Below are 329,009 nucleotides of genomic sequence, written 5' to 3'. Positions count from 1 at the left end.
GGGCCTCCTATGCCTGTGGATAGGTCGAGCAGGCCACTCCTGCCCGACAACCCACGTACATGCATGTGAGAGGCCCCGGCCTGCAACCCCCTCAGTCCGAGGCGGTCACGTCATACCGTCTGAGCCCGGGACCAATTCGGGGTATGGCGCTCGTCACACCTGATGGTGCACCATCAGGTGTGGAAGCGCTCTCACACCCCCGGAAGGTCCCCCCATGCCCCCACGTCCACACCGTCGTACGCACCTGCGCGCGGCGATCACCGCCCTCGCTCTAGCCCTGGCGGGTCTGTCGCCGCTGGCTCTCGCGCCCGGCACTGCCGCGACTCCCCCGCCCCCGAGCTCGGCCGCGCCCGACCTGGGCGAGCGGGTCATCGTCTTCGACCCGTCCATGCCCGTCGCGGAGATCCGTGAGCGCGCCAACGCCATCTGGCAGCAGCAGGTCGACGCCGAGATGTCGGAGGAGCGCTGGAGCCTGCTCTTCCAGCCCGGCACCTACGGCACCGCCGCCGAGCCCCTGCAAATCAAGGTCGGCTACTACACCGAGGTCGCCGGGCTCGGCGTCTCCCCGTCCGACACCGTCATCAACGGCAAGGTCGAGGTCTACAACCGCTGCCTGAACGACAATGGCACCAGCTACTGCGTCGCGCTCAACAACTTCTGGCGCTCGATGTCCAACCTGACCATCCAGGTCAACGGCACCGGCCAGGACGGGTGCCGCGCCTCGGCCAACTTCTGGGCCACCTCGCAGGCCGCCTCGCTGCGCCGCGTCGACGTCCGCGGCGGCAACCTCTCGCTCATGGACTACTGCACCGCCGGGCCGCAGTACGCCAGCGGCGGCTACCTCGCCGACTCCCGCACCGGCCTGGTGATCAACGGCTCCCAGCAGCAGTGGCTGACCCGCAACAGCGAGGTCGGCGAGTGGTCCAACGGCGTGTGGAACCAGGTCTTCGCCGGCACCGTCGGCGCCCCCTCCGAGGCCGGCTTCCCCACCCCGCCCTACACCACCCTCGACCGCACCCCGATCAGCCGGGAGAAGCCCTACCTCCACATCGGCGCCTCGGGGGCGTGGCAGGTGCGGGTGCCTGCCGCGCAGGCCGACTCGCGCGGCATCAGCTGGGCCGACGGCCCCACGGCCGGCCGCGACCTGCCGCTGTCGTCGTTCCACGTGGCGACCCCCGCGCAGCCCGCGAGCGTGCTGGCCAAGGCGCTCGACCGCGGCAAGAACCTGCTGCTCACCCCGGGTGTGTACGACGTCGACCGCAGCCTGGTGATCCGCCGTGACGACACCGTCGTGCTGGGCATGGGCCAGGCGACGCTGACGGCCGTCGGCGGCGCGACCCCGGTCGTCGTACGGCACCAGGCCGAGGGCGTGGTCCTCGCCGGCATCACCGTCGACGCCGGCACCGAGCTCTCGCCCAACCTGGTCCACATCCAGGGCCAGCCCGGCAACAAGCAGAAGCCGCGCACCATCACGCCCAGCACGACCCTCAACGACGTCTACCTCCGCGTCGGCGGTCCCCACATCGGCCGCGCCGACACCTCGCTGCGCATCGACGCCGACGACGTGCTGATCGACCACGCGTGGGTGTGGCGCGCCGACCACGGCGTCGAGGGCTTCACCGAGGGCGTCGCGGGCGACACCGACCGCTGGCGCACCAACATCGGCCGCCAGGGCCTGGTCGTCGACGGCGACCGGGTCAGCGCGACCGGGCTCTTCGTCGAGCACTACCAGGAGTTCAACACCGTCTGGAACGGCGAGGACGGCCATGTCGTGCTCTACCAGAACGAGCTCCCCTACGACCCGCCGAGCCAGGCCGACTGGACCCGTCCCGACGGGACGCTGGGGTGGTCGGGCTACAAGGTCGCCGACGACGTGCTCCGGCACCAGCTGTTCGGCGGCGGGGTCTACGTCTTCAACCGCAACAAGCCCTCCATCACCACCGAGAGCGGCTTCGAGGTGCCCGACCGGGCCGGGGTGCGCCTGCACCACGTCCTGACGGTCAACCTCGAGGCCGGCAGCATCGAGCACGTCGTCAACGACACCGGTGCGCGCGTGGACAGCTCCGCGCCGGGCGTGCCCAGCTACGTCGTGGACTACCCCGCGGCGGGCTGAGGCTGCACCAGCCAGCGTCCTAGCAGCGTCCCGTCCTGCTCGAGCAGCAGGGCGGGACGCAGCGCGACGTCGACCTCGGCGCCGGTGGCGATGCGTACGGCGTCGCCGCCGGTGAGGCTCGGCACGACCGTCCAGCACAGCTCGTCGACGACGCCCGCCGCCAGCATGTCGGCGAACAGCGACGGCCCGCCCTCGCACAGCTGCTCGGTCCAGCCCCGCTCGACCAGCGCCGCCTTGAGGGCGACGAGGTCGATCTGCTCGTCGCCGAGCACCAGCACGTTGTCGTCGCCCAGCTTCTCGCGCGCCTCCGCCAGCCCGTCCGACGACGCGACCGTCGCCATCAGCACCCGCCCGGGCGGCGCCTCGGCCAGCGACGGCGGGACGTCGGCCGACCGGCTCACGACGACGATCGGCACCCGCGGGACGTCGTACTCCTCGTCGCGGATCGTGCCCGCCCCCACCACCAGGCAGTGGGCGCGGCGCCGCAGGGTGTCGAAGACCCGCTTGTCGGCGTCGTTGTTGATCGTGCCGCTGAGCCCGTCCGACCCGGTCGCGGCGCCGTCGACGGTGCTGACGAAGTTGACCCGCAGCCACGGCTCGCGCTCCGGCGTGTAGGCCGCCGCGAGGTCGTCGTCGGACAGGTCGGCCAGGCGCTGCAGCTCGAGGGGATCGCTCACGGCCAACATCTTGCCGTCTACCCTTTCGGGCGTGATCACCCTTGCGGATCTGGCCGCCCTGCACGCCGAGCACGGCGGGTCGTGGGACAGCCCCGTCGCGCCCGTCGTCCTCGACGGCCCACGCGGTCCGGTGTCGATCGGCGACGGACAAGCGACCCTCATGGGGTGCATCAACCTCTCCCGTGACTCGACCTACCGCGAGAGCGTGGCGACCAGCCCCGCCGACGCCGTCCGCATGGGGCGCATCCAGGCCGCCCAGGGGGCCGCGCTCATCGACCTCGGCGCCGAGTCGAGCAACGCCCGCGCGGCGCGCGTGTCAGCGGCCGACCAGATCGCAACCCTCGTGCCGGCTGTCAAGGAGCTCTCCGCCGAGGCCGTCGTCTCGGTCGAGACCTACGAGCCGGAGGTCGTGCGCGCCTGCCTCGACGCCGGCGCCCGCGTGCTCAACATGACCGGACGCCAGCACGAGGACGAGATGCTCGCCCTCGCCGCCGAGTACGACGCCGCCGTCGTGCTGTGCTTCGGCACCACCGCCAACGTCCGCGAGATCGCCGACGTGCCGCCCGACGCCGACCCGATGCCGGTGCTGCTCGACCACTTCGGCCCCCGGCTCGAGCACGCCCGCTCGGCGGGTGTCGACAAGGTGGTCGTCGATCCCGGGATGGGCTTCTACTACGGCAACCTCGTCGACCCGATGACCCGCGCCCGCCACCAGGCCCGCGTGCTGGCGCAGAGCTTCCGCCTGCGGCCGCTCGGCGTGCCGGTGTGCAACGCCCTGCCGCACACCTACGACCTCTTCGGCGACGAGTTCCGCAAGGCCGAGGGGTTCTACGGCGTCCTCGCCGCCCTCGGCGGCTCCCACCTGCTCCGCATCCACGAGGTCGCCCACCTCCGCGTCGTGCTCCGGGCGATGGGCGAGCTCGACGTCCGCTGACGCAGACACCATGAAGGCAGTTCACGCCCCGGTCGGCACCAGCCACGCTCAGGCGGCCAGCCCGTGGCGCCCAACTGCCTGCACGGTGCGCCACCGGACGACGTCCTCGATCGCAGCGCGCACGTCGTCGGGCCGGAACATCACCTCGGTCCAGGTGAACCTCAGGACCACCAGCCCCAGGCGAGCGGCCCTCGTGTAGCGGTCCACGTCTCGCTGGAGGCCGGCCTTGGTCCAGTGGTGCTCCAGCGACTCGGCCTCCATCACGATCCCCAGACGGCGCTCCAGCAGGTCGACGAAACCCACGCCCGGGACGTGCCCCTGCGGGACGACGTCGATGCCTGGCACCGACGCAGCGATCACGTAGAGGCAGGTCTCGAACGGATTGGCCCGCAGGTGGGACGCCTCCGCTGCGACCCGCAGGGCCTTCGCGCGCCCGGTCCGTGGGCTACGAGCGGCGGCGACCAGGAGGTCGTCGCGGTCGATGATGCCCTCGCGCATCGCCGAGTCCGCCACGCAGAGCGCCACGTCGAAGTCGTAGGTCCGCGCGCAGTCGATGACCGTGCGCGTGCGGGAGGTGACATTGCGCCTCAGCTCGCGCTCGGACAGGTCGGCCCAGTGCAGCTCGTAGGGACCCCGAGGCTTGCGAGCACTCCGAGGCAGCGTGACGCACGGACGCAGCGGGTCGTGCTTGAGCTTCCAGCCGAACTCCTGGGCGGCGCTCAGGTGGGAGGCAGTACCCCCGGTTCGGGCGACGGCGCGCATGGTGCCCTCGAGGTCCGCGAGGCAGTACCTGTTGTGGCGAGGCTTATGGAGCCGTCCGTCGGCGAGGGCACCCGCCAGCTGCGACCGGGTCGTGAGCCCCAGCACCTCCTGGAGCGTGCCGACCCCGCCGAGCTCGCGCAGCGCCACGACCGGGTCCATGCCTCGACCCTGACATCGAGCGCCGGTCGCCCGCTCGCCTCATCCACAAGCACCATGCAGGCAGTTCGCGCGCCGGGCAGGTCCGGCCACGCTCAGCCGAGCGCTGCATCGCCCGAACTGCCTTCCTGGTGTCGAGGGCCCGACGAAGCGTCAGCCGGCGAAGCCCCGGGGGTTCTGCGACTGCCAGCGCCAGGTGTCAGCGGCCATCTCGTCGACCGACCGCTTGGTGCGCCAGCCGAGCTCGCGGTTGGCCTTGGACGGGTCGGCGTAGGACGTGGCGATGTCGCCGGGGCGCCGGGCCACGACCTCGTAGGGGAGCTCGCGACCCACCGCGCGCTCGAAGGCGCGGAGCATCTCCAGCACGCTGGTGCCGTGGCCCGAGCCGAGGTTCCAGGTGTGGACCGCCTCGTCGGTGTCCTCGAGCGCCTTGAGGGCGGCGATGTGGCCCGCGGCGAGGTCCTCGACGTGGATGTAGTCACGGACGCCGGTGCCGTCCACCGTGTCGTAGTCGTCGCCGAAGACCAGGAGCTTGTCGCGCTTGCCGACCGCGACCTGCGCGATGTAGGGCACCAGGTTGTTGGGGATCCCCGACGGGTCCTCGCCGATGGTGCCGGACGGGTGCGCGCCGACGGGGTTGAAGTAGCGCAGCAGCGCGAACCGCATCTGGGGCCGAGCGACCGCGACGTCGCGCAGGATCTGCTCCTGCATCACCTTGGTCCAGCCGTAGGGGTTGGTCGCGTAGGTGCGGCGGTCCTCGGTCGCCCCGGCCTGGTCCTCGCCGTAGACCGTCGCGCTGGAGGAGAAGACCAGCTTGTCGACGTCGTACTTCTGCATCGCCCGCACGAGCGAGAAGGTGGAGACGAGATTGTTCTCGTAGTAGTCGAGCGGCTTCTCGACACTCTCGCCGACGGCCTTGTGGCCGGCGAAGTGGATCACGCCGTCGAAGTGCTCGCTCGCGAAGAGGTGCTCGGTCTTGTCGTGGTCGCACAGGTCGAAGGAGTGCAGCGTGATCGGCGTCCCGGTGAGGGACTCCAGCCGGCCGAGCACCGTGGGGTGGGAGTTGCTGAAGTTGTCGACGATGACGACGTCGTAGCCGGCGGCGACGAGCTGGATGACGGTGTGCGAGCCGATGTAGCCGGCACCGCCGCTGACGAGGATCTTCATGCCGTCCACCCTAACGAGATGCGTGCTGACAGAATGCGTCGCATGCCCTGCGCTCTCATCACCGGAATCACCGGCCAGGACGGCCTCTACCTCGCCGAGCTGCTGCTCGAGAAGGGGTACGACGTCCACGGACTGATCCGCGGCCAGAACAACCCCCGCCGCGAGCTGGTCTCGAAGGTCGTCCCCGACGTGCAGCTGCACAACGGCGACCTGACCGACCTGTCGAGCCTGATGCGGGCGATGCGTGACTCGCAGCCCGACGAGGTCTACAACCTGGGCGCGATCTCCTTCGTGGCCTACTCCTGGGAGAACGCCTTCGTCACCAGCGACGTCACCGCCATGGGCGTGCTCAACATGCTCGAGGCCGTACGCCTCCACGCCGGCGACGACCCCTCGTCGATCCGCTTCTACCAGGCCTCGAGCTCGGAGATGTTCGGCAAGGTGCAGGAGGTCCCCCAGTCGGAGACCACCCTGCTGTGGCCCCGCTCGCCCTACGGCGTGAGCAAGGTCTACGGCCACTACATGACGATCAACTACCGCGAGTCCTACGGCATGCACGCCTCCTCGGGCATCCTGTTCAACCACGAGTCGCCGCGCCGCGGGCCGGAGTTCGTGACCCGCAAGATCAGCCAGGCCGTCGCCCGGATCCACCTCGGCCAGCAGGACTCGATGGCGCTCGGCAACCTCGACGCCCGCCGCGACTGGGGCTACGCCGGCGACTACGTCGAGGCGATGTGGCGGATGCTGCAGCAGGACGAGGCCGACGACTACGTCATCGCCACCGGCGAGACCTGGTCGATCCGCGACTTCCTCGACCTCGCCTTCACCCACGTCGGCATCGACGACTGGAGCAAGCACGTCACCCAGGACCCGCGCTTCATGCGGCCCGCCGAGGTCGAGCTCCTCATCGGCGACGCGAGCAAGGCCAAGGACAAGCTCGGCTGGACGCCCACCGTCTCCTTCGCCGAGCTCGTCGCGATGATGGTCGACAGCGACATCGCGGCGGTCAAGGCGGGCTGGTGACCGCAGCCGCGTTCATCACCGGCATCGGCGGCCAGGACGGCACCTACCTGGCGGAGCGGCTGGTGGCCGACGGCATGGAGGTCCACGCGCTGGTCCTGGAGGCGGACGGCCACCCGGCCCACTGCCCGGAGCAGGTCGTGCTCCACGCCGGCGACCTGGGCGACGTCGAGGCCACCCGGCGGCTGGTGCGCGAGATCGCGCCGCGCGAGGTCTACAACCTCGCCGCGATCAGCTCGGTCGCCCAGTCGTGGGACGAGCCCGACCGCACCGCGCACGTCAACGGCCTGGCCGCGGTCGCGCTGATGGAGTCGGCGCGCGCGGTCGACGGCGTACGCCTCGTGCAGGCGTCGAGCGCGGAGATCTTCGGCGAGGCGGCGGAGTCGCCGCAGGACGAGCAGACCCCGATCGCGCCGGTCAACCCGTACGGCGCCGCGAAGGCCTTCGCGCACCTGTCCGCCCGCGTCTTCCGGCAGCGCGACCTGCACGTGTCGAGCGCGATCCTCTACAACCACGAGTCCCCGCGCCGGCACCCGCGCTTCGTCACCCGCAAGATCACCTCGACGGTGGCCGCCATCGCGCGGGGCGAGGCCGACGAGCTGGTCCTCGGCAACATCGACGTCCGCCGCGACTGGGGCTGGGCTCCCGACTACGTCGACGCGATGGTGCGGGCCGCCCGGGCCTACGAGCCGGGCGACTACGTCGTCGCCACCGGCGCCGCCCACTCCGTGCGCGACTTCGTGGCCGCCGCCTTCGCAGCCGCCGGGATCGACGACTGGGAGCACCTCGTGCGGCAGGACGCCGCGTTCTTCCGCCCGGCCGACCCGACAGAGCTGGTCGGTGACGCGACCCGGGCGCGCGAGGAGCTGGGCTGGGCGCCCACCGTCGACTTCGCCGAGATCGTGCGCCGGATGGTCGCCGCCGACCTCCCCTGACCGCCGAGCGGGGACGCGTCAGTCCAGCGGGATGTCCTCGGCGTCGTCGCGGTCGACCGGGTCGGTGTCCTCGGGCACCTCGACCTCGCCGTCCTGGTCGAGGCTGAGCACCAGCTCGCGCTCGCCGTGCCTGGTCCAGCTGATCGTCGTGCGGAAGTCGTCGCGCTCGAGCTGGGCCCACGGCTGGTCGGCGTCGAGGCCGTCGGACGTGCGGGTCCAGCCGGCCTCCTCGAGGGCCGTCGCCGTCCGGTCGACCAGCTCGTCCTCGTCCCCCTCGCCGACCACGACGGCCGAGACCAGGTAGTCCTCGGAGCGGTAGGTCGACATGCCCCCGCTCTCGACGCGCCCCTGCGCGCGCTCGACCGCGAGCCCTTCACCGGTGAGCGTGGTGGCCATGTCCCGCAGCTCCGCGGTGACCGCCTGCTTCCTCGCGGCGAGCTCCTCGGCGGCCTGCTCGGGGTCGGGGTCGCCGCACGACCCGAGCCCCAGGGTCAGAGCGAGGGCCGGCAGGAGCCGTGGCAGCCGGTCGACGCGTGGCGTCACCCGTGCTGCAGCAGGCCGAGCAGGTACTCGCCGTAGCCGCTCTTGCGCAGCGGCTGGGCGCGCTCGACCAGCTCGTCGTCGGACAGCCAGCCCATCCGCCACGCGACCTCCTCCGGCGCGCCGACCTTGAAGCCCTGCCGGCCCTCGATGGTGCGCACGAAGTTGGAGGCGTCGTTGAGCGAGTCGAACGTGCCGGTGTCGAGCCACGCGGTGCCGCGCGGCAGCACCTCGACGTGGAGGCGGCCCTCCTCGAGGTAGCGCCGGTTGAGGTCGGTGATCTCGAGCTCGCCGCGCGCGGACGGCTTCAGCTCGGCGGCGTACTGGACGACGTCGTTGTCGTAGAAGTAGAGCCCCGGCACCGCGAAGTCGCTCTTGGGGTTGTCCGGCTTCTCCTCGAGCGACAGCGCGCGGCCCTGCTCGTCGAACTCCACGACGCCGTAGGCGCGCGGGTCGGCGACGTGGTAGCCGAAGACGGCGGCCCCGTCGAGCTCGGAGAAGCGGAGCAGCTGGTGGCCGAGGCCGGAGCCGTAGAAGATGTTGTCGCCGAGGACGAGCGCGGACCGCTGGTCGCCGATGTGGTCGGCGCCGATGATGAAGGCCTGCGCCAGCCCGTCCGGCGAGGGCTGCACCGCGAAGGTCAGGTTGATGCCGAACTGCGACCCGTCGCCCAGCAGGCGGTGGAAGCCGTCGGCCTCGTGGGGCGTGGTGATGATCAGGACGTCCCGGATCCCCGCCAGCATCAGCGTGGAGAGCGGGTAGTAGATCATCGGCTTGTCGTAGACCGGCACCAGCTGCTTGCTGATCCCCTGCGTGATCGGGTGCAGTCGGGAGCCGGTCCCGCCGGCCAGGATGATTCCGCGCATGGCTGCACCCTAGGGCGTCCGGGATCTCCAGCCGGGATTCTTCGCGGTCCTCGCCCCTTTGGCACCATGTCGGCATGTCGTCCTCCCGTCGCGCCACGCCGCGACGGCTGGTCCGGCCGGCGACCGTGGTCGGCGGCCTGCTCCTGCTGCTGGTCGTCCTGGCGCTGCTCGCCATCCCCTTCCTCTCGGCCCCCGGGCACGCCGAGGCCGCGCGCGTCGAGCTGAGCGCCGCCAAGGACGCCCTCGACGCCGGCGACACCGAGGCCGCCGTCGCTGCGGTCGAGCGCGCCCGCGACGAGACCGACGACCTGCAGGGGTCGGTGCAGGGCGTCGGCGGCGACGTGTGGAGCTGGGTGCCGGTCGCCGGCGGCCCGGTGCGCGACGTACGACGCCTCGGCAACGCGCTCGACCAGCTCGTCGGCGTGGCCGAGACGGGCGTACGGATCCTGCCGCAGGTCCGCGGGGAGGAGTCGACGCTCGTCGACGGCGGCAACGTCGACATCGAGGTGCTGGAGTCGGTGATCGACGACCTGCGCGACGTGTCGACGCGGCTCGAGGACGCGCAGTCCGAGCTCGCGGACGTGGCCGACTCGCGCCCCGTCGTCGGTGACCGCCTCGCCGAGGCGCGCGACCAGGCGCAGGGCGAGGTGGACCCGCTGGCCGACGGGCTGGAGTCGATCGACCCGCTGCTCGACCACCTGCCCGTCGTGCTGGGTCGCGACGCCAGCCGGCAGTACCTCGTGGCGCTCCTCAACCCCGCCGAGATGCTCTACTCCGGCGGCACTCCGCAGACCTTCGTGCCCGTCGACATCGACCGGGGGCGGCTGTCGATGGGCGAGACGGTCGACCTGTCCACCGCTCCCGGCGCCGCCCAGCCGCGCTACTGGCGCAAGGTCAAGGGCAACCCGTTCCACCGCGGGCAGATGAAGCCCGCGCTGGCCACCATCGCGCCCGACTGGCAGGTCTCCGGCAACGAGCTGGCCAACGCCTGGCGCAGCCTGCGCGGGCGCCGGCTGGCCGGTGTCGTCGTGATCGACGTGGTGGCCATCTCGCGGCTGCTCGACGTGTCGGGCCCGCTCGAGGTGCCGACCCTCGGCACGCTCACCGGCGACAACCTCGTCGAGAAGCTCATCGGCAGCTACGACGACTACCCCGAGCCCGCGCAGCGCAAGGCGGTCAACCGCGCCCTCGCCCCCGTCTTCGTCGACCGGCTGCTGTCGGGCAACGACCCCGTCGGCACCGGCCGCGTCCTCGGCGAGGCGGCGGACCAGCGACGCTTCGCGCTCTTCTTCCGCAACCCCGACGAGCAGGCCGTCTTCGACGACCTCGGGCTCAGCGGCCGGCTCTCGGACACCGAGCACGACTACATCGGCGTCTTCACGCAGAACAAGGTGCCCAGCAAGTCCGACTACTGGCAGCGCCGGACGGTCAGCACCGACGTCACGGTGCGCGAGGACGGCAGCGCCCGCGTCCGGATGGACGTCGAGGTGCACAACGACTCCCCGCCCTACGTCCAGCCGGTGCCCGACCCGCACCAGGGCTACTTCACCCGCTGGAACACCCTCAGCATCGCGCCGTTCCTGCCCACCGGCGCCACCTTCGAGTCCGTGGCCGTCGACGGCGAGCCGCTGGAGACCTCGCCGCGCAACTTCTTCGGCCGCTACTTCGTCCGCCCCGAGGTGGAGTTCGCGCCGCAGGCCCGCCACACCCTCACCGTGACGTACGACGTCCCTGCCGCCGCGGTGCGCGACGGTGACGGGCTCGCCTACCGCCTGGCGCTCGACCCGCAGGGCATGGTCGACCCGCAGGCCGTGCGGGTCCGGGTCAGCTTCCCGCGCGGCTACGCCGTCGATGACGGCCTGCCCACGGGCTGGTCGACGCGCGGCGGACGCGTGGCGACGTACGACACAGAGGGGCTCGAGACGGTCGAGTCGTACGAGATCCTCGCCCACCCCTAGACTCCGCGCCATGGAACGCCTTCTCGTGACCGGGGGCGCGGGGTTCATCGGCTCGAACTTCGTGCACCACCTCGTCGACCACACCGACCTCAAGATCACGGTCCTCGACAAGCTGACCTACGCCGCCTCGAAGGAGTCGCTGGCCGGTCTGCCCGAGGACCGGGTGCAGCTCGTGGTCGGCGACATCGCCGACGAGGACGTCGTCGACCCGCTGGTGGCGGCGCACGACGCGGTCGTCCACTACGCGGCCGAGTCGCACAACGACAACTCGCTCAACGACCCGAGCCCGTTCATCAAGACCAACATCCTCGGGACCTACACGATCCTCGAGGCGGTGCGGAAGCACGACAAGCGCCTGCACCACGTCTCGACCGACGAGGTCTACGGCGACCTCGAGCTCGACGACCCCAAGCGCTTCACCGAGGACACCCCCTACAACCCGTCCTCCCCCTACTCCGCGTCCAAGGCCGGCTCCGACCACCTGGTCCGCGCGTGGGTGCGCAGCTTCGGCGTCCGCGCGACGGTCTCCAACTGCTCCAACAACTACGGGCCCTGGCAGCACATCGAGAAGTTCATCCCGCGCCAGATCACCAACGTCATCGACGGCGTGCGCCCCAAGCTCTACGGCTCCGGCGAGAACGTCCGCGACTGGATCCACGCCGACGACCACTCCTCGGCCGTGCTCACGATCCTGGAGAAGGGCCGCATCGGCGAGACCTACCTGATCGGTGCCGACGGCGAGAAGAACAACCTCGAGGTCGTCCGCCTGATCCTCAAGCTGATGGGCAAGGGCGAGGACGACTTCGACCACGTCAACGACCGCGCCGGGCACGACCTGCGCTACGCCATCGAGTCGGGCAAGCTGCGCCAGGAGCTCGGCTGGCAGCCGCAGTTCCAGGACTTCGAGGCCGGCCTGGCCAACACCATCGAGTGGTACCAGACCCACGAGGACTGGTGGCGCCCCCACAAGGACGCGACCGAGGCGAAGTACGCCGAGAAGGGCCAGTGAGCTCGCACCGATGACCCTCCCCTCCCTCGAGACCACGCCGATCCCCGGCCTCGTCGTCGTACGCCTCGACCGGCGCGACGACGCCCGCGGGTTCTTCAAGGAGAACTGGCAGCGCGAGAAGATGCGCAGCGTAGGGCTGCCCGACTTCGGGCCGGTGCAGAACAACGTCTCCTTCAACAAGGACCGCGGCGTGACGCGCGGCATCCACACCGAGCCGTGGGACAAGTTCGTGTCGCTGGCCACCGGCCGGATCTTCGGCGCCTGGGTCGACATGCGCGAGGGCGACACCTTCGGCGCGACGTTCACCCTCGAGATGGACACCTCCGTCGCGGTCTTCGTGCCGCGCGGCGTCGGCAACAGCTATCAGGTGCTCGAGGACGCCACGGCCTACACCTACCTGGTCAACGCCCACTGGCGCCCCGGCATCGCCTACCCCGCGCTCGCGCTCGACGACAGCACGGTCGCGATCGACTGGCCGATCCCGCTGTCCGAGGCGATCATCAGCGAGAAGGACCAGGACAACCCCGGGCTCGACCCGAGCACCGCGATCCCGGGCAGGAAGACGCTCGTCCTCGGCGGTGGCGGCCAGCTCGGCCTCGCCCTCGCGGCCGCCTTCCCGGGCAGCGAGGCCGTCACCCGCGCCGAGCTCGACGTCACCGACGCCGAGGCCGTCGCGGCCTGGCCGTGGCACGACTACGGCGTCGTGCTCAACGCCGCCGCCTACACCGCCGTCGACACCGCCGAGACGCCCGAGGGACGCGTCGCGGCCTGGTCGGCTAACGCCACCGCTCCCGCCACCCTCGCCGGCCTGGCCCGCGAGCACGGCTTCACGCTCGTCCACTACTCCTCCGACTACGTCTACGACGGCACCGCGCCGCTCGACCCCGGCCACACCGAGGACGAGCCGCTCGCGCCGCTCGGCGTCTACGCGCAGAGCAAGGCCGCCGGCGACGTCGCGGTCTCCCTCGCCCCGCGCCACTACGTGCTGCGCACGTCATGGGTGATCGGCGAGGGCAAGAACTTCGTCCGCACCATGCAGGCGCTCGCCGAGAAGGGCGTCTCCCCCAGCGTGGTCGACGACCAGGTCGGCCGGCTGACGTTCACCGACGAGCTGGTCCGGGCGACCCGCCACCTCCTCGACACCGACGCCGCCTTCGGCACCTACCACGTGTCCAACGGCGGCCCCGCGATGTCGTGGCGCGAGATCGCGCAGGCGGTCTTCGAGCGCTCCGGCCGCAGCGCCGACGACGTGTCGGGCACGACCACGGCGGCGTACGCCGAGGGGGTGCTGGCGCAGGGCAACCCCTTCGCCCCCCGCCCGCTCAACTCCGCGATGTCGCTCGCCAAGCTGCGCGCCACCGGCTTCGAGCCCGAGGACGCGATGGCCGCCCTCGATCGCTACCTCGCCTGACGCGTCCTACCACCCGCTGCCGGGGTGGCGGCACATCGCACCTTCGGGCGACCTCAACACGCAACCCGCCGCCACCCCCCACGCGCCGGCCCCCACCGTGGCGGCACATCGCACCTACGGGCGACCCCAACACGCAACCCGCCGCCACCCCCCACGCGCCGGCCCCCACCGTGGCGGCACATCGCACCTACGGGCGACCCCAACACCCAACCCGCCGCCACCCCCCACGCGCCGGCCCCCACCATGGCGGCACATCGCACCTACGGGCGACCCCAACACCCAACCCGCCGCCACCCCCCACGCGCCGGCCCCCCACGGTGGCGGCACATCGCACCTACGGGCGACCTCAACACGCAACCCGCCGCCACCCCCATCGCGACAGGAGGGGCAGGAGGGGCGGTAGAGCGGGGTGGACGAATGTCAGCGGCGGGACGTGACCTCGGCCAGCGCCGGGCGCACGTCGGCGATGTAGACGAGCGAGGCGATCGTGAAGATCAAGTGGATGATCCCGAGGGGTGAGGAGCCGATCAGGATGAGCTGGGCGGCGAAGCCGAGGCCAGTGATCGCACACCACGCCTGCTTGGTCAGCTTGCCGGCCGCCTGGTAGGCCTCGGCCGAGTAGGTCAGCGAGTTGATGAACGCGAATCCCTTGATCGCGAGCAGCACGACGAGCACCACCAGCATCAGCGTGCTCTGGAACGCGTAGATGTTCACAGCAAGAGGGTAGCGCGCAGCAGGAGGCCCCCGCCCTGACGGACGGGGGCCTCCCACGGGCTCAGAACAGCATCAGCTGCTGCTCATCGGCTTGTGCTCTTCAGTCGCCGACCTTCTCGGCGGCGTCCGCGACGGCCTTGGCCGCGTTGGTCGCGGTGGCGGTGGCGGCGCTGGCGGTGGCCTTGGCGCTGCTCTGCGCGGTCGCGGTCTTCTTCGCCGCGGTCTTGCGGGCGGTGGTCGCGGCGGCCTTCTTGCCGGCGGCCTTCTGCGTGGCCTTCTTGGCGGTCGGCTTCGGCTTGGGGGCGACCTTGGTCGCGGCGGTCTTGTCGGCAGCGGCGGTGGTGGCCTCGGCGGCCTTCTTGGCCTGGGTGGTGGTGGTCTTGGCCTTGGCGACGGTGGTCTTGGCCGAGGACACGGTGGCCTTGGTGGACTCCTGGCGGCGGATGCGGCCCACGAGGGACTCGCCGCGCTTGACCAGGTCGGCGTAGGCGGCGTTGGCCGCGGACACGTTGTCGTCGACCAGGGTCGAGACCTGGGTGGTGACCTTGGCGGGGTAGGCGCGGGCCTCGGACTGCAGCTCGGCGACGCGGGCCTCGATGGCGGCGCGGCGGGCCTGGGCCTGCTTGCGCAGCGCCTTCGGGTCGGTGGCGGTCTTCTGGACGTCGCTCACGCGGGTGGTGACGTCCTTCTGCACGGCGGCGACGCGCTTCTGCACGTCGGCGACGGCCTCACGGACGGCCTCGACGGCGAGGTCGGTGACGCCGACGCCGGCGAGGACGGGCTTGAGGGCCTCGGTCCTGAGGTCGCGCTTGGTGGTCTTGGTGGTCTTCGTGGTGGCCATGTGGGTCTCCTTCGGGTGGGTGCTGCGGGTGGTGGGTGGGTGGGTCACGACTGGTCGCGCTCGTTGAGCGCGAGGAACGAGGCGTAGACGTCGAGCAGCGAGTGCTTCTGCCGCTCGGTCAGTGCGGTGTCGGCGAGGATCGCGAGCTCGACCGAGCCGGGCTGGCCCGGGTCGGGGTGGACGATCCCGGCGCGGACGTAGAGCTGCTCGGCGCTGACGCGCAGTGCGCGGGCGAGCTGCTGGAGCACCTCGGCCGACGGCTTGCGCAGGCCGCGCTCGATCTGGCTGAGGTAGGGGTTGCTCACGCCGACCTGGTCGGCGAGCTGCCGCAGCGAGAGCTGCGCGCCGAGGCGCTGCTCCCTGAGGTAGTCCCCCAGCGTGCCGAGTGAGCCGACGACCGCCTTGCTCGTCTTGCTGGTTGCCTTGGGGGTCGTCTTGGCGCTCACCTTGGCCGGGGTCTTCTTGTCCTTGGCCATGTCCCCATTGTGCTAACACTTGTTAGCAGAATTCAAACGCAGACCGGGTGAGACCTCTCACAAATCCTTTGCTCACGCGTGTTCCAGCGCTAGCAGGGCGGTTCGCACCCCCAAAACGGGTACGCCGATCTAGGATCCACCCGTGCCCGATCGTCGCCTGAGCCCCCGCGTGCGCTGGACGCTGCGCGCGCTGCTGGCGGCCTGGGGCGGGGCGCTGGCGCTCGTCCTGCTGGCGCCGTCGTCCACCGGCCCGGACTGGGCGATCTTCCACCTCGCCGAGGCGTTGCGCGGGCTCGGCCTTCCCGAGGTCCTGAGCCGCCCGGGCCGCGTCGAGTCGATGCTCAACGTGGTGGCGTTCGTGCCGCTGAGCCTGCTCGGCAGCCTGCTCTGGCCCCGGCCCAGCTGGCGCGACTGGACGGCCGTCGGGTTCGTGACGTCGTTCCTCGTCGAGGCGGCGCAGGCGGTCGTGCTCGACGCGCGGCAGGCGACCCACGCCGACGTGGTCGCCAACACCCTCGGCATGCTCATCGGCGCGCTGCTCGCGCTCCTCGTGCGGAGGCTGCTGCCCGCGGGCTCAGAAGGCGGCGCGGATCTCCCCGACCGGGACACCCCCACCGAGCAGCTCGAACCGCCCCGTTGACCTGACCGCCTCCGCGTCCACGCCCGCCTCGTCGAGCACGCCCGAGCGGCGCAGCGCCTCGGCCATCAGCACCGGACGCACCCGCGCGGCGCCGTCGTCGGTCTTCAGCGCCCACGCCCGCCCGTCGGGCAGCGCGACGGCGTAGCAGGACTCCGCCCCGGCCTTGCCGATCAGCCCGGGGACGGCCCGGTGCAGGGCCAGCTCGTCGCGGGTGGTGCCGCTGACGTACTCCGGGTGGCGCCGGATCGCGTCGGCGACGCGGCGCTGCGGGCCCTCGGTCGCGGTGGCCAGCCTCGAGAACGCCCGCGCCAGGCCGGTCAGCGAGGTGGACAGCAGGGGCGCACCGCACCCGTCGACGGCGACGGCCTCGACCGGCTCGCCGGTGAGCCGGGCGAAGGTCTCGGCGATGGCGACCTGGAGCGGGTGGGCAGGGTCGAGGTAGGTGCTGGTGTCCCAGCCACGCACGACGCAGGTGGCGAGCATCGCCGCATGCTTGCCCGAGCAGTTCATCAGGATGGGCGCCCTCGCTCCCCCGGCTCGTACGACGGCCTCACGGGCGTCGTCGTCCAAGGGGTGGTCGGCGGGGGTCTGGAGCGCGGACTCGTCGAGACCGGCCGACGCGAGCGTGCGGCGTACGCCCTCGATATGGAAGGGCTCCCCCGAGTGCGACGCGCAGGCCAGCGCGAGCAGGTCGTCCGGCAGGTCGAGGCCGAGCTCGACCATCGCGAGTGCCTGGATCGGCTTGTTGCTCGACCGCGGGAGCACCTGGGCGGCGACCTCGCCGACCGACCAGTCGACCGAGCCGTCGGCGGCCAGCGCCACGATCGAGCCGTAGTGGTGGCCCTCGACGAACCCGGAGCGGACGATCTCGGCGACGACGGGCCGACCAGCGACAGACATGGGCGCAGGCTACTTCCCGTCTCTCTGAGAGGATGCGCGGGTGATCCAGCACTGCCCGACGCCGACCGAGCTCGACGACCTGGAGCTCCTCGTCTCCGGCGCCTACGCCCCGCTCACCCGATTCAACGAGCCCGGGAGCGTGGTCACCCTCGACCTGCCGGACGGCGCCACGGAGGCCGAGCTCGTCGACCCCGAGGGCCTGCCGCTGGCCAGGGTCGCCGCCGACGGCTCGCTGGAGCCGCTGACCCACGCGCAGTACGGCCCCTTCCGCCGGCTGCACCTCACGCCCGCGCAGGCGCGCGAGCAGCACGCCGGGGCGACGTTCGTCCCGGTCGTCGACGCGCTCTCCGAGGCCGACCTCGAGGAGCTGCGCGGCCTGGGTCGGGTCGTGTTCGTGGCGCTGATGGGCACCGGCACCTCCTCGCTCTCCCCCGTCGCGCTGGTGCGCGCCACGCTCGCCGCCGCCGACCTGCTCGACAAGGCCGCCGTCGTGGCGGTCCCGCTCCCGGCGCACGGCGACGCCGAGGCCGACCACGCCCTCGGCGCCCAGGTGGTCCGGACCTACGCCGGCGACGACCCGGTCCACGCCCTCACGGACCCATCCGCCGGTCGAGCGCAAGACCTCCCGGCCGCCATCGCCGCGATCGTCGACGAGGACCAGCCCGCGCCCGAGGAGCAGGGCCTGGTGCTCTTCTTCACCGGCCTGTCCGGCAGCGGCAAGTCCACGCTGGCCCGCGCCCTGATGGACCTGCTGCTCGAGCAGGGCGGCCGCACGGTCACCAGCCTCGACGGCGACGTCGTACGACGCCACCTGTCCGCCGGGCTCACCTTCAGCAAGGCCGACCGGGAGACCAACATCCGCCGCATCGGCTGGGTCGCCGCCGAGATCGCCCGCCACGGCGGCGTCGCGGTCTGCTCGCCGATCGCCCCGTTCGCCGAGACCCGCGAGCAGGTGCAGGCGATGGTCGAGGCGGCCGGGGGCGCGTTCTTCCTCGTCCACGTCGCCACCCCGCTCGAGGAGTGCGAGCGCCGCGACCGCAAGGGCCTCTACGCCAAGGCCCGCGCCGGCGAGATCCCCGAGTTCACCGGCATCTCCTCGCCCTACGAGGAGCCCGTCGACCCGGCCGTGCGCGTCGACACCACCGGCCGCACCATCGAGGACGCGCTCGACGACGTCCTGGTCGCGCTCGACGAGGCCGGCTACCTCCACCTGCGGGGCACGGATGGCTGAGCCGCTGAAGGTGCTCTTCGTCTGCACCGCCAACATCTGCCGCTCGCCCTACCTCGAGCTCACCGCGCGCGCCCTGTCGGGCGCCGACTCGGGCGTGCAGTTCTCCAGCGCCGGCACCCACGGCTTCGACAGCCACGCGATGGACGAGGTCATGGTCGCCACGCTCGCCGAGGACACGTCGTCCGGATTCGCGAGCCGCCGCGTGACCGGGCCGATCCTCGCCGAGGCCGACCTGGTGCTGACCGCGGAGGCCACCCACCGCAGCTTCATCCTTGAGGAGTACCCCCAGCACCTGCGCAAGGTCTTCACGGTCGGCCAGTTCGCCGCCGCGGTCGAGGAGCACCCCGACCTGCGCGGGCGCGAGCTGGTCGCGGCGGTCGGCGCACGTCGTACGGCGGCGCGCCGCGAGCACGACATCGCCGACCCCTACCGGCGCGGGGAGGCCGCTGCGGCCACCGCAGCCGACACAATGTCGAGAATGTTGGGTGTGATCGTTCCGCGGTTGGCTCAGGGAGGCTCCGGTGGCTGACCTGGTGACCACCGCCGCCCTCTCGATCCTGGTCGCCGGCTTCGTCGTCGGCATCGTGGTCGGCCTGACCGGCATGGGCGGCGGCGCCCTGATGACGCCGGCGCTGCTGTTCCTCGGCGTCGGCTCGCCCGCCGTGGTCGTCACCGCCGACCTCACCGCTGCCGCGATCTACAAGACCGGCGGCGCGATCGTGCACAAGCGCGAGGGCTCGCCCAACATGCGCCTGGCCCTGTGGCTGATGGTCGGCTCGATCCCGATGGCGCTGCTCGGGCCACACCTCGTCGCGTGGTTCACCGACGACACCGACCAGCTCAACCACGTGCTGGTGATCAGCATCGGCTTCGCGCTCCTGCTCGCGGCGGCGACCTACGCGCTGCGGCTCTACGTCAACCTCCGCCGGGTCCGCTCGGGCACCCACGTCCACGACGACGACCCGCGGATCCGGGTGGTGCCGACGCTGCTCGTCGGCATGCTCGGCGGCCTGCTCGTCGGCATCACCAGCGTCGGCTCGGGCTCGGTCATCATGATCGCCCTGCTCATGCTCTACCCCGGGCTGTCGGCGGTGAAGCTCGTCGGCACCGACCTCGTGCAGGCCGTGCCGCTGGTGCTGGCCGCCGCGATCTCCAACATCGCCCTGCACGGCATCGACTGGGAGATCCTCGTCCCGCTCGTGCTCGGCTCGGTGCCCGGCACCATCATCGGCTCGATGCTCGCTCCGCGCGTGCCGCAGTCGTTCATCCGCCGCGGCATCGTCGTCGTACTCACCATGAGCGGCGTCGCGCTGCTCGACAAGTCGGGCTGGGCGCCGCTCGGCGAGGACGAGACCCACCCCATGCTCATCGCCGGCATCGGCCTCGCCGTGCTGGTGGTGCTGCCCATCGTGTGGGGCTTCCTGCGCAAGCAGCAGGGGCTGCCGATGTTCGGCTCGCCCACCATCGCCGAGATGGAGGACCCCGACTACCGCCCGGGGCTCGTGGGGATGAAGAAGGTCGACAAGACCTAGCAGGGCCGCTCCGACCCAGCCGGCGGCGAGCCACCGGCGTGTCGCACGACGTCGTACGGCGTGTCGGGGCCACCACGGACGACGAGCGGCCCCTGTGGAGAACCGTTCGCGATGGCCGGCACGGCTCGTCAGACTCGACACATGGACGCCGTCTCCGCACTCACCCGCCTCGGCGGGATCGGGTCGACGGCCGACCTCCTCGAGCTCACCACCCGCAAGCGGCTGCGCCGAGCCGTCGCGGACCGCACCGTCGTCCACGTCTCCCGCGGGCGCTACGCGCTCCCCTCCGCCGACCTCGCGCGCAGCCTCGCCGCGGAGATCGACGGACACCTGCGACTCCTCAGTGCCGCCGCGCACTGGGGGTGGGAGTCGAAGTGGCCGGCGCCCTACCCGCAGCTCGGCGTCGCCCGGAGACCCGACCGTCCCGTGGAGGCCGAGGTCTTCGTCGGCGAGGTGCCGCGCCGCGACATCGACGGGTGGGCCACCAGCAGGGTGCGCACTGTCCTCGACTGCGCGGCCGCACTGCCCTTCGACGAGGCGCTCGCCGTGGCCGACTCCGCCCTCCGCCACGGCGACGTCACCCGCGACGAGCTCGAGGCCGCGATGTCCGGCGATCCCCGGGTCCGCCGGGTCGTGGCCCACGCGACGGAGCTGGCGGCCAACCCGTTCGAGTCGGTGCTGCGCGCGATCCTCGTGGAGGCGGGCATCGCCGTGGTGCCCCAGTGGGAGACGACGATCGGTCGCGTGACCTACCACCCCGACCTGGCCGAGCCGTTCGCCGGACTCGCGATCGAGGCCAACTCGTGGCGCTTCCACGCGGGCAAGGCGGACCACGACGCCGACTGTCGCCGCTACAACGCCCTCGTCATCGGCGGCTGGACCGTGCTGAGGTTCACCTGGGAGCAGGTGATGTTCTCGCCGTGGGAGGTCGTCGCCGCGGTCCGCGGCGCCATGGCCCTCCCCTGCCGCGGCCTCGGGGCCGTCTCGGTGGCCTGAGCGCGCCGCAGCGCGGCGTGTCGCGAGGCGTCGTACGGCGTGTCGGGGCGCGGCGCCCGACGAGCGGCCCCAGCCCCCCGCGGGGATGAAGTAGGTCAGCGATCAGTCACTTACGCTTGTCAAACGTTCGTTGACAAGCAGAGGGAAGACGCGTGGAGCTGCAGGACTACTGGCGCACGGTCCGACGACGGTGGCGGCTGGTTCTCGGGAGTGTCCTGGTCGTCCTGGCCGTGGCTGCGGTGTGGACGTGGACGGTGACCCCGCTCTACTCCTCGACGACCCGCATCTTCGTCTCGACCAGTCAGACCGACGAGAACTCCGCCTACACCGGCAACCTCTTCGCCACCCAGCGCGTGGCGTCCTACGCCGACCTGGTCACCAGCAACCAGCTCGCCGAGCGGGTGGCCACCGAGCTCGGTGACGCCGAGCCGATGGACCTGCGCGAACAGGTGACCGCCTCGGCCGTGCCGGAGACGGTGCTGCTCGAGATCGCGGCCACCGACCCCGACCGCGAGCGCGCCCGCGACATCGCCCAGGCCTACGCCGAGCAGCTCCAGCTGCTCGTGGAGGAGCTCGAGACGCCTCGCGGCGAGACCACCGCGGTCGTCAAGGCCACCCTCATCGACGACGCCCAGATCCCGGCGTCCCCGGTGTCGCCCCAGCCGCTGCGCAACCTCGCGCTGGCGGGCGTCCTCGGTCTGCTCCTCGGCGTCGGCCTGGCGGTCGCCCGCGAGCTCCTCGACACCAGCGTCAAGGGGGCGGACGACATCGCCGAGATCACCACCGCCCCCGTGCTCGGCAACATCTTCCAGGACAACGACGCCAAGCGCGCCCCTCACGAGGTGCTCTTCACGGCGACGCCCTGGGCCGAGGCCTTCCGCGTGCTGCGCACCAACATGCAGTACGTCGACGTCGACCACGACCAGAAGGTGCTCGTCGTGACCAGCTCGCTGCCGGGCGAGGGCAAGAGCACCACCGCGGTCAACCTCGCGGTCACCCTCACCCAGGCCGGCCAGAAGGTCGCGCTCGTCGAGTGCGACCTCCGCCGGCCCCTCATCGCCGACCGGCTCGAGCTCGACGGCTCCATCGGCACCACCAGCGTCCTGATCGGCAAGGTCAGCGCCGACGACGTGATGCAGCCCTACGCCGACACCACGCTCGACGTCATGGTGTGCGGGCAGATCCCGCCCAACCCCTCGGAGCTGCTGCAGTCGCAGGCGATGGAGGCCATGCTCGAGGACCTGCGGTCGCGCTACGACGTCGTCGTGCTCGACGCGCCGCCGCTGCTCCCGGTCACCGACGCCGCCCTGCTCGCGACCCGCGCCGACGGTGCGGTCGTGGTGGTCAGCCACGGGCGTACGACGCGCGACCAGCTGTCGACGGCCATCGAGCGCCTCGGCTCCGTCGGCGCCACGACTCTGGGCCTCGTCGTCAACCAGACGCCGGCGAAGAAGTCGGCGAGCGGGTACGGCTACGGCTACGGCTACGCCCCGCTGGACGAGCCCCCGCAGGGCGGCGGCGGCAAGCGCCGTAGGCGCTGACCTACCGACCCCCGAGCCTCAGGCGAGACCGAGCAGCTCGCGGCACCGCGCGGGGGCCATCGGCTCGCGCTGCGCGATCCGCCCCAGCTCGACCGCGCGCTCGACGAGCTGGGCGTTGGACTCGACCGGGACGCCGCGGCTGATGGTGAGCACGTCCTCCATGCCGACGCGCAGGTGGCCGCCCATCGACAGCGAGGCCATCGCGACCGCGAGCGTCGAGCGGCCGATGCCGGTGGCCGACCACGAGGTGACCTCCGGCGGGAGCGCGGCGACGCCGGCGACGAGAGCAGGGGCGGTGCCGGGCATGCCGCCGGGGACGCCCATCACGAAGTCGACGTGCACCTTGCCGCCGGCCGGGGTGCCGTACTGCTTGATGAGCCGGCCGAGCGCGTGCACCTGGCCGAGGTCGAAGAGCTCGAACTCCGGGGCCACGCCGCGCTCGAGGGCGAGCTGGTAGAGGTCCTTGACGAAGGGCCACGGGTTGAGGAAGACGTCGTCGCCGAAGTTGGTCGTGCCCATGGTGAGCGAGCACGAGTCGGGCTCGGCGTCGAGCACCTTGAGCCGCTCGTCGAGCGGGTCGTGCACCGAGCCGCCGGTGGAGAGCTGGACGACGAGCGAGGACGACTCGCGCACCGCGGCCACCCACTCGCGCAGCAGCGCCTGGTCGAGCGTGGGCTGGTGGGAGGCGTCGCGCACGTGGATGTGGATCATCGCCGCGCCCGCTGCCTCGCACTCGGCAGCCGTGCGAGCCACCTCCTCAGAGGTGGTCGGGAGCTGCGGACAGTCGGCCTTCGCCGTCTCGGCCCCTGTCGGTGCCACCGTGATGAGCAGTTCGTCCATGCGCGCACCTTAGACTTCCGCGGGTGACCCTCTCGGCCAGCCCCCGCCACGTCGTCGCCGTCACCGCCCTCGGGACCGAGGTCCACGTCGAGGTCTCCGGCGCCCACGCCGACGCCGTCGCGACCGACCTGCTGCGGGCGTGGTCGCGCTGCGACGCCCGCCGGGTCGACGACGCGCAGGGCCGGAGCGTGCGGGTCCTCGTCGACGACGACCCTGCCGCGGTCGAGCAGGCGGCGGCACGCGGAGCGATCGCCGGCCCCAGCGCGGCGGTCGTCGGCGACCAGGTCGCCCTGGCCGTCACCCTCCAGGCGATCGAGGCCAACGAGGGCGACCTCCTCATGCTGCGGGCCGCCGCGGTGGCCGACCCGGCGACGGGGCGCGCCGTCGTGCTGGTCGGACCGGCCGGCAGCGGCCGCTCGACCGCGGCCCGGACCCTCGCCCGCCACTTCGGCTACGTCACCGACGACACCGTCGCCCTCACCGCCACGCTCGACCTGCTCGCCTACCCCAAGCCGCTGGTCACCGGTGACGACCCCGCCCAGGGCACGCAGTCCCCCGACGACCTCGGCCTGCGCGAGGCCCCCGACACCCTCCGCCCGGCGGCCGTGCTGCTGCTCGAGCGTCACACCGAGGGCTACGTCCCGCCCGTGCTCACCGAGCTCACGACCGCCGAGGCGGTCGCCCACCTGTCGGGCAACGCGTCCTACCTGCGCTCGCTCGACAAGCCCCTCCACCGCCTGGCCGCGCTCGTCGAGGAGGTCGGCGTCGTGCAGCGGGTCGACTACCGCGAGGCCGACGACCTGGTCGCGGTCACCCAGCAGCTGCTCAACCACCCGCTCTCCGCCGAGGCCGAGCCGGAGCCGCCCGAGCCGACCATCACCGAGCTCCTGGGCCGCGGCACGGCCGGCGACGGGCCGAGCGTGCGGCGCGCGGACTTCGTCGACTTCCACGTCAGCGACGGCGCGGGCACCGTGATGCTCGGCGAGACGGTCGTCGCCCTGTCCTACCTGGCCACCCGCGTCCTGACCCTTCTCGGCGACGGGTCGGCGACCCTCGACGAGCTCGCGGAGGCGCTCCTCCTCGAGCTCGGCGAGCCCGAGTCGGGCGACGCGACGTCGCTCGTGCGGACCCACGTCGACGACCTCGTCGAGGTCGGCGTCCTCACCCGCGTCTGAGCGGGGCCACGACGTGCGCGCCGTCATCCAGCGGGTGCTGTCCGCCGCCGTCCGGGTCGACGGGGAGGTCGTCGGCGAGCTCGACCGGCCGGGGCTGCTGGTCTACCTCGGCGTCACCCACGACGACAGCGCCGTCGAGGTCGCGTGGACCGCGCGCAAGATCTGGGACCTGCGCCTCCTGCGCGACGAGCGGAGCGCCAGCGACGTCGGCGCGCCCGTGCTGGTCGTCAGCCAGTTCACGCTGTACGGCGACGCGCGCAAGGGCCGCCGGCCCACCTGGCAGGCCGCCGCGCCGGGCCCGGTGAGCGAGCCGCTCTACGACGCCGTCTGCGCCGAGCTCGAGCGCCTCGGCGCCCACGTCGAGCGCGGCCGCTTCGGGGCCGACATGCGCGTCGAGTCCGTCAACGACGGCCCGATCACCCTCGTCCTCGACACCCCGCCCTCGATGGTCGAGTAGCCCGCCCCTCGCCTCGCTGGTCGAGTAGCCCGCCCCTCGCCTCGCTGGTCGAGTAGCCCGCGAGGAACGAGCGGGCGTATCGAGACCCCCTCAGTAAGGCAGCCGCGTCGCCAGCCACCCGGCCACAACCCACGCGACCGCCGCCACGGTCCAGAACACCACTGTCACTCGCTGCGTCATCTGCATCGCCCCCGCCGCACCATGCCGATCCCCCTCGGCCTCGTGCGACGAGTCTCGGACCCCGCTGCCCTCACCCGGGCAACAACAGGACCACGACTCGTCCACGACTCAGGCGCTCAGCCCTTCGGCCCGGTCTCCCACACCCGCGCCCAGTCGACCTCCATGGTCTCGGGCAGCTCGCCGTTGAAGCGCGGCAGCTCGTAGTCCGAGGACAGCAGGCTGAGGATGAGGAACTCCGGGCGCCCGGAGGTCTCCCCCTTGAGCCGCTGGGTGACCTTGCCGTCGATGCGGAAGACGTACTCCTTCGGCGTCCACTCCACGGAGAACACGTGATACTTCTCGGCCCAGTCGTCGCCCAGCTCGTCGGCGTTGGGCAGCCAGCCGCCGACGGTCTGCTTCCTGCCGGCCTTGTCGAGGAAGTAGGTGAAGCTGGTCAGCCCGCCCTCGGGGTGGTCGTCGCCGAAGTACTCGATGATGTCGATCTCGGCGCCGCCCTTCTTCGGGCCGCCGGTCCCCTGCCCGCCGACGGCCTGCATCCAGAAGGCGGCGTGCTGGCCACGGGCCGCCTGCGTCCTGATGCGCGCGGCGGCGAAGCCGTAGGTGAAGGCATAGGTGGCCTCGGTGCCGACGTGGCCGTTGAGACGGTAGGCGAACCTCTTGCGCTTGCCGGGCAGCTGGCACTCGTCGCCCTTGCGGTCGGGGTCCTCCATCACGCTGAGGCGCAGCACGCCGTCGGCGAGCTCGGCGGCGTCGGCGCTGGCCCGCGAGCAGGTGCGGACGCCGACGTAGCCCTGGTCCCGCGTCACCCACGTGGCGCCCTTGCCGTCGACGGTGTCCTCGTCGAAGTCGTCGGTGAAGGTCGCCTCGGGCGCGTCCTCGGTCGAGACCTTCGCCCCGATGGCGTCGTCGCCGTCGCCGACCACCACGTGGAGGTCGCCGGACGCCCGGCTGGTGAGCGAGACGTGGCCCTTGCCGTCGGTCTCCTGCTCGTCGACCTCGCTCCAGCCGTCGTCCTCCTTGGCGACCAGCGTGACCGCGGTGCCCTTGTCGACGCCGGCGATCGTGGCGTCCACGACCCAGGCGGCGTCGGCAGCGGACTCGACGTCCTCGCCGTTGGCCGCCAGCTGCGGCAGCACCTGCGCCTCGACGCTGTCGCTCTTCTCGTACGACGGCGGGGTGGGCTCGCCGTCGTCGGAGGAGCTGCAACCGGTCAGGAGCAGCGCGCCTGCGAGGGCGGCGGAGAGAAGCCTGGGGGTGGTCCGCATGCGCGCCATTGTGACGAAGGCACGGTGATCGCGACCAATCCTCCGGGGGCCTACTCAGCCGTACGTGTGCAGCGTCACCCGGTCACCCGACCGACACCTGCGGCCGTGACCCCACCCGCCTGCGCGACGCGGAGAGGACGCGCGCCTCGTGGGACCACCGGGCGGCTGCGGTCCTGCGCGCCTCGACGCGGGAGAGCTGGGCCACCCGGTCCGCCTCGCTCGCCGCTGCCTGGCCGCGCCCGGCCGGGTGGGCGTGAGCGGCAGCGAACATGCGGCCGACGACCAGGGCGACGGGGAGCGACAGCGTGATCCATGCCGCGATGACCAGGGCGACCGAGAGGAGCATGTAGACCTGTTACCCCGGTCCGACGCCGTTAATCCTTCTGCAGGCAGCAGATATGACAGCCCTGTCATCGGAAGTGCGGTGCGGACGCCCCCCGCCGTTGCGAAACCGTCGGCAGGCCCCACGTGCGTTGTGCCTGCCAGCCTCATTTGCCGGCTCATCGCCCCTGAACGACGGAAGTCTGCATGCCGTCCGTACGCGCTGACGTCTTCTGACAAGCACGACGGTCCGGTCGCCTGCTTGCCTGAGCGGCCGGCGGGCTCTCGCCCAGGTCCCCCAGCGGCGCGCCTGCTCGGCGCTGACCAACAGATCCTCACCCGATCCAGCGACGTGTCATAGTGCTCCTCGTGTTAGCACAAGTGCTTCGCAGTCTCCGAGTGGATCTTGGCCACGCATGCTTTGAGTTCCTAGCAAACGTTGTCGGAGGCTCGATTCTCGTCCCCCGGGTACTACGCATCTTCGTACTCCGACTCGCGGGGATCGAAGTTGGACGCGCGAACATCTGGTCCGGTGTGCAGTTCACAACTCGCCGGGTGTCGATAGGCGACGGCGCCTTCATCAATCGCGGGTGCTTCTTCGACGCCAACGGGGTGACGATCGAAGACGGCGTTAGCGTCGGTTATCAGACTCGCTTCATTACGGCGGGGCACGACATCGGTCCCCCTGACGCCCGCGCAGGCGAAGGGACCGCCAAGCCCGTCCGAGTGATGAACGGCGCCTGGATTGGCGCGGCGGTGACCGTGCTCCCGGGCGTTACCATTGGTCCAGGGTGCGTCGTCGCAGCTGGATCGGTTGTCACGGCGGACTGCCAGGCGAACGGGCTTTATGCCGGAGTTCCCGCGAGACGTATTCGCGACCTACCTGATTAAGGGGAAGCGCGGTACGCCCCGGGCCGACGGGAGTAGTGGCGGCGGGCCACCTAGGTGTGCAAACACGCCACAGCCGGCAGTCCGAATCGTCGGTAGGGCGACCCGTCGCTACGATGATGGCTGCTGTCCCCGAGAGAGGCCGTCGCAAACGCCATGACCAACACCCACGTCGACTACCAGCTGAGCCAGCTGGACCAGCTCGAGGCCGAGTCGATCCACATCTTCCGTGAGGTCGCCGCCGAGTTCGAGAAGCCGGTCCTGATGTTCTCCGGTGGCAAGGACTCCATCGTCATGCTCCGCCTGGCGGAGAAGGCGTTCTTCCCGGCCAAGCTCCCCTTCCCGCTGCTGCAGGTCGACACCGGCCTCGACTTCGACGAGGTGCTGTCCACGCGCGACTCGTGGGTCGAGCGCCTCGGCGCCCGCCTGGTCGTCGCCTCCGTCGAGGACGCGATCAAGGCCGGCCACGTCGTCGACGACGGGAAGACCAGCCGCAACCGCCAGCAGATCGGCGCCCTGCTCAACGCCATCGAGGAGAACGGCTTCACCGCCGCCTTCGGTGGCGGTCGCCGCGACGAGGAGAAGGCCCGCGCCAAGGAGCGCGTCTACTCCCACCGCGACGACTTCGGCCAGTGGGACCCCAAGATGCAGCGTCCCGAGCTGTGGAGCCTCTACAACGGCCGCATCCACGCCGGTGAGCACATGCGCATCTTCCCGCTCTCCAACTGGACCGAGCTCGACATCTGGCACTACATCCACCGCGAGCAGATCGAGATCCCCTCGATCTACTTCGCCCACGAGCGTGAGGTCGTCGAGCGCGACGGCATGCTGCTCTCCATCGGCCCCGAGATCCAGCCCAAGGGCGGGGAGACGGTCGAGAAGAAGATGGTGCGCTTCCGCACCGTGGGTGACCGCACCCAGACCGGTTGCGTCGAGTCGGTGGCCACCGACACCGCAGCCATCATCGACGAGATCGCCATCGCGCGAGTGACGGAGCGAGGCGCCACGCGAGGCGACGACCGCTTCTCCGAGGCAGCCATGGAAGACCGCAAGAAGGAAGGCTACTTCTGATGGCCAGCACCCCCCAGACCACCGACGCCCACACGACCGCCCAGGGCGAGATGGACCTGCTCCGCTTCGCGACCGCCGGCTCGGTCGACGACGGCAAGTCCACCCTGATCGGGCGCCTGCTCCTCGACTCCAAGTCGATCTTCGAGGACCAGCTCGAGGCGGTGGAGTCGACCAGCCAGTCCAAGGGCTACGACTACACCGACCTGGCGCTGCTGACCGACGGCCTGCGCTCCGAGCGGGAGCAGGGCATCACCATCGACGTGGCCTACCGCTACTTCGCGACGCCCACCCGCAAGTTCATCATCGCCGACACCCCGGGCCACATCCAGTACACCCGCAACATGGTCACCGGCGCCTCGACCGCCGACCTGGGCCTGGTCCTCGTCGACGCCCGCCAGGGCCTCACCGAGCAGTCGCGCCGCCACGCGGTGCTGCTGTCGCTGCTGCGTGTGCCGCACCTCGTGCTGGCGATCAACAAGATGGACCTCGTCGACTGGTCGCAGGAGGTCTACGAGAAGATCCACCGCGAGTTCACGACGTTCGCGACCAAGCTCAACATCCCCGACCTCGAGGTCATCCCGATCTCGGCGCTCCAGGGCGACAACGTCGTCAACCGCTCCGAGAACACCCCGTGGTACTCCGGGCCCACGCTGATGCACCACCTCGAGCACGTCCACGTCGCCTCCGACCGCGACCTCGTGGACACCCGCTTCCCGGTGCAGTACGTCATCCGACCGAAGTCGGACCAGTACCACGACTTCCGTGGCTACGCCGGTCAGGTGGCCGGCGGCGTGCTGAAGAAGGGCGACGAGGTCGTCGTGCTGCCCAGCGGCATGACGTCGACTATCTCCAAGGTCGAGCTCTTCGACACCGAGATCGCCGAGGCCTTCCCGCCCATGTCGGTGACGATCCACCTCGAGGACGACGTCGACGTCTCCCGCGGCGACATGATCGCCCGGCCCAAGAACGCGCCCAAGCCCAGCCAGGACATCGACGCGATGATCTGCTGGATGACCACCGAGCCCCTCAAGCCGCGGCAGAAGCTCGCCATCAAGCACACCACCCGCATGGGCCGCGCAATGGTCAAGGACATCCAGTACCGCCTCGACGTCAACTCGCTGCACCGCGACCAGGAGGCCGGCGAGCTCGCGCTCAACGAGATCGGCCGCGTCCAGCTCCGCACCACCGTGCCGCTGCTGTGCGACCCGTACTCCAAGAACCGCACCACGGGCTCGTTCATCCTCATCGACGAGGCCACCGGTGTCACCGTCGGCGCCGGCATGATCAACAGCGCTAGCTGAGCTCGAACTCTAAGTCGATTTCGGTGCCAGGTCAGCACGGGTGAAGGTCCGCCCGATCGCTACCGATGGCTTTCATCATCGGTGTCGCGTCCGGTGCTGATCGACTAGGTTTCGGACCGCGGGGGCGCTCGTCCGGCTGTTCTGCGGGAGCGTGCTCGCGAACGCCGGGACAGACGTCTGGGGTTCCGAATATGATGACCTTGCTACGCAACCAGCCTGGCCGGGTGGCTGCTCGTCGTGGACAGTTGGAGACTCGTTTTGCTCACTCTTGGCGCCACGCTTGTAGCGGCCATTCTTCTGTGCGCGACGATGGGGCCGCGAATTCGTCTGTGGACGACCGCATTCCTCTGCATTCCTCAGTTCTTTATCCCAGGCGTGGAACTTCCGCTGGCCCAAGTCTGGCTGCTGGGCGCAGCCGTGTGCGCCCTCACGGAGAGCACGATGCGAAGGCGTCGGTCTGCGCCTCCGGGGACTAGCGTGATTGCCGGACTGGTCGCCGCCTCGCTCCTAGCCATTGTCTGGTCATTAGACGCCGAGCAAGCAGTGATCGTGGGGGCTCGTCTCGTAATGTTTGTCGGCGGCCTCTTGGTTGTGTGGAGAGCTCTCGACGAGCGGGTCAACGCTCTATCGATCGTGGCTGACGCCTCCCTGTTGTGGGTGGCCCTCCAGAGTGTTCTTACGGTTGCCTTCCGACTCGACCCAAGCGTCGAAGCGGCCTTTTATGCGTCACCGGCCATGGTGCCGCTGCTCGGATCCACCGGTCTCGCGCTGACCGGAGAAGCGGCCAACAACGTGATCGACCCCGAAAAGGCTGGCGGCCTCATTGTCAATGGGAATGCGGCCTCGCTCCTGCTCGGCATCAGCGCCGTCTCCCTGCTCGCGGCCAATGCGGTTGGTCCTCGGATTCGATTCCGACTCGTCGGCCTCACCGCCTTCGCCGCTGTGTTCTTCACCGGGTCGAAGACCGGGGCAGTCCTCGCAGTGATCGTGCCCTTGGTGGTCGTGGCCCTCCGTAGGGCGGCGCGTAGCAGGTCCGGGCGACGCGAGTTGGTTGTCCTCGCCCCGTTCGCAGCAATCGCCGCGATTTTGTTGCCAACCGTTCTGCAACGGGTGTTTCCGGTCTTCAGCACCAAATCCGAGTTCAGCTTCGACACCCGGATGCGCCTCTGGGGGGCAGCGCTGGATCTCTTCAGGGAGAATCCAATCCTCGGATTGGGATTCGGTGGATGGAAGCCTGCAATGGAGAGGCTCATCGGCCGAAGCGACTGGCCGCCGCACAATGTGGTGATATCCGCTTGGGCGGACGCGGGGCTCGTCGCAGCCGCGTTGACGGTGGCATTCATTGCGATCACCCTTGGGCTGGGGCTTCGCCGGCTGATGCTCGTCCCTGAATCTCCGGGCGACCTGACCGCCCGATGCTGGGCTTGGTCTGGCATGTTGTGGGTTTTCTCCCATGGCATGGGCGACAACACCTCTGTGTACGGAGAGCCGCGATCTCTCATGTTGGCAGCCACACTCTTCTGCGTGTCACTGTGGCCGAGCTCGATGCCGTCACCTCCGGTCCCGTCGCGTCGCTCGGCCCTCACACAGGAACACCTGCCTGCATGAATCGTGCCACCGCACAAGTCCACCGGGCGTCCGCCAACCTACGCACGCAGTTGCCGCTCCGCCCTCAGGATCGATGCACGGGCAGCACGACGGATGCTGTCGTCACGTTGACAACATTTCCCGCCAGGATTGGCGGGGTGGCGTTAACGATCAGATCCATTCTCAGGGGTGACGTAACACCAGCCAGCATCCATTTGACCCTCTCTCGTGACGAGTTCGCCGGAGTTGACCTGCCCAGAAGTCTTCTCGCGCTCCAGGAACGCGGCCTGAAGATTGTCATGGTGCCCGGCAACACGCGCAGTTACAAGAAGTTGATCCCAACGCTGGAGTCGCTCCCAGCACGGACGTTGATCACAGCAGATGATGACGTCTACTACCCGCGGAGTTGGCTCCGCGACCTGCTCACTGCGCACCTTGCGGATGCGAACTCCATCGTTGGTCACCGTGGGACGAGAATCACCGGCTGCAAGCGCGAACTGGCCCCCTATGTCGAGTGGCCGCCTGCCACCCGTAACACACCACCCAACCGCACGTTCCTTACTGGCGTCGGAGGGATTCTCTATCCGCCTGAATCACTTTCCGCGACCGTCAGCGACATGGACCTCGCTATGAACCTTTGTCCGACCGCGGACGACATCTGGTTCAAGGCGATGGCGTTGCTTGAACAAACACCGACACGCCAAGTCGGCCCCAGGCCTTTAGATCCCCCCACAAGACGCGGATCGCAGCGCGTCGGCCTCTTCCGAACAAACGTCGGCGAGTCGCAGAACGATGCCCAGATGCGGGCAACGCTCGACTACTTCGACCTTTGGGGCCTTCTCGATCACGTATGACGGGTGACCGCGCCTACGCGTAGGCCGACGAGCGTGAGACGGACGACGAGTCCCAAACCGAATCCCGCCATTGCGCCTGCAGCCCCACCCACCATGGTCAAGAACACGATTGCCAAAAGGCCAATGCAGACGCCGACGGATGTGCGCCAGGCCAAGCCTCGGGTGCCAAGTATGGGTACGTACGCTGCCCGCGCCATCACCCCCTCGAGGAAGTACAGACCGCCCGCCAGACCAATGAGGCCGGCTTCGATCGGACTCAACTGGATCGTTCGGGCGGAGAGAAGCGACGCGACCGGTTCGCCCACGAGACTGGCACCGACCGTGGCTGCGACGACCAACAGCGCACTCACACGGATCGCCACCGTGCTTCGCCGACGGATGCTCGCGGCATCAACGCCGTGCGGTACCCAGCCCTGCAAGGCGCTGTGAATCGGTCCCATCGCAGTAGTGCCTTGTTTCATGAGCTTGTCCATCATGGCGAACGTGGTGAGTGCTGAAGCATCAACCCGCGCGACCAGCGCGATAGGTAGCGCGAGGTAGGCCGCGCCTACCAAGCCCACCCATGCAGAACCCAACTGCGCGCGAAGAGCGTCTCGGATTGACGTCATGCGAACGATTGAAAGATCACGTCCTAGAACAAGACCGGTCTGCAGAACCGCGGCCGCGAACACCCCCAGGGTCGTGCCCGCCAAGCACCACCACGCGGACAATCCGAATCCGACTGTCATCCCAATTCCGATGAACGTTCCGATAATCCTCGGGATTGTGTCCACAAAGAACAGGGTCCACGCGCTGCGCGTGCCGATGAAGTACCAGCCGGAGGTCCATCCCGTGAGTCCGGTGCTCAACAACCCGAGGGCGGCGTATCCGGCGTACGAGGGAGCAAGCCCTCCCGCGACTACTGCGAGGGTGGGGAGGAACACCATCGCAAGCACCACCCTTGCCTTCACCGAGTTCGCGAAGTAAACGCGGCGCTCCGGCGCTGTCAACCCTGCAACTTCGGCGGGACCGTTGACGCCCCAGCCGAAGCTGACAAGGACGAAGCAGACGGCGCCCAAAGACTGCCCTACCGCTGCCGCCGCCCAGGCGGAGGCGCCGCCAGCGGCAACCATGGCCGGAATTGCCAGCAGACTCGCCAGCGCCAGCAACACGACTGAGAGCGCATAAACCCCAGCGCGCGGCACTAGTTACGCCACCGGGCTTACGGGCCACAATCTCGAGCAGGCAGATCGAGTGGGCTCATTTGACGGTGTGTAGAAGTCCGCGCCAGCAGGGGTCTGCGCGGGATTCGCCAGACTGCGCACCGTCTGACATCGATCGGTCACGACTGCTGCCCTCGCACAAATGCGGCTTCCGTCGCCTCGCCCCATGCCGGCAGACCGTAGCGGAGAACTGCGCCTCGTGACCGCACAGCATGATCGTGCTCCTCCAGAGCCCGGCGCAGCGATGCAGCCAGCCCCTCGGGGGACGGGTCGCTCACAATCGCCCCTAACTCGTGAGCCTTGTCCGCGAGTCCGGCGTCTGCCGTGACCACGGTAGGTAGCCCGGCAGCCATAGCCTCGAGCAGACTCAAAGGCAACCCCTCCGGCGCACGTGATGGAAGCGCAAATACGTCCGAGGCGTGAAGAACTTGCCGCACGTCGTCTAGGTGCCCAGTAAAGATGACACGAGAATTGAACGGTGCTGCGGCTTCCTTCAATTCGCTGGAGGCATCTCCGGCCCCGGCGATCAAGAGAACAAACTCCTGCGGGAGTTCGCTCAGAGCAGCAATGAGCCGGTCTACGCCCTTTGGGTACTCAAGTCGTGACAGACAACAGATCACACGCCGATCGTGAGAGAAGGCGAAGTGCGCCCGTGCGGCACGCCGCTCGCTCGGGCCTGGCCGGATCGCCTGGGTATCCACCGCATTCAAGATCACGCGTACTTTATGAGGGGGAACGCCAGCAGTCTGGAGCACTGCCGAACCCACGGCATCCGACACTGCCACTACTAGCGAGACAGAACGCGCCGCTCGCTTGTAGGCGCCTGCAAGCACGAGCCCAGCCAATCCAGCGGGGAGCACACCATGTTCGGTCCACACCACTCGGCCGAGCCGCGATGCAGGTCCTGACAGAAGGATCTGCTCCCGTTTGTACTGGAGGTGAATCACATCCGGCTGAATCTGCTCCAACACGTCCAACAGTTGACGTCGTTCGCGCCGCGCATTAAGCAATGAGGTGCGCCACGTCTTGAGTCCCCATTTGGGACCTAGCGGGACACTCACTCGCTGCACGGCGTCGGGCAGATCGCCCTCAAAGCGGCCCACCAACGTCACGCGGTGACCTAACCGGATCAGCTCTCCCGCCAGCAGCTGAAGATACTTCTCCGCCCCACCGAAGGCCCCGGCCCCGACAACAATGGCGATGTGCACTGGACGGGTCACGGGCGGCTCGCCCGCAGATTCCCAGACTCTGCGATGAGCGAGTCCACTAGCCGGCGCATCTCTTCGCCTCGAGCGGACCATCCGTGATCGGACGCGATTGCCCGCCGACGAGCCGCTGTGTCCTTATTGGGGACACCGGCGGACACGGCTGAGACGACTTCAGGGACGAACGTACGCGGCTCGCACACCACGACGTCCCCAGCAACAGGGGCGACAGAGGGCACACCGGTCGATACCACAGCAAGTCCTGCAGCAAGGTACTCGTAGGTCTTGAGCGGGCTCACGCCCTGGGTGTAGTCGCTCTCCACATAGGGAATCAAACCTACGGTGCACTGGCGATAGAGATGAGCGAGCTCGGCTGGCGACAGCAGCCCATGGTGGACCGCGCCAGCAGCCATAAGGTCATCAACCAGCTTCTGGTCTGCTCCGCCTCCCTCCGACACCGGACCAGCTAGATGTAGTTTGACGCCTTGCTGCAGAAGTGCTCGTAGAAGATCGAAGTCGACCTTTCGGGCAGTGAGGTTTCCTGCGAAGACAGCTTGCGGCAGAGTTTCCGGCGCATCGTCGGACTCGTGCCCAAAGACCTCCAGATCAGCCACATTGGGCCACGAGAGAACAAGTTCGAACTTCATGGAGACGAGGTGTTCGACGACAGCTGGGCTGGATCCCGCAGCAACGGCCCCAGCAAGAGCGACGTCTGCCTCCGCGCGCTCGATCAGTCCCGCGTCGATGCCAGGGAAAGTCCCGAGCAGATCTACGCAGTGATAGACCGTTGCGCTTGCGTCGCGATCAAGCCCATACGTAACTGGGGTGTAAAGCCACAACACCCTGTCGTCCCCCGACGACAGCCACGGCCGCACCTGACGGCGCAAGAGCCACGCGTTCAGCACTCGAATCGGGCCACGGTGGTACGGAACCACCACCGGCGAGACGATGCGCGCACCCGTGGGGACCACCCGTGCGGTCGTCGTACGCCCTGCAGCCTTCGCGCGGCGCAGCCGACCCCAGATCCGCCGAGCGTCGCGCCAGGTAAGCTCGACGCGTCGCAATCCCATGGATTCGACGTACGTGACCTCGTGTTGCTCGGAAAGCTCGCGTACTGCGTAGTGCTGGTTGGTCGCGATTGCTTGATCCCATTCCGCCGTCCCGAGAACGAGGACATGGGTCATGTTGTCTCCTCGATCCATTTGTGGATCTTGTGGCGGAAGCTGGTGCGGGAGAACTCGTAGGTCGCATCGTCACGCCGCGTGGCGGTACTCAGGAGCGCCCGATCGGCGGCAGCGGCCAACTCAGAGCGCGACACGTCGAGCTCTGCCTCGGCGCCGAGGCCCACTGCATTCACACTCTCCCTCGCTCCTCCAATCGAGTTCACCAAAACCGGAGTGCCAGCAGCCATGCACTCCACAGGCATGATCCCGAAGTCTTCGATCGGCATGAACACGAACAGGCTCGCCTCCTGGTACAGAGCATAGAGCTGCTCATCGCTCACCCGACCGGTGAAGAGCACTGGCACCGTCGCGGATGCGCCCCGCTCCCGCAGCGCAGCCTCCTCCGGGCCCGATCCGGCGATGACCACTGGCATTCCCAGCGCCTCGCCTACCTCAATTGCCTTATCGAGCCGCTTGTAGGACACCAAACGCGAGGCCCCGAGGATGTAGCCGTCACTCGGAAGAACAGAGAAGAGCCGGTCCTCTTCGGCCGACAGAGCGTCTCTCCACCTGGTCACGGCTCCAATGCGCTCGACGTCGACCGGGGGATAGATCACGGTCGCGTCCCGATCCCACGACCGCTGGATCCGCTCGCGGATGAACTCGCTGTTGGCGGCGTACCGCACTCCCGAGTGCGTTGCCCGGCGGTCGATCTTCTTCAAGGGGATGCTGGCCGCCCTCACGTGTGCGGCGCGGCCCCTAATCTCCACCTCCGGAGCCCAGATGTACCGGGCGGGCGTGTGCACATAGACATGGGCGTTGCGCCCCTCGCGAGCCGCGCGACCCGCGAGGTGGTGGGCGAAAGCGTGGGAGGACACGACCACGTTCTGGTAGTCCCCGAGCGGAACGGTGTTCCATGCGCGAGGCATGACTGGCAGGCTGAGGGCCTTCCGCCCACGCAGCCACGACTCTGCCAGTACAGATTCTTGAATGTCCCGGCCAAACCGACCCGGTGCGTCGTCCCACAGGCACATCACATCGGCGCCAGGCAGAACGTCCAGCAACTCCTTCAAAACCACCTCGGCACCGCCGATGGCCTCGATCCATTCATGCGCTACCAGTGTGGCGGTGCGCGGGATTACCCCGGCCCTTACCTCTAGATCGCCGGCTTGAGTCATCAGTAGGCCCCTTGTCCCCGAGTGACGGCGCGCACGGTGCGCAGCATGATCATGAGATCGCCGGTGATGGACCAGTTGTCCACGTAGGCGAGGTCGAGGCGCTCGGCCTCGTCGAACGACAGGTCGCTGCGGCCTGACACCTGCCACAGGCCGGTCATGCCGGGTCGTACGTACATCCGCCGGCCCATCTGGACCGAGTACTGCTCCACCTCAGCAGCGAGGGATGGACGCGGGCCGACCAGGCTCATCTCGCCGCGCAACACGTCGAGCAGCTGCGGAAGCTCGTCGATGGAATAGCGTCGGATGAACCGTCCGACACGCGTGACCCGGGGGTCGTGCCGAATCTTGAACAGGACAGCGTCGGACTCGTTGAGCGCCCGCAGTCCATCCAGCCGCTGCTCGGCGTCAACCGCCATGGAGCGGAACTTGGTCATCTTGAAGATCGCGCGGTGACGCCCGACCCTCTCTTGGCGGTAGAAGACAGGTCCCCGCGAGTCGAGCTTGATCGCAAGCGCGGTGACCAGGAGCACGGGGGCGAGGATGAACAGGATCGTGGCTGCCCCAACGAAGTCGAATGCGCGCTTGAGGAAGCGGTCGGCACCGGCGTACTGCGGCTCCCGCAAGTGCAGCATCGGCATGCCCGAGACGTCGTTCAGGTGCAGGCGCGCGGATGACACATCAAGGACGTTGGGCGAGATCATGAGCTCCACCCCGGTGCCTTCAAGTTGCCAGGTGAGGTCTCGCAAGGACTCGTGCCCGAGGTGCTCGGTATCGGTCACCACGACCGCTCCTGCCCCTGAGACGGTGAGGGCCTCGGCGAAGTCGAGGCTGGCCGACATGACCGGAATGTGACCGACGAACCCGTCCAGGCTCGCGATCGGAGTGCGTGCGTCCGGCACCCACACACCGCCCACCGCGTACCCCGCAGTCGGGTGCTTGTCGAACCAGCGGGTGAGCTGTGCAGCAGATCGAGCACCGCCGACGACGAGGACTTTCGTCGTCGCCGCCCCGCGAGTACGCGCACGGTGCAGCCCCACACGTGCGAGCTTTCGCTCGACCAGCAGTCCGGCGAGACCCAGAGGGAATGCTGTGGCGAGATAAAGGCGCGACGCGTCGATCTGGAACGCCAGGGAGATCATGGCCATGACCGCGAACACGCGAAATGTCGCGACGATCACGCGCCGGTACTCGTCCGGTCCGTGTCCGACGATGAGCGGACTCCGCGACTGGTGGATCTGGAGCGACGCCCACCACACCACAGCCAGAACCAGCCCGAGGGCGGGATAGGTCACGCCCAGACCGTCCACCTCGGGAGCAGCAGCTGAACCAAAGCGGATCACCTGGGCCGTCCCGAGCGCGAGCGCGAGGACGAAGAGATCACCGAGCAGGAGGGCGCGGGCGTGTCGTCGGCGCCACTCGACCGCTCCGTCAGCCTCATGGACGGTGGCCTGGATCGAACGATGCAGCACCTTCGGTCGAGGCAGAGCAGCCTCGGGCGCACGACTCACTACGGACATTGCATCCCCCACGGATGACTTGAACCCCGAGACCCCCGGGAACGACGTCAACCAACTCCTGACTGACGTACATACGCTAAGCGACGGAGGGCCACTTCGTGGAAAGTTGAACCAAGACGAACCGTTAGTGGACCGTGTTGTTCCTCACCCGTTACCCGCAACCCACCCCTACGGGGGCCCTCGTGCTGTCGAGTTACCGGCACCTGCCACTGTGTGGTGAAGCGAGGCGATGGCCGCGCACGGCAATCACAGCAAACCTGACGGATCGTTTTTGCCAGAATTCAACAACTTGGCTCGCTCGACCCTCACAATGGCCGAATGGACGCTCGTCAGGCCGAACTGCTCGCCCAGTCCGATGCCCACGACCTAGGCCGGCGGTTGCGCTCGATTCGCGTCGCTCAAGGTCTTACGCAAGGCGATGTCGTCGGCGACGCGATGTCGGTTGCCTACCTTTCTCGCCTAGAGACCGGCGCGCGCCGACCGACGGTGAAAGCGCTCACCGCTCTCGCGGCCCGGCTCGACGTAACCATCGAATCACTGCTCGACCCCGAGCCCGGCGCGGACCCTGACGAGGTCCGTCTCGCCCTCGACTACGCCGAGCTCGCACTCGAGTCTGGAGAGCCCGACGAGGCCGCTCAGCACATCGACGCCGCGTTGTGCGAGCTGGATAACGTTCCAGGTACCGGAGCGCGCGAACGCGCCGCGCTCCTGCAGGCTCGCTCCCTCGAGGCACGCGGCCGCGAGGACGAGGCGATCATCGAGCTCGAGTCGCTTGTTGCCAACGACGCTCTCAGCAGCCTCGGTCGCATCAGGGCTGGGATTGCCTTGAGCCGCATCCACCGCGAGACCGGTGACCTCGGCCGCGCGATCACCTGTGGCGAGGAGGTGCTGTCGCAGCTCAGCACCGCCGGCCTCGAGGCCAGCGATGAAGCAGTGCAGCTCTCTGTGACAGTCGCCGCCGCGTACTTCGAGCGGGGCGATACCGCCCACGCCGTTCGGCTGTGCAGCAAGGCCATCTCCCAGGCGGAAACCCTCGACTCCTCGCGCGCCCGCGCGTCTGCGTATTGGAACGCCAGCGTCATGCAGGCCAACCGAGGTGACATCGCAGCCGCGGTGCCGCTCGCCGAGAGGGCGCTCGCCCTGCTCAGCGAGGGCCAGGACGCTCGCAATCTCGCGCGGCTGCGCACCGAGGTCGGCCGCCTGCAGCTCGAGCTGGACCCGCCCGCAGTTGATGAGGCGCGCGAGAACCTCACGCAGGCAGTCTCCGAGATGGAGTGGAGCAGCGCGTCACCCACCGACCGTGCGTGGACGCTGCTCGGCTTGGCTCGCGCTGCCTATCTCTCCGGCGAGCTGGAGCAGGCTCGTGAACTCATCATCGAGGTCGAAGCCACTTCGAGCGGGCACGCGCCCTTGGCGGAGGCGGAGGCGCTGACGTTGGCGGGCCGGACGTGTGCCGCCGAGGGTCGGATGGATGCGGCAGCCGACTTCTACCAGCAAGCCGTCTTGCGGCTGTCGGCAATCGGTGCCGACAAGGCCGCTGCCCAGTCGTGGTTCGACCTCGCGGCTCTGCTCGAGAGCGTCGACCTGGCCGAGGCCGCCCGCGACGCCTACCGTCGCGCAGCGGTCTCGACCGGTCTCCGCACTCGTTCGGCGGTCGCCTCACCGGTCCGCGTGTGAGGTGATCCGGCCTCAGCCCGCGCGTGCGGGCCAAGGCCGCCGACGACCGCGAGTCAAGCGTGGATCAGCAGCACCACACGTTGCGCTGCTGCTGCACGTTGTTCTGCGGGGCCGCGCTGACCGGAGCCGCCATGCCGGCGATGCTGACGATGGCGGTGGCGGCGACGACGAGGCGAGCGATGGTCTTCATGAGGAACTCCTTGTGGGGTGTGGGGCTGACCGAGCGAACACAGGGGAATCGTTCGCCCGCGGCGATTGTGTCAAAAATGCTGCGGAGGCGCGCCGTGTCTGGCAAACTCAGTCAAGACAGATTGGCAAATGCCCCCGCCGAGACGTCCAGCTCGTCAAGTGCCCCCACTACGAGCCAAGAATTGCGCTTCACCCCACGGAGCGCCCGGAGCCCCCCGCACCCCACGCGGGGGGCCCATTCTTTTTCCTATCCCGGCCGAGTTTCGCGCCGGCCGGCCTAGGGTGGCGGCCATGCCCAGCACTGAGGAGCAGGCGGACGTCGTCGCCCACGTCTCGGCTTTTGGAGTCGTCGTGCCGATACGCACGTCCCATGCGCTCCGCGGGCCCGTGCTGGAAGCGTGGCGCGATGCGCTGACGGACGATGAGCCCACCACCGATGCGGTGCAGGCCGCTGGGACGGACGTCGAGAACGCCCTCCACCACCTCTCCCCCGCCGTCACGACCGCCGCGATTGACGCCAGGGCCGGACAGCTCGTGATGCTGCACGCTGCTGCTCTCGCCGACACCGAGACCGGGCGAACCGCCGTGTTGGTCGCGGCCTCAGGCACAGGCAAGACCACGGCGTCGCTAACCCTCGGCAAGACCTTTGCCTACCTGACGGACGAGACCGCGGCCATCACGCGCGACGGCGTCGTCCTTCAGTACCGCAAGCCACTGTCGATCATCGACGGCAGCCATGTGAAGAAGCAGATCGCGCCGTCTGCCCTCGGCCTGCGATCCACCGACTTGGACGGTCGGCTAGCAGCCCTGCTGATGATCGAGCGAGACCCTGGTCATGAGGGAGAGCCCCAGGTCGAGAAGTTGGACACCGTGGACGCTATTGCAGCCATTGCGCCGCAGTCGTCCTACCTGCCCAGCATGGACAAGCCGCTGCATCGCCTGGCCGAGCTGGTCCACCTCGTCGGCGGCGCCAGGCGCGTGCGCTACGCAGAGTCGGCAGACCTGGCGGCGGTGCTCACCCGGCTGTTAGCGGTCCCGTCGTGATCTTGAGACGCGGGAACGTGACCGACCACTACGTCGAGGACGAGCGCAGCGTCGTCATGGTGGACGAGAGCGTCCTTGGCCTCTCGCCGATCGCCACCACGATCCTGGAAGCCGTGCCGGACGGGAGCACAGTCACACTCCAAGCTGTGACGGAACACGTCGTGAGGACATTCGGCCCGCCCGACGATCCCAACTCGGCAGAAGATCTCACTCGGCAGCAGGTGTGGGATCTCGCAGCCCACAAGGTCTTGCTGGTGGTGGGAGATGAATTGTCGTTCTCCGAGCGACGAGCGGGAGAACTGGCTGGCGAAGAGCGTTCGGAAGGCGTGACCGCACTGAGGAGTGCGCTGCGACACCTGCGCGCAGGAACTGCAGGGACCTGGGTCCTTCCGGAGCGCGTTGGACCCACAAGCCTTGTTGCTGCGGCTCGCGCTCACCATGTCGTCCCCTCTATCGCGGCGAACCTGGACCGGCTCGCCCTTCCCAGGCAGGCAAGCTCTGAGCTGGAAGCGATGGCTGGCCGTCAGCGAGCGGGAGCGAAGCAGCTGGCAGCCGACCTAGTCGTGGTCAGCGATGCCTTGGCCGCAGAGAGGATCCCCGTGTTGGCCTTCAAAGGCGTGACACTCGCAGCGCAGGCCTATGGTGACTTCGCCATACGCGGCGCTGGCGACCTAGACGTGCTCGTTCCTCCGCAAGACGTCGACCGAGCCCATGGCGTCCTCAACGAGGCGGGGTGGACGCCAGCACCGGGCTTTCCGATACCGGGGCACTCGTGGGCATGGCGCCACCACCTGCAGACCGGCAATGAGCTGACGCTCATTGGCCCCCGTAGCAACGTCGACCTGCACTGGCACCTCGTCCCGATGCGAGGAGCCTTCCCAGACTTCGACGCACTCTGGAGGCGTCGCACCATCGTGTCCGTCGACGGCCATCCGATTCCGACGCTCTCTCCCTACGATGCGTTGGCGCATTCGTCCGGTCATGCTGCCAGGGACCGGTGGAGGTGGCTGCGGAGCCTGCTAGACGTCCACGTCCTCGCGTCCGATCCCAATACGTGGCACGGGGCCGATCGTCCGCTGCGCCCAGAGCAGCTGCTGTCCATCGGCTTGGCCGTGACCGAGTTTGGGATGCCGTCAGCAGCCCCGCCGATCGTTCATCTCGCGATGCAGAGGGTCGACCCAGGGTTACGTCGACGGGTGCTTCACGAGCAGGACGGGACCACTCCTCAGCATCAGCCGCTGTCCGTGCCCGGGATCAACTTCGTTCGCCGACTTCGCGAACTCGATCCCACCCCTAGCTCCATTGCGGAAGCGAGGCGACTCCTGAGCGAGAGCTTGCTCCCATCGAGGTTCACGACGCATGAATTGTCGCCCCACGCCATTGTGGCGGTGCCCCGCGTGCTTGGGAATCGTGCGGCCGAGGTGGTCTCCCGCCTGAGTGACAGACAGGACTCCGGTCGCGACCGATGAAATTGGGTCAGTAAGTGACGTTCGCAGACTTGAAGGCGCTGACTGACCCAGAGAAGACCTCGACATTCACCCAGCCGCTTGCATTGTCCTTCGGGTTGACGAAGTCCGCAGTCACGCTCAGAGTCTGCCCCGGAGCCAGGCCGGCTCCGGCTAGCACTGCGGTCAGGTCACTCAGGGTGGTGTTCCAGGTGCGCCCCTGAGTGAGGACAGTGAACTGCGTGGCGCGGTTGCCCACCACATCCGCCGACCAGGTGAAGTCCAACGATAGCGGAGCAAGAGTCTGCGTCGTGCTGCTGTTCGTGATGCCTAGCTTGAACTCGACGTGCTTGGTGCTGCCTTCGCTGTACTTGCGGGCGACAGCGTTGGTAATCGTGGCCGCGGGAGCAACGTACGCGAGCGGAATCGAGACCAATGCGCTTCCGGTCTTGGTCCAGGTGAAGTTGATGGTCGAGGTCACCGACGTCGTCGGGTTCGTCGACAACGTCACGACCGGTGCGAACGCCGCGACCGCTCCGCCAGCGACGTTGCCGTTGTACGTGTATGTCGCCGTGCTCCCCGAAAGTCCGGTGCGCGTCCAACCGGCCGGCGTCGTGGCCGACGCGATGGTGCCCGTGCTCACCGTGACGACAGCCGTGAGGCCGCTGACTGTCTGGGGGCCGGCGGTGAACTGCGACTTCAGGTTGAGCGTCGCCCCATCGCGAGTGCTGCCACTCGTCGAAGCGGAGCCGGTGGGCGTCACTCCCGACGTGTTGGCGTGCGCCGGCGCCGCGACGACGACCGTGACCGCCGATGCGGACCACGCTGCCCCACGCAGCGCGGTCCGACGGGTGATGCCGCTCTCGTTCGAGCGTGACTGACTGGTGAGCTGGTCGCTCATGTGGTGCCCCCACTGAAGTTGAGAGTGGTCGCCCCCGACCACTGCCGGTCAGCGTCCTGCCGTCCGGGTGATCGGAAGGCTATACAGCGAAATCGCGAGGACCGCCGACTTTTACCCGAATGAGCATTTCCTCGATGAATGTTGTACTTCCCCACGGAGCACCCGATTCGCGGGACGTTCCACGCGGTGGCACCTACGCTTCTCGAGACATCCGGGAAAGTAAAGGAGATCCGGTGGAGCTCGCCGACTACCTGCGCGTCCTGCGCAACCACTGGATCGCCGTGACGGCATTCGTCCTCGTGGCCGCGCTGGCCGCCTTCGGGTGGAGCAGCCTCCAGCCCAAGGTCTACGCCGCCAGCTCGTCGGGGTTCGTGACCTCCGGCGGCGGCGGCGACCCGGGACTCGACAGCCTCAACGACTCGCTGTCCAAGTCACGCGCGGCGTCCTACGTCGTCCTCGCCAAGGACCGCGAGACCGCCTCGCTCGTCATCGACGACCTCGGCCTCGACACCTCGCCCGAGGGCCTGGTCGGCAACATCGACGCGGCCCAGACCCCCGACACCGTCATCATCTCGATCACCGCCCGCGCGGGCACGCCCGAGGAGGCGCAGCAGCTCGCCGACGCCTGGGTGGGCGCGCTCGCGCAGCGGGTCAAGAGCATCGAGGCCGGCAAGTCCAGCGGCAGCCAGGGCCAGGGCATGCGCATCGAGGTCTCGGAGTCGGCCCAGCTGCCGACGAGCCCGGTCTCCCCGCAGGTCGAGCGCAACGTGCTGCTCGGTGCCGTGCTCGGCGCCCTGCTCGGGCTCGGCTACGCCGTCGTCCGCTCGCTGCTCGACCGCCGCATCCGCTCCAGCGAGGACGTCGAGCGCGACACGGGCGTGCCCGTCGTGGGCTCGGTCCCGGACGTGGGCAAGACCCCGGGCATCTTCGTCGGCACGGGCACCGGCACCGGCACCGCGGCCCTCGCCGCCGAGGGCGTACGCCGCCTGCGCACCAACCTCTCCTACATGGACGTCGACAACCCGCCACGGGCGATCGTCGTCACCAGCCCCAAGCAGGGCGAGGGCAAGTCGACCGTCGCGGCCAACCTGGCCGCCGCGATCGCCGGCTCCGGCCAGGCGGTGACCCTCGTCGACGCCGACCTGCGCCGCCCTGCCGTTGCCGGGATGGCAGGAGTCGACGACACCGTCGGCCTCACCGACGTGCTCACCGGTCGCCTCGAGCTGGTCGACGCCCTCCAGTCACACCCGACGGTCGAGGGGCTGAGCGTCCTCACCTCCGGCTCGCGCCCGCCCAACCCCAGCGAGATCCTGGGCTCGCAGGCCATGCGCGGCGTCATCGCCGACCTCAGCGCGAAGGGCATGGTCATCATCGACGCGCCCCCGCTGCTGCCGGTGACCGACGCCGCCGTCGTCGCCCACGCGGCTGACGGCGCCTTCGTGGTGGTCTCGGCCGGGCGCACGCTCGACACCGAGCTCGACAACGCCCTGGGCCACCTGCGCACCGTCAACGCCCGCCCGCTCGGCATCATCCTCAACCGGGTCTCCAAGCGGACCGTCGGCGCCGGCAACTACGGCCACTACGGCTACGGCACCGACGACTACGTCGAGAGCACCGCCGGGCGACGCAAGGGCTCGCGCTGATCCTCGCCTGACCCCACTCCGCCCGAAGGTCTGCACCAGCGGACCAGACCGGTCGGGGGGTGGATCAAGGTTTCCCTCACGTTCCCTTCAGCCCGGCTGGATCGGCCGGAAGTCGACCTACGCTCGCCGAACCGGCCCGTGGGGGTGCCGGCTTTCGCCGATATGTGGGGGTGGCACCGTGTCCGACCAGACACGCATGGGATCGACCGTGCTCAGCAGGCGGGCCGCCGTCCGGGGAGCCGTCTGGTCCATCCCGGCAGTCACCGTCGCGACGACCGCACCGGCCTTCGCCAACACCTCGGGGGCCTTGGCCGTCACCGGGCTGGTGGTCACCTACCTGACCGACCAGCCCGAGAAGGTCTCGGTGACGGCGACGGTGACGGGCTTTACGGACAGCTATCAGATGAGCCTGACCCTGCCGCCCGGCGTCTTCGACAGCGTCTCCGACGCCGCATCGGGCTCAGCCAGCACCGGGCTGGCCGACAGCCACACCCTGGTCCTCACGTCCGCGACCGCCGACTTCCACGCCACGCTCGACCTCGGGTCCCGGACCGCGCTGCCCTGGCGCGGATTCCAGGGCCCCGCGTTCACGGTCTCCGCCGTCGCCCGCGCCGACGGGCGGGAGTCCGCGACGACGACGACCGCCGTCGAGGCGTACGCCATGCCCGACAAGGTCCTGAACACGGATGCCTCGCCCACTGCGAGCCTCGCGCGCGTCTTCTCCGACAGCATCGCCGCCCACCAGGAACACCCCGGAGTGGTCGGGAAGATCGTGGTCGTGGTCGCGATCCCGCAGATCGCCGGCAAGGCCAAGCCGACGATCGCCGGCCAGCACCAGTCCTGGTCGGGCGGGGCCGTGGCCGACGCCGACGGCGAGTGGCTCTACCGGTTCGTCACGCATCAGTCCCACCACACCTCACGCACCGGCCTCGGTGCCAACCCCGACCGTGGTCCTGCGCCGGACGGCGGCAACCACTACGAGTTCTGGGCCCAGCTCTCCGGCATGCCGGCCGAGCTGGTCGGACGCTACGCGGGCTTCTTCTACTCCCTCGACGGAGACACGAAGTCGCGTTTCAACCGCAGCGCACAGATCACCGCCTGACCGGACGGGCCGGCTAGCGGGGCAGCATGACGCAGACGCTGGTGCCCTCGCCGAGCGTGCTCTCGAGCGACACCACGCCGCCGTGGGCCTCGACGATGCTGCGCACGATGGTGAGGCCCAGGCCGGTGCCTGCGATGTGGAGGCGCCGGGCGTTCTCGCCGCGGTAGAACCGGCCGAACACCTGCTCCAGCTCGGCCGCGTCGATGCCGGTGCCCTCGTCGGTGATCGTGAGCACCACGTGCCCCTCGCGGACGCCGAGGTCGACGGTGACCACGCCGCCCGTGGTGCTGTAGGAGACGGCGTTGTCGAGGAGGTTGTCGAAGACCTGGCGCAGGCGCATCCCGTCGGCGTCGGCCGGCAGGGAGTCCGGCACCCGGCTGACCAGGCGCACACCCCGGTTGTCGGCGTCGAGCGAGGCCGCGTCGACCGCCTCGCACAGCAGGACGGCGAGGTCGACGCGGTAGGGGTCGACCAGCGGCGAGCCGGCCGAGACGCGCGTGGTGAAGAGGAGGTCGGCGACCAGGTGCGAGAGCCGCAGCATGTTGCGCCGCGCCGCGGTCACCTGCTGGTGGCCCTCGGGGCTGACGTCGGTCGACTCGTCGAGCAGCTCGAGGTAGGCCAGCGCCGCCGTGAGCGGCGTGCGGAGCTCGTGGGAGATCGTCGAGACGAACTCGTCCTTGACGGCCATCGCACGAACTGAGTCGGTGATGTCGTGGTAGGCCAGCACGGCGCCGGTCAGCTCGCCCGCGCGGTCGAGCACGCGGCGCGCGGAGACCGACAGCGCGCGGCGCGCGTGCGGGTCCTTGCCCACCCACACGCGTACGTCGTCGAACTCCTCGCCGCGCGAGGCCCGCACCGACGGCATGTCGTCGTGGTCGAGCGGCTGCTGGTCGGCGTCGTAGGCGAAGCCGAGCTGTCCCGCCCTGCCGCGGTGGCCCTCGGGGAAGGCGAGGTCGAGGAACTCGCGGTGCCGGCCGTTGGTGGCGACGTAGCGGCCCTGGGCGTCGATCTGCAGGAGCCCGACGGCGACGCCCTCGAAGACCGCCTGGGCCGTACGACGCTCCGCCTCCGCCGCGGCCTCCGCCGCGTCGAGCCGGTCGACGAACGCCTGGCGCTCGCTGAGGTCGACGATCTGGGAGATGAAGTGGATCGGGGTGCCCATCGCGTCGCGCAACAGCGCGACGGAGAGGTCGCCGACCAGCGTGCTGCCGTCGGCACGGAGGTAGCGCTTGGTGATCCGGTAGGAGCTGATCTCGCCCGCCAGCGTCTGCTGGAAGAGCCGCAGGTCGGTGTCGAGGTCCGCGGGGTGGGTGATGTCCTGGAAGGACTTCGTGATGAGCACGTCGGCCTCGTGACCGAGCATGTCGCACAGCGCGACGTTGGCCGTCAGGAACGCGCCCGTCGGTGTCACGATGGCCATCCCGACCGGCGAGTGCTCCATCGTCAGGCGCCAGAGCTCGTCGGTCTCGAGCGCGGGCGCGGGAGCGATCTCAGCGACCATCACGCACCTCCGCTCTTCCCGACACAGCCCAAGACATGGCAGACAGCCCGAGCTGCCACGGTAGGACGTGAGCGGCGCGGCTGCCTCGGGTGTGGGAGAACAGTGGCGAAAATGAGAGGAACGCCCCGCGCTGAGCGCGCGGAGCGTCCCTCTCGTGGTCTGGACCAGTGAGCCGTCCAGGCTGGGGTCAGGCGCTGACGAGCACCTGCACCTCGGCGACGGACCCGGTCGCGGCGACGACGCGGGTGTCGACCGGCTCGGCCTTCGGCGCGAGCGTCCGCAGGGTCCACTCGCCGTCACCGGCGAAGAAGCGGAAGTGACCCGTCGCGGACGTCGGCACCTCCGCGGTGAACTCGCCGCTGCGGTCGAGCAGCCGGACGTACGCGTTGGCGACCGGCTCGTCGCCGGCGCGCAGCACCTGGCCCTGGATCACCGCTTCCTTGGCGACGTTGACGCCGTCGAGCGACAGGCCGCCCTCCTTGGCTCCGCACATGTCAGTTGCCCTTCCCGTCAGCGCTGCCGGGCTCGTCGCCGAGGGCGACCGGGACGCCGACCAGCGAGCCGTACTCGGTCCACGAGCCGTCGTAGTTCTTCACGTTCTTGCGGCCGAGGAGCTCGGTCAGCACGAACCACGTGAGCGACGAGCGCTCACCGATGCGGCACAGCGCGATGGTGTCCTTGTCGATGTCGAAGCCGACCTCGTCGTAGAGCGCGGCGAGCTCGTCGTCGGACTTGAAGGTGCCGTCGTCGTTGGCGTTCTTGCTCCACGGCACGTTGACCGAGGTCGGGACGTGACCGGCGCGCTGGGCCTGCTCCTGCGGGAGGTGGGCCGGGGCGAGCAGCCGGCCGGCGTACTCGTCGGGGCTGCGCACGTCGACGAGGTTCTGCGTGCCGATCGCGGCGACGACCTCGTCGCGGAAGGCGCGGATGGAGGTGTCCTGCTCCTTCGCGGTGTACGACGTCTTCTCGCGGGTGGGCAGCTCGTCGGTCAGCTCGCGGGAGTCGAGCTCCCACTTCTTGCGGCCGCCGTCGAGGAGCTTGACGTCCTCGTGGCCGTAGAGCTTGAAGTACCAGTAGGCGTAGGCGGCGAACCAGTTGTTGTTGCCGCCGTAGAGCACGACGGTGTCGTCGTTGCTGACGCCGCGCTCGGACAGCAGCGCCTCGAACTGCTCCTTGTTGACGAAGTCGCGGCGGACCTGGTCCTGGAGGTCGGTGGTCCAGTCGAGCTTGATGGCTCCCCGGATGTGGCCCTTGTCGTAGGCGGTGGTGTCCTCGTCGACCTCGATGAGGACGACGCCGTCGGTGTCGAGGTTGTCCTCGACCCACTGGGCGGTGACGAGCGAGTTCTCGCGGCTCATGGTGGTGTGCTCCTTGTGTGATGAACAGTCGTGTCAGGCGGTGGCGATGAAGCGGCGGACGAGCAGGTAGACCTCGCATCCCAGGCAGAAGGCGAAGACGGCGTTGAGCAGGGCGGCCACGAGCGCGAGACCGACCGCGACCTGGGCGACCACGGTGGCGCCGGCCGCGAAGGCGACCAGCCCGACGAGCGCGAACGCGAGGCCCACGGCCTGGGCGAAGCGCGGCGGCTCGGGGGCCTCCCACTCGGTGGGCGGTGCCAGCCGCGGGCGGACCAGCGTGCGGAAGAGCCAGGCGTGCGGCGTGGCCTGCACCCCGCGCACCGCGCCCACGGCGAACAGCGCCGTCTGCACGGCGAGCAGCCCGGCGGCGTACGGCGTGGGCAGCAGCAGCACGGCCACCAGGACGACGGCGGTCAGGGCGGCGGCGAGCTGCGGGGCGCGGGGGTCGATCGCGCCCTCCGGACGGAGGGGGGCGCCGGGACCCTGTGCGGGTCTGGGCGTGGCGGTGGTGGTCATGTCTCTCCTGAGGTCGGTCGGCACGGCGGGGGCCGGACGCGCCAGGACGAGGCCCGGCGCACGGGTCCCACGGGGCCGAGCGCGGTCCGGCGACGACAGGCCGGACGGAGGGCTCAGGCGAGCGGTGGGACCGCTACGACATTCGACACAGCGCCGAGCGCACGCGGCAGTGGTCCACTGCGCGGCGCTTGGTGAGCATGGTCGAGGACATGACGACGACCCTAGGGGCTCGGTGGGCTGATGCTCCGCTGCGTCTCACCATGTGGCCCACCCATCCATATCCTGAGATCAGACGCGGGCGAGCGCGGTCAGGACCTGGTCGCGGGAGGGCGCCCCGGTCGCACGGGTCACCTCGACGCCGGACGCGTCGAGCACGATCGTGGTGGGGGTGCGGAGGACGCCGAGGGTGCGGGTCGCCTCGAGGTGGTGCTCGGCGTCGATCTCGACGTGCGTGACGCCCTCGACCAGTCCGGTCACCTCGCCCAGCACCCGTCGGGTGGCGCGGCACGGCGCGCAGAACGCGCTGGAGAACTGCAGCAGCGTCGCCCGCTCCCCCAGCTGCTCGCCGACCGCAGCGACCAGGTCGGCGCCGGGCCGCGCGACGCTCGCCTCGTCCGACGCGGCGGCGGGGGCGGCCTCGGCCGACGACGCGGGGGAGGTCTCGTCGCGACCTGCGGGAGTGCGTACGACGTGGGTGCCGCGGAAGCGGCCGTCGGTCGCGGCACGCCAGAGCCCGACGGCCAGCGCCAGCGCGGCGGCAGCGACGACGATCCAGGCTCCGGTGCTCACACCGGCGCAACGACGCGGGTCGGCCGATTTGTTCCGGCGCGGCTGGAGACGGAGCGAGGCCCCGGGACGGATCCCGGGGCCTCGCGTGGTCGAGCAGGTGGTGCAGTGGAGCAGGTGGAGCGGCGCAGAGGGTCAGCGCTTGATCTTGACCTTCTTCATGATGTCGCCGGAGCCGACCTTGCCCTTGCCCTTCACGGTGAAGACGAGCTTGTGCTTGCCCTTGCCGAGCGCCTTCTTGAAGCGGACGACGCCCTTGCCCTTCTTGATCTTGGCCTTGCCGAGCTTCTTGAGCTTGTCCTCGCCGTTCTTCTTGACGCCGACGTTCTCGAAGACGGTGACGGTGGCCTTGACCTTCTTGGCCTTGAGGGGCTTGACCTTCAGCGTGATCGCGGCCGACTTCTTGGAGACCTTGGCCTTGACCTTGGGCTTGTAGCCGACCTTGTAGGTCGCCTTGGTGATCGCCTGGCCCTGCGTGAAGCCGATGTCGTTGGTGACGCGGCCGGTGATCTTGTCGCCGAGGTGCTTCTTGGTGAGCTTGAGCGACGGGCCGGTGGCGATCACGGCGCCCTTGACGAGCCACTCGTAGGTGAACTCGTTGTCGGCCATCTGGGTCCACACGCCCTTGTCGAGGCGGATGGTCTTCTTGACCCACGCGTCACCCTCGATGGTCGGACGCTCGACGGCCTTCACGCCCGCGGCGAGCGCGGCGGAGATGCCGGTCACGACCTGGCCGGGCTTGACCGTGATGGTCTTCGCCTCGCCGGCGACCGCGTCGTCCCACCACTCGGAGACGTGGCGCGAGGCGCCGAACTGGGCCTTGTACTCGCCCGGCCAGAGGCTGCGGGTCTCGTAGGTGCCGTCCGCCTCGAACTCCTCGGCGGCGTAGGTGAAGTTGCCGTCCGCGTCGAGGAAGCCCACGTAGGGGTCCTCGGGGGCGCCGCCCGCCTCGCTGGTGACCGCACCGGCGATGCCACCGGCGACCGGCTGGACGAAGTCGATGACCTGCGGGGCAGCCGACACCGCGGTGGCGGTGTCGTAGCCGTACTTCTGGCCGGTCCAGATCGAACGGCGCGCGAAGTCGCCGTCCTCGCGGGCGGTCTCACCCTCGACGACGATCTTGAACTCGGTCTCGCCGCCGATGCGGTCGAGGGTGGTGAAGGCGTAGCCACCCGAGCGGTTCGAGATCGTCCGGGCGACCTCCTTGCGGTCGAGCGGGTTGGCCGGGGTGTCGTAGGCCACGATGTCGTAGCCGACGCCGATGCCGCCGAGCTGGTCGCGGACCGTGCCGCTGAGGTCCACCCCGGTGAGGGCGGGCTTCGACTTCGTCGCCAGGCCGGCGTCGATGCCGGTCACGGCCTGGCCGGGAGCCACGGTGACGATGATCGGGTCCGAGACCGGGTCGCCGTCCTCGTCGATCGCGACGTTGTTGTAGTACTCGGGGAGGAACTCGTCGATCGGGTCGTAGAAGTAGACCTCGTGCGCGCCGGTGGACGCGCCCTCGATGGTGTAGACGCCGTCGCCGTTGGTGTAGTCGCAGTTGGACTCCGCGCAGACCTCGACCCGGTTGAGGGGCACGCCCGCTGCGTCGCTGACGACGCGGCCGGAGATCGAGCCGCCGGGGGCCAGGGTCACGGTGCCCACGCTCGCGCCGGGCACGACGGCGTCGGCGGTGGCGAGGTCGGCCTTGTCGGAGTAGTACTCGGTGGCCAGCGACTTGCCGCTCACCGGGTCGCTACCGGAGAACCGCAGCTTGACGGCCTCCTGGGCGCCGATGCTGAAGGCGCCGCTGGCGTTGGTGGTGTCGGTGGCGAGGAGGGCGTTGTCGTCGGCGGCGTAGGCCTGCACGCTCGCGCCCCGCACCGGGCGACCGGCGGTCGTGGCGACCGTGCCGGTGACGGTGGGGATCGAGTCGATCGTCCACGCCGGGAGGACCTGCGCGGCGCCGGCGACTGTGATCACGTCGGCAGACGCGATGTCGGCCTTGTCGCGGTAGTACTCCGAGATGTACTCGTCCGAGCCCGAGGTCGGGAAGAACTCGAGCTTGTAGATGCCGTCCTCGAGGGCGAGGTCGAAGGCACCGCCCTGGGTGAGCACGCTCAGGTCGAAGTCGGACTCGAAGGACTCGACGATGCCGTCGCCGTCCTCATCGCGGTAGACGAAGACGTAGCCGTCGACGTAGTTGCCCGCGGCGTCGATGGTGTTGCCGCTGATCGTGACCGCGGCGTGGGCCGGCGCTGCCAGCCCGATCGCGAGACCCGCGAACGCCGTCGCGGCGGCGGTGCCGCCTGCGACGAGGCGCACGAAGGCTCCCCCGTGTGTGCTTGTCATGCTTTCCCCTTTGTGACTCATGCCGGCACGCGACGTACCAGACACGCAGGCCATCCCCCGTCGGGCGCCTGTCGAAACGTAGTTCTACCGCATAACTGCCTTCTTGCGCTCACCCTCCGGCAAATGGAGGCAGCAGCTCGACGACCGCCCCAGGGCGTACGACGACAGCCGCGGGGTCCTGCGAGCGGACCGGCTGGTCGCCGAGAAGCACCGAGCAGACGCCGACGGTGCGAGCCATCTGCTCGCCGGGGTGACGCTCCAGGACGAGGGCGACGACGTCGGCCAGGCTCAGCTCGCCCGCCGTCACGAACGTGTCCTCGGCGGTCCCGGCCGCGGCCCGGGCTCCCGCCCAGTAGCGCACGGTGATCGCTGTCTCACGACTCCGTTCGAGGTCCGTCGGGTGGCTCATGCGGGATATCCTTCCTCATCCCCGGCTGACCCCCGGCCGATCCCCCGCCTGCGAGGAGGGCCCCGCGATGAGCGCACTGCTGCTGCTCACGGGTGCGCTGCAACCCTCCGCCGAGGTGCTCCCGGGCCTGGCCCTGCTGTCCCACTCGGTGAAGATCGTCCCGGCCCAGGGCAGCGCCCTGCTCGACGCCCCCGAGTCCGACCTCGTCCTCGTCGACGGCCGCCAGGACCTCGCCGCGGCGCGCGACCTCTGCCGGCTGATCCGCACCACCGGCACCGACGCCCCGGTCCTGCTCATCGTCACCGAGGGCGGCCTCGCCGTCGTCGCCCACGACTGGGGCATGGACGACGTCGTGCTGCACACCTGCGGCCCGGCCGAGCTCGACGCCCGGATCCGCCTCGCGATCGGCCGCGCCGGCGCCGCCGCCCCCGACGACCCCGCCGCCCACGTCATCCACCGCGGTGAGGTCGTCGTCGACGACGCGACCTACACCGCCCGCATCGGCGGCCGCCCGCTCGACCTCACCTACAAGGAGTTCGAGCTCCTGAAGTACCTTGCCCAGCACCCCGGCCGGGTCTTCAGCCGCGAGCAGCTGCTCCAGGAGGTCTGGGGCTACGACTACTTCGGCGGCACCCGCACCGTCGACGTCCACGTCCGCCGCCTCCGCGCCAAGCTCGGCACCGAGCACGAGCACCACATCGGCACCGTCCGCAACGTCGGCTACCGCTTCGTCGTGCCCTCGCGCGACACGGCCGACTCCCCGGCCTCCTCCCCGACGGGCGTCCGCAAGTCCTGACCCTGCGGGGAGCATCGTCCCGACATGTCGAGGACGACCCTCCCCACTGTCCTGTCCACAGCCACGACGCGGCCGGGGTTGCCCGCCGGCGGCCGGGGCAGACGTACGGCATGCGCCTCGACGCCGTCACTCACCTCATCGCCCACCAGGACGGCGTCGTCACCCGTGCCCAGCTGCTCGCGGCCCGGCACACGAAGGCCCAGGTCGAGACCTCGCTGCGCAGACGCGAGCTCGTCGCGATGCACCCTGGGGTCTACCTCACCCACACCGGGACACCGACGTGGTCCCAGCGGTGCTGGGCGGCCGTCCTGTACGCCGGACGCTCGGCGTTGCACCTCGAGTCGGCGCTGCACCAGCCCGGCCGGGAGGCTGCACCTCGAGGCCCGATCCACGTTGCGGTGGACTGGAGCCGCCGGGTCGCGCCGCAGGACGGGATCCGGATCCACCGGGTGCGCGGGCTGGACGACAAGGTGCAGTGGAACCTCGCGCCACCACGCGTCCGGCTCGAGGTGGCTGCCGTGGAGGTCGCCCACCCGTGCGTCGGACGACCTCGCCGCCATCTCGGCCCTCGCCTCGGTCGTCGGCGCGCGACGCACGGTGGCGAGCCGGCTGCGGGACGAGATGCAGCGGCGCGGACGGCTGCGTCGCCGTGTCCTGCTGACCGACCTCCTCGCCGACCTCGAGCGGGGCACGCACAGCGTCCTCGAGCACGGCTACCTCACGCGGGTCGTGCGACCGCACCGCCTGCCCGAGCCCACGTCGCAGCAGGCGCCGGTGGTCGCCGCGGACGGCAGGCAGTACCGCGACGCCGAGCACGCCGACCTCGACGCGGTCGTCGAGCTGGACAGTCGCCTCCACGACGAGACGGAGGCCCGGGACGACGACGCCGACCGCGACCTCGACGACCTGGCTCGGGGACGGGTCGCGCCACGGCTGCGCTACCGGCAGGTCTTCTCCACCCCCTGCCGGACCGCGCTCCGGATGGCGGCCGTGTTCCGCGATCGCGGCTGGGAGGGGACCCCCGTCCCGTGTGCCTCCCCTGCCTGCGAGGTCAGACAGTGGGGAGACTCCTCCTGACATGTCAGGGACGACCTGCCCCGCTCCTCGCCCACTAGGGTCGGGATCATGGACGCCGCCCGAGAGACCGTCGCGCAGATCGCCGCCGAGGCCGCGGCCGCCGACGGCGCCGACCCGCTCGACGAGGCCGCCCGCATCGCGCTCGCCGACGGCACGGCCGACGTCATCGCCGAGGACGACGCGTTCGCGCTGCTGCACAACGGCGACCTCTCGCTCGTCGTACGCCCGGCGGCCCGCGGTCGCGGCCTCGGGTCCGCGCTGCTCACGCGCGCCGAGTCGTCGTACGACGCCGGGATGACGGCGTGGTCCCACGGCAACCACCCGGCCGCCGCCCGGCTCGCCGCGAGCCACGGGTGGGACCGGGTGCGCGACCTCTGGGTGATGCGCCGGGCGACCTCGCTGCCCCTGCCCGCCCTCGAGGTGCCGGCCGGCGTCACCATCAGGTCCTACCGCGACACCGACGCCGCCGACGTGGTCGCCGTCAACGCCGCCGCCTTCGCCGACCACCCCGAGCAGGGGGCGATGGACCTCGACAACCTCGCCCGCCGGATGGCCGAGCCGTGGTTCGACCCGGCCGGCCTGCTCGTCGCGGAGGACGAGTCAGGGATGCTCGGCTTCCACTGGACCAAGCAGCACGACGCGCGCCTCGGGGAGGTGTACGTCGTCGGCGTCGCGCCGTCCGCCCAGGGCCGCGGCCTCGGCAAGCTGCTCACCCTCGCCGGGCTGCACCACCTCGCGGGCCTCGGTGTCGACGAGGTGCTGCTCTACGTAGAGTCCGACAACGCCCCCGCGGTCGCGGTCTACTCACGCCTCGGCTTCGGGCACGCCGACGCCGACACCCACGTGCAGTACCGCCGCCGCTGACCTGGCCCTCGGCCCGGCGCGACCCCCAGCGTCATACGAACCCGCACCCACAGGTGCCGATCGGGATGACGCTCGACCTGGGCACCCCGGCAGCGTCATACGAAGCCGCACCCATCGGTGCCGATCGGTATGACGCCCGTCCCCGGCGACCGCAGAGGCCGGCGTCAGCGCAGGGGGCGGACGTGCAGGCCGACCTCGGGGTCGACGACGACCTCCTGGGCGGCGGGCATCTCGTCGACGGTGAGCGTCGCGTCGACCGGGACGTTGCGCTTGACCAGGGCGAGCGCGATGGGGCCGAGCTCGTGGTGGCGGGCGCTGGAGCCGACGAAGCCGACGTCGCGGCCGTCGTACGACACCGGGGAGCCGGCGGCGGGCAGGCGGTTCTCCGAGCCGTCGAGGTGCAGCAGCACCAGCCGGCGGGGCGGACGGCCGAGCGTGTGGACGCGCGCGACGGTCTCCTGGCCGCGGTAGCAGCCCTTGTCGAGGTGCACCGCCGGCCCGATCCAGCCGACCTCGTTGGGGATCGTGCGGTGGTCGGTGTCGAGGCCGAGCCGCGGCTCGCCGCGCTCGATGCGCAGCGCCTCGAAGGCCCACAGCCCGCACGCCGGCCCGGCCGCCTCGGCGTAGGCCTCCAGCTTGTCGCGGGGCACGAGGTCGTAGCGGCCGCCCTGTCGTGACGGGTCCTCCCCCGGGCGCCACATGACGGCGATGTCGTCGACGAGCGCGATCTCGACCCGCGTCATGAACTTCATCCGCTCGAGCCACTCCGCCAGCGCCGCGCCCGCGCCGGGCTCGGTGTGGGCGGTGAACGCCTCGCCGTCGTCGACCCCGGCGAAGGCGTGCTCGACGTGGCCCTGCGGGCTCAGCACCAGTGCCTGGGTCCAGGCGCCCGGGGCGAGGCCGGCGAAGTACTGCGTGGTCAGGTTGTGCAGCCACGACAGCCGCTCCGGACCCGAGATGCGTACGACGTCGCGGTGCGAGAGGTCGACGAAGCCGTCGCCCTGCGCGAGGCTGCGCTGCTCGGTGTTGAAGGAGCCGTAGTGGGCGGCGACGGGGGCGTCGATGCCGTCGCCGGCGACGGCACCGGGCAGGGCGAGGAGGGGGCTGGCCATGCCTCGAGTCTAGGTCGGCTCGGGTGAGGCGGCCGCGGCCGAGCAGTCGGCGCAGGTGCCGAAGATCGCGAGGTGGCCGACGTCGACCGAGAACCCGTCCTCCCCCAACGCGGCGACGAGCGACTGCACGAGGGCGGGGTCGTAGGAGCGGACCGAGTGGCAGCCGCGGCACACCACGTGGACGTGCTCGTGCTCGCGGGTGGAGTGGTAGGTCGGCGCGCGGTCGCTGAGGTGGGTGTGGCGCACCAGCCCGAGCTCCTCGAGGACCTCGAGGGTGCGGTAGACGGTGGAGGCGTTGACCGAGCTCACCTGGCTGCGCACGTGCGCGAGCACCTCGTCTGGGGTGGCGTGCCGGAGCTCCTCGACGGCGCGCAGGATCAGCTCGCGCTGCGGGGTGAGCCGCAGCCCCTGCTCCCGCAGCCTCGCCGCCAGGTCGTCGCTCATGGCGCCGGGTTCCGGGGTCCCCGCGGCGCTCGTTCGGGGGAGCGAAGCGGAGGAGAAGGACGTCGTGGGGTGGTCATCAGGCTCGCTTGAGGCGCGCCCAGAGGTGCGGCTGGAGCTCCTGGCCGACGGCCTTCATGTCGTAGGCGTAGAGCAGGTCGCCGTCGACGTTGCCGTACATCCGCGAGCCGCCGGTGACCTCCTTCGCGGTCTCGGTGAAGGAGACCCCGGCGGTGTGCATCTCGAGCTTGCCGCCCTCGGCCGCGCCGTACCAGACCTCCGAGAAGCCGATGTTGTGGGCGAGGAGGAGCTCGACCTTGCCGGGCTCGGGGCAGCGCAGGAAGCCGGACTCCATCGCGGCGTCGCGGACGAACTCGCCCTGCTCGTCGACGATCCACGCGCGCGCCATGTAGTGGAAGAACGGGCGGCCGTCGTGGGTGAAGATCAGCTCCTGGCCGAACTGGAACTTCTCGATCGTGGGGTAGTCGCCGTGGCCGTTGCCGCGCCACGTGCCGAGCAGCCAGGCGACGGGGCCGCAGTTGGGGTGCAGATTGTCGGGCAGCTCGAAGGGCATGGGCGCGAGTCTAGTGTTCAGCCATGGCTCGCTCACTGGTCGTCAAGGTCACCTGCGGCGCCGAGGACGCCGAGCGCTGCAACCAGGCGTTCACCGTCGCCGCGTCCGCCGCCGCGTCGGGCGCCGAGGTGTCGCTGTGGCTGACCGGCGAGGCCGCGTGGTTCGGCGTCCCCGGGCGGGCCGAGGCCTTCGACCTGCGCCTGGCCACCCCGCTCGACCAGCTGATGGCGGTGGTCCTCGACTCCGGCTCGGTCACCGTCTGCTCGCAGTGCGCCGCGCGGCGCGACATCGGCGAGGCCGACCTGCGCGAGGGCGTACGCATCGCGGGTGCCGCGGTCTTCGCCGAGGAGGTCCTGGGCGAGGGTGTCCAGGCGCTGGTCTACTGACGCGAGCGTCACTCGGCGTTCACCAACCGGTGCCACACTGGACGACATGTCAGACCCGGCCACCCTCACCAGCGCAGTCTCACCGTCGGTGGAGGAGGGGCCGGTCGCCGACCCGCTGGGTCACCCCACCGACACCTTCGACGTCGAGCCGCCCTACCTGCCCGATGCCGAGGCGATCGCCGGCGTGGAGAAGTACGCCGACCGCTTCATCGACCGTGAGATCTCGTGGGTCCGCTTCAACCAGCGCGTCCTCGAGCTGGCCGAGGACCCCGGGCTGCCGCTGCTCGAGCGCGCCCGCTTCCTGGCGATCTTCGCCAGCAACCTCGACGAGTTCTTCATGGTCCGCGTCGCCGGCCTCAAGCGGCGCATCGCGGCCGGGGTCGCCGTGCGGGCCGCCAGCGGGATGATGCCGCGCGAGCAGCTCGAGACGCTGTGGGTCGAGAGCCGGACGCTGATGGAGCGCCACGCCCGCGCGCTGGTCGACCTCCTGCCCGAGCTCGGCGGCCACGGCATCGAGATCCTCCGCTGGTCCGAGCTCGACCGCGAGGAGCAGAAGACCTGCAAGAAGCTCTTCAGGGACCGGATCTTCCCCGTCCTCACCCCGCTCGCCGTCGACCCCGCCCACCCCTTTCCCTACATCTCCGGGCTGTCGCTCAACCTCGCGGTCGTCGTACGCCACCCGACGACGGGCACCGAGCACTTCGCGCGCGTCAAGGTGCCGCCGACCTTCGGCCGCTTCGTCGGGGTCGGCAACCAGCGCTTCGTGCCGATCGAGGACGTCATCGGCGAGCACCTGAAGAAGCTCTTCCCGGGCATGGAGGTCATGGCCTCGCACACCTTCCGGGTCACCCGCAACGAGGACCTCGAGGTCGAGGAGGACGACGCGGAGAACCTCCTCAAGGCCCTCGAGAAGGAGCTGCAGCGGCGCCGGTTCGGCCCGCCGGTGCGCCTCGAGGTCGAGGAGTCGATGGACCCCAAGGTGCTCGAGCTGCTCGTCTCCGAGCTCGGCGTCGGGCGCGACGAGGTCGTCTCCCTGCCCGGCCCGCTCGACCTCACCGGCCTCCACTCCATCGCCGACCTGCCCCGCGACGACCTCAAGTACGCCGCCTTCCTGCCGTCGACGCACCCCAGCCTGGCCGAGGTCGAGTCGTCCTCCCCCGTCGACGTCTTCGACTCCGTGTCGCGCCACGACGTGCTGCTGCACCACCCCTACGACTCCTTCGCCACGTCGGTGCAGCGCTTCCTCGAGCAGGCCGCGGCCGACCCGCACGTGCTCGCGATCAAGCAGACGCTCTACCGCACCTCCGGCGACAGCCCGATCATCGAGGCGCTCATCGACGCCGCTGAGGCCGGCAAGCAGGTGCTGGTGATCGTGGAGATCAAGGCGCGCTTCGACGAGCAGAACAACATCCGCTGGGCCCGCAAGCTCGAGCAGGCCGGCTGCCACGTCGTCTACGGTCTCGTCGGGCTCAAGACGCACTGCAAGCTGTCGATGGTGGTGCGCGACGAGCCCGAGGGCATCCGGCGCTACGTCCACCTCGGCACCGGCAACTACAACCCCAAGACGGCCCGCGTCTACGAGGACCTCGGCCTGCTGACGGCCAACCCGGAGATCGGCGAGGACGTCGCGCTCCTGTTCAACAACCTGTCCGGGATCAGCCGCAACCGCACCTACGACCACCTGCTCGTCGCGCCCCACAGCGTGCGCGAGGGCCTCGTCGCCCACATCCACCAGGAGATCGCCCACCACCAGGCCGGCCGGCCCGCGGGGATTCGGATCAAGGCCAACTCGGTGGTCGACGAGGCGGTGATCGACGCGCTCTACCTCGCCTCGCAGGAGGGGGTGCGCGTCGAGCTGCTCATCCGCGGCATCTGCGCCCTGCGACCCGGCGTACCCGGCCTGTCCGAGACCGTGCGCGTGCGCTCGATCCTCGGGCGCTTCCTCGAGCACAGTCGCATCTTCTGGTTCGAGAACGGCGGCGAGCCGGCCGCGTGGATCGGCTCGGCCGACATGATGCACCGCAACCTCGACCGCCGCGTCGAGGTGCTCGTACGCCTGCGGGACCCGCACGTCGTACAGGAGATCGGCGCGCTGCTCGACCTCGCGTTCGACCCGGGGACGACGGCCTGGGAGCTCGACGCCCACGGCGAGTGGCAGCTGCACCGCGGCGAGCGCCACCTGCAGGACGAGCTCATCGTGCGCCAGCGCGTACGTCGTCGCTGAGCGCCGCATCACACAGGCGTTCGAACCGGGCCCCGAGGTTGCGTCTCTGGGCCGCTGACCCCCTAGCATGAACCACGGTTCATCCGCCCCCCGTTCGGAGTTCACCGTGCGTTTGAAGTTCCGCCCTGTCGACAGCTCGTTCTACGACCTCTTCAGCGAAGCTGCCAACCACCTCGTCGTCGGCTCGCAGCTCCTCAGCGAGATGCTGTCGGTCGGCAACTCCAAGGCAGAGATCGCCCAGCGCATGCGCGAGGCCGAGCACGCTGCCGACGAGACGACCCACTCGATCATCCGACGGGTCAACAGCACGTTCGTCACGCCGTTCGACCGCGAGGACATCTACTCCCTCGCCTCGGCGCTCGACGACGTCATGGACATGATGGACGAGGCCGTCGACCTGGTCCTGCTCTACGAGGTCACCTCGCTGCCGCCGGAGACCACCCAGCAGGTCGAGGTGCTGCAGCGCTGCGCCGAGCTGACCGCGGCGGCGATGCCCAAGCTGGAGTCGATGGGCTCGCTCGACGAGTACTGGATCGAGATCAACCGGCTCGAGAACACCGGCGACAAGTCCTACCGCCGGATCCTGGCCAACCTGTTCAGCGGCGAGTTCGAGGCCCTCGAGGTCATGAAGCTCAAGGACATCGTGGAGTCGCTCGAGGGGGCGATCGACGCCTTCGAGAAGGTCGCCAACATCGTCGAGCAGATCGCGGTCAAGGAGTCCTGACCCCGATGCTGACGCCTGCCACCCCCTTGCCCTCGCGCGCCCGGAGCACGGCCTGATGGAGCTCGGGATCATCATCGCGGTCGTCGTCGTCGCCCTGATCTTCGACTACACCAACGGCTTCCACGACGCGGCCAACGCCATCGCGACGTCCGTCTCGACGGGCGCCCTCAAGCCGCGCGTGGCCCTGGCCATGGCGGCCATCATGAACTTCGTCGGCGCGTTCCTGGGCCAGAAGGTCGCCCAGACCGTGTCGGAGACGATCGATCCGGGCACCGGCAGCCACGGTCTGGTGATCGTGATGTGCGGCCTGCTCGGCGCCATCACGTGGAACATGATCACCTGGTACTACGGCCTGCCGTCGTCGTCCTCGCACGCCCTCATCGGCGGCCTCGTCGGCGCCGCGGTCGCGGCCGGCGCGACCGCCAACTGGCTGGTCGTGCTGGAGAAGGTCGTCATCCCGATGTTCGTGTCGCCGCTCGTGGCCTTCACCCTCGGCTTCGCGCTGATGCTCGGCATCATGTGGGCCTTCCGGCGGGCCAACCCGGGCCGCGCCAACCGCGGCTTCAAGATCGCGCAGACCGTCTCCGCCGCCGCCATGGCCCTCGGTCACGGCCTCCAGGACGCCCAGAAGACGATGGGCGTCATCTTCCTGGCGCTGCTCACCGGCGGCTACGTCGCCGCCTCCGACCCCCTGCCCCTCTGGGTGATCGTCGCCGCGGCGACCGCGATCTCCCTCGGCACCTGGTCCGGCGGCTGGCGCATCATGCGCACCCTCGGCCGCCGCATCATCCACCTCGACCCGGCCCGCGGGTTCGCCGCCGAGTCGGTCGCCGCGTCCGTGCTCTACTCCACGGCCTACGTCTTCGAGGCGCCGATCTCGACCACCCACACCATCACCTCCGCGGTCATGGGCGTCGGCGCCACCAAGCGCCTCTCCGCCGTCCGCTGGGGCGTGGCGAAGTCGATCCTCACCGCCTGGGTGCTCACCTTCCCGGCCGCCGCCCTCGCCGCCGCCATCTGCTACTGGGTCGCGCACATCTTCCTCCCCTGACGGGCCCGCCCCCGTCCCCCGGCCTTCGGCAACCGCGCTTCCCGCCGGTCGTCGGCCGTCGGTCGTCGGCCCGGTCGCCCGGCCGGTCGTCATCCCGGGGGTCATCCGGGGTAGTTAAGGGAGAGGTGGCGGTTGTGGGCGGTAGCTAAGGGAGAACTGGGCGATCTGGCGGTAGTCCATGGTCACGTGGCCCTTAACTACCCCACGACGTCGGAGCCCCCGCCAGCACGTTCCGCCTTGGTCACGCGGCCGGCCAGCCGTCGTCGCAGTACGTCGTCACGCCGCGCGGCGGTAGCGCAGCAGCCGCTCCCGTTGCGCCGCGGAGAGGGCCCGACGTGCTGCCACCGTGCTGGTGTCGATCCACCAGGCCGGCTTCTCCAGCGTCCACGCCCGCGCCCCTGACCGCTCGATCGCCCGGCTGTGCGCGCCCTCGAGGCGGGCGAGGAAGTTGGTGAGGTTGCCGGCGTCCGAGGCCACCATCGTGGCGCCCTCGAGTCCGGCAGATCGCAGCTTCTCCTCGCGCGCCACGTCGGCGGCACGCCGCTCGCCCAGCAGGTGGAGAGAGCCCTCGTACTCGCCGTACACACCTGCCACCGGATCGAGCAGGTCCGGGGTCGCCAGATGGACGCCATTGCGCGAGAAGACCGGCGCGTTGCACATGAGCGTCGCGCCGGGCCGAGCCGCAAGCCAGATGCCCCGCATCCTGACCTCGGCCGGAGACCACGCGTTCTCCCGGATGTGCGGCAAGGCGTCCCGCACCATGCCGACCCCGGTCTGGATGGGCAGCTCGGTGAGGCAGTAGCGGGCGATCTCGTCGCGAGAGACGAGGTCGCTGTAGCAGGCCATGTCGGCGATCTCGAGAGCGCACGTGAGAGTGGCCGCGCGGCGCATCTCGTACGTCACGCTCCGCACCGGGGTGGTGATGCGAAGTCCGTCGATCCTCATCACCTCACCGGGCGGAAGGAACTCCTGGTCGGTCACGGCGAGATGCTTCTGGGTCCCGCCACCGTGCCCAATGCCGAGGGCGATCGGCACCGGCGCGGCGTCGTCCTCGCCGAACCAGCGGGCATTCGTCCAGGCCAGCGCGGCCCAACCGGTCACCACGCCGCTGCGATACATCGCCGCCGCCTCCACGATGCGTTGATGCGCCGTCAGCTCCACGCCGGTCGGAACGTAGAGGCCGTGGGAAGAGCGGCGCACCTCCCCGCGACGGATCTGCCGGACCGAGGGTCCGTCGACGTCGGAACGACGCCGCGGCCAGACCACGGTCGCTCTGACCCCCTCGCGCGGCCCCACGCCGTACAACGGCCCCGCGCCGGCACCGAGAACGTCCATGCCACCGATCGTGGCGGCACACGCTGACGCCTGCGCGGCTGTCTCCACAGCGCGCCCGCGCGCGCAGCTCGTCCACAGGCTCTGAGGCCCGAGGTGGTCAGGAACCGACGAAGACCCCGCTGCTCAGCGGTTTCGCGGGCGGGCGAGGGCAGCCGGGGTAGTTAAGGGACATCTGTCCCTCCACAGGGCCCGATCCGGCCCACCTCTCCCTTAACTAGCCCTGGGCGGACGAGGGGCTGGGGTAGTTAAGGGACATCCGTCCCTCCACGGGCCCCAACCCGACCACCTCTCCCTTAACTACCCCCTACGCCCCGGGCGGACGAGCGCGCGGACGAGCGGGTGGACAAGCGGGCGGACGAGCGGGCCGACGAGCGGGCAGACCACCCGAAAACCCGATTCCCAAACCCCCGGCTCAGCCGAAACGGCCGGAGATGTAGGCCTCGGTGGCCTCGTTGTCGGGGTTGGCGAACATCTTGGGCGTCGCGTTGAACTCGACGAGGTGGCCGGGCTGGCCGGCGGCCTTGAGGTTGAAGAAGCCGGTCTCGTCGGAGACGCGGGCGGCCTGCTGCATGTTGTGGGTGACGATGACGATCGTGTAGTCGGACTTCAGCTCGTGGATCAGGTCCTCGATCGCGGAGGTCGAGATCGGGTCGAGCGCCGAGCACGGCTCGTCCATCAGCAGCACCTGCGGCTCGACCGCGATCGCGCGGGCGATGCAGAGGCGCTGCTGCTGGCCGCCGGAGAGTCCCATGCCGGGCTTGTCGAGGCGGTCCTTGACCTCGTTCCAGAGGTTCGCGCCCTTGAGGGAGCGCTCGACGATGTCGTCGGCCTCGGTCTTCTTCATCTTCTTGGAGTTGAGGCGGTTGCCGGCCAGGACGTTCTCGTAGATCGACATCGTCGGGAACGGGTTGGGCCGCTGGAAGACCATGCCGATCTGGCGTCGTACGGCGACCGGGTCGACGGCGCTGTCGTAGAGGGACTGCCCGTCGACGGTCACCTTGCCCTGCACGTGGGCGCCGGGGATGACCTCGTGCATGCGGTTGAGCGAGCGCAGCACCGTGGACTTGCCGCAGCCGGAGGGGCCGATGAAGGCGGTCACGGAGCGCGCCTTGATGTGCATGTTGACGCCCTCGACGGCGAGGAAGTCGCCGTAGTAGATGTCGAGGTCGGAGACGTCGATGCTCTTGGCCATGGTGGGGGTGACTCCTTGGGTTGCTACGTGTCCGAGCGGCTCAGCGGCCGGTCTTGGGGGCGAACGCCTTGCCGATGATCCTCGCGACGAGGTTGAGCGACATGACGATGATGATGAGGAAGAGGGCGGCGCCCCAGACGCGGTCGGTCCAGATCTCGCCGTACTTGAAGTGCGTGGTCTGGCCGAGCGACTGGAAGATGTAGACCGGCAGGGTCTGCACGGGGCCCTCGAAGGGGTTCCAGTTGGCCACCCGTGCGGTGCCCAGGATCAGCAGCAGCGGGGCGGTCTCGCCCGCGACGCGGGCGATGGCCAGCGTGATGCCGGTGACGATGCCCGCGACGGCGGTCGGCAGGACGACCTTGACGATGGTGCGCCACCGCGGCACGCCCAGGGCGTACGACGCCTCGCGCAGGTCGTCGGGCACCAGCTTGAGCATCTCCTCCACCGACCGGATGACCGTCGGCAGCATGAGGACGGCGAGCGCGATCGCGCCGCCGATGCCCAGGCGCGGCAGCGGGTCGCCCGTGACGACGATGAAGAGCGCGACCGCGAAGAGGCCGGCGACGATCGACGGGATGCCGGTCATCACGTCGACGAGGAAGGTGATGACCTTCGCGAGCCGGTTGTTCTTGCCGTACTCGACGAGGTAGATCGCGGTGAACAGGCCGATCGGGACGGCGATGATCGCCGCGATCGCGGTCACCATGACCGTGCCCATGATGGCGTGATAGATGCCGCCGCCGACACCGAGCAGGGCGCGCCCGCTCATGTCGTCGTTGAGGAACTGCGGCGTCAGCACCGGCAGTCCGCGGGCGACCACGGTCCAGATGAGGCTGACCAGCGGGAGCATCGCCAGCACGAAGGCGGTCCACATCAGGGTCCGCATCAGCGCGTCGGTGGCCTTGCGGGATCCCTCCACGCTGCGCGACCACACGGTGTAGCCGAGGACGTAGCCGAGCCACGCGACGACGACGCCGACCACGGGGCTGAGGCCCAGGAGCCAGGCGAGGGCGCCGAGAGCGACGGAGCACACGCCGACCAGGAGCGGGGCGACACGCGGGAGGGTGCCCCCCATCAGCGGCTCGAGCTGGTCGGGCGTGGGGGTCTTGAGGTCGGTGGTGGTGCTCATGCGGGGTCCCTGCGGCGTTGTTCGGAGGAGCGGAGCGGGGGAGAAGAACGTCGTGGGGTGTTCATGCCTTCACCTGCCCGCGGGTCGCGACGTAGCGGCCCAGGAAGTTGACTGCGAACGTCAGGACGAAGAGCGCGAGGCCCGCGAAGATCAGCACGTTGATCTTGAGGCCTGCGGCGTTGGCGTAGTTGTTGGCGATCGCCGCCGCGATGGTGTTGGAGTTGGCCGACGAGATCACGTCGAAGCTGATGATCGCTCCGGTGGCGGACAGCACCATGGCGACGGCCATCGTCTCGCCGAGCGCGCGGCCCAGGCCCAGGAGCAGGGCGGCCACCATGCCCGAGCGGGCGTAGGGCAGCACGGCCATGCGGATCATCTCCCAGCGGGTCGCGCCCAGCGCGAGCGCGGCCTCCTGCTGCGTCGTCGGCGTCTGCGCGAAGATCTCGCGCAGGATCGCGGTGACGATCGGCAGCGCCATCAGCGCGAGCACCACGGACGCGGTCAGCAGCGTGCGACCGGAGTTGGACACCGGGCCCGCGAAGAGCGGGATCCAGCCGAACCAGTCGTTGAGCCAGTCGAAGATCGGCACCATGCGGGGCGCCAGCACCGCGATGCCCCACAGGCCGAAGACCACCGACGGCACGGCCGCCAGCAGGTCGACGAGGTAGCCGACCGGCTTCGCCACCTTGCTGGGCGCGTAGTGCGAGATCACCAGCGCCAGGCCGATGGCCAGCGGCGTCACGATGACGAGCGCGAGCGCGGACGAGAGGATCGTGCCGAACAGGAGCGGTCCGACGTACGACCACACGCTGGGCTTGCCGTAGGCCTGCTCGCCCGACGCGTCGAGCGCGGGCAGTCCCTGGATCACCAGGAAGATCGCGACGCCGGCCAGGAGGCCGACGACGAGCAGCGCCGCACCGAGCGCGGTGCGGCGGAAGACCGCGTCCCCCACGCGGGTGGTCCTGGCCCGGGCGGGCAGCTCCTGCTGCTGCTCGGGCTCGCGGATCGCGGTTGTCATCGGGTTCCTCCTGGGTGACGACGTGTCGGAAGGGGCCGGGCCTCGTGGGCCCGACCCCCGCCGTGGTGCTGGTGGATGCTCAGCCGGCCGAGATCTCGTCGACGACTGCCTGCGCCTGCTCGCGCACCTCGTCGGGCAGCGGCGCGGAGCCGGCCTCGGTGGAGCCGATCTCCTGGCCCTCGTCGCTGAGGATGTAGGAGATGTAGCCCTTGACGTTGGCGGCGGTCGCCTCGTCGTCGTAGGTCTGGCAGGCCAGGAGGTAGGACGTGAGGACGATCGGGTAGACGCCCGACTCCTCGGTCTGGTAGTCCAGCTCGTGGGCGTAGTTCACGTCGGAGCCCTCGTCGACGCGGGGCGAGACCTCGAAGATCTTGGCGGCCGCCTCGGGGCTGGGGGCAACGAACTCCTCGCCGACACCGATGCTGGCCTGGCCGAGGCCGCCGGCCTGGCTGGCGTCGGCGTAGCCGATCGTGTTGGGCGCGTCGGTGACGACCTGGACGACACCGGAGGTGCCCTTGCCGCCCTCGCCGCCGGCCTCGGTCGGCCACGTCTCGACCTCGCCGGCGGTCCACACGTCACCGGCGACCTGGGAGAGGTAGTTGGTGAAGTTGCCGGTGGTGCCGGACTCGTCGGAGCGGTGGACGGGGGTGATGTCCTCGCTCGGCAGGTCGGCGTTCGGGTTGTCGGCGACGATCGCCTCGTCGTCCCAGGTGGTGATGTCGCCGGCGAAGATGCCGGCGAGGGTCTCCGGGGAGAGGTTGAGCTCGTCGACGCCCTCGAGGTTGTAGATGACCGCGATCGGGGAGATGTAGTTGGGGATCTCGATCGGCTCGGCGCCGCACGTCTCCGTGGCACCGCTCAGCTCGCCCTCCTCGTCGTCGAGGTAGGAGTCGCTGCCGGCCATCGGGTAGGCGCCGGAGATGAAGTTCTCGCGGCCGCCGCCGGAGCCGACCGGGTCGTAGGAGACGGTCACGCCGGGCGCGACCTCGCCGAAGCCGACCATCCAGGCGTTCTGGGCGGACTCCTGCGAGGAGGCGCCGCCGATGGCGAGCTCACCGGACAGGTCCGCGTAGTCGCCGCTGGCCTCGGAGCCACCGGTGTCGGCGGACGCCTCGTCCGCCGAGTTGCCACCACCGCACGCAGCGAGGGACAGGGAGAGGGCAAGCACGGCGACGCTGGGGGCGAGCAGCTTGCGGAAGGAAGTGCGATTCACTTCGGGTGCTCCTGAAGAGTCTTGGTGGAAGTCTGATGAGTGCTGACGATCACCGAAGGTAGGCACGTCAGGAGAACGACCACGCCGCCGTCGGTGAACGCGCGGTGAACTCGACCGGACCGGTTGGCATCACCCGTTCGGGCGTGAGACGACGATCACATGAACTCGGCCAGGCGCCCTTGACGGGCGGCCGCGAGCGGGACTACAACCTCACGGCTCGACGACCTGGGTGGCGACGACCCGGCCCTTGCGGTGGTGCGCCACCAGCATCGCGCCGGGCTCGAGCTCGACGTCCGGCACCTGGAGGGCGTCCAGCACGGTGGGCAGCACCGGCCGGTGCGTGCACAGGACCGCGCCGCCGGCACTGCTCGGGTCGCCGTCGAGGATGCTGTCGACGAGGTCGACGACGCCCTCGGTCGAGGCGTCCTCCTCGCTCAGCTCGTCGTAGAGCTTCAGCGGCCAGCCGGTCACCTCGGCGTGCGGCGTCACCGTCTGCACGCAGCGGGTGCTGGAGGAGGTGTGGGCGACCGTCACGTCGAAGGCCGCCAGGAGCGGCACGAGCCGCTGCGCCTGCGTCTCACCGAGCCGGACGAGCGGGCGCAGCCGGTCGTCCTTGCGCCACGCGCCGCGCGAGCGGGCCTTGCCGTGACGGAGCACGACGAGCGCGCGGGTGCGGCGCCGTAGCGGTCGCGCCTCGGCGAGGGTGTCGCGGTCGTAGGAGTAGGTGAGCCGCTCCCCCACGTCCTTCCACGGCACCCACTCGACCGCGTCGATCTCGGCGTTGGGCCTGTAGCGGGCGACGTCGTCGTTCCCGACGACCCGGGCGGTCCAGTAGGCGACGGACTTCCAGCGACCGTTGGACATCCGGTAGCGCTGCGGGGCCAGGACCGGCCCGAGGCGGACGTCGAGCCCGGTCTCCTCCGCCACCTCGCGCACGGCCGCGGTCACCGCGTGCTCCCCCGGGTCGAGCTTGCCCTTGGGGAAGGACCAGTCGTCGTACTTCGGGCGGTGCACCAGGAGCACCTCGCCGCCCTTGCGGGTCACCACGGCACCGGCAGCGCGCACGTCGCGGGGCTCCATGGAAGTAGTCTCACACCCACCCGACCCCGCGAGGAGCCCCGTGCCACATCGTGTCGTCCCGCGTGGCGGGAGCCGCGGCGCGGCGCGTGTCGTGCTGGCCGGCGTGGTGGTCCTCGCCCTCGCCGCCGCCGGGTTCGTCGCGTGGCGCGCGCTGACGCCCGCGACCCCGCTGGCGCGGGCGACGGGCCTGGTGCCGGCCGACGCGACCCGCCTGTCGTGGACGGACTGGGAGGGCGTACGCCGCGAGCTCGGGACCGACGTCGGCCCCGGATCCTCGGCGGAGGAGGTCGACGCCTTCCTGGCGGAGGCCTTCGACGCGGACCTGTCCTCGATGTCGGCGCTCGGCACGTCGGCGGGCGTGATGCAGGAGGAGCTGGGCCTCTCCCCCGCGACCGTCTCGTGGGAGCTCCTCGCCCAGTCCGGCACGGGCGCGGTGGAGGTGCTGGGCGTCGCCGACGACGTCGACCTGGACGCCGTGGCCGACCGCCTGGCCGAGCTGGGCTGGACCGAGCCCGAGGAGGAGGACGGGGTGTGGGTCGGCGGTCCCGACGTGCTCGCGACGACGGGGTCGATGCTGACGCCCGAGCTCCAGCACGTCGCGCTGCTGGCCGACGAGGGGGTCGTGGTGACCTCCGACCAAGCGCCCTACCTCGAGCAGGTGCTGGCGGAGGACGACGGCGGGCCCGAGGGTCTCGCCGACCTGGCCGAGTCGCTGGAGGAGCCCCTGGCCGCGGCGGTCTACGACGGCCCCTACGCCTGTGAGCACCTCGCGATGTCGCAGGCCGACGACGACGCCCGGGCCGAGGCCGATCAGCTGCTCGAGGCGGCGGGCGAGGTCCACCCGCTGACCGGCTTCGCGATGGGCGTGCGGCCGGGAGGCGACGTACGCGCGGTGATGCAGGTGGAGGACGCCGACGACGCGCCCGGCGACGCGGAGGCGCGGGCGCGGCTCGCGGCGGGACCCGCGCCCGGGCAGGGCGGGGAGTTCGCCGACCGGTTCTCGGTCGTCGGGGCCGCGTCGGAGGGTCGCGAGGTGGTGCTCGACCTGCGCCCGGTCGAGGGCGGCTACGTGCTGTCGGACCTCACGAGCGGGCCGGTGCTGTTCGCGACCTGCTGAGGGCGCGTACGGGTCAGTCCTGCGGCTTGCGGGGCGTGACGCCGAGGAGGCGGTCGATCTCCTCCTGGGAGAGGTGCTCCTCGGACTCGCTGGCCGCGATGATGAGCGTGGTCGTCAGCTCGACCTCACCGAGGAGGTCGCCGTCCTCGAGGGTCACGTCGAACTGGTCGTGCATTCCGGTCACCCTCCTGACGTCCTCGGTGGTCGTGCGGCCATTCGAATGTAGGTCCTCGAGCCAAGTCTGACTGACACATCGGCGCAGCGACATGACCCGAACGAGTCAAGTGTGCCCCGAAATCGAGTCTGGCCCCACCCCACTGAGGAGGAGGAGCCAGACTCTTGATCAGATCTGGAACAGGTCCAGACTCAGCCGATCAGAGCGGACGGACGTTCTCCGCCTGCGGGCCCTTGGGGCCCTGGGTGACGTCGAACTCGACCTTCTGGTTCTCGTCCAGCGACTTGTAGCCGTTGGTCTGGATGGCCGAGTAGTGCACGAAGACGTCGTCGCCGCCGTCCTCCTGCGCGATGAAGCCGAAACCCTTCTCGGCGTTGAACCACTTAACGGTGCCCTGAGCCATGGTGCTCGTTACTCCTCTGTAGGGGCGAGAGTCGCCACCTCGACGACCCGCACCAGATGCGGTGACACGCCGCTTGAGACTCACGAGCTGGCAGGGCCCGAAGAACAAACGCCGTTGGATCACAAACTCCGCGGGCGTCTACCTGCTGGAACTTGCACCTGTTGCAGGGCAAACACTACCAACAAATCGCGTCGCGTCACGGGGGGTGCACCACGTCCTGGTGAACATCCGGTCAGGCGTGGAGCTCGCGCAGGACCCGGTGGAAGGCGGCCTTGCCCTCGAGGCCGATGCCCGGACGGTCGTCGAGCCGCACCCGGCCACCCTCGACCACGGCGTCGTCGGCGAACCCGCCGGTGGGCTGGAACTCGCCCGGGTAGGACTCGTTGCCGCCGAGTCGCAGCGCGGCGGCGATGTGGAGGGAGAACTGGTGACCGCCGTGCGGGATGCAGCGCCGCGAGGACCAGCCGTGCTGGGCGAGCATGTCCTGGATGCGGCGGTACTCCACGAGGCCGTAGCTCAGGGCCGGGTCGACCTGGATCCAGTCGCGGTCGGGCCGCAGGCCGCCGTAGCGGACGAGGTTGCGGGCGTCCTGCAGGGAGAACAGGTTCTCCCCGGTGGCGATGGAGCCGCGGTAGTGCTCGGCCAGGGTGGCGTTGAGCCGGTAGTCCAGGGGGTCGCCCACCTCCTCGTACCAGAACAGGCCGTAGGGGTCGATGGCCCGGCCGTAGGCCAGCGCGGTGTCGAGGTCGAAGCGCCCGTTGACGTCGACCGCGAGCCGTGAGCCGTCGCCCCCGAGCACCTCGATGACGGTCTCGATGCGGCGCAGGTCCTCGGCGAGGTCGGCGCCGCCGATCTTCATCTTGACCACCTCGTAGCCCGCGTCGAGGAAGCCGCGCATCTCGTCCTGGAGGTCGCCGAGCGTCTTGCCGGGTGCGTAGTAGCCGCCGGCGGCGTAGACGAAGACGGACTCGTCGGACCTGCCGTCGCCGTAGTGGTCGGCGATCCACCGGTGGAGCGGGACCCCGGCGACCTTGGCCGCGAGGTCGTGCAGCGCCATGTCGACGACCCCGACCGCGACGGACCGCTCGCCGTGCCCGCCCGGCTTCTCGTTGCGCATCATCACGTCCCACGCGGCGCTCGGAGAGAGGCCACCGTCCGCGTCGAGGAGGGTGTCGGGGTCGGCCTCGAGGAGACGTGGCAGGACCCGGCGGCGCAGGATCTCCCCGGCCGAGTAGCGCCCGTTGGAGCTGAAGCCGTAGCCCACCACCGGCCTGCCCTCGACGACGACATCGCTGACGAGCGCCAGGACCGAGCAGTCCATCGTGGAGAAGTCGATGAAGGCGTTGCTCATCGACGAGCTGATCGGGATGGCGCCCTCGTGGGCGGAGACGATCCTCATGCGTGCACTCCAAGTTCTTATAAGATGCGAGATCCGCACCCTACGCACGAGACTCCGCGTTCCGCCAACCGGTCTTATAAGATCATCGGGTGGCCGATCCCCTCTTCGCCAGCAAGGCCGACGTCGCCTACGCGCGCATCCGCCAGCGGATCCTCGACGGCAGCCTGGAGGCGGGCTCACCCCTTGCGCAGTACGACCTGGCCGCCGAGCTCGGCATCAGCATCACCCCGCTGCGCGAGGCCGTACGACGCCTCAGCGGGGAGGGCTGGATCCGTCTCGACACCCACCGCAACGCCCGCGTGGCCGAGCTCGACCTCCACGAGGCCCGCCAGCTGCTCGAGGCCCGACGCGCCCTCGAGCCCGCGGCCGTCGCGCTCGCGGCCGAGCGCCGCACGGACGAGGACGTCGTACGGATGCAGGCGGCGCTGAAGCGACTCAAGCCGGTCACCCGGAAGTGGGGCGAGGCCGCGCTCGCGGCCCACCGCGAGGTCCACCGGGCGCTCTACGCCGCCTCGCACAACGACGTGGTCGTCCGGATGCTCGACGACCTCTGGGACAAGTCCGACCGCTACCGCCGCGTCGGCCTGCAGCTGCCCCCGGGCGGCGAGGACCGCACGCGCGACTTCGAGGAGCACCACGAGCTCGTCCGGCTCGTCGTCGCGCGCGACGCGGCCGCCGCCGCTGACCTGATGACAGCCCACATCGACCACAGCCTCGCCGCGGCCGTGGTCGCGACCGACACCGACGTGCCTGCACCTGCCGGCTGAGGGGTCTGGGATGATCGGCCCCGTCGCGGGCCTGGCCCGCGCGGGCCTCTAGCTCAATTGGTAGAGCAGCGGACTTTTAATCCGTTGGTTCAGGGTTCGAGCCCCTGGAGGCCTACCGACACCGCCTACCGACACCGGCTGGAGCCGGCAGGCGAGCGCCGTCGGACAGCGCAGGTCCCGTTCGTGGCTCCGGCCGGGTCGGCCTGACATCGGTGTTGGGCCTGTGCTCCGGCGGTGTGGAATCAGGGACGGGGTCGGTCATCTGGTGCTCATGGGTGTGCGTGCGCACGTCGTTCGTCCTCTGCGGAAGTGGTGAGGGCGCGTGTCCGGTCGGCGGACCATCGGCGCCTGGCTGCCTGGTGTCGCGGTGATCAGGCGGGGACGGTGAGGCGGCGCGTCACTCCCTGCGCGGGACCCCCGTCCGAGCGCGCCACCTGGTGCGGCGGAGGTCGCCGTAGCCGGCTCGCAGCGCGAGCCCGACGAGGACCGGCAGGACGCAGGCTGCCGCGACCTGGCCGGCGGGTCTCGTCGCCGTGATCAGACCGAGGCCGACCGCGAGCGGGACCAGCACCACCAGAAGTGCTGCGGCAGCGCCGCCGACCCACACGCCGAGGCAGGTGCGTCGCGCGGTCCTGGCCGGGGTCACCGGTCGAGCTCCCGCCGTGCGCAGGGGCGGCACGACGTCGCCCAGGGGAGCATCTCGCGTCGCTCGTGGCCGCTGATGGTGGCGTTGCACCGCGTGCAGACGTCGTACACGCCATCGGCGAGGCGGCGGCGGGCGACGCGTACCTCGTCGAGGATGCGACTCACCGCGTCCCGGTGGGCGACGGCCACCAGGTCGTCGGTCGCCTCGCGCAGCGACTCCAGCTGCGCCGCCCGGGCGTCCTCGACCTCCGCGAGGATCGCGGCGACGTCCGGGGCCGGGCGAGGCGCGTACATGTGGGTGTGGGTGTTCAGGGTCATGGCTGTCCTTGGGCGAGGCCCGCGGCGCGACGGACGGGCAGCGGCGGCGCGCGGCTGCGGCCGTCGTCGGCGCATGGCACGGACGGTCGGCGGCCGGGGGTGTGACCCCAGCCAGGTGAGATGGGGATCAGCGCGGTGTCGGCGGCGCCCGGTCGACGCTGCGTCGCAGCACGTCGAGGCCGCGCACGCCCCGCGCCTCCTCGCTCAACCGGACAGCGAGCAGGACGGCACCCGTGGGCACGTGGGACGGCACGCGCGGACCCTCGTCCGCGGTGACGCGCCGTCGCTGCCTCATGCCCTGCATGGGCCGGACCATAGGCAACTTGGCCGGGAAAAGCCACGTGCTCCCGCCGTTTGTGGGCCGGGCACAACGGCGCCTGCCGGAACAGTGCTCGGAGGGCAGCGACAGGCTGCATCGGAGTGCGCAGGATCCTCGGTATGGCAGCAGCTGATGCACATCGTCCCCGCAAGGTCGCCGTCCTCGGCGCAGGCATGGTCGGTCTGTCCACCGCGTGGTTCCTCCAGGAGCACGGCGTCGAGGTCACGGTCGTCGACCGCGGGGCGGTCGCGTCCGGTTCGAGCTGGGGAAACGCCGGATGGCTCACCCCGAGCATGGCGGTGCCGCTGCCGGAGCCGTCTGTCCTGAAGTACGGCCTGGGCGCCGTGCTCGATCCCGCCTCCCCCGTCTACGTGCCGCCCACCCTGGACCCGCGCCTGCTGCGGTTCCTGGTCCAGTTCGCGCGCAACTGCACGCCGCGACGGTGGGCGCAGGCGATGCAGGCCCTCGTGCCGCTGAACGGCGATGCCCTGGCCGCCTTCGCCGAGCTGGAGAGCGGCGGCGTAGCGGCGCGCACCCGGGCCGCCGATCCCTTCACGGCGGCGTTCCGCACCGCTGACGACAGCCGCGCGCTGCTCCAGGAGTTCGAGCACATCGAGGCCTCGGGCCAGCGCGTCAACCACGAGATCATCGACGGAGCCGCCGCCCGCGCAGACGAGCCGGCGCTCGGCGAGGCCGTCGGCACGGCGATCCGGATCCTCGACGAGAGGTTCCTCGACCCCGCCGCCTACACCGCGTCGGTCGCCGAGTCCGTACGCCGTCGCGGTGGCGTGGTCCTCGAGGACACCGAGGTCACCGACCCGGTCCACGGGACCGACGGCATCCGGGTCGCCGGCGAGCGCTTCGACGCCGTCGTCGTCGCCACCGGCGCCCGGCTCAACGAGCTCGGGCGGCGCTACGGCGTACGCCGCATCGTCCAGGCGGGTCGCGGCTACTCCTTCACCGTCAAGGTGGACCACCTGCCCCGCGGCCCCGTCTACTTCCCGACCCAGCGGGTGGCCTGCACGCCGGTCGGCGACCGGCTGCGCATCGCCGGGATGATGGAGTTCCGGCGGGTGGACGCACCGATGGACCCCCGTCGCATCCAGGCCCTGGTCGACCAGGCCGGACAGCTTCTCGAGGGCGCGCACCTCGACCAGCGCGAGGACGAGTGGGTGGGCGCGCGCCCGTGCACCTCGGACGGGCTGCCGCTGATCGGGGCCACGAACGACCCGCGGGTCTTCGTCGCCGGCGGTCACGGCATGTGGGGCATCACCCTGGGCCCGGTCAGCGGCAAGCTGCTCGCCGAGCAGGTCGCGACCGGCCGGACGCCCGAGCAGCTGCGTCCGTTCAGTCCGCTGCGCTGAGCGGCGGCCGGGCGGACCTTCGGACCTCGCGCAGGCGGGCGATCTCCAGCCGGACCGCCAGCCGCTGCGCGGGGTCGCGGAGGTCGAGGTCGCAGCGCTCCTGCAGGCGGGTCAGGCGGTAGCGGATCGTGTTGGGGTGGACCCCCAGGACGGCCGCGGCGCGCTGCGGCTCACCCCAGTGGTCGATGACCGCTTCCAGCGTGTCGACGAGCACCGCGCCGCCCACCTCGTCCACGAGCAGCGACGCCACCGGGGAGGCCGGTGGCGCCTCCGTCAGTCCGGCCACGGCTCGCGCCAGCACCAACGCGGGCCACCGCGTCTCGACCGACACCACCGGCTCGGACGCGCCGGGGCGCCCGAGCCGCGCCACCTCCGCGGCCTGGTGCCGCGAGGCCGGCAGCGATGTGACCTCGGACGCCGCCGAGCCCCCGACCAGACCAGCGTCCGGGTTGCTGCCCCGCTCCTCGGTCACGACCTGGGCCAGCCACGACCAGCTGCCGGGCTGGACGCCCTCGGTGCGCACCACGACGAACACCTCGTCGTCGAGGTCGGCCAGCAGCGGCCTGCGCCAGCCGTGCCGACGAGCCAGGGCCTGCCACAGCTCGCAGCGGGCCTCCGACGCCAGGTCCGAGGGTCCCAGCAGGATGCCGACGCGCCACGGTCCGTCGTCGAGCCACGTCGGGGCCTCGGTCACGGTCCCCTGCAGCAGGGTCCGGACGTGGTCGAGCTGCACCTGGCGGTGCAGCTCGCTCTGCGACCGCAGCCGCAGCAGGTAGAGGGCGATCACCTGAGCAGCCGCGGCCAGCTCACCGAGGCGGGCGCCCGCGACCGGCTCGTCGACGACGGCCCACACGGACCCGAGCCACTCCCCGCCCGCCCGCACGGGCACGACGTAGCGCGCCTTGATCCCGCCCGCTCCCGCCGGCACGAGGAAGGGCTCGTCGGAGGTGGCGAGCCGGCGGAAGACGCCCAGGGACCGGAAATGGCTGCGCACGTCCCGCGGCACCTGTCGTCCCACGATGGTCGACGTGCGCGCCTCGTCCACGTCGTCCTGTCCGGTGGAGTAGGCCAGCACGCGCGACGTCGCGTCCTCGATGGTCACCGGCGCCCGCAGGATGCCGCTCACCGTGTCCGCCATCTCGAACAGGTCGCCGTACACGTCCACTGATCGCTGGCGGGTCAGCGCAGCCGGTCGGTCCACCGCCGTGCGCAGCAGGCTGACCACCCAGGACCACGGGGCGTCGTCGGCAACGGCGAGGGCGGCCAGACCGGCCTCCGCGCACCGCTGACGGACCTCCGTCGAGTCCGCCCACCGCCGGCGCAGCACCAGCCCCGAGGCCGATGCCGCGCGGTCCACGACCTCGAGCACCTCCTGCTCCGTACGGGCACCGAGGAGCACCACGAGGTCACCGGGCTCGAGCAGCAGCCCGTCTCGGGGCTCGACGATCTCGAGCCCGAGGATCGGCCGGTCGGCGCCGGGCAACAGCTCGGCGGCGGCGGACGTGAGGGCGTCGGCGAGCCCCGTCGCGGTGATCACCGGGCCACTGTGGCACCGGAGGGTCGGTCCCTGCCCCTGTGACCAACCGTCAAGACGGCTGGACCTCTTTGGTGCTCTCGCCACAAAGCGGCAGCGCCGTCCCTCCGCCATCATCATGTGGACGGGCCCACGGCCAGGAAGGCGCCCCCAGTGCACACGTCCATCGAGACCTCCGCGTCGCCACAGTCCGTCGACCCCGCGCTCGCCGCCTGGCGCGAGGTGGACCTGGATGCCATCGGGCGCAACGTTCGCGCTCTGGCAGACATCGCGGCGCCCGCGTCATTGATGGTGGTGATCAAGGCCGACGCGTACTCGCACGGGTCCGTCGAGGTGGCCCGCGCCGCCGTGGCGAGCGGCGCGGACCACCTCGGCGTCGCGGTCCTCGAGGAGGCCTTCGAGCTGCGCAGCGCCGGCATCACCGCCCCCGTCCTGGCCTGGCTCGCCGGCCCCGGTGCCCGCTACGCCGAGGCCGTCGCGTGCGACGTGTCGCTGGCGGCCTACTCCTGCGCCCAAGTGGAGGAGATCGCTCGCGCCGCCGCGTCCGTCGGAGGTCGCGCGCAGGTGCACCTCAAGGCCGAGACCGGGATGTGGCGCGGAGGTGCCGCCGCCGGCGAGTGGCGGGAGCTGGTGGACCTGGCCGGACGACTGCAACGCCGGGGGACCGTCGACGTGGTCGGCGTGTGGTCGCACCTGGCGTGCGCGGACGAGCCGAGGTCCTCCAGCAACGACGCCCAGCTGCGGCTGTTCCTCGACGCGGTGGAGGTCGCCGGGCGCGCCGGTCTGGAGCCGTCCTGGCGCCACCTCGCCAACTCGGCGGCGACCCTCTCGCGGCCCGACATGCACTTCGACCTCGTGCGCTGCGGGCTCGCTGTCTACGGTGTCGACCCGCTCGCGGGCCACGGGGCGACCGTGGGCCTGGAGCAGGCGATGACGCTCAAGGGCACGGTCACCCACGTCAAGGAGGCCCCGGCCGGCGCCGGCGTCTCCTATGGGCACACCTACCGCACCTCCACCGCCACGCGGCTCGCGCTCGTGCCCCTCGGCTACGCCGACGGCATCCCCGTCGCCCCGGGAACCGCCGTCCGTGCGGGCTGGCGGGGACATCCGGTGCCCCTGGCCGGTCGGGTCTGCATGGACCAGCTGGTCGTGGACGTGGGTGACCTCCCCGTGCAGCCCGGGGACGAGGTGACCCTGCTGGGTCCCGGACGCGACGGCGAGCACACGGTGCGGCGGTGGTCGGACCTGACCGGTCGCAGCACCTACGAGCTGCTCACCGGACTGGACCGGAGGCGCGTGCCACTGGCGCACGTGCGTCGTACGTGAGCCCGGCAGGTCGGGTACCGCCGGGGGCCCGGCGCCGCTGACGTGAGAGGCCGGGCGGTCGCGGTCAGGTCTCGGTCCGGGCTCAGCCCGGGGTGTCCTCGTCGAAGCGCGCCCGTGCCTGCTCGATGTCGTGCCGGTGCTCCTCGGTCCACCTCAGGATGGCGTCGACGGGGTCGCGCAACGTCTTGCCGAGCGGCGTGATGCGGTACTCCACGGCCACAGGCCGGTCGCTGACGACCACGCGCTGGACGATCCCGCTCCGCTCGAGGCGGCGCAGCGTCGCGGTCAGCGACTTCTGCGTTACGGGGATGAGGCGCCGGAGCTCGTTGAAGCGGCGCGGGCACTCGCAGAGCTCCTCGAGGACGAGCACCGACCACTTGTCGAGCACCTGACCCAGGATCTCCCGGTGCTCGGCGGTGATGACCAGCCGGTCGGCGGTATCGCGCATAACACCTAGTCTAGTTGAAGTGCTCTTCGGACACCAGGTATCAATCAGATACCACTTCCGATCGAAGGAGCCCGTCATGGCCGCACGTCTCATCAGCCCCGAAGGCATGCTGCAGCAGACCCCCTACCACCACGTCGCCATCGCCGAGGGAACGACGTACGTCACCGTCGCCGGGCAGGTCGGGCAGCGCGGCAACGACCCCGTCCCCGCCGGCGACCTCGCCGCGCAGGTCGCGCAGGCGCTGCGCAACACGGCGCTGGGCCTGGCGGGGGCAGGCGCGACCTTCACCGACGTGGTCCGACTGACCTTCTACGTCGCCGGTTGGACGGCCGACCAGATCGAGACCTTCATGGCCGGCGTGCACTCGGTCGCCGACGAGATCGGCCTGCCGGTGCCGATGCCCCCGGCGTCGCTCATCGGCGTCGAGGTGCTCTTCGAGCCCGACGTGCTCGTCGAGGTCGAGGCGACGGCCGTGCTGCCGTGAGGTCGAGGGAGCCGCATCACCTCATCCGAGCCCGACGGCCCGGACCGGGCCCACATCACACCTCCGCGATGCGGCAGGGCTTGGCCCGATTGGGGAGAATGGCGGCCAAACGCCCGCCCCAAGCACGTCCGGAGTCACATGTCCGCGCCCTCTCCCGCCGTCCTCGAAGCACCGACCGGGATCCAGGACGAGGCGAGGCGCCCCTGGGCGTTCCTGGTGGCCAACGCCGCGCTCATCGGAGCCGTCACGTTCGTCGCGAGCTGGCTGCTCGACCGGCCGGTCGCCGACCCGGAGGGCAGCTTCCTCGGGCCGTCCTGGGTCCGCCTCCCGGTGCTGTGCGCGACGGCGATCGTCGTGGACCTGGTCCCCCGCGCGCTCTGGCAGGGACGGCTCGACCCGGCCCGCACCCTCGCCGCGGCGCGGCACCGGCTGCGTACGCACTGGACGCGCGCCCGCCTCCAGCTCGTGGTCATCGGCATCTCGGGCTTCTACGTCGTCTACGTCGCCTATCGCAACCTGAAGTCGCTGCTGCCACTGGTGCGCGAGGTGAAGTACGACAGCGAGCTGCGGGTGCTCGACCAGCTGCTGCTGCTCGGTCACGACCCCGCGACCCTCGCGCAGGACGTCCTCGGCACCGGCCTGTCGGCCCACGTGCTCTCCGCCGTCTACCTCGCCTACATCCCCCTCGTGGCGATCCTGGTGACCGTCTGGCTGGTCTGGTCGCGCAACATCGCCCACGGCTGGTGGTTCGTCACCGCACAGGGGATCGCGTGGACGCTCGGCACGGTGTCCTACTACCTGCTGCCCACGCTCGGCCCCGGGATCATGTATCCCTGGCTGACCAGCGACCTCACCCCCAACAGCACGTCCGACCTGATGGACGCCCTCGTCTACTCACGACACGGGTTCCTGTGGGGCGAGGGCGACTACCAGGGCGTCGCCGGGTTCGCCAGCCTGCACACCGCGATCGCCCTGCTCTGGGCGCTGATGGCCCAGCACACCGTCAGGAGCCGCGTCATCCGCACGGTCTTCTGGGTCAACTTCGCCGCCACCGTCGTGGCGACGCTCTACTTCGGCTGGCACTACATCGCCGACGACCTGGCAGGAGCCGCGATCGCCGTCATCGCGTTCCGCGTCGCCGCTCGCGTGACGGGGCACGACCTGCGCCGCCGGGCGCCCGCCGAGGTGGCTACCGGCTGACCCGGCCCGCGTACGCCGCTGGGCTCAGGCGCCGCCGACGCGATCGGCCGGCACGCCGCGCACGCCGGAGTCGGTGAGCTCGGCCTCGCGGGCCGCGGACGCCTCGAGCTCCTGGCGCCGCGTCTCCTCCATCATCGCGCGGGTGGCGTCGTAGATGCCCGGGTCGGACACCAGGTCGGCCGCACCGCGCCGGAGCCGGGCGAGCGCCGCACGGGCGAAGATCTGCTGCTCGGTGGTGGTGCGCTCGGAGCGGTTGTTGCTGACGAACGTGATCGCCCACCGCATGAGGGCGGACACCTGGTTCTTGAAGCCGGTGAGGTAGACGAGGTGGACCCCGAGCCACATCAGCCAGGCCACGATGCCGGTCAGCCGGAGCTTGCCGACCATCGCGACGGCGCGGAAGCGGCTGATGATCGCCATCGAGCCCTTGTCGAAGTACTTGAACGGCTTCTGCGGCGCCTTGCCCTGGAGGCGGTTGTCGATCTCCTTGGCGGCGTACTTGGCGCCCTGGATCGCGACCTGCGCGACACCGGGGAGGTTGTCGAGGGCGATCATGTCGCCGACGACGAAGACCTCCGGGTGGCCGGGAAGGGTGAGGTCGGGGTTGACCGAGATGCGGCCGGCGCGGTCCAGCGGGGCGCCGGTCTGCTCCGAGAGCGTCTTGCCGAGCGGGTTGGCCTGCACCCCGGCGGCCCAGATCTTCGCCACGGAGTTGATCCGCTCGACGCGGCCGTCCTTGAACTTCACGTCGAGGCCGCGCTCGTCGACGTCGGTCACCATGGCGCCGAGCATCACCTCGACGCCGAGCTTCTCGAGCTCCTTCTTGGTCTTCTCGCCGAGCTTGCTGCCGAAGGGCGGGAGCACCTGGCCGGCGGCGTCGATGAGCACGACGCGGGCGGTGCGCGTGTTGATCGCGCGGAAGTCCTTGCGCAGCGTGTGGTGCGCGAGCTCGGCGATCTGCCCGGCCATCTCCACACCGGTCGGGCCGGCGCCGACGACCACGAAGGTCAGCAGGTGGTCGACGTCGTCACCCCGGGTGGCGCCGAGCTCGGCCATCTCGAAGGCGCCGAAGATGCGGCCGCGCAGCTCGAGGGCGTCGTCGATGCTCTTCATGCCGGGGGCGAACTCGGCGAAGTGGTCGTTGCCGAAGTAGGACTGGCTGGCGCCCGCGGCGACCAGCAGGGAGTCGTACGACGTCACGGTGTCGCGGCCCAGCACCTGCGAGGTGACCGTCTTGGCGGCGAGGTCGATGCCGGTGACCTCGCCGAGGATCACCCGCGCATTGTCCTGGCCGCTCAGCACCTCACGGGTGGGCGGTGCGATCTCGCCCTCGGACAGGATCCCGGTCGCCACCTGGTAGAGCAGGGGCTGGAAGAGGTGGTGCGTCGTCTTCGCGATGACGGTGACGTCGACGTCGGACCTCCGCAGCGCCTTGGTGCCGAAGAGACCACCGAAGCCCGACCCGATCACGACCACCTTGTGGCGGGAGGACTGCGTCGTGGTCGTCGAGGTCATGGAAAGCTCCTGGGGTCGAAGATGCGTCGTGCCGTCCGCTGCCACGTCGATTGTCCTCCTCGGGCGTGCGCGGCGCGAAACGCCGGGCGAGTCTGCTTGCTCACACCACTACCCCGACCCGAAAGAAACTATGGTGATGGTCGAGGTTTGAACCATCCGTTGCTGGGCAATCATTGCTCCACTGGACTGCCCACCCCGTTTGTACCCCTGAAAAGAGTCCCAGTGCCGCTGAGCTCCGAGTTGACGCTGGCGTCCTCGCCGCGCGCTGCGGCCGACGCGCGTCGCTGGGTCGGTGACGTGTGCCAGCGTCTGGAGCGGCCCGACCTCGTGGAGTGCGCCGAGCTCGGGGTGTCGGAGCTGGTGGCCAACGCCATCCTCCACGCGTCCGCCCCCTACAAGGTCCGCGTGCGCGGCACCGCCTCCCACCCGCGCATCGAGGTGGTCGACGGCTCGCCCCGCCCGCCCGTGCCGCCCGCCCCGGTCGAGGGCGACGACCTCGACCTGCTGCTCACCTTCGGCCGCGGGCTGGCGATGGTCGCCCAGTGCGCCGTCGCCTGGGGCGCGACGATCGAGTCCGACGGCAAGATCGTCTGGTTCGAGCCCGCTGCCGAGATGGCCGACTCCGGGTCCGCGGAGTGGGTCATCGACCACCACGACCGCACCCGGCCCGAGCCCACCAGCGAGGGCGCGGTCGACGTACGCCTCCTGCGCATCGACGTGCCCCTCTACACCTCGCTCAAGCGGCAGTACCACGAGCTGCGCCGCGAGCTGCGCCTGTTGTCGCTGTCGCACCAGTCCGACTACCCCCTCGCCGGCGACCTGACGTCGATGTTCGCCAACTTCGAGCGGCAGTTCCCCGACACCTTCCGCGCCCAGATCGCCGACGCCGAGGCGCGCGGGCTGCCGCGGGTCGACGTGGCGTTCCCGATGGTCCGCGAGGCCGGTCCCATCTTCGTGACGATGACCGAGATGTTCGACGTCGCCGACGCGTTCTGCCGGGCCGAGCGGCTGCTGTCCATGGCCCGCACCCCACGCCAGCGCGCCCTGCACAACTGGTTGCTCTCCGAGCTCGTCCACCAGCTCGACGGAGCGGCCGCCCAGCCGTGGGACGGCAGGCCCGGCTCGGTGTCGGCGTCCACGAGCCGGGTCGGGTGACCCACCACCCCCTCCGGGCCGTCGACGTCCTGCTCGTCGCCGCCGGCGGCGCCACCGGCGCCGTGCTGCGCCACCTCGTCGACGCAGGCGCGCCTGACTCCCTCCTCCCGTGGCCGACGCTGGCCATCAACGTCGTCGGGGCGTTCGCGCTCGGGCTGCTGCCGGTCCTGGCCGTCGTACGCCGCTCGAGACGGGTCGCGGCCGCCCTCGGCCCCGGCCTGCTCGGTGGGTTCACCACGGTCTCGGCATGGGCCGGCGAGACACGCCACCTCGCCGCGGAGGGTCACGTCGGTGTCGCCGGCGCCTACCTCGCCCTCACCCTCGCCGCCGGCCTCTCCGCCGCCGCGCTGGGCCAGCACCTCGCCCGCCGCCCGGAACCCGAGGAGGCGTTGGGATGACGTACACCGGATGAGCACCGTGCTCCTCGTCGCCCTCGGCGCCGCGGTGGGTGCACCGTTGCGCTACGTCGTCGCGCGGCTCGACGGCTACGTGCCGCGGGGGATGCTCGCCGTCAACACGATCGGCTCGGGCCTGTTCGGGCTGTTCGCCGCGCTGTCGCTCGGCGAGGCGGCGTGGGCGCTGCTGGCCACCGGGTTCTGCGGCGCCTTCACGTCCTTCTCCACCTTCGCGGTGCAGGCGGTCGAGCGACCGGGGCGCGCGGGCGCGGGCTACGTCGTCGCGACGACGGTGCTCGCCGTCGGGGCCTGTGCCCTCGGCTGGCTGGTCGGCGCCGGACTGGTCTAGCCGGGTGCTGGCGGGGTGGCGTAGCGCCCGTCAGCCCCAGCCGAGCTCGTGGAGACGCCCGTCGTCGAGCCCGAAGTGGTGGGCGACCTCGTGGACGACGGTGATGCGCACCTCCTCCTCGAGGTCCTCGACGGTGTCGGCCATGTCGAGCAGCGGACCGCGGAAGAGCAGGATCCGGTCCGGCAGCATGCCCGCGTGGTTGGCCGGCCGCTCGGTGAGCGCCAGCCCGTCGTAGAGCCCGAGCAGGTCGGGGTCGTCGGCCGGCGCCTCCGGCTCGACGAGGACCACGACGTTGTCCACGAGCCGGGCGAGGTCGTCGGGAAGTCCGTCGAGGGCTCGCTCCACCATGGCGTCGAACGCGGCGGGGTCGAGGTCGATCGGCATGGCGCCAGCCTAGGAGCGACGACGAAACGGGGACGCCGGAGCGCCCCTGCCTGAAATGACCGGAAGGGTGAGCCTGGTGGCTCACCCTTCCGGTCATGCGTTGGCGACCCCGACGGGACTCGAACCCGCGGCCTCCGCCGTGACAGGGCGGCGCGCTAACCAACTGCGCTACGGGGCCAGGATGCTTCGTGCTCCTCCGGTCGTGCTGGTGAAGCGGGTGGAACTCTAACCCATGCTCTTCGGTGACACCCAATCGGCGTCGACCCCCGGCCGGATCGCACCCCCAACCGGATTCGAACCGGCGCTACCGCCGTGAAAGGGCGGGGTCCTGGGCCGCTAGACGATGGGGGCCAGCTCGTCCGGGACGGACCCGATCGAGCAGCGACCAGCATAGGGGCAGCGGCCGCCGCGCTCCCAACCGCGACGAGTTTTCGCAGACACGCCACGACTTGCCACAGGTTTGACTAATCTTGACTCGTGAGCACTGACCGGCAGCTGCGATTCCTCGTGGTCGACGACAACGAGGACATCCGCGACGTCTTCTGCCGCCTGGTCGAGCGGGCCGGTCACGACGCCTCGACGGCCTACGACGGCCAGGACGCGGTGGAGATCCTCCAGCGCGAGCGCTTCGACGTCATGCTGCTCGACCTGACCATGCCCCGGATGACGGGCGTCGAGGTGGTGCGCTGGCTGCGCGACCGACCCGACGTCGCACCCGAGCTGCGCATCGTCGTCATCTCCGCCTGGGCCGGCGAGAACCGCGCGGTCCTCCAAGAACTCGGCATCACGACAGTCATGCAGAAGCCGCTGCGCATCCAGCAGCTGACCGACCTGATCGCCGAGACCCTGCGCGACCTGGAGCCCTGACCCCGATCCCTGTCTCACCACGGGCGATGGAATCCACGCGCTGGTCCCCCGCACGCCGCCCGGCGTGCACCACCACCCCACCCCACTGGAGAACATCATGATGAACCGCATCCGCACCGCCATCGAGCGCAAGCGCGCCGTCAACCAGATGCCGTACGCGTGGCGTCCGGCGCCCCCGCGCGTCTGAACCACCAGCGGCCCGCCCGCGATCGCGACAGCGTGAGGCAGATGGACCGCGTCGAGTCGGCCGGTGGCCAGCTCGGCGCGGTCCTTTCCGCGCCGCGATCCGGCGCGGCCGCCCTCGCCCCCGGCGGGCCCTGGCTCGCCACCGACCTCGCCCAGGCCAGGCGCGTCCTGGCCGATCCCGAGGCGTTCGACTTCCCCGGCAACGTCAACCGCACCGGAGACCTGTCCGGCAGTCGCGGCGAGACCCGCTCGGGACACACCGTCTTCGCTCCGGTGCCCCCGGACGCTGTGGCGCGCGGCGTCGCGACCTTCGAGCGCGAGTGGACCGCCGCGCTGGCCGACCACCGCCGCACGCGGCCCGACGTGCCATACGATGCCATGTTGTTGCTGCGGCGTCCCGTGGCCCGGTCGACCACGTCGGCCGTCCTTCCGTCCGCCAGCGACGAGACGCGGAACCGTGTGGGCGACCACGTCCTCGCCTGGATCGACGCGCTCGGCCCGGTGATCGCCGCCCACCGGCGCCCGTGGCGGTGGGGGCGCGTCCGGCGCACCGAGCGCGACACGCGCATCGCGCTGGAGGACGTCCTCGAGGAAGCGCTGGACGCAGAGCCGGACGTCGACCTCTCGCCCCAGCAGGCGGCGACCATGCTGGCGGCCGGCATCCAGGTGCCGATCGCCGCCGGAGCGTTCCTGCTCGCGTGGCTGGCCCAGCAGCCCGCCCCCGTCGAGCCGACCAGCGCCGCCTGGGAGACGCTGCGCCTCACTCCCCCGACGTGGCTCACCGCCCGCGTCACGACCCGCGAGGTGGAGCTCGGGGGGACGACGATCCCGCAGGGCCGCGTCGTCTTCGTCAGCCCGCTGCTGCTCGGTCGTCTGTCGGACCTGGTCCCCGGAGGCCCCGGTGGACTGGACCAGTTCGATGCCGGGCGCTGGCAGGACGGAGGACGCCGCCCGGGCGCCTGGCTGCCGTTCGGCGCCGGTCCGCACGCGTGTCCGGGTCGCAACCTCGGCATGGGGATACTCGTCGCCCTCGCGGCATGGGGCGCGAAGCACGAATTGCAGTTGAGCAAGACTGTGCGCATCGACCAGAGTCGAGGCATCTCGCCCACCCCCTGCTGGTTCACCGCTGCGCCCCGATCGGAGCACGACCTGTGACCGAGCCGTCCGTCCTCCAGGACACGTCAGCCCCGGCGGCGTCGTCACCTGCGGCGGTCGAGCTCGCGATGGCCATCACGTCAGGTGAGATGAGCGCCGATTGCGCCATCGACCTGGCGGCCGGTCACCTGCTCACCTACGAACGGGTCGAGGTCGTCGTCTCGGTGCTCACCCGGGTCCGGCCGCAGAACACGCAGTCCTGGAGAGAGCTCGGCGGTCGCGCCTGGATCCGGGAGTGGGGCGCGCCCGACACCACCGTGTCCGTCATTCCGCCGCCCGAGGCCGGCCCGGAGGCCGCACTCAGCATGCCGTGGATGTCGCGGCACGCTCGAACGGGTGAGCTCGTCGTCATCGTCGACCGGGATCGCCTGCCAGCCGAGGCGGACCAGGACCGTTCCGAGCTCGTCCGCACCGGCATCGCCAGCCTCGCCGCGACGGCGTTCACCTCCGCTGGTGCCATGTACGGCAGCCTCACGGCTGTGAGCGGCACCGCCGGCGAATGGCCTGCCCAGCTGGTCGCAGACTTCAGGGTGCTCAATGCCGCGATCATCGCCAACCTCACTCTCGAGCAGTCGCGTCGCTCCCTCGCCGAGGCCCTCGAAGCGGGCGCGGAGGCACAGCTCGCCGCCCAGCAACTGTTCGGCGCGGTGGGGCACGAGCTGCGTACGCCGCTCTCCGCCATCCTGGGCTACACCGAGGGCCTCCTCGACGACGCCGAGCACGGGACCGCCGACGACGTCGCGACCGGCATGAAGCGCGACGGGCCGGTCATCGTCCGGTCGTGCGAGCGGCTGCTCACCATCGTCGACAGCCTGCTCGGCGCCGGTCGCGCCATGTCGGCCGACGACCAGCGCCAGGAGGTCTCGGTGGCCGACGCGGTCGCCGACGTCATGCACTGGCACCGGACTCCCGCCCGCACGGCCGGCGTGGACATGCAGGCCCACGTCGACCCCCGCCTCGCGGCGTGGGGACACCCGTCGGCGATCCGCCAGGTCCTCGCCAACCTGCTGGGCAACGCGATCGTCCACCACCACCCCCACGGTGGGACCGTGCACCTGTTCGCCGAGGAGCTGGTCGGCGAGAGCGCGAAGCCGATGGTGCGCATCATCGTGCGCGACGACGGGCCGGGGCTCGCACCCGAGCAGCTCGCGCACGTCTTCGAGCCGTTCGTGCGGTTCGCGGCGCCCACCACCCAGGGCAGCGGGCTCGGGCTGTCGCTGTCGCGCACCATCGCCGAGCGCGAGGGGGGCGCGGTGCGGGGCGAGTCCACGCCGGGCGTCGGATCGTCGTTCTGGCTCGAGCTCCCCGCCTACCTCCCCCCGCGCGCCTGAGCCGATTCCCGCCTCGCCACCGGGCTCATGTATTCTCGTCCCGCTTGGGCAGGTAGCTCAGTTGGTACGAGCGATCGCCTGAAAAGTGATAGGTCGGCGGTTCGACCCCGCCCCTGCCCACAAGCACAGAAGGGCCCCGGTCACGTCCCGACCGGGGCCCTTCTGCATGCCCGGCCTGGTCTGGTCCGGTCGGACGTTTCGGCCCCCGACGCCTACCGTGGGAGCGTGCCCGAGGTCGAGGAAGGCACCTTCAGCAGCGGCGTGCCCTACCTGAGGACGGGGCACGGGCCGGTGCTCCTCGTCGCCGCCGGGCTCACGGCCGAGCACGCCAACCCCGCAGGCACGACCCGGCGGGCGTCCCTGGCATGGGCGGCGCCGTTCGCCCGCCACTTCACCGTCCACCTCGTCAACCGGCGCCCGGGTGGCCGACCTGGCCGCGGACTACGCCACGGCGATCGAGCAGGACCTCGGTGAGCCGGTCCTCCTCCACGGGACCTCGACCGGCGGTTCGATCGCCCTGCAGCTCGCCGTGGACCGACCCGAGCTCGTACGACGACTCGTGCTCGCCGGGGCGGCCTGCCGGCTCTCGTCCCGGGGCAGGGCGGTGATGGCCGAGGTCGCGCGGCTGACGGCGGCGGGTGACTCGGGCGCCGCGACGGCCACGATCGTGGCCGCGGCGACGCCGCCGCGCCTGCGCCTGCTCACCCGCCCGGCCGGCTGGGTGATGGGGCGGCTCACGACGTCCGACCCGCGCGACATGCTCGTCACCATCGCCGCGGAGGACGAGCTCGACCTGGAGCCGCGGCTGGACCGGGTCACGGCACCGACCCTCGTCCTCGGCGGGACGGCGGACGACTTCTACACCCGCGACCTCTTCGAGCGGACCGCCGCGGGCGTCCCGGACGGACGGGCAGTGGTGTGGGACGGCATGTCGCACGTCGGGGTCGCCGGCGGCAAGATGCCGGCCGCGGTCGGACTGGGCTACCTGCTGGCCGGCTGAGGTCCGGCAGGATGGGCCGGTGCTCCCCCGCCTCGAGGTCGTCCGCCGCCTCCGCCCGGTCGACCTGGTCGCGCCCGGGGCGGTGCAGGTCGAGACCGACACCGGCGGCGAGCTCGCCGTGCCGGTGCTCGCGCCCTACGTCGCAGCGACGACGTCCGAGCTCGACGGCCCGGTGGCGATGCACCTCGGGGACCACCGGATCGCGGCCTCGATCGTCGACGGGTCGGTGTCGCTGGACGTCCCCGGGGCCGGGACCCTCCGCAGCCGCCGCTTCCACAAGGCCGCGGAGCCGACCGGGCTGGGCCTCACCCTGACCGGCACCCACGTGACGGCCTGGAGCCGCGAGGCGGCCGGGTGGGTGGCCCGGGCGCGGCACGACCTCCGGGAGGTCGCCGCCGAGGGCACCGGCCTCCAGGTCGACACCCGCGACGAGGACGCGCTCGCCGGGCTCCGGGTGGAGCTCCCGTCCGGCGGCGGGGTCGCCGGCGGGTTCGGGCAGCTCGGCCTCCGCGACACGCGGTTCGTCACCGGCGAGGACGGCCGTCCGGTGCGCGACGACGGCGCGCTGTGGCTGACGGCGACGTCGGCCGGACCCGGGTTCTTCGACACCGCCCACACCAGCGTGTGGCGCCTCGAGCCCGACTCCCTCGCGCTCAGCCACTCCGCCGACCTGTTCTTCCGCCGGCCCGACCGGGCCGGCGTCTTCGGCGACCACGCGACCCACCTGGTCCGCTCCGGCAGCGGCTGGCTGGTAGCGACCAGCACGTGGGGCGACTTCGAGGCACCGACGACGCGCGCGGGGCGACGTACGCCGGCGGGGTTGCGGGTCACCCTCGCCGAGTCGGGCAGCGACCTGCTGCGTGGCTCGCACGTGCTCGACACGCGCGAGCTCCCGCTGCCCGTCGACGGGCTGGCGTCCATCGCCACCTGGGACCCCCACCTCGTCCGGCGCGACGGCCGGTGGCTGGTCGGCTTCGTGAGCGCGCGGCGGTTCTTCGACTTCCACCCCGCCCTCGCGGCCGGGGAGGCCCTCGACGACCTGCGGCTGCTGGGCGCGGCCACGGACCGCACGTCGACGGAGGGCACGACGCTGGTCGACGTCGACGGGCAGCTGGTGGTCCTCGCCAGCGACGGCCGCGACTCCCGGCGGGGGCAGCGCGCCCGCTTCCCGGCGTACGACCTCACGATGACCGAGACGGGCATCCTGGACGCGCCCTACCCGACCAACCTGCCCTGGCCGACGCTCGCGCAGGTGGACGACGGGTGGCTGATGGTGACCTTCGACGGTCGCGCAGCGGGCGGCAGGCTGCTCGGCTACGGCACCCACGGCGACCTCGTGGTGATGCGGTCGCACTGATGCGGTGAGCGACATCGCGCGGGACTACCCTTGGCGTGACGGCGGTCACCACCCCTCGACCGCGCTGACCAGGCCCGCACACCCCGCGGCCGCACCCACGAGAAAAGGATCCGTGAGCATGTCTGGAGTACCCAATTCCGGCGTCGACGTCTTCGAGCTCGGCAGCGAGCACGAGCAGGTCGTCTTCTGCAACGACCGCGCGACCGGCCTGCGGGCCATCATCGCCATCCACTCCACTGCGCTGGGCCCGGCCCTCGGCGGGACGCGGTTCTACCCCTACGCCAGCACCGACGACGCGATCGTCGACGTCCTCAACCTCTCGCGCGGCATGTCCTACAAGAACGCGCTGGCCGGCCTCGACCTCGGCGGCGGCAAGGCCGTCATCATCGGCGACCCCGCCGAGCTGAAGACCGAGGCCCTGCTCCGCGCCTACGGCCGCTTCGTGCAGTCGCTGGCCGGGCGCTACTTCACCGCGTGCGACGTGGGCACGTTCAGCGAGGACATGGACCACATCGCCCGCGAGTGCGACTTCGTCACCGGCCGCACCGTCGCCCACGGCGGCGCGGGCGACAGCTCGGTGCTCACGGCCTTCGGCACCTTCCAGGGCATGCGCGCCGCCGCCGAGCAGGCGTGGGGCGAGCCCACGCTCGCCGGGCGCACCGTCGGCGTCGCGGGCGTCGGCAAGGTCGGCCGCCACCTCGTGCGCCACCTGATCGAGGACGGCGCCACCGTGGTCGTCACCGACGTGCACGCGCCGTCGGTCGAGGCCATCCGCGAGCAGTTCCCGCAGGTCACGGCCGTCGCCACCACCGAGGAGCTCGTCGCCAGCGAGATCGACGTCTACGCGCCCTGCGCGATGGGCGGCGCGATCAGCGACGACGTGCTCGAGGTGCTGCGCGCCACGATCATCTGCGGCGCCGCCAACAACCAGCTCGCGCACCCCGGCATCGAGAAGAAGATCGAGGAGCGCGGTGTCCTCTACGCGCCCGACTACTGCGTCAACTCCGGCGGCGTGATCCAGGTCGCCGACGAGCTCGAGGGCTTCTCCTTCGAGCGCGCCCAGCAGCGCGCCACCGGGATCTTCGAGACCACCCGCAAGGTGTTCGAGCTCGCCAAGGCCGACGGCGTCACCACGGCCGAGGCCGCCGACCGTCTCGCCGAGCGCCGCATGCGCGAGGTCGGCCGCCTGCGCGGCATCCACCTCGGCTGACGCCGACCGGGCGGTTCCTCGCGCTGGTAGCGCGCCGACCGGGCGGTTCCTCGCGCTGGCAGCGCGAGGAACCGCCCGGTCACTGCGTCTCAGCGGGAGGAGCTGCCCGCTCACCTGATGGCGTCAGGGCGTGCCTGTACGCCGTACCGCCCGGTGACCCGGGCGGCGTGATCAGGTGCGATCAGTCAGTCTGCGCGACGACGTGGGTCGGCATAGTCCGTCCACCCGTCGTCATCGGTATCGACCTCACTCGTGGAGTGAGTGTCTTCTCCGTGCAGCTCCTTCGCCAGCGCGCCGAAGTCCGTCTCGTGAGTCCGGTACTTCAGGTCGCGGGCGACCTTCGTCTGCTTCGCCTTCGCTCGGCCGCGCCCCATAGGGTCGACCCCCTCGCACACTTGGCCGGGGCTGTCGGGGAGCCGCCCGACGCGCCCGGTCTGATCGGTTACATATCGTGGGGACAACGCTACCTGAGCGGTGGGTGTTCCCGCACACCGGAAGCCCGCATTTCGTGCTCGAAGTGGCGAATCTCTTCACCAGCCGGGGTGCTGGCCCTCCAGCAGGACCCGACCGCCGTCGGTGTCGGCCGCGTGCGCCTCACCTGCGACCCAGGCGTGGATGCCGTGCCCGGCCAGGACGGAGATCGCGGTGTCTACCGACTCGGGGGCGGTCAGCGCCACCATGCCGACGCCGCAGTTGAGGGTGGCCTCGAGGTCGGCCTGGGACACCCCGCCCACACGTCGTACGACGTCGAAGACCGGCTGCGGCGTCCACGTGGAGCGGTCGATGACGACCGACAGCTCCTCGGGGAGCACCCGCTCGAGGTTGGCGGCGAGGCCGCCGCCGGTCACGTGGGACATGGCGTGGGTCTCGGTGCGCGCGGCGAGGTCGAGGCAGGCCTTGGCGTAGATGCGGGTGGGCTCGAGCAGCTCCTCGCCCAGCGTGCGGCCGAAGTCGTCGACGTGCCGGTCGACGGTCCAGCCCGCTCCCCCGGCGTCGGTGGAGCCCAGCAGGACGTGGCGCACGAGGGAGTAGCCGTTGGAGTGCAGCCCGCTGGCCTCCATGGCGATGACGACGTCGCCCGGGCGGACGCGCCCCGGGCCGAGGAGCTTGCTGGCCTCGACGACGCCGGTGGTCGCGCCCGCGACGTCGTAGTCGTCGGGGTCGAGCAGTCCCGGGTGCTCGGCGGTCTCGCCGCCGATGAGCGCGCAGCCGGCGACCACGCACGCCTCGGCGATGCCCTTGACGATGGCCGCGATGCGCTCGGGGACGACCCGGCCGCAGGCGATGTAGTCGGTCATGAACAGCGGCTCGGCGCCGCACACGACGAGGTCGTCGACGACCATGCCGACGAGGTCGAAGCCGATGGTGTCGTGGACGTCCATCAGCTGCGCGATGGCGACCTTGGTGCCGACGCCGTCGGTCGAGGTGGCGAGCAGCGGGCGCTCGTAGCGGGTCAACGCGGAGGCGTCGAAGAGGCCCGCGAAGCCGCCGAGCCCGCCGATCATCTCCGGACGGCGGGCCTTCTCGACCCAGCCCTTCATCAGGTCGATCGCGCGGTCGGCCGCCTCGATGGAGACCCCGGCGGCGGCGTAGGCGTTGTCAGCGTCGGACACGTGGCTCCTCGGGTGGCGCGATCAGGTCACGGGTTGTTGAGGACCGGCAGCGCGCGGCCCATCGTCGGCGACTGGAGCGTCGCCTCGAGCAGGTGCTTGCCGAGCAGGCTCTCGTCGGGCAGCTCGATGGGGTACTCCCCGGTGAAGCAGGCCGTGCACAGCCGGTCGGCGGCCTGGCCCGTCGCCTCGACCATCCCCTCCAGCGAGATGTAGCCGAGGCTGTCGGCGCCGACGCTGGCGGCGATCTCCTCCGGCGTGAGGCCGTTGGCGATCAGCTCGGCGCGGGTGGCGAAGTCGATGCCGTAGAAGCACGGCCACTTCACCGGCGGGCTGGAGATCCGCACGTGCACCTCCAGCGCCCCGGCCTCGCGGAGCATCCGCACCTGGGCGCGCTGGGTGTTGCCGCGCACGATCGAGTCGTCGACCACGACGACGCGCTTGCCGCGGATCATGTGCTCAAGGGCGTTGAGCTTGAGCCGGATGCCGAGCTGGCGCAGCGTCTGGCTGGGCTGGATGAACGTGCGGCCGACGTAGGCGTTCTTGACGAACCCCTGGCCGAACGGGATGCCGGACTCGGCGGCGTAGCCGGACGCGGCGGGCGTGCCGGACTCCGGGACCGGCATGACCAGGTCGGCGTCGACGGGGAACTCGCGCGCGAGGCGGCGGCCCATCTCGACGCGCGCCTCGTGGACGTTGCGGCCGCTGATGGTGGCGTCGGGGCGGGCGAGGTAGACGTACTCGAAGACGCAGCCCTTGCGGGCCGGCTCGGCGAAGGTGTGCGAGCGCAGGCCGTTCTCGTCGATGACGATCATCTCGCCGGGCTCGACCTCGCGCACGACGCTGGCGCCGATCGTGGCGAGCGCGGCGTCCTCGCTGGCCACGACCCAGCCGCGGTCGAGGCGGCCGAGGACCAGCGGCCGGATGCCCTGCGGGTCGCGGGCGGCGTAGAGGGTGTGCTCGTTCATCCAGACGAAGCAGAAGGCGCCGCGCAGCTGCGGCAGCACCTCCAGCGCGCGCTGCTCGAGCGTGGTGTCGGGGTGGTGGGCGAGGAGCGCGGTGACGAGGCTGGTGTCGTTGGTCGAGGCCTCGACGCCCTTGATGTCGAGCTCGCCGGCCGCACCGGGCAGCTCGCCGACCATCTCGCGCAGCTCGTGGGTGTTGATCAGGTTGCCGTTGTGGCCCAGCGCGATCGACCCGTCGCCGGTGGGGCGGAAGGTCGGCTGCGCGTTCTGCCAGGTGCTCGCGCCGGTGGTCGAGTAGCGCGAGTGGCCGATGGCGAGGTGGCCCTTGAGCGAGTCGAGCGTCGACTCGTCGAAGACCTGCGAGACCAGGCCCATGTCCTTGTAGACGAGGATCTGCCGCCCGTTGCTGACCGCGATGCCCGCGGACTCCTGGCCGCGGTGCTGCAGCGCGTAGAGCCCGAAGTAGGTCAGCTTGGCGACGTCCTCGCCGGGGGCCCAGACGCCGAAGACGCCGCAGGCGTCCTGCGGGCCCTGGTCCTGGGGGTCGAGCGCCGTGGTGAGGCGGCCGTCGCCGCCCGTACGCCTGCTGCTCTGGTAGGGCACGGCTCGCAGTCTACGGGCGCGCCGCCCGATCGCCGTACTCGCGCCCAGCCACCGGTATCTGAGGACCCGACGGACGTGCCGGGAGCCGATCGACGACCGCCACGTCCTCAGATGTCCCGGTCAGGCACCGGGGAGGAACGCACGCACCCGGTGGAGGGCGAGCCGGGCCGCCGTCCGGCCCACGGCCGGGAGCGGGAGGACGTCGAGGAGCGGGTTGCTGCGCGCCCAGGCGGGGTCGGAGGGCAGCGAGCCCTCGGGGCCGGCGTACATCGGGGTCAGCGACCGCTGGACGGCCTCCTCGAGGTCGAGGAGCGGGCCGCCGGAGCGCGGGACCCACGTGTGGCCGGGACGGCAGACCATGTCGTGGCGCAGCGACTCGATCAGCGCGGTGACGGTGTGGAACGGCGCCGTCGTGGCGAGGGCCGCCCCCAGCCCGACGAGCCCGGTCGGGGCGACCGGCGCCGGCACGCGGAGCCGGGACAGCCCGGCCCCGCCGCCGACAACGCGCATGAGGTCGGGGTAGGCGACGACGTCGGGACCGCCGAGGTCGACCGCGCCGCTCGGGCCGTCGTCGGCGAGCCCGTCGCTGATCGCGCGCAGCACGTCGGAGGCGGCCACCGGCTGGACCGAGCTGTGCATCCACGTCGGCACCGGCTGCACGAGGAAGAGGGTCGCGATCTGGCGGATGATCTCGAACGACGTCGAGCCGGCCCCGACGACGACGCCCGCCCGCAGCGCGACCGCACCGTCGGTGGCGCCGAGCAGGATGCGCTCGACCTCGAGCCGCGAGGCGATGTGGGCGGACAGCTCCGCCTCCGGCACCTGCGGCACGAGGCCGGAGAGGTAGACGAGGCGTCGGACGTCGCTGTCGGCCACGGCGGCCGCGACGGTCTCGGCGGCCACCCGGTCGCGCTCGCTGAAGTCGCTGCGGTCGAGGGAGTGCACCAGGTAGACGACCGCGTCGACGTCGACGACCGCCTGCACCACGGCGGCGGGGTCGGTGACGTCGCACTGGATCGCCCGGACGCGGTCGTCCCAGCCGAAGCGGTCGGGGCGCGGGGGCGACGACGAGGCGGCCACCACGTCGTGGCCGTGCTCGAGCAGGTGGGGCACGAGACGCGAGCCGATGTAGCCGGTGGCGCCGAGAACGAGGACCCGCATGCCTAGGCCTCGCCCAGGTGCTTGAGCAGGTTGCGGGAGAAGACGGTGCCCATGTGCTTGACGACGCCCGCCATGACGCGCTCGACGGCGGGCCGGGCGAGGCCGGGGAGCGGCAGGTGGGTGGAGATCTGCAGGTCGATGCTGACCTCGGTGCCACCGCCGGCGGCGTCGGAGAGGTCGTAGGTGCCGTCGACCGCGGTCATCTCGTCGGGGCGCTCGGGGTCGTGGGTGAACACGATCCGGTCCTCGGGGTGGAGCTCCATCACCTCGGTGAACGTCGGCGCGACCGAGAGCCCCAGCACGGGGATGGTCGCCATCCGCCAGGTCCAGCGGTCGCCGTCGACGTGGATGCTGGTCACGTAGGGGGTGATCTGCGCGATCAGGTCGGCGTCGGTGAGGGCGGCCCACACCTCGCTGCGTGATGAGCGGAGCACGGCCGATGATCGGTCGCGAGCACGGAAGGTCGCCATGGGCGCGAGGCTACCGACGGCGCCCATACTCGGGACCACCCGGGCGAGCGGTGGGTCAGGCGGATTCCGGACGCGGAGAAGCCGCCTGGCGCACCGCGCGTACGACGACACGCCGGGGCGCGCGGTCGAGCGGTGCCTGAGGCGGGTCCCGGACGCGGAGAAGCCGCCTCACGCACCGCTCAGCGGACCGCGCGTACGACGACACGCCGGGGCGCGCGGTCGAGCGGTGCCTGAGGCGGGTCCCGGACGCGGAGAAGCCGCCTCACGCACCGCTCAGCGGGGCGCGCGTCGTCAGCGCGGCAGCTCGCCGAGGTTGCGGAGCAGCAGCGCCTCGGCCTTGACGACCTTCTCGAACTCGGCGAGGTGCAGGCCCTCGTTGGCGCCGTGGGCGCGGGTGTCGGGGTCCTCGACGCCGGTGACCAGCACGCTGGCCTGAGGAAACGCCTCGAGGAACTCGGCGATGAACGGGATCGAGCCGCCCACACCCATGTCGACCGGCGCAGTGCCGTCCCAGGCCTCGGCGAACGCGGCGCGCGCGGCGTCGTACGCCGGACCGCTGGCGTCGATCTGCGTCGCCTCGCCGGTGTCCACGATGGTCGTCGTCAGCGTGGCGCCCCAGGGGGTGTGCTTCTCGAGGTGCGCCTGGAGGCACTGGACGGCGTTGGCGGTCGTGTCGCCCGGCGCGATGCGCATGCTGATGCGGCAGCGCGCCGCGGGGACGAGGGTGTTGGACGCGCCCTCGACCTTGGGGGCGTCGAGGCCGGTGATGCTGATCGACGGCTTGGTCCAGAGGCGCTCGACGACCGAGCCGGAGCCGATCCACTCGATGCCCTCGGCGGCACCGGACTCGGCGCGGAGCCGGTCCTCGGGGTAGTCCACGTCGGCGGCGGGGCCGGAGTGCAGGCCCGCCACGGCGACGTTGCCGTCGTCGTCGTTGAGGGAGGCGATGACGCGGCTCAGCGTCATGATCGAGTCGGGGACGAGCCCGCCCCACATGCCGCTGTGCACGGCGTGGGTGAGGGTGCGGATCTCGACGTCCATCCGGACCAGGCCGCGCAGGGACGTGGTGAGGGCGGGCTCGCCGATGTCCCAGTTGCCGGAGTCGGCGATCACGATGACGTCGGCCTCGAGGCGGTCCTTGTAGGTGTTGAGCAGGTCGACCAGGGTGTCGGAGCCGACCTCCTCCTCGCCCTCGATGAACATCACCAGGTTGACCGGCAGGTCGTCGCCGAAGATCCGGACCGCGCCGAGGTGGGCGGCGATGCCTGCCTTGTCGTCGGCGGCGCCCCGGCCGTAGAGGCGGTCTCCACGCTCGGTCGGCTCCCACGGCGGGGAGTCCCAGTCGGCGTGGTCGTTCTCGGGCTGGACGTCGTGGTGGGCGTAGAGCAGCACCGTGGGGGCGCCCTCGGGGCCGGCCTTCTTCGCGATGACCGCCGGCGGCGCACCGTCGTGGGCACGGACGATCTCGCACTCGAAGCCCTCGGCCGCGAACAGGTCGCGGGTGGCCTCGGCGCTTCGCTCGACCTCACCGGCGCGGGCCGGGTCGGCGGAGACGGACTGGATGCGGACCAGGTCCTCGAGGTCGCGGCGGATGCCGGGCATGACCTCGGCGAGGCGTGCGGAGATGTCGACAGTCATGTCACGACCCTAGCCGGGAGCGACGGAGTCGCTCGCGGCGTGGGTCGGGACGTCGAGCGAGCGGGCGACCAAGCTCGCGAGGTCGCGACCGCGGGTCGAGACCAGGCCGTAGGTGCGCCGGTCAACCGTCGAGCGACGACCGGTCGCCGTGCCGGCGCTCCAGCATCAGCTGGCGCTCGGTGTCTGCGAAGCCGAGGCGTCGGTAGATCCCGATGGCCTCGCCGTCGTCGTCGGCGACGATGACGAGCGTGCGCGCACCGAGGTGCTCGAGGGCGTGGCGACCGGCCGCGTGGACGGCCGCGGCCGCCAGCCCCTTGCGCCGGTGGGCCGTGTGGGTCTCGACGCTCTGGAAGCGCGCGACGCCCTCCTCGGTGGTGAAGACGGCGGCGGTGCTGACGACCTCGTTGTCGACGAAGACGCCGAACCTGGTGCCGCGGCCGGCGTCGATGAGCGCCTGCTCCTGCACGTTGCGGCCGCGGGCGAACGTCAGGTGCGACTCCACGTCGTCGCGCTCCTCGATCGCGGCGCTCAGCCGGGCGCGGCTCTCCCAGTCGGACGCGGACCGCAGCGGGCGGACCTCGGCATCCACGTCGCGGGGCGGCTGCAGGGCGGAGGCGGTGAGCACGGCCGCCACGTCGACCACGAGCCCGGCCGCCTCGAAGCCGGCGCTCGACTCCGGGGCGAGGTCGGGGGTGTCGATGCCGATGCTGACGTGGCGCGCGTCGGGGAACTCGGCGTGGAAGGCGCCGACCACCTCCCGCTCGCCGCCGAGCACGGGCGGCTCGGCGAGGAGGATGAAGTTGCCCCAGTGGTAGGTCGGGTTGGCCGGCGTGCGGACCACGAGGTGGGTGCCGCGGTCCTCCACGGTGCTGCCGGACGCGGTCAGCAGGGCGAGGTCGGTGCGGAAGCCGAGCGAGGTCACATCCATGGGCGCAGGCTAGAGGTTGTCTGCGCCCGTGTCGGGGTCGGCCGTGGTGGACGGCGATTCACCGCGCTCGGGGTCGGCGCCGACGTCCCACCGCCAGTCGCGCACCTCGGGCAGGTCGTCGCCGTACGTGCGCGTCCACGCCCGCGCCCGCCGGCGGGTGTCCCCCATCAGCTGGCGCAGGCCGGCCGCGCGCGAACCGAGGCCGGGGACGCGGTCGATGACGTCCATGACCAGGTGGTAGCGGTCGGTGTCGTTCATCATCACCATGTCGAAGGGCGTGGTGGTGGTGCCCTCCTCCTTGTAGCCGCGCACGTGGATGTTGTCGTGGTTGGTGCGGCGGTAGGTCAGCCGGTGGATCAGCCACGGATAGCCGTGGTAGGCGAAGATGACCGGCTTGTCGGTCGTGAACACGGTGTCGAAGTCGCGGTGGCTGAGCCCGTGGGGGTGCTCGGCCTCGTCCTGCAGGCGCATCAGGTCGACGACGTTGACGAAGCGGACCCGCAGGTCGGGGAGGTGCTCGCGCAGGAGCGAGACCGCCGCCAGCGCCTCGAGGGTCGGTACGTCGCCCGCTGCCGCCACGACGACGTCGGGGTCGCCCTCGTCGTTGGACGCCCAGTCCCAGATGCCCAGCCCGCGGGCGCAGTGGTGGTCGGCGGCCTCGGCGTCGAGCCAGTCGAAGCTCGGCTGCTTGCCGGACACCACGACGTTGACGTAGTGCTCGCTCTCCAGGCAGTGCGCCATCGTCGACAGCAGGGTGTTGGCGTCCGGCGGCAGGTAGACACGTACGACCTCGGCCTTCTTGTTGACCACGTGGTCGATGAAGCCGGGGTCCTGGTGGGAGAAGCCGTTGTGGTCCTGGCGCCACACGTGCGAGCTGAGCAGGTAGTTGAGGCTCGCGATGCGGGGACGCCACTCGATCTCGCGGGTGGTCTTGAGCCACTTCGCGTGCTGGTTGAGCATCGAGTCGACGAGGTGGATGAACGCCTCGTAGCAGCTGAAGAGCCCGTGCCGGCCGGTGAGCAGGTAGCCCTCGAGCCAGCCCTGGCAGGTGTGCTCGGAGAGGATCTCGACCACGCGTCCCGAGTGGGCGAGGTGCTCGTCGACGTCGGCGAGCTCGCCCGCCCAGACCTTGTCGGTCACCTCGTAGACCGCGTCGAGGCGGTTGGACGCGGTCTCGTCGGGGCCGAAGATGCGGAAGTTGGTGTCGTTGTCGCGCACCACGCCGACCAGCCACTGGCCCAGCACGCGGGTCGGCTCGTGGATCGATGCGCCCGGGCGCTCCACCTCGACCGCGCTCCCGCGCCAGTCGGGCAGCCGGAGCGGCCGCTTGAGCAGCCCGCCGTTGGCGTGCGGGTTGGCACTCATCCGCCGGGGGCCGGACGGGGCCTGGCGGCGCACCGACTCGACGGGCCGGCCGTCGTCGCCGAAGAGCTCGTCGGGGGCGTAGGACCGCAGCCACTCCTCGAGCTGCGCGCGGTGCTCGTCGTTCTCCCGCGTCCCGGCGAGCGGCACCTGGTGCGCGCGCCACGTGCCCTCGACCGGCTTGCCGTCGACCTCCGCCGGGCCGGTCCACCCCTTCGGCGTGACGAGCAGGATCATCGGCCACGGCCCGCGCTCGACGTCGCCGTCCTCGCGGGCGGCGCGCCAGGTCTCGCGGATCATGTCGTGGGCCTCGTCGAGCGCGGCCGCCATCTGCCGGTGGACGTCCGTCGGGTCGTCGCCCTCGACGGTGATCACGTGGTGGCCGTAGCCGCGCAGCAGGCTCTCGAGCTCCTCGCGCGGCATGCGGGCGGGGATGGTCGGGTTGGCGATCTTCCAGCCGTTGAGGCTGAGGATCGGCAGCACCGCGCCGTCGTGGACCGGGTCGACGAACTTGTTGCCGTGCCAGCTCGCCGCCAGCGGACCGGTCTCGAACTCGCCGTCGCCGACCACCGCGGTCACCACGAGGTCGGGGTTGTCCATCGCGGCGCCGTAGGCGTGGGAGAGGACGTAGCCCAGCTCGCCGCCCTCGTGGATCGAACCGGGCGTCTCCGGCGCGACGTGGCTGGGGATGCCGCCGGGGAAGGAGAACTGCCGGAACAGCCGCGCCATCCCGTCGCGGTCGTCGCCGATCGCTGGGAACACCTCGGAGTAGGTGCCCTCCAGCCACGCGTTGGCGACCGCCGCAGGGCCGCCGTGACCCGGCCCGCAGAGGATGATCGCGTCGACGTCGCGCTCGCGGATCAGCCGGTTGAGGTGGGTCCAGACCAGGTTGAGGCCGGGTGTCGTGCCCCAGTGGCCGAGCAGCCTGGGCTTGATGTCCTCGCGCTCGAGCGGACGCTCGAGGAGCGGGTTGTCGAGCAGGTAGATCTGCCCGACGGAGAGGTAGTTGGCCGCGCGGAACCAGAGGTCGAGGTCGCGGACCTGGTCATCGGTGAGGGACGCCATGCCCCTTCGTACCGGAAAGCGGCGCCGGTGCGCATCCCCTGTCCGTGCCCGGGTGCGGGGTCAGAGGGGGGTCAGAGGGGGAGGTAGGGCGAGAGGTCGGTGCGCTCGCCGCTCGCCGCGATCCGGCCGGAGTCGAGCGCCTCGGCCCACGTCGTACGCCCGGTGGCGAGGGCCAGCCACGTCTCGCCGTCGGTCTCCACGACCGCCGGTGGCGTGCCGCGGGTGTGGCGCACGCCCGGCACGACCTGCACAGCCGCGAAGGGCGGCACCCGGACCTCGACCGAACGCCCGGGGGCACGCACCTCGAGGACGGCCAGGTAGTGCTTGACCAGCGCCCGGGTGTCGCCGGCGGCCTCGGCCGTCGCGAGCTGGTCGGGGCTGAGGACCTTGAGTCGGGCGGGCACGGAACGAGGCTAGACCCGCACCGTGCAGGCAGTTCGCGCCAGGTCGGCGGCCGGTGAGCGTGGACCGGCGCCGCGGACGTCCGAACTGCCTTCCTGGTGCTCACCCGATGGCGTCGAGCACCTCCACGCAGGCGGCCCAGGCGTCGCTGCCGGTGTCGATGACGCCGAAGTGGCCGCCGGTGACCTCGACGAGCGTTGCGTCCGCGCCTGCCGCCGTCGCGGACTCGACGTAGGCCTCGGCCTGGCTGAAGGGCACCGTGTCGTCGTCGCGGGCGTGGACGACCCAGACCGGGACGTCGAGGGGCACCTGGGTGAGCGGGTCGGCCTGCTCGTACGCCGCCTCGTCGGCGTCGCCGAGGAAGGCGAGCGCAGCGTCGTCGCCGAGGTGGTCGGCGACCGCCGCCCGCAGGTCGAGCACGCCGGCCTGGCTGACGACGTGGGTGACGGGCGGGCCGTCGGCCCACCTGGCGAAGCGACCGCGGGCGCCCGCCCAGGTGGCGAGGTGCCCGCCCGCGGAGTGACCGAGCGTGACGACCGGGCCTCGGGCGTCGGCGGCGACCGCCCCGATGGCGGCGTGGACGTCGTCGAGCGTGGCGGGGAAACCGCCGCCGTTGCCGACCCGGCGGTACTCCACGTTGGCGGCCGTCCACCCGCGCGCGACCAGGTCCTCGGCGAGGGGCGCGCCGTAGTCGGCGCCGTACTGGGCCTTCCAGAAGCCGCCGTGGATGACGACCACCAGCCCGCGGCTGGTGCCGCTCGGGGTGTGGAGGTCGACCCACTGGCTCGGGTCGTCGCCGTAGGTGATCCGCTCGGTGCTCGCTGCGTCGGCCATGGCGTCCACCCTGCCCGACCGGTCGTCGGAGCAGGCGGCGAAGGCAGCCGGGACGAGGCCCAGCGCCGGGAGGGCGAGCAGTGTTCGTCGTCGCACGGCAAGGGTTCGGAGCCGGGCGCCAGATCGCTCGGTCACGTGCCGGACCGCGGGCCGGGCCCATCCGAGGTGACGCGGGCGAAGCGCGCGGCCACCTCGGCGACACTGTCCGCCAGCTCGGGCGGCGACTCGACGACGAAGTCGGCCCCCGAGCTGGCGAGCACCATCACCGGCCAGTGGAGGTCGTCGACGTTCATCTCCAGCAGGCAGCCGTCGCCGTCCGCGGTGACCGTGCCCCACCGGCCCACCTGGGGGGTCAGCTCGTCGGCCGGCATCGCCAGCCGGACGCGTACGGCGTGGCGCTGGGGCATCCGGCGGATGCCCTGCTGCACGAAGGCGAGGGCGTCGTCGGCCGGCAGCTCGCGCGGACGGAAGCGCTGGCCGGTGGGCTCGGGGGCCGTGATGCGGTCGAGCCGGAAGCTGCGCCAGTCGGTGCGGTCGCGGTCCCAGGCGACGAGGTACCACCGGCGGCCGAGGGAGACGAGCCGGAGCGGCTCGACGCGGCGGTGGCTCACCTCGGCCTCCCGGGCGGTGTAGTCGAAGCGCAGCAGCTCGCTGTCCCGGCAGGCCTGCGCGAGCGTGGTAAGCACGGTCGCGTCGACGACCGGGGCGCCCTCCCACGGGCCGGGCGAGTCCGTCTGCGAGGCGACGGCGTCCATCTGCCGGCGCAGGCGGGGCGGCATCAGGGACAGCACCTTCGACAGCGCCTGCACCGACCGGTCGTCCGTGCCGGCGACCGCACCGACCGCCGCCGTGCGGAGGCCGACGGCGATCGCGACCGCCTCCTCGTCCTCGAGCAGGAGCGGCGGCAGCGACCCCCCGGCGCGCAGCTGGTAGCCGCCGGCCGCGCCCCGCACGGCGTCGACCGTGTAGCCGAGGTCGCGGAGCCGGTCGACGTCGCGGCGCAGCGTGCGGGGGCTCACCTCGAGCCGCTCGGACAGCTCGGGGCCCGGCCAGTAGCGGTGGGTCTGGAGCAGCGACAGCAGCCGCAGCATCCGTTCGCTCGTGCTCATGGATACAGATTAGCTCGGAATGCGGCCAGGAACTGACCGCATGGCTCCCTACCGTCGTGCCATGACCTACCACCACCACACAGGACCGGCGATCGTGACGCGTGGCCTGACCCGCCACTTCACCTCGCGCAAGCAGACCGTCGAGGCCGTCCAGGGCCTCGACCTCGAGATCGGGCAGGGCGAGCTCGTCGCCTTCCTGGGCCCGAACGGCGCCGGGAAGTCGACCACCCTGCGCATGCTGACCACCCTCATCCCGCCCACCGCCGGGTCGGCGAGCGTCGCCGGGCACGACGTCGTCACCGCCCAGCGCGACGTACGCCGCGCGATCGGCTTCGTCGGCCAGGGCAACGGCGCCGGGCACCGCCAGCTCGGCCGCGACGAGCTCATCAGCCAGGGCCGCGCCCACGGGCTGTCGCGCGCCGACGCCCGCCGCCGGGCGGCCGAGCTGGTCGAGGACCTCGACCTCGCCGCGGTCGCCGACCGCAAGGTGTCGTCGCTGTCGGGCGGCCAGCGCCGTCGGCTCGACATCGCGATGGGGCTCGTCCACCTCCCCCGCGTGCTGTTCCTCGACGAGCCCTCGACCGGCCTCGACCCGCAGAACCGCGCCAACCTGCAGGAGCTGATCCGGCGGCTGCACGCCGAGAGCGGGAGCACTGTGGTGCTGACGACGCACTACCTCGAGGAGGCCGACGCGCTGGCCGGCCGCGTGGTCGTCGTCGACCACGGCCGGGTGATCGCCGACGACACCGCGGCGCGGCTCAAGAGCGGGCTCGGCGACCTGGTGCGGCTCGGCTTCGGCTCGCCCGGCGACGCCGCTCGGGCCGCGGCCCGGCTCGAGCGGGTGCCCGACGCCCGCATCGAGGTCGACGGTCCCTCGCTCGACCTGCGCGTCAAGGACGGCTCGGCCCTGGTCGGCGAGCTGCTCGCCGACCTGACCGCGGACGGCGTACCCCCGTCCCGGGTGGAGGTCGCGCGGCCCACCCTCGACGACGTCTTCCTCGACCTCACCGGTCGCAGCCTCCGCGAGACGCAGTCCACCGACTCCCCCACCGGCTCCACCGAGATCGAGAGCGAGGTCGCAGCATGAGCACCTTCGTGCAGGACACCGTCAACGTGATGAACCGCGAGCTCAAGCCCGTGTGGCGCGAGCCGATGGCCGTCGTCTTCGCGATGATCCAGCCGCTGGTCTTCCTCGGCCTCTTCGCGCCGCTGCTCCCGGAGATGGCCGCGGGTGACTCCGCGCTCCAGTGGTTCGTGCCCGGCATCGTGGCGATGACCGCCTTGATGGGGGCGTCGTTCACCGGCGCCAACCTGATGGAGGAGATGCAGTCCGGCTCGCACGAGCGCCAGCTCGTCTCGCCGCTGGGCCGTCCGGCGCTGCTCGTCGGACGCGCGCTGAAGGAGGTCGTGCCGATGCTGATGCAGGTCGCGATCATCGTCCTCGTGGTCACGCCGTTCAGCTTCGACCTGCACCTCGGCGGCGTGCTGGCGGCGGCGCTGGTGCTGTCGCTCTTCAGCATCGGCATCGGGGCGCTGTCGTTCGCCCTCGCGCTGGCGTCGAAGGGCGAGGACTGGATGTTCTGGACGATCCAGCAGACGCTGCTCTTCCCCGCCCTCCTCACCGCCGGCGTGCTGCTGCCGGTCGACGGGGCACCGCGCTGGCTCGAGGTGGTCTCGATGCTCAACCCGATGACGTACGTCGTCGACGCGACGCGCGCGCTCTTCGCCGGCACCTTCCCGGTCGACGTCGTGGCCCAGGGCGTGCTCGGCGCCGGGATCGTCGCGGCCCTCGGGCTCGCCGTCGGGGTCCGGGCGATGCGCCGCTCGAGCTGAGGGACTGCCTGCTGGGGCGGTCACCGGATATCCGGTGACCGCCCCACTTACAGGTACAGATCTCTACCTATAAGCGGGGGACTCACCGGATATCCGGTGACTCCTGGGACGCCTGAGGTGCGCGCGAGGGGGCAGGTCAGCGGCCGAGGACCGCCGGCATGGTCGCGCGCCAGGCCGACGCGGCCTCGGCGACGGGCAGGTCGAAGACGCCCTCGACCGACATGGTGTCGCCGCCGGTGCGCCCGAGGGGCGTGAGGGGTACGCCGTGGCGCTCGGCGAGCGCGAGCAGGGCGTCGACCTGCTCGTCGGTCACCGTGACCAGCGCGCGTGCCGTGGACTCGGAGAAGAGATCGACGAACGGGTCGCCGGGCAGCGCGACCGAGACGCCGATGCCGGAGCAGAAGGTCGACTCGGCGAGCGCGATCGCCAGGCCGCCGTCGGAGAGGTCGTGGGCGCTGGTGACGACGCCGTCGCGGGCGGCGTCGTGCAGCAGCGCGGCGAGCGCCTGCTCGGCCGCGAGGTCGAGCGCCGGGGGCCGCCCGCCGAGGTGGCCGTGCACGACGTGGGCCCACTCCGAGCCGGAGAGCTCCTCGCGCGTCTCGCCGAGCAGGAAGACCCGCTCGTCCGGCGCGCCGAAGCCGGTCGGCGTACGCCGGGTGACGTCGTCGATCACGCCGAGGACCGCCACGACCGGGGTCGGCAGGATCGCCGTCTCGCCGGTCTGGTTGTAGAGGCTGACGTTGCCGCCGGTGACCGGGATGCCGAGCTCGAGGCACGCGTCCTTGAGCCCGCGGCACGCCTCGGCGAACTGCCACATCACGTCGGGGTCCTCGGGCGAGCCGAAGTTGAGGCAGTCCGACACCGCGAGCGGGCGGGCACCGCCGGTGGCGACGTTGCGGTAGGACTCGGCCAGCGCGAGCTGGGCCCCGGTGTAGGGGTCGAGCTTGGCGAAGCGGCCGTTGCAGTCGGTGGACACCGAGACGCCGAGGTTGGTGTCGGCGTCGACGCGGACCATGCCGGAGTCGGCCGGCTGCGCCAGGACGGTGTTGCCCTGGACGTAGCGGTCGTACTGGTCGGTGATCCACGACTTGTCGCAGAGGTTGGGCGAGGCGACGAGGCGGAGCAGCGTGTCGCGCAGCTCCTCGCCGCTCGACGGACGCGCGAGAGCCTCGGCACCGTCGGCCTGGAGCGCGTCCTGCCAGTCGGGGCGGGCGAAGGGACGCTGGTAGGTCGGCCCGTCGTGCGCCACCGACCGCGGGGGTACGTCGACGACGCGCTCGCCGTGCCAGTCGATGTGCAGGCGCCCGGTGTCAGTCACCTCGCCGACCACGACGGCCTCGACGTCCCACTTCTCGCAGATCGCCATGAAGGCCTCGACGTCGGCGGGCTCGACGACCGCCATCATCCGCTCCTGCGACTCGCTCATGAGGATCTCCTCGGGAGCGAGCGTGGAGTCGCGCAGCGGGACCCGGTCGAGCTCGACGTGCATGCCGCCGTCACCGGCGGAGGCGAGCTCGGAGGTCGCACAGGAGAGACCTGCGCCGCCGAGGTCCTGGATGCCGGCGATCACGCCCGCGGCGAAGAGCTCGAGGGTGCACTCGATGAGCAGCTTCTCCATGAACGGGTCGCCGACCTGCACGCTGGGCCGCTTGGCCGGACCCCCGGTGCCGTCGGAATGGGCGTCGAAGGTCTCGGACGCGAGGACCGAGACGCCGCCGATGCCGTCGCCGCCGGTGCGGGCACCGTAGAGCACCACCTGGTTGCCGGAGCCCGACGCCTTGGCCAGGTGGAGGTCCTCGTGGCGCAGCACGCCGACGCACAGCGCGTTGACCAGCGGGTTGCCGGCGTAGGTCTCGTCGAAGACCGCCTCGCCGCCGATGTTGGGCAGGCCGAGGCAGTTGCCGTAGCCGCCGACGCCGGCCACGATCCCGGGCAGCACGCGTGCGGTGTCGGGGGCGTCGAGCGGGCCGAAGCGCAGCGGGTCCATCACCGCGACCGGGCGGGCGCCCATCGCGAGGATGTCGCGGACGATGCCGCCGACGCCGGTCGCCGCGCCCTGGTAGGGCTCGACGAACGACGGGTGGTTGTGGCTCTCGACCTTGAAGGTGACGGCGTAGCCCTGGCCGATGTCGAGCACGCCGGCGTTCTCGCCGATGCCGGCGAGCATCTTGCCGACCGGGGTCTCCTGCGGGATCTCGCCGAACTGCTTGAGGTGCACCTTGGTGGACTTGTAGGAGCAGTGCTCGCTCCACATCACGCTGTACATCGCCAGCTCGGAGCTCGTCGGGCGACGGCCGAGGATCTCGCGGATCCGGGCGTACTCGTCGGCCTTGAGGCCGAGGTCGGCCCACGGCTGCTCGCGCTCGGCGTCGGCGGCCGCGAGGGCCACCGTGTCGAGGGTGCTGGTCGCGCCGGAGGTCGTGAGACCGGCGCTGGCGGGGGATGCGGACTGCGGGGCGGCGCTCGTGTCGGGCACGGCGCCAATCTACCGGCGGTGCTCCCCCACCGGGCCGCCGGGAGCCGCCTCGTGGACGGGGGCGACCTCGGGCTCGTCACTCCGGTCGCGCTCGTCGCTCTCGTCCCGCTCGGCGCGGCGGGAGTCCCTGCCCGCGGACCTCGAGCCCTGGGCCTCGCGCCGGGTCTCGCGCTGGGGCCCGCGCGCCGCCTCCCGCTCGGCCTTGCGGGCCGCCCGCTCCGCGCGCTTCTGCTCCAGCGCGGCGCGCTTGGCCTCACGCGCCGCCTCCTTCTCGCGTGCCGCGCGCGCGGCGGACTCCTCGGAAGCCGTCCGTTCGACCCGCGGGGCCGTCACCCGCGCCGGAGCGCCGCGGCCACCTGCCGTGCCGCGCGACGTCGTCCCGGCGCGCGCGGCCATGCCGCCGGCGGCCATCCCGCCGACCGGAGGGGCGCCCGCCGCCGGGAGCCGCGCGTCAGCGCCGCGACGCCCCAGGGCCCGGCCCGCGGCACTCGCTGCCAGCGACGTCAGCCCGGCCGCGGAGAGATCGGTCAGGTCGGGGACGGACACCGCGACCGGGGCGAGCGGCGGCAGACCGGAGACGCCCGCCGAGACCCCCGCCGAGACCCCCGCCTGGGCGGATCCGGGCACCGACGTCGTGGCCGGCGCTGCGAACGTGCCGACACCGGACTCCTCGACGCCCGGGCCGCCGAGGAACCCCGGGAAGGCGCCACCGGTGAGCGCCAGGAGCTCGGTGCGCACCGTCACGAGCTCGGCGCGGGCCGCACGGAGGCGGGCGCTCTCCTGGTCGAGCGACACCGTCAGCCGGCGACGGATGTCGTCGGTCTCGGCCTGGCCGCGGTCGACCTTGCCGCGCTCGTCGTCCTCGGTGGGCTTGAAGACCAGGTGCCGCGACTCCCCGACCACCTCGTGGGGCACCGCCGCGACCGTGGCCCAGGCCCGGTCGAGCTCCTTCTGCGTCGAGGTCATGACCTCGGCGGACGCGCGCAGGCAGTCGGCGACGATGTCGGCCAGGGTGGTGAAGCGGTCGAGGTGGGCGAGCACCTGACGGCGGTGCTGCTCGTAGCTCTCCGCCGAGGCCGCGTCCCAGCCCTCGGTGGCGCGTCGGGCCGCGTCGACCAGCTCGTCGCCGCGTCGCGCCACCAGCGCACCGACCTCGGTCCACCGCTGGGCGGCGGCCTCGAGCGGCCGGACGTCGGCTCGCAGCTCCCACGGGTTGGCCGGCACGGTCAGCGACCTCCGGGGCCCGGCATGATCCCGAACGGTCGCTCACCCAGCAGGTGGGTGGCGCGGATGAGCTCGGCAGCGACGGTGTCGTCGGCGTGCAGGGCGTCACGGGCGGCGTCGACCAGCCCCGCCACGCCGAGCTCGAGCGCCCCGGCGAGCGAGGCGAGGACCTCCTCGGCGTCGGCCAGCGCGTCGGCGTAGGACGCAGCGAGGTTGGCCGTGCCGGCGGCGTCGCCGAGCGCGGCACACGCCCCCGCGAGCTCGGCGACGGCGTCGCCCCAGTCCTGCCTCATCGCGTCGAGGATGCGCTCGGACGAGCCCGCCAGCTCCACCAGCCGGGCCGGCTCGACCTGCATCAGGGATCGCTTGCCGCTTGCGCTCACCTCCGCGGGATACCCGCGCCGGCGGGCGTCGAAACACGCGCTCCGCCTGCCTGTGGGCGAACGCGTCGGCGGGGGCCGGTTTCGCACCGGCCCGTCGGGGGAAGGTCAGCGTCACGACCTGCACCCAGCGGTCCCCAGCCGCACCGACACGTCCCAGGAGCCGCGATGAACGCCGTGATGACCGTCGACCTCTCCGAGCTCGACGCCTGGTCCGCGCAGGTGCAGCGCGCGAGCGACGACCTGGCGGGCATCGCCCGCAACGGCGGCCACGCCCTCGTCCAGACCGACTTCGGCCCCATCCTCGAGACGATGATGGGCGCCTACGACGCCCTCCTCCCCTCGGTGCACCGGTCGCTGGAGGACAACGGCACCGGGATGCACGACCACGCGGAAGCGCTGCGGGCCACCGCCCGCGACTTCACGCTGACCGAGGACGGCGTCGTACGTCGCCACCAGGCCGCCGGCGTCGACGGCCGCGACGGCTCGACCGGCTTCTGGGACGTCGCCGACGCCACCATCCGCCGAGTGGCCCCGACCGAGACCAGCCTGCCGCAGGTCGACCTCGGCTTCCCCTACGACACCGTCTGCGACCTGGTGCGGATGCTCACCGGCTTCGACATCCGCGCCGAGCTGGCCGAGCGGATCGGGGGCGACGTGGTCAGCGCCTCGACCCAGGGCTCGTCCTTCGGCGCGCTGGGCCAGTCGCTGCGCGGCGTCGCCGCCAACCTGGAGAGCGGCAGCCGCACCATCTCGCAGTCGTGGCAGGGCGGTGCGTCCGACGCGGCGGTCGCGCAGATCGGCACGTGGGTGGGCTCCCTCGACGCCCAGGCCGGCCAGCTCGTCCAGATGGGGCAGACGGTCGCGCAGGTCTGCCGCGACGCCTGGCAGACCGCCCTGGCGGTGGTGCAGTGCGTGAAGGCGGCGGTGCAGACCGTCTCCGCCGCACTCGCGACGATGAGCATCCCCGGCGTCGGCTGGGCACGCGTCGTGCAGGCCGTCCTCGAGGCGTTCCAGGCCGTGATGAAGGCCTACCGGGCCCTCCTGAAGCTGATCGGCCTGCTCAAGCAGGTGGGCTCGTTCGTCTCGACGGTGAAGGCCTTCTTCGACGGTGACGAGGCACCTGTCTCCACCCCCGGCGTCGCGGCCTCCTCCGGCGCCCCGAGCAGCGTGACGCGCGACCCGGGCACGGTCACCACCCCGACGATCGGCCAACGCCCGGCGGCCGTCGCCCCGGTGGCACCCACGCCCGCCACGCCCTAGCCTCCGGTCCATGACCGACGACCACCGCAGCCAGGCCGAGATCCTGGCGGCGATCAGCGCGGCGCGCGAGGACCTGACGACCAGCCTCGCCGACCTCACCGCGACCGTCGAGGAGCTCGAGCAGCGACCGCTCCTGACCGACGAGGAGAAGCAGGCGCTCGAGGAGCAGGCCGCGTCGGGCGAGCTGGGTGAGGACATGAGGACGCTCGTCGGGAAGATCCGCGGTGGCGAGGACACCTGGGAGCAGGTCTTCTCCGGCCGGTCGCCCAACGCCGCCCTGCTCCAGGGGCACCTCACGCGGCTGGTCGACGAGCACCAGGAGGACATCGCCCTGGCCTTCGAGGAGCTGCTCGAGGAGCAGGAGGCGGCGGGCAGCTTCCTGCTCGACGACGTCCCGACCAGCGACTAACTACGCGTCTGTAGTTCTCGCGAACACCTGTTACGGGTGTGACTCATGTGATTCTCTGGGTCAGCCTGTCCTGCGCCACACCTTCCCCGCTGCTTGGAGTCACCATGCGCCGCGCCCGCCCGACCCGACCTCGTACGCTCCTCCGGACCGCCGGGGCCGCCCTCGCGCTGCTGCTCACCGCACCGCTCGTGGCGTCGACGCCCGCCACCGCCGACGAGCCGGCACCGCAGCCGCGCAAGCTCGCCTCGCAGCGCCAGGTCGCCCTCGCCACCCCGGGCGACTTCACCGGCTACGGCTTCGACCAGTGCGTCGCCCCGGCGCAGTCGGCGATGGACGCCTGGTGGAAGAAGTCGCCCTTCACCGCCGTCGGGATCTACATCTCCGGCGACTCCCGCGCCTGCCGTACCCAGCCCAACCTGAGCCCGACGTGGGTGGCGACCCAGGTCGCGCGCGGCTGGCGGCTGCTGCCCATCGCACTCGGCCCGCAGGCGTCGTGCCAGCCCCGCTTCCCGCGCTACAAGGACGACTTCAAGATCTCCCCGAGCCCGGCCGGTGGCTACGCAGCGGCGGCCGCGCAGGGTGCCGCCGAGGCCGACAAGAACGCTGCCGACGCGGCGGCGTACGGCATCGGGGCGGGCAGCACGATCTGGTACGACCTCGAGGGCTTCAACCTCGGCGACACCCACTGCCGCGAGTCGGCGCTGGTGTTCACCTCCGCGTGGGTGACCCGCATCAAGGCGCTCGGCTACACCGCCGGCTTCTACTCGAGCGCCAGCTCGGGGATCAAGATGCTCGACGACGCGCGCCGGCTGCGGCCCGGGCAGTTCGCCCTCCCCGACCGCATCTGGATCGCCCGCTGGGACGGCGCCGCCAACACCTCGACGACCTACATCCCCGAGGACGGCTGGCGCCCCGGCGGCCGGATGAAGCAGTACCTCGGCGGCCACAACGAGACGTGGGGCGGGGTGACGATCAACATCGACAGCAACTTCATCGACCTCGGCGCCGGCTCGCAGCCGCGGCCCGAGGGGCGCTGCCCCGGCACCCGCCTGGGCTACTGGAAGTACCCCGCGCTCTCCCCGGGCTCCGCGAAGTCGACCCGGGTCAAGGTGCTGCAGTGCCTGCTGACCGAGCAGGGCACCTACAGCGGTCCGGTCGACGGGTCCTACGACGCCGCCACGATCGCGGGGGCCCGCGCCTGGCAGGCGGCCCGCAAGTTCACCCCGAGCGACACCTTCACCAAGCGGCACTGGACCGCGCTGCTCGCCGCCGGCAGCCGTACGACGCTCAAGCGCGGCTCCAACGACCCGGCGGTCCACCGGCTGCAGCGCGCGCTCAACGCGGCCGGCGCCGGGCGCTTCCGGGCGACCGGCGTGTTCGACGCCAAGACCGAGGCGGCCGTGCGGACCTACCAGTCCCGCCTGCGGATCGGCGTCTCGGGCGTCGCCACGCGCCAGACCTGGAACAAGCTCCAGCAGGGTCGCTGACGTCCGGTCGGGATCAGACGGGCGGGCCGACGACGAGCGCCACGCCCGTCAGGCCGGCGACGGCCACCAGGCCGACGAGCGCGCCCTGGGCGGGCCGGCGGACCAGCCAGGCGGTGAGCCTCTCGAGGAGGCCGTGCGGCGCGTCGGTGCGCAGGCGCCAGGCGTCGCCCAGCAGCCCCGCGCGCTCGGCGTAGCGCTCGAAGGGCACCGTCGCGAAGGGCGGGATCGCCGAGCCGAGGCCCAGCGCGAGTCGGCTGACGGCCCACCGCTGGTCGACCGAGAGCAGCACGGTCGCGAGGCAGTAGGCGATGAAGACGACGCCGTGGACCATGCCGAAGACCTGCACGCCGAGCTCGGTGGTCTCGGTGACGTACTTGAGGAACATCCCGGTCAACAGGAGCGCCCAGGTGACGGCCTCGGCGCGGGCGACCAGGCGGTGGAGACGGGTGGGGCTCATGCGGGGTCCCTGCGGCGTTGTTCGGAGGAGCGGAGCGGGGGAGAAGAACGTCGTGGGGTGATCATGCGAACGCCTTCTCGGCGAGCGAGGTGAAGAAGCCGAGCCCGTCGGTGCCGGGGCCGGTGAGGTCCTCGACGGCGTGCTCGGGGTGGGGCATCAGGCCGACGACGTTGCCGCGCTCGTTGGAGATGCCGGCGATGTCACGGAGCGAGCCGTTGGGGTTGTCGTCGAGGTAGCGCGCGACGACCCGGCCCTCGCCCTCGAGCATGTCGAGGGTCGCCTCGTCGGCGACGAAGCCGCCCTCGCCGTTCTTCAGCACGATCGTGACCTCCGCGCCCGCGGCGTACGCCGACGTCCACGGGGTGTCGACCCGCTCGATGCGCAGGCGCTGGTCGCGGCAGACGAACTTGCGGTGGTCGTTGCGGATCAGCGCGCCGGGCAGCAGGTGGGACTCGCAGAGGATCTGGAAGCCGTTGCAGATGCCGAGGACCGGCAGGCCCTTGCCGGCGGCCTCGACCACCGCGGTCATCACCGGGGCGAAGCGGGAGATCGCGCCGCAGCGGAGGTAGTCGCCGTAGGAGAAGCCGCCGGGCAGCACGACCGCGTCGACGCCCTTGAGGTCGTCGTCGCCGTGCCACAGCGCGACCGCCTCGTTGCCGCCGATGGTGACCGCGCGGCGGGCGTCGACGTCGTCGAGCGAGCCGGGGAAGGTGACGACGCCGACCTTCATGCGCGACCGGCCTCGTGCGCGACCTCGGCCACCGAGTGCTTCTCGACGTGGACCTCGAAGTCCTCGATCACCGGGTTGGACAGCAGCGTCCCGGCGACCTGCTCGATCTCGGCGAGCACGGCGTCGGTGATCTCGCCGTCGACCTGCAGCTCGAACCGCTTGCCCTGCCGGACGTCGGTCACGAGGTCGAACCCGAGCCGGGGCAGCGCACCGAGCACCGCCTTGCCCTGGGGGTCGAGGATCTCGGGCTTGGGCATGACGTCGACGACGACTGTGGCCACGGGGATGCTCCTGGGTGACAGGGTGGGACGGGCGCTCCCGATTCTAGTGAGCCGTCACGGGCCGGCGCCCGGCGGGCATGACGGTGGACGGAGCGGGTACGCCATCAGTACGGCAGGGGTGGCAGCGCGACGCGCGAGGGGAGCTCACATGGCACGGATCGGCATCTCCGGCTGGCGGTACGCCGGCTGGCGCGGCCACTTCTACCCGCCGGGGCTGCCGCAGCGCCTCGAGCTGTCCTACGTCGGCGAGCGGCTCACCACCGTCGAGGTCAACGGCTCCTTCTACTCCCTCCAGCGCCCGTCGAGCTGGCGGTCGTGGGCCGAGCAGGTCCCCGACGACTTCGTCTTCGCGGTGAAGGGACCCCGTTTCGTCACCCACATGAAGAAGCTGGTCGACGTGGAGGCCCCGCTCGGCACGTTCCTCGCCTCCGGCGTGCTGTCGCTCGGTGAGCGGCTCGGCCCGGTGCTGTGGCAGCTCCCGCCGAACCTCGGCTTCCACCCCGACCGCCTCGCCGCGTTCTTCGACCTGCTGCCGCGCACCACCGCCGCCGCGTCGTCGTACGCCGCCGAGCACCACGACGCGGACAAGCTCAAGGAGCCGGCCGACACCTCCACGCCGGTCGACCGCCCGCTGCGCCACGTCCTCGAGGTGCGCCACGCCTCCTTCCGCACCGCGGAGTTCTGCGAACTGCTGCGCGCGCACGACATCGGGATGGTGGTCGCCGACTCGGCCGGCACGTGGCCGATGTTCGACGAGGTGACCAGCGGCGTCGCCCACGTCCGCCTCCACGGCGACACCGAGCTCTACGCCAGCGGCTACTCCGACGCGGCGCTCGACCACTGGGCGGAGAAGGTCCGCGCCTGGGAGGCCGACGGCCTCGACGTCTTCGTCTACTTCGACAACGACGCCAAGGTGCACGCCCCCTTCGACGCGATCGCGCTCCAGGAGCGGCTCGGGGTGGGCCCGGCCTGACGGGGTCGCGGTGGGGCTCGACGGCTTGCCGGGGGGCGGGGGTGTAGTTAAGGGAGACCTGTCCCTCGACGGGCCCGTTTCGGCCCATCTCTCCCTTGACTACCCCGGCAGGCGGCGGGGGCCGGGGGTGCGGGGGTAGTCGAGGGACATTCGTCCATCGACGGGTCCGTTTCGGCCCACCTCTCCCTCAACTACCCCGACAGGCGGGGGTGCGGGGGTAGTTAAGGGACATTCGTCCATCGACGGGCCGATTTCGGCCCATCTTTCCCTTAACTACCCCGTCAGACCCCGGAAAGGCCGGCGAGGACCTGCGGTTGGTTCCCCAGCCAGGCGGCGTACGTCACTCCCGGCGGCGCGCGGCGACGATCACGAGGGCGACCCCGAGGCCGGCGACGAGCGGACCGAGAACCGCCCAGATGCTCTGGTCGGTCATCGGGCTGCCCTCGAGGTAGCCGAGGCCCTGGAAGGTCCAGACCCCGCCCGTGAGCACCATCAGCACACCGAGCACGATGCCGAGTGCGCGCATCAGGACAGCTCGCGCTTGAGGATCTTGCCGGTCGCGGTCATCGGCAGCGTGTCGACGAACTCGACGATGCGCGGGTACTTGTAGCCCGCCATCTGCTCCTTGCCCCACGCGACCAGCTCGTCCTCGGTCACGGTCGCGCCCTGCTTGCGGATGACGACGGCCTTGACCTCCTCGCCGTGGCTCTCGTCGGGCACGCCGATCACGGCCGCGAGCGAGACGTCGGGGTGGGTGAGGAGCACCTCCTCGATCTCGCGCGGGTAGACGTTGTAGCCGCCCCGGATGATCATGTCCTTCGACCGGTCGACGATGTAGTACCAGCCGTCGGCGTCCTTGCGGCCGAGGTCGCCGGAGCGGAACCAGCCGTCCACAATCGCCTCGGCGGTCGCGTCGGGGCGGCCGTAGTAGCCCTTCATGATGTTGGGGCCCTTGATCGCGATCTCGCCCACGACGTCATCGCCGTCGCCGAGGTCCTCGCGCACGCCGGGCTCGGGGCTGATCAGCTTCATCTCGACGCCGGGGATCGGCTTGCCGATGGAGCCGACGCGCACGGGCTCGCCCCACACGGAGAAGCTCGCGACGGGCGAGGTCTCGGAGAGCCCGTAGCCCTCCAGGATGGTGACGCCGAACCGGTGCTCGAACTCCTTGTGCACCTCGACCGGCAGCGCGGAGCCGCCCGCGACGGCGACCCGCATCTGCTCGGCCACCTTCTTCACGTCCACGCCGGAGCCCTCGAGCGCGCCGAGCAGGCCCCAGTACATCGTCGGCACGCCCGCGAAGAACGTCACGCCCTCCTGCTCCATCAGGCTCAGCGCCGGACCGGCCTCGAAGCGCGGCAGCAGCACCACGGTGCCACCGAAGGCGAAGCCGGCGTTCATGATCACCGTCTGGCCGAAGGAGTGGAACAGCGGCAGCACGCACAGGAGGGTGTCGGGGTTGTCGGCGTCGGCGCCGAACAGCTCGTCGCTGGCCAGCGCGTTGCTGATCATGTTGCGGTGCATCAGCTCGGCGCCCTTCGGCTGACCGGTGGTGCCCGAGGTGTAGAGGATGACGGCCGTGTCGTCGCCGTCGACCTCGCGCGTCTCGAAGACCGGCGACCGCCCCTTGAGCGCCTGGCCGAGGGTCTCGGTGCCCTCGATGGGCGACTCCGCGGCCGGGTCGGCGGTGATGACGAAGAAGTGCTCGCACCCCGGGGTCTGCTCGAACCCGGCGTGGCCCTCCGCCCCGATCGGGAGCTCGGGCGTGCCCTGGAAGCAGAAGTAGGCCTTCGCGTCGCTGTCGTCGAGGTGGTAGGCCACCTCGCGCCCCTTGAGCAGGACGTTGAGCGGCACGACCGTCGCACCGGCCTTGAGGATGCCGTAGTAGACGATCGGGAAGTAGGGCAGGTTGGGGCAGCTCAGCGCCACCTTGTCCCCCGGCTCGATGCCGCGCGAGACCAGCAGGTCGGCGACCTGGTTGGCGGCGGCGTCGACCTGGGCGTAGGTCAGTCGGGTGTCGCCCAGCACCAGCGCCGTACGGTCCGGGTGGGCCTGGGCGGAGCCTTCGAGGAGCGAGGAGAGGTTCGGCATGGCGCCAACCTACTCAGGGGTGGTGACGCGCGTCACCGCTCGGCCTACCTTCCGCCATGGACTTCCTCGCCAGCACGGCGATCGTGATCGTCGGCGCCTTCGTGTTCCTCGCCTTCGTCGGGGTCGGCCTCTTCGGCGCGCTGGCGACGTCGCCCGGATGGCGCTTCGGCGTCATGGGGTTCGGAATCCTCCTGATGACGGCGGTCTGGCTCCTCGCGGCGGGACGTGGCGACGGCCAGCCGGCCGTGGTCTACGCATCGAAGTACGGGGGCGGCAGCGACGAGCTCGCCGACAGCGGCGGAGCGCTCGCGGGCCTCTGGCTGCGCTCGATGCTGCTCCACGCCGGCGTGGGCGTGGTCGTCGCGTGGCTGATGGTGACGCTGATCAACCAACGCAACAAGCGGCGGGACGCCTGAGGCTCAGCCCTCGGCGCGTTGCGCGATGCGGTGGCCGGCGGTCTTGAGGTCGGCGGCGATCGCGCGGCCCGCGAGCAGGCCCGAGCTCCTCGCGGCGACGGCGTACACGCCCGCGCCCGTGACCTCGCCCTCGGCCACCACGCGGCACCCCTCCTTGGTCGCGATGAAGCGGAGCCGCAGCGTCGCCTCGACCCCGCGCCACGTGCCGCGCTCGGCCCACGACCGGAACGGCACGAACTCGACGACCTCGAGGCTGGGTCGTACGCCGACCACGGTGAGCTCGGTCCACGTCTGCCCGAGGTGGGGCTCCTCGTCCTCGGGCACGTCCACCGACAGCAGGCTGGACTGCCACTCCGGACGCCGGCGCGGGTCGACGAGGTAGGCGAACGCCTGCTCCGCCGAGTGCGGCAGCTCGACGGTGGCGGTGAAGCGCCGCGTCGTCAGAACGTCTCCCCGGTCAGGAGCTCGTAGGCCTCGACGTAGCGGGCCCGGGTGCGCTCGACGACGGACTCGGGAAGCGGCGGCGGGGCCTCGCCGGAGGTGCGGTCCCAGCCGGACTCCTCGGTGAGCCAGTCGCGCACGATCTGCTTGTCGTACGACGCCTGGGCGCGGCCGGGCTGCCACTCGGCGGCGGGCCAGAAGCGGGAGCTGTCGGGGGTGAGCACCTCGTCGGCGAGGATCGTGGTGCCGTCGGGTCGCCGGCCGAACTCGAGCTTGGTGTCGGCCAGGATGATGCCGCGCTCGCGGGCGACGAGGTGGGCCCGGCCGTAGACCTCCATGGTCAGCATCCGCAGGTCGGCGGCGGCGTCGTCGCCGACCGCCTCGACGACGGCCTCGTAGTCGACGTTCTCGTCGTGGTCGCCGAGCTCGGCCTTGGTCGCGGGCGTGAAGATCGGCTCGGGCAGCCGGCTGCCGTCCTGCAGCCCGGCCGGCAGCGGGATCCCGCACACCTCGCCGGTGCGGCGGTAGTCCGCCAGCCCCGAGCCGGTGAGGTAGCCGCGCACGACGCACTCGACGGGGAACATCCGGAGGCGCTCGCACACGACGGCGCGTCCGGCGACCTCGGCGGGCACGTCGGTCGAGACCACGTGGTTGCCGACGAGCCCGGCGAGCTGCTCAAACCACCACAGCGACATCCGCGTCAGGATCTCGCCCTTGTCGGGGATGGTGGTGTCGAGGACGAAGTCGTAGGCGGAGATGCGGTCGCTGGCGACCACCAGCAGCCGGCCCTCGTGCTGCCCCGTGTCGATCCGGTAGAGGTCACGGACCTTCCCGGAGTGGACGTGGGTGGTGCCCTCGATCACGGGGGCGGTGGGGATGTTCAGCGCGGCCACACCTCGAGCCTAGCGGCGCGCGGACCACCAGCGCCGCTTGCCGCCGGCCTGCGGACCTGCCGCGTGGCGGGCGATCGCGTCCCGGAGGTCGTCGCGCTGCCGCGCGGCCTGCTCCGGCGGCCCGTCCTCTGGCGTCGCCTGCGTTTCGGGGTCGTCCCTGTGGGTATGGACGAGCAGACACATCTCCAGGGGGGTCAGCGAGGACTTCTCCTGGCTGCGCACGCTGGGCTCCAGCGCGCTGTTGTCGCTGCCCTGGCTCTTCGCGCTGCTCAAGGCGTGGGAGTGGGTGGAGCGCAGCGTGTGCCCCGAGCGCTGGGAGGCCAAGAAGCGCCAGGAGCGCGACCGGCGTCGGCTGGCCCGCACGCGGCGCCGACGCTAGGCGCCGGGCGCCGCCCCGCGGCTCAGCGGTGCAGCCACCAGCCCATCCGGCGCGTCATCCAGGGCAGGAAGACGTAGGTCATCAGCGGCGTCATCACCGACGTCACCAGGACGACCCGCGGCACAAGCGGCCAGCCCGAGATCGTGCGCGAGGCGATGAAGTTGGCGACCAGGCTCAGCGGCAGGAAGACCATGAAGATGACGACCATCTGCTTCCAGCGCGGCGGCGCCGGCGGCGCGGCGCTCAGCGACTCGATCGACGCCGGCTCGTCGAACCAGCCCTCGATGCCCGTGCGGTGCTCACGGCGCTTCTCCTCCACCGACCCCTGGGCCGCCTCGAGCCACCACTCCCGCTGGGGCGAGGCCTCCCACTCGGCGAGCGCACCGGCGTCCGCGAAGCGGTAGAGCATGTGCCACTCGGGCGAGTCCTCTCTGGGACGGACCCAGCCCGAGCCGAGGAAGCCGTCGAACCGCTCCGCCAGCGAGGTCCCTGCCTGCACCCACGCCAGCATCTCCGTCGTGCGCGACGGGTCGACGTGGCGGGTGACGGACACGGTGACGGGGGCGGTCATGGTGGCAAGTGTCGGGCGCGCGCGGGCGCGGAGTGAAGCCGGCGACGACGAGATCCCGCCCACGTCGGCCGGGCCTGAGGTGGGGTCGCGCGGCGGATAGGGCGTCTGCCCGATGTGGGGCAGGGGGTCTTAGCCGCAGCGTGGAGGCATCCACCAGCGTCCGTCAGGAGCCCGCCATGAACAACGCCGCCATCGACACCACCGCCCGCATCGCCAGCCTGCACCGCGCCGACGTCGCCCGCGGGGTCGTCGAGGCCCGCGAGGCACGTCGTGTGCGTCGACCCGCCGAGCCGGTCGTCACCGAGGTGCCGTCCCCGCGCCGCGGCGGGTGGACCCGCTGGCTGCCCGCCCCGCGCCCGGCCCACTGATGTCGGTCGCCCGTGCCGACGAACGCCCCGTGGTCAACGACCTCCTCGCCTGCCACCATCGGCAGATGGGCGGGGTGCTCGTCGGCCGGGAGGCCGAGCTGGACCGGATCGGCGGTGCGCTGGTGAGCGCCCGCGGCGGCGCCAGCCGCTGCCTGCTCGTCACCGGCGAGGCCGGCATCGGCAAGAGCCGGCTGGTCGCCGAGGCCGTGGGCGGCCTGACCAGTCCGGACGGCCCGGGCGACGTGCTGGTGCTCACCGGCCACGCCGTGGACATGTCCACTGGGGAGATCCCGTTCGGCGTGGTGGCCGACACACTGCGAGACCTCGTGCGCGTCGCCGGCGTCGACGTGCTGCTGCCGGCCGAACGGGAGGCGCTGGCGTCGCTGCTGCCGGGCGCTCCCCCGCGCCGCTCGGTCGAGCGCGTGCAGCTGCTCTCGACCTTCCTCGACCTCCTCGAGCGGCTCGGCGGCGAGCGCCTCGTGGTGTGGGTCGTCGAGGACCTGCACTGGGCGGACTCGGCGACCCGTGACCTCGTGTCGCTGGCTGCCCGCACCCTGCCCGCGGGCCTGGTGATCATCGGGACCGTGCGCACCGACGACCCCGACCGCACGCCGGCCGCGGAGGCCGCGCTGAGGTCGTACGTCGCCGGGCTGGCGCGCACGCCGGGCTGCGAGGTGGTGCCGCTGCCGCGCCTGAGCGCCGACGCGGTCCAGCGCCAGCTGCGCGACCTGCTCGGCTCGCGCCCGTCGGCCGAGGTCGCCGGCCGCGTCGAGCGGCTCAGTGACGGCATCCCGTTCGTGGTGGAAGAGCTGGCGGCCGCTGCCGGGCGTCCGGAGCTGACGACGGCGGCCGCGGTCGCGGCGGGCCGGATCGGCGGGCTGTCCTCCGAGGCGCGGCGCCTGGTGGAGGCCGCGGCGATCGGCGACGGGCACCTCCGGGCCAGCCTGCTCGAGCAGGTCCTCGACGTCACCCCGGAGGAGCTCGACGCGGCGCTGGTCGAGGCGCTGCGCGCCGGGATCCTCACGACCGACCACGAGCGCGACACCGTGGGCTTCCGGCACGCGCTGCTGCGCGAGGCGACGGTCCGCGAGACCGGCCCCGGGGCGCGGCGCTCGTGGCACCGCCGGTGGGCCGAGGTGCTGGAGGACAACCCCGGCGTGCTGCCCCCGGACCCGGCGCTCCTCGCGGTCGCGGAGCACTGGCACCAGGCGCGCGACGTACGACGTGCGCTCGCGGCCACGGTCGCCGCGCTCCCGGCGGCGGAACGGGTGTGTCGCCCCGACGAGGAGACCGCGCTCTGGACCCGGATCCTGGGTGGGTTCGCCGTCCTCCCGGACGCGTCCGAGGTCGCCGGGATGCCGCTCCGCGAGGCCTACGCCAGGGCCCTCCTCGCGTCCGGCATCGCGTCGCACCCGGTCAGGCGGGCGTGCGTGACGGCAGCCCCGGTCGAGCAGCTCCCCGCCGCCATGCGCCTCATCCACGCGATGGTCGTGTCCGACCACGGCAAGGGCGAGGCCAACGCGTACAGCGAGGAGCGCCTCACCGAGATCGCCGACCTCTTCGAGGAGAGCGAGCCCGACCTGATGGCCGTCTACGCGTGGAGCAGCGCGGGCAGCCTGATGACGGACGACCTCGCTCGCGGGGAGCGACTCATGGAGCGCGCCAGGCGCGCGGCGCGCGAGCTCGGCGACCTGCGCGCGTCGGTGATGGTGGAGGCACGGGACTCCTACCGCGCCCAGGTCAACGGTGACCCGCAGCGCGCGGCGCACCGCCTGCGCGAGGCCCTCGACCTCTTCGGCGACGAGCGCTGGGACGGCGTGTTCCACCTCTGGGGCAACCTGATGTGGTGCGAGCTGGTCTGCGGGCGCCACGACGAGGCGCAGCGCGCTGCGGACGAGGCCCTGCAGAGGCTGACGCACCCGCACCTCTCGGTGCACCTGTGGGAGCACCTGGTCGAGAACGCCGCCATGTCCTGGATCCTCACCGGTCGGTGGACGCGCGCTCGGGCGCTCCTGCAGGAGTCCGAGCCCTGGTGGGAGGACGACGTCCGCACCAGCAACGCGCACCTGCACCTCCTCGACCTGCTGCAGAGCGGCCGCGCCACGGGGACCGAGCGCTGGCGCCGGCAGCTGGAGTCGCCCGCGCCGGGCGGCGCGCCGGTCACCGACGCCAGGGCGGTGCTGGCACTCGCCGCCGTCGAGGCCGGCGACCTCGCCGGCATGAGGACCGAGCTCGCTCCGCTGTGGGGCATGGACCGCATGCTCATGTACGACGACCAGCTCTGGCTGCTGGTGCTGCTGGCCGCCCGGAGCGAGGCCGACGCCGCCGCCGACGGACCGCGCCCCGACCGGGACGCCGGCGCAGCGCACCTGCAGGTCGTCGACGACGCTGCCGCCCGGCTCCGCCGCCACGGCGCGCTCGGCGAGGTCTGGCCGCTCGACCTGGCCGCCCAGCTCGACCGGTTCCACGGCCGCGACGCCCGCCCGGCGCTGCGGGCGGCCCTCGAGGGCTGGGAGCGGGTGGGGCACGTCCCCGACGCGGCCGTCACGCACCTGTCGCTGGCCGAGCAGGAGGCGGTCCACGGCGACCGCGAGGCGGCCCGGCACCACCTCGCGGCCGGACGAGAGATCGCCGAGCGGCTGCAGGCCCGGCCGATGCTGGCGCGTGCCGACGCGCTGGCTGCCCGCCACGCGCTCACCTCGCGCGAGCGGCGTACGGACGCGGTGCTCACCGATCGCGAGGTCGAGGTGCTGGGGCTGGTGGCCGAGGGGCTGACCAACGGCCAGATCGGCGCGAAGCTCTTCATGTCGCCCAAGACCGCGAGCGTCCACGTGTCGCACATCCTCGCCAAGCTCGGGGCGGCCAACCGCACCGAGGCCGCGGCCACCGCGCGCCGGCAGGGGCTGCTCGGCTGATTCGCGCCGCGGGGTCAGCGCACGCAGGTGACGAGGTCGTGCGCACCGTCGGGACGCGCGGCCTCGACGTAGTAGCGCACCCGGCCGTCCGGCAGCGGCACCGCGGTGGCGTAGCGGAAGGCGCCGTCCCCGTGCGGGGAGGCGATCGGCGGCTGCGCGCTGCGGGTCATCGTCGTACCGTCCCAGGTCGCCAGCCCGGTGGTCTCGAACCAGTTGAACGCCGCATCGGGTCGGCCGTCGTAGAGCACCGTCCCGTCGGGCAGCACCGCGCTCACCCGGGCACCACGGGCGTCCCACTGCCCCTCGCGGCCGGCGAGGACCTCGCCGTGGTCCTGCCACACCAGCCCGTCGGCGCTGGTGAGCCGGCGCGTGGTCATCCGGTCCTCGTGGCCGGGCACGTCGAGGGGGTGGCAGCACAGCCACATCTCGTAGCCGTCCTCGCCGACGGTGATCACCGGGTCCTTGACGCCCGTGTCGCGGTCGCCGTCGTGCACGCGTCGTCGTACGCCGTCGGGCAGGGCCTCGACCGTGTCGGCCGTCAGGCTGTCGACCCACCAGTGTTTCGAGCCGGGGGTCGCGCACGACAGGTAGAGCCGCCACCCGCCCTCGCGCAGCGGCACGAGCACCGGGCGCTCGAACGACTCGGCGCCGAACGCCTCGCGCGTAACCTCGGCGACCGGCTCGAAGGTGACGCCGTCGTCGGAGCGGGCGACGACCACCGAGACGCCGCGCCCGTCCGTCAGCGGCCGGCGCACCCGCCAGGTCAGCCAGAAGACGCCGTGGACCAGGACGGCGCTCGCCGCGCCCGCCCAGTTGCCGGGGCCCGCGCCGGGCGCCGGCACCACGACCTCGACGTCGTCAGGCGTCGGCGGCGCCGACGTCCCGACGCTCACCCGGTGACCTCGAAGGAGGTCGCGCCGGTCATCGCCGCGTCGCGTGCAGCAAGGTCGCGCACCCGCGCCGAGGGCGGGCCGTGCCGGCACCACTCCACGAGCGCGTCGACCGCGTCGTCCTCGCCCTCCGCGTGGACGAGCACGCTGCCGTCGACCTCGTTGCGCACCCAGCCGACGACGCCGAGCTGCTGCGCCCGCTCCTGGGTGTGCCACCGGAAGGCCACGCCCTGCACCTGTCCCCGCACCCGGGCCTGGATCGCCTTCATGCCCCCATCCTGCCCCCTCCGGCCGGGCGGTCCCCGCCGCTGGGACCGGGTGAGAGGCTGACGCGGATGACCCAGGACGAGCAGGCCGAGCGCGAGCGCGGCGAGGAGACGACGGACGAGGCGGCGTACGAGCCCGACCCGCGGCGCTGGCGCGTGCTCGCGGTGTCCCTCGTCGTCGGTTTCATGTCGCTGCTCGACGTCACGATCGTCAACGTCGCCGTGCCGTCGATCCGCGCCGGGCTCGACACCTCGGCCGCGACCATCCAGTGGGTGGTGTCGGGCTACGCGCTCGCCTTCGGCATGACGCTGGTCGCCGGCGGCCGGCTGGGCGACGCGCACGGCCGGCGGCGGATGATGACGATCGGGCTGGTCGGCTTCGTCGTCTCCAGCGCCGCGGTCGGGCTCGCCCCCAACGCGGCCGCGATCGTCCTGGCCCGCCTGGTCCAGGGCGCCAGCGCCGGCCTGCTCACCCCGCAGAACTCCGGGCTGATCCAGCAGCTCTTCCGTGGCGCCGAGCGCGGTCGCGCCTTCGGCATGTTCGGCTTCACCGTGGCCGTGGCGTCGGCGACCGGCCCGCTGATCGGCGGCCTGCTGATCGGCCTGCTAGGCGAGGAGAACGGCTGGCGGTCCCTCTTCCTCATCAACGTGCCGATCGGCCTGGTGGCGCTGGTGCTGATCCGCCGCCTGGTGCCCGACAACCACGTCGGCGCCGGCCCGGAGGCCGCGCCGAAGGACTCCCGCATCGACGTCGTCGGCGCGGTGCTGCTCGGCCTTGCCGTGCTCGCCGTGCTGTTCCCCCTCATCAGCCTCGAGGGCGGGGTCGGCCTCGCCCTGGTCGTGCTCGTCGCGTTCCCGCCGCTGGCGTGGGCGTTCGTGAAGTGGGAGGCGCGCACCGTACGGCTCGACCGACCGCCGCTGCTCGACGTGTCGCTGCTGCGCGGCCTCCCCGGCTACGCCAACGGCCTGCTGGTCGGCACCCTCTACTTCACCGGCTTCACCGGCATCTTCCTGGTGCTGTCGGTGCACCTGCAGGAGGGCGAGGGCTTCTCACCGCTCCAGGCAGCGCTCCTGATGACCCCCTTCGCCGTGGGTGCCGCCACCACGTCACCGCTCGCCGGCCGGCTGGTCGGCCACCTGGGACGGAAGGTGACCCTGGTCGCGCTCGGCGTGATGATGACCGGCACCGCGCTGGCGTCGTGGCTGGTGACCTCGCCGACCGACACCCTGTGGTGGACGCTCGCGCCTGCGATGTTCCTCGCCGGGGTCGGCGGCGGTGGGGTCATCTCCCCCAACTTCACCCTCACCCTCGCCGAGGTGCCGCCCGCGATGGGCGGCGCGGCCGGTGGCGCCCTGCAGACCGGGCAGCGGATCGGCTCGGCCCTCGGCGCCGCGCTGCTGATGACCGTCTACCAGGCGGTCGGCACCGTCACCTCCGCGCCGGTGGCCGCCCGGGCCACCCTGCTCGCGGCGCTCGCCGTGCTCGCGCTGGCCTTCGCGGCCGCCGTCCGCTCCTGGCGGCTCGGCGACTGATCCGAAGAGCCTGACAACTTCAGCGATCCCCGGCCGGCCGGGGATTCCTGAACATGTCGGCCCGTGCACGGCCTGACATGTTCAGCGGGAGGCCGACAGCTCCGGCCCGACTCGGAGCGCCGGCTCGGGGACTGACACACCATGAAGGCAGTTCGCGTCCGCAGTCCGCTTCCTGAGCGTGGCTGGGCGGCTCTCGGCGCCGAACTGCCTGCGTGGTGCTAGAGGATCGCGCCGGGGACGTACGCCGCTGCGGCGGGGTGGGCGGCCGCGAGCGCCTCGACCCGGGCGACGACCGCGCGGGTCTGGGCCACCGCGGCGCCGGTGAACTCGATCGGGTCGGCGACGAGGGCGTCGATCTGCTCGCGGGTGAGCCCGAGCCGCTCGTCGGCGGCGAGCTTGGCGAAGACGTCGTTGTCGGCCTGGCCGGCGCGCATCGCCAGGGCGGTGCCCACGGCGGCCTCCTTGATCGCCTCGTGCGCGGCCTCGCGGCCCACGCCGTTGCGGACCGCCGCCATCAGCACCTTGGTCGTCGTGAGGAACGGCAGGTAGCGGTCGAGCTCCCGCTGGATGACGGCCGGGAAGGCGCCGAACTCGTCGAGCACCGTGAGGAAGGTCTGGAAGAGGCCGTCGGTGGCGAAGAACGCGTCGGGGAGCGCGACGCGGCGGACCACCGAGCAGGAGACGTCGCCCTCGTTCCACTGGTCGCCGGCGAGCTCGCTGACCATCGACAGGTGGCCGCGGACGATCACCGCGAGGCCGTTGACCCGCTCGCAGGAGCGGGTGTTCATCTTGTGCGGCATCGCCGACGAGCCGACCTGGCCCTCCTTGAAGCCCTCGGTGACGAGCTCGTGGCCGGCCATCAGCCGCACCGTCGTGGCGAGGTTGGAGGGGCCGCTCACCAGCTGCACCAGCGCGGAGACGACCTCGAAGTCGAGCGAGCGGGGGTAGACCTGGCCGACGCTGGTCAGCACCTGCTCGAAGCCGAGGTGGTGGGCGACCCGCTGCTCCAGCGACTCGAGCCGCTCGGCGTCGCCGTCGAGGAGGTCGAGCATGTCCTGGGCGGTGCCCGTCGGGCCCTTGATGCCGCGCAGCGGGTAGCGGGCGAGCAGCTCCTCGATCCGCTGGACGGCGATCAGCATCTCGTCCGCGATGGTCGCGAAGCGCTTGCCGAGGGTGGTCGCCTGGGCGGCGACGTTGTGCGAGCGGCCGGCCATGACGGTGGCCTCGTGCTCGGCGGCGAGCCGGCCGAGGCGGACCAGCGTCGCGACGGCGCGGTCGCGGACGAGCTCGAGCGAGCGGCGTACCTGCAGCTGCTCGACGTTCTCGGTCAGGTCGCGCGAGGTCATGCCCTTGTGGATGTGCTCGTGGCCGGCGAGGGCGGAGAACTCCTCGATGCGGGCCTTCACGTCGTGGCGGGTCACCCGCTCGCGCGCGGCGATGGAGTCGAGGTCCACCTTGTCGATGACCGCCTCGTAGGCCTCGACGACGCCCTCGGGCACGTCGATGCCGAGGTCGCGCTGGGCCTTCAGCACCGCGACCCACAGCTGGCGCTCGAGGACGATCTTGTGCTCGGGCGACCAGATCTCGGCGAGGTCGGCGCCGGCGTAGCGGGTGGCCAGGACGTTGGGGACGCTCACGACTCAGATCCTCCCATCCCGCGGGCTCCAGTCGTCCCACGGTGCCCACCAGCGGTCATCCCGGTCGAGCAGGTCAGCGACGCGCTCGGCCTCGGCGAGGACCGCCAGCAGCTCGCCCTGCGAGATCCGCCCGGACGCCAGCGACGGGGCGAGGTGCTGCACGTCCTTCCAGCGCCAGGCGCCGTCCGGCTCGACGACGATGTCGAGCTGCAGGTCGTTGACCTCCACGGCCCCGTCGACCCGCACGACGGGCGTCTCGAAGTTGACGTACCAGCCCACGAAGGCGCCGTCGGCGTCGAAGAACCTCCACACGGAGTACCAGTCGCCCGTCCGGCGGAGCTTGAGGACGGTCGTGCCGGTCCAGGCGTCGAGGTGGCCCCACGGGTGCGGCACCGGGTGCGGCGGGAACGACATCGGGGTGCCGTCGGCCTGGACGGTCGCGAGCACGGTCCCGTCGTCGCTCAGCACGCGCTCGTCCCACCACGCCCACTCGGCGCCGTGCAGCACCTCGCGGACCCGCACCGACGACCCCGGCGCGAAGCGGTCAGCCACGCGAGGCAGCGCCCTCGACCACGCCGAGCGGCTCGGCGGCGATGTCGCGGCGCCACTGCGCGCCCGGGAAGCTGATGGAGGAGATGCCCTCGTACGCCTTGGCGCGGGCGTCGGCGACGTCCGACCCGGTCGCCCGGACGGCGAGCACCCGGCCTCCCGCGGTCACCAGCCCCGCGTCGGTCCGGGCGGTGCCGGCGTGGATGACGTCGACGTCGTCCTCGACGGCCAGCGTCTCGGTGCCGACGATGACGTCTCCCGTGCTCGAGCCCTCGGGGTAGCCCGCGCTCGCCATCACCACCGAGACCGAGGCGCCCTCGGCGAAGCTCGGCGCCGGGACGGCCGCGAGGTCGCCGTCGGCGGCCGCGCGGAGCAGGGTGCCGAGCGGGGAGGTCAGCAGCGCGAGCACCGGCTGCACGTCGGGGTCGCCGAAGCGGCAGTTGAACTCGATGACCTTCGGGCCGCCCGCGGTCAGGGCGAGGCCGACGTAGAGGCACCCCACGAAGGGCGCGCCGCGCTGCTGCATCTCCGCCAGCGTCGGTGCGACCACGTCGGCCATCACGGTGTCGACGATGCCCTCGGGCAGCCAGGCCAGCGGGGCGTAGGACCCCATGCCGCCCGTGTTGGGGCCGCGGCCGCCGTCCAAGATGCGCTTGAAGTCCTGCGCCGGCAGCAGGGGGCGGCCGACGGTGCCGTCGCAGACGACGAAAAGGGAGAACTCCGGCCCGTCGAGGAACTCCTCGACCACGACCCGTCCGCACCCGGCCGCGTGGGCGAGCGCCTCGTCGCGGTCGGTGGTCACGACGACGCCCTTGCCGGCAGCCAGGGCGTCGTCCTTGACGACGTAGGGCGCGCCGAACGCGTCGAGCGCCGCGGCGACCTCCTCGGGCGTCGCGCACGTGCGCGACCCGGCGGTCGGCACGCCGGCGGCGGCCATGACCTCCTTGGAGAAGGCCTTGGACCCCTCGAGCCGCGCCGCGTCACGGGAGGGACCGAAGACCGCGATCCCGGCGTCGCGCACGGCGTCGGCGACGCCCGCCACCAGCGGCGCCTCGGGCCCGACGACGACCAGGTCGGCGCCGATCGACGTCGCAAGGGCCGCGAGGCCCGGCCCGTCCATCGGGTCGACGGCGTGCAGGGTGGCGACCTCGCCGATGCCGGGGTTGCCGGGCGCGGCGTGGACCTCGGTCACGGCCGGGTCGGCGGCGAGCGCCAGGGCGAGCGCGTGCTCGCGACCGCCGGTGCCGACGACGAGGGTCCTCACTCGTGCACCACCAGGGTCTGCTCACGGCCCGGCCCGACGCCGACGCCCCAGATCTTCGCGCCCGACATCTCCTCGAGCGCCTGGACGTAGGCCTGGGCGTTCTTGGGGAGATCCTCGAAGGAGCGGCAGCCGGAGATGTCGCTCTTCCAGCCGTCGAAGAACTCGTAGACCGGCGTGGCGTGGTGGAACTCGGTCTGCGTCATCGGCATCTCGTCGACCCGCTTGCCGTCGATCTCGTAGGCGACGCAGACGGGGATCCGATCCCACGCGCCGAGGATGTCGAGCTTGGTGAGGAAGAACTCGGTGAGACCGTTGACGCGACTGGCGTAGCGCGCGACGACCGCGTCGTACCACCCGCAGCGACGCGTGCGACCGGTGGAGACGCCGATCTCCCCGCCGAGGGTCCGCAGCTGGACGCCGTCCTCGTCGAAGAGCTCGGTCGGGAACGGACCGGAGCCGACACGGGTGGTGTAGGCCTTGATGACGCCGATGACCCGGTCGATGCGCGTGGGTCCGACGCCGGCACCGACGCACACGCCGCCGGCCACCGGGTTGGACGACGTGACGAACGGGTAGGTGCCGTGGTCGACGTCGAGCATCGTGGCCTGGGCGCCCTCGAAGAGGACCGTCTGACCGGCATCGAGCGCCTGGTTGAGCAGCAGCGAGGTGTCGCACACCATCGGCCGGAGCCGCTCGGCGTAGGACAGCAGCTCCTCGACCACCGCGTCGACCTCGATGGCGCGGCGGTTGTAGACCTTGGTCAGCAGGTGGTTGCGCACGTCGAGCGCGGCGTCGATCTTCTCGCGCAGGATCTTCTCGTCGAAGAGGTCCGCGATGCGTACGCCGACGCGGTTGATCTTGTCGGCGTAGGCGGGGCCGATGCCGCGACCGGTGGTGCCGATCTGGTTCTTGCCGAGGAAGCGCTCGGTGACCTTGTCGATCGTGGCGTGGTAGCTCGCGATCACGTGGGCGTTGGCGCTCACCTTGAGGTCGGCGACCTCCACCCCGCGGGCGAGCAGTCCGTCGAGCTCGCGGAACAGCGCCTCCGGGGAGACCACCACGCCGTTGGCGATGACCGAGGTGGCACCGGGCGTCAGGATGCCGCTGGGCAGCAGGTGGGTGGCGTACTTCTCGCCGTTGACGACGATGGTGTGGCCGGCGTTGTGGCCGCCGCTGGTGCGGACCACGAAGTCGATCGAGTCCGTGGTGGCCAGCAGGTCGGTGGCCTTCCCCTTGCCCTCGTCGCCCCACTGGGCGCCGAGCACGACGATCGCGGGCATCTCAGCCCTCCTCTGTCTTCTACGGCAGAAATGAACGTGCGGAAATGCGAAGGGCCCCGGCACAAGGCACCGGGGCTCTTGCGACGCCACGCTACCGCACAGCCGTCGGCTAGGGTCCGGACGTGCGCTCCCTGCTGGTCATCACCAACGCCGAAGCCGGCACCTCCGACGAGGAGCGCCTGGCCGAGGCGCTCGCCGTGCTGCGGCAGGAGGCCTCGGTCGAGGTCGCCAAGACGTCCAACCCCGGCGAGCTCGACGGCGTGCTCCACCGCGCCGGCGGTCGTACGGTCGTGGTGGCCGGCGGCGACGGCAGCCTGCACGCGGTCGTGACCGCGCTGCACAAGCGCCGCGAGCTCGACCAGACGATCCTCGCGCTCCTCCCCATGGGCACCGGCAACGACTTCGCCCGCGGCAACGACATCCCCCTCGACGTCGAGGAGGCGGCGCGGCTCGTGCTCTCCGGCGAGGCCCGCGAGGTCGACCTCATCGTCGACGAGACCGGCAACGTCGTCGTCAACAACGTGCACGTCGGTGTCGGGGCACAGGCCAGCCGCAAGGGCGCGAAGTGGAAGACGCGGCTCGGCGCGGTCGGGGTCGGCAAGGTCAACCTCGGCAAGCTCGGCTATCCCATCGGCGCCGTGCTGTCCGCCTTCCACCCGCCGAGCTGGCGGCTGCGCGTCGAGCTCGACGGCACGGTCGTCAACGACGTGGACCGTCCGGTCCTGATGGTCGCGATCGGCAACGGCGGCAACGTCGGCGGCGGCACCGAGCTCAACCCTGACGCCGACACTGAGGACGGGCTGCTCGACGTGATGATCAGCCGCGCCGTGAAGCCGGCCGCCAAGCTCGGCTACGTCGCGGGGCTGCGCAAGGGCGAGCACGACCAGCGCGACGACGTGGTCACCCTGCGCGGCACGTCGGTCAAGGTGAGCGGCGACGAGTTCTGGCTGTCCGCCGACGGCGAGATCTCCGGCCCCGAGCGCAGCCGCAGCTGGCGCCTCGAGCGGGCGGCGTACACGATGATCCTCCCGCGCTGAGCCTGCCCCGCTCCGGCCGCTGCGTCATACGAAACCGACCGCATGGCCACCCCCTCGTATGACGCTCGCCGTCTCCGCGGCCGCTGCGTCATACGAAACCGACCGCATGGCCACCCCCTCGTATGACGTTCGCCCCTGCTCGGGCCCGACCCGGTCAGAGCCAGCCGCGCCGGACCGCCTCGACCCCGGCCTGGAAGCGGGTGTCGACGCCGAGCTCGGTCATCAGGGCGGCGATGCGTCGCCGGACGGTGCGCAGGCCGATGCCCAGCGTGCGCGCGATGACCTCGTCGGTCGCCCCGGCCATCAGCTGCTCGAGCAGGAACTGCCGGCCGTCGGGGCCCATCCGCCCGGCTTCGAGCTCGGGCATGGGCGCGGCGCGGTCCCACAGCGACTCGAACCACATGGTCAGCGCCGCGACGATGGAGCGCTGGCGCACGTGCACCCGCGGCTCGTCGGTGAAGCCGATCGGCTCGGGCAGCACGGCGTGGGAGTCACCGAAGATGAACATGCGGGTGCGCACCTCGGAGATGATCCGCACCTGCTCGCCCAGCCCGGCACGCACGCGCAGGGCGTCCGGTGCCTCGGTGAGCGCCCGCGCGGGATAGATCGCGCGGGACCGACGGCCGGTGGCCATCGCCTCGGCGAGCAGCTCGCTCACCTTCGACTCGCGCGGCATCGCCCAGGCGTCCGGGCGCAGCCACAGCATGTCGCCGCGACTGGTGCGCAGCATCAGCTGGAGGAGCTCAAGCGGGTCGCCCCCGGAGCTCAGCTCGCCGTCCAGCGGATGCACCTCGGTGACGTGGCTCGGGTCGGGCCGGGTCGTCGAGGCCACGAGGTGCGGCACCGCGCTCGACAGCTCGGCCAGCGTGGTCGCCGACGCGGCCGCCGACCGCGCCTCACGCAGCACGAGCGCGGCGACCGCCTCGGCCAGCGGCGGGACGACGACCCGGTCCTCGGTGACGACGACCAGCCCCCGCTCGAGGAGCGGGGCCATGTCGCGCATCAGCCGCTCGGGCCGCTCCTGGACCAGCTGTGCGACGCCCACGAGGGTGTGCCCGGAGACGGGCGCGAGCCGGAAGTAGAGCTGCTCGGTCCGACGGTCGAGCCCGAGGGCCGTGAGGACGGAGGACGGGTCGCCGGGCATGGTGGCAGTTTACTGCCACCGGCACTCTGGATCCGCGTGGCACGGAGCGGCCAGTCGATACTGTCCACGCCAGCTGCCGCGGGGGTGTGCGGCTGGCCCCGCTCCTCGGAGCAGGCGTCGGAGCCGCCACGGGGGTCGGCTCCGGCGCCGAACGGCGCCGTCCAGCTGCGCCATTCGTAGCGCCGTTCGTAGGGCCGTCGCGGTCGTGACGCCCGTCGTCGGCGTCGTCCCGGCCACCGATAGCCTTGCCCGCATGGCACGAGGTGGACGGCAGCGGCAGGGCGATCCGGTCGACTGGGTGACGCGAGCGGCGGACGACGCCGTACGCCACGCCGGCGAGGGCAACCTCGTGACCGTCGCGTCCGGCGCCTCCCCCAGCGGGCCGATCCACCTCGGCAACCTGCGCGAGTTCATCACGCCCCACTTCGTGGCCGAGGAGCTGCGCCGCCGCGGCGTGCCGGTGCGCCACCTCCACTCGTGGGACGACTTCGACCGCTTCCGCAAGGTGCCGGCCGGCGTGCCGGCCGAGTGGGCCGACCACATCGGACGCCCGCTGTCCGCGGTGCCCGACCCGTGGGAGTGCCACCCCAGCTGGGCGGAGCACTTCAAGGCACCCCTCCAGGAGGCGCTGCGCGAGCTCGGCGTCGAGATGGAGGAGATCTCGCAGACGCAGATGTACACCGCCGGCGCCTACCGCGAGCAGGTCCTCGAGGCCGTCTCGCGCCGCGACGAGATCGAGGCGGTGCTCGCCAAGCACCGCACCAAGAAGGTGGCGCCCGCCGCGGACGCCTCCGAGCAGGAGGCCGCCGACCTGGCGGACTCGGTCGCCAACGAGGACGACGAGGAGGGCGACCCGACCGCGGCGTCGGCCTCCGACGCGATCGCCCGCTTCCCCTACCGCCCCTACTGCCGCCAGTGCGGTCGCGACACCGTCACCACGACGGCCTACGACGACTCCACCACGACGCTGTCCTACACCTGCTCCTCGTGCGGCTTCGTCGGCACGACCGACCTGTCCACCGACACCGACGGCAAGCTGGTGTGGAAGGTCGACTGGCCGATGCGCTGGGCCTTCGAGAAGGTCAACTTCGAGCCCGCCGGCCGCGACCACATGACGCCCGGATCGTCCTACACGGTCGGCACCGAGATCGTGTCGTCGATCTTCGACTGGCGCGCCCCGGCCCGGGTGATCTACGCGTTCGTCGGCTTCGCCGGCGTGCAGAAGATGTCGTCGTCGGCAGGCGGCGTACCCACCGCGTCCGACGCGCTGCGGATCCTCGAGTCGCCGATGCTGCGCTGGCTCTACGTGCGCCGGGCGCCGACGCAGGCCTTCGACATCGACTTCGGCGCGTCCGTCGTGCGGCTCTACGACGAGTGGGACGCCCTGGGCCGCAAGGCCGCCGACCCCGCCAAGGCCGACGTCGCCACCCTGGCCTGGCACCGCGCCGCCGAGACGGCGGCCACCGGCCGGCTGCCCATGCCCGCCGTGGCGGTGCCGTTCCGCACCCTGTCGTCGGTCGCCGACGTGACCGCCGGCTCGGCCGAGCTGATCTCCCGGATCGTGGAGTCCTCGGGCTTCCCGCACGACTCGGTCGCCGACCTCGAGCCGCGACTGTCCAAGGCGATGCAGTGGACCGTCGAGCACGTGCCTGCCGACGAGCGCACCACCGTCCGCGAGACGCCGGACACGGAGAGGCTGTCCTCGCTCACCGAGGACGAGGAGGTGTGGCTGCGGATCTTCCTCGACCGCCTCCCCGACGACGGCGACCTCGACGCCGTCACGTCGGTGGTCTACGGCACGCCCAAGGTCGCCCGCGGCCTCGGCTTCGACGACGCCCCGACCGACCAGGTCAAGGCCGACCAGAAGGACTTCTTCCGGCTCCTCTACAACCTGCTCGTGGACGCCGACCGCGGCCCGCGCCTGCCCACGCTGGTGCTGGCGCTCGGCCCCGCGAAGGTGCGCACGCTCCTCGGCGCCTGAGCCAACGACCGTGCACATCGGCGCGGTGGACTTTCGGGAAAGTCAGGACAACCCTGACGGCGCAGTGGTGTGGTTCTCCGTACCAACCCATACGGAGGAAGACATGCTTCGAAGCTCTCTCGGCACGGTTCGCCGTGGCATCCCGACCATCGCCATCGCGGGCGCACTGGTCGTCGCGTCCGCGACCAGCGGCGCCACCGCTGCGCTCGTCATCACGGGCAAGCAGATCAAGGACAACACGGTCACCACGAAGGACATCAAGAACGGGACCCTGACGACCAAGGACCTCAAGTCGTCGACCGTGACCGCGCTCAAGGGGGCAGCCGGTCCGGCTGGTCCTGCTGGACCTGCCGGGGCGGCAGGGCCTGCAGGTGCAGCAGGGGCGGCCGGGATCTCGGGCTACCAGATCGTCACTGCATCTGCCGTCATTGCCGCGAACGATGCCGGCGCGGTGCGGGGCACGTGCCCGGCTGGCAAGAAGGTCCTCAGCGCTGCAGGCGAGCTTACCGGCGCGTACACCGGCACGGCCGTCGACCTCGACCTGAGCGCGACGTACGCAACGGCCTATGCCGAGAACTACTTCGACACCGCCGACACGTTGACCATCGACGTCGTCTGCGCCGTCGTCAACTGACGCAGCCCGAGCAACGTAGGCGGTTCGGCCCGGCTTCGACGCCCTCGAGCGTGAGCACCGTCCCCACGCCCACGAACTGCCTACGTTGCACGCTGCGAGCAGCGTCCGACGTCAGCGGCGGAGGCCGCGGTGCTCCCGGCTGACGTCGATGCACGACCACACGGCGGCAGCCCCTGCCGCCTGGGATCTCCCGACTATTCGGGAAATCTCTTTACTTTCGCTCGCCCTCCACGCAGGGGTGGTGCCATGCAGCAAAGGCTCCTATCCCCCTCGGAGGAAGAACATGTTCGACAACTCACTCGGCTCCGTCCGCCGCGGCCTCCCGACCCTCGCCATCGCCGGCGTCCTGGTCGCCGTCTCGGCCACCAGCGGCGCGACCGCTGCCTTCGTCATCACCGGCAACGACATCAAGAACGGCACCATCACCAGCAAGGACATCAAGAACGAGACCCTCAAGTCCAAGGACGTCAAGGACGGCACCTTGAGGACCAAGGACCTCAAAGCGTCGACCGTCGACGACCTCAAGGGAGCGACGGGACCGGCCGGCGCACCAGGCGTCTCCGGCTACCAGCTCATCAACGCGTCGGTGCCCATTGCCGCCGACGCCGGTGCGACCGTCGAGGCAACCTGCCCGGCCGGCAAGAAGGTGCTCAGCGCTGCGGCACACATGACCGCCTCGTTCGACGGCACTGCCGTCGACATCGATGCCGGCACCACCAAGGCGACGGCCAAGGCGTGGAACTACGAGACGACCGCCGACACGTTGAGCCTCGACCTCATCTGCGCCAACGTCAGCTGAGCCCGTCGTACGCCGACAGGCCGCCCGCCCGTCCCCGGCACCGCCAGCCGGGGCCCCGCGGCGGGCGCCTGTCGACGTACGACGGCGAGGCTCAGCGGCGGAAGCCGACGGGGTCCCCGAGGTAGTGCCCGAGGTCGGCGCGCACGGTGTCGCTGATGGTCCACGCGGACTGGGCGCGGTGGTCCCAGAGCACGTTGACGCACTCCCACACCGCGGCCGGTCCCCCGCCCACCTCGACGCGCAGCTCGGCGGCGACGGTGAACGAGGAGCGACCGATCCGCGACACCCACAGCGAGGCGAGGAACGGCTGGTAGGGCACGAACCGCATCTCCGCGTGGTACTCGATCGTCTGCGAGGCGACGAGCTCGGACACGCCCGGGTCGGTGCCGTGGAGCAGGCCGCTCGCCCCGTCGGGCAGCCCCGGCAGGCGCGCGAACCGCAGGAACTCGTAGCGCGCCTCGTCGAGCACCCGGACCGCCTCGACGTTGTCCACGTGGCCGGCGAGGTTGATGTCGCGGTAGCGCGCCTGGATCTCGGTCGTGAACGTCTGGCCCATGGGGAGGAGTGTGTCGGACCCGTTGTCCGGGGTGGTCCTAGGGTTGGCCCATGACCTCCGGTTCCTTCGGCGGCGACCTGATGGCCGGTCCCCCGCCCACCCACCTGCCCGCCGACCCCGCCGACACCGAGCTCGCCGGGGGCGACTCCCCCGCCGCCGTCGTACGACGTCACCCGGACTCCCCCGCCGCCTGGGCGGCCATGGCGCGGCAGGCCCAAGAGGCAGGCGCCGACGACGTGACCGTCTACGCCTACGCCCGCGTCGGCTACCACCGCTCCCTCGACCGGCTGCGCCGCAACGGCTGGAAGGGGCACGGCCCGGTGCCGTGGGAGCACGAGCCCAACCGCGGCTTCCTGCGCTCGCTCGCCCTGCTCGCGCTCGCAGCCCGGGCGATCGGCGAGACCGACGAGTGGGAGCGCTGCTCGACCTTCCTGCGCGACTCCAGCCCGGCCGCGGCGGACGAGCTGCTCTGACCGATTCCCGCCCGGACGTCGGAGCCACCACCTAGGCTTCCCGGCGTGACGGGGGAATCGCACGACGTCGGCGCGCGCCTGCGCTCGCTGGTCATCCAGGGCGACCTCGCGGCCCTGCGTGCCCACCTCGCCAGCCTGGACGGCGCCGATCTCGCGGCCGCCCGACGCTGGGTGGCGGGCACGCACGACATCGACGGACACCCGGAGCCGGCTGAGCTGGGCAACCCGAGGGACCAGGACCACTACACGCGTGTCCAATGGATGCGCCTGGCCCGGCTCACCACGTGGGGCATGCTCGGCGCGCCCGTTGCGGCAGCGAAGGTCCTTGCGGCCGAGGGGACCTTCTTCACCGAGGACCACATCCGCGAGCTGGTCCCTGCGTTCGTCGCCCGCGATCGCGAGTGGGCGCAGGCGTTCGCGAGCGCGGCGGACGCCGTGACGCCCTCCGCCCGCGGGGCCGAGAAGGCAGTACTCCTGCTCCGGGCCGTGGTGGTGACGCACCGCCTGCCCGTGCCGACCGGCCGCCTCTTCCACGGGGCCTGGATCAGGAGGCTGGCGAGCCAGGCCGATCCGCCGACGTGGGCGAAGGACCGCACGCCGTCCCTCGAACCCCTCCTCGCGGATCCGCTGCTCCCGGACGTCGTCTACCTCCAGCTCGCGTCGGGGGAGGTCGGCGCCTGGACCGGTTTCGGCACCGTCCTGCCCACCCTGGTGGACAAAGGGCTCATCGACCGGGACCGCACCCTGGCGGTCGCGCTCGATCAGCTCACTGCTGGGCAGAAGCCGTCCTCCCAGAAGGCGCTGGTCGGAGTCCTCACCACGCTGGAGCTGCGCTCGCACGAGGTCCCCGGCGGCCTGGACTTCCTGTTGAGCGTGCTGTCGAGCTGCCACGCGTCGGCGGTGGGCGTGGTCCTCGGACTCGCGACCGAGCTGGTGGCGTCCGATGCCGACGCGGTCGAGGTGGCGCGCGTGATGGCGCCGCGGTCCGAGAGGGCGCCGCGACGTACGCTCCTCGCCGCCCTGTCGCCGACGGGCCTCGGCCGACGGGTCTCGCCCGAGGCACTGCTCGAGGCGATCAACGTGCTGGCCGCCGGCGACGAGGACCTCGCCGACGGTGCGAGGTACGACAAGGCACGTGCTGCGCTCGGCGTCGTACCGAACCCGAACCCGAACCCGGAGCCGGTGGACGCCGCGCCCGCGCCCCTCGGCCTCTGGAACCTGACACCCCCACGCCTCGAGGAGCGCCAACCTGTCCATCCGGAGCTCCCCCTCCGCGACATCGTCAAGCAGCACATGCGCGCCAAGGACAAGAGCTGGCAGCAGGCGCCGGCGGCCGAGATGGTGCTGGACGCACTCTCCCGGGGCGACCTCACCACCGCGGAGCTCGTCGGCGTCGCCCACGAGCTCGTCGCGGAGGGGCGCCTGAGCCCGGTGCGCAGTGCCGCCCTCTTCGAGGAGCTGTTCCTCGGAGGGGCGATGCGACTGGTGTGGCCTGCCGCCCTCGCGACCGCGGGCCTCGCCGCCGCCGGCCGCCCCCGCCCCGGGCTCGACCGCCTGCTGGCGATGCTGTCGTCGTACGCCGCGGAGCCGCCGCATCGGGTCCGACTCCCCTCGCGGCTGGTGGAGATCGCGAGCGGCAGCACGAAGGCCGCACTGGAGGCCGCCCGGCTCGTGCGCCTCGTCGAGGCCCCGACCGACGAGGCCGAACCGGTCGAGGTCGACCTGGCACTGTGGGACGAGACCACCGAGCGTCCACCGCAGGGTCTCGCCTTCCCGCCGAAACGAGACCTGGCCACGGTGGGCGGACGGTTGACGGCCGGCGCGGGGCACTCGTACCAGCCGGACACGCGCAGTCGGGTCCGGCGCTGCCTCGTGCTCGAGGAGATCGTCGACCTCCTCCCCGAGCACGGTGTCGACGTGGTGCGGGCACGCTTGGTCGAGGACGTGGCGCTCCCCTCCTGGCCGGTGGCGGAGGCGGTGGCGCTGTGGGCGTCGGGCGAGCTGGACCACGCGACCTACTGGCGCATGGTCGAGGACGTCGAGACGGTGTCCGGCAAGTCCCACGAGTGGCGGGTCCACCACGACGCCTACCACCGGTGGTCGGCCCGTGACGGATTCCGGCTGGACCCCCCGGTGATGCCCGCGTGGTGGAGCGACGACGACAAGTTCCTCGAGTTCCTGCACGCCTGTGAGGTGCTGCTCCTCGCCGAGGGGGGCGTCGTGCAGGTGCTCAGCACCCCCGACCGTGTCGACGGGACGCTCGGCCTCGACACACTGATCGACCGGCTCGCCAAGGCGCGGACGGTCGGTCCGGTCGACCTCCGGCTCGCGCTCGCCCGACTGCGGCCCACCTCTCCCGGGCGCGCAGCGCGGGTGCCCCCGTCCGTGCACACCGACCCTGCACTCACGGCGGCCTCCGGCGACCAGGAGCTGGACGCGGCCGAGATCGTACGGGCGTGGGTGGGAGCCGGCGGTCTGCGCTGCCAGCCCGGTCCCGACGCGTACGGTCTCCGCACCTTCCGCATCGAGTCGCCGTGGTCGTGGGACTCGCTCCCCGCCCTGTCCCGGCGTCCCGTTCCGGACCTGCCGCACTACCGGCACAACGACATCTGGCGCCTGCCCGGCCGTCCCGACGTCTGGCTCAGGAACGGCCTGCGCGTGACCTCCTCGCGCGAGACCTTGGCAGAGGTCGGGGGCGCCCTCGGCGTCCCCGGCTGGCGCACGGTGCTCGCCACCCTTGCCACCGCGCCCCCCGACTACACGGCGGTCGACTTCGCCGCTCTGGTCCGCCTCCAACGCCAAGGGCGGCTCGACCCGGTGGTGGCCGCAGCGACCGCTACCGCGGAGTGGGACGCGGGCTCGAGCGTCATCGGTGACGGAGTGGGCTGGGAGCACGCGTTCCTCCGCGGCGCACTGCGGGGCCTCTGGCCCGTCGCCGTCGCCGTGGTCGAGGCTGGGCTGGCGCGCGATGAGCGACCGGCGGAGTGCGACGCGCTGCATGCCGTGATGCGGCGCTACGCCCGCCATGTCCCGCCCGGGGCCGTTCCCACCTGGCTGGCGGAGCCGTGAGCGGCTACGGCGCCGCGTCCGCTCTCGCCAACGGTCCGGCCGGGCGACGGCTGGGCCTCGAGACCGCGACCGCGCTGACCCCTGCTGGCCTGGTCGAGCGGCCCCGCTTCTTCTCCGGCTTCCCCGCGCGCCCAGAGGTGCTGACAGCCGGCCTGCTGGCGGTCGCCGACGTCGCAGCGACGACGTACGCCGACTTCGGGCAGGCTCAGCGGATCGCCAACCTGGACCCCGTCGTGACGGCCAGCGGCGACCGGATGCGGTTCGAGTCCTTCTCCGGCTGCAACTCGGTCCACGCCCGGCTCGACCTGCTGCCCGAGGGCATCGACGAGGGCGAGGTCGGCTTCGGCACCACCAACATCGACATCAACCAGCCGCTCCGCACCGCGCTCGCGCGGATGGGCAGCACCACACTCCTGCACCTCACCGTCGGACCGGACGAGGTGCGAGCCAGCACCCCGGACGACCAGCACGTCGAGCGCAAGGTCGCCCTGCCCGACCGGTGGGTGCGCGGGCTGGCCGAGGTGCCCTACGTCAGTGCCGCCATGACCGTCCGCGCAGAGCTGGCGTCGGGCGCGATCGGCCGATTCGCGCGCGAGCTGCCTCGGGCCGGGTCGCCGGGGCCGACCGTGCACATGGTCCCGACAACGGGCGGGGCACGCCTGCTCCCTCGGGCGGTGCCCGGAAGCATCGAGGTCCCGGGCACCACGCGCCTGCGTGGGATGGACCGGATCCTGCGGTTCGCCACCGGGTTGACCCTGCACGCCGACGCGCACGGCGCGACGGCGTGGGTCTTCCAGCTGCCGGGGGCGCGGCTCACGCTGGTGCTCACCGCCCACCCCTACCGCGGGTTCTCCGGCGAGGGCGGACTGCTGCTCCGCCTCGTCGACCGGGACAGCGAGACCCACGGCCGCGCGCTGCTCCCCCACCTCGGCTGGGACCCGGTGGTCGACCAGGACCGCCTGGCGGCGGCAGCCGGGCTGCCGACCGACGCGGTGGCGAGCGGGCTGGCCTGGCTGGCCGCCTCGGGGCGACTCGGGCACGACCTCACCGAGGCCGCGTGGTTCCACCGCGAGCTGCCGGTGGACGCCGAGCAGGTGGTCCGGCGCAACCCCCGCCTGCGGAACGCGCAGCAGCTCGCCGCCGCCGACGGCGTACGACCTGCCGGACCGGGCGAGTGGCGGGTCCGCGGGACCGGCACGGAGCACACCGTACGCAGTGCCCCGGGCTCGGACCTCGTCTGCACGTGCCCGTGGGCCGAGGCTCACGCGGCCGGACGCGGACCGTGCAAGCACGTCCTCGCCGTCGTCATCGCAGGCGCTCCCTGACCGCTCGTCGCCCCAGACCGACCGCTGGCCGCGCCACCCCCACGGAGGGGTGACGGTGGTCACTGCGCGAGTAAGGTCTCGCGCGTGAATTCCGGGAACACACCACCCCAGTCGCGCCCTGAAGACCCGGGCGTCCCCCCGACCGACAAGGGCAAGATGGCGCTCGCCGCGGTCCTGCTCGTGATCCCCATCATCGCGCTCATGTGGGTGCCGTCCTACACCTCGGACGCCCCTGAGCTGTGGGGCTTCCCGTTCTTCTTCTGGTACCAGTTCCTCTGGGTCTTCATCTGCTCCGCCCTGACCTGGACGGCCTACAAGCTGACCCTCTCGGCACGCGGCCTGTCGTCGCACAAGGTCGGTGACGACCGATGACGCCGCACGTCACCCTCATGGCGTCCGACACGAGCGGGATCAACGGCGTCGCGCTCGCGGTGCTGATCGTCCTGTTCCTGCTCGTGACCGTGGCCGGCTTCATGGCCAGCCGCTTCAAGCGCGCCGAGTCGCTGGAGTCCCTCGACGAGTGGGGCCTCGGCGGTCGCAAGTTCGGCACGTGGATCACCTGGTTCCTGCTCGGCGGCGACCTCTACACGGCCTACACCTTCGTCGCGGTGCCCGCGGCGATGTTCGCGACCGGTGCCGTGGCCGGCTTCTTCGCGGTGCCCTACACGATCGTGCTCTACCCGATCATCTTCATCTTCATGGCGCGGCTCTGGTCGGTCAGCCACCGGCACGGCTACGTCACGACGGCCGACTTCGTCCGCGGCAGGTACGACGACCGCGGGCTGTCCCTGGCCGTCGCGGTCACCGGGTTCGTGGCGACGATGCCCTACATCGCGCTGCAGCTCGTCGGCATCCAGGCGGTGCTCGAGGTCGCCGGGCTCGGCGGCGGCGACAACATCATCGCCAAGGACGCGCCCCTCTTCATCGCCTTCGCGCTGCTCGCCGCCTACACCTACTCCAGCGGCCTCCGCGCACCGGCGGTCATCGCGTTCGTGAAGGACATCCTCATCTACCTCGTCATCATCGTGGCGATCGTCTACCTGCCCGGGCAGGTCGGCGGATGGGACGCGATCTTCGGCGCGGCCGAGGAGAAGATGGCGACCACCAACGAGGCGACCGGCGCCCCCACCGGCTCGTTCATCCCCGGCGCCGGGCAGGGCTGGGCGTACGCCACGCTGGCGCTCGGCTCCGCGCTGGCGCTGTTCATGTACCCCCACTCGATCACCGCGTCGCTGTCGTCGAGCTCGCGCAACACGATCCGGCGCAACGCCGCGATCCTGCCGGCGTACTCCTTCGTGCTCGGCCTGCTCGCCCTGCTCGGCTGGGTCGCGATCGCTGCCGGCACGCAGCCGATCGGCCTCGACGGCGAGCCCAACGCGCAGCTGGTCATCCCGCAGCTGTTCGAGGACATGTTCCCGGCCTGGTTCGCCGGCGTGGCGTTCGCCGCGATCGCGATCGGCGCGCTGGTGCCGGCCGCGATCATGTCGATCGCCGCGGCCAACACCTTCAGCCGCAACATCTACAAGGAGTGGCTCAAGAAGGACGCCACCCCGGCGCAGGAGGCGAAGGTCTCCAAGCTGATGTCGCTGCTGGTGAAGGCCTTCGCGCTGATCTTCGTGCTCACGCTCGACAAGCAGAACGCGATCAACTTCCAGCTCCTGGGCGGCATCTGGATGCTGCAGACGTTCCCGGTGATCGTGTTCAGCCTCTTCACCCGCTGGTTCCACCGCTACGGCCTGCTCGTCGGCTGGGCGGTCGGCATGGTCTACGGCACCGTCGGGGCCTACAACGTCAAGAACCCCGTCACCGGCAAGGCGTTCGGCGGATCGCTCGACAACATCCCCGGCATCGGCGAGCTCGGCTACATCGCGCTCACCGCGTTCGTCATCAACGTCGTGGTCGCCACCGCGCTGACGGTGGCGTTCCGGGCGGCCAACGTGTCCAACGGTCGCGACGAGACGATCCCGTTCGACTACTTCGCCGACGCCGACGACCCGCGCGTGCAGAAGGACCTCACCGAGCACGCGCACCACGGAGACGCGTACGGCGACCCGGACGACATCCCGGGCAACGCGCCGGCGCGCTAGCGACGTACGCCTGGCTCAAACGCCGCACGAGCGGTGCGTGAGGGGGACTTCCCTCGACGGGAATCCTCCTCACGCACCGCTCGTGGCGTGTCGGACGTACGACGCACGGCGGGCGGTGCCAGGGGCCTTCCGGCCGCCCGGAATGCCCTTGGCGCACCGCTCACGTGCGCAGAGAGGGTCAGTTGCCGAGGGACGTCCCTGCGGAGCGCAGGTTCTGGCAGGCCTCGACGATGCGCTCGGCCATGCCGGCCTCGGCGGCCTTGCCCCAGGCGCGGGGGTCGTACTGCTTCTTGTTGCCGACCTCGCCGTCGACCTTCAGCACGCCGTCGTAGTGGGCGAACATGTGGGCCGCGACGGGACGGGTGAAGGCGTACTGGGTGTCGGTGTCGACGTTCATCTTCACCACGCCGAAGTCGACGGCGTCGCTGATCTCCTGCGCGGTCGAGCCGGAGCCGCCGTGGAAGACCAGGTCGAAGGGGCGGGCGTCGGAGCCGAGGCCGAGCTCGGACGCGGCGGCCTCCTGCGCGGACTTGAGGATCTCCGGGCGCAGCTTGACGTTGCCCGGCTTGTAGACGCCGTGCACGTTGCCGAAGGTCAGGGCGGTCATGTAGCGACCGCGCTCACCGGCGCCGAGCGCCTTGATCGTGGCGATGGCGTCCTCGGGCGTGGTGTAGAGCTGGTCGTTGATCTCGTTGGCGACGCCGTCCTCCTCGCCGCCGACGACGCCGACCTCGATCTCGAGGATGATGTTGGCCGCCGCGCACTTGGCGAGCAGCTCCTCGGCGATCTGGAGGTTCTCCTCCAGCGGCACGGCCGAGCCGTCCCACATGTGCGACTGGAAGAGCGGCGCCTCGCCGCGGGCCACACGCTCGGCGGAGATGTCGAGCAGCGGGCGGACGAACCCGTCGAGCTTGTCCTTGGGGCAGTGGTCGGTGTGCAGCGCGATGTTGACCGGGTAGTTCTTGGCCACCTCGGCGGCGTAGGCCGCGAACGCGACGGAGCCGGTCACCATGTCCTTCACCGACGGGCCGGACAGGTACTCAGCACCGCCGGTGGAGACCTGGATGATGCCGTCGGAGCCGGCGTCGGCGAACCCCTTGAGCGCGGCGTTGAGGGTCTGCGAGGACGACACGTTGATGGCCGGGTAGGCGAAGGACTTCTCCTTCGCGGCGTCCAGCATCTGGGCGTACACCTCGGGGGTGGCGATGGGCATCTGGGATCTCCTCTGAAGCGGTCAGGCAGGCGCTTCCACCCTAGTGGCTACCCGCGAGTCCGCCCCGGGGCGATCGCTCGTCTCACGACGTGGCGGATCGGGTGACAACCCATCCCCCGGCCCCTCCGTCTCCACGGGTGGAACACTCACCCGCAGGGGGAACGCAGCATGAGCACCGACATCGACTGGCAGCACGAGCTGGACAGCTCGTTCGGCCGCGGCCACGACGTCGCGCCGGGGCACTACGTCGCCGCGGGACGCAGGGCCGTACGCCGCCGGCGCGCGACCGCGGTCGTGCTGGCGGCTGCGGTCGTGGTCGGTGGGGGCGCCGTGTGGGCGGTCGGGCCCGACGATGCCGTCCGCGGCGATGCGCCCGTGGCGACCGAGGGTGTCGCACCGACCCCGGACGAGACCGCGACCGCCACGCCCGACCGCGACCGCAGGCGGCCACGAGCCACGCCCTCGATGAGCGTCGAGGAGGAGTTCGCGGGGAACGCCGCGATCCTGGACGCGGACGGGACGTTGAAGGTGTCGCCCCTCGCGGGCCGGGTGCTGCAGCGGGTGGACAACCCGATGCGGTACTCACCCGCCCAGGGGCACTCGGCCGCGATCCGGGTGATCTACCAGGGGGCCGAGACCTACCTCCTCCTCGCCGCCGACACCGACGGCGGTCTCTCCACGCACGTGAACACCGCCACCGGGGACTTTGACGGCTGGCTCGCGTCGAAGGTCGCGCTGCAGCAGGGTCTGGACGGCTTCACCGGTGCGGCGACCGACCCGGCGTCGGCCTCCGGCCCACCCCCCGACCTGCTCGAGCTCGAACCCGGCGGCGCCGTCGTGCCCGCGAAGGGTGTCGTGGTGCTCCAGCAGGACACCAGCCCGGACCTCGGTCCGGGCTTCGCGACGCCCGGCAGCCTCACCGGCGCCGTGCGGGTGCTGGTGGACGAGCGGCCGCGGTTTGCCGCCTACCGGGTCGTCGACGGCGAGCTCGAGGTCATCGCGGCGCCCGGTTCGTTCGACTCCATGAGCGCCTTCCTCCGGTGGGCCCGCCAGCAGTACGCCTCGGGGGAGGGCATGCGATGAGGGGCACCGACCGTGACGCGGCGTTCAGCGAGTTCGTCGCCGCCCGCCAGAGCCACCTGCGCCGGATCGCGTACGCCCTGTGCGGCGACTGGCACCGGGCCGACGACCTGCTGCAGACCGCCCTCACCAAGCTCTACGTCGCCTGGCCGCGCATCCAGCAGCAAGGCGGCGAGATGGCCTACTGCCGGCAGATCATGGTGCGGGCCAACATCGACGAGTCGCGCCGGCCGTGGCGCCGCGAGCGGCCGACCGAGGACCTGCCCGACCGGGGTGCGGCCGAGCCGACGCCGGTGGAGGAGCGGTCGGCGCTGTTCGACGCGCTCCAGGGGCTCCCCGAGCAGCAGCGCAAGGTCGTCGTGCTGCGCCACTGGCTGGGACTCTCGGTCCGCGAGACCGCGACCGAGCTCGGCATCAACGAGGGGACCGTGAAGAGCCACAGCAGCCGGGGCCTGGCCGCGCTGGAGGCGGTGCTCGCGCCCCAGCGTTAGGGCACCCGGGGGGAGGGTGGGTCCACCCTCCTGGGGCTGGCGCTCCACCCTCATCAGGCCTAGGTTGACGTACATGCCTGGGAGGAGCCGGGTCCGGGGTGCCGTGGGGACACTCCGGCCTCGGCGAGGCCCGGGCACCGGGAGGATCAGCCCCGCCAGGCGTCGTCGCCGGCGAGGTCGGCGTACGCCCTCACCCAGCTGTGCATCGCGATCGCCGCGGCCGAGCTGGCGTTGATGGAGCGGGTCGAGCCGAACTGGGCGATGGAGAAGGTGCCGTCGCACACCTCGCGCGCCGACTCCGACAGCCCCGGACCCTCCTGGCCGAAGAGGAAGCACACCCGACGCGGCAGCTCCATCGTCTCGAGGTGGAGCGAGCCGGGCAGGTTGTCGATGCCCAGCAGCCGCACCGGGCCGCCCTGCTCGGCGGGGATCCCGTGGAGGTACGACGCCAGGGCGGCGGCGTCCGGATGGTGGCGGACGTGCTGGTAGCGGTCGGTCACCATGGCGCCGCGGCGGTTCCACCGGCGGTTGCCGACGATGTGCACCTCGGCGGCCAGGAAGGCGTTGGCGGTGCGCACGATCGTGCCGATGTTGAAGTCGTGCTGCCAGTTCTCGATCGCGACGTGGAAGCCGTGCCGGCGGGTGTCGAGGTCGGCGACGATCGCCTCCATCGTCCAGTAGCGGTAGCGGTCCACCACGTTGCGCCGGTCACCCTCGCGCAGGAGCTCGGGATCCCAGTGCGCGCCCTCGGGCCACGGCCCCTCCCACGGACCCACGCCCACCTCGGGCGGGCCGTGCGGCATCGGGTCGTAGGGCGCCCGCTCCTCCTGCTCGTGCATGCGGGGAATGCTAGGTGCGCGTTCTAGGGTGGCGCGCGTGAGCGCCTTGTGGGACCTGCAGACCATCGCGATGTCGGGGGTCCAGCCGATGCTGCTCGGCATCGAGTGGATGGACCCCAACTGGCTGCTCGACCGCTTCGGCACGGCGCTGTTCTGGATCAGCCTGCTCATCGTGTTCGTCGAGTGCGGGCTGTTCTTCCCGATCCTCCCGGGCGACACGCTGCTCTTCGCGCTCGGCCTCTTCATCGCCACCGGCCAGCTCGACCTGTTCCCGGGCCCGCCCATCGTCGAGCTGCTGATCGCGATGGCGGCGCTGACAGCGGCCGCGTTCCTCGGCAACGTGGTGGGCTACGAGATCGGCCGCAAGATCGGGCCGCCGCTCTACGAGCGCGACGGACGCATCATCAAGCGCAAGTACTTCGACCAGACCACCGCGTTCTTCGACCGCCACGGCAACAAGGCGCTGGTCATCGGCCGGTTCGTGCCCTTCGTGCGGACCTACATCACCGTCGTGGCCGGCGTGACCCGGATGGAGCGGCACCGCTTCTTCCTGTGGAGCCTGGTCGGCGCGGTGCTCTGGGTCCTGTCGATCTGCCTGCTGGGCTTCTTCCTCGGCGACGCGTTCCCCACCCTCGGTGAGAGCATCGACAAGCTGATCATCGTGATCGTGGCGTTCTCGGTGATCCCGATCATCATCGAGTGGTGGCGCCACCGGCGCACCAACGCCGCCGGCGCCGAGGTCGGCCCGCACGACGGCGGCCCGGACCGCGACATCACGGGCCGCGACCTCGACTGAGCGTCGTACGACCCGCGCCGAGCGGTGCGTGGGGCGGCTTCCGGCGGCTCGGAACCCGCGTGGCTCACCGCCCACGGGCTGGCAGCGGGCGGGGTGGTCAGCCGCGGGCGGCGTCCAGCTCCGCCCTCGTCAGGACCGAGCGGACCTCGAGCCCCACGTCGGCCAGCGGGTTCTCGCCCGCGGGCGAGCGGTCGATGGCGCAGACGACGACCTCGACGACCGCACCGAGCTCCCGCAGCGCGCGCGTGGCGTCCCGGACGGCGCCGCCGGTCGTGATCACGTCCTCGACGATGGTGACCCGGCGACCGGCGACGTCCGGACCCTCGGCCAGCTTGGCGGTGCCGTACTCCTTGGCCTTCTTGCGCACGAAGAGCGCCGGCAGACCGGTCTTGGCCGACACCATCGTCGCGATCGGGATGCCGCCGAGCTCGAGGCCGCCGAGGAGCTCGGTGCCCTCGGGCAGCAGGTCGACCACCTGGGTGGCGACCCGGTCGAGCAGGGCCGGCTGCGCCTCGAAGAGGTACTTGTCGAAGTAGGTGTCGGCCACCTGCCCCGAGCGGAGGGTGAACTCCCCCGTGAGGCGGCAGGTCGCGTCGATGTCGGCGGCGAGGGTCGCGTCGGTGGTCACGGCACCGACCCTAGTGGGACCCGACCGCCCGCAGACGCTGGGTAGCGTGGGCCCGTGCCCACTGCCAAGCTCCTCGCCGCCAGGCTGGCCCACATCCCGCCGACCGTCTTCAGCGAGATGTCGGCGCTCGCGGTGCGCACCGGCGCCCTCAACCTCGGTCAGGGCTTTCCCGACGTCGACGGGCCGGCGTCGGTGATCGCTGCTGCGGAGGCCGCGCTCGAGGCCGGCGCCAACCAGTACGCCCCCGGCATCGGCGTCCCTGCCCTGCGCGCAGCCATCTCCCGGCACCAGCAGCGGCACTACGGCCTCGAGGTGGATCCCGACCGCGAGGTCGTCGTCACGACGGGGTGCACCGAGGCGATCGCCGCGGCACTTCTCGCGCTCGTCGACCCGGGCGACGAGGTGGTCGTGCTCGAGCCCTACTACGACTCCTACGTCGCCATGCTCGAGATGTGCGGCGCCCGCCGGCGACCGGTGACGCTCCGGGCTCCCGACTTCCGCCCCGACCTCGACGAGCTGCGCGCGGCGGTCACCGACGAGACGCGACTGATCCTGCTCAACACGCCGCACAACCCCACCGGCACCGTCCTGACCCGCGAGGAGCTCCAGGTCGTCGCCGACCTCGCGATCGAGCACGACGTCGTCGTGGTGACCGACGAGGTCTACGAGCACCTGGTCTTCGACGACGCCCGCTCCACCGAGGGCCACGTGCCGATCGCGACCCTGCCCGGCATGTGGGAGCGCACCCTCACGCTGTCGAGCGCGGGCAAGTCCTACAGCTTCACCGGCTGGAAGGTCGGCTGGGCCACCGGACCCGAGCCGCTGGCACAGGCCGTGCTCGCCGCCAAGCAGTGGCTCACCTTCACCTCCGGCTCCCCGCTGCAGCCCGCCGTCGCGCACGCACTCGACCACGAGCCGGACTGGCCGCGCGAGCTCGCGCGCGACCTGCAGGGCCGCCGCGACCTGCTGTGCGACGGGCTCGCCGCCGCCGGGCTCGTGCCGCGGGTCCCCGAGGGCACCTACTTCGCGACCACCGACGTCGGCCACCTCGGGTGGCCGGACGGTCGCGCGTTCTGCCTGGCCCTGCCCGAGCTGGCCGGGGTGGTCGCCATCCCCACGCAGGGGTTCTACGACGACCAGCAGGCGGGCCGCCAGCTCGTGCGGTGGGCGTTCTGCAAGGAGCCCGACGTGATCAGCGAGGGCGTACGACGTCTCGCAGCCGCCGACCTGTCGCGCTGAGGTCGCGCCCCCTCAGGTCAGCGGCCCGGGTAGTCGCGCGGCGGGTGCTCGGAGCCGCCCTCGTCGTCGGCCGGTCGCGGCTGGCCGTAGGGGTTGTCCTGGCTGCCCGGGCCGTAGGGGTCGCCCTGCCCGTAGGGCGTGCTGCTCGGCGGCGGCGGGTACTGCGGCATGGACGGTGGTGTCGCCTGGGGCGTGGACTGCTGGCCGGGCTGCTGGCCATAGGGGTCGCTCGCCTGGCCGCCGTACGGGCCGCCGTACTGGCCGCCGTACTGACCGCCGTAGCCGGGGTAGGCGCCCGCGCCGGCTGGGATCCCCTTGAACCAGGCGCTGGCGCCGCCGACGAAGAGCAGCACGATGACGGCGATCGAGGCGATCAGCGTGACGACCGAGACGCCGCTGGTGACCCCGAGGAGCGAGAACAGGGCGACCACCGAGCTGGAGATGACGAGCAGGATCCGGGCCACGTTGGAGCGGCGCAGCACGAAGACCGCCAGCACGATCGCGATGATCGCCCACACGACGAGCCCGAGGATGACGGCGAACAGCACGCCCACCGCGGCGTCGGCGTCGATGTTGGCGTCCTGGAATTCCGGGACGCGCTCCATCTCCCGGATCACCTCGTCGCGGGCGACGAGCAGGGCGAGGCCCGTGAACCCGAACATCACGGCGCTGATGGCGGAGAAGACGATGCTGATCCAGGCAGCGGCGGTCACCGTGCCGGGACGCCGGTCGCCCGTCGGCTGCTGGCCGTAGGCGGGCTGCTGACCGTAGGGGTAGGGCTGCCCGCCGGGCTGCTGGCCGTAGGGATCGCCCTGGCCGTAGGGCTGGTGCGTGGGTCCGGGCTCGCTCATGTCTCTATCTCACCACGTCAGCGGTAGCAGCGGCGCCCGCCCGCGTGCACCTCAGCGCGGGTCGAGCTCGAACCACCGGCGCACCTCGACGCGCCTCAGGCACACGACGGTCGCCAGGGCGGCCGCGGCGGGCACCAGGACGAGCGGGGTGTTGAGGACCAGGGCGAAGCAGGCGCCGGCGCTGAAGGCGGCGCTGACCATCAGGCCGCGACGTGCCCACTCCCGACGCGCCATCGCGAAGCCGGCCAGCACCAGCGCGACGAGGCACCACACGACGAAGGCCCCGGCCAGCGCGAACACGGTCGTGCGCACCTGCTCCAGGCTGAGCCCGTCGTCGAGCAGCTCGGGCTGCTGCTGCTCCAGGGCGCTCTGCAGGAAGTCGGGCGAGAAGCCCGCGATCGCCAGCCAGAGGAGCGAGAGGGTGAGGAGGCCGCCCGCGGTGACGACGGTGATCACGAAGGCCGCGACCATCGCACCGGGCCGCGCGTCGAGGAGCTGGCGTCGCTGCCAGTCCGGGGCCGGAGGGGCGTACGGCGCCGGGGCGGGGTGCTGCGGGCCAGGCTGACCGGTGAAGGGCTGCTGCGGACCGGGTTGCCAGGCGGAGGGCTGCTGCGGGAAGGGCTGGCCGTAGGGCGACTCGCCGAAGGGCCTGCTGGCCGGAGGCGGTCCTTCCGGGGGAGCGCCGGCCGGGGCACCGCCGTCGGTGGGCGGACGGCCCCACGGGTCGGTGGGACCCGAGGCGCCGCGCTCGGCACGCGAGTCCTTGGCGGGGGCCGGGTCCGGCGGGGTCCAGCGTCCCGTGGCGAACCACTCGCGCGCCGGCTGCATCCACAGCATCGCCGCTCCTGCAGCGACGAAGGAGCCGGCCAGCCCGCCGGCCGGGATGCCGGTGAGGAAGACGACGACGGCGAACAGGGTCAGCGCGAGGCGTGAGGAGCGGTCGGGCTTGCGGACGTACCAGCCGAGGATCGCGGTCGCGCACGCGGCCGCCGCGGCGACCATGCACGAGATCCGCAGGAGCTCGGTGGTGCTCGAGACAGTCAGGCCGAGCGAGGAGAACGGGGCGCCGCTGATGACGTCGCGGATGGCCTCCTGCGTCTCGAGCGAGCGGAGCGAGGTGACCCGCTCCCACGCGGTGAGGAGCACCACCACCGAGGAGAAGATGACGATGCCCGAGGCCAGGCTGACCTGGGGCGGGCGGTGCGTGGTGGGCTGGCTCACCCCGCCAGTGTCCCAAGTCGGGCCCAACTCCCCCCCATCCGCACCCCGAGCCCGGCTGCCGGTCCTCCGTGCGGGGTTTCTCAGGGTCCTCCTCAGGGGCCGGCGGGGTGCCGTCCCCGATGTGCCGGGCGGCCCTCGACCGCGAGGGTTGGACCCATGATCAGCGTCGAGCACCTCACCAAGCAGTACGGCCCGTTCACGGCCGTCGACAGCGTCTCCTTCACGGCCGCGACCGGTCGCGTGACCGGCTTCCTCGGTCCCAACGGCGCCGGCAAGTCCACCACCATGCGCATGATGGTCGGCCTCACCCGGCCCAGCGCCGGACGGGTGACCATCACCGGCCGCGACTACCACGAGCTGGTCAACCCCGGCCTCGAGGTCGGCGTCCTGCTGGACGCCTCCGCGCAGCACGCCGGACGCACCGGCCGCGAGATCCTCGCGATCGCCGCCCAGACGATGGGCCTGCCCAAGTCGCGGGTTGCGGCGACCCTGGCGCGCGTCGGACTGACCGAGAGCGAGGCCGATCGGCGGGTCCGCAACTACTCCCTCGGCATGCGCCAGCGCCTCGGCATCGCGACCGCCCTCATCGGCGACCCGCAGGTGCTGGTCCTCGACGAGCCGGCCAACGGCCTCGACCCGGCCGGCATCCGCTGGATGCGCGACCTGCTCCGCGGCTTCGCCGACCAGGGCGGCACCGTGCTGCTGTCCTCGCACCTGCTCCACGAGATCGAGGTCATCGCCGACGACCTCGTCGTCATCGGCCAGGGCCGCATCGTGGCGCAGGGCAGCAAGGCCGAGCTGCTCGCAGCGGCCGGCACCCTCGTCCGCACCGCCGACCCCGCCCAGCAGGACCACCTCGCCCGTGCCCTGCACGAGGCGTCGGTCGTCACCAACCCCGTCGACGGCGGCCTGCGGGCCGACGCCGACCCCGAGCTCGTGGGCGAGACGGCACACCGTGCCGGCGTCGTCCTGCGCGAGCTGCGCGCCGCCGACGGCGCCGGCCTGGAGGAGATGTTCCTCGAGCTCACCGCCGAGACCGCTCGCGAAGGAGCAGCAGCATGACCACCCAGACCCAGCTCGCCACCGAGGTCCCCGCCGTGCCCACGGCGGCCGCACCGGAGGCACCCGCCCCGCGCCGCGGCGTACGACCCATCCCGATGACGCGCCTGGTCGGCGTCGAGCTGCGCAAGATGTTCGACACCCGCGCGGGCTTCTGGCTGATGGCCAGCGTCGGCATCGTCTCCGTGCTCGCCACGGCGGCCGTCATCATCTGGGCGCCCGACGAGGCGATCACCCAGGACACGTTCTCCAGCGCGATCGGCATGCCGCTGTCGGTGGTCCTGCCGATCATCGCGATCCTGTCGGTCACCAGTGAGTACAGCCAGCGCACCGGCCTGACGACCTACACCCTCGTGCCGTGGCGCGGGCGGGTGATGTCGGCGAAGGTCGTCTCCACGCTGCTGGTCGGCGTGGCGGCGATGTTCCTGGCCCTCGCGGTCGGCGCGGTCGGCAACGTCGTGGGCTCCGCGATCACCGGCCTCGACGCGACGTGGGACATCACGCTCACCCAGTTCGGCAACATCGTGCTCGCCAACGTCCTCGGCATGCTGATGGGCTTCATGCTCGGCGTGCTGTTCCGCAGCTCGGCCGGGGCGATCGTGGGCTACTTCGTGTACTCGCTCGTCCTGCCGGTCGCCTTCGGGACGCTGGCCGCCTTCCAGGAGTGGTTCCGCGACCTGCAGCCGTGGGTCGACGTGAACTTCGCCGTCACCCGGCTCTTCGACCAGACGATGACCGCCGAGTACTGGCAGCAGCTCGGCGTCTCGACCCTGGTGTGGCTCTGGATCCCGCTGGCCATCGGCCTGCGCGCGATCCTGCGTGCCGAGGTCAAGTAGATCCCCTCTACTTCCTCGTGCCCATCAGCGGCTGCCGGTCGGGGGACCGGCGGCCGCTGATGTCGTCTGACAGGGTGGCGGCATGCACCCCGACGCCTGGCTGGTCGTCATCGACCCGCAGCGGATCTTCGCCTCCCCGGACAGCGCGTGGGGGTCGCCGATGTTCCCCGACATCGTGGAGCCCGTACGACGACTCGCCTCCGCCGCGGGTCGGCGCACCGTGGTCACGCGCTGGGTGCCCGCCCGCGACCCGCAGGGCAGCTGGCGGGCCTACCTCGACGCCTGGCCGTTCGCCGACGTGCCCCACGAAGACCCGCTGCTCGACCTCGTGCCCGAGGCGCAGGGCCTCTCCGACACCGTCGTCTCGGTGCCGACCTTCGGCAAGTGGGGTCCCGACCTGGAGGCGGTCACCGGGCCCCTCCCCCGGCTGGTGCTGGCCGGGGTCAGCACCGACTGCTGCGTGGTCTCGACCGCGCTCGCGGCCGCCGACGCCGGCGCGACCATCACCGTGGTCACGGACGCGTGCGCCGGCTCGACGCCGGACAACCACCGGGCCGCGATGGACGTGATGGGGCTCTACCCACCGCAGATCACGCTGGCCACCACGGACGAGGTGCTCGGGACGGACCCCGCATGAGCCGCGTCATCCACACCGGCCAGGCCCTGGTCGACGTCGTCGTCGAGGTGCCCGACCTGCCGGACCGGGGACAGAACGTGATGGCCTCGTCCGCCACCGACTACGCCGGCGGGGCGGTCACCGTGCTCGTCGCGGCGGCGCGCTTCGGCGCCGACTGCGTGCACGCCGGCGCCCACGGCACCGGCCCGCACGGCGACCTGGTCCGGCAGGCGCTCGACCGGGAGGGCATCGCCGCCTCCGCGGCCCCCGTGGAGGACCTCGACACCGGCATCTGCGTGGTGATGGTCGAGCCGAGCGCCGAGCGGACCTTCGTCACGACGCTGGGCGCCGAGCGCCGGATCAGTGTCGGGTCGCTGGCGACCTCCGCCCCCGGTGCCGGCGACGTGGTCTGCGTCACCGGCTTCTCGCTCGCCCTCGACACCACCCGCGACCCGCTGCTCGCCTGGCTGCCGACGCTGCACCCCGACGTGACGGTGGTGCTCGACCCGGGCGCGGCCTTCGCCGGCCTCGACGCCGACGTCCGCGCCGCGATGCTCGAGGTGACCGACGTCTGGTCGAGCAACGCCGAGGAGGCCGAGGACGTCCTGCGCGCGGTCGGCGACGACGTACCCACCGACCTCTCCGCGCTCACCACCGCGGTCGCCCCGCTGCTGCGCGGCGACGCGGTCGCGATCGTCCGCGACGGCCCAGAGGGCTGCGCCGTCCACGTCGGCGGCGAGACGACCTACGTCCCGGGCTTCCCCCAGACGCCGGTCGACACCAACGGCGCGGGCGACACGCACACCGGCGCGCTGCTGGCGGAGGTCGCGGCCGGTACGCCGTGGGACGAGGGCTGCCGACGCGCCAACGCGGCCGCCGCCATCAAGGTCACCCGGCGCGGGCCGGAGTCCGCCCCGACCGCCGCCGAGGTGGACGCCTTCCTGGCCTCGGGCGCGCGCTAGGAGCGGCGTCCCTGCGACTCGCGCAGCTTGCGGCCGCGCTCGATGTCCTCCTGCTCCTTGGCCGCAGCCTTCTCGGACTTGCGGGTGTCGCGCGGGGGCAGCTGCAGCTCCTCCTCGGCCGCGATCCCGGCCTGCAGCTGACGACCGCGCTCGAGCTCGGCGTCGACCTCGGCGCCGAAGAGCAGCGCGAGGTTGGTGATCCAGAGCCACAGCAGGAACGCGATGACGCCTGCCAGCGACCCGTAGGTCTTGTCGTAGCTGGAGAAGTTCGAGACGTAGAAGCCGAACGCGGCCGACGCGATGATCCATACGACGATCGCGATGATCGCGCCGACGCTGACCCAGCGGAACTTGGGCTGCTTGACGTTGGGGGTGGCGTAGTAGAGCAGTGCCACGATGAGGACGACGACCGCCAGCAGCACCGGCCACTTGGCGATGCTCCACACGGTCACGGCTGTCGACTCGAGGCCGATCGCCCGGCCGACCGCCTCGGCCGCCGGCCCGGTCAGCACGAGGCCGACCGCGACGAGCGCGGCCAGCAGGACGGTCACGAGGGTGATGAGGAGCATGACGGGACGGAGCTTCCAGATCGGGCGCCCCTCGTCGATCTCGTAGATGCGGTTCATCCCGCGGCTGAAGGCGTTGACGTAGCCGGAGGCCGACCACAGCGCGGCCAGGAGACCGATGACGAGCGCCAGCCCGGCGCCCTGGCTCGCGGCCAGCTGGGTGATGGTCGGCTCGAGCGTGTCCGCGGCCGACGACGCGCCGATGTCGCGCAGGATCTGCAGGAGCGTGTCGACCGTCTGCTGCTGCTGGCCGACGAGGCCGACCAGCGAGAGCAGCGCGATGATCCCCGGGAACAGCGCCAGCACGGAGTAGTAGGTCAGCGCGGCTGCCAGGTCCGTGCACTGGTCGTCCATGAACTCGCGCAGTGCCTTGCGCAGGGAGTAGCCCCAGGTGGGCTTGCGGAGATCGCCGGGCGAGTCGGGCTTGCCGGGCGCGTCGGGCCCGGGAGCCGTCCGCTCCCGCTCCTCGCTCGTGGACTCGGTGTCGCCGGTGGAGGTGGATCGGTGTGTCATGTCATCCCAGTGCCCGCGCCGAGCCGGCCCATACGGGCGCGATCCGCACGCGGCCGATCCCCGCAGGCAGCGTCGGCATCCGGGTCGCGTCCGCGGCACCCGGGGTGACCTCGAGCTCGAGCCCGGCCAGCACCCGGATCGTCTCGGACAGCAGGCGCAGGGTGAGGGACTCGCCCGGGCACCGGTGGCCCGACGGGTGCCCACCTCCCTGCGGCACGAGGTCGAACGCGGTCTCCGCCGCGACCTCGTCGTGGTCGAGGAAGCGGTCGGCGTCGAAGACGCGAGGTGCCGGCCAGCGGCTCTCGTGGTGGTCGATGCCGACGACGTCGAGCAGCAGCCGGTCACCCCGGCGCACCCGGACGCCGGAGACCTCCGCGTCTCGCACGGCCAGCGCGGTGAGCGCCGGCACGAACGGCGACGTGCGCCGGACCTCCTGCGCGAACGCGTACCGGTCGTGGACCGCCTCGGGCGGCGCCAGGCGCTCGCGCTCCTCTGCGGGCACCGAGGCCAGCGCGAGGGCGGCGAAGCAGCCCAGCCAGCTGACGGCGACGGTCGGGCGCAGCACGTTGAGCAGCTCCACGCCCGCGTCGCGGACGTCGAGGTCGGTGGCCGCGACCATGTCCAGCGCGCTGCCGGCCGGCGGGCTCGTACGCCCCTCGCGCGCGTCGCGCACGGCCTCCCGGGCCCAGCGCTCGCACCAGCGCCGCGCGCGCCAGCCGCGGGCGTGCGCCGGTCCGGCGAAGCCGAAGCCGTCGACGATCTCGGCGAGCCGGCGGCTGACCAGGTCGGCCTCGCGGCGCGACACGTCGAGCCCGGCCCAGTGCAGGGCCGCCGCGCCGTAGACGCTCACCAGCTCGCGGTGGAGGTCGACCTCACGGCCGGTCCAGCCGACGGCGCGGGCGACGAGCGCCCCGCGCACCTCCTCGACGAGGGCACCGAGCCGGTCGGGGTCCAGGACGTCGAGGAACAGCCGCTTGCGGTCGCGGTGCTCGGTCCCGTCCAGCCCGTGCACGGCGCCGCGACCGAACAGCAGCCACGCGAGCGGTGGCGGCACGGCGCCGGATCGGCGCGCGAGCGACTCGTCATAGAAGGCGCGCGCGCCGTCGGGGTCGCCGAGCACCACGGCGCGGCGGCCGAGGAGGCGCGAGACGTAGGTGTCCGCGCCGCCGCGCGCCGTGCGGTCACGCGCGACGGCGTCGTAGCCGTGGCGCACGAGCAGGAGTCCGAGATCGGTCATCCCTGCTCGTTCCCGGCTCGGCGGCCGGGCATGCGCACGGTGTCCGGGCAGATGTGGCGGTGCTCACCGACCTGGCCGAGGGGGCGTTGCGCGATGCTCTGACAGCATGGCCCCGCTCGCTACGGTGGCGCGTGTGACCCCTGACGTCCTGCTCGTCGGCGCCGGTGACCTCGGTGCTGCGGTCGGCCTGCGCCTGGCCGACCTCGGCCACGGCGTGCTAGCCCTGCGTCGCAACACCTCGAAGGTGCCGCCGCCGATCATCGGCCGTTCGGTCGACCTGACGCGCGAGGCGCCCGACCTGTCCGACGTACGACCCCGCCTCGTCGTCGTCGCGCTGACCGCCCGGCCGCGGACTGGGGAGTCCTACCGGGCGACGTACGTCGACGGGATGGCGCGCGCCCTCGACGCCCTGGCCGCACCGCCGGATCGGGCGGTCCTGGTGTCGTCGACCGCCGTGCACGGCGGCGGCGACCTCCCCGACCTCGCGGACGAGACGACGCCCCCGGCGCCGAGCGACGGCCCGGGCCGGATGCTGGTGGCGGCCGAGGAGGCGTTCCACGAGCGGGTCCCGCACGGGACCGTCCTGCGCCTGTCGGGGCTCTATGGCGGCAGCAGCACGCGGTTGCTCGACCAGGTCCGCGAGGGCCGCGTCGACGACCCGCACCGCTGGACCAACCGGATCCACCGCACCGACGCCGCCGCGGCCGTCGTGCACCTGCTGACGATGCCCGCCGAGCCCGAGCCGCTCTACCTCGGCACCGACGACGAGCCGGCGCAGCTCGGGGACGTCGCGGCCTTCCTCGCCGGGCCCCTCGGGGCCCCCGCCCCCCCGCCCGCCGACCCGGCGCAGGGCCACGGCAAGCGGCTCTCCAACGCGCGGCTGCGGTCGACCGGCTGGGCACCGACGTACCCGTCCTACCGGGAGGGCTACGCGGCGGTCGGTGGCTGAGCGGGCGACATCCCCGATCGGGGCGATGGCTCGGTCGGGCCGAGGGCGCAGACTGCAGTCATGACGGTCCTGCCCTCGGAGACCCAGCCTGTGGTGGCAGTGGGACGCCGTCGTCCGGGCCTCGCGTTCGTGGTCGCCCTCCTGTGCTGGGTGCCGTACGTCGTCGGGCTCGTGCTGCCCTACTACGCCAACGGCGTGCACCAGCGCCCCGCCGGCGAGACGATCTTCGCCCACGACCTCGGCACGATGTGGCCCTACGACACCCCCCTCGGCGGAGCGGTCCTGTTCGTCACCGTCGTCGGGGTGCCGACGGTGCCGTTCGTCTCCGCCGGGGTGACGATGTGGTCGGCGTTCGACTTGTGGGCCTGGCGGCGGACGCTCACCCGGGGCCAGGTGGCCCTCTACGCCGTGGCGGCCGGGGTAGCAGGAGCGTCGGTCGCCTGGCTCGCCACGCCGCTGGCGACCGAGCTCCTGCTGTGGTTCTGGGACTGACACCCCTCACATGGTGACGGGCTTGCCGCCGGTGACGGCGATGACCTCGCCGGTGATGTAGCTCGACTCCGGGGAGGCGAGGAACACGAACGCCGTCGCGACCTCGGCCGGCTGTCCGGCCCGGCCCATCGGGGTCTGCTCCCCGAACGACGCGACCTTCTCCGCGGGCATGGTGGCCGGGATCAAGGGCGTCCAGATGGGGCCGGGCGCGACGGCGTTGACGCGGATTCCCTTCTCGGCGACGGACTCGGCGAGGCCGCGGGTGAAGTTCACGATCGCCGCCTTGGTGGTCGCGTAGTCGAGGAGCTCCGGGGACGGCGAGGACGACTGCACCGACGAGGTGTTGATGATCGTCGAGCCGGCCCTCATGTGCGGCAGCGCCATCCGGCACAGCCAGAACATGGCGTAGACGTTGGTGCGCATCACCCGGTCGAGCTGCTCGGTCGTGATGTCGGCCAGACCGCCGGGCTGGGCCATCTGGTAGGCCGCGTTGTTGACGAGGATGTCGATGCGGCCGAGCTCCTCGACCGCGGTGTCGACCAGCGCCTGGCACGCCGACTCCTCCACGAGGTCGGTCGGCACCAGCACCGCGCGACGGCCGGCGTCCTCGACGATGCGGGCGGTCTCGCGTGCGTCGTCGTGCTCGCCCTCGAGGTAGGCGATCACCACGTCGGCACCCTCGCGGGCGAACGCCAGCGCGACCGCGCGACCGATCCCGGAGTCGCCGCCGGTGATGACGGCCACCTGGTCGAGCAGCCGGTCGTGGCCGACGTACGTCTCCTCGCCGTGGTCGGGCTTCTCCCCCATCTCGCCGGTGACCGAGTCCTCGTCGCCGGGCCTCGGCAGCTGCTCGCCCTCGGTGTCGGGCTGCTCGTGCACCTCGGTGGGGTCCTGCCGGGTCTGGTCGGCCTGTCCGTCGTTGCTCATCGTCGTCCTTCGTCGCAGGGGTGGTCAGCCCGTGCGGTACCCGGCACGGGCCGGTCGATGCAATCCCCCCTACGGAGTGAGCCGAAGGTCGCTGGTGCCGTGTCGGTGGGCCGACCTACGGTGCAGGGACCTGTCGATCGCTCGGCTCGCCGGGCACAACTGATGCGGAGACTGCATGTCTGCACGACGTTGGACGGCCGTCCTGACCGGACTGGCCCTTCCTCTCGGGATCGTCGCCACCACCACCTCGTCACCGGCGAACGCCATCCCCACCCAGTCGCACTGCGGCACCGAGGCCTCGGGCTCGGGCAACAACGGCTTCGTCGACCACGCCCAGCTCAGCCGCACCCTCGAGGGCATCGAGCGCTCCACCAAGGGCCTCGTCGACGTCGAGGTCGTGGGCCAGAGCAACCAGGGCCGCGACATCTACACCGCGCGCGTCGGCGAGGGCGACACCGTCGTCTTCGTCGAGTCGCAGATCCACGGCAACGAGAACCACGGCACCGAGGCGCTCCTCGACCTGCTCCGCCGCTGGGGCGGCTCGACGCCCGAGGCCGCCGCCCTCCGCGAGGAGGTCACGATCGTCGCGATCCCGCGGCTCAACGTCGACGGCGGCGAGCGCGACACCCGCCAGAACGAGATGACCTGGGCCGACGTCGTCGCGGCGTTCCCCCAGCTCGCGGGCGTGGCACCGGCGTGGAACTACAACACCCGCGTCGGTGGGTTCGACGTCAACCGCGACTTCAACCCCGACCTCGACTACGTCCCGCAGCCCGCCGACTTCCCGGGCAACAGCGCCGACACCGGGTGGTACATCACGCCCGAGTCCCAGACCGTCCGCGACGTCTACCGCGGCCTCGAGACCGAGTTCGGCACGGTCGACTACTTCGTCGACCTGCACAACCAGTGGTCCTGCTACGCCACCGAGGACCTCGAGAGCATGTCGCCGCTGTCCATCTCGGCGAAGTTCATCGACGACCCGGCCGAGTTCGGCACGTGGCCGAAGTTCGACATGGAGGCCTCTCAGCGCGCCAACGTCGCGGTCTACGAGGCGCTGCAGGACCAGGGCCAGTCCGGCTACGGCGACGTCACGCTCTACCCGCAGGACACCAACCTGCCGGGCACCGCGCTGGGCTCGTTCGCCCTCCGCGGCAGCGCGGTGGTGCTGTTCGAGACCTCGAGCCAGACGCAGTACGACGGCATGAAGCGCAACGGCATGCTGCGCAAGCAGATCGAGATCGGTCTCGGCGGCCTGGTCGACGCCGTCGCCGACGGCTCGATCGACACGCTCGACCCGTCCGTCTACGACACCATCCCGCAGCGGGTCTACCTGCCCGCGGACTGATCACGCGCGACCCCACCGACAGTGCGGTGGCTGTGGTCCATCAGGTGGACCACAGCCACCGCGTTGTCGGACGACGAGGCGTGCCGGCGGAGCCTCAGCCGGTGGCCATCAACCGGGTGAGGGCCTCGAGTCCGGGCGCGGTGCTCGCCGCCAGCCGCTCCCGCACCCGGTCGAGCTCCTCGGACGCGGCGTAGCCGGGCGGGATCCGCGCCGGGTTGATCGCGACGGTGTTGGCCCAGGCGGCGATGTCGGGCTCGGCGGCGAGCGTCATCGAGGCCCGGGTGCCGCGGACGTTCATGTCGGCCCACTGCACGAGCGAGTCGCCGAAGCGCGACGGCGGGCACAGCCGGTTCTTCTCCGCGTCGTCGCTCCGGGTGGCCTCGACGTAGCCGGTGACCGCGGCCGCGAAGCACGGGAAGCCGGCGCGCACCGGTTGGAGGGTGATCTCCTCGGGACCCCACACCGGCACGAGCGGCGGGTTCTTGAGGCCGTCGGCGGCGCAGTGCACGACGACGGCGTCGTCGGCGACCCGCACGGTCGTGCCGTCCGCCATCTCGAGGCGACCCCGCTCCACGTGGCGCAGGTGCCCGTGGCGTACGACGTCGCCGATCGAGCGCAGCAGGTCGAGCTCCCAGCGACCGAGCGTCGGGGCCTTCGCCATGGTGGGCGTGATCGACCGGTCGATGCGCAGCATCACGCCGGCGTCCTCGAGCCGGAGGAACAGCTCGTCGAGGGTCGAGGAGGCCGCGGCATCCTCGAAGGTGGTGGCCGGCACGCCGAGGAAGACCGCCGGATCGGGCTGGATCAGCGCCCGGTCGAGCATCCACGGCTCGCGCGGGCGCACCCAGCAGATCGCGTCGGGGTCGACGCCCTGGCCGAGGAGCCACACGCAGGCGTCGGTCGCCGTCTTGCCCGAGCCGACGACGACGTACTGGCTGGGCGCCTCGTCGAGCCGGACCACGTCGTTGACCGCCACCGCCCGGGCGTCGTCGGCGACCGAGAAGGGGGCCGACGTCTCCGCCGGGATGCTGGGCGAGAGGTAGTGGGCGTTGACGACGCGGCACGACGCCGGCACCTCCCAGGTCTGCCCCGAGATGCGCGACACGACCGTGTGCCCGCCGACGACCTCGCACCCGGTGAGGACCTCCACCCGGCCCGTGCCGCGCAGCCGCTCGACCGCGTGCGCGTAGTAGTCGACGATCTCCGGCTGCGAGGCGCGCACGTGCAGCCCCGCCTCCGGCCCGTGCTCCTGCACCCGGCCACCGAGGACCGCCGAGGCGACGCCGTAGAACGTCGAGGCCTGGTGCAGCCGGACGAACGGGTAGTCCTCCAGCCAGTGGCCGCCCGCGCCGTGGCGGCGGTCGACGATCGCGACGCGCGCGTCGGAGTGGTCGACCAGCGCGTCGACGAAGCCCATGCCCATCGCGCCGGCCCCCACCACGAGGTAGTCGACGTCCAGTGTGCGAGTCATGGGTCCCACGCTGGCACATCTCCGGGCGACGGTGTCACCTCCCGGAAACACGATTCGGCCACACTGTCGCGGTGCACATCGCCCGAGCCGACTTCAGCGACCCGCGGCTGGCGGCGTTCCTGCAGGCGCACCTCGACGACATGGAGCCGACCGCGCCGCCGGAGAGCCGGCACGCCCTCGACCTGGCCGCGCTGCAGCGGGACGGCGTACGACTCTGGGTGGGCGTCGACGGGGACGGGATCGTCGGCACGGTCGCGCTGGCGCCCGTCGAGGAGGGGCACGAGGAGCTGAAGAGCATGCGGACCGAGCCGCGCGTGCGGGGCACCGGGGTCGCGAGCCGCCTCCTCGCGCACGCGCTCGACGACGCCCGGGCGCGCGGGGTCTCGCGGGTGTCGCTGGAGACCGGGAGCATGGCGTTCTTCGAGCCCGCCCGTCGCTTCTACGCGCGGGCCGGCTTCGTCCCGTGCCCGCCCTTCGGGTCCTACGCCGAGGACCCGCTCAGCACCTTCATGACGCGGTCGACGGATCCGCGCTGACGTCGTCGACATAGGCCGGCAGCGTGAGTCGCGCCGTCGTGCCGCGGCCCCGCTCGGAGTCGATGTCGACCGAGCCGCCGTGGCGGGCGGCGATCCGGGCGACGATGGCGAGGCCCAGGCCGGTGCCGGGCCGCGACAGCGCGGCCGGGTTGGTGGAGCGGAAGTACTCCCGGAACAGCTGCTCCTGGTCGGGCGACGAGATGCCGATCCCCGTGTCGGCGACCGTCGCCACCACGGCGTCGCCCTCGGTGGCGACGCGCACCGTCACCCGGCCGCCGGGATCGGTGTACTTGATCGCGTTGGAGGCGAGGTTGGTCAGCAGGCGGTGCAGCTCCTCCGGCTCGCCCGGCACGAGGACCGGTTCGTCAGGCAGCTCGACCTCGCAGACGACGTCGCCGGCCGACGCCGCGGCGTGGCACTCGTCGTAGACGTCGTGGACCACCCGGCGCAGGTCGACCGGGATCGGGTCGAACTCGCGGTGCGGGTCGGAGACCTGCGCCATGGTGAGCATGTCGTCGATGACGGCGCGCATCCGGGTGGCCCCACGCGTGGCCGCCGCCACCGAGCGGCGGCCGTCGTCGTCGAGGCCGGCGGTGTCGAGGAGCTCGAGGTTGGCGCTCATCGAGAACAGCGGGTTGCGCAGCTCGTGGCCCATCGTGTTGACCACCTCGACGCGATAGCTGTCGAGCCGGCGCAGCCGGTCGGCGATGGCGCGCTCGAGCTCGAGCTGACGGGCCTTGCCGACGGCGAGGCCGAGGTCGCGGCCGATGTCGCGGGCCGCGTCGATCTCGATGTCGGTCCAGCGACGGGCGTCGGAGACGCGGGTCAGGACCAGGAAGCCCACGCACTCCCGGCCCACGCCCAGCGGGACGAAGAGCACCGAGCCGATGCCGATCCGGTCGAGGAAGCCCAGCAGCCGCTCGGCGTCGTCGCGAGCGAGGCCGGGCTGGTCGAGGGCGTCGCGCGAGAAGGGGGCGACGTACTGGTCGGTCCAGTAGCGGTGGGCCAGCCGCACCACCACGTCGTCGATCTCGCCGAACGGCGGCGTGTCGTAGGCGTTGCCGACGGCGTAGGACGTCGTGGTGGAGCCGACGCCGTCGGGGTTGAACGCCGTCAGCCACATGCCGACCGCGTCGAAGCACGACACGACCGCGGACCGGCAGGCCTCCAGCACCAGCTCGAGCGTCGGCTCGCCGAGGGCCTGGCGCACGATCGCGCGCGCCTCCGTGGCCATCCGCACCTGCTCGCTCAGCTCCTCGCGCTCGAGGGCGAGGAGCACGAGGGTGCGCGCGAGCCCGGCGTAGCGCGTGAGCACCTCCATCTTCTGAGGCGACGGCAGGCGCCCGTCGTCGGGGATGTCGACCGACAGCAGGCCGCGCAGCCGGCCCTGGTCGTCGTGGACCGGCGCGGCGAGGAGGTCGAGCGGGTGCCAGGCATCGTCGCCCTCGAGCGGCGTGACGTCGGGGATGTGGCTGTAGGCGAGGGCCTCCTCGCTGGCCCGGTCGTGCGGGACGAAGCGCCACACGCCCCACTCGTCGGCGCCCGCGAGCTCGTTCTCGATCGACGAGCTCGGCACCTGCGTGCCGACGAAGCCGTCCTCGACGCCGGCGGCGGCGACGACCTCGAAGTGGCTGTCGCGGCGCAGCGTCAGCGAGGACTGGGCGAAGCCGGCGAGCGTGGCGACGCCCTCGACCAGGACCTGGAGGTGCTGGCGCGTCTGCTCGTCGGCCCAGGGCACGTCGGCATAGCGCCGGGCCCTGTCCGTCTCGTCGTGCATCTCACCCCCTGCGTCGAGTCGACCCCCGCGGCACCCCCGACCCTAAGCCTTCCGGCCTGACGAGCGCAGGGATTCCTTGACGCTGGCGGTCGGTCGTGGTCCTCCAGGAGGCAGCCACGTCAGCCGACCGGGGTCACCAGCTCGCCGCGCTCGAGGAAGGCGTCGACGTTGTCGAGCACGAGCCGGCCCATCGCCTCGCGGGTCTCGACGGTCGCGCTGCCGACGTGAGGGAGCAGGACGACGTCCTCTCGCTGCAGCAGCGCCTCCGGCACGCGCGGCTCGTCGGCGAACACGTCGAGCCCGGCGCCGGCGATGCGACCCGCCTCGAGCGCCGCGACCAGCGCGTCCTCGTCGACGACGGAGCCGCGGGCCACGTTGACGAGGTAGCCCTCGGGACCCAGCGCCTCGAGGACGGCCGCGTCCACGAGCCCGTCGGTGTCGGCGCCGCCGGGCGTGAGCACCACGAGCACGTCGCTCGCCTCCGCCAGCGCGACCGGGCTGTCGTGGTAGGTCCAGCCCACGTCCTTCGGGCTCCGCGAGTGGTAGTGGACCTCCGCGCCGAAGACCTCCAGCCGCTCGGCCGCAGCGGTGCCGATCCGACCCAGCCCGAGCACGCCGACCACGGCGCCGCGCACGTCGCGCGTCAGCGGCACCGGCTTGCCTCGGGCCCAGGCGCCGCTGCGCACGAACCGGTCGGCCGCGGTGAGGCCGCGCAGCACGTCGACGACGAGGAACGCCGCCAGGTCGGCGACCGCGTCGGTCAGCACGTCGGGGGTGTTGGAGACGACGATGCCCCGGCGCTGCGCCTCGGCCACGTCGACGTTGTCGTAGCCGACGCCGAAGTTCACGATCGCCCTCAGGTCGGGCAGGGCGTCCATCTCCGCCGCGCCGGCGGGTGCCCCGCCCCCGACGACCGCGACCTCGATCCCCGCAGCGTCGGCGAGGTCCTCGTGCAGCGGGGCGTCGTACCGCTCCGAGAGCCACTCGCGCACGAAGGGCATGAGCCCCCCGAGCTGGACGACGCGGACCGGGTTCTGGGTGTCGGTGCTCACCACGACATCCTTGCCGGGCGGCGGTCGCGGCGTCCGGACCCTCGCCGTCGCGAGATGCCCACGCCACCCGCGACCGCGTGGGGGAGGATGTGGCGCGACCATCCTGGCGCCCACCCGAGGAGACCCATGGACGACCTGCTCGACCGGCTGCGCGCGAGCGTCGGCGCCGACCACGTCCTGACCGAGGACGCCGACGTCGCGGCCTACGTCGTCGACTGGACCGGCACCCACGCCGGCCGGGCGCTCGCGGTGGTGCGGCCCGGCTCGACCGAGGAGGTGGCGGCCGTGGTGACGGCCTGCGCCGGCGCGGGCGTGGCGGTCGTCCCGCAGGGCGGCAACACCGGGCTGGTCGGTGGCGGCGTGCCCGATGCGTCGGGTCACCAGGTCGTGCTGTCCCTGGGCCGGATGCGCCGGGTGCGCGACGTGGACCCGGTGGCCGGCACGGTGACCGTCGACGCCGGAGTGGTGCTGGCCGACGTGCAGGCGGCGGCCGAGGGTGTCGACCGGCTGTTCCCGATGTCGCTGGGGTCCGAGGGCAGCTGCACGATCGGCGGCAACCTCTCCACCAACGCCGGCGGCACCGCGGTGCTGCGCTACGGCATGACCCGCGAGCTGGTGCTCGGCCTCGAGGTCGTGCTGCCCGACGGGCGGGTCTGGGACGGGCTGCGCGGGCTCCGCAAGGACAACACCGGCTACGACCTCACCCAGCTGTTCGTGGGCGCGGAGGGCACCCTCGGCGTGATCACCGGGGCGGTGCTGCGGCTCTTCCCCGCCACGCCGCGGCACGCCACGGCCTGGGTCGCGGTGCCGTCGGTCGACGCCGCGGTCTCCCTGCTCGGCCTGGCCCAGCAGCACGCCGGCGTGCACCTGTCGACGTTCGAGATCGCCAACCGGCAGGCCATCGACCTGGTCCTGAAGCACCTGCCCGGGGCCAGCGACCCCCTGGGCGAGCCTAGCGACTGGTACGTCTTGGTCGAGCTCGCCGGCTCCGCCTCCGACGACGGGCTCGACGAGGTCCTGGAGTCGTTGCTCGGCGAGGCCGTCGAGTCCGACTGCGCGACCGACGCGGCGATCGCGGGCAGCCCCGCGCAGCGGTCGGCGCTGTGGGGCCTGCGCGAGGGCATCTCCGAGGTGCAGAAGGTCGAGGGCGCCACGCTCAAGCACGACGTCACGCTGCCGATCGCCCGGCTCGCGGACTGGACCAACGCCATCGGGCCGCACCTCCAGGAGGTCTGCCCGGGAGTCCGCCTGGTCACGTACGGCCACGTCGGCGACGGCAACCTCCACTACAACCTCAACGCCCCTCTGGCCGACGGCCGCAGCGACGACGACGCGCTGCGGGCCGCGGCGGCCGACCTGACCACCGCCATCTACGCGTCGGTGGCCCGCGAGGCGGGGTCGATCAGCGCCGAGCACGGCCTCGGGCGCACGAAGGCGGCGGCAGCGGCGTCGTACAAGTCCGACGTCGAGGTCGACCTGATGCGCGCGGTCAAGCAGGCGCTCGACCCCGCGGGCCTGATGAACCCCGGCGTCCTCGTGCCGGTGCCCCCGGGGGCACCCGCCTAGGCTTCAGGACATGAAGGCACAGACCCTCGCCCGCGTCGCCCTGGGCAGCTTCATGGTGACCGCCGGCGTGCTGCACCTGACCACGCAGCGCGAGGAGTTCCGGGCGCAGGTGCCTGACTGGTTCCCCGTCGACGAGGACCTCACCGTCCTCGGCTCGGGCGTCGTGGAGGTGGCGCTCGGCGGGGCCTTCGTCGCGCTGCCGCGTCACCGACGCACCATCGGGGCCCTGCTGGCCGCCTTCTTCGTGGCGATCTTCCCCGGCAACATCGCGCAGTACGTCGAGGGCACCGACGCGTTCGGGCTCGACACCGACCGCGCCCGGCTCGTCCGGCTGTTCTTCCAGCCGGTGCTCGTGCTGTGGGCGCTGTGGGCCGGCGGCCTCCTCGGCCGACGCCGTCCGGCACGCACCGAGCAGCAGCAGCGCGAAGAGGTCGAGACGGGCGAGTAGCGCCACATCCGGTCGGCGCGCCGGGTTTGGGCGCCCCCACGCGGGGCAGGTAAGGCTCCGAGAGAAGGGGGACTCCATGCCCATCACCGTGCCCACCAGGAGCACCAACAGGACACTCGTCGGCGTCGCCGGTCTGTGCGTCCTGGCACTGGCCGCCACCACGGCGCCCGTCACCACGGCCACCGCGTCGCAGGACCCGGACAGCCGTCCCGTCGAGCTGCTCAGCCCGGCATCGTCCGGCAAGGCCACCACCGAGGCCGACGGCGGTGAGCGCTCGCGGAGCGTCGACGTCGACGCGGCCGCGCTCGACGCCGTACGCACCGGCGACAGCATCAGCCTCGAGCTGTTCGACGACACGACGGTCACCGCCGCCGTCGACCAGCTCACCGACACAGCGGGGATCACGTCGTGGTCCGGCGGCATCATCGGCGAGAAGGGCACCGTCACCGGCGTCGTCGTCGGTGGCGTCACCCACATCAACGTCGCCTCCGTCGACCACGGCACCTACGAGGTTCGCAGCACGCCCGAGGGCGACTACGTCGTCGACGAGGCGGGCACCCCGCCTGGCGGCGATGACGTCGTCCTGCCGGAGCATCACGGCCGCACCGACGCGCACGACCACGGCGCCGCGGCGCGCACCCAGCGTGACAGCGCCGACACCACGACCGGCGACAAGGCATCTGGCCGCGCCCCCATCGCCGCCGCCGACGCACCCGACACGATCGACATCGCCATCGTGTACCCCGCCGCGCTGGTCACCCAGATGGGCCAGGAGGCGATGCAGGCGCAGTTCGCGCTCGGCATCGCGCAGACCAACGAGGCCTTCGCCAACTCCGGTGTCGCCACCCGGGTGCGCCTCGTGGGCACCCGGCAGGTCGCCGCGGCACAGTCGTCCGTCCTGGTCACCAACCTCAAGGCGCTCGGCACCCCGGGCGACGGCATGTTCGACGAGGCTCAACAGCTGCGTGAGGAGACCCACGCCGACCTGGTGAGCCTGTGGCTGGCCGGCAGCGTGCCGGGTGGCGCGGCGTGCGGCATCGCCTACCTCGGCGGGATGGACCCGCAGTACGACCCGGAGTACGCCGCCTGGTCGGTCGTCTACGCCGCCGCGTGCGCCACCGAGTTCCGGGCGTTCGCCCACGAGGTCGGGCACAACCTGAGCGGCCACCACGACGCGGGTGCCTCGCAGCCGCCGACCGACGGCAAGCCCTACGCCCGTGGCTACGTCGACGTGGCCGCGCAGACCATCACGGTGATGTCCTACTACGACCAGTGCGTCGCGCAGCGGGTCAACTGCACCCGGATCGGCTACTTCTCCAACCCCAACGTGGCCTACAACGGCCGCGTCCAGGGCACGGCGGCCACCCAGAACGTCCAGGCCATCAACGAGCAGATCGCGACGGTCGCGGGCTACCGCCAGTCGCAGATCTATCCCGGGGTGGCCAGCATCGCCGGCCGCCCGCGCTTCAAGGGCACCGCGGAGGCGACCACCACGCCGTGGTCCCCGGCCGTCGCACTGAGCTATCAGTGGTGGCTCGACGGCGTCCCGGTCCCGGGTGCCACCGCCAGCACCTTCAAGCTGTCGCGACGTGACATCGGCAAGACCCTGACGCTGCAGGTGCTCGGCTCCGCACCGTTCTACCCGACGGTCTCGGCGCCCGATGCGTCCGTCGTCGTGGGCAAGGCGCTGTTCCGGACGAAGCGGCCCAAGGTCCGCGGCGTCCCGCGGGCCGGTCGCGTGCTGTCGGTGAAGGTCAAGGGCTGGAAGCCCAAGCCGGCCAAGAAGAGCGTCAAGGTGCGCTACCAGTGGCTGAAGAACGGGAAGAAGATCAAGGGCGCCAAGAAGGCGACCTACCGCGTCCGTGCGAAGGACCGCGGCAAGAAGATCTCGGTCCGGGTCACGGCCAAGAAGAAGGGCTACGAGAAGGCGCGGCGCAGCTCCAAGAAGGTCAAGATCCGCCGCTGACCGTCCGTCGCCGGGCGGGTCACAGGGTCGGCAGCCAGTCGACCCGCCCGGCGAGCAGGGCGTAGCCCACGAACGCGCCCACGTCGAGCAGCGTGTGGGCGACGACGAACGGCATCACGCGTCCCCAGCGGCGGAAGAGCCAGCCGAAGAGCAGGCCCATCGCGAGGTTGCCGACGAACCCGCCGAGCCCCTGGTAGAGGTGGTAGCTGCCGCGCAGCAGCGCCGCCAGCCCGATGGCGGCGGTGTCACCGAAGCCGAGCTGGCGCAGGCGCACCTGCACGAAGCCGAGGACGACGAACTCCTCCAGCACCGCGTTCTCCGCGGCCGCCAGCACCAGCACCGGCACCCGCCACCACTCCCCCGGGAGCGACTGGGCGACCACCGTCAGGTTCGTGCCCAGCGCGAAGGTGGCGAGGTAGAAGACCACCCCGACCGAGCCGACGCCTGCGGCGAGGAGCGCGCCGCGGCCCCAGTCGCCGAGGGTGCTCCAGCCGCCGTCGCGCGCCCAGACGTCCTTGAGCCTGCTGCCGGAGCGAACCAGCAGGTAGCCCGCCAGCGCGACGGGGACGAGCGCGAACCCGATCCGCAGCAGCTGGTAGGTCAGGTCGAGCCACGGCCGGTCCGGGGCCAGCGAGTTGTTGAGGTTGGCGGCCTGCGACGACAGCGGCCCGGGAGCGGTGAGCGCCGAGACGATGCTCACGATCGAGTAGACCGCGCTCCGGCCCAGCGAGACCAGGAGCACGATCGCCAGCTCGGTCCACAGCAGCGCCTTCGCCAGGTCCGGCACCCCACCCGGAACGGGCGTGTCCCGGAGTCGCCACCACGGTCTCGTCGCCTCGGTCGCCGTGCTCACGGCCCCAGCATCCCCCAGCCGGCTGAGGTGCCGCTGAGAGCACGCCCGCCGGCCGGCCGCCGGCGCGCGGGACGGCGTACTGGCAGGGGTGGTCCGACACCTCGAGGGGGTTGCAACGGCCCCGAAGTGGTGGATTCCCCGCTCGTGCGGGGAGTCCACCACTCGGAGGGGATCTCCGTCAGGACGCCAGCACCAGCCCGTCGGCACCCACGTCGACGGTGACCGCGCCGCCGTCGGTGACCTCACCGGCGATCAGCAGCCGGGCGAGCGGGTCGCCGATGGCCGACTGGATGAGCCGGCGCAGGGGCCGGGCGCCGTACGCCGGGTCGTAGCCGGTCTCGGCGAGCCACGCGCGCGCCGCGTCGGTCACCGAGATGGTGATCCGCCGGACCGCGAGCCGCTGCTCGAGCAGCGCGAGCTGCAGGTCCACGATGTGGGCCAGGTCGTCCTTGGACAGCGCGTCGAACATGACGACCTCGTCGAGCCGGTTGAGGAACTCGGGCTTGAAGTGCGCGCGCACCACGCCCATGACCGACTCCTTCTTCACCGTCGGCTCCATCAGCGGGTCGACCAGGAAGTGCGACCCGAGGTTGGAGGTGAGGATCAGCAGCGTGTTGCGGAAGTCGACCGTGCGACCCTGGCCGTCGGTGAGCCGGCCGTCGTCGAGCACCTGCAGCAGGATGTCGAAGACCTCCGGGTGCGCCTTCTCGACCTCGTCGAGCAGCACGACGCTGTAGGGGCGTCGCCGCACGGCCTCGGTGAGCTGGCCGCCCTCGTCGTAGCCGACGTAGCCCGGAGGGGCACCGACGAGTCGCGACACCGAGTGCTTCTCGCTGTACTCGCTCATGTCGATGCGCACGATCGCGCGCTCGTCGTCGAAGAGGAAGTCGGCGAGCGCCTTGGCGAGCTCGGTCTTGCCCGTGCCGGTCGGGCCGAGGAAGAGGAACGACCCGGTGGGGCGGTTGGGGTCGGAGATGCCGGCGCGCGAGCGGCGTACGGCGTCGCTGACCGCGGTGACCGCCTCGCGCTGGCCGATGAGGCGCTGGCCGATGACGGACTCCATCTCGAGCAGCTTGGCGGTCTCGCCCTGCAGCATCTTGCCGGTGGGGATGCCGGTCCAGGCCTCGACGACGTCGGCGATCTGCTCGGCGCCGACCTCCTCACCGACCAGCGGCTCGAGGTCGGCGGCCTCGGCCTTCTCGACCTCGGCGATCTCCTTCTCAAGGGCCGGGATCTGGCCGTACTGGATCTCCGAGGCGCCCGCGAGGTCGCCCTCGCGCAGCTTCTTCTCGGCCTCGATCTTGAGCTGGTCGAGCTGGCGGCGCAGCTCGCCCTCGCCCTGGAGCTGGTCCTTCTCGCGCTCCCAGCGGGTCTCCAGCCCGCGCAGCTCCTCCTCGCGGTCGGCGAGGTCCTTGCGCAGGGCGTCGAGCCGGTCGACCGACGCGGCGTCGGTCTCCTTGGCGAGCGCGAACTCCTCCATCTTGAGGCGCTCGACCTGGCGCCGGAGCTGGTCGATCTCCTCGGGCGAGGACTCGTGCTCCATCCGCAGCCGCGACGACGCCTCGTCGATGAGGTCGATGGCCTTGTCGGGCAGCTGGCGGCCGGTGATGTAGCGGTCGGACAGCGTGGCGGCGGCGACCAGCGCGGCGTCGGTGATGCGGACGCCGTGGTGCGCCTCGTACTTCTCCTGGATGCCGCGCAGGATCTGGATCGTGTCCTCGACGCTGGGCTCGCCGACGAAGACCTGCTGGAAGCGACGCTCCAGCGCGGGGTCCTTCTCGATGCGCTCTCGGTACTCGTCGAGCGTCGTCGCGCCGATCATGTGGAGCTCGCCGCGCGCCAGCATCGGCTTGAGCATGTTGCCGGCGTCCATCGCGGAGTCGCCGCCGGCGCCCGCACCGACGACGGTGTGCAGCTCGTCGATGAAGGTGATGACCTGGCCGCCGGCGTCCTTGATCTCCTCGAGCACCGCCTTGAGCCGCTCCTCGAACTCGCCGCGGTACTTCGCGCCCGCGACCATCGCCGCGAGGTCGAGCGCCAGCACGCGCCGGCCCTTGAGCGAGTCGGGCACGTCGCCGGCGACGACGCGCTGGGCGAGGCCCTCGACGACGGCGGTCTTGCCGACGCCGGGCTCGCCGATGAGGACGGGGTTGTTCTTGGTGCGCCGCGACAGCACCTGGATGACGCGCCGGATCTCGGCGTCGCGCCCGATCACCGGGTCGAGCCGGCCGTCCTCGGCCGCCTGGGTGAGGTCGACGCTGTACTTCTCCAGCGACTCGTACGACGCCTCGGCGCTCTCGCTGGTCACCCGGCGGTTGCCGCGGACCGCGGTGATCGCCTCCCGCAGCCCGGCCGCGGTGAGGCCCGCGTCCGTGAGCACCTTCTGTGCGCTCGACTCGACGGTCGCGGTGGCGACCAGCAGGTGGTCGGTGGCGACGTAGTCGTCCTTCATCGACCCGGCGAGGTCGAGGGACGAGGCGAGGACGCGGGTCAGCGCGGCGGACGCGCTGGGCTGCTGGACCGTCGAGCCGGTGGCGCGGGGCAGCTGCTGCTGGACGCCCTCGGCCTGGGCCAGCAGGGTCGCGGGGTCGACCCCCGCCTTCTGCACCAGGCTGCGGGTGGCTCCGTCCTCCTGCTTGAGCAGGGCGACGAGCAGGTGGATGGGCTCGGTGGTGGTGTTGCCGCCGGTGGTCGCGGCGAGCTGGGCAGCCTCGATGACCTCGCGGCTGCGGGTGGTGAACTTCTCGGCACCGAACTGGCTCAACTCTTCCTCCGTGTGCGTCGTGGTGGGGACCACTGTGGTCCCACTCGCTCCAACGCGCCAGAAGTTGAGTCGATTCCCCTCAACTTTGGGTTTTCTCGAGGTCGAGTGCGCTCGCGGTAGCAGTTGCCGCGGGGCCGCGCACTCGACGCCGCCTCAGGCTCGGCGTCCGGGCTCAGGCGAAGGGGTCGGGGAGCGCGCCGGGCAGCTTGGCCAGCAGCTCGCGCGCCTGCGCGGCGTGCTTGTTCTCCACGAGCACCTCGTACTTGGTGGCCACCACCTGGGTGACGGAGGAGAAGTCGCGCTGGCCGCGGGTGAGGGCGTAGCCGATGAGGGCCCACACCAGGCCGAAGGTGGCGCCCATGAGGGCGGTGCCGAGCAGCACCTGCCAGAGGCCCTCCTCGGTGAACAGCGCGAAGACCAGGCCGATGAAGACACCGAGCCACAGCCCGGAGAGGATGCCGCCCACGGCGACCTTCGACCAGGTCAGCCTTCCCGTGACCCGCTCGATGCGCTTGAGGTCGGTCCCGACGATCATCAGCTGCTGGACCGGGAAGTCGGCGTCGGCCAGGAAGTCGACGCTCTTCTGCGCCTGCGCGTAGTCGTCGTACACCGCCAGCGACTGGGGGTACTGCAGCCGGAGCGGCGAGGAAGGGGTGAGGCCCGGGGTCGGCATGAGCCCACGATACGGCCGGCCTCTACCCACAGTCGGTGAATCTTTACCGATCACCTGTTTCATTCCGCGAACAGACGGGCATGCTGGGTGCTATGGGCAAGCTGATCTTCGACAACCGCTTCGTCGGCGTCGCGTTCGTGTTGCTGCTGTTCGTCAACGCCTTCGCCATCCAGAACGGCTGGTACGCCTGACGTCGCGGCGGCTCCACGAGTCGACGCGTGGCAGGATCCCCGGGTGGCCACACCGGAGCTGAGGTCTGACTGCGCCCGGTGCTTCGGCCTCTGCTGCGTGCTGCTCCCCTTCTCGGCCTCGGCCGGCTTCGGCGTCGACAAGCCCGGCGGGCGCCCGTGCCACAACCTCCTCGACGACGACGGCTGCCGCATCCACGCCACCCTGCGTGAGGACGGCTGGCCCGGCTGCACGGTCTTCGAGTGCTTCGGCGCCGGCCAGCAGGTCTCCCAGGTCACCTACGGCGGCACGTCCTGGCGCGAGCAGGACAACCTCGCGGAGATGGCCGCCGTGCTGTCGGTGATGCGCCAGCTGCACGAGATGCTCGCCCACCTCGTCGAGGTCGCGCGCCGCTCCCCCGACCCGGACGCCGACGTCGTACGGTCCGAGATCGAGCAGCTCACCACCGCCGACCCCGAGACGCTGCTGCGCGCCGACGTCGACGACCTGCACGAACGCGTCGGCCGACTGCTCGCCGAGGCCAGTGCACGCGTACGGCGACCGTGGCCCGCAGCTCACGACCACACGCGGGCGGACCTCGCCGGACGTCGTGTGGCCGGCGACCACCGCGGCTCGGCCTTCCGCGGCGCGCTGCTGATCGCTGCCGACCTCCGTGGAGCCGACCTTCGCGACGCCGACCTGCTCGGCGCCGACCTGCGCGACACCGACGTGCGCGGCTGTGACCTGTCGACGACGCTCTTCCTCACCCAGCCGCAGGTCAACGCGGCGATCGGCGACGAGGCGACCACCCTTCCGGAGGGTTTGTCGCGCCCGGCACGCTGGCGATCCTGATCCGACGGAATACCTCCCGAGCGGGTCGCGCTGTGCCTGGCATGACCGTTCCCAGCATCCAGCTCCACGACGGCACGTCGATCCCGCAGCTCGGCTTCGGCGTGTTCCAGATCGATCCCGCCGACACCGCGGAGGCGGTGACCCGGGCCCTCGAGGTCGGCTACCGCCACATCGACACGGCCGAGATGTACGGCAACGAGAAGGAGGTCGGCGAGGCCCTGCGCTCCTCCGGGATCGCGCGCGACGAGGTCTATGTGACCTCCAAGCTCAACAACGGCTTCCACGAGCCCGCCGAGGCCGAGCGCGCCTTCGAGCGGACCCTCGCCGACCTCGGTCTCGACCGCATCGACCTGTTCCTCATCCACTGGCCGCTGCCGACGCGATACGACGGCGACTTCGTCTCGACGTGGCGCACGATGGCGTCCTTCGTCGAGGACGGCCGCGCCGCGTCGGTCGGCGTCTCCAACTTCCAGCCCGCCCACCTGCAGCGGATCATCGACGAGACCGGCGTCGTCCCGGTGATCAACCAGGTCGAGGTGCACCCCTACTTCACCAACGAGGACGTGCGCACGGCCAACGCCGGGCACGGCATCGCCACCGAGGCGTGGTCGCCGATCGCGCAGGGCGCGGTGCTCGACGACCCGGTCCTCACCGAGATCGCCGACGCGAAGGGCAGGTCGACCGCCCAGGTCGCGCTGCGCTGGCACGTCGAGCGCGGCGACATCGTCTTCCCCAAGTCGGTGAACCCCGTCCGGATGAAGGAGAACTTCGAGATCTTCGACTTCTCCCTGAGCGACGACGAGGTCGCGCGCATCTCCGGCCTCGACCGTGGCGAGGACGGCCGCACGGGCCCCAACCCCGACTCGTTCGACTACATCCCCGGCTGACCGGCGCACCCGGAGGCCCGACCCCACGCGGGGTCGGGCCTCCGGCGCGTCAGCGGGCGGGCGCCTCGGCGAACGGGTGGCCCGTCCACGGGTTGTCGCAGAACAGCACCGACCAGCGCACGCACCCGATGTCCTCGTCCACCAGCGGCTGCTCGGCCACCAGGAGCAACCAGCGCCCCTCCCCGAGGTCGGTCCGCTCCCCGGCCAATGTCTTGGCGTCGTCCGCCGGCCCGAGCTCGAAGACGCACCACACCTCGCCCTCCCCGCGCGAGGCGGACTGATCGACGTACGTCGCCTCCGGCCCGCGACCACGCCCGGCGGCCCGACGGCACCGAGTGGCGTGCAGCCCTGGTAGGTCCACCGGTCGCCGTCGGCCGTCGGCACGAGGGCACGCGCCTCCTGCTCCGATGCGACGCGCCAGGCGGCCACGCTGCGCATGACGCAGACCTCGCGCCAGCTCACGACGATCCAGCCGGAGTCGTCGTGGTCGTGGCGACAGGCCTGCTCGATCCAGCGGCGCTCGGGCTCGCGCCCCACCTCCGCGACGAGCTCCCCTTGCGCGCGCTCGGCGCTCGGCAGGATCCGCGGCAGGACCGCGCTGACCTCGTCAGTCACGCGATGGCGCTCGACGACTCCTCCGACGAGGGACGCGCCGTTGACGACGACGTAGAGGAGGACGAGGCCCGCGACCACGCCGGCGGCGACCCTGAGGGCTGAGGAGACGACTCGCATGCCCACATCCGACCGGCTGCCAGGTGGCTCCGACACCGTGCGCATACTCAGGCGCGGCACCGACCGGGTGGCCCACACTCGCCCCATGGACCCCAGCACCTGGCAGCGCCCCGGCCTGCGCGCCGCCCTCCTCTACGCCGTCGCCGCCGGACTCCTCGGCAGCATCGTCTCCGCGGTCAGCCGCCTCGAGCTCAGCCGCCGTGCCGTCCCCGACAGGTCGCTGCCCGACGGTCCGGTGATCGTCGTCGCCAACCACACGAGCTTCGCCGACGGGATCCTGCTGGCCCTCGTCGGCCGTCGCCTCGGCCGCTCGCTGCGGCTGATGGCCACCGGTGGCGTCTTCCGCTCCGGGCTCGTCGGCCCGGTCGTGCGCCGCCTCGGGTTCATCCCCGTCCTGCGGGGCACCGACGCGGCCTCCGGCTCCCTCGACGCCGCAGCCACCGCCCTCGCCGCCGGCGAGGCCGTCGGGCTCTTCCCCGAGGGCCGGATCACCCGCCACCCGCAGCACTGGCCCGAGCGCTCGAAGACCGGTGCCGTCCGCCTCGCGCTGCGCACCGGGGCGCCGGTCGTCCCGGTGGCGCTGGTCGGCGCTCACCAGGTCGTGGGCACGACCGGGATCGTGTCCCGGTTGCTGCGCAACACCGTCCTCCGCCCGCGCGTGCGGGTCGCGGTCGGCGAGCCCATCGACGTACGCCGCCTGGCGGGCGTCGCCGGCGACGAGACCGTCGACGACGCGACGGTGCGTCGGGTGGCCGACGAGGTCATGGGCGCGCTGGTGTCGCAGGTCGCCGAGCTGCGCGGCGAGCCGGCACCGTTCCCGACCGGCGTGCCGGAAGAGGCCCTCAGCGCCTGACGAGGCTCAGGAGTAGCGGTGGCTCTTGGCCGCGTGACCGGCCTCGCGCGTGCACGTGCGGCCGCTCATGTTGCGGTGGCCGCAGAGCGCCTCGGCGGCGGCCGGGGCGTCCGCCTCGACCGCGGCGGCCTTCGTGGCGCCGCCCTTGGCACTGCTCGCGGCGCTGGGCGCCGGGGGCGCGACCGGGGCCTTGGGGCGGGCCGGCGCGTCGGCCCCGCGCTTCTGCGCTGCGGCGTACTTCGCCTCGCGCATCGCGCGCAGGTTGTCCATCTTGCTCATCGCTCGATCACGCGACGAACCTACGCGCCCGCACCGACAGCGTGCGTCACCGGCTCCAGTCGATCGCGTCGTGGACGGCCTGCAGCCGCTCACCGCGGACCGGGTCGTGCTGGGCGACCCAGGCGATCCGGCCGCGCAGGTGCTCCTCGAAGGCCGGCACGTCGTGGCGGTTCTGGGTGCTCGGTCCGAAGCGGTGGCAGTTGTGCAGGATCGCCTTGAGCAGGTCGACCTCGCGCCGGGCGACCCTGGGGCGCTCGTTGACCACGAGCCCGCCGAGGACCTGCCGCCCGGCGCGCGGCATCACGCCGGTCTTGCGCGGGTTGAGCCGGAAGCCCTCGTCGCGGACGATCACCTCGATCGCGTCGAGCAGCCGCGAGGTGCCGGTGGCCCAGCCGCGGTCGCCGGAGAACGCCAGGTCGTCGGCGTACCTCGTGTAGCGCCCGCCCCAGGACCGCGCCAGCGCGGTGAGCCGGACGTCGAGGCGGTGCGCCGCGAGGTTGGCCATCGCGGGCGACGTCGGTGCGCCCTGCGGCAGGTGCGGTCCGGCGAGCCGGCGACCGAGCCGCCAGTGGGCGTCGAGGAGCCGGTCGTCGGCCGGGGCCGGGACGGCGCGCCACTGGGCGAGCGGGAGCTCGCACGTGACCAGCCCGGCCAGGCAGTGCGCGACGGGCTCGGGGTAGCCGGCGGTGCGCCAGATGCCGTAGACCCGCGACACGGTGACGCTCGCGAAGAACGCCTCGAGGTCCAGGCGCAGCACGACGGGCCGACCGGCGTGCGGGACGGCATAGGACCGGACCGAGCCGCCCGGCCGGAAGCCCCGGGCCGCGTCGTGCGGCGGGACCAGACCAGCGACCTCGCGCAGCAGGCGGCGCTGGAGGGCCTTGAGCCGCGGCTTGGGCGCCTCGAGGACCCGGATGGCGCCGCTCGGGGCGACGCGGTGGCTGACGCGGTAGTGCTGGAGGCCCGGGACGGCGGCACTGCGGGCCAGGTGCCGGGGGTCGGCGAACCAGTCGAGGTCGGCGGGGCTGACCCCGAGCAGGCCGGCGACGTCGCCGAGGTCGTCGAGAATCGGGAGCCGCCACCGGTTGGTGACCATCCGCGTCGCGGCGACGGGCCGGACGACGGGTCGGGCGCCGAGGGCCTTGCCGGCGGCGGGCCGCGAGGCCAGGTTGGTGGCGAGCTCCCGCGGCCGGTCCACCGGGGGGCGCGGGTAGAGCTCGAGCACCTGGCGGGCCAGCGGCGAGAGCCACCGCGGCCGGCGCCCCAGGACCTCCGCGCCGCTCTCGACGAGTCCCTGCCGGGTCCAGTCGCCGGCGAGGAAGCCGGCCGCGAGCGCCCGCGCGAGGTCGTCGCGCATCAGGCCCCGCGCGTCGGGTGCGGCAGCGTGGCCCGACCTGTCCCGTCGTGCGCGCGATGACCTGCAGCGGAGCGCAGCGAGTCGCGCGCGGTGCCGTGCCCGGACGTACCGGTGGTCCCCGGGGTAGCCCCGGAGAGACAGACCGATGACACGCACCGGTCCGCCGTCTCGAGATCACGCTGCCGCACGCGGGCACAGTAGCCGCAGGCGACGACAGCCGCCGGTGCTACGACTCCTCGAGCCGGGGCGCGAGGCCGGCGAGCGAGGCGTCGAGGCCCTCCTGGTGGGCGTCGGCGACGGCCCGGTCGGGGCGCGGCACGTCAGGACCCCCGGCGCCACACGACGAGGGACTGGCCGACCGCCTGGTGCAGCACCGGCAGCTTGTTGGCGGGCTGGGCGGCGGCCCGCGCCGCGAGGCCGGAGCGCAGCGACTCCAGCTCGGCCATCAGCTCCTCGTTGCGGGCGCGCAGGGCGTCGACCTGCAGCTCGAGGTCCATGATCCGGCGGACGCCCTCGATGCCGATGCCGGCGCTCGTGAGGTCGGCGATCTCGCGCAGGCGCTCGATGTCGCGGTGGGAGTAGCGACGACCGCCGCCCCCCGTGCGTCCGGGCTGGATCAGCCCCATCCGCTCGTAGGCGCGCAGCGTCTGCGGGTGGAGGCCGGTCAGCTCCGCGGCGACGGAGATGACGTAGACGGCGGCATCCGGGGACGGCGGCCGGAAGACCCCGCTCATGCGCGGCCTCCTCGGGGGGACGGAGAGCGTCGCACGGCGATCATGCCTCGAAGAGCCCTGCTCGGAGCGGCTTGCCGGCGGTGGCCGCGCGGTAGGCCTCGAGGGCCTCGCGCGCGGTCGGGTCGAGGTGGGCCGGGACCTGCACCTCGACCGTGGCGAGCAGGTCGCCCTTGCTGCCGTCGCGCTTGGTGGCGCCCTTCCCGCGCACCCGAAAGGTGCGGCCGTTGGGCGTGCCCGGGGGCAGCTTGAGGGTGACCGGCGCCCCGCCGAGCGTGGGGATCTTGACCTCGCCGCCGAGGGCCGCCTCGTCGAAGGACACGGGCACGTCGATGGTGAGGTTGTCGTCCTTGCGTCCGAAGACCCGGTGCGGGGTGACCTTGACCTTGACGAACAGGTCGCCGGCCGGGCCGCCGTTCTCCCCGGGAGCGCCCTTGCCCTTCAGCCGGATCCTCGCGCCGTCCTTGACCCCGGCTGGGATCCGGGCCTGGATGGTGCGCGCCGAGGTGCCGCGGCCGCTGCCGTGGCAGGTCGGGCAGGCCTCGTCGTAGACCAGCTGGCGACCGGCGCAGCGCGGGCAGGTCTCGTTGATGGAGAACGCCCCGCCGGTGCCGGCCACGACGAAGCCGGCGCCCTCGCACTCGGGACAGATGTGCGGACGGGTGCCGGGCTTGCCGCCGGTGCCCTGGCACGTCGGACAGGCCGTGTCGGAGGTCAGCCGCAGCGACACCGTCACGCCCTCGAGCGCGTCGGTGAAGCCGATGGTCGCGGAGCTCTCGACGTCGGCGCCCCGACGCGGCCGGGCCTGCTGCGTGCGCCCGCGCTGGGCGCCGCCGAACAGGTCGCCGAACATGTCGCCGAGACCGCCGCCGGCAGCCCCACGGTCGCGGAGCAGGTCGTCGAGGTTGAACCCGCCGCCGCTGTAGCCGCCGCCACCGCCGCCGAAGCCGCCGCCCATGCCGGGGCCGAAGCCGCCGCGCGCCTGCAGCGAGCGGAACTCGTCGTACTTGGCGCGCTTGTCCTCGTCGCCGACGACGTCGTAGGCCTCGGCGACGGCCTTGAACACCTCGTGCTTGGCGTCGTCACCGGGGTTGGAGTCGGGGTGGTTGGCCCGGGCCAGCTTGCGGTAGGCCTTCTTGATGTCGGCCGCGCTGGCGTCCTTGGCGACGCCGAGGACCTGGTAGAAGTCCTTGGTCGCCCAGTCGTTGCGGAAACCTTCGGTGTCAGCCATGGATCAACCTCCTCCCCGTCATCAGGGCTGTCGTCGACACGGTCATCTCGGGTGGGCGGGTCAGGCGTCGGCCGGGTCGACCACGAGCACCTGGGCCGCACGGACGACGCGGTCGCCCATCCGGTAGCCGCCCTTGGCGACGTGCTTCACCGTCGTCACCTCGACCTCGGCGTCGGTGCCGAGGTGGCTGAGCGCCTCGTGGAACGTCGGGTCGAACGCGTCACCCGGCTCGCCGAATCGGACCAGGCCGGCGGATGCCACGACCCGCTCGAGCTGGTCGGCCACCGCCTTGAAGCCGCCCTCGAGCTCGCCGTGCTCCTTGGCCCGGTCGATGGTGTCGAGGACCTCGATCACCGGGGTCAGCGCCTTGTAGGCCGCCGACTCCGCCACCAGCTGCCGGTCGCGGTCGACCCGCTTGCGGTAGTTGGCGTACTCGGCCTGGAGCCGCTGCAGGTCGTTGGTCAGGTCGGCCAGCGATCCCTTCATGGCAGCGAGCTCGTCCTCCTCGGTGTCGACGTCGAAGTCCTCGCCGGGGCGCTCCTCGGCGGTGCCGGGGGCGTCGCCGGCGACGGCGTCACCGGCGACCTGCTCCTCGACCTCGGTCTCGTTGGCCATCTCGCCGGCGGCGTCACCGAAGCCGGCGCCCCCCGGAGGGGGAGCCATGGTCGGCTCCCCCTCCGCCAGGTCGCTCGCCTCGGGGCCCGCGGCGGGGTCGACGGGGCGATCGGTCACTTGGACTCACCCTCGGCGGTCGCGTCGCCGTCGGTCGAGCCGTCGGTGGGCTCGTCGACGATCTCGGCGTCCACGACGTCGTCGTCGGACTCGCCGGTCGCACCGGTGGCACCGCCCGCAGCGGCCTGGTCGGCCTCCGCGGCGGCGTACATCGCGGCGCCCATCTTCTGGCTGGACTCGCCCAGCTTGGTGATGCCGGCGGTGATCTCCTCCGACGAGGCGTCCTCCTTGGCCAGCGTCTCCTTGAGCGCGTCGACGTCGGCCTGGACCTCGGTCTTGACGTCGTCGGGGAGCTTGTCGGCGTTGTCGGCGAGGAACTTCTCGGTCGTGTAGACGAGCTGGTCGCCCTGGTTGCGGGCCTCGACGGCCTCGCGACGCTTGGCGTCCTCCTCGGCGTACTGCTCGGCCTCCTTGACCATGCGGTCGATCTCGTCCTTGCTGAGCGCCGAGCCACCGGAGATGGTCATCGACTGCTCGCGGCCGGACGCCTGGTCCTTGGCCGAGACGTGCACGATGCCGTTGGCGTCGATGTCGAAGGTGACCTCGATCTTCGGCACGCCGCGCGGTGCCGGCGGGAGGCCGGTGAGCTCGAAGTTGCCGAGGGGCTGGTTCTGCGACCACATCTGGCGCTCACCCTGCGCGACCTTGATCTCCACCGACGGCTGGTTGTCGTCGGCGGTGGTGAAGATCTCCGAGCGCTTGGTCGGGATCGTGGTGTTGCGCTCGATGAGGGTGGTCATCACGCCGCCCTTGGTCTCGATGCCGAGGGAGAGCGGGGTGACGTCGAGGAGCAGCACGTCCTTGACCTCGCCCTTGAGGACACCGGCCTGAAGGGCGGCGCCGACGGCGACGACCTCGTCGGGGTTGACGCCCTTGTTGGGCTGCTTGCCGCCGAGGAGCTCGGTGACCAGCTCGGTCACCGCGGGCATGCGGGTCGAGCCGCCGACGAGCACCACGTGGTCGATGTCCTTGACCGCGACGCCGCCGTCCTTGAGCACCGACTGGAACGGCGCCTTGGTGCGGTCGAGCAGGTCGGAGGTCAGCTTCTGGAACTCGCTGCGGGTCAGCTTCTCCTCGAAGTGGAGCGGGCCGGACTCGCCGTGGGTGATGTACGGAAGGTGGATCGTGGTCTCGCTCGAGGACGAGAGCTCGATCTTGGCCTTCTCCGCGGCCTCCTGCAGGCGCTGCTTGGCGATCTTGTCGGCCGCCAGGTCGACGCCGTTGGAGTCCTTGAACTTCTTGACCATCCACTCCACGACGCGGTTGTCCCAGTCGTCGCCGCCGAGGTGGTTGTCGCCGGAGGTCGCCTTGACCTCCACGACGCCCTCGCCGATCTCGAGCAGGGACACGTCGAACGTGCCGCCACCGAGGTCGAAGACGAGAATGGTCTGGTCCTCGCCCTTGTCGAGGCCGTAGGCCAGCGCGGCCGCGGTGGGCTCGTTGACGATGCGGCTGACGTTGAGGCCCGCGATCTCGCCGGCCTCCTTGGTGGCCTGACGCTGGGCGTCGGAGAAGTAGGCGGGGACGGTGATGACCGCGTCGGTAACCGTCTCGCCGAGGTAGGCCTCGGCGTCGCGCTTGAGCTTCTGCAGCACGAAGGCGCTGATCTGCTGGGGGGTGAAGGTCTTGTCGTCGATGTCGACCTTCCAGTCCTCGCCCATGTGGCGCTTGACGGACCGGATGGTGCGGTCGACGTTGGTGACCGCCTGTCGCTTGGCGACCTCGCCGACGAGGACCTCGCCGGACTTGGTGAAGGCGACGACGGACGGGGTGGTCCGGGCGCCCTCGGCGTTGGCGATGACGGTGGGCTCGCCACCCTCAAGGACGGCGACGACGGAGTTCGTCGTGCCCAGGTCGATGCCGACCGCTCGAGCCATGGTGTGTTCCTCCTGCTGTGGATGCTGCGTGGATGACGTGAGTCTGCGTGCCATCCTGCCGCGCTTCGGCGGAGGAGGCAAAACAGTTGAGTCGCTCGGACTCAAGTCTGTTCATGGGGTACAACGCAGGTCGGCCCCGGATGTTCCCCGATCCGGACAGGAATCTCGTGTGACCTGGCTCCCTCTAGCCTTGCCGGCGTGATCCGCCACACCGTCGCCTTCCGGCTCCACCACGCTCCCGGCTCCGCGGAGGAGGCCGACTTCCTCGCCGCCGCCCGGGCGCTGGCGGACATCCCCGGCGTCACGGCGTACGAGCAGCTGCGCCAGACCAGCCCCACGAACGACTTCGCCTTCGGCTTCTCGATGGAGTTCGCCGACCAGGCGGCCTACGACGGCTACAACGAGCACCCGGTGCACACGGCCTTCGTGGCGGAGCGCTGGGTGCCGGAGGTCGCCGACTTCCTCGAGGTCGACTACGCGCCCCTCTGAGCCGCCGCGGTCGAGCGGGTCGCCATCCTGGAGGGGAAGTCCGTCACCTGGAGGGGGTTGCAGCCCCCTCCAAGTGGCGGAGTCCCCGCTCGAGCGGGGACTCTGCGACAGGGGAGGGTCGAGGATCCGACGAACCCGAGCGGGCTCAGCGGGTCCAGACGTAGGGCGTCGTCGTGGTCACGGCCTGCAGGCCGGAGCGTTCGAGGATCGGGCGGGACATGTCGGTGCAGTCGGAGTGGATGAAGCGGATGCCACGCGCCACCGCTGAGCGGGCGCGGGCCGCCACCAGCGCACGGTAGATGCCCCGGCCGCGGTAGGCGGGGAGCGTCGAGCCGCCCCAGATGCCGGCGAACGCGGTGCCCTCGACCGGCGTGAGCCGGCCGCCGCAGACGACCCGGTCGCCGACCTCGGCGACCCAGAACTCCGAGCCGTCCGACTCCAGCTCGCGGAGCGAGGACGCGACCGACGGCCCGCGCCCGGTGCCGAAGACCGACTCCTGCGCCGCCAGCATCCTCGTCAGGTCGTCGACGGCCGACGGGCCCGGCTCGAGGCGTCGTACGACGACGGGGCCGTCCGGCGTCTCCGCGAGCGGTACGTCGACCGCGAGCCGCGAGGCCTCCCCGATCATCACGGTCTCGCGCGGGTCGGCGACGAGGCCGTGGGCGACGAGCCGGTCACCGAGGCCGGCGGGCCGGTCGTGCCCGCGTGACTTCCACTCGAACGACGCCACGTCGGTGTCGTCGCGGTAGTGGGCGACCGTCCGCTCGATCAACGCGTCGAGCGCGCCCCCCTCGACGCCGCCGAGGTCGCGGTAGGACACGAACCCGCCGTGGTCGAAGACGCCACACAGCAGCGGGCCCTCGCGCACCACCTCGTGCGCCCGCGCCATCTCGGCGTCGGTGCGCAGCTGCTCGTCGTAGGCGGCCAGGAGGTCGTCGGTCGTCATGGGCGGCAGCCTAGGTCCCGAAGTCAGGGGAATCTCAGGGGTTTTCGACTGCGCGAAGCGGCCCGCAGGCCGCACACTTCTCTCGTGCTCCATCGGGGGAACCTGCGCCGGGTCGTCGGCGTCTCGACCATCGCGCTGCTGATCGCTGCCCTGATGGCGTTCTACGTCGCCGACATCGCCGACGCCGGACCGACCCGGTGCCAGCAGCACCGCCTCGACGCGCGCGAGCGGGCGGGCATCGTGACCGGCGAGGGCGAGCGGGTGCTGGTGATCGGCGACTCGTGGTCGGTCGGGCTCGGCCAGGACGACCTGTCCCGGTCGTGGGCCGGCCGGCTCCCCGGCGAGGTGCACGTGAGCGGCTACTCCGGGTCGGGCTTCAGCGCCGGGGCCAGCGGCTGCGGACGGGTCTCCTTCCACGACCGCGCGCGGACCGCGCTCGTCGTACGCCCGCGGCTCGTGGTGGTCGCCGGCGGGCTCAACGACTACGACCAGCCCGCCCGCGCCATCGACAGCGGCTTCCGCAACCTGATGGCCGACCTGGCCGGCCAGAGCGTGGTGGTCGTCGGGCCCGCGACCGCACCGCTCCGCGCCGGTGCGGTGCCGCGCGTCGACGACAGGCTCGAGGTGCTCGCCGCGCTCTACGGCGTGCCCTACGTCCGCACCAGCGACCTCGACCTCGACTACCTCGACGACCGGCTGCACCTCACCGAGGACGGGCACCGTGAGTTCGGCGACGCAGTGGCCGAGCGCCTCGCCGACGTGACGCCGGCGCGGCCGGCACCGCTCGCGCGCTGACCCGGGCGAGCGCCTCGCGCAGCCCGGGCCGGGCGGCCGCTCACTCAGCGAGCCAGGCAGCCCAGCTGTCGAAGGAGTAGGGCCGGCCCAGGAAGTCGGCGACCAGGTCGGCGGCGTCCTTCCGCCCGCCCATCGCCAGCACCTTGTCGCGGTAGGCGAGGGCGACGTCGGCCGCGAAGAGGTCGTCGCGGTCGAATGCCGAGAACAGGTCCTTGGCGATGACCAGCGACCACATGTAGGTGTAGTAGCCGGACGAGTAGCCGTCGAGGTGGCCGAACGCGCAGTGCATGTGGGCGCCCTCGAGCGGCGGGAAGACCGAGTAGCGGCGCTGGAGCTCGTCGCCGTAGGCCGTGAGGTCGTCGTGCGGCCCGGCGTGGAACCAGTAGGACCGCGCGGCGTAGGACATCTGCTGCACGGCGTAGAGGCCCTTGCCGAACTGCTCGGCCCGGCGCATCGCGGCGACCAGCTCGGCCGGGATGGTCTCGCCCGCCTCGTCGCGCGCGAAGGTGGCGAGGACGTCGGCGTCCCAGGCCCACTCCTCGAGCATCTGGCTCGGCGCCTCGACGAAGTCCCACTCGGTGGCGACCCCGGAGAAGCGGGCCCACTCGCCCTGGCCGGCGAGGACGTGGTGGACCAGGTGGCCGAACTCGTGGAACAGGGTGACGACCTCGTCGTGCTCCATCAGCCCCCGGTTGAAGTTGCACACCAGGACGCCCTCGGGCAGCTGCTGGCCGGCGATGCCCTTGACCATGTCGAACTGGGCGGCGTGCTTGAACTTGCCCTCGCGCGGGTGCAGGTCGAGGTGGATCCGGCCGATCCGGGTGCCGTCGAGGCCGACGTCATAGCTGGCGACCTCGTCGTGCCACGTGCCGGCGTCCTCGCGCGGGACGGGCGTCCACTCGAGGCCGAAGAGCCGGCCGGTGACGTCGAGGAGGCCCTGGCGGACCTGCTCGAACGGGAAGTAGGTGCGCACGACCTGGCCGTCGACGTCGTACTGCTCGCGGCGGACGAGCTCGGAGTAGTAGCGCGAGTCGTAGGTGGCGACGGTGTCGGCCGACGGGTCGTCGACGCGCTTGCGCTCGAGCAGGACGCCGACCTCCTCGGCGGCGCGCTCCTTGGCCGCCTCGCCCACCCGGTCGATGAAGTCGGCGACCGCCTGGCCGGTGCCGATCATCTTGACCTCGGTGTCGTAGTCGGGCCAGGAGTCGTGGCCGAGCAGCGACGCGGTCTCGCGCCGCACGGCGAGCAGGTCCTGGAGGACCTGGTCGTTGGCCGGCCAGGCGACGTTGTTCTGCGCCAGCGCCAGCTCGTGGCGCGCCTCGGCGTCGACGGCGAAGGTGATGAACGGGACGAGGTCGGGGTAGTCGGTGGTGATGGTGACCAGGCCGTCCTCGTCGGGCGCGTGGGCGGCGCGGTAGTCCTCCGGCAGCCCCTCCAGGCGCTCGGGCGCGACGCGGATGGACCGGACGTCGTCACGGATGTTGCGACCGAAGTCCTGGGACAGCTTGACGGACCGCTCGCTGAGCTCGCGGAGCCGGTCGCGGGTGGCGTCGTCGCGGTCGACGCCGGCGCGGCGGAAGTCGCGCAGCGTGTGCTCGAGGACCCGGCGACCGTCGGCGTCGAGGCCGGAGAGGTCGGCGGAGGTCACCAGCCGGTCGAGGACGGCGTAGAGGTCGCGGTCCAGACCCAGCTCGGTGACGTACTTCTGCACCTGCTGGCTGAGCTCGTCGGCGAGGTCGCGGACGGCCGCGTCGGGGTGCACCTCGGCCCACAGGGCGACGGACTCGGCGTTGGCGATGGCGGTCTCGGCCTTGTTCCAGGCGACGAGCACGACGGGGGCGTCGGAGGAGCCGGCCTTCACCAGCCCGACCTGCTGCTGCGCCTCTTCGAGCTGGTCGTGGCAGCGCTGCGCCACCCAGGCCAGCCAGTCACCGGCTCCCGGGAGCAGGAGGGGAACGGGCCGGGGATCGGTGTCGACGGGAGGCACGACCACGCAGCCTAGGCGCGACCACGGACATCCTCCAGCCGCACCGGGCCGGGGAGCGGCGGGCACGCGCGCCACCCCAGGTCGCGGCCCAGCTCGAGCAGCGGCCCTCCTCCCGGTGGAACGGCGATGAGCTGCATCCAGCCGTTGCCCACCGCCTGCCGCAGCGCCACGTGACGACGTACGACGTCCAGCACCCGTGTGGGCGCGGCAGCGACGACCACCAGGTGCCGGGCCGGCAGGTGTCGCAGGCCCGTGCTGTCGCTGTCGGGCGCCCCGGGGTCCCTGCTCGCCACCGCCTGCCACGGCAGGCCGAGGCGCAGGTCGCCGTGCGCGCCGGTGATGACGCCGACGTCCCCCACCGCGTTGTGGGTGGTCTTGTCCCCGGCGCCGAAGAGGCCGGGCGCGGCCGCCGAGGCGTAGTACTGCGCGTTGATCCACTGCGTCACGAGCACCGGACCGGTCATCAGCTGCTCGAGCACGTCCCCGTCGGGATCGGTCGAGGCATCGTAGGAGTGGAGGAAGGCTGTCCCACCCAGGTCGAGCCGCGAGGTCATTGACCGCGGACCGACGACCAGCGCCAGGTTGCCTGCCAGGCCCCACTCCGGCATCGGCTCGGACCAGTCGGCCGCCCGATCCGTGATCGCCCGCCGGTGCGCCGGACGTCCGGCGTCCGGCAGGTGTGGCGCCCGCTGCCCCCGCACGACCTCACCCGCCCGGTCCAGGTCACGCTGGACGCGGTCGAGGAGCGCGCGCAGCTCCGCCGTCTCGTGCTGCTCGCGGAGCAGCACGAGGGTGTCGGCGGTCGTGTCGTGCTCCGCCGCCACGACATGCAGGCCCGCGGGGACGGCGAGTCCCCGCTCGGCCATGCGCAGGCGCACCGCGGGGTCGTTGAGCGCGCGCGCCATCACGGTCGCGTTCACGGCGCCGGGCGTGCCGCCGCACGCCCCGCAGTCGTACGCCGAGGCGAAGGCGTTGTTCTCCGTGCTGGACCCGTGCCCCACGAGCACCAGGAGACCTCCGGCCGGGACGCCGATCCCGGTGCTGCGCAGCATGCCGATCGCGGCGTCGACCGCGACGTCGAGGGGCGGACCCTGGACGGGCCGTGGGCGAGGAACGTCCGTGCCCAGAAGACGGCGGGCGGCCCGGCGCCACGTCGCGGGTGCCGCGGTCGCCGCCACGGCGGCCCCGAGGGCGGGCAGGCCCGACATCTCGGCGAAGGCGAAGGCGGCTGCCGGGTGCTGGCCGACGCCCGTCACGACCCGGTGCGCCGTCGCGCCGGCGCCGAGGGGCGTCGGGATCTCGTAGGTGGAGGCGGTCGGCGACAACAACCCGGGACACCGGTCGGTGACGCGCCCGTCCGCGTCGTAGTGGCGCAGGGCGGCGCCGAAGAACCCCGCGAAGCCGAAGGTCTCGTGCCCGCCGGCCTGCTCGAGCGCGCGACGCGGGCGCTCCGACCTGGCGTCGATGCACCACACGGACTGGACCGCGACCGGCCGGGCCGCCTCGCCCTCAGGTTCGGCGTCCGCGCCGCGGGCCTGCAGGGCTCGCACCAGCCCGTCGCGGGCGCTCACGTCGAGGGCCCGTTGCCAGACCGACACCAGGTCCGCGCGCTCGCGGTGAGCGGGATCGTCGACGCGAGGTGGCCGCCGAGGTCCGGGACTGCCGCCGGCCTCGGCGAGGAGGACGTCGAGCGCCATGCGCAGGGCGACCAGCTGCACCAGCGGCAGCGCGTCGCCCCGTTGCCGGCTGCGCCACGCCGCGTGGGCGGCCCAGCCCTGGCCAGCGGCGAGGAGGGACGCGAGGTAGGAGTAGGCGTCGACCTCCCCGGCCAGCGCGCGAGCCCGGGGCCACATCGCCAGGACTGCCTCGGCCGGGTCGACGGGCAGGGACCGCACCCAGCGGCTGGCGCCCCGCACGCCACAGGCACTGTCGTAGGCCCGGTGCGCGGCCGAGGCGCGCCACAGGGTCCAGGGATCCACCTGCGCACGGTCGGGCTGGGGCGAGGTGCGCCACGCCCGCGCGGCCCACGCCGCCGCCTGCACGTCGAGGATCTCACCCAGCGGCCGACCGACCGCCCGGCGAGGACGGGAGACGTCGCAGGCTCGCAGCCGGAGCGGCTCGCCCTCGTCGCCGCGCTCCCGCCAGGAGCGCGACGCAGCCACCACGTCCTCGACCCGCGCCGGCACGCGCGCCTCGGCGTCACCCTCGATGCACTCCTCGCTCGCCCGCGCCAGGGCCTGATCGGTGATGACGCCCCTGGCGTGGAGGTCCAGGAACAGGTCGAGGCTCGGGCGCGGGTCACGTCCGTGCATCCGCCGGACGACGTCGGCCGCCTCCTCGACGTCGAGGTGCTCCAGCCCCGCCATCGGGTTGGCCGCGACCATGGTGCGCACCGGCCAGGCCGGCGCGACCGCGAGCGCCGCCAGGCGGACCACCACGTCGATCCGGTGCGCGGGGAGTCCGCCGAGCTCCAGGGCGGGGAGCGGCCGCTCCTCCACGGACAGCCTCCCGCGCACTCGCGCGCCGGGGGGCAGCAGGGTCGCCGCCACCGCGGTCGCGACCGGCGTGGCGCTGTCGGGGCGCAACCGGGCGGAGGAGGAGGCTGCGAGCACGACGGCGCCCGCCACCGCCACCGGCACCGTCCATCCCGACGGCGTCCATGCCGAGGCGACCGGGAACCAGTCGTGCAGCGCGCGGTCCACCACCGCGAGAGCGGTCACGTAGCCCAGCGACCCGCCGACCACGGCAAGCAGAGCCACTCCCCGGAGGCGTGCGGACGCGCGCGTGGTCCGCAGCGCCTCGACCACCCCGACCGCCGCCACGACCCCGACCAGCACGGCGGCGAACCCGAGGGGACCCGGCACGTCCAACGTCACGCCGATCACCACTCCCGGCACGACGACCGCGGCGAGGGCGACCACCGCGGCGAGCACGACGGCGCCTCGGGTGACCTCGCCCCGGCGGGCGGGGACGGCTCGTGCCGGGGAGCCGCCGGCACGCAGGAAGAGCCAGGCCTTCCAGGCGCCGTGACCCAGGAGGTGCACGAACGCCGCCGCGGTCAGGCCCAGACCGAGCTGGACGGCGACCAGGCCCATCTGAGCCGACGTCGACGCGGCGAGCTTTCCCTTGACGTCGGCACGCATCCGGGCAGCGGACGTCGCCAGCACGACGGAGGCACCGCCGGCGAGCAGCAGGACCAGCAGGGCCGCCTGACCGGAGCCCAGGACCTGCCAGTGCAGGAGGCCCACGGCCGCTCCGCCGTTGACGACACCGGCGTGCAGGAGCGCCGAGACCGGCGAGGGCGCCTCGGCGGTCTCGGGGAGCCACCGCTGGGCCGGCACGAGGGCGCATCGGACCACGCAGGCGACCGCCAGGAGCACGCCCACGGCTCGCGGGTCCCCACCCAGCACCTGGACCAGCGCCGCGGACCAGATGGCGGCGTCGCCCACGAGGAAGCGCCGCCGGATCAGCCGGGACGCGCGCCGAGCCGACGCGTCGTCGCGGTGCGCCACCAGGCCCGCCAGCGCCCAGCCGCTCGCGCTCCACCCGATCGCGGCCCCGAGCAGCGAGGGTGAGCCGACCATGACGAGCAGACCCGCGACGACGACCAGCAGCAGCAGGGCGAACCGTCCTTGTCGCTGCTGACCGCGCAGGTTGGTGGCTGCGTAGGCCGCGACCGTGCTTCCGAGCATGCTGACGAACAACGCCAGCACCAGGCGGGCGGTGACGGACCCGGCCCCGTCGGCGGACGCCCACGTGCCGTCGAGCAGCGAGGTCGACAGCTGGAGCGCGAGCAGGAGCGCGACGGTTGCGGTCAGCAGGAGCAGCACGCGGTGGACGCGGACGATGGAAGACATGCGTTGCACAGTACACGAATTTGGCTTCGCGCTTTCAAGTGCTTATTTTCTGGACGGTGCGGACGACCGCGCGTGCTGATCACCGGATAGCGTGCACCCGGTGAGCGGTGGGCCGGGGGACGTCACGTTCCGCTTCCGCGACATCTGGCTCGTGGCGTACGGCCCCTCGATCGTCTCCGCGATCGGCCACGGCGCGATGCTGCCCGTGCTCGCGCTGCGGGCGCGCGACCTCGGGGCCGACGTGAGCGTCGCCGCCGCGATCGTCGCCCTGCTCGGGGTGGGGCAGCTCGTCGCGAGCCTGCCGTCGGGCGCCCTGATCGCGCGGATCGGGGAGCGGCGTGCGCTGGTGGCGGCGGGGCTCGTCGACGCCTGCGCGATGGTGTTCGCGGCGCTGACCGACTCGGTCCTGGGGCTCGCGGCGGGCGTCCTGCTCAGCGGGGTGTGCTGGACGCTGTTCCTCATCGCCCGGCAGGGCTTCATGATCGACGTGGTCCCCGCGAGTCACCGGGCGCGGGCGATGTCGCTGCTCGGCGGCTCCTACCGCGTGGGGGTGCTGGTCGGCCCGCTCATCGGGGCCGGGCTGATCGCCGTCTCGGACCTGACCAGCGTGTTCTGGCTCGGCGCCGGGATGTCGGTGCTCGCCTCCCTGCTCGCCGCCGCCATGCCCGACCTGGGCGAGGAGAAGCGCGCGGCGGCGCGGGCGAGCGGGCACCTGGGCGTGTGGACGGTCATCGCCGCGCACCGCCGCCTGCTGGCCACCCTGGGCACGGCCGTGGTGGTCCTCGGGGCGAGCCGCTCGCTGCGACTCAGCCTGCTGCCCCTGTGGGCCGACCACATCGGGCTGTCGGCGTCGACGACCAGCCTCATCTTCGCCGGGGCCGCGGCGCTGGACGTGGCGTTCATGTGGCCCGGGGGGTGGCTGATGGACACGCGTGGCCGGATGGTCGTCGCCGTCCCGGTCGTGCTGTCGATGGCCGTGGCGTGCCTGCTCCTCCCCCTCGCGACCAGCGCCGTCGCGGTCGCGCTGGTCATGGCGCTCATCGCCTGCGGCAACGGCCTCGGCTCCGGCATCGTGATGACGCTCGGGGCCGACGCGGCGCCGCACGACGGCAGGGCGCAGTTCCTCGGGGCCTGGCGGCTCTGCGGCGACATCGGCAACACCGGCGGACCGCTGCTGGTCGGCGCGGTGGCCGCGGTCGCCCCGCTGGCGGTCGCGTGCGTGACCGTCGGCGTGCTCGGCCTGGTGGGAGCCGGCTGGGTGGGTCACTGGACCCGGCAGGTGGACCTCGCCCGGGCGGCGCTCAGCCGACGGTGACCGTCACCTCGTTGGACACGACCTCGGAGTCGGTGTCCACCACGCGGAACTTGTTGGGACCGGTGCGGCCGGTCAGGACGTACGTCGCGAAGGTGCCGCCGCTGACCGACATCGTCACCGGGAAGTCGGCCCACGCGCCGTCCTCCATCCGCTGCACCTGCAGGACCGAGCCCTCCCCGGCCTGGTAGGTGCCGGTCAGGCCGATCTGCTGCATCGGGCTCACCGACTGCTGCGCCGCCGACAGCGAGATGCCCTCGGCCGGCGCCTCCGAGGTGGGCTCGGTGCCCGGGCTGGGCTCCGTCGCCTGCTCGGGCGCGGTCTCGGTGCTGGTCTCGCTCGGCCGGGGAAGCCGGAAGGTCGCCGACGTGCTGGGCTCGTCGCTCGACTCGGCGCTCCCGCCGATGCCGGTGGCCTTGACCCCGACGAGGACGGCGAGGCCTCCCAGCAGGCCGATGGCCACGGCGACGCCGACCAGGGCGACCAGCCCGGTCAGGACGGGGCGGTTCTCGGTGTCCATGTGGGTGGGGACCGGCCTTTCGGGTGGGAGTGCGACCTCGCCATTGTCGGGGACGGGCGGTTGCGGCACCAAGTCACCCGGTCGGCTGGTCGGCCGTCCACCCCCCCGTCGGACAGGATGGGGCCATGCAGTCACCGTTGCGACACGGCAAGGCCGCCATCGGCACGACCCTCGCCGGAGGTGCGCTCGCCGCGCTCTCCCAGGCTCCCGAGCGCGCCTCGCGCCTGCTCCGGCACCGCTACCCGACGGTTGCCGTGACCGGGATGACCGGCGTCGGCAAGACCCGGCTCGCGGACCGGCTCTCCAAGCGGGCGAGCGCGGAGTCGGCAGCCGGGGCCGACGTGGGCTCGGCGGTCATGGAGCGTCGTACGCGTCGCAACGCGCGGCTGCGCGGCTACCGCTTCCGCGTCGTCCCGGGCGAGAACGCCGCCACCCGGCTCGGCGCGCTCGACGAGGTCTTCCACGACGAGCCCGTCGACGGCGTGCTGCACGTCGTCGCCTGGGGCCACGCCACCCCGCGACGCACGGGCGGCACCACCGGCACGGCTCTCGCCACCCGCGAGGAGCAGCTGGCGGCGGAGCTCGAGGACTGGGCGATCACCTCGCACCGGATCGCGAGCATGGCCGTGCGCCGCGACCGGCCGACGTGGCTGGTCGTCGCGGTCACGAAGGCCGACCTCTTCGCCGACGACGTCGACGCCGCCGTGCGCTACTACTCCCCCGGCAGCGGCACGCCCTTCGGGGACAAGCTCGACGAGCTGCGCGCGCTCGCCGGCGGTGCCAAGCTGTCGATCGACGTGCTCCCCGTCTGCTCCCGCGGCGGCGACAAGCGCTCGGCGATGCCGGAGAAGGCGTGCAGCGACCTCCTCGGCCGGCTCGAGCTGCGGATGGCACAGCTCAGCGGCCACGTCTGACGCGCGCCGCCGCCGACGGCGTACGGGCCTCCGGTGCGGACCGGGCGGGCCCGTAGTTCACAGTTCCACGACTTCTGGTTTCGGCGTCGTCGATCGGGGCAGAAGGACGCCATGAGGCCGATCGCGATCAACCAGCGGGCGCTGCGCGGCGCCAAGGAGGAGCTCGACTCCGCCCGCGAGGACCTGAGGTCCGCGCTCGGCGACATCGACCACCCCGCCGACGACTTCCCCTGGCGCGACCTCCTGGTCGAGGGGGTCCGCAGCCTGGTCGACGACGCCGAGCAGGTCGCCAGGAAGTGCCGCACGCTCGCCGGCGCCATCGACGACTCGATCATCGACTTCGACGAGCTCGACCTCATGGTGGGCGAGGCCGCCACCGTCGCCGCCAGGCTCGACCAGGTGAAGCCATGACCCGGGTCGTGGTCGACGCCATCGAGACCCAGGAGGACAAGCTCCGGTTCGGTGACCCGATCGGCTGCCACTACCACTGGCTCGAGCCCGGCGCGGTCGACTCCTACGGCGACTCCGTTCGCCGGCTCGCGGCCAAGGTCGAGCTCGCCGTCGACGCCTTCGAGCGCACCTCCACCCTGTCGGAGGAGGTCTTCGCCGGTGAGGCGGCCGACACGCTCCGTGACCGGGCCGGCCGCCGCCACGAGGAGTCGGCGACCGTCCGCGACAACCTCCGCGGCCTCGGCCGGGCGATCAACGCCTACTCCGACGTGCTGCGCCGTCACCGCGAGGGCCTCGAGCAGCTCCGTGACCTCGCCGTCAGCAAGGGCCTCGAGGTGCGCGACAACCGCATCTGGCCGCCGGTCGAGACCCTTCCCGGTGACGCCACGCAGAAGCAGGCCGACGCGTGGGAGGCCGACTGGAAGGCCTACCAGGCGTGCTTCGAGACCAAGATCGAGCTGCGCGACGCCCGCCGAGCCGCCACGCGCGAGCTCGTCAAGGCGCTGGCCGAGCACGCCGGCGTGCACCCCGACAAGGACCGGGCCAGGCTCGTCCCCGCCGGGGCCAACCAGGTGCGCTTCGGCGAGCTGCGGCGCGAGGCCGCGGAGGAGGCCCTCGAGGCCGTGCAGGCGGGCGATGCCGCCGAGGCCGCCCGCGACACCGTCGACGTGCTGAGGCGCCGGGAGCAGACCGCGCTCGGACGCCTCGAGGAGCTCGTGGTCGCCGAGGCGCCGTCCGACGACATCCAGGCCCAGGCCGCCAAGGTGCAGGCGCTGCACCGCGAGCTCGACGGGGCCAAGGTCGAGATGCGCGACGCCGAGGCCGTGGCCCAGCGCGAGCAGGCCCAGGCCTATCGCGCCGCCCGCGACCTCGCGGACGCGGAGGCCGGACGCCCCCGCCTGGTCGTCGAGCCCGCCGACGGGCAGCCAGGCCGTCCCTCCGACCTGCGCGACCGCCTCGGCTGAGGCCGAGCGGGTCCGCTAGTCGGCAGGATCGGCTGCTGCCGCACGCCGCTCGCGCTCGGCGACGGCGTGGGCGTCGGTGCGCGAGTCGTAGGACCAGAAGTCCCGCAGCGCAGCCGCGGTGAGCAGCACGCCCCCGACGCACGCCACGCCGCCACTGACGATCGCGCCTCGCACCGACCACGCGTCGGCCACGAAGCCGGCGCGGGTCTCACCGACCATCGGGCCGACCGAGTAGGACAGCATCTCGATGCCGGCCAGGCGCCCGCGCATGGTGTCGGGGATCGTCTGGTTCCACACGGTCGACCTGAAGACCGCCGACACCATGTCGGCCGCCCCCGACAGCGCCAGGAACAGGCACGCCAGCCAGAACGACGGCATCAGTCCGGCCAGCGCGATGCAGGCGCCGTACAGGCTGGCGGCGATCACGATCGCACGGCCGTGGTGGTGCACCCGGCCGACCCAGCCGCTGAGCGCGGTCGCGACGAGGGCACCCACGGTCTCGGCCGAGTAGAGCAGGCCGAGCAGCTCGGGGCGGTCGAAGACCTCGTGCGCGAGCGCGGGGAACAGCACGACCGGGATGGCCAGCATCATCGCCGCGATGTCGACGAGGTAGGTGCCGAGCAGGTCGCGCCGACGCAACGCATACGTGAGTCCCTCGTGGATCCCGCGCAGGCTGGGCGGGGTGGTCTCACCGTCGTGCGGGTAGGGCCGCATGGCCGCGAAGAGCAGCGTGGCGACCGAGTAGCCGACCAGGCCAGCGAGGAAGCACCAACCGACGCCGACGTAGGCCACCAGCAGGCCGCCGACGAGCGGGCCGAGGAGGACGCCGAACTGCATCGCGAAGCTGCTCAGTGCGTTGGCCGCGGCGATCTGGTCGTGCCGCACGGTCCGCGGTTCCAGTGCCTCACGTGACGGGCGCTGCATCGAGCTCACCGCGGCGTAGAGCGCAGCGATGACGAAGATGAGCCACACCCTCGGCTGGGCGGAGAACGCGTTCCAGGCGAAGGCACCCATCAGGGCGACCTGGGCGACCCCGGTGACGACGAGGAGGCGGCGACGGTCGACGTGATCGGCCAGCGCGCCGCCGTACAGGCCGAAGACGACGAGCGGTCCAAGCTCGACGAGTCCGACCAGGCCGACCATGAGGTTGGAACCGGTGAGGTCGTAGATCGCGAACGGTACGGCGACGTAGGCCACCATGCTGCCGAGGTAGAACACGCTGCCGGCAGTGAAGAGCAGTCGGAAGTCGCGCGACTCCCGCAGCGGGGTCACGTCCATCCGCATCGCACGGAACCGGTCGGTCCAGGTCACGAGTGGACAGTGTCGCAGCCGCGGCCGGACCCCGCGCGCGAGTTCTCAGGAGACCCTGCGGACCTCGACCACCTCGTGTCGCGGCACCGCGCTGTCGCGCACTGCGGAGCAGGTCAGCCGGTGCAGGTCGGCACCGAGCACCCGGCGTACGACGACCTCGACCTGCCCGTGGCCGTGCACCGCGAAGCGGGCGGTGGTGAGATCGCCGTCCACGCGCACGGCGCCGGGACGTACGTCGTCGAGCCCGAGGAGTCCGTGCTCACGCCGGAGCGCGACGTCGGCGGCCTGGACGGCCATCGGCAGGTCGGATCGGCCCCGGAGGTGCTCGAGGAGCACCTCGCCCCGGGCGGTGGCGGCCGCGACGTCCTGGGCGGACTCCGGGTCGAGCCCGCCGTAGTAGAGGCCGCGCGGCAGCACGACGAGGTTGCCGGCGAACCGGTCACCGCCGACGTGGGAGGTCTCCCAGACCCCGGCTGCGTGCGGGCCGTCCGCCAGGGCGAGGGCGACCGGCCGGCCCAGCTCGGCACAGCAGGCGTCGTGGCGCCCGTGGGTGCACACGGCGAGCACCGGGTCGGCCTCGGGCGGGAGGCCGACCGACCGGCCGGCGCCCAGGGCGGCCAGGTCGAGGTCGCGCACGTCGTCGATCCGGTCGAGGTCGGCGGCCTCGGCCCACGAGGCCGGCCCGGCCGCGCGGGCGGCCACGACGCGGGTCGGGCCCGCACCGGCACGCCTGCCCGGCCTGCGGACGAGCAGCACCCGGACCCGGTGGCGGCGCGACTGCTCCTGCAGGTGGGCGCCGAGACCGTCGGGCAGGCGGGCGTCGCGCAGGGCGTCGACACCCCACGGCCCGGGGTGCTCGAGCAGCAGGAAGCTGCGCACCGTCGACGCGGTGCCGGCGAGCTCGTCGCCGCGGGCCCGGCTGGCGGTGGCGCACCGGAAGGCGGTCACCGGACGACCTCGAGCAGGCCCTCCCGCACCAGCCGTCGACACAGCACCAGCGCGCTCTCGTCGTCGAGCGGAAGGTGTCCGGGGGTGAGCTCGGCGTGGCCGGCGACGTGCTCGAGCGCCGGTCGGACCCGCGCGGGCACCCGGAGGACGCGGTCGCCGATCATCACCCGGACCGCGTCGCCGTCGTCGACGAGCACGCACGGGTGTCCGCGGCGCCGGCGCAGCCGGGTGTCGACGTCGAGCCCGCCCGCGAGGGCGTCACGGTCGAGCAACGTGCCCGCGAGCCTCGGCGGACGGCCGCTGACGAAGCCCTCGACCTGGCTGTCGGCGAGCGCGGCGGGATCGAGGCGGCGTACGGCGTCGGCGACGGCGGCGAGGTGGTCGGCGAGGCCCTCGGAGAGGCGGGCCGGGTCGTCGAGGTAGCCCGCGGGCACGTGGTCGTCGGGCACGTCGGCGAGCAGGCGCCCGACCTCGCGCGTCACCAGGCTGCGCCAGGTCAGCTGGTTGATGCCGATCGTGAGGTGGAGCGACACCGACTCCTGCGCCCGCGCCGCGTGGGGGGTGCCGGTCGGGAGGTAGGCGACGACCCCGGGCTCGAGCAGCAGCTCGCCCGGACCACCCTCGCCGTGCACCTCCCACATCTTCGTGCCGTGGGTCTGCACCACGAACACGTCGTGGGAGTCGGAGTGGACCGCGAAGCCCTGGGCTCCCGGGGGCGTGAGGTAGGCGTTGGCCTGGCAGGGGTGCCCGAGCTCGAGCTCGAGCTCGGCGACCAGGTCGCCGACGGGCGACCAGTAGCGCTGCAGCCCCTGCAGCACGATGGTCGCGCCCTCGTCGTGCAGGCGCATCAGCCTGACCGGGTCGACCAGTCCGGAGAGCGGCTTGCCGGCGAGGCTGCCGCCGCGGGTGAAGGACGACTCGGGCAGCACCGAGCCGTTGCGGGCGACCCGGACCGCGGGGGTGCGGATCGCGGTCTCGGTGAGCAGGTGGTCGACGTGGGCCAGCGACAGCACCTCGGCCCCGAGGCCCGGGTCGGTGCGGTGGACGTGGACCGAGGACGCCCAGACCTTGTCGAGGAAGGTCTGGGCGTCGCCGGTCAGGCGGTCGAGTGCGCTCAGAGCGTGGTCCCGTCGGTGCCGTCTGCGTCGGCGGAGTCACCATCCGTGGCGTCGGTGGAGTCGCCGTCCGTGGCGTCCGCGTCGGTGCCGTCGGCGTCCGTCGAGTCACCGTCGGTGGCGTCGGTCGAGTCGCCGTCCGTGGCGTCGGCGTCGGTGCCGTCGGCGTCCGTCGCGGGTCCGGCTGCGACCCCGGTCGGGTCGACGCCCTCGGTGCTCATCTCGTCGTCGCCGAGCGGGTTGTCAGGAGTCGTCATGGATCCTCCTCATCACACCTCGACGGACCGTCCGCCGGGGAGCAGAGCCAGTGTGGGTCGGCCCCGCACACCGTCCCACACCCCTCGGGGCGGAGGAACCCTCACGCCGGGCGCCGCACCTCGAACCGGGTGGTGCCCTTGACCTTGTCGTCGCCGCACGACTGCCGCCGCTGCGGGCCCGCGACGGCGACGAGCTCGTCGGCGGGGTCACCGCCGGCGAGGACGTGCAGCTCGTGGGCCTGGTCGACGGCGGGTCGGCCTGCCCGCCCGCGGGCCCACTCGAGCGGTACCTCGCCGCGCACGACCGCCGCGCACGCGTCGACGGCGGTGTCGGGCGTGAGCCGGCCCAGCGTGACGCCGCTGGGCAGCGACAGCAGGGTCCCGGAGAAGCGGTGGCCGCCGAGGTGGGTGGTCTCCCACGTCGCCTCCGGCCACTCCCGCGCGAGCGCCCCGGCGATCGGGCGGCCGAGCTCGGCGCAGCACCGGTCGCGCTTGCCGTTCGTGCAGACCAGCCAGAGCGGGGCGTCGTACGCCGCCAGGCCGGCGAGGTCGAGGCCGACGAGGTCCTCGGGGCGGTCGAGCACCGTGGCGCGGACGTCGTAGCCCGTCGCCGTGGCGCGCGCGTGGAAGACGTGCGTGCCGGGGCCGGCGGTGCCGTCGGGCCGACGCAGGAGGAACACCTTCATGCCCATGGCCCCGAGGTGCTCCCGGACCGCCTCCGGCAGCCGGTTGTCGCCGACCGCCTCACGGCCCCACGGCCCGGGGCTCTCCACCAGGAGCACCTCGGCGTCAGTGGGCGCCGTGCCGGCCATCGGCTCCTCGTCGACGAGGCTGGCGATCGAGCACCGGAAGTCAGGCATGGCGAGAAGTGTGACCGACCGGTCCCACCCCGTCCCCGACCGGGAGTCAGAGCAGGCCCCGCCGGCGCGCGACCGCGGCAGCCTCGGTGCGCGAGGCGGCGTCGAGCTTGGCGAGGATGTTGGAGACGTGGACCGACACGGTCTTGGTGCTGATGAACAGCTGCTTGCCGATCTCGCCGTTGGACCTGCCCTCGGCGACGAGGGCGAGGATCTCGGCCTCGCGCGGGGTCAGCGTCGCCGTGTGGGCGGAGGTGGCGGGCGCCGGGGCCGACCCCTGGGCGGTGAGCTCGTCGAGCATGGGCTGCGCGCCGAGGGCCCGGGCGGCCTCGCGCGCCTGGTCGGCGACGGTCCTGGCGCCTGCGGCGTCGCCGACCGCGCGCAGCACGCCGGCCAGCCGCACCCGGGTCTGGGCGACCTCCGGGACGCTGCCGTAGGCGACGGCGGTCTCCTCGGCCTCACGCCAGGCTGCGACGAGCTCGTCGGCGGTGGGCGGGTCGACCTGCGCGAGCCAGCGCCACCGGAGGTGCTCGGCGGTGCGACGGGCCACCCACATGCGGTACTCCGGGCCGTGGCTGCCGTCGTAGGGGGCGTAGAAGTCGATCACCCGGGCGCCGTCGGCCATCAGCCGTTCGACGTCGTGCGCCGCCGACTCCCGCTCGTCGGCCGACTGTCGGGGGGCGGCCGCGGCGAAGGCGGCGAGGGTGAGGGTCGCGAGGCGCAGCCGCGCCTGGAACCACTCGTGCCAGACCGGGACGACTGCGTCGACGACGTCGTCGTAGACCGACAGGGCGAGGGTGGCGTCGCCGGCCGCCGCGGCGCGCATGATCTCGGCGCCACCGGACGAGATGGCGGTCAGGCCGTCGGTGCTCCAGTAGTCACGCAGGCGCTCGAGGGCTGCTTCCTTGCGCCGACCCCGGATGCCGATCGTGATGAGCATCTGGTGGGCGAAGTAGAGCCATTCGAAGACCATGGGCGGGTTCTGCCCGCTGACGTCGAGGAGGGCCCACGCCTCGTCGAGGAGTCCCTGGTGGGTGAGCGCGACCGCCATCAACAGCCGCGCCTCGGCGGGGTAGGGCGACCAGATGAGCCCGCCGACCTCGCTGCGCGCGATGACCTCGCGGTAGACCGCCACGGCGGTGTCGAGGTCGCCCTCGTCGTGGTGGTGGCGGCCGAGGAGGTAGAGCGCGCGCAGCTCGGGCTCGATCAGCCCGGCGCGTCGGGCCCGCTCGGCTGCCGCCCGCCACCCGACGCTGGGGCTGGTGCCGCCGGCCGGGTCGAGCCCGGCGACGGTGGCGTGGAGCTCGACGGCCAGGCTGGTGAGGTCGTTGCGCTCGGCCAGCTCCAGCGCCTGCAGCGCGAGGCTCCGCGCCTCGTCGGCGTGCCACTCGCCCAGGCTCTGCGCGTGCACCAGCAGCGCCCTGGCGAGCAGCTTGGGCGGGCCGCCGCGCAGCAGCTCGACGGCCTCCGCCGCGATCTCGCGGGGCGAGTCGGTGGTGTCGGTGAGCAGGAGGGCCGACGCGAGCGCCGTGAGCAGCTGGCCGCGGTCGACGGCCGCGCCGTCGGCCGGCAGGGCGGCGAGACGTGCGCGCAGCACCTTGACCGCCTTCGGCACCCGGCCGGAGGCGACCAGCGCCTCGGCGCAGCGACGGGCCAGGGCGAAGGCGTCCACGTCGGGCACCGGCTCGCGAGCGGTGTCGACCAGCTCGAGCGCGTCGAGGAAGTGGGTGGCCGCCTCGGCAGGGCCGCCGACGGCCAGCGCCTCCTCGCCCGCCTCGACGGACGCGCGGATGGCGACCGGACGGTCGCCGGCCCGGCGGGCGTGCTGCGCGAGCTCGGCCGCCGTACCGATGGCGCGGCCCTCCCCCAGGGCCGCGACGAAGTCGGCGTGCAGCCGCATCCGCTCGCCGGGCAGCAGGTCGTCGTAGACCGCCTCGCCCAGCAGCGCGTGGCGGAAGGCGTAGGTGTCACCTCGCGAGGCAACGAGGACGTGCGCGTCGACGGCGTTGCGCAGCGCGCCCTCGAGCTCGGCGGAGCCCAGGTCGGAGACGGCGGACAGGAGGCCGTGGCTGACCTGGCGGCCCGCGACCGAGACCAGCTGCACGACGCGGCGGGTCGTCTCGTCGAGGCGGTCGAGGTGGACCAGCAGCACGTCGGCGAGCTCGCCGGGGACCTGGCCGGACCACGCGGCCCCGACGAGCTCCTCGATGAAGAACGGGTTGCCCTCGGCGCGGTCGACGATCGAGACGTACTCGGCCTCGGACAGCGTCGAGGGGTGGAGCGCGCGGACGAGGCGGCGTACGGCGTCGTCGTCGAGCGGCTCGACCTGGAGCCGGTCGACACCGCGCAGGCGCATCCACTCCGCGACCTGACGGCGCAGCGGGTGGCGCCGGTGGAGGTCGTCGGCGCGGTAGGACACCACGAGCGCGACGCCGGGCACGGGGCGGGAGAAGAGGAAGCTCAGCATGTCGCGGGTCGACTCGTCGGCCCAGTGGGCGTCCTCGACCACGACGAGGACCGGTGCACGCTCGGCGACGGCGGCGAGGAGGTGGGCGAGGGCGTCGTAGACGTTGCCGCGGTCAAGGGCCTGGTCGCCCGACGCGGTCTCGCTGCTGCGGATCCGACGGCCCGGCTGGAGGCGGGCGAGGGTGGGGTGCACCTCGAGCACGCGGCCGGTGACGTCGGGGAGGTCGGCCATGAGGCGGCCGAGGATCTCGGAGAAGGGGAGGTAGGGCAGGGAGCTGTCGGCGAGGTCGAGGCAGTGGCCGGCGACGACCTGCCAGTCGGCCTCGAGCGCGGCGTCGCACAGGGCCATCAGCAGGCGGGTCTTGCCCACGCCCGCGTCACCGCCGACGAGGACCGCGCGGGCGGCGGCCGGCTCGGCGGACCGCTCCCCGGACGTGCGAATGCCGAGCTGGGCGGTCAGTTGCTCCAGCTCGGCATCGCGTCCGATGAGATCGGTGGTCCGCAGGGCCGGCACGGACGACATTGTGTCCTGTCGGTCCGACGTTGTCGGTCCGTCATGGATTGTGTCCTGTCGGTCCGACACGTGCGGGTCGATCGCGGTGCGGGTCACTTCTGGGTGTCGTCGGTGCGGACCCGGGTCCAGCGGCGGTGCCCGTAGTCCTTCCGGATCCTGTCCTGTCGGTAGCTGATCTCGGCGCCCAGGAAGCTGTCGGTGTTGTACATGTCCTTCTCCTTCTCCGTCGGCCCGGTGTCGGACCGTGAGAAGAGCGTGCGTCCGTGAGGTAGGCCGGGACGTCGGGCGCGTGCCCTATTCGCAGGGCTCGGGCTACCTCAGACGCGGTCCCCTGCGGCGTACGACACCCGCCTGAGGTAGCTGTCGGCCCACCGGGTCGGCGTCAGCGCTGGGGGGGCAGCGGGGGTGGTCCACGGGCAGACGGTCGTCGGCGGCCGTTCCCACAACCGTTTCCCGGTGGACTACCGCGCGACGACCGGGCGGCCGGACTGCCAGACCCCGGCGACGAGCGGGACCCCGGGGCGGTAGGCGAGGTGGACGTGGGACGGGGCGTCGAGGAGGACCAGGTCGGCGACCTTGCCGGGGGCGAGCACCCCGACGTCGTCCCGGTCGAGGGCGGCCGCGCCCATGGCGGTGGCGGCGTGCAGGGCCTCGGCGGGGCTCATCCGCATCTCGCGGACGGCCAGCGCGATGCACAGCGCCATCGACGAGGTGAAGCACGAGCCCGGGTTGCAGTCGCTGGCGAGCGCGATGCGGACGCCGGCGTCGAGGAGCCGGCGGGCGTCGGGGTAGGGCTGTCGGGTGGAGAACTCCACGCCCGGCAGCAACGTCGCGATCGTGCCGCTCGACGCGAGGGCCGAGACGTCGTCGTCGCTGAGGAAGGTGCAGTGGTCGACCGCGACGAGCCCGAGCTCGCAGGCGAGCCGGACCCCGCCGCCGTACGTCAGCTGGTTGGCGTGGAGGCGTCCGCGCAGGCCGCTGTCGGACCCCGTCGCGAGGATGGTGCGTGCCTGGTCGACGTCGAAGGCGCCGTCCTCGCAGAAGACGTCGATCCACCGGGCGTGCGGTGCCGCGGCCGCGAGCATGGGGCCGGTGACCAGGTCGACGTAGTCCTCGGGGGTGGTGCCGGCCGGGACGACGTGGGCGCCGAGGAAGGTCGTGTCGTCGGTGAACTGGCGGGCGACAGCGAGGCTGCGGGCCTCGTCGTGGACCGACAACCCGTAGCCGCTCTTGATCTCGACGGAGGTGGTGCCCTGGGCCCGCATCTCGGCGACGAGCCGGGCGACGTGAGAGGTGAGCTGCTCGTCGGTGGCGGCGCGGGTCGCGGCGACCGTGGTGCGGATGCCGCCGGCCGTGTAGGGCTCGCCGGTCATCCGTGCCTCGAACTCGGCGGACCGGTCCCCGGCGAAGACGAGGTGGCTGTGGGAGTCGACGAAGCCCGGGACGACCGCGCGACCGCCGGCGTCGACCTGCACGTCGGCGGCGGGGGCGTCCACGGCGCGGCCGATCCAGGCGACCCGGCTGCCCTCGACGACGACGGCGGCGTCGTGCACGAGGCCGAGGAGGCCTCCGCCCTCGGCACGGGCGGGGTCGTTGGTGACGAGCTCGCCGATGCCGGTGATCAACGTGGTGCTCATGCGAGGTCCTCCCAGATGCCGGTGATCACGTCGTCGAGCTCGCGGCCGGTCGCGGCCCGGTCGCCGTCCTCGACGATCCAGCGCCCGTCGGCCATGACGCGGCGCACGTCCTCCGCGGCCGCGGCGAAGACGACGGTGGTGTCGTCGCGCCCCGTCCCGGCGGTGCGCGCGCTCGCGGGGTCGAGGACGACGAGGTCGGCGCGCTGCCCGACGGCGATCGCCCCGGCGTCGTCCCAGCCCAGCGACGCGTGGCCGTCGGTCGTGGCCGCCGTCAGCAGCTCGGCCGCGGTCCAGTGGCCGCGCTGCTGGGTGGCCAGCCGCTCGTCGAGCTCGAGGGCGCGCATCTCCTCGAAGGGGTCGATCACAGCGTGGCTGTCCGAGCCGAGGGTCAGCCGGGTGCCGGCGTCGTGGAGCCGTCGGCTCGGGCCGATGCCGTCGCCGAGGTCGCGCTCGGTGGTCGGGCAGAAGCTCGCGTGGGCCTGCGCTCCCCCGATCAGCTCGATGTCGTCGTCGGTCAGGTGGGTGGCGTGGACCAGCGTCGACGTCGGCCCGAGGAGGCCGTGGTCGGCGAGCAGCCGCGCCGGGGTGGCGCCGTACGCCTCGAGGCAGGCGGCGTTCTCGCCGACCTGCTCGGAGAGGTGCACGTGGAAGGGGCGCTCGCCGACCCGCTCGGCGACCGCGTCGAGGGCGTCGCGCGGCACTGCTCGCACGGAGTGCACCGCCGCGCCGAGGCGAGCGTGCCCGCCCAGCGCGAGGGCGTCGACCCGCTCCGCCCACGCCTCGACGCTGCCGTCGCTGTAGCGCACTTGCGCGCCCTCGGGCGGCGCGCCGAAGCCGGAGGAGAGGTAGAGCGTGTCGAGGAGCGTCACCCGGATGCCCGCCTCGCGGGCCGCGTGCACGAGCGCCTCGCCCATCTCGTTGGGGTCGGCGTAGGGCGTCCCGTCGGGCTGGTGGTGGAGGTAGTGGAACTCCCCGACGCACGTGATCCCGGCGGCGGCCATCTCGCGGTAGGTCGCGCGCGCGAGGGCCAGGTAGGTGTCCGGGTCGAGCCGCGCGGCGACGGCGTACATCTGGTCGCGCCAGGTCCAGAAGGTGCCGCGCTCGCGCTGGGTGCGCCCGCGCAGCGCGCGGTGGAAGGCGTGGCTGTGGGTGTTGGCGAGGCCGGGCACGACGAGGCCGCGGACCGGGATCGCGCGCGGCGGGTCGGCGTCGGGCGTGACGGAGGTGAAGCGACCGGCCTCGACCTCGACGAGCACGTCGTCGAGGAAGCGGTCGCCGACCCAGGCGCGCTCGAGGAGGTACGCCGTCACGCGGGGTCCCTGCGGCGTTGTCGGGAGGAGCGCTTCGGGGTCCCCGCAGGCTCGTGGTGGAGGAGCGCAGCGGGGGAACCAGGAGGCTGTGGGGTGAAGCGTTGCGGGGGACGAGAACGTCGTGGGGTGCTCACGCGGGCGTCCCGGCGAGCTCGGCCAGCACGTCGGCGAGCGCCGTGACGCCGGCCAGGCAGTCGGCGGTCTCGGCGTGCTCGTCGGGCGAGTGGGACACCCCGGTGGGGTTGCGGACGAAGACCATCGCGGTGGGGATGCCGGCCTCGGAGAGGATCCCGGCGTCGTGGCCGGCCTGGGTGGGGATGACCGGCCAGTCGCCGAGGCCGGCGAGGCGCGCGGCCAGGTCGGGGTCGAAGGCCACCGCTCCGGAGACCGACTCCGCGCTGACGTCGAGCGACGTGCCGTCGCGGTCGGCGCGGTCGTGCGCCTGGCGACCGATCGCCCCGACCATGGCGGCCAGGGCGTCGTCGGAGGATGCGCGGGCGTCGAGCCAGGCCGTGACGAGCGAGGGGACGGCGTTGGTGCCGTTGGGCTGGACGGAGATGCGGCCGAAGGTGGCCCGGTGGCCGCCGAGCCGGGCCTGCTCGTCGGCGGCCAGTGCCGTCATCGCGTAGGTCAGCATGGGGTCGCGCCGGTCCTCCATCCGCGTCGTGCCGGCGTGGTTGGCCTGCCCGGCGAAGTCGAAGCGCCACCGCCCGTGCGGCCAGATCTCGCTGGCCAGGCCGACGGCGACGTCGCGGTCGACGAGGTCGCGGCCCTGTTCGACGTGCAGCTCGACGAAGGTGCCCACCCGGTCCAGCGACAGCAGGCCTGCGTCCGGGTCCAGCCCGGCGTCGCTGACCGCGTCGGCGAGGAAGACTCCGTCGCGGTCGCGCAGCTCCCTGGCCTGCTCCCACGTCGTCGCCCCGGTCACCAGCCGGGAACCCAGGCAGGCGCGGCCGAAGCGCGAGCCCTCCTCCTCCACGAAGACGCCGATCCCGAGAGGACGGCCGGGCTCGAAGCCGCGGTCCCGCAGCACGTCGAGGGCCGCCAGGGCAGAGACCACGCCCAGCGGGCCGTCGTACGCACCGCCGTCGAGGACGGAGTCGAGGTGCGACCCGGTGAGCACGCCGGGCTGGTCGCCCTCACCCCACCAGGCGACCTGGTTGCCGATGCCGTCGGTCTCGACGACCAGCCCCCGCGCGGCGCACTGCTCGGCGAACCACGATCTCAGCTCGGCCTCGGCGGTGGTCCAGGGTTGGCGGAAGTAGCCACCTGAGGACGCCGACCGCCCGACCGGTGCCAGGTCGCTCCACATCTGCTCGAAGTCGGACGTCGGGGCCATGCGTGCAGTCCATCCGGATCGCCGGACAGGGTCAACGCACGCGCCCGGCAAGTCGTCTCGGATCCCAGACGTCGGCCGCGCAAGGGCGCGGCCACCATGATGGGCCCATGGAGTTCCGCGAGGTCGTACGCCGTCGGCGGATGGTGCGCCGCTACGCCGACCGGCCGGTCGACCCTGCCGTCGTCGACCGGATGCTCGAGCACGCGCAGCGCGCGCCCAACGCGGGGTTCACCCAGGGGTGGGCGTTCCTGGTGCTCGACACCCCCGACGACGTGGCCCGCTTCTGGGTGGCCACCGGCGCCGGTCCCGACGCCCGCAACGCCTGGCTCGACGGGATGCGGACCGCGCCCGTGGTGATCGTGCCGCTCACGTCGAAGGCCGCCTACCTCGACCGCTACGCCGAGGACGACAAGGGCTGGACCGACCGCAGCGAGGACCGGTGGCCCGTGCCCTACTGGTGGGTCGACGCCGGCATGGCCGCCCTGCTGGTCCTGCAGACGGCGGTCGACGAAGGCCTGGGCGCGTGCTTCTTCGGCATCCCCGCGGAGCACCTGGCGTCCTTCCGGGACGCGTTCGGCGTCCCCGACGACCACGCCCCGGTCGGCGCGATCACCGTCGGGCACCGCGCGACCGACACCGGCGCCAAGGGCTCGCCGGCACGCCGCGAGCGGCGCGCGGACGTGGTGCACCGCGGGCGCTGGTGAGCCGTCGGCGCAGAGCACCCTCGTGGACGGCCGGGCGACGCTAGGTTCTGCGCATGACCGACCGCGTGGTCGCCGCCCTCCAGGCCCTCGTCCGCATCCCGACCGTCTCCGACCGGGACCCGGCGCGCGTGGACACCGGGGCCTTCGACCGGCTGCTGGCCGAGCTCGCCGCGCAGTTCCCGCTGCTCCACGAGCACCTCGACCTCGTCCGCGTCGGCACGCACGGCCTGCTCCTCCACTGGTCCGGCGCGAGCGCTGAGCGACCGGTCGTGCTGATGGCGCACCTCGACGTCGTACCCGTCGACGGCGACGCGCCCTGGCAGCACGACCCCTTCGGCGGCGAGATCCACGACTCCCCCACCGGCCCGGCGATCTGGGGTCGGGGCACGCTCGACGACAAGGGGTGCGTCGCCGCGATCTGCGAGGCCGTCGAGTCGCTGCTCGAGGCCGGGCACGTCCCGGCGCAGGACGTGTGGCTGTCGTTCGGCTGCGACGAGGAGGTCGGCGGCACCGCCGCGGTCGAGGCCGTCGAGGTGCTGCGCGGGCGCGGCGTCACGCCGTGGCTGGTGCTCGACGAGGGCGGCGCGATCGCGGCCGGCGCCTTCCCGGGCGTGAAGGCGCCGCTCGGCGTCATCGGCGTCACCGAGAAGGGCACCACCTCCCTCGAGCTCGTCGCGGAGGGTCGCGGCGGGCACGCCTCGACGCCCGCGAGGAACGGCCCGACCGCACGCATCGCCCGGGCGATCCTGCGGATCGAGAGGTCGCCGTTCCCGGCGTCCGCACCGGCCCCCACCCTGGAGCTGCTGCGCCGCCTGACGCCGCACGTGCCGCTGCCGCTGCGCCCCCTGCTCGGGCGTGCCGACCGGCTGGCGCCGGTGCTGACCCGGGCGCTGCGCGCCGCCGGCCCGGAGGCCGCGGCCATGACGCGTACGACGGTCGCCGTCACCACCCTCAGCGGCTCCCCGGCCCTCAACGTCATCGCCTCGACCGCCAAGGCCGGGCTCAACGTCCGGGTCATGGTCGGCGACACCGTCGCCGGCGTCGTGGAGCACATCAGGAGGGCCGTCGACGACGACTCGATCCGCATCGACGTCGTCGAGTCCGGCGAGCCCTCGCCGGTCTCCCCCATGGACGAGGCCTTCGAGCTCGTCGAGGGTTGCATCGGCGAGGTCTTCCCCGACGCGGTCGCGACACCCTACGTGATGATGGCCGCGACCGACTCGCGGCACTTCACCGCGATCAGCGAGCACGTCTACCGCTTCGCCCCCTTCCGGATGACCAAGGCCCAGCGCGAGGCGATCCACTCCTACGACGAGCACATCGGCGTCGCCGACCTCGTCGCCGGCGCCCGTTGGTATGCGCTCCTGATCGAGAGGCTCCCCCGATGAGCAACCCGCTGAGCACGGCCTCCTCGAAGGCGCCGGAGGCCGTGACGGGTCTCGCCGCGGTCGTCGGCTTCCTGGTGCTGGTGGAGGTCGCCAGCGGGATCCTGCAGGGCTACTACACGCCGATCTACCCGCAGATCGCCGAGCACCTGTCGATCAGCGAGGGCGACGTCAACTGGTTCGAGGCCGCGCAGCTGATCGTGAGCGCCCTCTGCATCCCGCTGCTCGCGCGCCTCGGGGACCTGTCCGGGCACAAGCGGGTCCTGCTCGTGTCGACCGCCGTGACCGCGCTCGGCTCGTGGTGGCTGGCGTTCGCCCCGACCTTCACGACCTTCCTCGTGGGCTGGGCGATCCAGGGCGCGTACGTCGTCTGGCTGCCGCTGGAGATCGCGATCATCCACCGCCGCACGCGCCGGTCGGGCCGCCAGGAGCTGCTCACCCGGCGCGGGGCCGCGATCCTCGTCGGCTCGCTCGAGCTGGCCGTGATCGTGGGCGCGCTCAGCAGCGGCCTGCTGGTCGACACCCTCGACATGAACCTCCTCCTCGCCCTGCCCGCCGTCGTGGTGACAGCGGTGTTCTTCGTCATCCTCTTCGGCATCGAGCAGGCGCCCGGCGACGACACGGGCGGCATCGACTGGACCGGGCTGGCGCTGGTCACCGTCGCCCTGGGCGTGCTGATGGGCGGCCTGGTGTGGCTGCGCCTGGACGGCGCCGGCTCCCTGCTCGGCTGGGGGACGATCGCGCTGTCCGTCGCCGTGTTCGCCGCGTTCTGGCGCTTCGAGCTGCAGCACCCCGAGCCCATCGTCGACGTCCGCCTGCTGTCCAGCCCGGCGCAGTGGCCCGTCCAGGTCACCGCCTTCCTCTTCGGCATCCCGGTGCTGGGCGGACAGATCCCGCTGTCCACCTACGCCCAGGCCGACCCGGCCGAGCGCGGCTACGGGCTCGGTGCCGAGCCGGCCTTCATCTCCACGCTGATCGGCCTCTACGTCGTGACGCTGGCGATCGGCGCGTTCACGCTCCCCCTGACGACCCGGCTGCTCGGAGGCGTACGACGTGCGCTGGTCGTCGCGTGCTGCCTCGTCGGCCTGGGCTACCTGCTGTGGCTGCCCTTCAACTCCGAGACGTGGCAGGCCCTGGTCAACATGGGGATCGCCGGTCTCGGGTCCGGTGCCCTGGTCGCCGCGCTCCCCGCCGCGGCCGCTGCCGCGGCTCCTCCCGAGCGCACCGGCATCGCGACCGGCATGACCAACGGCACCAAGACCGTGGGCGGCGCGATCGCGTCGGCGGTCTTCGCGATCGCGCTGACCGCGACCGGCTCGCTCGACGCCACGTCGGAGCAGGTGGCGCCGTTCGGCGGCTACCTGACGGTGTGGGCCGTCTGCGCCGGCGCGTCCTTCCTGGCGGCGGCCGCCCTCCTCGCCGCACCGAAGCACGCCTTCAGCGACCGGCCGACGAGCTCGGCGATCCCCGGCTGACCGGCCGCGGTCAGGCGTCGGCGCCGGGGCGCTGCTCGCGGGAGCTGAAGGGCGACTCGGGTCGCTCCAGGCGGACCCCGTCGACGGTGAGGTCGACCAGCTCGTTGTAGAACGCCACCCGGCCGGCCACGGCACCCACCGCCGGCGCCGGCGAGGAGTAGGACCACGCGACGTTGGCGAGGGCAGGCGGGCCCGGCCAGCTCCAGTAGCCGTCGGCACGACCCTTGTAGGGGCAGAACGAGACGTTGTCGGTCCGTTCCAGCAGGTCGAGCCGCACGTCGTCGGGCGGCAGGTAGAAGCGGGTGGGCAGGTCGGTCTCGAAGAGCAGCACCGGACGGTCGCTGCTGGCCAGCCGTACGCCGTCGACGGCCACCTCGACGTGCCGTGAGCTCGGCAGTGCCTCGACGCGCTTGTGCGGGTCGCGGGGGTGGCCAGTGACCGGTTCGTCCTCCTCGGTCCACGCCAGCAGGCCCGGCTCCCAGGTGAGCACCACCCGATCGTCGACGGCGTCGTCGGCCAGGGTCCAGGCGGCCGCGCGGAGGACCACGTCGCCCGCGGTGACGTCGTACCACTGCGCGACCGGGGCCTGCGGGGCGAAGAAGGAGAAGCCGTCGCGGACCGGCGGCTCGGCGGGCGAGAGCACCTCCTCGGCGACCTCGTCACGACGGAAGGCGTAGACCGGAGGGAAGGCGCCCTGCCAGACGAGCAGGGGCTCGCGGGACTCGACGACCACCTCGCCGGCGAGGCGGCCCCGGACCCACTTGTCGATCGGCTCGGTCCGCACCACCTCGCCAGTGTGCGCCCGTCGGCGGTCGTCGCGCCACCGCTGGTCTCCGGCTCCGGCGGCGCCCGCGGTCAGCTCGTGAGCGCTCTTTCGAGCCGGTCCAGCCCGGGTCCGGTCAGGTCGCCGAGAGCCTCACCCCGGCCCGAGACGACCATCAGCAGCGAGAGCGCCGGCCCCGAGACGTCGAGACCGTCACCGATGACGACGTCCGCGTCGTCGGCCGCGATCCTCAGCCCGGCGATGCGCTGCTTGCCGCCGCCGACGGCCATCGGCGTCCTCGCCTGGTAGGCCAGCGCCCGCACGATCGTCTCGGCCGGGTAGGCGCGCCGGATCCCGAGCGGGCGTCGGACGTCCTCACCGTGCACGACCTCCTCGACGAGCCGGCTGTCGAGCGGCGCCGGAGGGGTCGTACGCCGACCCGCGACCGCGCGCAGCCGGTCGAGCGTGTCGGCCGGGGTCGGGCCCTTCTCGCGCGCGACGCCGGCATCGTTCTGCCGGTCGAAGTCGAAGCGGGCGCGCACCATGGCGACCACGATGCCGAGCCTCGTGGTGCGGGCGTTGTCGACGAGGTGGGCGGCCACGTCGTGCACCGTCCAGCCGCCGCACAGCGACGGCACGTCCCACTGGTCGGGCGTGAGCCCGGCCAGGTCGTCGATGAGCGCCCTGCGCTCGCGGTGCACCAGCTCCCACACGTCGGTCATGCGGTCACCCTCGCACCGCGCACCGACAGCCGGCCGTGCGCCGGTCAGCGCGTCGGGAACGCCCCGCGGGCCGCGGCGGCCTCGATGCTGTCCTCGGACGGCATGAGGAACCACAGCAGCGGGTAGATGAGGATCTGGCTGCCCGGCAGCGCGATCATCGACACCACGAAGAGCAGGCGGGTCACCCACGGCGTGAGGCCGAGTCGGCGGCCGACCCCGGCGCAGACACCGGCGATGATCGCCCGGTCGGTCGAGCGGACCAGGCCCTGGCGAGCGAATGACGTACGGATCTTTTCCATGCCTCCAGCATGCGCCGACACCGGGCGCCGGACCATCGGGATCGACCCTTGTCCGACCCCGAGTCACCCGGGCGTGCGCCCGGACTCCTCGCTCACCTCGCGCAGACGCGCCGCGAGGTCGGCGGTGAGCGACCCCGGCTCGAGCCGCCACGACCACGTGGCCGCGGTGCCGGGGGTGTTCATCCGCGCCTCGGAGCCGAGGGAGAGCACGTCCTGGGCCTGCACCATGGCCAGCCGGCAGGGGGCCGCGTGGGCGAGCCGGATCATCGCCCATGCCGGGTCGGGGTCGGTGGTGCCGGCCTCGCGCCAGGCGCGCTGCGCCTCGCCGCGCCGCTGCTCCGGCAGCTCGTCCCACCAGCCGACGACGGTGTCGTTGTCGTGGGTGCCGGTGTAGACGACCTGGTTGCGGCGCAGGTTCTCCGGCTCGTGGGAGCGGTCCTCGCCGGCGGGGTCGAAGGCGAACTGCAGCACCGCCGTCCCGGGGAAGCCCAGCGCGTCGCGCAGCTCCTCGACCGGGGCGTCGATGACGCCGAGGTCCTCGGCGACGGCCGGCAGCGGACCCAGCTCGGCCGTCGCGGCGTCGAAGAGCGCGCGGCCGGGTCCGGGCTCCCAGGTGCCGCGCTCGGCGGTCGCGTGGCCGGCCGGGACGGCCCAGTAGGCCGCGAAGCCCCGGAAGTGGTCGAGGCGCACCATGTCGTAGAGCGCCAGGCTGCGGCGCAGCCGCTCCACCCACCACCGGTAGCCGTCGGCCGCCATCGCATCCCAGTCGTAGAGCGGGTTGCCCCACAGCTGCCCGGTGTCGCTGAAGGCGTCGGGCGGCACACCCGCGACGGCGTCGTCGCGGAAGAGCCCGGGCCAGGTCACCACGTCGGCGCTCCCCGCGGCGACGTAGATCGGGACGTCGCCCAACACCTGGACGCCGTGGTCGGCGGCGAACGACCGGAGCGCGCCCCACTCGCGCTCGAAGCGCACCTGGTCGGCGAGGTCCCCGGCATGGGCGGCCCAGGACCCGGCCCAGAAGGCGTGCTCGTCGGCGAACGCCGCCACCTCGTCGTCGCTCACCGGCGTCCCGGGATCCTCGAGCAGACCCGGCCAGGCCGCGAACGCCGACGGGGAGGCGTACGGCGACCCGTGCACGTCGGGGACGGCGAGGGGCAGCACCTGCCACACCGACTGGCCGGCGCTCGCCAGCCACCGGACGAAGTCGCGCGCCGGCTCGCCGAGCCGGCCTCCCGGCAGGGACGTGACGTGGAGCTGGACACCGGCGGCCCGTCCGGGGATGCCTGGGAGGTCCATGCGCCCAGCCTGTCACGGTCCTGGCGGGGTGGGCGGGGTGGGCGGGCCGGGCGGGGTGGGCGGGGCGGGCAGCCGGCGCAGGCCCCGAACGTAGGCTGGGGGCATGCCGGAGAGAGACCGGAACGACGACTTCGACACCGCGGGCACCGAGCCCGTCCGCAAGGAGCCCGAGCGCGACGACCGCACCGGGCGCTCGGCGGCAGCCGCCCGCATCGCGCAGCAGGCCACGTGGGTCGACCTGCAGGTGCGCCAGGCGATGGAGCGCGGGGAGTTCGACGACCTGCCCGGTCAGGGCAAGCCGATCGAGGACCTCGGTGCCGAGCACGACCCGGACTGGTGGGTCAAGAAGCTCGTCGAGCGCGAGAACATCGCCCTCCTGCCGCCGGCCATCGCCCTGCGCAAGGAGGACGCCGAGCTCGAGTCCCGGCTCGACGACATCACCGCCGAGAGCGAGGTCCGGCGCGAGCTCGACGACTTCAACAAGCGGGTCGTCGAGACCCGGCGGCAGCTGCAGGGCGGACCGCCCGTGGTGACCCCCACCCGCGACGTCGACGCCGAGGTCGCGGCCTGGCGCGAGCGGCGTACGGCCCGGATCGAGGCGCAGCGCGCCGCCCTGGCGGCCAGCAGGCCGACGCCGCGCAAGAAGACCTGGTGGTCTCGCCGGCGCGACCGGTGACCGGTTGCCACAGTTGGGCGATGACCTCGACGCCCCTCCGTGCCTAGCGTGGTGGGACACACAGACCGTCGGAGGGACGAGGTGACTCAGATGTCCGAAGCAGCACTGTTCGTCGGGTGGGGCCAGACCGTGCGGGGTCGCGAGAAGCGCGCGCTCGACGTGTTCAACGACGCCGTGACCTACTACGGCGCACGCGTGGCGGACGGCTCGATCGAGAGCTTCGAGCCCGTCCTGCTCAACCCCCATGGCGGGGACATGCAAGGGTTCTTCCTCATCAAGGGGCCGGCCCAGGGATTGGCCACGATGAGGGCCAGCGAGGAGTTCCAGCGGCTTCACGTGCGCGCGGGGATGATCGTCGAGGACCTCGGCATCATCGAGGCGTGGGTGGACGACGGCGTGCTCACCCAGCTCGGCCACTTCAGCGACGCCGCGGGCGAGTTCGGCTGAGACCTTCGCCATATCGACGGCCGGCGGGGCCACGATAAGTTCGCGCGCATGCGACCCGCCAAGGACTTCTTCGCCCCGCTCGCCGTCGGTGCGCCCGCGCCCCCGCGCGAGATCCCGGCCCGGCCGAGCCGCGCCATCCACTTCTTCGACCCGGGCAACGAGAAGATGGCCGCCAAGGTGCCCGCCATGGTGGGCACGGTCGACGTGCTCCTCGGCAACCTCGAGGACGCGGTCAAGGCCGAGAACAAGGAGAAGTCGCGCCAGGGCCTCGTCGACATCGGCAAGGCCACGGACTTCGGCCCCACGCAGTTCTGGACCCGGATCAACAGCCTCGACAGCCCGTGGGTGCTCGACGACCTCACCACGCTCGTCCCGGAGATCGGCCACAAGCTCGACGTGATCATGGTGCCGAAGGTGCAGGGCGCCGAGGACATCCACTACGTCGACCGGCTGCTCGCGCAGCTCGAGGCGAAGGCCGGCCTGGACCGCCCGATCCTGGTCCACGCGATCCTCGAGACCGCGCGCGGCGTGGCCAACATCGAGGAGATCTGCGCCGCCAGTCCCAGGATGCAGGGCCTGTCCCTCGGACCCGCCGACCTCGCTGCGGACCGTCGGATGAAGACCACCCGCGTGGGCGGCGGCCACCCCGGCTACGTCGTGCGGCAGGACCCGGTCAAGGACGACCTCGGCGTCCCGCAGTACGACGCCGAGCGGACGTCGTACCAGCAGGACCTGTGGCACTACACGATCGCCCGCATGGTCGACGCGTGCGCGATGCACGGGATATACCCCTACTACGGGCCGTTCGGCGACATCAAGGACACCGTCGCGTGCGAGGACCAGTTCCGCAACGCCTTCCTGCTCGGCTGCGTCGGCGCCTGGTCGCTGCACCCGGTGCAGATCACGATCGCCAACAAGGTCTTCTCCCCCAGCGTCGAGGACGTCGCCCACGCCCGGCGCGTCATCGCCGCGATGGGCGACGGCACCGGCGCGGTGATGATCGACGGCAAGATGGAGGACGACGCCTCGGTCAAGCAGTGCCAGGTGATGGTCGCGCTCGCCGAGGAGCTCGCCGAGATCGACCCGGAGCTCAAGAAGGCCTACGACGCCATCGAGGTGACGGCATGACCGAGTTCACCCCCCTCCGCTCCGTCCTCTACATGCCCAGCTCCAACGAGCGGGCGCTGGAGAAGGCCAAGAACATCGCCTGCGACGGCCTGATCCTCGACCTCGAGGACGCCGTGGCGCCCGACGCCAAGCCGGCTGCGCGCGAGGCGGCCGCCGCTGCGGCCGCGAGCGGCGACTACGGCCGACGCACGGTCACGATCCGCGTCAACGGCCTCGGCACCGAGTGGCACGACGACGACATCGTCGCGGCCAGCCAGGCCGGTCCGGCCGCGATCGTGGTGCCGAAGGTCGACAGCGCCGACGACGTCGCCCGGCTCGTCGCGGCGATGGAGAAGGCCGGCGCTCCCGACCACACCCGGCTGTGGGCCATGGTCGAGACCCCGGTCGCGATCCTGTCCGCGCTCGAGATCGCGCGCGCTTCGCAGCGCCTCGGCGCCTTCGTGCTGGGCACCAACGACCTCGTCAAGGAGCTCTACGCCGAGCACGTGCCGGGACGCGCGCCGGTCCTGCCCAGCCTCCACACCGCACTGCTCGCCGGGCGGGCCGCGGGGATCGCGGTCATCGACGGGGTCTACAACGACGTCAAGGACACCGAGGGCTTCCTCGCCGAGTGCGAGCAGGGCCGGCAGATGGGCTTCGACGGCAAGACCCTCATCCACCCCGGCCAGGTGGAGGGTGCCAACCGCGCCTTCGCCCCGAGCGAGCAGGCGGTCGACGACGCGCGGGGGCTCATCGCGGCCTGGGAGGACGGCAAGGGCGCCGGCGTGGTGACGTGGAACGGCCGGATGGTGGAGAACCTGCACGTCGAGTCGGCCCGCCGCACGCTGGCCATCGACGAGGCGATCCGCGCGCTCGGGACGGCGTGACAGGGTTCCTCGGCCCGCGGACCCCACGCCTGCGGGGTCGACAGAGCGTGGACGCCCGCTCACCCACAAGGATGGACCCGACTTGGCGAAAGGCGGAGGGACCGCCAGAGTGATCCGGCCGCCCGACCACGGGCCGGCCGCATCCCCCCGCATCACCTAGGAGACACATCCATGATTGTCCTCGGACTGATCCTTCTCATCCTCGGGCTCCTGCTCCCGCAGAACATCCTCCTGACCCTCGGCATCATCCTGATCGTCGTCGGCCTGGTCCTGAACTTCGTGCCGATCGGCGGCTCCAGCCGGCGGGTCTGGTAGCGGATTCGCCACATCTGGCGATCGGGCCCCGGACACCACTGGTGTCCGGGGCCCTGCTGCGTCCCGGGTCCGACGCCGGACACGTGCCACCTCGTCCGCGGGGAAGACCTCGTCAGGCAGGATGAACCACTGGGCCCTCCCCGAGATCCGGAACAGCACGAACTCGGAGTGCGTCTCGATCTCGCGGATGTGCTCGACGCTCACCCGTGACGACGAGACATGGTCCGCGACTGTCATGGAGTCCCGGCCGAACGAGGTGTCGAGGCGGTGCCCCGGCACCCATCCGAGCTGCTTGCGCTGGAGGGCCAGGTTGCCCCGGGGCATCCACCACGTCAGGGCCCCGACGGCCACCACGGCCAGGACCGATCCAGCGAGCAGCTGGTCGACGGCGATTGCGAACGTCATCGTCGCCGCGAGCAGCGCGACGTCGGCGAACACCACCATGGCGACCAGACCGGGCTCGAAGCGGTCCTGCATCATGCGTGCCGCGGCGTCGATGGTGTGCGGGGTCAACGTGCAGGAGTACGCGCGCTCCCCGTCGACGTCGTCGGCCGCCGTCACGCGCTCTCGGTGCCGCGGCGGAAGCGGCCGTTGACCCAGGTGCTGGCCGTGCCCATCCAGCCGGCCAGGTCGTGCACCAGCTTGCCGAGGGTGTCCTGGGTCCGCTCGAACGACGCGGAGTAGCTCGCGGCCGCCTCCTGGGCGGCCTCGCTGACCGAGGCCGTGTCGTCGTCGGCACGGCGGGGGTAGTCGCCGCCGAGGATCGCGGTGTAGGCGCCCGAGTCGATCCAGCGCCGCAGCTCGGTCGCCCGCACCACCGCGAACGGGTGGCTCTGCTGCTGCAGGAGCGAGAGCTTGATGAGGGACTCGCGGACGTCGCCACCCTCGTCGTACTCAGCGCCCTGGGACAGGAACGACGTGACGTCGAGCTCCTCGAGGGTGCCGCCGCTGGCGAGCTTCATGTGGGTCCGCAACGCGGCGGTCGGGTCCTGGCTGGCCAGCAGGCCGGCGCGGTCGGCGGACAGCTCGGCCTTGCGCGACCACTCCAGCAGGGCGACGGTGATCACCCGGATGCCGATGGCCCCGCCGGGGATGGCGTAGAGCAGGCCACCGAGACCGAGGAGCCGCAGCAGCAGGGTGCGGTAGACGGCGTGCCCGCTGACGGCGTGGCCGAGCTCGTGGCCGATGACGAAGCGCAGCTCGTCGTCGTCGAGGTGGTGCACCAAGCCCGAGGACAGCACGATCGTCGGACGGTCCATCCCGATCGTGACGGCGCTGAGCGTCGGGTCGGCCTGGACGTAGAGCTCCGGCAGGTCGCTGACGTCGAGGCTCCGCCCCACCTCCGCCAGCAGCCGGTGCAGACGCGAGAACTGCCGCTCGTCGACCCGCACCGCCGAGCCGAGCAGCGTCAGCCGCCAGGCCCGCTCCCGGAAGACCCCCGACATGGTCTTGAGCAGCACGTCGAAGCCCTTGAGCTTGCGCAGCGCGACCAGTGCGCCCTTGTCGGCGGGGTGCTCCCACGCCCGCGAGCTGATGTCCGTGAGCACGACGCGCGCACGCGCCGGCTTCTTCTCCCCCGATGCCATGGGGGGATCCTGCCCTACGACGGCACGCACGTCAGGGGGTTCGCGCATCGACCTCGTGCCACGATGCGCCGGTGACCCGCCCTCCCCACACGATCCACGTCGCCCTCGTCGACGGCGACCGGGTCTGGACGACGCCCGACGGCGCCCTCCCGTCCTTCGTGGACGACCCGCAGGCCGGCGGTCCGACGGCGACCGCGACCGCGGCCCGTCTGCTCACCGACGCAGCTCACCTCGCTCCGGTCGTCGTGCTCGACGAGACCAACCGGCTGCACGTGCTCGGCTCGCGCGGAGGTACGCCCGAGCGCGGGCGCTGGGCCGACCTGGCAGCGCTGCCTGCTGACCTGCGCGCGCACGTCGAGGCGGCGGCCCGGGCGCACCGGGGCACGCCGCCCGCGCACCGGCCCGCCTGGTACGCGCCCGGCTGGCACGACGAGGTCGAGGAGTGGATCGACTCGGTGCTCGCGCCCAGCGGACGCGCCCGGACCGGCCCCCTCCGCACCCACCGCGTGTGGAGCGTCTCGGCCGTGCACACGGTCCCGACCGATCGCGGGACGCTCTGGTTCAAGGCCAGCTGCGACCACTTCGGCGCCGAGGCCGGCATCGTCGAGACGCTCGCCTCGCACCTGCCCGACCTGGTCCCGGAGGTGGTCGCCACCGACCGGGACCGCTCCTGGCTGCTGACCGAGCCGCTCGCCGGCGTGTCGGACGACGGCGCCCCGGCGGACGCGGCGGCGGTCCTGGCGCCGAGGTGGGCCGCGGCCCAGGTCGCGTCGCTCGACTGGCTCGACGAGCTGCGTGCGGCCGGGGCGCCCGACCGTGGCCTCGAGCCGACACTGCTGGCGTGGCGCGACGCCCTGGCCTCCAACCGTGAGCTCGACGACCTCACGGCGGAGGAGCGCGCGCGGCTCGCGGCAGCCGTCCCGCTGGTCGAGTCCCGACTCCGGGACCTGTGGGGCTGCGGCTTCCCCGAGACGCTCGGCCACGGCGACCTGCACGCAGGCAACGTCGCCTTCGACGGCGTACGTCCCCGGATCTTCGACTGGAGCGACGGCTGCGTGACGCATCCGTTCCTCGACGGCACGCACCTCGCGCACTGGATCACCGAGGAGTCCGGCGGGGCTGTCGACGAGCGCGTACGCGCCGTGCTGGCGCCGTGGCGCGACGCCTGTCCCGCGGCGGACTTCGAGCGGGCCGTCGAGCTGGCACCGCTGGCCGACCTCGTCTTCCAGACCGTGACGTTCGACGGGCTGGTCCGGGCGCTCGAGGCTGGCACCGGCGACTTCGACGGCGTGGTGGTCATGCTGACCCGCAAGGTGATCGAGACGGTCGTGGGCGGCGGGCCGCAGGACTCCTGAGCCGGGGGCGGGGCGGTCCGTGCCGGCCCCGGTCACCGACCACGATCAGCGCACGTGCGGCGGTCGTGGCCCCGGAACGCCCGTTGGAGGGACCTCTTCCGCCGCACGTGCGGCGATCGTCGATGGATCAGCCGCTGCTCACCCGTGCGGGTCCGGGACGTAGGGCCCGCGCTCGCGGATGGTGTCGGCGGGCACGGTGTCGCGGGTCCACAGCGACCCGTCGGCCGCGGCGCGCAGGATCGCCGTACCGGCCACCTCGGTCTGCTTCGCGATCATCCCGCTGCTGGCATGTCCCATGTCACCGCGTGCCTCGTAGAGCACCGAGGCGGAGCCGAGCAGGCCGTAGGCGTTGCGGGCGATGCCGGGGAACGGGGTGCTCGGGTAGCGCGTGATGTTGGCGTAGCCCTTGCCCTCCAGGGCGTCGAGCATCTCGGAGACCACCCGCTTTGAGTCGGTCACGACGCCGGCGAACTCCTCGCTGATGCCCAGGGCCTCGGCCTCCGCCTCGGCGTTGGGCCACATCACCGAGCCGGTGATCATGCGGCCGTCCTCGTCGACGTAGGTCCCCTGGTGGTGGAAGTCCACGACCAGCCGCGGCTGCCGCTCGTCCCAGAGCAACCGCATCGCGATCGCCTCGGGCACCGGGTTGTTCGTGTCGGCGCCGGGTTGGTAGGGGTGGTCGTAGGCGCTCTCGGAGTAGGAGTGGTAGCGGTTGATGTCGTAGCCGCGACCGGACTGGTAGAACTCGCAGAAGGCCGGGCACGAGGTGTCGAAGTTCTGCCGCCACGGCGTGGTGTTGCCGGCCAGGTCCGTCACGTCGGCGTCGAAGCCGTCGACGTTGACGCGCGGGACGATGGTGACGGTGAGCGCGTCCCTGATCGCCCTCGCCTCGGCCGACCCGCCGGCGAGGCTGCGCACCACGCTGATCATGGCGTTGGAGACGATGTACTCGTCGCCGTGCTGGTTGGCGACGAACATGATGTCGGTGTCGCCGTCGCCGATCGTCACGACCGGGATCTCGCGGCCGGTGTTGGAGGTCAGCGGTGCCGGGCTGAGCTCGAAGCTCCCCTGCGCCCGGCCCTCGATCGACTCCAGCGTGCTCCAGAGCTGTTCATAGCTGCGGATCGCGTTGGTGTTCTCCCCGCCCTGCGGCCATGGACCGCCCGGGGTGGTGTCCGGGCCGGCGACCGCCGGACCCATGGTGCCGGCGGCTGCCAGTGCGACGGCTGCCGCTGCGAGTGCGCACGTCCGGGTGCGCCTGGTGATGGATGGATGCATGAGCCTGCCTCCCGATAGGTGGTCTCGCGCCCATCCACCCACCGGGAGGGAGGGGTGTCAACGGCTACCGGCCGGTCACCCCCTTACGAGCCGCAGTCACCCCCTACGAGGAGCAGTGGTGGGGGTTTCGAGACGCGTCGCTTTGTCCTCGCAGGCTCCGACTAAGCCGAAGCTCCTCGACCTCCTCGGCTGTCACTCGCCCTTCGCAGGCTCAGGCCGAGCGGCCTCGGACATCGGCACGCGGACCCCGCGCTCCTCCGCGACCTCGACCGCGCGGTCGTAGCCGGCGTCCACGTGGCGGATCACGCCCATCCCGGGGTCGTTGGTGAGGACCCGCTCGATCTTCTCCGCCGCGAGCGCGGTGCCGTCGGCGACGGTGACCTGGCCGGCGTGCAGCGAGCGGCCGATGCCGACGCCGCCGCCGTGGTGGAAGGACACCCAGGTCGCGCCGGAGGCGGTGTTGACCAGCGCGTTGAGGACGGCCCAGTCGGCGATCGCGTCGGAGCCGTCGAGCATCGCCTCGGTCTCTCGGTAGGGCGACGCGACCGAGCCGCAGTCGAGGTGGTCGCGGCCGATGACGATCGGCGCCGTCAGCTCGCCGCTGGCGACCATCTCGTTGAACCTCGCACCGGCCTTCGCGCGGTCGCCGTAGCCCAGCCAGCAGATGCGCGCCGGCAGGCCCTGGAACTGCACCCGCTCGGCGGCCATGTCGAGCCACCGGTGCAGGCGGGCGTACTCCGGCTTCTCGTCGGCGGGGAAGAGCTCCTTGATCGCGCGGTCGGTCGCAGCGATGTCGGCCGGGTCGCCGGACAGCGCGGCCCAGCGGAACGGCCCCTTGCCCTCGCAGAACAGCGGCCGGATGTAGGCCGGCACGAATCCGGGGAACTCGAAGGCGCGGTCGTAGCCGCCCTTGCGCGCCTCGTCGCGGATGGAGTTGCCGTAGTCGAAGACCTCGGCGCCGGCGTCCTGGAGCTCCACCATCGCGCGCACGTGCGTGGCCATCGACTCGCGCGCACGCTTGGTGAAGCCGCGCGGGTCCTCGGTCCGCTCGCGCTCCCAGTCCTCGAAGGCGGTGCCGACGGGGAGGTAGAACAGCGGGTCGTGCGCCGAGGTCTGGTCGGTGACGACGTCGACGAGCGGGCCGTCCCCCTTCTCCACCCGGTCGAGGTGGCGCTGCAGGATCTCGGGCAGCACCGCTGCGGCGTTGCCGAGCAGGCCGATCGAAAGCGCGCGGCGCTCGTCACGCGCCTCGAGCGCGAGCTCGATCGCGTGGTCGAGGTCGCGCGCTTGGACGTCGAGGTAGCGGGTCTCCAGCCGGCGGTCGATGCGGTGCTGGTCGCACTCGACGCAGATCGCGACGCCGTCGTTCATCGTCACCGCGAGCGGCTGCGCGCCGCCCATGCCGCCCAGGCCGGCCGTGACGGTGATCGTGCCGGCGAGCGTCCCGCTGAACCTCTTGTCCGCGATCGCGGCGAAGGTCTCGAAGGTGCCCTGGAGGATGCCCTGGGTGCCGATGTAGATCCACGAGCCGGCGGTCATCTGGCCGTACATCGTCAGGCCGAGGTCCTCGAGGCGACGGAACTCCTCCCAGTCGGCCCAGTCGCCGACGAGGTTGGAGTTGGCGATCAGCACGCGCGGCGCCCACTGGTGCGTGCGCATGATGCCGACCGGCTTGCCCGACTGCACGAGCAGCGTCTCGTCGTCCTCGAGGTCGCGCAGCGAGCGCACGATCGCGTCGTACGCCTCCCAGCTGCGGGCCGCCTTGCCGGTGCCGCCGTAGACGACGAGGTCCTCGGGGCGCTCGGCGTTGTCGGGGTCGAGGTTGTTCATCAGCATCCGCAGCGGCGCCTCGGTCTGCCACGACTTCGCGGTCAGCTCGGTGCCGTGCGCGGCGTGGATGGGCAGGCGGGGGTTGCCGTGGGGTGCGTCCGTGGTCATGCCCTCATGAAAACGCCGCGGCGACGGCGGCCGAAAGAGGTCGGACCGGATCGCGGTCTGTGATCCGAGACTGCTCGCGCGGTCATCGAGCCCTGTTCTGCGCCCGGGCCCACGCCCGCGCGGACGCCATCAGCTCGTCGCGGGTGATGAAGGTGTCTGCCGGTCGCAAGTAGGGACGGACCTGGCGCACGCCGTTGGAGCACAGGGCGTCGTTGTGCCAGTTGCGGTCCATCGTCGGCGCCCACCAGCACCTCCACAGGGTGGCTGCCGAGGGCGCCGCGGCATGGCGTGGGCTTGCAGCGCTCGGCGACGCCTGAGCCGCGGGGCCGACCCCGGCCGCGACGAGGAGGCCCGTCAGGACGATTCCGCACATGCTCGTTCTCATGCGAGGCAACGTAGTGCCGGCCGGGAGACGCGTCCTCAGAACGGCAGAACCACACCGGCACGGAGAGTACGGAGACGGAGTGCTACGTCTCCCGCTCAGGCCAGCGGGCCGATCACGGACTCGGCGGCGGCGAGCACCGCGCCGGACTGGACGAGGCCGACGGCGGCCTCGATCTCGGGCGAGAGGTGGCGGTCGGGGCCCGGGCCCTCGATGCCGTTGCTGCGCAGCAGGTCGACGACGGCCCCGGTCGCCGGCGACGGGGTGAGCGGGGCGCGCAGGTCGAGCGCACGGGCCGCGGTGAGCACCTCGACGGCGACCACCCGCGCCAGTCCGTCGACGGACCGGCGCAGCTTGCGGGCGGCGTTCCAGCCCATCGACACGTGGTCCTCCTGCATCGCACTGGAGGGGATCGAGTCGACGGACGCGGGGACGGCGAGCCGCTTGAGCTCGGAGACGATCGAGGCCTGGGTGTACTGGGCGATCATGTGGCCGCTGTCGACGCCGGGGTCGGCGGCGAGGAACGGCGGCAGGCCGTGGCTGCGGGCCCGGTCGAGGAAGCGGTCCGTACGACGCTCGCTGATCGAGGCCACGTCGGCGGCGACGATCGCGAGGAAGTCGAGCACGTAGCCCACCGGGGCTCCGTGGAAGTTGCCGTTGGACTCGACCCGACCTTGGCCGTCGGGGCCGGCCATCACGACGGGGTTGTCGATCGCGCTGGCGAGCTCGCGGCCGGCGACCGTCGCGGCGTGCTCGACCGTGTCGCGCGCCGCGCCGTGCACCTGCGGCGAGCAGCGCAGCGAGTAGGCGTCCTGCACCCGGTTGCACTCCACCGTGTCGTCGGGTCCTGTCCGGTGCGAGGCGACGATCGCCGAGCCGGCCATCAGGGCGGTGAGGTTGGCCGCCGAGAGGGCCTGGCCGGGATGCGGTCGGATGTCCTGCAGCTCGGGGGCGAACACGCGGTCGGTGCCGAGCTGCGCCTCGACGCTCATCGCGGCCGCGACGTCGGCGGTGCGCAGCAGCATCCGGAGGTCGGTGATCGCCAGGACGAGCATGCCGAGCATCCCGTCGGTGCCGTTGATGAGCGCGAGGCCCTCCTTGGCGACGAGCTCGACCGGCTCGAGGCCGGCGTCGGCGAGGGCGTCGGCGGCAGGCAGGAGCGTCCCGGAGGCATCGCGCACGTCGCCCTCGCCCATCAGCGCCAGGGCGCAGTGGGACAGCGGCGCGAGGTCGCCGGAGCAGCCGAGCGAGCCGTACTCCCGCACGACCGGGGTGATGCCGTGGGTCAGCAGGTCGGCCATCAGCTGCGCGGTCTCGCGCCGTACGCCGGTGTGGCCGGTCGCGAGCGTCGAGAGCCGCAGCAGCATGAGCGCCCGCACCACCTCGCGCTCGACCTCGGGACCGGACCCGGCGGCATGGGAACGGACGAGGGACCGCTGCAGCTGGGCCCGCATGTCGGTGGGGATGTGCCGCGTGGCGAGCGCGCCGAAGCCGGTGCTCACGCCATAGGTCGGCGTCTCGGCGGCGGCGAGCGTCTCGACCACCGCCCGGGCGCGGTCGATCGCGGCGAGCGCGTCGTCGGTCAGCGCGACGCCGGCGCCCTCGCGGGCGACGCGGACGAGGTCCTCGAACGAGACGGGGCCGACCCCGACGTGGATGGTCTGCATGCCCTCATCCAACGCCCGTCACCGGTGCCGCCACCAGAGGTGCAGGCACGGCGCAGTCTCGCATCCGAGACATCACTGCCCACCCATACGGAGGACACCGAAACGGCCGCCACGTGGCACGGTGGAGACGAGGCGGCCCGCCCGGACCGTCGGAACAGCCGGAACGCAAGGAGGTCCCTCATGGACACGACGACGTGGATCATCGTCCTGGTCGTGGTGCTGGTCGTGGCGGCGCTCGTCGCCTGGCTGATGGCCCAGCAGCGCAGGAAGAAGCAGCACGAGCACGCCGAGCAGCTGCGGTCCGAGGCCCACGAGCACGCGACCGAGATCCCGGAGACCCAGGTGCGGGCCAAGGAGGCCGAGGCGGAGGCGGAGCGCAAGCGGCTCGAGGCCGAGCGCGCCCAGGCCAAGGCTCGCGAGGCCCAGGTGGCGGCCACCCAGCAGCAGGCGGTGCACGAGGACCGGCTGCGGACGGCCGACGAGGTCGACCCGCACGTCGACACCTCGTCGGAGGACTACGCCCCGGGCACGTCCGGCCACGCCCCCGGCACGAGCACCCACGACCCCGACACGGTGCTCGACGCGGACGACCCGCGGCGCACCGATGGGACCGGCGGCACGCACCGGGCCTGACCGGCGCGCCCCGAGGCGCAACGCAGGACAGGGACGACCATCACTGGAAGACTGGTCGTCCCTGTCCCGTGAAAGAGGAAGCCCGTGACCACGCTCATCATCGTCCTCGTCATCATCGCCGTCGTGATCGCTGTCGCGGCGTTCCTCGTCCGGAAGAAGAACCGCGAGGCCAACGTCGCCCGCGCCGAGCAGCTCCGCGCGCAGGCCGCGACCCAGGCGCAGGCCACGATCGCCCCCGCCCAGGAGCGTGCCGCGGCGGCCGAGGCCGAGGCCGAGCAGGCCCGCGCCGCTGCCGCCGAGGCCCAGGCGAAGGCCCAGGAGGCCCGCCTGGCGGCCCAGCAGGTCGAGGCGACCCACGAGAGCCAGGTCCGCGCAGCCGACCGCATCGACCCCCGCGTCGACCACAAGTCCGACGACTACGCGCCCCAGGTGCCCGGCACCGCGGACCACACCCCCACCCCGCCCTCGGAGGTCAACGCCGAGGTCCCCACCACGCAGACCACCACGCAGCCCACCCCGCAACCGGCGGCCGGCTCCGAGACGACCGCCGAGACGACCGCCACGCAGCCCGCGACCGAGCAGCCCGCCACCGAGCAGCCCGCCACCGAGCAGCCCGCTGCGGAGGGCACCTCCGACGGGCGTGCCCCGCTCCTCCCGCGTCGTACGCCCGGCGCCAACGAGATGCCCGGCAAGCCGATCGAGCAGACCGACGGCGGCGGCGGGTGGTTCACCAAGGACTCCGGCAAGGACTCCAGCGGGGACTCCAGCGGGGACTCCGGCCGGGCCTGAGCCGGACCGGACGTCTGGACCACCCTGACGGGTCCGACGAGCCGGTCTAGCATCGAAGGTCGGGACCAGCCATGCCACACCTCGACCTCTCCGACCGGGACCAATGGGCCCTTCGGGACCTGCTGGCAGCCGAGCCGTGCCCCGGCTCGCCGCTCCCGACCCGACACGTGCTGGAGCTGCTCGCCGTACTGATCCCGGCCGACGAGGTCGGCGCGGTCTACCAGGACGGCTCCTGCACCGTCGTCGACGGGATCTTCCTGGGCGGGGTGCCGGGCTTCGGCCGTGACCTCCCCGCGGCGAAGCGGGGCCCGCACTACCTCGGCATCATGCACTGGGGCAGGCACCCGCTGGCCGCCGACGCGTGCTTCGGCGGGCTCATGGGTCGGCAGGACTCGTTGTGCATCGGCTTCCGCAACGGAGCCGACGGCGTCGTGCAGCTGGTGCTCGACCGCTGGACCGGCCCGTTCGACGACCGCGACGTCGCCGTGCTCCGCATGGTGGCGCCGCTGCTCGCCCGCCTGGCGCGCGAACGGCTGACCCCCCAGCTGCCCACGTCGCTCACGACGCAGGAGCGCCGCGTCCTGAGCCACGTGGCGGCGGGCCGGTCCAACGGCGAGATCGCCGAGGCACTCTTCGTCGCGCCCTCGACCGTGCGCAAGCACCTCGAGAACGCCTACCGCAAGCTCGGCGTGACGAGCCGCGTCGCCGCCGTGGCCCGTCTCCAGGGCCGCGACCTCCCGGACATCGACCTGCGCGAGCGGCTGGCCCGGCTGGGGTGAGGGACGGAGATTCGCCGAAACGCGAATACCGGTGACCGCGCGGCTCTCCGACGCTGGGCAGACACGTCCAACGAAAGGTCCGCCATGAAGAACTTCCGTTCGCGCGCCGTCCTGGTGGCCGCCGCCCTGCTCGCCACGTCGACCCTCACCATCTCGCCGGCCGCCTCGGGCGGCGGCAGGCACGCGCACCCGCACCACGACCCGCCGGCCTCGCCGGACAGTGCTCAGGTGGTGCTCGACTGGGAGCGGACGGCGTTCGCCACGATCTACCCCGCCACCCCCATCCCCGTCGGCGTACCGCTGCTCGGCTACACCTCGCTGGCGATGCACGACGCGATCCGCCACTCGGCGGCGCGGCCCGACAGCTCGGAGACCGCCGCCGCGGCGACCGCCGCCCACCACGTGCTCGCGCACTACCTGCCACCAGCCGCGGACGCGGCCCTGGACGCCCAGCTCGTCGCGTCGCTGGCGACGGTCCCCGACGGGACGGCCGAGGACCGCGGCGTACGCACCGGCGAGAAGGTGGCCGAGTGGCTCATCGAGGACCGCGCCGACGACGGCTACGGCGACACGAGCATCCACTACACGCTGCCGCCCGCGATCGGCACGTGGCAGCCCACACCGCCGGCCACCGACATGCTCGCGGCCTGGATCGGCTCCATGGACCCCCTCGTCGTACGACGCCTCGCCCGCGTCGACGGGCCCGACAAGCTGACCAGCGACGACTACGCCGCCGACTACAACGAGGTCCGGCTGCTCGGCAGCACCGCGTCGACGGTGCGCAGCCAGTCCCAGACGGACACCGCGGTGTTCTTCAACAGCAACTCCGCGACGATGGTCGGTGACGCGCTGGTCCGCTACCTCGCGGCGCACCCCGCCACGCTCGAGGAGACCGCGTGGCTGTTCGCCGCGATGCACGGCGCGATGACCGACTCGCTCATCAAGTGCTGGCAGCTCAAGCGCGACGTCGGCTTCTGGCGCCCGTTCCAGGCGGTCGCCGGCGCGGCGGACGACGGCAACCCCGACACCCAGCCCGAGACCGGCTGGACGTCGCTGCTCCCCACGCCGCCCTACTCCGACTACGTCAGCGGGCACGGCTGCCTCACCGGCCCCGCCGTCGAGGTGGTCCGGACGACGCTCGGCGAGACGACGCCGCTGGAGCTGCGGTCGAGCGCCGCGCCGGGCGCGCCCCGGACCTACGCGACGCTGACCCACCTCGAGCACGACGCCTTCAACTCCCGCATCTGGGGCGGGCTGCACTTCCGCGACGCGATGGCCGACGCCTACGCCATCGGGCACCGCACGGCCCGCAAGGTGATGGAGGAGCTGCACTGAGGCGCGTCCCCGGCCGGGACGTGCCACCATCGGCCTCGTGAGCCAGGTCCCCGCAGCGACGCGCACCCTGCGCGTCCTGCGGTTCCTGGCCACGCAGGCCGACCCGGTCCCGCTCGACCGCATCGTCCGCGCGTGCGACCTGCCGCGCAGCACGGCCTACCACCTGCTCAACACGATGATCGACGAGGGCTTCGTCGTGCACCTGCCCGACGAGCACCGCTACGGGCTCGGGGTCGCGGCGTTCGAGGTGGGCAGCGGCTTCACGCGGCAGGAGCCGCTGTCCCGGCTGGCCCGACGGCCCCTCGCCGAGCTCGTCGACCGGACCGGCCACGGCGCCCACCTCGCGGTCCTGCACGGGCGCGACGTGCTCTACGTCATCGAGGAGCGCGCCCCGGGCCGGCCTCCGCTGGTCACCGACGTGGGGGTGCGGCTGCCCGCCCACCTGACCGCGTCGGGGCGCGCGATCCTCGCCGCGCTGCCGGCCAGCCAGGTCCGGGCGCTCTACCCCGACCGGGATGCCTTCGTGGACCGGCACGGCAAGGGCCCGTCGTCGCTGAGCGCCCTGCGCACCGTGCTGTCCGCGGCGCGGCAGCGGGGCCACGCGACCGAGGACGGCGAGGTGACGCCCGGCCTGCAGAGCGTGGCCGCCGCGGTGCTCGACCACAACGGCCACCCGGTGGCCGGGGTGGCGGTGACCTTTCCCAGCGACGCCGACGCCGACGCCGACGCGATCGCGACGGCCGTGCGGCAGACGGCCGCCCGGCTGACCCGACGGGTCAGCGGGAGGGCAGCAGCCGCGCGTTGACGATGATCCGGGTGCGGTAGACCCCGGTCAGGTCGTCGCGGTCACCGCACGTGATGAGGACCAGGCGCGGCTTGCCGCGGTCGCTGAACAGCCCGGCGACGGCCGAGCGCGACATCCCGGTCACCCGGCGCACGCGCGTGACCTCGAAGCGGTTGCGACCCACCACCACAAGGTTGCCCGGACGCAGCCGGCCGAGCTCGTCGAACACCCCGAGCCCCTTCGACCAGGTGTGGCCGGCGAGCACGGCGCTGCCCGGCTGCCCGGGCAGCACGCCCGCGCGCCAGCGGTAGACATCACGGACACTCCGCCCGATCGCGAGGTGGCCGGCACGGGTGACCCCGACGGGGATGATCCCGGCGTCGACCCCGATCGCGGGGATCGACAGGCGACCGACGGCGGCGGGACGGGCGGTCGCGTCGGACGACGCCGCGAGCGGGCCCGCGCCTGCGGGCGCGCCGGCGAGCACGGCCGCCGCCACCAGCACGACCACCAGCGCCCTGCGCACGCCCCACATCGCCCACACCCCTTTGTCGGCCCACCCGGACGTTCCCACTCGTCCGGCGATCGGAGGCTACGCCCGCCCGGCGACCCGTGACCCGATCTTCGACCAACGTGGGCGAAGCCTTCGACGATCCGCCGGAACGGGGCGGGTACGACGCCCGGGCTCGCGGTCCCGTCGATCCTGACGCCGGGTGCCTCAGCGGCGCCACCACCGGCGGCGCGGCGGACGCCAGTCGCCGCGCGACTCCCCGAGCCGGGCGACCTCCTCGACGAACCGGGGCCGAGCCGCCGACCACTCGGAGGTCTCCAGCAGGGTGCGGTGGGCGCCCCGGTCACCGACGTACCAGACCTCGTAGGTGCCGTCGTCGTCCTTGCGCAGACCGATGAGCTCGCTGGAACGCCCCCCGGGCACGGGGCGGCCCTCGACGAGGAAGTGGTGGCCCTCCCCGAGGCCGAGGGCGACCAGGTGCTCGGCGACCTCGTGGAGCTCGTCGGGCACGCGGTGGGCCGCGGCGTCCTCGGCGCCGCGATCCGCCACCCGCGCGGCGAGGTCGCGCAGGTCGTCGGCGCGCAGGCCGGGCCAGCCGTGCACGGCCTCGAGCCACTCCTCGGGGAGCGACGACGCACCGTGGGCCGCCCCGAGCAACGCCCCGGCGATCGCGGCGACGGTGTCGGTGTCGTCGCCCGCGTGGACGGCGGCGACCAGCGACGTGACGACCGGCGACCCCTCGCCCACCGGGTGGCGGATCGCCGACCACGCCGCCTGCAGCGCGGTGACGACGTAGCCGTTGGGCGCGAACGTGGACGGCGTACGACGCTCGGCGTCGGCGATCCAGGCCGCCCACTGGTCGCGCCTCTCCATCGGCAGCTCGGCGACCAGCTCGGCGAGCTCGGGCATCTCCCCGTCGAGCACCGCCCGGCGGATCGCGTGGCACCACAGCACGCACGCGTCGCCGGTCAGCGGATCGGCGTGGGTCAAGCCGGAGATCGCGCGGGACCTCTCGGCGAGTGCGGCGGGGTCGTCCAGGAAGGCGAGCGCCACCGGCGCGGTGCGCATCAGCGAGCCGTTGCCGGCCGTGTGGCCCGTCTGCGCGTGCAGGGAGTACGACACCAGCCGGGCGCGCTCGGCCGCGTGGGGCGACCCACGTCCGACGCCCACCTCGCGGAGCACCTGCCTGGTCTGGTTGCCGACGTCGGTGGCACCGCCGTCGAGCCAGTCGACCCAGCCCCGGACGACCGCGTCGAGGGCGGTGACGTGGCGCAGGCCCTGGGCCGCGGCCACGCCCGCGATGACCACGGCCATCTGCGTGTCGTCGCTCCACTCGCCGGGCTCGTAGGGCCCGAGCCCGCCGCCGATCATCCGGGGCGGCTCGTCGGGAGCCAGCGGCGCCGAGCCGAACTCGTACGGCACCCCGAGGGCGTCGCCGCACGCAGCGCCGAGCAGGACGCCCTCGATCCTGTCGGCCCGGGCGGCATCCCCGGTGGCGTGCACGGGCGGGTTCATCGCCTCCTGGCTCGGCAGATCTGCCCGGCCCGTCAAGGGGCCACCGTCACGCGATGTCGCCGACGAACTTGCCGGGAGTGGTGATCTCGACCGGCCCGTCGTCGCGCGCCTGACGCACCTTCTCGACGGTGAACGCCGCGATCTCCTCCAGCGAGCCGAGGGGCTCGTCCAGCTGGCCGAGCTCGGGGTTGAGCTGCTCGACGATGGTCACGGGCAGGTCGTCGACGCGGGCAGACTTGACCACCGTGAACATCGATGCTGGCAGGAACACCACCTCGCGTTCGGCCGGGTGGCGCGAGACGTCCTCGATCGCCCGGCCGGTGCGTCCCAGCACGACGTAGAGGGCGGGTGAGGTGAGGTTCTCGGTGGCCACCGCCACCGAGCGGGACGTCGCCGTGAGCTCGCGGGTGACGATGACCTGACCCTCGCGGCCGAAGGAGGAGTCGAGGGACCGTCCCCGGAAGCTCACCCCGCGGTGGGGAGGCAGCTTCTCCAAGGCGACCAGGAGTGCGGCGACCTTGCGATCCAGGTCCTCCGACGACGCGTTGCCCATGCCCGTCACTCCTTCAACCAGATGTCCCAGTAGCCGTCAGGATTCCATTCCTTGCGCAGCACCTGGAACTCGGTGCCCTTGTCGAACAAGATCTCCGACTCGCCCGTGCCGTAGTGCGACCACTGCTGCACGTCGCGACCGGACTGGCCGTCGATGTGGAACATCGTGTTGCCGCCGCCGCGGAACTGCTGTGCCGTGGTCTCGCTGAGCGATGAGCTCGAGAACGCACCGTCGGAGTAGGGCTTGCCGCCGGGGACGATGCCGTCCAGGACGCTGTCAGGCAGGTTGGTGCCTCGCAGGGTGTGCCCCTCGAACGGCGGCAGCTTGTCGAGCGCGGCCGACACCTCCCCAGAGAGCCGGTCGAGCTCCGCCGCGCTGTGCGCACCCGAGGTGGGCAGGCCACGGAGGTGGGCATTGAGGTCGCCGTAGAAGTTGTTGCCGGTGTAGTCGTCGATGGCCCGCGCGTCGTCGGCACCGAAGTCGTCCAGCCGGTGGAGGTCGTCGAGGTTGTCGAGCTTGCCGAGGTCCGACAGGTTGTCGACCTTGTCCAGGTCCGACAGGTTGTCGAGCCTGTTGAGGTCGCTCAACCCGTCGAGCACGTCCATCCCGCCCTTGGCGCCGCGCGTGGCGAGCGCCCCTGCTCCTGCGGTGGCGACGGCCGCCACCGCGTCCGGCACCAGGTGGCCGATCGCGCGGGCCGGGTCGTCGGCCCAGGTGTCCCAGTCGAGCAGCGACTTGCCGAGCTCCTTGCCGAAGCCGACCGGGTCGGTCGTCAGGCCGGTGTAGATGCCCTGTGCCATCTCCCAGCCGTTCTCGACCGACAGCTCGTACTTCTTCGCCAGCTCCTCGGGCGTCAGGTCGCCCGCGGCGACCTTGTAGGCGTCGATCACCAGGTTGACCGGACTGAAGGGCACCATCGTCAGCAGGTCCCACACCGCCTCGCCCGCGCCCTCGAGGATCCCGCCGACGAACTTCAGCCCCGACTCCAGCCAGTTCGGTTCCTCCGGAGCGTCCGCACACCCGGCCCGCACCTGGCCGGCACAGGTGTGCGCCGCGGCGTCGAGGTCGGCCCGCGCCGACGCCAGCTCCGACAGCGCCTCGGTCTGGATCGGGTCGCCCCAGTCGACGAAGGGCTGCGCCGGGTCGGTGCCGCCGCGGCTCCAGTAGGACCGCATCTGGCCCATGTAGGAGTCGTACTGCGTGCGCGCGGACGCCGACTCCTGCTGCCCGCGCTCGTACTCCTTGCGCGCCGCCTCCGCGCGCGCCTGCGCGCTCTCCAGCTCACCGGCGTACGTCGTCAGCCCGGCCGCCGCCTTCTTGAAGCCGTTGCCCGCCTTGATCCACCGGTCCGGCTCCAGGTCGTGCGCCTCGCGGAACTCGTCCGCCGCCCGACCGGTCCACCCCGACACGTCGATCTTCGCCAGCGCGTCACCCGTGTCGTAGAAGAGCTGGCCCTTCTGCTCCATCAGCATGGCCTTGGCGCGGATGTTGCCCGGGTTGCCCTCGATCTCGAAGTCCGGCACCTCACATCACCTTGATCGCCGCGATGGTGCCCTTGAGCGCGGACAGGGAGTCGTAGCCGGCCTTGTCGGTCTCGAAGTAGTTCATCGCGATCTTGCCCAGGCGCCCCGCCATCTCCTCGACGTCCTGGCAGAGGTTGTTGACGCCCTCCTCCCAGCGGCCCTTGAACTCGTCGAGCGCGTCCCAGACCGCATCGTGGCCGACATCGCCCTTGCCCGGGACGAGGTCCTCGACGTCCTTGTCCTTGAACAGCTGCAGCGCCTCGTTGAGCCCCTGGGCGGCCTTGCCCATGCTCTCGAGGTCCACCTCGTAGTCGTACGACGCCATGGCACTGGTCTTCCCCCGAGCCGGTCGCCCCAAACCGGGCGTGCGGATCCTGCTCGCGAACGTGTGAACTCGCCGCGGCCGGGGTAGGAAGGTCTGCGAACCACCCGAGCGAAAGGGGGCGGCCGTGGCCGTCGGACTTGTCTACGCCGAGATGCAGGCTGCCGCCCAGGCGGTCGCCGACGCCGTCGTGCCGCTGCAGACGACGCTGCGGGACCTCGGCGCCGCGATCGAGACCGAGGCCGGCAAGGGCTTCAGCGGCCAGGCGGCCGCCGGCTTCGGCGAGGCGGTCAACGCGTGGTTCGACGTGGCGATCACCCTGGGGCCGATCCTCGAGGGCTACTCCCAGAGCCTCATGTACGTCGCCCAGGAGCACGCGACCAACGACGTCGCCCAGGCCGAGCGCGCCGGCCAGCTCGCCGACCGCCTCGGCGGTGGTCCCCGATGACCCGCGGGCTGATCGTGCACCAGGGGTCGCTCTCCGCGCTCGAGACCGCGCTCGGTGACGCCACCACGGCGATCACGACCCAGATCACCGAGCTCCTCGAGCAGGTCGAGACGCTCACCCCGGGCTGGGACGAGACCAGCGAGTCGCACCTCGCCCACCTCGAGCACCAGCGCAAGCTCCACGACGGCGTCGCGAAGCTCACCGAGGCGCTCGACCAGGTCAAGGCCAAGCTGGCCACCTACCGCGAGGACGCCCGCGAGATCGAGGTCGAGAACGTCGCGATCGTGAACTGACCGCCCGCACGTCGGCCCCTCAAGTTACCTGCGGGTAGGATCCATCTCACGCCGCAGAGCCCTGCCGTCGGCGTGATCGGCGGACCTAGGCTGCGGCTCTGTACGCCCCTACCGAGGAGCAGCCCTTCATGCAGATCTTCGCGATCGTCGTCTCGTTCGCCTTCACGGTCGCCGCCGTGGCGATGCTGGTCCCGGCCGTACGGCGCATGCTGGCCGTGATCCGCGCGAGCCAGCCGGCACCGGGGCGCACCGACAACCCGGGCGGTCGCACGGCGACGATGCTGAAGGAGACGTTCCTCCACACCCGGATGCTGCAGTGGCACTGGGTCGGCATCATGCACTGGTTCGTCTACGCGGCGTTCCTGTTCCTCAGCACCGCCGTGGGGGCGGCGTACTTCCAGCTCTTCGAGCCGTCGTTCGCCTGGCCGCTGGTCGGCCACTGGTACCCGTACGAGTGGTTCAGCGAGCTGATGGGCCTGCTGAGCACGGTCGGCATCGTCTACCTGATCGTCTACCGGCAGAAGCACCACCCGCGCAGCGAGGGCCGGCGCAGCCGGTTCTTCGGATCGACCTTCTGGCAGGCCTACTTCGTCGAGGCGCTCGCGCTGCTCGAGGGCGCCGCGATCCTGTTCGTCCGCGCAGCCGAGTGGAAGCTCGACGAGGACGCGGGCCGCAGCCACTACCCGATCGCGTCGTGGATCGGCGACGCGTTCTACCCCAGCTCCCCCGAGGCCCTCGAGAACACGATCTACGCCATCGCGGCGTTCAAGATCGTGCTGGCGATGATCTGGCTGATGGTGATCGCCCGCAACATCACCATGGGCATCGCCTGGCACCGCTTCACCGCGTGGTTCAACATCTGGTTCAAGCGCGAGGCCGACGGCACCACCGCGCTCGGCGCGATGAAGCCGCTGATGTCGGACGGCAAGCCGGTCACCCTCGACGACATCGACGACCTCGACGAGGACTCGGTGCTCGGCGTCGGCAAGGTCGAGGACTTCTCGTGGAAGGGCATCCTCGACTTCACCACCTGCACCGAGTGCGGTCGCTGCCAGTCGCAGTGCCCGGCCTGGAACACCGAGAAGCCCCTCTCCCCCAAGCTGCTCATCACCAGCCTGCGCGACCACGCCTACGCCAAGCACGACGGCGACGCGGCGCACCTCGAGCGCGAGCTCGTCGGCGCGGGCGCCAAGGGCGAGAGCGGTGGCACCGGGACCGACGTCCTGGACTACTTCTACAACCCCGCCGACGGCGACTTCGTCATCGACGAGGACGTGCTCTGGAGCTGTACGTCGTGCGGCGCCTGCGTCCAGCAGTGCCCGGTCGACATCGAGCACGTCGACCACATCATGGACATGCGCCGCTACCAGCTGCTGGTGGAGTCCAACTTCCCTGCCGAGCTCAACCAGCTCTTCAAGGGCCTGGAGAACAAGGGCAACCCCTGGAACATGTCGAGCACCGCTCGCATGGACTGGGCCAAGGGCCTCGACTTCGAGGTGCCGGTCGTCGGGGAGGACCTGGAGTCCCTCGAGTCGGTGGACTGGCTGTTCTGGGTCGGCTGCGCCGGGGCGTACGAGGACCGCGCGAAGAAGACCACCCGCGCCGTTGCCGAGCTGCTCGACATGGCCGGCATCTCCTTCGGCGTGCTCGGCAACGGCGAGACCTGCACCGGCGACCCCGCCCGGCGCGCCGGCAACGAGTTCGTCTTCCAGGGCCTCGCCCAGCAGAACGTCGAGACCTTCAAGGAGTACAAGGTCAAGAAGGTCGTCTCGACCTGCGCCCACTGCTTCAACACGCTCAAGAACGAGTACAAGGACTTCGGCATCGAGCTCGAGGTCGTGCACCACACCCAGCTGCTCAACCGCCTCGTCCGCGAGGGGAAGCTGACGCCGGTCAAGGACGGCGCCGGCGCCGCCAAGCGCTCGATCACCTACCACGACCCGTGCTACCTCGGCCGCCACAACGAGGTCTACTCGCCGCCGCGCGAGCTCCTGCAGGTGCTGCCCGGCGCCGAGGTCATCGAGATGGAGCGCAACTCCGAGCGGTCCTTCTGCTGCGGTGCCGGTGGCGCCCGCATGTGGATGGAGGAGAACATCGGCGAGCGGATCAACATGAACCGCACCAAGGAGGCCGTCGGCACCGGCGCCGACCAGATCGCCGTGGGCTGCCCCTTCTGCCGCGTGATGCTCTCCGACGGGCTCACCATGCAGCAGAGCAAGGGCGAGGCCCGCGAGGAGGTCGAGGTCCTCGACGTCGCGCAGATGCTCCTCGCCTCGGTCAAGGGCGAGCAGGCGACGAAGGCCGCCCCGGGCTCCGCGCCCGCCGCTGCTCCTGCCGCCGCTGGTGCGACCGCCGCTGCCGGTGCGACCGCCACGGACGTCGCGACCAAGGACGAGCCGGACGCCGGCGACGTCACCGTCACCGAGGACACGGTGACCGAGACCGCCGACGTGGGTCCGGCCGCCAAGGCGTCGGGCGGTACGTCGCTCTTCGACACCCCGGCCTCCGAGGAGCCGGCCCCTGCCGCCGAGCCCGCCTCGTCCGGCTCGCTGTTCGACACGCCGGCCCCTGCGGACACGACGGCTCCCCAGGCTGACAAGCCGTCCACCGAGAAGCCGGCTGAGGCGTTCTCCGGCGGTTCGCTCTTCGACACCCCGGCACCGGAGCCGGCGGCACCGAAGGACGAGGCGCCCACCCAGACGACGACCGAGACGCCCGCCGAGGCGCCCGCCCAGGAGAAGGCCGCCGCCCAGCCGTCGACCGACCTGGGCAGCGGTGGCTCGCTCTTCGACCTCGGGACCCCCGAGCCCGAGCCCGCCCCAGCAGCGGCGGAGCCGGCGGACGAGCCCGCGTCCGCCGCGGAGGCGCCCGCCGCCCCGGCCCCCACCGCCGACCTGGGCGGTGGCGGCTCGCTCTTCGACATCGCTGCTCCCGAGCCGGTGGCTGCCAAGCCGGCGGCTGCCGAGCCGGCGGCTGCCGAGCCGGCGGCTGCCGAGCCGGCGACGGTCGCAGAGCCGGCCCCGCAGCCCGAGCCGACGGCCGAGTCCGAGCCGGAGGCGAAGGTCGCGCCCGAGCCCGCTCCGGCACCCGCCGCCGACGCTGCCCCGGCCGGCGGCGCGGCGTCCACGCCCGCCACCGACGCGGACCTCTCGAGCCTGGGGTCGCTGTTCGACCTCCCGGCCCCCGAGGCCACCGTGGCCGTTGAGTCTCCCAGCGACTCAACGTCGGATGAGGTCCCTGCCGAGCCGGCCGTGGCCGTTGAGTCTCCCAGCGACTCACCGTCGGATGAGGCCCCTGCCGAGCCGGCCGTCGCCGCTGAGTCTCCCGGCGACTCAACGTCGGATGAGGCCCCTGCCGAGCCCGCCGTCGCCGTTGAGTCTCCCAACGACTCAACGCCCAGCGAGGCCCCGGCGAGCGGTTCCGCGTCTGTTCCGGCCACGGATGTCGACCTGTCGGGCCTGGGCTCCCTGTTCGACCTCGAGGCGCCCGCGGCGGCACCCGTCGTCGCTGCCCCGCAGGCCGAGGCGGCCCCCGCGGCAGCCCCCGAGCCGGAGCCGGCACCGGAGTCGACGCCCGAGCCCGAGGGGTCGGAGCAGCGGACCGCCAGCGCCCCGCCGAGCGGGGCGGACCTGAGCCAGGCCGCGCTGTTCAACGACGACGTCGCCGCCGAGCCCGAGCCGCAGCCCGAGCCCGAGACCGACACCGAGCCCGCGGCGAACGACACCGCGGACGCGAGCGACGTACGGGCCGAGCCGACGCCGGACGAGGGGCCGAAGGCCGCCGCGACGGACGGCACCGCGCACAAGCCGCGTACGGACGTCGACATCAGCGACTCGAGCTCGCTCTTCGACCTCTGAACGGCAACCACCGGCAGCTGTAACGCCGGGTTGGTGCACCTACCCACCCCCATGCATGGGGGGTGCAACAGGCACCAACCCGGCGTTGCACGTCTGCGCCGGGGACGAAAGGCGGGTGGCGTCACCACGACGCCACATGACATCACCAGGGCATTGACTTGATGTCACAGTGATGTCACAGTGGTGCGCATGGACATCACTCCCTACGTCGACAGCCTCCGCCGCGACCTCGTCGCCGCGTCCGAGGCCGGGGGCGACGAGCTGAAGCAGGCCGCGGAGCGCCTCGCCTACGCGCTCGACCCGAGCGCCCGGCTCGCGCTCATGGAGGCCATCTCCCACGCAGCGGCCGAGATCACCGCCGAGTTGCCCGACGGCAGCGTGGACGTGCGGCTGGCGGGCCGCGAGCTCGAGTTCGTCGTCGAGGTCGCCCCGCCGGCCGCCATGCCGACCCCGCCCCCGCCGCCCGCTCCTCCGGCGCCCCCGGAGGAGGAGGCCGGCGACCTCGCCCGGATCACGCTGCGCATCCCGGAGGCGGTCAAGGCGCGCGCCGAGGAGAAGGCCGCCGCAGCCGGGCAGAGCCTCAACACGTGGATGGTCAACGTCGTGCGCCACGCCACCAGCGACCACGCCATCAACGTCGACATCGACCTCAGCAGCGTCCCCTTCGTGGGCTACGACCCGTTCGCCGGCAACCGCAAGCAGGGCAACCGCCGGATGACCGGCTGGCTCTGACGACCTGACCTGACCCCCACGACCTGACCCCCCACGACCTGACACCCACGACCTGACACCAGGGGCACGAGCCCCGCCACCCATCGCCCGACGGACCGGCATCGCCGGCCCGGTGGACGAGCACACCCTCAGGAGACCCGATGAGCAACCAGCTCGACCTCGCCTTCGACACCCCCGAACCCATCGACCTCTACGTCGAGAACGGTCGCGGACGGGTCGAGGTCACCGCCACCGACACCGCCGAGACGACCGTCCGCATCACCGGCGAGCGCGCCCGGGAGTTCGACGTGCGCGACCTCGACGACGGCGTCGGCACCCGTCGGATCGCGATCCTCGCGCCGAAGCGCGGCGGCGGCTTCCTCGGCAGGGACCCGCGCGCCGAGATCGTGGTCGAGGTCCCGGTCGGCAGCGGGCTCCAGACCAAGGTCGGCAGCAGCGACGTACGCACCCACGGCCGGCTCGGCGACACCCGCGTCGACAGCGGCTCCGGCGACGTCTCGCTCGACGTCGTCGAGGGTGACACCTTCGTCCAGGCCGGCTCCGGCGACCTGGCCGCCGGGCACCTCCTCGGCGAGGCGCGCCTCAAGTCCGGCTCGGGCGACGTCGTCGTACGTCGAGCCGAGTCGGCGCTGGTCGTCACGACGGGCAGCGGCGACGTCCGCGTCGAGTCGGCCCGCGGCGAGCTCGCCGTCAAGACGGGGTCCGGCGACACCCACGTCCTGTCGATGGGCGGAGAAGCCGTGGTCACCACCGGCTCGGGCGACCTGGTCGTCGCCGAGGTCGGAGCGGGCCGCCTCACGGCCAAGACCGCGAGCGGCGACGTGAGCATCGGGGTCGTGGCCGGTACGCCGGTGTGGACCGACGTCCGCACCGCGAGCGGCCGGCTCAGCTCGACCCTGCCGAGCACGGGCGAACCCGCCCCCGACCAGCCCTACCTCGAGGTCCGCGCCACCACGGCGTCGGGCGACGTCACCCTCCACCAGAGCTGAACCCCGGACCACGAGCCGGACGAGAAGGAAGGAGAACCGCCATGCACGACTCATTCACCGACATCGAGCTGATCGCACGCCACCGCATCGCCGAGCGCGTCCGCTACTCCCCCCGCGCGCCCCGCACCGAGCGCCGCTGAGCCGAGCCGCCGGCTCAGGACCTCATGGCCACGCCGCGCCGCCAATAGCCCATGAAGGCGACCTGGCTGCGGTCGAAGCCGAGCTCCTTGACCAGGTGGCGGCGCAGGCCGGTGACGACCTTCGACTCCCCGGCGATCCACGCGTAGGTACCACCGACCCCCGTCACGTCGCCGGGGACCTCCTCGCCGGAGGAGGAGTAGAACGGCGTCTCCCACAGGTCGGGGTCGACCTCCTCGGGAGCGACCTCGAGCCCGGCAGGCGCGTGGGGGATGCCGAGGTGGGCCACGACCGCGTCGTGCAGCCCGCCGCCGAGCTCGTCGCCCTCGCGGGCCAGCCACACCACCTCGACGCCCGCGGGACGACGTACGTCCTGGACGTCCGCGGCGAGCGGCACCTCGAGGAAGGCCGTCCCGGTGGCGTCGTCCGGCAGCTGCTCGAGCACGGCGCACACGGCCGGCACGGCCGTCTCGTCGCCCACCAGCAGCAGGTCCGCGCCCGGACCGGGCGTGAACTCGATGCCGCCGTAGGGGTAGCCGCGGCGTGGGGCGAGCAGCGCGATGCGGTCGCCGACCGTCGCGCGGGAGGCCCACAGCGAGCCCGGGCCGACCAGGTCGCCCTCGAGGTGGAGCACCATGTCGACGACGAGGGTGGTCCGCGCCCCCGAGCCGCGGACGTCGCGGATCGTGTACGTGCGCATGTGGCCGCGCTCCGCCGCCGGACGCTCCAGCCACGCCGAGAACCACGTGTCGTCGGCGCCCTCGGTGGAGGTGATGGCACCGGTCGCGGGGTCGGGCAGGATCAGCTTGATCCGCTGGTCCCAGCGCGGACCGTCGACGCCGAAGTCGGCGAGGGCGGGGCTGCCGAGCTCGACGCGGACGAAGGTCGGCGAGAGCCGCTCCACCGCGACCACCTCGACCTCGGTGAAGAGCATGGGCAGGACGGCCCGGTTCGAGCTGGCGGTCACGGTCATCGGGTCTCCCGGCTGGAGTGGCTGGAGTGGCTGGAGTGGCTGGACAGTTCGGTCGGGCTGGACGGGCTGGACGGGCCAGACGGTTCGGCGCGACCGGGCCGGTGACGGCCGACGGGCACGACGAGCGGCGTGTGCGAGACCGGGTCGTCGATCACCCGGTTGTCGAGGCCGAACACGGTCCGCACGACCTCCTCGGTGACGACCTCGCGCGGAGTGCCCTCGGCGACGATGCGGCCGGTGTGCAGGGCGACGAGGTGGTCGGCGTAGCGGGCGGAGAGGTTGAGGTCGTGGAGCACCATCACGATCGTGGTGCCGCGGCGGGCGTTGAGCTCGGCGAGCAGGTCGAGCATCTCCACCTGGTGGGCGACGTCGAGGTAGGTCGTGGGCTCGTCGAGCAGCAGCAGGTCGGTGCCCTGCGCGAGCGCCATCGCGATCCACACCCGCTGCCGCTGGCCGCCGGAGAGCTCGTCGACGACGCGGTCGGCGAGGCCGAGCGTGTCGGTGAGGGTGAGCGCCTCGGCCACCGCCTCGTCGTCGGCGTTGGTCCAGCGGGCGAAGGGACCGTGGTGCGGGTGCCGGCCGCGGGCCACCAGGTCGGCGACGGTGACGCCCTCGGGGGCGACCGGGTTCTGCGGGAGCAGCCCGAGCGTGCGTGCGACCTGCTTGGTGGGGAGCCGGTGGATCGCCTCGCCGTCGAGCAGCACCGACCCCGACCGGGGGCGGAGCAGCCGGGCCAGGCCGCGCAGCAGCGTCGACTTGCCGCAGGCGTTGGCCCCGACGATGACGCTGATCCGGCCGTGCGGGACCTGCAGGTCGAGGTCGTGCACGACGGCCGTGTCGGTGTAGCCGAGCGTGAGGTCGCTCGCCTCCAGCCGGGCGGGCGTGGTGGTGGCGGTGGCGGTCATGCCGCCCTCCTTCCGCGTTGTCCGGTGAGCGGGCCGCGGGCGAGCAGCCAGAGCAGGAACGGGGCGCCGAACGCGCCGGTGACGACGCCCACGGGCAGGTTGAGGTCGGCGAACGCGTAGGCGCCGGCGTAGTCGCCCGCCAGCACGATGACGGCACCGACGAGGCCGGCGGCCGGCAGCGTCGTACGACCGTGGTTGAGGGCGCGCGCGATCGGACCGGACAGGAAGGCGACGAAAGCGACGGGTCCTGCCGCGGCCACGCCGACGGCGACGAGCAGCACTCCGAGGAGCATGAGCAGGTCGGTGCGGGCGCGCCCGACGCCGAGGCCGGCGGCGGTGTCGTCGCCGAGCTCGGTCGCGCGCAGCGAGCGCGCGGCCCACGCGGTCGCCGGGAGCAGCACGGCCAGCGCGAGGGCCAGCAGGCCGATGGCCGGCCACGCGACGCCGTTGACGCTGCCGGTCAGCCAGCGCAGCACCAGCTGGACGTCCCACTCGTCGACGCGGGTGAAGACGTACTGGATGACCGACTGCATCGCGGCGGCGAGGCCGATGCCGGCGAGGACGAGGCGGAAGCCGCCGTGGTCACCGGCGACGGCGCGCACGGCGAGAGCGACGCCGAGCGCGCCGAGGATCGCGGCGGCGGAGACCGACCAGCCGGTCCAGCCGGCCAGGGCGATGCCCGAGACGGCGGCGGCGCTGGCGCCGAGGCTGACGCCGATGATGTCGGGGCTGGCGAGCGGGTTGCGCAGCGTGGTCTGGAAGATCGCGCCGCCGACGCCGAAGGCGAGACCGACGAGCACCGCCAGCACGGCTCGCGGGAGCTTGGACTCCATCACGATGTAGGTGGCGCCAGGGATCTGCTCGCCACCGAGGATGCGCACGAAGTCGGGGATGGTGACGGTGAAGTCGCCGAGCAGCACGCGCGCGGCGAAGGCGCCGACGAGGACGACGACGAGCCCGGCGACGAGGCGGCGGTGGTGGCGCAGCGGGGCGCGGCGCGCACGGCGTACGACGCCGAGGGCGTCCGGGGTGGGCGGCTCGGCGGTGACGGGGCGGTCGAGGGTCACGGTCACAACGCCCTCCCCGTGCGGCGGATCAGGGCGATGAAGACGGGGACGCCGACGACCGCGGCCATGATGCCGACCTGCACCTCCGACGGCGGCAGCACCACGCGACCAACGGTGTCGGCGACGACCACGAGCACGGCGCCGCCGAGCATCGAGAACGGCAGCAGGCGGCGGTGGTCGGGCCCGACGAGGGCGCGTACGACGTGGGGCACGACGAGGCCGACGAAGGCGATCGGCCCGGCCAGCGCGGTCGCGGTGCCGGCGAGCAGGACGATCGCGAGCGCGATCACCAGCCGGTCGCGCGTGGTCCGGCGGCCGAGGCCGCGGGCCAGGTCGTCGCCCAGGGCGAGCGTGTTGAGGCAGCGCGCGCCGGCCAGCGCCAGCAGCGCGCCGACGAGGAGGAACGGGAGGCCGGCGAGGAGCACGTCGGCGCCCCGCCCGGCGACGGTGCCGACCTGCCAGAAGCGGAAGGACTCCATGGTCCTGCGGTCGGCGAGGAGCAGGCCGGTGGTCCAGCTCGCGAGGCCCGCACTGAGGGCCGCGCCGGTGATGGCGAGCTTCATCGGGGTCGCGCCGTCGCGGCCGAGGGACGCGATGCCGTGGACCGCGGCCGCGGCCACGGCCGCGCCGAGGAAGGCCAGCGGCAGGAACTGGCCCATCGCGGTGGCGCCGAAGGTCGTCATCCCGACGACCATCGCGAAGGTGGCACCGGCGTTGACGCCGAGGATGCCCGGGTCGGCCAGCGGGTTGCGGGTCAGCCCCTGCATGAGCGCCCCCGCCAGCCCGAGGGCGGCGCCGACGGCGAGGCCGAGGACGGTGCGGTCCAGCCGGGCCTCGACCACGGCGTGCAGCGGGTGGGTGCTGTCCCACACCGCCTGCAGCGGCACGCCCCGTGCCCCCACCAGGAGGGACAGGGCGCCGGCACCGGCCAGCGCCACGACCGAGATCGCGACGCTGGCCGGCAGGGCGGGACGACGCCTCTGGCCTCCCCCCGGAGCCCGTGAGACGTCGTCCCGCGTCGGGACGAGGGCGGACATCAGCCCTCGAGCGCCTCGACCACGTGAGGCAGGAAGTCTCTCACGATGACCGGGATGGAGAGCGGCGTGGGGTTGGTGGAGGCCATCGCGGCCTGCTTGTCGGTCTCGGCATACCAGTGGCCGTCGGCGATCGCGGGGATCTGGCCGAGCAGCTTGTCGTCCTCGATCGTCTCGACGTTGTCCGGGGAGTCCACCCAGGTGATGAAGACGTCGGAGTCGAGGTCGGCCGACTGCTCCGCCGACACCGTGCCGTAGAACTCGCCCGGCTTGATCGCGTCTGCGACGGCCGGCGCGTCGACCATGCCGAAGTCGCGCAGGATCGAGACCCGCGGGTCCTCGGGGGCGTACATGCCGACCGTGGAGAGGTCGGTGGCGGCGAGGTAGCCGTAGATCAGCTCGGCCCCCTCGAGCTCGGGGTTGGCCGCGGCGGCCTCGTCGATGGCGGCCTCGGTGTCGGACGCGACCTCCTCGGCGAGCGCCGTACGACCGAGCGCCTGGCCGACCATCTCGAGCGAGGTCCGCCAGTCGGTGGTCCACGGCGCCTCGGGGTAGGCGACGACCGGGGCGATCTTGGAGAGCTTGGCGTACTCCGCGTCGGTGATGCCGGAGTTGGTGGCCAGGATCAGGTCGGGGGCGAGCTCGGCCACCTCGTCGATCGGCGCGCCGTCGGAGTCGTCGTAGCGCACGGGCGCCTCGGCGCCAGCCTCCTCGACGGCCTCGTCGAACCAGTCGGTCGAGCCGCCCTCGTTGCCGCCCCAGGTGATCTTGGTGGCGCCGACCGGGACGACACCGAGCGCGACGGCGTGGTCGTGGTCGGTCCAGCCGAGGGTGGCGACCCGGGTCGGCTCGGAGTCGATCGTGGTCTCGCCGAGCGCGTGCTCGATGGTGACGGGGAAGGCGTCGGGGTCGACGGACGTGGTGGAGGTCGGCTCCGCCGCGGCCTCCGTGCCGCTGGTGGATCCGGTGCTGCAGCCGGCGAGGGCAGCGACCAGGACGGTGGCCGCGGCGGCCTGGATCTTCAAGGGCGCGGCGAGGCTTAGCTTCATCAGGACTCCGGGTGCTCGGTAAGGCAACACTAACTAAGGGAAGCCTAACCACACTTGGTCCGAATTAGGCAACGCGGGTGTGCCTTAATCCGCGATGCGGACCCGTGGACGCCTCAGATCGGCGTGCGGTGGAACCCCTGGAAGGACCGGCTGGGGGTCGGGCCGCGCTGGCCCTGGTAGCGGGAGCCGTACTTCTCGGAGCCGTAGGGGTGCTCGCTCGGCGAGGAGAGCCGGAAGAAGCAGAACTGGCCGATCTTCATCCCGGGGTAGAGCTTGATCGGCAGCGTCGCGACGTTGGCCAGCTCGAGGGTGACGTGGCCGGAGAAGCCGGGGTCCACGAACCCCGCCGTGGCGTGCGTGAGCAGGCCCAGCCGCCCCAGCGACGACTTCCCCTCCACCCGCGCGGCGACGTCGTCGGGCAGGGACACGACCTCGTACGTCGACCCGAGCACGAACTCGCCCGGGTGCAGGATGAACGGCTCGTCGCCCTCGGGCTCGACCTCGCGCGTCAGCTCGGACTGGTCGGCGGCGGGGTCGATGTGGGGGTAGCGGTGGTTCTCGAAGACGCGGAAGAACCGGTCGAGGCGCACGTCGATGCTGGAGGGCTGCATCATCGTGGGGTCCCACGGATCGAGGGCGATCCGGCCGGCGTCGATCTCAGCGGTGATGTCGCGATCGGAGAGCAGCACCCGCCGACCCTAGCGCTCGGGCCCGGTGGTCGAGGAGGGACGAAGTCCCGTCACGAGACCGCCTTGCGACAATGGTTCGGTGACCTTCCACCGCTACGTCGCCCTGGGCGACTCCTTCACCGAGGGCGTCGGAGACCCCGACCCCGCACGCCCCAACGGACTGCGCGGCTGGGCCGACCGCGTCGCCGAGGTGCTCGCCGAGCAGACCGACGACTTCGGCTACGCCAACCTCGCCATCCGCGGCCGCAAGCTCGGCGCGATCGTCGCCGAGCAGGTCGACGCCGCCGTCGCGCTCGAACCCGACCTGGTCACCATCCACGGCGGCGGCAACGACGTGCTGCGCCCGCGCGTCGACATCGACGCCCTCGCCAGGACGTACGACGACGCCATCGCGCGGCTGCGCGCCACCGGTGCGCACGTGGTCATGTTCACCATCTTCGACCCGGGCGCCGGCGGCATCTACGGCCCGATGCGCGGCCGGATGGCGATCTTCAACGAGTGGGTCCGCGAGATCGCCGACCGGCACGGCGCCACCGTGGTCGACATGTGGCGGATGCGCGACATCGAGATCCCCGGCGTGATGGACACCGACCGGATGCACCTCAACAGCTCCGGCCACACCCACATGGCCCACGCCGTCCTCGAGGCCATCGGCGTCGAGCACGGCCTCGAGCCCGTGACCGTGGGCCCGCTCCCTGTCCTCGGGCGCCGCGAGACCTGGGCCGCCAATGCCCAGTGGACGCGCGAGTTCCTCGTGCCGTGGGTGCACCGCCGGCTCACCGGGCGCTCCTCCGGCGACACCGTCACGCCGAAGCATCCCGCCCTCTCGCGGGTCGGCACGAGGGTCGGCTAGCCCCATCCGGTATCGTTCGGCCCGCCGTCTCCGGACGGCATGCGGATGTAGCTCAGTTGGTAGAGCGCGACCTTCCCAAGGTCGATGTCGCGAGTTCGAATCTCGTCATCCGCTCCAGCTTTCCTCACCTATCGCGCGCGCCGAGCGGTGAGCCACGCGGCTTCTGCGCCGCCAGAACCCGCCTCACGCACCGCCCCCGCCCGTGTTGTCGTACGGCGGTGAGTCACGCGGATTCTGCGCCGCCAGAACCCGCCTCACGCACCGCCCCCGCCCGTGTTGTCGTACGAGCGGTGTGCCACGCGGCTTCTGGGCCGCCAGAACCCGCCTCACGCACCGCCCCCGCCCGTGTTGTCGTACGAGCGGTGTGCCACGCGGCTTCTGGGCCGTCAGAACCCGCCTCACGCACCGCTCGACCACCGTGCGGATCCCCGGTTGGGGCAGGAGTGAGACTTGCGACTTCTGGGGCTGAAGAGGACAGTGAGGCGGTCGTTGTTCTCGGCTCGAAGGTCTTCCCCCATGCCCGCACTTCCCCGCCCGACGCTCCGCAAGGTCGCCCACCGCATCGCCGACGAGGACGCCTCGCGCCCGCTGTGGCGCCACCCCGCCACCATCGCCGCCGCGGCGCTCGCCCTGACGCTCGGAGCCGTCCCGCTCCTCCCCGACGGCGACCGGGCCGACCGCGGCGAGATCGCCCCGGCCGCCGAGACGACCGGAGCGCCCGGAGCGCCCGGAGCCTCGGGACGCAACGCGCTGACGCCGGCGATGCGCGCCGAGATCGAGCGCGTGCTCGCCGAGGGCGCCACCCTCGACCGGGCCGAGGGGCGTACGGCGCTCGCGCGGGCGTCGGTGCGCTGCGCCACCTTCGAGGGGCAGCGCTACTGCCTCGGGTTCGGCTGGACCAACCAGTCGGAGGAGGCACTCGCCGCCCGGCTCGAGACCCGGCCGACGGCTCGCACCACCGAGCGCACCGGTGACCTCGACGCCGACGGGCTGCTGGCCCGCGCCCAGTCGCGTACGTCGACCGCCCGCACCGAGGCCGAGCGCACGGAGCTGACCATGGCGGCCCGCGCGGTCGGCAAGGTCTGGATGCTGCGCCACGAGATCCAGGGCGTGCCGCTGCCCGACGGCTTCGCCGAGCGGCACCCGGAGGTGAGCGCGGGCGTCGACGCGCGCGGCGGCTTCGGCGGGTCGTACCCGACGAAGTCCAAGATCCTCAGCAGCAAGGTGGCCCAGGCCCAGAACCAGACCTACTGGTGCGGTCCGGCCACGATGCAGGCCATCGGCTGGGGCTCGCAGGGCAAGCGGAAGAACCAGTCCTACTGGGCCCGCCGCCTCGGCACCACCAGCGCCGGCACGGCGATCACCGACATGGTGCGGGTGGTCAACAACAAGACGGACTACGACGACGAGACCCACGCCGGCCCCTACGTCGTGCTCGACATCAGCGACTTCACCTTCAAGCAGTGGTACCGCCTGATGATGCGCCACGTGCACGACTACCAGGCGCCGGTCGTGCTGCACCCGAACCTGCACAAGCAGTACTACCCCTACCTCGACGACGACGCGAGCGGTCACTTCCAGGTCGGCCGCGGCTTCGACCAGAACCCGGGCGGCAACCCTCAGCTCGGCTGGTTCGAGCCGTGGGACCAGTCCAGGTTCGACCCCAGCGAGCCGGCGATCGTCCGCGTGCAGTGGCGCAACGCCTACCGGTCCTTCCGGGCCAACCTCGACCACTTCCAGCACAACGTCGGGGTCTGACGTGCGCGTCCGTACGCCGGCCGCGCTGGTGCTGCTGGTCGCACTGGCCGGCTGCGCGGGGACCGACGAGGCCGACCCGGCGCCCTCGAGCGCGCCGGACCGGCCGTCCGGGGAGGCTGGCCTCCCCACGGGCGGGCCGGTCGACGACCCGGTCGCGGCCGAGCCGGCGACCGCCCTGCTGGACTGGCAGGACACGGCCGTCGAGGCCGGCACCCGCTACGTCAAGGGGCCCGAGTGGGAGGCGCTGGGCGACGAGGGCGACACCCTCGTCGAGCTGGCCCGCGACGGCGACGCCGCGACCGTCCGTGCCGGCGGAGGACGCACGATCTCCGAGGTCCTGATGAGCGAGTCGTGGGCCGTCGTCGTCCGCCAGGACAAGGCCGAGACGGCTCCCAGCGAGGTGGCCGTCGTCGACCTCGCCACCGGGGAGACGGGCGCGGTCACCACGCCCCCGGCGGCGAGCGGCGGCTCGTGGGCCCTCACCGACGGCGACCTCTACTACCCGACCTACGGCGACGGCGGGGCCTACTGCCTGGCCACCGCGGCGCTCGCCGACAGCAACGGCGAGGACGGCTGGTGCGCCCCGGACCGCAGCGGCTTCTCCGGCCTCACCGCCAGCGAGCACGGCGTCGGCATCATGACCTTCGACGACGCCCGCCCCGTGGCCTGCCGCACCGTCAACCTGCTCGACGCCAGCGGCGTGCCGCAACCGGTCGACGGGCCCGAGGACTGCACGGCCTGGGACGTCGCCGCGACCGCTGACGGCGCCGTGTGGTCGGAGGTGCCGAAGCCGCGCCGGCAGGAGGAGGCCCGCTTCCACGCCGCGGCGGACAGCACCTACTTCGACCTTGGCCCCGGCACCACCGGGACCGCCGTCCCCTGCGGCGGCTCGGTCTTCTTCGTCCGCGACCCGCAGGGCCCCGACGAGCCGGCCCGGCTGATGCGCTGGACGCCCGAGCGCACGCTGGAGGTCGCCTACGAGTCCCCCTCCACCGGCAACGCCTTCCTCGGCGAGCCGGTCTGCGGCGGCGGCGTGCTGACGCTGACGTCGTACGGCGAGCAGGGCGACGAGCACGTCTGGGCTAACGTCGGCTGACGTGAGCTTCACCGGATTCCCCGTCGCCGCGCTCGACTTCTACGACGACCTCGAGATGGACAACACCAAGTCGTTCTGGGAGTCCCACAAGCACGTCTGGAAGGAGTCGGTCGAGGCGCCGATGAAGGCGCTGATGGCCGCGCTCGAGCCGGAGTTCGGCCCGGCGAAGGTGTTCCGGCCCTACCGCGATGTCAGGTTCGCCAAGGACAAGACGCCCTACAAGACCCACCAGGGCGCGTTCGTCGCGGCCGGGCCGCGGACCGGCTGGTACTTCGAGATCTCCCCGCGCGGCACGCGCGTCGGCGCCGGCTTCTACGACGCCGACGGACCGACGCTGGCCGCGATCCGCGAGGCGATGGCCGACGGGAAGACCGGCCCGGCGCTCGACCGGCTGCTGAGGAAGCTCGAGAAGGACGGCTTCGAGGTGGGCGGCGAGCAGCTGAAGACGTCACCGCGCGGCTACGACGTCGACCACCCCCGCATCCACCTGCTGCGCCGCAAGCAGCTCTTCGTGGGCCGCTCCTACGGCTTTGAGTCCGACGCGATCGACGCCGGGCTCGTCGACCGGGTCCGTGAGGACTGGCGGGCGCTGCGACCGCTGGTCGACTGGGTCGCCGCGGTCCGGGTCGACTGACGCCTCTGCCCGAAGGGTCAGGCGTACCAGGCGTCGCTCGTCGCCAGGGCCTGCATCTCGGCCATCGTGAGCACCGGCTCGCTCGCGACGACCTCGCCCTGCTTCTCGTCGGTGCTGTTCCGAGCGATCACGCTGATCTGCCACCCGTCGTACGTCCCCAGGGTCAGCGAACGCTCGAGGAAGTTCGCGGGGACGCCGGCGCCACCAGCGGGACGCGACTCCTCGCGCAGCAGACGCGACCCGTCAGGCATGGTCGTGCAGTCGATCTCGGGCGCCGGCTCGCAGACGACGCTCGGCGCCAGCGGCTCTCCGCCGTCCTGCACGACGAGCGGGCTGTTGTACCAGCGGATGGTGAACGAGACCTGTGCCCCGTCGACGATCGCGACGAACGTGCGCTGGTGGTCCTCACCGGATGCGTCCACCTCGAGGTGCCGCACCGCTGAGGCCCCCGTGGCCGAGCTGAGGGCCTGCTCCATCTTGGCCACCGTCACCAGCGGCCGCAGCTCGTCGGCCGACGGAGGCCGATCGGGGTCGGGTGTCGGGCTGGGCGAGACGGACGCGGTGGGCTCGGTCGCGACGTCGCCCGACGTGCTGTCGGGGTCGCCGAGGTGGGGTACGACGGCCGCCAGCGTGCCGATGACGCCGATCACGGCCAGCGAGGCGACCGCCGTACCGATCCGGGCGCGGCGCTGCCGGGAGCGGCCGCGGGTGATGCCGCCGCTGACGAGGCGGTCGACGTCGGGGGTGAGGCCGTCACTGGCACGGCGGAGGAGCTCGGTGACGCCGGTGTCTTCGGTGGGCATGGGATCTCCTAGATCTCGAGCAGGTCTCGGAGGGACGGGCCCAGCACGGCACGGAGTCGCTCGAGGGCGCGGAGCGTCCGGTTGCGCACGGCTCCCGGACTGACCCCGAGGGCGTCCGCGGTGTCGGCGACCGACACGTCCTCGAGGTAGCGGAGCACCAGGACCGCGCGGTCCATCGGTGCCAGCTGCGCGAGCGCGTCGCGGAGGGCGAGCGAGGTGGCGGCGTCCCCACCCTGCTCGATCCGCTCCGGCAACGACTCGGTCGGCGTCTCGTGGTTGCTGCGACGGCGCTGGGCGCTGATGTAGGCGCGCGTCAGCGTCGTGTGGGCGTACGCGACCGGGTGCTCGATCGGTCCGCCCAGGCGGCGGTGCCACCGGACGTAGACCTTGGCCAGCGTCTCCTGGACGAGGTCCTCTGCCCGGTGCGCGTCGCCGCACATCAGCCACGCGGCGCGATAGAGCTGAGGTGTCCGCGCGACCGCGAACTCCTCGAAATCCTCCTGCGTGCGGGGCATGTCTCTCCCTGGTTGGTTCGGCGTCACCGGGTGAGACGCACGGGAGCATCGTGACGTCACACCATCGTGGGGACGATCTCGCCCGACCTGCGGAGTTCGGCTCACGGTGACGCGGCGTTCACGCCGGGTTGGGGCGCGCGGACGAGGCTCGCGCCATGGCGAAGAGACTGTTCCTCCTCCACCTCGGACCCGACCCGGTGGACACGCCCTCGATGACCGAGGCGCTGGCGGTCGGCGGCGTCTCGGTCCCCGCCGTCGACGCCGACGTCCTCGCGCACGCGGAGGTCGAGCTCCTGCGCTCGCACAAGGCCGCGGGCCTCCGACGCAAGGACGTCGAGGGCGCGTGGGCACGGGTGTGCCGGCGGGCGCGGAAGACGGGGACGGACTGCTTCGTGAGCATGCCCGGGTGGTCGGCGGCGACGCCGGACCAGGCCGCGCTGGCGCTCGACGGCCTCGTCGCGGACTTCCGCGTCGTGCTCGTGGCGACCAGCGGCTTCGCCGAGCCGCCGCGCAGCTGGATGTCGCTGGCGAAGGAGGGTCGCTCGCACGTCCTGCCCGCCCGCCTCGGCGACGAGCAGCTCGCCGAGCAGGTCGCGCGGATCGCGCTCATGGAGGAGGAGGCCCGCCTCGACCGGCGCCTCGCCAAGGTGTCGCGGCGACGGCGCCTGCTCGACCGCAGGCCCGCCGCCTGATCGACCGCCCGGTCAGCCGCCGGTCGCGGTCAGTGCGGCTGCCAGGCGTCGTCGTCCTCGGTGAGGGCGGCGACCTCGGCCGGCAGCGTGCCGTCCGCGAGCTGCTGGATGGTGACCTGCTCGAAGACGTTGCGCAGCGAGTGCCGGGCCGCGATCCACACGTGCTGCAGCACCTGCGCGCTGTCGTCGTACTCGACCGACTCGGGACGCAGGCCGTAGACCGACACCAGCGGCCCGTCGACCGCCCGGATCACGTCGGCGACCGTCACCGTCTCGGGCTTGCGCGCGAAGCGCCACCCGCCGGACTGGCCGCGCTGCGACACCACGATGTCGGCACGGCGGAGGTCGGCGAGGATGGCCTGGAGGAACCCGTGCGGGATGCCCTGCGCCTTGCCGAGCTGCTCGGCGCTGACCGCCGTCCCGTCGGCGCGCACCGCGATCTCGATCAGGGCCCGGAGGGCGTAGTCGGCTTTGGCGGAGACGCGCATATGCCCAGTTTGTCAGATATGTCGGCAGAGACAGTGCTCTTGGTCGACGGGCACCCCGCACGCGGCCGTACGCCGCCCCGGCTGGGACGGCGTACGACGACCACGCGACCGGGCGTCAGGCCGTGGCGGTCTCGAGCTCCGGCTCGTCGGCGAGCGCGGCCCTGGACAGGCGCTCCTGCTTGACGGCCCACACGATGGCCCAGATCCACAGGACGAGGACGACGGCCGCGGTGGCGGCGACGCCGACGCCCGGGACGCCGGCGGTCTCGAGCAGCGTCTTGGAGTTGGTCAGGATGATCAGGCCGCCGGCCGCGGTGCCCAGGACCCGGGGGGCGAGGCGCCTGACCAGCCAGGCGGCGATGGGGGCGGCCACGACACCACCGGCGAGCAGGGCCGCGGCGAAGCCCCAGTTGATCCCTGCGGACCCGAGGCCGAAGAGGAAGCCGAGCGATGCGCCGACGGCGACGACGAACTCCGAGGCACCGATGGAGCCGACGACCTTGCGCGGCTCGAGGCGACCGCTGGACAGCAGCGACGTGGTGCCGACCGGGCCCCAGCCGCCGCCACCGACGGCGTCGAGCGTGCCGGCGACGAGGCCCATCGGGGCCAGGAAGGCCGCCGAGGGCCGCCCCTTGAAGCTCGGGCGGGCGCCGCCGAGGCGCAGGAAGCGGTAGACGACGTAGAAGCCGAGGCTCAGCAGGATGATCGCGACGAGGGGCTTGGCGACCGCGGCGTCCAGGTTGGACAGCAGCGTCGCGCCGGCGAAGGCGCCGACGAAGCCCGGGACGGCGAGGATCGACACCGTGCGCCAGTCGACGTTGCCGAACTTGTGGTGCGAGACGCCGGACACGAGCGAGGTGCCGAGCTCGGAGAAGTGGACGGCTGCCGAGGCGGCGGCCGGGGCCACACCCACGGCGAGGAGGAGGGTCGACGACGTCACGCCGTAGCCCATGCCGAGGGACCCGTCGATGAGCTGGGCGATGAGGCCCACGACACCGAGAACGATGAGCTTGCGCATGGAGCGGAGGTCCTTCCGGGACGGGACAGCAGGCAGTAGTCGTGCGACTGGGGTATGTCAGGTGAAAGAGTAGACATACTTTGGGTGATAGACAAAACCGACCTGGTGCGCGGCGTGTCCTCGCACCGGGTGCGGACGCTGCGCGACGTACGTCCTCCCACCCGTCCGGACCGGCGTTTCGGCGTTCGTGTTGCGCGGAGCCCGGTTGCGAGGCATCATTTTGTTACCGGCGAGTAGCACGTGGCTCCTCCAGCACGGCTCGCCCCCAAGAACACCCCCGAGCGACATGGACAGGTGGAAGCTGTGAGCCACTACAAGACCAACCTCCGCGACATCGAGTTCAACCTCTTCGAGGTGCTCGGCCGGGACGACGTGCTCGGCACCGGCCCGTTCGGCGAGGTCGACGGCGAGAGCGCGCGCGAGATCCTCCGCGAGGTCGAGCGCCTCTCCCGCGAGGACCTGGCCGCGAGCTACAAGGACAGCGACCGCAACCCGCCGGTCTTCGACCCGGCCACCCACACCGCTCCCGTGCCGGAGTCGTTCAAGGCGAGCTACCAGGCATGGATGGACGCCGAGTTCTGGCGCCTCCAGGTCTTCGAGGAGATGGGCGGCACCCCGGCCCCGTCATCGCTGATCTGGGCCATCGGCGAGATGGTGCTCGGCGCCAACGCCCCCGTGTGGATGTACGCCGCCGGCCCGGCCTTCGCCAACGTGGTCCACCGCAACGGCAACGAGCGCGACAAGGCCGTCGCCCAGCACATGGTCGACCGCCAGTGGGGCTGCACCATGGTGCTCACCGAGCCCGACGCCGGCTCCGACGTCGGCGCGGGCCGCGCGAAGGCGACCCCCAACGACGACGGCTCGTGGAACATCACCGGCGTCAAGCGCTTCATCACCAGCGCCACGCACGACATGAGCGAGAACATCATGCACCTCGTCCTCGCGCGCCCCGAGGGCGTGGAGGGCGTCGGCGGCCCGGGCACCAAGGGCCTGTCGCTCTTCTGGATGCCCGAGCACCACTTCGACCTCGAGACCGGCGAGCTCACCGGCGAGCGCAACGGCGTCTACGTCACCAACGTCGAGCACAAGATGGGCATCAAGGTCTCCAACACGTGCGAGGTCACCTTCGGCGACCCGCAGGTCGGCGGCGGCGAGCCGGCCAAGGGCTGGCTCCTCGGCGAGGTCCACGACGGCATCGCGCAGATGTTCCAGGTCATCGAGAACGCCCGCATGATGGTCGGCACCAAGGCCATCGCCACGCTGTCGACCGGCTACCTCAACGCCCTCGACTACGCCAAGGAGCGCGTCCAGGGCGCCGACCTCACCCAGGCGGCCGACAAGACCGCGCCGCGCGTGACGATCACCCACCACCCCGACGTACGCCGCTCGCTGATGACGCAGAAGTCGTTCGCCGAGGCCATGCGCGCGCTGGTGCTCTACACCGCCACCTGGCAGGACCAGGTGATGATCGCCGAGCACGAGGGCACCGCCGACTCCGACGAGGCCCGCCTCGCCGCCGCGGTCAACGACCTGCTGCTCCCGATCGTCAAGGGCTACGGCTCCGAGCGCTCGTGGGTGCTGCTGGGCACCGAGTCGCTGCAGACCTTCGGCGGCTCCGGCTTCCTGCAGGAGTACCCCGTCGAGCAGTACGTCCGCGACGCCAAGATCGACACCCTCTACGAGGGCACCACCGCGATCCAGGGCCAGGACTTCTTCTTCCGCAAGATCGTCAAGGACCAGGGCCGCGCGCTGGGCCACCTCGCCAAGGAGATCGAGGGCTTCATCGCCTCCGAGGCCGGCAACGGTCGCCTCAAGACCGAGCGCGAGCTGCTCGCCACGGCCCTCGAGGACGCCAACGCCGTCGTCGGCCACATGATCAACGACCTCATGTCGTCGGCCGAGGAGCTGCGCAACATCTACAAGGTGGGCCTCAACACCTCCCGCCTGCTGATGGTGCTCGGCGACGTCGTCTGCGCCTGGCTGCTGCTGCGCCAGGCCGAGGTCGCGCTCGACAAGCTGGCCGGCGACGTGTCGGCCAAGGACAAGGCGTTCTACGAGGGCAAGGTCGCCGCGGCCCAGTTCTTCGCGCAGACCAACCTGCCGAAGATCAGCGCCGAGCGCGCCATCGCCGAGGCCACCACCCTCGAGCTGATGGACCTCGACGAGGCCTCCTTCTGATCGTCTGAGCCAGATTGATCGTCTGAGCCAGACGCCGCTCCTGCGGGGGAGTCACCGGATATCCGGTGACTCCCCCGCTTTGCACCCGGGATCTCGACCTCAAAGCAGGGAACCCGGGTGCACAGCACCCGATGACAGGTGTCACGGGCAGGTCGTGACACTTCGGCGAGGGGCCCGGGCCCGTACGCCGACAGGCTGGGCACATGACAACCCCAGCCATCCGCGCGACCGGGCTCCGCAAGGCCTTCCGCTCGACCGACGGCACGCCCGTGGTCGCGGTCGACGACGTCGACCTGGTCGTCCAGCCCGGCGAGATCGTGGCGTTCCTCGGCCCCAACGGAGCCGGCAAGACCACGACGGTCGACATGCTGCTCGGCCTCACGACGCCCGACGCCGGCACGATCGAGGTCTACGGCACCTCCCCCGCCGACGCCGTACGGCTGGGGCGGGTCTCCGCGGTCATGCAGACGGGCGGCCTCCTCAACGACTTCACGGTCGGCGAGACCGTGCGCGCGATCGCCGCGCTGCACGGCCGGTCCGACCGCGTCGAGGTCGTGCTCGACCGGGCCCGGCTCACCGACCTCGCCGGCCGGCGGGTCGAGGCCTGCTCGGGCGGGGAGCAGCAGCGGCTGAAGTTCGCCCTCGCCCTGCTGCCCGATCCCGACCTGGTCGTCCTGGACGAGCCGACCACGGGGATGGACGTCGGCGCGCGGCAGGAGTTCTGGCGGGCGATGCGCGAGGACGCGGCGCTCGGCCGCACGATCGTCTTCGCCACCCACTACCTCGCAGAGGCCGACGAGTTCGCCGAGCGCACCGTCCTGATGAACCACGGCCGGATCGTCCACGACGCACCGACGACCGACGTGCGGGCGGCGTACGGCGGTCGCACCCTCACCTTCCGGCCGCCCGCGCAGGCGGTCGGCCCCGACGGCATCGACGCCGACTGGCTGAGCCGGGTGCACGAGGCCCTCGCGCCCCTCGGCGTCACCGACGTCGACGTCTCCGCTGCCAGCCTGGAGGCCGCCTTCCTCGCCCTGACCGCCGCGCCCGAGCTCGAAGGAGCCACCCGATGAGCACCACGACCCTGACCGACCCGCGTGCCGTGGACGGCGTACGCCCGACGCCCCGGCCGGCCATGGCGACGTACGCCCGCCTCGACCTGCGCCGCCAGCTGCGTGACCGGATCGGGATGTTCTTCGTCGTCGGGCTGCCGACCTTCATGTTCCTCGTCTTCGGGCTCGGCTCCGACGACCCGGTCGGCAGTGGCAACGTCGCGATGTACGTGATGATCTCGATGGCCGCCTACGGGGCCGTCACCGCGACCACCAGCGTCGCCGGGAGCGCGGCGACCGAGCAGGTCATGGGGTGGGGTCGCCAGCTCGGCCTGACCCCGATGCGACCGGTCGCGTTCGTGGTCGCCAAGGCGGCCGTGGCCATGTCGGTGGCAGCGGTGCCGGTGGTCGCCATCTACGCCATCGGCGCGGCCACCGGCGCGCGCGGCGACTGGTCGGACTGGCTGCTGTCGGGCGCGGTGGTGTGGCTCGGCTCCGCGCTCTTCGCGGTCTACGGACTGGCGGTCTGCCTGGTCTTCCGCGGACACAACGCGGCCGGCATCGCGTCGGGGATGATCGTGGTCCTCGCCTTCCTCGGCAACGTCTTCACGCCGATGAGCGGCTTCATGCTCGACCTCGGCCGGTTCACGCCCCTCTACGGCTACGTCGCCCTGGCCCGCTTCCCGCTCACCGACGGGTGGCTGCCCGTGGGTGGTCGTGACCCGCTGTGGCTGCCGGTCGCTAACGTGCTCGCGTGGACGGTGATCTTCGGGCTGGTGGCGCTGTGGGGCGTACGCCGGAGCCGGGCGCGCACGTGACCACCGTCGAGGGCGGGCAGCCGCTGCCCGACAACCCCTGGGAGAAGTGGGGGTGGGCCTTCGCCGCCATCTGGCTGGTGTTCCTCGCCTTCCCGGTCATCGCGGTCGTCGAGTCCGAGGCCGCGATGCCGGCGAAGGTCGTCACGTTGCTCTGCATCGCCGGCTTCGCCGTGGCCAACGTGCTCGGCTACTCGTCCCGCCTCGGGCCGTGGTGGGCGCTCGGCTCCATGCTCGTCCTGGCCCTGGCCACCGTGCCCGTGATCGGCATCGGGGTCATCTCGTTCACGCCCTACCTCGCGATCCTCTCGGCACTCCAGCTGCCGAGGCCGTGGTGGAAGTGGGCCGTCGGGGTCTGGGCGGCCTTCCCGCTGCTGTCGCTGCTCGACATCGACGGCTTCCCGACCTTCTTCTTCCTCATGCTCTGGCCGGTCATGATCGGCGGCGTGATGCTCCGGCTCTTCGGCGAGCGTGAGTACGTCGCGAACGCCGCCCTCCGCGAGCACGCGGTGGTGATCGAGCGCGAGCGGGTGGCCCGCGACGTGCACGACGTCCTCGGGCACTCGCTGACCGCGCTCTCGGTGAAGGCCGAGCTCGCCGCCCGTCTCATCGACATCGACCCCGCCCGCGCCAAGCAGGAGCTGGAGTCCATCCAGGCGACCGCGCGCCAGGCGCTGGCCGAGGTGCGGGCGACGGTCGGCGGCCTGCGCGCCGGGAACCTCGAGGCCGAGCTGGCTGCCGCACCCCGCGTGCTGGCGGACGCCGGGATCACCACGACCGTCGACGGCTCCGTCGCCGACACCGACCCGCGCCACCGGGCGCTGCTGGCCTGGGTGCTGCGCGAGGCCGTCACCAACGTCGTACGCCACTCGCGGGCGCGCTCCGTCGTCATCGAGCTCGGTCCCCGCGGCATCGCCGTGACCGACGACGGCACGGGCTGCGACGGCGCGGAGGGCAACGGCCTGCGCGGGATGCGCGAGCGCGTCACGGGGGTCGGCGGCACGCTCGACGTCGGGCCGTCCTCGCCCGGTACCCGGGTGGAGGTGGTCCTGCCGTGATCCGGCTCCTGCTCGCCGACGACCAGGCGCTCGTGCGCGGCGCGCTCGCCGCGCTCCTCGACCTCGAGGCCGACCTCGAGGTGGTGGCGCAGGTCGGCCGTGGCGACGAGGTCGTCGACGCCGCCCGTGCCTCGGGGGCCGAGGTGTGCCTGCTCGACATCGAGATGCCGGGCCTCAACGGGATCGACGCCGCTGCGGCCCTGCGACGCGAGCTGCCCGGCGTACGGTCGCTGGTCGTCACGACCTTCGGCCGGCCCGGCTACGTCCGTCGCGCCGTCGAGGCGGGCGCCTCCGGCTTCGTCGTCAAGGACACGCCGGCCCGCCAGCTCGCCGACGCCGTACGACGCGTCCACGCCGGCCTGCGTGTCATCGACCCGGACCTCGCCGCCGAGTCGCTCATCGACGGGCCGAGCCCGCTCACCGGTCGCGAGCGCGAGCTCCTGACCCACGCCCTCGACGGCTCACCGGTCGCCACGATCGCTGCGCGGGTCCACCTCTCGGAGGGCACGGTCCGCAACCACCTGTCGGCCGCGATCGGCAAGACCGGGGCCACCACCCGCAGCGAGGCGGCCCGGATCGCGCAGGAGCGCGGCTGGTTGTAGGCCTCAGAGGTCGCGGCGCTCCTCCACGTGCGTGGTCTTCGAGCGCTGGTTGTTCATCACGAGACCGAGCACGAGGGCCAGGACGCCCGCGATGACGAGGATCCACCCGACCGTGGTCGGCTCGACGACCTCCTGGAGCGAGTCGGGGAACTCGTTGATGGCGAAGAGCAGGATCAGGCCGATGACGAGCAGGAGGATGCCGAGTCCGATACCCATGACGACTCCTTCGTGAGGTCGGTGCGCGAGGTGCGGCCGCCCGGGGTTGCGGCCGCTCCCGGCAGCGTAGGGCCCTCCGCCTCAAAGATGTCCGAGACTCCCCCTACGCTCTCCCCATGACGCAGCCCGTCGACGCGCCCAGCACGGACCAGGACCGACTCGCCGCCCTCGTCGCCCTCTGGTGGGGGGCCATCGACTCCTTCACCCGCGTGCTGGAGCACGTCGCCGACGACCAGTGGTCCACGCCGACCGACCTGCCGGGCTGGGACGTCCGGGCCGTCGCCGCCCACACCGCCCACCTGGAGGCGCTGCTGGCGGGGCGCCAGCACGAGGAGGTCGACATCGGCGAGGCGCCGCACGCGCGCGGGATGATGGGCCGCTTCACCGAGCAGGGCGTGCTGGCCCGGCGCGACGAGACCCCCGACGACCTCATCACCGAGATCCGCGAGTCGACGACCGCCCGCCACACCCAGCTGCTGGCCGACCCGCCCACCGACGCGTCCGCGCCGGCGCCGGGAGCCTTCGGCGCCATCGGCTGGACGACCGGCCTGCTGCTGCGCAACCGCCCGCTCGACGTGTGGATGCACGAGCAGGACGTGCGCCGCGCGCTCTCGATGCCGGGCAACCTCGACTCCGCGGCGGCGATCCACACCGCCGACTACCTGATGGAGAGCCTGCCCTACGTCGTCGCCAAGCGGGCGCAGGCGCCGGTCGGGTCCGTCGTACGCCTCGAGGTGAGCGGCCACGAGCCGGTGACCGTCGCGGTCGGGGAGGACGGGCGTGGCCGTCACGCCACCCCGGAGGACGGCGAGCCGACCGTCACCCTGGCGATGGATCGCGAGACCTTCGTCGTGCTCGCCGGCGGTCGCCGCACCGCCGCCGCCGACGACGTACGACTCACCGGCGACACCGATCTCGGCCGGCACGTCGTGGCCTCGCTCGGTGTGACGCCGTGAGCGCTGCCTGGACGCCCGCCGACATCGGCGACCTGACCGGCCGCACGGCCGTCGTCACCGGCCCCACGCTGGGCGGGCTCGGCTTCCACACCGCGCTGGAGCTCGCCCGCCACGGTGCCCGCGTCGTGCTCGCCGGACGTACGCCGGACAAGATCGACGCCGCTGCCGACGCGATCGCCGCCGAGGTGCCCGGGGCCACGACCGACGCGCTGGTGGTCGACCTGGCCGACCTCGGGTCGGTGCGCGTGGCGGGCGAGGCGGCCGCCCGGTTCGGCGCCCTCGACCTGCTGGTCAACAACGCCGGCATCATGGCCCCGCCCCTGCGCCGCACGGCCGACGGGCTGGAGTCGCAGATGGCGACCAACCACTTCGGGCCCTTCCTCCTCACCGGGCTGCTGCTCGAGCAGCTCGCGGCCTCGGGCGACGGGCGCGTGGTGACGCTGTCCTCGCAGATGCACCGCGTCGCCCGGTCCGCGCCCCTGGGCGACCCGCGCACGCCGCGGCGCTACAGCAGGTGGCACGTCTACGGCCAGACCAAGCTCGCCAACCTGCTCTTCACCTTCGAGCTCGACCGACGCCTGCGGCGCGCCGGCACGCCGGTGCGCGCCCTGGCCGCACACCCGGGGCTGGCCGGCACCCACCTCGCCGTCAACGGCCAGCTCGGCACCACCCGGGGTCGGCGTGCGGCGATCATGGACGGCGCGGTCAAGCTGGTCTCGCAGTCCGCGGAGGCGGGCGCGCGTCCCACCCTCATGGCGGCCACCGCCGACCTGCCGGGCGCGACCTACGTCGGTCCCAGCGGTCCCGGCGAGGCCTCCGGTCCGCCCCGGATCGTGGGCGCCTCCGGGCTCGCGCGCGACGAGGTGGCGCAGCGGCGCCTGTGGGAGATCAGCGAGACGACCGTCGGGCTGTCGTGGCCGCAGCCATGACGCGGCTGACGCGTCGGGTGACGGCCTAGCGGCGGTCGCGCACCCGCACCAGGCCAGCCCTGGTGCCGGCGTAGGCCGCACCGTCGCGGCCGAGCACGACCGAGCCGTCGTTCGCGGCGAGCAGCCCGGTGCCGGTGCGCACACCCCAGCGACGGCGCCCGGTGTCGGCGTCGATGGCCGTGAGGTACCACGCGCTGACGCCGGTCAGCGACGGGCGCTTGGTCCAGGCGTAGAGCAGTCCGGTGGGACGGCTGGCCACGGCACCGGACGACGCCGACACGGCGTCGGTGGTCCAGGTCAGCGCGCACCGACCGTCGACCAGGTCCACCCGCGCGACTCCCGCGCCGGCGGTGAAGCCGAGCAGGGACCTGCGCGACGACGAGTAGCCGGCGTCGTTGGCGACCACCACCCCGGCGCCGAGGTCGGCGAGCGTGCTGCGGGTGGCGCCCTCCCCCTCCTCGAAGACGGCCTGACGGCACACCGTGCGTCCGTCGTCGCGGGCGAGGAAGCGCACGCCCGTCCGGTCGTCGACCTCGTCTGTGATCGCCAGCGTCCCGCGGTCGGTCAGCACCGGCGCCGAGCCGCTGCCGCCGTCGTACGCGCTGCGCCAGGTCGGCTGCGGCGTGCCGTCCGCGCCGACGACCAGGCGGTGCACGGCCTCGTCGGTCACGACGTACGCCGCACCGGGGTCGACGGCCAGGTCGTGCCCGACCTGCTCGCGGAGATCGACGACGCCGACCTGTCCGGTCGCCGGATCGATGGTCCCGACGAGCCCGGCGCGTGAGGCCCACCAGACCCGGCCCGACCAGTCGGGGGCGACCGCGACGAGGCAGTCGCCGTAGGGGACGTAGGGCTTGAGGTCCCACGTGGGCTCGGTCTCGAGCCCCGGCTCGCCCTCGTGGGACGTGCGCACCGCGACCACCGTGCGGTCACCTGTGGCGGTCACGGCGCGGTCGGTGGCGTCGAGGTAGAAGGTCTCGCCGTCGCAGTCAGAGCCCTCGGGGACGTCGGGCAGGTCCTGCGAGGCGACCGGCCGCAGCGTCTCCGGGTCGACCACGCGCAGGCTGCGGGCCTCGCGCTCCGAGCAGAGCGCGACGAGGAGGTCGGTCGACGTCAGCTCGATCCGGCTGCACCGCTGGAGACCGAACCACGCGGTGTCGACCTCGGGCTGCAGGCCCAGCGGCCCCGGTCGGTCGGCAGGGTCGCCGGCGGAGCGGTGGGGGTTGGGCGGGACCTCCTCGGCCGGCACCGGGTGGGGCGACGCCGGGCGTCCGACGTACGACGGTCCGGCCCAGGCGCCCGGCGCGGGCGGGATCGGCAGCCAGCCGTCGGGGACGACCACGACCGCGAGGGCGAGGGCGACAGCGACTCCGGCCGTCCAGGCCACGACGCGGCGACTGACGTAGGCGCGGTCCTGCACCCACCAGCGGACCCGCGGGACGGCGAGGAGCCCGGCGGCGAGGAGCAGCACGACCGGACCCTGCGCGAGCCAGAGCAGCAGCAGCGCGACGACCAGCCAGACCACCGGGCGACTCTAGGTGAGTCACACCCGTCCCACCGGGAGGCGCATCGGGACCGGCCCGATGCGTGCGTCACATGTCAGCCAGGGGCAGGCGAGGCAGGCGGGGCCGCGGTGCGGTCACGGTGAGGTCAGCGAAGAAGCCGTGACCACTGCCGTTGCGCAGGAAGACGCGCGAGCGTCGCGGCGCCGGCACACGGGAGCGCGGAACCTCGTGGATCGGGATGACGTCGGCGTCGGGTCCCGCGCCGTCCTCGGCCGCGGGCCGGGCGACCAACGAGCCGGTGAACTGCTCGAGCGACTTGATGCGGCCGGTGAGATCGATCCCCTGGGTGTCTCGGTCGTGCTTCATCGGCGGACTCCTTCTGTCCCCACCTGACGGCCCCCCACGGACCGCCTGGACCCGACACTAGGAGCGACGCCACCGCGCTTCCTTTACTCATGGAAGTCTGGGAGAAGCCTTCGGGAGACGGTCCAGACCAGGACCGCCCAGTCCCCTGGATCCTTGACCGGCACTCCGATCCGCGCCCTTGCGTGCACCGTGCAGGCAGTTCGCGCGTCAGGACCCGGCCGTCGCGCTCAGCCACGCCCGGGGCGCCTCGAACTGCCTGCATGGTGCTCGGGGCGAGCAACGTAGGCATTTCGGCAGCCGGTCCGCGCGGCTCGCACTCTGCCAGCTTCCGGTGCGCGCGAACTGCCTACGTTGGGAGCCTGGGTCCGGACACGCGAGAGCCGGAGGACGCACGACGAGTTGTCGTACGACCTCCGGCTCGGACCGGCAATCCCCTGTGCTGCCGGTCTGGCGTTGTCAGGCGACCGGCTGGCGCTCCGTGGACCCCACGTCCACGGTGGTGCGCGGCCGCGGCACCGACGGCCGCGCCTCAGCGCTGACGTCGTGCCCGGACGGCACCGAGCCGATGCGGATCATCGGGCCACGCCCGACGTGCCGGTCACCTTGGTGGTGGTGCTCGTGGTCATCTCGTTCTCCCCATGTCGAGTGCTCACGACATGAAGGATGCTCCCGGCCCCGTTCTGATACATCCGTGTTTCTACCGAGGTCCAGACCAGTCGCCGGGGAGCCGAGAGGCGCGCGTCAGGCGGCGGCCCGGGCCTCGCTCTCGAGCTTGCGGCCGAGCAGGCGGCGGGTGCGGCGGTCGCCGGTGGCCATCTTGTAGAGGATGGCGAGCTGCTGCGGGGCGTTCTTCTTGTTGGTCGTCGCGAGCCAGCCGTTGGGCAGCGAGAGCCGGATGACCTTGTGCCAGGCGGAGGCGACCTGCGGGACCATCGGCCGCGAGCAGTAGGTGAGGTCGTACTTCTCGAAGAGGGCCTGGACCTTCGGCGCGATCTCCCCGTAGCGGTTGGACGGCAGGTCGGGGAAGAGGTGGTGCTCGATCTGGTGCGACAGGTTGCCGGTCATCAGGTGGAGGAACTTCGAGCCGGAGATGTTGGCGCTGCCGAGCATCTGGCGGACGTACCACTCGCCCTTGGTCTCGCCCTCGATGGAGCGCTTCTCGAAGGTCTCGACGCCCTCGGGGAAGTGGCCGCAGAGGATGACGGAGTTGGACCACAGGTTGCGCACGATGTTGGCGGTGAAGTTGGCCGCCAGGGTCGGCACGAAGGAGCCGGTCGGGATCGACAGGGCCGGGTGGACGACGTAGTCCTTGGTGGCCTGCTTGCGGATCTTGCCGAGCACCTGCTTGGCACGGCGACGGAACTCGGGGTCCTTGGTCTGCTTCTTCTTGATGACCGAGCCGAGCTCGAGGTCGTAGGCGGCGATGCCGTACTCGAAGAAGACGGCGTTGATGAAGCAGAAGAGCGGCTGGGCGAGGGACGCCGGGGTCCAGGTCTGGTCCTCGTCGACGCGCATGATGCCGTAGCCGAGGTCGTTGTCCTTGCCGATGACGTTGGTGTAGGTGTGGTGGAGCTCGTTGTGGCTGTGCTTCCACTGCTCGGCCGGCGAGGCCATGTCCCACTCCCACGTCGAGGAGTGGATCTTGGGGTCGCGCATCCAGTCCCACTGGCCGTGGAGGATGTTGTGGCCGATCTCCATGTTGTCGAGGATCTTGGAGATGCTCAGGCCCATGGTGCCGAGCACCCACGCCGGCGGGAACGCGCTGAAGAGCAGCACCGCGCGCGAGCCGAGCTCGATCTTGCGCTGGGTGTCGATGACACGGCGGATGTAGGCGGCGTCGCTGGCGCCGCGGGAGTCGATGACGTCCTGGCGGATCGCGTCGAGCTCGATGCCGATCTGCTCGATGTCGGCCTCGGTGAGGTGGGCGATCGGGTTGGTCTGGCCGAGCACGGCCTTCTTCTGCACGGTGGTCATGTCGCTCTCCTGGGGGGTGTCGGGAGGTCGGGGGTCAGTGGTCGATGTGGCACGGGCCGGCGGCGGCGTTGATGCAGGTCTGCACCTTGATGTCGCCGGTCTCGCCGGGCACGGCGGTCGTGATCGCGCCGTTGCGGAGGTCGCGCACGCTGCCCTCGCGCAGGGGGATGACGCAGCCCATGCAGATGCCCATCCGGCAGCCGCTCGGCATCAGCATCCCGGCGTCCTCGGCGGCGTCGAGGATGGGCGTCGCCCCGTCCAGGTCGAGCGTGGTGCCCGAGCTGAAGGTGACGGTGCCGCCCTCGCCGGGCTCGACGCGCGCGGTGCGGAACTGCTCGGTGGTGAGGCTGAGGCCCGCGTCCGCGTGGTGCGCGGCGAGCGCGTCGAGGAGGCCGGCCGGGCCGCAGGCCAGGGTGCGCCGCTCGGCCAGGTCGGGCACGAGCCCGGCCAGGTCGTCGACGGAGAGCACGCCGTGCTCGTCGTCGTAGCGGGCCACGAGGCGGATCGCGCCGGCGGCGTCGAGCGCCTCGAGGTCGCGGATGAAGATCGAGTCGGGGTGGCTCGGGGCGACGTGGACGACGACGATGTCGTGGTCGGCGCTGCGGGCCGGGCGGAGCACGCCCTCGTCGGTGCTCGGGAAGAGGTTGCGCAGCATGCCGATGACGGGAGTGATGCCCGAGCCGGCGGTGACCATGAGGTGCTTGCCGCCCTCGGGCGGCAGCACGAACTCGCCCGCGGCCTGCTCCAGGTGGACCAGCGTGCCGGGACGGGCCTCGTGCACGAGGTGGTTGCTCACCAGGCCGTCGGGGACGGCCTTGACGGTGATGGAGATGCGGCCGTCGCGGCGCGGACCGTGGGTGAGCGAGTAGGCGCGCCACTGGCGTACGCCGTCGACGTCGATGCCGATGCGGAGGTACTGGCCGGGCACGTGGCCGGCCCAGTCGGCGCCGGGGCGGATCACGATCGTGGCGGCGTCGGCGGTCTCCGGGTGGATCGACTCGATCCGTCCGCGCAGGTCGGCGCCGGAGCGCAGCGGGGCGAAGAGGTCCATGAAGTCGGACGGCAGGTAGGGCGTGGTGGCCGCCTCGGCGACGCGCACGAGCTGGTCGGCCAGTCGACGGCTCCGGGCGCTGCCGCGTGTGGGCGGCTCGAGAGTCGTGGTCATGACATTCAATCTGCCCGGTCGACGGGCGATCTTCCTGCCTGTGACACGTGAATCGGGGGTAGACTCTTGTTCGCAGCGAACAATAACGACCTCAGGAGTCCCGATGGTCACTCGCCCTGTGCGCCCGACCACACAAATTCAGACCGTCGTCGGGCTCGACCCGAACGTGGCGGCCGCGCTGCGGTCCCACCTCGCCGAGGTCGCCGACACCGCCGTCCTCACCATCGTCGAGGAGGTGCCCAGCTATGCCGGCGCGTGGAGCGGCCGGATGGGCGAGGTGATCCGCAACGCCGTGCAGCTCGCCCTGGGCGGCTTCCTGACCCTCGCCACTCGCCAGGACGCCGAGGCGCCACCCAAGGCGCCGGCGATCGAGGGCGCCTACCAGCTCGGCCGCGGCGAGGCACGCAGCGGACGGACGGTCGAGGCGCTGCTCGCCGCCTACCGGATCGGCGCCCGCGCGTCGTGGCGCGACATGTCGGGGGTGGCGGTGGAGGCCGGGGTCGACTCCGGGCAGCTCGCGAGGTTCGCCGAGCTGGTCTTCGCCTACATCGACGAGCTGTCCGCGGCCTCGGTCGCCGGGCACACCGACGAGCTGGAGAGCAGTGGACGCGTCCGACAGCGCAACCTCGAACGGCTGGCGCGTGCCCTGCTCACCGGAGCGCCCGCCGACGCCGTCGCGGCGGCGGCCGAGCGCGCGGACTGGACGGCACCCGCGACGCTGACCGCGCTCGTCCTGCCGGAGTCGCAGGTGTCGCACGCCCTCACCGCACTCGACCCGCGCACGCTCCAGCCGAGCGACGACGTCCCCGGGCTGCCGGAGGGGCACGCCTCGCTGCTCGTGCCCGGCACCGGGTCGGCCACGTCCCGGCGCACGCTCCTCCGCGCCCTGCGCGGGACCGACGCCGTCGTCGGCCCGGGCGTGCCGTGGCTGGACGCCGCGGCGTCCTACCGCCGCGCCCTCCGGTGCTCGGACCTCGGGATCGAGGGGCTGGTCGACTCCGACGAGCACCTCGCCTCGCTGGTGCTGACCGCCGACGCCTCCGCCCGCGACGACCTGCGGGCGCGGGTGCTCGCCCCGCTCGCCGACCTGCGCCCCTCGACGGCCGAGAAGCTCACCGACACGCTCCGCAGCTGGCTGCTCCACCACGGCCGCCGCGACGCCGTGGCCGAGGAGCTGTTCGTCCACGCCCAGACCGTGCGCTACCGCGTCGGCCAGCTCCGGGAGATCTACGGCGACCGGCTCGAGGACCCGGCCTTCGTCCTCGACGCGACGCTCGCGCTGGCGTAGGAACTGCCGCGAGCCCGCTCGCAGGCGCAGTTGTAACGCCGGGTTACCGCCTGTTCCGACCCTGATGCATCTGGGTGGGTAGTTGCACCAACCCGGCGTTACAGCGGGTGTTGGGCTCAGGGGCGGGTGTACGCCGTCTCGCCGGCGACCCAGGTCACGGCGACGTGGTCGGCGAAGGACCGCAGGCGAGCGGCGTGGTCGCGGTCGGAAGCGCCGTCGAGCGGGTCGGCGTCGAGGAGCACCAGGTCGGCGGGATGGCCGGCCGCGACCGTGCCCCAGCCGTCGGTCGAGGCGGCCAGGGCCTCGCGGGCGGTGATCGACTGCTCGGGGTGCCACGGCTCGCGGTCGTCGCCCGAGCGGTGCACGGCCGACGCGACCGCCAGCCACGGGTCGAGCGGGGAGACGGGGGCGTCGGAGCCGAGCACGACGTCGGCACCGTCGTCGAGCATCCATCGCAGCGGGAAGCACCGCTCCGCACGACCGGGCCAGAGGCGCTCGGTCACGTCGCGGTCGTCGAGCAGGTGGGCCGGCTGCACGCTGGCGCGCACGCCGAGCCGCGCCATCCGTCGTACGTCGTCCCGCGTCGTGAGCTGCACGTGCTCGATGCCACCGCGGGCGCCGGTCTCCTCGAAGGCGGCGAGCGCCTCGCTCACCGCGCGGTCGCCGATGGCGTGGACCGCGACCTCGAGGCCGCCGGCCGCGGCACGGGCCAGCAGTGCCCGCAGCTCGTCCGCGCTCTGGTTGGGCTGCCCCTCCTCGAAGCCGGGCACGGCCTTGTCCGCGTAGGGCTCGCAGCACCAGGCGGTGCGGGTGTTGAGGGAGCCGTCGCTGATGATCTTCAGCGGGCCCATGGTGAGTCGCTCCCCACCGTCGGGCAGCGACGTCGCGAGCGGGTCACCGGAGCGCAGGCCGCGGGACAGCACGTCGTCGAGGCCGTCGGCGTAGCAGGCGTGCCGGATCCGCAGGAGGTCGGCGCCGCCGGCCCACCGTGCCACCCAGTCAGCGACGCCGCCGCTGAACTCGAGGTCGACCAGCCCGACCACGCCCTGGGCCGCCGCGGCCTCCATCGATCGGCGGTAGGCGTCGGGGCCGGTGCCGTCCTGCCCGAGCACCGAGGCCAGCCGGCCGTAGGCCATGAACCACTCGGCCTCGCTGACCACGCTGTCGCGGATCGGCAGGGCGAGCGCGTGCAGCGCGACCGTGTTGAGCCAGCCGTGGTGCCCGTCGCCCGCGATCAGCACGATCGGCTGGTCGGTGTCGATGGCGTCGAGGTCGGTCACGGTCGGCATGTCTGGCCACGCGGTCGGCCGGTGCCCCCACCCGATGACGGGGAGGTCGGGCCACTCCTCGAGCCGCTGGCGCACCAGCGCCACGGCCTCGGCGCTCGACCGTGCCGGCCCGAGGTCGAGGCGGGCGGACGCCAAGGTCCACTGGCCGAGGTGGACGTGCTGGTCCCAGAGGCCGGGCATGAGCCAGCGTCCGCCCGCGTCGTACGACGACCCCTCCCCGGCCGGCGCGGGCCCGTCCAGCGCGGGCCCGACCTCGACGACGCGGCCGCCGTCGAGGCGCACGTCGACGGGCCCCGGGACGGCCTCGGTGACGGCGACGAGGCGGGCGTTACGGATGAGCATGGCGTCACGGTAGACGTGCCCGCGCTGTCGCGGGGCGGGGTGGCCGACAGTCGGTCCCCGTCCGTGCCGCGGCGGTCAGGGCCGGGACAGCTCGACGGCGAGCCCGCCCACCCAGACCGCGAGCGGGCGCGACAGCGCCGCGAGGTCGTCGGCGAGGTCGCCGTCGACGACGAGGAGGTCCGCGAGCCGGCCGGCGGCCAGGCGACCTGTGTCGATGCCGCAGTCCTCGGCCGCCACGGAGGTGGCGGTCGCGAGGGCCTCGTCGGCCGGCCACCCGCCATGGACCAGCTCGGTGACCGAGCGCCACAGGTGGCCGTGCGGCTTGGCGGGCATCGCCCCGGCGTCGAGCCCGGACACCACGCGGATGCCGTGCTCGCGGAGCCGGAGGGAGTTGGCGGCCACCCGGGCGAAGTGCTCGTCGCGGTCGGTGATGCCGATGCGCTCGAGCATCTCGCGGACGTGCGGCGGCATCGCCGACATGGCCGGGAAGCGCGACGGGTCGTTGCCGAGGGTGGGGCACACGGTCGCACCGGAGGCGGCGACCCGCGCCAGCAGGTTCGCCGGCGGGTCGGTGCCGCCCTCGGCCATGCAGGTGAAGTGCTCGAGCCCGTCGACCCCCGCCTCCACGGCCACCTCGGCACCGGCGACGGAGTGCGTGTGGGCGACGACCCGCAGCCCGGCCCGGTGGGCGGCGCCGACCATGTGGCGCATGGGCGCCAGGTCGAACTGCGCCCCGAGGTGGTCGCTGCCGGGCGTGAGGAACCCGCCGCTGGCCATCACCTTCACCAGGTCGACCCCGCGCTCGACGCGGTCGGCGACGGCGCGGTGCAGGGCGGCCGGGTCGTCCGGGTCGATGTCGCCCCCGAGGAACCAGCAGTGCCCCAGCGGGACGGTGATCGGCGGACCGGCGGCGAGCACGCGTGGCAGCCCCTCGGCCTCGCGTCCGCGGTGCGCCAGCACGCGGTAGCCCGCGTCGCCGAGGTCGCGGACGGTGGTCACCCCCGCCGCGACCTGCGCCCGCAGGCTGTGCGCCACCACCTCGTCCACCGCCGCGCGGTCCGCCGTCCCCGCCCACTCGAGGCTACCCCGCGTGCCCGGGAACGCCCCCGAGGCGACGAGGTGCACGTGGCAGTCGACCAGCCCCGGCAGGAGGGTGCCGCCGAGCTCGGTGACCGGTACGTCGTCGGGCAGCCCGAAGGCGGCGGGGCTCCACCCCGACAATCCGGTCGCCGTCCACCAGCACCGTCGCGCCGTCCGGCAGGAACTGCCTCCCGTCGAAGGCATGTGCCGCCCGCACCGCCCACCGCGTGACCATCCACCGATGGTGCGCCCCGGCGGCGTACGACGCACCGCGCACGCCGCGATGGACCAGACCACCCGCCCGGCTGACATGATGGGAGCGTGGAGTGGCGGGGGCCTGCAGCACTGGTCGCGCTCCTGGCGATCGGCGTCGGGGGCGGCTATGCCGCGTCCGCACAGAGCCGTGACGGCTCGATCGGGTCGGGCGTGCCCGCCCCGGTGCCGGCCCGGGCACCCGAGATGCCGGTCGAGGCACCCCAGCCCCCCGTCCCCGACCCCGACGACCCGCCGCTCAGGCCGGGGATCCCGATGGCCCCGGAGACCCGCGGCACCGGCAAGTTCGAGATCACCTTCCCCGCGCCGGTCGGCTGGACCACCAACGCCAGCGCCAGCAACGAGTGGAAGTGGAAGAACCCCGGCACGTCCAACAACACCTACGTGATGCGCATCGAGCAGATCAACAGCCAGGACATCACGATCGAGGACGCGATCAACATCCGGATCGAGCGCCTGCGCGACGAGCAGGACGAGGTCGACATCGTCAACCGCGGCGCGGAGACCCTCGAGTACACCTACCGCAGCAACGAGGGCAACGCCCGCCACAGCTTCATGCGCTGGCTCGACCTCGACGCCAGCGGGCAGGCCGACGTGGAGATCGTCGTGCACGGGCGCGAGCGGGACAAGGCAGGAGCGGAGGACCTGATCCGTCGGGTGGCCGAGGGCATGGAGGGGGCGGGCGGCGGGCCTGTCGGCTGAGCAGCTCCGCACGGACTAGATTGCGCTCGTGAACTGGCGGGGGACGGCAGTGCTCGCGCTGCTGCTCGCCATCGGGGTCGCGGCGGGGTTCGGCGCGTCCTGGGCCCTCGGCGACAACTGGTCCGGCGACACCCCGGCCGCGCCCGTGCCGGCCTCGCCGAGCCTGCCGATCGACCCGGTCCCCGAGCTGCTGCCCGATCCTCGCATCCCTCCGCTCGCGGAGGGACTCCCCCTGGTGCGCCAGTCGGTCGGCGCCGGGGACTTCCGCATCACGCTGCCGGTGCCGAAGGGCTGGGCGTTCTTCGAGAGCTCGCTCAACGAATGGCAGTGGCGTCCCCCTGAGCAGCCGGACTTCGGATACGTCCTGCGCGTCGAGCAGGTGCTGAGCAACCGCCGCTCGATCGAGTGGACGCTCGACCGGCGGCTGGCCGAGCTGCGCGAGGACGAGGGCAACGTCGAGGTGATCGACCAGACCACCGACAGCCTGCACATCTCGTTCGTCTCCGCCAACCACCTGCGCCACGCCTACCTGCGCTGGATCGACCCCACCGGGGGCGACAACGCCCAGGTGGAGCTCGCGGTGATCGGGCGTGAGGTCGACGACCCGGGCATGGCTGACCTCATCGCGCGCGTCGCGTCCGGCATCCGCCTCGGCTGATCGCGCGCGGGCCTCGACGACCCCGAGCGGCTCAGTACCCCGAGGCCTCGACGGAGTCGAGCACCCGGGCGGCGACGCCCCGCTCGTCGGCGCGGATCTGGATCCACAGCAGCTGGTTCTGGTTGACCTGGACCACACGCTCGACGGTGAGGTCGACCCCTGGGCACCCGCTGAAGTAGACGGTCATGAGCCTGTCGCCGTCCTTCTCGTCGAAGTAGGGGCCGCGCTGGATCGGGCAGGCGGCGTGGCCGGGGACGCGGGACGGCAGCTCCTCCCCGGGCAGGATGCCGATGAAGACCCCCTCGCCCGGGTCGTTCTCGGAGTTCCACCCCTCGCGGGTTCCGGCGGCCAGCGACGCCTGCTCGGACCGTCCCTCGAAGGGCACCCACTGGTCGGGGTCGACCTGGCCGGTCCAGGAATCGGGCACGGTCACGAAGAGCGTGCCGGTCGAGTCCTTGATGGTCTGCTCCGACGTGGCGTTGCGCTCCAGGGCCCAGCCCGCACCGCTGCCCGCCACCAGGGCGAGGACGGCGGCCGCGACCCACGGCCAGCGACGGAGGCGCCGGCGGGGCGCCGCGGGCGGCTGGTCGCTCGCCACCCCGGTCCGCTCCGGCCGGGACGCGGCGCGCGTCAGCTCGCGGTCGAGCGGGACCCAGGTCGGCGGGGTGTCGTCGTCCGGCTCCCCGAGTGCCTCGACCAGGGCCGCCGTGAAGGACGCGACATCGGGGAACCGGTCCTCACGGTCCTTGGCCAGGCCGCGGAGGACGACCTCCTCGGCGGCCGGGTTGCCGATGTCCATCGCCTCGGGCGGCGCCGGGTTCTCCGCGGCCGCGAGGCTCGCGTGGGAGTAGGGCTGGCGGCCGGTCAGCAGGAAGTAGCTCAGGGCCGCCAGCGAGAACTGGTCGGCCCGCGGGTCGAGCCCCTCGCCGAGCGCCTGCTCCGGGGCGACGTAGGAGGGCGTGCCGCCGGCCATCGTCAGCCGGGAGGACATGTCCATCGCCTTGCCGAGGCCGAGGTCGCCGAGCATCGCCACGATGTGCGCGCCGCGGCCGTTGTCGACGGTGCGGAAGAGGACGTTGGCCGGCTTCACGTCACGGTGCAGCACGCCGCGGTCGTGCAGGGCGCTGAGCCCGCGTCCGACCTGGGTGATCACCGACAGCGCCTGCGACCGCGACAGGGGCGCGAGCTCGACGAGGTCGGCCAGCGTGCCCTGGTCGGCGTAGGCCATCACGAGGTAGGGGCGGTCGTCCTCCAGCTCGCCGGCGTCGTAGACCGTGACGACGTGGGGCGACTCGACCTTGCGGAGGAACCGGCCCTCCTCGAGGAAGCGCTGCCGGACGTGGTGGTCGTCGGTCCAGTTGTCCGCCAGGACCTTGATGGCGACGGGGCAGTCGAGGTGCTCGTCGTAGGCGAGCCAGACCGTCGCGAAGGCCCCCGACCCGATGCGGCGGCGCACCGGGTAACGACCGAGACGAGTGGGAGCGGACACGTGGGCATTATCGTGCAGGGGTGATCTATTCGGGGGACCCGGGCGACGCGTTGGCGCCGGACGACATCGACGACCTCGCGCGCCGGGCGCGCGACGGGGACCGTGACGCGCTCGAGCTGCTGCTCGCGGCGGTGCGGCCGCGCGTGCTCAACATCTGTCGCGGGGTGCTTCCCTACTCCGGTGACGCGGAGGACGCCTGCCAGGAGGCGATGCTCAACGCCGCCACGAAGATCGGCTCGTGGGGCGGCCGCGGGCGCTTCACCACCTGGCTGCACATCGTGTCGGTCAACAGCGCGCGCACGACGTACCGACGGCTGAAGAACCTCGCCACGCCGACCGACTTCGAGGACGGCGCGCACGACCGGCCCGACCCGCGCACCACCAGCGTGATCGCCGGCACCCGGCTCGACCTGCTCGAGGCGATGGACACGATCGAGAAGGACCACCCGCAGTACGTCGAGCCGCTGCTGCTGCGCGACGTCTACGGCCTGCCCTACGACGAGATCGCCACGCTGGTCGACGCGCCGCTGGGCACGGTCAAGGCGCAAATCCACCACGGCCGCAAGCTCGCCCGGCCCCTCCTGCGCGGCGACCAGTGAGACCCCGCCGCCGCCTCCGGGGGGTGCTGGCGGCAGGGGTGTCCCTCGCGGTCCTGGCCGGGTGCACCGACTCCACCAGCGGGTCCCCGGGCCCCGAGGAGGAGCGGCAGGGCCCGGCGTCCGCCGCGACGCCCTCGGCGGGCGGGTCGCCGACCGGCTCCGCCTCCACGCCGGTCGTGAGCGACCCGGTGCAACAGGACCTCGACCTTGCCGTGTCGACCCCGCGCGAGGACAGCGTCTACCCCGACGTCGGCGACCCGCGGGTGGACGCGCTCCACTACGACCTCGACCTGAGGTGGCAGCCCCGGGCCGAGCGGCTCACCGGCCGGGCGGTCATCACCTTCCGTGCGACCCGCACCGCGCCCCGCTTCCAGCTCGACCTCGGCGAGCCGCTCGCGGTCCGTGGAGCGACGCTCGACGGCGTGCCCGTGCGTGTCGCCCGCCGCGGCAAGGACCTGGTGCTGCGGGCACCGGTCGAGGCCGACGAACGCTACGAGCTGGCCGTCGACTACGTCGGCACGCCCGAGCCCGCGCCCGCACCCACCACGCGCAGCGACTTCTCCGAGACGGGCTTCACCGTCACCCGCACCGGCGAGGTGTGGACGATGCAGGAGCCCTACGGCGCCTACACGTGGTACCCCGTCAACGACCAGCCGTCCGACAAGGCGCTCTACGACATCACCGTCCACGCCCCGCCGCGGTGGACCGGCATCGCCAACGGCGAGCTCACCGCCCTGACGTCCGACGCGGGCGCTACGACCACCTCGTGGCAGCTCGCCGAGCCGGCGTCGTCCTACCTGATTACCCTGGCGATCGGCGACTACGCCTACAGCAGCAACACCTCCGACAGCGGCCTGCGCGTGGACTACTGGACCCCGCGCCGCATGAGCCGGCCGCTCGACTCGATCCGGACCGCCGCGGCCACCGTCGACTGGGTCGAGACCAGGCTCGGCGACTACCCCTTCGACTCCCTCGGCCTCGTCGTCACCGCCTCGCAGAGCGCGATGGAGACCCAGACGATGGTCACCCTCGGCACCAACGACTACGTCCTGTCCCCGCAGGTGGTCGCGCACGAGGTCGTGCACCAGTGGTACGGCGACCAGGTCTCCCCGGCGGACTGGCGCGACGTCTGGCTCAACGAGGGCATGACGATGCTGCTGCAGTGGGTATACGAGGACGAGCACGACATCGGATCGCTGCGCCAGAGCCTGCGCAGCGCCCGCGCGGCCGACCAGCAGCTGCGTGACCAGTACGGCCCGCCCGGCGCCTACGACCCGCGCCAGTTCGGCAGCTCCAACATCTACTACACGCCCGCGCTCATGTGGAACGAGCTGCGCGAGGACCTCGGCGACGACGAGTTCTACGCCGTCGCCCGCTCCTGGCTGGCCGACCACGACAACACCTCGGTCTCGCGCGAGCAGGTCTACGACCACTGGGAGGCCGAGACCGGGCGCGAGCTGTCGGCGTTCTTCGATGCCTGGATCACCGGCGAGCGGACTCCGGAGCCGGGCGTGCCGGAGGGCTGAGCGGACTACCCTCCCCGCATGCCCCGCCTCTCCGCGCGCGACCTCATCGACCTGGTCCTCGACGACGGCTCGTGGTCCTCCTGGGACACCGCACCGTCACGCGACGGCATCAGCGAGGCGTACGCCGCCGAGCTGGCCGCAGCGGCCGAGAAGTCCGGCGTCGACGAGTCCGTGCTGACCGGCGAGGCGCGCCTGCACGGGCGGCGCATCGCCGTGCTGGTGGGCGAGTTCGGCTTCCTGGCCGGCTCGATCGGCCGGGCCGCGGCAGACCGGATCGTCGCCGGCATCGAACGGGCCACCCGGGAGGGCCTCCCGCTGGTGGCCGCACCCGTGAGCGGCGGGACCCGCATGCAGGAAGGGACACCGGCGTTCGTGCAGATGGTGCGGATCTCGGCCGCCGTCGCCGCGCACCGCACCGCCGGGCTGCCCTACCTCGTCTACCTGCGCCACCCCACCACCGGCGGCGTGATGGCCTCGTGGGGGTCGCTCGGCCACGTGACCGTCGCCGAGCCCGGCGCCCTCGTCGGCTTCCTCGGTCCGCGGGTCTACGAGGCGCTCTACGAGCGTCCCTTCCCCGAGGGGGTGCAGACCTCGGAGAACCTCTACGCCCACGGCATCATCGACGCGGTCCTGCCGCCCGAGGAGATCGCCGACATCCTCGACCGCGCGCTCACGATCCTGATGGCGGTCCGGGAGGGCGTCACTCCCGTCGCCGACCCGGGACATGACGTCATCCCGGACGTCGACACGTGGGACGCCGTGACCCGATCACGGCGCCCGGACCGGCCGGGCGTGCGTCGGCTGCTGCGCTACGCCGCCAGCGACGTCGTACCGCTCAACGGCACCGGGCAGGGCGAGAGCGACCCCGGGCTGCTCATCACGCTGGCGCGCTTCGGCGAGGCGCCCTGCGTCTTCCTCGGCCAGGACCGCCGCGGCCAGACCACCGACCACCCGATGGGGCCCGAGGCGCTGCGCGAGGCGCGGCGTGGGATGCGGCTGGCCTCCGAGCTGGGCCTGCCGCTGGTGACGGTCATCGACACCCAGGGCGCCGCCCTGTCGGCAGCCGCCGAGAACGGCGGGCTCGCCGGCGAGATCGCCCGCTCGCTCGCCGACCTGGTGACCCTCGACGCGCCGACGCTGTGCCTGATGCTCGGCGAGGGCAACGGCGGCGGCGCGCTCGCCCTGCTGCCCGCCGACCGGGTGGTCGCGGCCCAGCACGCCTGGCTCTCCCCGCTGCCGCCCGAGGGGGCGTCCGCGATCGTGCACCGCGACCTCGACCACGCCGCCGAGATGGCCCGCGCGCAGCAGGTCAGGGCCATCGACCTGCACCGCCAGGGCGTCGTCGACCGCATCGTGGCGGAGAAGCCCGACGCCGCTGACGAGCCCGAGGACTTCTGCCACCGGGTCGGTGCAGTGCTCGAGCACGAGCTCAGCGCACTGCTCGCCGCCGGGCCGGGGTCGGCGGCGGACCGGGCGCGGCGCTACGTCTGATCCCCGCTCGAGCGGTGCGTGAGGCGGGTTCTCGAGGGCCGGAACCCGCCTGGCTCACCGCTCGTCGGGCGCCTGTCAGCGTGTCGTCGTACAAGCGGTGCGTGAGGCGGGTTCACGAGGGCCGGAACCCGCGTGGCTCACCGCTCGTCGGACGCGGCCCCGGGTTCGGGTACGTCGTCCTCCGCGGGCTCGTCGTCCCCCGCGGGCTCGTCGGGCTCGCCGGCTCCGTCGTGGAGGTCGCGGGCGGCCTCGGCGAGGGGGTCACCCTGGGGTGCCCCCGCGATCGGCGCGGGCTCCTCGGAGAGGCCGACGACGCCGGGCACGGTGCCGCTGAGGGTGGCGAGCATCTGGCGCACGTTGGAGAGCTGGGCGTTGATGCTGTCGCGACGCTGACCCGCGGCGGCGAGCTCGCGTTCGGACTCCGCGCGGACGCGGTCGGCGGAGGCCCGCGCCTCGGCGACCATCGTGGTCGAGCGCTCCTCGGCGTCGGCGAGCATCCGGGCGATCCGCTCCTCGGCCTCGCGACGGTTGCGCTCGAGGGTGGCCTCGGTGTCCTTGTTGCGCGCGCCCATCGCGTCGAGCTCGGCCTGGATGGCCGCCTGCTGGGCCTGGAACTCGGCCGTGGCCTTCTGGCGGCGCTCGGCCAGCGTGGTCTCGAAGTCGGCGGCCGCCTGGGCGGCCTTGGCGCGCTGGTCCTCGTATAGGGCCTCTGCCTCGGCACGGCGGGCCGAGGCGTCGCGCTCGGCGGCGTCGCGCTCCCCGTCGGCGGCCTTGCGCGCGTCGGCGAGGACCCGGGCGCCCTCGGCGTCGGCGTCGCGGCGCGTCTCCTCGGCGTAGCGGTCGGCCTCGGCGCGCAGGGCACCGACCTCCTGCTCGGCCTCCTTGCGCATGGTCTCGACCTCGCCGATCACCCGGTCGCGGATCTCGGCGGCCTCGGCCTCGGCGAGCAAGAGGATCTGCCCGACGCGCTCACCGAGGTGCTCGTACGTCGGCGCCTCGGGCTGCTGCGCCTCGCGGGCGACGAGCGCCTCGCGGGACGCCGCCAGCTCGCTGCGGGCCTGCTCGGCGGCCTGCTCGGCCGCCTCGAGCCGACGGCGCAGGTCGTCGGCCTCCGCCTGCGCCTGCCCGACGGCACGCTCCACCTCGGCCGGGTCGTAGCCGCGGCGCACGGTCGTGAACATCTCTTCAGGCATCGGACGTCTCCTGGTGGGGTGGCGGGGAGGGCGGGTCGCTGGGGGTCGGGTCGGCGGTGCTGGGAGGGTCGGTGGCGGGGTGCTCGCGCTCGGGCACGGAGAGCGCCGCGATGACGCCGGACAGCTGGCCGAGCTCGGCCGTGATGGTGTCGCGCTGCTCCTTGAGCTGGGCCACCTCGGCCCGCGCCCGCTCGAGGGCGCGTCGGGCGCTGTCGCGGAGCTGGTCAGCCTCGGCACGGCCCTCGGCGACGAGCGCGACGGACTCCTCGCGCGCCCGGCGGCGGTCCTCGGCCGCCTCGGCCCGGCTGCGGGTCACCTCCTCGGCGACCAGCGCGCGCAGGCTGGCGGCACCGCTCTCGGCCTCCGCCCGGCGGCGCTCGAGACGCTCGACCGCCCGCTCGGACTCGTCGGTCGCGTCGGCGACGACCCGGGCGGCCTCGGCCTCGGCCTGCTCGAGGGCGGCCCTCGCCTCGGTCTTGCGCTCGGCCGCGAGGTGGGAGGCGTCCTGGGTGATCTCCTCGGCCCGCTGCCTGGCCTCGGCGAGCTCGAGCGCGACCCGGCCGTCGACCGCCGCGATGATGCCGTGGGCGCGCTGGCGGGCGAGCCGCGCGTGGTCGCCGGCCTCGGCGTGGGCGGCCTTGCGGATCGACTCGGCCTCCGTGGCCGCGCCGGCGAGCACCGACTCCACGGTCCGGGTGGCCCACGCGGTCTGCTCGGCGGCGTGGCGCAGCTGCTCCTCGCTCTCGGCGCGCGCGGCGGCGAGCATCTCCTCCGCGGCCCGGCGCATCTGGTCGACCTCAGCGCCGGTCGTACGACGCAGGTCCTCGACGTGGAGCGCGGCCTCGTCGCGCATCCGGGCGGACTCGGTGGACGCGCTCGCCCGCAGGGACTCGGCCTCGGCGGTCGCGGAGTCGAGGTGCTTCTGCGCGGCGGTGCGGGCCTCCTCGACCAGCCGGGCGGCGGTCTCCTGGGCGCCGGAGATCGTGGCGTCGGCCTCGGCCCGCGCGCCGTCGAGCAGCTCGGCCTTCTCGGTGGCGGCGGTGTCGCGCAGCTCCTGCGACTCGGCGCGCAGCGCCACCGCGTCGTCCTGGGCCTGCGCGCGCAGCTTGTCGCTCTCGATCCTGGCCGCGTCGACCTGCTGGTCGCGGGCGGCCTCCGCGGACCTCATCAGGAGGGAGGCCTGCTCGTTGGCGTCGACGACGATCGTGGCGGCCTCCTCGGAGGCGCCGGCAAGCACCACCTCGGCCTGCCTGCGGGCCCGGCCCGCCTCGGCGCGGTCGCGCTCCGCCTCGACCTTGAGCAGGCGGGCCTGTTCCCGGAGCGTCGCCAGGTCGGCCGTCAGGCGCTCGGCCTCCTCACGCGCCTCCCTGACCAGCTGGTCGGCCACCTGCTGCGCCCGCGCCAGGAGGGCCGCCGTGGTGGGAGGCTCGCCGGCAGCAGCCGTCGCGGCGTCCTGAGCCATCCGCGCACTCCCCTTCTCACCCGTACGGAGGGTCCAGCGTCTCAGCCGGCCGCCCCCGCTGACAAAGGGGCTGCCCCCGGTTGCGCCCAGAGCGAACCCCCTTGCCGCCGCCGTCCGGGACCGGTGGAGTGCACCCATGAGGCTCCTCGTGCTCGGCGGCACCCGGTTCCTGTCCCGCGCGGTCGCGACGCAGGCGGTGGCCCGCGGCTGGGACGTCACCTGCGCCTGCCGCGGTGCGTCCGGCCCCGTGCCCGAGGGGGCCGCGCACCTGCCGTGGGACCGCGCCGACCCGCCGCCGGCGGCGGTCGCCGACGGCGGCTGGGACGCCGTGGTCGACGTGACGCGGCTCCCCTTGCAGGCACGCGCGGCGGTGGCGGCGACGTCGTACGCCCACTGGGTCTTCGTCTCCACGGTCAGCGTCTACGCCGACAACTCGTCCCCCGCGATGGAGCCGCTGCTCGAGCCTATCACCGACGACGTCGACCTCGCCGTCGCCCCGGAGGCCTACGGCGGGATGAAGGTGGCGTGCGAGCAGGTCGTGCAGTCGGGCACGACGTCGTCGGCGGTCGCCCGGCCCGGCCTCATCGTCGGACCGGGGGACCCGACCGGCCGCTTCTCCTACTGGCCGCAGCGCCTCGCGCGGAGCGGCGAGGTGCTGGCACCCGGCCGGCCGTCGGACGTGGTGCAGGTGATCGACGTACGCGACCTCGCGGCGTGGCTGCTCGTCCTGGCCGAGTCGAGGACGACCGGCACCTACGACGCCGTCGGCGATCCGATGCCCCTCGGCGACCTGCTAGCACAGGTCGCGGCCGGGGTCGGCGCCCCGGACCCCCGCCTCACCTGGGTCGACAGCGAGTTCCTCGAGGAGCAGGGCGTCCAGCCCTGGGCCGGCGAGGGTTCACTGCCGCTGTGGCTCCCGCGACCGGCGTACGACGGCATGCTGGCGCACGACCCCGGACCGGCCGTCGCCGCCGGGCTGCGGCTCCGCCCCCTCGCCGAGACCGCCCCGGGCTGCCTCGACTCCCCCGTCACGGCGCTCACCGCCGAGCGGGAGGCCGAGGTGCTGGCGGCCTGGCACGCTCGCTGACGCCCACTCGTCAGGAGAGCAGCGCCACCCCGGCCTCTCGGCAGGCGGCCTCCAGGTCGGGCGTGGTCTCGTCTGTCACGAGGGTCCACGGCCCCGGCATCAGGGTCCAGGCCGGTGCGGCGGCCTCCAGCTTGGTGGCGTCGGCGAGCACGACGGTGCGCCGGGCGATCCCGGCGACCTGCTCCTTGAGCGAGGTCTCCTCGACGGTGGGCTCCCCCACCCCGCGTCGTACGTCGACCGCGTCCGCGCCGAGGAAGGCGACGTCGAACGACATCCGGTCGAGGGCGAGCGCCGCGAGCGGGCCGACCAGGCCGTGGCTCGGGCGAGGGGGGTTCATGATCACGTAGCCGGAGTCGCAGAAGACCGGGATCGAGACGAGCGCACCCGTCGAGCCCATGGCCCACGGCTCCCGGCCCTTGCCGAAAGCCTTGAGGAACGCGCGGGCCAGCATGTCGGCCGTAATTGCGCGGTCTGCGCAACTAGATGTCTCGGGTCGTCCCGTTGACCGGGCACTTCCTCGCGCTGGAAACGACCGACCGGGCACTTCCTCGCGGTGCAGCGCGAGGAAGTGCCCGGTCGGCGTGTGTCAGCGCGAGGAAGTGCCCGCTCGTCAGAAGAGCAGGGCCGTGCCCGGGTCCTGGAGCATGCCGGCCACGTCGGCGAGGAAGCGCGAGCCCTTCTCGCCGTCGATGTGGCGGTGGTCGAAGGACAGCGCCAGCGTCGTCACGTCGCGGACCACGATCTCGCCGGTCTCCTCGTCGACCCACGGCCGCTTGTTGATCGCGCCGAAGCAGAGGATCGCGGACTCGCCCGGGTTGATGATCGGGGTGCCGGCGTCGACGCCGAAGACGCCCACGTTGGTGATCGTGAACGTGCCGCCCGCCATCTCCGCCGGCTGCGTCTTGCCGTCGCGCGCCGTGGCGGTGAGCTCGCCGAGCGCCTGCGCGAGCTCGGTCATGGAGAGCGAGTCGGCGTCCTTGACGTTGGGCACCACCAGGCCGCGCGGCGTGGCGGCCGCGATGCCGAGGTTGACGTAGTGCTTGTAGACGACCTCCTGCGCGGCCTCGTCCCAGTAGGAGTTGATCTCGGGGGTGCGCTTCATCGCCAGGATGACCGCGCGGGCGAGGACGAGCAGCGGGCTGACCCGGGTGTCGCGGAACTCCGGGCGCTTCTTCAGCCGCGCGACGAGCTGCATCGCGGCGGTGACGTCGACGGTGACCCACTCGGTGACGTGCGGGCTGGTGAAGGCCGACTGGCTCATCGCCGTCGCCATCATCTTGCGCACGCCCTTGATCGGCTCGCGGGTCTCGCGGGTCCCGGCACTGCCGCGGCCCTGCGCGACCGCCTCGACCGACGGCGTACGGGCGGGCGCCGCGGTGGCGCCGTTGGCCGCACCGTGGACGTCGTCGCGCGTGATCGACCCGGACGGGCCGGAACCGGCCAGGGTGGTCAGGTCGACGCCGAGGTCCTTGGCGAGCTTGCGCACCGGCGGCTTCGCCAGAGCACGTACGGCACCGGGCTCGGCCTGCGCGGCCGCCGGGACCAGCGCCTCGGCCGGCGGTGCCGGCTCGTGGGCGCGCTGGTCGGTGGCCGGCACCGGGGACTCGTCGGCGGGCATGACCTCGTCGGACTGCGCCCCGCCCGGCGCGAACGCGCCCTGGACCTGCATCTGCGTCTGCGCACCGGCGAGGGTGCTCGGCGAGGCCGAGCCGCGACGGGCCCGACGCATCGGCCCGCGGTCGGCCTTGATCCGGCCGACGAGGGACGCACCCTCCATCGAGCCGGACGCCGCCGGGTTGGACAGGTCGATGTCGGCCGGGTCGACCTGCTGGGCGCCGGCCTTCTCGGCCATGCCCAGGTAGGGGTCGGACTCGGTCTGCTCGGTCGGGGCCGAGGCCGGCGCGGACGGGGCCTCGCCGGCGGCGCCGATCGAGATGATCGGGGTGCCGACCGGCGCGGTCTCGCCCTCGGGGACGAGGAGGGCCAGGACGGTGCCCTCGAACGGCGACGGCAGCTCGACCAGCGACTTGGCGGTCTCGATCTCGACGATCACGTCGTTGATCTCGATCGTGTCGCCGACCTTGACCTTCCAGGCGACGATCTCGGCCTCGGTCAGGCCCTCGCCGACGTCGGGGAGGAGGAACTCAGACATGGGCGTGCCTCTCAGTACGCGAAGGAGCGGTCGACGGCGTCGAGCACGCGGTCGAGGTCGGGGAGGTACTCCTCCTCGATCCGCGACGGCGGGTAGGGGGTGTCGAACGCACCCACCCGGAGCACGGGCGCCTCGAGGGAGTAGAAGCACTCCTCGGTGACCCGGGCCGCGAGCTCGGCACCCATGCCGAGGTTGACGTGGGCCTCGTGGGTGACGACGCAGCGGCCGGTGCGGCGTACGGACTCGTAGACCGGGGCCATGTCGAGCGGCGAGAGGGTGCGCAGGTCGATGACCTCGAGGCTGCGGCCCTCGGACTCGGCGGCCTCGGCGCACTTGAGCGCCGTCTTCACGGTGGGGCCGTAGGCCAGGACCGTCGCGTCGGAGCCCGCGCGGACGACCCGCGAGGTGAAGAGCGGCTCGGGCGTGGCGGACTCGTCGAGCTCGGCCTTGTCGGCGTGGTACTGCCGCTTGGGCTCGAGGAAGATGACCGGGTCGTCGTGGGCGATCGCCTGCTGGATCATCCAGTAGCCGTCGACCGGGTTGGAGCAGGCGACCACCTTCAGGCCGGGGGTGTGCGCGAACTGCGCCTCCGGGCTCTCGGAGTGGTGCTCGACCGCGCCGATGCCGCCGCCGAAGGGGATGCGGATGACGATCGGCATCTTCACCTTGCCCTGCGAGCGGTAGGTGTACTTCGCGACCTGGCACACGATCTGGTCGTAGGCGGGGTAGACGAACCCGTCGAACTGGATCTCCACGACGGGGCGGTAGCCGCGCAGCGCCATGCCGACCGCGGTGCCGACGATGCCGGACTCCGCGAGCGGGCTGTCGATGACGCGGTCCTCGCCGAAGTCCTTCTGCAGGCCGTCGGTGATGCGGAAGACGCCGCCGAGCTTGCCGACGTCCTCACCCATGAGCAGGACCTTGTCGTCGTCCTCCATCGCCTTGCGCAGGCCCATGTTGAGGCCCTTGGCGAGCGTGATCTTCTGGTTCGACATCAGGAGTGCCCCCCAGCGGTAGTAGTAGAGCCCTCGAAGGACGCGAGGTACGCCGCGAACTCGTCGCGCTGGGCGGCGATCTCGTCGGTTATCTCGCTGAAGACGTAGCCGAACTGGTCGAGCGGCTTGGGGTCGGGCAGCGCCTTGCAGCCCTCGCGGAGGTGGTGGCCCAGCTCCTTGGCCTCGGCGTCGAGGTCGTCGAAGAACTCCTGGTCGACCAGGCCGTTGCGGCGCAGGTAGACCTTGAGCCGCTCGATCGGGTCCTTGAGCTTCCAGTGCTCGAGCTCGTCGTTGAGGCGGTAGCGGGTCGGGTCGTCGGTCGTGGTGTGCGCGCCCATCCGGTAGGTGTAGGCCTCGACGAACGACGGGCCGTTGCCCTCGCGCGCCCGCTGCAGCGCGGCCTTGGTGACGGCGTACGTCGCCAGCACGTCGTTGCCGTCGACGCGGATGCCCGGGAAGCCGAAGCCCAGCGCGCGCTGGTAGAGAGGGATCCGGGTCTGGCGCTCGATCGGCTCGGAGATGGCCCACTGGTTGTTCTGGCAGAAGAACACGACGGGGGCGTTGTAGGAGGCGGCGAAGATGAACGCCTCGTTGACGTCGCCCTGCGAGGACGCGCCGTCGCCGAAGTGGGCGATCACGGCCGAGTCGCGGTCGGGGTCGCCGGTGCCGACGACGCCGTCACGCTGCATGCCCATCGCGTAGCCGGTGGCGTGGAGGGTCTGCGCGCCGATGACGATCGTGTAGAGGCCGAAGTTGTTCTCGTTGGGGTCCCAGCCGCCCTGGTCGACGCCGCGGAACAGCCCGAGCAGCCGCAGCGGGTCGACGCCCTTGCAGTAGGCGACGCCGTGCTCGCGGTAGGTCGGGAAGACGTAGTCCTGGGGACGCAGCGCGCGGCCGGCGCCGATCTGCGCGGCCTCCTGGCCGAGCAGCTGGGCCCAGATGCCGAGCTCGCCGTGGCGCTGGAGCGCCGTGGCCTCGACGTCGATGCGGCGGGTGAGGACCATGTCGCGGTAGAGCCCGCGCAGCTCCTCGGCCGAGAAGTCGTGGTCGAACTCGGGGTGGTGGACGCGCTCACCCTCGGGCGTGAGCAGCTGGACGAGGTCGGGTCCACCGTCGGTCTGGGACGGTCCGAAGACGTCCGCAAGGTCGGGGCCGAAACTCACAGGATCGGACAACGCACTCTCCTAACAACAGCTAGCGGCAGTCACGGGATCGCCGGACGCCGACGGCTTGCAAGCGTGGTCGCCGGCGTGTGTGACCCCGACCACAGGATGGGGGTCAACGTATCGGCCGCACGCACGCAGCACCAATCTCGCGGGGGTTGCAGCCTCTCCCTGAGGTTGTCAGGCCGTGCACGGGCCGACATGTTCAGCGATCACCGGCCGGCCGGGAATCGCTGAACATGTCAGGCAACGCAGATGGGCCGGCGGCGACGGGTCCGTGGGAGACCCGTCGACGCCGGCCCGCCTCCATGGGGGCTGGAGGCCGGGGCAGCTGGCGCTACCCCGCGGTGGAGGCTGTCCTCACCTGCTCGTCGCGCGCAGTCCGGTGTCGGGCAGGACCTCGGGGGCCGCGCACAACGCCGGGATGCGGAGCGAGTCGAGACGGGTGGAGCCGACCTTCAGCGTGACCTTCGCCCTGGGCTGTCCCGACGTCTCGAACCTCTTCTTCGCGAGGGACTTCACGGCGATCTTGTGGACCCTCTTGCCGACCCGCAGCTTGTAGACCACCGTCTCGCCGGAGCGGTTGGCCAGCTTGGCCCGGACGGTGCCCTGGCAGCTCGCCCGGACCGACCCGACCGCCTTGCCGAAGGCCTGCTCGGGCAGCACCTCGGGCGGCACGACCGGCGGGACCACCGGCGGGACGACGGGCGGGACGACGGGCGGCGGCGGGACGACCGGGGTGCAGACCAGCACGGCGGCGCTCGCCGTCGGGTCGGTGCCGACCGGCTGGTCGACCGTCGCCGTGTTGGTCCAGCTCCGGCAGGCACCGGGGGCGCCACCGGCCAGGGTGAGCGAGTAGGTGTAGCTCCTCACCAGCCCGGCCTCCCACGTCACCGCCGGGTCGAGGACGACGCGCTGGCCGGTGACGGTCTTGTCGTCGACCACCTGCACCGTCTTGTTGGTCTCCGAACGGACCGCGAAGGTGATCGGCTCGCTGCTCGCGCTGACCGACGTCGAGGTGGCCTCGCCCGCCGGGTCCCAGGTCGCGGTCACGCTCAGCCGGCCCGAGTCGGCCGGACGCGACCCGAAGGTGCAGGCGACCGGCAGGGTCGTCGAGCCGTCCGCGGCCACCACGACGTCCGATCCTCCGGTGACGGTGCAGACCGCGCCGCCGCCGAGGTCCGTGGACGCCGTGACGTCCGCGATGATGTCGGTGTAGCCGTTGGGGTTGGTGACCGCCACCTCGCCCTGCAGCCGCCAGCCGGACTCCGTCCTGGCGCCGGCCCGGGCCGTCACCGTGTAGGTGAAGGTCGCGTTGCCGTTGGCGTCGGCGGTGCGCTGGGTGGCGTCGGCGACCTTGGCGACCGCCCACGCGTGGTCGCGGGTCAGGTCGGCCGTGCCGCTGGGCGCCAGCTGCAGCGGCCGCTCGACGCAGACCTCGACCGGCGCGTCGTCGGTGTCGACGTCCTTCGAGTCCGTCGCCACCACCGTCGCGGTGTTGTCGTAGGACGTGCACTCACCGGGCACCCCGTCGAAGTCCTTCGTGTAGGTGAAGGTCCGCGGACCCTCGGTCGCCGTGACCACGGCACCACCGGGCACCTCGCCCAGCTGGACCTGGCTGTCGGTGACCGTGGCCGTCGCGTCGGTGACTGTCCGATTCGCGTCGGCGAAGTCGAACCCGGTGGAGACCGAGGCCGATCCGCTGGTGCCGAGGTACGCCGTCTTGTCCCACGTCGCGGTCGCCGTGTTGGCGCCGGTCGTGGTCGCGGTGGCGTCCGGCAGCACGCACGAGTAGTCGAACGTCGTCGTCCCGCTCGGGACCGACACCGCCCCCGCGGGCTTGTCGATCGTGCACTGCCCGCCGGGCAGCGAGTCGGTCAGCGTCACCCCGGAGATGGTCTTCTGGTTGGGGTTGACGACCGTGATCTCGCCCGTGACGACGAACTCGGTGTCCTGTGCCGCGGACGGGGTCACCACGACGTCGTAGGAGAACGACGCCGGGGTGCCCTGCGGCACCGTCTGCGAGGAGTCGCCCTTGACCGACTTCTCGATGGTCCAGTCGTAGTCCCGCGCGAACGCCGGCTTCGCGGTCTTGGTGACCACGAGGTCGTCCAGCTCCACGCACACCTCGACCGGCGCGTCGTCGGTGTCGACGTCCTTCGAGTCGGTTGCCACCACCTTCGCGGTGTTGTCGTAGGGCGTGCACTCACCGGGCACCCCGTCGAAGTCCTTCGTGTAGGTGAAGGTCCGCGGCCCGTCGGACGCCTTGACCACGACGCCGTCGGGCGACGTGCCGTCGAGGTCGACCTGGGTGTCGGTCACCGTGGCGGTCGCGTCCGTGACGGTCGGCTTGGCGTCGGCGAAGTCGAACCCGGCGCTGCCGGAGGCACCACCGCTGGTGCCCAGGTAGGCCGCCTTGTCCCACGTCGCGGTCGCGGTGTTGGTGCCCTTCGTGGTCGCGGTCGCGTCCGGCAGCACGCACGAGTAGTCATACGTCGACTCCCCGCTCGTGATGGACAGCGTCCCTTCGGGCTTGTCGATCGTGCACTGCCCGCCGGGCAGCGAGTCCGTCAGCTGCACCCCGGAGATCGTCTTCTGGTTGGGGTTGGTCACCGTGATCTTGCCGGTCACCACGAACTGCCCGTCGCCGCTGATCGACGGCGTCACCACGACGTCGTACTCGAACGACGCCTTGACACCCTCGTCGACCGTCTGCGAGTCCTGGTCGACCGACTTCTCGATCGTCCAGTCGTAGTCCCGCGCGAACGCCGGCTTCGCGGTCTTGGTGACCACGAGGTCGTCCAGGTCGACGCACACCGTGACGGTCTCGCCGTCCGAGTGGGTGTCGCCGGAGTCCGTCGCCACCACCTTCGCGGTGTTGTCGTGGGTCGTGCACTTCCCGGGCACGCCGTCGAAGTCTTTCGTGTAGGTGAAGGTGCGCGGGCCGTCGGACGCCTTCACGACGACGCCGTCCGGGGACGTGCCGTCCAGGTCGACCTGGGTGTCGGTCACCGTCGCGGTCGCGTCGGTCACCACCGGCTTCGCGTCGGCGAAGTCGAACCCGGCCTGGCCGGAGGCCGAGCCACTGGTGCCGAGGTACGCCGTCTTGTCCCACGTCGCGGTCGCCGTGTTGGCGCCGGTCGTGGTCGCGGTGGCGTCCGGCAGCACGCACGAGTAGTCGAACGTCGTCGTCCCGCTCGGGACCGACACCGCCCCTGCGGGCTTGTCGATCGTGCACTGCCCGCCCGGCAGCGAGTCGGTCAGTGTCACCCCGGAGATGGTCTTCTGGTTGGGGTTGACGACCGTGATCACACCGGCCACCACGAACTGGCCGTCGCCGCTGATGGTCGGGGTCACCACGACGTCGTACGCGAACGTGGCCTTCGCCCCTTCGTCGACGGTCTGGGACGCGTCGCCCTTCACCGACTTCTCGACGGTCCAGTCGTAGTCACGGGCGAAGGCCGGCTTCGCGGTCTTGGTGACCACGAGGTCGTCCAGCTCCACGCAGAGGCTGACCTTCGCCTCCGAGGTGTCGAAGTCGTCGGTGTCGCTCTCGTCGACGCGCGCGACGTTCTTGTAGTCCTGGCACGCGCCGGCAGTGCCGCTGAGGGCCGGGCCGGAGTAGGTGGCGACGACGACGCGGTGGTTCGGCGCGCTCCACACGTCGGACCACAGGTAGCTCGCGGCGCCGATCGGCGTCGCCGGGCCGCCGTCGAACGCGTCGGTCACGCTGGCGCGCTCGTCGATCTTCGGCTGCACCGTGATGTCGTACGACGTCCGGGCCGTGGCCTCGCCCGGGTGGGCGCCGGCCTGCGGGTAGACCGCCTGGTCCCAGCTGACCGTCGCAGTCGTCGTGCCGCCGACGAGCGGGCCGGCTCCCGGCTCGCACGCGTAGTCGTACGACGTGGTGCCGGCGCCGACGTCGACCTGGACCCCCGCGGCGCCAGGGTCGACGTCGACGGCGTCGTTGCTCGGCAGGAAGCGGCACGGCAGGTCACCGCTGATGCCGATCGTGGCGCGCATCGCGGGGTGTGCGGCGGAGTTGGGGTTGGTGACCGCCACCGTGCCGCTCACCTGCTTGTCCGAGGCCGGTCCCTCGGGCAGCGCCTCGAGCTCCACCTCGTAGTCGAACGTGGCGGTCTGCCCCTCCTCGATCGTCTTCGACGCAGGGCCGACGACGCGCTTGTGGACCCTCCAGTCGTAGGCGACGCCGTATGAGCCCGATGCCCGGTTGGTCAGCGCGAGGGGCTTGAAGTACTTGCGGTTCTGCACCACGAACGGTCCGGTCTGCACCGGCCCGGTCCCGGGGTGACCGGTCTGCCAAGTGGTGGCGTCGTCCGTGACGACCAGGGTCCACGTCCGGGCGGACGCCGGCTGGACGAGCTCGTAGCCAGCGGGCGCGATCGTCTCGACCACGGTGTAGGTGCCCGGCGTGGCGGGGTCGATCGTGACGACCCCGTCGGCGACGGTGTCGACGCCGGGCGTCCCACCGTCCTCGACCACGAGCGGGCTGGCGGTCTGGCCGGGGATCGGGTTGGGCGAGATCTCGAACGTCGCGCCGGGCACGGACGCCCCGAACTGGTCCTTCTTCGCGATCTCGAGCTCGCCGCAGCTGTCGTCGATGTCGATCGTCACCGCGTCGACGTAGTCCTTGAGCGCGGACTCGTCGGCGTTGCCGGTGAACGTGCGGATGTTCATCGTGCCGAAGTTGCCGCCCTCGCAGGTGGCGGCGCCGATGCCGCCGACGTCGAGGAGGGAGCTGAAGTTGAAGGCGCCCTCGGCGAAACGACCGGACTCGCCAGTGGCGCCGGCGAAGGGAACGGTGGCGACCGAGAGCTCCTTGCACCAGCCGGCGGCCGGCGTGTAGCCCGGGACCGCGACGCAGCCCGCGTCCCACGCGGAGTCGGAGACCAGGCGCCAGAAGTAGCCCTCCGAGAGCTTGAAGATGCTGTTGCCGTCCTGCTCGAAGCGGACCATCACGTCACCGGGGGTGCGCGTCGGCGCGAAGGTGGACCCCACGTTGGGCTTGGCGTTGAACTCCACGTCGAAGTTGGTCACGCCGGTCGTGGTGAGTCGACGGACGCCCACGAAGCCCCAGACGTCGTCGGCCACCGCGTCGGTGTGGAAGTAGACCCCGGAGATGTCGTCCTGGTTGGGGGCCACGCCCGTCTGCTGCTGCCAGGTGCTGGGGTTGGCGAACTCCTTGGCGCCCTGGCCGAAGTTGCTGGTGTCGGCGTTGCCGGTCGGATCCGGGACGAAGGCGCCGACCGGTGTCCCCCAGTCGACCCCGCCGGCGTTGACCGGGGTGTCGCCGTCGATCTCGAAGCCCCCCACGATCGCGGCGTCAGCGGGCGTCGTGGTCGCGGCCTGCACCGCGACCGTCGGGAGGAGCATGAGGAGGGCGGCCAGTCTCGTGAGCCGCCCGAGGCCCCGTCGGCGTTCGGCGGCGTGGGCCCCCCTGGCCCGCCGTCCACGTCGTGTCGTCGTCACAGCTGTTGATGCGTGATGCATTGCCCGCCCCCTGGCGCGAGTAGTCCCCACTGAAAGCCCCTTGGTGACCGGCGCCCCCCAGCGCCGCCGACCGTGGTCGCCGTCCACCCCCGAGTGGTACGGCGCTCATGTGTCGCAGCAGCAGACTGGCGCGCAGGTCACCACGACGGGAATCCACCGCGAGGAGGTCATGGGCTACCTGTGGAGGTGCTTGACCCAATGTTGGTAAAGCGGGCCGGATAAGGGCCGGGCGGACCAGACCACGTACCCATTTTGGGAGAGGCGCGCGGCCAGGTCCCGGCACGACGAACCGGCGCCGATGAGGGCCCTGTGGACCCGTCGACGCCGGTTGCGTGTCGTACGTTGCTCAGCTGCTGGTGGCGCGCAGCCCCGTGTCGGGAAGGACCTCGGGCGCGGCGCACCGGGCGGGGATCCGGGCCTGGTCGAGCCGGGTGGAGCCGACCTTCAACGTCACCTTCGCCCGCGCCGGGCCACGGGTGACGAACTTCCGCCTGTCCTGGGCCTTCACGGTGATGCGGTGCACCTTCGTGCCGACTCGGAGGGTGTAGACGACCCGGCCACCCGACCGGTTGGCGAGCCGAGCGCTGACCGTGCCCTGGCAGGTGACCCGGACCTTACCGACGGCCTTGCCGAAGGCCTGCTCGGGTAGCACCTCGGGCGCCGTCACCACCGGCGGGGTCACCACGGGCGGCGTCACCGGCGGGACCACGGGCGGGTTCACCGGCGGCGGGGGCGGCGGAGGCGGCGGAGGCGGCGTGACACACAGCACCTTGGTGAACGTGAACGTCCACGTCGTCGTAGCGCCCTGCTGGACCACCACACCGGCCTTCGGGACGGCCACCACCGTGTGGCTCGTGCCCGTCGCCACGACCTCACCGGCCGCGACAGGCGCCCCGTCCAGCGTGTAGGTGAAGTTCGCATCCGTCGGGATCGTGACCCGGTCATCCGTCGGACCCGTCGCCGGCTCACACACGTCCGCCTTCGTCGGAGCAGTCGGCGCCACCGGCGTCGGCGGCGTCACGCACAGCACCTTGGTGAACGTGAACGTCCACGTCGTAGTAGCGCCCTGCTGGACCACCACACCGGCCTTCGGGACGGCCACCACCGTGTGGCTCGTGCCCGTCGCCACGACCTCACCGGCCGCGACAGGCGCCCCGTCCAGCGTGTAGGTGAAGTTCGCATCCGTCGGAATCGTGACCCGGTCATCCGTCGGACCCGTCGCCGGCTCACACACGTCCGCCTTCGTCGGAGCAGTCGGCGCCACCGGCGTCGGCGGGGGAGGCGCCGGACAGTCGACCTTGAACACCTTCGACTTGGCCTTCACGTCCTCGTAGTCGATCCGCCCGTTGAACTTGCCGTACAGGGTCACCTTGTAGTGGCCGTTCTGGATGACCTCACCGCCTGCGACGTTGAAGTAGTCGCTGGCGAAGTAACCCGTCGCATCGGCCGGTCCCACCTCGAAGGGCCCGGCAGCGACCCCGGTCGGGCCGTCCGCGCCCTGAACCTCGAACGCGATGTACCCCTCGAACCCCTCGTCGAAGCCGAAGGCCTCGACGTCGAAGGCACACACATGCGGTTCGTTGCTCTCGGTGCCGGAGGGTGACCCTTCGGCGTGGATCTTGATGGTGCCGGAGTTGCCGGCCGCCTGTGCCGGCCCGACGCTCAGTGCGGCCATCGCCGGCAGCAGCAGCGCCAGCGCCAACAACCGCCTCAGTGCGACCCCCGCGGTCGCGCGTTCCTCTCGTGCCATCGTCGTGCTCCATCCCCTGGTTCGGCTGTCGTCGACGGCCGACCGGTCGTCGACGGAGCGGCCCGGAGAGGCACTCCCCGGCGCGCTCGAGCCCACCCCCCACTCTCGGCCCGGTTAGCAGGGGTGGACCGACACAGACCAAGAAGTCGACCAACCGCCGAGACCCCTCCGGGCTCGCTTGACCAGACCTGCAGGTTTGCCCACCCGTGAGGGCGGGGGTGGCCTAGTCCGCGAGGTCAGCCGCGACCGTGCGGGGTGTGCCAGCCCGACTCGTCGGGACCGACCGGGACGATCTGCGTCGGGTTGATGTCGGTGTGGACGACGTAGTAGTGCTTCTTGATCTGGTCGAAGTCGACCTCGTCGGCGAAACCCGGGGTCTGGAAGAGGTCGCGGGCGTAGCCCCAGAGGTGCGGCATCTCGGTCAGCTTGTTGCGGTTGCACTTGAAGTGACCGTGGTAGACCGCGTCGAAGCGGACCAGGGTGGTGAAGAGCCTGACGTCGGCCTCGGTGATGGCGTCGCCCATCAGGTAGCGGCGGTCGGCGAGGCGCTCCTCGAGCCAGTCGAGCGCGGTGAACAGCCGGTCGTACGCGTCCTCGTAGGCCTCCTGCGAGCCCGCGAAGCCGCAGCGGTAGACGCCGTTGTTGACCTCGGTGAAGACGCGCTTCATCACCGCCTCCATCTCCTCGCGGAGGTCGGCGGGCCACAGGTCGGGGGCGTCGGAGCGTTGGTGCTCGCGCCACTCGAACGACAGGTCGTGGGTGATCTGCGGGAAGTCGTTGGTCACGACCTTGCCCGACTCCACCTCGACGATCGCCGGCACCGTGATGCCGCGCGGGTAGCCCGGCTCACGGGCGAAGTAGGCCTCCTGCAGCCGCTCGATGCCGAGCACCGGGTCGCGGCCGCCCTCGTCGAGGTCGAAGGTCCAGCTGCGCGCGTCGTGCGTGGGGCCGGGCGCGCCCCACGAGATGACGTCCTCGAGGCCCAGGAGCTTCCGGACGATGATCGAACGGTGCGCCCACGGGCACGCGCGCGCGGCGACGAGCCGGTAGCGACCGGGCTCTGCCTTCCACACCGGCACGTCACGCGGACTGTCCTTCGACCCGCTCGGGAACTCGTCGTCCAGCGGGTCCGCCGAGCGGTCCCCCGCCAGCACCCGGTCGGGGAGGTAGGACATGTCGCGCTCGAAGGGCTCGCCCTTCTTCGTGTAGGTCGCGGTGTCGTTCACGCTTCAACCATAGCCCCGGGGGTCAGAGCCCCTGGGCCGACGAGCGGTGAGTGGCGCAGGTTCCGAGGCCACGGAACCTGTCTCACTCACCGCTCGAGCGGGCCTTAGGGGGCGAAGCGGGCGGCCACCTCGACGACGCGATCGAAGGCCTCGGTCTCACCGATGCTGACGCGTACGCCGTCGCCGGCGAACGGCCGCACCGAGACCCCCACCTCGCCGCAGGCCGCGGCGAAGTCGAGGGCGCGCTCACCCAGCGGGAACCACACGAAGTTGCCCTGGGCGTCGGGCAGCTCCCAGCCGACCTCGCGCAGCCGCGCGACCAGGTCGGCGCGCCGGGCGACGAGGTCCTCGACCCGCGCGAACAGCTCGTCCTGCGCCTCGAGCGAGGCGATGGCCGCGGCCTGGGCGACGTGGCTGACGCCGAACGGCAGCGACACCGCGCGCAGGGCGGCCGCGAGCGGTGCGGGAGCGACGGCGTACCCGACCCGGAAGCCGGCCAGGCCGTAGGCCTTGGAGAAGGTGCGGGTCAGCACGACGTTGTCGTGGCGGCGGTAGGTGGCGATGCCGTCGATGGCGTCGTCCATGCGGACGAACTCGAGGTAGGCCTCGTCCACCACGACCACCACGTGGGAGGGCACCTTCGCGATGAAGGCGTCGAGCTCGGACTGGGTGACGGCCGGGCCGGTCGGGTTGTTGGGCGTGCAGACGATGACGACCTTGGTGCGGTCGGTCACCGCCGCGGCCATCGCGTCGAGGTCGTGGCGCCCGTCCGCCGTGACCGGCACCTGCACGCTGCGGGCCCCGCCGGCGGTGACCGCGATCGGGTAGGCCTCGAACGAGCGCCAGGCGTAGACGACCTCGTCGCCCGGCTCGCAGAAGGCGTTGACGAGCTGGTAGATCAGCGCCACCGACCCGGTCGCCGCAGCGAGGTCCTCGGACGGCACGCCCATCGCGTCGGCGAGCGCGGCGTAGAGCGCGGCACTGCCCATGTCGGGGTAGCGGTTCATCTCTGCCGCCGCCGCGCGGGCTGCCTCGAGCACGCCGGGGAGCGGCGGGTAGGGGTTCTCGTTGGACGACAGCTTGTACGACGTCAGCCCGGGGCGGGCGACGGGCGGCTTGCCGGCGACGTACGCAGGGATGGCGAGCACGTTGGGCCGGGGCTGAGGAGAGCTCATGCCCGCACCCTAGTGAGCGACCGGCGGACGTGACGGGCGGCGGCCGCGCCACGGCTTCACGACCGGCAGCAGCACCACGCCGATGGCGACGCCGATCGCGGCGCCGAGGATGTTGTCGACCATGTCGGTGACGTCGCACGCCCGGTCGAGACGCGCGAGCTGGAGCTGGGTGAGCTCGATGGCGAGGCTGTAGGCCGCCAGGCCGGCGAGGCCGGCCGGCGCCAGCACCAGTCCCGTCCACCAGCGGCCGACGGCCAGCACCAGGAAGACCCCGGCCGGCACGAAGAGCAGCACGTTGAGGGTGCGCTGGTCGAGCCCGAGCACCTCGAACGTGGTGCCCGAGGGCCCGCCGTAGTCCCACGAGCACGACTCGCTGCGCGTCTCCGCCGGCACGACCCCGACGTCGGGGCGGGTCGGCACCAGCGTCACCAGGGCGATCGCCACGAGCGACCACAGCAGGCCCGCGACCGACACCGCGGTGGCGGTGCCGAGGCGAGGGCGTACGGCGAGGGCGAGCAGCCCGGCGAGCACGGCGGCCGCGAGGGCGCCGAGCACCATCACGCCCGCCCCTCCGATCGTGACCATCCGGGGAGGGTAGTCGTCGCCCCGCTAGGGTCGCGGCATGAGGTTCGTGACGTGGCTGCTGACCTACGCCGCGGGGCTGGCCGTCGCGGCGTGGCTCCTCGACGGGATCTGGTTCGAGGGGGCGGAGAACGGCCAGGCCGAGCTGCAGGACAAGATCGTTCCGCTGCTGCTGGTGGCGCTGATCCTGGGGCTGGTGTCGGCCTTCATCGAGCCGGTGATCAAGCTGCTCTCGCTGCCTTTCATCATCCTCACGCTGGGCTTCCTGCTCCTGGTGATCAACGCGCTGATGCTGATGCTCACCGCCAGCCTGGCCGACGCCTTCGACCTCGGCTTCCACGTGGACGGCTTCTGGAACGCGCTCGTGGGGGCGGTCATCGTGACCGTCGTGGGCTGGGGCGTGCGCGTGGCCCTGCCGGACGGGGACTGATGCGGGTGCCGGACCTCCCCGCCGCCCGCGAGCCCGGGCGCTACCGGATCGCCCTCGTCTGCCTCGGCAACATCTGCCGCTCCCCCACCGCGCACGTCGTCCTCGAGAGCCGCCTCGCCGACGCCGGGCTCGCCGACCGCGTCGAGGTCGCCTCGTCCGGTACGGGCGGCTGGCACGTCGGCAACCCGATGGACCCGCGCGCCGCGGCGACCCTGGCCGCGGCCGGCTACGACCCGAGCCGGCACCGCGCCCGGCAGTACGACGCGACCTGGCCAGAGGCGTACGACCTCGTGCTCGTGATGGACGAGGCCAACCTCGCCGACGTGGGCGGGCGCACCGAGCGGCTGGGCATGTTCCGCGACCTCGATCCGGTCGATCCGGGTGGCGCCGTGCCGGACCCGTACTACGGTGGAGCCGACGGGTTCGAGGAGGTGCTGACGATGGTCGAGCGCACGAGCGATGCGATCGTGGCCGCCCTCCCCCGCGCTCTCCAGGGCCCCGGCTGATGGCTCGCCAGCCACTGGTCGCCAAGCGTGCCGAGGAGCTCCTCGGCACGGCCGTGGTGGCGACCTCCCCGGTGGCGGGCGGCGACACCGCCCGGGCGACGCGGCTGCGGCTGTCCAACGGGCAGACCGCGCTGATGAAGACGCTGCCACACGCACCGGAGGGCTTCTTCGAGGCCGAGGCCGCGGGGCTGCGGTGGCTCGCGGAGGTCGAGGGCGGGGTGCCGGTGCCCGACGTGCTCGCCGCCGCCAGCGACTGCCTGGTCCTGGCCTGGGTCGAGCAGAGCCCGAAGACGCCGGTCGAGGCCGCCGTCACCTTCGGCCAGCAGCTCGCCACCACCCACGCCGCCGGCGCCGACGGCTGGGGGCTCGACCACGACGGCTTCATCGGGCGGCTGCCGCTGCCCAACAAGCCGGCCGACTCGTGGCCGGAGTTCTACGCCGTGCGCCGGGTCCTGCCCTACCTCAAGCTGGCCCGGGACCGCGGCGCGATCTCCGACACCGACGCCGCCGCCGTCGAGGCGGTGGTCGGCAGGCTCACCGCGCTCCTGCCCGACGAGGCGCCCGCCCGGCTGCACGGCGACCTGTGGAACGGCAACTGCCTCTGGGGCCAGGACCTCGCCATCCACGTCATCGACCCCGCCGCCCACGGCGGGCACCGCGAGCTCGACCTGGCGATGCTGCACCTCTTCGGGCTGACGCACCTGCCGCGGGTGATGGCGGCGTACGACGAGGCCCGCCCGCTCGCCGAGGGCTGGGAGGACCGGCTCGGGGTCCACCAGCTCTTCCCGCTGCTCGTGCACGCGTGCATGTTCGGCGGCGGCTACGGCGCCCGCGCCGGGGTGGTCGCGGCGCGCTACGCCTGATCTCAGGTTCGCCTCAGGCGCCGGTGGCATCCTTGCCGGGTGAGTGAGTCCCGTCCCCGCGTGCTGGTCGTCGACGACGACCGCGCCGTCCGCGACTCGCTGCGCCGGTCGCTGGAGTTCAACGGCTACGAGGTCGTGCTGGCCGCCGACGGTGCCGAGGGACTGGTCGCGGTCGGGGCGCAGCACCCCGACGTCGTGGTCGTCGACGTGATGATGCCGCGGCTCGACGGGATCGAGACCACCCGCGCGCTGCGGGCGGCGGGCAACGACGTACCGGTGCTGGTCCTCACCGCCCGCGACGCGGTGGGCGACCGGGTCGAGGGCCTCGACGCCGGGGCCGACGACTACCTCACCAAGCCGTTCGCGCTGGAGGAGCTGCTGGCGCGGCTGCGTGCGCTGCTGCGCCGCGTCGTGCCCGACGGCGACGCGGCGAGCGAGGTGCTGACGTTCTCCGACCTCACCATGGACGTCGCGAGCCGCGACGTGTCCCGCGGCGGCCGACCGATCGAGCTGACCCGCACCGAGTTCACCCTGCTCGAGATGTTCCTGCGCCGGCCGCGCCGCGTCCTGGACCGCTCGTTCATCCTCGAGGAGGTGTGGGGCTACGACTTCCCGACGAGTGCCAACTCGCTCGAGGTCTACGTCGGCTACCTGCGCCGCAAGACCGAGGCGGAGGGCGAGCCGCGGCTGATCCAGACCGTGCGCGGCGTCGGCTACGTGCTGAAGGAAGCATGAACACCCCACGGCGTTCTTCTCCTCCGCTGCGCTCCCCCGAACAACGTCGCGGGGACCCCGAATGAGCGCCCCGACCACCTGGCGCGACGGGCGCTGGCACTACCGCCGCTCGCTGGCCTCGCGGGTGGCCGTGCTCACCACGGTCGCGCTCGGTCTCTCGATCGCCGTCATGGCCTTCACCGCCTTCGTGGTGATGCGCCAGCAGATGATGAACTCGCTGGACCAGTCTCTGCTCAACCGAGCCCACAAGGCCACCGCCGACACCACGCTGTCGAGGATCACGGCCGACGGGGCCCCGCCGTGGGTGCTCGGCGCGGCCGACGTCCGCATCATCTTCATCACCGCCGACGGCCGCGGCATGTCCGGCGCCGACATCCCGGACTTCACCCTCGGCCAGCCCGAGTACGACGTCGTCACCGGCCGGCGGGAGTCGGCCGTGCGCACCCTGGTGACCGCGCAGGGCGAGCGCTACCGGGTCGCGACCGTGCAAGCCGGCAGCGGCGAGGCGCTGATCCTCGCGCAACCGCTCGCGCCCAACGACCGGACGCTGGAGAAGCTCGGCGGGGTGCTGTTCGTCTTCGGCGCGCTCGGCGTGCTGGCGGCGCTGCTCGCCGGCTGGCTGGTCGCCCGCAACGGGCTACGGCCCCTGCGCCGGCTGACGACGTCGGTCGAGCGCATCGCGATGACCGAGGACCTGCGACCGTTGCGCGTCGAGGGCGACGACGAGGTCGCCCGGCTCGCCACCGCCTTCAACCAGATGCTCCTGGCACTGGGGGCCTCCCGCGACCGCCAGCGGCGCCTCGTCGCCGACGCCAGCCACGAGCTGCGGACCCCGCTCACCTCCCTGCGCACCAACCTCGACCTGCTCCGCCAGGCCGAGGGCAACACGGCACTGCCGGCCGGGGCCCGGCTGGAGCTGCTCGACGACGTCCGCGGCCAGATCGAGGAGCTGAGCGCGCTCGTCGGCGACCTGGTCGAGCTCGCGCGCGACGAGCCCTCGACGCGCGTGGTGACCGAGGTCGACCTCGCCGAGGTCGTCGAGCGGGCGGTGACGCGCGTACGACGTCGCGCGCACGGCGTGTCCTTCGACGTCGAGCTGGAGCCGTGGCCGGTCGTGGGCGACGCCAACAGCCTCGAGCGGGCGGTCACCAACCTGCTGGACAACGCCGGCAAGTGGAGCCCTCCCGAGGGCACCGTGACCGTGCGCCTCGCCGGCGGCGTGCTCACCGTCGACGACGAGGGCGAGGGCGTCGCGGAGTCCGACCGGCCGCACGTGTTCGAGCGGTTCTACCGGGCCGACGAGTCGCGCGGGATGCCCGGCTCGGGGCTCGGCCTGGCGATCGTGCGCCAGGTGATCGACCGCCACGGCGGCCAGGTCCAGGTGTCCGAGGCCCCCGACGGCGGGGCCCGGTTCGCGCTGTGGGTGCCGGGGGTGAAAGCGGAATCCCCGGATATCCGGTGACCACCCCACATTGCACCCAAGATCTCGGCCGACAAGCGGGAGTCCTGGGTGCACAGATCACCCGAAGACGCGCAGCAGGCGCTCGGCCTTCCACTCCGACTCCGCCCACTCCTCGGCCATGTCCGACTTCACGGTGATGCCGCCGCCCGTGCCGAGGGTCCAGGTGCCGCCGCCGTCGGTCATGAGGGAGCGGATGACGACCCCGAGGTCGGCCGGGCCGTCGCCGCTGATCCAGCCGAAGGCGCCGGCGTACGCCCCGCGCGGCGTCGACTCGACCTCCTCGATCACCTCCATGGTGCGCAGCTTGGGCGCGCCGGTCATCGAGCCGGCCGGGAAGAGCGCGCGCAGGGCGGCGACCGTGGAGACGTCGTCGCGCAGCCGACCGCGCACCGTCGACACCAGCTGGTGCACCGACTCGTAGGTCTCGACCTGCATCAGCGCCGGCACCTCCACCGACCCGACCTCGCACACCAGTGACAGGTCGTTGCGGAGGAGGTCGACGATCATCAGGTTCTCGGCGCGGGTCTTGGGGTCGCGCGCGAGCCGCTCGCGGTGGTGCTCGTCTTCCTCGACGCTCGCGCCGCGCGGGGTCGTGCCCTTGATCGGCTTGGTCTCGAGGTGGCGGTCGGCGGTGACGAGGGCGTACCGCTCCGGCGAGCTCGACAGCAGCCAGGCGCGGGCGCCGTCGACGTCGTGCTGGAGGAAGCCGCTGTAGGGAGCGGGGTTGAGCTCGCGGAGCCGGAGGTAGGCGGTCACCGGGTCGAGGTCGGAGGTGCGGGTGAGGCGGTGGGTGAGGTTGACCTCGTAGGAGTTGCCCGCGTGCAGGTGCTCCTGGACCCGCGCGAGGGCGCGCTCGTAGAAGCCTGGAGGGGAAGTCCGACACTCCGTGGGGGTTGTTTCCCCCTCCAGGTGGCGGACTCCCCGCTCGGGCGGGGAGTCCGCCACGGCGTCCGCCACGACCCCAGCCGCCTCCCCGCCCGGGTGCTCGAAGACCCGGACCGAGCGCGGCCGCATCCAGACGGCGTCGGGCAGGGTCGGGTCGGGGGCGGCGGGCAGGTCGGTGCGCGCGGCGTAGCCGAGGTAGCCGAACCACTGCTCGCCCGCCGCGACCCACTCCTCGAGGACGGCGAAGACGTCGTCGCCGACGACGGTCGGGGCACCGCCCGCGTGCAGGGTGACCTCGCGGCGGGCGGCCGACCACGACAGGGACGGGTCGTCGTCGTCGAGCCAGCCGATGATCGAGCGCCGTCCGGACCACTCCCGCGCGCCGCCGCCGTCGAGCCAGAAGCAGCGCGGGTGCTTCGCCGCAACGGACCGGAAGAAGTCGACCGGGTCGTCAGTCATGAAGGAAGTTCCGGATCAGTGCCTCGCCGTGCTCGGACAGGATCGACTCGGGGTGGAACTGCACGCCCTCGAGCGGCAGCGAGGCGTGGCGCACGCCCATGACCGTCCCGTCCTCGGTCCACGCGGTCGCGACGAGGTCGTCGGGGAGAGAGACGGCCCCGAGTGAGTGGTAGCGCACCGCGGCGAACCCCTGTGGCAGGCCGGCGAAGACACCCGCGCCGTCGTGGCGCACCGTCGCGACCTCGCCGTGCGCCGGCCGCAGGCGCCGCACCGAGCCGCCGTACGCCGTCACCAGCCCCTGCATGCCGAGGCAGACGCCGAGCACGGGGCGGGTGCCGGTGCGCAGCACCTCAGGCCCCACCGCGAAGTCCGCGGGGGTCGCCGGATGCCCGGGCCCGGGCGACAGCACGACGTGCGAGTGCCGCAGCACGTCCTCGGCCGTCACCTCGTCGTGCTGCACCACGCGTGGCAGGGCGCCGGTCACGAGGGCCACGAGGTGCACCAGGTTCCACGTGTAGGAGTCGTGGTGGTCGACCACGATCACGTCCGGCTGCACGCACCGACAGTAGTGCGCGGGAGCCCTACTGCCGCAGGGCGCGGCACCCTTCGGACACCGGCTGGTCGGCCACCTCGCGGCAACCGTCGAACGCGGTGAGCTTCGCCATCAGCGCCGCCACCTCGGGAGCCCGCTTGCGGCTCGCGAAGGCGTTGCGCTTCTCGAACTTGCCGCGCTTGTAGCTGTAGTACTCGTAGCCCCAGGTGACCTTGCCGGGCCGCGGGTCGAGGTCGAACCGCGCGAGCAGCGCCGTCCGGCTCCGCACCGCGGTGTAGGTGGGGATCCGGTCGAGCTCCGAGCCGCTGAACGCGGCGTCCGGGTCGTTGCCGGTGAGCGTCTGCTGGGTGTGCTCGAGGAAGGCGTGGGACTGCCGCACCAGCGCGGGGTCGGCCAGCGTCGGCACGAGCGAGAGCCCGCTGCGGAAGGGCACCGGCGGGAGCCCGGCGAGCTCCTCGAAGGTCGGCGCGAGGTCGATGTTGCTCGTGACCTCGCGGCGCTTGCCCGGCACCACCCCGGGGCCGGTGACCAGCAGCGGCACCCGCACGTCGGTGTCGTACGGCGTCCCCTTGCCGCGCCCCATGCCGTTCTGGCCGAGGTGGAAGCCGTTGTCCGAGGTGAGCACGACGTAGGTGTCGGGACCGACGGTCTCGAGGATGCGTCGGACGAGGCGGTCGGCCGACTGTGCCATCCGGGCGCGGTCGCGGAGGTCGCGGACAGCGGCCGATGCGGGCAGCGTGCGGGCGGTGTTCCACGCCCGGGCGCGCTTGCCGTTGGCCAGGCGCGGCCGGTTGTCCTTGCGCGGGTCCGCGAAGCCGGGCAGGTCGTCCACGGTCAGCTTGCGGCAGGCCACGCGCCCGCAGCTGCGCTTGCCGGAGCGGTCGCGGAACATCGGCGGGAAGAGCGGGTCACCGGCGTAGTGGCCCTGGGGGTTGGTGCGGTTGTGCGGCGCGTAGAGCGCCACCTCGAGGAAGTAGGGCGTCCCTGCGGCCTCGTTGGCGGTGAGGAAGTCCATCGCCAGGTCGCCGATCACCGCACCGGCGTAGGCCTTGTCCTTCGCTGAGTTGCTCGCGCTCGCGGGCGGCGCCGGGTGCTGCACCAGCTGCAGCCGCTGGTCGACCAGCGTCGTGCTGGCGAAGTCCCAGCCGTCGTAGGCGGAGCCGAAGACGGTGTTGAACGTCGTCCAGCCCGGCACCACCGGCGGGAGCGCCCGCCCCGGCGACCACTCGTACTCGTTGAGGAACTTGCCGACGAAGCCGGTCTGGTAGCCGGCCTCCTGCAGCCGCACGTTGAAGGCGCGCTCGGGGTTGCCGTTGGTGTCGTAGGCGGGCCACCCGCCGAGCTTGGACTCGCCCTTGTTGGACGTGTTGGTGAGCACGCCCGTCTGGTGGGGGTACTGCCCGGTGAAGAAGCTCGACCGCGACACGCAGCACAGCGAGTCGGTGACGAACGAGTGGGGATAGCTGGCCCCGGCCTTGCGCATCTGCTGCACCGACCGCATCGTCTGGACCAGGTCCATCGAGAAGTCGTCGAGCAGCACCACGACGATGTTGGGTCGCTCGTCGCGAGCCGCCGCCGGCTTGAGCTCCGCGACCGCGGCGCTGTCGCTCGTCGCCTGCCGGAGCGGTTCGCCCGCCCCGGGCACGGCGTCGTACGACCCGCCCGTCGCGCCGCATGCCATCAGTGCGAACAGGCACACGCCTGCCCACGCTCCCTTGAAGTACCCCACTGCTCCCCCGCCTGTCCCGTGCTGGCTACCAAGGGTGACGCCGTCCGCCCCCGTTTCGTTGCCTGCCACGCCGAACGAATGTCTACACGATGACTTGACTTCGGTGGGCGGCGGGGCCGCGCGTCAGGCGAGGAGGTCGCGCACCGCCGTGTGGAGCAGGTCGTAGCCGTTCTCGGTGAGGATCGACTCGGCGTGGAACTGGATGCCGCGGAAGTGCGGGCCGGTGACGGCGTGGATGTCGCCGGTGGCCTCGTCGGCCTCGACGCGTACGCCGTCCGGCAGGGTGGCGCCGGCCGGCACGCGGCCCACGAAGGTGTTGTAGAACCCCACGCGCTCCGTCCGCCCGTCGAGCCGCACCGGCGACTGCGTGCCCTGGAAGACGACGTCCTTGTAGCCGAGGTCGAGACCGAGCCGCTGGCACAGCGTCTGGTGGCCCAGGCAGACCGCGAGGAACGGCTGCCCCGAGGCGAGCAGGTCGTCGACGGCGCGCCGGAACGACGCGATCTTGGGGTGGTCGCCCTCGCGCGGGTCACCCGGGCCGGGCCCGACGATGACGAGGTCGGCACCGTCGAAGGCCCCGGTCTCGTAGTCCTCGTGCCGCACCACGCGCGAGGTCATGCCGAAGACCCCGAGCACGTGGACGAGCATGTTCACGAAGTCGTCCTCGCCGTGGAGGATCACGACCTGCTTCCCGGCGAGACCGGGGTCGGCGGGCTCGCCGGCCTGGTCGGTCAGCCAGAAGCGCGACAGCCGCTGGTTGCGCGTCCCCAGGGCCAGTACGACGTCCTCGTCCCGCGCCAGCTCGGCGATGTCCGTGCCGTCGGAGGTCGCCCGCGGCGCCAGGCCGAAGGCGCTCAGGATCCCGCCGGCCTTGGCCCGCGTCTCGGCCACCTCGTAGGCCGCGTCGGAGTCGCGGACCAGGGTCGCGCCCGCGGTGACCTTGAGCTCGCCCGACGGTGAGACGTCGGCGGTGCGGATGAGGATGGGGCTGTCCATCGTCGGGGTGCCGTCGGGCGAGCGCCCGAAGAGGGCGAGCGCGGCGCCGTAGTAGCCGCGGCCCTCGGGCTCGTAGTCGGCGATCAGCCGGCAGGCGTTCTCGACGGGCGCGCCCGTCACCGTCGCGGCGTACATCGTGTCGCGCAGGATCTCGCGGTGGTCGCGATCGGAACGGCCGGCGAGGAGGTACTCGGTGTGGATCAGGTGCGTCATCGGCTTGAGGAACGGCCCGAGCACCTGGCCGCCCTCGTGGCAGATGTCGCACATCATCTTGAGCTCCTCGTCGACCACCATGAAGAGCTCGAAGACCTCCTTCTCGTCGGCGAGGAAGTCGAGCAGCCGCTCCTTGAGCGCGTCGCCGTGGCCGGCGACCCGGAACGTCCCGGAGATCGGGTTCATCCGGACGTCGCCCTGGCGCACGGAGACGTGCCGCTCGGGGCTCGCGCCGATCAGGAACCTCTCGCCGGTGAAGAAGCAGAACGTCCAGTACGCGCCGCGCTCGCGCTCCATGAGGCGCCGCAGCACCGTCAAGGCCTTCGCGGCGTCCCAGTCGGCGACGACGGCGCGGTAGTGACGGCCGATGACGAGGTTGGCCCCCTCGCCCTGCCCGATCTCGTGGCGGATGATCGCCTCGACCACCTTGCCGTAGTCGTCGTCGCTGGTGGCGAAGCCGCCCCTGTCGGCGAACTCGACGGGCACGTCGGGCAGCGCCGCAAGCAGGTCGTCGACCGCCACCTCGTGCTCGGCCTCGATGTCGACCACGGTCAGCGGGGTGCCGTCGTCGATGGCGGCGAAGCCGCGCTCGCGCACCTGCCGGAACGGCACGGCCACCAGCCGGTCGGCGCTGCGGCCCGGCTCCGGCGCCCCGGTCTCCAGCGGGATGTCGAGCAGGCTCGCCACCTCGTGCGGCGTGCCGCCGATCAGCCCGGCGGTCGGCGACGCCTTGCGCCGGATGACCGCCCACGCGCCGTACCCCTGGATGTGCTCCAGGAGGTCGCTGACGGCTGGGGTCTCGGTCATGGGCCGAACTTTAGTGTTGGATCGTCCCTGCCCCCCACCCTGTCCGCCCAGGAGCCCCATCGTGACCGACGTCCAGCTGGTGCTGTCCGGCCCGGTGACGCCGCAGAGGTCGGACGCGGCGCTGCTGGCCTGGCTGCAGGCACTGAAGAGGGTCCGTGCCGAGCGCCACCTGGTCGTCACCGGCGCACGCGACGTCTCCGCGGCAGCGCGCGAGGCAGCCGTCGCCGCCGGGGTCGACGTCGTCGCTGAGCTCGTGCCAGGGGCGCTCACCCTGCACGGCCGGGTCGACGACCTGCCGAGCCCGCGCGCCCTGGCGGTGCTGGCAGCGGGCGCCTCGGCCGACCAGCCCGTGACCGTCGTGCCCACGTGGCCCAGAGACGACGCTGCGCGCTGCGGTGCCGTGCACCCGACCGCCCCCGACGCCGTGCGCCGGGCCGACAGTCTCGACGCGGCGCTCGCCGCCGCTGCTGCGGAGGGCGTGGAGGCACTCCACGTGCCCGGCACGCTGGTCGTCCCCGGCGGGGCGACCGGTGCCACACCACCTCCCCCAGGGCCCCAACCGCCCTACGGGCACCCGGCGGCGATCCCCGGGACGTCGCTCCACCGGCTGCTCTCCCAGACCGGGCTTGGCCACCCGGTTCCCGCCGACGAAACCGCGCGCCCCTTCCTCACCGTCATCACGCGGACGCAGGGCACCCGCCTGCTCTGCCTGGAGGAGGCGCTCACCTGCCTGGCGGCCCAGACCGTCCGCGACCTGGAGCTCGTCGTCGTCGCACACCGCGTCGCTCCCGACGACCTGGTCGCGGTGCGCGCCAGTCTCGCGACCCTCCCGGACTGGCTGCAGGAGCGCACCACCGTGGTCGAGGTCGAGCGGGCGGGGCGCTCGGCGCCGCTCAACGACGCGCTCGACGTGGCTCGTGGCCGCTACGTGGCCGTGCTCGACGACGACGACCTGGTCACCCCGACCTGGGTCGAGACGTTCGCCGACCTGGAGCGGTCCGCTCCGGGCACCGTTCTCCGTGCCGCCACGCTGCGCCAGGACGTCGTACGGACCCAGGTGACCGTCGCCGGGCGCCGCGAGACGGCGGCCGGGCCCGTAGGTCAGGCGCACCTCGGGTGGCCGTCCGAGTTCAGCATGGTCGACCACCTCGTCGACAACGCCACCCCGTTCATGGCGATCGCCCTCCCGCGCGGGATCGTGGTGGACCTCGGCGAACGGTTCGACGAGGACCTCGACACGACGGAGGACTGGGACCTGCTCCTGCGCGCCGCCGGCGTCGCGGGCGTGACCGGCTCGCCGGAGCCGACGTCCGTCTACCGCATCTGGAGCGCGGACGAGGGGTCCCGCAGCGCTCACGAGGCAGACACCTGGCAGCGGGGGCACGAGCGCGTACGCCACCGGCTCGCCGACCGGGTCGTGCTGCTCGACGGAGCCGAGGCGCAGCGCCTCGTGGACGCGCGAGTCGAGCTCGCGGCCGAGGTCGCCGAGAAGCACCGCATCGCCGCGCTCAACGAGCAGGCCGCAGCCGACCTGCGTATGGTCAACGAGGCTGTCGTCGCGCTGCGGGCGGAGCTGGCGGACGCGACAGTAGCGCGCGACGAAGCCCGCGCACGTGCGCGGCTCGCCGAGCGACACGTCGGGGAGGACCAGGCGACCTCTCCTTTGCAGGCTCATTCCCAGGCGGGGGACGATGCCGGCGACACCAGCACCAGCCGGTGGACGTTCAGGAGGCGGCGATGAGGGCGACGGGTGGGCGCCCCTGGCTGCTGACGCGAACCAGGGAGCCAGCCGCGTGGGGCTCGACCCGCAGTGTCCTGTGGGTCCTGTTCTTGGCCCAGGTCTACTACCTCCTGGCCAACCCGCTGCTCACGATCGGCCCGTTCGACATCTCGTTCGGACGGGCCTGGAAGCTTGCGGCCGTCTGGTTGGTTCTCCAGCTGCCGTGGATGCGCCTGCCGCGCGTCGCTTGGCCTCTCGCGGCATACCTGGGATGGGCAGCCCTGAGCTGGACGTGGAGCATGTCGCCGGAGTCGACGGTGCGAGCGCTCGTTATCTACGGCGCCGTCGCGCTCATCGGCGTGCTCTCGGCCGCCAACATCGACCTGAGGACGTTCGCGGCCGGGGTCGCTGCGGGGGGAGTCACCGTTCTTGCGGCATCGATCCACGCGGCGGCCACGGGCGTCCCCGGCGCCGGGACACCTCCCGGCAACGACGGGTGGCTCGTCGGGGTGGTCGCCAACGCGAACATCCTGGGCTACACCCTCGTCCCGGCTCTGGCGGCGATGCTCGCAATGACTCCCCGATCCCGGTGGGGCTGGGCACCGTGGACCGCGGTGACCGTGTTCCTAGCGACTGGTGTGGTCCTCGCCTACTCCGGCACGGCCATGGTCGCCGCCGTGAGCGTCGCCGCAACCGCGGCGGCGGTCGCAGCCTTGCGGTGGCTCGCCGGCACCCGACACTGGCGCATCGAGGTGATCGTAGGGGTGATGCTCGCACTCGCCTTCCCGGCGTACCAGCTGGTGGGAGCGGTCCTGCTCGGCAGAGAGGTCGCTACCCTGGACGGTCGGGTCGAGGTGTGGTCGGCGGCCATCGAGTCGAGTCGTCCGGCACTGTGGAACGGCGAGGGTTTCGGGGCGGTCTGGTTCCACGCGTGGCACATCGCGCCCCCGAACCCGGTGCTCGAAAGGATCCACGACCTCACCGGCATCCCCTTCTCGCACGGGCACAACTCGTTCGTCGACCCGCTGCCAGAGGTCGGACTGATCGGGGTGGGGCTGCTCCTGTCCTGCCACCTCCTGGTCGGGTGGCGAGCGGTCCGGTTGCTGATGGCTGCGGACCGGCGGACCGACGCCCGTGTCCGCGGTGGGTTCCTGCTGGTGATGCTGGTGGCTCTGGTCACCCTCGGCATCGCCGAGCCCGTTGCCGGAACCCCGCTGGGCTGGTTCCTGCTGTCGGCTCTCCTGTCGACGTCCGGCTCGACACCGCTCGACCGGCTTGGGCCCTCGACGACGGAGGTCGCCGAGGTGGAGCTCGGTCCACTAGCTTCGGACCGGAAGCTCCAGCCGGCAGCATCACCGGCCCTGCAACCGGGAAGACGCCGCGCTCCCCAACGACGTGAGTGGATCTCCGGGCGCCGTCGCTCAACCTCCGACAGCAGCGCGTAGTCGAGGAGCCATCAGGGCCGATGCCTCCGGCGTGAGATGGCCGGCGCTGTCGCGCCACAGTTGCACGTTGCCGGCAAGTGCAGCGCAACGCTCCGCGCAGAACCAGTCCTGGGTGTTTACCCAGCGGCGTCCGGCGGCGGTCACGACTCGACGCTCCACGTCGTTCCAGCCGACTGACACCGCTGATGGCGAGAAGTCGCACGCTCGTGCGTCCTCGAGGTGGCGGGCCAGGCAGCGCGGCGGGTCGAACGCTGCCGAGGGGACGTCGCCCAGTACGACCACGTCGCGGACGGCCGCGAGACGCTCGAGCAGGCCGGACCACCCGACCTCCACGCGATCCCGGCTCGCCTCGTCGTCGAGGTCGCCGGACACATAGGCGGAGGTGTAGTTGGCAAGGATCACGGTGGGCGGTCGTTCCTCGGCCAGGTAGCGCTCCGCGCTGTCGAGCCATCGGTTGCAGGACGAGCCGGCCGGGCCACCGCCGTACAGGGGGCAGTTCGTGTGGGTCACGAACGCCACGCGGTCGTTGGGGAATGCCGTGCGGACCCCGTCGAACCAGTTGGCCGCGTGGGAATCACCCACGACCACCACGGTCGGCCTCGAGCCCGGTCCATAGAGGCAGGGTTTGGCCTCCGTCTCCTCGACGAGGCCGTGACACCCCTCGTAGAGCCCGTTGAGGGTGCGCGCCCGGCTGAGCGACGGCACGAGGTCGTCGCTGACGAACCCCGGGTTCGTCACCGGCCCGGCGAGGACCTCCTGCGGGGTCGGCACGGCGGCGACACGACCGGCGTCGGCGGACACCGCGAAGGGGACGAGGAGGAGTGCGCACACCGACACGACCCCGACACCTCCTGACATCGCCGTAAGGGTGCGCGCACGGGAGGGAAGCAGGCGAGCTCCGCGGTGCAGGGGACGCTCGACGAGGGCGTGCACCACGAGTGCCATGAGGAGCGCGAGCGCCACGGCAGCGACCGTGTCCAGGAGTGGCGCGGGACGGCCCTCGTCACGGATCAACAGCCACGTGATCGGCGGCCAGTGAGTCAGGTAGAGGGCATAGCTGCGGTCACCCAGCCAACGGGCCGGGGCGAACGAGAGCCAGCGCGGCGGCTCCGTCCCGTCGCCGTGAACATTGAGGAGCAGAGCCGTCCCAAGCACGGCAGGGACCACCCAGGGCCCGGGCACGAGGCTGCTCTCGCTCAGCTTCACAACCGAAAGCACGATGCCGGCCACCCCTGCTGCCGTCACCACCGTCGCGAACCGTGCCCCGAGTCGCACCCCGAGGGCCGGCAGCAGGCTGGCGAGCGCGCCGGCGCCGAACTCCCACGCGCGCGACGGGAGCATGTAGAACCCCAGCCCGGGGTAGGACCGCGCGAGCCAGATGCCGCCCACGAAGGAGAGCGCGGTGACGGCTGCGACGAGGGGGACGACGGCACGGCCGCGGATGCGCAGCAGCACCGCGGCGGCGGCGAGCAACGGGAGAAGGACGTAGAACTGCTCCTCCACGCCCAGGGACCAGTAGTGGCGGAACGGTGACGGGTCCACGACCGAGAAGTAGCCGGCGGCATCCTGCTCAGCACGGAAGTTGGCCACGAACAGCACAGCCGCGATACCGTCGCCGACGTACCGCCGCGTCTCCAAGGGGTCGAGGACCAGGCAGAAGACCACCGTGGTGGCCAACGCCACCACGGAGGCAGCTGGGACGATGCGGCGAACGCGGCGCGACCAGAACGCACCCACCGAGACGCGCTCACCGCGCCGGGTGGCCTTGAGGATGCTGCCGGCGACGAGGTAGCCGGAGATGACGAAGAAGACATCCACCCCGACGAACCCACCCGGCAGCGTCGAGGGCCACGCGTGACAGACCACGACCATCCACACGGCGAGCGCCCGCAGCGTCTGGATGTCGCCACGTATCGGCTGCGCGGGCGACCTGGTCACTGGTGGGACGATAGTGGGTGACCCGCCGATGCCGAGCGTCGGCAAATCCCGGCGCGCGCGAAAGATGCCTTATCGTGGCGAGCATGCACGGTGCCGCTCGGATCCCCTTTGCGCTGCCCGACATCGGCGAGGATGAGATCTCAGCGGTCACCGAGGCCATGCGGAGCGGTTGGCTGACGTCGGGGCCTCGCATGAAGGAGTTCGAGAGCGCCTTTGCCGAGTTCATCGGCAGTGGCGTCGAGACCGTCTCGGTCAACAGTGCGACTGCCGGTCTTCACCTGGCGATGGAGGCCCTCGACATCGGTCCGGGCGACGAGGTGCTGGTGCCCACGTGGACCTTCACCGCGACCGCCGAGGTGGTGCGCTACCTCGGCGCCACTCCCGTGCTGGTCGACGTCGAGCCCGACACCCTCAACCTCGATCTGGCGGCCGCGGCTGCGCTCGTCACCGATCGAACCCGGGCAGTCATGCCCGTCCACTTCGCCGGCCTCCCGGTCGCTCCCGGGCCTCTGCGCGACTTTGCTTCCCGGCATGGGTTGAACGTGGTCGAGGATGCCGCCCACGCGCTGCCGGCCGCCCGCGATGGGGAGCTCGTGGGCTCCGGTGACTCGGCGGCGACGGTGTTCAGCTTCTACGCCACCAAGACGATCACGACCGGCGAGGGCGGGATGATCGTCACGCGGGACCCGGACCTGGCCCACCGAGCGCGGGTCATGCGGCTGCACGGCATCAGTCGCGACGCGTTCGACCGCTACCGCTCCGAACTCCCGGCTTGGCGATACGACGTCATCGCACCCGGCTTCAAATACAACCTCACGGACCCAGCTGCGGCCATGGGCTTGGTCCAGCTGGGCCGGGCCGAGAGCATGAGGTCGGCGCGAGAAGACATCTCGCGACGCTACGACGAGGCGCTGCAGGGCCTGCCACTCACCCTCCCGCCGCACGGACCGAGCGGCACCCGCCATGCCTGGCACCTCTACGTCGTCCGTCTTCACGAGGACGCACCGCACGGGCGGGACACCCTCATCGAGCGACTCGCAGCCCTCGGCGTCGGAACTAGCGTCCACTTCATCCCGCTGCACCTGCAGCCGTACTGGCGTGACCTGACCGGCGCCCGGCCGATCGACTTCCCCGTCGCGAGCGACACCTTTGAGCGGTGCCTGAGCCTGCCGCTCTACTCCTCGATGAGCACCAGCGACGTGGATCGGGTGATCGACATGGTCACCCAGGAGCTCACGTGAAGCGACTGCTCGACCTCACACTCTCGGCCGCCGGTCTCCTTCTCCTGCTTCCCCTCCTCGTCGTGATCAGCGTGTGGGTGCGGCTCGACTCACCCGGGCCCGCGCTCTACCGCCAACGCCGCGTCGGCCGCCACGGCGCCGAGTTCGAGATCCACAAGTTCCGCACCATGCGGCACCTCAGTGACGGCGTGTCCGTCACGATCGGCGACGACCCGCGGATCACCCGAAGCGGTCGGCTGTTGCGGCGCACGAAGCTCGATGAGCTGCCGCAGCTGTGGGACGTGCTGCGCGGCCGGATGAGCCTCGTCGGGCCGCGACCTGAGGTGCCGCAATACGTCGAGATGTGGCCCGAGGCGGATCGTGAGCTCGTGTTGTCGGTGCGGCCCGGCATCACCGACCCGGCCGCGCTGGAGCTGCACGACGAGAGCTCGCTGCTGGCCGCGCAGGGGGATCCGGAACGCTACTACCGCGAGGTCCTGACGCCCCACAAGCTGCGGCTCTACGGCGCCTACATCCGTCGCGCGACCCCGTGGACGGACCTTGCGGTCATGGTCGCCACCGTGCGCGCGATCGCCGGTGACCGACCGCGCAGGAGCGACGCCCCGGCATCCTTGCGTGCGGTCCTGCTGGGGATGAGCGCCTACCTCATCACCTTCTTCGTGCTCTATCGCACCTACTACGTCGACAACTGGGACCACGAGGGCATGGTCTGGCGGCAGGGCAACGGCTGGGGGACGCTCCTGGCGGTGGCGCTGCTCCTGACGTGCTCGGTCGTGATGCCGCGCAGGTTCGTTCGTATCTCAGACCTCGCGCAGTGGCTGATATTCACGATCGTCGTGGTTCCGAGCGCTCTCGTCGCTACTTGGTCCGACAGACTGGACCGGCTGGACGCCGCCGTGCTGACGGTTGCGCTCGCGGTCGGCACTTTCGTGATTCGCGGCATCACGGCCCGGCGACCGTTCGGGCTCGCCCCCGAGGTGCGGTTGGGGCGCTGGTTCTGGATCGCTGGCGCGGTGATGAGCGCGGGCGTCTACGGCTGGCTCTTCAGCGTCGTCGAGCTGCGGCTCGGCTACCTGTCGTTCAGCGACGTCTATGCCGTGCGGGCGGAGTTCAAGGAGTCCTTCGTCGCGACGCCGGTGCTGCCGTACCTGCTGCCGTTCACCTACGCCGTGTTCAACCCGCTGCTCATCGGGCTCGGGTGGGTTCGCCGCAATCCGTGGATGCTGGGTGCCGGGATCATCCTCCAGACGTTGCTCTACCTGGCGGGCGGGCTCAAGCTGACCCTGCTCTCAATCCCCTTCGTCATTCTGCTGACCCAGATGACCTACCCCGGCAGGGAGTGGCCGGTGTGGCGCATGCCGTTGTTGTGGCCGCTGGTCATGGTGGGCGGGCGCGTCATGGACGCGGTCACCGGCTCCCTGATGTGGAGCGCGGTGCTGTCGATCAGGTTCTTGCTGATCCCGGGGGTCCTGACAGCCGGCTACGTCTGGTACTTCCAGGCCCACCCGCACACCAACTTCTCCGACGTCGTCCCGTTCGCTGCCTCTCCCTACGACGAGCTCCCGTACGTCCTGGTCGGCGAGGCGCTCTTCGGCACCGAGGGCACCAACGCCAACGTCAACTTCTTCGGCGACGGCTTCATGAACCTCGGCTACACCGGGATGCTGGTGGAGGCGGTGCTCGCCGGGCTGCTACTGCGGCTCGCCGACGAGTCGTGCCGCCGCGTACCGCTACCTGTGGCGTGCTCGCTCTTCGCCGTGCCGCTCATCTCGTTGAGCAACGGCGGCGCATTCACCGCGATCCTCAGCTTCGGGTTCCTGGCAGCGTGCGTGGCCGCCTGGCTCTGCCCCGTGAGGCAACTCCCGGAGCGGGCACCATGGTCGGATCGGGTCCTGGCCTTCATGGACGATGACCCGGTCAGCCGGTCCGTGACGAAGCCCGGTATGCGAGCACCCAACCCACCACGTACGACGCCGCGTTGACCAGGCTGTAGCACCACACGGCACCCGTTGCGCTGGCTCCTGCGAGATCTGCCAGCACCAGGGACGCGACCACGGCGACGACGCGGGAGGCGTCCCAAGCCAGCTGCGTGCGCGCCGCACCAGCGACGATGAGAGTCTGCGACAGCGGCGCGCCCACGAGCTGGGCAGCCAGCGAGACGCTCAGCGCTGCAACCATCTCGCCACTCACCCGCCACGCATCACCGAACACGATCGGGAACACGGCGGGAGCAAGGAGAAGGGCAGCCAGACCGGCGGGGACCGCGAGCAGCAGGAGGGGACGTGTGGCGGCCAGGAAGATGGTCCTGCCGCTCTCGCCGGTTTCGCGCACGTGCGCGGACAGGCGGCTGAGGAAGACCTGCGACACCGCTTGTCCCACGAGAGCCGCGGGCACAGCGATGGCCTGTTGGGCCAAGGCGAACTGCCCTGCGGCTCCGAGGCCGAAGAAGGCGGACACGAGCAGAACCGGAGCCTGCAGGCCGGCACCGTTGAGCACACCTGCGAGCGAGAGACTCGCCGCCGCACCAGCTCGACCGTGCAGGTCACCGCGGCGCAGGGTCAGCACCTCCCGCGGTAGCCCGCTGCCGACGACCAGGGCGACTATCGACACGACGAACGCCACGGAGAGGCCTGCAAGCAGCCCACCGGCCACTGCTCCGCCGAGCCCGGCAGCGACCTGAATGCTCACCATCACTGCCGCTTGGAGGACGCTGCGTCGAGCGATCGCGCCGAAGCGGCCACGCCTGATCGCCCATGCGTTGACGACCTGGAAGGCCGCGACCAGCGCGGTCAACGGCACGGCGGCCCACAGCCAGCGCCAGCTGCCTTCACCGCCGCCGAACAACCACGCCTGGACGAGCAGGACGACCGCCGTGCCCAACAGCCCGACACCGGCTGCCGCGCGCAGGCCGAAGCCGACCAGGTCGATCGCCTCGTCCTCCGAGCGCGGCAACGGCACCAAGGCGTCCACGCGTAGGGCGGCGAGGGGGAAGAAGAGGTTCGCGACGGCATACACGAGCGCGTAGGCACCGAACTCGGCAGCGGTGAAGACGCGCGTCAGGATCGGGTAGGCAGCCAGGACGAGGAGCTGGGCGACCAGGGTCCCGGACACGATCACGGCAACACCACGACGGGCGCCGCTCTGGCCGCGCGGCCTGCTCACGAATGTCAGCCGCGCTGCTCGACGGCGGCACGCTCGACAATGTCAGCTGCTCGCGACGAGGAGATCCGGTCGTCGAAGTTCTCGAGGGCGTACGCCGCGCAACGCGCACGCATCTCGGCGACCTTCTCGCTGCGCTTCGCGGCGTCCAATGCGGCGCGCAGGGTGCCGACCACCTCGTCGACGTCCCACGACGAGACGAAACCGAGGCCGTGGGCACGCACCTCGTCGGCGAACTCTCCACGACCGGCGTAGACGAGAGGGGTACCGCATGCCAGACCACTCATCGCCTTGATCGGTCGGGCGTCGGCATACTGCGGCACGTCGCGCAGCGAGGTGAGAGCTCCGATCGCTGTGCGCGAGGCGGCCGCGACCTCCAGCGGCGGACGCAGCCCGACCTGGACGAGCCGCTCGGGCCACCGCTCGGCGGCGGCATCGATCAGGGGAGAGTCGCTTCCATAGCCCATGTAGACAACGTCGAAGTCGGCACCTTCGCGCCACAGGCGCTCCGCCGCGGCGCAGAAGACCTCCGCGCCGTGGACCACGCCCGCGTTTCCGGCGTAGAGGAAGAAGGGTCGCCGGTCGTCGTGGGGCCACCACTCGTCGCCCTCGGGGGAGAAGACGTCTGTCGGGACGCCATTGCGCACCACGTGGATCTCGTGGGCTCCCGCACGCTCGGCCACCTCCCGCATTCCGTCGGTCGCAGCGATCACCAGCCGGGCGCGGGTCAGCGCCCGGTCCTCGACCGCGGAGATCACCGGACTCACCGCTCGGATCCAGGGCCGGCGCGACCCACGAGCTGCCCCGCCCCAGGAATCGGCGAGGTAGTAGACGAACGGCACCTTGCGCGAGGAGGCGGCCGCGAGAGCAGCGGTGGCGGCGGTTGGGGGCGGGTCGGAGACGACCACGTCGTACTGCAGGGTGCGCGCCGCGCGCCGGACGCCCGCCGCGAAGGATGCCAGGTTGGTCACGCGACGGGGGGCGGAGACACCTGCCTCGGGCGGTCCCACGAACAGCACGCGCTCCCCTTGCGGCCCGAGCCTCTCGAGCTCGCGGCCGGTTCGGGCGTCGGGTCGCGACGTCAGCACGACGACCTCGTGCCCGCGCTCGCGCAGTCGCGCTACGAGACCACCGAGCACCTGGCTCGCCGAGCCTGGCACCGGCCAGTACTGGTGGGCGACGAGAAGAACACGCATTCCGCTCACGCTTCCGCGGTCGTGACCCGGCCGCCCGGGGGGCCGACGTGCCGGTGGTAGGCGCTGAGCAGTCGGTCGCCCTCGGTGGACCAGGAGTAGCGCGCACCGACTGCCTCACGGCCCCGCTGGCCCATGGCCCACGCTTCCTCCGGGTCGTCGAGCAGGGACTGCATGGCGGCCGCGAGAGCGTCCGGGTCGTCGTGTGGGACGACCAGGCCGCAGTCCTCCTCCCGGACCAGCTCGGACCCGACGCGGAGGGACTCCGAGATCACGACCGGCAGCCCGGCCGCCATGTACTCAAGGACCTTGGTGGGAAGCGCCTCGACGATGTTCGGCGCGGGCTGGTAGATGACCAGCCCGAACCGGGATGCTGCAAGCAGGTCCACGACGCCGGTGCGGCTCAAGGTGCCGACGTACTCGACGCCGTCGCCCGTGGGAATGGCCTCGTCCGACACGGGACCGGCGATCACAAGCGTGGCCTCCCGACGTCTGGCGAGGGCTCCTGCGGCCGCCACCATCGCGTCGGTGCAGCGCTCCGGGTGCACGACGCCGGCGTAGCAGCCCTGGAGCGCCCGCGCCTGGTAGGACTCCCAAGAGCCGTCGATCGCCTGCCACTCGTCAAGGACGGGGAAGTTGGCGACCACGGTCGAGGGGAAGTCCCACTGCGCGGCGATCGCGGGGGTCGCTGCGACCGCGTGGGTGATACGGCTGGCCACAGCCGACTCCACCCACCCGATGACCGGGGCGAGCAGGCGGCTCTGCCAGGGCGACAGGTACGGCTTGTGCGAGACGTCCTTGGCGAGGCTTTCATGGGCGTCGTAGATGACCTTGCGCCCACGCGCCTGCCAGGCGAGAGCCACCGGGAGCAGGTCGGGGTCGTGGAAGTGGATCGCGTCCGGCGCCAGACCCTGCACGCGTCGGAATGTCGTCGGCCATGACAGCAACCACCGCCCGAGTCGGCTCGAACGGGCCGCCAGGGGAGAGAAGTCGGGATCGGCGACAGCCGTGCGGTCCTCCGTCGGCGCCACGAGCACGACGTCGTAGCCTCCGGCGCGGAGCGTGCCCACCTCCTTGACGTAGATCCGAGGGTCGGTCGGCGGGTGCGAGGAGGTCACGTGGACCACCCGCACGGAGGAACGACCCTTGCGCAGCATCGTCAGCCGGTGCGAGCGGAACAGCGGCACCCGGTGTGCGAGGCGGTAGAGGTCGGCGGCGCGCGCACCGGGCATCGCGCGCGCCAACTGGGGGATGACGCTCAGTGAGCGCGACTCGAGCGACATCGACGGGAACAGCATCGTCAGCTCGCGCCGGGTGACCGGCCGGATCGCGCGGTTCTGCGGGTTCGGAACGCGCATGTCGTAGACGACGACCCGACCACCCGGGCGAAGCACGCGTCGTACGTCGGCGGCGATCCCCGCGCGCAACCGGTCGTCGAGCACGGACGACAGCATCGTCGCCATCAGCACGACGTCGAACGTCTCGTCGGCGAAGGGCAGGCGAGCAGCGTCGGCGTTCACGACGAGTCGACCCTGCTGGACCGCGGATGTGCGGAGTGCCTCGAACCTCAGCTCGGCCCCCACCAGCAGGCCCCGGTCACCCATCGCCCGCCTCAGCCAGTCCTGGTCCGCCCCGTCACCGCACCCGAGGTCCAGCACCCGGGGCCGGTCGATGCCGGCGACGGCCCCAGCGACGGCGTCGACGAGAGCCGTCTCCCGCTCGTCGACCAGCTCGGCGTACCCCCGGTTGGACCGGGACCAACGCCCGCCGTCGTAGTCCGCGTAGACCTCATCGAGCCTGAGCTTCTCGCTACTCATGGTGCGACGATCACGCACCCTCGACGTGCGGCTTGCCGATCGTGACCAGCCGGGTGCCCGGCGGGACCGAGGTGACGATGTTGCGACCGTCGACAACCACCTTGACGCCGGGTAGGGCGTCCGCGCTCAGGTCGCGGTAGTCGGCGTGGTCGGTCTGCACCACTGCGGCGTCGATCGTCTCGCCGTCCGCGGCCATGTTGCGCGGCGTGAACCCGAGGCTACGGAGCTCCTCGTCGGAATAGAGCGGGTCGTGCACGTAGACCGTGGCACCCCGCCGCTCCAGCTCGGCGACCGTCGCGAAGACGCCTGAGAACGCCGTCTCCTTCACTCCACCGCGGTAGGCCGCGCCGAGGACGACCACACGAGCGCCATCGAGGCCACCGTAGGACTCTGCCAGCCTGGCCACCGCGTGCTCGGGCATCGCTGCGTTCGCCTCGCGGGCCGCCCTCACGACGGTCGCGTCGGGGTCGCCAGCCAGGTAGAGCCGGGGATAGACGGGGATGCAGTGCCCTCCGACCGCGATGCCGGGACGGTGGATGTGGCTGTAGGGCTGCGAGTTGGAGGCCTCGATGACCTGGTAGACGTCCACGCCCACCTGCTCGGAGTAGCGCGCGAACTGGTTGGCGAGGGCGATGTTGACGTCGCGGTAGGTGGTCTCGGCCAACTTGGCCATCTCGGCGGCCTCGGAGGAGCCGAGGTCCCACACGCCGTTCGGGCGCGCCAGGTCGGGTCGGTCGTCGAAGTCAAGCACCGCCTCGTAGAATGCGCGGGCCCGAGCCGCCCCCGACTCGTCGAGAGCCCCGATGAGCTTGGGGTACTTGCGGAGGTCCTCGAAGACACGGCCGGTGAGCACTCGCTCGGGGGAGAACACAACGTGGAAGTCCCTACCCGCGCGCAGACCGCTGCCCGCCTCGAGCATGGGCCGCCACCGTGACCTGGTGGTGCCGACGGGGAGGGTGGTCTCGTAGCTGACGAGCGTGCCGGCGGTGAGGTGCCGGGCAAGCTGCTCGGTGGCCGCGTCCATCCAACCGAAGTCCGGACGTCCCTCACCATCGACGACGAGCGGGACGACGATGATCACCGCATCCGCCTGGGGCACGGCCTCGGCGTAGGAGGTGGTCGCGCGCAGGCGGCCGGTCGGCACAAGTCGGGCGAGGTGGTCGGCGAGGTGCGCCTCACCGGGGAAGGGCTCGCGGCCAGCGTTGACCGTCTCCACCAGCTGCGGGTTGACGTCGAGGCCGATGACGTCGTTGCCCCGGTCGGCGAAATGCGCGGCGAGCGGGAGGCCGATCTTCCCAAGGCCGATGACGACGATCCTCATCCTCTGTGCCTCAGCTCGATGGTGCGACCCTCGCGAGCCGAGAGTAGGCAAGCGTCCGCGACGCGCACGGTCGCCATGCCCTCGCGCATGGTGATGATCTCGGCGTCCTTGCCGAGCACGGCGTCACGGAACGCCTCGTGCTGGACCCGCAGCGGTTCGGGCTTGGGAATGGCGAAACGGATGCTGTTGCCCTCGCTGACGCCCCTGAAGGAGGACACCTGGTCCCACTGGGTCGCGACCTGACCGTTCTCGTGGAAGTGCAAGTCCCCGTGCAGGGTGTCGGCCACGAACGCTCCGCGCTCGCCAGTGACGACCGTGGCGCGCTCCTTCAGCGGTGAGAGCCAGTTGACGAGGTGGTTGATGACGATGCCGCTCTCGGAGAGCGCGGTGATCGCGATCAGGTCCTCGTGGTCCCGCCCGCTCTTGTGAGCCGTCTGCGCCGAGACCCGCGCGTACGGGGACTGCAGCACCCAGCTGGTGAGGTCGATGTCGTGCGTGGCGAGGTCCTTGACGACCCCGACGTCAGCGATGCGGTGCGGAAACGGACCCTGGCGACGCGTAGCCACCTGGTGGATCTCCCCGAGCTCGCCTGCAGCGAGGCGCTCACGCAGGGCGCGGAGTGCGGGGTTGCTGCGCTCGATGTGGCCGACCGCATTGACCAGACCGGTCGACTCGAATGCTTCGACGAGTTGGACACATTCCAGCTCGGAAGTCGCCAGGGGCTTCTCGATCAGTGCCGGAACGCCAGCGGCCGCGAGGGTGAGCCCGGTCATCAAGTGGTGTCCAGTCGGCGCCGCGACCACACACGCGTCGAGCTCGAGCTCCACCAGCTGCTCCACCGAGTCCACGACCGTGGCGGCGCCTGCGACGCCGAAACGATCTCCTGCCGGATCTGCGACACCCACGAGCTCGACCCCATCGAGGGAAGCCAGCACCCGAGCGTGGTTGCGACCCATCATCCCCATGCCCACCAGACCGAAACGCAGCCGGTTCCGCTCGGTCATGATCAGGCACCTGCCTTGGCGAGGGTGTTCACGGCATCGACGATCCGTTCGAGGTCGGCCTCGGAGAGGCTCGGATGAACCGGCAGCGAGAGGCACTCGCGAGCGGCACGCTCTGTCTCCGGCAGGTCGACCGGCGCTTGGAACGGAGCGAGGCGGTGGTTCGGAATCGGATAGAACATGCCTGAACCAACGGCGTACTCGTCGCGGAGCGCTGCTGCCAGACCGTCGCGGTCTTCCGGCACCCGAACGGTGTACTGGTGGTAGACGTGACGGACCCCTTTGCGCACTGGAGGGGTGACCACGTGGTCGAGGTTGGCGTCGAGGAACGCTGCGTTCCTGCGTCGCTGCTCGGTCCAGGCGTCGACCTTGGTCAGCTGGACCCGACCGATGGCCGCATGGATGTCGGTCATTCGGTTGTTGAGACCGACCACCTCGTTCTCGTACTGCCGCTCCATGCCCTGGTTGCGATAGAGCCGCAGCAGCCGCTCGACCTCGGCATCGGCAGCGGAGACCATTCCGCCCTCACCCGACGTCATGTTCTTCGTGGGATACAGGGAGAACATCGCGAAAGTGCCGAAGCTGCCCACGGGCTTGCCGTCAATTGCTGCCCCATGCGCCTGCGCCGCGTCCTCGAACAACCTGATGCCGTGCTTGTCTGCGACGGCTTGCAGGCCGGTCATGTCGGCGGGGTGGCCGTAGAGGTGAACAGGCATCACGGCCGCCGTACGGTCCGTGATCGCGTCCTCGACCCGATCAGGGTCGAGGCAGAAGGTGTCGGCCTCGATGTCGACGAAGATCGGTGTGGCGCCCGTGAGCGCGACCGAGTTGGCGGTAGCGGCGAAGGTGAAGCTGGGGACGATCACCTCGTCGCCGCGACCGATTCCGCTGGCGAGCAGGCCGAGGTGCAGCCCGGACGTGCCGGAGTTCACCGCCACGCAGGCGCGGTCGAGGCGGAAGTGTTCGGCGAACTCGCGCTCGAACGCGGCGACCTCAGGGCCCTGGGCGATCATGCCGCTCGTCAGGACGCGGTCGACCGCGGCACGCTCCTCCGCTCCGATGATGGGCTTGGCAGGAGGTATGAATGCGGGCACGTCAGAGTTCCTTTGCACGTTCGATCAACACTTCCAAGGTGGCGTCTGCCGCATGGCCGTCGCCGTAGGGATGGCCCCGCGGCTCCTCTGGCGGAAGCCTGTTCACGCTCGCTCCGATCGCGTCGAAGTCGGTGACGAGCTCGTTCCAGCCGCCGGCCAACGTCTCTACCCATTCGGTCTCGGCGCGCAGCGTGCTGGTGGGCACGCCGAGGAGGAACGCTTCCTTCTGCAGGCCGCCGGAGTCGGTGACAACGGCGCTCGCCCCACGGACCGCTTGCACGAGCTGTGGGTAGGACAGCGGCGGCACCGGGGTGATGCTGCCCTCGTCCAGCGACAGTCCGTGAGCCGCAGCCTTGGCGACCAGACGCGGGTGGGCGGCGAGGAACACCCGCCTGTCGAGCGCCGCGAGTCCACCTAGGATCGCGGCCAACCGCTCGGGGTCGTCGGTGTTGTCCGGTCGGTGCACGGTCGCGACCACGTAGGGCGAGCTCGCCTCCACCGGCGAGTCCACCGGGTCACCGGCGACCCGCTCGGCCGTCTGGCGCAGCACGTCGGCCATCACGTCCCCAACAAGCACCGCGCGCTCGGCTAGACCCTCCGCCGCGAGATGCCCCATGGCGATCTCGCTCGGCGCCAGACAAAGATCGGCGGCGTGATCAGTGAGCACGCGGTTGTGCTCCTCGGGCATCCGCCTGTTGAACGAGCGGAGACCCGCCTCGAGGTGGGCAACGCGGAGATGCACCTTGGTTGCTGCCACAGCCGCCGCAAGGGTGGAGTTCGTATCGCCGTAGACCAGCACCCAGTCGGGTTCGACGTCCAAAAGGACAGGCTCAATCTCGGCCAGCATGCGTCCGGTCTGGACTCCGTGGCTCGCGGAGCCGACTTCCAGGTTGACGTCGGGCGCGGCGATGTCAAGCTCGTCGAAGAAGGCCTGCGACATGTTCTGGTCATAGTGCTGACCGGTGTGGATGACGCGGTGCTCGACACCGGCACGGACGGCTGCCGCCGCGACGGGTGCCAGCTTCACAAACTGCGGTCTGGCCCCGACGACGCTCACGATTCTCACTCTGGCGAAGCCTCCTCGGCCCACCGCAGGTGACCGTCGACCTCGTCGTACGTCTCGCCGGTGGGGCTGACCCATCGCCGGTCGCCGTCGCTCTCAAGTCGGCGACCGTCCTTGCCGACCCAGCCGATCTGACGCGCAGGGACGCCCGCCACCAGCGCGTGCGGACGTACGTCGTCGGTCACCACGCTCCCCGCAGCGACCATGGCCCAGGCCCCGATGGTCACCGGGGCCACGCAGACCGAGCGCGCACCGACGGCTGCGCCCAGCTCGATCACGACGCCCACGGGCTCCCAGTCCGACGCACTCTTAAGCGTGAGGTCCGCGTTGATCGCACGGGGGTAGGTGTCATTGGTCAGGACCACCCCTGGACCGATGAACACGCCGTCGGCGAGCCGTGCCGGCTCGTAGACCAGCGCGTAGTTCTGCACCTTGCAGTGCTCGCCGAGCTCCACGTCCGGACCGACGTAGGCACCTCGGCCGATGACACAGCCCTTGCCGAGCCGGGCTCGTTCGCGCACCTGGGCCAGGTGCCAGATCGAAGAACCGTCCCCGATCTCGGCCGTCGCGTCGACGTCTGCCGACGGAACCACCTTGATGGACACAGAACTACCCCCTGTCGCCTTGGCCCGTCATGCTAATCATTCACTGGCTCAGGACACACATCAGCGGCTCCCCTGTCGGCCCGCGCCCGCCATACGAAAGACTAGGTAGATGTTGCCGCTCCCTTCCCGCCGGGGCCGGATTCGCCAGCCACGCCTTGTGTTGAGGGGGCTGCTCGTGGGCCTGCTGGTCGCTTCGGTGGGGGCGTGCGCATCCGACAGTGCCGCACCGCCCGAGCACGACTACGTCGACGGCGCAGGCGTCGCGCTCAGCGTGAGCCCCCAGCTGATCGCCCCCGGTGAGGACACGGAACCCGCGGACCGGGCCGACTACCGGGTCACAGCCCACTTCGACGGCGCCGGCGCCGGCGTGGAGGTCGAGCTCCAGACTTGGGCCGACGGTGGCTGGCGCGCCGGAAGGACGACGAACACCGACGACAGGGGCGACGCTTCGTTCGTCGCCCCGGGCGACGTGTGGGCGCGCGTGGTGGCCGTGGTTGACGGCACGACGCGAGCCGCGCACCTGTACCCCGGGCGCGACGGTGCGCCGATCCTGTTCACGGACGAGTTCGATGCTTCGTTGCGCGCTCCTTGGACCGGAGTCGGCCAACCTCGCGAGGGCTACTCCTGCTCACGCGGCGATGACGAGGCCGCCTTCGTGACCGACGGTGTGCTCCGGCTCGAGGTCAAGACCGACCCGACGGTGTCGTGCGACTTGCCTCAGCCAGGTCGGGCCAACGGGCATGTCGTCTACGACTCGCCTCTGGGCTTCGGCACGATCGCCGCACGCATCCGGTTTGCGGCACAGGACGACGTCACCGGAGGCTTCTGGCTCCAACCGGCCGGCGCGTCGCGCCCGTGGACTCTCGCCCCGACGGAGGAGGGCGTGATGATCGCCTCGACGAAAGGGCGCGGACGGTCGAGGGCTCGAACGTCCGTGCAATGGCTCGAAACCGAGTCGGGGACGGTGCGTCGAGCTGTTCGGCCGGTGACACCCGACCCCACCGCGGACGATGAGTTCCACGTCTATTCGGTCGATTGGACCCCGACTCGCTATGTGTTCCGTGTCGACGGTCGGGCGGTCCGCACCGCGACCAGGGGCGTGGCATCGCCACCGCAGCTCATGGCGCTGGCGCTGCTCAGCCCAGATGACCGTCGCTTCTCGGGCGACAGTCGCGCCATGGACGTGGACTGGGTACGCGTCTGGGGCCAGGACCCGCTCAAGCCGGCTCAGTAACGAGAGAACGCACAGGTCAGCGACCGCCCGGCGTCCTGTGATCCCATGCCGACGGCATCGCATCGGTCGGTCCGTCGAGCTCCACCGGGTCCAGCGCCGCCACCTCCACTGCCCGAATCATCGGGTGACGCGTAGCGCGTGAATGCTCCTCGTCGCCGAACAGCTTCTCGTGAAGCTTCTCGCCCTGACGCAGCCCCGTGAACACGATGTCGACCCCCCTCGCACCTGAAAGCTGGATCATCCGCTTCGCTACGTCGAGGATCCGCACGGGTTCGCCCATCTCGAGGACCATCACCTCGCCAGAGTGGCCGATGGCGCCTGCCTGCACGACGAGCTCGCACGCTTCCGGGATCGTCATGAAGTATCGGGAGACGTCGGGATGGGTGATGGTGATCGGCCCGCCAGCGGCTATCTGGGCGTTGAACGTGTGGAGCATCGAACCACGGGAGCCAAGGACGTTTCCGAACCGCACGCTGATGTATGGCCGACCGGTCTGCTCGGCCTGCCACGCGGTCAGTTGCTCGGCCAGTCGCTTGGTGAGGCCGAGGATGCTGGAGGCATCCGCTGCCTTGTCGGTGGAGATGTTCACGAACTGCTCGACGTCGAACTCTGCGGAAAGACGAAGCAGGTTGAGCGTGCCGAGGACGTTGGTCTTCCATCCCTCGTCAGGGAAGCGCTCCAGCATGGGTAGGTGCTTGAGGGCCGCTGCATGGAAGACGATCTCGGGACGGTGCTCCGCAAACACCTTGCGAAGCGCCTCGAGATCTCGAATGTCGACGAGTACGGTGTCGGACTTGTCAAGCAAGCCGTGCCCGAAGATCCCCAGCTGTGCAGCATGTAGGCCGGATTCGTCGCGGTCCAGCATCACCATCGTGGCCGGTCCGAACTTGTGCACCTGGCGGGCAAGCTCCGAACCAATTGATCCTCCGGCACCGGTGATCAACACCCGCTTACCCGACAAGTAGCCCGCGATGTCGGAAAGGTTCGTTGAGACCTGGTGCCGCCCCAGGACGTCCTCGATCTCGATGCGTCGCAGGTCGTTGGACTGGACGCGCCCGCCCATGAGCTCGGACACACGAGGCAGCAAGAGGAGCTCGAGGCCGGCTTCATGGACCCGTTCCTGCAACTGGCCGATGAACTGACCCGCCGCTTGCGGCACAGCCAACACCACGGTGTCAACCTCGTGGGCGACGGCGAGCTCTTCCAGCCGACTACCGTCACCCAGGACTGGAACTCCGAGGATGCGCAGGTGGCGCTTGCCGGGGTTGTCGTCGACGAACCCCACCACGCGCAGCTTGAGCTCGCGCTCGTTGCGGAGCAGCTGCAGGACCTGCCGGCCGGCCTCGCCGGCCCCATAGACGAGCGCATTGTGCACATCTGCCGGAGCGACAAGGTCGTCGGACTTGTCTCGGATGGCACGGTAGAACCAACGTCCCGCAGCGCACAACAGGAGGGCGACCGGCGGCGCGAGAACGGGGATGCTGCGCGGTACGGACTCATTGACGAACAGGCTCATCCCAATGCCAGCCATCCCGACCAGGCCGACGTGCACGGCGAGTCCAAGCGCTTCATCGAATGAGCCGACCAGGAACCGGCCGCGGTAGAACTTGGTGGCGTAGCCCAGGCCCAGCATGAGCACGCAGGCCAGGAGCCAGTAGCGGATGACCGACTGCCACTCGACCTCGTTAATGCTGAAGTCGTGGCGCACACCGATCACCAGGGCGGTAGCCAAGGTCCACCCCAAGACGTCCCAGGTGGCGAGGGCGGCTCGCCGCATGATCGCGTTGTTCATCACTTCCCCCGGCTTTGCGGACACAAATTCCCCTGATGGTAACGCCGAAGCCCCGGGCAGGCACTTCCGCCGATGTTCGGCCAGGCTGGGCGATGAACCTGGCCCGGCCGGTGTGGGCTCGGCCACCGGATGCTGACGTCCAGATCGATACGCCCCGACCAGACGCGGCGCGAAACCCGGATGTCGCAGGCGCCCGACACTGGCAGACTCGTCCCATGACGCCGCAGCCCCGCCTGCTCCCGCCTCCGGCCGCCTGAGCCGGAGCGGTCCGCCGCTCCCTCCGAGCCCTGTCCCGACTCGCACCGGAGCGTCGTCAGCATGCCCACCTCGTCCCACCTCCACCCCCACGTTCACGTCCACCCGCAGTCCCACCTGCGCGGCCTCGCCGAGGTCGCCGCCGCCAGCGTCCTGTGGGGCACCGGCGGCCTCGCGGTCCAGCTCATCCGCGAGCACGACCCCCTCTCTCCCGTGACGATCAGCGCGTGGCGGATGGCCATCGCGGCCGGCGTCCTCCTGCTCGCGCTCCTTGCGCTGCGTCGGGGCGGTGAGCTCGTCGACCTCGCCCGCACCCGCCCGCGCCAGCTGCTGGTCGTCGGGGTGGGCACCGCCGCCTACCAGGGCTTCTACTTCGTCTCGGTGACCCAGGTCGGCGTGGCCGTGTCGACCGTGGTGAGCCTGGGCCTCGCGCCCGTGCTGCTGACCGTCGCGGAGTCCGTACGCCATCGCCGCGCCCCGTCACGCGGCCGGCTGGCCGTCCTCGCGGCGGCACTGGCCGGCCTGCTGCTC

The 329,009-nt window shown here is 72.1% G+C and carries 309 protein-coding genes, 5 tRNA genes and 1 pseudogene (1 of these 315 running past the window's edge); 145 read left to right on the top strand and 170 right to left on the bottom strand.

Annotated features, from left to right (window positions below; genetic code table 11):
• The first annotated feature begins 214 nt into the window (after positions 1–214).
• Positions 215–2,113 carry a pectate lyase-like domain-containing protein gene (locus tag NCI01_RS04005; RefSeq protein WP_254180168.1) on the top strand — a complete coding sequence of 633 codons (1,899 nt, stop codon included), beginning with the start codon at positions 215–217 and terminating at the stop codon, positions 2,111–2,113.
• Here the strand turns inward: NCI01_RS04005 and NCI01_RS04000 are convergent.
• Positions 2,095–2,790 carry a dihydrofolate reductase family protein gene (locus NCI01_RS04000; RefSeq protein WP_254180167.1) on the bottom strand — a complete coding sequence of 232 codons (696 nt, stop codon included), beginning with the start codon at positions 2,788–2,790 and terminating at the stop codon, positions 2,095–2,097. The genes NCI01_RS04005 and NCI01_RS04000 overlap by 19 nt on opposite strands.
• A gap of 31 nt (positions 2,791–2,821) precedes the next feature.
• On the opposite strand from NCI01_RS04000, the gene NCI01_RS03995 reads away from it, so the two are divergent.
• Positions 2,822–3,724: a dihydropteroate synthase gene (locus NCI01_RS03995; protein WP_254180166.1), complete on the top strand. Its 903-nt coding sequence runs from the start codon at positions 2,822–2,824 to the stop codon at positions 3,722–3,724.
• A gap of 48 nt (positions 3,725–3,772) precedes the next feature.
• Here the strand turns inward: NCI01_RS03995 and NCI01_RS03990 are convergent, their stop codons facing one another.
• Both NCI01_RS03990 and galE read right to left on the bottom strand, forming a co-directional pair.
• The gene (locus tag NCI01_RS03990; RefSeq protein WP_254180165.1) at positions 3,773–4,645 is read right to left on the bottom strand and encodes a PDDEXK family nuclease; all 873 of its coding nucleotides are present in this window, start codon (positions 4,643–4,645) and stop codon (positions 3,773–3,775) included.
• A gap of 150 nt (positions 4,646–4,795) precedes the next feature.
• Complete coding sequence (gene galE / locus NCI01_RS03985) at positions 4,796–5,809, bottom strand: UDP-glucose 4-epimerase GalE (protein WP_254180164.1); 1,014 nt, start codon at positions 5,807–5,809, stop codon at positions 4,796–4,798.
• Positions 5,810–5,851: 42 nt separating this feature from the next.
• Here galE and gmd point away from each other — a divergent pair, with 42 nt between their 5' ends.
• Entirely contained in the window at positions 5,852–6,832 is a 981-nt protein-coding gene (gene gmd / locus NCI01_RS03980) for a GDP-mannose 4,6-dehydratase (protein ID WP_254180163.1), read from the top strand.
• A complete protein-coding gene (locus NCI01_RS03975) occupies positions 6,829–7,764 on the top strand; it encodes a GDP-mannose 4,6-dehydratase (protein ID WP_254180162.1) in 936 nt (311 codons plus the stop codon). The genes gmd and NCI01_RS03975 overlap by 4 nt, the downstream gene beginning before the upstream one ends.
• An 18-nt stretch (positions 7,765–7,782) precedes the next feature.
• Here NCI01_RS03975 and NCI01_RS03970 read toward each other — a convergent pair whose 3' ends face one another.
• Together NCI01_RS03970 and rfbA are read right to left on the bottom strand one after the other, a co-directional pair.
• Positions 7,783–8,307 carry a hypothetical protein gene (locus tag NCI01_RS03970; RefSeq protein ID WP_254180161.1) on the bottom strand — a complete coding sequence of 175 codons (525 nt, stop codon included), beginning with the start codon at positions 8,305–8,307 and terminating at the stop codon, positions 7,783–7,785.
• Positions 8,304–9,170 carry a glucose-1-phosphate thymidylyltransferase RfbA gene (gene rfbA / locus NCI01_RS03965; protein WP_254180160.1) on the bottom strand — a complete coding sequence of 289 codons (867 nt, stop codon included), beginning with the start codon at positions 9,168–9,170 and terminating at the stop codon, positions 8,304–8,306. Before rfbA ends, NCI01_RS03970 begins: the two co-directional genes overlap by 4 nt.
• A gap of 74 nt (positions 9,171–9,244) precedes the next feature.
• Between rfbA and NCI01_RS03960 the strand changes: the two genes are divergently transcribed.
• From NCI01_RS03960 to NCI01_RS03950, 3 genes are read left to right on the top strand one after another with little or no spacing between them, the layout of a single operon-like run.
• The gene (locus NCI01_RS03960) at positions 9,245–11,128 is read left to right on the top strand and encodes a DUF4012 domain-containing protein (RefSeq protein ID WP_254180159.1); all 1,884 of its coding nucleotides are present in this window, start codon (positions 9,245–9,247) and stop codon (positions 11,126–11,128) included.
• 10 nt (positions 11,129–11,138) lie between these two features.
• A complete protein-coding gene (gene rfbB, locus NCI01_RS03955; RefSeq protein WP_254180158.1) occupies positions 11,139–12,137 on the top strand; it encodes a dTDP-glucose 4,6-dehydratase in 999 nt (332 codons plus the stop codon).
• A gap of 10 nt (positions 12,138–12,147) precedes the next feature.
• On the top strand, positions 12,148–13,548 hold the full coding sequence (locus tag NCI01_RS03950) for a sugar nucleotide-binding protein (protein WP_254180157.1): 1,401 nt from the start codon (positions 12,148–12,150) through the stop codon (positions 13,546–13,548).
• Between the two features lie 420 nt (positions 13,549–13,968).
• Here the strand turns inward: NCI01_RS03950 and NCI01_RS03945 are convergent, their stop codons facing one another.
• From NCI01_RS03945 to NCI01_RS03935, 3 genes are all read right to left on the bottom strand, one after another.
• Positions 13,969–14,262, bottom strand: a complete 294-nt coding sequence (locus NCI01_RS03945) for a DUF2516 family protein (RefSeq protein ID WP_254180156.1) — start codon at positions 14,260–14,262, stop codon at positions 13,969–13,971.
• A 100-nt stretch (positions 14,263–14,362) separates the two neighbouring features.
• The gene (locus tag NCI01_RS03940; RefSeq protein WP_254180155.1) at positions 14,363–15,103 is read right to left on the bottom strand and encodes a hypothetical protein; all 741 of its coding nucleotides are present in this window, start codon (positions 15,101–15,103) and stop codon (positions 14,363–14,365) included.
• A gap of 44 nt (positions 15,104–15,147) precedes the next feature.
• Positions 15,148–15,579 carry a helix-turn-helix domain-containing protein gene (locus NCI01_RS03935; protein WP_254180154.1) on the bottom strand — a complete coding sequence of 144 codons (432 nt, stop codon included), beginning with the start codon at positions 15,577–15,579 and terminating at the stop codon, positions 15,148–15,150.
• Positions 15,580–15,721: 142 nt separating this feature from the next.
• Between NCI01_RS03935 and NCI01_RS22560 the strand changes: the two genes are divergently transcribed.
• Positions 15,722–16,219 carry a VanZ family protein gene (locus NCI01_RS22560; protein WP_254180153.1) on the top strand — a complete coding sequence of 166 codons (498 nt, stop codon included), beginning with the start codon at positions 15,722–15,724 and terminating at the stop codon, positions 16,217–16,219.
• Here the strand turns inward: NCI01_RS22560 and NCI01_RS03925 are convergent.
• A complete protein-coding gene (locus NCI01_RS03925) occupies positions 16,154–17,119 on the bottom strand; it encodes an asparaginase (RefSeq protein WP_254180152.1) in 966 nt (321 codons plus the stop codon). The genes NCI01_RS22560 and NCI01_RS03925 overlap by 66 nt on opposite strands.
• Positions 17,120–17,159: 40 nt before the next feature.
• On the opposite strand from NCI01_RS03925, the gene cysC reads away from it, so the two are divergent.
• From cysC to NCI01_RS03900, 5 genes are all read left to right on the top strand, one after another.
• On the top strand, positions 17,160–18,350 hold the full coding sequence (gene cysC, locus NCI01_RS03920; RefSeq protein ID WP_254180151.1) for an adenylyl-sulfate kinase: 1,191 nt from the start codon (positions 17,160–17,162) through the stop codon (positions 18,348–18,350).
• Positions 18,343–18,879 carry an arsenate reductase/protein-tyrosine-phosphatase family protein gene (locus tag NCI01_RS03915; RefSeq protein ID WP_254180150.1) on the top strand — a complete coding sequence of 179 codons (537 nt, stop codon included), beginning with the start codon at positions 18,343–18,345 and terminating at the stop codon, positions 18,877–18,879. Before cysC ends, NCI01_RS03915 begins: the two co-directional genes overlap by 8 nt.
• Positions 18,872–19,882, top strand: coding sequence for a sulfite exporter TauE/SafE family protein (locus NCI01_RS03910; protein ID WP_254180149.1), 1,011 nt, complete (start codon positions 18,872–18,874; stop codon positions 19,880–19,882). Before NCI01_RS03915 ends, NCI01_RS03910 begins: the two co-directional genes overlap by 8 nt.
• Positions 19,883–20,023: 141 nt before the next feature.
• Entirely contained in the window at positions 20,024–20,878 is an 855-nt protein-coding gene (locus tag NCI01_RS03905) for a PDDEXK family nuclease (protein ID WP_254180148.1), read from the top strand.
• Positions 20,879–21,030: 152 nt separating this feature from the next.
• Positions 21,031–22,419 carry a tyrosine-protein kinase domain-containing protein gene (locus NCI01_RS03900; protein WP_254180147.1) on the top strand — a complete coding sequence of 463 codons (1,389 nt, stop codon included), beginning with the start codon at positions 21,031–21,033 and terminating at the stop codon, positions 22,417–22,419.
• A gap of 18 nt (positions 22,420–22,437) precedes the next feature.
• On the opposite strand, the gene NCI01_RS03895 is transcribed toward NCI01_RS03900, so the two are convergent.
• Positions 22,438–23,259, bottom strand: a complete 822-nt coding sequence (locus tag NCI01_RS03895) for a beta-keto acid cleavage family enzyme (protein WP_254180146.1) — start codon at positions 23,257–23,259, stop codon at positions 22,438–22,440.
• Between the two features lie 23 nt (positions 23,260–23,282).
• On the opposite strand from NCI01_RS03895, the gene NCI01_RS03890 reads away from it, so the two are divergent.
• Positions 23,283–24,434, top strand: coding sequence for a hypothetical protein (locus tag NCI01_RS03890; RefSeq protein ID WP_254180145.1), 1,152 nt, complete (start codon positions 23,283–23,285; stop codon positions 24,432–24,434).
• Positions 24,435–24,447: 13 nt separating this feature from the next.
• Complete coding sequence (dtd, locus tag NCI01_RS03885; protein WP_254180144.1) at positions 24,448–24,891, top strand: D-aminoacyl-tRNA deacylase; 444 nt, start codon at positions 24,448–24,450, stop codon at positions 24,889–24,891.
• 296 nt (positions 24,892–25,187) lie between these two features.
• Here the strand turns inward: dtd and NCI01_RS03880 are convergent, their stop codons facing one another.
• Together NCI01_RS03880 and NCI01_RS03875 are read right to left on the bottom strand one after the other, a co-directional pair.
• Positions 25,188–26,336 (bottom strand): glycoside hydrolase family 16 protein, encoded by a 1,149-nt coding sequence (locus tag NCI01_RS03880; protein WP_254180143.1) that lies wholly within the window; start codon positions 26,334–26,336, stop codon positions 25,188–25,190.
• Between the two features lie 82 nt (positions 26,337–26,418).
• Positions 26,419–26,682, bottom strand: coding sequence for a hypothetical protein (locus tag NCI01_RS03875; protein ID WP_254180142.1), 264 nt, complete (start codon positions 26,680–26,682; stop codon positions 26,419–26,421).
• A gap of 704 nt (positions 26,683–27,386) precedes the next feature.
• Between NCI01_RS03875 and NCI01_RS22920 the strand changes: the two genes are divergently transcribed.
• The 5 genes from NCI01_RS22920 (at position 27,387) to NCI01_RS03850 (ending at position 32,358) form a co-directional block, all read left to right on the top strand.
• Positions 27,387–27,548 (top strand): acyltransferase, encoded by a 162-nt coding sequence (locus tag NCI01_RS22920; RefSeq protein ID WP_372495087.1) that lies wholly within the window; start codon positions 27,387–27,389, stop codon positions 27,546–27,548.
• A gap of 153 nt (positions 27,549–27,701) precedes the next feature.
• Positions 27,702–28,616, top strand: a complete 915-nt coding sequence (gene cysD / locus NCI01_RS03865; RefSeq protein ID WP_254180141.1) for a sulfate adenylyltransferase subunit CysD — start codon at positions 27,702–27,704, stop codon at positions 28,614–28,616.
• The gene (gene cysN / locus NCI01_RS03860) at positions 28,616–29,917 is read left to right on the top strand and encodes a sulfate adenylyltransferase subunit CysN (RefSeq protein WP_254180140.1); all 1,302 of its coding nucleotides are present in this window, start codon (positions 28,616–28,618) and stop codon (positions 29,915–29,917) included. Before cysD ends, cysN begins: the two co-directional genes overlap by 1 nt.
• 477 nt (positions 29,918–30,394) lie before the next feature.
• Entirely contained in the window at positions 30,395–31,525 is a 1,131-nt protein-coding gene (locus tag NCI01_RS03855) for an O-antigen ligase family protein (RefSeq protein ID WP_254180139.1), read from the top strand.
• 137 nt (positions 31,526–31,662) lie between these two features.
• Complete coding sequence (locus NCI01_RS03850; RefSeq protein ID WP_254180138.1) at positions 31,663–32,358, top strand: hypothetical protein; 696 nt, start codon at positions 31,663–31,665, stop codon at positions 32,356–32,358.
• Here the strand turns inward: NCI01_RS03850 and NCI01_RS03845 are convergent.
• The 5 genes from NCI01_RS03845 to NCI01_RS03825 all read right to left on the bottom strand — a co-directional run bounded on the left by NCI01_RS03845 (position 32,349) and on the right by NCI01_RS03825 (position 38,614).
• Complete coding sequence (locus NCI01_RS03845; protein ID WP_254180137.1) at positions 32,349–33,509, bottom strand: hypothetical protein; 1,161 nt, start codon at positions 33,507–33,509, stop codon at positions 32,349–32,351. The genes NCI01_RS03850 and NCI01_RS03845 overlap by 10 nt on opposite strands.
• Before the next feature lie 170 nt (positions 33,510–33,679).
• Positions 33,680–34,780 (bottom strand): glycosyltransferase family 4 protein, encoded by a 1,101-nt coding sequence (locus tag NCI01_RS03840; RefSeq protein WP_254180136.1) that lies wholly within the window; start codon positions 34,778–34,780, stop codon positions 33,680–33,682.
• Entirely contained in the window at positions 34,777–35,949 is a 1,173-nt protein-coding gene (locus NCI01_RS03835; RefSeq protein ID WP_254180135.1) for a glycosyltransferase, read from the bottom strand. The genes NCI01_RS03840 and NCI01_RS03835 overlap by 4 nt, the downstream gene beginning before the upstream one ends.
• Positions 35,946–37,106: a glycosyltransferase gene (locus tag NCI01_RS03830; protein WP_254180134.1), complete on the bottom strand. Its 1,161-nt coding sequence runs from the start codon at positions 37,104–37,106 to the stop codon at positions 35,946–35,948. Before NCI01_RS03830 ends, NCI01_RS03835 begins: the two co-directional genes overlap by 4 nt.
• Positions 37,106–38,614, bottom strand: coding sequence for a sugar transferase (locus tag NCI01_RS03825; RefSeq protein ID WP_254180133.1), 1,509 nt, complete (start codon positions 38,612–38,614; stop codon positions 37,106–37,108). Before NCI01_RS03825 ends, NCI01_RS03830 begins: the two co-directional genes overlap by 1 nt.
• 327 nt (positions 38,615–38,941) lie before the next feature.
• Here NCI01_RS03825 and NCI01_RS03820 point away from each other — a divergent pair, with 327 nt between their 5' ends.
• Positions 38,942–40,300, top strand: a complete 1,359-nt coding sequence (locus NCI01_RS03820) for a helix-turn-helix domain-containing protein (RefSeq protein ID WP_254180132.1) — start codon at positions 38,942–38,944, stop codon at positions 40,298–40,300.
• 64 nt (positions 40,301–40,364) lie between these two features.
• On the opposite strand, the gene NCI01_RS22010 is transcribed toward NCI01_RS03820, so the two are convergent.
• Positions 40,365–40,490: a hypothetical protein gene (locus NCI01_RS22010; RefSeq protein ID WP_302181440.1), complete on the bottom strand. Its 126-nt coding sequence runs from the start codon at positions 40,488–40,490 to the stop codon at positions 40,365–40,367.
• 290 nt (positions 40,491–40,780) lie between these two features.
• Here NCI01_RS22010 and NCI01_RS03815 point away from each other — a divergent pair, with 290 nt between their 5' ends.
• A complete protein-coding gene (locus NCI01_RS03815) occupies positions 40,781–41,533 on the top strand; it encodes a hypothetical protein (RefSeq protein WP_254180131.1) in 753 nt (250 codons plus the stop codon).
• A gap of 17 nt (positions 41,534–41,550) precedes the next feature.
• Positions 41,551–43,002: a nucleotidyltransferase domain-containing protein gene (locus NCI01_RS03810; protein ID WP_254180130.1), complete on the top strand. Its 1,452-nt coding sequence runs from the start codon at positions 41,551–41,553 to the stop codon at positions 43,000–43,002.
• A 7-nt stretch (positions 43,003–43,009) separates the two neighbouring features.
• Here NCI01_RS03810 and NCI01_RS03805 read toward each other — a convergent pair whose 3' ends face one another.
• Positions 43,010–43,879 carry a hypothetical protein gene (locus tag NCI01_RS03805; RefSeq protein WP_254180129.1) on the bottom strand — a complete coding sequence of 290 codons (870 nt, stop codon included), beginning with the start codon at positions 43,877–43,879 and terminating at the stop codon, positions 43,010–43,012.
• 233 nt (positions 43,880–44,112) lie between these two features.
• Here NCI01_RS03805 and NCI01_RS03800 point away from each other — a divergent pair, with 233 nt between their 5' ends.
• Complete coding sequence (locus tag NCI01_RS03800) at positions 44,113–45,522, top strand: tyrosine-protein kinase domain-containing protein (RefSeq protein WP_254180128.1); 1,410 nt, start codon at positions 44,113–44,115, stop codon at positions 45,520–45,522.
• A gap of 196 nt (positions 45,523–45,718) precedes the next feature.
• Positions 45,719–46,624, top strand: a complete 906-nt coding sequence (locus tag NCI01_RS03795) for a hypothetical protein (protein ID WP_254180127.1) — start codon at positions 45,719–45,721, stop codon at positions 46,622–46,624.
• Between the two features lie 13 nt (positions 46,625–46,637).
• Here the strand turns inward: NCI01_RS03795 and NCI01_RS03790 are convergent, their stop codons facing one another.
• From NCI01_RS03790 to NCI01_RS03760, 7 genes are all read right to left on the bottom strand, one after another.
• Entirely contained in the window at positions 46,638–48,125 is a 1,488-nt protein-coding gene (locus tag NCI01_RS03790; protein ID WP_254180194.1) for a sensor histidine kinase, read from the bottom strand.
• 187 nt (positions 48,126–48,312) lie between these two features.
• Positions 48,313–48,618: a DUF1416 domain-containing protein gene (locus tag NCI01_RS03785; RefSeq protein WP_254180126.1), complete on the bottom strand. Its 306-nt coding sequence runs from the start codon at positions 48,616–48,618 to the stop codon at positions 48,313–48,315.
• Between the two features lies 1 nt (position 48,619).
• Positions 48,620–49,483 (bottom strand): sulfurtransferase, encoded by an 864-nt coding sequence (locus NCI01_RS03780; RefSeq protein ID WP_254180125.1) that lies wholly within the window; start codon positions 49,481–49,483, stop codon positions 48,620–48,622.
• A 33-nt stretch (positions 49,484–49,516) separates the two neighbouring features.
• Complete coding sequence (locus tag NCI01_RS03775) at positions 49,517–49,999, bottom strand: DUF4395 domain-containing protein (RefSeq protein ID WP_254180124.1); 483 nt, start codon at positions 49,997–49,999, stop codon at positions 49,517–49,519.
• A 288-nt stretch (positions 50,000–50,287) separates the two neighbouring features.
• Positions 50,288–50,788 carry a TlpA family protein disulfide reductase gene (locus tag NCI01_RS03770; RefSeq protein ID WP_254180123.1) on the bottom strand — a complete coding sequence of 167 codons (501 nt, stop codon included), beginning with the start codon at positions 50,786–50,788 and terminating at the stop codon, positions 50,288–50,290.
• A gap of 132 nt (positions 50,789–50,920) precedes the next feature.
• Complete coding sequence (locus NCI01_RS03765; RefSeq protein ID WP_254180122.1) at positions 50,921–53,116, bottom strand: hypothetical protein; 2,196 nt, start codon at positions 53,114–53,116, stop codon at positions 50,921–50,923.
• Between the two features lie 109 nt (positions 53,117–53,225).
• Complete coding sequence (locus tag NCI01_RS03760; protein ID WP_254180121.1) at positions 53,226–53,525, bottom strand: MoaD/ThiS family protein; 300 nt, start codon at positions 53,523–53,525, stop codon at positions 53,226–53,228.
• Between the two features lie 67 nt (positions 53,526–53,592).
• On the opposite strand from NCI01_RS03760, the gene NCI01_RS03755 reads away from it, so the two are divergent.
• The 3 genes from NCI01_RS03755 (at position 53,593) to mshD (ending at position 56,262) form a co-directional block, all read left to right on the top strand.
• Positions 53,593–54,321: a winged helix-turn-helix transcriptional regulator gene (locus NCI01_RS03755; RefSeq protein ID WP_254180120.1), complete on the top strand. Its 729-nt coding sequence runs from the start codon at positions 53,593–53,595 to the stop codon at positions 54,319–54,321.
• A gap of 621 nt (positions 54,322–54,942) precedes the next feature.
• The gene (locus NCI01_RS03750; protein WP_254180119.1) at positions 54,943–55,398 is read left to right on the top strand and encodes a hypothetical protein; all 456 of its coding nucleotides are present in this window, start codon (positions 54,943–54,945) and stop codon (positions 55,396–55,398) included.
• Positions 55,399–55,446: 48 nt separating this feature from the next.
• On the top strand, positions 55,447–56,262 hold the full coding sequence (mshD, locus tag NCI01_RS03745) for a mycothiol synthase (protein WP_254180118.1): 816 nt from the start codon (positions 55,447–55,449) through the stop codon (positions 56,260–56,262).
• Positions 56,263–56,426: 164 nt separating this feature from the next.
• Here the strand turns inward: mshD and ygfZ are convergent, their stop codons facing one another.
• The 3 genes from ygfZ to NCI01_RS03730 all read right to left on the bottom strand — a co-directional run bounded on the left by ygfZ (position 56,427) and on the right by NCI01_RS03730 (position 58,389).
• Positions 56,427–57,374, bottom strand: a complete 948-nt coding sequence (gene ygfZ / locus NCI01_RS03740) for a CAF17-like 4Fe-4S cluster assembly/insertion protein YgfZ (RefSeq protein ID WP_254180117.1) — start codon at positions 57,372–57,374, stop codon at positions 56,427–56,429.
• 9 nt (positions 57,375–57,383) lie between these two features.
• Positions 57,384–57,818 (bottom strand): Fur family transcriptional regulator, encoded by a 435-nt coding sequence (locus NCI01_RS03735; RefSeq protein ID WP_254180116.1) that lies wholly within the window; start codon positions 57,816–57,818, stop codon positions 57,384–57,386.
• Between the two features lie 76 nt (positions 57,819–57,894).
• Complete coding sequence (locus tag NCI01_RS03730; protein WP_254180115.1) at positions 57,895–58,389, bottom strand: heme-binding beta-barrel domain-containing protein; 495 nt, start codon at positions 58,387–58,389, stop codon at positions 57,895–57,897.
• Between the two features lie 23 nt (positions 58,390–58,412).
• On the opposite strand from NCI01_RS03730, the gene NCI01_RS03725 reads away from it, so the two are divergent.
• From NCI01_RS03725 to NCI01_RS03710, 4 genes are all read left to right on the top strand, one after another.
• Complete coding sequence (locus tag NCI01_RS03725) at positions 58,413–58,775, top strand: DsrE family protein (RefSeq protein ID WP_254180114.1); 363 nt, start codon at positions 58,413–58,415, stop codon at positions 58,773–58,775.
• A gap of 46 nt (positions 58,776–58,821) precedes the next feature.
• Positions 58,822–60,999, top strand: coding sequence for an RNA degradosome polyphosphate kinase (locus NCI01_RS03720; RefSeq protein WP_254180113.1), 2,178 nt, complete (start codon positions 58,822–58,824; stop codon positions 60,997–60,999).
• Positions 61,000–61,105: 106 nt separating this feature from the next.
• Complete coding sequence (locus NCI01_RS03715) at positions 61,106–61,723, top strand: DUF47 domain-containing protein (protein WP_254180112.1); 618 nt, start codon at positions 61,106–61,108, stop codon at positions 61,721–61,723.
• Between the two features lie 55 nt (positions 61,724–61,778).
• Positions 61,779–62,774, top strand: a complete 996-nt coding sequence (locus NCI01_RS03710) for an inorganic phosphate transporter (protein WP_254180111.1) — start codon at positions 61,779–61,781, stop codon at positions 62,772–62,774.
• Between the two features lie 276 nt (positions 62,775–63,050).
• On the opposite strand, the gene NCI01_RS03705 is transcribed toward NCI01_RS03710, so the two are convergent.
• The 6 genes from NCI01_RS03705 to NCI01_RS03680 all read right to left on the bottom strand — a co-directional run bounded on the left by NCI01_RS03705 (position 63,051) and on the right by NCI01_RS03680 (position 69,741).
• Positions 63,051–63,935, bottom strand: a complete 885-nt coding sequence (locus tag NCI01_RS03705) for a hypothetical protein (protein WP_254180110.1) — start codon at positions 63,933–63,935, stop codon at positions 63,051–63,053.
• A gap of 586 nt (positions 63,936–64,521) precedes the next feature.
• The gene (gene pstB / locus NCI01_RS03700; protein ID WP_254180109.1) at positions 64,522–65,301 is read right to left on the bottom strand and encodes a phosphate ABC transporter ATP-binding protein PstB; all 780 of its coding nucleotides are present in this window, start codon (positions 65,299–65,301) and stop codon (positions 64,522–64,524) included.
• Positions 65,302–65,341: 40 nt separating this feature from the next.
• The gene (pstA, locus tag NCI01_RS03695; RefSeq protein WP_254180108.1) at positions 65,342–66,430 is read right to left on the bottom strand and encodes a phosphate ABC transporter permease PstA; all 1,089 of its coding nucleotides are present in this window, start codon (positions 66,428–66,430) and stop codon (positions 65,342–65,344) included.
• Between the two features lie 61 nt (positions 66,431–66,491).
• Entirely contained in the window at positions 66,492–67,448 is a 957-nt protein-coding gene (gene pstC, locus NCI01_RS03690) for a phosphate ABC transporter permease subunit PstC (RefSeq protein ID WP_254180107.1), read from the bottom strand.
• A 79-nt stretch (positions 67,449–67,527) separates the two neighbouring features.
• Positions 67,528–68,661 (bottom strand): phosphate ABC transporter substrate-binding protein PstS, encoded by a 1,134-nt coding sequence (gene pstS / locus NCI01_RS03685; protein WP_254180106.1) that lies wholly within the window; start codon positions 68,659–68,661, stop codon positions 67,528–67,530.
• 210 nt (positions 68,662–68,871) lie between these two features.
• Positions 68,872–69,741, bottom strand: a complete 870-nt coding sequence (locus NCI01_RS03680; RefSeq protein ID WP_254180105.1) for an NUDIX hydrolase — start codon at positions 69,739–69,741, stop codon at positions 68,872–68,874.
• Between the two features lie 40 nt (positions 69,742–69,781).
• Between NCI01_RS03680 and NCI01_RS03675 the strand changes: the two genes are divergently transcribed.
• Complete coding sequence (locus tag NCI01_RS03675; protein WP_254180104.1) at positions 69,782–70,858, top strand: hypothetical protein; 1,077 nt, start codon at positions 69,782–69,784, stop codon at positions 70,856–70,858.
• A gap of 13 nt (positions 70,859–70,871) precedes the next feature.
• Here the strand turns inward: NCI01_RS03675 and NCI01_RS03670 are convergent, their stop codons facing one another.
• The 3 genes from NCI01_RS03670 to NCI01_RS03660 form a co-directional block, all read right to left on the bottom strand.
• On the bottom strand, positions 70,872–71,033 hold the full coding sequence (locus tag NCI01_RS03670) for a hypothetical protein (RefSeq protein WP_172256468.1): 162 nt from the start codon (positions 71,031–71,033) through the stop codon (positions 70,872–70,874).
• Between the two features lie 199 nt (positions 71,034–71,232).
• On the bottom strand, positions 71,233–71,436 hold the full coding sequence (locus NCI01_RS03665) for a cold-shock protein (protein ID WP_045548871.1): 204 nt from the start codon (positions 71,434–71,436) through the stop codon (positions 71,233–71,235).
• 232 nt (positions 71,437–71,668) lie between these two features.
• Positions 71,669–72,835: an enolase C-terminal domain-like protein gene (locus NCI01_RS03660; protein WP_254180103.1), complete on the bottom strand. Its 1,167-nt coding sequence runs from the start codon at positions 72,833–72,835 to the stop codon at positions 71,669–71,671.
• 89 nt (positions 72,836–72,924) lie between these two features.
• Here NCI01_RS03660 and NCI01_RS22555 point away from each other — a divergent pair, with 89 nt between their 5' ends.
• Entirely contained in the window at positions 72,925–73,602 is a 678-nt protein-coding gene (locus NCI01_RS22555; protein WP_254180102.1) for a GntR family transcriptional regulator, read from the top strand.
• 42 nt (positions 73,603–73,644) lie between these two features.
• Positions 73,645–73,717 (top strand) — tRNA-Lys (locus NCI01_RS03650).
• A 282-nt stretch (positions 73,718–73,999) separates the two neighbouring features.
• Here the strand turns inward: NCI01_RS03650 and NCI01_RS03645 are convergent.
• From NCI01_RS03645 to NCI01_RS03635, 3 genes are all read right to left on the bottom strand, one after another.
• Positions 74,000–74,248, bottom strand: a complete 249-nt coding sequence (locus tag NCI01_RS03645) for a hypothetical protein (protein ID WP_254180101.1) — start codon at positions 74,246–74,248, stop codon at positions 74,000–74,002.
• On the bottom strand, positions 74,245–74,565 hold the full coding sequence (locus NCI01_RS03640) for a hypothetical protein (protein WP_254180100.1): 321 nt from the start codon (positions 74,563–74,565) through the stop codon (positions 74,245–74,247). The genes NCI01_RS03645 and NCI01_RS03640 overlap by 4 nt, the downstream gene beginning before the upstream one ends.
• A 127-nt stretch (positions 74,566–74,692) precedes the next feature.
• On the bottom strand, positions 74,693–74,869 hold the full coding sequence (locus NCI01_RS03635) for a hypothetical protein (protein ID WP_254180099.1): 177 nt from the start codon (positions 74,867–74,869) through the stop codon (positions 74,693–74,695).
• Positions 74,870–75,003: 134 nt separating this feature from the next.
• Here NCI01_RS03635 and NCI01_RS03630 point away from each other — a divergent pair, with 134 nt between their 5' ends.
• The gene (locus NCI01_RS03630) at positions 75,004–76,248 is read left to right on the top strand and encodes an NAD(P)/FAD-dependent oxidoreductase (protein ID WP_254180098.1); all 1,245 of its coding nucleotides are present in this window, start codon (positions 75,004–75,006) and stop codon (positions 76,246–76,248) included.
• Here the strand turns inward: NCI01_RS03630 and NCI01_RS03625 are convergent.
• Entirely contained in the window at positions 76,232–77,785 is a 1,554-nt protein-coding gene (locus NCI01_RS03625) for a PucR family transcriptional regulator (protein ID WP_254180097.1), read from the bottom strand. The two genes, NCI01_RS03630 and NCI01_RS03625, sit on opposite strands and share 17 nt — an antisense overlap.
• A 150-nt stretch (positions 77,786–77,935) precedes the next feature.
• Here NCI01_RS03625 and alr point away from each other — a divergent pair, with 150 nt between their 5' ends.
• Entirely contained in the window at positions 77,936–79,108 is a 1,173-nt protein-coding gene (gene alr, locus NCI01_RS03620; RefSeq protein WP_254180096.1) for an alanine racemase, read from the top strand.
• 82 nt (positions 79,109–79,190) lie between these two features.
• On the opposite strand, the gene NCI01_RS03615 is transcribed toward alr, so the two are convergent.
• Positions 79,191–79,556: a winged helix-turn-helix transcriptional regulator gene (locus NCI01_RS03615; protein ID WP_254180095.1), complete on the bottom strand. Its 366-nt coding sequence runs from the start codon at positions 79,554–79,556 to the stop codon at positions 79,191–79,193.
• Positions 79,557–79,632: 76 nt separating this feature from the next.
• On the opposite strand from NCI01_RS03615, the gene NCI01_RS03610 reads away from it, so the two are divergent.
• Positions 79,633–80,040 carry a RidA family protein gene (locus NCI01_RS03610; protein ID WP_254180094.1) on the top strand — a complete coding sequence of 136 codons (408 nt, stop codon included), beginning with the start codon at positions 79,633–79,635 and terminating at the stop codon, positions 80,038–80,040.
• Between the two features lie 138 nt (positions 80,041–80,178).
• Positions 80,179–81,240 carry a phosphatase PAP2 family protein gene (locus NCI01_RS03605; RefSeq protein WP_254180093.1) on the top strand — a complete coding sequence of 354 codons (1,062 nt, stop codon included), beginning with the start codon at positions 80,179–80,181 and terminating at the stop codon, positions 81,238–81,240.
• A 24-nt stretch (positions 81,241–81,264) separates the two neighbouring features.
• Here the strand turns inward: NCI01_RS03605 and NCI01_RS03600 are convergent, their stop codons facing one another.
• On the bottom strand, positions 81,265–82,755 hold the full coding sequence (locus tag NCI01_RS03600) for an NAD(P)/FAD-dependent oxidoreductase (protein ID WP_254180092.1): 1,491 nt from the start codon (positions 82,753–82,755) through the stop codon (positions 81,265–81,267).
• Between the two features lie 222 nt (positions 82,756–82,977).
• Between NCI01_RS03600 and NCI01_RS03595 the strand changes: the two genes are divergently transcribed.
• From NCI01_RS03595 to NCI01_RS03585, 3 genes are read left to right on the top strand one after another with little or no spacing between them, the layout of a single operon-like run.
• Positions 82,978–83,910, top strand: coding sequence for an ATP-binding protein (locus NCI01_RS03595; protein WP_254180091.1), 933 nt, complete (start codon positions 82,978–82,980; stop codon positions 83,908–83,910).
• Positions 83,907–84,308: a fluoride efflux transporter FluC gene (locus NCI01_RS03590; RefSeq protein ID WP_254180090.1), complete on the top strand. Its 402-nt coding sequence runs from the start codon at positions 83,907–83,909 to the stop codon at positions 84,306–84,308. Before NCI01_RS03595 ends, NCI01_RS03590 begins: the two co-directional genes overlap by 4 nt.
• 10 nt (positions 84,309–84,318) lie before the next feature.
• Positions 84,319–84,654 (top strand): fluoride efflux transporter FluC, encoded by a 336-nt coding sequence (locus tag NCI01_RS03585; protein ID WP_254180089.1) that lies wholly within the window; start codon positions 84,319–84,321, stop codon positions 84,652–84,654.
• A gap of 30 nt (positions 84,655–84,684) precedes the next feature.
• On the opposite strand, the gene NCI01_RS03580 is transcribed toward NCI01_RS03585, so the two are convergent.
• The 3 genes from NCI01_RS03580 to NCI01_RS03570 all read right to left on the bottom strand — a co-directional run bounded on the left by NCI01_RS03580 (position 84,685) and on the right by NCI01_RS03570 (position 85,389).
• The gene (locus tag NCI01_RS03580; RefSeq protein WP_191193369.1) at positions 84,685–85,038 is read right to left on the bottom strand and encodes a metallopeptidase family protein; all 354 of its coding nucleotides are present in this window, start codon (positions 85,036–85,038) and stop codon (positions 84,685–84,687) included.
• A gap of 101 nt (positions 85,039–85,139) precedes the next feature.
• Positions 85,140–85,216 (bottom strand) — tRNA-Asp (locus NCI01_RS03575).
• A 100-nt stretch (positions 85,217–85,316) separates the two neighbouring features.
• Positions 85,317–85,389: transfer RNA gene (locus NCI01_RS03570), tRNA-Glu, on the bottom strand.
• A gap of 126 nt (positions 85,390–85,515) precedes the next feature.
• Between NCI01_RS03570 and NCI01_RS03565 the strand changes: the two genes are divergently transcribed.
• From NCI01_RS03565 to NCI01_RS03530, 9 genes and pseudogenes are all read left to right on the top strand, one after another.
• Positions 85,516–85,905, top strand: coding sequence for a response regulator (locus NCI01_RS03565; RefSeq protein ID WP_254180088.1), 390 nt, complete (start codon positions 85,516–85,518; stop codon positions 85,903–85,905).
• A gap of 64 nt (positions 85,906–85,969) precedes the next feature.
• On the top strand, positions 85,970–86,092 hold the full coding sequence (locus NCI01_RS21995) for a hypothetical protein (RefSeq protein WP_302181439.1): 123 nt from the start codon (positions 85,970–85,972) through the stop codon (positions 86,090–86,092).
• Positions 86,093–86,133: 41 nt separating this feature from the next.
• Positions 86,134–87,246 (top strand): cytochrome P450, encoded by a 1,113-nt coding sequence (locus NCI01_RS03560; RefSeq protein WP_254180087.1) that lies wholly within the window; start codon positions 86,134–86,136, stop codon positions 87,244–87,246.
• Complete coding sequence (locus tag NCI01_RS03555; protein WP_254180086.1) at positions 87,243–88,577, top strand: sensor histidine kinase; 1,335 nt, start codon at positions 87,243–87,245, stop codon at positions 88,575–88,577. Before NCI01_RS03560 ends, NCI01_RS03555 begins: the two co-directional genes overlap by 4 nt.
• A gap of 46 nt (positions 88,578–88,623) precedes the next feature.
• Positions 88,624–88,697 (top strand) — tRNA-Phe (locus NCI01_RS03550).
• Between the two features lie 105 nt (positions 88,698–88,802).
• The gene (locus tag NCI01_RS03545) at positions 88,803–89,051 is read left to right on the top strand and encodes a hypothetical protein (RefSeq protein WP_254180085.1); all 249 of its coding nucleotides are present in this window, start codon (positions 88,803–88,805) and stop codon (positions 89,049–89,051) included.
• Positions 88,993–89,577: pseudogene (locus tag NCI01_RS03540) on the top strand (alpha/beta fold hydrolase); the annotation flags it as partial. The gene NCI01_RS03545 and the pseudogene NCI01_RS03540, both read left to right, overlap by 59 nt.
• A gap of 19 nt (positions 89,578–89,596) precedes the next feature.
• Entirely contained in the window at positions 89,597–90,934 is a 1,338-nt protein-coding gene (locus tag NCI01_RS03535) for a hypothetical protein (protein WP_254180084.1), read from the top strand.
• Positions 90,935–91,052: 118 nt separating this feature from the next.
• The gene (locus tag NCI01_RS03530) at positions 91,053–92,144 is read left to right on the top strand and encodes a Glu/Leu/Phe/Val family dehydrogenase (RefSeq protein ID WP_254180083.1); all 1,092 of its coding nucleotides are present in this window, start codon (positions 91,053–91,055) and stop codon (positions 92,142–92,144) included.
• Between the two features lie 185 nt (positions 92,145–92,329).
• Here NCI01_RS03530 and NCI01_RS03525 read toward each other — a convergent pair whose 3' ends face one another.
• The 11 genes from NCI01_RS03525 to NCI01_RS03475 all read right to left on the bottom strand — a co-directional run bounded on the left by NCI01_RS03525 (position 92,330) and on the right by NCI01_RS03475 (position 104,291).
• Positions 92,330–92,518, bottom strand: coding sequence for a DUF3073 domain-containing protein (locus NCI01_RS03525; protein WP_254180082.1), 189 nt, complete (start codon positions 92,516–92,518; stop codon positions 92,330–92,332).
• 156 nt (positions 92,519–92,674) lie between these two features.
• A complete protein-coding gene (purM, locus tag NCI01_RS03520) occupies positions 92,675–93,757 on the bottom strand; it encodes a phosphoribosylformylglycinamidine cyclo-ligase (protein ID WP_254180081.1) in 1,083 nt (360 codons plus the stop codon).
• Positions 93,758–93,783: 26 nt separating this feature from the next.
• Complete coding sequence (purF, locus tag NCI01_RS03515) at positions 93,784–95,322, bottom strand: amidophosphoribosyltransferase (RefSeq protein ID WP_254180080.1); 1,539 nt, start codon at positions 95,320–95,322, stop codon at positions 93,784–93,786.
• A gap of 120 nt (positions 95,323–95,442) precedes the next feature.
• Entirely contained in the window at positions 95,443–96,483 is a 1,041-nt protein-coding gene (locus tag NCI01_RS03510; RefSeq protein ID WP_254180079.1) for an NAD(P)H-binding protein, read from the bottom strand.
• 2 nt (positions 96,484–96,485) lie between these two features.
• Positions 96,486–96,953, bottom strand: a complete 468-nt coding sequence (locus NCI01_RS03505; RefSeq protein WP_254180078.1) for an SRPBCC family protein — start codon at positions 96,951–96,953, stop codon at positions 96,486–96,488.
• A gap of 291 nt (positions 96,954–97,244) precedes the next feature.
• Entirely contained in the window at positions 97,245–98,591 is a 1,347-nt protein-coding gene (locus NCI01_RS03500) for a dipeptidase (RefSeq protein ID WP_254180077.1), read from the bottom strand.
• 121 nt (positions 98,592–98,712) lie between these two features.
• Positions 98,713–99,519: a GNAT family N-acetyltransferase gene (locus NCI01_RS03495; RefSeq protein WP_254180076.1), complete on the bottom strand. Its 807-nt coding sequence runs from the start codon at positions 99,517–99,519 to the stop codon at positions 98,713–98,715.
• Between the two features lie 9 nt (positions 99,520–99,528).
• A complete protein-coding gene (locus tag NCI01_RS03490) occupies positions 99,529–101,946 on the bottom strand; it encodes a phosphoketolase family protein (RefSeq protein WP_254180075.1) in 2,418 nt (805 codons plus the stop codon).
• A gap of 71 nt (positions 101,947–102,017) precedes the next feature.
• Positions 102,018–102,350 carry a sterol carrier family protein gene (locus NCI01_RS03485; protein ID WP_254180074.1) on the bottom strand — a complete coding sequence of 111 codons (333 nt, stop codon included), beginning with the start codon at positions 102,348–102,350 and terminating at the stop codon, positions 102,018–102,020.
• A gap of 100 nt (positions 102,351–102,450) precedes the next feature.
• Positions 102,451–103,278, bottom strand: coding sequence for an alpha/beta hydrolase (locus tag NCI01_RS03480; RefSeq protein WP_254180073.1), 828 nt, complete (start codon positions 103,276–103,278; stop codon positions 102,451–102,453).
• Between the two features lie 35 nt (positions 103,279–103,313).
• The gene (locus NCI01_RS03475; RefSeq protein ID WP_254180072.1) at positions 103,314–104,291 is read right to left on the bottom strand and encodes a helix-turn-helix transcriptional regulator; all 978 of its coding nucleotides are present in this window, start codon (positions 104,289–104,291) and stop codon (positions 103,314–103,316) included.
• A gap of 61 nt (positions 104,292–104,352) precedes the next feature.
• Here NCI01_RS03475 and NCI01_RS03470 point away from each other — a divergent pair, with 61 nt between their 5' ends.
• Complete coding sequence (locus NCI01_RS03470) at positions 104,353–105,378, top strand: ABC transporter ATP-binding protein (RefSeq protein WP_254180071.1); 1,026 nt, start codon at positions 104,353–104,355, stop codon at positions 105,376–105,378.
• A complete protein-coding gene (locus NCI01_RS03465) occupies positions 105,375–106,124 on the top strand; it encodes an ABC transporter permease (RefSeq protein ID WP_254180070.1) in 750 nt (249 codons plus the stop codon). The genes NCI01_RS03470 and NCI01_RS03465 overlap by 4 nt, the downstream gene beginning before the upstream one ends.
• Before the next feature lie 136 nt (positions 106,125–106,260).
• Here the strand turns inward: NCI01_RS03465 and purL are convergent, their stop codons facing one another.
• The 3 genes from purL to NCI01_RS03450 form a co-directional block, all read right to left on the bottom strand.
• Positions 106,261–108,513 (bottom strand): phosphoribosylformylglycinamidine synthase subunit PurL, encoded by a 2,253-nt coding sequence (gene purL / locus NCI01_RS03460; RefSeq protein WP_254180193.1) that lies wholly within the window; start codon positions 108,511–108,513, stop codon positions 106,261–106,263.
• A 96-nt stretch (positions 108,514–108,609) separates the two neighbouring features.
• Entirely contained in the window at positions 108,610–109,824 is a 1,215-nt protein-coding gene (locus NCI01_RS03455) for a hypothetical protein (protein ID WP_254180069.1), read from the bottom strand.
• Between the two features lie 2 nt (positions 109,825–109,826).
• Positions 109,827–110,207, bottom strand: a complete 381-nt coding sequence (locus tag NCI01_RS03450) for a hypothetical protein (protein ID WP_254180068.1) — start codon at positions 110,205–110,207, stop codon at positions 109,827–109,829.
• A 165-nt stretch (positions 110,208–110,372) separates the two neighbouring features.
• Here NCI01_RS03450 and NCI01_RS03445 point away from each other — a divergent pair, with 165 nt between their 5' ends.
• The 3 genes from NCI01_RS03445 (at position 110,373) to NCI01_RS03435 (ending at position 113,363) form a co-directional block, all read left to right on the top strand.
• The gene (locus NCI01_RS03445; protein WP_254180067.1) at positions 110,373–111,467 is read left to right on the top strand and encodes a WXG100 family type VII secretion target; all 1,095 of its coding nucleotides are present in this window, start codon (positions 110,373–110,375) and stop codon (positions 111,465–111,467) included.
• 10 nt (positions 111,468–111,477) lie between these two features.
• Positions 111,478–111,876, top strand: a complete 399-nt coding sequence (locus NCI01_RS03440; protein ID WP_254180066.1) for a hypothetical protein — start codon at positions 111,478–111,480, stop codon at positions 111,874–111,876.
• 104 nt (positions 111,877–111,980) lie between these two features.
• Complete coding sequence (locus tag NCI01_RS03435) at positions 111,981–113,363, top strand: glycoside hydrolase domain-containing protein (protein ID WP_254180065.1); 1,383 nt, start codon at positions 111,981–111,983, stop codon at positions 113,361–113,363.
• A 13-nt stretch (positions 113,364–113,376) separates the two neighbouring features.
• Here the strand turns inward: NCI01_RS03435 and NCI01_RS03430 are convergent, their stop codons facing one another.
• The 3 genes from NCI01_RS03430 to purS all read right to left on the bottom strand — a co-directional run bounded on the left by NCI01_RS03430 (position 113,377) and on the right by purS (position 114,831).
• Positions 113,377–113,820, bottom strand: coding sequence for a DUF3817 domain-containing protein (locus NCI01_RS03430; protein WP_254180064.1), 444 nt, complete (start codon positions 113,818–113,820; stop codon positions 113,377–113,379).
• Between the two features lie 61 nt (positions 113,821–113,881).
• Entirely contained in the window at positions 113,882–114,550 is a 669-nt protein-coding gene (purQ, locus tag NCI01_RS03425; RefSeq protein WP_254180063.1) for a phosphoribosylformylglycinamidine synthase subunit PurQ, read from the bottom strand.
• A complete protein-coding gene (gene purS / locus NCI01_RS03420; protein ID WP_254180062.1) occupies positions 114,547–114,831 on the bottom strand; it encodes a phosphoribosylformylglycinamidine synthase subunit PurS in 285 nt (94 codons plus the stop codon). Before purS ends, purQ begins: the two co-directional genes overlap by 4 nt.
• Before the next feature lie 148 nt (positions 114,832–114,979).
• Here purS and NCI01_RS03415 point away from each other — a divergent pair, with 148 nt between their 5' ends.
• Complete coding sequence (locus NCI01_RS03415) at positions 114,980–115,804, top strand: DUF72 domain-containing protein (protein ID WP_254180061.1); 825 nt, start codon at positions 114,980–114,982, stop codon at positions 115,802–115,804.
• A 340-nt stretch (positions 115,805–116,144) separates the two neighbouring features.
• Here the strand turns inward: NCI01_RS03415 and NCI01_RS03410 are convergent, their stop codons facing one another.
• Together NCI01_RS03410 and NCI01_RS03405 are read right to left on the bottom strand one after the other, a co-directional pair.
• Positions 116,145–116,330 carry a hypothetical protein gene (locus NCI01_RS03410; protein ID WP_254180060.1) on the bottom strand — a complete coding sequence of 62 codons (186 nt, stop codon included), beginning with the start codon at positions 116,328–116,330 and terminating at the stop codon, positions 116,145–116,147.
• Entirely contained in the window at positions 116,330–117,895 is a 1,566-nt protein-coding gene (locus NCI01_RS03405) for a long-chain-fatty-acid--CoA ligase (protein ID WP_254180059.1), read from the bottom strand. The genes NCI01_RS03410 and NCI01_RS03405 overlap by 1 nt, the downstream gene beginning before the upstream one ends.
• Positions 117,896–117,951: 56 nt before the next feature.
• On the opposite strand from NCI01_RS03405, the gene NCI01_RS03400 reads away from it, so the two are divergent.
• Entirely contained in the window at positions 117,952–118,311 is a 360-nt protein-coding gene (locus tag NCI01_RS03400) for a hypothetical protein (RefSeq protein WP_254180058.1), read from the top strand.
• Between the two features lie 3 nt (positions 118,312–118,314).
• Here the strand turns inward: NCI01_RS03400 and NCI01_RS03395 are convergent, their stop codons facing one another.
• The 3 genes from NCI01_RS03395 to NCI01_RS03385 are packed head-to-tail and all read right to left on the bottom strand — an operon-like array spanning position 118,315 to position 119,867.
• The gene (locus NCI01_RS03395) at positions 118,315–118,755 is read right to left on the bottom strand and encodes an SRPBCC family protein (protein WP_302181581.1); all 441 of its coding nucleotides are present in this window, start codon (positions 118,753–118,755) and stop codon (positions 118,315–118,317) included.
• Complete coding sequence (locus NCI01_RS03390) at positions 118,752–119,645, bottom strand: phosphoribosylaminoimidazolesuccinocarboxamide synthase (protein WP_254180057.1); 894 nt, start codon at positions 119,643–119,645, stop codon at positions 118,752–118,754. Before NCI01_RS03390 ends, NCI01_RS03395 begins: the two co-directional genes overlap by 4 nt.
• Before the next feature lie 9 nt (positions 119,646–119,654).
• Positions 119,655–119,867 carry a hypothetical protein gene (locus NCI01_RS03385; protein ID WP_254180056.1) on the bottom strand — a complete coding sequence of 71 codons (213 nt, stop codon included), beginning with the start codon at positions 119,865–119,867 and terminating at the stop codon, positions 119,655–119,657.
• A 19-nt stretch (positions 119,868–119,886) separates the two neighbouring features.
• Here NCI01_RS03385 and NCI01_RS03380 point away from each other — a divergent pair, with 19 nt between their 5' ends.
• Positions 119,887–120,024: a hypothetical protein gene (locus tag NCI01_RS03380; protein WP_254180055.1), complete on the top strand. Its 138-nt coding sequence runs from the start codon at positions 119,887–119,889 to the stop codon at positions 120,022–120,024.
• Between the two features lie 22 nt (positions 120,025–120,046).
• Here NCI01_RS03380 and NCI01_RS03375 read toward each other — a convergent pair whose 3' ends face one another.
• Positions 120,047–120,595 carry an antibiotic biosynthesis monooxygenase gene (locus NCI01_RS03375; RefSeq protein ID WP_254180054.1) on the bottom strand — a complete coding sequence of 183 codons (549 nt, stop codon included), beginning with the start codon at positions 120,593–120,595 and terminating at the stop codon, positions 120,047–120,049.
• Between the two features lie 176 nt (positions 120,596–120,771).
• Here NCI01_RS03375 and NCI01_RS03370 point away from each other — a divergent pair, with 176 nt between their 5' ends.
• Together NCI01_RS03370 and NCI01_RS03365 are read left to right on the top strand one after the other, a co-directional pair.
• On the top strand, positions 120,772–120,963 hold the full coding sequence (locus tag NCI01_RS03370) for a hypothetical protein (RefSeq protein ID WP_254180053.1): 192 nt from the start codon (positions 120,772–120,774) through the stop codon (positions 120,961–120,963).
• A gap of 29 nt (positions 120,964–120,992) precedes the next feature.
• A complete protein-coding gene (locus NCI01_RS03365) occupies positions 120,993–123,878 on the top strand; it encodes a helix-turn-helix transcriptional regulator (protein WP_254180052.1) in 2,886 nt (961 codons plus the stop codon).
• 14 nt (positions 123,879–123,892) lie between these two features.
• Here the strand turns inward: NCI01_RS03365 and NCI01_RS03360 are convergent, their stop codons facing one another.
• Positions 123,893–124,771 (bottom strand): hypothetical protein, encoded by an 879-nt coding sequence (locus tag NCI01_RS03360; RefSeq protein ID WP_254180051.1) that lies wholly within the window; start codon positions 124,769–124,771, stop codon positions 123,893–123,895.
• Entirely contained in the window at positions 124,768–125,037 is a 270-nt protein-coding gene (locus NCI01_RS03355; protein ID WP_254180050.1) for an acylphosphatase, read from the bottom strand. Before NCI01_RS03355 ends, NCI01_RS03360 begins: the two co-directional genes overlap by 4 nt.
• A 66-nt stretch (positions 125,038–125,103) precedes the next feature.
• On the opposite strand from NCI01_RS03355, the gene NCI01_RS03350 reads away from it, so the two are divergent.
• Positions 125,104–126,567, top strand: coding sequence for an MFS transporter (locus NCI01_RS03350; protein WP_254180049.1), 1,464 nt, complete (start codon positions 125,104–125,106; stop codon positions 126,565–126,567).
• Positions 126,568–126,785: 218 nt separating this feature from the next.
• On the opposite strand, the gene purB is transcribed toward NCI01_RS03350, so the two are convergent.
• The 4 genes from purB to NCI01_RS03330 are packed head-to-tail and all read right to left on the bottom strand — an operon-like array spanning position 126,786 to position 131,297.
• Positions 126,786–128,204, bottom strand: coding sequence for an adenylosuccinate lyase (gene purB / locus NCI01_RS03345; protein WP_254180048.1), 1,419 nt, complete (start codon positions 128,202–128,204; stop codon positions 126,786–126,788).
• Between the two features lie 3 nt (positions 128,205–128,207).
• Complete coding sequence (locus NCI01_RS03340) at positions 128,208–128,756, bottom strand: DUF402 domain-containing protein (RefSeq protein WP_254180047.1); 549 nt, start codon at positions 128,754–128,756, stop codon at positions 128,208–128,210.
• Positions 128,749–130,017, bottom strand: a complete 1,269-nt coding sequence (purD, locus tag NCI01_RS03335; protein WP_254180046.1) for a phosphoribosylamine--glycine ligase — start codon at positions 130,015–130,017, stop codon at positions 128,749–128,751. The genes NCI01_RS03340 and purD overlap by 8 nt, the downstream gene beginning before the upstream one ends.
• Positions 130,014–131,297, bottom strand: coding sequence for an adenylosuccinate synthase (locus NCI01_RS03330; RefSeq protein ID WP_254180045.1), 1,284 nt, complete (start codon positions 131,295–131,297; stop codon positions 130,014–130,016). Before NCI01_RS03330 ends, purD begins: the two co-directional genes overlap by 4 nt.
• Before the next feature lie 122 nt (positions 131,298–131,419).
• Between NCI01_RS03330 and NCI01_RS03325 the strand changes: the two genes are divergently transcribed.
• Positions 131,420–132,334, top strand: a complete 915-nt coding sequence (locus NCI01_RS03325; RefSeq protein WP_254180044.1) for a diacylglycerol/lipid kinase family protein — start codon at positions 131,420–131,422, stop codon at positions 132,332–132,334.
• Between the two features lie 154 nt (positions 132,335–132,488).
• Here the strand turns inward: NCI01_RS03325 and NCI01_RS03320 are convergent, their stop codons facing one another.
• Positions 132,489–133,478, bottom strand: a complete 990-nt coding sequence (locus tag NCI01_RS03320) for a helix-turn-helix transcriptional regulator (RefSeq protein WP_254180043.1) — start codon at positions 133,476–133,478, stop codon at positions 132,489–132,491.
• A gap of 253 nt (positions 133,479–133,731) precedes the next feature.
• On the opposite strand from NCI01_RS03320, the gene lysS reads away from it, so the two are divergent.
• The 3 genes from lysS (at position 133,732) to NCI01_RS03305 (ending at position 136,892) form a co-directional block, all read left to right on the top strand.
• On the top strand, positions 133,732–135,459 hold the full coding sequence (gene lysS, locus NCI01_RS03315) for a lysine--tRNA ligase (protein WP_254180042.1): 1,728 nt from the start codon (positions 133,732–133,734) through the stop codon (positions 135,457–135,459).
• Between the two features lie 10 nt (positions 135,460–135,469).
• Positions 135,470–136,093 (top strand): hypothetical protein, encoded by a 624-nt coding sequence (locus tag NCI01_RS03310; RefSeq protein ID WP_254180041.1) that lies wholly within the window; start codon positions 135,470–135,472, stop codon positions 136,091–136,093.
• 283 nt (positions 136,094–136,376) lie between these two features.
• The gene (locus tag NCI01_RS03305; protein ID WP_254180040.1) at positions 136,377–136,892 is read left to right on the top strand and encodes a hypothetical protein; all 516 of its coding nucleotides are present in this window, start codon (positions 136,377–136,379) and stop codon (positions 136,890–136,892) included.
• Between the two features lie 91 nt (positions 136,893–136,983).
• Here NCI01_RS03305 and NCI01_RS03300 read toward each other — a convergent pair whose 3' ends face one another.
• Positions 136,984–137,448, bottom strand: coding sequence for an acyl-CoA thioesterase (locus tag NCI01_RS03300; RefSeq protein WP_254180039.1), 465 nt, complete (start codon positions 137,446–137,448; stop codon positions 136,984–136,986).
• Positions 137,449–137,498: 50 nt separating this feature from the next.
• Between NCI01_RS03300 and NCI01_RS03295 the strand changes: the two genes are divergently transcribed.
• From NCI01_RS03295 to mctP, 5 genes are all read left to right on the top strand, one after another.
• The gene (locus NCI01_RS03295; protein ID WP_254180038.1) at positions 137,499–137,921 is read left to right on the top strand and encodes a DUF3151 domain-containing protein; all 423 of its coding nucleotides are present in this window, start codon (positions 137,499–137,501) and stop codon (positions 137,919–137,921) included.
• 45 nt (positions 137,922–137,966) lie between these two features.
• Positions 137,967–140,990, top strand: a complete 3,024-nt coding sequence (locus tag NCI01_RS03290) for a hypothetical protein (protein WP_254180037.1) — start codon at positions 137,967–137,969, stop codon at positions 140,988–140,990.
• Positions 140,987–142,315: an SWIM zinc finger family protein gene (locus tag NCI01_RS22550; protein ID WP_254180036.1), complete on the top strand. Its 1,329-nt coding sequence runs from the start codon at positions 140,987–140,989 to the stop codon at positions 142,313–142,315. Before NCI01_RS03290 ends, NCI01_RS22550 begins: the two co-directional genes overlap by 4 nt.
• Positions 142,316–142,399: 84 nt before the next feature.
• Complete coding sequence (locus NCI01_RS03280; protein ID WP_254180035.1) at positions 142,400–142,687, top strand: DUF3311 domain-containing protein; 288 nt, start codon at positions 142,400–142,402, stop codon at positions 142,685–142,687.
• Positions 142,684–144,402, top strand: a complete 1,719-nt coding sequence (mctP, locus tag NCI01_RS03275) for a monocarboxylate uptake permease MctP (RefSeq protein ID WP_254180034.1) — start codon at positions 142,684–142,686, stop codon at positions 144,400–144,402. The genes NCI01_RS03280 and mctP overlap by 4 nt, the downstream gene beginning before the upstream one ends.
• A gap of 178 nt (positions 144,403–144,580) precedes the next feature.
• Here mctP and fbaA read toward each other — a convergent pair whose 3' ends face one another.
• Positions 144,581–145,615 carry a class II fructose-bisphosphate aldolase gene (fbaA, locus tag NCI01_RS03270; RefSeq protein ID WP_254180033.1) on the bottom strand — a complete coding sequence of 345 codons (1,035 nt, stop codon included), beginning with the start codon at positions 145,613–145,615 and terminating at the stop codon, positions 144,581–144,583.
• A 168-nt stretch (positions 145,616–145,783) separates the two neighbouring features.
• On the opposite strand from fbaA, the gene NCI01_RS03265 reads away from it, so the two are divergent.
• Positions 145,784–146,698, top strand: a complete 915-nt coding sequence (locus NCI01_RS03265; protein ID WP_254180032.1) for a hypothetical protein — start codon at positions 145,784–145,786, stop codon at positions 146,696–146,698.
• Positions 146,695–147,186 carry a SigE family RNA polymerase sigma factor gene (locus NCI01_RS03260; protein WP_254180031.1) on the top strand — a complete coding sequence of 164 codons (492 nt, stop codon included), beginning with the start codon at positions 146,695–146,697 and terminating at the stop codon, positions 147,184–147,186. The genes NCI01_RS03265 and NCI01_RS03260 overlap by 4 nt, the downstream gene beginning before the upstream one ends.
• Positions 147,187–147,332: 146 nt before the next feature.
• Here NCI01_RS03260 and NCI01_RS03255 read toward each other — a convergent pair whose 3' ends face one another.
• On the bottom strand, positions 147,333–148,025 hold the full coding sequence (locus NCI01_RS03255) for a TrmH family RNA methyltransferase (RefSeq protein WP_254180030.1): 693 nt from the start codon (positions 148,023–148,025) through the stop codon (positions 147,333–147,335).
• 37 nt (positions 148,026–148,062) lie between these two features.
• On the opposite strand from NCI01_RS03255, the gene NCI01_RS03250 reads away from it, so the two are divergent.
• Complete coding sequence (locus NCI01_RS03250) at positions 148,063–148,821, top strand: DedA family protein (protein WP_254180029.1); 759 nt, start codon at positions 148,063–148,065, stop codon at positions 148,819–148,821.
• Positions 148,822–148,918: 97 nt separating this feature from the next.
• Here NCI01_RS03250 and pyrE read toward each other — a convergent pair whose 3' ends face one another.
• Entirely contained in the window at positions 148,919–149,449 is a 531-nt protein-coding gene (gene pyrE / locus NCI01_RS03245; RefSeq protein WP_254180028.1) for an orotate phosphoribosyltransferase, read from the bottom strand.
• A 54-nt stretch (positions 149,450–149,503) separates the two neighbouring features.
• Here pyrE and NCI01_RS03240 point away from each other — a divergent pair, with 54 nt between their 5' ends.
• Positions 149,504–150,688 carry a pyridoxal phosphate-dependent aminotransferase gene (locus NCI01_RS03240; protein WP_308213185.1) on the top strand — a complete coding sequence of 395 codons (1,185 nt, stop codon included), beginning with the start codon at positions 149,504–149,506 and terminating at the stop codon, positions 150,686–150,688.
• A gap of 17 nt (positions 150,689–150,705) precedes the next feature.
• Here the strand turns inward: NCI01_RS03240 and NCI01_RS03235 are convergent, their stop codons facing one another.
• Positions 150,706–151,539: a DUF4064 domain-containing protein gene (locus NCI01_RS03235; RefSeq protein WP_254180027.1), complete on the bottom strand. Its 834-nt coding sequence runs from the start codon at positions 151,537–151,539 to the stop codon at positions 150,706–150,708.
• Positions 151,540–151,590: 51 nt separating this feature from the next.
• Entirely contained in the window at positions 151,591–152,760 is a 1,170-nt protein-coding gene (locus NCI01_RS03230; RefSeq protein WP_254180026.1) for a hypothetical protein, read from the bottom strand.
• 156 nt (positions 152,761–152,916) lie between these two features.
• On the opposite strand from NCI01_RS03230, the gene NCI01_RS03225 reads away from it, so the two are divergent.
• The 4 genes from NCI01_RS03225 (at position 152,917) to NCI01_RS03210 (ending at position 156,233) form a co-directional block, all read left to right on the top strand.
• Complete coding sequence (locus NCI01_RS03225; RefSeq protein ID WP_254180025.1) at positions 152,917–153,822, top strand: ABC transporter ATP-binding protein; 906 nt, start codon at positions 152,917–152,919, stop codon at positions 153,820–153,822.
• Positions 153,819–154,655, top strand: a complete 837-nt coding sequence (locus NCI01_RS03220; protein ID WP_254180024.1) for an ABC transporter permease — start codon at positions 153,819–153,821, stop codon at positions 154,653–154,655. Before NCI01_RS03225 ends, NCI01_RS03220 begins: the two co-directional genes overlap by 4 nt.
• A gap of 82 nt (positions 154,656–154,737) precedes the next feature.
• Positions 154,738–155,292 (top strand): cysteine hydrolase family protein, encoded by a 555-nt coding sequence (locus NCI01_RS03215; RefSeq protein WP_254180023.1) that lies wholly within the window; start codon positions 154,738–154,740, stop codon positions 155,290–155,292.
• Entirely contained in the window at positions 155,289–156,233 is a 945-nt protein-coding gene (locus NCI01_RS03210) for a PfkB family carbohydrate kinase (RefSeq protein WP_254180022.1), read from the top strand. Before NCI01_RS03215 ends, NCI01_RS03210 begins: the two co-directional genes overlap by 4 nt.
• On the opposite strand, the gene NCI01_RS03205 is transcribed toward NCI01_RS03210, so the two are convergent.
• Complete coding sequence (locus tag NCI01_RS03205) at positions 156,230–157,312, bottom strand: YihY/virulence factor BrkB family protein (protein WP_254180021.1); 1,083 nt, start codon at positions 157,310–157,312, stop codon at positions 156,230–156,232. The genes NCI01_RS03210 and NCI01_RS03205 overlap by 4 nt on opposite strands.
• A 1-nt stretch (position 157,313) precedes the next feature.
• Positions 157,314–158,549: a cytochrome P450 gene (locus NCI01_RS03200; RefSeq protein ID WP_254180020.1), complete on the bottom strand. Its 1,236-nt coding sequence runs from the start codon at positions 158,547–158,549 to the stop codon at positions 157,314–157,316.
• Between the two features lie 133 nt (positions 158,550–158,682).
• Between NCI01_RS03200 and NCI01_RS03195 the strand changes: the two genes are divergently transcribed.
• Complete coding sequence (locus NCI01_RS03195; RefSeq protein ID WP_254180019.1) at positions 158,683–159,498, top strand: NAD-dependent epimerase/dehydratase family protein; 816 nt, start codon at positions 158,683–158,685, stop codon at positions 159,496–159,498.
• 60 nt (positions 159,499–159,558) lie between these two features.
• The gene (locus tag NCI01_RS03190) at positions 159,559–159,990 is read left to right on the top strand and encodes a hypothetical protein (RefSeq protein WP_254180018.1); all 432 of its coding nucleotides are present in this window, start codon (positions 159,559–159,561) and stop codon (positions 159,988–159,990) included.
• A gap of 6 nt (positions 159,991–159,996) precedes the next feature.
• Here the strand turns inward: NCI01_RS03190 and NCI01_RS03185 are convergent, their stop codons facing one another.
• Positions 159,997–160,917, bottom strand: a complete 921-nt coding sequence (locus tag NCI01_RS03185; RefSeq protein ID WP_254180017.1) for a glucose 1-dehydrogenase — start codon at positions 160,915–160,917, stop codon at positions 159,997–159,999.
• 175 nt (positions 160,918–161,092) lie between these two features.
• Between NCI01_RS03185 and NCI01_RS03180 the strand changes: the two genes are divergently transcribed.
• Positions 161,093–162,262, top strand: a complete 1,170-nt coding sequence (locus tag NCI01_RS03180; RefSeq protein ID WP_254180016.1) for a M14 family zinc carboxypeptidase — start codon at positions 161,093–161,095, stop codon at positions 162,260–162,262.
• 94 nt (positions 162,263–162,356) lie between these two features.
• Here the strand turns inward: NCI01_RS03180 and NCI01_RS03175 are convergent, their stop codons facing one another.
• Entirely contained in the window at positions 162,357–163,733 is a 1,377-nt protein-coding gene (locus tag NCI01_RS03175) for an NAD(P)/FAD-dependent oxidoreductase (RefSeq protein ID WP_254180015.1), read from the bottom strand.
• A gap of 71 nt (positions 163,734–163,804) precedes the next feature.
• Here NCI01_RS03175 and NCI01_RS03170 point away from each other — a divergent pair, with 71 nt between their 5' ends.
• The gene (locus NCI01_RS03170; protein WP_254180014.1) at positions 163,805–164,269 is read left to right on the top strand and encodes a GNAT family N-acetyltransferase; all 465 of its coding nucleotides are present in this window, start codon (positions 163,805–163,807) and stop codon (positions 164,267–164,269) included.
• Here the strand turns inward: NCI01_RS03170 and NCI01_RS03165 are convergent.
• Both NCI01_RS03165 and NCI01_RS03160 read right to left on the bottom strand, forming a co-directional pair.
• Positions 164,241–166,046 carry a sensor histidine kinase gene (locus NCI01_RS03165; RefSeq protein WP_254180013.1) on the bottom strand — a complete coding sequence of 602 codons (1,806 nt, stop codon included), beginning with the start codon at positions 166,044–166,046 and terminating at the stop codon, positions 164,241–164,243. The genes NCI01_RS03170 and NCI01_RS03165 overlap by 29 nt on opposite strands.
• A 119-nt stretch (positions 166,047–166,165) precedes the next feature.
• Positions 166,166–167,098 (bottom strand): 2-hydroxyacid dehydrogenase, encoded by a 933-nt coding sequence (locus NCI01_RS03160; RefSeq protein ID WP_254180012.1) that lies wholly within the window; start codon positions 167,096–167,098, stop codon positions 166,166–166,168.
• 126 nt (positions 167,099–167,224) lie between these two features.
• Between NCI01_RS03160 and NCI01_RS03155 the strand changes: the two genes are divergently transcribed.
• From NCI01_RS03155 to NCI01_RS03145, 3 genes are all read left to right on the top strand, one after another.
• Entirely contained in the window at positions 167,225–168,664 is a 1,440-nt protein-coding gene (locus tag NCI01_RS03155; protein WP_254180011.1) for an FAD-binding oxidoreductase, read from the top strand.
• A 10-nt stretch (positions 168,665–168,674) separates the two neighbouring features.
• Complete coding sequence (locus tag NCI01_RS03150; RefSeq protein ID WP_254180010.1) at positions 168,675–169,112, top strand: DoxX family protein; 438 nt, start codon at positions 168,675–168,677, stop codon at positions 169,110–169,112.
• A 76-nt stretch (positions 169,113–169,188) separates the two neighbouring features.
• Positions 169,189–171,078, top strand: coding sequence for a reprolysin-like metallopeptidase (locus NCI01_RS03145; protein ID WP_254180009.1), 1,890 nt, complete (start codon positions 169,189–169,191; stop codon positions 171,076–171,078).
• Positions 171,079–171,097: 19 nt separating this feature from the next.
• On the opposite strand, the gene NCI01_RS03140 is transcribed toward NCI01_RS03145, so the two are convergent.
• The 3 genes from NCI01_RS03140 to NCI01_RS03130 all read right to left on the bottom strand — a co-directional run bounded on the left by NCI01_RS03140 (position 171,098) and on the right by NCI01_RS03130 (position 175,368).
• On the bottom strand, positions 171,098–171,931 hold the full coding sequence (locus NCI01_RS03140; RefSeq protein ID WP_254180008.1) for a CPBP family intramembrane glutamic endopeptidase: 834 nt from the start codon (positions 171,929–171,931) through the stop codon (positions 171,098–171,100).
• A gap of 178 nt (positions 171,932–172,109) precedes the next feature.
• Positions 172,110–174,695: an ATP-dependent chaperone ClpB gene (clpB, locus tag NCI01_RS03135; protein ID WP_254180007.1), complete on the bottom strand. Its 2,586-nt coding sequence runs from the start codon at positions 174,693–174,695 to the stop codon at positions 172,110–172,112.
• 172 nt (positions 174,696–174,867) lie between these two features.
• Entirely contained in the window at positions 174,868–175,368 is a 501-nt protein-coding gene (locus tag NCI01_RS03130; RefSeq protein WP_254180006.1) for a YflT domain-containing protein, read from the bottom strand.
• A gap of 234 nt (positions 175,369–175,602) precedes the next feature.
• Between NCI01_RS03130 and NCI01_RS03125 the strand changes: the two genes are divergently transcribed.
• Together NCI01_RS03125 and NCI01_RS03120 are read left to right on the top strand one after the other, a co-directional pair.
• Positions 175,603–176,388, top strand: a complete 786-nt coding sequence (locus NCI01_RS03125; protein WP_254180005.1) for a pentapeptide repeat-containing protein — start codon at positions 175,603–175,605, stop codon at positions 176,386–176,388.
• 41 nt (positions 176,389–176,429) lie between these two features.
• Positions 176,430–177,275 carry an aldo/keto reductase gene (locus tag NCI01_RS03120; RefSeq protein WP_254180004.1) on the top strand — a complete coding sequence of 282 codons (846 nt, stop codon included), beginning with the start codon at positions 176,430–176,432 and terminating at the stop codon, positions 177,273–177,275.
• A 49-nt stretch (positions 177,276–177,324) separates the two neighbouring features.
• Here NCI01_RS03120 and NCI01_RS03115 read toward each other — a convergent pair whose 3' ends face one another.
• Positions 177,325–177,528: a hypothetical protein gene (locus tag NCI01_RS03115; protein WP_254180003.1), complete on the bottom strand. Its 204-nt coding sequence runs from the start codon at positions 177,526–177,528 to the stop codon at positions 177,325–177,327.
• A gap of 236 nt (positions 177,529–177,764) precedes the next feature.
• Between NCI01_RS03115 and NCI01_RS03110 the strand changes: the two genes are divergently transcribed.
• Positions 177,765–177,992 (top strand): hypothetical protein, encoded by a 228-nt coding sequence (locus NCI01_RS03110; protein WP_254180002.1) that lies wholly within the window; start codon positions 177,765–177,767, stop codon positions 177,990–177,992.
• Positions 177,993–178,092: 100 nt separating this feature from the next.
• Entirely contained in the window at positions 178,093–178,860 is a 768-nt protein-coding gene (locus tag NCI01_RS03105) for a lysophospholipid acyltransferase family protein (RefSeq protein WP_254180001.1), read from the top strand.
• Between the two features lie 6 nt (positions 178,861–178,866).
• Here NCI01_RS03105 and NCI01_RS03100 read toward each other — a convergent pair whose 3' ends face one another.
• The 6 genes from NCI01_RS03100 to dnaK form a co-directional block, all read right to left on the bottom strand.
• Positions 178,867–179,139 (bottom strand): hypothetical protein, encoded by a 273-nt coding sequence (locus NCI01_RS03100; RefSeq protein ID WP_254180000.1) that lies wholly within the window; start codon positions 179,137–179,139, stop codon positions 178,867–178,869.
• Between the two features lie 46 nt (positions 179,140–179,185).
• Positions 179,186–180,496: a reverse transcriptase family protein gene (locus NCI01_RS03095; protein ID WP_254179999.1), complete on the bottom strand. Its 1,311-nt coding sequence runs from the start codon at positions 180,494–180,496 to the stop codon at positions 179,186–179,188.
• A 320-nt stretch (positions 180,497–180,816) separates the two neighbouring features.
• Positions 180,817–181,230: a heat shock protein transcriptional repressor HspR gene (locus tag NCI01_RS03090; RefSeq protein ID WP_254179998.1), complete on the bottom strand. Its 414-nt coding sequence runs from the start codon at positions 181,228–181,230 to the stop codon at positions 180,817–180,819.
• Between the two features lie 40 nt (positions 181,231–181,270).
• Positions 181,271–182,458: a molecular chaperone DnaJ gene (gene dnaJ / locus NCI01_RS03085; RefSeq protein WP_254179997.1), complete on the bottom strand. Its 1,188-nt coding sequence runs from the start codon at positions 182,456–182,458 to the stop codon at positions 181,271–181,273.
• A 60-nt stretch (positions 182,459–182,518) separates the two neighbouring features.
• Positions 182,519–183,190: a nucleotide exchange factor GrpE gene (gene grpE / locus NCI01_RS03080; protein WP_254179996.1), complete on the bottom strand. Its 672-nt coding sequence runs from the start codon at positions 183,188–183,190 to the stop codon at positions 182,519–182,521.
• Entirely contained in the window at positions 183,187–185,067 is a 1,881-nt protein-coding gene (dnaK, locus tag NCI01_RS03075; RefSeq protein ID WP_254179995.1) for a molecular chaperone DnaK, read from the bottom strand. Before dnaK ends, grpE begins: the two co-directional genes overlap by 4 nt.
• 198 nt (positions 185,068–185,265) lie before the next feature.
• On the opposite strand from dnaK, the gene NCI01_RS03070 reads away from it, so the two are divergent.
• Positions 185,266–185,556 carry a Dabb family protein gene (locus tag NCI01_RS03070; protein WP_254179994.1) on the top strand — a complete coding sequence of 97 codons (291 nt, stop codon included), beginning with the start codon at positions 185,266–185,268 and terminating at the stop codon, positions 185,554–185,556.
• A 145-nt stretch (positions 185,557–185,701) separates the two neighbouring features.
• Here NCI01_RS03070 and NCI01_RS03065 read toward each other — a convergent pair whose 3' ends face one another.
• Positions 185,702–186,502 (bottom strand): GNAT family N-acetyltransferase, encoded by an 801-nt coding sequence (locus NCI01_RS03065; RefSeq protein WP_254179993.1) that lies wholly within the window; start codon positions 186,500–186,502, stop codon positions 185,702–185,704.
• An 84-nt stretch (positions 186,503–186,586) separates the two neighbouring features.
• Here NCI01_RS03065 and NCI01_RS03060 point away from each other — a divergent pair, with 84 nt between their 5' ends.
• Entirely contained in the window at positions 186,587–187,297 is a 711-nt protein-coding gene (locus NCI01_RS03060) for a GDSL-type esterase/lipase family protein (RefSeq protein ID WP_254179992.1), read from the top strand.
• Positions 187,298–187,337: 40 nt separating this feature from the next.
• Here the strand turns inward: NCI01_RS03060 and NCI01_RS03055 are convergent, their stop codons facing one another.
• The gene (locus tag NCI01_RS03055) at positions 187,338–189,284 is read right to left on the bottom strand and encodes a M3 family metallopeptidase (RefSeq protein ID WP_254179991.1); all 1,947 of its coding nucleotides are present in this window, start codon (positions 189,282–189,284) and stop codon (positions 187,338–187,340) included.
• An 11-nt stretch (positions 189,285–189,295) separates the two neighbouring features.
• Positions 189,296–193,141 (bottom strand): putative inorganic carbon transporter subunit DabA, encoded by a 3,846-nt coding sequence (locus tag NCI01_RS03050; protein ID WP_254179990.1) that lies wholly within the window; start codon positions 193,139–193,141, stop codon positions 189,296–189,298.
• A 100-nt stretch (positions 193,142–193,241) separates the two neighbouring features.
• Here NCI01_RS03050 and NCI01_RS03045 point away from each other — a divergent pair, with 100 nt between their 5' ends.
• Entirely contained in the window at positions 193,242–194,456 is a 1,215-nt protein-coding gene (locus tag NCI01_RS03045; protein WP_254179989.1) for an MFS transporter, read from the top strand.
• On the opposite strand, the gene NCI01_RS03040 is transcribed toward NCI01_RS03045, so the two are convergent.
• Complete coding sequence (locus NCI01_RS03040) at positions 194,443–194,973, bottom strand: hypothetical protein (protein WP_254179988.1); 531 nt, start codon at positions 194,971–194,973, stop codon at positions 194,443–194,445. The genes NCI01_RS03045 and NCI01_RS03040 overlap by 14 nt on opposite strands.
• A gap of 125 nt (positions 194,974–195,098) precedes the next feature.
• Between NCI01_RS03040 and NCI01_RS03035 the strand changes: the two genes are divergently transcribed.
• The 3 genes from NCI01_RS03035 to NCI01_RS03025 all read left to right on the top strand — a co-directional run bounded on the left by NCI01_RS03035 (position 195,099) and on the right by NCI01_RS03025 (position 197,302).
• Entirely contained in the window at positions 195,099–195,887 is a 789-nt protein-coding gene (locus NCI01_RS03035) for a hypothetical protein (protein WP_254179987.1), read from the top strand.
• Positions 195,888–195,998: 111 nt separating this feature from the next.
• Positions 195,999–196,298 (top strand): hypothetical protein, encoded by a 300-nt coding sequence (locus NCI01_RS03030; RefSeq protein WP_254179986.1) that lies wholly within the window; start codon positions 195,999–196,001, stop codon positions 196,296–196,298.
• Complete coding sequence (locus NCI01_RS03025) at positions 196,295–197,302, top strand: coiled-coil domain-containing protein (protein WP_254179985.1); 1,008 nt, start codon at positions 196,295–196,297, stop codon at positions 197,300–197,302. The genes NCI01_RS03030 and NCI01_RS03025 overlap by 4 nt, the downstream gene beginning before the upstream one ends.
• Positions 197,303–197,317: 15 nt before the next feature.
• Here NCI01_RS03025 and NCI01_RS03020 read toward each other — a convergent pair whose 3' ends face one another.
• The 9 genes from NCI01_RS03020 to NCI01_RS02975 all read right to left on the bottom strand — a co-directional run bounded on the left by NCI01_RS03020 (position 197,318) and on the right by NCI01_RS02975 (position 209,056).
• Entirely contained in the window at positions 197,318–198,613 is a 1,296-nt protein-coding gene (locus NCI01_RS03020) for an MFS transporter (protein ID WP_254179984.1), read from the bottom strand.
• A 45-nt stretch (positions 198,614–198,658) separates the two neighbouring features.
• Positions 198,659–199,561 carry a ferredoxin family protein gene (locus tag NCI01_RS22545; protein ID WP_254179983.1) on the bottom strand — a complete coding sequence of 301 codons (903 nt, stop codon included), beginning with the start codon at positions 199,559–199,561 and terminating at the stop codon, positions 198,659–198,661.
• The gene (locus tag NCI01_RS03010; protein ID WP_254179982.1) at positions 199,558–200,574 is read right to left on the bottom strand and encodes a cupin domain-containing protein; all 1,017 of its coding nucleotides are present in this window, start codon (positions 200,572–200,574) and stop codon (positions 199,558–199,560) included. Before NCI01_RS03010 ends, NCI01_RS22545 begins: the two co-directional genes overlap by 4 nt.
• 101 nt (positions 200,575–200,675) lie before the next feature.
• A complete protein-coding gene (locus NCI01_RS03005; protein WP_254179981.1) occupies positions 200,676–200,933 on the bottom strand; it encodes a hypothetical protein in 258 nt (85 codons plus the stop codon).
• 101 nt (positions 200,934–201,034) lie between these two features.
• Positions 201,035–201,793 carry a sucrase ferredoxin gene (locus tag NCI01_RS03000; RefSeq protein ID WP_254179980.1) on the bottom strand — a complete coding sequence of 253 codons (759 nt, stop codon included), beginning with the start codon at positions 201,791–201,793 and terminating at the stop codon, positions 201,035–201,037.
• A gap of 46 nt (positions 201,794–201,839) precedes the next feature.
• Positions 201,840–204,770: a helix-turn-helix transcriptional regulator gene (locus NCI01_RS21980; protein WP_308213184.1), complete on the bottom strand. Its 2,931-nt coding sequence runs from the start codon at positions 204,768–204,770 to the stop codon at positions 201,840–201,842.
• A 461-nt stretch (positions 204,771–205,231) separates the two neighbouring features.
• A complete protein-coding gene (gene hutI, locus NCI01_RS02985) occupies positions 205,232–206,407 on the bottom strand; it encodes an imidazolonepropionase (RefSeq protein ID WP_254179979.1) in 1,176 nt (391 codons plus the stop codon).
• Positions 206,404–207,717 carry a formimidoylglutamate deiminase gene (locus NCI01_RS02980; RefSeq protein WP_254179978.1) on the bottom strand — a complete coding sequence of 438 codons (1,314 nt, stop codon included), beginning with the start codon at positions 207,715–207,717 and terminating at the stop codon, positions 206,404–206,406. The genes hutI and NCI01_RS02980 overlap by 4 nt, the downstream gene beginning before the upstream one ends.
• Positions 207,718–207,847: 130 nt before the next feature.
• Positions 207,848–209,056: an allantoate amidohydrolase gene (locus tag NCI01_RS02975; RefSeq protein ID WP_254179977.1), complete on the bottom strand. Its 1,209-nt coding sequence runs from the start codon at positions 209,054–209,056 to the stop codon at positions 207,848–207,850.
• A gap of 107 nt (positions 209,057–209,163) precedes the next feature.
• Between NCI01_RS02975 and NCI01_RS02970 the strand changes: the two genes are divergently transcribed.
• Genes NCI01_RS02970 through NCI01_RS02960 form a run of 3 tightly spaced genes read left to right on the top strand, consistent with a single transcriptional unit; the run spans position 209,164 to position 212,620 of the window.
• Positions 209,164–209,760: a nitroreductase family protein gene (locus tag NCI01_RS02970; protein ID WP_254179976.1), complete on the top strand. Its 597-nt coding sequence runs from the start codon at positions 209,164–209,166 to the stop codon at positions 209,758–209,760.
• Between the two features lie 53 nt (positions 209,761–209,813).
• On the top strand, positions 209,814–211,148 hold the full coding sequence (locus NCI01_RS02965) for a M20/M25/M40 family metallo-hydrolase (RefSeq protein ID WP_254179975.1): 1,335 nt from the start codon (positions 209,814–209,816) through the stop codon (positions 211,146–211,148).
• The gene (locus tag NCI01_RS02960; RefSeq protein WP_254179974.1) at positions 211,145–212,620 is read left to right on the top strand and encodes an MFS transporter; all 1,476 of its coding nucleotides are present in this window, start codon (positions 211,145–211,147) and stop codon (positions 212,618–212,620) included. The genes NCI01_RS02965 and NCI01_RS02960 overlap by 4 nt, the downstream gene beginning before the upstream one ends.
• 10 nt (positions 212,621–212,630) lie before the next feature.
• On the opposite strand, the gene NCI01_RS02955 is transcribed toward NCI01_RS02960, so the two are convergent.
• The 4 genes from NCI01_RS02955 to NCI01_RS02940 all read right to left on the bottom strand — a co-directional run bounded on the left by NCI01_RS02955 (position 212,631) and on the right by NCI01_RS02940 (position 215,700).
• Positions 212,631–213,407 (bottom strand): DUF427 domain-containing protein, encoded by a 777-nt coding sequence (locus NCI01_RS02955; RefSeq protein WP_254179973.1) that lies wholly within the window; start codon positions 213,405–213,407, stop codon positions 212,631–212,633.
• A 68-nt stretch (positions 213,408–213,475) separates the two neighbouring features.
• On the bottom strand, positions 213,476–214,105 hold the full coding sequence (locus NCI01_RS02950) for a maleylpyruvate isomerase family mycothiol-dependent enzyme (protein WP_254179972.1): 630 nt from the start codon (positions 214,103–214,105) through the stop codon (positions 213,476–213,478).
• A 44-nt stretch (positions 214,106–214,149) separates the two neighbouring features.
• Positions 214,150–214,404, bottom strand: a complete 255-nt coding sequence (locus tag NCI01_RS02945) for a PspC domain-containing protein (protein WP_254179971.1) — start codon at positions 214,402–214,404, stop codon at positions 214,150–214,152.
• Positions 214,405–214,467: 63 nt separating this feature from the next.
• Positions 214,468–215,700, bottom strand: a complete 1,233-nt coding sequence (locus NCI01_RS02940; protein ID WP_254179970.1) for a 4-alpha-glucanotransferase — start codon at positions 215,698–215,700, stop codon at positions 214,468–214,470.
• A gap of 103 nt (positions 215,701–215,803) precedes the next feature.
• On the opposite strand from NCI01_RS02940, the gene NCI01_RS02935 reads away from it, so the two are divergent.
• From NCI01_RS02935 to NCI01_RS02920, 4 genes are all read left to right on the top strand, one after another.
• Positions 215,804–216,376, top strand: a complete 573-nt coding sequence (locus NCI01_RS02935; RefSeq protein ID WP_254179969.1) for a DnaJ family domain-containing protein — start codon at positions 215,804–215,806, stop codon at positions 216,374–216,376.
• A gap of 90 nt (positions 216,377–216,466) precedes the next feature.
• Positions 216,467–216,823 carry a hypothetical protein gene (locus tag NCI01_RS02930; protein ID WP_254179968.1) on the top strand — a complete coding sequence of 119 codons (357 nt, stop codon included), beginning with the start codon at positions 216,467–216,469 and terminating at the stop codon, positions 216,821–216,823.
• Positions 216,824–216,871: 48 nt separating this feature from the next.
• Positions 216,872–217,951, top strand: a complete 1,080-nt coding sequence (locus tag NCI01_RS02925) for an HpcH/HpaI aldolase/citrate lyase family protein (protein WP_254179967.1) — start codon at positions 216,872–216,874, stop codon at positions 217,949–217,951.
• Entirely contained in the window at positions 217,948–218,817 is an 870-nt protein-coding gene (locus NCI01_RS02920) for an HpcH/HpaI aldolase/citrate lyase family protein (RefSeq protein ID WP_254179966.1), read from the top strand. Before NCI01_RS02925 ends, NCI01_RS02920 begins: the two co-directional genes overlap by 4 nt.
• Before the next feature lie 156 nt (positions 218,818–218,973).
• On the opposite strand, the gene NCI01_RS02915 is transcribed toward NCI01_RS02920, so the two are convergent.
• Together NCI01_RS02915 and NCI01_RS02910 are read right to left on the bottom strand one after the other, a co-directional pair.
• Positions 218,974–219,693, bottom strand: coding sequence for a hypothetical protein (locus NCI01_RS02915; RefSeq protein ID WP_254179965.1), 720 nt, complete (start codon positions 219,691–219,693; stop codon positions 218,974–218,976).
• Positions 219,690–220,718, bottom strand: a complete 1,029-nt coding sequence (locus tag NCI01_RS02910) for a M48 family metallopeptidase (RefSeq protein WP_254179964.1) — start codon at positions 220,716–220,718, stop codon at positions 219,690–219,692. Before NCI01_RS02910 ends, NCI01_RS02915 begins: the two co-directional genes overlap by 4 nt.
• A 71-nt stretch (positions 220,719–220,789) precedes the next feature.
• On the opposite strand from NCI01_RS02910, the gene NCI01_RS02905 reads away from it, so the two are divergent.
• The gene (locus NCI01_RS02905; RefSeq protein ID WP_254179963.1) at positions 220,790–222,073 is read left to right on the top strand and encodes a phosphotransferase family protein; all 1,284 of its coding nucleotides are present in this window, start codon (positions 220,790–220,792) and stop codon (positions 222,071–222,073) included.
• 138 nt (positions 222,074–222,211) lie between these two features.
• Here NCI01_RS02905 and NCI01_RS02900 read toward each other — a convergent pair whose 3' ends face one another.
• From NCI01_RS02900 to hutH, 4 genes are all read right to left on the bottom strand, one after another.
• Positions 222,212–223,351, bottom strand: a complete 1,140-nt coding sequence (locus NCI01_RS02900) for a M14 family zinc carboxypeptidase (protein WP_254179962.1) — start codon at positions 223,349–223,351, stop codon at positions 222,212–222,214.
• A 192-nt stretch (positions 223,352–223,543) separates the two neighbouring features.
• Positions 223,544–225,289, bottom strand: a complete 1,746-nt coding sequence (gene hutU, locus NCI01_RS02895) for a urocanate hydratase (RefSeq protein WP_254179961.1) — start codon at positions 225,287–225,289, stop codon at positions 223,544–223,546.
• 82 nt (positions 225,290–225,371) lie between these two features.
• Positions 225,372–225,521, bottom strand: coding sequence for a hypothetical protein (locus NCI01_RS02890; protein WP_254179960.1), 150 nt, complete (start codon positions 225,519–225,521; stop codon positions 225,372–225,374).
• A 248-nt stretch (positions 225,522–225,769) separates the two neighbouring features.
• Entirely contained in the window at positions 225,770–227,338 is a 1,569-nt protein-coding gene (gene hutH / locus NCI01_RS02885; protein ID WP_254179959.1) for a histidine ammonia-lyase, read from the bottom strand.
• A gap of 180 nt (positions 227,339–227,518) precedes the next feature.
• Here hutH and NCI01_RS02880 point away from each other — a divergent pair, with 180 nt between their 5' ends.
• The 5 genes from NCI01_RS02880 to NCI01_RS02860 all read left to right on the top strand — a co-directional run bounded on the left by NCI01_RS02880 (position 227,519) and on the right by NCI01_RS02860 (position 231,679).
• Entirely contained in the window at positions 227,519–227,971 is a 453-nt protein-coding gene (locus tag NCI01_RS02880) for a hypothetical protein (RefSeq protein WP_254179958.1), read from the top strand.
• Between the two features lie 84 nt (positions 227,972–228,055).
• On the top strand, positions 228,056–228,760 hold the full coding sequence (locus NCI01_RS02875) for a hypothetical protein (RefSeq protein WP_254179957.1): 705 nt from the start codon (positions 228,056–228,058) through the stop codon (positions 228,758–228,760).
• Positions 228,761–228,831: 71 nt separating this feature from the next.
• Positions 228,832–229,539, top strand: a complete 708-nt coding sequence (locus NCI01_RS02870; protein ID WP_254179956.1) for a helix-turn-helix transcriptional regulator — start codon at positions 228,832–228,834, stop codon at positions 229,537–229,539.
• 84 nt (positions 229,540–229,623) lie between these two features.
• On the top strand, positions 229,624–230,874 hold the full coding sequence (locus tag NCI01_RS02865) for a vanadium-dependent haloperoxidase (RefSeq protein ID WP_254179955.1): 1,251 nt from the start codon (positions 229,624–229,626) through the stop codon (positions 230,872–230,874).
• Positions 230,875–230,911: 37 nt separating this feature from the next.
• Positions 230,912–231,679: an IclR family transcriptional regulator gene (locus NCI01_RS02860; RefSeq protein ID WP_254179954.1), complete on the top strand. Its 768-nt coding sequence runs from the start codon at positions 230,912–230,914 to the stop codon at positions 231,677–231,679.
• Here the strand turns inward: NCI01_RS02860 and NCI01_RS02855 are convergent.
• The 5 genes from NCI01_RS02855 to NCI01_RS02835 form a co-directional block, all read right to left on the bottom strand.
• Positions 231,651–232,184, bottom strand: coding sequence for a class F sortase (locus NCI01_RS02855; RefSeq protein WP_254179953.1), 534 nt, complete (start codon positions 232,182–232,184; stop codon positions 231,651–231,653). The two genes, NCI01_RS02860 and NCI01_RS02855, sit on opposite strands and share 29 nt — an antisense overlap.
• Positions 232,185–232,376: 192 nt before the next feature.
• A complete protein-coding gene (locus NCI01_RS02850; protein ID WP_254179952.1) occupies positions 232,377–233,684 on the bottom strand; it encodes an ADP-ribosylglycohydrolase family protein in 1,308 nt (435 codons plus the stop codon).
• Between the two features lie 46 nt (positions 233,685–233,730).
• Positions 233,731–234,237 (bottom strand): ADP-ribosyltransferase family protein, encoded by a 507-nt coding sequence (locus tag NCI01_RS02845; protein ID WP_254179951.1) that lies wholly within the window; start codon positions 234,235–234,237, stop codon positions 233,731–233,733.
• A 5-nt stretch (positions 234,238–234,242) separates the two neighbouring features.
• Positions 234,243–235,760: a putative T7SS-secreted protein gene (locus NCI01_RS22540; RefSeq protein ID WP_254179950.1), complete on the bottom strand. Its 1,518-nt coding sequence runs from the start codon at positions 235,758–235,760 to the stop codon at positions 234,243–234,245.
• Position 235,761: 1 nt separating this feature from the next.
• The gene (locus tag NCI01_RS02835; protein WP_254179949.1) at positions 235,762–236,085 is read right to left on the bottom strand and encodes a hypothetical protein; all 324 of its coding nucleotides are present in this window, start codon (positions 236,083–236,085) and stop codon (positions 235,762–235,764) included.
• Positions 236,086–236,209: 124 nt separating this feature from the next.
• Between NCI01_RS02835 and NCI01_RS02830 the strand changes: the two genes are divergently transcribed.
• The 5 genes from NCI01_RS02830 (at position 236,210) to NCI01_RS02810 (ending at position 242,401) form a co-directional block, all read left to right on the top strand.
• Positions 236,210–236,530 (top strand): hypothetical protein, encoded by a 321-nt coding sequence (locus tag NCI01_RS02830; RefSeq protein WP_254179948.1) that lies wholly within the window; start codon positions 236,210–236,212, stop codon positions 236,528–236,530.
• Entirely contained in the window at positions 236,527–236,823 is a 297-nt protein-coding gene (locus NCI01_RS02825; protein ID WP_254179947.1) for a hypothetical protein, read from the top strand. The genes NCI01_RS02830 and NCI01_RS02825 overlap by 4 nt, the downstream gene beginning before the upstream one ends.
• 128 nt (positions 236,824–236,951) lie before the next feature.
• On the top strand, positions 236,952–240,680 hold the full coding sequence (locus NCI01_RS02820; RefSeq protein WP_254179946.1) for a heterodisulfide reductase-related iron-sulfur binding cluster: 3,729 nt from the start codon (positions 236,952–236,954) through the stop codon (positions 240,678–240,680).
• Positions 240,681–240,869: 189 nt separating this feature from the next.
• Positions 240,870–241,412, top strand: coding sequence for a toxin-antitoxin system HicB family antitoxin (locus NCI01_RS02815; protein ID WP_254179945.1), 543 nt, complete (start codon positions 240,870–240,872; stop codon positions 241,410–241,412).
• 140 nt (positions 241,413–241,552) lie between these two features.
• Positions 241,553–242,401 carry a DUF4097 family beta strand repeat-containing protein gene (locus NCI01_RS02810; RefSeq protein WP_254179944.1) on the top strand — a complete coding sequence of 283 codons (849 nt, stop codon included), beginning with the start codon at positions 241,553–241,555 and terminating at the stop codon, positions 242,399–242,401.
• Between the two features lie 154 nt (positions 242,402–242,555).
• Here NCI01_RS02810 and NCI01_RS02805 read toward each other — a convergent pair whose 3' ends face one another.
• From NCI01_RS02805 to dcd, 6 genes are all read right to left on the bottom strand, one after another.
• On the bottom strand, positions 242,556–243,506 hold the full coding sequence (locus tag NCI01_RS02805; protein WP_254179943.1) for a siderophore-interacting protein: 951 nt from the start codon (positions 243,504–243,506) through the stop codon (positions 242,556–242,558).
• A 2-nt stretch (positions 243,507–243,508) separates the two neighbouring features.
• On the bottom strand, positions 243,509–244,417 hold the full coding sequence (locus NCI01_RS02800; RefSeq protein WP_254179942.1) for an ABC transporter ATP-binding protein: 909 nt from the start codon (positions 244,415–244,417) through the stop codon (positions 243,509–243,511).
• Entirely contained in the window at positions 244,414–245,490 is a 1,077-nt protein-coding gene (locus NCI01_RS02795) for a FecCD family ABC transporter permease (protein ID WP_254179941.1), read from the bottom strand. Before NCI01_RS02795 ends, NCI01_RS02800 begins: the two co-directional genes overlap by 4 nt.
• Entirely contained in the window at positions 245,487–246,521 is a 1,035-nt protein-coding gene (locus tag NCI01_RS02790) for a FecCD family ABC transporter permease (RefSeq protein ID WP_254179940.1), read from the bottom strand. Before NCI01_RS02790 ends, NCI01_RS02795 begins: the two co-directional genes overlap by 4 nt.
• Positions 246,521–247,567: an ABC transporter substrate-binding protein gene (locus tag NCI01_RS02785; RefSeq protein ID WP_254179939.1), complete on the bottom strand. Its 1,047-nt coding sequence runs from the start codon at positions 247,565–247,567 to the stop codon at positions 246,521–246,523. Before NCI01_RS02785 ends, NCI01_RS02790 begins: the two co-directional genes overlap by 1 nt.
• A gap of 113 nt (positions 247,568–247,680) precedes the next feature.
• Positions 247,681–248,256, bottom strand: coding sequence for a dCTP deaminase (gene dcd, locus NCI01_RS02780; protein ID WP_254179938.1), 576 nt, complete (start codon positions 248,254–248,256; stop codon positions 247,681–247,683).
• Positions 248,257–248,335: 79 nt separating this feature from the next.
• Here dcd and NCI01_RS02775 point away from each other — a divergent pair, with 79 nt between their 5' ends.
• The 5 genes from NCI01_RS02775 (at position 248,336) to NCI01_RS02755 (ending at position 252,597) form a co-directional block, all read left to right on the top strand.
• Complete coding sequence (locus NCI01_RS02775) at positions 248,336–249,109, top strand: SGNH/GDSL hydrolase family protein (RefSeq protein ID WP_254179937.1); 774 nt, start codon at positions 248,336–248,338, stop codon at positions 249,107–249,109.
• A gap of 41 nt (positions 249,110–249,150) precedes the next feature.
• Positions 249,151–249,226, top strand: a tRNA-Gly gene (locus NCI01_RS02770).
• A gap of 399 nt (positions 249,227–249,625) precedes the next feature.
• Complete coding sequence (locus NCI01_RS02765; protein WP_254179936.1) at positions 249,626–250,867, top strand: C39 family peptidase; 1,242 nt, start codon at positions 249,626–249,628, stop codon at positions 250,865–250,867.
• A 1-nt stretch (position 250,868) separates the two neighbouring features.
• Complete coding sequence (locus NCI01_RS02760) at positions 250,869–251,963, top strand: hypothetical protein (protein ID WP_254179935.1); 1,095 nt, start codon at positions 250,869–250,871, stop codon at positions 251,961–251,963.
• A 1-nt stretch (position 251,964) separates the two neighbouring features.
• Entirely contained in the window at positions 251,965–252,597 is a 633-nt protein-coding gene (locus tag NCI01_RS02755; RefSeq protein ID WP_254179934.1) for a DUF2461 domain-containing protein, read from the top strand.
• Positions 252,598–252,614: 17 nt separating this feature from the next.
• Here the strand turns inward: NCI01_RS02755 and NCI01_RS02750 are convergent, their stop codons facing one another.
• Together NCI01_RS02750 and NCI01_RS02745 are read right to left on the bottom strand one after the other, a co-directional pair.
• Positions 252,615–253,400, bottom strand: coding sequence for a hypothetical protein (locus tag NCI01_RS02750; RefSeq protein WP_254179933.1), 786 nt, complete (start codon positions 253,398–253,400; stop codon positions 252,615–252,617).
• Between the two features lie 8 nt (positions 253,401–253,408).
• Positions 253,409–253,915 carry a SigE family RNA polymerase sigma factor gene (locus NCI01_RS02745; protein ID WP_254179932.1) on the bottom strand — a complete coding sequence of 169 codons (507 nt, stop codon included), beginning with the start codon at positions 253,913–253,915 and terminating at the stop codon, positions 253,409–253,411.
• A gap of 155 nt (positions 253,916–254,070) precedes the next feature.
• On the opposite strand from NCI01_RS02745, the gene NCI01_RS02740 reads away from it, so the two are divergent.
• Entirely contained in the window at positions 254,071–254,607 is a 537-nt protein-coding gene (locus tag NCI01_RS02740) for a hypothetical protein (RefSeq protein ID WP_254179931.1), read from the top strand.
• 29 nt (positions 254,608–254,636) lie between these two features.
• Here the strand turns inward: NCI01_RS02740 and NCI01_RS02735 are convergent, their stop codons facing one another.
• Positions 254,637–255,095, bottom strand: coding sequence for an RrF2 family transcriptional regulator (locus tag NCI01_RS02735; protein ID WP_254179930.1), 459 nt, complete (start codon positions 255,093–255,095; stop codon positions 254,637–254,639).
• Positions 255,096–255,210: 115 nt separating this feature from the next.
• On the bottom strand, positions 255,211–256,113 hold the full coding sequence (locus tag NCI01_RS02730; RefSeq protein WP_254179929.1) for a sulfite exporter TauE/SafE family protein: 903 nt from the start codon (positions 256,111–256,113) through the stop codon (positions 255,211–255,213).
• A gap of 303 nt (positions 256,114–256,416) precedes the next feature.
• Between NCI01_RS02730 and NCI01_RS02725 the strand changes: the two genes are divergently transcribed.
• The 5 genes from NCI01_RS02725 (at position 256,417) to NCI01_RS02705 (ending at position 261,818) form a co-directional block, all read left to right on the top strand.
• Positions 256,417–258,291, top strand: a complete 1,875-nt coding sequence (locus NCI01_RS02725; protein ID WP_254179928.1) for an acyl-CoA dehydrogenase — start codon at positions 256,417–256,419, stop codon at positions 258,289–258,291.
• Between the two features lie 203 nt (positions 258,292–258,494).
• Positions 258,495–259,364, top strand: a complete 870-nt coding sequence (locus NCI01_RS02720; RefSeq protein WP_254179927.1) for an ABC transporter ATP-binding protein — start codon at positions 258,495–258,497, stop codon at positions 259,362–259,364.
• Positions 259,361–260,161 (top strand): ABC transporter permease, encoded by an 801-nt coding sequence (locus NCI01_RS02715; protein ID WP_254179926.1) that lies wholly within the window; start codon positions 259,361–259,363, stop codon positions 260,159–260,161. The genes NCI01_RS02720 and NCI01_RS02715 overlap by 4 nt, the downstream gene beginning before the upstream one ends.
• On the top strand, positions 260,158–261,216 hold the full coding sequence (locus tag NCI01_RS22535) for a sensor histidine kinase (RefSeq protein WP_254179925.1): 1,059 nt from the start codon (positions 260,158–260,160) through the stop codon (positions 261,214–261,216). Before NCI01_RS02715 ends, NCI01_RS22535 begins: the two co-directional genes overlap by 4 nt.
• Complete coding sequence (locus NCI01_RS02705; protein WP_254179924.1) at positions 261,213–261,818, top strand: response regulator; 606 nt, start codon at positions 261,213–261,215, stop codon at positions 261,816–261,818. The genes NCI01_RS22535 and NCI01_RS02705 overlap by 4 nt, the downstream gene beginning before the upstream one ends.
• A 3-nt stretch (positions 261,819–261,821) precedes the next feature.
• Here the strand turns inward: NCI01_RS02705 and NCI01_RS02700 are convergent, their stop codons facing one another.
• Complete coding sequence (locus tag NCI01_RS02700; RefSeq protein WP_254179923.1) at positions 261,822–262,034, bottom strand: DUF6458 family protein; 213 nt, start codon at positions 262,032–262,034, stop codon at positions 261,822–261,824.
• A 116-nt stretch (positions 262,035–262,150) separates the two neighbouring features.
• Between NCI01_RS02700 and NCI01_RS02695 the strand changes: the two genes are divergently transcribed.
• Positions 262,151–262,990: a maleylpyruvate isomerase family mycothiol-dependent enzyme gene (locus NCI01_RS02695; protein ID WP_254179922.1), complete on the top strand. Its 840-nt coding sequence runs from the start codon at positions 262,151–262,153 to the stop codon at positions 262,988–262,990.
• Entirely contained in the window at positions 262,987–263,919 is a 933-nt protein-coding gene (locus NCI01_RS02690) for an oxidoreductase (protein WP_254179921.1), read from the top strand. The genes NCI01_RS02695 and NCI01_RS02690 overlap by 4 nt, the downstream gene beginning before the upstream one ends.
• 25 nt (positions 263,920–263,944) lie before the next feature.
• Here the strand turns inward: NCI01_RS02690 and NCI01_RS02685 are convergent, their stop codons facing one another.
• The 4 genes from NCI01_RS02685 to NCI01_RS02670 form a co-directional block, all read right to left on the bottom strand.
• Positions 263,945–265,444: a PQQ-binding-like beta-propeller repeat protein gene (locus NCI01_RS02685; protein ID WP_254179920.1), complete on the bottom strand. Its 1,500-nt coding sequence runs from the start codon at positions 265,442–265,444 to the stop codon at positions 263,945–263,947.
• Between the two features lie 67 nt (positions 265,445–265,511).
• Positions 265,512–265,790, bottom strand: coding sequence for a hypothetical protein (locus NCI01_RS02680; protein WP_254179919.1), 279 nt, complete (start codon positions 265,788–265,790; stop codon positions 265,512–265,514).
• A gap of 741 nt (positions 265,791–266,531) precedes the next feature.
• On the bottom strand, positions 266,532–267,764 hold the full coding sequence (locus NCI01_RS02675; protein ID WP_254179918.1) for a fatty acid desaturase family protein: 1,233 nt from the start codon (positions 267,762–267,764) through the stop codon (positions 266,532–266,534).
• Between the two features lie 34 nt (positions 267,765–267,798).
• A complete protein-coding gene (locus NCI01_RS02670; RefSeq protein ID WP_254179917.1) occupies positions 267,799–268,929 on the bottom strand; it encodes a ferredoxin reductase in 1,131 nt (376 codons plus the stop codon).
• Positions 268,930–269,032: 103 nt separating this feature from the next.
• Here NCI01_RS02670 and NCI01_RS02665 point away from each other — a divergent pair, with 103 nt between their 5' ends.
• The gene (locus NCI01_RS02665) at positions 269,033–270,217 is read left to right on the top strand and encodes an RsbRD N-terminal domain-containing protein (protein ID WP_254179916.1); all 1,185 of its coding nucleotides are present in this window, start codon (positions 269,033–269,035) and stop codon (positions 270,215–270,217) included.
• A 116-nt stretch (positions 270,218–270,333) separates the two neighbouring features.
• Here NCI01_RS02665 and NCI01_RS02660 read toward each other — a convergent pair whose 3' ends face one another.
• The gene (locus NCI01_RS02660) at positions 270,334–271,848 is read right to left on the bottom strand and encodes an amidohydrolase (RefSeq protein WP_254179915.1); all 1,515 of its coding nucleotides are present in this window, start codon (positions 271,846–271,848) and stop codon (positions 270,334–270,336) included.
• A 75-nt stretch (positions 271,849–271,923) separates the two neighbouring features.
• Positions 271,924–273,069 carry an amidohydrolase family protein gene (locus tag NCI01_RS02655; RefSeq protein ID WP_254179914.1) on the bottom strand — a complete coding sequence of 382 codons (1,146 nt, stop codon included), beginning with the start codon at positions 273,067–273,069 and terminating at the stop codon, positions 271,924–271,926.
• 180 nt (positions 273,070–273,249) lie between these two features.
• Here NCI01_RS02655 and NCI01_RS02650 point away from each other — a divergent pair, with 180 nt between their 5' ends.
• Positions 273,250–273,903 (top strand): hypothetical protein, encoded by a 654-nt coding sequence (locus NCI01_RS02650; protein ID WP_254179913.1) that lies wholly within the window; start codon positions 273,250–273,252, stop codon positions 273,901–273,903.
• Between the two features lie 28 nt (positions 273,904–273,931).
• Positions 273,932–274,561: a hypothetical protein gene (locus NCI01_RS02645; protein ID WP_254179912.1), complete on the top strand. Its 630-nt coding sequence runs from the start codon at positions 273,932–273,934 to the stop codon at positions 274,559–274,561.
• A 31-nt stretch (positions 274,562–274,592) separates the two neighbouring features.
• Here the strand turns inward: NCI01_RS02645 and NCI01_RS02640 are convergent, their stop codons facing one another.
• Positions 274,593–276,050, bottom strand: coding sequence for a serine/threonine-protein kinase (locus NCI01_RS02640; protein WP_254179911.1), 1,458 nt, complete (start codon positions 276,048–276,050; stop codon positions 274,593–274,595).
• Positions 276,051–276,070: 20 nt separating this feature from the next.
• Between NCI01_RS02640 and NCI01_RS02635 the strand changes: the two genes are divergently transcribed.
• Genes NCI01_RS02635 through NCI01_RS02625 form a run of 3 tightly spaced genes read left to right on the top strand, consistent with a single transcriptional unit; the run spans position 276,071 to position 279,666 of the window.
• Complete coding sequence (locus NCI01_RS02635) at positions 276,071–276,649, top strand: RNA polymerase sigma factor (protein ID WP_254179910.1); 579 nt, start codon at positions 276,071–276,073, stop codon at positions 276,647–276,649.
• Between the two features lie 38 nt (positions 276,650–276,687).
• Positions 276,688–278,175: a M1 family metallopeptidase gene (locus tag NCI01_RS02630; RefSeq protein WP_254179909.1), complete on the top strand. Its 1,488-nt coding sequence runs from the start codon at positions 276,688–276,690 to the stop codon at positions 278,173–278,175.
• 18 nt (positions 278,176–278,193) lie between these two features.
• Positions 278,194–279,666, top strand: coding sequence for a carboxyl transferase domain-containing protein (locus NCI01_RS02625; RefSeq protein ID WP_254179908.1), 1,473 nt, complete (start codon positions 278,194–278,196; stop codon positions 279,664–279,666).
• 137 nt (positions 279,667–279,803) lie between these two features.
• Here the strand turns inward: NCI01_RS02625 and NCI01_RS02620 are convergent, their stop codons facing one another.
• Complete coding sequence (locus NCI01_RS02620) at positions 279,804–280,859, bottom strand: coiled-coil domain-containing protein (protein WP_254179907.1); 1,056 nt, start codon at positions 280,857–280,859, stop codon at positions 279,804–279,806.
• Entirely contained in the window at positions 280,852–282,321 is a 1,470-nt protein-coding gene (locus NCI01_RS02615) for a hypothetical protein (protein WP_254179906.1), read from the bottom strand. The genes NCI01_RS02620 and NCI01_RS02615 overlap by 8 nt, the downstream gene beginning before the upstream one ends.
• Before the next feature lie 136 nt (positions 282,322–282,457).
• Between NCI01_RS02615 and NCI01_RS02610 the strand changes: the two genes are divergently transcribed.
• The gene (locus tag NCI01_RS02610; protein ID WP_254179905.1) at positions 282,458–283,408 is read left to right on the top strand and encodes an NAD-dependent epimerase/dehydratase family protein; all 951 of its coding nucleotides are present in this window, start codon (positions 282,458–282,460) and stop codon (positions 283,406–283,408) included.
• Positions 283,409–283,418: 10 nt separating this feature from the next.
• On the opposite strand, the gene NCI01_RS02605 is transcribed toward NCI01_RS02610, so the two are convergent.
• The 9 genes from NCI01_RS02605 to NCI01_RS02565 all read right to left on the bottom strand — a co-directional run bounded on the left by NCI01_RS02605 (position 283,419) and on the right by NCI01_RS02565 (position 297,965).
• Positions 283,419–283,859 (bottom strand): DeoR/GlpR family DNA-binding transcription regulator, encoded by a 441-nt coding sequence (locus tag NCI01_RS02605; protein WP_254179904.1) that lies wholly within the window; start codon positions 283,857–283,859, stop codon positions 283,419–283,421.
• Positions 283,860–284,018: 159 nt separating this feature from the next.
• Positions 284,019–285,560, bottom strand: coding sequence for a dihydrolipoamide acetyltransferase family protein (locus NCI01_RS02600; protein WP_254179903.1), 1,542 nt, complete (start codon positions 285,558–285,560; stop codon positions 284,019–284,021).
• 11 nt (positions 285,561–285,571) lie between these two features.
• The gene (locus NCI01_RS02595; protein WP_254179902.1) at positions 285,572–286,555 is read right to left on the bottom strand and encodes an alpha-ketoacid dehydrogenase subunit beta; all 984 of its coding nucleotides are present in this window, start codon (positions 286,553–286,555) and stop codon (positions 285,572–285,574) included.
• Positions 286,555–287,730, bottom strand: a complete 1,176-nt coding sequence (gene pdhA / locus NCI01_RS02590) for a pyruvate dehydrogenase (acetyl-transferring) E1 component subunit alpha (RefSeq protein WP_254179901.1) — start codon at positions 287,728–287,730, stop codon at positions 286,555–286,557. Before pdhA ends, NCI01_RS02595 begins: the two co-directional genes overlap by 1 nt.
• 348 nt (positions 287,731–288,078) lie before the next feature.
• Complete coding sequence (locus NCI01_RS02585; RefSeq protein WP_254179900.1) at positions 288,079–293,112, bottom strand: prealbumin-like fold domain-containing protein; 5,034 nt, start codon at positions 293,110–293,112, stop codon at positions 288,079–288,081.
• Between the two features lie 463 nt (positions 293,113–293,575).
• Entirely contained in the window at positions 293,576–294,979 is a 1,404-nt protein-coding gene (locus NCI01_RS02580; RefSeq protein ID WP_254179899.1) for a hypothetical protein, read from the bottom strand.
• A 236-nt stretch (positions 294,980–295,215) separates the two neighbouring features.
• Positions 295,216–296,205, bottom strand: a complete 990-nt coding sequence (locus NCI01_RS02575; protein WP_254179898.1) for a glutathione S-transferase family protein — start codon at positions 296,203–296,205, stop codon at positions 295,216–295,218.
• A 104-nt stretch (positions 296,206–296,309) separates the two neighbouring features.
• Positions 296,310–297,380: a histidinol-phosphate transaminase gene (hisC, locus tag NCI01_RS02570; protein WP_254179897.1), complete on the bottom strand. Its 1,071-nt coding sequence runs from the start codon at positions 297,378–297,380 to the stop codon at positions 296,310–296,312.
• Positions 297,381–297,389: 9 nt separating this feature from the next.
• Complete coding sequence (locus NCI01_RS02565; RefSeq protein WP_254179896.1) at positions 297,390–297,965, bottom strand: VanZ family protein; 576 nt, start codon at positions 297,963–297,965, stop codon at positions 297,390–297,392.
• Positions 297,966–298,002: 37 nt separating this feature from the next.
• Here NCI01_RS02565 and NCI01_RS02560 point away from each other — a divergent pair, with 37 nt between their 5' ends.
• The 5 genes from NCI01_RS02560 (at position 298,003) to NCI01_RS02540 (ending at position 301,958) form a co-directional block, all read left to right on the top strand.
• A complete protein-coding gene (locus NCI01_RS02560; protein ID WP_254179895.1) occupies positions 298,003–298,392 on the top strand; it encodes a phage holin family protein in 390 nt (129 codons plus the stop codon).
• Positions 298,392–298,898, top strand: coding sequence for a low molecular weight protein-tyrosine-phosphatase (locus NCI01_RS02555; RefSeq protein WP_254179894.1), 507 nt, complete (start codon positions 298,392–298,394; stop codon positions 298,896–298,898). Before NCI01_RS02560 ends, NCI01_RS02555 begins: the two co-directional genes overlap by 1 nt.
• The gene (locus tag NCI01_RS02550) at positions 298,898–299,761 is read left to right on the top strand and encodes a fructosamine kinase family protein (protein ID WP_254179893.1); all 864 of its coding nucleotides are present in this window, start codon (positions 298,898–298,900) and stop codon (positions 299,759–299,761) included. Before NCI01_RS02555 ends, NCI01_RS02550 begins: the two co-directional genes overlap by 1 nt.
• A gap of 39 nt (positions 299,762–299,800) precedes the next feature.
• Complete coding sequence (locus tag NCI01_RS02545) at positions 299,801–300,496, top strand: response regulator transcription factor (protein ID WP_254179892.1); 696 nt, start codon at positions 299,801–299,803, stop codon at positions 300,494–300,496.
• A gap of 61 nt (positions 300,497–300,557) precedes the next feature.
• Positions 300,558–301,958 carry a HAMP domain-containing sensor histidine kinase gene (locus tag NCI01_RS02540; RefSeq protein WP_254179891.1) on the top strand — a complete coding sequence of 467 codons (1,401 nt, stop codon included), beginning with the start codon at positions 300,558–300,560 and terminating at the stop codon, positions 301,956–301,958.
• Positions 301,959–302,015: 57 nt separating this feature from the next.
• Here NCI01_RS02540 and NCI01_RS02535 read toward each other — a convergent pair whose 3' ends face one another.
• From NCI01_RS02535 to NCI01_RS02520, 4 genes are all read right to left on the bottom strand, one after another.
• Positions 302,016–303,302, bottom strand: coding sequence for an anthranilate synthase component I family protein (locus NCI01_RS02535; protein ID WP_254179890.1), 1,287 nt, complete (start codon positions 303,300–303,302; stop codon positions 302,016–302,018).
• Positions 303,295–303,858: an anthranilate synthase component II gene (locus tag NCI01_RS02530; protein ID WP_254179889.1), complete on the bottom strand. Its 564-nt coding sequence runs from the start codon at positions 303,856–303,858 to the stop codon at positions 303,295–303,297. The genes NCI01_RS02535 and NCI01_RS02530 overlap by 8 nt, the downstream gene beginning before the upstream one ends.
• A 25-nt stretch (positions 303,859–303,883) precedes the next feature.
• Positions 303,884–305,554 (bottom strand): sulfatase-like hydrolase/transferase, encoded by a 1,671-nt coding sequence (locus NCI01_RS02525; RefSeq protein WP_254179888.1) that lies wholly within the window; start codon positions 305,552–305,554, stop codon positions 303,884–303,886.
• Positions 305,555–305,707: 153 nt separating this feature from the next.
• Positions 305,708–307,600 (bottom strand): anthranilate synthase family protein, encoded by a 1,893-nt coding sequence (locus NCI01_RS02520; protein ID WP_254179887.1) that lies wholly within the window; start codon positions 307,598–307,600, stop codon positions 305,708–305,710.
• A 61-nt stretch (positions 307,601–307,661) separates the two neighbouring features.
• On the opposite strand from NCI01_RS02520, the gene NCI01_RS02515 reads away from it, so the two are divergent.
• Together NCI01_RS02515 and NCI01_RS02510 are read left to right on the top strand one after the other, a co-directional pair.
• Positions 307,662–309,341 (top strand): glycosyltransferase, encoded by a 1,680-nt coding sequence (locus NCI01_RS02515; protein ID WP_254179886.1) that lies wholly within the window; start codon positions 307,662–307,664, stop codon positions 309,339–309,341.
• On the top strand, positions 309,338–310,765 hold the full coding sequence (locus NCI01_RS02510) for an O-antigen ligase family protein (RefSeq protein WP_254179885.1): 1,428 nt from the start codon (positions 309,338–309,340) through the stop codon (positions 310,763–310,765). The genes NCI01_RS02515 and NCI01_RS02510 overlap by 4 nt, the downstream gene beginning before the upstream one ends.
• On the opposite strand, the gene NCI01_RS02505 is transcribed toward NCI01_RS02510, so the two are convergent.
• Entirely contained in the window at positions 310,742–312,703 is a 1,962-nt protein-coding gene (locus tag NCI01_RS02505; RefSeq protein WP_254179884.1) for an acyltransferase family protein, read from the bottom strand. The genes NCI01_RS02510 and NCI01_RS02505 overlap by 24 nt on opposite strands.
• A gap of 17 nt (positions 312,704–312,720) precedes the next feature.
• On the opposite strand from NCI01_RS02505, the gene NCI01_RS02500 reads away from it, so the two are divergent.
• Together NCI01_RS02500 and NCI01_RS02495 are read left to right on the top strand one after the other, a co-directional pair.
• A complete protein-coding gene (locus tag NCI01_RS02500) occupies positions 312,721–313,944 on the top strand; it encodes a DegT/DnrJ/EryC1/StrS family aminotransferase (RefSeq protein ID WP_308213183.1) in 1,224 nt (407 codons plus the stop codon).
• Complete coding sequence (locus NCI01_RS02495; RefSeq protein WP_254179883.1) at positions 313,941–315,926, top strand: sugar transferase; 1,986 nt, start codon at positions 313,941–313,943, stop codon at positions 315,924–315,926. Before NCI01_RS02500 ends, NCI01_RS02495 begins: the two co-directional genes overlap by 4 nt.
• Here NCI01_RS02495 and NCI01_RS02490 read toward each other — a convergent pair.
• From NCI01_RS02490 to NCI01_RS02455, 8 genes are read right to left on the bottom strand one after another with little or no spacing between them, the layout of a single operon-like run.
• Positions 315,862–317,106: a lipopolysaccharide biosynthesis protein gene (locus tag NCI01_RS02490; RefSeq protein WP_254179882.1), complete on the bottom strand. Its 1,245-nt coding sequence runs from the start codon at positions 317,104–317,106 to the stop codon at positions 315,862–315,864. The genes NCI01_RS02495 and NCI01_RS02490 overlap by 65 nt on opposite strands.
• 5 nt (positions 317,107–317,111) lie before the next feature.
• The gene (locus tag NCI01_RS02485; protein WP_254179881.1) at positions 317,112–318,299 is read right to left on the bottom strand and encodes a glycosyltransferase; all 1,188 of its coding nucleotides are present in this window, start codon (positions 318,297–318,299) and stop codon (positions 317,112–317,114) included.
• A 5-nt stretch (positions 318,300–318,304) separates the two neighbouring features.
• A complete protein-coding gene (locus tag NCI01_RS02480) occupies positions 318,305–320,113 on the bottom strand; it encodes a glycosyltransferase (RefSeq protein ID WP_254179880.1) in 1,809 nt (602 codons plus the stop codon).
• Positions 320,114–320,123: 10 nt separating this feature from the next.
• The gene (locus NCI01_RS02475; protein ID WP_254179879.1) at positions 320,124–321,434 is read right to left on the bottom strand and encodes a nucleotide sugar dehydrogenase; all 1,311 of its coding nucleotides are present in this window, start codon (positions 321,432–321,434) and stop codon (positions 320,124–320,126) included.
• Entirely contained in the window at positions 321,431–322,438 is a 1,008-nt protein-coding gene (locus tag NCI01_RS02470; protein ID WP_254179878.1) for a Gfo/Idh/MocA family protein, read from the bottom strand. The genes NCI01_RS02475 and NCI01_RS02470 overlap by 4 nt, the downstream gene beginning before the upstream one ends.
• 2 nt (positions 322,439–322,440) lie before the next feature.
• Positions 322,441–323,529 (bottom strand): DegT/DnrJ/EryC1/StrS family aminotransferase, encoded by a 1,089-nt coding sequence (locus NCI01_RS02465; RefSeq protein WP_254179877.1) that lies wholly within the window; start codon positions 323,527–323,529, stop codon positions 322,441–322,443.
• A gap of 1 nt (position 323,530) precedes the next feature.
• Positions 323,531–324,595 carry a non-hydrolyzing UDP-N-acetylglucosamine 2-epimerase gene (gene wecB / locus NCI01_RS02460; RefSeq protein ID WP_254179876.1) on the bottom strand — a complete coding sequence of 355 codons (1,065 nt, stop codon included), beginning with the start codon at positions 324,593–324,595 and terminating at the stop codon, positions 323,531–323,533.
• Positions 324,592–325,197: an acyltransferase gene (locus NCI01_RS02455; protein ID WP_254179875.1), complete on the bottom strand. Its 606-nt coding sequence runs from the start codon at positions 325,195–325,197 to the stop codon at positions 324,592–324,594. Before NCI01_RS02455 ends, wecB begins: the two co-directional genes overlap by 4 nt.
• 175 nt (positions 325,198–325,372) lie before the next feature.
• Here NCI01_RS02455 and NCI01_RS02450 point away from each other — a divergent pair, with 175 nt between their 5' ends.
• The gene (locus NCI01_RS02450; RefSeq protein WP_254179874.1) at positions 325,373–326,431 is read left to right on the top strand and encodes a glycoside hydrolase family 16 protein; all 1,059 of its coding nucleotides are present in this window, start codon (positions 325,373–325,375) and stop codon (positions 326,429–326,431) included.
• Between the two features lie 16 nt (positions 326,432–326,447).
• Here NCI01_RS02450 and NCI01_RS02445 read toward each other — a convergent pair whose 3' ends face one another.
• On the bottom strand, positions 326,448–328,247 hold the full coding sequence (locus tag NCI01_RS02445) for a polysaccharide biosynthesis protein (protein WP_254179873.1): 1,800 nt from the start codon (positions 328,245–328,247) through the stop codon (positions 326,448–326,450).
• 294 nt (positions 328,248–328,541) lie between these two features.
• Here NCI01_RS02445 and NCI01_RS02440 point away from each other — a divergent pair, with 294 nt between their 5' ends.
• Positions 328,542–329,009: the beginning of a DMT family transporter gene (locus NCI01_RS02440; protein ID WP_254179872.1), read on the top strand. The gene runs 492 nt beyond the window's last position; only the first 468 of its 960 coding nucleotides appear in the window; its start codon is at positions 328,542–328,544; its stop codon lies off the right edge, out of view.

The organism is Nocardioides pinisoli (assembly GCF_024199985.1).
In the GTDB taxonomy this organism is placed as follows: domain Bacteria; phylum Actinomycetota; class Actinomycetes; order Propionibacteriales; family Nocardioidaceae; genus Nocardioides; species Nocardioides pinisoli.
The sequence above is the reverse complement of the archived record's forward strand: the minus strand, read 5'-3'. Positions and strand labels throughout refer to the sequence as shown.

Bases quoted from the DNA above. Each gene is read 5' to 3' on its own strand.
- NCI01_RS02890 (WP_254179960.1), bottom strand. From the start codon at position 225,521: ATGGACCGCAACTGGCACAACGACGCCCTGTGCTCCAACGGCGTGCGC.
- NCI01_RS02850 (WP_254179952.1), bottom strand. From the start codon at position 233,684: ATGAACCCGCCCGTGCACGCCACCGGGGATGCCGCCCGGGCCGACAGG.
- NCI01_RS03915 (WP_254180150.1), top strand. From the start codon at position 18,343: ATGGCTGAGCCGCTGAAGGTGCTCTTCGTCTGCACCGCCAACATCTGC.
- NCI01_RS02765 (WP_254179936.1), top strand. From the start codon at position 249,626: ATGCCCGCACTTCCCCGCCCGACGCTCCGCAAGGTCGCCCACCGCATC.
- NCI01_RS02560 (WP_254179895.1), top strand. From the start codon at position 298,003: ATGAGGTTCGTGACGTGGCTGCTGACCTACGCCGCGGGGCTGGCCGTC.
- NCI01_RS03040 (WP_254179988.1), bottom strand. From the start codon at position 194,973: ATGGACACCGAGAACCGCCCCGTCCTGACCGGGCTGGTCGCCCTGGTC.
- NCI01_RS03405 (WP_254180059.1), bottom strand. From the start codon at position 117,895: ATGCCGAACCTCTCCTCGCTCCTCGAAGGCTCCGCCCAGGCCCACCCG.
- NCI01_RS03895 (WP_254180146.1), bottom strand. From the start codon at position 23,259: ATGGACGAACTGCTCATCACGGTGGCACCGACAGGGGCCGAGACGGCG.
- NCI01_RS02745 (WP_254179932.1), bottom strand. From the start codon at position 253,915: ATGCCCCGCACGCAGGAGGATTTCGAGGAGTTCGCGGTCGCGCGGACA.
- NCI01_RS03820 (WP_254180132.1), top strand. From the start codon at position 38,942: ATGGACGCTCGTCAGGCCGAACTGCTCGCCCAGTCCGATGCCCACGAC.
- NCI01_RS02695 (WP_254179922.1), top strand. From the start codon at position 262,151: ATGACGCAGCCCGTCGACGCGCCCAGCACGGACCAGGACCGACTCGCC.
- NCI01_RS02935 (WP_254179969.1), top strand. From the start codon at position 215,804: ATGCCGGAGAGAGACCGGAACGACGACTTCGACACCGCGGGCACCGAG.
- mshD (WP_254180118.1), top strand. From the start codon at position 55,447: ATGGACGCCGCCCGAGAGACCGTCGCGCAGATCGCCGCCGAGGCCGCG.
- NCI01_RS03030 (WP_254179986.1), top strand. From the start codon at position 195,999: ATGAGGCCGATCGCGATCAACCAGCGGGCGCTGCGCGGCGCCAAGGAG.
- NCI01_RS03665 (WP_045548871.1), bottom strand. From the start codon at position 71,436: ATGGCTCAGGGCACCGTTAAGTGGTTCAACGCCGAGAAGGGTTTCGGC.
- NCI01_RS02470 (WP_254179878.1), bottom strand. From the start codon at position 322,438: ATGACCGAGCGGAACCGGCTGCGTTTCGGTCTGGTGGGCATGGGGATG.
- purQ (WP_254180063.1), bottom strand. From the start codon at position 114,550: ATGAAGGTCGGCGTCGTCACCTTCCCCGGCTCGCTCGACGACGTCGAC.
- NCI01_RS03350 (WP_254180049.1), top strand. From the start codon at position 125,104: ATGACCCAGGACGAGCAGGCCGAGCGCGAGCGCGGCGAGGAGACGACG.
- NCI01_RS03750 (WP_254180119.1), top strand. From the start codon at position 54,943: ATGCAGCGGCGCGGACGGCTGCGTCGCCGTGTCCTGCTGACCGACCTC.
- NCI01_RS02820 (WP_254179946.1), top strand. From the start codon at position 236,952: ATGCAGATCTTCGCGATCGTCGTCTCGTTCGCCTTCACGGTCGCCGCC.
- NCI01_RS02610 (WP_254179905.1), top strand. From the start codon at position 282,458: ATGAGGCTCCTCGTGCTCGGCGGCACCCGGTTCCTGTCCCGCGCGGTC.
- NCI01_RS03670 (WP_172256468.1), bottom strand. From the start codon at position 71,033: ATGCACGACCAGTTCGACGTGACCCTCGAGGACGGCGACCTCCTCGGT.
- NCI01_RS02870 (WP_254179956.1), top strand. From the start codon at position 228,832: ATGCCACACCTCGACCTCTCCGACCGGGACCAATGGGCCCTTCGGGAC.
- NCI01_RS03495 (WP_254180076.1), bottom strand. From the start codon at position 99,519: ATGGATGTGACCTCGCTCGGCTTCCGCACCGACCTCGCCCTGCTGACC.
- NCI01_RS02965 (WP_254179975.1), top strand. From the start codon at position 209,814: ATGACCGACCGCGTGGTCGCCGCCCTCCAGGCCCTCGTCCGCATCCCG.
- NCI01_RS03145 (WP_254180009.1), top strand. From the start codon at position 169,189: ATGCCCATCACCGTGCCCACCAGGAGCACCAACAGGACACTCGTCGGC.
- NCI01_RS03090 (WP_254179998.1), bottom strand. From the start codon at position 181,230: ATGAGCGGGGTCTTCCGGCCGCCGTCCCCGGATGCCGCCGTCTACGTC.
- ygfZ (WP_254180117.1), bottom strand. From the start codon at position 57,374: ATGGCCAGCCCCCTCCTCGCCCTGCCCGGTGCCGTCGCCGGCGACGGC.
- NCI01_RS02670 (WP_254179917.1), bottom strand. From the start codon at position 268,929: ATGACCACGACTCTCGAGCCGCCCACACGCGGCAGCGCCCGGAGCCGT.
- NCI01_RS02750 (WP_254179933.1), bottom strand. From the start codon at position 253,400: ATGCCCACCGAAGACACCGGCGTCACCGAGCTCCTCCGCCGTGCCAGT.
- gmd (WP_254180163.1), top strand. From the start codon at position 5,852: ATGCCCTGCGCTCTCATCACCGGAATCACCGGCCAGGACGGCCTCTAC.
- NCI01_RS03585 (WP_254180089.1), top strand. From the start codon at position 84,319: ATGAGCACCGTGCTCCTCGTCGCCCTCGGCGCCGCGGTGGGTGCACCG.
- NCI01_RS02865 (WP_254179955.1), top strand. From the start codon at position 229,624: ATGAAGAACTTCCGTTCGCGCGCCGTCCTGGTGGCCGCCGCCCTGCTC.
- pstA (WP_254180108.1), bottom strand. From the start codon at position 66,430: ATGAGCACCACCACCGACCTCAAGACCCCCACGCCCGACCAGCTCGAG.
- NCI01_RS02720 (WP_254179927.1), top strand. From the start codon at position 258,495: ATGACAACCCCAGCCATCCGCGCGACCGGGCTCCGCAAGGCCTTCCGC.
- NCI01_RS02785 (WP_254179939.1), bottom strand. From the start codon at position 247,567: ATGAAGCTAAGCCTCGCCGCGCCCTTGAAGATCCAGGCCGCCGCGGCC.
- NCI01_RS22010 (WP_302181440.1), bottom strand. From the start codon at position 40,490: ATGAAGACCATCGCTCGCCTCGTCGTCGCCGCCACCGCCATCGTCAGC.
- NCI01_RS02920 (WP_254179966.1), top strand. From the start codon at position 217,948: ATGACCGAGTTCACCCCCCTCCGCTCCGTCCTCTACATGCCCAGCTCC.
- NCI01_RS03615 (WP_254180095.1), bottom strand. From the start codon at position 79,556: ATGCGCGATACCGCCGACCGGCTGGTCATCACCGCCGAGCACCGGGAG.
- NCI01_RS03600 (WP_254180092.1), bottom strand. From the start codon at position 82,755: ATGACCTCGACGACCACGACGCAGTCCTCCCGCCACAAGGTGGTCGTG.
- NCI01_RS02800 (WP_254179942.1), bottom strand. From the start codon at position 244,417: ATGACCGCCACCGCCACCACCACGCCCGCCCGGCTGGAGGCGAGCGAC.
- NCI01_RS02680 (WP_254179919.1), bottom strand. From the start codon at position 265,790: ATGAAGCACGACCGAGACACCCAGGGGATCGATCTCACCGGCCGCATC.
- NCI01_RS03100 (WP_254180000.1), bottom strand. From the start codon at position 179,139: ATGAGCAAGATGGACAACCTGCGCGCGATGCGCGAGGCGAAGTACGCC.
- NCI01_RS03210 (WP_254180022.1), top strand. From the start codon at position 155,289: ATGAGCCGCGTCATCCACACCGGCCAGGCCCTGGTCGACGTCGTCGTC.
- NCI01_RS03635 (WP_254180099.1), bottom strand. From the start codon at position 74,869: ATGCAGGGCATGAGGCAGCGACGGCGCGTCACCGCGGACGAGGGTCCG.
- NCI01_RS03095 (WP_254179999.1), bottom strand. From the start codon at position 180,496: ATGCGCGACGACCTCGCGCGGGCGCTCGCGGCCGGCTTCCTCGCCGGC.
- NCI01_RS02700 (WP_254179923.1), bottom strand. From the start codon at position 262,034: ATGGGTATCGGACTCGGCATCCTCCTGCTCGTCATCGGCCTGATCCTG.
- NCI01_RS02810 (WP_254179944.1), top strand. From the start codon at position 241,553: ATGAGCAACCAGCTCGACCTCGCCTTCGACACCCCCGAACCCATCGAC.
- NCI01_RS22920 (WP_372495087.1), top strand. From the start codon at position 27,387: ATGAACGGCGCCTGGATTGGCGCGGCGGTGACCGTGCTCCCGGGCGTT.
- NCI01_RS03105 (WP_254180001.1), top strand. From the start codon at position 178,093: ATGGACCCCAGCACCTGGCAGCGCCCCGGCCTGCGCGCCGCCCTCCTC.
- NCI01_RS03660 (WP_254180103.1), bottom strand. From the start codon at position 72,835: ATGAGGATCGTCTCCGCCCACGAGGGCGCCATCCCGATCAGCTCGTCG.
- NCI01_RS03410 (WP_254180060.1), bottom strand. From the start codon at position 116,330: ATGCGCGCACTCGGCATCGTGCTCGGTGTGCTGATGGTGCTCACGGGC.
- NCI01_RS02925 (WP_254179967.1), top strand. From the start codon at position 216,872: ATGCGACCCGCCAAGGACTTCTTCGCCCCGCTCGCCGTCGGTGCGCCC.
- hutU (WP_254179961.1), bottom strand. From the start codon at position 225,289: ATGACCACGGACGCACCCCACGGCAACCCCCGCCTGCCCATCCACGCC.
- NCI01_RS02945 (WP_254179971.1), bottom strand. From the start codon at position 214,404: ATGGAAAAGATCCGTACGTCATTCGCTCGCCAGGGCCTGGTCCGCTCG.
- hisC (WP_254179897.1), bottom strand. From the start codon at position 297,380: ATGAGCTCTCCTCAGCCCCGGCCCAACGTGCTCGCCATCCCTGCGTAC.
- NCI01_RS03400 (WP_254180058.1), top strand. From the start codon at position 117,952: ATGGACTTCCTCGCCAGCACGGCGATCGTGATCGTCGGCGCCTTCGTG.
- NCI01_RS03950 (WP_254180157.1), top strand. From the start codon at position 12,148: ATGACCCTCCCCTCCCTCGAGACCACGCCGATCCCCGGCCTCGTCGTC.
- NCI01_RS03200 (WP_254180020.1), bottom strand. From the start codon at position 158,549: ATGACCGATCTCGGACTCCTGCTCGTGCGCCACGGCTACGACGCCGTC.
- NCI01_RS02735 (WP_254179930.1), bottom strand. From the start codon at position 255,095: ATGCGCGTCTCCGCCAAAGCCGACTACGCCCTCCGGGCCCTGATCGAG.
- NCI01_RS02535 (WP_254179890.1), bottom strand. From the start codon at position 303,302: ATGACTGACGACCCGGTCGACTTCTTCCGGTCCGTTGCGGCGAAGCAC.
- NCI01_RS03205 (WP_254180021.1), bottom strand. From the start codon at position 157,312: ATGACACACCGATCCACCTCCACCGGCGACACCGAGTCCACGAGCGAG.
- NCI01_RS02790 (WP_254179940.1), bottom strand. From the start codon at position 246,521: ATGTCCGCCCTCGTCCCGACGCGGGACGACGTCTCACGGGCTCCGGGG.
- NCI01_RS02970 (WP_254179976.1), top strand. From the start codon at position 209,164: ATGGAGTTCCGCGAGGTCGTACGCCGTCGGCGGATGGTGCGCCGCTAC.
- NCI01_RS03320 (WP_254180043.1), bottom strand. From the start codon at position 133,478: ATGCCCGGCGACCCGTCCTCCGTCCTCACGGCCCTCGGGCTCGACCGT.
- NCI01_RS03120 (WP_254180004.1), top strand. From the start codon at position 176,430: ATGACCGTTCCCAGCATCCAGCTCCACGACGGCACGTCGATCCCGCAG.
- NCI01_RS03780 (WP_254180125.1), bottom strand. From the start codon at position 49,483: ATGAGCCGCGAGAACTCGCTCGTCACCGCCCAGTGGGTCGAGGACAAC.
- rfbB (WP_254180158.1), top strand. From the start codon at position 11,139: ATGGAACGCCTTCTCGTGACCGGGGGCGCGGGGTTCATCGGCTCGAAC.
- NCI01_RS03025 (WP_254179985.1), top strand. From the start codon at position 196,295: ATGACCCGGGTCGTGGTCGACGCCATCGAGACCCAGGAGGACAAGCTC.
- NCI01_RS03165 (WP_254180013.1), bottom strand. From the start codon at position 166,046: ATGCACGACGAGACGGACAGGGCCCGGCGCTATGCCGACGTGCCCTGG.
- NCI01_RS02480 (WP_254179880.1), bottom strand. From the start codon at position 320,113: ATGAGTAGCGAGAAGCTCAGGCTCGATGAGGTCTACGCGGACTACGAC.
- NCI01_RS03580 (WP_191193369.1), bottom strand. From the start codon at position 85,038: ATGCCGATCGACCTCGACCCCGCCGCGTTCGACGCCATGGTGGAGCGA.
- NCI01_RS02665 (WP_254179916.1), top strand. From the start codon at position 269,033: ATGGTCACTCGCCCTGTGCGCCCGACCACACAAATTCAGACCGTCGTC.
- NCI01_RS02815 (WP_254179945.1), top strand. From the start codon at position 240,870: ATGGACATCACTCCCTACGTCGACAGCCTCCGCCGCGACCTCGTCGCC.
- NCI01_RS03990 (WP_254180165.1), bottom strand. From the start codon at position 4,645: ATGGACCCGGTCGTGGCGCTGCGCGAGCTCGGCGGGGTCGGCACGCTC.
- NCI01_RS02660 (WP_254179915.1), bottom strand. From the start codon at position 271,848: ATGCTCATCCGTAACGCCCGCCTCGTCGCCGTCACCGAGGCCGTCCCG.
- NCI01_RS03510 (WP_254180079.1), bottom strand. From the start codon at position 96,483: ATGCGGGTCCTCGTTCTCGGCGCCACCGGCTACATCGGCTCGCGTCTC.
- NCI01_RS03805 (WP_254180129.1), bottom strand. From the start codon at position 43,879: ATGAGCGACCAGCTCACCAGTCAGTCACGCTCGAACGAGAGCGGCATC.
- NCI01_RS03765 (WP_254180122.1), bottom strand. From the start codon at position 53,116: ATGACAAGCACACACGGGGGAGCCTTCGTGCGCCTCGTCGCAGGCGGC.
- NCI01_RS03415 (WP_254180061.1), top strand. From the start codon at position 114,980: ATGGCACGGATCGGCATCTCCGGCTGGCGGTACGCCGGCTGGCGCGGC.
- NCI01_RS02730 (WP_254179929.1), bottom strand. From the start codon at position 256,113: ATGCGCAAGCTCATCGTTCTCGGTGTCGTGGGCCTCATCGCCCAGCTC.
- NCI01_RS03185 (WP_254180017.1), bottom strand. From the start codon at position 160,917: ATGAGCAACGACGGACAGGCCGACCAGACCCGGCAGGACCCCACCGAG.
- NCI01_RS03000 (WP_254179980.1), bottom strand. From the start codon at position 201,793: ATGCCTGACTTCCGGTGCTCGATCGCCAGCCTCGTCGACGAGGAGCCG.
- NCI01_RS02975 (WP_254179977.1), bottom strand. From the start codon at position 209,056: ATGGCCCCGACGTCCGACTTCGAGCAGATGTGGAGCGACCTGGCACCG.
- NCI01_RS02880 (WP_254179958.1), top strand. From the start codon at position 227,519: ATGGACACGACGACGTGGATCATCGTCCTGGTCGTGGTGCTGGTCGTG.
- NCI01_RS02960 (WP_254179974.1), top strand. From the start codon at position 211,145: ATGAGCAACCCGCTGAGCACGGCCTCCTCGAAGGCGCCGGAGGCCGTG.
- NCI01_RS03430 (WP_254180064.1), bottom strand. From the start codon at position 113,820: ATGAGCCCCACCCGTCTCCACCGCCTGGTCGCCCGCGCCGAGGCCGTC.
- NCI01_RS03500 (WP_254180077.1), bottom strand. From the start codon at position 98,591: ATGACTGTCGACATCTCCGCACGCCTCGCCGAGGTCATGCCCGGCATC.
- NCI01_RS03760 (WP_254180121.1), bottom strand. From the start codon at position 53,525: ATGAGCCACCCGACGGACCTCGAACGGAGTCGTGAGACAGCGATCACC.
- NCI01_RS02550 (WP_254179893.1), top strand. From the start codon at position 298,898: ATGGCTCGCCAGCCACTGGTCGCCAAGCGTGCCGAGGAGCTCCTCGGC.
- NCI01_RS02675 (WP_254179918.1), bottom strand. From the start codon at position 267,764: ATGACCACCGTGCAGAAGAAGGCCGTGCTCGGCCAGACCAACCCGATC.
- NCI01_RS03440 (WP_254180066.1), top strand. From the start codon at position 111,478: ATGACCGACGACCACCGCAGCCAGGCCGAGATCCTGGCGGCGATCAGC.
- NCI01_RS02605 (WP_254179904.1), bottom strand. From the start codon at position 283,859: ATGCTGGCCCGCGCGTTCCTCAAGGCTTTCGGCAAGGGCCGGGAGCCG.
- NCI01_RS02950 (WP_254179972.1), bottom strand. From the start codon at position 214,105: ATGACCGACGTGTGGGAGCTGGTGCACCGCGAGCGCAGGGCGCTCATC.
- NCI01_RS03560 (WP_254180087.1), top strand. From the start codon at position 86,134: ATGGACCGCGTCGAGTCGGCCGGTGGCCAGCTCGGCGCGGTCCTTTCC.
- NCI01_RS03940 (WP_254180155.1), bottom strand. From the start codon at position 15,103: ATGGCCACCACGAAGACCACCAAGACCACCAAGCGCGACCTCAGGACC.
- NCI01_RS03215 (WP_254180023.1), top strand. From the start codon at position 154,738: ATGCACCCCGACGCCTGGCTGGTCGTCATCGACCCGCAGCGGATCTTC.
- NCI01_RS03640 (WP_254180100.1), bottom strand. From the start codon at position 74,565: ATGACCCTGAACACCCACACCCACATGTACGCGCCTCGCCCGGCCCCG.
- NCI01_RS02595 (WP_254179902.1), bottom strand. From the start codon at position 286,555: ATGTCGAACCAGAAGATCACGCTCGCCAAGGGCCTCAACATGGGCCTG.
- NCI01_RS03435 (WP_254180065.1), top strand. From the start codon at position 111,981: ATGCGCCGCGCCCGCCCGACCCGACCTCGTACGCTCCTCCGGACCGCC.
- cysD (WP_254180141.1), top strand. From the start codon at position 27,702: ATGACCAACACCCACGTCGACTACCAGCTGAGCCAGCTGGACCAGCTC.
- NCI01_RS03835 (WP_254180135.1), bottom strand. From the start codon at position 35,949: ATGACCCATGTCCTCGTTCTCGGGACGGCGGAATGGGATCAAGCAATC.
- pstB (WP_254180109.1), bottom strand. From the start codon at position 65,301: ATGGCCAAGAGCATCGACGTCTCCGACCTCGACATCTACTACGGCGAC.
- NCI01_RS03475 (WP_254180072.1), bottom strand. From the start codon at position 104,291: ATGAGCACGAGCGAACGGATGCTGCGGCTGCTGTCGCTGCTCCAGACC.
- NCI01_RS02845 (WP_254179951.1), bottom strand. From the start codon at position 234,237: ATGGGCAACGCGTCGTCGGAGGACCTGGATCGCAAGGTCGCCGCACTC.
- NCI01_RS02485 (WP_254179881.1), bottom strand. From the start codon at position 318,299: ATGCGTGTTCTTCTCGTCGCCCACCAGTACTGGCCGGTGCCAGGCTCG.
- NCI01_RS03465 (WP_254180070.1), top strand. From the start codon at position 105,375: ATGAGCACCTTCGTGCAGGACACCGTCAACGTGATGAACCGCGAGCTC.
- NCI01_RS03490 (WP_254180075.1), bottom strand. From the start codon at position 101,946: ATGGCGTCCCTCACCGATGACCAGGTCCGCGACCTCGACCTCTGGTTC.
- NCI01_RS03065 (WP_254179993.1), bottom strand. From the start codon at position 186,502: ATGACGACCGACGACCTCCTGGCCGCCTACGACGAGCAGCTGCGCACC.
- NCI01_RS02615 (WP_254179906.1), bottom strand. From the start codon at position 282,321: ATGGCTCAGGACGCCGCGACGGCTGCTGCCGGCGAGCCTCCCACCACG.
- NCI01_RS03190 (WP_254180018.1), top strand. From the start codon at position 159,559: ATGACGGTCCTGCCCTCGGAGACCCAGCCTGTGGTGGCAGTGGGACGC.
- NCI01_RS04005 (WP_254180168.1), top strand. From the start codon at position 215: ATGCCCCCACGTCCACACCGTCGTACGCACCTGCGCGCGGCGATCACC.
- dnaK (WP_254179995.1), bottom strand. From the start codon at position 185,067: ATGGCTCGAGCGGTCGGCATCGACCTGGGCACGACGAACTCCGTCGTC.
- NCI01_RS02555 (WP_254179894.1), top strand. From the start codon at position 298,392: ATGCGGGTGCCGGACCTCCCCGCCGCCCGCGAGCCCGGGCGCTACCGG.
- lysS (WP_254180042.1), top strand. From the start codon at position 133,732: ATGGCACGAGGTGGACGGCAGCGGCAGGGCGATCCGGTCGACTGGGTG.
- NCI01_RS02565 (WP_254179896.1), bottom strand. From the start codon at position 297,965: ATGGTCACGATCGGAGGGGCGGGCGTGATGGTGCTCGGCGCCCTCGCG.
- NCI01_RS03735 (WP_254180116.1), bottom strand. From the start codon at position 57,818: ATGAGCGACGACCTGGCGGCGAGGCTGCGGGAGCAGGGGCTGCGGCTC.
- NCI01_RS03260 (WP_254180031.1), top strand. From the start codon at position 146,695: ATGAGGGGCACCGACCGTGACGCGGCGTTCAGCGAGTTCGTCGCCGCC.
- NCI01_RS03720 (WP_254180113.1), top strand. From the start codon at position 58,822: ATGTCAGACCCGGCCACCCTCACCAGCGCAGTCTCACCGTCGGTGGAG.
- NCI01_RS03300 (WP_254180039.1), bottom strand. From the start codon at position 137,448: ATGGGCCAGACGTTCACGACCGAGATCCAGGCGCGCTACCGCGACATC.
- NCI01_RS03265 (WP_254180032.1), top strand. From the start codon at position 145,784: ATGAGCACCGACATCGACTGGCAGCACGAGCTGGACAGCTCGTTCGGC.
- NCI01_RS03875 (WP_254180142.1), bottom strand. From the start codon at position 26,682: ATGCTCCTCTCGGTCGCCCTGGTCATCGCGGCATGGATCACGCTGTCG.
- galE (WP_254180164.1), bottom strand. From the start codon at position 5,809: ATGAAGATCCTCGTCAGCGGCGGTGCCGGCTACATCGGCTCGCACACC.
- NCI01_RS03530 (WP_254180083.1), top strand. From the start codon at position 91,053: ATGTCTGGAGTACCCAATTCCGGCGTCGACGTCTTCGAGCTCGGCAGC.
- NCI01_RS03790 (WP_254180194.1), bottom strand. From the start codon at position 48,125: ATGGTCGCTGAGATCGCTCCCGCGCCCGCGCTCGAGACCGACGAGCTC.
- NCI01_RS03220 (WP_254180024.1), top strand. From the start codon at position 153,819: ATGACCACCCAGACCCAGCTCGCCACCGAGGTCCCCGCCGTGCCCACG.
- NCI01_RS03815 (WP_254180131.1), top strand. From the start codon at position 40,781: ATGCCCAGCACTGAGGAGCAGGCGGACGTCGTCGCCCACGTCTCGGCT.
- NCI01_RS03505 (WP_254180078.1), bottom strand. From the start codon at position 96,953: ATGGCGACCTTCCGTGCTCGCGACCGATCATCGGCCGTGCTCCGCTCA.
- NCI01_RS02930 (WP_254179968.1), top strand. From the start codon at position 216,467: ATGTCCGAAGCAGCACTGTTCGTCGGGTGGGGCCAGACCGTGCGGGGT.
- NCI01_RS03775 (WP_254180124.1), bottom strand. From the start codon at position 49,999: ATGACCACCACCGCCACGCCCAGACCCGCACAGGGTCCCGGCGCCCCC.
- NCI01_RS03130 (WP_254180006.1), bottom strand. From the start codon at position 175,368: ATGCCGACCCCGGGCCTCACCCCTTCCTCGCCGCTCCGGCTGCAGTAC.
- hutH (WP_254179959.1), bottom strand. From the start codon at position 227,338: ATGCAGACCATCCACGTCGGGGTCGGCCCCGTCTCGTTCGAGGACCTC.
- NCI01_RS03880 (WP_254180143.1), bottom strand. From the start codon at position 26,336: ATGCGGACCACCCCCAGGCTTCTCTCCGCCGCCCTCGCAGGCGCGCTG.
- NCI01_RS02520 (WP_254179887.1), bottom strand. From the start codon at position 307,600: ATGACCGAGACCCCAGCCGTCAGCGACCTCCTGGAGCACATCCAGGGG.
- NCI01_RS03355 (WP_254180050.1), bottom strand. From the start codon at position 125,037: ATGAAGGCGATCCAGGCCCGGGTGCGGGGACAGGTGCAGGGCGTGGCC.
- NCI01_RS03725 (WP_254180114.1), top strand. From the start codon at position 58,413: ATGGCTCGCTCACTGGTCGTCAAGGTCACCTGCGGCGCCGAGGACGCC.
- NCI01_RS03525 (WP_254180082.1), bottom strand. From the start codon at position 92,518: ATGGGGCGCGGCCGAGCGAAGGCGAAGCAGACGAAGGTCGCCCGCGAC.
- NCI01_RS02900 (WP_254179962.1), bottom strand. From the start codon at position 223,351: ATGCATCCATCCATCACCAGGCGCACCCGGACGTGCGCACTCGCAGCG.
- NCI01_RS02625 (WP_254179908.1), top strand. From the start codon at position 278,194: ATGCCCCGCCTCTCCGCGCGCGACCTCATCGACCTGGTCCTCGACGAC.
- NCI01_RS02910 (WP_254179964.1), bottom strand. From the start codon at position 220,718: ATGGCATCGGGGGAGAAGAAGCCGGCGCGTGCGCGCGTCGTGCTCACG.
- NCI01_RS03370 (WP_254180053.1), top strand. From the start codon at position 120,772: ATGAACAACGCCGCCATCGACACCACCGCCCGCATCGCCAGCCTGCAC.
- NCI01_RS02740 (WP_254179931.1), top strand. From the start codon at position 254,071: ATGGCGAAGAGACTGTTCCTCCTCCACCTCGGACCCGACCCGGTGGAC.
- NCI01_RS03235 (WP_254180027.1), bottom strand. From the start codon at position 151,539: ATGAGCGAGCCCGGACCCACGCACCAGCCCTACGGCCAGGGCGATCCC.
- NCI01_RS03035 (WP_254179987.1), top strand. From the start codon at position 195,099: ATGCAGTCACCGTTGCGACACGGCAAGGCCGCCATCGGCACGACCCTC.
- NCI01_RS02825 (WP_254179947.1), top strand. From the start codon at position 236,527: ATGACCCGCGGGCTGATCGTGCACCAGGGGTCGCTCTCCGCGCTCGAG.
- dnaJ (WP_254179997.1), bottom strand. From the start codon at position 182,458: ATGGCTGACACCGAAGGTTTCCGCAACGACTGGGCGACCAAGGACTTC.
- NCI01_RS03785 (WP_254180126.1), bottom strand. From the start codon at position 48,618: ATGTGCGGAGCCAAGGAGGGCGGCCTGTCGCTCGACGGCGTCAACGTC.
- NCI01_RS03255 (WP_254180030.1), bottom strand. From the start codon at position 148,025: ATGCACGAGCAGGAGGAGCGGGCGCCCTACGACCCGATGCCGCACGGC.
- NCI01_RS03375 (WP_254180054.1), bottom strand. From the start codon at position 120,595: ATGACCGCCCCCGTCACCGTGTCCGTCACCCGCCACGTCGACCCGTCG.
- NCI01_RS03445 (WP_254180067.1), top strand. From the start codon at position 110,373: ATGAACGCCGTGATGACCGTCGACCTCTCCGAGCTCGACGCCTGGTCC.
- NCI01_RS03755 (WP_254180120.1), top strand. From the start codon at position 53,593: ATGAGCGCACTGCTGCTGCTCACGGGTGCGCTGCAACCCTCCGCCGAG.
- NCI01_RS03630 (WP_254180098.1), top strand. From the start codon at position 75,004: ATGGCAGCAGCTGATGCACATCGTCCCCGCAAGGTCGCCGTCCTCGGC.
- NCI01_RS03295 (WP_254180038.1), top strand. From the start codon at position 137,499: ATGACCTCCGGTTCCTTCGGCGGCGACCTGATGGCCGGTCCCCCGCCC.
- NCI01_RS03005 (WP_254179981.1), bottom strand. From the start codon at position 200,933: ATGACGACTCCTGACAACCCGCTCGGCGACGACGAGATGAGCACCGAG.
- NCI01_RS02580 (WP_254179899.1), bottom strand. From the start codon at position 294,979: ATGGCACGAGAGGAACGCGCGACCGCGGGGGTCGCACTGAGGCGGTTG.
- NCI01_RS03730 (WP_254180115.1), bottom strand. From the start codon at position 58,389: ATGCCCTTCGAGCTGCCCGACAATCTGCACCCCAACTGCGGCCCCGTC.
- NCI01_RS03795 (WP_254180127.1), top strand. From the start codon at position 45,719: ATGGGATCGACCGTGCTCAGCAGGCGGGCCGCCGTCCGGGGAGCCGTC.
- NCI01_RS03935 (WP_254180154.1), bottom strand. From the start codon at position 15,579: ATGGCCAAGGACAAGAAGACCCCGGCCAAGGTGAGCGCCAAGACGACC.
- NCI01_RS03605 (WP_254180093.1), top strand. From the start codon at position 80,179: ATGTCCGCGCCCTCTCCCGCCGTCCTCGAAGCACCGACCGGGATCCAG.
- NCI01_RS03180 (WP_254180016.1), top strand. From the start codon at position 161,093: ATGTCTGCACGACGTTGGACGGCCGTCCTGACCGGACTGGCCCTTCCT.
- NCI01_RS03225 (WP_254180025.1), top strand. From the start codon at position 152,917: ATGATCAGCGTCGAGCACCTCACCAAGCAGTACGGCCCGTTCACGGCC.
- NCI01_RS02620 (WP_254179907.1), bottom strand. From the start codon at position 280,859: ATGCCTGAAGAGATGTTCACGACCGTGCGCCGCGGCTACGACCCGGCC.
- NCI01_RS03150 (WP_254180010.1), top strand. From the start codon at position 168,675: ATGAAGGCACAGACCCTCGCCCGCGTCGCCCTGGGCAGCTTCATGGTG.
- NCI01_RS03960 (WP_254180159.1), top strand. From the start codon at position 9,245: ATGTCGTCCTCCCGTCGCGCCACGCCGCGACGGCTGGTCCGGCCGGCG.
- NCI01_RS03710 (WP_254180111.1), top strand. From the start codon at position 61,779: ATGGAGCTCGGGATCATCATCGCGGTCGTCGTCGTCGCCCTGATCTTC.
- NCI01_RS03830 (WP_254180134.1), bottom strand. From the start codon at position 37,106: ATGACTCAAGCCGGCGATCTAGAGGTAAGGGCCGGGGTAATCCCGCGC.
- mctP (WP_254180034.1), top strand. From the start codon at position 142,684: ATGACGCCGCACGTCACCCTCATGGCGTCCGACACGAGCGGGATCAAC.
- NCI01_RS03155 (WP_254180011.1), top strand. From the start codon at position 167,225: ATGGACGACCTGCTCGACCGGCTGCGCGCGAGCGTCGGCGCCGACCAC.
- NCI01_RS03470 (WP_254180071.1), top strand. From the start codon at position 104,353: ATGACCTACCACCACCACACAGGACCGGCGATCGTGACGCGTGGCCTG.
- NCI01_RS03905 (WP_254180148.1), top strand. From the start codon at position 20,024: ATGGACGCCGTCTCCGCACTCACCCGCCTCGGCGGGATCGGGTCGACG.
- NCI01_RS03680 (WP_254180105.1), bottom strand. From the start codon at position 69,741: ATGGAGCCCCGCGACGTGCGCGCTGCCGGTGCCGTGGTGACCCGCAAG.
- hutI (WP_254179979.1), bottom strand. From the start codon at position 206,407: ATGAGCACCACGTTGATCACCGGCATCGGCGAGCTCGTCACCAACGAC.
- NCI01_RS02510 (WP_254179885.1), top strand. From the start codon at position 309,338: ATGAGGGCGACGGGTGGGCGCCCCTGGCTGCTGACGCGAACCAGGGAG.
- cysN (WP_254180140.1), top strand. From the start codon at position 28,616: ATGGCCAGCACCCCCCAGACCACCGACGCCCACACGACCGCCCAGGGC.
- NCI01_RS03050 (WP_254179990.1), bottom strand. From the start codon at position 193,141: ATGTCTTCCATCGTCCGCGTCCACCGCGTGCTGCTCCTGCTGACCGCA.
- NCI01_RS03925 (WP_254180152.1), bottom strand. From the start codon at position 17,119: ATGTCTGTCGCTGGTCGGCCCGTCGTCGCCGAGATCGTCCGCTCCGGG.
- pstC (WP_254180107.1), bottom strand. From the start codon at position 67,448: ATGACAACCGCGATCCGCGAGCCCGAGCAGCAGCAGGAGCTGCCCGCC.
- fbaA (WP_254180033.1), bottom strand. From the start codon at position 145,615: ATGCCCATCGCCACCCCCGAGGTGTACGCCCAGATGCTGGACGCCGCG.
- NCI01_RS02835 (WP_254179949.1), bottom strand. From the start codon at position 236,085: ATGGCGTCGTACGACTACGAGGTGGACCTCGAGAGCATGGGCAAGGCC.
- NCI01_RS03330 (WP_254180045.1), bottom strand. From the start codon at position 131,297: ATGCCCGCGATCGTCGTGCTCGGCGCCCAGTGGGGCGACGAGGGCAAG.
- NCI01_RS02475 (WP_254179879.1), bottom strand. From the start codon at position 321,434: ATGAGGATCGTCGTCATCGGCCTTGGGAAGATCGGCCTCCCGCTCGCC.
- NCI01_RS02940 (WP_254179970.1), bottom strand. From the start codon at position 215,700: ATGGACCTCCCAGGCATCCCCGGACGGGCCGCCGGTGTCCAGCTCCAC.
- NCI01_RS03175 (WP_254180015.1), bottom strand. From the start codon at position 163,733: ATGACTCGCACACTGGACGTCGACTACCTCGTGGTGGGGGCCGGCGCG.
- NCI01_RS03610 (WP_254180094.1), top strand. From the start codon at position 79,633: ATGGCCGCACGTCTCATCAGCCCCGAAGGCATGCTGCAGCAGACCCCC.
- NCI01_RS03305 (WP_254180040.1), top strand. From the start codon at position 136,377: ATGTTCGACAACTCACTCGGCTCCGTCCGCCGCGGCCTCCCGACCCTC.
- NCI01_RS02585 (WP_254179900.1), bottom strand. From the start codon at position 293,112: ATGCTCCTCCCGACGGTCGCGGTGCAGGCCGCGACCACGACGCCCGCT.
- NCI01_RS02540 (WP_254179891.1), top strand. From the start codon at position 300,558: ATGAGCGCCCCGACCACCTGGCGCGACGGGCGCTGGCACTACCGCCGC.
- NCI01_RS02600 (WP_254179903.1), bottom strand. From the start codon at position 285,560: ATGTCTGAGTTCCTCCTCCCCGACGTCGGCGAGGGCCTGACCGAGGCC.
- rfbA (WP_254180160.1), bottom strand. From the start codon at position 9,170: ATGCGCGGAATCATCCTGGCCGGCGGGACCGGCTCCCGACTGCACCCG.
- NCI01_RS02715 (WP_254179926.1), top strand. From the start codon at position 259,361: ATGAGCACCACGACCCTGACCGACCCGCGTGCCGTGGACGGCGTACGC.